Origin of the sequence: Vagococcus allomyrinae, from assembly GCF_017829975.1 — a bacterium.
Lineage (GTDB): Bacteria > Bacillota > Bacilli > Lactobacillales > Vagococcaceae > Vagococcus_D > Vagococcus_D allomyrinae.
The window spans coordinates 1-461,373 of record NZ_JAEEGA010000001.1 but is presented as its reverse complement, the minus strand read 5'-3'; the positions used below and the strand labels follow the sequence as shown (position 1 = coordinate 461,373).

Annotated in this window: 409 protein-coding genes, 2 pseudogenes, 2 riboswitches and 1 other annotated feature (1 of these 414 only partly in view); of the genes and pseudogenes, 101 read left to right on the top strand and 310 right to left on the bottom strand. The window is 40.6% G+C overall.

Annotation, left to right across the window (positions count from 1 at the left end; translation table 11 throughout):
• From thiW to I6N95_RS01955, 19 genes are all read right to left on the bottom strand, one after another.
• A protein-coding gene (gene thiW, locus I6N95_RS02045; RefSeq protein WP_347340525.1) for an energy coupling factor transporter S component ThiW crosses the window boundary here: on the bottom strand, nucleotides 1–141 show its 5' end (the start). It extends 363 nt beyond the left edge of the window; only the first 141 of its 504 coding nucleotides appear in the window; it begins with the start codon at nucleotides 139–141; the stop codon falls past the left edge of the window.
• A gap of 13 nt (nucleotides 142–154) precedes the next feature.
• Complete coding sequence (gene tenA, locus I6N95_RS02040) at nucleotides 155–838, bottom strand: thiaminase II (RefSeq protein WP_209524669.1); 684 nt, start codon at nucleotides 836–838, stop codon at nucleotides 155–157.
• A gap of 116 nt (nucleotides 839–954) precedes the next feature.
• A riboswitch (TPP riboswitch) is annotated at nucleotides 955–1,062 on the bottom strand.
• A 35-nt stretch (nucleotides 1,063–1,097) separates the two neighbouring features.
• Nucleotides 1,098–3,161, bottom strand: a complete 2,064-nt coding sequence (locus tag I6N95_RS02035) for a BglG family transcription antiterminator (protein WP_209524668.1) — start codon at nucleotides 3,159–3,161, stop codon at nucleotides 1,098–1,100.
• A gap of 201 nt (nucleotides 3,162–3,362) precedes the next feature.
• Nucleotides 3,363–3,998 (bottom strand): beta/alpha barrel domain-containing protein, encoded by a 636-nt coding sequence (locus I6N95_RS02030; RefSeq protein WP_209524667.1) that lies wholly within the window; start codon nucleotides 3,996–3,998, stop codon nucleotides 3,363–3,365.
• Between the two features lies 1 nt (nucleotide 3,999).
• Entirely contained in the window at nucleotides 4,000–4,887 is an 888-nt protein-coding gene (gene dapA / locus I6N95_RS02025; RefSeq protein ID WP_209524666.1) for a 4-hydroxy-tetrahydrodipicolinate synthase, read from the bottom strand.
• On the bottom strand, nucleotides 4,888–5,514 hold the full coding sequence (locus I6N95_RS02020; RefSeq protein WP_209524665.1) for an SIS domain-containing protein: 627 nt from the start codon (nucleotides 5,512–5,514) through the stop codon (nucleotides 4,888–4,890).
• 61 nt (nucleotides 5,515–5,575) lie between these two features.
• Entirely contained in the window at nucleotides 5,576–6,835 is a 1,260-nt protein-coding gene (ulaA, locus tag I6N95_RS02015) for a PTS ascorbate transporter subunit IIC (protein WP_209524664.1), read from the bottom strand.
• 18 nt (nucleotides 6,836–6,853) lie between these two features.
• Entirely contained in the window at nucleotides 6,854–7,132 is a 279-nt protein-coding gene (locus tag I6N95_RS02010) for a PTS sugar transporter subunit IIB (protein WP_209524663.1), read from the bottom strand.
• A 60-nt stretch (nucleotides 7,133–7,192) separates the two neighbouring features.
• Complete coding sequence (locus I6N95_RS02005; protein ID WP_209524662.1) at nucleotides 7,193–7,645, bottom strand: PTS sugar transporter subunit IIA; 453 nt, start codon at nucleotides 7,643–7,645, stop codon at nucleotides 7,193–7,195.
• 553 nt (nucleotides 7,646–8,198) lie between these two features.
• Nucleotides 8,199–9,002, bottom strand: a complete 804-nt coding sequence (locus tag I6N95_RS02000) for an AAA family ATPase (protein ID WP_209524661.1) — start codon at nucleotides 9,000–9,002, stop codon at nucleotides 8,199–8,201.
• Nucleotides 9,003–9,161: 159 nt separating this feature from the next.
• On the bottom strand, nucleotides 9,162–9,554 hold the full coding sequence (locus tag I6N95_RS01995; protein ID WP_209524660.1) for an OsmC family protein: 393 nt from the start codon (nucleotides 9,552–9,554) through the stop codon (nucleotides 9,162–9,164).
• Nucleotides 9,547–10,458 (bottom strand): ABC transporter ATP-binding protein, encoded by a 912-nt coding sequence (locus I6N95_RS01990; protein WP_209524659.1) that lies wholly within the window; start codon nucleotides 10,456–10,458, stop codon nucleotides 9,547–9,549. The genes I6N95_RS01995 and I6N95_RS01990 overlap by 8 nt, the downstream gene beginning before the upstream one ends.
• Nucleotides 10,451–11,347 (bottom strand): ABC transporter ATP-binding protein, encoded by an 897-nt coding sequence (locus I6N95_RS01985; protein WP_209524658.1) that lies wholly within the window; start codon nucleotides 11,345–11,347, stop codon nucleotides 10,451–10,453. The genes I6N95_RS01990 and I6N95_RS01985 overlap by 8 nt, the downstream gene beginning before the upstream one ends.
• A gap of 2 nt (nucleotides 11,348–11,349) precedes the next feature.
• Entirely contained in the window at nucleotides 11,350–12,180 is an 831-nt protein-coding gene (locus tag I6N95_RS01980; RefSeq protein WP_209524657.1) for an ABC transporter permease, read from the bottom strand.
• A complete protein-coding gene (locus I6N95_RS01975) occupies nucleotides 12,177–13,136 on the bottom strand; it encodes an ABC transporter permease (RefSeq protein ID WP_209524656.1) in 960 nt (319 codons plus the stop codon). The genes I6N95_RS01980 and I6N95_RS01975 overlap by 4 nt, the downstream gene beginning before the upstream one ends.
• A 164-nt stretch (nucleotides 13,137–13,300) precedes the next feature.
• Nucleotides 13,301–14,869, bottom strand: coding sequence for an ABC transporter substrate-binding protein (locus tag I6N95_RS01970; protein WP_209524655.1), 1,569 nt, complete (start codon nucleotides 14,867–14,869; stop codon nucleotides 13,301–13,303).
• 340 nt (nucleotides 14,870–15,209) lie between these two features.
• The gene (locus I6N95_RS01965) at nucleotides 15,210–15,902 is read right to left on the bottom strand and encodes an ABC transporter ATP-binding protein (protein WP_209524654.1); all 693 of its coding nucleotides are present in this window, start codon (nucleotides 15,900–15,902) and stop codon (nucleotides 15,210–15,212) included.
• Nucleotides 15,903–15,906: 4 nt separating this feature from the next.
• A complete protein-coding gene (locus I6N95_RS01960) occupies nucleotides 15,907–16,986 on the bottom strand; it encodes an ABC transporter permease (protein WP_209524653.1) in 1,080 nt (359 codons plus the stop codon).
• Nucleotides 16,987–17,140: 154 nt separating this feature from the next.
• Nucleotides 17,141–17,737: a TetR/AcrR family transcriptional regulator gene (locus I6N95_RS01955; protein ID WP_209524652.1), complete on the bottom strand. Its 597-nt coding sequence runs from the start codon at nucleotides 17,735–17,737 to the stop codon at nucleotides 17,141–17,143.
• 220 nt (nucleotides 17,738–17,957) lie between these two features.
• Between I6N95_RS01955 and dhaS the strand changes: the two genes are divergently transcribed.
• Both dhaS and I6N95_RS01945 read left to right on the top strand, forming a co-directional pair.
• The gene (gene dhaS / locus I6N95_RS01950) at nucleotides 17,958–18,518 is read left to right on the top strand and encodes a dihydroxyacetone kinase transcriptional activator DhaS (protein ID WP_209524651.1); all 561 of its coding nucleotides are present in this window, start codon (nucleotides 17,958–17,960) and stop codon (nucleotides 18,516–18,518) included.
• A gap of 19 nt (nucleotides 18,519–18,537) precedes the next feature.
• Nucleotides 18,538–19,038: a DUF6398 domain-containing protein gene (locus tag I6N95_RS01945; RefSeq protein ID WP_209524650.1), complete on the top strand. Its 501-nt coding sequence runs from the start codon at nucleotides 18,538–18,540 to the stop codon at nucleotides 19,036–19,038.
• A gap of 47 nt (nucleotides 19,039–19,085) precedes the next feature.
• Here I6N95_RS01945 and I6N95_RS01940 read toward each other — a convergent pair whose 3' ends face one another.
• The 5 genes from I6N95_RS01940 to dhaK form a co-directional block, all read right to left on the bottom strand.
• Nucleotides 19,086–20,075 (bottom strand): dihydroxyacetone kinase subunit DhaK, encoded by a 990-nt coding sequence (locus tag I6N95_RS01940; protein WP_209524649.1) that lies wholly within the window; start codon nucleotides 20,073–20,075, stop codon nucleotides 19,086–19,088.
• A gap of 264 nt (nucleotides 20,076–20,339) precedes the next feature.
• Nucleotides 20,340–21,476 (bottom strand): glycerol dehydrogenase, encoded by a 1,137-nt coding sequence (locus I6N95_RS01935; protein ID WP_209524648.1) that lies wholly within the window; start codon nucleotides 21,474–21,476, stop codon nucleotides 20,340–20,342.
• A gap of 37 nt (nucleotides 21,477–21,513) precedes the next feature.
• Nucleotides 21,514–21,885 carry a dihydroxyacetone kinase phosphoryl donor subunit DhaM gene (gene dhaM, locus I6N95_RS01930; protein ID WP_209524647.1) on the bottom strand — a complete coding sequence of 124 codons (372 nt, stop codon included), beginning with the start codon at nucleotides 21,883–21,885 and terminating at the stop codon, nucleotides 21,514–21,516.
• Entirely contained in the window at nucleotides 21,882–22,463 is a 582-nt protein-coding gene (gene dhaL / locus I6N95_RS01925) for a dihydroxyacetone kinase subunit DhaL (protein WP_209524646.1), read from the bottom strand. The genes dhaM and dhaL overlap by 4 nt, the downstream gene beginning before the upstream one ends.
• A 26-nt stretch (nucleotides 22,464–22,489) precedes the next feature.
• The gene (gene dhaK, locus I6N95_RS01920) at nucleotides 22,490–23,479 is read right to left on the bottom strand and encodes a dihydroxyacetone kinase subunit DhaK (RefSeq protein ID WP_209524645.1); all 990 of its coding nucleotides are present in this window, start codon (nucleotides 23,477–23,479) and stop codon (nucleotides 22,490–22,492) included.
• Between the two features lie 237 nt (nucleotides 23,480–23,716).
• Between dhaK and I6N95_RS01915 the strand changes: the two genes are divergently transcribed.
• Nucleotides 23,717–24,298, top strand: coding sequence for a TMEM175 family protein (locus I6N95_RS01915; RefSeq protein ID WP_209524644.1), 582 nt, complete (start codon nucleotides 23,717–23,719; stop codon nucleotides 24,296–24,298).
• Nucleotides 24,299–24,405: 107 nt separating this feature from the next.
• Here I6N95_RS01915 and I6N95_RS01910 read toward each other — a convergent pair whose 3' ends face one another.
• The 3 genes from I6N95_RS01910 to I6N95_RS01900 form a co-directional block, all read right to left on the bottom strand.
• Nucleotides 24,406–24,666 (bottom strand): hypothetical protein, encoded by a 261-nt coding sequence (locus I6N95_RS01910; protein ID WP_209524643.1) that lies wholly within the window; start codon nucleotides 24,664–24,666, stop codon nucleotides 24,406–24,408.
• Nucleotides 24,667–24,743: 77 nt separating this feature from the next.
• Nucleotides 24,744–25,202: an MBL fold metallo-hydrolase gene (locus I6N95_RS01905; RefSeq protein WP_209524642.1), complete on the bottom strand. Its 459-nt coding sequence runs from the start codon at nucleotides 25,200–25,202 to the stop codon at nucleotides 24,744–24,746.
• 124 nt (nucleotides 25,203–25,326) lie between these two features.
• On the bottom strand, nucleotides 25,327–27,084 hold the full coding sequence (locus I6N95_RS01900; RefSeq protein ID WP_209524641.1) for a flavocytochrome c: 1,758 nt from the start codon (nucleotides 27,082–27,084) through the stop codon (nucleotides 25,327–25,329).
• 296 nt (nucleotides 27,085–27,380) lie between these two features.
• On the opposite strand from I6N95_RS01900, the gene I6N95_RS01895 reads away from it, so the two are divergent.
• Together I6N95_RS01895 and I6N95_RS01890 are read left to right on the top strand one after the other, a co-directional pair.
• Nucleotides 27,381–28,994 carry a sensor histidine kinase gene (locus I6N95_RS01895; protein WP_209524640.1) on the top strand — a complete coding sequence of 538 codons (1,614 nt, stop codon included), beginning with the start codon at nucleotides 27,381–27,383 and terminating at the stop codon, nucleotides 28,992–28,994.
• A complete protein-coding gene (locus I6N95_RS01890; RefSeq protein ID WP_209524639.1) occupies nucleotides 28,991–29,725 on the top strand; it encodes a response regulator transcription factor in 735 nt (244 codons plus the stop codon). The genes I6N95_RS01895 and I6N95_RS01890 overlap by 4 nt, the downstream gene beginning before the upstream one ends.
• A 209-nt stretch (nucleotides 29,726–29,934) precedes the next feature.
• Here the strand turns inward: I6N95_RS01890 and ndk are convergent, their stop codons facing one another.
• The 8 genes from ndk to I6N95_RS01850 all read right to left on the bottom strand — a co-directional run bounded on the left by ndk (nucleotide 29,935) and on the right by I6N95_RS01850 (nucleotide 37,082).
• Nucleotides 29,935–30,333 (bottom strand): nucleoside-diphosphate kinase, encoded by a 399-nt coding sequence (ndk, locus tag I6N95_RS01885; protein WP_209524638.1) that lies wholly within the window; start codon nucleotides 30,331–30,333, stop codon nucleotides 29,935–29,937.
• A gap of 273 nt (nucleotides 30,334–30,606) precedes the next feature.
• Nucleotides 30,607–31,707: a DUF4097 family beta strand repeat-containing protein gene (locus tag I6N95_RS01880; protein ID WP_209524637.1), complete on the bottom strand. Its 1,101-nt coding sequence runs from the start codon at nucleotides 31,705–31,707 to the stop codon at nucleotides 30,607–30,609.
• Complete coding sequence (locus I6N95_RS01875) at nucleotides 31,694–32,449, bottom strand: helix-turn-helix transcriptional regulator (RefSeq protein WP_347340524.1); 756 nt, start codon at nucleotides 32,447–32,449, stop codon at nucleotides 31,694–31,696. Before I6N95_RS01875 ends, I6N95_RS01880 begins: the two co-directional genes overlap by 14 nt.
• Before the next feature lie 117 nt (nucleotides 32,450–32,566).
• Complete coding sequence (locus I6N95_RS01870; protein WP_209524636.1) at nucleotides 32,567–33,010, bottom strand: hypothetical protein; 444 nt, start codon at nucleotides 33,008–33,010, stop codon at nucleotides 32,567–32,569.
• A 47-nt stretch (nucleotides 33,011–33,057) separates the two neighbouring features.
• Nucleotides 33,058–33,822, bottom strand: coding sequence for a MurR/RpiR family transcriptional regulator (locus I6N95_RS01865; protein WP_209524635.1), 765 nt, complete (start codon nucleotides 33,820–33,822; stop codon nucleotides 33,058–33,060).
• Nucleotides 33,823–33,897: 75 nt separating this feature from the next.
• A complete protein-coding gene (locus I6N95_RS01860; RefSeq protein ID WP_209524634.1) occupies nucleotides 33,898–35,238 on the bottom strand; it encodes a 6-phospho-alpha-glucosidase in 1,341 nt (446 codons plus the stop codon).
• Nucleotides 35,239–35,252: 14 nt separating this feature from the next.
• Nucleotides 35,253–36,830, bottom strand: coding sequence for an alpha-glucoside-specific PTS transporter subunit IIBC (locus I6N95_RS01855; protein WP_209524633.1), 1,578 nt, complete (start codon nucleotides 36,828–36,830; stop codon nucleotides 35,253–35,255).
• Nucleotides 36,831–36,941: 111 nt separating this feature from the next.
• Nucleotides 36,942–37,082 (bottom strand): hypothetical protein, encoded by a 141-nt coding sequence (locus I6N95_RS01850; RefSeq protein WP_209524632.1) that lies wholly within the window; start codon nucleotides 37,080–37,082, stop codon nucleotides 36,942–36,944.
• A gap of 200 nt (nucleotides 37,083–37,282) precedes the next feature.
• Here I6N95_RS01850 and I6N95_RS01845 point away from each other — a divergent pair, with 200 nt between their 5' ends.
• A complete protein-coding gene (locus I6N95_RS01845) occupies nucleotides 37,283–38,920 on the top strand; it encodes a peptide ABC transporter substrate-binding protein (RefSeq protein WP_209524631.1) in 1,638 nt (545 codons plus the stop codon).
• A gap of 3 nt (nucleotides 38,921–38,923) precedes the next feature.
• Complete coding sequence (locus I6N95_RS01840; RefSeq protein WP_209524630.1) at nucleotides 38,924–40,279, top strand: Sapep family Mn(2+)-dependent dipeptidase; 1,356 nt, start codon at nucleotides 38,924–38,926, stop codon at nucleotides 40,277–40,279.
• A 127-nt stretch (nucleotides 40,280–40,406) separates the two neighbouring features.
• On the opposite strand, the gene I6N95_RS01835 is transcribed toward I6N95_RS01840, so the two are convergent.
• Genes I6N95_RS01835 through I6N95_RS01825 form a run of 3 tightly spaced genes read right to left on the bottom strand, consistent with a single transcriptional unit; the run spans nucleotide 40,407 to nucleotide 43,091 of the window.
• Complete coding sequence (locus I6N95_RS01835; RefSeq protein WP_209524629.1) at nucleotides 40,407–41,180, bottom strand: nucleotidyltransferase domain-containing protein; 774 nt, start codon at nucleotides 41,178–41,180, stop codon at nucleotides 40,407–40,409.
• Between the two features lie 4 nt (nucleotides 41,181–41,184).
• Nucleotides 41,185–41,661, bottom strand: coding sequence for a tetratricopeptide repeat protein (locus I6N95_RS01830; protein ID WP_209524628.1), 477 nt, complete (start codon nucleotides 41,659–41,661; stop codon nucleotides 41,185–41,187).
• Nucleotides 41,662–41,687: 26 nt separating this feature from the next.
• Nucleotides 41,688–43,091, bottom strand: coding sequence for a cryptochrome/photolyase family protein (locus I6N95_RS01825; RefSeq protein WP_209524627.1), 1,404 nt, complete (start codon nucleotides 43,089–43,091; stop codon nucleotides 41,688–41,690).
• A 340-nt stretch (nucleotides 43,092–43,431) separates the two neighbouring features.
• On the opposite strand from I6N95_RS01825, the gene I6N95_RS01820 reads away from it, so the two are divergent.
• The 5 genes from I6N95_RS01820 (at nucleotide 43,432) to I6N95_RS01800 (ending at nucleotide 48,514) form a co-directional block, all read left to right on the top strand.
• On the top strand, nucleotides 43,432–44,484 hold the full coding sequence (locus I6N95_RS01820) for a phosphate/phosphite/phosphonate ABC transporter substrate-binding protein (protein WP_209524626.1): 1,053 nt from the start codon (nucleotides 43,432–43,434) through the stop codon (nucleotides 44,482–44,484).
• 81 nt (nucleotides 44,485–44,565) lie between these two features.
• Nucleotides 44,566–45,312 carry a phosphonate ABC transporter ATP-binding protein gene (gene phnC, locus I6N95_RS01815; protein ID WP_209524625.1) on the top strand — a complete coding sequence of 249 codons (747 nt, stop codon included), beginning with the start codon at nucleotides 44,566–44,568 and terminating at the stop codon, nucleotides 45,310–45,312.
• 8 nt (nucleotides 45,313–45,320) lie between these two features.
• Complete coding sequence (phnE, locus tag I6N95_RS01810) at nucleotides 45,321–46,133, top strand: phosphonate ABC transporter, permease protein PhnE (RefSeq protein ID WP_209524624.1); 813 nt, start codon at nucleotides 45,321–45,323, stop codon at nucleotides 46,131–46,133.
• Between the two features lie 13 nt (nucleotides 46,134–46,146).
• A complete protein-coding gene (gene phnE / locus I6N95_RS01805; RefSeq protein WP_209524623.1) occupies nucleotides 46,147–46,956 on the top strand; it encodes a phosphonate ABC transporter, permease protein PhnE in 810 nt (269 codons plus the stop codon).
• Nucleotides 46,957–46,978: 22 nt separating this feature from the next.
• Complete coding sequence (locus I6N95_RS01800; RefSeq protein ID WP_209524807.1) at nucleotides 46,979–48,514, top strand: bifunctional metallophosphatase/5'-nucleotidase; 1,536 nt, start codon at nucleotides 46,979–46,981, stop codon at nucleotides 48,512–48,514.
• Nucleotides 48,515–48,558: 44 nt separating this feature from the next.
• Here the strand turns inward: I6N95_RS01800 and I6N95_RS01795 are convergent, their stop codons facing one another.
• Together I6N95_RS01795 and I6N95_RS01790 are read right to left on the bottom strand one after the other, a co-directional pair.
• Nucleotides 48,559–49,026, bottom strand: coding sequence for a DUF2798 domain-containing protein (locus tag I6N95_RS01795; RefSeq protein ID WP_209524622.1), 468 nt, complete (start codon nucleotides 49,024–49,026; stop codon nucleotides 48,559–48,561).
• Between the two features lie 169 nt (nucleotides 49,027–49,195).
• The gene (locus tag I6N95_RS01790) at nucleotides 49,196–49,579 is read right to left on the bottom strand and encodes a MerR family transcriptional regulator (RefSeq protein WP_209524621.1); all 384 of its coding nucleotides are present in this window, start codon (nucleotides 49,577–49,579) and stop codon (nucleotides 49,196–49,198) included.
• 418 nt (nucleotides 49,580–49,997) lie between these two features.
• Here I6N95_RS01790 and I6N95_RS01785 point away from each other — a divergent pair, with 418 nt between their 5' ends.
• From I6N95_RS01785 to I6N95_RS27630, 3 genes are all read left to right on the top strand, one after another.
• On the top strand, nucleotides 49,998–51,542 hold the full coding sequence (locus tag I6N95_RS01785) for an SdrD B-like domain-containing protein (RefSeq protein WP_209524620.1): 1,545 nt from the start codon (nucleotides 49,998–50,000) through the stop codon (nucleotides 51,540–51,542).
• A 220-nt stretch (nucleotides 51,543–51,762) separates the two neighbouring features.
• A complete protein-coding gene (locus I6N95_RS01780) occupies nucleotides 51,763–52,407 on the top strand; it encodes a recombinase family protein (RefSeq protein WP_245249192.1) in 645 nt (214 codons plus the stop codon).
• A gap of 283 nt (nucleotides 52,408–52,690) precedes the next feature.
• The gene (locus I6N95_RS27630) at nucleotides 52,691–55,000 is read left to right on the top strand and encodes an LPXTG cell wall anchor domain-containing protein (protein WP_209524619.1); all 2,310 of its coding nucleotides are present in this window, start codon (nucleotides 52,691–52,693) and stop codon (nucleotides 54,998–55,000) included.
• A 220-nt stretch (nucleotides 55,001–55,220) separates the two neighbouring features.
• Here I6N95_RS27630 and I6N95_RS01770 read toward each other — a convergent pair whose 3' ends face one another.
• The 5 genes from I6N95_RS01770 to I6N95_RS01750 all read right to left on the bottom strand — a co-directional run bounded on the left by I6N95_RS01770 (nucleotide 55,221) and on the right by I6N95_RS01750 (nucleotide 58,757).
• The gene (locus I6N95_RS01770; protein ID WP_209524618.1) at nucleotides 55,221–55,613 is read right to left on the bottom strand and encodes a DUF4809 family protein; all 393 of its coding nucleotides are present in this window, start codon (nucleotides 55,611–55,613) and stop codon (nucleotides 55,221–55,223) included.
• A gap of 71 nt (nucleotides 55,614–55,684) precedes the next feature.
• Entirely contained in the window at nucleotides 55,685–56,146 is a 462-nt protein-coding gene (locus tag I6N95_RS01765) for an AraC family transcriptional regulator (RefSeq protein WP_209524617.1), read from the bottom strand.
• A gap of 93 nt (nucleotides 56,147–56,239) precedes the next feature.
• The gene (locus I6N95_RS01760; RefSeq protein ID WP_209524616.1) at nucleotides 56,240–56,515 is read right to left on the bottom strand and encodes a hypothetical protein; all 276 of its coding nucleotides are present in this window, start codon (nucleotides 56,513–56,515) and stop codon (nucleotides 56,240–56,242) included.
• A 110-nt stretch (nucleotides 56,516–56,625) separates the two neighbouring features.
• Nucleotides 56,626–57,993, bottom strand: a complete 1,368-nt coding sequence (locus I6N95_RS27625) for a sensor histidine kinase (protein WP_209524615.1) — start codon at nucleotides 57,991–57,993, stop codon at nucleotides 56,626–56,628.
• Nucleotides 57,987–58,757: a LytR/AlgR family response regulator transcription factor gene (locus I6N95_RS01750; RefSeq protein ID WP_209524614.1), complete on the bottom strand. Its 771-nt coding sequence runs from the start codon at nucleotides 58,755–58,757 to the stop codon at nucleotides 57,987–57,989. The genes I6N95_RS27625 and I6N95_RS01750 overlap by 7 nt, the downstream gene beginning before the upstream one ends.
• 165 nt (nucleotides 58,758–58,922) lie before the next feature.
• On the opposite strand from I6N95_RS01750, the gene I6N95_RS01745 reads away from it, so the two are divergent.
• On the top strand, nucleotides 58,923–59,360 hold the full coding sequence (locus I6N95_RS01745) for an Rrf2 family transcriptional regulator (protein WP_209524613.1): 438 nt from the start codon (nucleotides 58,923–58,925) through the stop codon (nucleotides 59,358–59,360).
• A gap of 85 nt (nucleotides 59,361–59,445) precedes the next feature.
• Nucleotides 59,446–60,024: a class I SAM-dependent methyltransferase gene (locus I6N95_RS01740; protein WP_209524612.1), complete on the top strand. Its 579-nt coding sequence runs from the start codon at nucleotides 59,446–59,448 to the stop codon at nucleotides 60,022–60,024.
• A gap of 41 nt (nucleotides 60,025–60,065) precedes the next feature.
• On the opposite strand, the gene I6N95_RS01735 is transcribed toward I6N95_RS01740, so the two are convergent.
• The 3 genes from I6N95_RS01735 to I6N95_RS01725 are packed head-to-tail and all read right to left on the bottom strand — an operon-like array spanning nucleotide 60,066 to nucleotide 63,051.
• Entirely contained in the window at nucleotides 60,066–60,839 is a 774-nt protein-coding gene (locus I6N95_RS01735) for a DUF1295 domain-containing protein (RefSeq protein WP_209524611.1), read from the bottom strand.
• Nucleotides 60,836–62,641, bottom strand: coding sequence for a DegV family protein (locus I6N95_RS01730; protein WP_245249191.1), 1,806 nt, complete (start codon nucleotides 62,639–62,641; stop codon nucleotides 60,836–60,838). The genes I6N95_RS01735 and I6N95_RS01730 overlap by 4 nt, the downstream gene beginning before the upstream one ends.
• Nucleotides 62,642–62,646: 5 nt before the next feature.
• Nucleotides 62,647–63,051: a DUF2177 family protein gene (locus I6N95_RS01725; protein ID WP_209524610.1), complete on the bottom strand. Its 405-nt coding sequence runs from the start codon at nucleotides 63,049–63,051 to the stop codon at nucleotides 62,647–62,649.
• Nucleotides 63,052–63,265: 214 nt separating this feature from the next.
• Here I6N95_RS01725 and I6N95_RS01720 point away from each other — a divergent pair, with 214 nt between their 5' ends.
• The gene (locus I6N95_RS01720) at nucleotides 63,266–63,868 is read left to right on the top strand and encodes a histidine phosphatase family protein (protein WP_209524609.1); all 603 of its coding nucleotides are present in this window, start codon (nucleotides 63,266–63,268) and stop codon (nucleotides 63,866–63,868) included.
• A 1,533-nt stretch (nucleotides 63,869–65,401) separates the two neighbouring features.
• Here the strand turns inward: I6N95_RS01720 and I6N95_RS01715 are convergent.
• The 3 genes from I6N95_RS01715 to I6N95_RS01705 all read right to left on the bottom strand — a co-directional run bounded on the left by I6N95_RS01715 (nucleotide 65,402) and on the right by I6N95_RS01705 (nucleotide 66,801).
• Nucleotides 65,402–66,031, bottom strand: coding sequence for an HAD family hydrolase (locus I6N95_RS01715; RefSeq protein ID WP_209524608.1), 630 nt, complete (start codon nucleotides 66,029–66,031; stop codon nucleotides 65,402–65,404).
• Complete coding sequence (locus I6N95_RS01710; protein WP_209524607.1) at nucleotides 66,024–66,479, bottom strand: GNAT family N-acetyltransferase; 456 nt, start codon at nucleotides 66,477–66,479, stop codon at nucleotides 66,024–66,026. Before I6N95_RS01710 ends, I6N95_RS01715 begins: the two co-directional genes overlap by 8 nt.
• 166 nt (nucleotides 66,480–66,645) lie before the next feature.
• Entirely contained in the window at nucleotides 66,646–66,801 is a 156-nt protein-coding gene (locus tag I6N95_RS01705) for a hypothetical protein (RefSeq protein WP_209524606.1), read from the bottom strand.
• 134 nt (nucleotides 66,802–66,935) lie between these two features.
• Here I6N95_RS01705 and I6N95_RS01700 point away from each other — a divergent pair, with 134 nt between their 5' ends.
• Nucleotides 66,936–67,382: a hypothetical protein gene (locus I6N95_RS01700; protein ID WP_209524605.1), complete on the top strand. Its 447-nt coding sequence runs from the start codon at nucleotides 66,936–66,938 to the stop codon at nucleotides 67,380–67,382.
• 14 nt (nucleotides 67,383–67,396) lie between these two features.
• Complete coding sequence (locus I6N95_RS01695) at nucleotides 67,397–68,125, top strand: DUF1003 domain-containing protein (RefSeq protein ID WP_209524604.1); 729 nt, start codon at nucleotides 67,397–67,399, stop codon at nucleotides 68,123–68,125.
• A gap of 185 nt (nucleotides 68,126–68,310) precedes the next feature.
• Here the strand turns inward: I6N95_RS01695 and I6N95_RS01690 are convergent, their stop codons facing one another.
• Nucleotides 68,311–69,051, bottom strand: coding sequence for a TVP38/TMEM64 family protein (locus tag I6N95_RS01690; RefSeq protein ID WP_209524603.1), 741 nt, complete (start codon nucleotides 69,049–69,051; stop codon nucleotides 68,311–68,313).
• A 255-nt stretch (nucleotides 69,052–69,306) separates the two neighbouring features.
• Here I6N95_RS01690 and I6N95_RS01685 point away from each other — a divergent pair, with 255 nt between their 5' ends.
• From I6N95_RS01685 to menC, 4 genes are read left to right on the top strand one after another with little or no spacing between them, the layout of a single operon-like run.
• Nucleotides 69,307–70,662 (top strand): isochorismate synthase, encoded by a 1,356-nt coding sequence (locus I6N95_RS01685; protein ID WP_209524602.1) that lies wholly within the window; start codon nucleotides 69,307–69,309, stop codon nucleotides 70,660–70,662.
• A gap of 47 nt (nucleotides 70,663–70,709) precedes the next feature.
• Complete coding sequence (gene menD, locus I6N95_RS01680; protein WP_209524601.1) at nucleotides 70,710–72,437, top strand: 2-succinyl-5-enolpyruvyl-6-hydroxy-3-cyclohexene-1-carboxylic-acid synthase; 1,728 nt, start codon at nucleotides 70,710–70,712, stop codon at nucleotides 72,435–72,437.
• Nucleotides 72,427–73,266, top strand: a complete 840-nt coding sequence (gene menH, locus I6N95_RS01675; protein ID WP_209524600.1) for a 2-succinyl-6-hydroxy-2,4-cyclohexadiene-1-carboxylate synthase — start codon at nucleotides 72,427–72,429, stop codon at nucleotides 73,264–73,266. The genes menD and menH overlap by 11 nt, the downstream gene beginning before the upstream one ends.
• Nucleotides 73,253–74,374 carry an o-succinylbenzoate synthase gene (menC, locus tag I6N95_RS01670; protein ID WP_209524599.1) on the top strand — a complete coding sequence of 374 codons (1,122 nt, stop codon included), beginning with the start codon at nucleotides 73,253–73,255 and terminating at the stop codon, nucleotides 74,372–74,374. The genes menH and menC overlap by 14 nt, the downstream gene beginning before the upstream one ends.
• 119 nt (nucleotides 74,375–74,493) lie before the next feature.
• Here the strand turns inward: menC and I6N95_RS01665 are convergent, their stop codons facing one another.
• Nucleotides 74,494–75,078, bottom strand: coding sequence for a GNAT family N-acetyltransferase (locus tag I6N95_RS01665; RefSeq protein WP_209524598.1), 585 nt, complete (start codon nucleotides 75,076–75,078; stop codon nucleotides 74,494–74,496).
• A gap of 318 nt (nucleotides 75,079–75,396) precedes the next feature.
• On the opposite strand from I6N95_RS01665, the gene I6N95_RS01660 reads away from it, so the two are divergent.
• On the top strand, nucleotides 75,397–75,915 hold the full coding sequence (locus tag I6N95_RS01660) for a hypothetical protein (protein WP_209524597.1): 519 nt from the start codon (nucleotides 75,397–75,399) through the stop codon (nucleotides 75,913–75,915).
• Between the two features lie 143 nt (nucleotides 75,916–76,058).
• On the opposite strand, the gene I6N95_RS01655 is transcribed toward I6N95_RS01660, so the two are convergent.
• Entirely contained in the window at nucleotides 76,059–76,505 is a 447-nt protein-coding gene (locus I6N95_RS01655) for an FtsX-like permease family protein (protein WP_209524596.1), read from the bottom strand.
• Between the two features lie 179 nt (nucleotides 76,506–76,684).
• On the opposite strand from I6N95_RS01655, the gene tnpA reads away from it, so the two are divergent.
• Both tnpA and tnpB read left to right on the top strand, forming a co-directional pair.
• Nucleotides 76,685–77,125, top strand: a complete 441-nt coding sequence (gene tnpA, locus I6N95_RS01650) for an IS200/IS605 family transposase (RefSeq protein WP_209524595.1) — start codon at nucleotides 76,685–76,687, stop codon at nucleotides 77,123–77,125.
• Complete coding sequence (tnpB, locus tag I6N95_RS01645; protein WP_209524594.1) at nucleotides 77,112–78,242, top strand: IS200/IS605 family element RNA-guided endonuclease TnpB; 1,131 nt, start codon at nucleotides 77,112–77,114, stop codon at nucleotides 78,240–78,242. Before tnpA ends, tnpB begins: the two co-directional genes overlap by 14 nt.
• Before the next feature lie 218 nt (nucleotides 78,243–78,460).
• On the opposite strand, the gene I6N95_RS01640 is transcribed toward tnpB, so the two are convergent.
• From I6N95_RS01640 to I6N95_RS01630, 3 genes are all read right to left on the bottom strand, one after another.
• A complete protein-coding gene (locus I6N95_RS01640) occupies nucleotides 78,461–79,195 on the bottom strand; it encodes a cell division ATP-binding protein FtsE (protein ID WP_209524593.1) in 735 nt (244 codons plus the stop codon).
• A 153-nt stretch (nucleotides 79,196–79,348) separates the two neighbouring features.
• Nucleotides 79,349–79,669, bottom strand: a complete 321-nt coding sequence (locus I6N95_RS01635) for a hypothetical protein (RefSeq protein WP_209524592.1) — start codon at nucleotides 79,667–79,669, stop codon at nucleotides 79,349–79,351.
• Between the two features lie 55 nt (nucleotides 79,670–79,724).
• Nucleotides 79,725–80,954, bottom strand: coding sequence for an RtcB family protein (locus tag I6N95_RS01630; RefSeq protein ID WP_209524591.1), 1,230 nt, complete (start codon nucleotides 80,952–80,954; stop codon nucleotides 79,725–79,727).
• A gap of 348 nt (nucleotides 80,955–81,302) precedes the next feature.
• On the opposite strand from I6N95_RS01630, the gene I6N95_RS01625 reads away from it, so the two are divergent.
• Nucleotides 81,303–82,538, top strand: coding sequence for a WYL domain-containing protein (locus I6N95_RS01625; RefSeq protein WP_209524590.1), 1,236 nt, complete (start codon nucleotides 81,303–81,305; stop codon nucleotides 82,536–82,538).
• The gene (locus I6N95_RS01620) at nucleotides 82,528–83,529 is read left to right on the top strand and encodes a WYL domain-containing protein (protein WP_209524589.1); all 1,002 of its coding nucleotides are present in this window, start codon (nucleotides 82,528–82,530) and stop codon (nucleotides 83,527–83,529) included. Before I6N95_RS01625 ends, I6N95_RS01620 begins: the two co-directional genes overlap by 11 nt.
• Nucleotides 83,530–83,545: 16 nt before the next feature.
• Here I6N95_RS01620 and I6N95_RS01615 read toward each other — a convergent pair whose 3' ends face one another.
• From I6N95_RS01615 to I6N95_RS01590, 6 genes are all read right to left on the bottom strand, one after another.
• Nucleotides 83,546–83,773 carry a hypothetical protein gene (locus I6N95_RS01615; protein ID WP_209524588.1) on the bottom strand — a complete coding sequence of 76 codons (228 nt, stop codon included), beginning with the start codon at nucleotides 83,771–83,773 and terminating at the stop codon, nucleotides 83,546–83,548.
• Between the two features lie 71 nt (nucleotides 83,774–83,844).
• Entirely contained in the window at nucleotides 83,845–85,314 is a 1,470-nt protein-coding gene (locus tag I6N95_RS01610; RefSeq protein WP_209524587.1) for a DEAD/DEAH box helicase, read from the bottom strand.
• A gap of 203 nt (nucleotides 85,315–85,517) precedes the next feature.
• Nucleotides 85,518–86,174, bottom strand: a complete 657-nt coding sequence (locus I6N95_RS01605; RefSeq protein WP_209524586.1) for an amino acid ABC transporter permease — start codon at nucleotides 86,172–86,174, stop codon at nucleotides 85,518–85,520.
• Between the two features lie 14 nt (nucleotides 86,175–86,188).
• A complete protein-coding gene (locus I6N95_RS01600; RefSeq protein WP_209524585.1) occupies nucleotides 86,189–86,836 on the bottom strand; it encodes an amino acid ABC transporter permease in 648 nt (215 codons plus the stop codon).
• Nucleotides 86,837–86,851: 15 nt separating this feature from the next.
• Complete coding sequence (locus I6N95_RS01595; protein ID WP_245249218.1) at nucleotides 86,852–87,649, bottom strand: transporter substrate-binding domain-containing protein; 798 nt, start codon at nucleotides 87,647–87,649, stop codon at nucleotides 86,852–86,854.
• A gap of 120 nt (nucleotides 87,650–87,769) precedes the next feature.
• On the bottom strand, nucleotides 87,770–88,501 hold the full coding sequence (locus I6N95_RS01590; protein WP_209524583.1) for an amino acid ABC transporter ATP-binding protein: 732 nt from the start codon (nucleotides 88,499–88,501) through the stop codon (nucleotides 87,770–87,772).
• Between the two features lie 694 nt (nucleotides 88,502–89,195).
• On the opposite strand from I6N95_RS01590, the gene I6N95_RS01585 reads away from it, so the two are divergent.
• Nucleotides 89,196–89,831 (top strand): ECF transporter S component, encoded by a 636-nt coding sequence (locus tag I6N95_RS01585; protein WP_209524582.1) that lies wholly within the window; start codon nucleotides 89,196–89,198, stop codon nucleotides 89,829–89,831.
• An 80-nt stretch (nucleotides 89,832–89,911) separates the two neighbouring features.
• On the opposite strand, the gene I6N95_RS01580 is transcribed toward I6N95_RS01585, so the two are convergent.
• From I6N95_RS01580 to I6N95_RS01565, 4 genes are all read right to left on the bottom strand, one after another.
• Nucleotides 89,912–91,009, bottom strand: coding sequence for a M20 metallopeptidase family protein (locus I6N95_RS01580; protein WP_245249189.1), 1,098 nt, complete (start codon nucleotides 91,007–91,009; stop codon nucleotides 89,912–89,914).
• A 126-nt stretch (nucleotides 91,010–91,135) separates the two neighbouring features.
• A complete protein-coding gene (gene dapD / locus I6N95_RS01575; protein WP_209524581.1) occupies nucleotides 91,136–91,831 on the bottom strand; it encodes a 2,3,4,5-tetrahydropyridine-2,6-dicarboxylate N-acetyltransferase in 696 nt (231 codons plus the stop codon).
• Between the two features lie 23 nt (nucleotides 91,832–91,854).
• Nucleotides 91,855–92,646, bottom strand: a complete 792-nt coding sequence (gene dapF / locus I6N95_RS01570; RefSeq protein WP_209524580.1) for a diaminopimelate epimerase — start codon at nucleotides 92,644–92,646, stop codon at nucleotides 91,855–91,857.
• 86 nt (nucleotides 92,647–92,732) lie between these two features.
• A riboswitch (Lysine riboswitch) is annotated at nucleotides 92,733–92,902 on the bottom strand.
• 59 nt (nucleotides 92,903–92,961) lie between these two features.
• The gene (locus tag I6N95_RS01565; protein ID WP_209524579.1) at nucleotides 92,962–93,720 is read right to left on the bottom strand and encodes an alpha/beta hydrolase; all 759 of its coding nucleotides are present in this window, start codon (nucleotides 93,718–93,720) and stop codon (nucleotides 92,962–92,964) included.
• Between the two features lie 195 nt (nucleotides 93,721–93,915).
• Between I6N95_RS01565 and I6N95_RS01560 the strand changes: the two genes are divergently transcribed.
• Entirely contained in the window at nucleotides 93,916–94,497 is a 582-nt protein-coding gene (locus tag I6N95_RS01560) for a nitroreductase family protein (RefSeq protein WP_209524578.1), read from the top strand.
• Between the two features lie 74 nt (nucleotides 94,498–94,571).
• Here the strand turns inward: I6N95_RS01560 and I6N95_RS01555 are convergent, their stop codons facing one another.
• The 3 genes from I6N95_RS01555 to I6N95_RS01545 form a co-directional block, all read right to left on the bottom strand.
• Nucleotides 94,572–94,727 (bottom strand): hypothetical protein, encoded by a 156-nt coding sequence (locus I6N95_RS01555; RefSeq protein WP_209524577.1) that lies wholly within the window; start codon nucleotides 94,725–94,727, stop codon nucleotides 94,572–94,574.
• Between the two features lie 38 nt (nucleotides 94,728–94,765).
• The gene (locus I6N95_RS01550; protein ID WP_209524576.1) at nucleotides 94,766–95,653 is read right to left on the bottom strand and encodes a fructose bisphosphate aldolase; all 888 of its coding nucleotides are present in this window, start codon (nucleotides 95,651–95,653) and stop codon (nucleotides 94,766–94,768) included.
• 238 nt (nucleotides 95,654–95,891) lie between these two features.
• Nucleotides 95,892–96,674, bottom strand: coding sequence for a hypothetical protein (locus I6N95_RS01545; RefSeq protein ID WP_209524575.1), 783 nt, complete (start codon nucleotides 96,672–96,674; stop codon nucleotides 95,892–95,894).
• A gap of 264 nt (nucleotides 96,675–96,938) precedes the next feature.
• Between I6N95_RS01545 and I6N95_RS01540 the strand changes: the two genes are divergently transcribed.
• A complete protein-coding gene (locus I6N95_RS01540; protein WP_209524574.1) occupies nucleotides 96,939–97,253 on the top strand; it encodes a MerR family transcriptional regulator in 315 nt (104 codons plus the stop codon).
• 237 nt (nucleotides 97,254–97,490) lie between these two features.
• Here I6N95_RS01540 and I6N95_RS01535 read toward each other — a convergent pair whose 3' ends face one another.
• The 5 genes from I6N95_RS01535 to I6N95_RS01515 all read right to left on the bottom strand — a co-directional run bounded on the left by I6N95_RS01535 (nucleotide 97,491) and on the right by I6N95_RS01515 (nucleotide 102,427).
• Nucleotides 97,491–97,943: a DIP1984 family protein gene (locus tag I6N95_RS01535; RefSeq protein WP_209524573.1), complete on the bottom strand. Its 453-nt coding sequence runs from the start codon at nucleotides 97,941–97,943 to the stop codon at nucleotides 97,491–97,493.
• Nucleotides 97,944–98,011: 68 nt separating this feature from the next.
• Nucleotides 98,012–99,631: a DUF3114 domain-containing protein gene (locus tag I6N95_RS01530; protein ID WP_209524572.1), complete on the bottom strand. Its 1,620-nt coding sequence runs from the start codon at nucleotides 99,629–99,631 to the stop codon at nucleotides 98,012–98,014.
• 82 nt (nucleotides 99,632–99,713) lie between these two features.
• Nucleotides 99,714–100,082: a TetR-like C-terminal domain-containing protein gene (locus tag I6N95_RS01525; protein WP_245249216.1), complete on the bottom strand. Its 369-nt coding sequence runs from the start codon at nucleotides 100,080–100,082 to the stop codon at nucleotides 99,714–99,716.
• Nucleotides 100,083–100,315: 233 nt separating this feature from the next.
• Nucleotides 100,316–101,299, bottom strand: a complete 984-nt coding sequence (locus I6N95_RS01520) for an aldo/keto reductase (RefSeq protein WP_209524570.1) — start codon at nucleotides 101,297–101,299, stop codon at nucleotides 100,316–100,318.
• A 135-nt stretch (nucleotides 101,300–101,434) separates the two neighbouring features.
• Entirely contained in the window at nucleotides 101,435–102,427 is a 993-nt protein-coding gene (locus tag I6N95_RS01515; RefSeq protein WP_245249188.1) for an aldo/keto reductase, read from the bottom strand.
• A gap of 287 nt (nucleotides 102,428–102,714) precedes the next feature.
• Here I6N95_RS01515 and I6N95_RS01510 point away from each other — a divergent pair, with 287 nt between their 5' ends.
• Nucleotides 102,715–102,900 carry an AbrB/MazE/SpoVT family DNA-binding domain-containing protein gene (locus I6N95_RS01510; RefSeq protein WP_209524569.1) on the top strand — a complete coding sequence of 62 codons (186 nt, stop codon included), beginning with the start codon at nucleotides 102,715–102,717 and terminating at the stop codon, nucleotides 102,898–102,900.
• A 170-nt stretch (nucleotides 102,901–103,070) separates the two neighbouring features.
• Here the strand turns inward: I6N95_RS01510 and I6N95_RS01505 are convergent, their stop codons facing one another.
• From I6N95_RS01505 to I6N95_RS01480, 6 genes are all read right to left on the bottom strand, one after another.
• Nucleotides 103,071–105,305, bottom strand: a complete 2,235-nt coding sequence (locus I6N95_RS01505) for a glycoside hydrolase family 3 N-terminal domain-containing protein (RefSeq protein WP_209524568.1) — start codon at nucleotides 105,303–105,305, stop codon at nucleotides 103,071–103,073.
• Between the two features lie 8 nt (nucleotides 105,306–105,313).
• Nucleotides 105,314–108,382 (bottom strand): alpha-mannosidase, encoded by a 3,069-nt coding sequence (locus I6N95_RS01500; RefSeq protein WP_209524567.1) that lies wholly within the window; start codon nucleotides 108,380–108,382, stop codon nucleotides 105,314–105,316.
• A gap of 83 nt (nucleotides 108,383–108,465) precedes the next feature.
• Nucleotides 108,466–109,797: an alpha-L-fucosidase gene (locus tag I6N95_RS01495; protein ID WP_209524566.1), complete on the bottom strand. Its 1,332-nt coding sequence runs from the start codon at nucleotides 109,795–109,797 to the stop codon at nucleotides 108,466–108,468.
• A gap of 97 nt (nucleotides 109,798–109,894) precedes the next feature.
• Complete coding sequence (locus tag I6N95_RS01490; protein WP_209524565.1) at nucleotides 109,895–111,331, bottom strand: ABC transporter substrate-binding protein; 1,437 nt, start codon at nucleotides 111,329–111,331, stop codon at nucleotides 109,895–109,897.
• Nucleotides 111,332–111,395: 64 nt separating this feature from the next.
• Entirely contained in the window at nucleotides 111,396–112,319 is a 924-nt protein-coding gene (locus I6N95_RS01485) for a carbohydrate ABC transporter permease (RefSeq protein WP_209524564.1), read from the bottom strand.
• 19 nt (nucleotides 112,320–112,338) lie between these two features.
• On the bottom strand, nucleotides 112,339–113,310 hold the full coding sequence (locus I6N95_RS01480; protein WP_209524563.1) for an ABC transporter permease: 972 nt from the start codon (nucleotides 113,308–113,310) through the stop codon (nucleotides 112,339–112,341).
• Between the two features lie 204 nt (nucleotides 113,311–113,514).
• On the opposite strand from I6N95_RS01480, the gene I6N95_RS01475 reads away from it, so the two are divergent.
• From I6N95_RS01475 to I6N95_RS01465, 3 genes are read left to right on the top strand one after another with little or no spacing between them, the layout of a single operon-like run.
• Complete coding sequence (locus tag I6N95_RS01475; protein WP_209524562.1) at nucleotides 113,515–114,225, top strand: YesL family protein; 711 nt, start codon at nucleotides 113,515–113,517, stop codon at nucleotides 114,223–114,225.
• A complete protein-coding gene (locus I6N95_RS01470; protein WP_209524561.1) occupies nucleotides 114,203–115,951 on the top strand; it encodes a sensor histidine kinase in 1,749 nt (582 codons plus the stop codon). Before I6N95_RS01475 ends, I6N95_RS01470 begins: the two co-directional genes overlap by 23 nt.
• Nucleotides 115,948–117,474, top strand: coding sequence for a response regulator transcription factor (locus I6N95_RS01465; RefSeq protein WP_209524560.1), 1,527 nt, complete (start codon nucleotides 115,948–115,950; stop codon nucleotides 117,472–117,474). Before I6N95_RS01470 ends, I6N95_RS01465 begins: the two co-directional genes overlap by 4 nt.
• Nucleotides 117,475–117,534: 60 nt before the next feature.
• Here I6N95_RS01465 and I6N95_RS01460 read toward each other — a convergent pair whose 3' ends face one another.
• From I6N95_RS01460 to celB (I6N95_RS01405), 12 genes are all read right to left on the bottom strand, one after another.
• Nucleotides 117,535–117,969, bottom strand: a complete 435-nt coding sequence (locus I6N95_RS01460) for a universal stress protein (protein ID WP_209524559.1) — start codon at nucleotides 117,967–117,969, stop codon at nucleotides 117,535–117,537.
• Between the two features lie 60 nt (nucleotides 117,970–118,029).
• A complete protein-coding gene (locus I6N95_RS01455) occupies nucleotides 118,030–118,536 on the bottom strand; it encodes a pyridoxamine 5'-phosphate oxidase family protein (RefSeq protein ID WP_209524558.1) in 507 nt (168 codons plus the stop codon).
• Between the two features lie 182 nt (nucleotides 118,537–118,718).
• Nucleotides 118,719–120,443, bottom strand: coding sequence for an ABC transporter ATP-binding protein (locus I6N95_RS01450; protein WP_209524557.1), 1,725 nt, complete (start codon nucleotides 120,441–120,443; stop codon nucleotides 118,719–118,721).
• Nucleotides 120,427–121,236 carry an ABC transporter ATP-binding protein gene (locus I6N95_RS01445; protein WP_209524556.1) on the bottom strand — a complete coding sequence of 270 codons (810 nt, stop codon included), beginning with the start codon at nucleotides 121,234–121,236 and terminating at the stop codon, nucleotides 120,427–120,429. The genes I6N95_RS01450 and I6N95_RS01445 overlap by 17 nt, the downstream gene beginning before the upstream one ends.
• A gap of 9 nt (nucleotides 121,237–121,245) precedes the next feature.
• On the bottom strand, nucleotides 121,246–122,259 hold the full coding sequence (locus I6N95_RS01440; RefSeq protein WP_245249187.1) for a FecCD family ABC transporter permease: 1,014 nt from the start codon (nucleotides 122,257–122,259) through the stop codon (nucleotides 121,246–121,248).
• Nucleotides 122,256–123,221: a FecCD family ABC transporter permease gene (locus tag I6N95_RS01435; protein ID WP_283808888.1), complete on the bottom strand. Its 966-nt coding sequence runs from the start codon at nucleotides 123,219–123,221 to the stop codon at nucleotides 122,256–122,258. The genes I6N95_RS01440 and I6N95_RS01435 overlap by 4 nt, the downstream gene beginning before the upstream one ends.
• Nucleotides 123,222–123,358: 137 nt before the next feature.
• Nucleotides 123,359–124,282 carry an ABC transporter substrate-binding protein gene (locus I6N95_RS01430; protein WP_209524554.1) on the bottom strand — a complete coding sequence of 308 codons (924 nt, stop codon included), beginning with the start codon at nucleotides 124,280–124,282 and terminating at the stop codon, nucleotides 123,359–123,361.
• A 177-nt stretch (nucleotides 124,283–124,459) separates the two neighbouring features.
• Nucleotides 124,460–125,296, bottom strand: a complete 837-nt coding sequence (gene fghA, locus I6N95_RS01425; protein WP_245249185.1) for an S-formylglutathione hydrolase — start codon at nucleotides 125,294–125,296, stop codon at nucleotides 124,460–124,462.
• 1 nt (nucleotide 125,297) lies between these two features.
• Complete coding sequence (locus tag I6N95_RS01420) at nucleotides 125,298–126,413, bottom strand: S-(hydroxymethyl)glutathione dehydrogenase/class III alcohol dehydrogenase (protein WP_209524553.1); 1,116 nt, start codon at nucleotides 126,411–126,413, stop codon at nucleotides 125,298–125,300.
• 167 nt (nucleotides 126,414–126,580) lie between these two features.
• Nucleotides 126,581–127,288, bottom strand: coding sequence for a GntR family transcriptional regulator (locus tag I6N95_RS01415; RefSeq protein ID WP_209524552.1), 708 nt, complete (start codon nucleotides 127,286–127,288; stop codon nucleotides 126,581–126,583).
• Between the two features lie 80 nt (nucleotides 127,289–127,368).
• The gene (locus tag I6N95_RS01410) at nucleotides 127,369–128,310 is read right to left on the bottom strand and encodes a DUF7916 family protein (protein ID WP_209524551.1); all 942 of its coding nucleotides are present in this window, start codon (nucleotides 128,308–128,310) and stop codon (nucleotides 127,369–127,371) included.
• A gap of 23 nt (nucleotides 128,311–128,333) precedes the next feature.
• Nucleotides 128,334–129,620, bottom strand: coding sequence for a PTS cellobiose transporter subunit IIC (gene celB, locus I6N95_RS01405; protein ID WP_209524550.1), 1,287 nt, complete (start codon nucleotides 129,618–129,620; stop codon nucleotides 128,334–128,336).
• A 284-nt stretch (nucleotides 129,621–129,904) separates the two neighbouring features.
• Here celB (I6N95_RS01405) and I6N95_RS01400 point away from each other — a divergent pair, with 284 nt between their 5' ends.
• Nucleotides 129,905–130,435, top strand: a complete 531-nt coding sequence (locus I6N95_RS01400; protein ID WP_209524549.1) for a hypothetical protein — start codon at nucleotides 129,905–129,907, stop codon at nucleotides 130,433–130,435.
• A gap of 55 nt (nucleotides 130,436–130,490) precedes the next feature.
• Here I6N95_RS01400 and I6N95_RS01395 read toward each other — a convergent pair whose 3' ends face one another.
• Together I6N95_RS01395 and I6N95_RS01390 are read right to left on the bottom strand one after the other, a co-directional pair.
• Nucleotides 130,491–131,420 carry a DUF561 domain-containing protein gene (locus tag I6N95_RS01395; protein WP_209524548.1) on the bottom strand — a complete coding sequence of 310 codons (930 nt, stop codon included), beginning with the start codon at nucleotides 131,418–131,420 and terminating at the stop codon, nucleotides 130,491–130,493.
• A gap of 45 nt (nucleotides 131,421–131,465) precedes the next feature.
• Entirely contained in the window at nucleotides 131,466–132,629 is a 1,164-nt protein-coding gene (locus I6N95_RS01390; RefSeq protein WP_245249214.1) for an ROK family transcriptional regulator, read from the bottom strand.
• Nucleotides 132,630–132,876: 247 nt separating this feature from the next.
• On the opposite strand from I6N95_RS01390, the gene xylA reads away from it, so the two are divergent.
• Both xylA and xylB read left to right on the top strand, forming a co-directional pair.
• Entirely contained in the window at nucleotides 132,877–134,184 is a 1,308-nt protein-coding gene (xylA, locus tag I6N95_RS01385; RefSeq protein WP_209524546.1) for a xylose isomerase, read from the top strand.
• A 78-nt stretch (nucleotides 134,185–134,262) separates the two neighbouring features.
• Nucleotides 134,263–135,765, top strand: a complete 1,503-nt coding sequence (gene xylB / locus I6N95_RS01380; protein ID WP_209524545.1) for a xylulokinase — start codon at nucleotides 134,263–134,265, stop codon at nucleotides 135,763–135,765.
• Between the two features lie 513 nt (nucleotides 135,766–136,278).
• On the opposite strand, the gene I6N95_RS01375 is transcribed toward xylB, so the two are convergent.
• Both I6N95_RS01375 and I6N95_RS01370 read right to left on the bottom strand, forming a co-directional pair.
• Entirely contained in the window at nucleotides 136,279–137,610 is a 1,332-nt protein-coding gene (locus I6N95_RS01375; RefSeq protein WP_209524544.1) for a PTS sugar transporter subunit IIC, read from the bottom strand.
• A 166-nt stretch (nucleotides 137,611–137,776) separates the two neighbouring features.
• Nucleotides 137,777–138,490 carry a GntR family transcriptional regulator gene (locus I6N95_RS01370; RefSeq protein ID WP_209524543.1) on the bottom strand — a complete coding sequence of 238 codons (714 nt, stop codon included), beginning with the start codon at nucleotides 138,488–138,490 and terminating at the stop codon, nucleotides 137,777–137,779.
• 206 nt (nucleotides 138,491–138,696) lie between these two features.
• Between I6N95_RS01370 and I6N95_RS01365 the strand changes: the two genes are divergently transcribed.
• Together I6N95_RS01365 and I6N95_RS01360 are read left to right on the top strand one after the other, a co-directional pair.
• Entirely contained in the window at nucleotides 138,697–140,115 is a 1,419-nt protein-coding gene (locus tag I6N95_RS01365) for a glycoside hydrolase family 1 protein (protein WP_209524542.1), read from the top strand.
• A 148-nt stretch (nucleotides 140,116–140,263) separates the two neighbouring features.
• Complete coding sequence (locus I6N95_RS01360; protein ID WP_209524541.1) at nucleotides 140,264–141,913, top strand: peptide ABC transporter substrate-binding protein; 1,650 nt, start codon at nucleotides 140,264–140,266, stop codon at nucleotides 141,911–141,913.
• Between the two features lie 57 nt (nucleotides 141,914–141,970).
• Here the strand turns inward: I6N95_RS01360 and I6N95_RS01355 are convergent, their stop codons facing one another.
• The 7 genes from I6N95_RS01355 to I6N95_RS01325 all read right to left on the bottom strand — a co-directional run bounded on the left by I6N95_RS01355 (nucleotide 141,971) and on the right by I6N95_RS01325 (nucleotide 149,690).
• The gene (locus I6N95_RS01355; protein ID WP_209524540.1) at nucleotides 141,971–142,972 is read right to left on the bottom strand and encodes an LPXTG cell wall anchor domain-containing protein; all 1,002 of its coding nucleotides are present in this window, start codon (nucleotides 142,970–142,972) and stop codon (nucleotides 141,971–141,973) included.
• A 259-nt stretch (nucleotides 142,973–143,231) separates the two neighbouring features.
• Nucleotides 143,232–143,504 (bottom strand): hypothetical protein, encoded by a 273-nt coding sequence (locus I6N95_RS01350; protein WP_209524539.1) that lies wholly within the window; start codon nucleotides 143,502–143,504, stop codon nucleotides 143,232–143,234.
• 127 nt (nucleotides 143,505–143,631) lie between these two features.
• A complete protein-coding gene (locus I6N95_RS01345) occupies nucleotides 143,632–146,313 on the bottom strand; it encodes a cation-translocating P-type ATPase (RefSeq protein WP_347340522.1) in 2,682 nt (893 codons plus the stop codon).
• 316 nt (nucleotides 146,314–146,629) lie between these two features.
• On the bottom strand, nucleotides 146,630–147,241 hold the full coding sequence (locus I6N95_RS01340; protein WP_209524537.1) for a sugar O-acetyltransferase: 612 nt from the start codon (nucleotides 147,239–147,241) through the stop codon (nucleotides 146,630–146,632).
• The gene (locus I6N95_RS01335) at nucleotides 147,219–148,043 is read right to left on the bottom strand and encodes a Cof-type HAD-IIB family hydrolase (RefSeq protein WP_209524536.1); all 825 of its coding nucleotides are present in this window, start codon (nucleotides 148,041–148,043) and stop codon (nucleotides 147,219–147,221) included. Before I6N95_RS01335 ends, I6N95_RS01340 begins: the two co-directional genes overlap by 23 nt.
• Nucleotides 148,036–148,683 (bottom strand): sugar O-acetyltransferase, encoded by a 648-nt coding sequence (locus I6N95_RS01330; RefSeq protein ID WP_209524535.1) that lies wholly within the window; start codon nucleotides 148,681–148,683, stop codon nucleotides 148,036–148,038. Before I6N95_RS01330 ends, I6N95_RS01335 begins: the two co-directional genes overlap by 8 nt.
• Nucleotides 148,680–149,690, bottom strand: coding sequence for an ROK family transcriptional regulator (locus tag I6N95_RS01325; RefSeq protein WP_209524534.1), 1,011 nt, complete (start codon nucleotides 149,688–149,690; stop codon nucleotides 148,680–148,682). Before I6N95_RS01325 ends, I6N95_RS01330 begins: the two co-directional genes overlap by 4 nt.
• A 190-nt stretch (nucleotides 149,691–149,880) precedes the next feature.
• On the opposite strand from I6N95_RS01325, the gene I6N95_RS01320 reads away from it, so the two are divergent.
• Nucleotides 149,881–150,507: a hypothetical protein gene (locus I6N95_RS01320; RefSeq protein WP_209524533.1), complete on the top strand. Its 627-nt coding sequence runs from the start codon at nucleotides 149,881–149,883 to the stop codon at nucleotides 150,505–150,507.
• 140 nt (nucleotides 150,508–150,647) lie between these two features.
• Here I6N95_RS01320 and I6N95_RS01315 read toward each other — a convergent pair whose 3' ends face one another.
• The 4 genes from I6N95_RS01315 to I6N95_RS01300 all read right to left on the bottom strand — a co-directional run bounded on the left by I6N95_RS01315 (nucleotide 150,648) and on the right by I6N95_RS01300 (nucleotide 154,085).
• Nucleotides 150,648–150,815, bottom strand: coding sequence for a hypothetical protein (locus I6N95_RS01315; RefSeq protein WP_209524532.1), 168 nt, complete (start codon nucleotides 150,813–150,815; stop codon nucleotides 150,648–150,650).
• Between the two features lie 79 nt (nucleotides 150,816–150,894).
• Nucleotides 150,895–151,461 carry a DUF3592 domain-containing protein gene (locus I6N95_RS01310; RefSeq protein ID WP_209524531.1) on the bottom strand — a complete coding sequence of 189 codons (567 nt, stop codon included), beginning with the start codon at nucleotides 151,459–151,461 and terminating at the stop codon, nucleotides 150,895–150,897.
• A 125-nt stretch (nucleotides 151,462–151,586) separates the two neighbouring features.
• The gene (locus I6N95_RS01305; protein ID WP_209524530.1) at nucleotides 151,587–152,567 is read right to left on the bottom strand and encodes a LacI family DNA-binding transcriptional regulator; all 981 of its coding nucleotides are present in this window, start codon (nucleotides 152,565–152,567) and stop codon (nucleotides 151,587–151,589) included.
• Nucleotides 152,568–152,579: 12 nt separating this feature from the next.
• Nucleotides 152,580–154,085, bottom strand: a complete 1,506-nt coding sequence (locus I6N95_RS01300) for a sucrose-6-phosphate hydrolase (protein WP_209524529.1) — start codon at nucleotides 154,083–154,085, stop codon at nucleotides 152,580–152,582.
• Nucleotides 154,086–154,319: 234 nt separating this feature from the next.
• Between I6N95_RS01300 and I6N95_RS01295 the strand changes: the two are divergent.
• Nucleotides 154,320–155,723: pseudogene (locus I6N95_RS01295) on the top strand (sucrose-specific PTS transporter subunit IIBC); the annotation flags it as partial.
• Nucleotides 155,724–155,788: 65 nt separating this feature from the next.
• On the opposite strand, the gene I6N95_RS01290 reads toward I6N95_RS01295, so the two are convergent.
• The 6 genes from I6N95_RS01290 to I6N95_RS01265 all read right to left on the bottom strand — a co-directional run bounded on the left by I6N95_RS01290 (nucleotide 155,789) and on the right by I6N95_RS01265 (nucleotide 161,726).
• A complete protein-coding gene (locus tag I6N95_RS01290; RefSeq protein ID WP_209524527.1) occupies nucleotides 155,789–156,394 on the bottom strand; it encodes an AAA family ATPase in 606 nt (201 codons plus the stop codon).
• Nucleotide 156,395: 1 nt separating this feature from the next.
• Nucleotides 156,396–157,262, bottom strand: coding sequence for a class II fructose-bisphosphate aldolase (locus I6N95_RS01285; protein ID WP_209524526.1), 867 nt, complete (start codon nucleotides 157,260–157,262; stop codon nucleotides 156,396–156,398).
• Between the two features lie 146 nt (nucleotides 157,263–157,408).
• On the bottom strand, nucleotides 157,409–157,810 hold the full coding sequence (locus tag I6N95_RS01280) for a tetratricopeptide repeat protein (protein ID WP_209524525.1): 402 nt from the start codon (nucleotides 157,808–157,810) through the stop codon (nucleotides 157,409–157,411).
• Between the two features lie 15 nt (nucleotides 157,811–157,825).
• Nucleotides 157,826–159,115 carry a PTS sugar transporter subunit IIC gene (locus I6N95_RS01275; protein ID WP_209524524.1) on the bottom strand — a complete coding sequence of 430 codons (1,290 nt, stop codon included), beginning with the start codon at nucleotides 159,113–159,115 and terminating at the stop codon, nucleotides 157,826–157,828.
• 21 nt (nucleotides 159,116–159,136) lie between these two features.
• Entirely contained in the window at nucleotides 159,137–159,442 is a 306-nt protein-coding gene (locus I6N95_RS01270) for a PTS sugar transporter subunit IIB (protein ID WP_209524523.1), read from the bottom strand.
• Nucleotides 159,443–159,644: 202 nt separating this feature from the next.
• Nucleotides 159,645–161,726 carry a BglG family transcription antiterminator gene (locus tag I6N95_RS01265; RefSeq protein ID WP_209524522.1) on the bottom strand — a complete coding sequence of 694 codons (2,082 nt, stop codon included), beginning with the start codon at nucleotides 161,724–161,726 and terminating at the stop codon, nucleotides 159,645–159,647.
• A gap of 472 nt (nucleotides 161,727–162,198) precedes the next feature.
• Here I6N95_RS01265 and I6N95_RS01260 point away from each other — a divergent pair, with 472 nt between their 5' ends.
• Complete coding sequence (locus I6N95_RS01260; RefSeq protein WP_209524521.1) at nucleotides 162,199–163,008, top strand: aldo/keto reductase family protein; 810 nt, start codon at nucleotides 162,199–162,201, stop codon at nucleotides 163,006–163,008.
• Between the two features lie 53 nt (nucleotides 163,009–163,061).
• Here the strand turns inward: I6N95_RS01260 and asnB are convergent, their stop codons facing one another.
• Together asnB and I6N95_RS01250 are read right to left on the bottom strand one after the other, a co-directional pair.
• Nucleotides 163,062–164,909 carry an asparagine synthase (glutamine-hydrolyzing) gene (asnB, locus tag I6N95_RS01255; protein WP_209524520.1) on the bottom strand — a complete coding sequence of 616 codons (1,848 nt, stop codon included), beginning with the start codon at nucleotides 164,907–164,909 and terminating at the stop codon, nucleotides 163,062–163,064.
• A gap of 100 nt (nucleotides 164,910–165,009) precedes the next feature.
• The gene (locus I6N95_RS01250; RefSeq protein ID WP_209524519.1) at nucleotides 165,010–166,485 is read right to left on the bottom strand and encodes a UDP-N-acetylmuramoyl-L-alanyl-D-glutamate--2,6-diaminopimelate ligase; all 1,476 of its coding nucleotides are present in this window, start codon (nucleotides 166,483–166,485) and stop codon (nucleotides 165,010–165,012) included.
• Between the two features lie 947 nt (nucleotides 166,486–167,432).
• On the opposite strand from I6N95_RS01250, the gene I6N95_RS01245 reads away from it, so the two are divergent.
• Nucleotides 167,433–168,068: an SGNH/GDSL hydrolase family protein gene (locus I6N95_RS01245; protein ID WP_209524518.1), complete on the top strand. Its 636-nt coding sequence runs from the start codon at nucleotides 167,433–167,435 to the stop codon at nucleotides 168,066–168,068.
• Nucleotides 168,069–168,110: 42 nt separating this feature from the next.
• Here I6N95_RS01245 and I6N95_RS01240 read toward each other — a convergent pair whose 3' ends face one another.
• Together I6N95_RS01240 and I6N95_RS01235 are read right to left on the bottom strand one after the other, a co-directional pair.
• Nucleotides 168,111–168,473 carry a hypothetical protein gene (locus I6N95_RS01240; RefSeq protein ID WP_209524517.1) on the bottom strand — a complete coding sequence of 121 codons (363 nt, stop codon included), beginning with the start codon at nucleotides 168,471–168,473 and terminating at the stop codon, nucleotides 168,111–168,113.
• A gap of 18 nt (nucleotides 168,474–168,491) precedes the next feature.
• Nucleotides 168,492–169,001 carry an AAA family ATPase gene (locus tag I6N95_RS01235; RefSeq protein WP_209524516.1) on the bottom strand — a complete coding sequence of 170 codons (510 nt, stop codon included), beginning with the start codon at nucleotides 168,999–169,001 and terminating at the stop codon, nucleotides 168,492–168,494.
• A 156-nt stretch (nucleotides 169,002–169,157) separates the two neighbouring features.
• On the opposite strand from I6N95_RS01235, the gene I6N95_RS01230 reads away from it, so the two are divergent.
• From I6N95_RS01230 to I6N95_RS01220, 3 genes are all read left to right on the top strand, one after another.
• Complete coding sequence (locus I6N95_RS01230) at nucleotides 169,158–170,141, top strand: Gfo/Idh/MocA family protein (protein WP_209524515.1); 984 nt, start codon at nucleotides 169,158–169,160, stop codon at nucleotides 170,139–170,141.
• A gap of 182 nt (nucleotides 170,142–170,323) precedes the next feature.
• Nucleotides 170,324–170,827 (top strand): CD3072 family TudS-related putative desulfidase, encoded by a 504-nt coding sequence (locus tag I6N95_RS01225; protein WP_209524514.1) that lies wholly within the window; start codon nucleotides 170,324–170,326, stop codon nucleotides 170,825–170,827.
• Nucleotides 170,817–171,371: a CD3073 family putative ECF transporter S component gene (locus I6N95_RS01220; RefSeq protein WP_209524513.1), complete on the top strand. Its 555-nt coding sequence runs from the start codon at nucleotides 170,817–170,819 to the stop codon at nucleotides 171,369–171,371. Before I6N95_RS01225 ends, I6N95_RS01220 begins: the two co-directional genes overlap by 11 nt.
• Before the next feature lie 218 nt (nucleotides 171,372–171,589).
• On the opposite strand, the gene I6N95_RS01215 is transcribed toward I6N95_RS01220, so the two are convergent.
• From I6N95_RS01215 to I6N95_RS01170, 10 genes are all read right to left on the bottom strand, one after another.
• The gene (locus tag I6N95_RS01215; RefSeq protein ID WP_209524512.1) at nucleotides 171,590–172,108 is read right to left on the bottom strand and encodes a recombinase family protein; all 519 of its coding nucleotides are present in this window, start codon (nucleotides 172,106–172,108) and stop codon (nucleotides 171,590–171,592) included.
• Between the two features lie 44 nt (nucleotides 172,109–172,152).
• A complete protein-coding gene (locus I6N95_RS01210) occupies nucleotides 172,153–173,601 on the bottom strand; it encodes a helix-turn-helix domain-containing protein (protein WP_209524511.1) in 1,449 nt (482 codons plus the stop codon).
• An 18-nt stretch (nucleotides 173,602–173,619) separates the two neighbouring features.
• Entirely contained in the window at nucleotides 173,620–174,171 is a 552-nt protein-coding gene (locus I6N95_RS01205; RefSeq protein ID WP_209524510.1) for a hypothetical protein, read from the bottom strand.
• A 20-nt stretch (nucleotides 174,172–174,191) separates the two neighbouring features.
• The gene (locus I6N95_RS01200) at nucleotides 174,192–174,980 is read right to left on the bottom strand and encodes a class A sortase (RefSeq protein ID WP_209524509.1); all 789 of its coding nucleotides are present in this window, start codon (nucleotides 174,978–174,980) and stop codon (nucleotides 174,192–174,194) included.
• Nucleotides 174,977–176,101, bottom strand: coding sequence for a WxLIP family cell surface protein (locus I6N95_RS01195; RefSeq protein WP_209524508.1), 1,125 nt, complete (start codon nucleotides 176,099–176,101; stop codon nucleotides 174,977–174,979). Before I6N95_RS01195 ends, I6N95_RS01200 begins: the two co-directional genes overlap by 4 nt.
• 85 nt (nucleotides 176,102–176,186) lie before the next feature.
• On the bottom strand, nucleotides 176,187–176,930 hold the full coding sequence (locus I6N95_RS01190; protein ID WP_209524507.1) for a WxL domain-containing protein: 744 nt from the start codon (nucleotides 176,928–176,930) through the stop codon (nucleotides 176,187–176,189).
• A gap of 39 nt (nucleotides 176,931–176,969) precedes the next feature.
• Nucleotides 176,970–177,743 (bottom strand): WxL domain-containing protein, encoded by a 774-nt coding sequence (locus tag I6N95_RS01185; protein WP_209524506.1) that lies wholly within the window; start codon nucleotides 177,741–177,743, stop codon nucleotides 176,970–176,972.
• 24 nt (nucleotides 177,744–177,767) lie between these two features.
• Complete coding sequence (locus tag I6N95_RS01180) at nucleotides 177,768–178,499, bottom strand: WxL domain-containing protein (protein WP_209524505.1); 732 nt, start codon at nucleotides 178,497–178,499, stop codon at nucleotides 177,768–177,770.
• 1 nt (nucleotide 178,500) lies between these two features.
• Complete coding sequence (locus I6N95_RS27330) at nucleotides 178,501–178,845, bottom strand: LPXTG cell wall anchor domain-containing protein (protein ID WP_209524504.1); 345 nt, start codon at nucleotides 178,843–178,845, stop codon at nucleotides 178,501–178,503.
• 25 nt (nucleotides 178,846–178,870) lie between these two features.
• On the bottom strand, nucleotides 178,871–183,769 hold the full coding sequence (locus I6N95_RS01170; RefSeq protein WP_209524503.1) for a hypothetical protein: 4,899 nt from the start codon (nucleotides 183,767–183,769) through the stop codon (nucleotides 178,871–178,873).
• Nucleotides 183,770–184,729: 960 nt separating this feature from the next.
• Here I6N95_RS01170 and I6N95_RS01165 point away from each other — a divergent pair.
• Nucleotides 184,730–185,251 carry a DUF308 domain-containing protein gene (locus I6N95_RS01165; RefSeq protein ID WP_209524502.1) on the top strand — a complete coding sequence of 174 codons (522 nt, stop codon included), beginning with the start codon at nucleotides 184,730–184,732 and terminating at the stop codon, nucleotides 185,249–185,251.
• A 55-nt stretch (nucleotides 185,252–185,306) separates the two neighbouring features.
• Here I6N95_RS01165 and I6N95_RS01160 read toward each other — a convergent pair whose 3' ends face one another.
• Entirely contained in the window at nucleotides 185,307–185,768 is a 462-nt protein-coding gene (locus tag I6N95_RS01160; protein WP_209524501.1) for a phage tail protein, read from the bottom strand.
• A gap of 217 nt (nucleotides 185,769–185,985) precedes the next feature.
• Between I6N95_RS01160 and I6N95_RS01155 the strand changes: the two genes are divergently transcribed.
• From I6N95_RS01155 to I6N95_RS01145, 3 genes are all read left to right on the top strand, one after another.
• Nucleotides 185,986–187,530: a WD40/YVTN/BNR-like repeat-containing protein gene (locus I6N95_RS01155; RefSeq protein ID WP_209524500.1), complete on the top strand. Its 1,545-nt coding sequence runs from the start codon at nucleotides 185,986–185,988 to the stop codon at nucleotides 187,528–187,530.
• 195 nt (nucleotides 187,531–187,725) lie between these two features.
• Nucleotides 187,726–188,580: a sialate O-acetylesterase gene (locus I6N95_RS01150; protein ID WP_209524499.1), complete on the top strand. Its 855-nt coding sequence runs from the start codon at nucleotides 187,726–187,728 to the stop codon at nucleotides 188,578–188,580.
• Nucleotides 188,581–188,605: 25 nt separating this feature from the next.
• Nucleotides 188,606–189,118 carry a PadR family transcriptional regulator gene (locus I6N95_RS01145; protein WP_209524498.1) on the top strand — a complete coding sequence of 171 codons (513 nt, stop codon included), beginning with the start codon at nucleotides 188,606–188,608 and terminating at the stop codon, nucleotides 189,116–189,118.
• 118 nt (nucleotides 189,119–189,236) lie between these two features.
• Here the strand turns inward: I6N95_RS01145 and I6N95_RS01140 are convergent, their stop codons facing one another.
• Nucleotides 189,237–189,683 (bottom strand): GTP pyrophosphokinase, encoded by a 447-nt coding sequence (locus I6N95_RS01140; protein ID WP_245249183.1) that lies wholly within the window; start codon nucleotides 189,681–189,683, stop codon nucleotides 189,237–189,239.
• Between the two features lie 245 nt (nucleotides 189,684–189,928).
• Between I6N95_RS01140 and I6N95_RS01135 the strand changes: the two genes are divergently transcribed.
• Nucleotides 189,929–191,368, top strand: coding sequence for a glycoside hydrolase family 1 protein (locus tag I6N95_RS01135; protein ID WP_209524497.1), 1,440 nt, complete (start codon nucleotides 189,929–189,931; stop codon nucleotides 191,366–191,368).
• Nucleotides 191,369–191,466: 98 nt separating this feature from the next.
• On the opposite strand, the gene I6N95_RS01130 is transcribed toward I6N95_RS01135, so the two are convergent.
• The 9 genes from I6N95_RS01130 to I6N95_RS01090 all read right to left on the bottom strand — a co-directional run bounded on the left by I6N95_RS01130 (nucleotide 191,467) and on the right by I6N95_RS01090 (nucleotide 200,531).
• The gene (locus tag I6N95_RS01130; RefSeq protein ID WP_209524496.1) at nucleotides 191,467–192,096 is read right to left on the bottom strand and encodes an ABC transporter permease; all 630 of its coding nucleotides are present in this window, start codon (nucleotides 192,094–192,096) and stop codon (nucleotides 191,467–191,469) included.
• Entirely contained in the window at nucleotides 192,093–193,001 is a 909-nt protein-coding gene (locus tag I6N95_RS01125; protein ID WP_209524495.1) for an osmoprotectant ABC transporter substrate-binding protein, read from the bottom strand. Before I6N95_RS01125 ends, I6N95_RS01130 begins: the two co-directional genes overlap by 4 nt.
• 1 nt (nucleotide 193,002) lies before the next feature.
• Complete coding sequence (locus tag I6N95_RS01120) at nucleotides 193,003–193,626, bottom strand: ABC transporter permease (RefSeq protein ID WP_347340521.1); 624 nt, start codon at nucleotides 193,624–193,626, stop codon at nucleotides 193,003–193,005.
• Nucleotides 193,627–193,635: 9 nt separating this feature from the next.
• A complete protein-coding gene (locus I6N95_RS01115) occupies nucleotides 193,636–194,742 on the bottom strand; it encodes an ABC transporter ATP-binding protein (protein ID WP_209524493.1) in 1,107 nt (368 codons plus the stop codon).
• Between the two features lie 144 nt (nucleotides 194,743–194,886).
• Nucleotides 194,887–196,329: an FGGY-family carbohydrate kinase gene (locus I6N95_RS01110; RefSeq protein ID WP_209524492.1), complete on the bottom strand. Its 1,443-nt coding sequence runs from the start codon at nucleotides 196,327–196,329 to the stop codon at nucleotides 194,887–194,889.
• Nucleotides 196,330–196,439: 110 nt separating this feature from the next.
• A complete protein-coding gene (locus I6N95_RS01105) occupies nucleotides 196,440–197,216 on the bottom strand; it encodes an SDR family oxidoreductase (RefSeq protein WP_209524491.1) in 777 nt (258 codons plus the stop codon).
• A 45-nt stretch (nucleotides 197,217–197,261) separates the two neighbouring features.
• The gene (locus I6N95_RS01100) at nucleotides 197,262–198,191 is read right to left on the bottom strand and encodes an electron transfer flavoprotein subunit alpha/FixB family protein (RefSeq protein ID WP_209524490.1); all 930 of its coding nucleotides are present in this window, start codon (nucleotides 198,189–198,191) and stop codon (nucleotides 197,262–197,264) included.
• On the bottom strand, nucleotides 198,191–198,979 hold the full coding sequence (locus I6N95_RS01095) for an electron transfer flavoprotein subunit beta/FixA family protein (RefSeq protein ID WP_209524489.1): 789 nt from the start codon (nucleotides 198,977–198,979) through the stop codon (nucleotides 198,191–198,193). The genes I6N95_RS01100 and I6N95_RS01095 overlap by 1 nt, the downstream gene beginning before the upstream one ends.
• Before the next feature lie 64 nt (nucleotides 198,980–199,043).
• On the bottom strand, nucleotides 199,044–200,531 hold the full coding sequence (locus tag I6N95_RS01090; protein WP_209524488.1) for an FAD-binding oxidoreductase: 1,488 nt from the start codon (nucleotides 200,529–200,531) through the stop codon (nucleotides 199,044–199,046).
• Nucleotides 200,532–200,729: 198 nt separating this feature from the next.
• Between I6N95_RS01090 and I6N95_RS01085 the strand changes: the two genes are divergently transcribed.
• The 3 genes and pseudogenes from I6N95_RS01085 to I6N95_RS01075 all read left to right on the top strand — a co-directional run bounded on the left by I6N95_RS01085 (nucleotide 200,730) and on the right by I6N95_RS01075 (nucleotide 203,495).
• Nucleotides 200,730–201,449, top strand: a complete 720-nt coding sequence (locus I6N95_RS01085; protein WP_245249182.1) for a MurR/RpiR family transcriptional regulator — start codon at nucleotides 200,730–200,732, stop codon at nucleotides 201,447–201,449.
• A 158-nt stretch (nucleotides 201,450–201,607) separates the two neighbouring features.
• Nucleotides 201,608–201,715: pseudogene (locus I6N95_RS01080) on the top strand (transposase); the annotation flags it as partial.
• Between the two features lie 541 nt (nucleotides 201,716–202,256).
• Nucleotides 202,257–203,495, top strand: coding sequence for an MFS transporter (locus I6N95_RS01075; RefSeq protein ID WP_209524487.1), 1,239 nt, complete (start codon nucleotides 202,257–202,259; stop codon nucleotides 203,493–203,495).
• Between the two features lie 68 nt (nucleotides 203,496–203,563).
• Here I6N95_RS01075 and I6N95_RS01070 read toward each other — a convergent pair whose 3' ends face one another.
• From I6N95_RS01070 to I6N95_RS01000, 15 genes are all read right to left on the bottom strand, one after another.
• Nucleotides 203,564–204,202: a YesL family protein gene (locus I6N95_RS01070; protein WP_209524486.1), complete on the bottom strand. Its 639-nt coding sequence runs from the start codon at nucleotides 204,200–204,202 to the stop codon at nucleotides 203,564–203,566.
• Between the two features lie 23 nt (nucleotides 204,203–204,225).
• Entirely contained in the window at nucleotides 204,226–205,395 is a 1,170-nt protein-coding gene (locus I6N95_RS01065) for a M20 metallopeptidase family protein (protein WP_209524485.1), read from the bottom strand.
• Nucleotides 205,396–205,407: 12 nt separating this feature from the next.
• Complete coding sequence (locus I6N95_RS01060; protein ID WP_209524484.1) at nucleotides 205,408–206,442, bottom strand: Gfo/Idh/MocA family protein; 1,035 nt, start codon at nucleotides 206,440–206,442, stop codon at nucleotides 205,408–205,410.
• Complete coding sequence (locus I6N95_RS01055) at nucleotides 206,429–207,469, bottom strand: PTS fructose transporter subunit IIC (protein ID WP_209524483.1); 1,041 nt, start codon at nucleotides 207,467–207,469, stop codon at nucleotides 206,429–206,431. Before I6N95_RS01055 ends, I6N95_RS01060 begins: the two co-directional genes overlap by 14 nt.
• Nucleotides 207,470–207,479: 10 nt before the next feature.
• A complete protein-coding gene (locus tag I6N95_RS01050) occupies nucleotides 207,480–208,361 on the bottom strand; it encodes a GNAT family N-acetyltransferase (RefSeq protein ID WP_209524482.1) in 882 nt (293 codons plus the stop codon).
• On the bottom strand, nucleotides 208,361–209,224 hold the full coding sequence (locus I6N95_RS01045) for a Gfo/Idh/MocA family oxidoreductase (protein ID WP_209524481.1): 864 nt from the start codon (nucleotides 209,222–209,224) through the stop codon (nucleotides 208,361–208,363). The genes I6N95_RS01050 and I6N95_RS01045 overlap by 1 nt, the downstream gene beginning before the upstream one ends.
• A gap of 16 nt (nucleotides 209,225–209,240) precedes the next feature.
• The gene (locus tag I6N95_RS01040; protein ID WP_209524480.1) at nucleotides 209,241–210,320 is read right to left on the bottom strand and encodes a dihydrodipicolinate synthase family protein; all 1,080 of its coding nucleotides are present in this window, start codon (nucleotides 210,318–210,320) and stop codon (nucleotides 209,241–209,243) included.
• Between the two features lie 2 nt (nucleotides 210,321–210,322).
• The gene (locus I6N95_RS01035; protein WP_209524479.1) at nucleotides 210,323–211,339 is read right to left on the bottom strand and encodes an NAD-dependent epimerase/dehydratase family protein; all 1,017 of its coding nucleotides are present in this window, start codon (nucleotides 211,337–211,339) and stop codon (nucleotides 210,323–210,325) included.
• A 20-nt stretch (nucleotides 211,340–211,359) separates the two neighbouring features.
• The gene (locus tag I6N95_RS01030) at nucleotides 211,360–212,337 is read right to left on the bottom strand and encodes a Gfo/Idh/MocA family protein (RefSeq protein WP_209524478.1); all 978 of its coding nucleotides are present in this window, start codon (nucleotides 212,335–212,337) and stop codon (nucleotides 211,360–211,362) included.
• A gap of 1 nt (nucleotide 212,338) precedes the next feature.
• Nucleotides 212,339–212,914: a hypothetical protein gene (locus I6N95_RS01025; RefSeq protein WP_209524477.1), complete on the bottom strand. Its 576-nt coding sequence runs from the start codon at nucleotides 212,912–212,914 to the stop codon at nucleotides 212,339–212,341.
• Between the two features lie 24 nt (nucleotides 212,915–212,938).
• Nucleotides 212,939–213,937 (bottom strand): zinc-dependent alcohol dehydrogenase, encoded by a 999-nt coding sequence (locus tag I6N95_RS01020; protein WP_209524476.1) that lies wholly within the window; start codon nucleotides 213,935–213,937, stop codon nucleotides 212,939–212,941.
• A gap of 96 nt (nucleotides 213,938–214,033) precedes the next feature.
• The gene (locus tag I6N95_RS01015; RefSeq protein WP_209524475.1) at nucleotides 214,034–214,852 is read right to left on the bottom strand and encodes a carbohydrate ABC transporter permease; all 819 of its coding nucleotides are present in this window, start codon (nucleotides 214,850–214,852) and stop codon (nucleotides 214,034–214,036) included.
• Between the two features lie 12 nt (nucleotides 214,853–214,864).
• Nucleotides 214,865–215,809: a carbohydrate ABC transporter permease gene (locus I6N95_RS01010; RefSeq protein WP_209524474.1), complete on the bottom strand. Its 945-nt coding sequence runs from the start codon at nucleotides 215,807–215,809 to the stop codon at nucleotides 214,865–214,867.
• A 12-nt stretch (nucleotides 215,810–215,821) separates the two neighbouring features.
• Nucleotides 215,822–217,078 (bottom strand): ABC transporter substrate-binding protein, encoded by a 1,257-nt coding sequence (locus I6N95_RS01005; RefSeq protein ID WP_209524473.1) that lies wholly within the window; start codon nucleotides 217,076–217,078, stop codon nucleotides 215,822–215,824.
• 21 nt (nucleotides 217,079–217,099) lie between these two features.
• Entirely contained in the window at nucleotides 217,100–218,158 is a 1,059-nt protein-coding gene (locus I6N95_RS01000) for a Gfo/Idh/MocA family protein (protein ID WP_209524472.1), read from the bottom strand.
• A gap of 229 nt (nucleotides 218,159–218,387) precedes the next feature.
• Between I6N95_RS01000 and I6N95_RS00995 the strand changes: the two genes are divergently transcribed.
• Complete coding sequence (locus I6N95_RS00995) at nucleotides 218,388–219,203, top strand: AraC family transcriptional regulator (RefSeq protein WP_209524471.1); 816 nt, start codon at nucleotides 218,388–218,390, stop codon at nucleotides 219,201–219,203.
• Nucleotides 219,204–219,299: 96 nt separating this feature from the next.
• Here I6N95_RS00995 and I6N95_RS00990 read toward each other — a convergent pair whose 3' ends face one another.
• Together I6N95_RS00990 and I6N95_RS00985 are read right to left on the bottom strand one after the other, a co-directional pair.
• Nucleotides 219,300–220,175, bottom strand: coding sequence for a class II fructose-bisphosphate aldolase (locus I6N95_RS00990; RefSeq protein ID WP_209524470.1), 876 nt, complete (start codon nucleotides 220,173–220,175; stop codon nucleotides 219,300–219,302).
• On the bottom strand, nucleotides 220,176–221,231 hold the full coding sequence (locus I6N95_RS00985) for a zinc-dependent alcohol dehydrogenase (protein WP_245249181.1): 1,056 nt from the start codon (nucleotides 221,229–221,231) through the stop codon (nucleotides 220,176–220,178).
• 171 nt (nucleotides 221,232–221,402) lie between these two features.
• Here I6N95_RS00985 and I6N95_RS00980 point away from each other — a divergent pair, with 171 nt between their 5' ends.
• Nucleotides 221,403–222,158 carry a DeoR/GlpR family DNA-binding transcription regulator gene (locus I6N95_RS00980; protein WP_209524469.1) on the top strand — a complete coding sequence of 252 codons (756 nt, stop codon included), beginning with the start codon at nucleotides 221,403–221,405 and terminating at the stop codon, nucleotides 222,156–222,158.
• 63 nt (nucleotides 222,159–222,221) lie between these two features.
• Here I6N95_RS00980 and I6N95_RS00975 read toward each other — a convergent pair whose 3' ends face one another.
• A complete protein-coding gene (locus tag I6N95_RS00975) occupies nucleotides 222,222–223,301 on the bottom strand; it encodes an alcohol dehydrogenase catalytic domain-containing protein (RefSeq protein ID WP_209524468.1) in 1,080 nt (359 codons plus the stop codon).
• Nucleotides 223,302–223,483: 182 nt separating this feature from the next.
• Here I6N95_RS00975 and I6N95_RS00970 point away from each other — a divergent pair, with 182 nt between their 5' ends.
• From I6N95_RS00970 to rpiB, 6 genes are all read left to right on the top strand, one after another.
• Nucleotides 223,484–226,075, top strand: coding sequence for a sigma-54-dependent transcriptional regulator (locus I6N95_RS00970; RefSeq protein ID WP_209524467.1), 2,592 nt, complete (start codon nucleotides 223,484–223,486; stop codon nucleotides 226,073–226,075).
• A 197-nt stretch (nucleotides 226,076–226,272) separates the two neighbouring features.
• Nucleotides 226,273–226,695, top strand: a complete 423-nt coding sequence (locus I6N95_RS00965; RefSeq protein ID WP_209524466.1) for a PTS sugar transporter subunit IIA — start codon at nucleotides 226,273–226,275, stop codon at nucleotides 226,693–226,695.
• Between the two features lie 65 nt (nucleotides 226,696–226,760).
• Nucleotides 226,761–227,234, top strand: coding sequence for a PTS sugar transporter subunit IIB (locus I6N95_RS00960; protein ID WP_209524465.1), 474 nt, complete (start codon nucleotides 226,761–226,763; stop codon nucleotides 227,232–227,234).
• A gap of 28 nt (nucleotides 227,235–227,262) precedes the next feature.
• Nucleotides 227,263–228,027 (top strand): PTS mannose/fructose/sorbose/N-acetylgalactosamine transporter subunit IIC, encoded by a 765-nt coding sequence (locus I6N95_RS00955; RefSeq protein WP_209524464.1) that lies wholly within the window; start codon nucleotides 227,263–227,265, stop codon nucleotides 228,025–228,027.
• Nucleotides 228,024–228,884: a PTS system mannose/fructose/sorbose family transporter subunit IID gene (locus tag I6N95_RS00950; protein ID WP_209524463.1), complete on the top strand. Its 861-nt coding sequence runs from the start codon at nucleotides 228,024–228,026 to the stop codon at nucleotides 228,882–228,884. The genes I6N95_RS00955 and I6N95_RS00950 overlap by 4 nt, the downstream gene beginning before the upstream one ends.
• A gap of 19 nt (nucleotides 228,885–228,903) precedes the next feature.
• On the top strand, nucleotides 228,904–229,335 hold the full coding sequence (gene rpiB / locus I6N95_RS00945) for a ribose 5-phosphate isomerase B (RefSeq protein WP_209524462.1): 432 nt from the start codon (nucleotides 228,904–228,906) through the stop codon (nucleotides 229,333–229,335).
• Nucleotides 229,336–230,155: 820 nt separating this feature from the next.
• Here rpiB and yicI read toward each other — a convergent pair.
• The 12 genes from yicI to I6N95_RS00885 all read right to left on the bottom strand — a co-directional run bounded on the left by yicI (nucleotide 230,156) and on the right by I6N95_RS00885 (nucleotide 248,934).
• Nucleotides 230,156–232,459, bottom strand: a complete 2,304-nt coding sequence (yicI, locus tag I6N95_RS00940; RefSeq protein WP_209524461.1) for an alpha-xylosidase — start codon at nucleotides 232,457–232,459, stop codon at nucleotides 230,156–230,158.
• On the bottom strand, nucleotides 232,456–233,931 hold the full coding sequence (locus I6N95_RS00935; protein WP_209524460.1) for a glycoside hydrolase family 1 protein: 1,476 nt from the start codon (nucleotides 233,929–233,931) through the stop codon (nucleotides 232,456–232,458). Before I6N95_RS00935 ends, yicI begins: the two co-directional genes overlap by 4 nt.
• A 9-nt stretch (nucleotides 233,932–233,940) precedes the next feature.
• Nucleotides 233,941–234,837, bottom strand: coding sequence for an ROK family protein (locus I6N95_RS00930; protein ID WP_209524459.1), 897 nt, complete (start codon nucleotides 234,835–234,837; stop codon nucleotides 233,941–233,943).
• A 65-nt stretch (nucleotides 234,838–234,902) separates the two neighbouring features.
• Entirely contained in the window at nucleotides 234,903–236,561 is a 1,659-nt protein-coding gene (locus tag I6N95_RS00925; protein WP_347340520.1) for an ABC transporter substrate-binding protein, read from the bottom strand.
• Nucleotides 236,562–236,585: 24 nt separating this feature from the next.
• Nucleotides 236,586–237,494 carry a carbohydrate ABC transporter permease gene (locus I6N95_RS00920; protein WP_245249180.1) on the bottom strand — a complete coding sequence of 303 codons (909 nt, stop codon included), beginning with the start codon at nucleotides 237,492–237,494 and terminating at the stop codon, nucleotides 236,586–236,588.
• A 60-nt stretch (nucleotides 237,495–237,554) separates the two neighbouring features.
• Nucleotides 237,555–238,529, bottom strand: coding sequence for an ABC transporter permease (locus I6N95_RS00915; RefSeq protein ID WP_347340519.1), 975 nt, complete (start codon nucleotides 238,527–238,529; stop codon nucleotides 237,555–237,557).
• A 245-nt stretch (nucleotides 238,530–238,774) separates the two neighbouring features.
• Nucleotides 238,775–240,064, bottom strand: coding sequence for a hypothetical protein (locus I6N95_RS00910; protein WP_209524458.1), 1,290 nt, complete (start codon nucleotides 240,062–240,064; stop codon nucleotides 238,775–238,777).
• Complete coding sequence (locus I6N95_RS00905; protein WP_209524457.1) at nucleotides 240,057–240,734, bottom strand: hypothetical protein; 678 nt, start codon at nucleotides 240,732–240,734, stop codon at nucleotides 240,057–240,059. Before I6N95_RS00905 ends, I6N95_RS00910 begins: the two co-directional genes overlap by 8 nt.
• Nucleotides 240,734–242,224: a response regulator transcription factor gene (locus tag I6N95_RS00900; protein ID WP_209524456.1), complete on the bottom strand. Its 1,491-nt coding sequence runs from the start codon at nucleotides 242,222–242,224 to the stop codon at nucleotides 240,734–240,736. Before I6N95_RS00900 ends, I6N95_RS00905 begins: the two co-directional genes overlap by 1 nt.
• On the bottom strand, nucleotides 242,202–244,007 hold the full coding sequence (locus I6N95_RS00895) for a sensor histidine kinase (RefSeq protein ID WP_209524455.1): 1,806 nt from the start codon (nucleotides 244,005–244,007) through the stop codon (nucleotides 242,202–242,204). Before I6N95_RS00895 ends, I6N95_RS00900 begins: the two co-directional genes overlap by 23 nt.
• Before the next feature lie 15 nt (nucleotides 244,008–244,022).
• Nucleotides 244,023–246,248 (bottom strand): glycosyl hydrolase family 95 catalytic domain-containing protein, encoded by a 2,226-nt coding sequence (locus I6N95_RS00890; protein ID WP_209524454.1) that lies wholly within the window; start codon nucleotides 246,246–246,248, stop codon nucleotides 244,023–244,025.
• A 1-nt stretch (nucleotide 246,249) separates the two neighbouring features.
• Nucleotides 246,250–248,934, bottom strand: a complete 2,685-nt coding sequence (locus I6N95_RS00885; protein ID WP_209524453.1) for a beta-glucosidase — start codon at nucleotides 248,932–248,934, stop codon at nucleotides 246,250–246,252.
• Between the two features lie 531 nt (nucleotides 248,935–249,465).
• On the opposite strand from I6N95_RS00885, the gene I6N95_RS00880 reads away from it, so the two are divergent.
• Both I6N95_RS00880 and I6N95_RS00875 read left to right on the top strand, forming a co-directional pair.
• A complete protein-coding gene (locus I6N95_RS00880) occupies nucleotides 249,466–251,208 on the top strand; it encodes an ABC transporter ATP-binding protein (protein ID WP_209524452.1) in 1,743 nt (580 codons plus the stop codon).
• Nucleotides 251,195–252,946 carry an ABC transporter ATP-binding protein gene (locus I6N95_RS00875; RefSeq protein WP_209524451.1) on the top strand — a complete coding sequence of 584 codons (1,752 nt, stop codon included), beginning with the start codon at nucleotides 251,195–251,197 and terminating at the stop codon, nucleotides 252,944–252,946. The genes I6N95_RS00880 and I6N95_RS00875 overlap by 14 nt, the downstream gene beginning before the upstream one ends.
• A gap of 299 nt (nucleotides 252,947–253,245) precedes the next feature.
• Here the strand turns inward: I6N95_RS00875 and I6N95_RS00870 are convergent, their stop codons facing one another.
• From I6N95_RS00870 to I6N95_RS00845, 6 genes are all read right to left on the bottom strand, one after another.
• Nucleotides 253,246–254,064, bottom strand: coding sequence for a glycosyltransferase family 8 protein (locus I6N95_RS00870; RefSeq protein ID WP_209524450.1), 819 nt, complete (start codon nucleotides 254,062–254,064; stop codon nucleotides 253,246–253,248).
• Nucleotides 254,065–256,080: 2,016 nt separating this feature from the next.
• On the bottom strand, nucleotides 256,081–256,404 hold the full coding sequence (locus I6N95_RS00865; protein WP_209524449.1) for a hypothetical protein: 324 nt from the start codon (nucleotides 256,402–256,404) through the stop codon (nucleotides 256,081–256,083).
• Between the two features lie 12 nt (nucleotides 256,405–256,416).
• Nucleotides 256,417–256,815 (bottom strand): helix-turn-helix domain-containing protein, encoded by a 399-nt coding sequence (locus I6N95_RS00860; protein WP_209524448.1) that lies wholly within the window; start codon nucleotides 256,813–256,815, stop codon nucleotides 256,417–256,419.
• A 250-nt stretch (nucleotides 256,816–257,065) separates the two neighbouring features.
• The gene (locus I6N95_RS00855; protein ID WP_209524447.1) at nucleotides 257,066–257,605 is read right to left on the bottom strand and encodes a hypothetical protein; all 540 of its coding nucleotides are present in this window, start codon (nucleotides 257,603–257,605) and stop codon (nucleotides 257,066–257,068) included.
• A gap of 81 nt (nucleotides 257,606–257,686) precedes the next feature.
• Nucleotides 257,687–258,967 (bottom strand): PTS sugar transporter subunit IIC, encoded by a 1,281-nt coding sequence (locus tag I6N95_RS00850; protein ID WP_245249179.1) that lies wholly within the window; start codon nucleotides 258,965–258,967, stop codon nucleotides 257,687–257,689.
• Nucleotides 258,968–259,020: 53 nt separating this feature from the next.
• Entirely contained in the window at nucleotides 259,021–259,920 is a 900-nt protein-coding gene (locus I6N95_RS00845; RefSeq protein WP_209524446.1) for a DUF7916 family protein, read from the bottom strand.
• 312 nt (nucleotides 259,921–260,232) lie between these two features.
• Here I6N95_RS00845 and I6N95_RS00840 point away from each other — a divergent pair, with 312 nt between their 5' ends.
• Nucleotides 260,233–261,417, top strand: coding sequence for an ROK family transcriptional regulator (locus I6N95_RS00840; RefSeq protein WP_209524445.1), 1,185 nt, complete (start codon nucleotides 260,233–260,235; stop codon nucleotides 261,415–261,417).
• Nucleotides 261,418–262,215: 798 nt separating this feature from the next.
• Complete coding sequence (locus I6N95_RS27800) at nucleotides 262,216–262,320, top strand: putative holin-like toxin (RefSeq protein WP_430727519.1); 105 nt, start codon at nucleotides 262,216–262,218, stop codon at nucleotides 262,318–262,320.
• Between the two features lie 68 nt (nucleotides 262,321–262,388).
• On the opposite strand, the gene I6N95_RS00835 is transcribed toward I6N95_RS27800, so the two are convergent.
• From I6N95_RS00835 to I6N95_RS00800, 8 genes are read right to left on the bottom strand one after another with little or no spacing between them, the layout of a single operon-like run.
• Nucleotides 262,389–263,111: a CoA-transferase subunit beta gene (locus I6N95_RS00835; protein ID WP_209524444.1), complete on the bottom strand. Its 723-nt coding sequence runs from the start codon at nucleotides 263,109–263,111 to the stop codon at nucleotides 262,389–262,391.
• Nucleotides 263,092–263,925 carry a CoA transferase subunit A gene (locus I6N95_RS00830; RefSeq protein ID WP_209524443.1) on the bottom strand — a complete coding sequence of 278 codons (834 nt, stop codon included), beginning with the start codon at nucleotides 263,923–263,925 and terminating at the stop codon, nucleotides 263,092–263,094. The genes I6N95_RS00835 and I6N95_RS00830 overlap by 20 nt, the downstream gene beginning before the upstream one ends.
• A 12-nt stretch (nucleotides 263,926–263,937) precedes the next feature.
• A complete protein-coding gene (locus I6N95_RS00825) occupies nucleotides 263,938–265,275 on the bottom strand; it encodes a CoA-disulfide reductase (RefSeq protein ID WP_209524442.1) in 1,338 nt (445 codons plus the stop codon).
• A gap of 10 nt (nucleotides 265,276–265,285) precedes the next feature.
• The gene (locus I6N95_RS00820) at nucleotides 265,286–266,359 is read right to left on the bottom strand and encodes an ABC transporter substrate-binding protein (protein ID WP_209524441.1); all 1,074 of its coding nucleotides are present in this window, start codon (nucleotides 266,357–266,359) and stop codon (nucleotides 265,286–265,288) included.
• Nucleotides 266,360–266,375: 16 nt separating this feature from the next.
• Nucleotides 266,376–266,642, bottom strand: a complete 267-nt coding sequence (locus I6N95_RS00815) for a BMC domain-containing protein (protein ID WP_209524440.1) — start codon at nucleotides 266,640–266,642, stop codon at nucleotides 266,376–266,378.
• Nucleotides 266,642–267,292: a BMC domain-containing protein gene (locus tag I6N95_RS00810; protein WP_209524439.1), complete on the bottom strand. Its 651-nt coding sequence runs from the start codon at nucleotides 267,290–267,292 to the stop codon at nucleotides 266,642–266,644. Before I6N95_RS00810 ends, I6N95_RS00815 begins: the two co-directional genes overlap by 1 nt.
• A gap of 33 nt (nucleotides 267,293–267,325) precedes the next feature.
• Nucleotides 267,326–268,840: an aldehyde dehydrogenase family protein gene (locus I6N95_RS00805; protein ID WP_209524438.1), complete on the bottom strand. Its 1,515-nt coding sequence runs from the start codon at nucleotides 268,838–268,840 to the stop codon at nucleotides 267,326–267,328.
• 16 nt (nucleotides 268,841–268,856) lie between these two features.
• Nucleotides 268,857–269,615, bottom strand: a complete 759-nt coding sequence (locus tag I6N95_RS00800) for a class II aldolase/adducin family protein (RefSeq protein WP_347340518.1) — start codon at nucleotides 269,613–269,615, stop codon at nucleotides 268,857–268,859.
• A gap of 166 nt (nucleotides 269,616–269,781) precedes the next feature.
• Between I6N95_RS00800 and I6N95_RS00795 the strand changes: the two genes are divergently transcribed.
• Nucleotides 269,782–270,543, top strand: a complete 762-nt coding sequence (locus I6N95_RS00795) for a DeoR/GlpR family DNA-binding transcription regulator (RefSeq protein ID WP_209524437.1) — start codon at nucleotides 269,782–269,784, stop codon at nucleotides 270,541–270,543.
• A 482-nt stretch (nucleotides 270,544–271,025) separates the two neighbouring features.
• Here I6N95_RS00795 and mtnA read toward each other — a convergent pair whose 3' ends face one another.
• Genes mtnA through I6N95_RS00740 form a run of 11 tightly spaced genes read right to left on the bottom strand, consistent with a single transcriptional unit; the run spans nucleotide 271,026 to nucleotide 280,256 of the window.
• A complete protein-coding gene (mtnA, locus tag I6N95_RS00790) occupies nucleotides 271,026–272,084 on the bottom strand; it encodes an S-methyl-5-thioribose-1-phosphate isomerase (protein ID WP_209524436.1) in 1,059 nt (352 codons plus the stop codon).
• 19 nt (nucleotides 272,085–272,103) lie between these two features.
• A complete protein-coding gene (gene mtnK / locus I6N95_RS00785; RefSeq protein WP_209524435.1) occupies nucleotides 272,104–273,303 on the bottom strand; it encodes an S-methyl-5-thioribose kinase in 1,200 nt (399 codons plus the stop codon).
• Between the two features lie 13 nt (nucleotides 273,304–273,316).
• The gene (locus I6N95_RS00780) at nucleotides 273,317–274,309 is read right to left on the bottom strand and encodes an ABC transporter permease (protein ID WP_209524434.1); all 993 of its coding nucleotides are present in this window, start codon (nucleotides 274,307–274,309) and stop codon (nucleotides 273,317–273,319) included.
• 1 nt (nucleotide 274,310) lies between these two features.
• Entirely contained in the window at nucleotides 274,311–275,810 is a 1,500-nt protein-coding gene (locus I6N95_RS00775) for a sugar ABC transporter ATP-binding protein (RefSeq protein ID WP_209524433.1), read from the bottom strand.
• Between the two features lie 24 nt (nucleotides 275,811–275,834).
• Nucleotides 275,835–276,935, bottom strand: a complete 1,101-nt coding sequence (locus I6N95_RS00770; protein ID WP_209524432.1) for a sugar ABC transporter substrate-binding protein — start codon at nucleotides 276,933–276,935, stop codon at nucleotides 275,835–275,837.
• A 31-nt stretch (nucleotides 276,936–276,966) separates the two neighbouring features.
• On the bottom strand, nucleotides 276,967–277,236 hold the full coding sequence (locus I6N95_RS00765; RefSeq protein WP_209524431.1) for a EutN/CcmL family microcompartment protein: 270 nt from the start codon (nucleotides 277,234–277,236) through the stop codon (nucleotides 276,967–276,969).
• A complete protein-coding gene (locus I6N95_RS00760) occupies nucleotides 277,233–277,751 on the bottom strand; it encodes a hypothetical protein (protein WP_209524430.1) in 519 nt (172 codons plus the stop codon). The genes I6N95_RS00765 and I6N95_RS00760 overlap by 4 nt, the downstream gene beginning before the upstream one ends.
• Entirely contained in the window at nucleotides 277,744–278,388 is a 645-nt protein-coding gene (eutD, locus tag I6N95_RS00755) for an ethanolamine utilization phosphate acetyltransferase EutD (RefSeq protein WP_209524429.1), read from the bottom strand. The genes I6N95_RS00760 and eutD overlap by 8 nt, the downstream gene beginning before the upstream one ends.
• A gap of 36 nt (nucleotides 278,389–278,424) precedes the next feature.
• On the bottom strand, nucleotides 278,425–278,703 hold the full coding sequence (locus tag I6N95_RS00750; protein WP_209524428.1) for a BMC domain-containing protein: 279 nt from the start codon (nucleotides 278,701–278,703) through the stop codon (nucleotides 278,425–278,427).
• Nucleotides 278,700–279,098 (bottom strand): BMC domain-containing protein, encoded by a 399-nt coding sequence (locus I6N95_RS00745; protein WP_209524427.1) that lies wholly within the window; start codon nucleotides 279,096–279,098, stop codon nucleotides 278,700–278,702. Before I6N95_RS00745 ends, I6N95_RS00750 begins: the two co-directional genes overlap by 4 nt.
• Before the next feature lie 21 nt (nucleotides 279,099–279,119).
• Entirely contained in the window at nucleotides 279,120–280,256 is a 1,137-nt protein-coding gene (locus tag I6N95_RS00740) for a 1-propanol dehydrogenase PduQ (RefSeq protein WP_209524426.1), read from the bottom strand.
• 923 nt (nucleotides 280,257–281,179) lie between these two features.
• On the opposite strand from I6N95_RS00740, the gene I6N95_RS00735 reads away from it, so the two are divergent.
• The 4 genes from I6N95_RS00735 (at nucleotide 281,180) to I6N95_RS00720 (ending at nucleotide 285,121) form a co-directional block, all read left to right on the top strand.
• Nucleotides 281,180–282,049, top strand: a complete 870-nt coding sequence (locus tag I6N95_RS00735; RefSeq protein ID WP_209524425.1) for an AraC family transcriptional regulator — start codon at nucleotides 281,180–281,182, stop codon at nucleotides 282,047–282,049.
• Nucleotides 282,050–282,134: 85 nt separating this feature from the next.
• Complete coding sequence (locus I6N95_RS00730) at nucleotides 282,135–283,301, top strand: MFS transporter (RefSeq protein WP_209524424.1); 1,167 nt, start codon at nucleotides 282,135–282,137, stop codon at nucleotides 283,299–283,301.
• A 26-nt stretch (nucleotides 283,302–283,327) separates the two neighbouring features.
• On the top strand, nucleotides 283,328–284,200 hold the full coding sequence (locus I6N95_RS00725; RefSeq protein ID WP_209524423.1) for an alpha/beta hydrolase: 873 nt from the start codon (nucleotides 283,328–283,330) through the stop codon (nucleotides 284,198–284,200).
• A gap of 24 nt (nucleotides 284,201–284,224) precedes the next feature.
• On the top strand, nucleotides 284,225–285,121 hold the full coding sequence (locus I6N95_RS00720; protein WP_209524422.1) for an ROK family protein: 897 nt from the start codon (nucleotides 284,225–284,227) through the stop codon (nucleotides 285,119–285,121).
• A gap of 350 nt (nucleotides 285,122–285,471) precedes the next feature.
• On the opposite strand, the gene I6N95_RS00715 is transcribed toward I6N95_RS00720, so the two are convergent.
• From I6N95_RS00715 to I6N95_RS00705, 3 genes are all read right to left on the bottom strand, one after another.
• Nucleotides 285,472–285,777: a hypothetical protein gene (locus I6N95_RS00715; RefSeq protein ID WP_209524421.1), complete on the bottom strand. Its 306-nt coding sequence runs from the start codon at nucleotides 285,775–285,777 to the stop codon at nucleotides 285,472–285,474.
• Between the two features lie 274 nt (nucleotides 285,778–286,051).
• A complete protein-coding gene (locus I6N95_RS00710) occupies nucleotides 286,052–286,426 on the bottom strand; it encodes a hypothetical protein (protein WP_209524420.1) in 375 nt (124 codons plus the stop codon).
• Between the two features lie 11 nt (nucleotides 286,427–286,437).
• Nucleotides 286,438–287,934 (bottom strand): transposase, encoded by a 1,497-nt coding sequence (locus I6N95_RS00705; RefSeq protein WP_209524419.1) that lies wholly within the window; start codon nucleotides 287,932–287,934, stop codon nucleotides 286,438–286,440.
• Nucleotides 287,935–288,732: 798 nt separating this feature from the next.
• On the opposite strand from I6N95_RS00705, the gene I6N95_RS27795 reads away from it, so the two are divergent.
• Entirely contained in the window at nucleotides 288,733–288,816 is an 84-nt protein-coding gene (locus I6N95_RS27795) for a putative holin-like toxin (protein ID WP_430727521.1), read from the top strand.
• 478 nt (nucleotides 288,817–289,294) lie between these two features.
• Here I6N95_RS27795 and I6N95_RS00700 read toward each other — a convergent pair whose 3' ends face one another.
• Nucleotides 289,295–289,564, bottom strand: coding sequence for a type II toxin-antitoxin system RelE family toxin (locus tag I6N95_RS00700; protein WP_209524418.1), 270 nt, complete (start codon nucleotides 289,562–289,564; stop codon nucleotides 289,295–289,297).
• Nucleotides 289,564–289,791, bottom strand: coding sequence for a type II toxin-antitoxin system RelB family antitoxin (gene relB, locus I6N95_RS00695; protein ID WP_209524417.1), 228 nt, complete (start codon nucleotides 289,789–289,791; stop codon nucleotides 289,564–289,566). Before relB ends, I6N95_RS00700 begins: the two co-directional genes overlap by 1 nt.
• 85 nt (nucleotides 289,792–289,876) lie before the next feature.
• On the opposite strand from relB, the gene I6N95_RS00690 reads away from it, so the two are divergent.
• Nucleotides 289,877–290,206, top strand: a complete 330-nt coding sequence (locus tag I6N95_RS00690; RefSeq protein WP_209524416.1) for a site-specific integrase — start codon at nucleotides 289,877–289,879, stop codon at nucleotides 290,204–290,206.
• 14 nt (nucleotides 290,207–290,220) lie between these two features.
• Here I6N95_RS00690 and sufB read toward each other — a convergent pair whose 3' ends face one another.
• From sufB to sufC, 5 genes are read right to left on the bottom strand one after another with little or no spacing between them, the layout of a single operon-like run.
• The gene (gene sufB / locus I6N95_RS00685) at nucleotides 290,221–291,648 is read right to left on the bottom strand and encodes a Fe-S cluster assembly protein SufB (RefSeq protein ID WP_209524415.1); all 1,428 of its coding nucleotides are present in this window, start codon (nucleotides 291,646–291,648) and stop codon (nucleotides 290,221–290,223) included.
• 54 nt (nucleotides 291,649–291,702) lie between these two features.
• Nucleotides 291,703–292,176: a Fe-S cluster assembly sulfur transfer protein SufU gene (sufU, locus tag I6N95_RS00680; protein ID WP_209524414.1), complete on the bottom strand. Its 474-nt coding sequence runs from the start codon at nucleotides 292,174–292,176 to the stop codon at nucleotides 291,703–291,705.
• Complete coding sequence (locus I6N95_RS00675; protein WP_209524413.1) at nucleotides 292,163–293,395, bottom strand: cysteine desulfurase; 1,233 nt, start codon at nucleotides 293,393–293,395, stop codon at nucleotides 292,163–292,165. Before I6N95_RS00675 ends, sufU begins: the two co-directional genes overlap by 14 nt.
• On the bottom strand, nucleotides 293,395–294,678 hold the full coding sequence (sufD, locus tag I6N95_RS00670) for a Fe-S cluster assembly protein SufD (RefSeq protein ID WP_209524412.1): 1,284 nt from the start codon (nucleotides 294,676–294,678) through the stop codon (nucleotides 293,395–293,397). Before sufD ends, I6N95_RS00675 begins: the two co-directional genes overlap by 1 nt.
• An 18-nt stretch (nucleotides 294,679–294,696) precedes the next feature.
• Complete coding sequence (gene sufC, locus I6N95_RS00665) at nucleotides 294,697–295,464, bottom strand: Fe-S cluster assembly ATPase SufC (protein ID WP_209524411.1); 768 nt, start codon at nucleotides 295,462–295,464, stop codon at nucleotides 294,697–294,699.
• A gap of 987 nt (nucleotides 295,465–296,451) precedes the next feature.
• Here sufC and I6N95_RS00660 point away from each other — a divergent pair.
• On the top strand, nucleotides 296,452–297,354 hold the full coding sequence (locus I6N95_RS00660) for a LysR family transcriptional regulator (protein ID WP_209524410.1): 903 nt from the start codon (nucleotides 296,452–296,454) through the stop codon (nucleotides 297,352–297,354).
• 55 nt (nucleotides 297,355–297,409) lie between these two features.
• On the opposite strand, the gene I6N95_RS00655 is transcribed toward I6N95_RS00660, so the two are convergent.
• The 4 genes from I6N95_RS00655 to I6N95_RS00640 form a co-directional block, all read right to left on the bottom strand.
• Nucleotides 297,410–297,838 (bottom strand): GNAT family N-acetyltransferase, encoded by a 429-nt coding sequence (locus I6N95_RS00655; protein ID WP_209524409.1) that lies wholly within the window; start codon nucleotides 297,836–297,838, stop codon nucleotides 297,410–297,412.
• A 161-nt stretch (nucleotides 297,839–297,999) separates the two neighbouring features.
• Nucleotides 298,000–298,896: a DUF7916 family protein gene (locus tag I6N95_RS00650; RefSeq protein ID WP_209524408.1), complete on the bottom strand. Its 897-nt coding sequence runs from the start codon at nucleotides 298,894–298,896 to the stop codon at nucleotides 298,000–298,002.
• Nucleotides 298,897–298,907: 11 nt separating this feature from the next.
• Entirely contained in the window at nucleotides 298,908–300,179 is a 1,272-nt protein-coding gene (gene celB, locus I6N95_RS00645) for a PTS cellobiose transporter subunit IIC (protein WP_209524407.1), read from the bottom strand.
• Nucleotides 300,180–300,357: 178 nt separating this feature from the next.
• Nucleotides 300,358–301,206, bottom strand: coding sequence for a MurR/RpiR family transcriptional regulator (locus I6N95_RS00640; protein ID WP_245249178.1), 849 nt, complete (start codon nucleotides 301,204–301,206; stop codon nucleotides 300,358–300,360).
• Between the two features lie 134 nt (nucleotides 301,207–301,340).
• Here I6N95_RS00640 and cls point away from each other — a divergent pair, with 134 nt between their 5' ends.
• Nucleotides 301,341–302,870 (top strand): cardiolipin synthase, encoded by a 1,530-nt coding sequence (gene cls, locus I6N95_RS00635; protein ID WP_209524406.1) that lies wholly within the window; start codon nucleotides 301,341–301,343, stop codon nucleotides 302,868–302,870.
• 193 nt (nucleotides 302,871–303,063) lie between these two features.
• Here the strand turns inward: cls and I6N95_RS00630 are convergent, their stop codons facing one another.
• Nucleotides 303,064–303,381 (bottom strand): hypothetical protein, encoded by a 318-nt coding sequence (locus I6N95_RS00630; RefSeq protein ID WP_209524405.1) that lies wholly within the window; start codon nucleotides 303,379–303,381, stop codon nucleotides 303,064–303,066.
• Between the two features lie 70 nt (nucleotides 303,382–303,451).
• On the opposite strand from I6N95_RS00630, the gene I6N95_RS00625 reads away from it, so the two are divergent.
• Entirely contained in the window at nucleotides 303,452–303,646 is a 195-nt protein-coding gene (locus I6N95_RS00625; RefSeq protein WP_209524404.1) for a hypothetical protein, read from the top strand.
• A 176-nt stretch (nucleotides 303,647–303,822) separates the two neighbouring features.
• On the opposite strand, the gene mnmA is transcribed toward I6N95_RS00625, so the two are convergent.
• The 5 genes from mnmA to I6N95_RS00600 form a co-directional block, all read right to left on the bottom strand.
• On the bottom strand, nucleotides 303,823–304,950 hold the full coding sequence (gene mnmA / locus I6N95_RS00620) for a tRNA 2-thiouridine(34) synthase MnmA (protein ID WP_209524403.1): 1,128 nt from the start codon (nucleotides 304,948–304,950) through the stop codon (nucleotides 303,823–303,825).
• 314 nt (nucleotides 304,951–305,264) lie between these two features.
• Complete coding sequence (gene ald / locus I6N95_RS00615) at nucleotides 305,265–306,380, bottom strand: alanine dehydrogenase (protein ID WP_209524402.1); 1,116 nt, start codon at nucleotides 306,378–306,380, stop codon at nucleotides 305,265–305,267.
• A gap of 24 nt (nucleotides 306,381–306,404) precedes the next feature.
• Entirely contained in the window at nucleotides 306,405–307,685 is a 1,281-nt protein-coding gene (gene kynU / locus I6N95_RS00610; protein ID WP_209524401.1) for a kynureninase, read from the bottom strand.
• 23 nt (nucleotides 307,686–307,708) lie between these two features.
• Nucleotides 307,709–308,227, bottom strand: a complete 519-nt coding sequence (locus I6N95_RS00605) for an MFS transporter (RefSeq protein ID WP_209524400.1) — start codon at nucleotides 308,225–308,227, stop codon at nucleotides 307,709–307,711.
• Nucleotides 308,212–308,889 carry an MFS transporter gene (locus tag I6N95_RS00600; RefSeq protein WP_209524399.1) on the bottom strand — a complete coding sequence of 226 codons (678 nt, stop codon included), beginning with the start codon at nucleotides 308,887–308,889 and terminating at the stop codon, nucleotides 308,212–308,214. The genes I6N95_RS00605 and I6N95_RS00600 overlap by 16 nt, the downstream gene beginning before the upstream one ends.
• A gap of 213 nt (nucleotides 308,890–309,102) precedes the next feature.
• Between I6N95_RS00600 and I6N95_RS00595 the strand changes: the two genes are divergently transcribed.
• Together I6N95_RS00595 and I6N95_RS00590 are read left to right on the top strand one after the other, a co-directional pair.
• Nucleotides 309,103–309,549, top strand: coding sequence for an Lrp/AsnC family transcriptional regulator (locus I6N95_RS00595; RefSeq protein ID WP_209524398.1), 447 nt, complete (start codon nucleotides 309,103–309,105; stop codon nucleotides 309,547–309,549).
• A gap of 52 nt (nucleotides 309,550–309,601) precedes the next feature.
• Nucleotides 309,602–310,375, top strand: coding sequence for a methyltransferase domain-containing protein (locus tag I6N95_RS00590; RefSeq protein WP_209524397.1), 774 nt, complete (start codon nucleotides 309,602–309,604; stop codon nucleotides 310,373–310,375).
• Between the two features lie 24 nt (nucleotides 310,376–310,399).
• Here I6N95_RS00590 and I6N95_RS00585 read toward each other — a convergent pair whose 3' ends face one another.
• Together I6N95_RS00585 and I6N95_RS00580 are read right to left on the bottom strand one after the other, a co-directional pair.
• Nucleotides 310,400–313,456, bottom strand: a complete 3,057-nt coding sequence (locus I6N95_RS00585; protein WP_209524396.1) for an ABC transporter permease — start codon at nucleotides 313,454–313,456, stop codon at nucleotides 310,400–310,402.
• A 12-nt stretch (nucleotides 313,457–313,468) separates the two neighbouring features.
• Nucleotides 313,469–314,164 (bottom strand): ABC transporter ATP-binding protein, encoded by a 696-nt coding sequence (locus I6N95_RS00580; protein WP_209524395.1) that lies wholly within the window; start codon nucleotides 314,162–314,164, stop codon nucleotides 313,469–313,471.
• A gap of 419 nt (nucleotides 314,165–314,583) precedes the next feature.
• Here I6N95_RS00580 and I6N95_RS00575 point away from each other — a divergent pair, with 419 nt between their 5' ends.
• Nucleotides 314,584–314,952, top strand: a complete 369-nt coding sequence (locus I6N95_RS00575; protein WP_209524394.1) for a VOC family protein — start codon at nucleotides 314,584–314,586, stop codon at nucleotides 314,950–314,952.
• 104 nt (nucleotides 314,953–315,056) lie between these two features.
• On the opposite strand, the gene I6N95_RS00570 is transcribed toward I6N95_RS00575, so the two are convergent.
• From I6N95_RS00570 to I6N95_RS00515, 12 genes are all read right to left on the bottom strand, one after another.
• On the bottom strand, nucleotides 315,057–315,404 hold the full coding sequence (locus I6N95_RS00570) for a DUF1831 domain-containing protein (RefSeq protein WP_209524393.1): 348 nt from the start codon (nucleotides 315,402–315,404) through the stop codon (nucleotides 315,057–315,059).
• 68 nt (nucleotides 315,405–315,472) lie between these two features.
• Nucleotides 315,473–316,618 (bottom strand): cysteine desulfurase family protein, encoded by a 1,146-nt coding sequence (locus I6N95_RS00565; protein WP_209524392.1) that lies wholly within the window; start codon nucleotides 316,616–316,618, stop codon nucleotides 315,473–315,475.
• Between the two features lie 267 nt (nucleotides 316,619–316,885).
• On the bottom strand, nucleotides 316,886–317,113 hold the full coding sequence (locus tag I6N95_RS00560; RefSeq protein ID WP_209524391.1) for a hypothetical protein: 228 nt from the start codon (nucleotides 317,111–317,113) through the stop codon (nucleotides 316,886–316,888).
• A gap of 57 nt (nucleotides 317,114–317,170) precedes the next feature.
• A complete protein-coding gene (locus I6N95_RS00555; protein WP_209524390.1) occupies nucleotides 317,171–317,413 on the bottom strand; it encodes a DUF6429 family protein in 243 nt (80 codons plus the stop codon).
• A 210-nt stretch (nucleotides 317,414–317,623) separates the two neighbouring features.
• Entirely contained in the window at nucleotides 317,624–319,840 is a 2,217-nt protein-coding gene (locus I6N95_RS00550) for a helix-turn-helix transcriptional regulator (protein WP_209524389.1), read from the bottom strand.
• 35 nt (nucleotides 319,841–319,875) lie between these two features.
• A complete protein-coding gene (locus I6N95_RS00545) occupies nucleotides 319,876–322,989 on the bottom strand; it encodes an alpha-mannosidase (protein ID WP_209524388.1) in 3,114 nt (1,037 codons plus the stop codon).
• 6 nt (nucleotides 322,990–322,995) lie between these two features.
• On the bottom strand, nucleotides 322,996–323,826 hold the full coding sequence (locus I6N95_RS00540; protein ID WP_209524387.1) for a carbohydrate ABC transporter permease: 831 nt from the start codon (nucleotides 323,824–323,826) through the stop codon (nucleotides 322,996–322,998).
• Between the two features lie 9 nt (nucleotides 323,827–323,835).
• Complete coding sequence (locus I6N95_RS00535) at nucleotides 323,836–324,726, bottom strand: carbohydrate ABC transporter permease (protein WP_209524386.1); 891 nt, start codon at nucleotides 324,724–324,726, stop codon at nucleotides 323,836–323,838.
• Between the two features lie 92 nt (nucleotides 324,727–324,818).
• On the bottom strand, nucleotides 324,819–326,180 hold the full coding sequence (locus tag I6N95_RS00530; RefSeq protein ID WP_209524385.1) for an extracellular solute-binding protein: 1,362 nt from the start codon (nucleotides 326,178–326,180) through the stop codon (nucleotides 324,819–324,821).
• 360 nt (nucleotides 326,181–326,540) lie between these two features.
• Nucleotides 326,541–327,065 (bottom strand): hypothetical protein, encoded by a 525-nt coding sequence (locus I6N95_RS00525; RefSeq protein WP_209524384.1) that lies wholly within the window; start codon nucleotides 327,063–327,065, stop codon nucleotides 326,541–326,543.
• A gap of 178 nt (nucleotides 327,066–327,243) precedes the next feature.
• Complete coding sequence (locus I6N95_RS00520; protein ID WP_209524383.1) at nucleotides 327,244–328,026, bottom strand: HAD family hydrolase; 783 nt, start codon at nucleotides 328,024–328,026, stop codon at nucleotides 327,244–327,246.
• A 39-nt stretch (nucleotides 328,027–328,065) separates the two neighbouring features.
• A complete protein-coding gene (locus I6N95_RS00515) occupies nucleotides 328,066–328,350 on the bottom strand; it encodes a hypothetical protein (protein WP_209524382.1) in 285 nt (94 codons plus the stop codon).
• A gap of 454 nt (nucleotides 328,351–328,804) precedes the next feature.
• On the opposite strand from I6N95_RS00515, the gene I6N95_RS00510 reads away from it, so the two are divergent.
• Genes I6N95_RS00510 through I6N95_RS00480 form a run of 7 tightly spaced genes read left to right on the top strand, consistent with a single transcriptional unit; the run spans nucleotide 328,805 to nucleotide 337,790 of the window.
• Nucleotides 328,805–329,992, top strand: coding sequence for a hypothetical protein (locus I6N95_RS00510; RefSeq protein WP_209524381.1), 1,188 nt, complete (start codon nucleotides 328,805–328,807; stop codon nucleotides 329,990–329,992).
• Nucleotides 329,993–330,018: 26 nt separating this feature from the next.
• Nucleotides 330,019–331,539 carry a glycan biosynthesis hexose transferase WsfD gene (gene wsfD / locus I6N95_RS00505; protein ID WP_209524380.1) on the top strand — a complete coding sequence of 507 codons (1,521 nt, stop codon included), beginning with the start codon at nucleotides 330,019–330,021 and terminating at the stop codon, nucleotides 331,537–331,539.
• On the top strand, nucleotides 331,529–333,079 hold the full coding sequence (locus I6N95_RS00500) for a hypothetical protein (RefSeq protein WP_209524379.1): 1,551 nt from the start codon (nucleotides 331,529–331,531) through the stop codon (nucleotides 333,077–333,079). The genes wsfD and I6N95_RS00500 overlap by 11 nt, the downstream gene beginning before the upstream one ends.
• Before the next feature lie 4 nt (nucleotides 333,080–333,083).
• Nucleotides 333,084–334,337, top strand: a complete 1,254-nt coding sequence (locus I6N95_RS00495) for a glycosyltransferase family 2 protein (protein ID WP_209524378.1) — start codon at nucleotides 333,084–333,086, stop codon at nucleotides 334,335–334,337.
• Between the two features lie 39 nt (nucleotides 334,338–334,376).
• Complete coding sequence (locus tag I6N95_RS00490; protein ID WP_209524377.1) at nucleotides 334,377–336,452, top strand: cellulose biosynthesis cyclic di-GMP-binding regulatory protein BcsB; 2,076 nt, start codon at nucleotides 334,377–334,379, stop codon at nucleotides 336,450–336,452.
• A 1-nt stretch (nucleotide 336,453) separates the two neighbouring features.
• The gene (locus I6N95_RS00485) at nucleotides 336,454–337,305 is read left to right on the top strand and encodes a GGDEF domain-containing protein (RefSeq protein ID WP_209524376.1); all 852 of its coding nucleotides are present in this window, start codon (nucleotides 336,454–336,456) and stop codon (nucleotides 337,303–337,305) included.
• 11 nt (nucleotides 337,306–337,316) lie between these two features.
• A complete protein-coding gene (locus tag I6N95_RS00480) occupies nucleotides 337,317–337,790 on the top strand; it encodes a thioredoxin family protein (RefSeq protein WP_209524375.1) in 474 nt (157 codons plus the stop codon).
• A 109-nt stretch (nucleotides 337,791–337,899) separates the two neighbouring features.
• Here I6N95_RS00480 and I6N95_RS00475 read toward each other — a convergent pair whose 3' ends face one another.
• The 29 genes from I6N95_RS00475 to I6N95_RS00335 form a co-directional block, all read right to left on the bottom strand.
• Nucleotides 337,900–339,123 (bottom strand): MFS transporter, encoded by a 1,224-nt coding sequence (locus I6N95_RS00475; RefSeq protein WP_209524374.1) that lies wholly within the window; start codon nucleotides 339,121–339,123, stop codon nucleotides 337,900–337,902.
• Nucleotides 339,124–339,219: 96 nt separating this feature from the next.
• Nucleotides 339,220–339,687, bottom strand: a complete 468-nt coding sequence (locus tag I6N95_RS00470) for a MarR family winged helix-turn-helix transcriptional regulator (protein ID WP_209524373.1) — start codon at nucleotides 339,685–339,687, stop codon at nucleotides 339,220–339,222.
• Between the two features lie 139 nt (nucleotides 339,688–339,826).
• Complete coding sequence (locus I6N95_RS00465; protein ID WP_209524372.1) at nucleotides 339,827–340,306, bottom strand: glutathione peroxidase; 480 nt, start codon at nucleotides 340,304–340,306, stop codon at nucleotides 339,827–339,829.
• Nucleotides 340,307–340,476: 170 nt separating this feature from the next.
• Nucleotides 340,477–341,343, bottom strand: a complete 867-nt coding sequence (locus I6N95_RS00460; protein WP_209524371.1) for a hypothetical protein — start codon at nucleotides 341,341–341,343, stop codon at nucleotides 340,477–340,479.
• Nucleotides 341,312–341,545, bottom strand: a complete 234-nt coding sequence (locus I6N95_RS00455) for a hypothetical protein (RefSeq protein WP_209524370.1) — start codon at nucleotides 341,543–341,545, stop codon at nucleotides 341,312–341,314. The genes I6N95_RS00460 and I6N95_RS00455 overlap by 32 nt, the downstream gene beginning before the upstream one ends.
• Before the next feature lie 159 nt (nucleotides 341,546–341,704).
• Nucleotides 341,705–342,427, bottom strand: coding sequence for a hypothetical protein (locus I6N95_RS00450; protein ID WP_209524369.1), 723 nt, complete (start codon nucleotides 342,425–342,427; stop codon nucleotides 341,705–341,707).
• A gap of 24 nt (nucleotides 342,428–342,451) precedes the next feature.
• Nucleotides 342,452–343,603 (bottom strand): WxLIP family cell surface protein, encoded by a 1,152-nt coding sequence (locus I6N95_RS00445; protein ID WP_209524368.1) that lies wholly within the window; start codon nucleotides 343,601–343,603, stop codon nucleotides 342,452–342,454.
• A gap of 322 nt (nucleotides 343,604–343,925) precedes the next feature.
• Nucleotides 343,926–344,735: a WxL domain-containing protein gene (locus I6N95_RS00440; protein ID WP_209524367.1), complete on the bottom strand. Its 810-nt coding sequence runs from the start codon at nucleotides 344,733–344,735 to the stop codon at nucleotides 343,926–343,928.
• A gap of 34 nt (nucleotides 344,736–344,769) precedes the next feature.
• Nucleotides 344,770–345,561, bottom strand: a complete 792-nt coding sequence (locus I6N95_RS00435) for a WxL domain-containing protein (protein ID WP_209524366.1) — start codon at nucleotides 345,559–345,561, stop codon at nucleotides 344,770–344,772.
• Nucleotides 345,562–345,600: 39 nt separating this feature from the next.
• Nucleotides 345,601–346,416, bottom strand: a complete 816-nt coding sequence (locus I6N95_RS00430) for a WxL domain-containing protein (protein ID WP_209524365.1) — start codon at nucleotides 346,414–346,416, stop codon at nucleotides 345,601–345,603.
• A gap of 39 nt (nucleotides 346,417–346,455) precedes the next feature.
• Nucleotides 346,456–347,145, bottom strand: coding sequence for a WxL domain-containing protein (locus I6N95_RS00425; protein ID WP_209524364.1), 690 nt, complete (start codon nucleotides 347,143–347,145; stop codon nucleotides 346,456–346,458).
• A 16-nt stretch (nucleotides 347,146–347,161) separates the two neighbouring features.
• Nucleotides 347,162–347,872, bottom strand: coding sequence for a WxL domain-containing protein (locus I6N95_RS00420; RefSeq protein ID WP_209524363.1), 711 nt, complete (start codon nucleotides 347,870–347,872; stop codon nucleotides 347,162–347,164).
• 24 nt (nucleotides 347,873–347,896) lie between these two features.
• Entirely contained in the window at nucleotides 347,897–348,574 is a 678-nt protein-coding gene (locus I6N95_RS00415; protein WP_209524362.1) for a WxL domain-containing protein, read from the bottom strand.
• Between the two features lie 28 nt (nucleotides 348,575–348,602).
• The gene (locus I6N95_RS00410; protein ID WP_209524361.1) at nucleotides 348,603–349,391 is read right to left on the bottom strand and encodes a WxL domain-containing protein; all 789 of its coding nucleotides are present in this window, start codon (nucleotides 349,389–349,391) and stop codon (nucleotides 348,603–348,605) included.
• 29 nt (nucleotides 349,392–349,420) lie between these two features.
• Nucleotides 349,421–350,158: a WxL domain-containing protein gene (locus I6N95_RS00405; RefSeq protein WP_209524360.1), complete on the bottom strand. Its 738-nt coding sequence runs from the start codon at nucleotides 350,156–350,158 to the stop codon at nucleotides 349,421–349,423.
• Between the two features lies 1 nt (nucleotide 350,159).
• Nucleotides 350,160–350,447, bottom strand: coding sequence for an LPXTG cell wall anchor domain-containing protein (locus I6N95_RS00400; RefSeq protein ID WP_209524359.1), 288 nt, complete (start codon nucleotides 350,445–350,447; stop codon nucleotides 350,160–350,162).
• A 169-nt stretch (nucleotides 350,448–350,616) separates the two neighbouring features.
• Nucleotides 350,617–351,717, bottom strand: a complete 1,101-nt coding sequence (locus I6N95_RS00395; protein ID WP_209524358.1) for a WxLIP family cell surface protein — start codon at nucleotides 351,715–351,717, stop codon at nucleotides 350,617–350,619.
• Between the two features lie 144 nt (nucleotides 351,718–351,861).
• Nucleotides 351,862–354,354 (bottom strand): MucBP domain-containing protein, encoded by a 2,493-nt coding sequence (locus I6N95_RS27620; protein WP_209524357.1) that lies wholly within the window; start codon nucleotides 354,352–354,354, stop codon nucleotides 351,862–351,864.
• A gap of 497 nt (nucleotides 354,355–354,851) precedes the next feature.
• A complete protein-coding gene (locus I6N95_RS27615; RefSeq protein WP_209524356.1) occupies nucleotides 354,852–356,498 on the bottom strand; it encodes an immunoglobulin-like domain-containing protein in 1,647 nt (548 codons plus the stop codon).
• Between the two features lie 741 nt (nucleotides 356,499–357,239).
• Nucleotides 357,240–358,832, bottom strand: coding sequence for an immunoglobulin-like domain-containing protein (locus tag I6N95_RS00380; protein WP_209524355.1), 1,593 nt, complete (start codon nucleotides 358,830–358,832; stop codon nucleotides 357,240–357,242).
• 354 nt (nucleotides 358,833–359,186) lie between these two features.
• Nucleotides 359,187–359,708, bottom strand: a complete 522-nt coding sequence (locus tag I6N95_RS00375; RefSeq protein ID WP_209524354.1) for a recombinase family protein — start codon at nucleotides 359,706–359,708, stop codon at nucleotides 359,187–359,189.
• A 21-nt stretch (nucleotides 359,709–359,729) separates the two neighbouring features.
• A complete protein-coding gene (locus I6N95_RS00370) occupies nucleotides 359,730–360,623 on the bottom strand; it encodes a DUF916 domain-containing protein (RefSeq protein WP_209524353.1) in 894 nt (297 codons plus the stop codon).
• Nucleotides 360,624–360,746: 123 nt separating this feature from the next.
• A complete protein-coding gene (lepB, locus tag I6N95_RS00365) occupies nucleotides 360,747–361,340 on the bottom strand; it encodes a signal peptidase I (protein ID WP_347340517.1) in 594 nt (197 codons plus the stop codon).
• A gap of 22 nt (nucleotides 361,341–361,362) precedes the next feature.
• Nucleotides 361,363–362,028: a hypothetical protein gene (locus I6N95_RS00360; protein WP_209524352.1), complete on the bottom strand. Its 666-nt coding sequence runs from the start codon at nucleotides 362,026–362,028 to the stop codon at nucleotides 361,363–361,365.
• A gap of 15 nt (nucleotides 362,029–362,043) precedes the next feature.
• Nucleotides 362,044–363,117 (bottom strand): WxLIP family cell surface protein, encoded by a 1,074-nt coding sequence (locus I6N95_RS00355; RefSeq protein ID WP_209524351.1) that lies wholly within the window; start codon nucleotides 363,115–363,117, stop codon nucleotides 362,044–362,046.
• Nucleotides 363,118–363,402: 285 nt separating this feature from the next.
• Nucleotides 363,403–364,143, bottom strand: a complete 741-nt coding sequence (locus tag I6N95_RS00350) for a WxL domain-containing protein (RefSeq protein ID WP_209524350.1) — start codon at nucleotides 364,141–364,143, stop codon at nucleotides 363,403–363,405.
• Between the two features lie 56 nt (nucleotides 364,144–364,199).
• Nucleotides 364,200–364,982, bottom strand: coding sequence for a WxL domain-containing protein (locus I6N95_RS00345; protein WP_209524349.1), 783 nt, complete (start codon nucleotides 364,980–364,982; stop codon nucleotides 364,200–364,202).
• Nucleotides 364,975–365,298 (bottom strand): LPXTG cell wall anchor domain-containing protein, encoded by a 324-nt coding sequence (locus I6N95_RS00340; RefSeq protein ID WP_209524348.1) that lies wholly within the window; start codon nucleotides 365,296–365,298, stop codon nucleotides 364,975–364,977. The genes I6N95_RS00345 and I6N95_RS00340 overlap by 8 nt, the downstream gene beginning before the upstream one ends.
• Nucleotides 365,299–365,314: 16 nt before the next feature.
• Nucleotides 365,315–367,924 carry a pectate lyase-like adhesive domain-containing protein gene (locus I6N95_RS00335; RefSeq protein ID WP_209524347.1) on the bottom strand — a complete coding sequence of 870 codons (2,610 nt, stop codon included), beginning with the start codon at nucleotides 367,922–367,924 and terminating at the stop codon, nucleotides 365,315–365,317.
• 1,052 nt (nucleotides 367,925–368,976) lie between these two features.
• Here I6N95_RS00335 and I6N95_RS00330 point away from each other — a divergent pair.
• Nucleotides 368,977–369,753, top strand: coding sequence for an ABC transporter ATP-binding protein (locus tag I6N95_RS00330; RefSeq protein WP_245249177.1), 777 nt, complete (start codon nucleotides 368,977–368,979; stop codon nucleotides 369,751–369,753).
• A 127-nt stretch (nucleotides 369,754–369,880) separates the two neighbouring features.
• Complete coding sequence (gene fabI, locus I6N95_RS00325; protein ID WP_209524346.1) at nucleotides 369,881–370,639, top strand: enoyl-ACP reductase FabI; 759 nt, start codon at nucleotides 369,881–369,883, stop codon at nucleotides 370,637–370,639.
• Between the two features lie 88 nt (nucleotides 370,640–370,727).
• Here fabI and I6N95_RS00320 read toward each other — a convergent pair whose 3' ends face one another.
• The 3 genes from I6N95_RS00320 to I6N95_RS00310 form a co-directional block, all read right to left on the bottom strand.
• A complete protein-coding gene (locus I6N95_RS00320) occupies nucleotides 370,728–372,308 on the bottom strand; it encodes an immunoglobulin-like domain-containing protein (protein WP_209524345.1) in 1,581 nt (526 codons plus the stop codon).
• A 234-nt stretch (nucleotides 372,309–372,542) separates the two neighbouring features.
• On the bottom strand, nucleotides 372,543–374,141 hold the full coding sequence (locus tag I6N95_RS00315; protein ID WP_209524344.1) for an immunoglobulin-like domain-containing protein: 1,599 nt from the start codon (nucleotides 374,139–374,141) through the stop codon (nucleotides 372,543–372,545).
• Between the two features lie 350 nt (nucleotides 374,142–374,491).
• Nucleotides 374,492–375,865, bottom strand: coding sequence for a hypothetical protein (locus I6N95_RS00310; protein ID WP_209524343.1), 1,374 nt, complete (start codon nucleotides 375,863–375,865; stop codon nucleotides 374,492–374,494).
• Between the two features lie 568 nt (nucleotides 375,866–376,433).
• Between I6N95_RS00310 and I6N95_RS00305 the strand changes: the two genes are divergently transcribed.
• Nucleotides 376,434–377,888 (top strand): AcpB/EbpR/MafR family transcriptional regulator, encoded by a 1,455-nt coding sequence (locus tag I6N95_RS00305; protein ID WP_209524342.1) that lies wholly within the window; start codon nucleotides 376,434–376,436, stop codon nucleotides 377,886–377,888.
• 124 nt (nucleotides 377,889–378,012) lie between these two features.
• Here I6N95_RS00305 and I6N95_RS00300 read toward each other — a convergent pair whose 3' ends face one another.
• From I6N95_RS00300 to I6N95_RS00205, 20 genes are all read right to left on the bottom strand, one after another.
• Nucleotides 378,013–378,576 (bottom strand): recombinase family protein, encoded by a 564-nt coding sequence (locus tag I6N95_RS00300; protein WP_209524341.1) that lies wholly within the window; start codon nucleotides 378,574–378,576, stop codon nucleotides 378,013–378,015.
• Nucleotides 378,577–378,823: 247 nt separating this feature from the next.
• Entirely contained in the window at nucleotides 378,824–379,516 is a 693-nt protein-coding gene (locus I6N95_RS00295) for a hypothetical protein (RefSeq protein ID WP_209524340.1), read from the bottom strand.
• 4 nt (nucleotides 379,517–379,520) lie between these two features.
• Nucleotides 379,521–382,160, bottom strand: coding sequence for a hypothetical protein (locus tag I6N95_RS00290; protein ID WP_209524339.1), 2,640 nt, complete (start codon nucleotides 382,158–382,160; stop codon nucleotides 379,521–379,523).
• Between the two features lie 163 nt (nucleotides 382,161–382,323).
• On the bottom strand, nucleotides 382,324–382,947 hold the full coding sequence (locus tag I6N95_RS00285) for a hypothetical protein (RefSeq protein ID WP_209524338.1): 624 nt from the start codon (nucleotides 382,945–382,947) through the stop codon (nucleotides 382,324–382,326).
• Between the two features lie 2,686 nt (nucleotides 382,948–385,633).
• The gene (locus I6N95_RS00280; RefSeq protein WP_209524337.1) at nucleotides 385,634–386,839 is read right to left on the bottom strand and encodes a MalY/PatB family protein; all 1,206 of its coding nucleotides are present in this window, start codon (nucleotides 386,837–386,839) and stop codon (nucleotides 385,634–385,636) included.
• A gap of 14 nt (nucleotides 386,840–386,853) precedes the next feature.
• Nucleotides 386,854–388,041, bottom strand: coding sequence for an MFS transporter (locus I6N95_RS00275; protein ID WP_209524336.1), 1,188 nt, complete (start codon nucleotides 388,039–388,041; stop codon nucleotides 386,854–386,856).
• A 657-nt stretch (nucleotides 388,042–388,698) separates the two neighbouring features.
• Nucleotides 388,699–390,069, bottom strand: coding sequence for a metallophosphoesterase (locus I6N95_RS00270; RefSeq protein ID WP_209524335.1), 1,371 nt, complete (start codon nucleotides 390,067–390,069; stop codon nucleotides 388,699–388,701).
• Between the two features lie 219 nt (nucleotides 390,070–390,288).
• Nucleotides 390,289–397,530: a SpaA isopeptide-forming pilin-related protein gene (locus tag I6N95_RS00265; RefSeq protein ID WP_209524334.1), complete on the bottom strand. Its 7,242-nt coding sequence runs from the start codon at nucleotides 397,528–397,530 to the stop codon at nucleotides 390,289–390,291.
• A 518-nt stretch (nucleotides 397,531–398,048) separates the two neighbouring features.
• On the bottom strand, nucleotides 398,049–398,357 hold the full coding sequence (locus tag I6N95_RS00260; RefSeq protein ID WP_209524333.1) for a hypothetical protein: 309 nt from the start codon (nucleotides 398,355–398,357) through the stop codon (nucleotides 398,049–398,051).
• A 36-nt stretch (nucleotides 398,358–398,393) separates the two neighbouring features.
• Nucleotides 398,394–398,843 carry a DUF11 domain-containing protein gene (locus tag I6N95_RS00255; protein ID WP_209524332.1) on the bottom strand — a complete coding sequence of 150 codons (450 nt, stop codon included), beginning with the start codon at nucleotides 398,841–398,843 and terminating at the stop codon, nucleotides 398,394–398,396.
• A 142-nt stretch (nucleotides 398,844–398,985) separates the two neighbouring features.
• Nucleotides 398,986–401,655: a MucBP domain-containing protein gene (locus tag I6N95_RS27610; RefSeq protein WP_209524331.1), complete on the bottom strand. Its 2,670-nt coding sequence runs from the start codon at nucleotides 401,653–401,655 to the stop codon at nucleotides 398,986–398,988.
• Nucleotides 401,656–401,744: 89 nt separating this feature from the next.
• Nucleotides 401,745–402,842, bottom strand: coding sequence for a WxLIP family cell surface protein (locus tag I6N95_RS00245; protein WP_209524330.1), 1,098 nt, complete (start codon nucleotides 402,840–402,842; stop codon nucleotides 401,745–401,747).
• Between the two features lie 203 nt (nucleotides 402,843–403,045).
• Nucleotides 403,046–403,837: a WxL domain-containing protein gene (locus I6N95_RS00240; protein ID WP_209524329.1), complete on the bottom strand. Its 792-nt coding sequence runs from the start codon at nucleotides 403,835–403,837 to the stop codon at nucleotides 403,046–403,048.
• A gap of 25 nt (nucleotides 403,838–403,862) precedes the next feature.
• On the bottom strand, nucleotides 403,863–404,666 hold the full coding sequence (locus I6N95_RS00235) for a WxL domain-containing protein (protein ID WP_209524328.1): 804 nt from the start codon (nucleotides 404,664–404,666) through the stop codon (nucleotides 403,863–403,865).
• A 56-nt stretch (nucleotides 404,667–404,722) separates the two neighbouring features.
• Nucleotides 404,723–405,529: a WxL domain-containing protein gene (locus I6N95_RS00230; protein ID WP_209524327.1), complete on the bottom strand. Its 807-nt coding sequence runs from the start codon at nucleotides 405,527–405,529 to the stop codon at nucleotides 404,723–404,725.
• Nucleotides 405,530–405,548: 19 nt separating this feature from the next.
• Nucleotides 405,549–406,346: a WxL domain-containing protein gene (locus I6N95_RS00225; RefSeq protein WP_209524326.1), complete on the bottom strand. Its 798-nt coding sequence runs from the start codon at nucleotides 406,344–406,346 to the stop codon at nucleotides 405,549–405,551.
• A gap of 46 nt (nucleotides 406,347–406,392) precedes the next feature.
• Nucleotides 406,393–407,169: a WxL domain-containing protein gene (locus I6N95_RS00220; RefSeq protein WP_209524325.1), complete on the bottom strand. Its 777-nt coding sequence runs from the start codon at nucleotides 407,167–407,169 to the stop codon at nucleotides 406,393–406,395.
• A gap of 21 nt (nucleotides 407,170–407,190) precedes the next feature.
• A complete protein-coding gene (locus I6N95_RS00215) occupies nucleotides 407,191–407,883 on the bottom strand; it encodes a WxL domain-containing protein (protein WP_209524324.1) in 693 nt (230 codons plus the stop codon).
• The gene (locus tag I6N95_RS00210) at nucleotides 407,880–408,194 is read right to left on the bottom strand and encodes an LPXTG cell wall anchor domain-containing protein (RefSeq protein ID WP_209524323.1); all 315 of its coding nucleotides are present in this window, start codon (nucleotides 408,192–408,194) and stop codon (nucleotides 407,880–407,882) included. Before I6N95_RS00210 ends, I6N95_RS00215 begins: the two co-directional genes overlap by 4 nt.
• Before the next feature lie 139 nt (nucleotides 408,195–408,333).
• On the bottom strand, nucleotides 408,334–408,921 hold the full coding sequence (locus I6N95_RS00205; protein ID WP_209524322.1) for a recombinase family protein: 588 nt from the start codon (nucleotides 408,919–408,921) through the stop codon (nucleotides 408,334–408,336).
• 308 nt (nucleotides 408,922–409,229) lie between these two features.
• Between I6N95_RS00205 and I6N95_RS00200 the strand changes: the two genes are divergently transcribed.
• The 3 genes from I6N95_RS00200 (at nucleotide 409,230) to I6N95_RS00190 (ending at nucleotide 414,723) form a co-directional block, all read left to right on the top strand.
• Complete coding sequence (locus I6N95_RS00200; protein ID WP_209524321.1) at nucleotides 409,230–410,759, top strand: helix-turn-helix domain-containing protein; 1,530 nt, start codon at nucleotides 409,230–409,232, stop codon at nucleotides 410,757–410,759.
• 524 nt (nucleotides 410,760–411,283) lie between these two features.
• Nucleotides 411,284–412,813, top strand: coding sequence for a helix-turn-helix domain-containing protein (locus I6N95_RS00195; RefSeq protein ID WP_209524320.1), 1,530 nt, complete (start codon nucleotides 411,284–411,286; stop codon nucleotides 412,811–412,813).
• Nucleotides 412,814–413,280: 467 nt separating this feature from the next.
• Nucleotides 413,281–414,723, top strand: a complete 1,443-nt coding sequence (locus tag I6N95_RS00190) for an AcpB/EbpR/MafR family transcriptional regulator (protein WP_209524319.1) — start codon at nucleotides 413,281–413,283, stop codon at nucleotides 414,721–414,723.
• Between the two features lie 84 nt (nucleotides 414,724–414,807).
• On the opposite strand, the gene I6N95_RS00185 is transcribed toward I6N95_RS00190, so the two are convergent.
• Together I6N95_RS00185 and I6N95_RS00180 are read right to left on the bottom strand one after the other, a co-directional pair.
• Nucleotides 414,808–415,836, bottom strand: a complete 1,029-nt coding sequence (locus tag I6N95_RS00185) for a 3-deoxy-7-phosphoheptulonate synthase (protein WP_209524318.1) — start codon at nucleotides 415,834–415,836, stop codon at nucleotides 414,808–414,810.
• A gap of 117 nt (nucleotides 415,837–415,953) precedes the next feature.
• Nucleotides 415,954–416,196: a binding site (T-box leader), on the bottom strand.
• Between the two features lie 109 nt (nucleotides 416,197–416,305).
• Entirely contained in the window at nucleotides 416,306–417,679 is a 1,374-nt protein-coding gene (locus tag I6N95_RS00180; RefSeq protein WP_209524317.1) for a PTS sugar transporter subunit IIC, read from the bottom strand.
• A gap of 204 nt (nucleotides 417,680–417,883) precedes the next feature.
• Between I6N95_RS00180 and I6N95_RS00175 the strand changes: the two genes are divergently transcribed.
• A complete protein-coding gene (locus I6N95_RS00175; RefSeq protein WP_209524316.1) occupies nucleotides 417,884–418,630 on the top strand; it encodes a MurR/RpiR family transcriptional regulator in 747 nt (248 codons plus the stop codon).
• A gap of 74 nt (nucleotides 418,631–418,704) precedes the next feature.
• On the opposite strand, the gene celB (I6N95_RS00170) is transcribed toward I6N95_RS00175, so the two are convergent.
• The 6 genes from celB (I6N95_RS00170) to I6N95_RS00145 form a co-directional block, all read right to left on the bottom strand.
• Entirely contained in the window at nucleotides 418,705–420,012 is a 1,308-nt protein-coding gene (gene celB, locus I6N95_RS00170) for a PTS cellobiose transporter subunit IIC (protein WP_209524315.1), read from the bottom strand.
• Nucleotides 420,013–421,610: 1,598 nt separating this feature from the next.
• Entirely contained in the window at nucleotides 421,611–422,369 is a 759-nt protein-coding gene (locus tag I6N95_RS00165) for a hypothetical protein (protein ID WP_209524314.1), read from the bottom strand.
• A gap of 136 nt (nucleotides 422,370–422,505) precedes the next feature.
• The gene (locus tag I6N95_RS00160) at nucleotides 422,506–423,051 is read right to left on the bottom strand and encodes a cysteine hydrolase family protein (protein WP_209524313.1); all 546 of its coding nucleotides are present in this window, start codon (nucleotides 423,049–423,051) and stop codon (nucleotides 422,506–422,508) included.
• 24 nt (nucleotides 423,052–423,075) lie between these two features.
• Nucleotides 423,076–423,765: a 5'-methylthioadenosine/adenosylhomocysteine nucleosidase gene (locus tag I6N95_RS00155; RefSeq protein WP_209524312.1), complete on the bottom strand. Its 690-nt coding sequence runs from the start codon at nucleotides 423,763–423,765 to the stop codon at nucleotides 423,076–423,078.
• Nucleotides 423,766–423,780: 15 nt separating this feature from the next.
• Nucleotides 423,781–424,068 carry a cell wall synthase accessory phosphoprotein MacP gene (macP, locus tag I6N95_RS00150; protein ID WP_209524311.1) on the bottom strand — a complete coding sequence of 96 codons (288 nt, stop codon included), beginning with the start codon at nucleotides 424,066–424,068 and terminating at the stop codon, nucleotides 423,781–423,783.
• A 41-nt stretch (nucleotides 424,069–424,109) separates the two neighbouring features.
• The gene (locus I6N95_RS00145; RefSeq protein ID WP_209524310.1) at nucleotides 424,110–424,670 is read right to left on the bottom strand and encodes an NUDIX domain-containing protein; all 561 of its coding nucleotides are present in this window, start codon (nucleotides 424,668–424,670) and stop codon (nucleotides 424,110–424,112) included.
• 302 nt (nucleotides 424,671–424,972) lie between these two features.
• Between I6N95_RS00145 and I6N95_RS00140 the strand changes: the two genes are divergently transcribed.
• Together I6N95_RS00140 and I6N95_RS00135 are read left to right on the top strand one after the other, a co-directional pair.
• Nucleotides 424,973–425,668 carry a 5-bromo-4-chloroindolyl phosphate hydrolysis family protein gene (locus I6N95_RS00140; RefSeq protein ID WP_209524309.1) on the top strand — a complete coding sequence of 232 codons (696 nt, stop codon included), beginning with the start codon at nucleotides 424,973–424,975 and terminating at the stop codon, nucleotides 425,666–425,668.
• Between the two features lie 3 nt (nucleotides 425,669–425,671).
• Nucleotides 425,672–426,892 (top strand): toxic anion resistance protein, encoded by a 1,221-nt coding sequence (locus tag I6N95_RS00135; protein ID WP_209524308.1) that lies wholly within the window; start codon nucleotides 425,672–425,674, stop codon nucleotides 426,890–426,892.
• Between the two features lie 18 nt (nucleotides 426,893–426,910).
• On the opposite strand, the gene I6N95_RS00130 is transcribed toward I6N95_RS00135, so the two are convergent.
• From I6N95_RS00130 to I6N95_RS00090, 9 genes are all read right to left on the bottom strand, one after another.
• Complete coding sequence (locus tag I6N95_RS00130) at nucleotides 426,911–427,300, bottom strand: ribosomal maturation YjgA family protein (RefSeq protein WP_209524307.1); 390 nt, start codon at nucleotides 427,298–427,300, stop codon at nucleotides 426,911–426,913.
• A 109-nt stretch (nucleotides 427,301–427,409) separates the two neighbouring features.
• On the bottom strand, nucleotides 427,410–429,935 hold the full coding sequence (gene mprF / locus I6N95_RS00125; RefSeq protein WP_209524306.1) for a bifunctional lysylphosphatidylglycerol flippase/synthetase MprF: 2,526 nt from the start codon (nucleotides 429,933–429,935) through the stop codon (nucleotides 427,410–427,412).
• Between the two features lie 243 nt (nucleotides 429,936–430,178).
• Entirely contained in the window at nucleotides 430,179–430,907 is a 729-nt protein-coding gene (locus I6N95_RS00120; protein WP_209524305.1) for an alpha/beta fold hydrolase, read from the bottom strand.
• A 194-nt stretch (nucleotides 430,908–431,101) separates the two neighbouring features.
• Entirely contained in the window at nucleotides 431,102–433,387 is a 2,286-nt protein-coding gene (gene gshAB, locus I6N95_RS00115; RefSeq protein WP_209524304.1) for a bifunctional glutamate--cysteine ligase GshA/glutathione synthetase GshB, read from the bottom strand.
• Nucleotides 433,388–433,526: 139 nt separating this feature from the next.
• A complete protein-coding gene (gene lsrF / locus I6N95_RS00110; RefSeq protein WP_209524303.1) occupies nucleotides 433,527–434,408 on the bottom strand; it encodes a 3-hydroxy-5-phosphonooxypentane-2,4-dione thiolase in 882 nt (293 codons plus the stop codon).
• A gap of 24 nt (nucleotides 434,409–434,432) precedes the next feature.
• Nucleotides 434,433–435,527, bottom strand: a complete 1,095-nt coding sequence (locus I6N95_RS00105) for a substrate-binding domain-containing protein (protein ID WP_209524302.1) — start codon at nucleotides 435,525–435,527, stop codon at nucleotides 434,433–434,435.
• A gap of 1 nt (nucleotide 435,528) precedes the next feature.
• Nucleotides 435,529–436,560: an ABC transporter permease gene (locus tag I6N95_RS00100; RefSeq protein WP_245249176.1), complete on the bottom strand. Its 1,032-nt coding sequence runs from the start codon at nucleotides 436,558–436,560 to the stop codon at nucleotides 435,529–435,531.
• A 103-nt stretch (nucleotides 436,561–436,663) separates the two neighbouring features.
• On the bottom strand, nucleotides 436,664–437,641 hold the full coding sequence (locus I6N95_RS00095) for an ABC transporter permease (protein WP_209524301.1): 978 nt from the start codon (nucleotides 437,639–437,641) through the stop codon (nucleotides 436,664–436,666).
• Entirely contained in the window at nucleotides 437,642–439,132 is a 1,491-nt protein-coding gene (locus tag I6N95_RS00090) for a sugar ABC transporter ATP-binding protein (protein WP_209524300.1), read from the bottom strand.
• 569 nt (nucleotides 439,133–439,701) lie between these two features.
• Between I6N95_RS00090 and I6N95_RS00085 the strand changes: the two genes are divergently transcribed.
• The 3 genes from I6N95_RS00085 to I6N95_RS00075 are packed head-to-tail and all read left to right on the top strand — an operon-like array spanning nucleotide 439,702 to nucleotide 442,572.
• The gene (locus tag I6N95_RS00085) at nucleotides 439,702–440,634 is read left to right on the top strand and encodes a sugar-binding transcriptional regulator (protein ID WP_209524299.1); all 933 of its coding nucleotides are present in this window, start codon (nucleotides 439,702–439,704) and stop codon (nucleotides 440,632–440,634) included.
• A gap of 4 nt (nucleotides 440,635–440,638) precedes the next feature.
• The gene (lsrK, locus tag I6N95_RS00080; protein WP_209524298.1) at nucleotides 440,639–442,201 is read left to right on the top strand and encodes an autoinducer-2 kinase; all 1,563 of its coding nucleotides are present in this window, start codon (nucleotides 440,639–440,641) and stop codon (nucleotides 442,199–442,201) included.
• 14 nt (nucleotides 442,202–442,215) lie between these two features.
• Nucleotides 442,216–442,572 (top strand): cupin domain-containing protein, encoded by a 357-nt coding sequence (locus I6N95_RS00075; RefSeq protein ID WP_209524297.1) that lies wholly within the window; start codon nucleotides 442,216–442,218, stop codon nucleotides 442,570–442,572.
• 481 nt (nucleotides 442,573–443,053) lie between these two features.
• Here I6N95_RS00075 and fucO read toward each other — a convergent pair whose 3' ends face one another.
• The 8 genes from fucO to I6N95_RS00035 all read right to left on the bottom strand — a co-directional run bounded on the left by fucO (nucleotide 443,054) and on the right by I6N95_RS00035 (nucleotide 452,438).
• On the bottom strand, nucleotides 443,054–444,205 hold the full coding sequence (gene fucO, locus I6N95_RS00070) for a lactaldehyde reductase (protein WP_209524296.1): 1,152 nt from the start codon (nucleotides 444,203–444,205) through the stop codon (nucleotides 443,054–443,056).
• Between the two features lie 143 nt (nucleotides 444,206–444,348).
• Nucleotides 444,349–446,115 carry an L-fucose isomerase gene (locus I6N95_RS00065; protein ID WP_209524295.1) on the bottom strand — a complete coding sequence of 589 codons (1,767 nt, stop codon included), beginning with the start codon at nucleotides 446,113–446,115 and terminating at the stop codon, nucleotides 444,349–444,351.
• 47 nt (nucleotides 446,116–446,162) lie between these two features.
• Nucleotides 446,163–447,263 carry an ABC transporter substrate-binding protein gene (locus I6N95_RS00060; protein WP_209524294.1) on the bottom strand — a complete coding sequence of 367 codons (1,101 nt, stop codon included), beginning with the start codon at nucleotides 447,261–447,263 and terminating at the stop codon, nucleotides 446,163–446,165.
• A 19-nt stretch (nucleotides 447,264–447,282) separates the two neighbouring features.
• Complete coding sequence (locus I6N95_RS00055) at nucleotides 447,283–448,281, bottom strand: ABC transporter permease (protein WP_209524293.1); 999 nt, start codon at nucleotides 448,279–448,281, stop codon at nucleotides 447,283–447,285.
• A complete protein-coding gene (locus I6N95_RS00050; protein WP_209524292.1) occupies nucleotides 448,259–449,791 on the bottom strand; it encodes a sugar ABC transporter ATP-binding protein in 1,533 nt (510 codons plus the stop codon). Before I6N95_RS00050 ends, I6N95_RS00055 begins: the two co-directional genes overlap by 23 nt.
• 18 nt (nucleotides 449,792–449,809) lie before the next feature.
• Nucleotides 449,810–450,235, bottom strand: a complete 426-nt coding sequence (locus I6N95_RS00045; RefSeq protein WP_209524291.1) for an RbsD/FucU family protein — start codon at nucleotides 450,233–450,235, stop codon at nucleotides 449,810–449,812.
• 44 nt (nucleotides 450,236–450,279) lie between these two features.
• Nucleotides 450,280–451,722 (bottom strand): rhamnulokinase, encoded by a 1,443-nt coding sequence (locus tag I6N95_RS00040; protein WP_209524290.1) that lies wholly within the window; start codon nucleotides 451,720–451,722, stop codon nucleotides 450,280–450,282.
• A 23-nt stretch (nucleotides 451,723–451,745) separates the two neighbouring features.
• A complete protein-coding gene (locus I6N95_RS00035) occupies nucleotides 451,746–452,438 on the bottom strand; it encodes a class II aldolase/adducin family protein (protein ID WP_209524289.1) in 693 nt (230 codons plus the stop codon).
• A 192-nt stretch (nucleotides 452,439–452,630) separates the two neighbouring features.
• Here I6N95_RS00035 and I6N95_RS00030 point away from each other — a divergent pair, with 192 nt between their 5' ends.
• Complete coding sequence (locus I6N95_RS00030; RefSeq protein WP_209524288.1) at nucleotides 452,631–453,386, top strand: DeoR/GlpR family DNA-binding transcription regulator; 756 nt, start codon at nucleotides 452,631–452,633, stop codon at nucleotides 453,384–453,386.
• A gap of 52 nt (nucleotides 453,387–453,438) precedes the next feature.
• Here I6N95_RS00030 and ftsY read toward each other — a convergent pair whose 3' ends face one another.
• The 5 genes from ftsY to I6N95_RS00005 all read right to left on the bottom strand — a co-directional run bounded on the left by ftsY (nucleotide 453,439) and on the right by I6N95_RS00005 (nucleotide 461,227).
• Nucleotides 453,439–454,764, bottom strand: coding sequence for a signal recognition particle-docking protein FtsY (ftsY, locus tag I6N95_RS00025; RefSeq protein ID WP_209524287.1), 1,326 nt, complete (start codon nucleotides 454,762–454,764; stop codon nucleotides 453,439–453,441).
• A gap of 31 nt (nucleotides 454,765–454,795) precedes the next feature.
• Nucleotides 454,796–455,617 carry a Cof-type HAD-IIB family hydrolase gene (locus tag I6N95_RS00020; protein ID WP_209524286.1) on the bottom strand — a complete coding sequence of 274 codons (822 nt, stop codon included), beginning with the start codon at nucleotides 455,615–455,617 and terminating at the stop codon, nucleotides 454,796–454,798.
• 48 nt (nucleotides 455,618–455,665) lie between these two features.
• The gene (gene smc, locus I6N95_RS00015; protein WP_209524285.1) at nucleotides 455,666–459,253 is read right to left on the bottom strand and encodes a chromosome segregation protein SMC; all 3,588 of its coding nucleotides are present in this window, start codon (nucleotides 459,251–459,253) and stop codon (nucleotides 455,666–455,668) included.
• A gap of 75 nt (nucleotides 459,254–459,328) precedes the next feature.
• Complete coding sequence (gene rnc, locus I6N95_RS00010) at nucleotides 459,329–460,021, bottom strand: ribonuclease III (RefSeq protein ID WP_209524284.1); 693 nt, start codon at nucleotides 460,019–460,021, stop codon at nucleotides 459,329–459,331.
• Nucleotides 460,022–460,360: 339 nt separating this feature from the next.
• Entirely contained in the window at nucleotides 460,361–461,227 is an 867-nt protein-coding gene (locus I6N95_RS00005) for an ROK family protein (RefSeq protein ID WP_209524283.1), read from the bottom strand.
• Nucleotides 461,228–461,373: the final 146 nt, after the last annotated feature.

Genomic DNA, 461,373 nt, shown 5'->3' with positions numbered 1-461,373 from the left:
TAGTGCCACCCCTGTCACCAAATTGAGCAAATGTTGAACAGGGGTCACTTTCACTACGCCAATCGAAAAAGAGAACAGACTGCCACCAACGAACGCTAAAGTGGCTAAACTGGCAGTATAACTCATCTTTCTCAATTTCACCGCGACCACCCTTTTACCTTCCAAACTGCCATGTCTCACCAGTGTAGGACATGTCCCAAAAAGCCAATTCATATTGACTACTTATTAAAAATGACTCTTTCATCGCCAACCGCTCCTCTTCACTAGCCACTTCTGCCAAATGATTTAGCAAATCAATTTGCCTTCTCGTATTTTCAGCGAACGCTGGACTATCGTATGTATTAATCCAATCTTGATACAATCGATTAGGCGAAGTCACCTCCCTAAATCGTACGCCGATTTCATGATAAAGCCAGTAACACGGCAAAAGCGCCGCCAGCGAAGTGGCCACAGTTCCAGTCGTCAGCTGGCGGTAGAGATGATTGACATACTGATAAGCACTGGGGGCCACCACCGTCTTCTGATACTCCTCCTGAGTAATTCCTAACCACTTAAAATACCTCTCGCGAATGGCGATTTCCCCCTCATCCATGCCTTTTTTTAAAGCCAGTTGACTGCTGCGAACACTTTCATCCGTCGTTTTAGCCGCCAGCAGACCATGAGCATCGGAAAAATGAGTCAAATAATAGCAATCCTGTAATAAATAATAGCGGAAGGCTCCCTCCTCTAACGTCCCAGCCACTAACTCTTGGATAAACCCATGATCAAAACTCGCCTGCCATAATTCTGCTGCTGCTTCACGTAACTCTTCTGAAAACATCTCTCTCACCTCATTCATTTAGTCAACCGCTAGAAGCTCCTCCTGCTCTCTCCAACGCAAACAGGCCACCTCCTAAGCATCAGGAAGTAGCCGAAAATAGCCAAATAAACAATCGAAAAAAAGGATCTTCCGATAGTGTTACTTATTAGCATTCCCTTCGCGAGTCCTAACTCTCAGGTTCAGAGGGTCCATTGATTTCATCAATATCTCAGTCTTTTTGAAAGACACCCCTAGCAATTAGCTTGAGTATACCACAGTCGATAAAACTCGTCTATTCTCACTGTGACTTGCTCATTAAATACTGGTAAACCACTTGCGGCTCTTGGCTAGTATCCAATAACTCAAAAAAAGCTTGATCATCCAGTAATTCAACTAATTCTGCCATGGCATTTAAATGGCGATTATTGGCTGTGGCCGCTAGACAAAAGATATACTTAACCGGGTCATTCTCTTTACTCCCGAATTCAATGGGATAGCTGAGACTGGTAATACTGATTCCCAATTTCTTCACCCCATCTACTGGGCGAGCATGTGGGAGGGCAATCTGTTTGGCAATCACCATATACGGCCCTTCCAGCTTAGTATTTTCGACTATCGTGTCGATGTATCCACGTGTGATGTGCCCTTGTTTTAAAAGGGGAGCCCCTGCCACACGAATCACTTCTTCCCAATCTCGGGCTGTCACCCCTAATTGAATCAAGTCTGGATTGGTAATTTCATATAGCACTGGTTCAGTCACCTCTGATTCAGGGTTTTCATTTTTAGGAATCAAGCTGTCATAGAGTTCTTTTTCCAAGGCGCCGAGATTTAAAATAGTCGCATGCTTTTCCACCACTTCCAAAATTGATTTGACACTTGGTAATTGAAAACCTAAATTACCTAATTGAGAATAAACATCACTGATCAAACGGTACTTTTCCGCCGTATTCATAATTGGACTAACCACGTAAACAGGTTTTTTAGTGTAAAACAACCGAATATTTGGCACTGTTGAAAAGATTAAATCGTACGAGTCAGCTAAATGTTCAATTCCATTCGTTTCCATAGGGCCAATAAAGGACAGTTCTGGAAAAAGGGTTTTTAATTCGGTGTAGACGATTGAAGAGCTGCCAATCCCATTTGGACAGACGATTAAGGCGACTTTTTGCGGTTGCTTGGCTTCTTTTAAGCTAGCACTCAAGGAAGCGAAATGCATGGTCAAAAAAGCAATCTCCTCTTCAGGGATGGCATGCTCAAATAAAGAGGCAATCGGCTTCAAGGCTTCTTCCACAATATTAAAGAGCTCACTGTATTCTTTTTTTATCTTGCTGTGAAGGGGATTAACAATTGGTAATTTAAAATACAAACGATAATAAGCTGGACGTAGATGAGAGTATAACTGATTAATCACCAGCTCCTGGTGATTAAAGCGAATCCCCGACAAGGCCTCAAAGCGCATGATGATCCGTTTAACCAGCTCCATAATAATCTCGTAGTCTTTAGTCGTCGAATCAGGATTGCCTACCGATAATCCCAAAATCCAAGCCCCTAAATAGAGGGCTGAAAAATCATCATGATTATCGGTTAGGGCTAGTATTCGTGTGGCAAACTGGTATTCTTTCATGGCAATCACTGCAGGTAAACGAAATTTCTCTGCCCCTACCTTCACCTTTAGCCCCAGTCGTTTTTCTAAAAATATCAAGGTGTAAATAAACTCTTTTAAGCGATTTTCGACAAAGGAAAGCTGGTACTCAACTAAATAAGGCGCGATTGCTTCTTTTGTTTGCTCAACACTTGGTAACTGATTTTTTTCGATAAAATAATCATAGATAAACATAGTATTCTGCTCGGTGGAATCCCAAATAAGCATTTTCATCAGATGATACCGAATGTCGAACTCATTACCAACTAACCGATACCCTTCTTTTCGCGAATAAACGATGGCGATGTCTTCTTTCTCTAACAAGGCATTAAGATTCTTTAAATCTGTTAAAATGGTGGTTTTACCAACACCGAATTCCGTCATAAAATGATTGATCGAGAAATAATCATCCACAAAATAAAATAAGAGCAAAAACAGATAATTTCCCCGCTCCCCCCCATTCATAACATACTCATCGGCATAGGAGTCATCCACTAAAACTGCCAATAACTGCTCTTTCATTTCCAATGACACCGTGATGCGATTGTTTTCTAACACAATGGTTTGTTGATAGGTCTCCAAAAGGATGGCATTGATTTTTTCCAGTGTGTATTCTAGCTGCCGTCTAGTTAGTCCTGTTTGATTTTCCAATTCAGCCAATTCATGGCGTTGTCTCTCAACTAGTATTTTCATTAATTTCCGCGAACGTTCATCAGTCATTTCTGTTCCCCCTTGTCAATCGCCATTCCCAACAATCCCCTTCAGATAAGCTTTTAATTAAAAGGTTGGCCTTACATTCCAGGACTTCTTCGCTAACTGCCACTAATCTTGCTGATTCCCCACAAATCAGCAAGATCACTTTCGCTATGCTTTTGTTAAATCAGACACCACTAGTCAGCTCCGATTAAATAGCTCCATTAGTTAATTGGCCTGACGAAAGTCAATCACAGCTTGTCTCAAAGCTACGGCATTCTTAGCAATGTCTTGAGTACTTCCTTTAGTTAATAAACTACCGACACCCATGCATTCTACCCCTGTAGCTAGCCACTCCGAAATATTTTCCACCGTCACGCCACCAGAAGACATGATCGGCATATAAGGTGTTGGCGTTTTAAAAGTGCTGACTAGGTTACTACCATAAAAGTTAGAGATTGGAAATGCTTTAACCATGGCTGCTCCCGCCTCCATAGCCGTCAACATTTCGGTCACACTAGTACAGCCTGGCATATAAGGAATCTGATATCGATTCGCCAAACGACAGACACTCTCCTGATAATTAGGGGCAATAATAAATTTAGCTCCTGCTAAGATAGCCAAGCGAGCCGTTTCCGAATCAAGTACAGTTCCCGCCCCAATTAGCAAGCGATCTCCATATCGTTTTGTTAAAAAACTAATAATTTCCCCAGCATTCGGCAAGGTGTAACTAATTTCCAAACAGTCAACTCCTCCTGCTAAACAGCCTTCAGCAATCTCAATGGCCCGCTCCTCGGTTTCAACTCGGACAATTGCCATAATAGCCGTTTCCTCTATTCGCGATAATATCTGGTTGCGATACATCTCAAATTCCCCCTTTCTCGTAGTTAGCCATGACATGAATCACTTCTTTTCGCTGTTCCTCCGTTATCGGTAAGACCGGTAATCGCGGAAGCCCAACTTCAATTCCTTGAATCGATATAGCCTCTTTTAAAACAGAAGGTAAGGTGCCAAATTTCAACACTCGCCGAAATTCTTCAATACTTTCCTGCATCTCCTGTGCTTCAACCAATTCCCCAGCCAGCCAATGGTTATAAATCGCCACATCATTCGTGGTTAAGACATTGGAAGTAGCAGCAACAGCCCCTGTGGCCCCTATTTCCAAAGCTTTTAGAATAAGGGAATCTGAACCAGACAAGACATCAAACTGCTGACCTTTTGCTGCCGCTATATAGTCACTCATGTTGTCCAAGCTGCCACTGCTGTCTTTAATGCCAATAATATTAGGGTGGCTACTTAAAATTGACACCACCTCAGGACTGATGTTCATTCCCGTATTTTTAGGTATATTATACAAGATGATTGGAATACTTACTTCATCGGCAATCTTTGTATAATGATTAACTAATTCTGCTTCAGTTAGTCCGACAAAGTAAGGGGAAATTACTGATAAAGCATCGGCTCCTAAGGTTGCCATCTCTTTTGACAAGCTGACAACTTCCTCTGTGCTGTTGCCACCCGTTCCAACATAAACTGGCACACGACCAGCGGTTGCCTCGATCACTATTTTAGCAAAAAGCTGCTTGTCAAGCTGATTCATCACATGAAATTCACCATTGGTCCCAAGTATAAACAGGCCGGCTACACCTTTATTAATCAGCCGATTTACTAAAGCAATAGTTCCTTCCTCGTTAATTGTTTGATCGGCTTTAAATGGTGTCACCATTGCCGTGATAATTCCTTTGAGCGCCATCTATTGATCACATCCTTCCATTTGTTTGGCAACAGCTTGTCCCAAAGCCCCGCCTGGGTGCCATTTAACGTATTCCCTTGCGGTTAACCCTTTCCCTTCTTGCAATAAAACACTCAAAGCTTGCAACACGGTTACTTCCACAATAATTGAGGCCCGTGGTGGCTTGTTCAAAGGGTCTCCCTCATGATCCACACTAGCCAGTAAGGTGCAATCACTCTGTTTGGATAACCAGGATTCCTTGCCTCCTGTTACGGAAATAATCTGGGCACCATTTTTCTTCAAAGTCGTCACTGTCTGCTTTAATTCCTCTGTCTCACCACTATTCGATATTGAAATCACCACATCCCCCGGTCGCACTTGTCCGGCAGAGCCGTGAATAGTTTCTGTTGCATCTAAAAAATAAGCTGGCGTCCCCGTAGAGGACAGCAAGGAAGCCACATAATCTGCCACGTGCCCCGGTTTGCCAATGCCTGTCACATGAACCCGGCCACCTTGAGACTCAGCCTCTAAAATGATGTCTCGAGCCGCTGCCAACGTTGTCAGAGATAAGTCATTGATAAACTTATTTAACTCCTCTGATAAATTCGCTAAAAATTGCTCCAAAACCTGACTTTCTTTCATACTCATGCCTTTATCCTCCACACCCCCTGATTGAAGGAGCAAAGCCAACCGCTCTGCTCCCTAGGGTTTAATTAAATATACTTAAGATTTTTTCTAGTAAGATACCAATCACATTGTAATCAATATTTGGGAAAGTTGACCCCTCTAGTCCCATGCTGCCATAGATGGGATAAAGGACCGTTGGCAAGAAAGCTAATAGCAAGCCAATGACAAAGGAGCCGGCAACTGCCCCACGCCACCCACCAGTTGAATTTCCGAAAACACCTGCGGTTCCCCCAGAGAAGAAACAGATATGAGCAGCTGGAATAATCACCACTGGAAACTTAAAGATAACCATGACGAAGACGCCGATTAAGCCAGCTGCATAGGCTGATAAAAAGCCGACAATAACCGCTGTTGGCGCATAAGGGAAAACCGTTGGAACGTCCAATGCTGGACGGGAATTCGGAATAAACCGTTCAGAAATTGAGACAAACGCTGCCGTAATTTCCGCTAAGAACATCCGCACGCCCGTCATTAGAATTGACATACCTGCCGTAAAAGTAAAGGCTTGAACCATTGGGAAGACTAACCAATGAGTCGTGCCAGCTAGTTCTTGTGTCACATCACGCCCCGCTTTTAATGCCGAAAGATAGAAGAGGCCCAACATGATCACCGCAACGCCCATTAAGAAGTCTCTAAAGAAAGACAACCATTTGGGAAAATTAATGTCTTCCGTGCTTTTATTTTCGTATTTACTAAAGAGCTTACCGATATAACCAGACAACGCATAACCGATCATATTGAAGTGGCCAATGGCCGTTTCATCACTACCAGTAATTTTGCGCATAAATGGTTGACATAATTGCGGTAAGGCCGCCGAACAGAACCCTAAAATTGTTCCACCAAGTAAAATCGCCATAATATCAGAAATGCCAAAAGATTTAATAATCAATGACAACACACAAGCAAAGAATAAACTATGGCCGGTTGTAAAGAATATATTTTTCATCGGTGTAATCCGTGCAAAAACCAAGTTCATGACAAATCCTAAAATCAATGTACAAGATGTCACTAAGGCATACTCTGTTTGTGCCATGGCAGTGGTGGCTTCAGGTGAGGCCACCACCCCAACAATATTAAAACCAGTTTGAAACAACTTGTTAAAGTTTTGTAAGGCTCCAGTCATCAAGCCACCACCTGCACTGAAGACCATAAAACCGATAATCGTTTTAAATGTTCCCGTTAATACTTCTGTTCCCGTTTTTTTCTGAGCAACTAATCCAACAAATGCAACAATCCCCAGCAAAACAGCTGGTGTGCTTAAAAAGCTAATGGTAAAATTCATTTATCTAATCTCCTACTCCTATTGATTTAAAAAGGCTTTAAGCTTGGTGGCGATTTCATTTTTATCAACAATGTTATTAATGCCAATCACCGTCTGCTTTAATTTCTTAGTGCTTAGCTCCTCAGCCACATCTGATAATGTAATCAATAGATCCCCATCAAAACCTGATACCCCATCTAATGATGAGTGCTCCACTGTAATTGGAAACCCTTGTTCTTTGATAACTTGCTCCGTTTTAATTTTTAACATTAAACTTGAGCCAACTCCTGCACGACATGCGACTAATGCTTTATGCATAAATTTTCCTCTTCCCTTGTTTAAGACGATACCTGAGATTACTCAAGAACCTTCTCGTTTTTAGTTTGTTTCCTTGGCTGAAATATAGGCTAAAATGTCTTTTGCTGATTTGGCAGTATCTAGCATCCTATAAAACTCATCATTACTTAACAACTCAACAAGCTCTGCCATCCCTTGAAGATGTGACTCACTATCGTTAGCACTCATACAAAAGAGATATTTAACGGGATCATTGGTTTGGTTCCCTGAAACAACCGGTGTTTTCAAGGTTGTAATTCCCATGGCAGGAGCTAATGCCCCGTTTTCAACAGGTGCATGAGGCAATGCCACATGTTTAGTAATCACAATATAAGGCCCAATAGTCCGTGAAATCTCAATGATTTTTTCAATATACTCTGCTGTAATTTTGTTACCTGTAAGTAGAGGGGTTGCTGATTGTCTAATTGCCTCTTCCCAATCTGTTACCTCAATATTCAATTGAATAAATTCTTCTTTAATCATTTTACTTAACAATTTGCAACACCTCATTAATTTTTTCAAGCGTACGACTTGATAGCCTTCTTACACTCTCAATATAACGTTAATAGGGAGTCAGTTCAAACAGTTTTGGTACCTTCTTTTGTCATAACCTCACACAAAAAGCGTGCTTAGATATCCAAAGTTACTTACCAGATAACAAATTTCCACCCTTTTTGACGCAATTTAGCTTTTATCTAATCCATTTACACCATTTGTTCATTTCATAACAATCGATAAGGAACAGTCTAGCAGACTCCCTCACGACATAACTCGTACTCAAGTTAGATATTTTCATGAAACTTTCTTCTTAGACAGATATTTCCACGAATTATTTCAAAAATTTCTAAAAATATATACATCCCGTAAACTAATCCGAACATAAAGTTCCATTGGATTATCAACATAATGACGAGCGAAGAGTGGTGCTTCAGCTTCTCTTTAGCTGAAAGTTTAACGACTGATCGCGATTATTTAATAGGAACTATATATCGACTTCTTCAACGAAAAAAAGACTCACCAAGTTCCTCGGTGGTCCTGATTTTTCTTACTAAAATTCATCTTGATGGTTTACAAAAAATTGTTGATACGTCCGAATATTTTCTAATTCTGTCCAAGCTTGAGTCGGTATCCCCACTTGGTCCAAATTATAGATGGTTCCTTCCAGTGACCCCAATAAAAATGGCGAGTGACTGGCAATCACGAATTGGCACTTCCAAAAACGAGCTGCCTCAGTTATTAACGATGCCAGCTTGAGTTGATTAATTGGCGATAATGAAGCTTCAGGCTCATCCAACAGATACAAGCCCTCTGGTTGCAGGTAATCCTCGTAGATTTGCATGGCCGTTTCACCATTGGAATATTTTTCTTGAGCAAATTGCCGACGTTCAATTTGCTGGTCCATCTTAAAGGAGGCCTTATGAATTAGTAATTGAGCCTTAGTCATCCCAAGTTGTTTCCGCTCATAAAGATAACCTTCTCTTAAAATGGCTTCTTGTTGAATTTTTTTGATTTCATAAAGAATGTCTTCGCTCTTAAGATAACGACTATTCTCTGGGACAATCCGAACTCGCCCAAGATCATCCTCTTCAAAGCTAAGAGAGCTTTCAAGCGTATATTGAGCAAAATAATCAGTTTTCCCCCAGCCCTTTGGTGGCTCCGCACCAGGAATGCCCAATTTACTTGCCAGTATATTTAATAAAGTTGATTTCCCTGACCCATTACTTCCATATAACAACGTAATCCCATCAAAGACGACAACTTCACCAGAGTGTTGTTTCAAACTATTGTAAGGATAAATATTCGGATTTTTTAGTTCCATTGGTGACAATTGGAAGCTTCTAATATAGCGCATCTTCAAACTCCTTTTTTCTTGTTATAACTATTATAACCATCATTTTGTCATTAACAACTCGAAAGCCAAACTTTAACACGCCCTCTTCGCTAAGATTTGTCTAGCGGTCCACAGGTAAATCGCAAAAAAAGAGACCAATCTCTTTGGTCTCTCCTTTGCTTAAATAAAATTAACTGTTTCAATCACTTCAATTGCGGGATCAAGGGATTGCATCACAGGACAATTTTTCGCGATTAACTTGATCCCACGAGTGGCACGATCTTGTAATTCAGGTGCTACCTTCACATCAAAGACCATTTCAATTTTTTTGACTGGTTCACTTTGACGCTCAGCATCTCGGGTATACTCAATCAAAACTTTTTCAAAAGTAAACGGGATTTTGGAATTGGTTAAAATAGATTGGTACACATAAGCACCACAGGCGCCAACAGCGGCCACTAGGCTTTGAACAGGTGAATAACCGTAGTCTTTTAACAGCACCCAGTTACCTGCCTCTAAGGGCAGTTCCATGCCCTTTTCTCCTTGGATTAATTCGATTTGATTTTTACTCATTGATTGTTCTCTCCTTCGCTACAAAATGATCTGTTGCTACTTCCACCCAATCTAAATCCTTTGAGGTATCAATTGGCTCAAGTGCCGTGACACTCTCGGTCTCATAAGCTTGACGCGCTTTGACTGGATCAGCGATTGGAATGGCAGCTAATAAACGCTTCGTATAAGCGTGTTGGGGGTTACTAAAAATCGCCTCAGTTGGTCCCAATTCCACCAGTTTTCCCAGATACATCACGGCTATTCGATCTGAAATATAGCGTACCATTGATAAATCATGAGAAATAAACAAATAGGTGAGAGACCATTCTTTTTGCAGATCCATCAGCAAATTAATAATTTGCGCTTGAATCGACACATCCAAGGCTGAAATCGGTTCGTCACAGAGGATAAACTCAGGATTGACTGCCACCGCTCGCGCAATCCCAATCCGTTGGCGCTGCCCGCCACTAAACTCCCGTGGATATTTCTGAATCGCCGCTCCTGTTAAACCAACTTGAGCTAACATCGCCTCTGCTTTCTCACGAGCCTCATCCTTGCTATACAATAAACTTAAAGGTTCAAGAACCTGTTCCAAAGCAGTCATTCGTGGATTTAAGGAAGAATAAGGATCCTGAAAAATAATTTGCATGCGCCGGTGGATCTCTTTTCGTTCAGTTTTTGATAGGCCGCCAATGGACTGATTATCAAAATAAATTTGCCCCTCGTCCACTTCCTCCAACTGTAAAATACTGCGACCTAACGTCGTTTTGCCACTACCGGATTCACCAACCAATCCTAGGGTTTCCCCTTTTCGAATCGTCAAGGAAACATCATCAATCGCTTTAACAATCGTTTCAGTTTGGCCAAAGGCATTTTTTACAGGAAAATATTTTTTGACATTCTCCACTCTTACTAAATCAGTCATTGGTTGCTCCTTTCCGCAATACTCGGTGAGTCGCTGTCAGATTAACCATCTGTCCTTTGGCAACCTCTTTCTGATCGGAATGATGATTGCCCAGTGAGTAAAGTCGCTCACCTTTGTCTCCGGTTGGAATAGCTTTTAACAATTCCTTTGTATAAGTGTGCTGAGGATTGTAAAAAATCTCATCCGTCGTTCCTTCTTCGACAATTTCACCATCGTACATCACTTTGATGCTCTGGCACATCCCTGCCACAATCCCAAAATCGTGGGTAACAAGGATCACTGAAAGATCTTCTTCTTTTTGTAAGTGACGAATCAAACTTAATATTTGCGCTTGAATCGTCACGTCTAATGCCGTCGTTGGCTCATCAGCAATCAACAGCTTAGGCTTGGCTAAAAGCGCCATAGCAATCATGATCCGTTGACGCATTCCACCAGACAATTCATGGGGATACTGCGTCAGCCTTTTTTCTGGTAATAAAATACCGACCTTATCCAACTCCGCAATGGCTGCCGCTTCTGCCACCTTTTTTGAGACTTTTCCCTGACGTTGAACGACTTCAACCAAATGATAACCAATCGTCCGCAACGGGTTTAATGCCGTCATCGGGTCCTGAAAAATCATCGCAGCAGGTAAACGATCTTGCTTACCAACCTGACGCGGGACACCATCAAAAAGAAACTCATCATAAGTTAAAACAGCATTCTCAGGTAGAATATTCATGATGCCTTTCATGGAAATACTTTTTCCACTACCTGACTCTCCGACAATCCCAACAATTTCTCCCTTGGGAATCCTGAGATCAATGCCGTGAATGATCTCTTGAGTCGGCTCATCTTTTTTCTCAAAGCTAACAGTTAAATTGTCTATCGTTAATAGTGTATTTGTCATCATTATCCCTCCACCAGCGTCACATCACGCAAGAAATTACCCAAACTATTAAAAGAATAAACCGTTAAGATAATAAATAATCCCGGTAAAATGGCCATATAAGGGGCTTGTTGTAAACTACTTTGTGCATTTTGCAATAAACTTCCCCAAGAAGCAACGGGTGGTTGAATGCCAATCCCTAAGAAACTTAATGCTGATTCTGTCATAATCGCACCAGAAATACTTCCTGTTGCCGCAACAATCAAAGTCGAAAGAACGGCTGGAAAAATGTGCCGTCGAATAATTTTGCTGTGTTTTTCACCGATAAACTGAGCATAAACCACATACTCTCGTTCTTTTGCCGACAAAGTCTCAGCACGAATCAAACGCGCAATATTCATCCATGAAAAACAACCTATGACAAAAATAATGGTGACCAATCCCGGTTTTAACAGAACGCTTAAGACAATCACCAAGACTAACCAAGGAATCGAAGATAAAATATCCACAAAACGCATCAGCACATTATCAACCCAACCACCAAAGTAGCCAGATATCAACCCCACTAACGTGCCAATAATCGTCGAAGCCAGCATCGCCAACACCCCGACCATTAATGAGATTCTGCCACCATAAACCACACGAATAAAATAGTCACGACCAATTTCATCGGTTCCAAAAATATGTTGCAAACTAGGACCAGCTGACATGTTAGCCACATCTGTTTGATTCGGGTCAATCGGAATCAATGGCGCAAATAAAGCCAATAAGATTAACAAGCTAAGAAAGATGATCGCAATCCAATAACGAGGTTGGCGCCGCAAAACTTTCCGCCATTTTTCACTTACCTTCATTTGGCACCTCCTTGTCTAATCCGCGGATCAACGATCGTATACAACACATCCGACAGTAGATTACCTAAAATCACCAACGTCGCTGAAAGCAACATCACTGCCATAATAACCGGATAATCCAAACTCTTTGTCGCAGACATCAGGAAAGGGCCAATTCCAGGCCAGCCAAAGATGCTTTCAGTAATGATGGCCCCTGTCACCAGCATTGGCAATGCCAAGCCAATTTGCGTCACCACTGGCAACAAGACATTCTTGCTGACATGTCTAAAGAAAATTTCTTTTTTGGTAGCACCAAAAGACTTCTGAACCGTCACATAATCTTCAGATAATTGCAGTAACGTCGAGGAACGAACATAACGCGCCAAATCTGGGAAAAAGGCCACTACCAACACCAAATATGGCATGATAAAATGTTGCAGAAAATCAATAAATGAGCCTTCTTGTCCCACAGTATGCATGCCGATAATCGGCAACAGGTCAAAGCGATAACCTAATAAATAGATCAAAATCATCGCAAACCAAAACGTCGGCATTGAAATCCCCACTGAACAAATACCGTCGATTAAACGGTCTAAAAATTTCCCTTTGTTAGCGCCAGCCACTAACCCTAGAACAATCGCAATTGCTAAAGCCGTGAGATAGGCCGGTAAAATCAATTTAATCGTATTGGGAATTCGTGTGGCAAGTTCACTACCAATACTTGCCTGACTGACTAACGAATGACCAAAATCCCCACTGATAATTTGTTTTAACCACAAGACATACTGCACCAAAAATGGTTGATCCAAGCCATAACGAGCTCGCATAATATCAATGGTTTCTTGAGACATATTCGGCGTTGTAACCGCATCAATTGCGTCATAAGGCGCCAAATGAATCATTGAAAAGACAATAAACGATACAACAAGCAACAATGGAATGACTTGCAGCATTCGTTTTAAAATATACTTAGCCAAGTTTACACATCCTTTATAAAAAACTAAATAGCGATCCCATTGATGTCTATGACTCTCAATGGATCCCTTATTTCAACTAAAAAGCTCCACAAGTTGCTGTATTCTGAGCAGACACGAAGTCTGGAACTCAGCGCTTTACGGCCCACTTGTGAAGCTTTTCAGCTTTATTTAATTGTTAGTTTAGATAAATCTTCAAATGTATAAATTGGCACTAAACCAACCTCTTCTACATTGCCAATCGCTTTATTAACCGCTAAGATTTTACGGTTATCCACAATCGGATAGAATGTCGCATCATCTGCAATCTGTTGTTGTAACTCTACATAAATAGCTTTACGTTTCGCTCCATCCAACTCGACTGCCCCATCATTAAACAACTTATCCGCGGCATCACTCTTATATTGGAAATAATTGGCTGATCCATCTGAGGCAAACAGAGCTGAATACAAATCAGGATCATTTCCCATAATATAGCCACCCATAAAGAGATCGTACTTCGTTGAACCTGGTTTTTTCAATTCTGCAAAGATCGCTGCACCGTCACCACCAGCTAATTCAACAGTAATACCGGCTTTCTGTAATTGTTGTTGAATCAACGTCGCTTGAATCGTTTGAACAGGGTCTTCAGATGAAAATGCCAAGTTCAATTTAAGGGAATCAACCCCAGCTTCTTTTAATAAACTTTTTGATTTTTCCGCATCAGTTGCATATTTTTCCACATCATCCGTGGCAAATGGGTTAGCCGGCGGTAAAATAGAGTAGACATTTTCATAGTACTTATCAGATAAGTAACCAGCCTTATTTAACTCATCTTTATCCAAGGCGTATAGCACCGCTTGACGAACCTTGGCATCCTTCAGAGCCTCAGAGCTGTTGTTTAAGCCCATATACCCAACCCGGTTTTCACTGTATTCATAGGTATCTAAATCTGCTTTTTCCAATTCCTTAATGTCATTTGGTAGTACAAAAGACGCATCGACTTCCCCTTTTTGTAAGGCCAACTTCGTCGTATCAGCATTGCCAATAATTCGCAAGGTCACCTTAGGAACCGTTGGTTTGCCACCATAATAAGAATCATTCGCTTCAAACTGTAGATATTCGCCACGTTTATAATTAACTAATTTATAAGGGCCAGTTCCAACTGGATCTGCTGTTAGTTCATTGCCAGCAAAATCCGCTTCATCTTTGAAGACATGTTCTGGCATAATATACGTTTCGGTTGCGATATTGTTAATCGCAGCAGCACTCACTGAAGGTAAATTAAATTTAACCGTTGTCTCATCAACTTTTTCAACGGCAATTGGTTGATCGCCAACCCACAAACTATCTGAATTGCCATTTTCTTTTTTAACTTTTTGTTCATAAGTGAAGACCACATCATCTGCTGTAAAAGCTTCACCATCAGACCATTTAACATCTTCTTTTAATTTAACTGTTAAAGACTTGCCATCAGCCGCAGGTTCAAGACTTTCAGCTAATTCCATTTTCTGGCTGCCGTCTCCTTCAATTCGCACAAGAGGTGAGTAAATCATATTCGTTGCTGTTAGCCCCCAGCGATCGCCTACTGTAACTGGATTAAGGGATGTTGGATCACCATTAATCGCATAAGTAAAGGTATCCTTGTCTTTCTTTTCCTTTGTTGTTGCCGTCTTGTCTGTATCAGAACCTGTTCCACAGCTCGCTAAAACCAAACCAGCTACGGCTAATGCTCCGAAAAACCATTTTTTTTCCATCAAATCTCTCCTTTTTGAGATGATTAATTGATTTAAAGGATCTTTTAATCATTTATTTAATAATGGCTTTCAGTATAGCCAATAATATAGCCATTCGTCAATTAAATTCACCTATTTTTGGTGATTAATTGTAAGTAATTTTTTTTACAACGGAGCTTCTTAAACAAAAAGACGCTAACGGTTACGTTTTTGTTCAGTCATTGCTCTCCAAAACCACAAAACCGTTAACCTCTCCATCTTATCTTCACAAAGACAGAGAAAGTTAACGGTTATACTCGTAAATTTTGCCATGACAGAGAATCTCTGACGAAAAAATGGCGATCTTCCTTAATTTTTATTTCTAAGCCTCTTTTGTTGGTGGCTTAACCTCTTTCATTTGACCGTCACGAATCTTAATCACTCGGTCACAATAACTTAGCAGGCGCTCATCATGAGTCACCATAACAATCCCTTTATTTTTGGCCTTAGCTTCATTGGCCAGCAATTCCACCACTTCAAAGGCTCTTTCAGAATCTAAACTAGCTGTTGGCTCATCTGCCAAGATAACTGCTGGATCATGATACAAGGCGCAAGCAATGGCGACTCGCTGACGCTCACCACCAGACAAATCCCGAGGGTACTTATTCCGTAAGTCATAGATGCCCAAGGTTTTCATTAACTCTTCTCGTTTACTTGGATTCTTTTTGCTCTTATCCACTTTTTCAATCAATTTAAATTGATCGATCACTTTTAAAAAAGGAACTAGGTTGGAGCTCTGTAAAATAAACCCGATTTTCTTAAAACGTAAATCCAGTAATTCTTTTTTACTGAGATTCATCAGATTCTTTTGAGCGATGGAGACCTCTCCGGTCGTCGGTTTCTGCAAACCAGCAGCGATGGTTAAAAAAGTGCTTTTTCCAGAGCCGGAAGGGCCAATCACAGCCACAAATTCTCCTTCATTAATGGCGATTGTTGAATCATTTAATGCCGTGACTTCCGTATGGCCACTGCCAAATTTTTTCTGCACATTGACTAATTCTAATACTTTTGACATCTGTCTAACCTCCTATGGCAACTAATGGGTCAATTTTCGCTACCGTACGGATGGAGAAGGCTCCACCTAAGATAGCCGCAACTATCAATAACCCACTGAAGATAGCAATTCTCGGGTAATTGGTTGCATATGGCATTGAGTCTGGTAAAAACAGCACCGTCACAACCGTCAACGCTAGACCGATGCCAACACCAATTACAGCTAAGACCGTTGTTTGTAATAAAACAGACTTAGCTAAATAACTCGTCGGCACGCCTTGAACTTTTAAAACGCCAAACATGGCCGTCTTTTGCAAGGTCATCACAAAAATAAAGATTCCCAAAATAAAAGCTGAGATAACGATTAAAAAGTAAATCATGCCATCTAAGGTTAAGTTCTGCGCACTATAACCAGGTAATTTTTGAATGAAGTCTTCTATCTTAATGACTTGGCTGTCCTGATCGCTAGTTGTTATCTTTTGACCATCCTTTGACTTGACAACAAAGCCATTGACCAGTTCACTGGAAGCTGGGTTGTCGCCATACTTAATAGCACGCCATGTATCAAGATTGGCGTAGATCACCGGCACGATATTAAAACTGCTTTCTTTTGTCCAACCGACTAACTCCAAGTCCTCAGCGTATTTGCCAGCTGTTAACTTATCCCCAAGCTCGTAACCCTGATTTTTTAAAGCTTCAGAGGCGACTACCTGATTTTTTTCCAAATCAGCCGCTCCTTCGATCACCTTTGGCATTAAAAAGCCTGACGTCTCAATCCCAAAAAGGCTCACATTAGTCAAATCCGCTTTACTTTGATCTTTTTGACGAATGGCCAAAGACAATTGCCCAATCGGTTCAACCTGATCTCCCTCGATTGAAGCCAAAACCGATTCATTTAAGGTGGAGGCATTCAAATTACTATTAGCTTCCTCTGCCAAAACGATCCCATCTGCTTGCCACTGATCGACTGCCAAACGATTTCCTTGAGCCAAGCCATTGGCTAGTCCCGACAAGATAAAAATCAACCACGCGACTAAAGCCATTACCAAAATAACCAATACATATTTACCTTTAGAATATTTAATTTCATTAATTCCTAAAAACATCCGCACTCACATCTTTCATTTTTGAATACATCCAATATATCATTTATCAAATGATAAGTGAAGCGTTTTGTTTATCAATTGATAAATGGAAATAAACACTCCTAATTTATCATTAGAGTGCTGAGAAAAAAAAGCCTTGCCTCGCGGCAAAGCTTTAACTAATGATTCCATGGAGCATAAAGTCGACAAACAAGCGGATATCTTCATGGCGAGAGGTTTTTTGATAAGTTTGTTGAATGCTGAGCATCGAACTCACATTGTATAACACAAAACGAGCAGCATCCTCTACTGTGACCCCTTCACGCAAAGCCTTTTGATTGCTTTCTTGGTTAAATACAGCGGCAAAATTATCGCTATAAGTTCCTTTAAAAATCTGATAAAGCTGGCCGTGAGACTCAGGCTCCATTTCAACAAACATATCATTTAACATTAAAAATAAATTAGTCGGATGTTTATCAATCAACAACACAATCATCTTAAATAGTTTCTGATCCAATACTAAGTCACTTTTGACAATCACCGTTAAATCATCTCGGACATTATCCGTTAATTGCGTGATTACTGCTAGATACAAGTCTTTCTTATTCTTAAAGTGATGATAGAGATTTGGTTGGGTAATCTGAACACGTTCAGCAATTTCTCGAGTTGAGGTATGCTTAAATCCTTTACTCATAAACAGCTCTGACGCCACAGCGAGGATCGCCTGACGGGTCTTTTCCAATTCTAACTTACGACTATTCACCTTTCCCATCAGACAACACTCCTTCCATAAATAGCGGTCTAACATAACAACAGGTGGGTCATTCAGTCTTATTCTAGCACAGAACTGCTCTTAATTGGCAAAAAAAGTCTGCTTTTTTGACTAGCGTCGTTTTTTCCTAGAAGGTTTCTCTTTTGATTTTTCACCAATAATTAAAAACTTCGTGGTATAATTGAGACAGACAAAGGGTCGCTTTTAAGGAGGAAAACAGATGCAAGAATCACTGATCACCAAAAAAGTCATCGCTTACTCCTTAAAAAAATTAATGGAAGACGTTCCTTTTCAAAAGATAACCATTAGACAAATTATGGAACAAGCTGAAATTCGCCGCCAAACATTTTACGACCATTTTCAAGACAAATATGAATTATTGGCATGGATCTATCGCCAAGACATCAGTGAAAATATTAGCGACTTTCTAGACTACGAAGAATGGCATAAAGTCATCTTTCGAATATTGGATTATTTTTATCATCAACAAGTCTTTTATTGTAATGCCCTTCAGGTGTCAGAACAAAATTCTTTTGATCATTATTTTCTAGAACACACTCAAGGTCTGTTGAAAACCATCATCAAGGACGTCGCAGTTAAACAGACTTTTCCAGTCCCTGTTAAAAATCTTGATTTTAGTGCGGAACTCTTGAGTCACGCCTTTGTAGGAGTGACCAAAGAATGGCTAATGAACGGCTGTCAACAACCTGTTAAGGATTTGGCAAAAGACACCGCCCAGGTCCTTGAAAAAGCTATTAGCGGCATTATTACCACCACATAAACATAGAACGGAGAATATGATGGCTATTCCTAAAAAGATGAAGGCAAAGTATCGCGCCATTGCCCCACTTATCAGCAGTTTCTCACAACAGTATTTAAACGATGAATACGAAGAATTAGCCCTAAAGTTATTGGAGGCACTTTGTCGCAAGCGCCCCTCGCCTATCGAGCGAGGCAAAGAAACGATTTGGGCCGCCAGTATCATATACGCAATTGGCTCTGTTAACTTCTTGTTTGACAAAACTCAGACTCCCCATGTCAAATCAAGTGAGATTTCAACTCACTTCGGAGCTGCTGGCAACACCATCAGCAGTAAAAGCAACAGTATCATGAAGATGATTCCTCATCTCAACCAATTTGATTGGCACTGGAAATTACCCAGCCAACTATTAAACAATAGTCATATTTGGTTCGTTCAAGTTAACGGCTATGTTCATGATATTCGCAACCTGCCACGGGAGGTACAAGAGCAAGCTTATCAACAAAAGATCATTCCATTCATTCCAGCCGATCAGAGCTGAACCAAAAAACAACGCTATCGGCGTTGTTTTTTGCGGTTCTATTCCTTTTACCAGCCATAAGCATCGGTGGGTAACATCAGATAGTTCAGCCACTGCTCGTCCTTTAACTCCAAAAAAGTTAAGGACACACCAGCCATGTTTAGGGACGTCATAAAATTTCCCGTCTTTTTAAAACGGACTTGAATCCCCTCTAATTCCAACAAGCGCCGTACATCATTGGTAAAGATAGCCAACTCCATATAAGGTGTGCTACCTAAGCCATTAACTAAAATCGCCAACTGGCTGCCTCCCTTAAGAGTATATTGACTTTTTAATTTATTCACGAGCTCATTGGCTAATTTTTCAGAAGACTCCAATGGTTCTTCCCGATAGCCGGCCTCGCCATGAATGCCAATGCCAAATGAAATTTCACTTTCCGCTAATTGAAATTGACACTTATCCGTCCCTGGCAACGTGCCAGGAGCTAAGGCTACTCCTAAAGTGTTTAAAGATGAGACCACATCCTCAGCAAGTTGGGCTAACTCAGCTAATCCATGCCCTTTAGCCGCTGCCCCAGCCACTATTTTATGGACAAAAACCGTTCCAGCCACACCACGACGCCGCTTTTTAAAATTGACTTTTTCAATGGAGCAATCATCGTTAACAATCACATGCTTCACTAAATGCCCCTTAGCAATAGCACTTGCTTCAGCTGCTAAAAAATGACTCACATCTGCTTCAAAATTTTTAATAACTAAAAAAACACCTGCCCCTTGATCCGCTAACTCAATTGCCATTAAAATTTCTTCAAGCGTTGGTGGGGTAAAGATCGGCCCGTTAATGCTGGCAGCCAGAAAATTATCTCCGATGTATCCAGAATGCGCAGGTTCATGTCCTGTTCCCCCGCCACTGATCACTGCCACTTGATTTGAGACTCGATGACGCCGAAGCAAAATGCCTGTTTTCGGCACCCGTTCCAAGATCTCCTCATGGGCAAATGCGACTCCCGATAATAATTGGGTCACCACATCTTTTGATTTATTCATAATTTTTTTCATCATCTACACCTCTAATATCAATCTGTCGCCTTTAAATACAGGCTGCTGAACAACTCACCTTAGGAAATCAGCGATCTTCTATAATAAACGGTTGCCCTAATCATAGGGATAACAACAGATAATGTTCTACTTATCAGTTTACCATACTAAGGGATAAATTAGAGGACAAAATACAGCAAGAGACCTGGTATCGTTCCCAAGGTCTCTTATTGTTAGTAGCGACTCTCACTTCCTGACAGCTACTCATTATCAAGCATTACACTATTATCTAACAAACTGCTTGCGGTACTCACTGCCTATTTTGTCCGCAGCAATAATGGCTGAAGCAACGGCTTCCACCTCAATTGGAAAAGGCATTGAATGAATGGATTCTTCAGGAATACAGGCCTTTTCAGCCACTTCCAAAGCCTCTTCAAAACTAATACTTTCAACCCCAATATCGGCCAGACAGACTGGTAACCCAATCGATAATGAAAAGTCTAATACCTCATATAGCTCTTCCGTAGCGGCATTTTCCAAAACTAATTGGCAAATTGTGCTGAACGCCACTTTTTCACCATGAAAATAGTGATGGGTCCCCGCCAAAACAGTTAAACCATCATGGATCGCGTGGATGGCCGCTAACCCACTACTTTCAAACCCCAGTCCAGATAACAAGATATTGGCTTCAACAATATTCTCTAAAGCGGGGGTTACCAGATTATTATCGCAAGCAAGTTTAGCTTGATACCCATCTTCTAATAACGTCTCATAGCAAACTTGAGCCATGGTATAAGCAGCAATCGTGTGTTTAGCAGGTTTTGTTTCCTTCGTCAAGTAACCACAAGGTAAACCTGCATTGACGTTTGCATAAGAATTAGCTGTTGCGCGGGCTTCAAATAAAGTGGATAAAGCGTCTCCCATCCCCGCTACTAAAAACCGCGTTGGCGCATTTGCAATAATTTTGGTGTCAACTAAAACCACACTCGGACTTTGTTTAAAATAAGCATAATCGTCAAACTCACCTTCTGGGGTATACAAAACAGCTGAATGACTCGTTGGAGCATCGGTCGCAGCAATCGTTGGCACGATGATCAGAGCTTCCCCTTCAGCCACACACTTAGATGTATCAATCGCTTTACCACCGCCAAGCCCAACCACACAATCGGTGGCATTGGCTTTTGCCAATGCTTGCAAGCGCGCCACTTCTTGTCGAGAACACTCTCCATTAAAACTACTTGACACAATCGTCACACCAAATTTTTCAGCCGTTTCGTCCAATTGTGTCTGAACCCGCTTAATATCGTCTTGATGAGCAATTAATAAGGCCGATTCGCCAAATGTTTTAATAAAATACCCTAAATTCACTAATTCATCTTCACCTTGAACGTACTTAGTTGGACTGATAAATGCTTTTCTCATTTCTTATTACCTCCGAGTTTTTAGTTATTGAGTTTCTTTATTTAATTTTTAAGGGGGCCAATTGTTCTTCTATCGCTGTTAAATCAGCTCCCGCTTGAATTAACGCCGCTGCTGTATAACCGCCTTCAATCAGCGCCACATCGTACAAATGAACCTCTTTATCGGTAAATTCCATGACCATTTCCAAATTCATTTTGGCACTGCCCAGATCGTAAAACGCCATTAACCGATCAGCTTTATTTTCATCAAAAGCCAACTGAATTTTAGCAAAACTCGTACCGATTTCGTTGTCATCTGTGCCACCGGCATAGGTAATGGCGACATCTTTTGCCACTTCCTTCAGCAACTTAACAACACCTGCTGCAATGTCCGGCACATGAGAGACGATCACCACACCCAATTCACTCATGAGTTCACCCCAGCTTCCAACATGGTTTCAAACAGGTAACGACTAGAGACAGTTCCCGGATCTAAGTGACCGATTGAACGTTCACCGAGATAAGACGCCCGTCCTTTTGTCGCAATCTTATCCTTGGTCTGTTCACTAATGTCGACGAGCACATCCGCTGTTAACTGGTCATTTTCAAGAGCCCCAATCACTCCTGCCCACATATCTACCATGGTTTTTTCACCGACTTCTGCTTTACCACGCTTTTGAATGCCTGCCAGTCCAGCGTTTAAAATAGTCACTAATTCCTCTGAACTCATGGCTGCTTTGGCCATACTAATAAATGCTGAACCATATAAGGGACCAGAAGCACCGCCTACCTTACTTACTAAAGTCATGCCCGCTAACTTAAAGACCTCTACCACTGTTTCAGGATTTTTTTCCTTTAACGCTACCATCATTTCAGTGGTTCCTCTGGCCATATTCATCCCATGATCACCATCACCAATGGCGCTGTCTAGCTCACTTAGATAGGCCTTTTCCTCATTTATTTTGGTGGTAAACAAGGCCAACCATTCTTTTACTTTTGCCACATCCATCTACTTACACCCTTTCCTTTTAACTCTTACCAGGCAATCGTACTAACGGAATGGTTCAAATACCCTAACCATTCTGGCTCGTTCAATTTAACCATCGTCAAAGATAAACCCGCCATATCGATAGCAGTCATATAATCGCCAACTTTTTTAAACGTCATCTTTAAGTCATCGGCTGCTAATAGCGCTTTTACATCATTCATGAAAATGTATTGCTCCATCAGAGGGGTGCTACCTAAGCCATTGACCAACAAACCAAATTCATCACCTGCTTGCCACTCAAACGCTTCCTTCAACTTACTGACAATTTCCTTTGCTAACTCTTTCGAAGACATAATTTTTTCTTTGCGATACCCTGGTTCACCGTGAATCCCTACCCCAAATTCCAATTCATCTTCCCCTAAGGTAAAACCAGGATGTCCAACTTCTGGCGCCGTTGCGCCACTTAAAGCCACCCCTAACGTTTTAATATTGGGAACGATCCCATCCGCCAACGCTTTAATCTCACTTAAACTAGCACCTTGATCAGCCGCTGCCCCTAGTATCTTGTGAACTAGGACCGTTCCAGCTACGCCTCGTTTACCTGCCGTATAGGTGCTGTCCTCAACTGCAATATCATCATCCACAATAATCGTCGCCACTTGGATATCTTCCATCTCTGCCAATTCCTGAGCCATTTCAAAATTCATCACATCACCAGAATAATTTTTAATAATCAATAACACACCAGCTCCTTGGTCTGCTACCTGAATAGCTTCCAACACTTGATCTGGTGTTGGCGAGGTAAAGACTGGGCCGCAAACCGCTGCAGACAGCATGCCTTTGCCAACAAACCCAGCATGAGCAGGTTCATGACCGCTACCACCACCTGATACTAGCCCCACTTTGTTCTTCTGAAGTGCCTGACTGACAATCACACCGCTTCCATTTAAGCGCTTTACAATATTTCCATGAGTAAAAACTAAACCCGCTAACATTTCATCTACAACAGCCTCTGGTTGATTGATAATTTTTTTCAACATGATCACTTCCTTTTTTTTATCTGAACTCATCTTACAATGAAAAGGGTTTCTATTGAACGGACAAAAAAACGAATTTGTCCAGAAGAACGATTAAAAACCTTTGCCTCTGAGTTTACCTAAGCTCACATCTCCGTCACAATTTAGGTGGTCAGTTCTCTACGCTTTATTTAAATAGCAAAATAGCTTATGATTTAGCTATAAAAAATGCTTGACTCATCAGAAAGAAGGACAGATATGTCAAAAACTCGAGTGGAAGCTTTTACCGATGCGGTAATTGCGATCGTCATGACCTTAATGGTTCTTGAATTGAAGATTCCAGTGACGGACAGCTGGAATGGCTTACTCAGCCAAAGTCACAAACTGATCATCTATTTAATCAGTTTTATCAACTTAGCTATTTATTGGAATAATCACCATCATATGTTTCAACTAGCAAAGACCGTTAACGGCTCTGTATTATGGCTTAACAACTGGTTTATCTTCAGCATTTCCCTCTTTCCATTTGCCACTTCATGGCTCAGTGAATTCCCTTTGAGTCAGGCACCAGAACTAACTTACGGTTTAATTGTTTTCCTGGCTAATTTAGCCTATCTCTTCTTGGCAAAAGGCTTGATCAAAAACAATGGAACAGATTCACTGATTGCCAAGCGCCTCAAGGATAATCGGAAGCCCAAAATCTCTGTCAGCTTAAACCTAGTGGCCCTCCTATTGGGATACTTAATCGCACCAATTATCGTCTTGATCGTCAATATCGTCATTCTAATCATGTGGGTTGTCCCTGAAAAAAAAGTGGAACAACATTACCAACACCTCTAAAAAGCATGTTACGCTCTTGCGTAACATGCTTTTCTAACTTTATAGGAAAGTATAAAACTTTCTCTATATCGTAGTTTGGATCCAGCAGAACGAGGCGTTCAGCTTTTCTAATTAACCTTTTTCTTTAGCCAGAGTCCCGCTTTCCCTAATCGATAAATCTCTAAGTTAAAAGGACCATATCGAGGCTGCTCCGCTGGCGTAATCCGCTGCTCCAGACGAGCCCGACAAAGCTCTCTCATATCGATTAACGTCTCATAAGAAATTAAGGGATCATGTTGCTCCTCTTCAACTCTTTGATAAGGGCGATGCCCACCAACAAACCGGTAGTCAGCATAGGGACGTAATTTTTCTAAGAGCCCCTCGATCATCAGCAAATAGTCTGATAAGCTACCACTACTAGGTAACCACAGCCATGTGTTGGCATAAAATGCGTCACCAACAAAGATCAGTTTTTCCGCGTGGTAGACAAATAAACTTGAGCCTGGAGAATGCCTGGGGCTTCCATCACTTCGATGGCACACCTCGAGCTCAGGGCAAACTGATCCCCTTCGCTAAAAGGTTGATAATTGGCCACGGCATATCTTTTGGGCCAGGCTTTAAAGACAATGGTTGCGAACCACGCTTCTTTTTTTAGTTTGGACCAAATCTTTAAATCCTTCGCCGGTACGTAAACAGTCTCAAATTCATCTGCATGATACAGATGATCACAGTGCATATGGGTTACCAAAAGCACCAACGGTTTATCAGTCCTCTCCTCTAATAAGGGGCGAATAGCTGAGGGCTCCATGCCAGTATCGATCACATAAGCTTGCGACTCCCCTTCGATTAAGTAAAAAACATGATGTCGACGACTAGTAAAACTTGTAACATTGGGGCTTATTTCGTCGATAAAATAGTTAGTCAAGGCGATTCACCTCCCAGTTTTCTACCTCATTGTAACATAAGTTAAAAATAGTTGTTAAATCATCACTCATGAGTGACAACTTAACAACTACAAGGGGACTAAATGATGTATTCGCTATAAATCGCTATTTTCCACCAACTTCTTGACCAGCAATTCGACCAAATACGATAATATCTGTAATGGCATTACCGCCTAAACGATTGCTACCATGAATCACACCTGTTAATTCACCTGCTGCATAAAGACCGGAAATCACTGTACCATCTTCTTTTAAAACTTCGGTCTTTTCATTGATTATCAACCCACCCATTGTATGATGAACAGAAGGTGCGGCTTTTTCAATGTAGTAAGGTCCTTTTTCCAGTGATACCAAGCCACCTCGATGATTAAACTCCTTGTCTTCACCGTCTTTGGCATACTGGTTCACTTTTTCTACAGTTGCTTTCAACTGCTTAACATCGATATCAAAAAAGTCGGCAGCTTCTTCTAAAGTATCTGCTTTGACGATCAGCTTTTGTTTTACCAACTCATCATACTCGCCTTCATGTGCTTCCATCGTTTTCGAAATATCGTTAATATCGTCGTTCCACAGCTGATAAGTATACCCACCCGTCTGTTTTAAAATAGCATTTGAGATCACATCTCGTCGCTCCAATTCTTCCACAAAACGCAGCCCCTCTTGATTGATTAAAATTGCACCATCAAAGCGAGTATCTGCAAGCAGTGAGATTACGCCAGTTTCAATATTACAAACTGGATAAGTTTGAATACTTTCCATATTCGTTAAACCCGCACCGATTTTTTCAGCCATCACGATCCCATCGCCCGTTGAACCTTCTGTGACAGTCGACATATAACTTTCGTCCATTTTAGAGTTATACTTTTTACGCATCTCAACATTAGAGCCAAAACCACCTGTGGTTAACACGACACCATCCTTGGCCATATAAGAAATCGACTGATCCTCTCTGTTAGTCGCTTTAATCCCTGTTACTTTTCCCTCTTTGTCTTGGATTAAGTCCGTGGCTGTTGTGTTTAGTTTAATTGGAATTTTCAACTCTTCGGCTTTTTTACGGAATTTTTTAATGACCTCTGCACCAGTATGTCCTTCTGGAATCAGCGCCCGTTTATAAGAATGCCCACCGAATTGAAACAATTGATCTTCGATAAAACTTACTTTAATGTCATCTCTTAACCATTCGGCTGCTTCTAAGGCCTTGTCAGTCATCACTTTCACCATCTCGGGATCCCCAACATTGTCCCCACCTTTAAGCGTGTCTGCCGCCATAATTTCTGGCGAATCACCTTTAATCCCTAATTTTTTCTGAACCCAATTATTCGGCACGTTCATTTCCGCACCAGAAATCAATGTATTGCCACCAACAGCAGGCATTTTTTCGATTAATATCACTGATTTCCCGGCCTCTTTAGCTTCAATCGCTGCACTGAAACCAGCACCACCTGATCCTACTACTACCACGTCATAGCTCTGTTCAGCTTCTTCTTTTGGCTCTTTTTTGTTCTTTTTCGATGATGCCACAAGAGTTATACCAGATTTCTTAATGGCATCTTTTACGGCCGCAATATATCCGTCACTAGTTGCCGTTGATCCAGTTACTACATCGACTTCTGGAGAATTTGTTTCTACAATGGTCTCTTGTAACTCATCATAAACAGGTTCGGCCAAGACTTCATTTTCAGAGTGTTTAACGACTTTAATCCCATCAATCTGCTTGTCCTTAACTGTCACTTCTACTTTAATATCACCGTGCTTACCATCGCCTGTTCCTTCAAACGTTCCACTTCCAATGGCGTCATTAGCTTGACACCCCGCCAATACTAGCAGCCCTAACAATAGCCCTAAACGATAAATTTTTTTCATTATTTTTCCTCCTTGATAACTTTCACATCATTCACTCTGGTAAGATGCTCTAAATGAACAAGTTCTAAAACTTATTATTAGATTCCCTTAATCATCAAAATTAATTGAGAAAGCCAGACCAATTAATGTTATACTATTGATGTTCTAACATGCTCACTAGTGATCATGTTAACAGATCAACGACTACTTCAGATTATAGGAGAAGATGAACCGTCCGTCTTTAGACAAAACCGTCTCAATGTGCACTTTTCAGTCTATCTATCACGCAAGAAAAAATCATAAAAGGATCCGTCACTATGACTTCACTTAAAAGAAAATTACTCCTTAGTACCAGTCTGCTTTTTTTACTGCTTTTTATCGGCTTGTTTTTTGCCATTAATCGGGAAATAACTCTAACGGCATTACCTTTAAACAAGCAGGCTACCCAACAACTGGTTTCCAGTAAAAGCAAACAAATTAACGATTGGTTCAGCGAGCGAATTAGTGAAATCGCGACTCTCGCAGAATTTTCCAGTCGGCACAACCTGACAACAGCTGATTTGTTTACAGAAACTAAAGCTGTTGAGGAACGTCAACAAAACATCTACGAATCAATTCGTTTGGTGAACTCTAAAGGAGTGTCCAAATCTTGGATAGCTCCCAGTTTTTCAATTCAAGACAGGCTTTACTATCAGCGGCTGATTGCCAGTGATTTTCCCTATACAGTCAGCAACGCCTTGCATTCTAAAGAAGGAACTCACGACATTGTGATCGTTCTGTACCGCCTGCCTGTCCCAACAAGTGAAGACATTCAATATATCGCCGCCGCAATTAATGTTGACAAGATGGAACAAATGGCAGAAGAACTCACCATTTACGATGGTGTTGGTGAGCTGGTTAATCAACCGGCCAACTCCCAATCCAAACTGACTTCAGAAAAACCCATTGAAAAATGGATAACGTTTAATGGTCATATTGAACTCCTACCTGAATGGAAAATAACCTACACAGTCAGTCAACGAGAATTATTGCAAACAGGCTTGCGAATTCGTAGCATCACCATTGGTCTGGCTGCTATCTTATTCTTGGTATTTATTATCTTGCTCTTATTTCTCTTAAGAGCTTTCGTCAAACCCATTGAAAACCTCAACCAAACCATGACTGCCGTCCAAGCTGGCAATCAACTAGTGCGAGCTACCATTACATCAGCAGATGAAATTGGCCAATTAGGGCGGCAGTTCAATAAGATGCTCGATCAAGTATACGCGACACAGCAAGAAAATATCAAAGGACAAATTAGACTGCTACAAGAACAAGTTAAACCACATTTTTTATATAACACACTGGACACTATTCAATGGTTATCAGCTGAAGGCGATCGCCAAGGAGTGGAAAACGTCATTCAATCCCTTAGCGATTACTTTAGAGTCGGCTTAAATAATGGCTCGGAAATGACAACACTTGAAAAAGAATTGCAACATGTGTCTAGCTACCTGACTATTCAAGAGATACGTTATGAAAAACAAATTGCTTATTCATACGATCTAGATGAAGGATTACTTAATGCTATCGTTCCCCATTTTTTATTGCAGCCTTTAGTTGAGAATGCCCTTTATCACGGCATTCGCCCTCTTTCGACTAAAGGTCAACAATTAATAATTAAAGTAAACAGAGACGAAAAAAATATCCGACTAAGAATTAGCAACACAGGCCTCATGCCCTCAATTGAAAAGTTAAAAGCCATACAAGACTTTTTAGCAAGTGATTTAACTCATCGAAAAACAGTTGGCTTCGGTATTTACAGCATCGCTTATCGATTGCGGTTAACCTACCAAGAAAAAGCCACCATCATGGCTGCAATCCAAAATGAGCATTTTATAGTCACGATCGAACTACCTCTGGAATACAAACTGAAAGGAACCTACTTATGACATTAATAATCATTGATGACGAACCGATCATTAGAAGAGGGCTAGCCAGAATGGTCACACACGTCGAGAATCACTTTGCCGATGTTTTACAAGCTGAAACCGCCCATGAAGCTTTGGCCCTTATTGACAAACAGGACAGAATCACAGCAGTTTTTGCCGATATTAACTTACCTGACATGAACGGCCTCGATTTAGTAGCGGCTATTAAAAAGCGTTGTCCAGAAACCTTAATTGTCATGATCAGTGGTTATGATGATTTCTCATATGCCCGTCAAGCCATACATCTCGGGGTCTTTGATTATCTTTTAAAACCCGTGGCACAATCAGACATGAAAGACTTAGTAGACCGACTTACTTATGAGCTAGTTAACGCTTCGGGAAAGACTAAGAAAAAATACTCCACTAACGAACTCTGCAATCGGGCTGCTGATTATTTGACTCACCATCATGCCAAAAAGTATCTGTCATTGTCAATGGTAGCCACTGCTCTTTTTGTTGATCCCTCTTATTTGAGCAAACAAATGAAACAACATTTAGGTAAGTCCTTTAATGATTATTTAGTCACTTTAAGAATCGCTAAAGCCAAAGAACTGTTGCAGCAAGAATTTCACTACTCTGTACAAGAAATTGGGGAAAAGATCGGTTACCCTAGTCAACATTACTTTAGTCGTGTCTTTAAACAACATACGGGCTTAAGTCCTAGTCAATATCGCCAACAAGAGAGAGATTAAGCGAAGGAAACCTTCGTCACCTCTTGCATCAAACCCAAAAAGCTTCTCGCTGATAAAGGCGAAAAGCTTTTCTGAGTTTATAGAAAAATAAAAAACCTTCTCTCTATCGTAGTTTGGATCCCACTTCACAAGGCAACGAAGTAAAGCAATAACGGCAACGGCAGCGCCTCGTTCAGCTTTTCTAAATTGATAAAAAGAGCAAAGTTCTTCTAACCAAAGAAGCGCTGAATTTCAAGCTCGGCCGCCTTTGGCGAGTCTGAAGCATGAACAATATTTTGATAGCTGGTGGCACCATAGTCGCCACGAATCGTTCCAGGCTCGGCTTCTAGTGGATTGGTCACCCCGATCATCTTGCGAACCGTCTTAATCACGTCAGTGCCACTTAATACTAAATACACAACATCTGAAGACGTCATGTAGTCGATCATATCCTCAAAAAAATCGCGCCCCTTTACATGAGCGTAGTGTGCTTCTGCCAACTCACGAGGCATCCTCCCCACTTTTAATTGACTAAGCTTTAGCTGCTTTCGTTCAAACCGCTGAATAATCTCACCCACTAATTTTCGCTCCACACCATCTGGTTTAATCATAACCAACGTTTGTTCCATCCTCACACTTCCTTTCATTCCATCTCACGTCATTGAAAACGTTTTACCTAAGGGTATCATTGTTCCTCATCACTGTCTAGTCCGTTAACAACAAAAAAGAGCCATTAAAGTTGTCCACTATCGCTAAACCAGCCCCTAAGATCAGATCTATTGCCGTAATTGAGCTCCCCTTTTTTGGCAACTTTGCTGTCACCATTTTTCATGGAATTGACTGAGAATGGTAAAAACAGGATGGATTTAAGTCCACCCTGTTGCCATTTCTCCAGGACCGCTTTACTTATTGACATTAATATCAGCATTAGTCGTCTGTAAGGCTAAATCCAATTTCGTTCCTGATAACTTGTAATCAACTGTCTTACCATCTAAATAACCTTTATCACTGGCAATCACTAAAAGCTCGCTGCCTTTTGTGCGGATTCTTCCTCGTTTAGTATTGGCATTGATTTTATAAGGCAGCTCCTCCTTGTAAGGCAATAATACGTCGATGTTTCCATTAGTGGTTTGACCATCAATAACGTATTGACAATCCTCGAGCTGAATCGCTAGATTCGTTATATCTAACCAAATATTAGCATTTTTCGTTCGGACTTTCGTGGTTATAATTTGATTGCAGTCCGACATTACCGAGGCATTGGTGGTAAATAACTCAGCATAATTGGCTTTGACATTTCTAACATCAATTTCAGCATTAGTCGTACCTAACTCAATTTTAGTCGCCGCAACTTCGTTCACGTCAATGTTACCATTCTTTGTAGAAGCCACAATCACATCACTTTGAATGCCCTGAAGCCTCAGTCGAGCATTTTTAGTTGTCACATTCAGCTCTGTTGACGCCACACCCGTCAATGAAATTTCAGCATTACTGTTTTCCACATGCAGCCGTTTGATCAAATTTTCTGGTACACTCACATCCAACCCCATGTAACTAACGGCATGGGAATTGTAGTTCAAGGCATAACTACCATTCTGCTCTTCAAAGCGAATTTTCGGATCACCATTACGAATAGGTTTATAACGTCCTTCAATTTGAATGGTCCCCTGTTGATGAGTTCGCAGCGAAATCTTGCTATTTTTCCCTACTAATTTAAGCATCCTAATTACATCAGCATCGACATCGGCAGTGGCTGAAAAAACCTGATGGCTTCCTCCCATAAAATCAATCGGCGACTCCGGTATCGATAACTTAATCGGCTCACGTTCACGGCGGGGACGCCGCTCATCAGCTTCAACTGGTTCAGTTGGCTTTGGTTGCTTCACCTGTTGGGCGTTTAACTCAGCTCCGATCAATTCCAATAGCTCCAATGCCTCACTCTGAGTGATCGTTCCTTCTTGCAACATACTCAGGACTTTTAACTTCTGTTCATTTGCATCCATCTAAATCCTCCTCTAATAAGACTAATTGATGACGCTGACTTTCAGTAAAAAACGTCACAAAATTTTCCAATTGACTGAATCCTATGCCCCCCTGCTGAGCACAATCAATAATCAGTTGTTTCTGGCTCTGGTTCAAAAACGGCAATAATTCTTCCAAAAAATCGAAGTAGTGATTAGCTAACGTTAACTCCAAGGCTTTTGTTCTAACTGTTTTTGTCATCATCGGAATCAATAGTTCCAACGCCAAATAGCGCTCAGTCCTCAATAATTCCACGACAACTAGTTCTTTTTGTTTACTCGATAAATAATAGTAGAACTCCTCAACTAAATGATCAGAACCAGGAATCCCCAAAACTGCTGAAACAATTTTCTCTTTTTGAGTCTCCGTTAACAACAGAAAAAAATCGAAACGAATCACGATCTCTTTAATGTCAGTAACGGCGTCTAATTCTGATAACACGTTCTTAATCAGCTGATCGCTCACAAAAGAATGAGGCAGCTCGTTCAGCAATTGAAGAGAACTATTAGGCGTTTCTGTTAGCGACTCTTCCCATAAAGTCGAGATTGACACGTCGAACAGCTGAGCCAATTGGGGGACCAAGGAAATATCTGGCAATGACTCCCCACGTTCCCACTTTGAAACAGCTTGAGGAGTGACGTACAAGGCACCTGCCATCTCCAGCTGAGTTAACCCCATGTTCTTGCGCAAAACTTTAAGATTTTGACTAATATACGATGTCACTGTCACTCCTCCCTGTCTTTCTTTAAGCTATCTAAATCATAACAGCTCTTTTTGGTCGATACAATCAACTACTGGTTGAAAGCCAAAAAAAGCCAAGAAACAAGTGGTTTCTTCGGCTTACAATACACTTAAACTCATTCGAATTAAAGCAAAGCTACAAAATAAGGTGATCAGCAGTAAGATTCCTTCAAACCAAAATTCTTTGATGCCGGTTTTTTCAAGCGGCTTAGGCATTTGGCGAATCGCCAGCCCCGCTAACCCAGCACCCACCAGATTTCCTACTATGGCTGAGGCCACTAGATAAAAGAACAGACTTTTCCGCAAGTCTTTGCCTTGGCCCCTTTGATCATAATGTCGTTGATACAACAAAAACCAAAAGAGGGATAAACAGGAAACCAACAACATTATCGTAGCCACTGGCTGAGTCACAATATACGTCATCATTGACAGATTAGCCTTAGCAGCGCTTAATAGTGCGTAGATCAAGTAGAGACTGGGAATCACCAGTAACATTATTTTTAAATAAATAAAATAATTAAATGAGCGAACCAATTGAACCATCGTTTTTCCTCCAAGTATAAGTTAGTTGTTGAGAGCGTGATGATAGCTTACGGTTGATACTGAATAATTTTCCGAAAAAAGGAATCCATTACCAAGTTCATCGTCACAAAGCTGATAAATTCCTTGCCTTGAACAACCTGCCTTGAAGCTTGAAAATATAAGTTAAAGGTTGACAATGCCGAAAGATAGTTATTTGATAATTCTGTGATGGAAATCGTCTTAACCCCTGTGACCAAGGCATAAGTTAATTCTGATTCAATTCGCGTGATGTCACCACTTAATGAAACGACGATAATCACATCATCACTTGTTACGTCCTGTTTAATCGTTTTCCGAAACTCAAACGTTGATTTCACTTCTATGGGGAAAACCCCAATGGACTGCATATTGCGAATAAAATCACTGATAACATTTCGCTGCCCCCACCCCGTTCCAAAACAGAAAATCCGCTTGGCCTCAAAGATGGCTTGAATACTGGCCTCATTGTACATCTGACTAAACAATTTGTGAGTCGCCTGAATATCCGTTAGTTGATGATTGGTTAATTCTAAATCAACCATCAAAGGTAACGCCTGCTCAACTTCTTTGACGTTTGTATCCTGCAAGCGATATTTAAATTCGGTAAAGCCCGAAAATCCTAATTTTTGAGCCAAGCGAGAAATAGTCGATTTAGAGGTTAAGGTTTCTTTAGCAAGTTGGACAATCGTTAAATGACCACTGGTTTCTTTATTTTTCAAAACATATTCCAAAATCTGCAAATCAGTTTCATTCAATTTGGCATAATGGGTATTAATCAGCGCTTCTAAATTCACTAGAAAACAACTCCTCGTTAGATTGAAAGTGCGTTTTGTTAACGCACTTTCATCATAACATAATTTTCTAAAAGTTTAGCTTAGTTCTGGCCAATACGCCTGGTTAACCGCCACTAAATCATCCAAAATTTGTTTTGCCACCCTGGCATTTGGCACGATTTTACTGACAGTCAATGCTTGCCACAACTTCTGATAAGAGCCTTCCTCCCATGCCTCGACCACTAATTTTTCGACCGCAACTTGTTGTTCCATCAAGCCTTTTTGGTAACGAGGAATCGCTCCTTGAACCAAGGGCTCAGGGCCATTTGATCCGACAATACACGGAATTTCAACCATCGCCGTTGGGTCAAAATTAACCAAGGCCCCATTATTTGGAACGATTAACAACATTCGTTCCTTCGTGTTATAAGCAATCGCCCGAGCTAAGTCAACAATATAGGAAGCATGATCATCCGCTTCTAACGTCACCCCTTTAGCCGTCCCCAAAGCAGTCACTCGATTGCATTCACTAAAGACCATTTTTTCGCGATGATCCATTACCTCATTCGCACGGGTATAATCTGGATTAGCCGCTGCCGCCTCATCTTGAGAATAGAGATAATATTTCAAATAGGTGTTGGGCAAGGTCGTTGGATCCAACTCATAAACTTCTCGAGCTTTTTCATAGGTGTGCATCCAGCTAGCCTCAACCTCCTCACCTTCACTCCCTTTTAACTCCTGAGGTGTGACATAGCCATGTTGTGCCACATGTTCTTTAATTTTTGGCATTAAATCACGGCCCTCTTGATCGCGAATATCCGTCCACCAGCCAAAGTGATTCAATCCGTAATAGCGAACAGACATGTCCTTCCGTTTCATTCCCAACACTTCAGCCATCCGATGTTCAATTCCCACCGGCATGTCACAAATGTTAATAATTCGACTAGTTGGACGTAATTTACGAGTGGCTTCTGCCACAATTGCCGCCGGGTTAGAATAATTTAACATCCAGGCTTCTGGAGAATACTGTTCCATGTAGTCCACCAGTTGCAAAACGCCGCCAATTGAGCGCATCCCGTACGCAATACCGCCAGGTCCACAGGTCTCCTGACCAATGACTCCATATTTTAAGGGGATCTTTTCATCTTTTTCCCGCATGGCATATTTCCCAACACGGATATGAGCCATCACAAAATCAATGTCCGTAAAGGCTGTTTCTGGATCACAGGTAGCCAAAAAAGTGATCTGAGGGGCCTTTTCCTTTAATAGTATCTCACAAGCATCAGCAATTTGTTTTTGACGTGCCTCATCATTGTCGTAAAATTTAATCTGACGAATGGGAAACTTATCCAAATTGTCCAATAGCATCATGATAATCCCTGGCGTAAAAGTACTGCCGCCACCTGCAACTAAAATCGATTGTTCTTTTAATGTCATGTTCATTCCTCTTTCTATTCCTTAATATTTAATAAACGATCCACAGATGCTCTCACCTGAGGAACATCTAAACCGACAATAACTTGGAGGGCATTGCCTTTTCTCACAACACCATGGGCGCCCACTTGTTTAAACGCCCCATCATCTTCCACGAGGCTGTCATCCACGACGGTCACCCGCAAGCGAGTAGCACAATTATTAACATCTTGAATATTATCACTGCCCCCTAAGGCTTCAATATACATAGCCGCCGCTTCATCGTAAGGAGAGGCCGCTGTCTGATCCCCTGCTTGACGACTGCGATAATCTTTCTTCGTGTACATCTTAACTTCCTCTGTGTCTTCACGACCAGGTGTTTTAAAATCCATCTTCAAAATCAAGAAACGGAAAACCAGGAAATAAATGCCACTAAAGGCTAAGCCGATCACAAACAACAAGATAACGGTGCCGACGTGATTAATCGACATCGGCACGATATATTGAGTGGCCATGGTAATAATCCCACTCCCAATGTCTCCCACTACCCCAAAAGCATAAAGGGTTGCCCCAAGAGTCCCTGCTAAAAGAGCGTGAACTAAGAATAAAGGCGGAGCAATAAACAAAAAGGTAAACTCAAAAGGTTCCGTAATTCCCGCTAGAATCGCAGTTAAGACCGTCGGTATCAACAAAGCCAAAGTCATCTTGCGTTTTTCTGGTTTGGCCGTGCTGTAGAAGGCCGCGGCAATGCCAATTGGTGCAAAAATTTTAGAGGCATTGTGCAGACCAAAACCACCTTCGGGGAATAAGGTTTTGATCGGGACAGTACTTGTTGCAAATTCATTCATGTGCTGTAACCAATAGGCCGTAATGCCACCTTCAACCACTGCTGGCCCATAGATAAAGGGCTGATAAATGAAATGATGAAGACCTGTTGGAATCAATATCCGTTCAAGGAACACATATAACCAAACCCCGACAATTCCTGATGATTTCATAAAGACTTGTAAGGAACTAATTCCCGATTGAATCACCGGCCAGACTAGGCAAGTAACAAAGGCCAGAGGAAGCATGACGAAAAATGCCAGCATGACGACCATTGAGGACCCTTGAAAAATCCCTAGAAAATCAGGCAATTTTTTTTCAAAATAACGATTGTGAAGAAAGACGACGATCGCAGCAATTAAAATTGCCCCGATCAGGTTAGTATCTAGGGTTTTTATCCCGGCAATCATCTTTAGACCACTGTCGCCACCGACTTCTTGACTAAAATCAACATGAAAAAAAGACCCACGTAAAGTCAACATGCTATTCACAAAATAGTTAAAAGTTAAATAAGTCACCAGAGATTCTAAAGCCGCTCGCCCGCTGGTCATCTTAGCTAATCCCAAAGGCAAACCAATCACAAAAAGCAGTTCGATTTGGTTAAAAACCGTCCAAGCCCCACTTTCAACAATCGACCAAATATCCTTCCATAGGGTGCCATCAGCGGCAATGCTGCCAACAATCAACGTATTTTGCATCATAATTGACAATGATAAAATAATTCCAGCAAAAGCAAAAAGTAATACTGGGGTAAACATGGCGCCACCAAAGCGCTGTAGTTTTTGCATCATTAATTTTCCAACCTCCATCTTCTTTTTTGTAAACGGTTACCGTGTTTTTAATATAACGTCTATCAACGGGAATAACAAGTCAATCACAGGCTTTAGGTCCAGTATCTCCATTTAACAACCTTTCCCAAAACCTGGGACAATTCCCAACTCTCCACTAAGATCACGTGACGGGCAAGAGCGAGCCGTCAGCCTCCAACCAAGTACAACCAACCGTTTCTGATTTGTTTCATAACTACACACTCGTTCGTTCAATGAACAGCCCCCTATTATTTCCCCATTATACTGATCGTCATCCTTTTTTATACATATTTTCTGTATAAAAAGAAAATAAACAGTTCGACTAAACCCTGATAATCACTAAATATAGTCATTCACCCTAAAAGTATTGCATTTTTATTCATATTAATGTATAGTTAGTTTCAACTTAAAAATAAAAAAAGGAGCTCACCGACATGAAAAAGACTAGCACTATTATAATTGCGTTATCTGCCGTTTTATTATTAGGAGCATGTGGCAACTCTGCCCAACCAACTAACAAACAAGAGGTCGCCTCAGCACGCGAATTTGGCGTTAGTTTAGACGCTGAAGTCTCAACGGTGGACCCTGCCCTTTCTCAAGATACCGTCAGTAATGAAGTCATCAATCAGGTGATGGAAGGTCTCTATCGGTTAGACCCAAGTGGTAAACCAATTCCTGCCATGGCCGAAAAAGAAGCTGACATTAGCCCAGATGGTCTCACTTATACCTTTACACTAAAAGATCATGTTAAATGGTCAGATGGCAGTCTCGTAACTGCCAACGATTTTGTCTACGCTTGGCAAAGAGTGGCTGATCCAGCCACTGGCTCCAATTATGCCAATTTAATGTATTTCTTAAAAAATGGGGAAAAAATCAATCTCGCAGGTGGCGACCCTAACAGCCTAGGCGTTAAAGCCCTAGACGATACAACCTTGGAGGTCACTTTAGAAACACCGACGCCTTATTTTAGCTCCTTAATCACCGGGACCACTTTTTTTCCAGTGAAAGAAGACTTTGCCACAGAACAAGGGGATGATTTTGCCACTAACAGCGACACCTTGCTTTACAATGGCCCCTTTATCTTAACCGACTGGGATGGCACTAGCTCCCAGTGGACATACCAAAAAAATCAAGATTATTGGGACGCCGATAATGTTCAACTGGATTTGATTACCAATCAAGTTATCAAAGAAATCCACACTGGCTTTAATTTATATCAAAATCAAGAATTAGATAAAATCAATTTGACAGGCGAATTTGCCAAGCAAAACGCTGAAAGTCCAGATTTTGTTTCAACATTAGCGGCCCGTTCCACTTATATCGAATTGGATCACGCCAACAACCCAGCTTTACAGAACCAGCATTTAAGAGAAGCTTTAGCCCTCGTCATCAATAGTGAACAAGTAGCAGACAACATCATTCAAGATGGCTCCAAAGCCATCCACGGTCTTGTGACAACGCAACTAATGGAAAACCCAAAAACTGGACTGGATTTCCGTGAAGATGCGGGAGCTTATCTGACGTACGATGTCAAAAAGGCCACTGACCTTTGGCAAACAGCTAAAAAAGAATTACAGATCGACACCTTAGAACTTGAATTGGTCATGGACGATGACGATACGACGAAAAAAGTAGCGGAAGCCTTACAAGCCGAAATTGAAGATAATTTGACTGGCATTAAGCTAACCCTTAAACGGGTACCCAAAAAGATGCGGGTTGAATTAGGAGATGCAGGTAAATTTGATTTACTCCTTTCCGGTTGGGGCGCCGATAAATTAGATGCGACCGCCTTTCTTGATTTATTCACGACAGATTCTAGTTTTAACAGTGGCAGTTTCAGCAATTTAACTTACGATAAACTGATGGAACAAGTCCAGACAGATTGGAACAATGACCCGCAAAAACGTTACGAAGGGATGATCGCAGCCGAAAAGATTTTAATGGAAGATGTCGGAATCATTCCGCTTTATCAAAAATCAAATGCGTCCCTAATCAGTCCCAAAGTCAACGGATTAGTGACCTATCCCGTTGGCTCAGTTAACTACAAATACGTCACCATTGAAAAGGAGTAACAGATGATTACCTTAACCACTCAACAAAAAGCAGCGTGTCTCGAAACAGCAAAGGCTTTGATCGCTTTTCCCTCTGTCTGCCAACCAGCCGAAGGAGCCATGCCTTTCGGCAAAGATATTCAAGCATGCTTAGAATACGCCTTAGACTACTGCCAGTCTTTGGGATTTACCACCTATCTTGACCCAGCTGGCTATTACGGCTATGCCGATTATGGACAAGGAGAAGAATTAATCGGCATCATCGGCCATCTAGACGTGGTACCAGAGGGGGATCACAGCCTGTGGCAAACCGATCCTTTTACGGGAACAGTGATCGCTGACAAATTGTACGGCCGGGGTTCTGGCGATGACAAGGGGCCAACAGCCGCTTCCCTCCACGGCTTAAAAGCAGTGATTGATTCAGGTGTTCCCTTTAAAAAGCGCGTGCGCTATATCTTTAGTACCGATGAGGAAAGCATGTTCCGTTGCTTAAAAGCTTACCGCCAACAAGAAGAAATTCCAACTGCTACCCTGGTACCCGATGGTCATTTTCCTTTTACTTATGGCGAAAAAGGCCTAGTCAATATCAAGCTCCATGGACCTGGGGCTGCTGATTTTAACCTTAAAGGTGGCGATGCCTTTAATATTGTCCCAAGCAAAGCTCACTATCAAGGGCCTCAACTAACTGAGATACTCGCTCAACTGACCGCCAACAACCAAGACGTCACGCAAACAGGAAGTGACGCCTTAACTGTAACGGGGACCGCTGTTCACGCCAGTGTTAATCATCTAGGGAACAATGCCGTCAGTCAATTAGCCGTCGCTCTTAACCACTACACTCAACACCCGCTACTGCAATTTATCGCTCAGGAAATCGGCCTTGACCCCCACGGAAAGGCGCTCCTTGGCGAATTAGAGGACGACATTTCTGGTAAAGTTGCTTTCAATTTAGGGAAATTAGAAATTAATGAAGACAGCAGTCAGCTTTGGTTGGACATTCGTTACCCATTAGTTGCTGACTACGCTGAAATGTGTCAAAAAATAGAAACAGTCAGTCACGCTTACGGCTTGCGCTTTGAAGAATACGATCAATGGGATGGCGCTTTAGTCCCCTTGGATACGCCCTTCCTCCAAACAGTCCTGACTACTTATCAGGATTTAACCAAGGATTTTACCGCTCCTGGAGTGACAACTGGCGCTACCTTAGCTCGGACACTACCAAATGCGATTGCCTTTGGCACTAAGAGCTCTCAGTCTACCAATAGCACGGCTCACCAAGCCAATGAGTATGTTGAGTTAAGTGATTTGTACAACGGCATGACCATTTATGCCAATGTTCTGGAAAAATTAGTGACTAGTGAGGCCTCACTGCTAGCATAAAAAAAGAGTTCGATTCTCTTGAATCGGACTCTTTTTTAGTGTTTATAGAAATGAATAAGCCAAAAGGTTGGCAGCTGGGACGGCTACCTTTACTAACTGACCTTCCCCACCCCAGCTAATTGTTAGGCTAATTTGTTGCAGACTGGTTGACGTAGCGCCTAAACAAGTCATTTAGCTTATCATAACCGACTGGTTTCCCACAATCAACAGCCGATACCGCCTCTTCAAAATAGGCAATTTGGCTGGTAATAAAGGCATTTAGAATGTCAGATCGGGGCTCCCAATCCAGCTCATCGCCTGCCAATTTACGATTTAAAAGTGAATTCACTTCATTGACCACTTCAACAGGGATATTCGGTTGAGCCAGAAGCTCCGAAAATAAAATTGGCGGCTCAGTGCCATAGGTCTCGATATACATACAAGCAAAAATCGGGCGTAAAACATAAAAGTATTTTTTAATTTTCACGTGATCTTGTCGCAAATAATCACGATAATTACCTCGTGCCATATGCAAATAATGATAGATTAGTCCCCTTAAGGAGATATGTTCTCTCACCATTGCCAACAGCTCTTCCGCCAGCTTGCCCTTTTTTTGATAGACGATAGGTGAAAGCAACCATTCAATCAAACTGGGGTTGCTTTTTCTCAATAACATCAAGGCTTTCTTCAAATCCCACCCGCTAACATCCAGCAAGTCATCAATCGGATATTCAATCACATCCCGCCGTTCCTGAACCGACAAATACCACTCTGGCTTTCTCGTATAAATAAAGCGGACATCGTAATCACTGTCTTGGGAAGGAAAGCCCCAAGCACGACTGCCCGATTCGACAGCGTACCAGATCGTCACCTCTTCCGCCGCTTCAATTCGTTTTATTTCTTCGATAATCGTTTGTTTCATCTTCTTACCACCTTTCGTCTAAGTGGTCAGCGTAGTAGGCAATAGCCTTCTGGTACATGGCAATGTCAGGGTCTTGACTTTGGCTAATGACCTTTAATAAAAGACTCATGGCCTCCTGATGCTGATCCAAATTATAAAGTGTCATCCCCAAAAAAACATCGTAGACGGTGCTCTTTGGAAATACCCCCTTCGCTTCCTGTAAAAGTACCTGTGACTGCTCATAAGCACCGATCGTTCGATAGGTGCTACCTAGACCTAAATAAGCCCCTTGTAACGCCTCTTCACTTAACTGCCCCAAGGCGATCGCCTGCTCATAAAACGGCACCGCCTCCTGCTCCAATCCCGCTACATCATGGCTCCAGGCACAGTGATAATTTAATTCTGCAGAATCGGGTTGCTTTTCCACTAAACGCTTTAACAACTCACAAGAGTCTAATGCCTGTCCTGCTTCTCGCAACTCAATCGCTTTTTTTAGTGTCATTTTACGCTCCTTAACAACGATGCTTTTTATTGTTTAAAAAATGCTAGGACTAATTTCCGCGCTTCCTGATGATCGACCATTGGCACCGGATAATCCTTGCCAATCACTACCCCCACCTTTTCCTGAACCTCTTGAGGCATTAAATGTGGCGCGTGTATCCAGGCCCTTGGCACCTCTTTTAAGACTGGCAAATAGCGACGAATAAACTGGCCTTCTGGATCGAACTTCTCACTTTGAGAGGTGGGATTAAAAATCCTAAAATAAGGCACAGCATCCGTCCCTGTAGACGCTGCCCACTGCCAGCCCCCGATATTGCTAGCTGGATCATAGTCGATCAACTGTTCCGCAAAATAAGCTTCCCCTAAGCGCCAATCCACCAACAGATCCTTTGTCAAAAAAGAGGCCACTAACATCCGCAAGCGATTGTGCATCCAACCGGTCTGGTTGAGTTGCTGCATGGCAGCATCAATGATCGGAAAACCAGTTTGCCCCTCAGCCCATCTTTGAAAAAGCTGAGGGTCCTGACGCCATGGTAACTGGCGATAGTGCTCTTTTAATTCTTCAGTCTTTTGTTGCGGATTTTGACTGTAAATCATGTGATAAAAATCACGCCAAGCCAACTCCTTTAAAAAAGTCTGCTGACCGTCACTCTCCGGCATAGCCGCTGCTACTTGCCAGACTTTGCGAATGGAAAGTTCTCCCGTCCGCAAATAGGATGACAAACGGCTCGTCCCCTTAATTGCAGGGATATCACGTCGCTTATCATAACGGCTCATCTCTTCCATGACAAACTCGTTCAAGCGAGCTTCTGCCTGCTGTTCGCCGACATGCTCAAACTGATGAACGATCTCTGCTATCACAGCCTGAAAAGCCGTTTGTCCAGCTCTAAATTTATCAGGTTCCGCCACCACCTTAGCTGAAAATTCAACTAATTTTACTGCTGGTCTTTTTGGTAGCTGACGCCACTGAAGGTAATAAGGGGTGAATACTTTATAATAAGAGCCATCTTTTTTCAAGACGCTGTTTTCGCCATGAAGATGGCTATCCTGCGTTACTACAAATTCAATTCCAGCGGAACGAAAATAACTCGCCATCGCTTCATCTCTGACTTGCCCCTGACCACGAGCATCACCATTCAGATAGACTTTTCGCCAATCAGGATAGGCTTTCTTTAACGCTTGAAAAGATGCCAAGGGCTCTCCAGCCATAAAATGGAGGGGCAGTCCTTGAGCTTTCACAACTTGTTCAAAATGGGCCAAAGCAGAGAAAAAATAATCGTGATTCTTGGTTCCTGTTTTAAATTGTTTCGGATTTAGCTGAAACAGACATAATAATTGTTCGTCGTCCTTTAATTCTGTCAAAGCCCTTAGCAAGGCCGTATTGTCTTCTAAACGTAAATCTTTGCGAAACCACATGACCACCGTTTTCATTCCAAAGCCCTCCTTTTCCTCGATCGTTCCGCTTGGATCCGCCTTCAGCCAAAACACTGGCGAACCCACGCCAAGACCACTCCGATTATTTTGAGGAATGTCTATAGTTTACCAAATTCTTGACAACTTTGCCGATCTTTTGCCAAAGCGAATTAATTAAACACACTTGTGATAACTGTCCACCAAAAAAGACGCCTTAAAAATAACAGCTGTTTCAAACCATGTAAACTCTGTGTAAAAAAGAAGAAAACAATTGGTAAATAAACGTTTTACCATGAAATTTTAATACTCAGATGATATACTCTAAATGTAATAAAAAAAGGTAAGTTTCAAGGAGGAAATGTCAGTGTTTAAAAAAGTTTTTAAATCTGTTGTTTTATTGGGGTTAGTTGCCGCATTAACAGCTTGCGGTAGCAAAGACAAAGAAGATGCCACTTCAGAAAATGGCAATGTGGCCATCGACACATTAACTGTTGGGTTTGTCCCATCTCGTGATCCAGAAGAAATTGTTTCCGCTACTGAGCCGATGAAAGAGTTAATCATCAAAGAGATGAAAAATCAGGGCTACGACATTAAAAATGTTGATATTACTGTTGGAACAAACTTTGAAGCCGTTGGTGAATCACTGGCAGCCGGCACATTAGATGTTGGCTTTATTCCAGGAGGTACTTACGTTTTATACGATGATGGCGCGGATGTCATCTTAACCGCTACTCGTGCTGGCTTATCCATCGATTCAGAGGATCCAAAAGAATGGAATGACAATAAACCGACAGCACCAACTGACAAACAAGCAGAATCTTATCGTGCCTTAATGATCGCCGGGCCTTCTTCTAAAGGACAAGAATTAGCTAAAAAAGTTAACGCTGGCGAAAAATTAAGCTGGGATGACTTAAACGGTGCCTCTTGGAGCGTGATGTCATCATCTTCTCCTGCTGGCTACATCTACCCAAGCCTATGGATGCAAGAAAATTATAACAAAAACCTCTCTGAACTAAAAAATATCGTCCAATCTGATTCATACGGCAGTGCCTTTGCCCGTTTAGCTGCTGGGCAAGTGGACGTCTTATTGACTTATGCCGATGGTCGTCGTGATTACGAAGATACTTGGAAAACTGAATACAAGCGTGACAAAGATATTTGGGATGAAACAGATGTGATTGGCGTAACCCCTGCTATTTTCAATGACACCATTTCTGTCAGCAAAAACTCTGACAAAATGGATGACCAACTAAAAACGGCTTTGCAAAAAGCCTTCATCAACATTGGTGAAAGCGAAGAAGGCAAAGACGTTATCAGCATCTACAGCCATGAAGGATACAAAGAAGCAACGTCTAAAGATTACGACAGCGAACGCAAAGCGCAAGACTTAATTAAAGACTTAGCTAAATAATGAGCATCCCTCATTTATAGGTGAAACAAGAGGCTTTGGACATTGTCCGGCCTCTTATTTTTAGGAAAGCAGGAGACAATAATGATCAAATTTGAAAATGTTCAAAAGAAATACCCTAATGGGTTTGTCGCCTTGCAAGATATCAACTTGGAAATCGAGCAAGGAGAATTCGTTGCGATCATCGGCCTGTCTGGTGCTGGCAAGTCGACGTTAATTCGCTGTATTAACCGCATGCATGACATCGATGAAGGCACTTTAACGGTCAACGGGACCAACGTCAACGCTTTAAAAGGCAAGGAGATTCGTGATTTCCGCAAAAAGATCGGCATGATTTTCCAATCCTTTAACTTAGTCACCCGCTCCACCGTCTTAAAAAATGTCATGATCTCATCTGTTCCAGACCTTTCTTGGTGGCGCCGTTTACTCGGTATTTTCCCCAAAGACGCCAAGATTGTCGCCTTAGAAGCTTTAGACAATGTCGGCATTCTGGACAAAGCATTCACCCGAGTGGACCAACTGTCTGGTGGTCAACAACAACGGGTTGCCTTAGCAAGAACACTGGCGAGACATCCGGAAATCATCTTGGCCGATGAACCAGTCGCTTCACTGGATCCTGTGACCGCCAAAATTGTCATGGATGACTTTAAACGAATCAATGAAAATTTAAATATGTCTGTTTTGATTAACATTCACCATGTTGACCTGGCCTTGGAATATGCTGACCGCGTAATTGGCATTTGTAAAGGTAAAATCGTCTATGACGGCTTAGCCTCCAAGGTGACGCAAGAGGTGCTTGACAAGATTTACCAAAAACATGAGAAAGGATAAGGTATTAGATGAAAAAATTATTTCACGGTAAAACCATTCAGCTACCAAACGGCAAAGAAGTGGTCCAAAAGCCGTCCTTTACCCCTTTGATCGTCTTGTTAGTCTTACTGTTTACCCTTTTGGCGATGAACGTCACCAAGTTTAGCTTTACCACTTTACTGACCCGCAGTCATCAGTTTTTTGCCATTTTAAAAGAGATGTTCCCACCTAATTTTGACTTTCTACCTCGGGTTTGGCAACCCTTGTTTGATACGATTAAAATGTCCTTACTGGGCTCACTAGTAGGCGCTCTCGTGGCCGTCCCTCTGGCTTTATTCGCCTCTGACAATATCATCAAAAACAAACTGGTCACAGGTTTCTTTAAACTAATTTTAAGCATTCTAAGAACCTTGCCGACCATAGTCACGGCCTTAATCGCCACCTTTGTTTTTGGATTAGGCACCATGGCAGGAACTTTGGCCATCTTTATTTTTACGGTGGCTTATGTTGGCAAACTGACTTATGAACAAATCGAATCCTTGGACATGGCCACCTTTGAAGCTTTGGAATCCATGGGGTTAACCCGTTTGCAAGCCTTTCGTTACGCGGTAATTCCAGAAATACTGCCGACTTACCTGTCTACCTCTCTCTTTAACTTTGAAGGTAATTTACGTTATGCCTCCATTCTCGGTTATGTCGGGGCCGGTGGTTTAGGAATCATCTTAAACGAACGCTTAGGCTGGCGAGAGTATAATAACGTCGGCATGATTCTTGTTGTCTTAGTTATCACTGTGGCAATCATTGAAATGATCAGTGAATATTGTCGCAAGAAATTACAGTAAAAGGAGGCCACTCATGAATCAAGCAATTAACACTCAACTTCTAAAAGAACCTTCGAAAAAGTGGCAATACAGTCTACTAGCCCTGATCCTTGGCGGCTCGTTTATCTGGTCCTTGTCGGCTATTCAATTTAATGCCGTTGACGACGGTGGGTGGAAAATCGCCTTAACCATTATCCAAGGAATCTTACATCCAGATCTGGATTTATTGTTAAACTTTTCCAACCAAGGCGTTCCCTATTTACTATTTGAAACCATCTGTATCGCTTTTTTAGGAACAGTTTTCGGGGCGATTTTGTCGATTCCCGTTGCCTTTTTAATGGCACCAAGTGTGGTCCCTAAACCTGTGTACTTGATCACTCGTTTTTTGGTGATCGTCATTCGGACGGTTCCTGCCTTAGTCTATGGTTTAATGTTTGTTCGTGTGACCGGTCCAGGTGCGTTTGCTGGTGTTATGACCATGTCCCTAACTTCCATTGGCATGGTGTCAAAACTCTATGTGGACATCATCGAAGACATCGACACGGGCATCCTTGAAGCCATGACTGCTATGGGTTGTAACACCTTTGAAAAAATCCGCTTTGGGATTATTCCCCAACTAATCGCCAATTTTGTTTCCATTACGATTTATCGTTTTGACATGAACTTGCGAGACGCCACTATTTTAGGCCTCGTCGGAGCTGGTGGCATCGGGTCACCTTTAATCTTCGCCATGAACTCTTATCGCTGGAATCAAGTTGGGGCGATTTTAATCGGGTTAATTGTGTTAATATTAATCGTAGAAGTCATTTCCAACAAATTGCGAAGTAAATTAGTAAATGGTTAGCTCATTAGAAAGGCAGATGACAATGGACATTCAATTTTTATCAACTAGCGATCTCCACGGCTATCTTTATCCCACTGATTTTCGACAGCGGAATCAATCTTTAGCCTTTGGTGGGACAAAAGTCAAACAATTATTTAATCAATTAGAAGCGGAGGCCAGCGGTCCCCTATTTAAAATTGACAATGGCGATTTCCTCCAAGGTTCTCCTTTGAGTTATTATGTGGCCAAAAGAGACGGCCTTTTAATGGCCGACATGATGAACGCCATGGGATTTGATGCTGGCGTTTTAGGCAACCATGAATTTAACTATGGCCGAGAGTATTTGGAACAGACCATCGCCAAACTCAACTACCCGATTGTTTGTGCCAATATATTAAAAGAAGATGGCCAATCACTGACTGGTCACCCTTACGTTATCCTAGAAAAAGCTGGCGTCAAAATTGCCTTATTGGGCTTAACGACTCCCTATATTCCCAATTGGGAACAACCTTCAACCATTAAGGGACTGACCTTTAAATCCGCCTTGGAGACGGCTAAAGACTACGTTCCCCAACTAAGAACACTAGCCGACATTGTCGTTGTCAGCTATCACGGTGGCTTTGAGCGGGATTTGGAGACTGGCGAACCAACTGAGCGTTTAACAGGTGAAAATGAAGGCTATCAGCTCTTACACGAAGTCGTCGGAATCGATGTCTTATTAACAGGTCACCAGCACCGAGAAATCGCCCTGACTAAGGAACACTTGGCGCTGACTCAACCAGGTGACAAAGGCCGCTTTATCGGTTCGGTTCGACTGGGCTTCGACCAGAAAACCAAGCAAATCACCACGCGACAAGCGACATTAATCCCGGTGACTGGTGAAGAGGAGCCCGCCATGCATCAAGCTTTCCTACCATTGCTAGAGGAAGTTGAAGACTGGTTGGATCAACAGATTGGTCAAGTCGCAGGCAATATGCAGATTGATGACCCGATGGCGGTTAGAACACAGGGACATCCCTATATTGAATTTATTCACCAAGTGCAAATGGCGGCAACTGGGACGGATATTTCCGGCACTGCCCTCTTTAATAATAGCGGGACAGGCTTTAACACAACGATCAGCATGCGAGATGTGGTAACTAACTACATTTACCCAAATACCTTAGCTGTCTTAGAAGTGACTGGCGCGGAATTGCGCCAAGCCCTTGAACGAACTGCCACTTATTTTGAAGTCAAAGATGGCGAGCTAATTGTCAGCCCCGCCTTCCTCTCACCTAAAGTGGAACACTATAATTATGACCTCTACGCAGGAATTGACTATACGATTGATGTTGGTCAGCCAAAAGGTCAACGAATTACCCGCTTTAACTACCACGGACAACCGATCGAAGATCAACAACGCTTAGAAGTCGTGGTCAACCAATATCGAGCGGTTGGTGGTGGTGATTATGCCATGTTTGGCGCTGATAAAATCATTCGCGAAGTCACCGTTGACATGACGGAATTGATCGCTGAGTACTTACAACAGCACCCGATTATTCAAGCCAGTGAAACTACTAATTTTACTTTAATCTATTAAAAAAAGGCTCTAAATCTGCGCGTCTGGCGAATTTAGAGTCTTTTTTACGCTGTTTCCAATTGACGATTTTGATACTGACTTAATAGTTTTCTGGCAACAGGACCAACAATTAACCACTGTAGAGGTAGAGCCATCAGAAAATTATTGCGAACGACGATTAAATAATTTAGCAAGATATTGCCAGAAAAATGGCCTTCTGTCACTAACCCAAAAACTGACATAAAAATGACCATTCCACAAACCATGCAACCGGAAACGGCTAAGACAACTTGCAAGGGGTGCGCCTGATTGATTGGCAATTTAAACGCCAGTTTTTTGGCCACTGGTGCCACAAAAACAACATCGACGATTAACGCCACCAAAAAACCAGGGAAAAAGCCTAAGGTTACTGATTTCACCAAGCCTAACGTCACCCCTTCCACCAACGCAATATTGTAAATCGTCATTCCCAACACCATCATACTACACATGACTAGCGTAAAAAAAATTCCTTCTTTTTTGTTTGTCGGCATTACATCCACTCCATTTCATTTTTTGATCCAGAGATTATCGTAGCACAGCTCATAAATTTTCGTAAGCATTATTTTCAGAAACTATCATCTTTTATTTCATCATGGCATCAACATCAACTAGCCTTCAAAAAAACTCCGCCTCAGTCTTGAGTCAGAGTCTATTTATCAATCAATCGAAATCCTTTAATGACTGTTCACGGGGGATCATATGACTTCCGTAATTGTCAATTTTAAACCGCAAGCGTTCCAAGGCTTCCTGCATCAACTCTACCTTCTCTTGAAGAACTTGTTCTTGCTCTTTCAATAAGTCAATTCTAGCAGGAACGGTCTCTTGTCCTTCACGAAATAGTGTTAAATACTCAATTAACGCTTCAATTGACATACCGGCACGCCGCATTTGACGGCTAAAGGTAAGCCACTTAACATCCTCCTCAGTGAAAACTCTAACCCCACTGTTATTGCGCTTAACTGGTGGAATTAGCCCAATTCGTTCATAATAACGAATGGTATCCGCAGAAACTTCTGTTGCTTTGCTAACAGCGCTAATATTCATCACTTACACTCCCCTCTCGTTTTATATCAGTTTATCATAAAAGTCGTTTTCCCAAACGCTTTTCGAAATCCTGATACACTTTTTTAAATGTGAACTCTTTTTCACTGTTAATCAAATGGCGTAGCCTTGTTTGCAACCCGCTTATTAATAGTCGTTTAACTCGCTCCACAATCCACCTCCAACATCTCTACTAACAGACTAACACTTGGAGTCAACTCTAAGTCAACTATCAAAATACTAAACAAGCTAATATCTAAAATTAAATTAAATACTTAAGGTTTATACCATGCAAATTGTCGAAATGTTTAAAACAGACTATCAATCACTAAATACTAACATTAATCTAATAATTGTACCAAAATACGTTCGAATAGCGTATAATTAAAAACGGTCATTAAACGAAATGGAGGGATTTATTTTGAAGAAGAAAATTGTTAAGTTATTTGTTGCGTTTTGCCTGATTGGGCCGATTTTTCTAGGAGCGGCCCCGGCAGCTGAGGCCGCTGTTTTTTCTCCAAGCATCTACACAATTGCTGGTTCGGTCTTTGCAGACACCAATTCCAATGGGATTTATGAACCAAAAAATTTAGACGCACCCCTTAAGGAAAAAATGGTTGAGTTATACGCCGGCCTTGAAGATGCCTTAAGTGAAACAAACTCAATTTCTCGTGTTAAAACAAGTGTCTTAGGCACTTATCGTTTCACTAAATTAAAGCCAGGCACCTACTACTTAAAATACGGCAGTGAAACTCGCTATCACCCAGTTGCTCAAACGGGCAATCCCCAAGATGAAAATGGCGAACCAATAGCCGGGATTGTTGAAGTAGTTGTGACTCGGGCTAGTCTTGTCACAACGAAATTACTGGCATTAAACAAGACCGCCAATTTATCTTTTTATGCCTACGAAGACGCAAATTGGAATCGCCAGATGGACCCTACTGAAAAACTAGCAACTGATAAAAGTGTCATGCTTGTTGACGTTGTCAAAACACTGAAGGCCCTTGAATCGGGAGAACTTTACAAAAACGAACGTAAAGCGATGTACAACTCTGTGCTGTTTACCAATACCGTCAACATTTCAAATGGAGCCATTCGCATCGGAACCATGGATGCCAAAGGCGTTAAAAATATTTTTAGCGACTTGGAACCTAGTCTTTACTTAGCGATGCGTGCCCCATTTAACGCTACCTTATCAGGAGCGGCATCAAATATGGGACAAGTCAACACATTCCTAGATATCTTTTCTGGCGTAACAGATATCACACCGATTCTGGAAAATCCGTCGTTATTAACACCATCTGATGGTTCGATCACCACGGATCCAAATAACCTTTATATCAATCAATTAGTGTCAATGCTACCAAAAATCCTCGACGAAGCCGATAAAATTGACTTTAATAAATTACTCGGTAAAGACGCAGCTGGTAATGTCAGTTCCTTACTCGGCGCTGGTCGGACGGTTCACCAGTTAGTCAACAGCGTGCCTGATATGCGGATCATGTCCGTTAATGTTTGGGGGAACACTTATGATTTAACCAATCTAAAAGTTCAAAAAACGAACGACATGTATTTTGGCTACAAAAATGCGGTTCAATTAACTGGAACAGCCTTTAACGACCTTAACAGTAACGGCATAAAAGATGATACTTCCGAAGCTGTTAAACAAGTTAACTTAACTATTTACGATCAAGACGGTCAAATCATCTCGGCTCTCACAACGCCTAAGTTTGGCAAATATAAATTTGATAAATTGCCTTATGATACCACGATGTATTTAGTAGTAGAAGATGGGGAAACATTGACAAAACCATTTGAAGGTGAAGTTCCCGCCGCTCTGGAAGGTAAAGCCATTATCGGTGGTTATTACATGACAGGAACGGAAGCTGACTGGCAAATTAATCAAGATATTGCCGTCGCACCTGTTAGCGATAGTCTACCAGCATTAACCTCTGATAGTGAATAAATAAGCTACGCAAACCACACGCTAACAAAAACTAAATTAAAGAAGTCGATTTTTTTCGACTATCAACAGGACTTGAGCAAATTCAAGTCCTGTTTTTTTATGCTAAGGCAATAAGAGCAATGATGCCAACAGCTAACAGAATTTTATGCATTTTTTTTATTCTTTCGCCAGATGAGCCTTACAATATAGAGGAGTAAAATGAATATATTGGAGGGGTCACATGAAAAAATTAACGACCAAAAGTAAGGTACAAGCAGTGAGTCAACTAGACAAAGTAACAATCGGCTATGCTCGAGTTTCATCCCTTGACGATCGTCAAAAACTTGGCTTAGAAGTTCAAACTAACGCACTAGCTGATTGTGATGTCATCTTTAGTGAGAAGCAAAGTGGCAGCAATGACGAGCGACCAGAGCTGGCCAAGGCTATCGAATTAGCCAAAGAATTAACCAGTCAAGGCAAGGAAGTCTCGTTGAACATTTACAAACTGGATCGTCTCACTAGAAGCATGAGCAAGCTTGGTGCACTTCTTGATGAGTTTAGCCAACACACGATCAAACTAGTCAGCTTACAAGAAAATCTAGAAACCGATTCACTAACAGGACGTCTCCTCTGTATTGTTCTAGGCTACGTAGCTGAGATTGAGCTTGAGAATATTAGGCAACGAACTAGAGCAGGGTTAGCTCAAGCGAAAGCCAATGGCAAAGTTTTAGGTAATCCGCCACTATCTAACAAAATAGAACAAGAAGTGTTGCATCTATACCAATTGAACAGCATACCAATTAAGACAATTGCAAAGCGACTAAAAATTAGCGAGAGCTCAGTTTACAAAGTGGCCAGAAAACACGGCGTTTCTAGAAGAAAATAGAAAAGTAATTCTGTTAAAAACATGGGTTTTATGCTAAAATTACCTTGAAACCATTTCTTGTTCGATCGGTCGTCTGAACAAGGTCCGATATTCATTAAATATGGATAATTTAAATATTTCGCAATAGCTGATTTGACGGAGTTTACACTTCGTCAAATCAGCTTTTTGCGTTAAATTTCAAACGTTTTTATGACGACCGTTCGGAAAAGTTGACAATGGAGGTGAGCTTTAGCTATGCCATGGAAAAATGGTTTTATTAACAGATAAGGAGATGAAATGAAAAGTGAAACAACACACACGCATTGAGAAATTAATGCACAGTAGACGCATGAAGAAAATTATCAATGTTGCAACTGTTGCTATGTTGGTTTGCCCTCTTGCAATTGGTGCGGTTAATGCCTTGGCTGACACTGAGACGGCCGAACCCACAACGGAAGAAATTGTACCAATGGAAGAAACCGTCGAAAGTACTGATCTGCCAGTTGAGTCAACTGAAACCTCTACACCATCTAGTAGCGAGGAACAAATAGAGACATCAAATACCGACAACCCATCAAGCGAAGTCGAAGAAAATGCAAGCTCAGCATATGGAGAGTATCTAGCATTAGACCAAAGACGCGAAGACTTAGTTGATGCTGGTGCTGATTTTTCAGGATCAAATATTTCAGAGCTCAAAACCAACTTTCTAAATGCTCATGCTAATTATTACCTTACAGGTAATAATTGGGAAGCTGTTATCTTAGCACTTAAAGCTTTTGAAGCAGAAGTTATTAGACTTGAAAGTGAAACCGAACCGCAATCAGCAATAATCGGTTACACCTTCTCAGGAGATAAAACCACTGTGAAACGTGGTGAGTGGGTATCGTTCACCTTAATAGCACACCGTGAAGACGGAACTAATTCAAATATAGTAATCGGTACAGATGGTAGAGCGCTTTTAAGCGTCAATAAGTATCCGATAGATGGTCCAGCTTTTCCAATGAATTGGGATCCTGGAGTTTATGAGGCTAAAGTATTCTCATATGGTGGTACGAATAACGGTGTGCAATTAGGCGAGACAATCCTAATCACCGTTGTTGACGAAAGTAACAGGCCAGACATCACTAAACTTAAGGAGCTGTATGATAAGTACCTTTCCTTAAACGAAGATGACTATCACCCACTGGATTGGGCAAACTTCAAAAAACGGATTGCTAGCGATGTTGGCTTACTCAGCTCAACCGAAAGCATTCTAGCAAATCCGAGCTCTGAGGTTGCTGAAGAAACCGTTGCTGACCTGAATTATAGATGGGAGAGTAATCTTGAATGGCTTAGCCCAGACCTCAAGACATTACAAGCCAGATATGACCAATATTTAAGTTTGGTTGCAAGTGACTACAGGTCTGAATCTTGGCAAGCTTTCCAAGATAATCTAAGAGAAAATTATGCACTCGCTTATACCGAAATTGATTTAAAAGAAGAAAGCATCGGCGATGGCTTAACGGTGGAACCAATCTGGATTACTTTAGGGCGTTGGGATGAAGCCTTTGCGCTTCTTGTTTTTAAGGATTATCAACCAGAAGAATGGATGAAACCATATTATGAAGACTTGGAAGAAATATTAGCTAAGTATAATGGACTTGTCCGAGCCGATTACACAGATAGCTCATATATGGCAATGGAAGAATACTTTAATATTGGCAAAGATGGAGACTACATTGAGCATATTAACTATTTAATCGACTCTGGGAAAACTCCAGATATTCCCGATTTAGAAACATGGTTTAAACAGAAGATTGCTTTTGGTTGGGCTGGATTTGATCTATTAGTTAAGAAAAATAGTACGGACAACCCAACTGCTGGTGATTTAAACCTAACGGAAGCAAGGAAAGTCTACAATAAGTACAAAGGGTTATTAGAGGAGCAATACACCCCTGAATCATGGAAAGCTATGCAACAGCATGCCACCGACTCAAAAGCTGTGAACATCCTGGAAACATGGTTAAATAAAGACCCAGCTTTTGAATTGCCGGTGAGCTTAGAAATGACCCAAGGTGCAATCGATACTAGTATCGAGCTTTTAAACGATGCCATGAGCAAACTTGTCAAAGCACCCACAGAGAACAAAGACCTAGATTTAACAAAGCTACAAGCCATTTACGACAGCATTGGCGATCAGAAGCAATACACTGAAAAATCATGGAAAGAATTCACTGATGAGTCGGTAAAATGGGAAAAAGGATTTTGGCTAGCAGAAGCTAAACGGCTGCTCATTGGTAAAGATGTGGCTTGGGATAATCTAGACCAAGCATATATCGACAAAATTGCCACAGGTTTACAACATGCCATTAATACCCTCTTAGTAAAAGAAGAGGCTAATGGCGGTAACGGTAGCAACATTGGAAATACTATTACGACCAATGTCAACAACCAAAACAATAATTCTAGCGCCTCTAATCAAGGCGGTAATTCGACGAACATTAGTAAATCACGTTCCGACAAAAAACTTCCTGAAACAGGAGAAAAAGAAACATTTGTTATGTTCTTAGCTGGAATCGCAGCATTGGGCCTTACGATGTTTAGCTTTATGAGGAAGCCTCAAGACAGCCTGTAGCACAGCTTACATCATTTAATAAATAAGAGTTAATCCTGTCAACTAGTTGATGGGATTGACTCTTATTTATTTTCATTCAACCAAGTGATTATTTCCTTGCTATCAGTAACATTAAGATGCTTACCTTAACACTTGAAAAAGCCGACAGGATGTCTCCTGTCGACTAGCACTGCATTTTATAGACCGCAAGACCCTAGCTTTAACCAGCCTCTTTAATTAGTTATGCAATAAAGTTAATCGCTGCTACCTCAAACATCTCCGTCAAAACACGATTGGTCTGACTAAATAGTTCGGCTTGATCCGAATAGTTATCCGCCAAGGTTATGGAGTCAGTTGAACTGATGTAAGTCAATTGATTATAATCCTCGACCAATTTTATTTCTTTATCGCCTTTTTTATACAGCATGTATTCATCGATCATCTCAACTTTAAACGCCTGGCTCCAGCCCTCATGAAGAACAATTGCCATCACTAGGGAAGACACTCTTAATTCTTCCAGTGCCAAGGTTTGTTGGTCCAGCTCCATTGAATAAAGCAAGCTTTCTACTGGTCCACAGGCATTGCAGCCACCTTGAGTCAAATCCATGGTACTTGTAATTGTTGCAGTTTTCATCTCGCACCTCTTGTCATTTTGTGATACACTTCTCAATCTCCAGTTTAAAGCGAAACCGACGAGATAGCAAGTCATTCACCCTCATCTATGACAATTGGCACACAGATTTCGCACAGGTGCTGACTGACCAATTTAGAACAATAGCGCTCCACTGTAGCCCCTTGGCCTAAGCTTAAACCTGTCGCTGCCAAATGGTCATAGATGGTCGCCCAAGCCTCTGACAGACCTTGCTCAGTATGATCAACCTGAAAAACCGCGTAATGGCCTGCAGCAAAGATGCCGGCTTGGACCGCTTCATCTAATTTCATTTCCTTCTTTACCACAATCGCCGCGTCATAACGGCAGTCTTCTGGCAATGTCACAGTTGGATTATCTTGCGGAATACCAAAGATCACTCCTTCTTCAAACAGATCGTGAGCCTGCGCCCAAGCTTTTAGTTCCGTCATAACGCTGACATTTCCAATGCCATATGGCCCTACTGCTCGTTTATATGCCAGAGGATAGGCTGGTAAATATTCAATTGTCATGTTCATTAAAATTGACCCCTTTAGTCATCGGCCGATGAGCTCGTTTTTGCTAGCTACAGACAGGGTAACATGATTAAAAATGGTTTTGCAAGAGTCAATTTAGCCCCCTTCTCTGATATAACGTTTGATAATCGTGAAGATCAAGATGATGTGATAAGACCACGATAAACTAAAAATCAACCAGATTAGCTGGCTTCCGTTCATCATCGGTGATGAACAGTTCGTGACATAACTCAGACCTTTACAAAGACCAAGCAAACTAAAAATAACCAGCACGTAAAGGCTAGTTTGCCTTTTAAGCGGCGTCCATCTGGACAAACTGCGGATCATTAAAACCACTGAAAAACACCCGCCAAAACTCATTATCAGCGTCACTGTTATCACTTCCTAAGGGATCGTCTTACTTAACACAAGACTAACAGAAATAAACAGTTTAGAAGCAGACTGCTCCTAAACTGTCATCTTTATGTCCCGAATAGCCTTGCTCAACTGCGAATCTTTAGTATCTGGGTAAAATTGCCCTGGTCGCATCTGGTTTCTTTCAAAACATTGGGATATTTCTCCACAATTCGCTGATAGCTAAATAAGCCTAATCCCCGGTTTTCCCCTTTAGTTGAATAGCCTTCTTGCCAAATCTGCTGCAATAACGGACGATGTTTGACACTGTTTTTCACCATAATGGAGACATCTTGTTCCTCTTGGGAAATCACAATTTTTAACTCTTTATTTAAACTGGTAGCTAGTTCCTCAGTCGCATTGTCCACTAAAATACCAACACAACGCAATAAATCCAAGGTGTCCATTTTAATCGCATTGACGGGATTGAGGATCTCTAAGGTACACTGAATTCCCAAGCTTTCCATTTCGGCTAATTTCGTTAATAATAAACCCTTTAGCTCAATCAATTCCACTTCACTAAGATGGGTGGTTCGCTGAATATTCTTGCCAATTTGCTCATCAAACTGATTGACAGTTGATTCCATAAAGGCCTTAATGCCCTCCATGTCTCCCGCTTGCACCTGTAGCACAAGACCTGAGAGAATATTTTTATAGTCATGTCGCATGGTCCGCATATCCTGCTGCATTTTCTCGAGATTCTGAATGTAAAAGCTTTGCTGTAAAACGATGTTCTCCTGAAGCTTTCGCTGACGAATTTGAAAAAGAAGGTAGCTGGCAATACCGATCAAAACCCCCGAAATAAACAGATTCACTAATATCAAAAGAGCCAAAGAAGACAACTTACTCAGCAGTGTTGGCGTGACTTGTCTCAAGACCAACAAGTTCAACACATCTGTCAGATAGTCTTGACTAAACGCAATCGTCCCTAAGTTAAGCAGGATGACCACCACTGCTAAAACCTCTACCACCTTATTAGTCACCAGTTGTTGCAAAAGCTTGTAAGGATTTTTGCGTTTGAGCAACATAACAATTCCCAGTTGTACCAAGGCTGTCCCTGAACCTGTCAAAGCCAAAAACATCTTGCCGCTCTGAGCACCGAAACTCAGATAAAAACACAGGATGTCCGCCAAATAAGTAGCAAAATAATACAACACCACGGATAAACTGGCGGAAATAACCAAGTGAAAACGATTCTGGTAACTCATTTTACGATAATGGAAGCCCGTGATAATGACTAAGATAGTCAGCCCATTTAAGACAAAGACTGCCAATCCAGCTCCTATTGCTGGAAATAACGTAAACGTAAGGATAAAAAATAGGAGGGTTAGCCCTGTTGTCACCAACACTTTTCTCGGCAAAGGAAGGCGACGTTTGGTGGTAACCTCCGTTGTGGTCAGTAATAAGTACTGAGACAACAGGACTGGTACAAATAATAACAGATAATAAATCACCACCCCACTTCTCCCTTCTGACGATCCTGACTTTTGAGCTGTTGTTGTAGTTCTTTTTTCTTCATCCGCGATACTTCGCAGCTCAAACCAGCTTTTAAAGCCAAACGATTTTCTTTAATGTTGAAAGCTTGTATGTGCTGGCGATTGACCAGAAAAGACCGGTGAACTCTCAGAAACGGCTCCTTTAGTTCTTTTTCAACCGCTGTCAAACTAGCAAAATACTCGAGGGACTGGTCAGCGGTGTGTAAAATCACCCGATGTTTTTGCAAGGAGGTCTCAATCATCACAATTTCCTCCACTGCAATGTGATGAACTTCATCAAAAACCTTTACCGTATAATAACGTCGATCGTCCTGCTGATTGGCGGCAATTCGTTCCACAATACTATCCAGACAAGCATGCAAACGGGATATAAACTGTTGTTGATCGTCTTTGATCACATAATCCATGGCCTCAACTCGATAACGAAAGGTTTCAAAAGCCAGCTCCTCATGAGTCGTCACATAAATAATAAAGCCACGAGGATCCCGTTCACGGATTTTTTTTCCTAATTGAAACCCATCATATTGTTCATGCTGCAAATCCACATCCAAAAAATAAATTCCTTGTTGAGAATTTTCAGATAATTCAGCCAAAAGCGTCACTGGATTTTCCGTCACCAGACTGACCCTAAAGTCATATTGATTAATCATGATATACCTTTCGATTTCCTTTTGTAACAAACGCTGATAAAACTGATTGTCTTCACAAATTTTAATTGGCACCATTTTTGAATTCCATCCCCAATTCCTCCTCGATTTAATTCATTATAACGGTTCTCAGAAACCAGAACAAGCTATTTTAGTTGACCCCTAAAAAAATTCATGATATGCTGTTAAAGAATTAAAGACAACAAAGGTCTTTAATAACGTTAATACCAATTGGAGGTCGTCATGAAATACTCAAAAGCGACAAATTACGCCTTACATACGATGGTTTATCTACTGTTGCTCCCTAAAGACAGCAGCATCGGCGTTCATTCTTTAGCCAATTTACAAAAGCTTTCTCCGACCTATTTGTCCAAAATTTTAGGCAAACTTTCAAAAGGCGGGTTGATCGACTCCTCACCAGGGGTTAGTGGCGGCTATCGCATCGCCAAAAATCCAGAAAAGATTTCCTTTCTCGATGTCATCCAGTTAATCGAAGGCAATGCCAATCTCTTTCATTGTTCAATTCATTACGACGAACGCTGCCTGATAGAAAACGTCATGGTGACTGCCGAGCAACAGATGGCTGATGAGTTAGCCAATCGCTTTTTAATCGACGTTGCCAGAGAAATGGAGCCGAAAGTCACAGCTGTGCTCCAAGAAAACAGCCATTGCAGTGACTAAAAGAACACGTCGATCCTCCGTAATACCCGCTACTGATTGTAACAACCGCACAATTAACTAATAAACAACAACCAAAGGAGAATGTATGACACATCAGCATTTTAACGACGAAAACCATGAACAATTTATGAGAAAAGTCGATTATCTCGACAACCACCTGCGACAGCTCACCTTGCCTCCAGAAGACCTATTTGCGAGGATCCCTTTAAAGAAGCACGATACCGTTCTTGATTTAGGGGCAGGCACAGGTTATCTGACCTTGCCTGCAGCCGCCTACGTCAAGGAGACCGTTTATGCTTTAGATCTAAGTGCCAAAATGTTAGCGCTGATTGCCACCCGGGCCAAAGCTGCTAACTTAACTAATATCGAATGTTTAAACAGCTCGATTGAAGCTCTTCCCTTGGAGGCTGAATCAGTGAATCAGGTCTTTGCCTCACTGGTGCTTCACGAGTTACCCGACTTGGAGACAGCCTTGACTCAAATTCACCGCGTCTTAAAAACAGAGGGACACTTAACCATTTTAGAACTGGCAGAACACGACCACCACGGCGCCCCGCGCCTTACACCTTCAGCTTTAAGAAACGCCTTAGAGCTAACAGGCTTTACCATTACAAAAGAAGAACATCCCGAGAGCGACCTCTACATCATAATCGCACAAAAATAGCAAAAAAGTCAGAATCGATGTTGATTCTGACTTTTCCTACGCTATAGTCCTTTTTTGCCAATAAATGGCACAAATTTTGCCGTCTTAGCCGCGTAAACTTTAAAATCTGGCCGCTCTTGGTATTTTTTCTCGAGCAATGGCACCCCTGAAACAAATAACAGTAACAAGGTAATCGCTAAGGGGCCAATCGCTCCCCATAACTGACGACCCTCGTTAAGGGTAACTAGAAAAAGCCCCCACCACAAGAATGCTTCACCAAAATAATTAGGATGACGAGTCGTAGACCAGAGCCCGGTGGTTAATAATTGGCCTTTATTTCTCGGTTCTTTTTTAAATTGAGACAATTGATAGTCCCCCACTACTTCATAAACAAATCCCAGTAACCAAACGCCTATCCCTAAACCATTCCACCAATAAAAGTGATCCTTGCTCCCAGTCATAACCAACAGAATCGGCAATGAGACGATCATCAATAAAACGCCTTGGAGGACAAACACATTTAAGTAGGCCTTTAATTTCGCATGATGGGTTCCCCAGCGCTTTCGCATGTTCACATAGCGATAATCTTCCCCTTTACCAATATTTCGCTTAGCTAAATGAAGGCTCAGACGGAGCCCCCAGACACTTACAAGTAATAAGGTGATCTTGCTCACCAACGTTGGTTCTGACATCCTTAGATAGCCAGTAATCGCTACTAGGACGAATCCCAAGCCCCAGGCAATGTCAACGATCGAATTGTTCTTCAAATACTGAGCCCAGAAAAATAAACCGGTAAAATAAATCGCTAATACAAGGGCGATTGTTCCAATTGTCATCTTGATTTCACTCCTTCATCTATTTCAAAAGCCACAGCTATGGAACCAGCCCCTGCACTTAAGGCCACCACCGTCGAAACGGGCATCACAAACGCTGGCACCATCCCCAATTTATCGCTTAACAGCTTCTGCCATTTGGCAACCCGTTCACCATGCCCTGCATAGACAATGCCGTACCTTAGTAACCGGCGCTTTTGATGATATTTCATAATTTTTTTTAACATTTTTGACTCGTTAGCAGCTAAACTCAAGGAAAAGCCACTTAGCACGCCGGCCCCATCAGCCACTCCAACTAGAGGCTTCAGGTTTAACTTTTGCGCAATACGCCCAACTGACTGCGGAACTCGACCAGATTGGATCATCGGTTCTAAGTCGTCAACACTGACAAAAATTTGGATGTTTTGCCGCCAGAGATAAGCCTTCTCGATAATCGTCTCAAAGTGTTCACCAGCCTGAATCCACTGATTAATCCGCATGACTAATAAAGCTTGCGCCGCTGAATTTTGTTGGGAATCAATCACTTCTATCGGAGCAGACAACAGACCCTTTTGAGCTATTCGCTTCACACTTTGATACGTGCCGCTCATTTTTTCTGAGACGGTCACCACAATGATACTCTCATAGTGGGTAGCTAAATAAGCGAATAAGTTGTCAATTTGACTCAATGCTGGCTGAGAGGTTGTGCCTCTTTCCCCGCCACTTTTTTGTTGCTCAAAGAACTCCTGATTTTCAATGGTTAAGCGATCCAAATAATTGGCTCCACCTAGCAAAATCGTCATTGGCAAGACGTGGATTTGCTGAGTTAACAAATAATCAGCGGGAATATCAGCAATCGAATCCGTGACTAGCGCGATCTTAGCTTTTTGCTGTTGCCTGATTTCATACTGCAATAGCATATCATCCGCCTTTTGTTGAACCGGTTGCCCAAACGCTCTAAGCTGCGACAATACCTTTGCTGGCTGATTAGTGTGAAGGTGAATGCGAGCCTTGCCGCGATTAAGAGCAACGACGAGGGAATTTCCTAAATGGCTGATTTCCGCCTGCAACTCGTCTTTAGTGGCCACCACCCCTGTGAGCAAGACTTCTGTACAATAGCGATGAACGGGTTTTTCACTAACGAGCTCTTGTTGGTGAATCTGGACCGTCAAAGGCGTAGCCTCTTCTTCAACTAACTGAAGATCAGGATGATTAAAGGAACGAGTAAACCCTTCGACAAACAGATAAAAACCTTTTGCCCCAGAATCAACCACCTGATTTTTTCGCAACACTTCCAATTGCTCTGTCGTTTTTTCTAATGCTGATTTAGCGACCTCCAAGGCGTGATCCAAGCGTTTTTCAATCGATTCGTGCTGATTCTGTTCGTGAAGGGCCTCTCCCCAAGAACGAATAACGGTCACCATGGTTCCCTCCAGAGGCCTTTCAATCGCTTGATAGGCATGATTTACTGCCAGTTTAGCACTTTTTACGAATTGGGATGTAAACGAATTGCCCTCTTCTTCCCCTAAATTTTCATACAAACCATTAAAATACTGGGCCATAATAATGCCAGAATTCCCTCGAGCGCCGATTAAAGAAGCATCGGCCACCCGTTCGAATAAGGCCAAACTTGAAGACAGCTGCTCGCTAGTTTCGTTCAAGATCGTTTCCATCAAGGAGGCCAGATTACTCCCCGTATCCCCATCAGAAACCGGAAAAACATTGATCTTATTTAACTCCTGCTGATGGGCAATGACCAAACGCGCGCCCCCTTGAATGGCCTGTTTAAAGCGATAATACTCTTGCTCTAACATTAGCTCTGTCATCCCTTTCACCTCCAATTAAAATATTGTGCTGTTGCAACTGTGATGGCTGATACCACCGCTGTGATGACGGTTCCCCAGACTAAGTCAATCACTGTGATTAAGACAGGCCAGTCCCTTAAAGTCGCCAAGTTGGTCAAATCAAAGGTGGCATAACACAATAAGCCTAGAAACCCTCCTGCTAGCCACGCATAGCTGAGGCTCTCTTTTGCCAAAGCAGGGGTGATCGCAAAAAAGAGCATCCCTAAGACATATAACACATAAAACAGAGCCGCAGGTCCAATTCGAACCTGACCCAACAACGTTCCTAAATAGTCTTGATATAGCTTTTTAGAAATGAGCAGTAACCACAACATATCCAAAATAAAAAAAGAAAGACTGGCTGTTAAAAAAAGTTTAATCAAGGTCTTCAACGTACTTCCTCCTTCAAAATTCACTTATCAGTTGATAAATGAATCATAACATAAACAACACTGACTAAAAAATAGTTTGCTCAAAACAATTCCTACTACAAAGGGCTCTAGTTCAACATCTTATACATATCTTAAACATTTTTACTCTTTTTTAGAATTTCACCAGCCCTGACTATGGTAAAATTAAAGTAAGCCACATTCAGGAGGTTGAAAGATGATTTACCTATTACGTCATGGCGAAACCGAGTTCAATAAACTAGGCAAATACCAAGGGCTTTTAGATTCTCCCTTGACTCCCCTAGGTCGCGCCCAAGTCTCCCAAAACAGTGTCTTACTTAAACACCAGTTAACAGATACACAGAACATTAAGATTTACTCGAGCCCCTTAGGTCGAGCGATGGAAAGTGCCAAAATTTTATGCCAATACTTAAATTATCCCTTTGACGATGTGATCATCGACCAACGACTTCAAGAAGTTGATTTAGGCGACTGGTCAGGCCACAGTTTTTCTGAGCTTAAACAGGACTATCCTCAAACATTAGCGACTGCCAATCAATTTCAATGGTACTTTCACTCACCAACTGGCGAGCGTTACGACCATGTAATGACTCGCTGCCGCAATTGGTTGAAAGATATTGACTCAGAAAAATGCACCATTGTTGTGAGCCACGGTCTTTTAGGTCGAATCCTAAGAGGGGCATACGCCAACCTTGAGGAAACTAACACCCTTGAGCAAGACGTTCCTCAAAAAGGATTTTATCGCTTAAAAAACCAGAAAATCAGCTATTGTACAGATGATTTCGAGCATTACTCGTAACAACCCAATGATCTCGCAAAGTACTTAAGGACTGGGGTGAATTTTTTTAAGCTAAAGCTTTAACTTCTTTAAGTTTTATTCTGATTTCTTTGGGAATTCAGCAGTCATTTCGTTTTAAAAGTGAAGGGGTAAAAAAATGAAGGAAAGAACTGAGCATATTCTGCCTTTGAAAAACAATTTGCTTTCAGTCGTTTTTCCTTTGTCACTGCACACTTTAATTTTGACATCTGACTAGACAGACTTATAGCAATGAGAGGACATGGAGCATCTGTTAGGCAGGAAAATAATAACAGTAACACTCGTATTCCAGTCTCCATCCCAATTCAAAAAGACGTTATTTAATGAGTGATGCCATCACTCAGCCGTTGAGGTTTGATCGTCAAACAAGAAATAAAAACCTTGATATACCAGCATTTAGCCACGCTGAATTCTCGGAGGGAGTGACAAAATCACTCATTTGCTGTTTCGTTATATTATCTCGTGGGAGACCAACCTTTTAATGACAATTCTGAAAATCGTTATTTAATGAGTGATCACATCACTCAGCCGTTGAGGTTTGACCGCCAAACGAGAAATAAAAACCTTGATATACCAGCGTTTTTCTGCACTTAATTCTCGGAGGGAGTGACAAAATCACTCATCTGCTGTTTCGTTATATTATCTCGTGGGAACCAACTTTTTAATGACAATTCTGAAAATCGTTATTTAATGAGTGATCTCATCACTCAACCGTTGAGGTTTGACCGCCAAACGAGAAATAAAAACCTTGATATACCAGCATTTAGCTACACTGAATTCTCGGAGGGAGTGACAAAATCACTCATTTGCTGTTTCGTTATATTATCTCGTGGGAGACCAACCTTTTAATGACAATTCTGAAAATCGTTATTTAATGAGTGATCTCATCACTCAGCCGTTGAGGTTTGATCGCCAAACGAGAAATAAAAACCTTGATATACCAGCGTTTAGCCACACTGAATTCTTGCAGGGAGTGACAAAATCACTCATCTGCTGTTTCGTTATATTATCTCGTGGAAAATAACTTTTTAATGACGATTCTGAAAATCGTTATTTAACGAGTGATCACATCACTCATCTGTTGAGGTTTGATCGCCAAACGAGAAATAAAGCCCTTGATATACCAGCATTTGGTACACTAAAGACCTAGAGAGGGTGACCGCATCACTCATTTGCTCTTTTGTTATGGTATCAAAGGGTAAACAACTTTCTAAAGTCAATCATAATAATCGTTATTTAATGAGTGATCACATCACTCATCTGTTGAGGTTTGACCATCCAATCGAAACCAAAAAACCTCGTTATATCAACCTTTCTCTATACTAAAAAGTTGGAGGGAGTGACCCGATCACCCACCTCAACCTTCGTTATATTTAGGCCGACAACTCTGTCGTCAAGTGACGTTGTTCGCCACTAATATTCAGTTGAACTAACCTGAACTACGAGGGCTTTTTTCACATCAAAAAAAGCCTTGCAAAATGATTGAACATTTTACAAAGCCTTTTCTTATTTCACTCATCCCCGGTTCTCGTGAGACGGATTCTTAATGCCAACTGTTTTAAAGTTCTGCTGCAACTCTTCAATGTTCCCCCTAAAAATGTGACTAACCATTCCCGAATTACGAGCGGCTTCCACGTTCATCGCCATGTCATCAATAAAATAGCACTCAGAAGGAACTAATTGAAAATGACTAAAAAATTGCTTGTAAATTTCTTTTTCAGGTTTCAATAATTTCCAATCAGATGACACAAATTCCCCATCAAAGAACTCAATACCGGGAATAATGTCCCTAAATTGATAGTAATCCTGTGACGCATTCGACAAAATGTAAAGTCGGTACCCTTGAGCTTTAAGCTCTGACACTACGTCTCTCATATCAGCTATCGGTTGTATTTCCTCAAACCACTGGGCTAAAATCTCGCTCACGGTTGAATGGAGCATCTCTGGGACTCGTTGACAAATCCGCCACTTCATCTCTTCTTTCGTGATGGTTCCACGGTCCGCTTGCAACCATTCAACTGACCCAAAAATCTCATTAAGTAATAACTGCTGGTGCTCTGGTTGTTTAGCAAATGCCGAAATAAAGTTAGCTGGTGCGTAACGAACCAAGACATTTCCCATATCAAATACAATATTTTTAATCATTGATACTCTCCTTTAACTGGTAGTGCATCACACAATCATAGATGCCTAAGGTCTGATTTTTAAATGGCTCGCCAATCGCTACAAATCCACATGTTTCATAAAATCTTTTCGCTGTCTCACGAGCATTTACTTTGATCTCTGTATATCCCTGCGCCTGTAACTCCTCTTTCAGAAAGCTGACTAATGCTTTACCAAGCCCCTGACCTTGGTAAAAGGGAGCGACGGCGAAGGCTGTCACGTGAGCGACATTAGCAGACGCATCAAAACAACTGAGCGTTGCGACAAGTTGTTCCTCAAGCAGAATCCCATAACAATCATTGTCTTTCTCAAGCGTCAAATCTTCTTGATAGAGGCTTTTTCCCAAGGGTTTTCGCAACACCTCTTCTCTCAAATTTAAGCCTGCTCGATAATAGTCCTCATCGCTCTTTTGATATTTAATAATCTGCACCTTATCTTCCACTCCCTCCATTTAATTTTCTGTTCTTTCAAAAAATTAGCCTGATTCTAGCTAATTCAATAAACTGATTAAGTCCTCAGGTTCTGAAATACTCTTAGTGACCCCAGCTATAGTTAACTCAGCTGGCGAACCAAAACCAAATAAAACGTCTATATTCTCACCCCATCTCCAGTTGCTCCATGGCATACCGAATCGCCTTAGTAATAGCTTCTTCTGGGTTTGTGTTTGTAACCGTCCTATCTAAATCAACTAGCAATCGCTGTTTACTTTTCAGCCGATACACTCCTCTGGATGATAACTGTTCGTCTTTCATTTATCATACCATAACTCAGGCAACACCTTAATAAGGTTAACAGACGAGCTGGTCACATCACAAGTGCTTAGTAACCGTTTTTTTAATCGGCCATGTTATAATAAAAAAACAAAACAAGCAAATGAGGGAAAGAAATGACCGAACAAAAACAGCAGGAACAGCAGGAACAACAGGACAAAATTCACCAATGGAACGAGCTTTTTGAAACACTGATACTGGGAGTGATTTTTGGTGAGATTGAGACCAAAGGAATAGACGTTACACCCGACCGAATTCAATTGGACTTTAGCGGCAGAGAGCTATCCGCCTTGCCCCATGCTAAGGACTTATTGGCTTTTCCCACCTTACCACCTAGCTCTTTTAAAGAAGTCTACAAAAACCCCGTGATTGCTGATTATATCAACAGTTTGTACCCACATGTAGACATTGATTTTGAGAAAGTTGTCACTCATATTGGCCATGAATTGATCATTGACCAATCCACCTTGGATTATCACCCTTGGTTAAATGCTCTGGCTGGTGGTGTTAACAAACTCGCTTTAAACTTTGTTCACATCCGCGTTTTTATTATTATTAACTAAATGGAGGTAGTATAATGGCCACACCCCAAAAATGCGCTATTTGTTCGGTTCCCTTGACATCAGCAGTTATTTTTAAGGATCTTGAACCAGAGATACAAACACTTTTATTAAACGATTACCCACAGCTTAAGGAGCAATCAGCTATTTGCTTTTCCCATGTTATGGACTACCGTTTGGCCCACATCAAAAATCAGATCAAAAGTGACTCTGATGAAATGGCCAAGATTAATAAGACCGTCATCAGCAGCATTCAAACGGGTGCTCCTATTTCTGAAAACACTAATTTAAGTCTTAACGAACGCTTAACAGCTGGGCAAAAAACCGCTGATGCCATCGCGAGATTTGGTGGGAGCTGGCCCTTTATCTTTACCTTTATTGGGGTCTTAATCGTGTGGATCACCATCAATTCAATCGCCCTTTTTAGCAAGCCTTTTGATCCTTATCCCTTCATCTTGCTAAACTTGGTCCTCTCCTGTTTAGCAGCTGTGCAAGCCCCTGTTATTATGATGAGTCAAAACCGTCAAGGAGAACGGGATCGCATGCAAACCAACAACGATTATCAAACAAACTTAAAAGCTGAAATCGAGATTCGCTTGCTCCATCAAAAGATGGATCACCTGCTTAACAACGAATGGCAACATCTGGTTGAAATGCAAAATATCCAGCTGTCCTTGTTGGAAGAATTACAAAAACAAATTAATGACATACCAATTGCAACTGATCAAGCCAAACTAAAAAAATAAACAGCTGACCGTCGCTATCTAGCTGAGACGGTTAGCTGTTTTTTCCATTTTTCCACGTTGCTTAAGGGCATATATTTCGAAAAATAAGCCAAACCGATGGTTACAGCGGCAGTCAAAGTCCATCCAACTATCACTTTTTTATTTTGCCTCTCAGCGCTCCTTCTTTCCAGCACGACGCTACCGCCCTAGGTTGAATGAGCACCGTTACTTTTTTTAGACAACTCATTGATTTTCAGTTGAATTTTACTTCTAAAAATAACACTAATACTAACTATTAAAACCAAGCCAGCCACGATTATTCCCATGATCAAATAATTTTTTTTCAAGACTGAATCGCCTAACCAAGTCCAGATAATCGTTGACGGCAAACTGGCCAAGGTCATGCTGACTAAATAGTTACCTAAGGTAATTTCCGTTTGAGCAAACATATAGGGCAAAATTCCATTTGGCACACCAGGAATAGCATATGAAACCAAAACCAGCCACTCAGGTTTCTCCATTTCCTTGATCTTATTAAAATCAAAAAATTTAGTCTTTTTCTTGGACTGTTTCAGTCGACTAGCAAAAAACAGGCCAAACGTTTTTTTAAACTGTCTGACACCTAGAAAAATAAGCGTATTTCCCAGAACATAACCAACTAAGCTGATTAAGCTCCCCCACCAAACACCATAACAGAGCCCTGCTAGAATTTCCACAAGTGCTGAGGGTACGACGACTAAAATCGCTTGTAACGCCTGTAACCCGACCAAACTTAACACACCTTTAGCGCCGTAAATATGGAGGTAAGACACCACTTTCCCTTCATTACCTGAATCATTGATCACCTGTTTAAGCAGTGGGTATAAGTCGACAAACAGTCCTAAAATCAAAAAGATAAATAGAGCCAACAAGATGATTGAAAGTACAATTTCCTTCCTATTTTTCATGATACCTCCGATCAGTCAGTTAGTTAATCTTTACCCGTTTACAGCTATGTCCCATATTAGGCATTATCTAGCTACATAATACTACACTTTTCCCTTAAGTTAAACTGATAACTAAAGGAGTATTAGTAACACAGTGGCATCTTTTGTTAATAAATTCAAATAGTTGACTTTCAGCCGAATTCTGGTGGATAATTGGGAGTTGAAACTGCCATTTATTTTTTGATAAATGGCTACGGAAAGGAAGTATCGCAACCCATGAAGCTCCCAGAAGCGCTCGCTACAGCCTACGAGACTGGCTACCGCGAATTTAGTTGGATAGCCGAATTACCTCAGGCAGAGGATCCCTTAACTCTTTTTTCGAAAAGTCAGCACACATATAAAGGTCAACGCTTTTACTGGCAAACCCCGGCCCAAGAATTAACCTTAATTGGTTGTGGACAGTTGGCACACATTATTCCTAGCCAACTGACCGACCTAGCATTAACTCAGTTTATGAATGATAAACAACAGACTATTTACACTAATCGGAACCTTACCGGAACTGGTCCCCTTTTATTTGGTGGCCTTCCCTTTAATCAAGACCATCCTGAGAAAACCTTATGGGGGCCATTGGATCAAGGGCTGTTTTATCTCCCTGCCTTGATGGTCAGCTTTTTAGAAGGTGTGCCATATATAACCCTCAACTTCAAGGCCTCTTCACTGGCAGACCTCACCGATCAGTGGCAGTTGCGACAAAAGGAGCTACAGGCTTGGCTAGAAGCCCCTTTGCCACTTGAAGAAGAAACAGCCGAGCTACGAACCACCGAAATTAATCTTGAAAAATGGTTGACAGTGGTTGAACAAACCGTCGCCGCTATTAAGGAAAAATCCTCCTTAAAGAAAGTAGTCTTGGCCCGCCAATTGGCGATTACTAACAAACACCCTTGGCAGTCTGCCACTATTTTAAAGCGACTGGCTGAACAGCAACAGGCGACCTATCTTTTCGCCTTAGAAAAAGAGCAACATCTGTTTATTGGGGCAAGCCCCGAACGCTTGCTTCAAGGAACAGAGGCTGATTATACGACGGCTTGTATCGCTGGATCAATCGCTCGTGGCAACACGCCAGCAGAGGACGATCGCCTTGGTCAAGAATTGTTGATGGATGAAAAAAATCAACTGGAACATCAGATCGTCGTCGACCAAATCGCCCGTGATTTTCAACAGATGATTGCGGAAGAATTGGTGATTCAGCCAGCGACCCTTTTAAAAAATCGCGATATTCAACATCTGCACGTCCCCTTACGTGGCAAGCGAAAAGCGGGGACTAGTCTCTTGGAAAGTGTTAAACAACTGCACCCAACGCCGGCTTTAGGCGGTCAACCAAAAGAACTAGCGCGAGACTTTATCGCCCAACATGAGCCCTTAGGCCGTGGCATGTATGGCGGTCCTATCGGTTGGGTCTCCCTTCAAAATGACTGTGGGGAATTTGCCGTCGGTATCCGCTCAGCCATTTTAAGCAAACAAAAAGGCTGTCTGTACGCTGGTTGTGGGATTGTGGCGGATTCAGCGGCTGAAGCCGAACGTCAGGAAACCGCCATTAAATTCCAACCCATGTTGCGGGCACTGGACTAACTTAATCAAAAAGCTCATCACCGTTTGTCATTTAGGAGGAAATAAAGATGTCCCATCAAGAAACTATGACTCGTTATTTATTACAATTTATCCAAGGGCTACTTGCCAGTCACGTGACCTCAGCCGTCATCAGCCCTGGTTCCCGTTCAACCCCTTTAGCCTTACTCTTGCATCGCGAACCAGCCATCACCACTTACATCGCTGTCGATGAACGTTCTGCTGGTTTTTTCGCTTTAGGTCTGAGTAAAGCTCAACAAAAACCCGTCGTACTCCTCTGTACCTCTGGAACGGCTGCAGCCAATTATTATCCGGCAATTTGCGAGGCACAGGAGAGTCAGCTCCCTTTAATTGTGTTAACAACTGATCGACCTCACGAACTGCGGCAAGTCGGGGCGCCTCAAGCGATGGACCAGCTTAATTTATTTCAAGGGCATGTCAAACTCTTTGTTGAAATGGCCTTACCAGAAGCCTCACCAACAATGCTGAACTACGCTTACTGGCAAGGGTTACGCACCGTTCAAAGAGCTGCCCAAGTGCCTGCCGGCCCTGTCCATTTGAACTTTCCTTTACGAGAGCCCCTTTTACCTGATTTAACCTTAGGGGCAACGCCAATCGCAAAACAGATTTTCCAAGGAGAACAACGCTTAAGCAGAAGTGAGTTAACCTCTCTAGCAGATGCTTGGTCCAACAAACGGGGAGTGCTGATCGTGGGTGGCAGTCAAACCACCCACGAAGCCTTAAATTTTATTCAACTGGCAGAAACTCTTGGTTGGCCGATCTTAAGTGATCCATTGGCAAATATTTTGACCTGCGGTAGTCAGAGCTCCACGATTATTGCTAGTGGGGATTTGTTAATTCAAGAATTACCGACTGACATGCAACCGGAGATCATCTTGCAGTTTGGCCTCTTACCTCTTTCAAAAAATCTGATGTTATGGCTTTCTCAACTTGAACCAAGCCAAACAGAGCGCTACTTTATCGATGAAAGCGGCCAGTGGCAAGACCAATTGAAGCAAGCCCAGACGATTATTCAAGGGAGTCAACAAGCACTTATCGCTGATTTAGTCAGCAAAACTAACATAATGCCAACAGACCCTGCTTGGCTAGCCTCATGGAAGGTCTATGAAAAACTCGTTCAGGACATTTTAGCCACTGATTGGCAAAAGGGGCGCTTAACCGAGGCTCAGGCCAGCTTACTGGTTCATCAGAAAATGGCCCCTAATGGTCAGTTATTTGTCGCCAACAGCATGCCGATTCGTTATTTAGACCGCTACATGACACCACGCCACACCCCTTATCAGCTTTACGGCAATCGGGGTATCAACGGAATTGACGGTGTCGTTTCCACCGCTTTAGGGATGACAGCTGCCAATCCCAACTGTCAAAACGTCTTATTAGTTGGAGATTTAACTCTTTATCATGATATGAACGGCTTATTACAAGGCAAAAAATACCAACTTCCTTTAACAATCGTCTTGCTTAACAATAATGGCGGGGGTATTTTTTCCTTCCTTTCTCAAAATCAATTGGAAAAACAGGATTTTGAACCGCTTTTCGGCACCCCTTTAGACTTGGATTTTGCCTTAGTGGCCCAGCTCTATGAAGGGAATCACCACCTAGTAAAAAGTTTACCGCAGTTAAGCGAGCTCCTTGAGAGCCCCACAGAGGGCTTGCGGATATTAGAGGTACAGACTCAGCGTCAAGACAATGTCCAAGAACTACAAGCCCTTAGCCGTAAAATTCGGCGACAATTTGAGGCTCAAGATGAAGCTTAAAATCAATGGCATTGCGTACTTTTATACTTGGTTAACTGAATATCAAGCCACTCGCCCCACCTTGCTCTGCCTCCACGGCTTTACAGGAACGGGTGCCACCTTCAATGGGATTGCCAACGAATTTCCTGATCATAACTTGCTGACCATCGACTTAATTGGCCATGGACAAAGCGCTAGTTTTGTTCACCCTTATCGCTATCAAATGACCAGCCTGACTCAGGATATTCGTCTGCTAACTAATCAACTAGGAATAACCCAATTTGCTCTTTTAGGTTATTCCATGGGGGCTCGCGTGGCCTTAAGTTTTAGCCTAAGCTACCCGGAGTTAGTGACTGCTTTAATTTTAGAAAGTGGTTCGCCTGGACTAGCTTCACCTTCCGCTCGCCGTGAACGGCGCGTCAGCGATCTGCATTTAGCTCAGAAACTACTAAAAGAACCACTGTGTGATTTTATCAATTTTTGGGAAGCTCTTCCTTTGTTCGAGAGTCAAAAGCGTTTAAGTTCCCATGGACAATCCCTTATTAGACAAGAGCGGTTAAACCAGACTGCCTTTGGTTTAGCCACCAGTCTTTGGGCGATGGGAACTGGCAGTCAACCTGATTACTGGCCCCAATTGACTGACTTGCAATCCTTCCCAGTCCTCCTTGTGACGGGAAAAGAAGACCTTAAATTTCAGGAAATAGCCCAGCAGATGATCGCGCGACAGCCAACCATAACTGGCGAGATCATCCCTTACGCTGGCCATGCCGTGCATTTAGAACAACCAAAACGATTCGCTCAAGTCATCAATCACTGGTTGAAAGGAGCTACGTTAGATGAGACTAACTAAAATTGAAAGTTACTGCCTACGCTTGCCACTAGTCACCCCTTTTGAAACCAGCTATGGCACCCTCACCACCAAAGCCTTTGACCTGATCATCGTGACAGATGAATTAGGAAATCAAGGGTATGGGGAACTGTTACCTTTTGAGCAGCCAGATTATCTAGAAGAGACACTGGCTACTGCTCGAATTATTTTGACTGACCACTTGCTTCCCTTACTGACCGATCGATTGATCGAGCACCCTCAGAAGATTAACGACTGGTTCCTTCCCGTCAGAGGGAATCAAATGGCCAAAGCCAGTATTGAAACAGCTATTTGGGACCTATACGCAAAGCGCCAAGGAAAATCAATCAGTCATTATTTTAAGAAAACTCGCCTGCAACTACCGGTGGGCATTAGCTTAGGGGTAGAAACGAATTTGAACAAGTTGGTCACAACCGTTGAGCAGGCTGTCGCCAAGGGCTACCAACGCGTCAAACTAAAAATCAAACCTGGCTATGACATTGAACCTGTCAAACGATTGCGTCAACAGTTTCCACAACTCCCTTTGATGGTTGATGCTAACTCCGCCTATCAAGTAACTGATATCCCTCACTTAAAAAAGCTGGATGCCTATCAGCTGGCCATGATTGAACAACCCTTTGCCGTCAACGACTTACTTGATCATCGTCACTTGCAACAACAATTGGCAACTCCTATTTGTCTGGACGAAAACATTCGCAGTCTAAAGGATTGTCAACTAGCCGATCAATTGGGGAGCTGTCGCAGTATTAACTTAAAAATTTCTCGGGTGGGTGGCCTTACAGAAGCCTTGAAGATTGTCGACTATTGCCAACAACAGCAACTCATGGTTTGGCTAGGTGGCATGTTCGAAGCTGGTGTTGGTCGGGCCCTTAATCTCCACTTTGCTTCTCAAGAAGCGTTAGCCTTTCCTGGAGACCTTTCTGCTTCAGAGCGTTATTTTCATGAAGATATCATCACCAGTCCCTTTTCTTTAGTGGATGGCTTCATGACGGTACCGACAGGTTTAGGTCTTGGGATAACACTAGACTGGGCTCAGCTAAACAAACTCGGTCGCTATCGACTGCTCTACCAAGAAAATCGTCACCAGTAAACCAAACCAAGACTTCTCAGGATAATAAAAAGAGTCAGACATGACGTAGTCTGACTCTTTTTTGTCTCGTAGAAATTTAACGTCACCTGATCAATACTCCTAACAAGATGACGGCTCCTTCACTCCACCTCAGAACCGAATGACGATGCCATCTTCCGATCCGTTGCCAAAATACCATAACAAACCAGATCACAGATCCCTTGATTGTTGCGTCCCCCTTGGCGCAAAGTTCCTTCATATTGCATGCCACATTTTTTCATGACGGCTCCAGAGCTAAGATTATTCCCATCATGTTGCGCCTCTATCCGCTTCATGCCAACCTCGTCAAAGAGATAATCGATGACCCGTTCAAGGGATGCTGTGACATAACCTTGCCCCCACCACGCTTTGCCAATGCAGTACCCAATATGAGCCATTTGAAGACCATCATCACAAAAGTTAGCGCCAATTGAACCGATAGGGTTCAACTCATCTGCTCTTAGCGTGATGGCCCACTGATAGTAATCTTGCTTCTGATAATTTTTTACCCACTGGTCTAACACCTGTTGACTAACCGCCACACTGGTGTGAGCGGGCCAGGTTAAGTAGGCTACCACCTCTTCATCAGATGCCCAATTACGATACATCGGCTCCCCATCTGCCAAAGTGAATGGCCTTAAAAGTAAGTCTGCGGTTTCCAAGGGCTGTGTTCCCAAATGATTCATCCGTCACCTCTCCTAACACCTTAACATCGATTTAAAGTCCATGATACTTGTTTTTAGCCGCTTCTTCAAGCTTTCCTAGCAAATGTATTCCTATAGCACCGTCAGTCACAGGAGAGCCATCGTGACGCTTTTTTTAGGTTCACTTGAAAATCAATAGCGCAATAAAGTCACAATCTTGTTTCCTAAATACAATTGAAAAAAACCAAAAAATTGAGTATGATAGTGATACTAATACTGTTCCGTTACTCCGTCAGGGTCAACTACTTTCCCCATTAAAACCGTCTACTGCACTTGGCTTGAAAAATGAGGTGTATTTTCATGAATATTTACCAAGGGTTAGTCCCACTCACGTTTTACAAATTGTTTGGCAGTCCTGAAAACCAGAAAATTGTTGTTGCTTTCTTATCAGATACCCTGGAACTTGATGTGATCAGTGTCACGCTACATTCGGCTGACTATCAGAAAATTTTTGCTTCCTTTACCCCGGAAGATTGGTTAGAACCACTTACAATGGAATTTTCAGTTAGGTTGTCAACCAAGGAAACAATTGATGTCCAGCTTATTTATTGGTCTTTTTACGAAACATTGCCCGCTATTGCTCGTCACGCTCTGACCGTGAATCAGCAGCAAGTTAACTCGCCCAACTATCAGTCTAACCAACAAATTCGCAGTCTCTACGTGATTAATTTTTTACAGTTTGTTTTATTCGAAAAAGACGCTGAGAGTTTTCGACGGATCGTGGCCCGAACCAATTTAGGCTTAAGCTCTCCTGACAATCAACTAAATGAAGATGATCTCAACATGGCTTTTTTTGAATTAACAAAAGACGGTCAATAAAAATAACGGATGGGTTTTTCGACCCATCCGTTATTTTTTGAGGTTATTACATGATCAATCGAAACATCACACAAAGGATCAGAAAATAAGGTCTTTGGCCTATTCTTTACCAAGATCATCTAAGTCACCATCTAAGAGTTGACTTAGATGATTTTCCTGACAATCAATTTTCGGATTTTTCGGTACTGCCTAAAAAACAAAAGACTAGCTCCCAAAATGATAGTTCCATTTATAGTTACATAAGGGACCCACGACGTTGGCCAGCTCTCACGATAACCCCTTGTTACTACCAGATAAATGCCAACTAAGAGAAGCAGACCGCCTGCCAAACCCACAATTCCGCCAACAACCACCGGCAAGAGGTGTTCCCAAAAAAATTCCCCGGTGAGCTGGTTGATACTACTACCCAAAAATCGCTTAATTTTACGCTCCTCCTGTTGAAGAATCAGCTGACGCCTTAACCCTGTTACAAAAAAGAAGAAACCAAATAATAACAAGCCAGCTAAGAACAACACAATGCCCACTTCGATTCCCGCCAATAAACTAATCAGTTGATCTAAGCTACTGCCCATCATTTGACCATCGTACAAAGGGACTTCTTCCACTTTTATGCAATAGCCGAGAACACTCGCGACTTTAGTCGTGTAGATGAATCGGCTTCGGTTGTGGCATAGCTTTAGCTATGTTGAACAGCCGATATCATATCTATTAAAATATTTTTGGAATTTAACGATGACATATGTTAAACTATTTCCAAGGAGGTTTTTTCATGTCAGAAGTACATCATGGTCGTGGGTATGTCTATTCTATACAGTATCATTTAGTTTGGTGTGTGAAATATAGACATCATATTTTGCACGGAGACATTGATACATATGTTAAAAAATTATTAAACCAGATTGCATTAGATAATGATATTCAAATCATTGAAATGGAGTCAGATAAAGACCATATTCACTTACTTATTGAATGCAAACCTCAACATTATATTCCTAATATAATGAAAGCATTTAAAGGCGTGTCTGCACGGCTCTTGTTGAAAGCGTATCCCGAACTTAAAAAGCGTCTGTCGGGTGGTCATCTTTGGAATCCTAGCTACTTTGTCGCGACAGTTAGTGAAAATACAGACGAGCAAATTAGACACTACATACAACATCAAAAAAAGAAACAACTAGTAGCAAACGAGGTGAATGGTAATGTTACGACATAAAGCGTATAAATTTAGATTGTACCCGAACGTCGAGCAGGAAATCTTAATCAATAAAACAATCGGGTCATCTAGATTTGTCTATAATTATATGTTAAATGCTTGGAAGACATCCTTTAAGGAAACGGGTAAAGGTTTATCTTATGGCAAGTGTTCTGCCATGTTGCCTTCTATGAAAAAATCAGAAGAGACATCATGGTTAAAAGAAGTTGATAGTATCGCGTTACAATCATCTATTAAGAATTTAGCTGAATCATTTGATCGGTTTTTCAACAAACAAACTCAATCCCCTAAGTTTAAAAGCAAGAAAAATCCTGTTCAAAGTTATACCACAAAAAACACAAACAATAATGTGGCTATAATAGGCAATAAGGTGAAATTACCTAAGCTAGGATTGGTTAAATTTTCTAAGAGTCGTGACGTTAATGGTCGTATTTTAAGTGCCACTGTCCGTAGAAATGCCAGTGGTAAATTTTTCGTATCGTTACAATGTGAAGAGGAAATAACGGAGTTCCCAACAACAAACAAAACAGTGGGGATTGACCTAGGTATTACAGAGTTTGCGATTCTTTCTAATGGTCAAAAAATCACTAACAATAAATTCGCAGCTAAAATGGAAAAGAAACTAAAGCGTGAACAACGGAAGTTATCAAAACGGGCATCATTAGCTAAACAGAACGGGATTAAGTTGTTTGAAGCTAAAAATTATCAAAAACAAAAGCAAAAAGTAGCTAGACTGTCTGAAAAAGTAATGAATCAACGCAGTGACTTTCTAAATAAGTTGAGTACAGAAATCATCAAAAATCACGATATTATTTGTATTGAAGACTTAAGTACAAAAGGGATGTTGCGTAATCATAAGCTAGCCAAAAGTATATCCGATGTCTCTTGGTCCAGTTTTGTGACTAAATTACAGTACAAGGCTGACTGGTATGGGCGTGAAATAATCAAAGTAGACAAATGGTTTGCATCTAGTCAAATTTGTTCAGCATGTGGCCATAAAGACGGCAAGAAATCTCTTGAAATGAGAGAATGGACTTGTCCTATTTGTCATACTCATCACGATCGGGATATTAATGCTAGTATCAATATCTTGACCGAAGGTCTAAGATTAGCCTAGATAAACTCACTAACCGTAGGAACTGCGGGGATAGCTTGGTAAATAAAAGACACCGCTGATAGTAAAGAAATACGCTATCAAGTATGCTTTTTTCCCAAGAATCTTGTGACTTTAGTCATGAGAGGTTCAAGTATTCTCGTAACGCCTTGCGCAGTGACAAACCAAGACCTAAACATAAAAAATAACCGATACTTCCAAAAAAACGAAAATAAGTCTCCTTACGATAGCGATCGATCATCTTTAATGCGTTGCACCATTGATACTGCTTCATTTGTTTTAAGTCCAAAGTGGCCCCCTTCTGAATCCGCCACTAACTGACCGCTTTTTATGGTCAGCACTCGTTGGGGAAACTGTTCTATTAATGGATAATCATGAGTTGCCATTAGGACAGTGGTGCCAGAAACGTTAATTTTTTGTAAGAGCTCAAGAATCATATGAGAATTTTTAGGGTCTAAATTGCCTGTTAGTTCATCGGCAATCAACAGGATTGGTTCAGTGACCAAGGCCCGAGCAATCGCCACCCGTTGTTGCTCTCCCCCGGACAATTCTACAGGGAAGTCCTGTCCTTTTCCTGACAACCCAACATAATCTAACAACTTCGTCACACGTGTCAGTATCTGCTCTTCTGGCATGCCGATAACTTCCAAAGGATATGCTAGGTTTTCATTTACGGTATAACGTTCTAACAATCTAAAGTCCTGGAAAACAACCCCAATCTGCTGGTGAAAGCTTGCTCGCTCTGCCACCGCTAAACGAGTGAGATCATAATTTGCCACTGATAGTTCACCACTGCTGACCAATTCTTCCCCATAAAGGAGCTTGATAAAGGTCGATTTGCCTGCCCCACTGGGACCCACAACGTAGACAAACTCACCTGGCTGAACACTGACTGAGAAGTCACGAAAAGTTGGTTGAGCCTGATAATGATGACTTACATTTATTATTTTAATCATCTTTTTCTCCTCAAATCAAAATACTTCCTTAAGTGTAACAAGGAAGTATCACAATTGAAAGTAGATTCATTAACAGTTGTCTGCCAAACGATTACTTGTCCGCCTTCAATTAACCTTACCACTACCTGACAGTCCTCCGTCAGATCGGTGAATTTAGAGATCTTTAGCGGCCTTAAATTTAAGCACTAATGCGACTAATTCTTGTTCCAGCAGCGTCTCAGTTGCCTCTGACTCGCTGATATTTCTAACAGGTGTCGAAAAAAGGTCCAACAAGCTCACGGCTCTAACTTTTTTATCGATCACTTCCACGGTTATTTGCGGATTAACAGAAGTCGTCCCGCAAGCATCGGCTTTAAGATAGGCCAATTCATAGTGTTGGCCGTCTTTTTGTCTTAAACGAAAATAACCGTCTCCTAAAAATTCTTTTTCATCATCGTAATGGTCGCTTAATAATAATAGCTCTGCGTAAGTCATGAGATCCTCTCCTCTTCTTGCAACCATTATACCACTTTCCCAAGAGAATCAACGACTAACCCTTAATGACTCCCACTGTTTTCAATTTTTTGATCGGCACGACTAACGCCTCTTGATTTTTCATCACCTCGTCAATGTTTTTATAGGCGAAGCGACTTTCTTCCGCCACATCCTCTTTTTTGACCTTACCGAGTACAACCTCTTGTTGCTTTAAATCAACGATCACGGACTCGACTGAGATCGCTTCTCTGGCTTTCGTTCGTGAATAAACCCGACCTGCCCCGTGAGAAGAAGAATGAAAACTTTCTGGATTACCTAAACCTGTCACGATGTAACTGTGTGATCCCATCGCTCCTGGAATAATTCCCAATTCCCCTTCCCTAGCTCGTGTCGCCCCTTTGCGGTGAACCCAGACATTTTCACCATAATGATGTTCTAACGCCGCATAATTATGATGGCAGTTAACCCGCATGCTATAGGTGATCTCCTGCCCTAAATACTTGGCAACAAACTGAGATAAAATGCTCATGCTCTTTTCAAGCATTTGCTCGCGATTTTCGTATGCATAATCCAAGGCAATGGTCATCCAGCGTAGATAAGCCTGTCCCTCAGGAGTAGCAGTCGGTAAGAAAGGCAATTGATTTTTAGCTGGCACTTGGCTGTACCATTGAGCATTGAGTTTTTTCGCCACGTCGTTAAAATGATGACAGATCTTGGCCCCTAAATTACGACTACCAGAATGAAGCATAATCCCCAAGTATCCCTCTTGATCTTGTTGAAATTCAATAAAATGATTCCCCCCACCTAAGGTACCAATTTGATAATAGGCATTTTCCAATAACGCCTGACTGTCTGGCAAACTTTCATCACCAGCCATGTCAATCATGGCCTGATCGATCACCTTAGAGGGCTGTGGCTTTTTATGTAAATTAAAGCCCACAGGCACATCCCGCATAACTTGATTGACGATTAATTTCATCAGTGGCTGACGATCGTGTTCAACATGTTGCAAATCAGCGAATTTAAGATCTGTCTGTACATAAGACATACCACATCCGATGTCCATGCCAACAGCATTCGGCACTATCACTCCTTTAGCGGCCATAACGCCGCCGATCGGCATTCCATAACCGTAATGACAGTCTGGCATTAAGGAGACCCATTTAAAAACAAAAGGCAATTGGGCTAAATCCACGGCTTGCTCCAAAACATTTTCTTCTATCTCGTTCTGTAACCAAATTTTAATTGGCTTCATCTGTTTAGTTTTATCATAATACACAAACATTTTTTTCACTCCTATTCTTTTGTTAACCCAAGTCTAAATCATTTCAATCAAAAGCGCTTAAAAAAAATGTTGCGACTTCTTTTTTCTAAAGGACCTATAAATAAAATAACTATATACATCCTGTTAAATAATCAAACAGATAGTTCCATTGGATAATGCGCATAATCATCCGCCAAGAGTGGTACTTTCAGCTTTTTTCTGGCTGAAAGTTTAACGGTAAAGGATGATTATTTAATGGGAACTATATATTTGGACTTTTCCTAAACTATCTTGGCTATTTAGCTAACATCCAAGCTTTAATTTGCTATAATAGGGGCATAATAAAAAAATAATAGTGAGGATACTGACATGGCCAGACAGTTTAACGAACTCGTAAAAGATTTTAACGGCATTCGCTCTTATGCTCGTGATTTTTATATTAACGGTTACAAACAACGAGAGGACTTTCAAGAAAAAAGTTTACGCAGCTATGACAATGAACGACGGCGAATTGAGAGTTACTTAAGTGAGTACATCCAATGGGAGCAGACCCCTCAAGGGAAAAGTTTGCGTTTAGAAGTCACCGAGCAATTAACAACCAATCCCTTCTTTCGTCTTTGGCAAACCAAAAGCTTTACTAAAAACGATATTTTTCTCCACTTCGTCTTGCTGGACTGTTTGGTCACAACCAGTCCTCAGTCTTTGCCTCAGTTGATTGATCTGATTCACACTAACTATCTCAATCAGCTTAAAGAACCCTTTTACCTGACAGATATTACGATTCGCAACAAAGTCAAAGAATATTGCCAATTAGGTATTTTTGAGGAACTGGAGTCTGACAAACGAATCCTTTATCAGCTAAAACCGATGATCGACTTACCTGAGGAGCTCCATGATCTTTTGCATTTTTTCAAAGAAGTGGCACCTGCTGGCGTCATCGGGCAATTTTTGCTCAATCAACAGCCACCATCTACGAGCCCCTTTACCTTTAAGCACCATTTTATCGTTCATAGCTTAGACGAGCAAGTTGTTCTGACTACTTTAGTTGGCATTCAAGAGCAGCGACTGCTTCATCTAGAGCAGTTTAACGGTAGAGAATCAACGATCGTCCCAATGGCTCTTTACGTCAGCACAGAGACTGGCAGACAGTATTTAATTGGCCAACTCATGCGCCCCAATAGTTTGACGTCTATTCGGATTGATGGGATCAAAGAGCTGAGTCTCGGTAGTCCTGTCACGGATTATCAGCTATACCGAAGTGCCTTTGAAAAGAAAAAAAATCGTGTTTGGAACAGTAGTTTTAATCAACAGCGATTAAAATCACTTAAGGTTACCCTCCGAATCGAAGAAGGCCCAGAAGATTATTTAATGACCCGACTTAAGCGAGAACAGCGCATGGGCCGCAGTCGTCGCTTAGACCCACAAAGCGTTGTTTTTGAAATTGAATTGACCGATCTCTATGCCATCAATCCCTTTTTAAGAACATTTATTGGCCGAATTATCGCCATCGAAAGCACCGATCGCAATTGGCAGGAACAGTTTATTGACGATTTAGATCAATTAATATCCCTTTATTCAACAAAGGAGGTCAATGATGAACCCTAACGAGCTATTTCACGAAGTTTACGGCACCTACTTTGAGATTGTCCAAACGATTTTAAATATCCGTCACCCATTGACAGCAAAGGAACTAACGGTGATCGTTAACACGAAGGGGTTTGATGAGTCTCATTTACAACTGCTTCCTGCCCTTCTCAATCAAAAAAATCCTTGGTGGCTGCTACACGAATCAAATCAGCAGTGGGTACCACTTACTCGACAACCGACACCGAGATTTCAAACGGATTTGGAACGACAATGGCTTAAAAGCCTGTTAAGTGACCCTCGTCTGCTAATGTTTATGGATCAGTACGACATAAATGATTGGCAACAGCAATTGGCAGCCGTCTCCCCTCTGTTTAATTCGACAAATATTAACTACTTCGATCAATTTAAACAAACGGAAGATTTTATTGAACAAAGTCAACAACGCAACCATTTCAAACGATTGTTAGCGGCGATCAAAAAGCAAGAACTGGTCACCATTGAGTATCAGCGACACAAACAAACTACGGCTAAAAGTGGCCTATTTAGTCCGATTAGTTTAGAATACTCAGAAAAAAACAATCTTTTCCGCTTAAAAGCATGGCGCATTTTAAGAAAAAGCCGCTTCGAGGTCACCTTAAACCTTGACCGGATGATCACCATCTCAACAGCTAGCCAGCAAAATATTGAACGGAAGGCGATCACCTCTCGCCGTCGCACCAAACAAGTGACCTGCCTACTAACAGACCGACGAGACGCGTTGAAACGCAGTATGCCCCATTTCGCTGACTATCGCAAAACAACTCGCCAGTTAACAGATAAGGACTATGAACTCACCATTTATTATGATACCGCCGATGAGACTGAACTCTTAATTCGTTTGCTGTCTTTTGGACCTTTTCTGAAAGTGACGGCACCTGAGTCCTTTGTGGCTAAAGTCAAAGAGCGACTAAACTCTCAAGCTGAATTGATGACCGAACTACAGCAACAAACAACCGATTACTTCAAATGAAGTAATCGGTTGTTTGTTATTTAAATAGATTTTTTGCTTGAAACTGAATGGTATCATTTAGCAATCGGCGATAAGCTAATAGTTCTTCATCGACTTTAGTGAGGCGTTCACGAGATTTTTGAATCAGCTCCATATTAGCAGACGTAGCGGTCTCGCTGATTAAATTCTCTAAATTTTTCTTTTCAATGTGTAGATAGGCCACAGCATATTCAATGGTTTTATCCAAATCTAAAGATTGATTCATTTCCAGTCACCAGCTCTCATTTTAGTTTAAGCCTATTATACCTGATTACAAAGGGCCATGTGAATTTTTATTTAGCTTTCCCGTAACTCTCGCTCATAGGTGGTTTCATTGGCTTTGCTGACGCGCCGCACACGGCCTTTAATGGGCATTGTTTGCAGCGCTTTTAACACCGCTGGCCCTTTGCCGTTAAGAATTTCCACAAAAGTCGAAACCTCCAGCAAACTAATCACCCCAATATCGTCAGCGACCATGCCCTCAATATTACACAGTGCACCGACCACATCACCGGCCCGCATTTTGGTCTTTTTACCGGCGTTGATGTGCAGCTTCATTATTTCCGCTTTAAATTCATGCCCTTTTGTTTGGCGGATTTTCGGTTTCCGTTCCCGCTTCGCCTCAAAAGATTTCAAGCGGTCGTTGACCAAGGAAGCACTAGGGGCTTGTAACGCTTGAATCTCTCCTTGTTTCTCTTTGATGTCAGCAAAACGGCGACCATCAAATTGGTTGACAAAAGCAACTGCTTTCCCATGTTTCTCAAAACGGGCCGTCCGACCAATCCGGTGGACATAGGTCTCTGGATTATCAGGTAGGTCGTAGTTCACTACTAAAACAATATCGGCAATATCCAAACCACGAGCCGCCACATCGGTGGCCACTAAATAGCGGAAATAACCGTGTTTAAAGTCGTTGATCACTTTCGTCCGATCTCGTTGTTCCATGCCACCGTGCAGCATTTCCACCGGCAGTCCTAAATCGGCTAAAGCTTCCATCACCTCTTCAACCGCTCCCCGAGTATTACAAAAGATAATACTGCTGTCAGGATTTTCAACAACCAAGACATCTCGCAAAAGCCCTATTTTGTCTTCATTATCTACCTCATAAGACTGTTGCAAAATTCGATCTGTGACTTTATTTTCGGTTTCAACCTGAATGAACTGAGGCTCAGTCAAATAGTAGTCGGCAAGTTTTCTGATTCGACTTGGCATCGTCGCCGAAAACAAAGCCTTGACTGCATCTGTTGGCACTTCTGCCAGCACACGTTCAATCTGGTCAATAAAGCCCATCGCCAGCATTTCATCTGCTTCATCAATGACCACCGTCTTTATTTGGCTCAAATCGATGGTCCCGCGCTCAAGATGGTCCAATAGGCGGCCTGGGGTAGCCACCACTACGTGGGTTCGCTGTTTAAGATTTCGTTCTTGAATCTCAAAAGAGCTACGACCAAAGACAGCTTCGACTTTCAGGCGCTTAAAACGGCCAATATGAAAAACTTCTTCCTGTATTTGGAGAGCCAATTCTCGTGTCGGGGTTAAAATCAAAGCTTGGGGTTCACGTTTTTCCCATTTAACGCCCTCGCAAATCGGAATCGCAAAGGCCCCAGTTTTCCCACTCCCTGTTTGAGATTTAACAATCACGTCGCGACCATGCCTCATAAAGGGGATCGCTTCTTGTTGAACTTGGGTCGGCTGATCGTATCCTAAAACGTCTAAAGCCCGCCTAATCTCCTCACTTAAATGTAAGGCTGCAAATTTATTTTCCATCATATTTTTTCCTCTACTGTTCACCTATATAACTTATGCGGTGCTAATTTTTTTCTGCTTCCATATCTTAACACGATTTCTACTTGATTACATCCTTATTGCTGTTTCTGATGTCACTTTCAATGCCGGTGAAACATCATTGCAACGATCCTAAGAAAAAAGAAAACAGCCGGAACGAGTTGTTCCAACTGCTTTCAACTTGGCTATGAGGTTGACCAGCGCACCTCTAAACGCTTGGCAAAAACCGATAGTGAGTAACAAATGACAAAATAGCAAAACGTCATGGCTACAAACATTGGTAAAACCGCCGATGGATCTTGAGCATAAATAATTTTAGCATGATGAGTCAACTCTGGTAATGAAATAATCACCGCTAGGGAAGTATCCCGAATCAATGAAATAAACTGGCTGACAATCGGTGGAATCATCAGTTTGATCCCCTGAGGGAACACGATGTAATACAAAGACTGCATATAGGTTAAGCCAGTCGACCGACCAGCTTCCATCTGCCCTTTAGGAACAGCAATCAAGCCTGCTCGAATGATCTCTGACAACATCGCCGATTCAAAGATCGTCATGGCAGCCACTGCTGACCAAAAAATACTAAACTGAATGCCAATCTGCGGCAAAGCAAAATAAGTGAAAAAGATAATTAACAACAGCGGTAAATTTCGAATAATGTCGACCAACAGACCGACAATCTTAGAAAAATAAGGAATCTTCATGTAACGAATGACACCTAGGATACCGCCGATAATAAAACTAAAGACAATCGAGACAAGGGCTACTTGCACTGTCACCATTAAACCGTCTAATAAAAATCGGATATTTATCCACGAAAAAGCATTAAAAAAGTCCATTCAAATTCCCCTTTCTAGTTACTCACTGCCAAACGATTTTCGATGTACTTCATCAAGTACGACACAGGTAAGGTCATCAATAAATAGAAACAACCGATCATCGTGTAAGTACCAATCGTATTGAAGGTCGTACTGGCGATTAAATCACCTTGGTACATCAAATCAACCCCAGTTACCATGGCTAAAATCGATGAATTTTTCACTAAATTAATAAATTGATTGCCCAATGGCGGAATAACGATTTTAAAGGCCTGAGGCAAAACAATATACCACATGGCTTCAGGATAACTTAACCCTGTTGAAAGCCCTGCTTCCATCTGACCTTTGGGAATCCCCTCAATTCCTGCTCGAACGGTATCTGCAATAAAAGCCGACGTGTATAGCGTCAAGCCGATTGTGCCAGAGGTAAAGCCATCAAATTGAAACCCATAGATCGGCGCTACTACAAAAAAGAACATCACAATAATTAACAGTGGAATGTTACGAAAAAATTCCACATAAGCCGTGGCAATTTTTCCTAAAATTTTTAAAGGTGAGACTTGTAAAACCGCCATGATCGTGCCGATGATTAAACTGGCTACCAAGGCGATAAAACTTGCCAATAGAGTCGTTCGTAAGCCTTCAAAAATTAAGTCGCTATTATCTGTAAATAATGCAATCATCTGTCTCCCCCCTCCTTACTTCTCGACATTTGGAAACCATTTAGTAAAAATGTCGTCATAAACGCCATTCTCTTGAATAGTTGCCAAGGCCTGATTCACAGCGTCAACAAAACTTTCCTGTCCTTTATTAATGGCGATCCCATAAGGTTCATCGGTAAAGATTTCCCCAGCCAAAACAAACTTCGGGTTCTCCTCAGCCATTCCCAATAAGATACTATTATCAGTCGTCATCGCATCACCTTGGCCTGATTGGAGCGCTGTAAAGGCTTCTGCGTAATTTTCCAACTCCAAAATTTTGGCTTTTGGCGCTTTCTCGCGAATGTTGACAGCCGAGGTGGAACCTTTGACTGCTAAAACCGTCGTCGTTTCATCTAAGCTCTCAATCCCCTTAATCGGACTGCCCTTTTTAACTAGCAGAGATTGGCCTGCCGCAAAATAAACATCGGAAAAATCAACGACTTTCTTCCGCTCATCGCTAATCGTCATGGTGGCGATGATCGCATCGATGTTACCATTTTTCAATAAGGGAATCCGGGTTTTGGACGTCACTTCAATAAATTCAGCTTCACCCGTTTCGCCTAATATTTCCGTTGTTAAGGCTTTGGCAATATCGATATCAAACCCTTCGACTTTTCGCGTTTCTATGTTCATCAAACCAAATAGTCGCGTATCATTCTTAACGCCCCAAATAATTTTATTACTGCTTTGGGTTCGTTCCAAAATATCTTGTTCTGCTAAACTGGCTTTACTGCATCCCGTTAAAATAGAAACGAGCAAAACAAGAATTGTTAAATAACAAAATTTTAATTTCATTTGCTTCATTCTTTATTCCCTCCTTGGAACCGTTTAGATCCACCCTTGATTGCTTATGACTTCAACATCTGTTACTAAGCGGCAAACCGCCAGGCATTTAAGCAACTTCACGGTTTTCCCTTAGTGATCAATAATTTTACTTAAAAACTGTTGAGCACGAATATCTTGAGGGTTCTCGTAGAAGGTTTCCGCTTCAGCGTCTTCTAGTATCTGACCGTCAGCCATAAAAATCACCCGATCCGCTACTTCGCGAGCAAAGCCCATCTCATGGGTAACCACGATCATCGTCATGCCATCTTCTCGAGCAAGGCTTTTCATAACCTCCAATACTTCCCCAACCATCTCTGGATCAAGGGCTGATGTCGGTTCATCAAACAACATCACATCTGGCTCCATCGCTAAACTACGAGCAATCGCAATCCGTTGTTGCTGTCCACCAGATAGTTGAGAGGGAAAGGCCTCTTTCTTATCTAACATGCCAACCTTCGCCAATAGTTCCTCGGCCTTAGCCACAGCTTCTTCCCGACTCTTTTTTAAGACTTTGATCGGTGCCAAAGTGATATTATCTAAAACAGTCTTATGGGGATACAAGTTAAAATGTTGAAACACCATCCCCAAATTTTTGCGAACATCATTCAAATTTGTGCTTGGACTGTGCAAATCAACCTCATTAACTGTTAACACACCCGTCGTTATTTCCTCCAAAGCATTCATGCAACGCAACATGGTACTCTTCCCTGAACCAGAAGGACCAATCACCACAACAACTTCGCCTTTCGTAATCTGTAAATTGATGTTTTTTAGCGCATGAAAATCACCATAATATTTCTCAACATTTTGAAATTCAATCACGTTTTATCCCCCTTTTTTTGACTCATCTAAACTAAAAAAAGACCTGTCGTCTTCTCACGGTTCATTGCCGTATTACTAAATTATAATCTATTTATTAACAACTTGTAAAGTTTTCCTCATAAATAGGGTTATTTATTTGAAACTAATGAGAGATTAAATAACCAATCTCAGCAATCTCAACGGATTGATAACTTGGTCACCGAACCGGTAATCGTGATCATTTTCTTGTTATTTTTTATTGATATTAAAACTGTTCTTATTTTATGCGCATTAGGCACAATTAGATCTTTAGCCGAATTAAAATAAAAATAACAATTACCATCTTCATAAAATCCTCACAATTATTCTCACTTTTTTCCTACCTTATTAAACAATTCTTTACCTTTTAGCGCTATACTGAATTCAAGTTAACCAATACTTTATTAGTGGATGAACGTGGTGTTGTCACTCCGTGGGGATTAACCGTTGTTTGTTCTCAAAGCTCGAGGTGTAGGTTCGAATCCTACCGTCCACTCTTTCACCTAACTTAACTGTTTCACTCCTCAACACGCCGTTCCCCCACGGTGTGTTTTTTTGGCACCCTCACCAATTATAATAAAATTAATCCAAAAAACTAGACTGAATTTGACGACACTGTTACTATTATAGAAGTAATTATTAACTGCTTTAGCAGATCGTTGAAAGGGTTTCGCTTATGAATAAAACACGTCAGTTTACCTTAACTGCCATCTTCCTCGCAATTATTTTTCTTTTGGCCTTTACGCCAATTGGGTTTATTAATTTAGGCTTTATTAAAGCCACCATTGTTCACGTGCCTGTCATTATTGCCTCAATAGTTCTAGGGCCTCGTATCGGGGCCCTCTTAGGAGGCGCCTTTGGCTTGACCAGTTTGGTGATCAACACGATGACCCCGTCTATTTTATCCTTTGCTTTTTCGCCATTTATTCCGGTGATTGGCACCCAAAACGGTAGCCCTTGGGCATTGGTAATCGCCTTTGTGCCGCGAATATTAGTGGGGATCGTGCCTTTTTATGTCTACCAAGGGCTGAAAAAGATCTTAGTTAAACAACCTAAAAGCCAGCCCGTCTTGCTATTTTTAACCGGTGTTGCTGGCTCCCTTGTTAACACGATCTTCGTCATGAATTTAATCTATTTTCTATTTCGTGATAGCTATGCAGAAGCCCGGGCTATTGCCGTCGGGGGAGCGGTGTACAAAGCCGTCTTAACAGTCATCTTGATCAACGGCGTCCCTGAAGCCATCGTGGCTGGCATCGCCACTTCCGCTGTGGCCAGCGTTTTATTACGACTCATGAAACAGCAACAACTATGACCCTTTAACAGCAAAAAAACGCGAGTTGGACTTCATCTCAACTCGCGTTTTTTATCATGGTGCTTGACAGACTAAGCCCTTTACTCAAGGTTAATGGCTAATAATTGGCAATAGGTGGCCACACCAACGTCTAACAACGCCATGTCAAAATCAAATTGCGGATTGTGAAGTGGTGGTACCTCCCCGACACCTAAAAAGAAAAAGACACATGGATATTGCTGCGTGTACACACCAAAATCCTCCGCTTGTAGCACTGGTTGCGGCAATTCCGTTAAAGTTGGCACAACGGCTTTTACTTGCTCGAATAAAGTCTGATCGTTGATCACTGCCGGATAGCCGTCGTTATACTTAAATTCAATTTGACACCCGTTCCCACGACGATAAGTGTCAGCTAATTGCTCCAAAGCGTCTTTAAAATAGCGTTGAGTGGTTTCACTATAAGAACGAATACTTCCTGAAATTGTGACTGTCTCAGCCAAGACATTGCGAATCGTCCCACCGTGTATCTCACCGAATTTTAACAGATGGTACTGATCTGCCGCAACCCCTCGATCAAAGTCGTAAATATCCGTTAGCAACCGCGTCCCAATTTCTAGGGCATCGATGCCCTCTTCATGGGACGCAATATGAGCGGACTTCCCATGGACAACAATATCGGTTTCACTACTTTGCGCCATCATGCCACCACTCCGGGAGAAAACCTCTCCTGGAGTTAATCCTGGCCACAGGTGAAAGCCGAAAATCGCCTTTACTTGATAGGTATCTAAGAGCCCTGAATCAACAATGCTTTGGGCACCACCTGAAATTTCTTCTGAGGGTTGAAAGATTAAGACCACATTATGTTTTAACATCGATCTCTGTTGATTAACATAAGAGGCCAACTCCAACAACATGGCCATGTGACCATCATGGCCACAGGCGTGCATATACCCCAAATGCTCCGACTGGAAGCTTAAATCAGTGGCTTCGGTAATCGGTAAGGCATCGATATCTGTCCGAAAAGCAATCGTCGATTCTCGCTGATTGTCAAAATAAAGAACCAACCCTGTGGCTCCCACATGGTGAATCTGACACTCATAATCTGCGACTTTACTTAACAAATAAGCCTTTGTTTTAAACTCTTGAAAGCCCAGCTCGGGAATCCGATGTAACGCCATTCTATTTTCTTTTAAACTCATCACTCACCTGCTCCGTCCTTTTTTAATCGGTCTATTTTTAATTGGAACGCAAGGCGATAGCTCTTCTTTAATAATCAGGCACATGGTTCCGTTAATTGTATTGGCCTCAAGCAATAAAATTTTTGCTTACAGCTCTCTTAATGCATCCAGCATCTCAGTATTATCAACCGTTTGTTGATCCTTAACTTTTAATATCCGCGCAGGAACACCACCGACTACGACATTTTCTGGAACATCTTCTAAAACGATTGCTCCAGCAGCGACCACGCTGCCTTTCCCAACACGAACCCCTTCGACAATCACAGCATTCGCGCCAATCAAGACATCGTCTTCAATAACCACAGGTGCTGCTGAAGGTGGTTCAATCACGCCGGCCAAGACAGCCCCTGCCCCAATGTGGCATCGTTTGCCCACAGTTGCTCGGCCCCCAAGAACGGCCCCCATATCAATCATACTTGACGGGCCAATTTCTGCTCCAATATTGATAATTGCTCCCATCATAATCACTGCCTGATCGCCAATTGTCACCTGATCGCGAATGATCGCTCCTGGTTCAATTCGTGCGTTGATATTTTTAGTGTCTAGTAACGGAATGGCACTGTTGCGGCCATCGTTTTCAATGACATAGTCTTTAATTTTGTCTTCATTGGCCGCCAAGATCGCCGCCACCTCTCGATAATCACCAAACACGGTTTTACTGCGCTTGCAGCCAAAACTTTGACAGCCTGGGAATTCCACTGGTTCTAATAAATTCACATATAATTTCACCGGTGTTTTCTTCTCTGCTGTTTGAATAAATGTAATAATTTCTTCTGCCTTCATCTCTGTTCCCCCAATAATATTAGTTAGACGATTACTTCTTTTTCAAAAACCGCTGGCCCTGCCATGATAATCTCAGTCTCTCCTGAAATTTCTAATTGACCTTGTTCCAGATGAACCAAGACAGGACCGTTGACTTTCCCTAAATCCCGCGCCACAACATAGGCGGCACAACAACCTGTGCCACATGCTAAAGTCCATCCTACCCCTCGCTCATAAGTTCGCACAAGGAGCTCTTTTTGATTGAGCACCTGAACAAAATTAACATTTGTCTGTTCTTGAAACAGGGGATGATGACAAATTTCTGACCCGCGAGTCTGACCAATTTCAGCCACTGCATCTTCCACAAAAACGACCGTGTGAATCGTCCCCATAAACAGACTGGTTATTTCTACTGGACCTGTCGTCACCTCAATCAGCCGCTGCTGAAAACTTGCTTGATCACTAGCCCCAATTAAGGCATTATCGTAATGAGCCTGCCCCATTTGGACACGACACTCAAAAGGAGTTGTCTGAGTAATCGTGACAGTTAAGATACCTGCTAAAGTGACCACAGGAAATTCCCTTGCCTTTACGAGCCCCTCTTCGTAAACATATTTGGCAAAACAACGGATCCCGTTGCCACACATCGGCGCTCGGCTACCATCTCGATTATAAAAAATCATTTCAAGGGGGTCCTGTTTAACGCCAATTAAGCCATCTGTATCAAAGCGATCATCTTGACATAAACTCTGAGCCAAGGCCTGATAATCCAGTCCTTTCTCATCAACGATGACCACAAAGTCATTGCCACACCCATTGTATTTCCTGACCTTCATTTCCTTCCCCCTTTCGCCGACACTCTTCCCAGTCACATCACGTAAAAAAAGCACCTATTTTAATGAATAGGCACTTGATTTCACTCAATTATACTTGCGCCTCTACCTGAAAAGTAGGAGTGATATAAGTATTCCCTATATCCCCACGACCTTAATTTGCCAATTAATTCGTTCGGCAATGATTACCTTTCAAACCCCCTCTTCAAATGCCTTCTCCTGGGTTTTACTGATTTGCATTGCTACCTCTTATTAAAATATAAGTAATAATAACATTTGGGGTTTTCCTTGTCTACTTAAACGTTTCTGTTAGTGCCATCATTTTAAATCTTTTAGCCACTGTAACAGATAATTAACAACCTCAGCCTGTTGTTCTTCTGTCGAAAGAGTCGCCTGACCATCACCTGCTTGTTGGCCGTATGCTCCAAAGCCACCGTGATTGCCCCCTTCAATCGATTGAAAGACGGTTTGTTCAGGTAAGAATTGCTGGCTTGCTTGGTAACTTGACCAGTTTAACACCTGATCGTTGCTGGCCGTGATCGAAAGAACCCCACCTTCAAAGGCGCTCAAATCGCCTTTTTCGTCTGGATAACTAGCCAAAAAGAAAACTCCCTTCAATCCAGAATGACCTAGCTCTCTCTTGGCGAAACGACTGGCGACGACCCCGCCCAAAGAATGGCCGCCGACGACAAAACGATCCAACTGATAGTCCGCCACAACTTGATCCGCTGCCTTCATGTCTAGAATTGGCAAGTTTAGCAGGTGGTGTAACAAATAGACGGAATACCCTTGTTTAGCTAATTCCGTTGCCAAGTACCCATAACTTTCAGCCTTTACCAACGCCCCTTGATAAAAAATAACCGCCGGTAACGTCTCTCTTACGTCTTTAGGGGTAATAATCGTCACATCGCTTTTTTCTTCAACCACAACTTCACCTGCTGACGTCAGAGCCTCTTTTGCCAATTCGGCTGGCTGATAGGTTTTCAATTGAAGCGTGGTCAAACCCACTGCTACTGCCACCACTAAAAGGACGACCACTCCAATTACCACTCGTTTTATTACGCTGCTCTTTTTCACACACTCACTCCTTTAACATCGCCGCGACCCTCTCTATTTAGATTCGCCAGCGGCTTGAAAATCGTCTAACATGTTTGTCCCTCGACGCGTATCAGTTGTTTTTCTGGTTCAGACGGGGTAAACTAACTTTAATTGAGAATGGTTATCAATTAAAACATTAACTAGTCTCTAGTAATCAAAAAGGAGAATCGCCTTATGACCAAAACCATCAACGAAGCAATCGTCCAACGACGCACCTCAAAAAGAAGTTTAGCTGATAATGTCAGTCTTGACCTTATCTATGACCTGCTGGAAAAAGCTCGTTACGCCCCTTTTCATAAAAGAGAGCCCTGGCAAGCGAAAATTATCACCACCCCTGCTGAAAAGGAATTCCTTTACGCTAATGTCATGGCTCGCTACGAAGAAACAGGCCTGATTCACGACGCAGAAAGTCGGACAAAATTTGAAACCAAAATGACCCGCCTGTTAAAAAACGCCCCAGCAACGGTTTTATTCGCCAGAGAAATTATCACCGACAACAAGCGTTTAAACTCAGATGCCATTCAAGGAACAGCCGCCTTAATTCAGAACTTTTCCCTCCTTGCCCATGAAGCAGGACTTGTCGGGTTCTGGGCCTCCAGTGCCTTTACCATGGATCAAGAATTCTCAACCTCACTAGGCTTTCCAGATAATTTTGAATTAATTGCCAATTATCGTTTGGGTTATCCCGATCCAGAAGCACCTCGCAGCAATGGCCGACGAGCTGAGGTTAAAAGCTGGGCCACACCGTTACTATAAAAGACAATAGTGAGCATCCCACTCTCAAAATTTTTTTTGAGAGTACGACACTCACCACTGTCTGCTTGACTTGCTTAACCTGTGTAGACTACAAACAAAGCATATTCTTCTTCTTTGGTATCATAAGTAACACTAAAATCAACAATCGTGCCACCTTTTTCAACCAGACCTTCCAATTCTGATACGATTAGGCTGTAATCACTGCTAGTGATTGCGGTAACTTTTTGCATAAATGTCGCCTCCCTTCATTGATAATCACTTATTAACGTTAAGCAATTGATGCCTGATAGATAGCTAAAACAGACGCCTCTAGCATTTGATTAAATTCTTCAGGGGATTGCTGGAATCTCAAGCCTTCTGACAAGGCTCTTGAAAAACTGGCAATCAGCTGATGATTACGGCTTAACCATTCGTTCGCTTCTTCTTGAGAATAACCACCTGACAAAGCAACCACACGGACAACATGGGGATCTTCAGCCAACTCTGCATAAAAGTTATCAACCGTTGGAATTGATAGTTTTAACATGACCTTCACATGGGGCTCCAACTCTGCCAAATGAGCCACTAGCTCCGCTTTTAGCATGGCTTCCGCCTCTTCTTTTTCAGGACTATCAATCGCCACCTCTGGTTCAATAATTGGCACCAAACCGGCAGCGGATACTTGTTTAGCCAACTCAAATTGCTGGGTCACAACCGCTTTAATGCCTTCTCTATTCGCCAATTTAATCAAGGAACGTTCTTTTGTCCCAAAAATATGATGGTCATTGGCTTTTTCTAAGAGATCGGCTAAGTCGGGAATCGGTTTTAATAATTGAACGCCATCCACTTCCTCTGCCAATCCTTTGTCAATCTTTAAAAAAGATAAAATTCCCTTTTTCTCCCATAGATAATCGACAGTTGGCAAACCATCAATCTCTCGCTCCATCGTCCCTTCAAATAAAATAGCACCAAGAATATGCTCTGAAGTAAATGCGGGACTTTCGATAATTCGGGAACGCATTTCGTGAACTAAAGTAAACATCGCCTCGTCTGTGTCGTAGCTGCTTTCATCAATACCGTATGCCTTAAGAGCCTTAGGGGTGCTACCACCACTTTGGTCTAATGCTGCAATTAATCCTTTACCACTACTCATTCTTGCCATCTGTTTTTCGTTCATCAAGATCCTACCCTTCTTTTCTATACCTGATAAAAAATCTGCTGTAAAACATCTCTATCATCATTATACGCCACTTCCCCAAAAACACCTCATAATATGCTGAAATTGTCAGAAGATTATTTGGAAATTGCTAACATCCAAACCGGGGTTCCGACTTGAGCTCACGGCCCTTTTTGACATCACACCAAAAACGTGTCACTGTCTTATACAGACAATGACACGTTTTCGATGAGTTGTTTTAGTTTTGTCTCACTGCAAAGAGATCCAAACTACCGTCTTTTAAATAATCATCATATAACCACTTCTCAGTCGTACGGCTGTTCACCCATTGAATGCCTCGTTCAAAAATCATCACGTCTTGATTTTTATCTACAACCACCCAAGCGTAAGAGCCTTCTTCTGGCACAAAACACTTGTACTTCGTGCCTGTCACTAAACGCTCCTTTCCATCACTCACTAACGGTTCGTCGTGACGATCAATCCACAAATTATTGAGTTTGGCAAAATAACCTGGTGCCACCTTCTCCAGAAATGTTTCGGTGATCTCCGTCGTGACTTCTGCTGTTGGCAATTCTTCGACATCCTCAATCACAGCTTCTTGTCTAATAGCCATAAAGCCAAGAAGCTGTTCATCGGCGACTCTAAAAACAGCTGAACAGTGTTCCCCAGACAAACGTATTTCTTGTCCAATCAAGCCATAACGAAGGCGAACAACCTCCTCATTATTTTGGCTAATCCCTGTTTGAACTTCCTGTAATTCATAGCCTGCTGGAATTAATGACAATCTCACTAACTCCTCTTCATACCGATGATAGTCAGTGAAGTTTTCTCTTAGCAAGTTGCCTTCTCCTTGTTTTTCGCCTAATCTGATCGTTTCCTCATTTGCCATCGTCTTATCTTCCCTTTCTTCTGTTTCGATGCTTGTCATCGTTTTTGACTCATGCTTACTTGCTTCAAAATTACCACAGCCACTTAACACAAAAAACAAACTGATCGCTAACAACAGTTGCCTTTTTGTCATCACCATCATCCTTTCCAACTAAAGATCACGATCACAGCGACCTTAGCCCACCACAGGAAACTTCCGATTGTCTAAAAGCTCTCTCTTCAACAAAATTATCCCGATTCGCAACCGCTTAATAACTTGGCTAAATAAATTCACATCTCCGTCGAAAACCTACCTCGATTGTAGATTATCTACAATAATTATACATCACCAACATTCATTGTCAACAGAATATTTTTACGGTATACTTACTTGTAAAATGACCTTAAGGAGACGACTATGATCATCGACATTGCGCTACTAAAAAAAATGTCTGTTTCAATCGGTGAAGCGGCTAATATTACCGGTGTACCTATTAGAAAGTTGCGCTATTGGGAAGACAAGCACATTATCCAAAGCGTGGATGAAGGGCTAAATAAAACGCGAAAATTTGATTATTATGAAATAAAAAAAATAATCCTGATTAAAGAGCTGTTGGACGAAGGGTACACCCTAGAAAAAGCCGCTGAAAAAGTCGCCATCCGCATAAAAAATCTACAAGAAGCCTTCGATAAAATGGAACAATCCCAAAAAGAAGAGCCTTCATCAGATTAAAAAAACAGTGATTAAACATGTTTAAACCATGCTTAATCACTGTTTTTTTTAGTTCCCCTACGCCACCCTCACTGGTTATCACTAATATCTGGTAGTTAATTGTTAGGTGTTATCTCGTACCTCTGTAATGGGTTTTGGGCTAACTTGTTGGTTAGGACTGCCCCATATCCTCAGCAGGAGTGTATCATCGGTTGATACGAACCTGATATCCCATGATTAAGCAGTTACCAAACTAACTTATAAGTCAACGCTCCAATTTAAGCCTTGAATAATCGTGTCAAGTTCTCTAAATTGCCGTGACAATTGATCAATCTGTTTGTGAATCTCTCCTAAACTCAAGGTTAATTGGAACTTGATTTCAGAACGTGAATAGCGATACTCCTGTTCACTCCCAGCTTCAGTAATAGTTACTAACAGTCGTCGTTTTTTCACTAACGTCTCGCGATCAACCAGCGCTTGAGCAAGGCTTCGGCCATCAGGCAGCAGCACTTGGTTATTCCGCTCATTCACCCTTTTTATCAACTCGTTTAACTGCTCATTCAACTCAAAAGCCTCTGTCAATAACACCTTAGGCTCCTCATTCGGGATGTCCCCTTCCTGAATTTTAAGATTTTGCAAAATCCGACTTTGCAAGTTATCAACTTTGGTCTGATACTCTCCCCGCAATAATAATGCTTCTGCTAATTTCATTGGTAACCTCCTTGATTCATCTCTTTAGGCCTATTATAGCGCAATGTCTGCGAGACTTAAAGCCCCGTTTAAGGCGATTCCATTCCTTGACCATCGGATGTGGCACTCTGAGTCCGCCAAGTTTTTTTCGCCACAATCTTAATCCCGTGTTCCAACCCCAAGCGAGCATTTGCTGGCTTGACGTCTAGCAAACTGTGACTCTGATCCCCTTGCTTGGCAACATCTCTTGCTGAGTAATTAAAGGACTCTGTGTCTACAATCCTTTTCCCACTAAGCCCTTGAAGCTCATAAGCTTCAGGATCACTATTGACTAATTGGGAGCGTAAGCCGATGACACGGCCAGCCTCCTTAATAAAAAAAGACTGACCTCCGACCGTCCGCAAACTATCCCATTGGGTAACAAAGGCACCATCTTGTCTTCTGACAATAAATTCAGACAGACCATTATGACTTTTAATCTTGTCATTATGCTGACCGTGGAAAGGCAGTCGTCTCGACGTCCGGTTATGAAAGTGGGCATTAGAGCGATAGTCAAGCTGCCCTTTTTCACCAAGGACGGTCATGCGCGCCTTTTCAAAAGCCAACAACTTATCATAATCGGTTGCCCCTGAATAGTTGGCGCGAATATAATAGATGTTTTGACGATCTAAATACATGCGAAATTGATGAATCTGTTTGATAGTTTGATACCCTGGACTGTTTGGCTCAAAACCATAAGAAGCTGGCAACAACCCTTGAGGATAGGCTCGCTTAACTGTTTCAGCATAGCGCTCCAAAAACTGGCTATCAGGGGCTAAATGGGTGGACAGCTGATAAGGCCCACTCAACTGCAGCATTCCCTGCTCATCAATAAAACCACCTAGCTGGTCAATCGGTAACTGAGCTTTCTTTTGAAGCTGAGTCGGCGTTCCTTCAGCAGTCCTTTCATACATTGACAAATAGAGCGCTGATCCTACGAGACAGCTTTCCTGTCGAAAGTGTTGCTGTAATTTTAAGAAGGACTGGTGATTCTCCAAACACTGCCCTTCTTGATAAAGCACCCTGATATACCTCTCTATCCCAGCGCCTTGCCAACCTGCTACCCTCAAGCGCCTTTCTTCTTTTACTAGAGAATAAATCCAGCTACGGTGTTCTGTCCGATCTAAATAAGACATCCTCTTCAGTCCGTGCCACTCCTGATACAGTTGGTAACAAATCGTCTCCAATTCCCTGAAACTCAGCTTAGGGTGATCCGACCAACCTCTTTTCAACTCCCGCCCTTCACATAGTTCAAGTAGCAACTCGCCTAGAGTCTCTAACTTCTGATAAGAAGCCGTCTCTTTGACTCGAATAGTCTGACGTATTTGAGAGACTTGGCTGGTCAACTGTTCGCGTTTACGTTTACCCACGTCTCTCAAGAAATAGCCTAAAACAGGAATAGCCTTGAGTTGTTCGTGCCACCTGCTAATTCTCATTAAGCGGTTGGTTAACTTTTTCTGGCGACCTTGCAAAGCCTTCAAGGAAGCCACATGTTGAGGCGCTAACTGAAGGCTGACAGATTGGGCCACTTGAAGGGTTCGTTGCGACTGGGTCAAAAGTCCCGATAATTGGCTAGTCATTTCCGGCTGGTCATTTACTTTGAAGGTTATCATGTGACAGAGCTTTTCCGTCAGCTCGATCACTTTCGGCAAATTCCTTTGATTGTTCATCGATCCTCACCACCTGACATATTCATCCTTTACTTTAACAAATCTCCGACAATAAAAACACTGATAGTTCTTAGAATCAAGATTAGAATGCGGTAGGTCGCTTAATACCGAGCATCTCAATAGGTGTTTTAAAAAATGAGCTGACGATTAGCTTGGCTATTTCTGTCGGTGTTTCCTTTGCCCCAGTTACTAACCACTCTTCAACGGTTGAAATAACACCATGAGCTAAAAAAAGTATTTCATAGTGGTGACCCTCTTCGTGATCTCCTACCAACTCGACCACTTGCTCTTTGATCACATTGATATAGATTGCCTCTACTTTTTTGATAAAATGGGGATCTCCATTTTTCCCCAGCAGTAATGTTATTGGCTGATTGTTTTCTTGAAAAAAACAAATCCCCTCATGTATTTGTTTAAAAAGAAACGCTGATAGTTCGCTACCAGAAGGCATTTTCAAAATATGCTGCTCCAATTAGATAATCACTATACACCGCTTCGATCTCCTCAATTTCTATGTGAATGTCCTTTACTGCTTAACTTTCAGCCAAAAAAGCTGAAAGTACCAGACTTGACGGATGATTATACGAATTAGCCTGTGGAACTATATGTCTGATTATTTAACATGATGTATATAGCTTAAAAGATTAAAATAAACCGCCACAGCTTATGTGACGGTTTATTAACTTACAATCCCACTCGTTTGGCCAGTTCTGGCGTATAGCGGTGACCGACAATTTCAATCGCTTTGGTGGCTTGATCAAAAGCAGCCAGTTCCTCAGCTGTGAACGCAATCTTTGAGGCCCCTAAATTTTCTTTTAAGCGAGACCGTTTCGTCGTCCCTGGAATCGGGACAATCCAAGGCTGTTGGGCCAGAATCCAGCCAATAGCCACTTGAGCAGGGGTGGCTGATTTTTCGGCAGCTTTCTGCTTGATCAGGTCCACTAACGCTTGGTTCGCCGCTAGAGCTTCTTGAGTGAAACGCGGTAAACTATTGCGGCCATCTCCAGCCTTAAAGCTTGTTTCTGTTGTGATCGCCCCTGTTAAGAAACCTTTGCCTAGAGGACTGAAGGGAACAAAGCCGATGCCTAATTCAGCCAATGTCGGCAATAATTCATCTTCTGGCTCCCTTGTCCATAAGGAGTACTCACTCTCAACAGCGGCTAACGGTTCGACTGCATGAGCTCGCCGAATCGTCTGAACCCCCGCCTCTGACAAGCCCCAGTGTTTAATTTTGCCTTCTTTTTTTAAGGCTTGCATCACGAAAGCCACTTCTTCGATCGGCACATTAGGATCGACTCGGTGCAAATAATACAAATCCAAAACATCTAGCTTTAATCGTTTTAGAGAACCTTCAATTGACTCGCGAATACCTGAAGGCCGACCATCGACAATTTGTTTGCCGTCGACTAATTTAATGCCTACTTTTGACGCAATCGTCACCTGCTGACGATAAGGCGCTAGGGCTTCACCTAGCAATTCTTCATTCACAAAGGGACCATAAACCTCTGCCGTATCAAAAAAAGTCACACCTAAATCAACGGCTTCATGGATGAGCTTAATCATTTCTTTTTTCGCATGAGCCTCGCCATAAGCATAACTCATGCCCATGCAACCTAACCCTATTTCCGAAACCATTAACCCGCTATTGCCTAAACGACGCATCTTCATTTTTTTAGCTCCTCTACTATGTCATTTTATGCACCACTCTTCCATAACCATACACCTTGAAGCCCACTCCAAGGCAAGAACTTTCTTCTTAGACACCAAAAAAGGACACATTTATGTCAACATGTCCTTTCATTTTTAGTTTTGGTTTAAAATTGTCTCAATGGCTGCTAACTCTTCGTCTTCAAAAGATAATTTTGCTAGTGCTTTGACATTGTCCTGTAACTGACTTAAGCGACTAGCTCCGACTAAAACACTGGCGATAGCCGGTTGACGTAAGTTCCATCCCAGAGCCATTTCCGCTAAGGTTTGATTGCGATTTTCAGCCACTTTATTTAACTCTTTGACGATCTTCAGGGTGGCTTCCACTTTGTCTTCTGATAAGAAGGGGCTGTCAGAACGATGAGCCCGTGAATCCGCGGGAATACCATTCAAGTAACGATTTGTCAGCATTCCTTGAGCCAAAGGACTAAAGACGATCGCCCCTAATTGCTCTTCTTCCAAAACAGTCAAGAGCCCATCTTCAATCCAGCGGTCAAACATATTATAATTTGGCTGATGAATAATAAAAGGCGTGCCTAGCTCCTTAAAGATCTGCGCGATTTCCTTTGTCCGCTCAGCATCATAATTAGAGACTCCCACGTATAACGCTTTTCCTTGACGGACTAACAAGTCTAAGGCTTGGGCCGTCTCTCTTAATGGTGTGTCGTAATCAGGCCGGTGATGGTAGAAGATGTCCACATAATCCAGGCCCATTCGTTTAAGACTTTGATCACAACTGGCGACGATGTTTTTCTTTGATCCCCATTCACCATATGGTCCTGGCCACATGTAATACCCAGCTTTCGAGGAAATAATCATTTCGTCACGGTATGATTGAAAATCTTCTCTCAGTATCCGCCCAAAATTGATTTCTGCCGAACCAGCAGGTGGCCCATAATTATTCGCCAAATCAAAATGGGTAATGCCCATATCAAAGGCACCGTGAAGTATTTCCCGTTGATTGCTTAATTGATCCACATCGCCAAAATTATGCCACAACCCTAAAGAAATAGCTGGTAGTTTTAAACCGGAATGACCCACTCGACGATAAGTCATGTCTTGATAACGCGCTTCTTTTGCTAAATACATGATAGACCTCCTTCATTTGTAAAACCAGTACTCCCCCTAGTTTATACAAAAAAGCCTTTACATACAATCCTTTCTGCTTATTTTTCATGGAAATAACCAAATGGCTCAAAAGGGACTCAGTCTATAATTTTTTTGTTCCCAAGAGCTTTGCCTTTTCTCATCATTGACGAAAAAAATTACTAGGCTCCTTACTGACCGTCATAAATTTCAAAATCCTTACCTTATCACTTGTATTACGAAAAAGAAAGCTTTACCATAGAAGCAACAACGAGAAAGGGGCTGATGGTTTGCGGCATCGAGTAGTAAGTACGAGCGGCGGTAGTAAAATCGTAACACTGCCACCAGAGATTCTCGCTTGTCTCAATATAAAGCCGGGAGATCGAATCGAGTTCATTCCCCATAGAAATGGGACGGCTACTATTAAGAAAAAAAAAGAGGAACAGGTCGTCTCACAAAAGCAGTCCATCGATTAAGTTACCTGGCTTTCTCCGAATTGCTAAAGGGCGATTTATACAAAATTGTATAAATCGTTTTTTTATCTATATCGTAGTTTGGATCTGGCTTCAAGAAATAAAGAACACTGCACTTCGTTTAATACACGACGGGCAGTGTCTGTGCTTGCTTTGGCTAGTTAAAATGCTGATCAATCATTAATTCTGATTCTTTCTTGCCAAGAAAAATCATGGGCTTCAACCATCACGGTGATATCGGTCATCATTTGTGTGTTCATGTTTTCAGCTAGTTCGCTCAGTTCAGCCAAATTTAAGTTTAGTTCAATGCCCTTGGTCTCCTTCGGATCTAACCAAATTTTGCAGAATCCTTTGAGCTCCTTTACCCGAGTCACTAGCTTTTTTGGATGACTCTTAAGATAAACCTGAATCACTTCTGCCCCTCGATAGTCACCAGTATTCTTGATAGTGCCACTAATTTTCAAGCTTTCACCTTTATGCAAGCCAGCCTTAGTTGGCACAACCAATGCAAGATCAGTCAAACTAAAGGAGGTGTAAGATAGCCCTGTTCCAAAAGAATACAACGGTTTGCCACTATCATCGCCATAAGCCTCTTTAAACGCTACGTCTCGATAATTATAATAGACTGGCAGCTGACCATTGCTCCGTGGGAGTGACATGGCTAATTTACCAGAAGGTGATTCCTCAAAGAGAATGGACGCAATCGCTTCACCGCCATATTCACCAGGGTATCCGCCGATTAAAATGGCATCTAAATAAGGCTCAACTGCCGTTAAAATATGGGGACGGCCTTGGATAAACACCCCAATGAGTGTTTTTTTTACATCATGTAACGCTTTAACTAACTTAACTTGGGCTGCTGGCAATGCTAAATCAGCCAAATCAATGTTTTCACCACTGGTCATTTCATTGGAACCAGAAAGAGCGGCTCCATTGGCATCAAAGGTTGTGGAAAAGTCTCGGGCACTAGAACCGCCTAAAACAAGCACAACTGTATCGACCGTCTTGGCAAGGGCTACCGCTTCTTCAATCCCTCCCTCAAGCTCCCTGGTGATCATCGACCCTGGCGCTGAGACGACCGTCATTCCGTGCTCGTGGCCATAATCTTGAATGCCTTTTAAAACGGTCACGCATTGCTCTTCGCATTTATAAGGGGTGTAATCCCCTAATTGGTTGTATAAGAGATCCCCATTAGGACCAATAACAGCGATTGTTTCATTTTTTTTCAGGGGCAATCTGTGCTCTTGATTTTTCAACAGCACGAGGGATTCTTTTGCCAGTTGAACAGAACGTTCACGCTTTTCTTCAAGAGAGGCGCTTTGGACTAGGGGCGTCGGATTAGAAAATAAGCCCATCTTTTCTTTAAGTAACAACACTCGCAATACTGCTGTATCTATCACCTCTTCTGATAAGCGGCCGCTCACCACTGCTTCTTCTAAATAGGGATAGACATCATCCCACAAGCTAATATCAACACCGCTAGTCACCGCCCAAATAGCGGCTTCAACTTTGTCTTCTGTTATTTCAACTAACCGATCAAGGGCACAACCATCTGCCATCACCGCTCCCTGAAAGCCTAATTCTTCACGCAACAAGCGATTTAGCAAGTCAGGGTTGCCGTGACAAAGTTGACCGTCCACATCGTTATAAGCCGCCATGGTCATTTGAGCCCCATTAGCAATGCCAGCAACCATTGGTGGCAAATGAATTTCTCTTAATTCTCGCGGCCCGATATTAACCGGTCCTGAGTTGTGTCCGCCCATGGCAGAGCCCTGACCAGCAAAGTGTTTGAGAACCGCCAAGACATGTGCCTCATCAATCCGTTGACCAGCGCCACCTTGAAGCCCTTTCAGCGCAGCAACCGTAAACTGACTAGCCAAAAAAGGGTCTTCGCTAAAACATTCTTCCGTTCTCCCCCAACGAGGGTCTCGGGCAATATCAAGGGTGGAAATCAGCCCTAAATGAGCCCCTTTTTCCCGAATATCCCGAGCCACTATTTCCTGAACCTCTTGATATAAGGCGGGATTCCAACTGGCACCAACTGAAATATTAGCTGCCGTTGTCAATGATTCCAGCCCCTGATGACCATGTGGGCACTCTTCTGACAAAAAAACTGGAATTTTTAAGCGCGTGTGCTCTTGGAGATACTCTTGGATCAAGTGGCTAACGTATCTGGCTTCTTCTGTCGATAGGCCTGTCTCTTGATTTTTTCCTGACCAAGGATCGGCGCGAAACACGCCGTAAATAAAGCCGAGGCTCCCCCAACGGTCCACTTCCTCTTTAAAGGTCTTGGTTAAGGTGATCTCACCTTCTTTTTTGGTATAAACCTCCCAGCCATATAAGCGCTGATTAAGCTGCCCGACTTTTTCTTTTAAGGTCATCTGTTGTAATAACTGCTTCACCTTCATCCTCTTCCTCACTTTATATATAATTTGATCGTCTGAATTTCAAAGGGCAAAAATGGGATGATGACTTCGTTATCCACTACCGCTAGTTCTTCCAACTCATTTTCCAGCAAGTCGCAAAGAACGGCCCTTTCCACTTGAAGATTGAGTTTTACTTGGGCTCTTGTCCGCTTGTTGTGAAATTCATACAGCCGTAAAATCAGCGTTTCCTCTAACTCAGCTTTTTTGACAGTATCAAGTAAGATATTCTTCTGGTTAACAGTGGCAAAACTTACCAGCTGTTCCTCCTTGAGAAACCTCTTGCCTATAGGACTAACCAAAGCAGGGGTGTTGAGATCTAGGGCTTCCTCCACAGTCTCAGCCTCTTGCCAGCTGCCCTCATGAGGTAAAATAGCATAGATAAACTGATGATTGCCTTGATCGGCCTCAGGGTTAGGATCAGTCGCCGACTTGATCAAGGTGACTCCCATTTGCTGATAAGCAACATTAAAGCCATACTTACAGTCCGTCAACATGCTCACACCATAATTGCCTTCTGACATGTCTAACCACTTTTGCCCACACACTTCAAATCGTGCCATATCCCAAGAGGTATTGGTATGAATCGCTCGTTCAACATTGCCAAATTGAATATCAAAAGTCGCTTTCAAGGTGTTGATCGCTATGGGAAATTGGGCTTTTAGCAGGATGTGTTGCTGGTGCCAGTCAACGTCTGTTTCAAAATCAATCCGGCGGCTATGGTGATAAAAATGAATAAACTGTTTAATCGTTGAGGCTTCAAAGACCCGCTTGATTCGTATGGTTTGCCTGATCGGCCCATCTTCGACTAGTTGTACCGATTGCACATCCTGAACGGCCCATTGTTTCTCCTGATAAAAAATGTCAATATCCCAAGCGTCAAAGTTTAAAGGTAAGTCTTCATAAGCCACTAATTGATTCAATCGCTGGCCTTCTGGTACAATTTCCCGGTGCGTTGCTTTATCAATCAATGAACTGATTTCAGCCTGCTCGTCAAAGGTTACGAAATAATGAGCCGTTTCAATCTGCTTGCCTACTTCTCTCGCTGTCAGAGGGACCACCGGCTGGCCTTTTTCTGGCTTCAACAGACAGCCGCTTAAACTTGGCACCTCAGGAATTAGCACCAGTCGCTTGCCACTTGTTGTTAGTTGCTGACGTAACAATTGCCCATCAGCTACCAGCGACTGATCGCTCTCAACTGACAGTTCCACTAACAGGTCTCGTTGTTTCGCCAAAGGGTTATAGACAAACCACTGATCTTGAGGCTGATCATCAGTCAACAACTCTGTCACCAAGGTCCTGCCTAAACGCCTCGTCTCTTGGTACTCAAGATCTGTTTGGTCATAGACCTCCTTAATTGAGCTACCTGGCAAAGTATCGTGAAATTGATTAAGCAAGGTCAACTGCCACATTTTAGTCAATTGCCCTTGAGGGTACCGCTCTCGACCAAATTGAACGAATAACTTCTCCAATGATTGCAACAGTGTCTCCGTCTCTCGATTAAACTTTTTATTTTTAGCCATGGAGGTATAAGTGCCACGATGGTATTCAAAATACAGTTCTCCTCGCCAACGGGGGACCTTTTTTTCTTTGAGGGTCTCATCCAAACGCTGGAAATAAGCGCTGGGGAAACCAGACGTTACCTTAGGTATTCCTGGCAAACCATTCTTTAAGCGTTTAGCCACTTCCAGCATCTCCCGAGTCGGCCCACCTCCTCCGTCCCCATAACCATAAGCCAGCAACACTTCATCATTGAGGTCTTTTTGCTGATAACGATCCCAACTCCCCTTAACAGAATAGGGGTCTAGCAATCCATTGTAGGTCGTGTAATAAGGTGTTGGGCTATAACCTTCGCTGACAGTCGTAATAAAATGCGTTAAAATCTCACTGCCATCAATCCCCTGCCAATAAAAGGTATCGTAAGGAATTTGGTTAAACTGATTCCAAGATAGTTTGGTTGTCATAAAATAAGGCGTGTTAGTCTTTTTTAAGATTTGGGGCAAAGCCGCTGAATAGCCAAAAACATCCGGAAGCCAAAGCACTTGACTATCTGTGCCAAACTCTTCTTTAATAAACTGTTTGCCGTGAACAATTTGCCTAACCAAAGATTCTCCTGAAGTTAAATTACAGTCTGCTTCGACCCACATAGCCCCTTCGGCTTCCCAGCGTCCTTCGGCGATCTTTTGTTTAATTTGCTGATAGAGCTCTGGGTAGTGCTCTTTAATAAATTGATACATTTGTGGCTGGCTTTGAATAAAGGTGTAATCCGGATATTCCTCCATTAATTTTAACACCGTTGAAAAGCTCCGCTGGCCCTTCTCAATCGCTTGAGCCACTGTCCATAACCAAGCGATATCAATATGAGTATGGCCAACAGCTAAAACTGTAGCGGTAGCTTGAAAATCAACTCTGTCATACAAGTCTTCCTGCAAACGAGTGCTGGCTGCTGAAAGTCCATTGTAATAAGCGTCAGAATAAGGTTGACGAAAATCAAGAAAGCGACTGGCTTCTTGTAAGACTTGTTGATAAATTAATTCCGAATGGCTGTCTCCGATAATTGAGCGCCAGCTTTCCAAGGCCACATAAAAATCAAAATAGCTCTCACGAGTCTGCTGATCCAACTCTTGTAGTTGAATAAATAAGGGAAATTGTTTTTCTTCTCTTCCGCTAAAAATCTCCAACCTGACCGTTAAAAGAGGTTCTGCCAACAGCTCTTGGGGCAAGATGACCTCGCGGTGATTCACGTCTAACCCTTGAATCAATTGATCGTTAAGGTAGAGGGTTATCTGCGGGTTCGTGGCATTGTCCCATTCCGTTTCCGAAGAATATATTCCCAAGCTCACCAGACTAGTTTGCCACTCTTCGGGAATAGTCATCTCGCCGTAAATCGTATAATACTGATTCTTTTTGCCAAAATAGTCCCCTGATTGATAATCTCTGGTGAGGTCTCCATCAACTAGTTTCAACTGGGTAAGGGGATGGGTCTTTTTAATCATATTTTTTTTGAGCTCTTGATTCATTCGCTGAATACTTTCTCTAACTAACATCTCGATCACGTCCATTCTCTCTTCCTTAAATGCCTTTTCAGCTAATGACGTTCACCGTCATTAAGTATCACCAACAAGTGTGGCTGCCAATAGATCGCTTAACTCAGCTTAATTCTAATACCCAAGGCATCTTGTTCAACACCCGCTGGAATCAGGTAAACAGGTTGATCCTTTTGCTGAAGTAAGCTAACACCTGTTGCCAACAAGTCAACTTGCCTAACTTGCGCCAGATCGATCCCAAGTTCTCGCAAATCTATGACCAATGGATAGTCCTGATCTTCCAATAAAGCAAAGGCATAAATAGCGTCTGCTTTTTGCGTTAATAACCAGTTACTAACATTGTCAGAGGAAACCATTCGAGTGCCGTAGATCCCTTCACCGTTAAGGGATAACCACTGACCTAATCCCGCCATCAGCTTTTCCGCTTCCAGAGGCAGCGACCCATCTGGTTTCGGTCCGACTCCTAAAATAAGATTGCCACCTTTGGCAACGACTTGAACGAGGAGATGAATGATTTGTTTGAGTGATTTATACGTATCATCAGGAACATATCCCCAATTATTGGCCAAAGGAATATTACTTTCCCAGACCTTATTTGGTGGGATGTCAGGAACCGCCCGCTCCGGTGTCACGTAATTTTCATAAGCCCCACCAATGGTTCGATCGACCATGATCAAATCTTTCTGAAGCAGTCTTAAATTTTCGGCAATTTCTCCCATCCGCAAATCTTCTCCACTGTCAGGGCCAACCCAACCGGCGTCCAGCCAGAGAATGTCGATTTTGCCATAGTCACTCATGATCTCATGCAGCTGGCCATGAACAAATTGAACAAAGCGCTCCCACATTTCCGGATCTTGGCTGACCTCGTAACTAGCTTGACGACCGACGGCATGTTGCCCTGGGACCCAATAGTAAGGCGAATGCCAATCGGCTTTCGAATAATAGGCACCGACCGTCATGTCTTCACTCCTAAAAGCGTCAAAAGTCGCCTTAAGGATATCGCTTTGAGGGTTGCTGGCAAAGGGCAACTCAGGTGCGGTAATTTTATAGTCAGATAAGGCTGTGTCATACAAGTTAAAACCATCATGATGTTTGGTCGTAAATAATAAATACTTAAAGCCGGCGGCCCGACATTTTTTGGCCCAGTCAGCTGGATCAAACTTAACTGGATTAAATTGCTGGCTAAGTCCCCAATAATCCTCTCTTAAAGTTGAGAGATCTTCTCTCCAAGGCTCTTTTCGAGCCCATGTATCCTCCTCTGACAACTGCCAAGACTCAACGATGCCGGCTTCAGCATACAGCCCCCAATGCATGATGACGCCTAACTTCATGTCTTGGAAGGTGGCCAATTTTTGTTTTAATCCTGCTGATAGTTCAGTCACCTCCTCCTCTTGCCCTTTTGTTTCTTCAATATCCCCGCGTATAGCCATGATCATCGTCCTCTCCATAAATGAATAGTTGCGAGAGCAGCCTCTTTCGGAACATCTGTCCTTAAGAAGTTATCTCCGCAACTATCTCTACCTCAGCTTATTTTTTCCACTTATCGTATTGGCTTTGCATTTCTTTGATAACCTCATCTAGTCCTGCTGCTTTCATTTTCGTTTCCATTTTTTTCAAGTTTTCCTCTGGATCAACGGAACCTGTGTTGATCAAGTTTTTAAATTCTTCTTGCACGTTGTTTAATGCCGCAATTTGCGTGGAAACACTTGTTGTATCAAAATTGAATCCTAACGCTGGCGATGGTGTTGCAGTTGCGTTGTATTCTTTAAGAATCTCCCACTCATCTACTTGAGCCCCTTCAGCATGATACAAGTTGAAATAACTGCCAAACATATAATACGGTGTCGTATAATTACTGTGAGCATCCAACCATTTTATGGTGTCATCACCAGTTTTTTCATAGTGAGTTCCTTCGATGCCGTAAGCCAGTAGATTCATTAAGACTGGATCCGTATTGACCGCTTCCAATAATTTCATGGCTTCTTCTGGATGATCGGAATTGGCTCCAACAACCGTGCCTGCCCCGACAGCTGAGGCATTTGTCACAATTGAGTCGGTCATTTGTGTCACTACCACTTCTTTTTTGACTTGATCTTCGACTGTTGCCGTATCAAGGGGTCCCATAACGGTTGAGGTCACAAACCAATCCTTGCCGACAATATCCGTTTGTTTGGCCAATGCAGCATTCTCGTTGATATAACCAGCTTCCATAAACTTGCGAACATTTTTTACTCTTTCCAAATAAGGGGCTTCAAAGTAGTAATCGGTGATCTTGTTTTGATCCCCTTCTAAATTAATGCCGACTGACGTATTAAGCTCATCAAATTCATAAGGATTTTTATACCCTTCTGACATATACCAAGGGAAGATGTCTTCCTCTTCTTTGATCTTTTTCAACCATGGCTCTAAATCAGCGTAAGTTTTGATATCTTCGTATGGCACTTGATATTTATCCACTAGTTCTTTATTAAAAACGAAAAACTCAGTGGCGGCAATCTCTTTCTGGGTGGGAACCACATAGACCTGACCATCGATTTCAGCCCCTTGCCAAAACTTCTCATCCAAAGTTGCTTTTAATTTTGAATTATCCCCATCCAAATACTCGGTAATGTCCAAAAAGCCACCCTTACGAGCATTGGTCAAATAGTTAAAACCACCCAACCATGAGGCTGTAAAAGCCAGATCAAAAGTTTCACCAGCGTTAACCAAGGCGCTCATCTTTTGATCGTACTCGCCCCAATCAATTTGATTCAACGTTACCGTTAGATTGTATTTTTCTTTTGTGTAGTCATTGACTGCGTCGTTGACTTTATCAATGTCTTTTTGAGGAATGCCCGTCATATACCAAGTCAGATTGACAGTCCCTGAGGCATCCTGTTTATCTTCCTTCTTTCCACATGCTGCCACTAGTAAAAATAGCGACAGCAGCAGTGCAATCCCAATCACTTTTTTTCCTTTAATCATCTGTTAACCCTCCAATATATTTTATTAGGCAATAATCCCTTACCACCTAGTCAATCCTGATAAACTACTCTTTGACAGCCCCGACGGTTAAACCGCCGATAAAATACTTTTGGAAAAATGGATAGGCGATCAAGATCGGCGCAGTCGATAAGACTACCACCGCCATTTTAATCGTTTCCGTTGGCAATGAATTACTGGCTGTCATGCCCATTTTCCCAGCATTATTAGCAATAAATTCGATATTCGTCTCCATTTTCATCAGCAGATATTGCAAGGGGACAATTTTATTGCTGTCGATATATAGTAACGCACTAAACCAGTCATTCCAATAGCCTAAAGTTAAAAATAAAGCAATGGTTGCCAGCCCTGGCAATGACAAAGGCAAGATAATTTTGAAATAGATGGTCCACTCACTGGCTCCATCCATATAAGCTGATTCGATCAACGCCTCTGGTACCGACATTTGATAAAAGGTTCTTAAAATCATGATCGAGAACGTGCTCATGCATAGTGGCAAGATCAGTGACCAGATCGAATTTCTCAAGCCTAAAATATTCACAATAACGATGTAATTACCAATGATTCCACCACTAAAGAGCATGGGAACAATCGAATATTTAGATAGAAATCCCCGATATGCATAGTTTTTTCGCGACAGTGTGTAAGCAAATGTTGACATCAAAAAGACGCCAATAATCGTTCCCGCGATCGTCACAAAAAGGGTGGTACCAAAAGATTTAAAAACTGCTCCATCTTCAAAAATCAAGCGATAAGCTTCCAAACTCCACTTATCTGGAATAAAGCGATACCCTGTTTTTTGGATTGTTTCCGAATCTGTAAAGGAAATAATCACCACTAAGAAGAACGGGATGACGCTTAATAATGTGATGAGACCTAAGAAACAAGTGATCAAGCGATTGGACTTACGGCTCACTCGTCCAAAACGATTAAGAGACTCGCCTAAAGTCTTTTGCTTTTTTTCTTCCATTGACACTCTCACTCCTTTTCTAAAATAAACTTTGACCTTTATCAATTTTTTTCACAATGCCGTTAGTTACCAGCACCAAGACAAAGCCAACAACAGATTGCAATAATCCCCCAGCAGCCGATAGACCGATATCACCCATGGTGGCCAAGCCACGATAAATATAAGTGTCAACGGTTTGTGTCACTGGAATTAACGCCCCTGAATCCTTTGGCACCTGATAAAAGAGACCAAAATCAGATCTGAAAATACCGCCCACTGCTAAGATTAGCAAAATAACGATGACTGGTCGTAACATCGGCAAAGTAATGTGCTTGATTTGCTGCCACTTACTGGCCCCGTCAAGCATGGCAGCCTCATAGTAAGACTTATCAAAGCCACAAATAGCGGCCAAATAGATGATCATATTATAGCCCATGGTTTTCCAAACCGATACCAAGGTCAAGATAAAAGGCCAGTACTTAGGTTCCATGTAAAATTGAATAGGTTTCATGCCGATCATCTTTAATAGCCCGTTGACATAACCGCCTGTTGGATCTAAAAAGGCAAAGACGATGTAACTAACCACAACCATTGATAAAAAGTAAGGGATAAACAAAACACTTTGGTATAACTTGGACAACTGCTTGCTAAATATTTCGTTTAACATCAAGGCCATCCCCAAAGGAATAGCGATCCCTAACAGAATGAACACAATGTTATAGCCTACGGTATTGCGAATAATTAATGCGGCATCGCCGCTTTTAAACAAAAAATTAAAATTTTCCAGTCCAACCCATTCACTTTTCATAAAACTTTCAAAAAAATTCCCATGCAACCTAAAACGCTTAAATGCAACAAAAATGGCAAACATCGGCAAATAGGAAAAAATGGCAAACCATAGGATACCGGGAACCGATAAAATAAAGAGCTCTTTATTCTTGATAAACCGTTTCCACTTCTGTTTAAACTTGCCTTCTTTCTTAGCTTTAGTTGCTACTGTACTGACTTCCATATTACTTGCCTCCTCATCTGATTGCTTTAAGCATACCCAAAAGAAATCGCTTCCTCAATTGGTAAAATTTCACTTTTATTGCACGAATTATAGTTACATTTCTTCACAGTTCTGATCTCATGGACTTTTATAATGAAGTCATTTATATTAATAAGTAAGCGCTGACCTAATGCGTTCCCATAAAAAGAAAGGGGTTCCACCGTTATGACAAAATTTATGCCACATGACCTAACATCTATCTTTCAATTACTGATCCGCCTTATTTTATTAAACGGCTTGTTTTTAGGGAGCAATTTGCCCTTATTGATCACTTTCCTCATCTTTGGGATTGATCAAAGCCAACAGTCACCTTGGCTCTTTTTTGCTGCAAGTTTTACTCTCGGCCCGGCTTTGATCGCCCTTTTTAGAAGTAGTTTTGCGGTAATCGCCAGACAGGACGTCAGGATCTATCGCCTTTATCTAGGAACCTATCGCCACAGCTTCTCAAAAGAACTCCTTCCCATTTACCTGATTCAGTTATTGCTATTTTTGCTGAGTTTTGATCGTGTGATTTATCCCTTGATTCCTGGCTTATCATTATTAGCCCCTGTTTATTTTTTACTGCGTTTGGGCTGTCTGTTGATTCTGCCCTTTATGGCTTTGGAACTGGCCTTATTTAAAAATCCCTTGAAAGCTGTCATCAAAAATAGTTTGATCCTGTTTTTTACCAAACCCTTGTTACACGCTTTAACTATTTTTTACGTTATTTTTAGTCTCCTAATTTTTAATGAAATGCCTGCCAGCCTTGTTTTATTCACTTTTAGCCTCTACCCTTATCTTTTTATTAGTTTTGACTATTCTGCTCTAACTGATAGAATAACCTTAGGTAAAACTAAACAAAGGATTGAACGAGATGACCTTTCTACAAACCCTTGAAAAAATCAACATTTTCAAACTAAACGCCTTTAGCAGAATGTTCAAACAATATCTACTGATCATCATCGGTGTGATCACCATTTTATTTTTTGTTTTTCATTCGTATGTCTTGAGTATCAGACAAGAAAAAAACACCATTTTAGCCAATAACTATGTCACCTTAAAAACAGAACTGATCAAAGAACAAAATATTGTTGATACCTTAACGACCGAACTGTTTATTCAACAACCTTACTTGGAAGACTTAGATAATTTTTTAAGGTTAGAGTACAATGACTACTTCGAATACAAAACCAATCGCTATATGAGTAGCGAATCTTCGAACTACTTTGGTACGTTGACCTTTATCAAAAAAATTTTTTATTCCTATCCTAATTGTGCCAAGATTATTTTTCATAACAAAGACACCCAATCATTGACGATTTTTTCAAATACCTCTGCTGATTTTTTAGAACGAAAACAGTTGGCCTTACCAAATAAAGTCCTTAATACCACAGAAATTAAGAACTTAGTCCTTAACGACCAACCGACAGAGGAACAACTGCTCGCCTTTCACAAAACACTCAATAACCCATCCACCCTCGAAAACGTGGCAGACATGTATTACCTCTTTGATAACCAGGCTGTTTATCAATCTGTCGTCGAACAAAATGCAGAATCAGCAGGCGAGCTTTTCTTAATGGAAAACGACGTCCTTCTCTATAGCACAAATAACGGGGCAGTTTCCCAAAAGATGGCCACGGTTCAACAAGATAATTTAGCTTCAAATTATCAACTGGTAAGTAGACAATCGCCTAAAAAAATCTGGCAAGCGATCATTCACCTTTATCTCTATTTTTTGATAATTACCATCATTATCGTCTTGGTGTCACTGCCCTTTATCATTCACCACCTTAGAAACTTGGAAGGGAAGATCATGGCAATCACCCATAAAATGACAGCGATTCAAACAGGCAATTTTACGACTGCCGCCATGGACAAGACTCACAGTAGCCCTGACGAATTCACTTTAATTCTCGATGGCTTAGATGAAATGTCCGATCAGCTAAAACACTATATCGACGATGTTTACGTGAGCGAAATCAAACAAAAAAATTATCAAATGAAAACATTACGCTCGCAAATAAACCCACATTTTCTCTATAACACCCTTGAAGCCATTCGCATGAAAGCCATCATCAATCATGATCTGGACGTTTCGGAAATGCTTTACAACACCTCGCGACTGTATAAGAATATGATTAAAGGTAAAGAACTGATCACACTTAGCGAAGAACTCAGCTTCTGTGACGCCTACCTTCGATTATTTGAAATTCGTTTTGAGGACAACCTCTTTTATGATATTTCATTTCCCGAAGAATTGGCCTCGGCTCATATTGAAAAATTGTCGATTCAACCACTTGTTGAAAATTATATTGTGCATGGCATCGATTCAACTAAAGACAACAACTTTATCGAAATCATTTGTGAGCGTGACCAAGCCGATATCTTAATTCTCGTAAAAGACAATGGCAATGGGATTCCTCTTGAACGTCTTCCTGATATTCAGGATAAACTGCGGAACAATGCCATAGAATCAAGTGACTCCATGGGTTTGTTAAACGTTAATTTTCGAATTAAAGAACGCTTTGGCTTAAACTACGGCGTCATGATCGAGTTAAATGAGTGGGCAGGCGTAACGGTGACCTTGCGTATTCCAAGTCAACAGAAAGGGGATTTGATATGAATATTTTAGTGGTGGACGATGAAAAGTTAATTACCCAAGGGATTAAACAAATACTTCAAGAAACGAAGATAGGTTTGGCCACGATTGCCACGGCCAGCTCTGCTGAAGAAGCCATTCAAGTGTTTCACAAAATTAAACCGGCCATCGTTCTTTCCGATATTCGGATGCCTGGCATGAGTGGTTTAGCACTCATCAGCCAGTTAAAACAAACGTCGATTCCCTTTAAATCGATTATTATCAGCAGCTACGATGATTTTGAATATGCTAAAGAGGGGATTTTACTGGGCATTGAAAATTACTTGATCAAACCTGTTAACCACGTCGAATTGATTTCTACGATAAACACGACCATTCAAAAAATAAAGAATGAACGCATCACTAAGCAGCTGTGGACGTCTAATGAACGAGAGATTTTTAAAGATAACTTTTTAAGGCGCATTCTGCAACAGAGCCTTTCCATTGATGATTATCAAAATTGGGAGGAGCTGTTGACCCCGTTTAAAAAATGGAGTAAGTTAGCCGTGACCACCATTTCTTTGATTGACAATGCCTCAATTGAAGAAAAAGAGCAACTGCTTAGAACTCTGACGAAAGCCTTCCCTTCGATTGAACACGTCAATCTTTCAACGAGCGAACTAGTCTTAATATATGATGCCAAGACCATTTCAGTGACTGCAATTAAACAGGTCATTGTAACCTGTGCGATCTTGCCTGATATTTTCGTGACCTTTGGCTCCTCTGTTGACACAATCGAAAATATTCATCACTCATATGAGCAATCCCAAAAACTTCAGCCTTATAGCTTAGTTTTTGGGCTCGGTCAATTTATTGCCGAACAGGATATTAAGAAAGACTATCCGTTTACTGAAGAAATCATTACCCAAGAAGAGCTAGCACACCTCATTCATGATAGTAATCTCGCAAACATTCGCCAAAAATTGCAGAAATTGGAACAGCATATCACAGACTCCTCATTGGGACCAACTGATATTCAAAATATTACGATCGGCATCGGTCTGATGCTCCATCGCATTGCCGCTGATATGGGCATTGCCAGTCACGACGAAGTAAGTGAACTCCGCTTATTGATGGAAAAAATAACTAAACAAAAAACAACCAAACAGATCTTCCTTTACTTACTAATGGAAATCCAAGCGGTAATAGCCAAAATGACCTATTCAGAAACCAGTTATTCACCTGTTATTCAACGGATTTTAAAACTAATTAATCAAGATCTAAGTTTGCACCACTCCTTAAAAACTCTGGCTAACGAGTTTAATATGAATTCAGCTTACTTAGGTCAATTGTTTCAAAAAGAAGTTGGCACAGGTTTTAATCAGTATTGTCACCATCAACGAATGAAACAAGCCAACGAACAAATCATCCATTCGACAGAAAAGATCAGTGATATTGCCAAATCGATGGGATACGATGATGTAAGTTACTTTTACCGTCTATATAAAAAAGACTATGGCTTTACCCCTAATAAAGTCCGCGCCAATAAGCTGCTCTATAAAAAATAAAGAAGGCGACAAAAACTCTGTCTTTCATTGAACGAAAGACAGAGTTTTATGATGATGTAATTACTTGACCACAATCACATTACAAGGTGCATGGTTGACGACATAGTCTGTTGTTGATCCGACTGTAAACTTCTGAATCGCTCCTTTGCCCGTTGAGCCAATGACAATCAAATCAATCGGATAGGCTTCAGGAATAATTTTGGTTAAGTACTCCTTGTGATTCCCCAACTCAACAATTGGGGTAATCTGTTTCAACCCAAATTCCCTTGCATCGTGAACCTTCTTCAACATTTCCAGCTCCACATTGGCTTTTTCCTCAGCTAGTATCTTGCTGTAAGCATAAGCACTATACGCCACTTCCACCTCATTGATAATACAAGCTACGTACAAGTGCCCTCGACTTTCCTTAGCAAGTTCCAAGGCTTCTCTAAAGGCTTTTTCCGACTGTTTGGAGCCATCAACGGCGACGAGAATATGTTTATATCGACCACTCATTGTAAGCGCCTCCTCTCCTTTTATTATACCACCGATTCAACAGAAGAGGTTACTAAAACACTAGGCTAGACCTTGATTGCTTGATTTTTTGGGCTTATTTTGTTTAACCGAATACTCAACCAGACTGATTTTGATAATGGCGGTTCCCGCAACCATTTTGTCCGGCATTGGCTCAAGGGCTGACTCTTTAACCGTGTGATCTAACAACAACTGCAGGGCGTGGCGTTTCTCAGCAAGGTCTTCAAGGATTATCGCCTCACCAAATCCAATTAAACTTCGGTATTCATAGGAATACTTATCTGGCCGCGAACCACCCGAAATAAGTTCATGATCCGTGTCCATCTCAACCGCCACTTTAGGATGTTGTTGGATTAAATTCACTTTTTTTCCTTGTCTGGCACCATGGATATACAGTAATAATTCCTCGCCCTGCCACTCATACCCATAATTAACTGGCACGATATAAGGGTATTCCTCATCAAACATCGCAAGTCTGACAACATGACAATCTTCCACCAATTTTTTTATTTCACTAAGTTCTTCAATGGCTCGCTCTTTTCGTCTCATCGCTAACCCTCCATTCCAATCTGATTTGTATCTTTATTATAACCATAAAACGTTCTGAAAAAAAAGAGAAATAAATCAACATTAGCCTTTACACTAAAATTAATCTCTTTCTCTGATAGTCTAGTCGAATCTGCTGACCTTGCTTACTAAATTACTTTAATTATCATTCTTCCGACCGCTCATTAAATATGTTGATTTTGACATAGGCGAGCGTAGACACCACCACGCTGAATCAGTTCTTCATGAGTACCAAGCTCGGCAATTTGGGCCTGATCCAATACGACAATTAGATCAGCATGACGAATGGTCGATAGTCGGTGAGCAATCACGACTGTCGTCCGCCCTTTAGAAATAGTATCCAATGCTTGTTGAATCTCTCTTTCCGTCTCGGTATCCAAAGCTGAAGTCGCTTCATCCATGATCAAAATCGGCGTGTCTCGCAAAATCGCTCTGGCAATCGATAACCGCTGCTTTTGTCCCCCTGACAACCGCAATCCTCGCTCTCCAATCAAGGTTTCGTAGCCATCTTCTAAAGCTGTAATAAAGCTATGGGCATTAGCCGCTTTTGCCGCCGCAATGGTTTGCTCCTTAGTGGCATGTTTCAACCCATAAACAATGTTCTCATAAACTGTGCCGTTAAAGAGAAAGGTATCTTGTAATACCATGCTGATGTTGTTGCGAATGCTTCCTAAGGTCATGGTTTTTAAATCCAAATCGTCAAATAAAATCTGACCAGCTACTGGGTCATAAAAACGATTCAATAGGTTACTAATCGTCGTTTTCCCTACACCTGTCGAGCCAACTAAAGCAATCGTTTGCCCTGGCTGAATGATTAAATCAATCTCTTTGAGAACCGGTTGCCCTACATGATAATGAAAATCCAGTCGTCGTAGCTCAATCTTCCCTGCCAAGTGAGAAACGCTTCGGGCATCGCTTAGCTCTTTAACTTCTGACTCTTGATCCAGTAAATCGAATACTCGCTGGCAGCTAGCAATCGCCATATTAGCACTTTCATTTAAAGATGACAAGGCACTAATCGGTCCGTAAAACAGGTTTAGATACAAGGTAAAACCGACTAATTCAGCCACTTCCATTTGACCAACTGAGGTGAAATAGCCTCCATAAATAATCACCCCTACCAAGCCGACAGAACTAAAAAAGCTAATCAGAGGCCGCACAAATTCATCAGTCTTCACGGCTTCTAAAATCGCATCACGCTCTTTGTCAATGACGGCTCTCATTCGTTCTTTTTCACTTTCTTGCTGGTTAAAGGCCTGAATTTCTTTCATGCCTGATAAATTATCCTGTAACGTGCCACTCATCTCCGCCATTACCTTAGCATTTTTTCCCCAGAGTGGTAGCGCACGTTTTGAATACACATAATTAGCAAAAATGATCAATGGCACACTAACTAAACTGACTAGAGCTAAGGGAACATTGATAGTAAACAACATAAACCCCACAGCTAGCAAAGTTAGCCCATGGACGACTAAATCAGGAAAAACATGAGCAAAGAGACGCTCCGCTCCCCCGGCATCATTCATAACATAGCTCATTAATTGCCCTGTTTGCTTATCGCTATAAAACCGCAAAGAGAGGTGTTGCAACTTATCATAGACAGCCAGACGTAGTTCAGCCACATAATAATAGGCCCCTAAATGAGTATAATACCCTTTGATGTAATTAAAGATCGCCTGTAACAGATAAACCAACAGTAAAATCAGCCCCATCTTCAGTGATTTGCTGGCAATATCAGCGTCGCCACTGGTGATTAAGGCGGTCAATTGTTGCATGGCCCAAGGTGCGTAAAGACTAGCAAGTGTGGAACAAGCAATCGCCCCAATTCCCAGCCAGATGTAGCGATGATAGGCTCGGGAATCTTTTAATACTCTAAGTACCGTTTTCATCTGACTCCTCCTTAATCAATTCATACGTTAAACAAAGCGGCCGTTGTGTTCGTGGTTCGATTATAATCTGTGCGTCAATATGGAAGGCTTCCCTCAAGACCTCAGGTAGGAAAACCTCTGCCGGGGCACCATGACAAATCACTTTCCCCTTGCTGATGGCCACCATATAATCAGAAAAACGAGCGGCTAAATTCAAATCGTGAAGAACCATGGCGATGGTACAGCCTTGACTCTGATTCAATTCTTGCAATAGCTCAAGGACTTCCAATTGATGAGCCAGATCCAAGTATGTCGTTGGTTCATCCAGTAAGATCAATTCTGTTTGTTGGGCCAGAGCCATAGCAATCCATACCCGCTGACGCTGACCGCCCGATAAACTATCGACCTCTCGTAACTCAAATTCACTGAGCTTGGTAACACTCAAAGCCCAAGTCACAATTTGCTTATCTTCTTCCGTCAATTTGCCAAACCCCTTTTGATGAGGAAAACGACCATAGGCAATCAATTCACCAACGGTTAAGCCACTTGGGGCCGTTGGCGTTTGGGGTAAAATCGCCATTTTTTTAGCCACTTCTTTGGTGGCTAACTGGCTAATATCTTGACCATTCAAGTAAACAACGCCCGCTTTACTTTTCAGAATACGCCCAATCGCTTTTAAAATAGTTGATTTACCGCACCCATTTGGTCCGATAATCGACGTTATTTTCCCCGCTGGAATTCCTAAATTTAACTCTTCAACAATCAATACGTCATCATATGAAATATCTAATGATTGTGTCTCTATTCGATTCATAGTAACCTCCTAATCAGCTTTTGACAGTAAATATAAAAAGTAAGGGGTGCTTAGTACCGTAATGACAATCCCTGTTGGCACATCGCTGCCAAAACTAATTGAACGGGTCAGGGTATCTGCAAATAAAATGATAATCGCCCCTAATAAGCCTGCAACTGGTAAAAAGAATTTATGGTTGGCCCCCACCAGCTTGCGAGCCATATGAGGGGCTATCATGCCCACAAAAAAGAAATTCCCCCCTAATGCCACACAACTAGAAGCCAAGGCAATTGAAGCCAAGGATAAGCCTAAAAATTCCGGCTTAACTGCTACACCTAATCCCGTAGCTGTTTCATTTCCGAGGTTAATGGCATTTAAAACACGAGATTTGTAGATCGTATAAATCAATAAAATAATAACCCAGGGTGCTAAAATAGCCAAATAACGCCAGTCATCTCCCCACAAATTTCCCGCTTGCCACCGTTGAATAAAATCCATTTGGCGCTCATCTAACTTCAGACTAATCAGAGTGGTTAAGGCACTGTAGCCACTACTGACGGCGACACCCGTTAAGATTAATCCGGTTGGTGAAATCTCCCGGCCACGATTGTATGACAACATAAAAATAATCAGCGCAGATAGAAGCCCGCCAATAAAGGCCACAATCGGTAGCGCGAAGGCAGAGGAAAAACCTTTGGTCGTAAACACTCCGATGTAAATTAAGACAAACAAACCAGAACCGGAACTGATTCCCAAGGTTCCTGGACTAGCCATATCATTTCGCAGCAAGCTCTGCATAATCGTCCCCGAGACACCTATGCCAATTCCTACTAAAATGGCCAAAATAATCCGTGGTAGCCGAAATTCATAGACGATTAGAGCCTGTTGAGCCGTTCCCTCTCCCATGATGACAGCCAGAACTTCACTGGGTGCCAAGTTCATTTTCCCAGAATTAATACTAATAATCCCAATCACAAAAGTGAGAATAATCAAGCCAACAATCATCCAGATATTTCGCATCAAGCTATAAGTGGTTGTCTTCATTCAAATTCCCTCCGTTGTTTTTTAACTAAATATAAAAAGAATGGCACACCGATAATGGAAAAGATAATCCCCATAGGTGTTTCAAAAGGACGGTTAATCAACCGCCCGATAATATCAGCAACCACTGTTAGCAAGGCACCATAAAGAGCACAAGCTGGAATAATAAAACGATAATCAACCCCCACTAAATAACGCATCATATGAGGAACAATTAATCCCACAAAACCTACGGGTCCCACAACCACTACTGATAGCCCAGTTAAAACCAGTACGATTAGCGTGGAGACCCCTTTAACTGCTCTTGTGTTAAGCCCCAAACCAACGGCCACTTCATCTCCTAAACTCAACATGGTAATGGAAGGTGATAGAGCGATGGACGCCAAAACAGCCACTATAAAGAAAGGCAAAATCAGCGCCAATTCGCTCCATTTTGCTCCCGCTGTCCCACCAGCAGACCAGTACATTAAGGCATGGCCTAAACGAAATTTAATGGACAGGTAGGAACTTAAGGCACCGAAAAGCATGGAGATGGACATCCCTGCCAATACCAATCGCTGAGGCGTCATACCTCGGCGACCTGTTGAGGCGACAAAGTATGTCAATCCCGTCGTAAGGGCTGCGCCTATACATGCATAAAACATGACCGTGCCATAAGTTCGATTAGGCAAAAATGCCAAACACAAAGCAATCGCAAAGGTCGCCCCAGAACTTATCCCCATCAAACCTGAATCGGCCAGTGGATTTTTAGTTGTTCCTTGCATGATTGCCCCACAAACCGCTAAACTACACCCTACAATCATATCAGCAACCGTTCGTGGTAATCGCAGTGTTCGAATGATTTGATGTTCCGTCACCCCAGGATCGAAGTCAAATAATGCGCGCCAAGCCGTTCCGAGACTCATGTCAGCCGCGCCAAAAGCGAGCGATGCCATAACAGCCATAACGAGTAACAGGAGGCCCAATCCGATGTAAAAGGTGAAATTCCAAGAGCCTTTTAGCTGCCCCTTTTGATTGATTGTTGCATATCTTCACTCCATTTTATGATTCATTCGATAGTAGGTTAAAAGCTTCCCAAAAGTATGTTTGGGAAGCTTTTATATTACTTTGTGCCGACCTTTAAATGATCAACAAAATAATCCAATTGACCCGTTAAGCTAGCCACATCTGAGTAATAAAACAACCCGTTGAGGTTACCAGGTATTTTGGTGACATTGCCTTTTTCCACAGCTGGAATAGTTTTCCAAATCGCTGTTTGTTCAAATTCAGACTCTTTATCCGGCTGTAAGAACCACAAGATATAATCACCGAAATAATCAGCGGCAACTTCATAAGATAGTGAGCCACGACCTTCACCAGAACTTTTCACCAATTCTTCTAACTTAGCAGGCTTCTTCAAACCAAGATAGTCGTACAACAGCTTGCCACCACGAGAACCAGTCTCATAATAAACCCCGTAAGACCCGCTGCCCCAATCTTCAAACAGGCTAAAGGTCTTGTCCTTAAATTCATCTCCTGCAAACATTTCTTTGGCCCCAGCCAGCTTTGTTTCAAAGGTTTCATTCAGCGCTTTGGCTTCCTTTTCCTTGCCAAGGACTTCACCTAAAAAGGTCAGGCGATCCTCTGAACTCGTTGCTTCCGACACCACAACAACTGGTGCTATCTTTGAAAATTTCTCAAAATCCTCTTTACTGTAGGTAATAATTAAATCAGGCTCATACGACAATAATTCTTCTTTTTCCCATTTCTCAATGGCCGGCACCTCTTTAATGGTCTCATAAAAGGGCATAGCTTCCTGTGCCCAGCCTGAATAACCAACCGGTGTCACGCCTAAACTTGCCACATCACCTAAATACCAATTGACTAGAATTTTTTTAGGCTTCACAGGGACTTCCACATCCCCCATTTCAGTCTTGACAATCTTGCTTTGATTGTTTTTTTCTGTTGCCTCTTTGTTACTTCCACAGGCGACTAATAAACTACCGACTCCAACAATACTTAAAAGTATGGCTAACTTTTTTTTCATTTTTACTCATCTCCACTTCTTATATAGATAACTCTAAATGATAATGATAATCAATCTCATTTAGAATTATAGATGAGTTTCAGATTATTTACAATCGTTTCTCGTGATTTTTTTCATTAAGTAGGATATTCGAAAAAAAAAGCCATCCCAACAAATTGATTGGAATGGCGCTTTTGACTAGTTAGTTAAATGCTGATAGTGAAACTTCAGATGCTCTTCAATAAAGGTGGCGATGAAGTAATAACTGTGATCATAACCTGATTGAAGTTCATAGCGAACCTCGGGTTGATTCTCAGAGACTGTTAAGAATTTGGTGGAGACTAATTGTTCCGTTAAAAATTCATCTTGATCGCCTTGTGACACTAAGATTGCCGGTGCTTTTTCAGTCTGGCTAAGTAAGGCCGTCGCATCCCACTCCTGCCATTTTTTTTCATCCTGTCCCAAATAATGGCGAAACGCCTTTTGTCCCCACGGCACATCTGATGGGGTAAGAATTGGCGCAAAAGCCGAAATTGAGCTAAAGCGTTCCTCTGCTTTCAGACCCAGAACAAGAGCGCCATGACCTCCCATTGAATGGCCCATCACCGCTTCTTTACCAGAAAAATCAGGAATAAGGCTTTTGACTATTTGCGAAAGCTCACCTAAGATGTAACTAGCCATTTGATAATTTTCCCGCCAAGGCTCTTCGGTGGCATCCAGATAAAAACCAGCTCCCTGACCTAAATCCCAATCCTGACTATCGGCAACGGACTCGCCTCGTGGAGAGGTATCTGGCATCACCACCGCTAGCCCAAGCTCGGCCGCATATTTTTGAAAGCCGCCCTTTTGCGAGAAATTATCGTCGTTACAGGTTAAACCAGATAACCACCAAACTAGCGGCAAGGGCTCCTCGCTGGCCGGGAGATAGAGACTAAAGGTCATTTCTGATTTGAGGGTATCAGAATAATGTCGATATTTTCGTTGTTCTCCGTCAAAGACTTTGTTGCACTTTATTAACTCCACTGTTTGGCTCATCTTAACCTCCATAGTCTAAAACCGTGCGAATCGCTTGCCCTGCGTGTAACAATTCAAAAGCCTCATTAATGTCAGCAAATGGCAAGGTCTGTGTGATAAATGGGTCGATGTCGATTTTGCCACTCATAGCATCCTCGACCATGCCCGGTAATTGTGAGCGTCCTTTAACGCCTCCAAAAGCCGACCCACGCCAGACACGTCCGGTTACTAATTGAAAAGGACGGGTAGAGATTTCTTTTCCTGCCCCGGCTACCCCAATAATAATACTTTCGCCCCAGCCTTTATGGCAACATTCCAAAGCTGAGCGCATCACGTCCACATTGCCAATACATTCAAAACTATAATCAACGCCACCATTAGTCATAGCCACAATCACCTCTTGAATCGGTTCTTGATGCTGGCTCGGGTTAACAAAATCCGTGGCACCCATCTCTTTGGCCAATGGGAATTTCTCTTCGTTTAAATCAATGGCGATGATTCGTTTGGCTTTGGCCTGAACCGCCCCTTGAATAACGGCTAATCCAATAGCGCCTAAACCGAAGACCGCCACTGTCGCCCCTGCTTCGACTTTTGCTGTATTGTGAACGGCGCCAATGCCAGTCGTTACACCGCAACCAAGTAAACACATCTTGTCCAATGGTGCTTCTGGATTGATCTTAGCCAAGGAAATTTCCGGTAATACCGTGTATTCACTAAAGGTACTCGTTCCCATATAGTGATAAATCGGCTCACCTTGATAGCTGAAACGAGTGGTACCATCAGGCATTAAACCTTTGCCTTGAGTTTCTCTGACGGCACTACACAAATTAGTCTTGCCAGATAAACAAAATTCACATTCCCCACATTCGGCCGTATAAAGGGGAATTACGTGATCGCCAACAGCAACAGAGGTGACACCTTCCCCTATTTCCATGACTATTCCGCCACCTTCATGACCTAAGACCGCTGGAAAAACCCCTTCTGGATCATCACCGGACAACGTAAAGGCATCTGTGTGACAAACAGAGGTATACAAAATCTTAACCAGCACCTCTCCTTTTTTCGGTGCTGCTACGTCGATTTCAACAATTTTTAATGGTTCACCTGGACCAAACGCTACGGCTGCTTTAGATTTCATTGATCAATCACTCCTTGTTCTATTTTTAAACTTATCATATCATGTCACCAAATCCTTTAACAAGAACTACATACCTTCACTTTATCAGATTTTAAGCAAAAAAACTAATTGGGAAGCTATTGACAGACAGGAAAAGGGAAGCCCTTATGGACTTCCCTTCTTTCCTTTTATTGATAGACCTTGCCACTAGCAAACAAGGTAATCTTTTCAAAATGTAACACACCTGTCGCGACAGCAAATAGCTGGCCATTGGTGAGATAAGTTTTTTCTCTAATTCGTAAAGAAGGGTCCTTGGCTTGTAAATTCAAATAACCAGCATGTTCTTCAGTCAGATAATCCGCTGAAATTTGACGATCAGCAAAGCCAATTTGCAAGCCTAAATTCTCAGTCAGATAATCGTAAATCGACTGTTCCACAATCTCTTTACCTAGATAGGGAACAATGTCTTGACGGTAATAAGTCATCTCAACTCTGATCGGTTCCTGATCCAAATAACGAATCCGCTTAACGTAATACAAGGGCAAACCTTCTGAAATAGCAAATAATTTAGCCAGCTCCTCCGTCGCCTCTACCGTGCTTAGCTCTAACAGCTTAGATTGATTGACCTGCTCGCGAAATTCACTGGTCAGCCCCTTAACCAAGTTCAGATTGACACTGTTATCAAAGTTAATTTCTTTGATGTAAATGCCGCTGCCTCTGACTTGATAGGTGTAACCTTGATCAGCTAACAGCCCAATGGCACTTCTGATGGTATTGCGGCTAGTCTGAAACTGATCCATCAACTCTTTTTCAGTCGGCAATTTTCCGCTAAGGCGATAGTCACCTTCCACAATTTGTTTTGCTAGCACTGCTGCGATTTCTTGATATTTAGCCACCGATCCGACCTCCCCATTCATTCCCCAGCTCTCGACGCTTCTGCTATTAGCATTTTAGCACAGTCTCAAACCACCTGCAATTAGCGATTGATAGAGCGTGACACTCGATTCAAGGTGTGACGCATCCCTCTAATAGCAAGAGACATGGCATAGATATTTTCAGCAGGCGCCATCCCGCCGTATCCGGCATCGCCAATGTGTTGAATGTCCACGCCGCAAATCTTATTGCGTAAGGCAATTTGCTTGACGGTTTCCTGATCAGCACTTTCTTGACTCGTTCCAATCGCCGACATCGTTAAAGCCCCTTGGCTCTTGGCGAATTTGACGGCCTCAATTAATTCGCTATCCGTAAACCCTGGAACCGTTCCGACTGCTGGAAACAGAATCACATCTGCCCCTGCTGCAACAAATTCTTTAACAGCTTCAAGGGAAGCAACTGGTTCTGCCACCCCTGCACCGTGCATCTTACCAGCAATGATCAAGCCAGAAAAATGTTTTTTAGCCAGAACAATCGCTTTGGCAATTTCCTTATTGGTAACGCCCGTTCCCGGGTTACCTGTTAAGCAAATAAAGTCCAATCCTAGCTCTTCACAGGCTTTTAAGGTTTTTTCAGAACACATCCGTCCTTCTGAGATCACCAATAAATCTTCTGCCATCTGAGCATCCATATCCACTGGCTCCAAATTAGCCCCGATCGGTTTACCGACTAAACGCTTCAATTCAGCAATTGGATTGCCTGGCGCACCTGACTCCATCACCTTAATGATCTCTTCAAAAGTGGTCATCCCCGGTAATCCCATAACCATTGGATTCAGGCAGTCAAAGCCATTAAGTAAAATTAAATCAGCCCCATAAGCTCTGGCCACTTCCGCATTGGTAATATCATTAGCCACAGGGGCTGCCATCACAACGGTTTCCGTACAAATGATCCGCCCTTCAGAAGCTAAAATCGACTGCTTTAACTCGGCCCCACTCATCTTTTCAATGTCACTTGTTGAACAACTCAATAATCGTTTTACCATAATTTCCACCTATCCTTGTTTATTTATAAATCAACTGCCCCTTGTTCTTCCGCAGACAATTGTTTATCCAATGTTTTAACAAAACCAAAATAAATCGCAAAATCAATCAGGATTAAGGCAACCTGTAAAACAGAGGCTTTGACATCGCCACCTGTCGCCAAAAATCCAGAAATAATCGGTGGCATCGTCCAAGGAACTGCCACTCCGACGGTTTTAGAGACCAGCCCCGTGCTCATGGCAAAATAAGTCACAACCGCATTGACCATTGGCGCCAAAGCAAATGGGATGATTAAAGTCGGATTCATGACCACTGGCACGCCAAACATAATCGGCTCATTAATGTTAAAGATACCCGATGCTAAAGATAAATTCCCCATGGTTTTTAGTTGTTTACTTTTCGCAAACCCGACTAAAATAATCACCAAAGCCAAGGTTGCGCCACCGCCTCCAATATAGACAAAGTTATCCATAAAAGGTGAGGTAATAATATTTGGCAATTCTTTGCCAGCTTGTAGAGCCAAACGATTGGCATCTGTATTAATTAGGTAGATCGGATTTAAGACCGATCCCACAATATTTCCGCCGTGAATGCCGGTGAACCAAAAGAGCGAATTGAGCATGATGCCAATCACCGTTCCAATTAGACTACCACCTAAAATTCCCAAGGGACGACCTAATACTAACATGACGATATCATGAATATTGCCGATGCCCAATAACTCCAATAATTTTATTAAAAGCGCCCAAAAAGTAATGATTACCGCCGCCGGGATTAAGGCCGAAAAAGAGCGGCTAACTTCTGGTGGTACGGTCTCTGGCATTTTAATCGTAATATTTTTTTGAATAAAACGACGAAAAATATCTGCACTGACCAATGAGACAATAATTGCCACAAACAACCCTTTACTTCCTAAAAAGCCATAAGAAATGCCTGCCCCACCATCTGCGTCAAACATCTTTGGGGTGACGATAATAAAAGACGACAGCGAAATAATACCAGCTGACGCTGGATCCACATTGTAGCCTTTAGCATAATTATAGGCGATTCCAAAAGCTGCCACAATCCCCATTAAGCCAAAAGAACCATCCACTACCTTAGCCAACCAGGTTCCTAGATCCCCATTAGCCACAAGCCAATCTTCATAACCACTAATTGGCAAGTTTCCCAAAATCAGAAACATTGAACCGACGATAATCAGTGGCATACCTAATGTAATTCCATTTCTAATAGCTAACAAATGTCGTTGATTGCCGATCTTTAATGCGATTGGACCTAATCTTTTTTCTAACACTTCACTTAGTTTATTCATGGTTTTACCTCCAGTTGCGATTTTAATCGTGCGTGGTTTTGGCCAAAAACCTCTCCGGAATATTAGTACCAACTAATATAAAGTGATGGTACTACTTTTCCAATTAAATTGCAAGCGTTTTATTTTTTCGAAAGCTATCCTCTTGAAACTACCAAAATAGGTCTATCTCCTGTATAATTAACACCAAAGATCTTAAGCCCTTCGTTCAGCCACAAAATCAACAAAAAAAAAAATCCAGATTGACATTTTCCGTCGTGATGTTCATAGATAGAAAGGAAGCCTCTATGCTAAAAATAATTGAAGTGATTCAAGATGCCAATGCTAAAAACTGCCCTTTACCGGCCTTAGCTCTGGCTTTAACACTACCTGATATCTGCAGCCAAATTGAATACCCTAACGAAAAAAATGTCGGTTACCGTTATCGTAACTGGTACAATAACCACGTCCATAAACATGAAGAATTTCATTGCACCCTGAACACACTAAATTCTTATGACAAGCTTAATGCCATCCATGAAATGGAAACAATGCTTCATAAATTTAATGGGTACGCCTGCTATAAATTGCGCTGTTTATTGCTCCACCAAGGAGATGCTGCCATGACGGGTGAAATCAAATATGATAATTTATACTTTAATATCCATTCTGGTGAGGAAACTCGAACAGTCTCACCAACCAAGCAGCCTGACCAGCCAATCGAGCATCTTAGCATTAACAGCAAATTATTATGTGACTATCTCTGTACTTACGCCAAAAAATATTATGATGAACATCCCAATAAAGAACTATTTCAAAAAAAGATTTTACACGGCTAATAGACTGAAAGCCCGCTAAATGTGCAGCGGGCTTTCCGTCTATAATGTTTATTCCCTAGTTTGTTAGGGACTTAATCACTTGATCGGTTTCCTTAAATAATTCGGCGATAATCACTTGAACCGGTCGAATCTCTGTTATCAGTCCGGCGATTTGGCCTGCCATAATCGAACCATTTTCAAGATCTCCGTGAACCACTGCTTTGCGCAAAGAGCCTAAGGTCAAGGCTTCCAATTCATCACGAGACGCCTCAGCGCGCTCCAAAGCTTGATACTTCTGAATCATGCCATTTTTAAGGCTTCGAACTGGAACTCCTCTACTCCGTCCTGTCACAGTCGTCGACGTATCATCCGCCGCTATGATGGCTTGTTTGACACTGAGGGGGATCGGGCATTCATTAGCTGTCAGAAAAAGCGTCCCCAGCTGAACGCCTTGAGCGCCCAAGGCAAAGGCCGCAGCAATACCGTGACCATCAGCAATACCGCCAGCAGCAATAACTGGCAAACTAACCGCTTGAGCCACTTGAGGAACTAAAGCCATAGTCGTCGTTTCGCCCACATGACCACCGGCCTCTGAGCCTTCAGCAATTATGGCATCAACACCTAACCCTTCCATTTTTTTGGCAATTTCCACAGAAGGTACGACCGGCACCACGAGAAGACCTGCTTGTTTCAATGTCGTCATATAAGGTTTTGGGGTGCCTGCTCCTGTTGTGACGACCTTGACCCCTTCCTCAATCACAACGGCAATCAACTCCTGAATATTAGGCATCATTAACATCAAATTAACAGCAAATGGCTTGTCGGTTCGTTCTTTACAAGCCGTAATCTGCTCGCGCAATTGATTGGCCGATAACCCGCCAGATGCTAGTATCCCCATGCCACCTGCATTGGACACCTCACTGACTAATTCGTAGCGAGCAATCTCCGCCATAGCCCCTTGAAAAATAGGATATTGGATGCCAAATAATTCATTGATGGTTCTCACACTATCGCCTACTTTCTAAAAGAGGAAGTCTCCTCCCCCCTTAACTTAACTTTCCTTAACGGTTAAATCCAACGACTTCAGCTCTAAAAAGCGCCGAATACTGATTGCGGCTGCGCCATAAAGTGTGGCATTCGCCCCTAGTTTTGAATTGACCAATGCCACTTCCTGATTAAAAGAACTCGACAGATGAGACTTGATCAACGACAAGATTTCAGGGATTTTGCGAATAATAGCACTGTTCAAAAAAATCGTTTCAGGTGAAAAGTGACAGATCAAGTTATTAACACCAATTGACAGATGAAAGGCCATCTCGTCAATTAACTGCAACGCCACTGGATTATCTTCCCGATACTCACTAATCAAGACATTCAACTCGGCTTTCAAGCCTGTTTCCTGAGAAAAAGCTTCGAGCACTGCTTTTTCCGAACAATACTGCTCCAAGCAGCCTTGATTGCCACAAGGACAGGGACGCCCATTAGGATACAGCGTTGAATGTCCCACCTCTCCGGACTTGCCAGCTTTTCCTTTATGCAGTTGCTCATTAATGATAACCCCTGCTCCAATGCCACTGTAAATACTCAAACTGACAATTTCAGCATCGCGACTGGAAAAGGTGGCTTCCGCCACTGCTGTCAGATTGGCTTCATTTTCCACTATCACAGGAATATCATAAAGCTTCCCGAGCTCTGCAACTATATCCAGTTGATCAAGATTATAATAGGGGGTAAAGACGATCCGGTTATCTTCCACGATGCCGTGGATGGCGATTGTAATTCCCACTAAGCCATAAGTGGAACTGGCCTGACATTTAGCTCGATGATCATTGATAATATCTGCCAAGATCTCCATCACATTATCGCGATTAACCTCAAAATTTTTGATTTTTTTGGTATCCACAAAACTACCGTCCAAATAGGTCAAAGAACTTGACACATAGTTGTAACCTAAATCAAAATTTAGGGTATAGCCTGCCTGCTGATTAAATCCCATTAACACCGGTTTGCGTCCGCCCTTTTTTGTGCCGCTTCCTTCCCCTAATTCTTCAACCAACTCTTTTTCGATCAAACTAGCCGTGATCTCCGACACAGTGGCCTTGTTTAAGCCGGTCAATTTAGCGACTTCCGCTCTAGAAATCGTGCCATATTTAATAATCTGTGCCAATACGACAGATTCATTTTGTTTCCTGATCATGTATTTATCAACAAGCATCGTCTTCACTACTTCCTCTTTGTATTTTCTTAGCTACCGTTGGTTTGCCATACTAACAATTATCTATCAAAGCCTCTCGACTTTACGTTACATCATTGCGTCATGTTGTATTATATCATATTGCGCCTTCATAACAATCACTATTTCCTTCTTCATATTCTCTTTAAGATAATGATTGACAATTATTGATCAATTTATTATTATATAGTTAGTACGATAAACTTACTAAAAACTTGGAGGTATTACAATGGAATTTTTCCCTAATATCAGCACCATTAAATTTGAAGGAACTGAAACTGAAAACGCTTTTGCTTTTCGACACTACAACCCTGAAGAAATCATTCTTGGTAAATCCATGAAAGAGCATTTACGCTTTGGGATGGCTTGGTGGCATACTCTAACTCAAGATGGCTCTGATCCTTTTGGGGCTCCCGTTAATCAGAGAACTTGGCTGACAGACGATCCAATGGAAACGGCCAAAAACCGGGTAGAAGCTGGCTTTGAAATTCTTCAAAAATTGAATATGGAGTATTTCTGCTTTCACGATGTGGATATTGCACCTGAAGGCGACTCCTTGGCAGAATTTTTGGACAACTTAGATATTATTACCGATTTAATCAAAGAAAAAATGGCGCAAACAGGAATCAAATTACTTTGGAACACAGCTAATATGTTTACCAACCCCCGCTTCGTTTATGGAGCAGCCAGTTCATCCAATGCTGACGTCTTCGCCTATTCTGCTGCCCAAGTCAAAAAAGGCTTAGAGTTAAGTAAAAAATTGGGTGGTCAAAATTATGTTTTCTGGGGCGGTCGCGAAGGGTATGAATCTTTATTAAATACTGATATGATGTTGGAACAAGATAATATTGCCAGACTTTTCCAGATGGCAGTCGATTATGCCAAAGAAATCGGGCATCAAGTCCAATTCTTGATTGAACCAAAACCAATGGAGCCTTCGAAACACCAGTACGATTACGATGCGGCTACTGCCATGGCCTTTTTACAAAAATATAATCTCCAAGACTCATTTAAACTAAATCTGGAAGCCAACCATGCCACTTTAGCTGGTCACACCTTCGAGCATGAAATTTACGTTGCCAGATGTTATGACGCCCTAGGCTCATTAGACGCTAATCAAGGAGACGTTTTATTAGGTTGGGATACAGATGAATTCCCGACAAATATCTACGACACGACTTTAGCCATGTATCAAGTCTTGGAAAATGGTGGCATCGCACCTGGTGGCATTAACTTCGACGCAAAAGTACGTCGTTCTTCCTTCGCCATGGAAGACTTATTCTTAGCTCATATTGCTGGGATGGATACCTTTGCCCGTGGCTTAAAAGCCGCTGCTAAATTAAAAGAGGATCGCTTTTTTGAGAAAGAAATCGAACGCCGATATGCCAGTTATCAAACCGGGATTGGTCAATCAATTGTCGCCGGTAAAGAGACGTTAAGCTCTCTGGCTGCTTATGCCATGAAAAATGATCAGATAACCAACACATCTGACCATATTGAATTGTTTAAATCAAAACTAAATGACTACTTAGTTTAGTTAATTAGAGCTAAGGCCTACTTTAAAGAGTTTGCCTTAGCTTTTAAAAAGTGACGTCACTTAATTAGGAGGTTCAACGTGAGTTATATTATTGGAATTGATTTAGGTACGAGTTCCTTAAAGGGGATTTTACTTGATAAAGCAGGAGCGATTCTCACCACTAAACAAGCAGAATATGAGCTGATTACACCACAGGCCGGTTACAGTGAACAAGACCCAACAGTTTGGACCCAAGCTCTGAGTCAGGTTATTCAACAAATCATTCTCGAAGTGCCTGCTGCTAGTAGGTCAACAGTAGGGATCAGTTTTTCAGGTCAAATGCACAGTTTAGTCCTGCTGGACCAGGAAGGGTTGCCTTTACGAAATGCGATTTTATGGAATGACGTCCGCACTAGCGATCAGTGTCGCCGCATAATGGCAACCGCTGGTGAAAAAGTGCTTAGTATCACAAAAAATCGCGCTTTAGAAGGATTTACCCTTCCAAAAATACTGTGGGTCAAAGAACATGAACCGGTAATTTGGCAAAAAACAGCTCATTTTCTTTTGCCGAAAGACTACGCTGGTTTCTACTTAACCGGCAACCAACAGATGGACTATTCTGACGCAGCTGGCACACTGTTGTTAGATGTAGACAATCGTGTTTGGAGTGCTGAATTAGCCGCTCAATTCGACTTACCACTAAGAGTTTTCCCGAAACTGGTTGACTCTTCTGAAGGAATTGGTCTAATCAAACCTGAATTGGCAAAACAATTGGGTTTCACTTCTGATGTCATGGTTTATGCTGGTGGCGCCGATAATGCCTGTGCCGCTTTAGGTGCTGGCATTACAACAGATGGCATGGCTTTGGCCAGCATTGGCACGTCTGGTGTTTTCCTTTCTTATGAAGGAGCTGGCCACGCTGACTATGGCGGCGAGCTTCACTATTTTAATCATGCTGCTAAAGAGGCTTATTATTCAATGGGCGTGACCCTTTCGGCAGGTTATAGCCTGAATTGGTTAAAGGACACCTTTGCAGAAGATCAGACCTACGATGAACTGCTACACAATCTTGGTGATACGCCGATCGGAGCAGGCGGCTTGCTCTTTAGCCCGTATATTATGGGAGAAAGAACGCCTTATGCCGACAGTCAAATCAGAGGAAGTTTTATCGGCTTAGATGCACGCCACACTCGCGATCATCTGACTCGTTCCGTGATTGAAGGCATCACCTTTTCACTAAAAGAATCACAGCGCTTGATGGTCGAACATGGAAAAAAAGACATCCAAACCATCATTTCAGTCGGTGGCGGTGCTAAAAACAAGCATTGGCTACAGCTACAAGCCGATGTGTTTAACACACCTGTCACCACTTTAACCAGTGAGCAAGGGCCAGCCCTTGGAGCAGCTATGATCGCCGCAGTTGGTGCTGGCTGGTATCAGAGCATGGCAGAATGTAGCAAAGACTTGGTTCATTATGGGCACAGCTACACGCCTATCCCCAAAAACGTCACAGAATATCAACGACTTTATGAGATTTATCAACAGGTCTATTCAGCTACTAAAAATATCTGTCATGAATTAGCTCACTTTCAAGCTATATAGTTCCTATTAAATAATCACGACGCAAAGCTTCGATCTCATCAAATTCTATGTGCTGAAGCACTGAGATTTGCCGTTATTCTTACGAATTTATTCGTTAGAGATAAGGGACAACGTAGTGAAGGCACTTTACCGTTAAACTTTCAGCTAAAAAAAAGCTGAAAGTGCCACTCTTGAGGTCTGATTATGCGAATTATCCAATGGAACTATCTGTCTGATTATTTGACATAATGTATCTAACTAAAAGAAAGCGAATCAATTGCCGCTACGTGCTGGCAGTGATTCGCTTTTTCTTACTTTCTGAATCGATGAAGCAACCGAATAAAAATAAACAAGACAACAACAATGAGCACCTGGGTGAGAAATACTGAAAGAAATGGCCACATCTCAATCACTCCTACTTTCTACAAATCCTAGCAACACGTTATCCAACTGTTATTTTATATTCTTATTATACACCTAAAATGGTCTTTCCATTTCATTTAACGCCTGCAAACAAGCGTTATGTTTTAAGCTTTAGTTATCATTCTTCAACGCCATACTAGCTGTCACTCTCTCATCCACCCGTAGGAATGGCAAGTATATAAAGACGCTGACAATGATGATAGCGATTTGCAGAACTGCGGCTCGCCAATCACCACCCGTCGCTAAAAAGCCAGAGATCACAGGAGGTGTAGTCCAAGGGATTTGGACCACCACATGATTAATCAAACCAGCGGCAGTGGCAAAATAAGCCACAGTCAATGAAAAGATCGGTGCTAAGACAAAAGGAATAATTAAACTAATATTGAAAACAATTGGTAAACCAAAAATAATGGGCTCACTAATATTAAAAATAGCCGGTGCGACTGACAGTTTAGCAAAGTCTTTATAATCTTTGCGACGGCTAAAAATAAAGATGGCAATTAACAAGGCGATGGTATTTCCCGATCCCCCCATAACCGCAAACGTATCTTTAAAGGCCATATTAATAATATGCGGGATTTCCGTTTTATTCGCATAGGCTGCCATATTTTCTTGCATATTTTGGATTAAGAATGGGTCTAGCAACGAACCTGATATTACGGCTTGATGAATGCCGAAACCAAAAAATAAATTAGCCACAGAAGTGATCAGTAAAAACCCTGGTAAACCTGTTGTGACCTGACTTAAGGGGCCTGTAATCAATTTAGTGATTAGCCCGTTGACATCCATATTAAATAATTGGTTGATAATAAAGGACAAAATAGCAAATGATGTAATAGTAATCATAATAGGAATCAGAACATTAAAGGATTTTAACACTGCCGGAGGAATATTTCCCGATAGTTTAATCTGCAATTTCTCATTTGTTGACAATTTAATAAATAACTCTGTCGTTAACAAGCCAACAAAAATACCAACAAACATTCCTGAAGCCCCAGTATGGGTGACGGGAATAACCCCTGTCACTTCAATAGCTTTACTAGCATTTTCAGGCATAAACATCGTCTTCATTGGCGTTAGCACAACAAATGTGGAAATCGCCACTAAGACAGCAGCAATTTGATTGGTGTAATTTCTGCTAACACACATATGGTAAGAAACAGCGGCAACCACTAACAATGTGGTAATACTTAATGTACCGTTGGCGATTGAAACTCCAATCTCTTGAACTTTTACCAAGGTATCAGGATGGATGATCTTCCCCATAAAACCAGTCGGCTCCAAGATAACATAATTAATGAGCGTCACAAAGCCTGCTAACATCATAAAGGGCATAAAAGTCGCAAATGCATCACGTAAGGTTCTTAAATGGATTTGATTGCCGATTTTTGTGGCGACAAGTCCAAATTTTTCAAATATGACGTCTTTCTTCGTCTTTTCCATAACAGTTCTCCTCTTCATTTTCTGCAAACGGTTCCTCCGCCTACAACAAAATAATACATCATTTAATTATAAAAGTAAACCTCTTTTTATAAAGATATATATTTTATCGAATAACAAAAAAATCATGAAGCTAGTTGTTAACTTCATGACGTTTTGATCGTGTCGACTAATTTTCAACAAAGACGGCTTCAAAAATAAAATCTTTGTAGATGTGCCGCGACAAGGAATATTCAAAAGGGGTACCTGAAGCAAGCGAGACAACTTTATCGACTTCAATCATAAAATCACCAGCTTCAATACTTAAAAGACGAGCATCAAACTCCGTGGCTAAATCTCCTTTAATCCAAATGTGTGACGACTTTATTTCCAGATTTAACTCGTTACCAATATAAGAATACACCGATTTTTTTAAATGTTTGGGCTCCAATCCAGGGATTACAGACAGTGGCATAAAGGTTTGCTCAATCGAATAGGGCTGATGATCAATAAAGCGACTTCTAATAATGTTATAGACATAATCTTTGGCACTGATTTTCAACATCTCAGCCACTTTCTCAGTCGGAAGTTCAATCGAAAAGGTATGGATTTCTGAGTCCACATGTTCTTCTCCCACGACACTGAACAAGCCTTCGTTGGGACCAAACACCTTTGAATTATCAATGGGCGTCCGTAAAACCTCTGTCCCAAAGCCACTTCGACTTCTAATAATCCCTTCTGTCACCAACATATCCAACCCTTTTTTGACCGTCAACTTGCTAGTTTTAAACTTAGCGGCTAATTCATCACCTGTCGGTAACTTATCACCAATTTTATAATGACCATTAGTGATTTTCTCTTTTGTATCAAGATAGACTTCCATGTATTTTGGAATTTTCCTCATTCTCTTCTCATCCAATCTGTCCTTAAGATATACCTGCTACTATACTTTACCATAAAAACACCATGAATTTCCACTTAAAACACCACATTAAATTCAAAAGATATATATATTTAATAATAAATATTTCTTTTTATCTTTAGACATGCTATTATAGTTGAGACAACGAAACATTTTGTGACAGTTTAAGACAATGAGGAGGACATAGGATGAACAAACAATCGTTAACATTTCCAGAGGATTTTTGGTGGGGGTCGGCTTGGTCAGCCGAACAAGCTGAAGGAAGAGGAGAAACTGGCAAAGCCGAAACCGTTTGGGAACGCTGGTACAAAGAACAACCTTATCGCTTTTATCAAGGGATTAGTTCAGCCGTCACCACCGACCATCTTCACCGCTATCGTGAAGACGTCCAGCTGATGAAACAAACTGGGCACAATTCTTTTAGAGTCTCTATTTCTTGGGCAAGAATGTTTCCAGAAGATGGCATTGGCACAGTTAACCCTAAGGCCATCGCCTTCTACCGTGATTTATTTACCGAAATGAAGCAAAATGGCATTAAAGTTTTTGCCAATCTCTATCATTTCGATATGCCAGCGGCCTTGCAAGATCAAGGGGGTTGGGAATCCAGAGAAGTGGTCGCCGCCTATGTAAACTTTGCGGACACCTGTTTTAAAGAGTTTGGTGACTTAGTCTACCACTGGTTCACCTTTAATGAGCCCCTCGGCCCCATTCTTGGGTCCTATTTGGAAGACTTTCACTATCCTAATATCATCGACTTTAAACGAGGAGCCCAAGCTGCTTACTTTACCGTATTGGCACATGCTAAAGCCATTGAAGCCTTCAAAAAACATCAACTGACGAGTAAAATCGGGGTTATTTTGAATCTCAGTCCAACTTTTCCTCGTAGTCAACATCCAGCAGATGTCAAGGCAGCTGAAATCGCCGATTTATTCTATACTCGCAGCTTCTTGGATCCGATGGTTAAAGGAATTTTCCCTGTGGCATTAGTTGACTTGTTGCGGGAATACGATCAACTCCCAACAGACATCTGTGAGGCAGATTTAACTTGCATCGCCACCCATACTGCACAGATTTTAGGGCTAAACTATTACGAACCACGCCGGGTTAAAGCCCGCTTAACTGCGATTAATCCAGAGGGTCCTTTCCTACCTGACTGGTTCTTTGACCATCATATTATGCCTGGAAGACGGATGAATGAGTATCGCGGCTGGGAAATTTACGAAAAGGGGATTCTTGATCTCTGTTTAGATATCAAACATAACTACGGCAATATTGAAGCCTTTATTTCAGAAAACGGCATGGGAGTTGCCGATGAAGAACGCTTTATGGACGACAGCGGCCAAGTTAATGATACTTATCGCATTGATTACATCAAAGATCATCTCGCCTACTTATGGCAAGCGATTGAGCAGGGTTGCAACATTAAAGGATACCACCTGTGGACTTTTATCGATTGTTGGTCGTGGATCAATTCCTATAAAAACCGCTACGGGTTAGTTTCCCTCGATTTGGCCACCCAAAAGCGGACCATTAAGAAGAGCGGTGAGTTTTACAAAGAACTTAGTGATCAAAATGGCTTTGAATACGATACCGATTTATTAGTTTAATCAACGGTAGCCCAGCAAGTCTCCACTCTTGCTGGGCTATTTAGCATTCGCTATTTCCTAACATATGTATTCACTTATTCCCAATATATGCCAACCCCTTTTTTTAGTACAATAAGACCTACGTACTAATGAAAGAGGAGTGGAAAAAATGAAAAAAAGAATAGGGATTTACAGTGGACTTATCCTACTGGTGGTCTTCTTGGCTAGTTGTTCAACCAATTCTGCAACGACAAGTTCTACCAGTCAGGTTGACTCAACCAAACAGGAAATAACTTTAGCCAATGCTCAGGAACTTAACACGATCGATCCATCAAATGCGATTGATGCCAATAGTCGAATTGTCATCAACAATATTTATGAAGGGTTGTATCGGCTAGATGAGTCGAACCAACCAGTTCCTGCAGGGGCTGCTGAGCTACCAGAAATCAGCGCTGACGGTTTAACTTACACGATTAAATTAAATGACAAAGCCACTTGGTCTAATGGAGTTAAGGTAACGGCTGATGATTATCTTTATGCCTGGAATCGTGCCATCACCTCTGAAAGTGCAGCTGAGAATCTGCCTTATTTTACTAATATCAAAAATGCCAAAGAAATTATCGCAGGCGAAAAAGCAGCATCTGAATTAGGTGTCAGAAAAATAGCTGACTTAACCGTTGAAATCACGTTACATACGGCAAGTAGCTATTTTTCTTCCCTATTAGCTAATCCCCCTTTTTTCCCGCTAAATAAAGCCTATACGGAAAGTCAAGGCGAGGAGTTTTCAAGCGACAGCGACCATGCCATTTACAACGGACCTTTCACTTTAGGGGACTTCGCTGGCCCTGGAATCGGTGGCAGCTGGACTTATTATAAGAATGATCAGTATTGGGATCAAGAACAAGTTAAACTCGATAAAATAGACGTTCAAGTTATTAAAGAAACCAACTCCGGCATTGATTTATATAAAACCGGAAAAATAGATCAAGTCGCCATCTCTGGTGAATATGTCAAAAATGAAGTCTCAGATCAGGGCTTTGTTTCAGAAAATGCCCCAACTATTGCTTTTTTTGGCTACAATCACACAAGTAAAATTTATCAAAATGAAAAAATTCGTCAAGCCATTTCCTTGGTTATCGACCGAGAAGCTTTAGTGACCAATATCTTAGGTGACGGCTCTACTGTCGCGACAGGCATTGTGCCACCGAAATTACAAATCAATGCTGAAACGGGCAAAGATTTTACCGACGAAGCCGGCAACTTACTAAAAACCGAGGTGACTGAAGCCCAAAAGTTGTGGGCGGAAGCTAAAAAAGAACTCAATATTGAAGAGTTAACTATCCGCCTGATCTCCTTTGATTCTGACCGAATGAAAAGCCTCGCAACCTACATTCAAGGAACCGTTGAGGAAAACTTAGCTGGCGCAAAAGTCGAGGTGAACATCAGTCCCGTAGGCGTTTTTATCGAACAAGCCACCAAGCAAGATTTTGATATTTATATGCCAACTTGGGGGGCCGATTATGCCGACGCCTCTAGCCTTCTCAGCTTGTTCCAATCTGAATCAGCTAGCAATTGGGGGAAATATCACAACCCAGAGTACGACAAACAACTAGCAGAAGCTAATAGCACCAATGCCAATGATGCTGAAGCGCGCTGGGCTAACTTACAAGCGGCTCAAAAAATCATTTTAGAAGAAGCCGGCGTTACACCGATTTATTTCCAAAGCAGTGCCTTCCTTAGAAATCCTAAATTAAAAGGAATCGTTTATCATACAACGGGACCTAGTTTAGATTATAAGTCCGCTTACTTGGAAGATTAACTAAAAGTCGCTCTAGTCAGTTAGATTTTTTCTGACTAGGGCGACTTTTTGGTTTTATCACTTGTGCTTGCTGACTTTATTACGGCGAGCTACATAAATCACTACTACGACGACTACCACTAGACCTAAAATAGACACTGCCCACTTGGCTTTTTCTTCACCAGTCTGTGGTAGTTTTAAGAAACCACCTTGCTTATCCTCGTCTTTTGACGTATCCGCTGGCACCTCAGACTCACCAGCTTTTTGGGAATCAGACGTAGCTGAATTCGTCGGATCAGTCGTCATGCCATAAGCGTCAGCATTTAGGATATAAGCGATTCTACCAGCTACTAAAGTGCGTCCTTCTTCTTTGACTTGCCGTTCAAATCCGTCTAAATGAGTCAGTGTTGCAATCAACTCATCGTTACTCATTTCTTTGCCGGCAAAAAAACTGCTGGTGCTAGGATAAAGAGCTTTTAAATAAGCTTGCAACTTATCAACTTGAGGAATCATTTCTGCAAAGCTGTTAAAACTACCAGGATTATATGATAATTGCGCTAGTGCATTTTCAATGGAGACGGTCTTATCGACATAAAGGGTATTTAATAACCTCACATATGCCCCAAAATCCATTCCTATGACATCATAATTATATCGCTCAAACAAAGTCATTGTATCCTCTAATTGAGCATCGGTGTATTTATCTAAGGCTTCTTTACTAATACCATAATCTGCTTCTAATAAATATTTGCGAATATTGCTGGCTGAATACTCCTGATCTAACTGAATCTCATCTCCCGTTTTTTCTCCCAATTGATCTTTAATCAAAGCATCTACGTCGTCCTCTATCGTTTGAACCTCATCTTTTGAAATCGATGATTCAGGTACGCTCTCTGATTGACTAGCTGTGGTAGATGATTCTGTTGACTCTTGAACCGCTTCAGTACTACTTGTTTCAGTTGTTGCCACTGTTTTCTCTGCTGGTACAACGGATTCTTCAGCCCAGCCAGTTTGGCTCATTCCAAGCAAAAGCCCTAACATCATCATTACTTTAACTGATCTCACTAATCTTCGTTTCATTTCTAACACTCCTTTGTAATCTTTATGTAATAATCGTAACATAAGAGTTACAATAAAAATAGCAATATTTTAAATAAACTCCCTATTTAACAAATTCTTTACTTTTGAAAAGCGTTAACAAACGAAAAGAAAACAGGTTAACTAAAACAAACCTGCCTCTAACAATCCTTTATGTTAATAAATATCTATAATTTTAATCTTGCTCAATGTAGCTCAATCAAACGTGATGTTACCACTTCCAGCCACATCATGATCATGCTTAGTTCCTCACTTTTTCACACAGATTCCTTTCTAAAAAGTCTACCATAGCCAACCCCTGATTAAAAATTCGATAATCTGCTTGTTCATAGGTAAAGGTAATTTGACGACTTCCCCACAATTCAATCACAAATAAGTCCTGAATTCTGGCTAACTCCACTTCTATTTGGATGGCCTTCCGAAACCCTTGCAGACTTCTCAAAGACATCACACCGTCTGAAAAATGAATAAAAACATGTAAATATTTTTCTCCTATCATCATATACGTGTTCATCTCAACTCCCTCTTTTCATCTTTAGTAGCTTCATTATAAAAGATGAAACGAGTTTCAATGCAAGCTTTTTAGCGTTTTTTTTCAAAAAAACTCCCCTAGTTACCATATCCTAGGGGAGTTAGTCAGATTATAAAGAGTTGCGAGCCATTTCACCTTTTTTAAGGGCACGCTCTTGATACCACATTAAGGCAAGTTTAGTCATTTCCATTAAGGTAACAGCTATGATCCCTAAGCCAATACTCATGGCGATATGTGAGATAGAAAAATCTGCCGGAATCGCAAAGACTTCTCTTAAACCAGGAATCAAGGTTACGCTATATAAGCCACCACAAAGGGCAATGGCTAAAATAACCAGTCGATTTGAAAAGAAGCCGGCTTGCCATGCTGTTTCAGTATTGGAACGAGCAGGCAGCGTTTGTAAGGTTCGACTCCAAATCAAGGTCGAAAAGGCCATGGCCACTCCCACTTCACTGGAGTAGGACATGCCTATCCACTGGGCGATAATTACCACTAAGGAAATTAAAATCCCTCGATAAGTCACCGCAATCAGCGTCTTGCCTGAAAAGATGCCACTGCTCGGATTTCTCGGTGCACGTTGCATAATCGTCGGTTCAGCCTTTTCCATCCCCAAAGCAATGGCTGGTAAAGAATCATTGACCAAATTGATAAACAGCAACAGTAAGGCCGTAAATGGATTATCCCAGCCCATGATCAGAGCGAAAATAATGGCGATAATCGCCCCTAGATTTCCAGCAAACAAATAGGAAACAGCCTTCTTAATGTTGTCGAACACATTTCGACCAACTTCGACAGCACTGATGATCGAAGCAAAGTTGTCATCAGTTAAGACCATTGCGGCTGCATCTTTAGCCACATCTGTACCGCTGCCCATGGCAATGCCGATATCTGCTTGTTTAAGGGCGGGAGCGTCATTGACGCCATCACCTGTCATCGCAGCAATTTTACCCTTGGCTTGCCACGAACGCACAATTCTAATTTTATTTTCTGGCGAAACTCGTGCATAAACCGTTATTTTCTCCAGGGATGCTGCTAGCTCCTCATCGGTCAGCTCATCAAGTTCAACACCCGTTAAGGCCAGGTCGCCTTCAGCAAAAATGCCGATCTGTTTCGCAATTGCGACTGCCGTTGTCTTGTGATCACCGGTGATCATCACCGTTTTAATACCAGCCGATTGACCATCTTTAACCGCCTGAAACACTTCGTCTCGTGGTGGGTCAATCATTGCCAATAAACCAACAAAAACTAGTTCATCCTCATCTTGTAAATTGAGCTCTTCCGGATGAGCAATCGGCTTATAAGCAAAGGCCAATACTCTTAAGGCGTCTTTGGCAAATGCTTCATTCTTCTCTTGTAACACTTGGCGATCGTCCTCAGTCATTGGCACCACCTTGCCATTTAGCAAGATTGACTGACTTCTAGCAAGGACAATATCTGGTCCACCTTTAGTCATCATAAGTCGCTGACCGTCTACTTGATGAAGAGTTGACATTAACTTGCGATCAGAATCAAAGGGTAATTCACCTATTCTTGGCAAGCGCTGACGAAGTGCTTTATAAGATTTCTGTTGTTTCTCACTAAAATCAATTAAGGCAATCTCAGTAGGATCGCCAATTTTTGAACCATCCTCAGCAATCAGCGCGTCATTCGCTAAAGCACTGATTTCGATTAACCGCTGCTCATCGATTGACCAATTTTCAGGCTCTTCATCATAAGCCGTTGAACGAGCCGGCAAATAATAGTCAACCACCGTCATTTTGTTCTGGGTTAAGGTTCCTGTTTTATCCGTACAAATAACACTAGTTGAGCCTAAGGTTTCAACAGCCGGTAACTTGCGAATAATCGCCTGACGTTTCGCCATCTTTTTAGTGCCAATTGATAAGACGATGGTCACGATGGACTGTAAGGCCTCTGGAATAGCTGCCACGGCCACCGCCACGGCAAACATAAAGGCGTTGACAATATCTTCTGTCATGTTGCCAGACCCATCTCCTAAGAAAATGCGCGCCAGTTGTACTCCTAAAATAATTAACGATAAACCTAAGATCGCCAGACTTAACTTTTTGCTAAAGCCATCCAAGCCTTTTTGTAAAGGCGTTTTGTGGGCAACCGTACTCTCTAACATCTCGGCAACCTGACCGATTTCCGTTTGACTCCCCGTAGCGGTAACTAAAAACTTCCCTCGTCCATAGGTAGTAATCGTGCCACTAAAAACCATGTTCAAGCGATCCCCAACCGGGACTTTATTGATCAATTGGCTGACAGATTTTTCAGCCGGAACCGATTCACCCGTCAGCATGCCTTCGTCCACTTTCAACGAAACCTCTTCCAGTAAACGACCATCTGCCGGTACATAATCCCCTGCTTCTAGTATCACGATATCACCAGTCACTAATTCTTTGGCTGGGATTGTTTGCTCCTGACCTTGACGAATCACCTTCCCATTCGGGGCAGATAAATTCTTAAGGGCATCCAAGGACCCTTCAGCCTTTTTCGTTTGCACCACACTGACAACAGAGTTTAACAATAAGACAGCAAAGATGACTAGCGACTCCACGTGAGCCCCCATGATCATTTGAATCACGGCCACAACTAATAAAACAATCACCATGGCATCTTTAAAAGTCTCTAAAAACAACTTAATACTCGACTTTTTGGGTGCTTCTTTTAATTGATTAAAACCGTCTTGGGCTAACTTTTCTTTAACTTGTTCTGGTGATAGCCCTTCTGGTTGACTTGACATTTCTACTAATAACGCTTCGATTGATTGTTGATAGACTTCTTTTTTCACGCGTATTCCCCTTTTATTTTGCTCGTTTTTTTTCAATAAACAATCGACAATTTTACATGTTTCACCTCCAAATAAAATAAAAAAAATGAGACCTAAAACAAGAAAGTTTCTTGTTTTAGGTCTCACCATTTAATACGGTGCCAGAAAATCATCTTCATGATTAACTTACTGTTGACATCGTCGCAACGTAACTGTTGCTGGTTACTCCCCTAAAAGGGATGGATTAAGTTCTTTATTAGAATATCAAATTTTATTCTGTCTTGCAACAAGTTTGCTTATTTATCATGAAATTTTCAATTCTCTTTTACAGTCCGTCCTAGTTAAATAAGCGATCTGCCTCGGTAATTTCACGAATCACGCGGCAAGGATTCCCTGCGGCTACACTATTAGCGGGGATATTTTTAGTCACCACACTTCCTGCACCAATCACGACATTATCGCCAATCGTCACTCCCGGACAAACCGTCACTGAAGCGCCTAACCACACATTATCCCCAATGATGACCGGTTTGGCAATACATGGCTTAAACCAATTTCCCTTTTCATCTTGGATACCATTGCGCTCACTGGCAACTAAAGGATGATTAGGCGTGACGATCGTCGTATTAGGACCAACCATCACATTATCGCCAATCACAACCTCGCCATCATCTTGAATCGTCAAATTATAGTTAGCAAAAAAATTCTTACCAATTTGTGTATGAGTGCCGTAATGGAAAAAAATGGGGCCTTGCATAAACCCCGTCTGCCAGCTACCTAACAGTTCTTCCAAAATCACCGCTCGCCGGGGATCATCTTCTACCAAGTGGCTATATTCAGCACTTAAATCATGGGAGCGTTTCTTAATGGCCACTAATTCGGCATTCCCCGGATTATAAACTTGACCACTTAGGGCTTTCTGTTCTTCAATTGAAGGTTGATTGATCATTGTGTTCCTCCCCCAACAGTTCTTCTAAAATAACTAATACCCCTTCATCCTGATTGCTAGGCGCTTGATGTTTCGCCGCTTTTTTAGCTTCAGGGCTACCATTTGCCATGGCGTAACTATAGCCTGCATGACGCAGCATTTCCAAGTCATTGCCGCCATCACCAAAACTAGCGACTTGTTTCTCATGAATTCCCCACTTCTCCTGTAAGATGGTCAGACCATTGGCTTTATGCAACCCCGGAATAATCAGATCGATGTCGCCATGACCACTGGTTACCGCTACAATTTTTCCGGAAAATTTTTGATTGAGAAGTGCCATCATTTCCTCAGTCGCCTCGACGGGAACGTTTAGCGCAAACTTAAAGAAAGTGTCATCTGTCAAAGTTAACAGACTCGGCACTACTTTTAGTCGGTGATAATAAATCCGGCCATGTTCCACAAATTCCGTTTTTTCTTGTTCGCTAACATAGGCACTATGACGACCACATAAGATTGTTTGAACATCTGAGAGTGTCTCTAAAAATGCTAAAACCTCCTGAACTAAGGAGAGAGCCATCTCGCCACAAAACAATTCACGTCCCTCGCTGATAACTAAAGCGCCATTTTCAGCTACAAACGAGATATCCTCAGCAATTTCCGGGAAAAATGACTTTAATTGGTAATACTGATTGCCACTGGCTACCACAAATTTGACCTCTTTTTGCAACATTTTTTGATAAATTGCGGCAAAACGAGCTCGGTTGTAGTCATTAGTTCCTTTCAAAAATGTTCCATCCATGTCTACTGCTACCATTTTAATCATCCATCTGCTCCATTCCATGTTTATTCGTTGTTATCTCCGCCCAGTATGTTCTTTGCCGTTGTTCCCACAAACGGGTATCAGCTGCCGTCACTTGGCGAATAATTCGACAGGGGTTGCCTGCTGCAATAACATTGTCAGGGATATCTTTGGTCACGACTGAACCAGAGCCAATAATCGTATTATTGCCGATCGAAACACCGGGATTAATCGTGGCATTGCCACCAATCCAGACATTATCTCCAATGGTGATTGCCAAACCAAACTCCAAGCCAGAACTCCTAACCGTCGGATCTACAGGATGTCCCGCAGTAAACAGATTGACTTTAGGCCCGAACATCACATGGTGCCCGATCGTGACATCAGCCACATCTAAAATCACACAATCAAAATTGGCAAAAAAATGCTCGCCAATACTGATATTAGTTCCATAATCACAACGAAAAGGCGGCTCAATATAAAAGTTTTCACCGGTTTTTTTGAAAAGTTCTTTCAGTAATTCACGGCGTTCAGCCAGTTGATCTTCCGTTGTTTGATTAAACAAACGGGTTAGGCGCCGCGACCGTTTCACATCTTGCAGAAGATCAGGGTCACTGGCTAAGTACAGTTCCTGAGCCAACATTTTTTCTTTTTCTGTTCTCACTTTTCCACCTCCTTGAGTAACTCTAAGCCTTGAGCAATTAATCCTCGTAGATAATCTCGATTAAAGTCTGTTGATAATTGATAGTCAGGTAAATCGAGTGGGGGCAACGAAACTGCCAAATGACTCATCATTCGCTGAACAGCTTCTAGAGTGACCATGTCATTGTTTGTATAAATCACAATTTCAGCAGGGTCATACAGACAGATCATTGATTGAATAACATCTGAAATATTTGACTCCACATCAATCGTCCTAACTGGCACCTGATTCCATTGATGAAAAGCTGGAAAAGGCAGATATTTAACCTCACCTGCAAAACCATTACGGCCTTTAACTAACTTGCCGTTGCATACTATGCCTGCTCCTGGTGGAAACTCACTAGGATAATAGAGTCCAATCAAGGTCTCATCAACCGCGTCTTTCTCTGTGGCACAACCAAAAACGGCAGCATTAATATCATTTTCAATCGTGATCGGCAACCCAAACTCTTGCCCTAGCTCCGCTCGCAAATTGATGTTAATCAGAGGTGGATAATCCACTAGCGACGACACACCATTTTTCTCAACCCCGGGAATCCCCATAGCGATAGCCCCAATTTGTGGGTATTGACTGACTAACTGACGAATGATGTCCTTAATCCCAATCCACGAAAGAGAACTCCCTAGTTGTTTTTCATGAGACTCAATTGTCCCGTATAAGTCACAGACATAAAAATTAATATAAAACTGTTGCTTTTCTTCGATCAATTGAATGGTTAACAGTAATTGATGCCTGGCGTTAAATGTGTACGCAATCGCGCGACGACCACCTGTGACAATCGCTTGAGCCGCTTCTTGAATAATTTCTTTTTCCACTAATTCTGGGATTAATTTATTGATGGTTACCACACTTAATCCTGTAACCTCAGCAATTTCTCGCTGAGACATCATCCCTTGCTCTTTAATGACCGTCGTTAAAAAAGCTAAATTATCGCGCCTGACCGTTTGTGGTTTGCTCGCTTTCATCATGTTTCACCTTCTTAAATAAACTTTATTAACTTAATTAATAATTATAAAGGATTGCCTAATGAAAGGCAATCCTAAAAAAAGAAATCCTCTTCTTTTTATCTCATTAAGTTATTACAAAAGATAAGATCTATGATAAAATCAAACTGTACCTGTGATGCTTATCTAAAAAAAGGATCTTGGAGGCTTTCATTTGAAAAAAAAATATCTGATTATCACTGGCATTGGTGGCATCTTATTGCTTAACATGTTGGCGATACTCTACATGAAAAACACGTTTTACACTGAGCGTGCTCAGCTTACTTCAACATCAACAACGACAGAAAAGTCAACCAGAGCCTCTTCGACCAAGGAGCGCCCATCAAAAGCCACTAAAACGACTAGTTCCAGCGCCAATTCTCAAAAAAATATCAACCAGGTGAATCAAACCATTACTTCTGAAAAAGGAGAATCTGTCGCTGCCTCTGCTAGCAATCAAGCAGAAATCACCGCCACTCCAGCGTCTAACCAACCTCTACCGGAAAATAATGTGACGGTTCAAGACTCTTCTCAAGGCAATAGCGCTACCGATAGAGCAGAAGAAGCAAAAGCGCGTCAACGAGAAGCCGATCTCCTCACGATAGAAACTGGCAAACAAACCGTCCGAGATTACTTTGCCAATAAGCTTAAGGAAAATGGTGAACCATATGATCCAGAAAGAGTCGAATTTAGAATTAACAGTGAGTTTTACTTTGTTAATATCAATAATCCTGAGGCTGGAACCGCTGCTGAACAAGTGGCCAAAGCGATTCAGCGGGCAATTAATAATTTAGAACAATAATCATAGAACCTAAAATAAAGACCTTGCCCTTTTATCAAGGACAAGGTCTTTGCTTGCTTTTGTTGCTACTAACTAGTTGCGTCGATAAGCCTTACTCCTGCTTATCGACGCAACCTTTTTGAAGTGACAGACTGCTACTATTATTTCTCGTTCAATTTGATCTTAATAACCTCAGCTGTTCGCTCGGTGTACAGCTGCTTAGAACAAGCCGGGCAGTAATAGGCCACCCTTTTAGGTTTAGGCAAAGGCTCTCCATAAACTTTTTTTAACATGCTAAAGCACTGTTTACACTGAAACTCATCTTTCATTACTGATTCTCCTTCTTTTCAACATCTCTCATCATGACCTATTATAGCAAATAACGTCACCTTTACTACCTAAAATTGATTACAATTCATAGACCTTGCCGACACTACCGTCAATATCGACAAAATAACGTTTCATATTCTCTCGATCATAATAAATCGTCACCTGATCATCGGTCAGATAAGGACCGGGATCTCGCCTTAACAACCCACTTTTAAACAGATAATGCTGCCCATTTGTCGTTGTGTAAGAGCAAAGCAATCGCATTAAGTGGCGCCGATTAACCGTCACAGCAGACGGGCTGTATTCCACAACCTCAGCCACAATTTTAACACCCTCATCTTTTAAGCGCCTAAATAGGCGCTTTTTATGCTGAAATCGCCACAAAATAATCGTGCCAATCGTCAGCGTTATGAGCCCAACACCGCCAAAGGCTAATAGGAACACTAAACGAAATAGCTTAACTCCTGACTCCGTATAAGGTTGACGAACGCCATTCACATAACTATTAAAGTTTTCAGGCCCTATCCTGACGACTTGCATAATTAATCCGACACAAATAAACACTAAACCAAAGGCCATCAAAAAAAAACTTACCCACCTAAAACTCTGCAAAAAACTCTTTTGTTGATACTCACGAGGTTCCATTTCTTACTCCTTCTATTCTATTATCTATCCCGATTATATCAAAAGAGGGATAAATAATCAGTAGGTCTCACTAAATTGCTACCAAAATAAGCTGAAAAATATCTTTTCAGCTTAATACAAGTAAGTTATGTGCTATCGCCCTTGACATACTTAATTGGCAAGGTGTAGTTCTCTTCCAAAAGCTCTTCTTTCGTTTCAATTCGCTGAATAAGCAAATTTACTAGCAACATAGCACAATCAGCAATCGGTTGGCGGATGGTGGAAAGTTGTGGAAAGTAGTCTTGAATAAAACGAGTGCCATCATAGCCGATCACTTTTAACTGCTCTGGCACTGCTAAGCCTATTTTTTTAGCTTCATTCATGACCAAGACAGCCGTCAAATCATCGGTGCAAAAGATACCATCTGCCTCTTCATTTTTTAGTAGCTTCTGAATCGTTAAAGCTTTTAAGTTTTTAGACATGTCTGGTAAACAATCAAATACCAGAGCTTCCAATTCATAGTGTTGTATCGCCTCCAAATAACCTTGCAAACGGCTATTGGTTGGTGAATCAGACTGATTAGTACCTGTTAGAATCGCGATTTTCCGAGCACCGCTTTGGTACAGCATCTCTGTTGCCAGCTTACCACCAGCATAATTATCACTACTGACAATCGGAATCGAATCAGATAAGAAACGGTCAAAGGCCACAATAGGTAAACCAACTTTTTCGTATTCGGCAATCCCCAAATTGTGAGCGCCAGCGATAATCCCATCGACCTTATTCGCCGTTAACATTCGCAAATAATCTCGTTCCTTCTCCTTATTGTCCGCACTGCTACAAAGAATCACTTTATACCCTTTTTCAAATAAATAATTTTCCATTGTTTCAATCAGTTCCCCATAAAATGGATTCGCAACCGAGGGGAAAATCAAACCAATTAACTTGGTTCCCTTGCCTTGCAAGGAACGGGCTAAACTGTTCGGTTGATAATTTAACTCTTCCATCGCTTGATTTACTTTATCAATGGTCTTTTGGCTAAGATAACCATAATTATTAATCACCCGCGAAACGGTGGTTGGCGAAACCCCTGCCAATTTTGCAACATCTGTTAGTTTAATTGTCATCTCTCGTCCTTCCTATTCTTCAGGCAAGGCGACCAAATCCCATAGTTTGCCGTCATACTTCAAGGTTTCCTCACTTAGGATCAACAATTTTTTCTGATCTTCTTTAGGGAAAAAACGAAGGGTACAAACTTTTAAGCCTTTATTGATAAAAATTTCGCAAATCGATTGGTCCACAAATATATTTAAGCTCAAGTCTGCATTTTCTGGCACAGCGGTTTGGCGCACTGAGCCATATTCTTCAGCAAATGGCTCTCCAGCACAACTTCGATCTATTTCTATTTTACCAGAAAACGTATCAAAAGATATCTCTAAATACGCATCTTCAGCAGGATTAGCCAACAACCTTAAAGCCCCTCGCTGATGCCGTGCCACGTTCACTTCTAACTCAAAAGATTGAGAGACTCCCTCACTCATTAATACCGTTTCATTCGTTAAACTGCCATTAAAGTGTCGCTCATGCTTTCGAAGCGCCATTGTTTCTACTACTGGATATTGATAGAGCCGCCCTTCTTTAAGGCGCAACTCTTTAACCAAACTAAGACAATGAGCCCAACCATCAACGAAACTAGGATAGGTGAGCTCAGGAAGCCCAACCCAACTAACTGCTAGCGCTCGACCATCTGGCGCTGTTATAGCTTGAGTCGCATAAACATCGAAACCATCGTCTAAATTTTGTAAGGCTGTTGGCTGTTCAAGACTAAGGTTTTTCATATTTAACGCCGTTCCAATCACATAAGTGTTTGGATAGATATTATCGTAAGTTAAAATATTTTGAGCCAATCCTTGAGGGCAAAACAACATCACCGGTTGACCATCCACCTCAACTAAATTCGGACACTCTACCATAAACCCCATTTGCTGTTCAGTGAAATGAAGCTGTCCTCGATATTGCCAGTCCAGTAAATCTTTTGATTCATAAACAACAACTTGCCCCTGCTGCGCCACATCTTGAGAACCGATTAACATCACATACTCACCTTGATAAACGAAAACTTGAGGATCTCTAAATTCAGTCGTGTAACCTGCTGGTGGTTGACTAATCAAAGCTTGAGGGATTTTCCGCAATAGCTTTTGTTTCGTCAACCAAGCTCCCGCTTGAATCGATTGTCGTTGCCAATTTTCATCACGAACATTGCCTGTATACATAATAAATAGCTCATCCCCCACCGGCAAAGCCGAACCTGAATAGACGCCATGACTATCTAGTAAACTGTCAGGCAAAAGACTCACGTCATCTTTTTGCCAATGGACCAAATCTCTAGACGTCATATGCGCCCAAGATTTCACACCGTGAACCGGACCAAAGGGATAGGTCTGATAAAACAAATGCCATTCTCCATTAAAAAAAGAAAAACCATTTGGATCGTTTAATAAGCCCGTCGTCGGCTGGATGTGGTAGTTTAAGCGCCAAGGAGCTTTTGAAACCTGTTGCTCCAGTGCTGCGACATACGTGGTCGGCCAGTCGCCATAGTTTTGATAACGTAATTTCGTTGTCCACTGCTTGATTGGATACTCCATATTTCCATCCTCTCCTCGTCATATTAACGAGTCTTCTCTTTACTTTATCATACCTCCCTTCGCCAAAACTGTCAAACGTTAAACATAAATAATCACCATACAATTCTTCTGGAAAAGCCTTTTAACAATTATAAAAAATATTTTATGATAAACGTTTGACATATCGATTTTTATAAGGTATTTTAGATACATAAAACGATTTCAAAAAAATCATCATTTAGGAGGAAGTAAGATATGAACCACAAACAAGTCGCTCAAGATATTCTAACTGCTTTGGGCGAAACAAACATTCAAGCTGCCGCTCACTGTGCCACACGCTTGAGATTAGTCTTAAAAGATAGTAGCATCGTTGATATGGCAGCTCTCGAAGAACATCCAGATATCAAAGGAATCTTTGAAGCCAATGGTCAGTTTCAGTTGATCATTGGTCCTGGCGATGTCAACAAGGTTTACAGTGAATTAACCGCCTTAACAGGTATTAAAGAAGCTTCGACTGAAGACCTTAAAGCGGTGGCAAGCAATTCACAACACACAAATCCCTTTATGTCCTTTATCAAGCTATTATCTGATATCTTTGTTCCCATTGTCCCAGCTTTAGTCGCTGGCGGTTTGCTGATGGCATTAAATAACGTTTTGACTGCTGAAAATTTATTTGGCGCCCAATCATTGGTTCAAACTTTTCCCCAAATCAATGATATTGCCTCCATTATCAATTTGATGGCTTCGGCTCCCTTTGCCTTTTTGCCTATCTTAATCGGTTTTTCGGCAACTAAACGCTTTGGAGGAAATCCCTATTTAGGGGCAGCGATGGCCATGGTCATGGTCTCACCCGATTTAATCAATGGCTATGGTGTAGCCAATGCCATCGCTGATGGTTCGATGCCTTATTGGAATATTTTAGGCCTAAATGTAGCTCAAGGTGGTTATCAAGGATCTGTTCTGCCAGTTCTAGTCGTTTCCTTTATTTTAGCTAACTTAGAAAAGTTCTTTCATAAAAAAATTGCCAAAGCCTTCGACTATACCTTTACTCCGATGTTAGCCATTATTTTAACTGGTTTTCTTACTTTTATCGTCGTTGGCCCAATCATGCGGATTATCAGTGATGGGTTAACTAGCGGTCTAGTCTGGCTGTACAATACAACCGGTTTTATCGGCACAGGTATTTTTGGGTTCTTTTACTCTCCCATTGTCATTACCGGCTTACATCAAAGCTTTCCAGCCATTGAAACCACTTTGTTGGCAGATGTCGCCAAAACAGGCGGTTCCTTTATCTTTCCAGTAGCTTCCATGGCGAATATTGCTCAAGGAGCTGCTTGCTTAGCAATATTCTTTATGACAAAAAATGAAAAACAAAAGAGTTTGGCTTCTTCTGCTAGCATCTCTGCTTTACTAGGTATTACAGAACCGGCTATTTTTGGTGTTAATTTAAAACTGAAATTCCCATTCATTTGTGGCATGATCGCCGCTGCTATCGGCTCTGCTTTGATCGGTCTTTTCCACGTCTTAGCAGTTGCCATGGGACCTGCCAGTGTGATCGGTTTTATTTCAATCGCCTCCCACTCCATGGTCAAATTTATGATATGCGGATTGGTAACATTTGTTATCAGCTTTACTTTAACCTTTATCTATGGTAAAAAGACGACAGTTGTCGTCTAAGTCCCAACATTAATGCCAAGAAAGCAGCCAGGGCTACTTTCTTGGCTCTATATTTCTTCGAGGATAGCCTTCATCAACTGATCATAATTGACTTGAGCAAAATCACTGACATCAACTTGGAAAAGCTTGCCTAACCTAAATTGATTGTACCCTCTCTCAGCAATAATCTTAGCAAAAGCTTCTTTAGAAATGTGATTATCGGCCTGACTGCGATCTAGCAAGACATCGCCTGCCTGATAATGGGTCATTAGATGACTCAAGTGACGATCACTTTCAAGATCACGCACTTGCCTCCTTTGCCATAAGATATCAAATTTTGCCACTAAACGGATGGTGATAATCTGATAGCCATAACAGTCCGACAGTTCTGCCAGCTTGCTGCGTTGCTTATCGCTAAAAGGGTATTCTGAGACGATCACTTTCTTTCCAGCAGACAGATACTGTCTCAGAATGCCATAATAAAACTGCCAAACCTCCTGCTCCAAATCAGCTTTTTCTTGTAGATTTTGAAATCCCACTTTGTCAGCAAACATCTCTTTGACTTCATCAGGCGTAATCAAAAAGAAATCGGGTATCACCTGCCTCATTTTAGCAATCAGATAGGATTTTCCAGTAGCTGGCGGACCTGCCAATAAAATAAGTGTGCGTTTCATCCTATTCACCCAAATTAGTGGGACTCTCTAAATTCATAAAGAGTTTAATCTTGTGGCTCACAATCTCTTTCACTTTTTGATTAGCTGGCATGACATTATGGCGCAAGGATTTATTAATCGTGGTTTCACCAAAGGAATCTTTAGCGGTCTGCGTCCAATTCACCAGTAATTCAGTTCCGACGTTAAACTTGCGAATGCCATGGTTAATCAGCTCAGGATAATCTTCTTCTTTCACCCCTGTCCCGCCATGAATCACTAAAGGCACATCAACAACGGCATCAATTTCTTTTAACAGAGGAATATTAACCTCTGTTTTACTTTTAAACTGACCGTGGTTAGTCCCTATGGCAATCGCCAAGGCATCAACACCTGTTGCTTTCACAAAATGAACCGCATCCGCTGGTTTGGTGTATACTTTGTCATCTTCTTCAACATGTATGCCTTCCTCAGTCCCACCAATGGTCCCTAACTCACCTTCTACACTAACACCATGCTCATGAGCATAAGCCACAACTGCTTGAGTTTTCATGATATTTTCTTTAAAGGGTAAATGAGAGCCATCATACATTACCGATGTATAGCCAATGTCAATGGCTTCTTTGATATCGTCAAACTCCCTGGCATGATCTAAGTGCAAGACAGCATCAACCATCTCTGTTTCTGCCATTTCTCTAACGACTGCTACTAGGAGACTCATACCAATGTATTTTGCTGTATCAACACTGGTTTGAATAATAATCGGTGCCCCCATTTCTTTTGCGCCTCGAATCATTTCCGGTAACATCTCCAAATTATGGGCATTAAACGCCCCTACTGTAAAATTTAATCTTTCTGCCTGATGTGTCACTTCTTTTAAGGTTGTATACATAATAAACTCCTTCTTCTTAGTCCTTATTTTCTGTTAAATAATCTCAATCAACGGTTAAACTTTCAGCTGAAAGTAGCACTCTTTGCTCATCCTGTTGATAATCCAGTGAAACAAGCTTTCCCAATTATCTGACAAGAGGTCTATCGTTAATTGCTAATGGTGTTATTTCTGGCGATTTGCCTTAAGTCATCCATTTTCCCCATCCACTTGTCAATCTCATCGCCGTCACCTTTATAAGCCGCCTCTGACCGTTTCTGATTATAAAGTGACATCAACGTTTTATACCCTTCGCCAAGAGATACTTGATAGGAAAAACTTTGTTCCAATGTCACAATCGCTGCTTCTGCCTCACTGACAGCTTGAAGAACTCCTAACTCTTCATAAGCCTTTGCCAGTAAGTCTGCTTGCTGCCCACTTTCCAATTGCTGACATTCCTGCTTCTTAGCAGCAATTAGCTGTTGTTGCTGCTTTTTTTCGGCTTCACTTAATTCTTTTTTAGCAGGCTCTGGCCTTTCTTTTCTGGTTTTCTTCTTAAGAAAATCAAACATCGAGCTACCTCCTTTTTAAATTGCTTTTAGAATCGGGCTTAAAATCCAGGCGTATAACAAGGCTGCCATGACCGTATCCACATCAGTGGCTGTCGCATTGATAAAGCCCATGCTGTTAAAGATAGTCACGAGCAATGCGGGTAATAGGGTAATAAAGAAGCCGTGCGCAATGCCACCGATAATCGCTCCTCGCCGTCCCCCCACTTGATTTCCAAAAATTCCCGCCGTTCCCCCTGCAAAGAAATTGGTCAACATACCTGGTAAAATCATTGCCAGACCGAATGTGGGTAAAACAAACATGGCAATCACAGAACCAATTGTCGTGGTAATAAAACCTAAAATAACTGCATTAGGGCTATAAGGGAAAAAGACCGGACAATCCAAAGCAGGTATCGCATTTGGCACAATCTTCATGGCAATCCCTCTAAAGGCTGGTACAATTTCACCCAGCAACAGTCGGACCCCTGACAACAAGACATAAACACCTACAACAAATTGAATGGACTGAATAAAAGCAAACATCAAATAGTTTTGTGAACCTGATAGAGTTGTGCCAAACTCAGCTCCAGCAAACGCCGCCGTAATGACAAACAGCGGAACCATCACTACCATTAGCGATAAATAGGTGTCTTGTAAAAATTCAAAGGCTTTGGGTAGTTTAATATCTTCAATCGATTTTTTATTGTCACCCTTTTCGCCAAAAATATAGGCAACTCCTGCTTCAAACAGATAACCAATCGTACAGAAATGACCTAAGGCAATGTCATTTGAGCCTGTTACCTTCCTAATAATCGGTTGGGCAATCGCCGGCATAGCCACGGCGAACACACCACCAACAAACCCGCCAACCACAACTAAAAGCACCCCTCTTAGACCTGCAAAATAGCCAAAAATAGTGGTCATCGTTGCCATCCATAAAATGGCTTGCCCTGTTAGGAAGATATATTTCCACTTAGTAAAACGGGCGATCAAAATATTAAAAACGAAAATCGCCAGAAACGTCAAAGCAATATCACTTCCTAAGCCAAGCTCATTCATGGCTTGACCATTAATAGCTTCAATGGAAGGGATAATTCCCTGCATGGCGAACCCTTCCGTAAATATTTGGCCAAAGTAGGTTAAACTACCAACAATAATCCCCGACCCAGCACTTAGCACTTGAAAGCCTAATAACGTTTTGAATGTTCCTGAGATAATTTGACCAAAGGATTTTTTCTGCAAAGCCAATCCCAGCAACGCAATCAAACTGATGGTTATGGAAGCTTCCGTTAAGATATTATCAATAATAAAGTTTACAATTCCCATTTTCATGCTCCTTTATCTATTTTATAGAATCCCTTTCTCTTTAAAAATCGGCACAATCTTTTCCTCAATCTCCACTTTTGATACAATATTTTTTAAATACATAATGGTTGTTTTGTTTTCATCGATGGTATACTTTTCAAACTGTGAACGGAAATTTTCCGCCGTAATAATCAAATCAGCTTTCATTGAAACGGCTGATGAAATATCCGTGTGATCCAGCTTAGCCTCGACACCTAATTTTGTTAAGACGTCTTCTGTTGACATCTGCGCAGCAAAACTACTGCCCAAACCTGCCCCACAGACAAATAAAATCGTCATTTTTCCCATTTTCTTTTCCTCGTCTCTGTTTTTTTTACTATATACATCATGTGAAATAATCAGACAGATGGTTTCATTAACTCATCTGCAGGATCAAAAAGAGTGATGCTTTCAGCATTTTCCGGCTGAAAGTTTAACAACAAAAAGGTGATTATTTAGTAGATACTATATACCTAACACTCCTCAACTCCAATTGAGTGCTACTGTTTGATTACGTCCTTTGGTGTAAAATAGCCTGAAACTCACTTTTACTGGTGGCCTCTGTCAATCGCTGAATTTTCTCTTCATCATGAATCAGTGCTACTAAATTCTTCATGATATTTAAATGTGAATAGCTATCGACAGCTGCTAGACAGAAAATAATTTTAACGGGATCATTTTCTTCATGTCCAAAAACAAGGGGCTGTTCCAAGGTCAGCACACTAATACCTAGTTTGTTGACACCGTCTTCTGGTCTGGCATGAGCCAACGCCAAATGTTTGCCTATGACAATATAAGGACCAAATTCCTTTAAGGAGTCGATCATGGCCCTGATATACCGAGGTTCAATCACTTGGGCTGTCACTAAAGGCTGGGCCACCTCCTCAATGGCTTCCTCCCAATTAGCAGATGGAACCTTTAAACGGATTCCTGATTCATTTAGTACGTCTTCTAGCATCGGCTGTATCTCCTCTTGATTAATTTTAAGTTGATGATTCCTGAAGGCCTGCTCAACTTTTTGATAGATATCACGGGTGACTGTCCCACCACTTTGCTCAATAATCCCCAATAAAGAAAACAATAGACTCGTACTATTCCTAGGCTCATTGACAACTCTGCGCAAATGCTGATGGGACCTTAAGTAGTGCTTAACACGGATTTTATCCTGTTCTCGCAATATCGGATTCAGTAACAAAGTTGGCAAACTCTGTTGCTCCAGACGAACTGTTGAAAACACCAGATCCACATCTAATCGTTTCAGGACGGATAATTCCCTTGAACTTAAGACTGCAATCACTTCGATATTAAAAAGTTCTTTTAAGTTTTCTGCTAACAGATGTGCGGTTGCTGTGCCATGATTGCAAACCACTGCGGTTCTAAACAGGTAATCCAATTCCTGATTTATCCGACTTTCTGAGGTGGAAAAATAAATAGTCAAAAAAGCAATCTCATCCAACGTTAGGGGTTGTTTAGCCACCTCTTCAATAGCAGGTGAAAATCTGACGATGGAGTCGTAAATTTCCGGATAGTGGCTGGCAATGTTTTCTCTTAGAGGATTCACCACTTGAAAATTAGTCTTCATGCGATGCAATAAGCCTGTTAAATGTTTATACAACCCTTCATACAGCAGCTCTTCCCGCCTGCTAAAAGGAATTTTCGTCTCCCTTTCAACATGCTGTATCAGCTGAATCGTTAAGAGCTGGGCTTGAACCCATTCAATTGAATTCGTCATATCTTTTTTATTAAAACTCTCAAGAATAAAGGCTATATATTGCCGCTCATTCAAAGAACAATCGAGCTTAAAGTCCATAATTACACCATCAACAAAGTGCCACATCTCCGATTTAGTCACCGCCGTATCATCTGGCAATGTATTGGCAACGGTATTCCCTAACTTAAAACGGCTAAGCCAGATTGCGGTAAATAATAACAGGTGTTTGCGATAAACATTCTCTTCCCGAGCAGAAATAGTTTGATCATAAATCCCATCCAACTGATAGAAAGTGTCTCTGGAAATATAGCTAAAAAGAATTTTATCCAAAATACGCTCATCAACTTCATCTAGCTGATAATCAGCAATGCCAATAAAAGTCACCATCATATCATACAGCATGGTTCGAATCGTTCGCTCACTTCCACTTAAGACAATTCCCTGCTTGGGTATACTAATAACATCAACGCCGTAAGGTTTTAACAGCTGACGCAAACGCCGCATATCGTCATCCAAGGTACTTTTAGATACCTGATACTCTCTTTCCTTCTCATATAAATACAGCGCTTTCTGACCAACCCCACTTGCCAATAGCAAATCAAAGAGTCGTTCTTCCGGTGTAAAGTAAAGAGACTCTGACAGATCTTCAATAACCGTTAAGAGAGCTGCCTGTTTGTCCTGATCAATCGCTAGCTTCAATCCTTCTCCTCGTTTATTTTTGATTGGGCTAATGTGTTGCTGAGCCAAAAAATGGTTAATCTCATTAACCTCATTTCGTAGGGTTCGAGCACTCACTTGAAACTGTTTGGAAAGTATGTCGAATGTAATCGTTTCCTGATTACTAATAAAGTATTTAATAATCTGAATGGTCCGCTCTTTCATTTCTTCACCTCCAATTAAACTCATTATATAGTTGATTGATAAAAAATATCAGTAGAGATTGTTGCCATCTTACCTTGCAAAAATGTAAGCGGTCTTTAAAACGACTAAAAAAGCTAGGACCTCTATGTCAGGCACTAACTTTGCTCACTAATCATCCGCTGTTCATTGAATAACACTAAACAATCATTTATTTCCGCTCACTTTTTCAGAGATAGCAGGCTTTCTTCCAGTTTTAACCTATAACCGACATTCAATCTGATCCATCCCCATCCGTTTCTACAGACTGTTCCCCTTTAAACCGAGACAGCTTAACAAAAATAGACGTCACATAAGTCCCTTTCTTTGTCTCAACCTTTTATTTTTGTTAAGATTAATACTAGATCCATCGTGTTAAATAATTCAATGTAGCAATCGATTTGAATTATTTTACAGGATGCATGATAGAAGCAAGATAATCAGAAAGGGTGACATGATGAAAACGTTCAAACTAAACACAGGGATTGAAATTCCCGTTATTGGCAGCGGCACAAATACCTATGGCAAAGAAAATCACGACTATCTGGCAGCCATTAACAATGATACAACCGAAATACGTTCAGCTATCAACGCCGGCTATCGTCATTTCGATACAGCCATTAGTTACCGCAATGAAGCGGTTGTAGCAAAAGGGATCGCTGAGAGTGGATTAGATCGTTCCGACTTTTTTCTCACCTCTAAACTACCAGGTGAGCCAGCCTATACGGCGGACGAAGCGGTAGTCCGCAAAGGCGTTGAACAGAGCCTAAAAGCATTAAATACAACTTACATCGATCTGTACTTGATTCATCATCCTTGGGATAGTTTAGCAGAAATGCTGGCGACCTGGAAAGTTTTGGAAGATCATGTGGACAAAGGGGTGTTAAAAGCGATTGGTGTTTCCAACTTTAATCAAGAACAGCTGGGTCACTTACTCACTCATGCTCGCATTAAACCAGCGGTCAATCAAATCGAATCTCATCCTGGCAAATGGAACGACGCGATTATTGACTATTCATTAAAAGAAGGCGTCATACCTGAAGCATGGGGGCCATTGTCGCGTGTCAATGACCAAGCGAAAGAAAGCCTCACAACGATCGGCAATGATTACGGCAAAACGTGGGCCCAAGTAATCTTGCGCTATCAAGTAGCGCGAGGTGTCATTGTCATTCCAAAATCCCACGATAAACATCGTCAGGAACTTAATTTAGCCATCTTCGACTTTAATTTAACTGACGACCAACAAAAGATCATCGCCGCTCTTTAATTAGCGCCAAAAACAAGCTAGAACCTATTAAATCTGGTTCTAGCTTGTTTTTCTTAGTCCATCAGTAGGTGAATCTCATACCAGCGAATAAAGGTGATGAAGGTCCACAACTTGCGTGAAAAATCCTCTTCACCTTTACGGTGATTTTCTAACATCTCAAGGACATACTGTCGATTGATAAATTCATCCGTCTTAGCCTCAGTGATAATCTGTCTTGCCCAGTCATATAATTCATTTTGGAGCCAAAAACGAATTGGTACTGGAAAACCCAGTTTTTCACGATACAGCACATGCTCCGGTACAAATTCTTCAGCCGCCTTGCGCAATAAATACTTGGTTGTGTTGTTTTTAAATTTCAGTGACGTCGGAATCTGAGCTGCCACGCGAAATACTTCCTTATCCACAAATGGGGCACGCAATTCAATACTTGAAGCCATTGTTGTCCGATCTGCATTGTGAAGCAAATCATCCACTAACCAAGTATGCATATCTAAATCTTGCATCCGCGTAGTTGGGTCCAAGCCAACACTGCGTTTATAAAAAGGAGCTGTCACTTGCATATAATGCTGATCGGCATCAAACGTTTTTAAAAATGGCCGCTTTTCCTCTTCAGTGAAGATCTTAGCATTCCCGACAAATCGCTCTTCCAAAGGTGTTGAGCCTCTTAACAAAAAGCCCCGTCCTTTCATCGTACGAGGGAGTTTCCGCGCAACAGAATGGATGACTTTATTTACCCCCTGAGGAAGCCTCTCAAAAGATGCCAGTGAGATCGGTTCATGATATATGGGGTATCCCCCAAACAATTCATCCGCTCCTTCTCCTGACAGAGAAACGGTACAGTGTTCACCGGCCACTTGGGCCAGAAAATATTGAGCAACTGCCGCTGGATCCGCTAACGGATCATCAAGATTCCAAATATAGTGGTCAAACTCAGCGATAAAATCTGCAGGGGTGATAATCCGACTAAAGTTTTCAACATCCAGCTTAGCTGCCGTCTCTTGAGCCACTTCAATTTCATTGAATCCCTCTCGTTCAAACCCGACAGAAAATGTTTTAAGCTTGGGACTTAGTTGACGGGCCAAAGCGACAATAATCGAGGAATCAACACCACCTGATAAAAAAGAACCAACCGTCACATCGGCTCGCATATGTGCCTTGACACTGTCGTGGAGGACATCAGAAATCTGCTTAGCTAAAACACTTTCTTCCATATCCACCGGTTTAAATGTAGCTTGATAATAGCGAGTAAAGGCCACGGTTCCCTGTTTATCAATCGTAAAATACGTGCCAGGATTAATCGATTCAATTCCTTCCACTAGACGCTTTTCGCCTGGTACATACTGAAAAGTAAAATAATGTTGTAACCCTGAACGGTTGATTGTTTTATTTGGCATTAGTTTTTCAATCGCCTTATTTTCAGAGGCAACATAATAATCACCATCAATTTGAGACAGGTACATCGGCTTCATCCCAAATTGATCTCTGGCGCCATAAATAATTTCTTCCTGGCTGTCCCATATGAGAAAAGCAAACATCCCACGCAACATACTAGCGGTTTTTTCTTTATATTTATCATAAAGAGCCAAAATCACTTCTGTGTCCGTCGCCGTCGCAAACTGAACCCCTTGTTTTTCAAGGGCTTCACGATGCTCTTGATGATTGTAAATTTCACCATTAAACACAATCCAATAACGCTCATCCGCAAAACTCATCGGCTGTGAGCCACATTCTAAATCAAGAATACTCAAACGACGAAAACCATAATGGATGGTCTCATTGCTGTAATACCCTTCGCTATCTGGTCCGCGATGAGCAATTTCTTTGTTCATCTCGCGAATTTTTTGATCGTAATCAAGTTCTTGTTTCGCGTTAAAATGAATAATCCCTACAAAACCACACATTGAATTTAACCACTTCCTTCTATACTTGCTATGCGTAATGCGCATCATAAATGATTAGCTTGATCGTTCCACTAAGTTATTCACTAGGAGCTGTCACCCTTTATCGCACTTCGATGCTCGGTTGATACTCGCTGATTATTTCGCTATCGTCAAAATGAATTGTTTTCTCACCTGTAATTTGATAGGTCTCATGCCCCTTACCAGCCACTAACACAAGATCCCCTTCCTCCGCTAAATCCATTGCTAGCTGAATGGCTTTTTTGCGGTCTAATTCAATCATGTAATTATCTTGGTGGGTACCTGCGATCATATCCTCCACAATACTCATCGGTTCTTCCCTTCGCGGATTATCGGTTGTAAATATAGCCGTTGTCGCATACTTTAAGGCAATCTCAGCCATCAAAGGTCGTTTTGTCTTATCTCGATCACCGCCACAGCCAACCACACAGAAGATCTTTTTCGTAGCAATTTCTTGAGCGGTTTCTAACACATTTTCCAAACCATCTGGTGTGTGGGCATAATCAACGATTGCCGCTACTTTCTTGGCATTAGCTACCAGCTGAAATCTGCCCATAACCGGCTTAATAGCAGGAATCACTTCAAGAACTTCCTCGAAGTTATAGCCCAACCCGATCGTAACACCGATCGCCGCAAGTAAATTATAAACATTAAACTCGCCAATCAGCATCGTCTGAACCTCATAAGACACCTCTTGAAAACATAAATTAAATGAGGTACCTGTGGAATCGATACGAATCCGACGTGCTTGTAAATCACCTTGGCCTTCACACCCATAAGTCAACACATTCGCGCTGGTCATTTGGCTGAGTTTACGCCCATAGGAATCATCTTGATTAATAACCGCCAACTTGCGCTTCCCTGTGTAAGAATTACCTAACTGAGAGAACAACAAGCTTTTCGCCAGAAAGTACTCTTCCATTGACCCATGAAAATCCAGATGATCTTGGGTTAAGTTAGTAAACACGGCGATGTCAAAATCGATGCCCCAGGTTCGTCCTTGGGCCAATCCATGAGAGGAAACTTCCAGAGCCGACACTGACACTCCAGCACGATTCATTTGTTGCAACAATTTTTGAATGGTAATGCTATCTGGGGTCGTGTTAATTGTTGGTAGCACTTGGTCATCGATTTTATTGTACATGGTCCCAATTATGCCCGCTTTATGACCTAATAAGTCAACTATCTGATCAACTAAATGCGTAATTGTCGTCTTTCCATTTGTTCCCGTAACCCCTACTACGTTTAACGTCTCACTGGGATTGCCATAAAAAGCATTGGCAATTTCTGCTAAAGCTTTTTTAGTATCTGGAACGAGGACATAGGGCATAGTCTGATCATTTGGTCGCCTTTCAACGACCACAGCAGTCGCGCCTTTTTCAAGTGCCTCTTGAATCAGACTGTGGCCATCGAAATTAGCTCCTTCAATAGCAATAAACAAACTGCCTTTCGTAACCTGTCTTGTATCTTGGGTAATTGTGGTAATGTCTTTGTTTAAGTAACTCTCATTTACGGACTCTAATAAAAAGCAATATCTTAAAACATCCTTCAATTTCATAACTGTCCATCCCCAATCTTAAATTATGGGAAATCGATCCCCATTCACCCCTCCATTATATTCATCAAACCATAAATTAAACTTAAATGCGACACATCATTCTTTATCTTGTTCGAAAAAGCACTAATAGATCTCCAAATCCGACTAAAATAACAGAACTATCATCCTATGAGATCAGACACTTGAGAAAAAACCAGCATAGAAAACGCTTTCTATTTTTCGTTATTTCATTAGAGAGATAGCTCAACAGTAAACAAGATTCTCTACCATTATACATGAAAAGGGTTAAATTGTTAATTTTTAATGAGAAATCTTTTTTATTTTTTGCGCTTTCGCTCACTTCAAGTCCCGTAATTAATGAGTTTCTCCTAATGACTAGTCAAAGGGTCGTGCCTTTTAGTCAATATAACCTAACTAAAAAAACAAAAATTTTCCTCATTAATATCGGCATTTCAATTGATTTTAGTTAACCTTCCTTATATAATACGAGTGGTGGGAAGTGATAGCAATTATAATAACTAAATCTGAATTTCGAAAATTAATTCATTCTGTTAAACATCTTGAATACTTTTGGGGAGTATACAAGAGAAAATTTCCAAATCATGCTTGGAATTTCAAATATCGGGTCCAAGTTGAATCATTTATTTACCGAGATAAATATAGCGCTCTAAGACAAGTTCGAAAAGTTCCCCTAACCAAAAAGATCTACATCTCAAAGAAACAGTATCAGTCTCTAAGGAAGTATTCAGCCATTTGCCGCTTGCTGAGACGAAGTTTGAAAAAGAAAAAACCAATGAAAAATAATCGTTCATAATTCGTCAGGCTCTGTCGGTTGATGAACGATTTTTTGCTGATTTTTTTTCAATTTATTGACCAAAAGACTTTCAACTCATACAATAGTGTTATCACAACTAACTGAACTAATCTATGATAAAGGAGTCGACAATATGACCTTACATCCAGAAGACCACATCCTGTTCTTCGGTGACAGTATTACCGATAACGACCGTAACCGGCAACTATCTGAGGATCTAGGAGGCGGATACCCACTCTATGTTGCCAGTTATCTGGAACACCGTTACCCCGACTTTGATTTACGTTTTTCCAACCGAGGAATCGGGGGCAATCGCATTAATGACTTATTGGAACGGCTAACAACGGACTGTCTAGCACTCAAGCCAGATGTTGTGTCCATTTTAATCGGTGTCAATGATACTTGGCACACTCTAGGAGAGCCAGGGTTTGGCGGCGAGACAATTGGGCCTACCTTTGAAGAACAGTATCGGAAATTGCTCACCGACATAACTGCCTCAGGCATCACGCGAATCGTCTTAATGGAGCCGTTTTTATTGCCCTATCCCGCAGACCGTTATGAATGGCGATCTGATCTCGACCAACGGCTTCAAGTTGTCCGCAAGATGGCCGTTGAATTTAACTGCCTGTTTGTCCCCTTAGATGGCCGCTTAAACCAATTGGGCATCACTCACTCCTTTCAACATTATACTGGCGAAGATGGCGTTCACCCCACTCGAGCTGGGCATGTTGAAATAGCCAAAGCCTGGTTAGAAGCCGTTGATAATTAAAACAAAACCCATTCGAATCTTCTGATCCGAATGGGTTTTTAGTTACAATAAAGCTTTTAACTTTTCATGGTAGTCTTCAATTAACCTTGCTGAAATTGGCTCAGCATCCTGGGGTAATTTTTTGAGATAACCAATAAACCAATCCGCCACTATGTTAAACTCATAAAGAGACATCTTGAATTTTAATGAATTGACTAACAAAAAAGCTTGCTGATATTCTCCATTAGCCAAAAGTTCGTTTAACAAAACTTCTCGAGAAAGAGCTTCTCCTTCATTTACCTGAATGTCACCAAGTTCCACCGAACTTAACTCCTTCTTAAGAACCATGCCGATTCCCGAACCGACCGCCTTGAACTGTCTCATCAGCCAATCGTCTTCCATGCTACCACCAGCGCCTAAGATCAACTAACTAACACGCCTTCTTTAGCTCAGACGAGCGATAATCTCATCGACTACCTCCGCTAAAGACCTGTCCTGATTGACAATTTTTTGCTCCAGGGGCAAGGTCTCAAAAAAAGCCAGGATTTCATCAACCTTCGACATTCCCCAATTGAACGTGCCATCCTCTCTCCGTTTCAAGCGTTCCCCTATAAGGGTCTTGTCAACTTCCAACTGAAAATGGTGAACCTCAAGGCCGCTTATTGCTAGACCAGTCATTATCTCATCAAAATACGCCTTCTGATACAAGGTCATCGGAACAATAACCACTCCTTGAAACTGACTGGCAATTTTTTTCAATAAGTGAAGGTTCCACTGTCGCCATTCAGGGTAATCTTGAAAATCACTCAACTGCATGGACTCTGGCAGATTGGCGGTTAAAAAGCCCCCAATAATTTCTGGATCGTAAATAAAAGACGGTGTCAATTTCTGTTGCAGCAAGGTTCCAATTGTCGATTTACCAGAACCAAAAGCCCCATTTAACCATATAATCATAATTCCCTCCTAGTTAATCTTAGTAACAAGTATACCATCTTTTAGACCGTCAACACCTCTCACAGATCAATTGCTTTCCTTAGACTGAAACCGTATAATAAAAGTGATTGATTACGTAATAGCAAAACAAAAATAACGTTTGAAAGGGTGACGCACTTGAAATACGCATTATTAACTGATTGGCACGTCCATACAGCAGGCTTTTTAAGTAAAATACCTGATGACCAATGTCTATATGTTTGGGATTCAAATAAAGAACGAGGACTAGCCGCTTCACAAAAATATGGTGGCACTTACGAAAGCGATCTAAAGAAAGTCCTCTCTGATCCAGAAGTCGACGGTGTCATTATCGAAGCAGCCACCACCACTCACAAAGAGCTGATTTTACAAGCGATTTCCCATGGCAAACACATCTTTGTTGACAAACCAATGAGCACCACCAAACAAGATGCTTTAGAGATTAAAGCTGCCCTTGATGCCAGTAACTGCCGCTTTATTTTATCACTGGAATCCTTGATTTCAGGTAGCTATCGCTTCGCGAAAGAAGAAATCGCCAAAGGAACGATCGGCGATGTCGTCTCTGTTTATTTTCGACGTGCCCATGCCGGCGTCCTCCAAAACTGGTTACCTGATTATTGGTACGACGTCAATCAGACTGGCGGGGGTGTCACGCTTGATCTAGGGTGCCATGGACTAGCTCTCTTGCCCTATCTTTGTGGAAAACCTAAAACAATCAAAGCGATAATGACTGAGATTGGTGGGAAAGGAATTGATGATAATTCCACAACAATTATAGAGTTTGAAAATAATGCCATCGGAACAGCTTATACCTCATTTGTCACCACCACCAGCGATAATTATTTGGAAATAATTGGTCAAAAAGGCTCCATCATCGTTTTGGGCTCACCTGGTTCTGCGACAGGAGAAACTATCTTTATTCAATCAGATATTGATAGCACTTATGAGACCAAGACTACCATTGACGGCACAACATTAGCCACATATCCTTATCCAATTGAAGTTTTTTCTGAGTTGATTACTGATCCTTCTTTGCCAGACAATAAAGAGTACGGAATTGATGTCGCTGTCGAATTGAGTCACATTATCGAGCAAGCTTATCTCAGTGGAAAGGCATCATAAATTTGACCAAAAGATGTTAGGTTAACCCTAACATCTTTTTTATAAAACAAACCTCCGATTGTAAATCTTCTGATAATACGTCACTTTTCTCCAACAAAACGACATTGTGAAACAAGTAACTTGTAGTGTACAATGAGAATACTAGCTATCAAAACCAAAGATAAAGGAGTGTGATTGTCAAGTTGACACGTCAAAAAAAAATTGTCGCCGTCTCTCACTGTATTCTTAATCAAAATGTGGTTATCAACGATTGGGAAAGAGCAGAAGGTGCCTTTCCTATGGCTTCTTACTTACTAAATGCTGGCATTTCTTTTCTTCAACTTCCTTGTCCAGAATTCTTGGAACTAGGCATGAACCGACCGCCGATGACTTATCAACAGTATCAGTCAATTAATGGATATCGCGAACGATGTCGAACGCTACTTCACCCCATCATCCAGCAGCTGATTGCCTATCGCGAAAATCACTACCATTACCTTGGGATTATCGGCATCAATGATAGCCCCAACTGTTCAATTTCAGGGCAAAGAGGTATTTTGATGGAAGAATTCTTCGACCTTTGCCAAAAAAACGACTTAAATCAAGCTTTTATGGAAATCCCCCTTTGGTACAGAGACGATCAGCAAAGAAATATGGCCACATTAGTCGAAACTTTCATACAAGGAGACCCTCTTTATGACAACTAACAAAGTAAAAATATTAGCTTTTTGCGCCATTGCAGTCGTACTAAACGTCGTTCTGGGATCCACAGTATCCGCTTTAAAAATTCCATTGCTTTTTTTGGATACAATCGGAACAATTTTAGTCGCTTCCACCTTTGGCATGTCTTACGGAATTCTGACTGGTGTTACAACAAACTTATTAATGGGATTGTTAACGGGACCGTTAGCCATTCCTTTTGCTTTAGTCAATGTAGCAGTTGCGATCGTCGTCGCCTTGATTGCTAAGGGAAATTTAACTTATAGAAAAGCCATCATCACTGGTTTAATATTAGCCTTTGTCGCGCCAATGATTGGTGCCCCTATCAGGTTGGTTTTATTTGGTGGCTTTACAGGCTCAGGAACCGACGTTGTGATCATGGCCTTGCGTGCCTCGGGAAAGGAAATGATCACTTCCGCTTATTGGGGAGCTGTTGCTGGTAATCTTGTCGACAAAGTCATTTCCTGCATACTCGTCGCTTGGTTTGTGTCACTCCCCCAATTAAAAAAATCACTCTCACTTAGTCGTTAATTGATGGTGGATACTTAATTTGATCGCAAACTCAAAGGGAGGCTAGGATAATCATCCTAGCCTCCCCTTGACGAATAGTAACCAAAAGCTGCCACATTCGGCGTATGTTTCAACCATCATTTGCTCACGTCTAATTAGCTAAAACAGTTGTCAGCCCACTACTTAGGTATTCAAAAAGCCTTCCCGATTCAATGGGAATCAGTAAGGAAGACCCGTCTCTACTCTGTTACTTTCTTTAGATACTTGTGAACAGTCCCAACAGAGACCTCACAAATTGCCGCTACTTCTCGAATACTTTTCCCTTGATTATTGTATAGAAAATCAATCTTATCTACGACGGTCGTTTGAATCGTCGGACGACCGATAGCAATGCCTTCCCGTCTGACTCTCGCCAAGGATTCTTTTGTACAAATCGATCTTATTTCCTTTTCTTGACGGGAAATAGTTAACAGTATTCTGATATAATCACGCTCCGTCATATGGGGCATATGTCCCTTATCAAGGAAACGGACTGTAGCGCATTTCTCATACACTTTTTCCATAATAGGTAATAATTGGGAAATCTGTAAACGCAATTCAATCAAACTTTGAAAGACTAATTCTTCTTCAAAATACTCTTCAATAAATTCAATGACATTTTCACTGATGGGCTTTCTCGAATCCGCGTAAACCAGCTTATCACAGATTTCCACCATCTCTGATTTTGCATTTAACCCTCTGATGAAGCCTATTTTCATGTAAACTGTCCTCTCCTACAATCATTTTTTTGATCTGGCTTTTCTTAACTTTCTGATTTTTGAATTTCCAATATTTTAGTAGCGAAAACAGACCAGTCACGAGCTCTCGGCGGTTCTAGCCAGACGACAGACGCAACTCCCAAAGCTGCCTCTTCCAAATAAGTGTCCGTCAAAATTAGCATCGTTTGATCACTTAAATGACTTTCTACCACAATATTTAAAGAGGTTAGTATCGACATATTTTTAATAATATAATCGTTATAAAGCTTGCCTAAAGAAAAGTCAACATAGATATAGATCGGGCTTGAATACAGGTCTGGCGGAATGACTGTAATCAACAACAATATATATTGATAAAACACAAAAATCGCTGACTCCCATATTCCTTTCCCTTCAGGATGATACTGAGATTCTAAAATAAAATGGCGCGTAAATTGAAAAAATGTGTTGTACGTATCTTCAAAATAGCTAACATCTATTCGCCGTTCAATCATCTGACTGCGTTTAGGTAGATAGACCACTTGAAAATGAATAATATCTAATTCTTGGTACAATCTCTCAACATCAATTTTGGTAATATCTAACTTTAACTTAGAGACAACCTCTCCTACGAAATATTGAGAACGCTGATGAATTTCTGAGTTTTCTCGTAATTTTCCAAAAAGTTTCTGGTTGCCATAACCATTTCTGAGCAACTCTGAATACACCAAAGTCAACTCTGCCCTTAAGTCATCGCCCCTTAAATTCCCAAACCTTAATTCCTCTGAAAAAAAGCCCATCATTGGGAAAAAGAAATCAATATGTTCTTGACTGACTTCATCTGCTACTGTTTTCGCCGTTGTTTTTAGACGACTCTGACTCACACATAACTGATGCATCAACTCGGTTTTAACTTTCTCGGAAAAGGTTGTATCAAAAATTCGTTCTAATTGGTTAATCTGCTCAGTTGCTTTTGTCCGATACCCTTCATATAAACTAAAATCCCGCTTGTAAATCTTGGAAAACAACAAGGTCAATAAGTTCCGAATGTCTCGCTCTTTCCCAAAAAACTGGAACTGCTTGGTAATCGTGACACCTAGGGTTTTAAGTGCCTCACGTCGGTGTTTCAATTCCCGATAGATAATCGGATAACTGATAAAATGGTTGACCGCATAGTCGTTCACAGAAATAAATTCATTCAAAAATATGGATTCGATAATTCCACAAATATGAGACTGACCTAAGTAGCATTCTTCCAAATAATCAGATGTGGCTAAAAAACTCTCCTCCAGAATTATTTCATCGTCACGGGTGTAGATGTTAAAGACCTCTGTCAAATTAAATTTGTTAAAGTCGTGATTCAATTCCTGAATTGTCTTAGTCAACAAATATTCCGACATTTCCAATTTGTCCATCATGATCTTGGCCCGCTCTGAAAGTGAGGGACTTTCTTCTAGCGTCCTGAAAAAATTGAGCTTTCTAACAGTGTTTTTATCGAGTAGTATTTCCAGCACATAAATCCCTCTCCTCAATTAATAGTTTGAATGCCCGTGGCGACCAAAGATTAACTTACCAGATAAGGTATAACAAATTCGTGATAGCTCACTAACTATCTCTTGCTCGTCGCCGCTAATTTCCGGCGGAATCGTTAATTTCTGATGAAAAAAATCATTTGTCACAAATTTCTTTTGATTGAGCCGACGATTGATTGGCAATAATTTTGGAGAAGTTAGTCCCAATCTCTCCCACTCGGAAGCCAGCTGTTGATGATTGTCATTTTTAGGCGGCAATCCCTCCACTGCCAACAACGACGGTGCCGCTACTACTGTTGGCTTAGAGGGTGGCTGTTCCTCTACCACCACTTCTTTTTGAGTCGCTTTTTCAGTTTGACTCAATGAAGGTTCAGCTGCTTCCTCAGAAGGTTTAACTAAGGAGTCAATCGGCTCAATTTCCATCTGAGGATTCAGTGGATCCAAAATGGGACCATTAGCAAAAACCGTTTCGGTAGTTAATAGTTGGCCACCTAAAATTCCCACTAAAAAAAACGTAGACGTTAACATCCTTAAAAAATAACGAGTTTTCATTTTACCACCTCCCATAGTTGTTACAATTTAATCACAATCCACGTTAAAACTAGCATGATTATGAACACACATACCAGTAACCAACCAAAATGACGGATAATGAGTCTGTTGTCAGAAATCGTTTTCACTCCCTGTTCCTGGGCATTATGCATTTTCTCTTTAATCTCATCGGGTTCCTCTTTTACGAGAGTGCCATTAACGACTAATCGCTGATCAGTCAATGTGGGGCGATCACAAGTTATTAGCGTTAGTTCCCCTAGTTGACGGTTATCCATAACTGAAATTTCTGTAGCTGGCACGGTTTTTATCTCCGTCACTCTGTATTGATATACCTGATCTCCATATGATAAAAACATGGCTTGACCCGGTTGAACATTCATTAAAGGGCCAAAAAGCAGCGTTTCATTCCACAAATGATGGCTAACTAATACCAGATTTTCTTGATTTGGGTCCCGTTCTGGAAACATGGTAACAGCACCCAACAGCAGATTTTCATTAATCAAGGTAGGGAATATTGGCACATCAATTGCAACATCTGGGATAACCAAGCGTCCTAAACTAGCTTCCGGTTGATGACGATATAGGGCTAAGGTTTCACTTAAAGTTGGCGGCTGGATAATCACCGACCCCTGACTAACTTCATTAGTCGGCACGGACAACGTCTGTTGAACACTCACACTTTCAATTCGATAAGATAGCAGCGCTCTCTTAGCAAAGGGGATTACTAAACAGATAATGCCTCCCAAAAATAAAATAATAATTAATCCTTTTATCAAACGATCTTTTCTAGCCTGAGATTTCTCGTTCATTTCCTTGATTTCTTTCGTTTCTTCTTGGCCTTTTCCGCTTTTTCCTCTTCTTTCTTTTTCTTTCGCTTAACTAAAAAGAGTATCAATCCTACGACTATTAACAATAAAAGAACACCAATCAAGATGTACAACCAGGTATAGTCTTTCACGATTGAAACGTCAGCTTCGTTTAATTTTTTAGCCTCTGTACTCGTGATTGTAAATTCTTTTTCAAACTCCCAACGATGATTAAACTGGACTTTCTCTCCAGCAGCATTTTTACTCTCATAACTACCCCCTTCTGCCTTATCGCCAAAAGCTACTATCTTAATGAGATAGTCCCCTGCCTCAAGAGGCTTGCCGTTTAAAGGAACATAGTAGTTAAAATTGGAGTTGGGGGCCATTTGCATCGACTCAGTTTCAGAGGAATAAAGAACCTTATCACTGTTCTTTTTTCTAATTTCAGCAGTTACTTTCAGTTGATTGAGATAGGTTGCCACAGGATTTTGCAAGTTGGCTTGAATAATATTCCGGGCATTAGATTGTGCTGCGCCAACTTCATTTAGCAATAGATCTGGGGCTATTTCTTCTTCATTTTGACGAACCAATAAAGCCAAAACATAGGAGTACTTATTTTTAATCGCCATGCCGGTCTCTTCTTCGTCGGCTTTCGAGCTCGCTGTTTCATCTTCTTTTTCTTTAAACGTAATGCCACCAGCAACAACCCCCGACATCGGTTCCTCTGGCATTGTCACACGAACTTTAACAGAAATTTCTTGTCCCGCAGGAACTGTTGTTTCAGGCTCCGTCGTGGCGATGTCTGCCATATTAAAAGCCAATGTTTTATCTGGTTTAGTCGCATTTGGTCCATACTCAACTACACCATTTGAATTAGTTGTGGCGCTGCTGATAATCGTTTCAACCACAATATCTTTAGCCGTGTCATTTCGTAGCTTAACGATCAATTCTTGCTCCGCTCCTGGATTCATCTTTAAATCAAAATACGTTTTATTTTTATCCAGCTGATTCTCAGGAATTTCTGGTACAACCGCAAAGTTAAATTCTGATGCTATTATTTTATGGGGAATTAACATTAAGAATAGGAAAGCTCCCAACATCATCACTATCTTTTGTCTTTTCATAAGCCCTCTTCCTTAAACAAACACCAGGATAAAGCTGAGATCTTTATCTCAGCTTCTTCCTGTTTGACCTGTTTATTAGGTTTTTTTAGTCATTATTCGGAACATCTGTTAACGTCCAAGTAAGGTTAGCTGAGTAAACTTCAGCATACTTCGTTGTTGAACCTGGTACCTCTAGGCTAATACTGGTTTTAGCTGTGGCTACATCACTACCCCAGCGGGTTAAATAAGTTCCCGCCCCTTGAGCTTCTGCAGCCGCCATTACTTTATGGGCTGTCCCATCCGTTTTTAGTGTGTTAGTGGCAATGACTGTTGGGGCAGCCGAGTCAGACGCTGTAGACACTTCTCCATTATCCAGAGTGATAGCCGCACCGGTTAAGACCTTGCCTGTCGTTGACGTAAATTGGTCTTCTTGTTTAACCGTCAATGTCCAACCGCCTTCTGTCCCCCGATTATCTGTCACTTGAACGAAGTTTGGTCCTTCTTGTTCAGCGCCATCTTTATCTTTAAATTTTTGTGAAGCGGCTTTGTATGTCTCAGTTGTTGAAGTAATCTTCTGGATACCAAAATCCAAGCTTGAAGCAAAATCGATACTCAATGGACCATTGGTTCCAGGATTTGGTCCTTCTGGATCAATCGGATCGATGGGATCAATTGGCTCAGTTGGATCAATCGGATCCACTGGATCGGTTGGATCAGTATTTGGGGTAAATTGGATACGACCACTAGAACCATAAACCCCACCATCTGCTGCGGAAACGCTAGCTGTTACAAGAGTTAAACTACCCAATACTGCAAGAGTTGATAATGTGACCATTTTTGTTAATTTCATTTTTTTCTCTCCTTTTATTTTATCGTCAACTGACGGTTTTTAATTGCCTGGTACGTCTGTCAATGTCCATACCAAATTGGTTTGATATTTAACGGCATCTTTCGGTGTTGAACCGGGTACTTCTAAAGACACGTCTTTTGTCACTGCCACTTCGACGGTTTCACCTTCTTTATTAACTTCTGAGACTGTTTCTACAACGCCCCAAGAGTTAGTCCAGGTCCCTGCTCCAGCCAAATTAGCCGCTGACATAACTAAACTTTCAGTGCCATCAGGATTTAGGACAATCTCATCGTTTTCCGTCGGGGCAGTAGCCGATGAATTACTCGCCACTGACGCGTTTTTCAACGTGATTTTAGCACCCGTTAGCACATTGTTTAACGTAGGGGTTGTTGCTGAAAACTGACTCTCTTGTTTAACTTTTAATGTCCAACCGGCGTTGGTCCCTCGATTGTCTGATACCTGAACATAATTGGGCGTAGGATCAATGTCTGTATAAGTTTGCGCTCTAGCAAAATACGTTTGTGTCGTATTGGCGATCTTATTCACACCAAAATCCAAGCTTGAGGCAAAATCAATACTCAAAGGACCATCAGTCCCTGGATTAGGCCCTTCTGGATCAACCGGGTCAATCGGATTTACTGGTACTTCTGGATTAGGATCAGTTGGGTCAACTGGATTCGTCGGATCTGTATTTGGTACAAATTGAACACCACCTTTGGAACCGTAGACGCCTCCCTCTGCGGCACTCACGACTTGTGCTCCTATAGCTAATAAGGCAATTGCTGATAATGTAACTAATTTAGTTGTTTTCATGTGACATTCTCCTTTAATTGTTTTTTAGTTTCCTGGTGTAGAACTTAATATCCATGTCATCGTTGTGCGATATTCCTTAGCACGCTTGACAGTACTCCCTGGTACAGCAAGCTCAACGCCTGTTTCACCTTCTTCAGCATTACTACCTAAACGATAGATCCAAGTTCCGGCTCCTTGATTGACAGCTGCATCAACTAAAACCGTTTCCTCACCTGTTGTCTTTAGCGCTACTTCCGATTGAACCTCTCCCGGAATTAATGAAGTGTCTGACGCCAGATTCGATGTGACGCCACCCTTTTTTAAGGTAATTTGTGCCCCGGTAAGTATGTCATCATCCGCAGTGGCAAATTGACCATTTTGTTTAACACTTAATTTCCAGCCTTCTAGCGTTCCTCTTTTGTCAGTTACTTGGACGTAATTTGGCCCCGTAGTATCGCCGGTAAATTCTTGAATATCAGCATAGTAAACCTTATTAAGAGTTGAAATCACTTGTTCACCAAAGGCATAGCTTGAGGCAAAGTCGATACTTAGCGGTCCAGCGGTTCCTGGATTAGGTCCTTCTGGATCAGTTGGGTCAATTGGCGATACTGGTACTTCTGGATCTGGATTAGTTGGATCAATTGGCAACGTAATACTTGTATCTGGTGTAAAATTGATCACACCATTCGTGTCATATTCCGCTGCAGTAACTCCCGTGGCTGCCACCAAACTGCTCAAAATAGCTGCTGTTGCAATACTCCCTATTGTCTTTTTCATCTCATATCCTTCTTTCTTGTTGTTTTTTCAAACTAAGATAAATTCCCATCCCAAGCATCAGTAACCCTGGGGCCCCCATTAACCAATAAGGTTGATCACCAGTTTGGGGCAAGACCGTCAGCACTTTCCCAGCGGAATTTTGCTGATAAGTCCGCTCAGGTTGCGGGTCACTTTTACCACCTGTTTCAGGTAGAGGCGGTTTTTCCTCTTCTTTTGGGTACTCGTAAACACCGTAAAAACCTGTGGATGACTTACTTTCATAGTTTTTTGTTTCTTCGCCATACGCCTTAGAGCCACATAGTAGACAGGCTCCCAAAAGCATGATGGTCACTAATCTTTTGTGCACGATTCGATACCTCCCATCTCCCTCACTAATCATTGGCTGGCCCGTCCACTAAACTCCAACTTAACGTTCCTGAGAATTGACCAACCTTTTGTTGTTTTACAGGTACTTGTAACTTAATCCCTTTTTCACCTTCACGCCAGGATTCAGTTACATTATATGTGCCATTACTTGTTAAAGTGTGGGTTTGAATGATAATATTGTCGGCAGTAATCTGTTGTTCGCCGTCGCTAACAAAACTCATCCGATTAGCTAATGTTTGACTGCCATTTGTCAATGGCGTTTCTTCTTTTAGCATCAACTGCCAAGCTTGTTTTTCTGTTCCTCGAGTGTCTTTTATTACCAAATCACCAACAATTGTTGGCCAGTATGTTTTTTCGCGATTGGCAATAATTTGATCACCAAAGTTAAAGGTTGTTGGGACTTCGTTTATTTCCAAAATCCCTGTAATTTTAACCTCAACTTCCTTGACAACTGTTTCTTCAGCTAATGAATAGGAATAAGCGATCTTGACAATTTTTAATAACTCTTCTTCCGTAGCTTGTTTTACTGCCAAAAAGGTTTGCAGATCTGATTGAGCAGCCCCTGTTGTTCCATCAGCAAAAATAGCCAATGGTTTAGTAAAGTCTGTCTCTAACTGTTCCTGATCCCTTAAACCATTAGCTTGCTCTAGCGTCATCTCCCCTGCTTGAGCATAAACACCTAACTGACGAGAGTCCCCAATAACGGTTTGGTCTTTTACCACCACGACCTTAACAACTTTTTCAGCTTGATTACTTGTAACAGTCCCAGCTTGATACGTAACAGTCGTTGGTCGTGACAATTGCCCTTCAGCTAAAGGTTGGCGAATAGCCCCTAGCACGCTTTCTGTTATATCATTTTCTAAAAATGGTCGCCCAGCAGCTTTGGTATAAGTTGCTAAATCAGCAGCATTTTTTATCAGCGCTGCTTCTGATTCTGTGATCAGCACGTTTTGAGCCATCAACTCTACCTTGTTGGAGTATTGAACCTTTATGGAATAACTGTAAGTCCCTGCAGGAGATTTCCACGTAACAGGATCAGAATTATTTTGTTCAGGTATCACGTTGTCCGCTAAACCAACACTCGTTGATTTAACGCGAGCATTGTACAGCCAAGAACCTGTTACAGCCGTTTCCGGTGTAAAAGTTAGCGTTGGCAATACCGCCTCATCAGAAGGGATAACCAAACGACCTTGTTGAACTTTTTTACCTGCTATTTCGGTTCCCCAGACTTTTAAGGGAATCGGTGTATTACCTTCCAAAACACTTGCCACATCGTGCATGATGTCACCAGCACCATCCTGAATAGGATCAATCACTTGGTAATCAATTACTGACCCAGGAATCATAATGCCGTAACCATTAGCCGCACCTGTCACATCGTTATCACCAATAAAGGTTTTTCCGGTAGCTTTTTCCCGTCCCATAAAATTGAGTGGTGTTAGTTTATTGGCATTCTGAACCGTTGGATTAACCGTCAGAACTTGGAAAGCATCTCGTGAGCCAAACCAAGTCCCTTTAGCAGTCACTTTTGATGTCTCAGTTGTTGTATTTTTAATCCAAGTCAAACGATCGTTATCTTGATCAACAAACTCAATGTCGCTGATATTGATGATCCCTGTTCCTTGACCAGACTCAATCGAGCTCTCGCCTTCAACAGTCAGCTTACCTGCTGAAATAAAATTGCTCCCAGTGGCAACACCTAAACCAGAATTCTCCATGAGATGAATATCACCAAACTCATTGTACGTTGTTCCATGATTAGCTGCCGTTGCACTAAGACCATTTCGAATATTACCACCATTGGCCATTAACGTTGTTTCATTTTGGATGGTCATCTTGGTAAAGTTGTTAATCCCAATACCAGCTACCATAATCGGTTCTTCTTGATTAGGATACTCACTTTGACCAGCTTCTCCTGAAACATTAACACCAAAATTGAAGGTCGAGGCAGTTGCCGGTGTTGCCGCAGCACTGTTCCGTGCCACAGTATTATTGATGACATCACTCGCACTTCCACCAGAAATCCCACCAATCGATTTCACCCGTTGAACATTTAACTTAACATCCCGAAGCAATTTACTGGCGGCCACATTATTGTATTGGGTCGCATACAGATTGCCAATTGTCGAACCAGGCGCATCAATGTTGATGTTCACTTGTCCTGACTTCGTATTAGCAGCTGCGCCCCCATCACCATAGATGTCCGCACCATTCAAAACATCACCAGCACTTTCATCTGCAAAAATATTCAGATTCATCGTATTACTGGTATTTGTTCCTAAAAAGGTGTTAACAGAATAAGGTTTACCTGCCGAAATAAATGTCCCTGACGGAAACTTAAAGGCTCCTTTGTAATTTCTCAAATCAATGGTTAAGTTGGAATCACCCGTAAGAGTTCCTTGTTGCGTGATTCCCGCTGAAAAACCACTGTTCCCAGTTCGTGGCAAGCCTGAAAAATCACCGCCGTACACATACATATGTGAATTACCATCAATTGTATGTGCAGCGCTGTCACCATAGGAAGCGCCCATTGAGGCATTTACAACACCATCGTGAACGTCAACATTGGCATCACCCACAACTTTCAAACTGTTCCAACCACCGCCAGATAAAAACCAGTCAACCTGTCCATTATTGACGATTGCTTTCGTTTCACCATAAACACGACGGTCATAATAACCAGCCCCTTCAAGCGTGTCGACAAATCCACCATTTAACGTGATATTTGTACTTCCCTGAGTCACACCGGAAAATCCAGCTCCATAGGTCCAACGTGCGATCGTATTATTAAGGACAACATTAGTATGTCCTTGAATAAAGACATCTGATGTCCAAGCACCGATTGAACCACCACCACCAACGATGTCAAATTGAGCAGCGTTGTTAATGGCAAATGAACTTCGGTTAGCGGCCGCATAATCCAGCCCTTCATTCATCGCCTTTGTCAAGGTAGCCGCTGCAATCGAATCACCATCATAGGCAAATCCTTCCCCGCCAGTTCGTCCATCTTCTCTAAGAGTTCCCATTGTGACATACGTATTCCCTTGAAGATATCCGCCCCAGCCGAAACCTTTTGTAAAGCCAATATCATCGCCACCAGCACTGACTGCTCCACCTAAAATATCGGTATAAATATCACCGTAAACTTTAAATTTAGCGCCAGCTTCAGCTAAATCATTTCGTTGTTGATCCGTCATGGCATCGTAGGTATCCAAATTGTTAGAACCATTAAGTGCATGGGTCAATCGTGTGACATTTCGACCACTGGCTCCATTGATTTGACCGATCGACCCTCTGTTGTAAGCTCCTGCTCGAATCGTATTTCGAATCCCTCCATTAATCGTCCCTTCACGACTATTAGCCCCATTATAATAAATAGTACCGGTCGTAAATTGACTTGTATCCAAATGATTGACAATGGCAATTCCTTCTGCCGATGAGCCAATGTCGCCAAAAGCTGAGCCACCATAATAGTCACGCCATGCGGCTGTCCAACCACCGTTGCCCTTCACTGTATTTGAGACGCTGCCCGAAATGTTACCGTAATTGACACCACCAAAATAGCTGCCAATTCTCATAGTTGTCGAAGCATTTTCACTAAAGATCGTCGATGTCACATTCCCTGTGACATTCGCTAAATTAGCCGTTGTCGTCCCTTCACCACCACCATAAAAATTAGTTATCGCACCAGACACATTTTTCACTTCTGTCGTGGTATTGCCATTGATCGTGCCAATTCTAGCTCCACCAGCTATTGTGTTAACTGCTCCAGTTGTATTATTAATTCGGATAGTCGTATTTCCGGTTATCGTGCCACTCGTTTGGTTACCGCCGTAAAAATTCCAAATACCGGTACCTGTTGTGTTCACTTCAACGGTTGGCGATTCAGTTAAATCACCACTGTCTGTCCCACCATAAATGGTGAACCCATTGCCAGAAGCGCCTCCATTTAAACTTAAATTTTTGCCTCCCATATAGATGGTGTTTCCTTGATAAACCAAATTTCGAATAATCAAGTCTGTACCAAAATAAATACCACTTGTAGTCAAGTTTACGGTTCTGACATTTGCTGGTGTTGTTGTGTTCATATTGATCGGGTCAGTTGCAGCCCCTGTCAGTGTCAGTGTTCCAACTTTCCCTTGGAGAGCGTAAAAGGTCGCATTTGTCGCATTCACCTCTGATGGCACAACTTTAGCGACTGTTGAAGCTGTTAAAGTAAGATTGGCTCCAAAGTAAATAGTAAAATCTCTGCCATCGCCATTGTGATACATCTCCGATAAGGCTGTTTTCATATTGGCATCAGTGGAGGTGTATTCCTTATATGGATCACTTCCAGTTGGTGAAGGAATCACAATCAATTTTGTCGTATCAGCGTTCTGGATGACATCAGCAATCGAGACGTTAAGAGCTCGACTTTTGGCTAATGCCGTCTTCTTGGTAGTCACAGCTGTCAGAACACAATCACCTGTTAAAACCTCTTGCTTTATCTCTTGCTCATTCAACAATTGACCGTCTAATTTCCAGCCTACCAATGTTTCAATTGCTTCATCAACCACTAAACTAGGAAAATCTATCGTAAGTAGTTGGTCACCTAAGTAACCTTGAGTCTCAATCGTCGATTCACCATTAGTAAAGGTATGATCTGCAGTTGCCTTAAACGTTATCTTAACCGTCTCATTGGTGCTCTCTTCCGAATCAGAGCTCACAGTTACAGGGCTATTATTGAGAGAGGTTGTCAACTTAGACATATAATCCGTTGGTAAAATAAGCGTCTTTTCTAAAGCAGTTGAGCTGATGGCTGACTCAAAAGTTTTTGTTTCTGCTACAGCAGTAGTGGCAGTGCTCACTGATGTTAAGCTAATTAAGCCAACCACTAACAAATTAAGAAACTTTTCCTTTTTCAATTTTGGGTCTCCTTTCTTTTTTAGTATTGATATGACATCTGATAAAAACAAAGACCTGTCATTTTCTTCCATTCGGCGAGCCTCAATCAGTTAACCAAAATAGCTAGTTGATTTGATAAACATCATTTTTCATATAACTTAATTACTGAACAAAATCACCAAATCATCTAGCGAATCATTTTGTATCACAAAACGTTAGTTAGCACGGTTAAACTAAAATACACTGCTCATCTATCCCCCTATTATTACTCACCGAACAAATTAATGATAAGCTATTATCGAACAAGAATTTTTAATAATTTTTTTGAAATTCAAAAAAAAATGTAAATCACAAGAAATAACCTCACTCATTCTGGAAGCACCTAACAGTCAACTGACACTCACTAAATAACGACCGTCATTTTTAAATACCCCATTGTTGAACCGGCATAAATGTCTCTCAGTTCTTTTTCCCCTCCTTTTTATCAAACAGAGCACTATTCACTATATTTAGTCTTTTTTCGAACAGCTTATGACACCCTCACATCCTCTACCTTATGATTACTTCAAAAATCAAATACGAATCACTGATTTATCATTTTCTAAACGAACTTTAGGTCTGAAATAAAACCATCCTTCTTTTTTCAGGCTAACTTTCAACTACATTATGGCAAATCAAATCGCTTTTTTCTACTTTTCAGTGTTATTTTTGACAAAAAGAACCTTTAAAAAAAACATAAATCCCCATTTAACAAGCTTTATCAAAAAAAAAATTACATAGTTCGAAAAAGGACTCCTTATTATTTCAATGTTTTTTTATAACCATAAATACCAAAAAAATCCAGCACACAAAGAAAAGGTTGAACTTACGTATGAAAGACTATGTTAGATATGATAAAAAAGGAACAGCGTTTAAAAAACCATTGACTATTATAAAATCTAGTTATATAATTCCTCCATAAAAGAAGGGAGTATTGCCAGATGAGAAAAGAAAAAAATAAGTTTTTACTTCAAGGAATTGTCTTATTGATTTTAGGGTTGTTATTTATCTCCAATCCAATTCAGCAAGGAGTCATCTTTTTGATGATTCTTGGTGGTCTGTTTACAGTTATCGGTATCGCCGCAATTATTGACGGATTGTTTATGACAAAAGGAATTAAATATAAGATTTTGCGTAGTTTAGAAGGGGTATTAGTCGCCGCTTTTGGCCTAATATTTTTTTTACGAAATCCTGCCAGTGGTGCAACCTTAATCATCAATTTTGTTGTCATCATGATGATCGTCTTAGCAATAAGTAATACACTTGCCATTTTTAAGTCAACAAATGGTTTAAAATGGTTGGCTATTGCCTTGAATATCTTAGTTATTTGGTTTGGAGTTCAATCATTATTTGATCCGCAACTTGCAATTGTTATTTTTTATTGGACCGTCTCTTTCCAATTATTTTTTACTGGCATCAATCACATCATGATGTATTTCTTAGTTTCAAACTTAAAAGATTAATCAGCTCACTACAAAGAACCTAGCAAACAGTTGCCTGTTTGCTAGGTTCTCTTAGTTAATAACACCCTTTAATGACAAAGTAAGACCCGCGAATCTCACCGGCAAGAGCTGATTTTTGACGAGCAAACTTAAACTTCGCGGCAAACTCTTCTGGAATGGTCATTCCCTCTGCTAGTTTAAAACCGACAGCACGTTTACCACCGTCCGCTATGCTATACATAACATTAACGGCCAAACCATTTTCATAAAAAACATACGCAAACCTCGTACCCTCTACAACAAAATTAGTTACTTCCAAAGGCTTATAGGGAAACGATAATTGGCGTTCCTTTAGCACAGACTCAATCCAACCAAGAGTTTCAGGATCTTCTGTTGCTGGGGTTGTCACAAATTCATGTTTAAATTTATTCCAAAAATAGCGCGCTTCATGAGCTCTTAAACCGGCAAGGCTTTCTGCTACTGGTGAACTCTCTAAACCAGTGGTTGAAACCTCTTTAAAATCAACTTTATAAGCCATCATAACCTCCCTTTCTTCTCGCTGCTAATTATAACAAATCATTCCACTATTCGAAAATAAGACGGCTTCTGCCTAAATACCGTTTTTGACCGTCCGCTCTATAAATCGACCCTTATTTTAAAAAAAGTACTTGAAACTCATTGCCATAACCCCATTTTCGTTTTATACTAATATAACTACTAAAGTAGTCAAACCAGACAATAGACGAGGTTACAATATGGATTTTGAATTGACCACAACTGACTTATTGAGCAAAAAAAGACAGATCATCTGTTATTACTACAGAGGTTATGTTCGCTTGCTGACTCTATTTGGGGTTATAGCCAGCCTTTCAGCGCTCTTCTTTTTTACTTTTGCCAATTTTATTTACCAGACGTTATTGCAAATAATTCACGGCTACATTTCTCAAAACCGCTTAACCACTCTGGTTAATATTTCTAAAAGCATTGGCTCATTTCTCTGCCTTAGCTGTTTCATATTCACCATGGCTATTGTGATTAAAATGATCTTACTTTATATTTTTTTCCCAGATTGGCTGAAAAAACAATTAAGCACCATTCAAGAAACAGTTGTTATCGGACAAACCCAGAACAACTATTTGCTCTCTCTCAAGAACAAACAGTTTACAATTAAAAAATCTACCAGCCAACTAGTAACCACTTTTCTTGAAGAGACCCAACTAAAAATTGGGCAGCGATCTGCACCTTTCGGTCTAGCCCCTGCTACATTATTCCTTTTAACGAGCAAACCAATTGAGACCTTAAATACTCCAAGTCGATGTAACTGGAACAAAATTTTTTTATTCCTTTTTTCTTTCGTGATGATTCTAGGAATAATGAGCGCCTGTATCTTTATGGTCCAAACAGAGAGTCATCAAGAGCTGGCCGATGAATTTAACTATCAACAAGGCATTCTTTCAAGAACTCTTAGTGAACCAGAAGTGAATGACACAGTAGTTACCCAAATTGGTGACACCCCGACTGATCACATTAAAGAACCTAACTATTTGCGACTCCAAGGGAAAGAACTTTACATGACCACTGATTCTGGTACAACTTGGCAATTTGTGCCAATTAAACCAGAGTGGTTACAGGAACAGCAGTCGCTAACACGCAACCTCCCTCAAAAGAATGACTGGCTGGAACAAACCTACAATATTGAATCTGAATTCTCCTGGTTTATTTTCTCACCGAACTCAGAAAGCCAATCCCTTTACCAATTATCATCCCGTGACAAGGGAAAAACTTGGCAAAAAAGCTTGATCACTAATCAATTCGGTCCCATTCGTTACCGCAAAGTAACCTTCTTTGAAGATGGTAGCGGCGTGGCAGTCTTCTCAACCACTTTCAGTCATTCTGAAGAATCTCTCAGAGTTTTCACCACTGCTGATTACGGTCAAACTTGGCGAAAAAGTGGCCGAACTCTGATTGGCAAACCTATTCAGAATGCTAGTTACCTATCACCAGCAGCTGGTTTTCTAGCCACACGGGAGGATCTATATTATACGCGTGACCATGGCCAATCCTTTAATAAGGCAACTATTACGATTCCTGAAGGCTATTCGGCAAATGAGCTAAGCTTTTTTCAAGCGCCTAATACCATTGTTGCCACAGGTTCAGCTAAACTAGAAGCAACCTTTCATCTGGCCAATGCCAAAGATCGACCTAATCGCAAAGTGTTTGCTTGTCTTTTTCAATCTGTTAATGAAGGGAAAAGTTGGACCTTTGTTCAACAACTTTCACAGATTGTCTCGATCGATTGACCGTCAAAAACTAGAGCCAACTTGGTTTCTAGTTTTTTTAGATTGAGCATATCTGGTTAAATGGAAAGATGACTAACCGAAAGTACGCCAATAATCCCAATAGCCCATTTGACATATAGTCTAATTAGACTATAATAAAGATGCCAAGGTCTAATTAGACTCTGGCAGTGATAAACGCAGAAAGAAGGCACAACTATGATACACTCATTTTTAATGTTAGGGCAATCCAATATGGCTGGGCGAGGGTTTGTCTCCCAGGTCCCTCCAATCTATAACGAACGAATCCAAATGTTGCGCAACGGTCGCTGGCAAATGATGACCGAACCAATCAACTATGATCGACCTGTGGCAGGTGTCAGCTTGGCTTCTTCATTTGCAGATGCTTGGTCCAGCGCTCATCAAGAAGAAATCATCGGCTTAATCCCTTGTGCAGAAGGTGGCAGTCCCATCGAAGATTGGCAGCCAGAAGGAGCGCTGTTTCAGCATGCCATCTCTCAAGCAAAGTTTGCCATGAAAAACAGTCAGCTATCAGGTCTCCTTTGGCATCAAGGTGAAAGTAACAGCATGGCTGGTGGCACTACTGATTATTACGACAAACTCTTAGTCATCGTCAAGGCTTTAAGGAAAGAATTAGCCGCACCAGACCTGCCGTTGATTATTGGGGGGTTAGGCAATTATTTAGGGGAAATTGGCTTTGGAGCAGGCTGCAAAGAATACCAAACGATCAATGATGCTCTGCAACGATTCGCCTTCGAACAAGGGAATTGCTATTTTGTCACAGCCGCTGAACTAACCTCTAACCCTGATGGGATTCATCTTGATGCTATTTCTCAACGGCGTTTCGGTTTGCGATATTTTGAAGCCTTTCAGCACCAACAACACGTGCTTGCCCCTTTACCTCATGAAGAAAAAACCCTGAGTGACATGGCTAAAAGACCACATACTCAAAATGAAAAGATCTACTTAGCCAGTTTGGAGATGGCTATGGGGGAAATCCCCTATTCTGAATTTGAAGCCAGAGTAGCTGCCTTGTATCAAAAACAAGCATAACACTGACATACCAGGAGGTTAAAAGATGATACCACTAATTATTTTGGGATTGCTTAAGCAGCAGCCGAATGCCTATGGCTATGAATTACTTTCCCTCATGGAAGAACGGCACTATCAGTACATCGTCAATTTCACCAAAGGCTCATTCTATTATAACTTACAACAGCTCGAAGAAAAAAAACTCATTGAAAAAGTGGACATAGTCAAACAAGCCACAGACAGAGAGGCACAACATTATCGAATTACCCAGCTTGGTGAAATAGAGTTTGACAAACTGATGTACAAATTCGGGGTAAAATCAGAGTATATCAATTTATCCTTTTACGGAGCCATGCTCTTTGCAGAAGATTATCCCAAAGACAAATTTCAACAAATTATTCAAGAACAAATAGCTGAATGCCGCAAAAAGATTACCTTATTAGAGCGTTCCATCAAGCAAGATCAGGGTTTGCCAGTTCATTTCAAACAGATGTTAGAAAATTCTCGCGCCCATCATCAGGTCAATTTAGCCTGGTTTGAAGACTTATTAAAAGAATAATCCACGGCTATTCACTTAGAATTATTCATACAACCATCGAAAAAAACAGCAGCTGAGAGCACTCTCCCAGATGCTGTTTTTTCTCATGACAATTAGTTGATTCCCTCACGAATTCACCCTACGTGTTTAAATAGTCAATGGCTTGTTGATACGCTTCAATTCTCTCAAAATCTGCCAAGCCAATTTCTGAGATACGACTTAAATCAGTATTGTGTTTCAATTCTGCCAACTTGACTGCTTTAGCTAGCGGATTCTCTTTGATCAAAGCTAAGTAATCAGCATAAGCTACTTCTGGCCTCTTCGTCAATAGATCTACCGCCTGGACAACCGTTTCTGGAAACCCACTTTTACGTAAATCATTTACGCCATAATTTGAGGCTTCAATGACGTCATGCAACAGAGCAACTGCCTTTTCTTCATCGGTCTCCATTTGATTGGCAACATAAATAGGGTGTTGAATATACTCGATTCCCCCTTTATCAACTTGCCCGTAATGAGCCTTTTTGGCAATTCTCAAGGCCAATGTACAGATATCACTCATAACTACTATTCCCCCAATCGCCATTTAGTTTATCTCTTCAAGGATATCATACTTATTCAACTTGTCACAATTAGAAACTGATCATTCTAAGACAACTATCTCCCATGAATTCAATATTGCCAAATCGCAAACAGAAGGGTATGATTTAATCACGCTGATGATTGTGACAAATACCAATCCACTTATCACAGTCATAAATCTTAAGCATAGGGCCATCACAAGCGAAAGTTGGCCTTTCATCACCACAGCAAACGCGAGGAGTGAATTATATGGATAAATTACAAATGCCAGCAAATTTTTTATGGGGAAGTGCCTCAGCTGCCTATCAAATCGAAGGTGCCTATCAAGAAGATGGCAAAGGACTGTCCAACTGGGATGAATTTGTCAAACTTCCAGGAAAAACCTATCAAAACTCGACCGGTGAAGTAGCCGTCGATCATTATCATCGTTTTAAAGAGGACGTGGCCTTAATGGCTGAGATGGGTTTAAAAACCTACCGCTTCTCCATTTCATGGGCTCGCCTATTTCCACAAGGGAGAGGAGAGGTCAACCAAGCAGGGTTAGCATTTTACGAAAACCTGATCGCTGAATGTTTGGCATACGGAATCGAACCGATGGTCACTCTCTACCATTGGGATATTCCCCAAGCACTGGAAGAGGCTTATGGCGGCTGGGAAAGCCCACAAGTCATTCAAGACTATCTTGACTATGCCCACTTCCTCTTTCAACACTTTAAAGACAAAGTCAACTATTGGATCACCATCAACGAACAAAATATCTTCACTACCTTTGGATGGATGACCGCCTTACATCCACCAGGTAAATTGCAGCAAGAAAAATTATTTTACCAAGTAAACCACCATGTCTTTTTAGCCCATGCCCAAGCAGTCATCGCCTTTAAAGAGATTATGCCTAATGGAAAAATCGGTGCCAGCTTTGCTTACAGTCCAAGTTATGCTTTAGACTGCGATCCTAAGAACGCCATGTCAAAACTTGATTTTGATGATTTGAAAAATTTTTGGTGGATGGATGTTTACGCATATGGGCGTTATCCTAAGAGCGCCTACCAGCACTTGGCCAAAAAAGGGGTCGCCCCTGTGGTCTCTGAAGCAGATAGCGAACTGCTTGTTAAAGCCGCTTCCAAAATTGACTTTATGGGGGTTAATTATTACCAAACTACAGTTTGTGAGTACAACCCGCTAGATGGTGTTGCCAGCACTGGCGAAATGAATACCACTGGGAAAAAGGGAACCAATCAAATCAGCGGTGTCCCAGGAATCTATAAAAATCCAACCAATCCGTATCTAAAAACAACTGATTGGGACTGGACGATTGACCCCATGGGTCTACGCTACGCTTGCAAAGAGATCACCAGCCGATACAACTTACCGATCATCATTTCAGAAAACGGCTTAGGTGCGTTTGATGAATTGACCGCTGACCATCACATTCACGATGACTATCGCATCGACTATTTGGCTCAACATATCAAAGAATTGATGATAGCAGTTGAAGAAGGTAGTGACATTTGGGCTTATTGCACCTGGTCATTTACTGATTTGCTTAGCTGGTTAAACGGCTACCAAAAGCGTTACGGCTTTGTCTACGTTGATCGTTCAGAGTCAGGTGGCAGTCTAGACCGCTACAAAAAAGATAGTTTTTACTGGTACAAAGAAGTTATTGCCAGTAATGGTCAATCAATCGACTAAAGTCAACCACTGACCGATGCAACTTAATAAAACAGCAAAAAGCAAGCCGTCCTTTTAATTGGATGGCTTGCTCTTTTAGGCTTAAGTTGGTCCTACAATTACTCATTCTCCTGTTTCACCAACCAATTAAACACTCGGTCCATCCCTAAGGCAATCAGAGCGCATAAAAAGGCCCCGACAAAAATAATCGATTTGCCATCGGTAATAGTGATCCCCCTTAAAATAATATCACCTAGGCCGCCCGCTCCAACAAAGGAGCCGATGGTGGTGATCCCCACTGAAATAACCAAAGCGTTGCGAACACCTGCTAAAATAACTGGCAAGGCCAAGGGTACCTTAACCATGTATAACACTTGAAAACGACTCATTCCAACGCCGCGAGCACTGTCCACATAGACAGGATCCACATTGTTCAACCCGACATAAGTATTGTTGACAATTGGCAATAACGAATACAAAAAAACAGTCGCTATTACCGTATTTTTCCCCAATCCCATGACGATCAACAAGACCGTTAACATCCCGATTGAGGGTATGGTTTGAATCACATTGATCATGCCAATCACCAAGGTAGCCACCTTCTGATTGACTGATAAAAAAACGCCAAGAGGAAAGCCAACGATAAGCGTTAGAACCACACCAATGACCGAAATGTAGATGTGAATTGCAAATTGATTGATGATGTAGGAGGCATTTGTACTCACATAATTCATTAATTCCTGAATCATTCTCTTTCCTCCTCAAAATACTGATGAGCTTCTAAAAATTCTTTGGCAATTAAAGCCGGCTCCACTAATTGACTATCGGACGCACCATTCATTTGTTGCATCGTTTCCGTTGTAATTGTATTTTCCAATTTAAGCAACACTTCTTCCAGTTGTGGGTTGTCTTCCAAGACCTTTGCTGTGGCCACTAAACTACAGGTATAAGGCGGAAAAAAGCTGCGATCATCTTCCAACATCACTAAATCATAGCTGGCGACCCGCCCGTCAGTTGAATAACCTAAAATAACATCCAATTCCTTTATCATCAAGGCATCATATAACAAGCCAACTTGCATTGGATAGACCCGCTTAAAGGTCATTTGATAGGCCTCAGTAAAAGCCTGATAACCATCCCCTTCTCGTTTATACCAAGTTTGGTCCGTTCCCAAATTTAATTGCTTTCCATATTTTTGTAAATCACTGACCTTGTTCAAACTATATTTTTCCGCTGTTTCTCTAGTAACCATAAAGGTAAACTGATTGGAAAAACCGTAACTTGGAAACCATTTAAACCCATAGCGATCTTGGAATTCTTTTTGAACTATCTTTAAGGCTTTATCCGGGTCTTTTTCAACCGATAAATTTAAGGTCCCAACTAAATCCGTTCCTGTATATCGAGGGGAAGCAATATCCAAATCGCCTCGCTCCATGGCGGCTTGCATCATGTTAGCTGAACCTAGATTATTTAAAAAGACCACCTTTTTGTCGGTATAATGGCTTAATAGTTCCACGACGATGTTTCCTAAAATCTGTGATTCTGACGTCACACCTCCAGAAACCGTGATCGTGTCATCCTGATCAGTTGCTGCCGTCACAACAAAAAAACTAAATAAACTAAGAAAACCGATGACGACGAACCATTTTTTCATCTCATCTCCCCCCTTCCACATATCGATTTTCAACATAACGCAACACTCCATCGGTTAGCAACGCCAGGAGGGTGATGGGAATAATGCCCATTAGGATTAAATCTAGGCGATACAACGTTAAGCCGTTAAAAATAAAATCACCCAAGCCACCTGCCCCAATATAAGCGGCTAACGTTGTCCATGAAATCACATAAACTGCTGACTGTTTAACGCCTGAAAGAATCACGCTAAAGGATAAAGGCAGCTCCACTTTAAGCAAACGATGCCATTTAGACATTCCCATGCCTTTGGCAGCATCTAAATAAGTTGGGTCAACGCCCTGAATGCCAACATAGGTATTTCGCACGATTGGTAAAAGCGAATACAAAAACAATGCCGCAATCGCTGATCCTTTTCCAATGCCAAAAATGGGAATCATTAGGGACAACAACGCCAGCGAGGGGATTGTTTGTAAAAAGCCCACCACATTAATAAGCGTTTCGGCCCCTTTTTTTAGACGGGTCAACAAGGCCCCTAATGGAATGGCCACGATTACGCCAAGTATAATTGCACTAAAAGAAATATACAGATGCTCCCATAATTTCAACAAAATCTCGCTGCCATACTGCTGCCAAAACTGACTCACTTCCCTCACCTACTTCAACTGTTCGTAAATCAACGACACTAAAGAAGAACGCGTCATGATTCCAACTAAATGATTTTCATCATCCACAACTGGTAAATATTTTAAAGCCATGCTTAATAAGGGCTCGACCACATCTTTCACTTTTTCGTTTTGATTGACACTAGCAGTTTCTGTCTCCATAATCTCGTAAACGGTTTTCATTTTATCAACCTGATTAATGCTTTTAATATCAATAAATCCTTTTAAGTGCCGCTCATCATCCACGACTAAGAGGGTATCCACTTTTTTATCAGTCATTTGTTTGATAGCAGCCACGATTGACTGACTCAAGGAGACCGCTTCTACTTGACTGGCCATCAAATCCCCGACTCGTATGTCATTGCCAATAAAATTTTGACGTTTGCGTTTTCCTAACAATTCTTCAACAAATTCATTGGCAGGTTGGCTTAAAATCACCTCTGTCGTATCATATTGAACCACCTTTCCGTGATCCATAATAATCATTTTATCTGAAAGTTTAAGGGCTTCTTCAATGTCATGGGTCACAAACACAATGGTCTTTTTCATCTCTTTTTGTAATTTTTTTATCATCTCTTGTAGGGCTTCCCGGGTAATCGGATCCAAAGCACCAAAGGGTTCATCCATTAAGATAATGTCCTGATTAGCTGCTAAAGCGCGGATTACGCCAATTCGCTGTTGTTGTCCTCCTGACAGGTTTTTCGGCTTACGCTCCAAGTAATCGAGGGGTAATTCAACTTTTTGAATCAATTCTTCAGCGATGCCATTTTTTTGGCTGTCAGTCCATTTTAATAATTTGGGCACGATCATCACATTATCCCGAATGCTCATATGGGGAAATAACCCAATATTTTGAATCACATAGCCGATTTTCCGGCGTAGCTCATCTTCATTCAGACTCGTCGTACTGACACCATTAATGCGAATGTCTCCTGCAGAAGGTTCAATCATGCGGTTAATCATGCGCAACAAGGTGGTCTTACCACTGCCACTCGTTCCAATGATGCAAATAAATTGATTATCCTCAATAGTCAAATCCAGCTTTTCAACGGCTGAGGTCCCACTATAATGCTTTTCAACGCCACTAAATTCAATCATTTTGCCCCTCCTTCTAGCTATGTGGAAAAAGGCTAAATGCCAAAACAGCATTTAGTCCTTTATTTTCCCGCCACTATTGTCTGATAGCCTTACTTGATGCCATGCCATCTCACCTATTAAATAGAGTATTCAAACTCGACGGATTTATTTTTCTGGATGTAAGATATCAAAGGTTGTTTTTAAAAGTGGATCTGTGTAAGCAGCCAATCCTTGATAAACCCCTTCATTAAGCTGTTGATAAACTACCACATTTTCTGGTATCGGTGTAAAGACATCTTTTACTTTGACCATTTTAGCAACAGCTTCCTCATAAGAATCATAAATCCCCAAGCCAACAGCCGCATTGATGGCAGCTCCCACACTAGCACTGCCATTTACCACATTTCGCTTGATTGGTAAATTAAAAACATCGGCAAAAATTTGCATCATTAAGTCACTGTTTGAACCGCCACCGGTGACGATCACTTCATCGATTTCTTTGCCTAATTCCATTGTCATATTGGTGACATTGTTCTTCATCGTATAGGCGATGCCCTCTAAAATCGACCGATACATATAACGGTAATCATGATGGGCATTAAACCCAATCATCATTCCTCGTTTAAAAGGCTCCCAAGGATTAGCTAGCCAATCCAAAACCGTCATCAACCCGTCGCTACCGGCAGGGACATGCTGAGCTTGCTCATTCAGATACTCTTCTTCTGACACACCTTGATAATTGGCTCGAATACTGATTTTTCCACCTAAAAGATCCTTATACCAAGAAACCGTCCACATACCACGACGAATCCCATACCCTTCATAAGCATATTTATCAGGAATTGAGGACATAATTCCCCAGTAGTTAACCGCATCTTTTGGCATCTCAACACCTGTTACCATGCTGCTGATGTAGGTTCCTAGAGAGACAAACCCGCTTGTCTCTCGAATCAAGCCTGCCCCTAGCCCCTCAACAGCTTTATCACTGGTAGTGGCGATTAACGGCAACCCTTCTGGAAAACCAGTTTTAGCACTAGCTTCTTTCGTAATATACCCCAAAATATCTCCCGGTTTGACCACTTCAAAAAGCATTTCCTCTGGTAAGTTATACTGATTCAACACCTCTTGATCTCTTGACCATTGCCATGTTTCATAATCCACAGGCCATTGCCCAAAATGATTGCCAATATTATCTTTAAACTCACCTGTTAAGCGATGGGTCAGATAACCATTCGTTGAGGTGACATATTTCACCTCTGGATTATCGTGTACGTAAGGGGTAGCCACGCGTTTATCCATCCAATTGATAATCGGCTGTGCCAATGAGCCATCCGCTTTTAAAAGCACCCGACAACAGCGAATTGATCCTAGCCCGATGCCGACGATGTTATTTTTTCGCAGACCAAACTGCTCCATGGCCTGCTGAGCCGCCGAGCAAAGTGAGTCCCACAAATCATCCCCAGGATGCTCCACAACACCGTCTTTAGCCAGGTGCATGGGCCGTAGATTTTCCTTGCCCTCACCGACAATATTGCCTTCAAGATCAAATATGACAATCTTGGTACTTTGACTGCCGCCATCAATACCAACGATATATTGTTTTTCCATAACGTTCTCCTTATGCTATTTTTGGGATAATTAACTTTATGACCTGTTTAACATTGAGCAAAAAAGTGAGCAAGTGCTAAACCTTGTCGTTGCCCACTTTTTCACGCCAATTATCTGACTAAAAACCCACCGTCAACGGTTAAAATATGACCATTAACAAAATGAGAGGCTTCTGAGGCCAAGAATACCGTCGCCCCCATTAAATCAGCCACATCTCCCCAACGCCCTTCTGGTGTATGGTCAACAATCCATTTGTTACGTTCTGTATCTTCGATGGAAGCTTGTGCCACTGCTGTTTTAAAGTAGCCAGGCGCAATGCCATTCACTTGAATATTATACTGAGCCAGTTCATCACAATAGGCTTTAGTCAATCCCGCAATCCCGTGTTTTGACGCAGCATAGGCCGGCGCCCACTGGCCACCTAAAAATGAAAACAGCGAACAAATATTGATGATTTTACCACTCTTTTGGGGAATCATCACCTTGGCAGCTTCATGACTCATTTCAAAGGCTGCCGTTAAATTAATGTTAATTGTGGCGTCCCACTTATCACGGCCATAACTTAACACATCGGCTACTGGGCAAATGCCTGCACAGTTGATTAGAATGTCAACTGAACCAAATTCTGCTAAACAGTTATCGATAATCTCTTTAGGGACACCTTCTTTTGTAATATCCGCATACATATAAGCCGTTTTTGCACCACGGGCTGCTAATGTTTGATTAAAAGACGGGTCGTCTGGCATAATCGACGGCATAAAAATATTTGCTCCAGCTTCTGCTAAAGCCAGTGAAAAAGCTTGACCTAAGCCTGTGTTACCACCTGTAATAATCGCATTCTTACCTTTCATTGTAAACATCTTCATATTAAAGTCTTGAATTTCCATCTTATTACCTTCTTTTCTGTTAGTTTAGTTAAAATTGTCGGAACATTAAGTTCCCTCTTGGAGTCTAGCTGTTAACTTGTTAATAAACTCTACCGCGTCACCAATGACCACCAAATTGGCCAAGTAGTTCAGCGGTGCCCCTTCATCTGTGTTCACCGAGATGATATCTTTAACATTTTTAAGTCCCTCAACATGTTGCATGGAACCGTATATTCCCAAGGCGATGTACAAATGAGGGCTGACCGTTTTCCCTGATTGCCCCACTTGAATTTCCCGTGGAGCGCGCTGTTGCTCTACTAATGGCTTTGAGACTGCCACCGCTCCCTTTAATTTGGTGGCGATTCCATTTAAATCGGCAATATCTGCATGATAACCGGCACCTGCTGCCACGATTACCTCTGCTTCCCGAATATCTTGGTTGCCAGCTTCCTGAGTAATGGCTAACACCTCAATTGAGGACGGTTTCAATTGATTAATAGCAAATTGACTGACAGTTGGTTGCTTCGTCCCTTGAAAATGAAACACATTAGGATGAACACTTGCCATAATCGGTGTAGAGTCACAGACAATACTGGCCAACATATTCCCTGAAAATGCTGGGCGAATCAACCGACGTTCCTTTTGATGAGTGTCAATCGCTGTAATATCTGCCACCAAGCCAACCTTCAGTCGCATGGCCACCCGAGGGGCGACCATCCGGCCAAAGTCAGTAGCCAAGACGATAATACTATCGAATTCATACGTTTGTTGAACCTGTTGAATGATATCCGTCAGCACGCGACTGTCTTTTAATTGAAGATCTGGTAAGTCCACACAAATAAGTGAATCAAATCCTGTGATCTCCTTGTCTACCAAGTTAATCCCCAAGCCGCTGACAACCGATTCTTCCGTCCCCGCTAATTGATTGGCCACCTCGACTAAATCGACTGAATCTTTGAGATAGTCATTATCGATAATAATAAGTGAGTTAAACATCATAAATACGCCTTTTCTTTTAAATAATTAATTACGTCATCGATTCCTTCATCATCCACTTTGATCTTTTTTTGTGTCACTTTTTGTCTTTTGGCAATAACGTTTTGACGCACCTTGGTCGGAGAGCCATTGCGACCGATTTCATTTTTTGCAAGTCCTAAGGTTTCGTTTGTTACTAGAGAGAATTGGCTATCGACATTTTTGTCAATTGATTCATATCTAACGAAACCTAAGCGCAAATTCATTTGACTCGTCATCCCTAAAAGACATGGATTTTGTAGCTTTAAACGAATGCTACCACCATCTTGAGCTGCCTCTACTACTGAAAACTCTCGATTAACCTCTTCAACGGATCGAATATTTGAGAATTGGTTAATCCCTAGCAGCTCTGCTACTTGTGGTCCAATGTGACCAGTCCCGCCGTCTAGCGTATGGGTCCCTGTCAAAATCAGGTCAAAGGTCTGAGACTGAAGGTATCTTGCCAGCACCAGACTAGTTGCAAGCGAATCACTTCCTGCAAATTGACTGTCGCTGATTAAAACCGCCTTGTCTGCCCCTACCCGGATGATATTTTTAAGTTCTTCCGTTTGTTTAGTCGGCCCCATGGTCAAAACTTCAACACGAGTATTAGGGTGCTTTTTTTTGTAGGCCAACGCCCAAGCTAAAGCATTACGATCATCTGGGTTTAAAATCATCCGTGATTTTTCACGATTGATTTTATCCCGTTGATAATCATATTCATACTGGTCAGTGTCTGGAACAAATTTAATTAGACAAATTATCTGCATTGATTATTCTTCCTAACCTTTTTGTCAGCTGAGGGCGACGAGGCGCCCTCACCTTAAAATCTGACTATCTTTGATATTTATATCCTTCTTGGACCGGGTAAATCGTCCCGTAGTTCATAATTCCTTTTGGATCAAAAACCTCTTTTAAACTATCCAGCATGTAGTAAGCTGACTGATGTTCTTCTTTTGTCCACTCGTTACGGTATTTCCCAATGCCGTGGTGGTGACACATCGAACCACCTAATTTTAAGGTTTCCTCTACAATAATCGCTTGAATCGGGTGATGATAAATTTTCATCTCATCTTCCGGTTCACAATTAATAGTATAGTTATAAACGAAATACATATTAGTTCCGTTGATATAGCTGTGTGAGGAGTGACCACCAAGCATCGTCAAGTCATGAGCTCGCGGAAATTCTGTGCGAATCCGCTGAACAACGTTGTTATAGATGGTGGGAATAGTTTCCCAGTCGGCTGAAATCTCAGTGGTAAAACCGTCGTGTTTATCATTGTCGATCATCCCTTGAACTTCATCATCAATGGTTTGCTGAGTCCAATTCAATTGGTTAAACCAGTTAGCAATCAGTTGACTGTCCACTTGTTTGTAGATCCCATCTTGAAATTTCTTAACAGCTTCTTCAATTCCGACACCTGTTGCTTCAACAATTCCTTTTGGTCCTTCGGCCATAAAGAGTAACACACATTTGTCTTCATAAAAATGATAAAAGTGCTGGCGAGCATCTTCTGGCGAATAGGTCCGCGCAACCGAAGGACGATAACCGTTAGTCATCACCTCACGCAAGACTTTAATACCGGTTTCCACGTCATTTACTAAATAGCCAAAAAATTGATTGTTTTCTGGGTAGTACTTAAAGATTTTTACCGTGACTTCGGTAATATAGCAAAGTGTTCCTTCGTTGCCAATCACAATATGACGGATATCAGGTCCCCCTGCTCGTCTGGAGACATTCTTAATTCGCGAGATATGCCCATTAGGAAACACACATTCCAAACCAACTACCATATCCTCAATTCCACCATATAAGGTCGAGAATTGGCCGATGGAGCGGGTCGCGACTAAACCGCCGTACTGGGCCACTGGTTTTGATTGAGGAGAGTGACCGGTTGTATAGCCGATTTTTCTCAGCTCGTCTTCTAAGTCCTGCAATTTAACACCTGCTTCAACGGTTGCTTGCATGTTATAAGGATCAATGTTGATGATCTTATTCATTCGCGAACCATCAATGACTAAAGCTAACTCTTTCCAGTTTTCAAGACCACCTTCAGTGGCTGTTTGACCACTTCGAGGAATAACATTAAGGTCATTTTCATTGGCATACATCAGCAAATCTCTGACTTCATTGACATTATGAGGATAAACTACAGCCGTTGGCATCGGATTATCTAACACTCTTTTAGCCTTGGCATATTTCCGGTACCGGTCAGACGAGGCCTCATATAACGTCTCATAATCCGTGACAACTTGCTCATCAGAGACCATCTTTTTTACATCTGCAACAATCGTTTCTTTTATCAACACATCGGAATTCATTCAACTAGCTCCATTCATTTTTTATCAGAAAGCGCTTTTCTTGTTTTTAGTATACAATGGAACTTTCATCTTTACATTAAAATTTGATTAGATTTTCCAATTTATTGTATGTAATTAACTTTAAACGGAAAACTTTCCACAGATTTGCTCTTTAACGTCAGACTGTGCTATGCTTTAGACATAATTTATTGGGAGGTGTTGACAATAAGAATACAGTTAAATCACTTAAATGATTTAGAAGTAACCATCCATAATATTCTAAGTGAAGAAAGTAAAACCAAAGCCTTAACCATCACTGAAGCTGCTGCCCTAACAGGTGTCTCTCCTTCAAAAATTTCGAAATTCGTCAAAAAAATTGGCTTTTCAGGCTACAAGGAATACTTTCGCTTTATTACTGGCAAAGAATTAGTCAAACAGAAAAAAATGAGTACCGAATTTTCTCGCATTAAAGACTTCATGGAAAATTTTGACCCTTCAACAGCAACCTATCTGGCAGAACTCATTAGCACCTATGATAAAATTATTTTATTTGGCTACGGCCCAACCAATATTTGTATGGAGTATTTTGAATATAAATTGACTTACACGGTCGAAAAACATGTCATTCGCGCAACTGAAGCTTCGATGATTCCTGGCTTGCTGACAGAAAACACCTTACTATTGATTTTTTCAGTTGCCGGAAAATTCGCCCAATTCGACTCATTGTTTGAAGAAGCCAATCGACAGCAGGCAAAAGCACTACTCGTTATCGAAGAATTGAACTCAAACTTATTACTTGATAATGCAGAAATCATCTATTTAACCAAGTCCCAGCAAGCCGATCATTTGGCATCACATGAAAAAACACGAACCATCTTATTCATCTTTATCGAAGAAGTGATCCGTGAACTAAGCAAACAAACAAAAAGAGAGACTTAACTCAATGAGTTAAGTCTCCCTTTTTTATATGTTTTGAAAACCACCTGCTATGCGGGTGGTTCCTTAGAGCTTCCAGCGGGGTATTAAAAAAGCCTCCTAAAATGTTAAACTGATATTGGTTTCCCGACCGTATCATTAACATTAAAGGAGGTCCCTTTATGAAAAAGGACAATCAAAGTTTATCACACACCGTATGGAAATGTAAGTATCATATCGTTTTTGCGCCTAAATACCGTCGCCAGATCATTTATGGCAAGTACAAGAAGATCACGTAGCAGATCAGCTGACGTTATTTGAGGAATATGATCCGTTTACAGGCAATAAAAATAGCAAAAAATAAAAAAGAATGAGATTCTTTTAGAATCAGTGAGAAAAAGTGGTGCGTGAGGGAGACCCGCTCAGGAGGCCTTTTAGGCCGTGGCCGGTAAAAGAGGCTTCCAGCCGAAGAGCAAACCTCCAGTTCTCACTGGAGGTTTTGATTGTCACCACCTGCTTTTCGCTTTCACAAACTCACTGATTCCCATTCTTATCTCGCAACCATCACCAAATCTCAAAAGGAAAATTTTACACCAAAAACCTTTAATTTAAGGACTATATATCAGATAAAGCGCCCATTGCATTAAATTAAGATTATAATTTGCTGAATATTTTATTAGAATAAAACCGTTGACACCTCTTGCGAAAACCTTTACACTAAGTGTGTTACTAGAGAGAATAGAGAGCAATAGCGATGAGCAATGGTGCCGGATCACACCTTATTTGTCGTTTATTTTTTCCAACCAAATTTCTTTACTGGAGGTTTATTCAATGAATAAAGCATTTATCAAAAAGTATGGAACTCTATTACTCTTAGCGGCTGGGGCTGGCATCATTTTTCAATTGCCTTACATTCGTGAAACGTTCTACGTTCCAATTCAAAAAGCCATGAATTTATCCAATGCTCAAATGGGCATGTTATCTTCTGGTTACGCTACTATGGCAACTTTTTCTTATTTTGTAGGTGGCATTGTGGCCGACAAATTTTCTGCTCGAAAGTTGTTAACCTTTTCATTTTTAGCAACTGGACTTTTAGGTTTATGGTTTTCAACCTTTCCATCTTTTAATATTGCCCGTCTGATATTTGTTTTAATGGGTGTTTCAACAATCATCACCTACTGGTCAGCCATGATTAAAGCCACCAGAATGTTAGGTGATTCTTCCGAACAAGGGCGACTTTTCGGTTTACAAGAAGGCTTGCGAGGTATCTTAAACGCCCTCCTAGTATTTGGCATGACCGCTGTCTACGGCCGCTTTGCCAATGATATTTTAGGAACCGCTTGGGCCATTCGGACCTGTGCCATCGTTGTGATTATTATTGGCATTTTGAACTGGTTCTTTATCGAAGACACCACTCAAGAAGAGGAAGTTGAATCCCTAAAAGAGGTTATCATTGGCACCTTTAAGCAATTGGCCATTCCTCGTGTTTGGTTACTAGTCGCTATCGTCTTTTTTGGTTACAGCCTCTACGGTATTTTTGGCTACATCAACACATTAGCCATTAATGTATACGGCCTATCTGTCTCAGGTGGTGCAACATTGGGCGGTGTTCGCTATATCATTCAGGCTTTTGGTGGAATTATCGGTGGTTTCCTAGCTGATAAGATTGGCTCACGTCTTAAAGTTATTGTCGGTGGTGCTGTTTTAACTGGACTATCTTACGGCTTGTTCCTGATGTTACCAGCAGATAAAGGCTTAATCGCGATTATTCTCGCTAACTTCGTCGCAGGCATGTTCTTTATTTACCTGATTCGCAGTCAGTATTTTGCTATCATTGATGATGCCGGTATTCCTATTTCTAAAACTGGTCGCGTATCGGGAATTGTTTCTTGTTTAGGTTATTTGCCAGATGTCTTTATGTATACCATGATTGGTGGTTGGTTGGATAATAACGAGGGCAAAGCTGGCTTTAATATGATGTTTATCTACGCAATCGTGATGGCGATCTGTTGTGTTATTGCTTCCTTACTCCTTGCAAAAACCATTAAAAAAGACAAAGTAGTCTCTTAAGAGCCGCTGCTAACAACCAGCTAAAGGCTAGGAACGTTATGTTCCTAGCCTTTACTTATTAACACCAGCTACGTGTTTTCTACTAATTTACGCGTATTCCATAACATCAGGATCACTATCAAACTTGGGAAAACTAAGAAACCAAATACTGGTTTGATAATCATCGTTAAAAAAAGGATACCTAATAGTAGAGCATTCACCAAACTCAAAAGCCACTTTGAAAAAGCATAGTAAGTAGCTTCTTTGATTATTTCTTTAGTGTTTTTTAAACTTCTGGGATAGACAATCAGCCAATTACCATAGATCATTAACACTACGACCATTATTAACACAATAATCGGATTAAACCATTGCAAATAATCACTTTGAGAAAAATAAATCATGTCCACGATACCGATAATCACAACCATCTCCAATAAATAAGTCATACCTAAGCTCATCTTAAACTGCTTCCGCCAACTCTCAAAAAACGTTTTAAACACCTCGACGGTCTGCTCTTCTGTTAACCGACTGACACAATCAGAAGTGGCAAATAAGGTCGGACCTAGTGAAACACTGGCAATCAGGTAAAATGGAAGGGCCATAAGCGTTGGTTTTAATAAAATTAACGCTGCCATTAAGGGTAATGTCGTAATAAAAAAACAAATATTAATCATTAATAACTGATAGATTTTTTCAACAAACCCTACTACTCGACGACTATTCATGGCTTCTCCTACTTTCTGTTATCTCAAGATTGACTGTGCTCTTCGATTAATTGTAAATAGACCTGTAGCCCTGCTAGCATGGCCCGTTCATCGGCGATAAATTTAGGATGATGATTCATATAGCGATAACCGTCACAAGCTTCACCGCCCCCTAAAATCATAAAACACCCCTGAAAACGAGCGGTATACTCTGAGAAATCTTCACTAACCATTTTTTGAGGATTCGAGAAAAGGTTCGCAACACCAAGAGCCTGTTTCACTGCCCGCTCAGCCATCGCCGTCGCTTTTAAATCATTGATCACTGGCCCATACCCTTGGAGATAATTCAACTGATAGTCAGCATGATTCGCCTGACAAATCCCTTTAACCACTTCCTCTACGCGCTGTTTAACGAGAGCTCTCACTTGATCGTTTGTCGTTCTAACATTCCCCTTCAAGACAGCACGATCAGGAATAATATTAAAAATATCACCTGAGCTAAATTGGCCAAATGAAATGACCGCCGACTCAAAGGGAGATATATTACGAGAAACGATCTGATTCAAACTATTAATTAGCTGAGCCCCTATTGCAATTGGATCTATGCTGAGTTCAGGAGTCGCGCCATGACTCCCTCTGCCATTAATTTCCAGCTCGATAATATCCTGAGACGCCGTGACTGCTCCGCTAGCAATTCCTACATGACCTACTGGATGATTGGGAAATATATGAAAACCATAAATAAAATCGACATCATCTAAATAACCAGAATTAACTAGCTCAACCCCGCCACCTGGCGGTACTTCTTCAGCACTTTGAAAAACCAACTTGACACGATTAGAAAAATCAGCTGTATTTCTCCCCAAAACCTCCGCTAAGCCAAGCAACATGGCCATGTGAAAATCGTGACCACAAGCGTGCATGACACCTGGTACAATTGATTGGTAAGACAAAGCCGTCTCTTCTTGAATGGGCAGGCCATCCATATCTGTTCGAAAAGCCAAGACCTCCTTTGATCCTACTTTACAACCATCAATGGTAGCAATAAAGCTCGTCCTCCCGACTTTTTGAATGCGATAATCCCCAAAGGTCTGAACTTTTTCTTGTAACCATTTCGAAGTTTGGCACTCCTCGTAAGAAAGCTCCGGATGGGCGTGCAAAAAGCGACGCCAATTAATCATTTGCTGCAACATCTCATCCAACTTAATCTCCATTCCGATCACCCCCTATATCATCCACACTGGTTTATTCAGTTTGGCGGACTGATAAATACCAGCAACGATTTTTTGGGTTTTTAACGCTTCTATTCCACTAACTAAAAAATCAGCCGTACCATTCAGATGCTGGTAAAACTCATCAATTTGAGTGATGTGACCAGTCCCCCAATATGTTTTACTGGCAATGCCATTCTCGAGATAGTCTTCAGCGGGAATATCTTTTACTAAGGTGGGCCGCCCATCAAAATAAACAATCTCCAAACGAGCACCTGTAATGGTTGCCACCGCTAATTCCGTGTGAATTTCAATGCAGACTGGCGCATCAAAAGAATAATAGTTATTAGCAAAAAAAGAAAGAGTGTATCCTTCTTGATACTGAATAATACCTTCTGCAAAATCTTCAACTTCAATTGTATCATGAAACCGATTGCCAATGGTGGCATCAATTAGTTTAGGTTGCCCGCCTGTTAGCCAATTAATCAAATCCAACGTATGGATCGCCTGATCAATTACCACGCCACCCCCTTCTTTTTCCCAGGTTCCCTTCCAGTCACTTTGACTGTAATACGTCTCATCCCGAGACCAAGTGACCTGACACTTTCCTGATAGGACCTTACCTAAAGCCCCTTCTTGAATCAATGACTTCAACGTCATAGCCCCGCTGTTGTAACGATTTTGAAAAATAACCCCCAACTCAATTTGAGCTTCTCTGGCAGCCATGAGCATCCGTTCCGCCGATTCGACTGTGATGGCCATCGGTTTTTCTGTTAAGACGTGAATCCCTGCTTTGGCAGCTGCCACGGTGACCTCTTCATGTAAATAATGAGGCAAACAGATATGCAGAACGTCCAAGGTCGCTTCTTTAAACATTCGTCGATAATCTGTAAAATCTTGGCAGTCATAGTGTTGTCCCGCCAATCTTACACGCTGCTGATCACTATCACAAACGGCCACTAAATCAACTAGCTCAAGTTTTGCCAGTGCTTTGGCGTGCATCTCAAAAATATTACCACAGCCAATAATTCCCGCTTTAAACTTCCTCATAATGCCCATTCCCCCTTTTCAATAATAAAATAATACTTGTACTAACCATAATTCCCAGCAACAAAGACACTAAATACCAGCCTAAGTGACTGACAGCCCCAGGGATCATCATGGCAAAGAATCCGCCATGAGGCAACGATAAACCGCAGTTAAACCACATCGATAAACTACTGGCCGTCATAGAACCTAAGACAAAGCCCGGTAAGATGCGAGGCAAATCCTTCACCGTATAAGCGATGACACTTTCCGTTACAAAGGTTGCCCCCAAGACCCAAAGCATTGAACTCGTTGCCAGGTCTTCTTTAGGAAAGAAGCGTTTGCCTAAAGCCATGGCCAAAGCCAAGGAAAGGGGTGGCACCATCCCTCCGATCATCACGGCCCCCATAATGAGACTTGTACTGCCAGGAGCTAAGCCGTCCAAGGTTGCCACACCAAAGAAGTAGGCCGCCTTACCAATTGGGCCAGCCAAATCAATAATCATCATAAAACCGATTATCGCCCCTAATAAAACAGCATTTTTTTCACTCATTGCTGTTAAAAATAAGGTAAAGAGCGCATTAAGCGCCACTAAGGGTTTTCCAAAAATGAAAAGTAGACAACTACTCGTCAAAAAAGTTGATAATATCGGGACCAACATGGTTTCCTTTAACACCAGATAATTTTTCGGTAGTTTAAGCCACTTCAACAGCATAAGCGCACTATAGCCACTGAGAAACCCACCGATAGCCGCGCCAAAAAAAGCGGTGTTCATTTCGTTGGCGATAAATCCTGCCACACAGCCAGCAACTAGTCCCGGTCTAGCAGCCATCGAATAAGCAATCCCACCTGCCACCGCTGGCCACATTAACAACATGCCAAATTGACCAATCGTTTGAAATAATTCCGCCACACCTTTCAGATGAAAAGCGTCTTGAAAAAGAAACGACAAAGCCGTCGCAATGCCTCCTGTAATCACAAAAGGAATCATAAAGCCAATGCCGTTGATTAAGTGCTGATACAGCTGATTGCCGATTTTTTTTAGTACCATTTCCGACTCCTTATAGAAAACCTAAATCCCAGGTGTGGGGAATAGGCACTCCCTTAACTTTTTCATTAACATATAAGATTGTCCCTGCATTGTTGACTGTTTCAAAAGCTGTTTGCGCTTCTAACAAACGACTTAACTCACTCTCGCTTTGAATTCGACACCTTAAATTTGGCAGTGTTAAGGCCAGTTGTTGCAACAGAGCCAAAAGCTCTTGCGCTTCCCCAGCCATCTCAAAAACTTCCGTTATCTCCCCATCCTCATAATGGCTGCCAGTCACAACATAAGCCACCAGTTGCTCACCTGAAAAACTCAAAAAAATCTGCTGCGTCCCTCCAAAGAGCGTTGCTAATGACTGGGCGGCAATTAATTGCTGCAGATGAGCAGGACTTTGCCCGAAATAACTAACCTGTTGAGACCTTAAACGATGAATGGCCAAGAGCTCTGATACCTCACCTGAAAAAGCCTTAATCGCCATCTGTCTCCCTTGTCCTGGAATGATAAATTGCTTAAACTCACCAAATAATTCGCACCCTTCACTCAAGTATAATTTCCCTTGGCCTGACACTAAAACAAAGTCAAGTTGCTGAGCTTCTTTTTTCATTAATCGAAACAATGAACGACCAACGCCTTGGCCCTGATAGCTTTGCGACACACAGACAGCGCCAATTCGACTGCCCAAATAACAGTCTCCTTGCCAATGGAGTTCTTCTGGTAGCACGCCAATAAAGCCAATAATTTCATGATTACTGACAGCCACATAAGAACAGCGATTACTGGCGTTAAACAGTAATGGAAAAGATACTTCCATCGGTGTTGATTCTTGAAAAACACCATTAGCTAAGTTGATAATCTCTGGCCAATCATTGGCCCTCACTTGACGAAAATCAATCATCATAGCCAACCTCCTTTGTCATTAATTTTTTCCACTAATGAAATAACAGACCTTGTTTGTTCTGGTGAAACTGGGGCAGAACCTGTTTCAAAATAAGCCAACATGGCTGCTACCAAGTAGCTATATAAAGGGGCAGGATCCGCTCCCTGATTGAAGGTCACACACTCTTCTCCACAATAAACCCTTCCCTTAAACTCGCCAAGTCCTCTCAAGTCACCATGAATCTCACATTCAGTATCACCTGCCTGACACTGAATAAGGATTTTGTCTTCCTTGATAGCCACTGCTTTCACCTGAAATTCTTTAGGACAAAGAGTTAACAATAGCTCCACAAGGTGAATCCCGTACCAGTACATCCCAGGAATCCCTACTTCTAAAGGCATCGGCCCCGCCAATTCCAAACGAGTAATCGGGGTGCCGCTTAATTGGGAACTCAGTCTGACCACTGAATCCGAAAAACGTAAGCTAGAACTCGTCATTATCTCGAGACCATTAGCCCCTGCTAATTCAAAAATTTGTTCCATCTCAGTTTTAGTGTACGCCACTGGTTTATCAATAAAGATCGGTTTACCATAAGCCACTAATTTCTGAAACTGGCTGACATGTAGGGAAGCATCTACAGACGCAATAATAAAAGCATCTGCAGATTCAGCTAAGTTGTCGCTTAAATGATCCACGATCGCGATCCCTAGTTCAACCAACTGTTTTTCAATGTCTCGGTAACGGTTCTGACTCATTTCTAGTGAGCTACGTGTGTCTCTAATTGCTGTTTTAATGCGCCACGGACCTTGCTCTAGTAGAAGTCGAGCAAAGGCTACGCAATGAGTTGAATCCGTTCCAATCACGATAATTTTTTTTGTCATAGACCTTTCCCTTTTCTTAATAGCCTTCCTTAACTCGCTGACGCCACGTCTCTAAATTGGCTTGAATAAACTGATCATCATGTAAATGAGGATAGTCTGTTGAAACACGAGTCAGTTCTTCCGCTTGTCCAGGTCCCATCACTTCATCGGGATTCAAACAATAGTTCCCTTGAAGCAAACCTTGACGAGCCAACATTTCATTAATTCCAGGAATACACCCTTGAAAATTATTATTGATATCAAAGAATGCCGCGTTAGCATCGGTAATTTGAGTGCCTTTCATCAGCAGTTCCCGATAGCCCTTTTGGCTTGCTTTTGCCTGCTTAATCTCAGCCATCAGTTCAACTGCTTTTTGAGTCCAAACGGCCCAATGTCCCAAAAGACCGCCTAAAAATTCCTTTTGAACCATTTTCCCATTAACAGCCATCTCATAGGGTGTTAGTAAATCAGCCACAATATTATCATCATTCCCCGTATAAACAGCAATTTCATCAATTCGCTTCGAGTGACAAACCGCTCGCAAAACATCTAGGGTCTGATAGCGATTGAAAGGAGCTGTTTTTACTGCTACAACATTGTCAATCTCCATAAACTTTTCCCAAAAGCCATAAGTGAAAATCCGCCCACCTACTGATGGTTGTAAGTAAAACCCAAAGACTGGCATGACGGCAGCCACAGCTTTGGTCCGTTCGAGTAACTCGTCTTCAGAATAGTTAGCTAGGCCCCCCATGCTTAACAACCCGATATCATACCCGTAAGCAACGGCTAAGGTCGCTTCTGCCACAGCTTGTTCCGTTGGCCCACAAATGCCAGCCAATTTAATAAAAGGACGTTTCAGCTGAGCTCTGTCAATTTCTTCTGATGCGACTCGTAAAAGTGTTTCATATAAATCATGTTCCGAGTCACGAATTTCAAATTGGGTCGTATGGACACCAACGGCTAAACCTCCGACACCTGCATCTAAATAATAATGTGTCAGCACCCGCTGATTAAACTCATCAAAGCTACGATCAGGCTTTAATGCCAATGGATAAGCCGGCATCACTGTGCCTTCATGCAGTAATTGTTTTAGTTCCGGTTTTAACGTTGCTACCATGCTTAATATTTCCCCTTTCTCTCTTGGAAATGTGTGGGCTTGTCAATCGTCGCCCCATCATTCAACAACCATTCTGCCGTGATATCAATCATCTCGCGAATCGTAGTTTGCGGATAGCCAAACAATTCATGTGATTTTGACGCATTGCTCAATAAGGCCGTCTCTTGTTCTGTGCCAATAAATTGCACCTCTTTATTCAGTGACTCCCCTAGACGTTCCGAAATCCAGCGGACAGATAACGTCTCAGGTCCCGTAATATTCAAAATATTCGCTGGCGAACTGGCCACAAACAAACAGCGAATCGCTTGTTCACAAGCATCTTTCTGCCAAATCACATTAACATGTCCCATGGTTAGATCTACGGCTTCATCAGCTAAAATCGTCTTGGCTAATTCCGACACTACCCCATACTTCAAATCAATGGCGTAGTTCAAGCGAAAAATCGACACCTTTGTTCCATTTTCTTTGGAAAAGTGTTCAAAGATTCGCTCCCGTCCTAAACAGGATTGAGCATATTCTCCCAGTGGATCTGGAGCCATTTCTTCCGAAGGAGCACCAGCATTTACGGGGACCAAAGGGTAGACACAGCCTGTTGAAAATGCTACGATTCGCGACTCTTTGAAATATTCACAAATTCTACCAGGTAAGTACGAATTGACCGCCCAAGTGTATGGTTCATTACCTGTGGCACCAAATTTGTAGCCTACCATAAAGATAATATTTTTAATTTTAGGTAGCTGTTCCATTTCAGATTGATTTAAAAAGTCAGCAGCAATTGTTTGAATACCGTAATCTTCTAACTCAGCACGACTAGCCGGATCAGAAAAACGGGCTACGCCGTATACCTGATAATCGAGATTATTTTCAATCATGGCATTTTTTAGGAGCTTCGCCAAAGTAACCCCCATCTTACCGCTAACGCCCAAAATCATCACATCGCCAGCCAACTGCTTAACATCGGCGACCAACTCAGGGCTCGGTGTACTCATCCCTTGTTCAATTTCAACTAAAGTTCTCATCCTTACTCTCCTAAAAATATTTATTTAATCATGACTACTTGCTTTTTCGCTGCTGCTTCATAAGCCTTAAGTCCGACTTCCATGGCTTTTAACCCATCATAACCTGAAATAGCAGGCGGTCGTTTTTCAGTCACACACGCCACAAAATCAGCTATTAAGCCAGCATCCATATCAGCACCAAAGAAAAGTTGATTAGCCGCTTTGCCCTGATCCTGAAAATTACTCAAATGCTCTTTAAAGGCATCGACCTTTAGCGTTCCTTTAGAGCCGAAAAGTTCGATTGTCACGTCTCCCCAAGTTGGATAATTATCGCACCGTGACCAAGAACAATCATGAGTCACGATCGTTTGATCCGCCAGTACCATGGTTAAAATACCGCTATCTTCGACAGGTGTTTCTTCAAAAAAAGTATCGATTTCAGCATAAACCTCCGTCACTTCCTGGCCCGTAAACCAGCGAATGATATCAACCATATGAACCGTGTGATCAAGGACAGCCCCACCACCTGAGAGTTCTTTATCGACAAACCAAGATAAAGGATTTTGCCCACGATTGGTCGTGCGAATCCCTTGTAACTGACCTAGTTGACCAGAATCTAATAGTCTTTTAGCCTCAATAATCGGTTGACAAAAACGAACGGGAAAAGCAATTTGTAAAATGACTTCCGCCTCCTCACAAGCCGCAATCATCTCTTCAGCATCACGAACATTGGTCGCAATCGGCTTCTCACATAAGATATGTTTTTTAGCTCGGGCTGCTTGTATAACTTCTTCCTTGTGACGACTGTTTTCACTACAAATTACCACCGCTTCAATCTCACTTGCTAATAAGGAACTTAAATCATCGTGATAAACAGTCTGATACCTTGCGGCCGCCTCCCTTCCGCGAATATGATCTGGATCATAAACACCTGCGATCTCCACAGTTGGTAACTGAGCTAGGCTATCTCCGTAACTATAGGCGTGATGATGAGCAAAACTAATCATGCCAATCTTCATTTCAGTTCCCTCCTTTCAGTGAGCTGTCCAATTGATCAATCACCTGTTTCAACTGGTTAATATCCGTTTCACTCAGTTCTGTCACAAACTCTCTATCTTGAATCAGCTCTAAGTTTAGGGTTAATGGTGACTGAACTTGATCATCAAACTCCAAATTATAGCCTTTAGAGCTAAAATCAAAACTAAAACTTTCTTTTAGATCTCCCAAGCTGTTAAGCGTATACTGAACAATCACCTGATTGGCTAAACGCAGCGTTATAAACAGTTGCCTCGAGGAAGCCTGACCTCGAGTATAAGATTTAAGTCGCACAATATCACCAAAATACGTCTGAATCCACAATAGATCAAGAGCGATTGTGCTAGTATAGCGACTCTCCGACACCCTTGGTAGGCTTCGTTGATAGTGAACAACACCTCCCATCCTTAGATAAGGTTTAATTTGCTGAGCACTGGCTATCAACGCTTGTTCGCCACCACTTTGATGAATCACAGCGCCAGGAGACACACTTTCGTTTGCAATCAATCGGGACACTAACAGTTCCAGACTACCTTTTGTCCCCTCATTTTGTAACATCATTTAAACGACTCCTCTACTTCTATCTTAATAACGAATAATATGAGTTAAGACTGAAATGCCTGACTGCTGCAAATCATGATAAGTGCTATCGATCGTATCTAAATCCGTGATATTCGTCACATAACCACTAACATCAATCCGCTTATTAGCCAGTAGGCGGATAAATTCGGCTGTATTACGGCCTTCAGTCCAACGTACCTGACCATATGGATAATCAACAGCATCTCGTTCATAACTCGGATCATAACGGCCTGGCCCACCTGCCCGAGAAATTAAGATATCAATTTCTTTAGCAAACATCGTTGTTCGTTCATAATTAGGCTGTAAGTCACCGACAATCACACTTTTCCCTTTATCACGACACCATTCTAAACTCTTATTAGTCAAATAACTGGAATCGCCTCCGGTACAGAGAAAAACGGCGTCGACACCTTGCATGTTAGTAACGGCTTTGATGTGAGCCTCTAAAGCCGTTTCATCGGTAAACGTGTCAATGCCTGTTGTCGCTTGAAAGACATCCGCCCGAGGTTTTGAACGATTTAAAGCAATGACTTGATGACCAGCATTCTCTGCTATCTGACCAATCAATTGCCCAAAAATTCCTAGACCAACAACCAGACTCGTTTCACCAAACTGTAAGTCAGCTTTTCGCAACGCGTGAATCGAAATTGCCCCAATCCCAGCTAAACAAGCTTCTTTCAAGTCCACATGATCTGGTACGGAACAAACTAACGTCTTTGGTACTGCCAAATATTCCGCATGTTGAACATAAGGAGCCCCGTAGCAAGCTACTCGGTCGCCTTTTTTGAAATTCGTCACATTTTCACCAATTTCTTCCACAATGCCTGCTGCACTGTATCCTAGCGTCACAATATCTCCCTTGCTATTTCCCATCATGGTAATTTCAGTCCCAGGACTAATAGCAGAATAACTTGTCTTAATTAAGACATAGCCAGGTTTCGCCTGTGGCACTTCTGATTCAAAAATCGCCACTTTCCCATTTCTTGCACCTATATATTTCATCGAGTACACTCCTTATCACGTATTGTTTCTACTGGAAATTCCCTTTGCTAAAGACTACTGCATGATAACGACAGCTCAATTAGCAAGTATTGAAGGTTATTTGTTGCCAGAAAAAGCAATGCCTTTTGTAAAATATTTTTGGAAAAAGATAAAGATTAAGAAGGTTGGCACAAAAGATAACACTGAGCCTCCCATTTCAATGCCAAAGTTACCTTCTTTTGTTAACATTGAGGCCAGTCCAACAGTCACTGGGTACATTTCTTGGCTAGTGGTGAAAATCAACGGCGTCAACAAATCATTCCAACACTGGATAAAAGCAAAGGTTCCCACAGTGGCAATCACTGGTTTACAAAGAGGCATAAAGATCTTAAAGAAGATTTGAAAGTCATTAGCCCCGTCAATAAAAGCCGCTTCCTCAAGTTCTTTTGGTAATTGAGACATAAACTGACGAACTAAGAAGACGCCCATAATCGCCCAAAGTTGTGGGACGATTAATGGTAAATACGTGTTAATCCAACCAAATTTACTAAACATAATGTACCTTGGAATAATCAATATTTGTGTTGGCACCATAATGACTGCCATCATCAACCAAAAAATCACTTCTCTTCCAAAAAAATCTTTTTTGGAAAATAGGTAACCTAAAATGGCGGCAAAAAACATTTGCGAAAAGGTTGGAATAATCGTAATGATTAACGAATTAAGCAACCATTTAGGATAATCTGAATAACGCAAGATATGTTTAAAGTTTTCCAGTCCTAGTTCACCACTCATCATCCATGAAAACGGATTACCAATGGGCAGTTTCATTTTCATAAAGCTGCCGACAACCATGATCACAAAAGGAACTAGGAAGAGAACTGCTAGTAATATTAATAACGCAATTGATAATTTGGATGTTTTTTTAGTTTCCATCATTTTCCCTCCCTAACTGTAATCCACGGTTTTTCCTAAAAACTTCTTCTGTATTAATGACACTAAAAAGACCATAAAGAATAACACATAGGCTAACACACTGGCGTAACCAAGGCGCAGTGATGAAAAGCCTTCTTGATACATGTAATAAACAATTGTATTGGTAGCAAAGTTTGGCCCACCACTCGTCAATAAGAACGCCGAATCAAAAACTTGGAAGGAGCCGATTGTTGTCATAACTGCCACATAAAAATGAATTGGCATTAATAAAGGAAAGGTAATTTTCCAAAAGATTAACTTCTTACTGGCACCATCAATTCTCGCTGCTTCGTATAGTTCTTCAGGAATCCCCTGTAAACCAGCAAAATAATAAATCATGGTACTGCCAATAATTTTGAAAATACTTAGTCCAGCTAACACGATCATCGCCTGACTAGAACTAGATAAAAACATTTGTTCAGGAAGACCGAACATCGCTAAAAACTGATTGATAAACCCTTCTTCCGTTCCTCTAAATAACCATTGCCAAATACCTGCTACTACCACAAAAGACGTGACAACTGGTAAAAAGAAGATCCCTTTAAAAAAGTTGCCCACTCGTGTTTTTTGAGTGACTATTAAATTAGCAAGTAACAGACCGATTGCCATAGAAGGAACGATATAGTAAACAGAAAAGATCAACGTATTCTTTAAAGATTTCCAGGCGATGGCATCGCCCAGAAATCTCTGCCAGTTTCCTAACCCAATAAATTCGGGGTCTCCAATAATTGGCCAATCGAAAAAAGTAATAATAAAACTAAAGACGATTGGTGCTAAAAAGAAAACCACAAAGTGGATCATAATCGGAAGCATGAATACGTAGACAATCGCGTATTTCGCCATGTGATTTTTTAGTGAGAAAGGAGCTTTCGCTCGTGTTCGCACTTTTTTTGTTTGCACAGTATTGTCCACTTTCATTGTCCTTCCTTTCTATTTCATTTCATTTTGAATGAGCTCATTAGCCTCTTTCGCAGCTTCTGCTGGTGACAAACTGCCTTCAAGCATCGCTTGTAATTTGGCCTGAACATTCGGCATAAAGATACGAGCGGAAGGATGAATCACGCCTGGATTGGCAATTTCCACATATTGAGCCAACTCTTTCATTCGTTCATTGTCATCAAAAATAACTTGAGCAGAAGTACGAGCTGGAATATAATTAGTCAGCTTACAAAACTCTTGCATGTTCTCGCTATTGGTCATCACTTCCACAAACTTGGCTGCTGCTTCTTTATTTTTAGACGTAGAAGCTACCGAGAACATTCCCGTTGTACCAAAAGTGGCTTGCTCTTTATGTTTCAAAGGAGCACCAATCACATAGTTATCTTTGCCTTGCTCAGCCATGGAAGTAATCAAATACCCGGTACCGTAGGCCGCTAGCATTTTGCCTTCTTGAAAGGCCGTCTGTTCGGTGGCATTAATGGAATCTTTGGGAATAATACCATCATCATAGAGCTTCTTAATCTCAGTAAAAGCCTCAATGGCTTCTGGACTGTCAATTACCGCTTTATTATTCTTGACAACATCTCCGCCAGCCTGCCAAATAAATGGATAAAGAGTTGAATTTAAAGTACTGCCACCTTCAAAAGTACGACCATAATAGCCTTTTTCTTTTGCTTTAGCAGCTAAGGCATCAAAATCTTCCCACGTTTCAGGTAGCTTTTCTGGATCACCACCAATTTCTTTTAAGATATCAGTGTTATAAAACATGGTCTGCACTTCTCGTAAGATAGGCAATCCATATTTTTTCTGCTCATATGTGACCGCCTCTAGAGATGTTTCTGAAAAGTCAGCAGCATCAAAGTCCCCTCCTAAATGATCATCCAGCGGTTCCAAAATGCCCTTATCGGCGAACTGAGTCATCATATCCGGTATCAGATAAAATACATCTGGGCCATCACTTGAAGAAAGAGCTGTCATAATTTTTTGTTCCCGATTCGCCCAAGGAATCTCTTCAAAGGCGATCTTCGCCTTAGGGTATTCCTTTTTAAAATCATCTGCCATCTTATTAAACACTTGATCTTGCTCCTCTTTTAGCTCCGTCCCAACAAAAGGATGGGTCCATACGGTTAAGGTGAATTCATCCTCTGCTGTTTTAGCCCCTTCCTTTTCCTTGCTACCACATCCTGCCAGAGCAACGCTTAATGCCAATGCAGCGACTACTAATCCAAATCCTTTTCTCAACTTCATCGTATTCTCCCCTATTCGTTTTTAGAATATTACTTCATGTCCAGTTCGGGCTGATTCATATATTCCATCTAGAATTTTCATTATTGCTAGACCATCTTCAGCAGGTGCCAGACAGGTAGTCTGATTTAACAGTACATCTACATAGTGATTGATTTCATTTTGAAACAATCCATTCATATCTAATGAGGTTTGGCGCTTAAAGTTAATATCTGTGAGGTAACCATTCATGTCAGTGAATAATTCAATTTCAGGATTGAGGCAGGCCCCACCTTTCGTTCCAAATAGCTCGATCTTGCCAACATCGTCTTTGAGATTTAAATTGAAGCTAGCATCAATCGATAAGACTGCCCCATTATCAAAGCGAATCATTGCAGTAGCTAAGTCTTCCACATCAAAAATATCATGATCGGATTTAGAGACTGAGGAATAATCTGTCTCATCTTTTAAAAATTTGCGACTTTCCAGTTTTCTAAAGGTTGCACCATAGACCGAACTAACTTTTGGTTGACCTAGTAAGTAGTGAACCAAATCAATGACATGAACCCCTAAGTCGATCAAAGGCCCACCTCCTGAGCGACTTTGATCTCCAAACCACCCTCCTGGATTGCCATGTCGTCTTAAATATTGGGCTTTAGCAAAGTACAGATCACCAAAAAAGTCACTGTTAACAAAATCTTGTAGAATTTTGGTGTCATTTCCAAACCGTCTAACAAAGCCAATCATTAACAACCGGTCATTGCTGATAGCTGCTGCTAACATTTTTTCAGCATCCTCTTTTGATGTCGCCATTGGCTTTTCGCACAGGACATGCTTTCCAGCATTCAAAGCTGCCACCGTACACTCAGCATGAGCCGCATTCCAAGTACAGACACTGACCGCTTCAATAGCTGAATCCTTTAACATCTCCTCCTTACTCGTATATAAATTTTTAACACCATATTGCTCACCCATTTTTTTTAATTGTTCTTCATCAATATCACAAAAAGCCATTAAATTGACATTATCATTTTTTAAATAGGCTTGTATATGTTCGTTTGCAATACTCCCAACACCAATAACGCCGACATTAAGCTTTTTCATCTAGCTTCCACCTTTCCCTTATGCTATAATTTCAATAAAATGATTATCTCTATAGCTTTAGTCTAGTACAAAATAATGGAAGCGTAAACATAGTTACTTGCTAGAAATCAGCACTATCTTGCTGTCCTATCCCCATCCCACTGTCTTCTTTCTAGCTGACAAAATGATGGAGTCGAACCCAACTGCCCTTCCTAACGACCAGTTAATGCCAATATAAAGGAGCGATTCTATGTCCAAAGTTTTTTACGAAACTCATTTTTTTTCAGATCCTTCATTTCCAATTATTTTTCATTATAATACCTTATTAAATGACTCCTTCGAAATTTTCCCCCACTGGCATCTCAATATTGAAATGCTTTACATTATGGAAGGAACTGCCTCCATTACGTCAAATGGAGAAAAAATCATTGCAAAAGTCGGGGATATCGTCGTCATAAATTCCAATCACTTGCACAGTATTCAAAGCTTAACGCCTGTGTGTAGCTATTATTGCTTGATCATTGACCATGAACACAGCCAAAGTTTAGGCTTTGACACCACTAACAATCGCTTTTCAAACATAACCATCGATAAAGAGATAAAAAATATTTTTAATCTGATCATCAATGAAATGCTCAACCGAAAGAATTATTATAAGAAAGCATCCGTTGCACTTTGTACAACAATGTTAATCCTGTTATTTCGCAATTTATGGCTCAGTCAAAACACTGAAATAAATGACTCTAACAGCAAAACAAGTATTGTTAAACAGAGTATCAGTTATATCAATGAACATTATCGCGAGAGAATTCAAATTAATGATATTTGCGCCACTATTGGAATCAGTAAATTCCATTTCTGTCGTATTTTCAAAGAGGTGACTCAAAAAACCGTCAATGAATACTTAATGTCTTTACGCATTCACCAAGCTCGCTTTTTATTAATAGAAAAAAATGCCAGTGTTGCAGAAGCAGCAGAAGCAACTGGCTTTAACAGTGATTCCTATTTTTCAAAATGCTATAAGAAGGTCCTTGGAGTACTGCCTTCCAAAGAGCGCTCTATTTAAACCATCAAATGATCTTGTCATGTCTACCTGTAACCACACTAAAAACACCTAACTTTGAGGGTTAGGTGTTTGTTTTAAACAGCTCTTGGCACTGTTTTATAACTGATTAAAAATTACCAACGCTTCTTTCACATTTCGCTTCATCCCCTCATAAGCAACCAATGAGAGGGTATCAAAAAAAGGCGGCTGATTCGCCTCTTGGCTCCCTAAATAATTGACTAGTTCTCGCCCGCCCGCTTGATTCATATAGGTGTAATAATTGATCTTGCGAATGCCGCTATTGATAGCTACAGCATAATTTTCAGCAGAAACACCAGATCCACCATGCATGACAAAAGGCAGATCAATTTCCTGTTTTATCTGACTAATTCGCTTTAAATCCAGTTGAGGTTTTGTCAAATATAGACCATGAACTGCTCCAAAAGCAATGGCCAGACAATCGATCCCTGTTTCAGTTACAAATTCCTTGGCTAACTTAGGGTCTGTATACATGTTTTCTGGTTTTAATTCCTCAGCCGTTCGCTCAACACGTCCCTCGCCACCACCAATCACAGACGTATAGATACTACCAAGTTCCGCTTCGACTGAAACATCTACTGCGTGAGCAATCTTTACAATCTCTTTGGTTTCAGCTAAATTTTGTGCAAATGGTTTGTCTGAAGCATCGTACATCACCGACGTAAAGCCTAAACGAATTGCCTCCATACATTTCTCAAAGGACGACCCATGATCTAGATGGACCGCGACTGGCACTTTAGCTTTTTTAGCCATTGCAATCATCATTGGCCCAATTTCGCTGAGAGACATTAAATTTTCATGAACCTCTGCATGTTGGATAATAACCGGCACATTCAACTCTTCAGCTCCATGAATAACGGCTCTCAAGGTCTCATAATTTGGTACATTAAAAGCTCCCACGGCTTTATTTTCTTTTTCAGCATGAACTAAACTATCCTTTAAAGTCACTAGCATTTATCTACCCTCCATAAAGTTAATCACTACCCGATATTTGTCACCTATGATGGCTGACTCTAATCCTGTTTGAATCGCCTCAAGTCCATAGGTTTGACTGATAAAAGGTGTCATATCAACAATACCCTCACTGATCATTTTAGCGGCTCGCATAAAGTCTCGACTGTTGGAATTAGCTGTCCCTTGAATCTGTGAGGCTGTTTTATGAATCGTATCTGGACTAAACGTAACTGGTTTATCAGGATAAAATGACGAGTATAAAACTAGCTTTCCATTGTTAGCCAACAAAGCTAAGCCTTGCTCAACAATCGCCGCAATAGGTGTTGTATCGAAAACAACTTGGGCCCCAATTTGTTGGGTAATCTCATCAACTGCCACTTCCAGATTCTCCTTTGAGGGGTTCACAGTATGATGAGCACCTAACGTTTTTGCAAGTTCTAAGCGCTCCTCTTGCGGGTCACTGACAATAACTGAAGCTCCACTTTTAAGTGCCACCTGTAAATGAAGTAGTCCCATGATGCCACAACCAATAATTACCACAGTATCTCCATAAGAAATATCAGCTGTTTCACAACTGTGAATCACACAAGATAATGGTTCGGAAAGTGACGCTTCGATGGCAGAAACATTCCAGTATTTAAAGAGATGTTTGGGTTCAACCAACAAGTATTCTGAAAAGCCGCCCATCCCTTTATGTGGTAAACCTGGTAACTGCTTGCTATGATCAAAGTTATAACAATTTTGCTCATTGCCACTTTTACACTGGTAACAATCACCACAAGCCAGATTAGTGCCGTAGACAACTTGATCACCAATCTCCCAAATTCGATCATTAACACCTTCTCCGATTGCAACAACCTCTCCAGCAATTTCATGACCACCAATAAAAGGAAATACCACTTCTTTAACCCCAGTATAAACTCGCTGTTCCCAAGTACAAATCGCACAGGCATTTACCTTAATTAGAATATGGGCGCCATAAACCTGTGGCAACGGTGCTTCCTCTATTTGGATATCTTTAACCCCATTAAAAACAGCTACTTTCATTGTCTTCATTATTATCCTTCTTCCCTATTAGCTTTCCTTTATCATATTCCAATCAGATTCAATCTACAATAACTGGCGATTACTCTGATCATTGCTCATTTTCAATCATCTTTATCAACGTAATTCAATCATTTTCAATCACAACGTGGTACACTTAAGGAAAAGAAAGAAGGTCAAGTAATGTTACCTGAAGAACGCCGATTAAAAATCTTAGAGCTATTAAAAAAAGAACGATTTCTATCAACGGAACGGCTATCTGCGCTTCTTTTCAGCAGTCCAGCCACTATTCGCCGTGATTTAAGCATCTTATCAGAAAATGGCCAAATTCAGCGAACTCGGGGAGGAGCAATGTATTTAGGAGAGCAGCGATACGAATTGCCTTTCTTATATCGTGAAAGAAATAATGAACCTCAAAAAGAATATGTATCCGAACTAGCTCTCGCTCACATTGAAGAGGGACAAAGTCTATTTTTAGATTCTAGTAGTACAGTTTTTAAGTTGGCCAAAAAACTTCATACTTTTAAAAATCTAAAAATATTAACCAATGGGAACTTAACTTCCTACATTCTAGGGGTTCAAACAACTCATGACATTTATTCAGTTGGTGGAAAAATCCGCAACAAAGAATCTTCGATCACTGGTGTTATGGCTTGCGATCATATTCGCTCGTTTTATGCGGATACAGCAATTGTTTCTTGTCGTGGCTTGAGCCTTCATGGCGGCAGCGATGCCACAGAAGAAGAATCCCAAGTTAAACGTGCTTTTTTTAAGCAAGCAAAAAAAACCATTCTATTAGTTGATAGCTCAAAAATTGAACAGGATTTCTTTTATCTTAGTGTTCCCTTTGAAAAGATCGATTTGATCATTTCCGATATTCCCTTGCCTTCTACATTTCAAAACATGGTTGACAAGCATCAGGTCGAAGTAATCTATTAAGCAAAATAAAAAAACGAAGCAGATAGTCCTGTGTAAGAGCTATCTTCTTCGTTTTTTTATAAATTACCACTTAAAATCAAGAATCGTTTTATGCCAGGCTCGATTTTCAACCACTTTATCCATGACAGTTTTAAATGCTGAAGCATCTGTCACTGCATCCCAGGATTCAGGTAGAATTTTCATTAATGCTTCACGGTATTCAACTAAGCTAAACGCCTTGATTACCGCCTCAAAGTCAGCTGTCGAAGATCGGCTGCTGCCATAAAGGCGAAGTCCTTTTTCCAGAATATCGCGGGTGTTAATCGGCACCCGGTCTTCACTTACCCCCATAATAACCAAGTCTCCACAAGGAGCAAAGCTGTCGATAGCTTGATTTAAGGCACTTTCACTAAAACGGCCACCAGTGCACTCTAAAACCACATCAAAAGTATCAGGGGAATGGACAAAATCATATTCTTGAACCAAACGCTGACGAGCGAAGCTAAACTCGCCCAACTTCTCAGGATCCGCTCCAAAAACAGTAAAGCGGCTTTCATCTACTCCATACATATAGCGAACCATGGTGGCAGTTAAGTAGCCGACTGGGCCGTCCCCAAACAAGGCCACTCGTGTCTCAGGCAGCCGAAGTCGATCAGCAATATGACTAACTCCGTGATAAGATACCGTACAAAGCTCAGCTAAAACCGCAATTTCATCTGGAATATCTGCAGGAATCTTAACCAAACATTCCGCTGGATGCACAAGTCTACTTTGCGCAATCCCATCATAACCACTGCCTAAAAATTGATTGCCCTTCGTATAGTTGACTGGAATCCCTTCAGAATTTGGATACTTCTCTGGATCTAACAATTGACCTGGAATATTTGGCACAATAACCACTCGATCTCCCACGGAAAATTTATCAGATCGACTGGCAATAACTGTACCAATCCCTTCATGAAGCAATGCCATCGGTAATTTCTTTTTCATGGCTTCTGGGCGCCGACTGCCAGTATAATACCGTAAATCGGCATGACAAACACTAGCAATATTAGGCTCAACAACAACCCAGCCCTCTTTAACCTCCCGCTGAATCATCTCCGTCTTGATCTCACCTGCCGCTACTAATCGATAAGTTTTTGATACAACTTGTTCTTGTTTCATAAAGCAATCCTCCGTTTTTATTCAACCAGAGATTGCTCATATCTACTCACCCCAGATAGTAACAAAGCCAAAAATAATAGTCAAGCCTATTTTTTTTATTTCACAAAATATTTTCTCTGGTATTTAAAACTAAAAATGTGTGCTATGATAGAAAATAATTTAATGAAAGGGGTTACTTTTAAATGTCAATCACACGAAAAAAATATATATTTCACAAACTTTACACACTATCTGAAACAGTCGTTAAACTTAATATCGATGAACCGATCGGTTGGACTGCCAAAGAATTGGCTGATGTAACTGGCTATTCACGCAGTAATGTTAGCCGTGAATTAAATGTGCTCCACAAAGAAGCACAAATCATCAAAATCGGCGGACGACCTGTTCGATTTATCTGCCGAGCAAACGAGTACTTAGCCCCCATTGGCACAGTTCTATTTTTTGACAACCAAAATCAATTCAAGTCTCTCTTTTCGCTGACCCCTCCAGCTACCATTGACCTGGCATCTTCACAAGAGCTAGAAAATCAATCACTTACTCAAATCAGTGACTCCTTTGCTTCGTTGATCGGTTTTGACAAAAGCATGAAAAATCAGGTTAAACAAGCCATTGCTGCTATTCTATATCCTCCTAAAGGTCTGGACACCCTCCTAATTGGTGAAACTGGCGTCGGCAAAACTACTTTCGCCAATACAATGTATCAATTTGCCGTAGAGTCTGAAAAATTGAAATCAGATGCCCCCTATATTATTTTCAATTGTGCTGATTATGCTGGTAATCCCCAACTGCTGCTTTCTCACCTGTTTGGTCATGTAAGGGGTGCCTTTACGGGGGCGGACACTGATCGTAAAGGGCTGGTTGCCCAAGCCAATAACGGCATTCTCTTTCTAGATGAAGTCCATCGCTTACCACCTGAAGGACAGGAAATGCTTTTTTCATTAATCGATCGTGGAGAATATCGTCGTTTAGGTGAATCAAATATGATTCACTATGCCAATGTTTTGATAATTTCTGCCACAACTGAACAAGTGGACGTATCAATTCTCCAGACCTTTTTACGACGGATTCCCAATTTGATTGCCATTCCGCCTCTAAGGGAACGCACTTTAGAAGAGCGAATGGAACTGATCATGCTAAACTTTAAACAAGAAGCAAAAAAAATCAATCACCCTATTAAGGTCTCTAACGAAGTAATGAAATACTTTCTGGTCTATGAATGCAAACACAATATTGGGCAACTTTGCAATGACATTCAACTGATCTGTGCTAGCGCCTTTGTTGAAATGCTCACCAAAAAAACAGAGGAAGTCAATGTCAAACTTTCCCAATTACCAAGCCAATACGTTGAATACTTTGATATTTTCGATGAAAAACGAGATATCTTATCTCATGAATTCTATTGGTCTAACAAGCGGGGATTCACCTTTCACCCAACAGATTCTAGTAAACAAGTTAAAAACTTTTTTGTTGATAAAACCCTTGAAGAAAACCTTTATGCCACAATTGAAGCCACTTCTAAGCAGTATTTTCAACAAGGATTGGAATTGGATGAAGTCACTCATTTAGTAGACAAAGAACTCGTCAATTATTTTTCCCAAAAGTCCCAACATAACTTACCTGAGCTTCCTAGTGAAGAGCCCATCTACAAACTTGTCAGCAAAGAAGATTATTCGTTGATCAATTCCATCTTACTTTCTGTTTTATCAGAATATGGCATTACAGTCCAAGAAAACACGATTATTGGTATCATTTTACACCTTGTGGCTCTTATTGAACGGATTTACGATAATCAACCACGAAAACCAAAATCTGAGTTGGTTGTTAATAACGACGCTGTCTATTACACTATGGCCAAACAAATCATTCTATTAATCGAAGAAAGCAAAGCCATTCAGATTCCAGCCTATGAAATTGGCTTTATCGCCGTCTTTTTAGAATCCTTAACGCTGAAATCTAATGATCAACGAGTGGGAATCCTAGTTATCACTCATGGACAAGTCGCTGAAGAGTTGGCAAAGGTGGCAAATATCCTCTTAAAAGTGGAGCAAGCTCATTACTTGTGTCTGCCCTTAGACGAAAAAGTCAGCATTGTCTTGGCTGCTGCTAAAGAGCTTGTCAAAGAAATTGATCAAGGAAAAGGAGTATTGCTTTTAGTGGATATGGGGTCTCTTACCACTTTTGGAGAGATCATTGCTCAAGAAACAGGTGTTGCTGTCAAAAGCATCAACATGGTCAGTACACTGACCGTGCTAGAAGCTACCCGTCTATCCTTAATGGCATCGACCACCCTTGAAAGCTTAGTCGAGAGTTTAGAAAATATCAGTGATTATCCGATCCCCAGTCGCCAACTGGAAACAAGCTTTTCTACCCAGACACATAACTATATCGATAACCCTAAACTCGTAACCCTTATTCAAAATGTTCTAACTTTTATCGACTCCCGAAAAGCAATTGAAACCTTGACTGAAACCTTTCATCAGATCATTGAACAACTGACAATCGAAAACACAAATGCCCTCTATATCAAATATATTTTTCACACGACCTGCATGTTAGAACGGGTGATTCAGAATGAAACTTACAGTTACAAAGACTTGAAGACTCGACTATACGACTATCAATCCATTCATCAAACTGTCGTCAACAATTTCCAGTATATTGACAATGTCTGGGGCATAGAAATCCCAGAATCAGAGCTTGCTTATGTCACGGAAATCTTTATTTTCTCAGAAAAAAATATTTTCGAAAAAATTGTTAACGGTTCGACACACTAAAGTGACACAGATTATCTAAGCTAGTTGACACACTAAAACGACACACTTTTCTTGATAAAAAGTGTGTCGTTTTATGTTTTTCACAAATTTAATTTTCGACTTCCCCCTTCTATCAGAAGAGTTCTGCCGACTAACACACTAACTTCGTTACACTTTGGCACAGGTCTTGCTTATATAGAAACAAAGGTGGTGAAACTATGATTGGTGTATTAATTGCTACACACGGGAAATTTGCAGAAGGGATTCTCGATAGTGTTGAATTAATTATGGGAAAACAAGAAAACTGTCAGACATTATCTTTATGTCACGGTAATAGCATTGAAGACTTTTCAGCAAATATCTTAATGGCGATCAAAGATCTTGATAGAGGAGCAGGGGTAATTATATTTACAGATTTATTTTCCGCTAGTCCGTATAACCAAACAGCTTTAAATCACCATAACTTAACAAACATTGATTATCGTTTAATTTCAGGAGTTAATTTGCCAATGCTGATTGAAGCTTTCAATCAACGGATGCTTGGCAGCACGCTTGAAGAAACAACCCATCGCTCACTGGAAACGGGTATGGATGGAATTAAAGAATTTTTTACTGAATTAAATAAACAAACTAACAACTAGACATCTTAACTCATATCTACTCAATATCAGTTTTTATTACTAGTTATCACCTAGGAGGAAAAAAAATGGCGAAAATTGTTTTAGCACGAATTGATGATCGACTTATTCATGGGCAAGTTATGACTGCTTGGCTACAATATACAGGTGGAAATCATATCATCATTGTAGATGACCAGACTGCCGGCGATGAATTCACCAAAACTATCATTAAAATGGCGGTCCCTATGGGAATTGGGCTAGATATTTTAACCACAACAGAAGCACCAACGATAATTAACGCTCTATCTGATGATAAAAAAATCATCATTTTAACGAAAGGCCCCAGCACTTACGTATCATTAATTGAAAACGGTGTCTCAATAACCGATGTGATCATTGGGGGCATGGGAGCAAATAAAAATCGCTCAAAATTTTACAAAAACATTTCAGCATCGGAACAAGAAAAAACTGAATTCAGAGCCATTATTAGTCACAATGTCGGCCTTAAAGTTCACGTCATTCCCGATGAAAAATCAGTTGCTGTCGGAAATTTATTATAGAGATTACACAATGTAAAGGAGAAGGAACATGGAAATTAGTTTTATTCAAGCAATCCTCATAGGATTTGTTTACTACCTTGGGATTAATGGTACCCCATGGTTGTCACTCTTAGGGACTCATGGATGGATGAGGCCGATGGTGAACGGCGCAGTTGTCGGACTTATTTTAGGTGATCCAGTACAAGGAACCATTATTGGTGCTGCTATCAACCTGCCTTATCTGGCCTTTATCTCGGCTGGTGGAACAGTGGCAATGGATCCTGCACTAGCAGGAACTTTAGGCACCGCTTTGGCCATGGCAGCTGGCGTCGCCCCGACTGTGGCCACAACTTTAGCTGTACCTATCGGTTTACTTGGGACCATTATATGGGTACTGCACATGACCGTTGATATCACCTTTGTTCATATGGCAGATAAAGCCGCCGAAAAAGGTGACATTGACCGCATTAATTTTTTACATGTCTGGCCACCACAAATTTTTCTGATTTTAATTACGGTTGTACCGGTAGCGTCAGCTAGCTATTACGGAGCTGATGCAGTTAAAGGCGTGATTGACTCACTTGCCGGAAAACCTTTAGACATCCTTTCAGCTATTGGCGGGATTTTACCAGCCCTTGGAATTGCCATGAACCTACGAGCCATGAATGGCAAAGGAACATTAGTCTTCTTTTTCTTTGGTTTCTTATTAACCGTTTATTCTGGCTTACCAATTTTAGCAGTATCACTTTTCGCTCTAGTCGTCGCTTATGTATTCACTGAACTATATCTCAAAGATGGGAGGCAAGCATCATGACTGAACCAAAACAACATACCACAGCAGATTCCCAAAAAAAATTAAGCAAACGAGATTTGATCAGAGCCTTTTGGCGCTGGACCTTCTTCTCCCATGCCAACTATAACTATGAACGATTACAAGCAACAGGTGTCGTTCACGCATTTTCGCCCATTCTAAAAAAGCTTTACGGAAAAAACTCAGATGAAATGAAAGATGCCTTAGAACGCCACATGCAATTCTTCAATACTGAACCTTCATTTGGTGGACCAATTCTATCCATGACCATCGCAATGGAAGAAGAAAAAGCGAATGGTGCTCCAATTGATACAGCTACCATCAACGGCTTAAAAACCGGATTAATGGGGCCTTTAGCAGGAATCGGTGACACCTTATGGCAAGGAACATTAATCCCAATCTTACTGTCCTTCACCTTACCTTTTGCGGCTGAAGGAAATATCTTAATGGGACCAGTAGCTTTTTTCATCCTTCACATGGTCATCATGCTGGTTATCGCTTATAAGCTGTGGATACAAGGATATGAAACAGGAAAAGAAGGTATTACCAAAATATTATCAGGCTCTCTTTTGCCAAAAGTCATGACCTTTTCTCAAACACTAGGTGCGATTGTGATTGGCGGGCTGGCGGCCTCATTCGTTTCCATCTCCTCCCCTCTGAAATTAGCATTAAGTAAAGGGGAATTTATGGTTATTCAAACCGATGTATTGGATAAACTGGTCCTTGGCTTCTTACCGCTGCTTACGACAATGTTGACTTTCATTATGTTGAAGAAAAAACTTAAACCAACCACCGTTTTAGCAATTTTAATCATAGCTGGTGGACTCTTAGCTGCCTTTGGTATTATCGGCAACATTTAGCAGAAAGGAAAATACTCGCATGAAACTCGTCATTGCCAATGATCATGGTGGAAAAAAACTAAAGGATGCCATCATGCTTCACTTACGCAACCAACACATTGAAATTACAGACTTAGGAGTCAATCAGTTAGAAAGTGTTGACTATCCCGCCTATGCTCAAAAAGTGGGAAACATGATTACAGAACATAAAGCAACCCTGGGCATTCTGTGTTGTGGAACAGGTATCGGAATGTCCATCGCTGCTAACAAACTTCCAGGAGTGCGTGCAGCGGTTGTTAGTGATACTTTTTCTGCCCAAGCAACTAGAGAACACAACCATTCCAACGTATTATGCTTAGGAGAACGGGTCATTGGAGAAGGGTTAGCCTTACTAATTGTCGACACATGGCTAAAAGCAACCCCTTTGGCCGGTCGACACTTGGAACGAGTCAAACAATTGGACAGTGAATAGACCACCACTAACATACAAAGACACATAATGGTTAGTCTCATTGCTGGTACGTTACACTCTTTAAAAGTTGCAAAAAATAAATGGGGACGTCAGCTTAGACTGTAAGCTCAAAAGTCACTCTTAACTTGAAAATGAAAAATTGACGTTTGCGGAAGAATCAATGAGATTCTTCCGCATTTTTCTTCTGACACATTTTAAGTCTAACTATTCCAAGTAAACGTGCCTAATTCAAAGTGGTAAAATTCCGTTGTTTTCTAAATTATAACAAAAGCAAAAAGTTGCTTATTATGAATGCCTATATGAGAACCCACTCATTATTAGGTATTGATAAAAGCCAATTACATTGTAACGTACAACCAAACAATAATTCTTATCTATTTAACCTAAGACAAATAATTTTCAAAATCAGATGTCTTTAACTCCTGTATCAAATTGATTTGTTTGTTAGAAAAGCAAATGACACATTTATAGCCATTTTTTCGTTTGATGAACTTAATATTTGGTGTAATTTCGCAGGTTAACAACAGAAAAAAATTAAACAATCACTCTTAAAATTTCAGTTCTCCACGTAAAAAAAGAGTTAGCCACCCCTATACGTCTATGGTGTGACTAACTCTTTCAGTTTTATGGCCTTCTTTTAGTACTACTTATCTGCTAGCTATTCTTATGCTTCCCAGCCAATTAAATAATCGATTTGTCATTAATAATGGCCATTCCGCTCAAGATATTCCCATACAAAACTCTACTTCAACACTAACTGAGACAGCCATCAGCTGTTCATACTACCATTCATTTACTCTGAACCGATATTTCCTCAGTATCACTCACTAATCTCAATTTGATAATTGCCAACGTCGATTTTAGTACCTAAAGGACATTCTGTTCCTTTTGTTCCATCATGTAGCTTTAAACCTTTGCGATTTCTAAATAGCACTGTGTATTGCTTGAGAGTATCGCTGGAAATATGGTAACCAGTTTCAGTTTTTATGATTGTGACATTAGCTTGCGTAACCCCTAACTTATCGGTAATTTCCACTTGAGCTGTTCCATCAATTTCAAAAGCGTGAACTGTGATGCCTTCCGTATAGTCGTACTCCGCCTGCGAGTCGTTATTTCCTTCGACAATCAAAGAATTAGGTCGGGCAAGTAATGGCAGTGTCTGATAATCATATGTTTCACGGTACCATCTTTTGCCTTCATGAGACTCATTGGTCAAATAATTTGTCCATTTCCCTTCTGGCACATAAAAGTCAACTTGACCCTCTTCACTAAAAATTGGGGCAACTAATAAATCATCACCTAACATATATTGTCGATCCAATTGATGGGTTGCGGGATCTTCTGGAAATTCCAATACCATCGCTCGCATCATTGGAATCCCTTGAACGACTGATAAACTTGCCTGTTTCATTAAGTAAGGCATTAAACGTAGTTTTAATTTTGTGAATTCTCGTGTCACTTCTACCGCTTCTTCGCCGTATAACCAAGGCACTTTATATTCCCAACTACCATGATAACGACTATGAGACGATAGTAGACCAAATTGAGTCCAACGCTTGTATAAATCGGGACTACAACCTGCTTCAAACCCGCCAATGTCATGACTCCAAAACCCAAAACCACTTAGGCCAAATGATAAGCCAGCTCTTAGTGACTCAGCCATTGATGGGTAATCAGAGGTACAGTCACCTCCCCAGTGGACAGGAAATTTCTGTGAACCGACAGAAGCAGAGCGAGCAAACAAGACCGCTTCCGATTCCCCCCGTACTTCTTTAAGGAGATTAAAGACCACTTCGTTATATAAATAGGCATAGTAATTGTGCATCTTGTCAGCATTCGCCCCATTATGGTAGACCACATCTGTGGGAATTCGCTCACCAAAATCGGTCTTAAAGGAATCCACGCCCATGCCCATTAAACCGCGAAGTTTATCCGTGTACCACGTGACGGCTTCAGGATTAGTAAAATCAATGACGGCTAATCCAGCTTGCCACTTATCCCATTGCCAAACATCGCCATTTTCTCGTTTTAGAAAATAACCTCCCGCCATGCCTTCATCGAACATTGGCGATTTTTGGCCGACATAAGGATTGATCCAAACACAAATTTTTAACCCTTTTGCTTTTAGTCGAGTCAGCATCGCTTTTGGTTGTGGGAACATCCGCTCATCCCAAACAAAATTACACCATTCATACTCCTTCATCCAAAGACAATCGAAATGAAAGACCTCTAACGGAATATCTCGTTCTTCCATTCCATCAACAAAACTTGTGACCGTTGTTTCATCATAATCCGTTAAAAATGAAGTGCTTAGCCATAAACCAAAAGACCATGCTGGCGGCAAACTCGGCTTTCCAGTCAACTCCGTATAGTTCGTTAGAACCTCTTTTAACGTTTCACCTGCAATAATAAAGTATTCCATGCTCTCACCTGGCACACTAAATTGAACACGGGATACTTTTTCACTGCCTACTTCCAAGCTAACTTTGTCAGGTGAATTAACAAACACTCCATAGCCTCGATTGCTTAAGTAAAAGGGAATGTTTTTATAGGTTTGTTCTGTCCCTGTCCCACCGTCTTCATTCCAAATATCCACTGTTTGTCCGTTTTTAATAAAGGCTGAAAAACGTTCCCCTAAGCCATATATAAGTTCGCCCACATCAATTGTCAACTGTTCACTGATGTGCATCTGCCCCTTATCATCTTTTAAATAAGCTTTGCTACGTGGGCGACTGGCGGTTAATTGCCTGTCACCATGTTGAAAGGCAATCGTTAAATTTTCACCTTTGGTAATACTCGCACGTAGTTTTCCACTTGAAAATAACCAGTGTTGATCGGTTTCTTCAATTTGTACTTTACTTTCTTCTGTGTGCAACTGAAAATTAGGCCCTTTATTCACACTGCCTTTATGATGATACATCTTAACACCAATAATATCAGCTCGCGGGCTTGTTAGTTCAATTGTCAACATGCCACCATCTAATGTTGCGCCTTTATGTGCTGTATAATTAAAGGGCGCGTATAATGTTAATTGATCTTCAGTCAGTCTAGCGTCGTATATATGAGCAGCATAATCCACTTCAAATCCCTCTTTTACTAGCCAACCTCCGTTTGAATATTTCATGAAATCCCCTCACCTTTCCTTAAGCCATTATTTTGAATCACTTCTTGATACCAGTAGTAGCTATCTTTTTTGATACGGGTCAGTTCCTTTTCATCTTCTTCATCCCGATCCACATAGACAAAGCCGTATCGCTTTTTATAACCGTTTAACCAGCTCAATAAGTCGGTAAACGACCACGCACAATAACCGATGACTGTCACACCATCTGTTATGGCCTTTTGCATTTCTAAAATGTGCTGCGCTAAGTAATCAATGCGATATGAGTCATGAACCTTGCCATCTTTTTCTAAATCGATGGCACCAAGGCCATTTTCCGTCACAAAAATGGGCAAATCATATCGATCTGAGACGCGGCGAAGGGCCACCCGAAACCCAACTGGATCAATTTCCCAGCCCCAATCCGTTTTTTCTAAATAGGGATTTTCAACACTTTGAAAAAGAACGGTTTCTGGTGTTTGGGCTTGTTGATCTTTTGGCTGCATTAAATAAGGATCAATTCCTGAGAAGGCTTTTTCTTGACTGGCAATTCGTTCCTTTTCCAACGTATTTTGCGCAGCTGTTCCGCCATGATAATAATTAATGCCTAAAAAATCTGGTTTAGCACGTTTAAGCAGTTCTAGATCACCTTCTAACAATTGTGGAGCGATTCCCAAGGCTTCTAGTTGCTTCCAAATAACTTTAGGGTATTTTCCTTTACAATAAACATCTAACCACCAGCTATTATTAAAGGCTTCTCCATTTTCAGCCGCTAAAACATCATTGGGATCAGCCCTTAAGGGATACATCGGCCCATAACCAAAACTCGGCCCAATTTTTCTAGTAGGCACAAGCTCATGAAAAAGAGCAATGGCATCTGCATTGGCTAAATTTAAATGATGATTTGCTTGGAACATCCGCTTAGTATCAGCAACATTCGGTGGATGAAGCTCCCAACGATAGCCTAACGAGGTTAACACATTTTGTTCATTCATCGTCACCCAATACGTTACCTTTGATCCTAAACGCTCAAATAAAACACGACAGTAGCTCTTAAACGCCGCGATTGTTTCTCGGCCTTCCCACCCGTTGTACTTGTCTTGCAAGGCTTGCGGTAAGTCCCAGTGATACAAGGTTAAGACTGGCTCAATTTGATAGCGACGTAATTCATCAACCAGTTCCTCATAAAACGCAAGTCCCGCTTCATTCACTGCTCCCTCACCATCAGGCATGACGCGACTCCAAGCCACTGAAAAACGATAGGTTTTCAATCCCATTTCTGCCATTAGCTGAATATCCTCGCGAAAACGATGGTAATGATCCACTGCCACGTCGCCGTTCGTTCCAAGATAGGTTTTGCCTGGCAATTTAGAAAAGGTATCCCAAATCGATGGCCCTTTGCCATCTGCTTGCCAAGCCCCTTCTATTTGATAGGCGGCTGATGCCGCTCCCCATAAAAAATTAGCAGGGAATGGATCAAGTTCTTTGTGGTACATATTTGACACCTACTTTTCTATTTTATGATAACTTTCTTGAACTAAGTAGTACGCGCCTATTAACCCTGCATCATTTAAATGAAAACACGTTTCAATCGGCACTTCAAAATCAACCCAATAATGAATGGTTGCTAATTGTTCTTTAAGCAGAGGCAACAGTTTGGGATTAGCACTAATCCCGCCACCGATTAATACTTTTTCAGGATTTAAGACTGTCACAACATTACAGATACCAATGGCTAAATCACGGCTCCAATTTGTTAAAAGGTCAGACACCAATGGCTCCTCAGACTGATCAAAAACCGTCTGCCCATCTACTGGCTCATCGGCGGCTAATCCTTTAAGACGACGATAGTTTTCAATCAACGTCTGAGTCGATCCCAAACTGCTGAAGACTGTTTGAGGAGAATGAGTCTTATCCAAAATCATCATGCCAAACTCTCCTGCTCGGAATTCTTTGCCACGGACAATTTGATTATTAATAAATATCCCTCCGCCAATCCCGGTACCGACTGTCACCACGACAAAATCACGGTGGTCTACGCCACGACCATTTAATTTTTCGGCCATGGCTGCACAATTGGCATCATTCTCCATAAAAATCGGATAGCGTTCATCAAGGGCGGCTGATAGTAATTGCCGTAAAGCTATACCGTGTAACCTATCTAGGGCACCAGCAAAGGTCGCCACGCCCTTTTCGCCATTGATAAATCCAGGAAAACTAATCCCAATGGCCATAAACTCACTGTCTGTTTCATAAGTCTTCACGATATCAGCTAATAATGTGACAAATTGTTGTGGAGAGGTTGCCACTGTCTTCGTTCGTCCTTTTTTTAGAATCTGCCCTTCATTAATTAAAGCATGTTTGATCTCTGTGCCACCAATATCGACTGCCACAATTTGCATTCACTTCTTCCTCCTTAAAAAGAGCTGGCCCACCCAGTTAGTAGAGCGGGACCAGCTTGCTAATACTAATTACTTTCCCAAAGTTTGATGCGATCTTTTGTTAGTTGAGTCATCTCTTGGTTGGCTTTTTCAATGTCCATTGCCGTTAACTCTTTTTGAATTTTTGCCCATTCGGCTTCAAAATTTTCCGGTTTTGTCAATATCGCTTTGGTAATTGCCTGAGTCGTATAATCATCTGCTTTTTGTTGAATAATAGCCGCATCACTATTAGCAGGTAAAACATATTCATAAACGCGTCCATGTTTTGTGCCACCTAAATCTGCTGGATCTGGAAACAAATCAGGCCATATTTCAGCATCATACTGGCTTAACACTTCTTTTTCCGATTCCGTATACGCGTCAATTATTTGCTCTTTTGTATCTCGTGAAATCGATTGACCATTGCTATCCTTCGCTGACGTTCCCCATTGAGGGAATGGATAAACATATTGACCAACCCCGGTCTTAGTCGTGTAGTCTGCATCAGTTTGTGCGGCTTTCAAATCTTCTGGTTTCGCCACGCGTTTACCATCTACAACATCGTAATTCGTCCCTTCAATCCCCCAGTTTAGAAGAATTTGTGCGTCTTCAGAAGCCATCCAATTTAAAAATTCGAATGCTTTATCTGTGTGTTTTGTCGTCGAAGAAATTGACACACCAGTGGTTCCTGTAAAGCCATAATTTTTAGTACTTTGGGAGACCTTTCCTTCTCCCAACGTTAATGGAAGTGGTGCGTAAAGTCGCCATTCCTTCCCTTCAGCTTTTAACGCTTTTGTCGCATCTTGGAAGTTCCAATCTTGGTCAGCAATTCCTAAGACACGTCCCGAAGATAGTTTTGCGATATACGTATCTCCTTTTTGAGTAAAGGATTCTGGATCAAGAAGCCCTTCATCATTCATATGATTCAACCATTTGAAGTATTCCTTAACTTCCGGTAGTTGGAATTTATAGGTCGTTTCCGCCGTTTTATCGTCAACGGTCCATTGGCCATCGTCTTGTAAGCCAGCTGCAAACCCAGCAGGATTTCCTACGGTAATTAACCACCGCCAATCGCTACCCAACAATGATAAGCCGATGGTTTTTTGACCGTCAATTTCAGGATATTTTTCAATGTAGGTTTTAATCGCGGCTTCATAATCTTCAAGTGTTTTTATTTCTGGGTAACCCAGTTCTTTTAACACTTCTAATTGTAGGGAGGCGGTCCCACTGGTTTTATACGCTTCGTTTTCAACACCACCTGTCCCTAAATGGTAAATATAAGGGTCATCAAGACTATTTTTTAAACGGCTCAATTGATCACCGTACATTTTTTTCACATTATCGCCTTTTTCTTCAATCAATTCATCTAAGGCAATCACGGCTCCCGCTTCAATTAGCTTATTAATATCGCCTTTCCCAAAGATTAAATCAGGGTAATCTCCACTGGCAATCATTAACGGAATTGCTTGTTCATCGCCACCTACAGGATGGGAAATCTCTAGTTTCACTCCTGTTTGTTTCGTCATTTCAGCAGCAACCGGATTGTCAAACTTATCATCCTTTTGTAAATCAGCATTGAAGAATGTTAATGTTGTGACGCCTTCTTTTGACTCTGCCTCTTTGTCATTTCCTTTGCTTGAGCACGCTCCTAAGGCTAACAACGCACTTGAGGTCACTAAACCAATTTTAACTTTTTTTAAATTCACAGTTTCTCCTCCTATTTGGGTAGACTAATTTTTGACTGCTCCTAACGTTAAACCAGAAACAAAATATTTTTGTAAAAATGGGTAAACAATTAATATTGGGACTGTCGCAATAATGGTAATTGCCATCTTAATTCCTTCTGGGGCTGTTTTATTTTGTAAGAGGGAATCATTTTTCCCAACCGTCGACCCGCCAGATTGAGCAGAGGCATTATCTAATATTTTCATTAACTCGTATTGCAAGGTTGTTAAATTTTGATTGCTGCGAGCATATAAATAGGTGTCAAACCAACTATTCCACTGTCCAACCGCAATAAATAGTGCTACTGTGGCAATCACAGGTAAACAAAGCGGTAAAATAATCTTAATAAAAATAGTAAAATCGTTGGCTCCGTCAATTTTAGCCGACTCTTCTAGTGCATCGGGTAGGCCGTCAATAAACGATCGGATAACGATGACATTATAGGCACTAAGCAATGTCGGAATGATGTACACCCAAAAATTATTGATCAACCCTAACCCCCTGATTAACATATAAGACGGGATTAAGCCACCGCTTACATACATCGTCATCACCAATAGCGTTGACACATGACGGCGAAAAATAAAATCCTTGCGGCTAATGACGTAAGCTAAAATCGAACAAGCCATAACACCTGTTAATGTGCCAATCAACGTCCGTAAAACCGAGTTTGAAAAAGCCCTTACCAGTTGGTCATTGCGGGTGAAAATTTCAATATAATTATCTAACGTAAAGGCTCTCGGTAAAATATGTAACCCCCCTTTAGCTGTGTCAACGGCTTCATTTAGTGAAATTGCCAAGACATTTAAAAAAGGATAGAGTGTTAAGACGATGACTAAGATCATGACACAGGCAATTATAATATCCATTCTTTCGATTTTATTCACAGCATTGCCCTTGTTTCGTTTTTTCATAAGTTCCTCCTTTTCAAGTGATGCTTCATCAGCAGTCCTGATAACAAATGAGTAGGCTAATTACATAATTTGACCTTCACCTGTTTTTTTAGCCAATTGATTGAAACTAAAAATTAAAATAATGCTAATAACCGATTTAAAAATACCGATGGCCGTACCGTACGAATACCTAAACATGCCAATCCCGTAATCTAGAGCATACTTATCAAGAACTAGGGCTTTGTCGGCAACGATGTTGTTACCAAGTAACATTTGCTTTTCAAAACCGATATTAATCAAGTTACCGATACTCATGATCAACAGAACCATAATGACTGGTCGAATCGCTGGCAACGTGATGCTCCACATCTGTCTTAAACGAGTAGCCCCATCAACACGAGCCGCCTCATACATCTCTTGATCGATTCCCGACATGGCTGCTAAATAAATAATCGCATTCCAACCTGTTTCCTTCCAAATATCTGCAGCGGTTACAATTCCCCAAAACTTACTAGGATCACTCATAAAATTTAGTGGTTCTTGGATCAAATTCAATGTCATCAAGACATTATTTATAATGCCGGATTGAGACAAACTAGTTGTCACAATATTGGCCACAATAACCCATGAAACAAAGTGAGGCAAATATGAAATGGTTTGTGTCAATTTTTTGAATTTAGTGAATCTCATTTCATTTAAAAATAAGGCAAAGGCTATGGAACTGAGAAACCCAAAAATAATCCCTAAACCTCCCATACCCAATGTATTTTTTAATGATTGGTAAAACAGAGGTTCTTTAAACAAGGCTCTAAAATGTTTAAGCCCTACCCAAGTTTGATCGAAAATACCTTGTCCCGGTCGATAGTCTTGAAATGCCATTAACCAACCAATTAATGGCCCATAACAAAAGAGTAATATCCAAATAACAAATGGCAGTGCCATAATAATCAACACTTTTTGTTCTTTCATTTTTTTTAGCGTTAATTTATTGCGACTCCTCTGCTTTTTCCTTGGCCGCCCATCATTTACACCGATTGCATCAGCAGGTTGTTCCACGCTGTTTCCCTCCTTTTGTATTCTTACTATACTTAAAGTTTACATGATTGCGTTTTCAATAAAAACGGGAATAATTAGACTTCGATACATGAAAAACTAGTCTTTCGCCAACTATCGTCTATTTTTTTCAATCATAAAGAATAAGTAATCGTTCGATTATGTCAGCTACTGTCTCTGTTTGATTATGTGGCTAACAAAAACGATGACACTTATTCCTCAGACATCCACTTCACGATTCAACAATCTTAGTTAATCTGCTGGAAAACCTTCAAAAGGGTCGCCAGTTGTTCATTTCCGATGGTAAAATCAGCAACTTCATTTTTGATGACAGCGAATCCTTTCCTATTTTGGAGTGGCATAAACTGAATGGTATCTGTTTTCAATCCATTGTCCCCTAGAAATGTATAGCTCATCGTTAGCTCAGGTTGTTCACTTGCTAGTGGCTCTAGCGACTCATCCCACTCCGACTCACCAGATAAAATGGCAATTTTTTGATAGTCCTTCCGAAAAGTCGCCTCATTCAATTCCTCACCGTTTAACCAAAAGGTCGAATTGATTGTACCTCCATCCTCACTAAGTTGGTGGGTCGCCTCGATTTCATCTCTTGTATCTTCTGTCGTAACGGTCAATGATTTGAGACTACTCAACGGAATCAATGCAATAAACCGATCGATCTTTTCAATTGGAGGAGCCAATAGCACACTGAACTCACTTTCAGGCACCATGTAATAATCAGACGTTTCAACAACTTTAACAAGCCGCTCATTGCCTGAATCAGGCAATGCCCCTACTTCTAGCACCCACTCTTTTTCAGAAGTCGCCAATGTGATCGTTGTGTCTGATTCCTCTAAGGCGGTTATTTGTGCCTCAGTTGGAGTGATAGTTCGGCCTTTAAAATTAGCCAAACGGTTTAAGATCTGGGTCATCCCATGATACTCTACCGATGTTTCTTGATGATAACGGTCAGCCAAATACCAGCCGCTAATAAAGGGGGTTTGTTCAATCCGTGATAACGATGTCTCGGGAGTCAATCGGTAGTCTGTATCTCCTTCCTTAATCGTCATTTCTTGTAAATCATCTTTAGCAATAGAAAATACTTTTTCAGCTTTTAATGACTGCAAATTAAACAGAGCTAGGGACTTATCAGCCTGCTGAGCCTGGTACTGTCGGCCTTTCTCATCCACAATTAAAATTTCTTCTTGTTGATCGTAAAAATGATACGTCCGATGTTGCTGCTCATCAATTAAATCAAAGAGCGGCTCCCCTTCTAGCTCAATTTTTTCTGAGAGTTCCTTACCTTTTACCCCAGCAAGACTCACCATTAATTCTTCTATTGACTCATCAGCTGTCCCGGCACGTTGCCAAACATCCGCTGCTTTTTTCACCTGTACGTGTTCTTCCCCTTGAGCAAAACTAACCTCCGTTAGCTCATGAAAGGTTAACACATTTTCTTTTTCCGCCTTAGCTCCTTGGCAACCACTTAAGCAGATACTTCCTATCATAAGCACTAGGACTTTTAGTAGTCGGCTACTCATTATTGGCCACCTCCAAATCTATCTGAACTTTCCCACTTAGCAATTTAGCTGGCTTAGTAAATAAATAACCAAAAAAAGCAAAAACAAAGAGCATCGCTAGTTTAGGTAACACTAATAACAGCGCCAAAGCGATGCCGATGATCCCGATGAACTGCAACAAAAACTGAGGATGAACGATCAAACTGTAAACTGGCAAGCGTAACAAGCTTTTAAACGACAATTCGAAATTAGCTAAGTAATAGTTGCCTACTAAAAAGCTTAGAAAACTAAACAGTTGAATCAAACCAAAAAGCAAGGCCAGTCCCCACCAACTGCGATTAATAAAGTAGACTATATCAACAATAAGCACCAGGCTTAAGCTGACGTGAAGTCCACTGTAAAGTAATCCCTGAGTCACATTTCTTCTAACAGAACTTAAATAATCCTTTAAGCTCAATTCCCCATATTCTCGGTAATTGTACATGACTTTAAATAAACCAATTAAACTAGGACCTAAAGCGAGTGCCGAACCACTATAAATTAAAATATTATCCATGGTTGGTGGAATAAAAAAGAATGCAACTATTAGAAAGAAATTGAAACAAAGAAAACATAAATTTGTCAAAAAAAAGCCGACAATTCGTTGTGAATACTTAAAAATAGGTTTTGATGTGATATCGGTCGACTTCATTAAGAACATACCTCCTGATTTTGCTTTTTTCGATACTCGTTGGGGCTTACTTGCGTCAATGTCTTAAATTTTTTATGGAAATAATCAATATTATTGTAGCCAACTTTTTCAGCCACTTCATAGATCATTAAGTTACTCTTTTTTAACAAGTTTTTCGCTTCGCGAATCCGTATTTGATCCAGATATTTTGAATAACTTACTCCGACTTCTGCTGTAAATTTTTTCCCTAAATACGAACTATTATAGTTGAAAGTCGTTGCCAAAAATTGTAAATTAAGATCAGCCCCATAGTTTTTAGACGTGTAATGTATCATCTTTTGAACAATATTTTGATTGTCAACATCGGTTAAATAGACTTGATGCAAGCGACTAAATTCGTGCTTTAATAATCTCAAAAGAGCCACTAATGATTGACTTTTCATAATATCTTCCAAAATCGTTTCTTTGTGCTCATCAGCCAAAGGATCATTCAGTCGCTCCTCCAATTCTTGGAATAGGCTTAAAGTAAACTTACTCAGCTCCACTTTGGTTTGGGTTTCGCTGTATTGTTTCCTTTGGAAATAGTGACTTAATGATGCCATGTGCCATTCTTCTTCCACATGCGTTGCAGCAGTCAGTTCTTCCAATAGTCTTTGTTGAATCGCTGAAAGTGATTCTTTTGACGCGCCTTTCTTAGCAATTCCTAACCTCTCACTTGTTAACACTCGCTCTTTAAACAAAAACTGTTTTTGTTCATTGGCCTGAATGTCCTCATAAAGTTTAGCCGTATGATTGCGAATCTGACTGATGATTACCACACCATCCTCCAACTCATTTTCCCAAAACCAATCGTCTGCCAGATCTATCTCAGGTTTGGTGACTTGCGTTAAAAATAAATAGCCATTTGATCCATGGCTAAACTCAAGAACTTCACCTTGTCCCCCTCGCTCACTCAAATAAGCTCGATAACCTTCGACATTGGTTTCAAGAGTTGGCAGTTGTATTAAGGCAAACGGGGCTTGTTTAAGTAATGGTTCTAAACTATTAGCCATCTTTTGATTAATAATCAGCTCCTTAAGGAGATAACGTTTATCCATTGTTTGATAGGTTTCAACGGTGACCTGTACTTCTTTTCGCTGTTTAATTTTCATTACCAACTTCTCAATCGTTTCGATTATTTCCAACTCTTCAACAGGTTTCAACAAATAAGAAAAGGTGCCAATTTTTATCGCTTCTTGGGCATAGGAAAACTCTGAATACCCTGAAAGTAAGACAAATTCAATTTCAGGGTGAGTTTTTTTGACCTCCGCCGCCATCTCCAATCCACTTAAATACGGCATCTTAATATCTGTCAAAACGATGTCTGGTTTAAGTCTCAAGATATCTTGCAGTCCTGCCGCACCATTATCAGCAGTGGCTATTATTTGGCAATCTAGTCCATGCCAATCAATCAACACTTCTAGGCCTTCTCTAACAACTGGTTCATCATCAATAATCATGATTGTTTGCATCTTCTTTACTCCTTTCAAGGGGTAATAACACTAAAACTTTTGTGCCAATCCCTTCAATACTCTCTATTTCAATCCCATAATCGTCCCCATAATAAAGCTGCAAACGTTGTTGGACATTGATCATTCCTACCCGCATGCTCGTGTGATCTTTTAATTCGGCTCGCAATTGTCTTAAGCGGGTGCTTGGCATGCCGATACCATCATCTATTATTTCAATTTCCAAATACTCCGATTCTCGGATATTGACTTGAATATGGCCACTGTTTGTTTTCATTTCAATGCCATGAACAAACGCATTTTCTACCAACGATTGCAGTATCAATGGCATAATCAGATAATTTTCATAATTAATCGTCGCATAAATATCATAGGAAATCCGTTCTCCAAAACGCAATTTTTGAATCGCCAAATACATTTCAATAAAGGCTATTTCATCTTTCAATTTAACTTCTTCTTCATTTTTTTCAAACGATTTACGCATCAGCTTGCTTAACAATTTGATGATTTCTGCCACTTCTGGGTCTTGATTCTTGAGTGCTTTCATGCGGATCATCTCTAAGGTATTGTATAGAAAATGTGGGTTGATTTGACTGGCTAGCCGGTTTAATTCCGAATCTCGTTGCTTAATAAGTAAGTTTTTAGCACGCAATTCATGGTCATAGTTCGTTTCAATCAGGGCCTTTAAACTTTCCATGGTGACATACAATTGTTCATAGACCTCACTAATTTCATCAGAGCCTTGAATGTGCTTAGGAATATCAAAGTCTCCTGTGGCGACATAATTCATTGATTTTTTTAATTGTTTGATTCGAAAATCAAATGAATTAACAAAAAAAATGATCACAATCAATGACACTGCAAAAATGCCCAATATAATCAGATAGCTTGTCAGCATTAATTGCGTTACTTCTTGCCCGATAATTTGTTTCGACGTGACTGTCACTAAACTTAGTGGTGATATCAGGCTCATTTGTAATGTAACATTCCCTGTTAAGACATGATAATCCTGTTTATCCCATTTAATAATACTCGCTGATTCAGCTTGCGAACTGTTTTGTTTGAGAGTAGCTGTCAGCGGCTCCTGAAACGCGTCAAACACCAATGAATTATGATCACTTTGATGAACCAATTGCTGTTGATTAAGTATTAAAAACTCATTATTGGTTGAGGTATTCATAACTTGACTAAGTAAAAAATCTGATACATAGATTGTCAAAACCCCTAACAATTGATCATTGTGGTAGACACTTCGAACGAGCCCCAGATGTTCAGTCTGCGTAATCGAGTCTTGAATCAGCTGCCATGTCAGTTGACCTTGATGATCAACTGCCTCTTGATACCAAGAGCTTGTCTCAATCTCGCTGGTTAATTGAATGACATTGGAATTCGTCAGCAAGGTTGGATTAGTCACAATGAAGCGAATGTTTTCAATCTCACTATAATATTTCAAATAATCATCAAAAACTGGAAACTTATTGTAAGCCTCATACACATCATAGGTTTCTTGATAGGTGGGCGTCACTAATAGAGGTAAATTCGGATCTTGAGCAATCCAATCAGATACTCTTAACACGGTGACAAAGATATTAGCCAAATCGGTTTGAACTTTCTGCGAACTCAATTCAACATCTTTCAATTTCGTATCAATCATATTTTGACGAATCCCCGTTGACAAATAGATTCCCACTAAAATAATTGGCATGACAATTACCACTATGTAAAAACCCAATAATTTTTGTTTGACCCTCATCTTATCGACATACGTCATTAGTCTACGCCACATATTCTCTACCCCTTTTTAAAAATACCAGTCGACAATTTTAGTCTGTCCTTTTGCCAATTCCAACACCTTGATAGCCGTTCCCTTTTTATTGCCAGGAATATTTCCTAGACTAATCGTTAGTTCAGTTCGTTGACTTGCATATAGTTCAATTCTAGCCTGTCCTTCTTTGATATTCCAAACAATTTGATTGATTATAACACCTTTTGGCAAAAAGATTCCGGACATTTTTCCCTTTTCTAACCAATAAGGAACTAGTTTAAACAACGTCAGGTGTTCAGGGGTTTCCATATAACAGAGGCAATCATGAATCACTTTAGGAAATGCCCCATTAGCATCCACATTAAAGACTTCTCCATGATCATAATGCGAGGTGACCATCGTTGAATACATCGCTCTTCGCCTAATTAACAACTCAAAAGACTCTGTTACTTCCTCCAAACGTTCTAATGAAATCCCACACATGATCGCATGAATTCGGCCGTGAGACGAACTTGTATCAGCTTGATCATTTAAAAGCCATGCGCTCATTTTTTCTGTGTACGCTTGTTGGGCACCTTGCCATAACACTTCAGATGTTTTTGTCAATTCCTTGCTTTGAAAAATTGGATAAAACTGCGAAAAGTGCCGATGGTTAAAGTTTTCACTCGTTCTTAGATCAAGCCATTCTCGCAATACGCCATTCTCTGACACGTCATAAGCTGGCAATGACTGTAATAATGGCAAATACGCCTCAGGTAGCGGTTCTTTCAACATGGTCAACATTTCAATCGTATGGACCAACACTTCTTTAAGGGCGGCAATATCCATTGTGGCATTGTCCCCCATCCCATTTTCTGCTGAATAGGATGGCTGAAAGAGAACCTCACCCTCTTTTTCTTGTAAAAAACTCAGATAAAAAGCAATAATTTGCTGATGAAAGGGTAGACAGACCTTTTTTAAAAAGACTTCATCTTGTTGATATTCCCATAATTCAAAATAAAAATGAGCGAGCCAAGCACCCCCTGCCGTCCAAAAAATAAGGGGCCATTCACTGTTCCAATGAACATGTCTTGCCGTCGTACTAGCATGAACTGGAACTAAATACCCCGGGCAATTGTAATAACTCTTGGCATTGATTTCAAAATCGTCATAAAAGTCTGCCAGATGTCGAAAGACTTGTTCGTACTCTTCAAATAAGCCTAAGCTAGCCAAAGATGAAATGGCCAATTGAACATTCGTATCAAAGGTGTAATCACCACTCCATGCAGGCGCAAAAGTCCCAGTCCAGATTCCCTGAAGATTAGGTAGTCCTTTTCCTGAGTATGATAATATGACGTAACGGCTCATGTGGTACAGTTTTTCAAAAAAAATGGTTGGAATTTGTTGAGTGACCTGAAGTTCAGCCATGAGCTCTTCCTGAGTTTTTTGCCACTCTTGAGAATCTGCCAAACTAAAATCAGTCTGATTAAACCGCTGGCTAAATGCCCTAACATGCTGCTGACGTTGGTCCCCATACGACAATGTTGGTAATTGATAATTAACTGGCCACTTGTCACTTAACACCACTTCCAATTGCAAGGTTAATTCCGTCACTTCCGTAAAACTCACTTGCGAGCACTGGGCACAGGCGTTTCCATCTGTTTCCCATGTTAAATGCGTCTCATATCCTGTTTGGTCTCCATACGTATTTCGCTGACAAAGCCCTTGTTTGACAGGCACCATCTTCTGAAAGAGGCCTTCTTCTTGAAAGTCGCTTAGCGATATTGTGACTGCCAGCGGTTGATTACTTGAAAGCTTGACATAAATTTTCGACTGTCCTTTTGGTACAAAGACTTCCTTTGTGATAACTGGCCCTGCCACCTCTATGACAGAGGTTTGAATGACACCATGGGTTAGGTCAATCTGCCGTTCGTAATGTTGAACTGACGCTTGTTGACGCTTAAACGTCAACTCAAAAATAGGATGAAAAGGGTCACTCATCGTTAACCCTTGATACCCTTTAGCCAACGCGCTTTGCTCATAATACTGACTTGCCTTCGAATAGCCATCTGTCTCAATCATTCTTCTCAAATCCGGTAAAACAGGCGCCATATCCGGTAAAAAATTCATGTCTTCACGCTTTAAAAACAGGCGATGATGGGAGCCGATTAAACGCTCCTCGTGAGAGTCTCCAAACAAAATCACGCCTAATTCACCATTACCGGCAATTAATCCTTCTTCCCAACAATTAGCTGGTTGACTGAGCTTGATTTGCTTTATCATCCTATCCTCCCTTCATCGTCTTAATAAAGACGGGCTGATTACTGGTTAGACTAAACGTCTCCTTACCTGTCATTGGTGCTTGCCAAATAATTGAGGAAGGGCCTGAGACTTGTTGAGATTGTCGATGTTGCCCCCAACTGACTACTAACTCAGTTAGTTCAACTGCTTCTAACTCAATCATCATCTCGTCACCTTTTACCGCTTCAACAGCAAAATACTCAACCCTACCTCCTGCCTCCAGCAGAACCCCTTTTTCTTTAAATTTATTAACCGTTAAGGCGATCTGATGATACTCATCAAAATTAGCTGGATCTCTTAAACTACTAAGAGGACGACCTTGGCGAATTCGCCCTTCTAAAGAGAGTGTTGTTTCCCTGACTGTTTCCGAAGAGAAACCGGCACTTATGATTCCTTTTCCACTTGGAAATACCCAACGATTCCAGGCAACATCCCAATAATGAGCCGCCTCGGCTTCAACAACCAGTCTAATTTTCAGCTCTGAATAAGGTGCAACGGTTACTTTTCTAAACCCTACTAAGGATTTTAGCGGGCGTCTTAACTTATCTTCTCCTTCTACCTTCAAATATAGCTGAACGGTTTCCGTAATCGGATGCCCTGCAGTATTTTCAAGAACTAACTCAATGTCAATCGCCTCCCCTTCTTGCCACCGTTCTTGATCGCTAGACAAGGACTTCAACCCTAGTTCACCGAAAGTTAAACCGTAACCAAAGGGATAGAGCACATTGCTTTGGGCATACTGATAGGTCATACCTGTTCGACTAATATCATACTCACTTATCTCTGGGAGCAATCCTTCCTCTTGATACCATGTCTGGCTTAGCTTTCCCGTTGGCGCCACGCGACCGTATATTATCTGGCTTATGGCAGAGCCTAGCTCTTGTCCGCCGTGAGCAGAGAAGATAATCGTCGGAATATTCGCCAATTCACCTAATTCAAAGGGATAACTACCTACAATGACAAGGAGCACCTCTCCCCCTTTTTTCATCACTTGTCGTATCAATTCTTGCTGATACTCAGGCAATGCCATACTTGGACGATCCTCTTGCTCCTTGCCGTTAATCAACGGATGATTTCCTACCACAATAATGGTTTGATCAACTGTCTCTGATATAGCGGCCGCTTCTTGAATACCTTGGTAGTGACACTCAAATATTAATTCAGTCCCCGGACCTTTTCCTGCTACAACTTGCCCATCGGCTAATACCGTTATCTCTTGACCATCCCAAGTTTGCCAAGTTATTTCATCTTGACTGAGCCATTTCTCTTTAATAAACCAGTCGTAAACTTCTGATTGATGTAAGTTGAAAGAAGCATTGTCGGTATATCTTAGATAACGACTTGAGTCACTATCTTTTATTAAATAACTGCCAGCCCCCCAACGCTCCAATGTAAATAGTGATTTGTCCTCACTAGCAATCAACTGGCCATTCTTAATTGATAGATAACGACCATCGGCCAATTTGAAATAGCCTTGACTATCACTATCAACTAATAACACCTGCTCCAATCCTTCATCACGTAACCCTTGATAAATCGTCTTACCATAGGGCGAAATTCCTCCATACCAATCGCGAGGTAAGCGATTAGCAAGAGGGCCGGTTACAAGTATACGCGCTTGAGAATTGAGGGGAAGGTGTTGATTTTTCAAGAGCACGACTTGTTCCAAGGCCACTTGTTGTGACAGTTCACCATGAGTCTGCCCAGCTAATAAGGTCTCATCAACCTGGTCATATGGTGATGGTGAAAACTGACCCATTCGTGCTCTCACTCGTAAAATTCGTCTAACTGCCTCGGTCACATCTTCCTCTGAGATTAATCCTTGTCTATAAGCCAGCCATGCTGCTTCTTCCACTAGTTCTTTTTCATCCACGAAACAATCCACTCCGTGCTTTAATGAATCTGCCAAAGCTTCAGCAAAGCGACCATGATACTTGTACGCCTCAACATTTAAGGTCAAGGCACCACCATCGCTCACGACAAAACCATCCATTTGCCAAGCGCCTTTTACTATGTCATTGATTTCCTCTATTTGCATACATGGAATGCCATTAACGCCATTATAAGCAGTCATCATCGACTGCGCTCGCCCTTCAACAAATGCGGGTTTAAAAGCTTTCAAATAATACTCATGTTTAATCCGTGGATGAATAGTGTTTGATTGATCCTCCCGCCCGATCTCATTGTTATTACCGAAAAAATGTTTTGGAGCCGCTACCATTTTTACGTAAGGCCCTTCACCCTGCATGCCTTTAATCAGACCAACACTTAGTCGCCCCGTCAAATAAGGATCTTCGCCATAAGCCTCTTCATTGCGTCCCCAACGAGGATCCCGCTCCATATCAATCGTAGGCGCCCATAATGTCAACCAACTTCGCTTGCCACTTTGATTGTATAAAATACGAGCTTCAGTTCCGATTACATTTCCCACTTCTTTAAGAAGCTCTGGATTCCATGTTTGCGATAATCCTAAGGGGATGGAAAAACTGGTAGTTGGTGTTCCCTCTCTGACAACAACACCATGAGCCGCCTCCCCTCCCACTTCATAATCACCAATCTGAAGGCGTGAAACACCACTTTGTTTAGTCGATAAAAAACCGATTTTTTCTGCTAATGTCAATTGATTAATTAACGACGTCACTAATTCTTCAAGTTGTTCTTCAGTCATCAACCCGTCTCCTCTCTCTATTAAAACTAGTCTATCAAGAAAGCGTTACCTAAATAATGGATAAATTAGTGGAAAATACGGTAAAAATTCGTCATACCTTCTTTTCTAGCCGCGAAATAAGTCAATATAATTCCTTAGAACTCCCTATACTCCCCCTTAATTCACAACATAAACGATTCATTTGTAAAAAAAACCTTTACATTCTAATTTATTTATAGTAAATTGAAGAAGTTAAGTAAAAGAAGCGAAACTAAAAATTAAGGAAAGGAGTATGACTCATGAAAACTGTTATTTTAATTAACCAATCTCAATTAAATAAAAACAATGTGAATCAACTAACTCCTTATTCGGTCTCTATTTTAGTGCAGCATCAGTCTTTTTTTAAGTAAAAAGTCAGCAAGGCATCACGAGCATATTAAATAACCAAACCGGTAATGTGTGAAGTATGATTCAACATATTATCGGTTTTTTTGTGCGCTTTTTTATCTACTAAACAATTTTAAACGATCTATTAGCGAGGAGTAACTACGTATGTTAAAAACATTTTGGCAGTATATTAAACAGCATCCAGTCATTTATGGACTGGCAACCTTTTTTGCCATTGTATCATCTGGTTTGACTTTAATTCCTAATTTAATTATTCAACGCTTTATTGATGCCATTGTTGATGGGGCCTTAACAAGCGAAAATCTAGGTATTATTTTAAGCATTTTTCTAATCAGCATCATCTGTATTTTTATCACAGACATCATCTGGGTTATGACTTTATTTGGTCAATCTTATCGTTACCAATCAGAAATGAGACGAAAAACTTATAAAAAGTTATTGAATCTAAGGACCCCTTTCTATGAGCGATTCCGCTCTGGGGACTTAATGACCCGCATGACCAGTGACATTGATTATTTAGGAGATACCATCGGTTACGGCTTTATGTTAATTGTCTCCAATGTCACATGGGCCATCAGTATTCTGATCATTATGATCATTACCACGTCTTGGAAGGCCGCAACTGTCAGCGCCTTGCCGTTAGTCTTATTCGGTTATATCGTCTACCGTTTATGGAAAAAAATTGATGTCCTTTATGAAGATAACCGGGACACTGTCGCAAAATTAAGCAACGAAGTCTTAGAAATGGTCGACGGTGTTCGCGTTATGCGAGCTTATGGTAAAAAGAAGCTCGAACAAACCCGTTTTGAAAAACGAACAGCTGCCGTATTAAAAAAAGCCAATAATCTTGTGGTTTATAACGGGGCGATTAATCAAATTGCGAAATTGTTAACTGGCCTCAGTACTGCTATTGGCTTAACTTATAGTGGTTATCTAATCAGTCAAGGTCAAATGACCATCGGCCAACTAATCGCTTTTCAAATCTATTTAGGTATGCTAAGTGGGGCGATTTGGGGCTTATCGGATATTGTCCTGGTCTACCAGCAAGGCAATGTTTCCTTTAGAAAAATTGACGAATTGCTTCAAGCTGAGGATCAATTGGAAAAAAATGGCGAGGAAACCATTGACGCTATTAATGACATTCAATTTAATCAGTACATGTTCCAATACCCGACAAACGAAACCACGACGCTTAAGCAAATTGAATTTGAATTAAAACGAGGAGAAACACTGGGCATCGTCGGGAAAACCGGGAGCGGGAAAACCACATTAATTCGCCAATTATTGCGCCAATACCCAGTAAGCGAAACTGGCACCATTAAAATCAATGGCCGCTTTATTCAAGAGTACGACATGGAAAAATTAGAAGGATTGATTGGCTACGTCCCTCAAGAGCATATTTTATTCTCAAAAACCGTGGGACATAACATTCGTTTTGGAAACCGCCATGCCGATGAAATTGAAATGGCCGAAGCCATCGAGTCAGCTAACTTTACGACAGATATCAGCCACATGGCAGACGGTCTGGAAACCTTAATTGGTGAGAAAGGCGTCTCCATTTCCGGTGGTCAAAAACAACGGGTGTCGATCGCCCGAGCCTTAATTCGCAAGCCTGATTTATTGATTCTAGATGATTCTCTATCGGCTGTTGACGCTAAAACAGAGCGAGCCATTATCGACAATATTCGCACCATTCGCCAAGACAAAACCAATATTATTGTTACTCACCGATTATCGGCCGTTGCTGAAGCGGATAAAGTTCTGATTATTGACGATGGTGCCATTGCAGAACAAGGCTCACCTCAAGAGCTCCTTCGTTCAAAAGGCTGGTACTACACGCAATACATGACACAACAAATGGAGGTGAAAGAAGATGACAACATTTAAACGACTCTTAAGCTATTTTAAATACGAACCTTATCGTTATGGATTTGGGATTTTCCTTTCCCTACTGTCAGCTAGTACGTCAATCTATGTCCCGATGATTGGGAAACAAATGATTGACTATGTGTCTGATCAAATCACCCATAATGCTTCCGTTAACTTTGGTTTCTTAATGCAGAAATTCGGCTTTTTTATGCTGATCACCTTGATTAGCAGCTTGTGCGGCTATACCAGTTATTTATTATTGGCTTATGCTTCAAATAATGTCAGTAAAAAATTACGGGATGAAGCGTATGGGCATATGCAAAAACTACCGGTTTCCTACTTTGATGATAAACCTGCGGGGAAGATCTCTGCCCGCATCGTCAACGACGTGGAGTTATTAAGAACTAATTTTTATCTAAATTTTAGTAATACCGTCATTATTGATATCCTGACGGTCTTGGCAATCTATGTCGCCCTCTATTGGGTTAGCCCGCAAATCGGAACAGGATTGTTAGTCTTACTGCCATTCTTTGCGATTTGGCAATGGATTTACGTCAAATTGGCTGCCCCGATTAACAAACGCTGGCGGGAATCAGTCAGTGAACTCAACAGTCACACTGCTGAAATCGTCCAAGGGGTGTCGATTGTGCAACTTTATCATCAGCAAGACAATATGCAGGCTGATTTTGAAACAACCAATCAGAAATGGTTGGACACTCGACTAAAATCCATTCGTCTAGACGCAACCTTGTCCTGGGATTTTTCAACCTTTATTAAAAACCTTGTGATGTTAGCTGTTTTGATGTATTTGGGCACTCAGTTTGTCGATGGGATTATGGGCTTTTCCATCGGGACGATTTACGTCATTATCAATTATATTTCGCGGTTGTTTGACCCCATTTTAGAGCTTGTGCGACTGATGTCCACTTTACAGCAAGCTTTATCTGGCGCCAAACGAGTATTTGAATTGTTAGATGAGCCCGTTGAAGCTGACAGCCCCCAGGCTATCAAGTTTACGGAAGGACATGTTCTCTTTAATCATGTCACCTTTGGCTATCAGCCGGAAAAACCGATTTTAAAAGACATTCATTTTTCCGCTGCCAAAGGCGAAACCATTGGCTTGGTTGGGCACACTGGTTCAGGCAAAAGTTCTATTATCAATTTGCTGTTCCGTTTTTACGACCCGCAAAAAGGCCAAGTTTTAATCGACAACCAAGAACTAGCGGATCACAACCGGGAAAGTATCCGAGAGCACATGGGTATTGTCTTACAAGAGCCTTACCTCTTTAGTGGAACGGTGGCAACCAATATTAGCATGAATGATCCTAAGATCACCGACGAGATGGTCCAAGAAGCCATTGAAAAAGTCGGCGGAAAATCCTTAATCGACAAACTGCCATTAGGCATCCACGAACCTGTGGTCGAAAAAGGACAAGCCTTCTCTTCTGGTGAACGCCAATTGATCGCTTTTGCCAGAACTTTAGCTAGCGATCCTAAAATTTTAATTCTGGATGAGGCCACGTCGCACATTGACACTGAAACTGAAGAAATTATTCAACACGCCATGGAAGTGGTCAAAGAGGGACGAACCACTTTTATTGTGGCCCATCGTTTATCCACCATCCAAAATGCCGATCAAATCATCGTCTTAGATCACGGCGAGATTAAAGAGCAAGGCACTCATGATCACTTGTTGAACTTAGGTCAACGCTATGCGGAGATGTATCAACTGCAAGCGAAAGTCTCAGCGAATTAAGAACTAACCACCATTTTAACAACCCGAACAAACAAAAGGATACCTAACTATAATAGTTAAGTATCCTTTTGTAAGTATATACTTCACATCTGAATACAGCTTTTTCTTAATACCTCCAATCACAGCTCTTTAATAAAAATGTACGAGGCCGTGTATTTCAGCGATATCCGCTAAATTAAATGAGAGATAGTTTTGAGTTGAATCACACGATAATAACCGTTTAAAACATTCTGCCAAACGCACTATTCCTAAATGACCTTCGGAACTCGAACTGTCACTTCTCTTGCCATTGCGTATCTTCAGTTGCTTTGCCCATTGGCCTTATGGTAATAATGCTTATAAACAGAGCTGTAGCGTCCCTTATAATTATCGTACCAAGGTTTGTCTTTACCACAAAAATGCAAAAAGACCGTTTGCTCAATGACCCAGTCCAAATCCCATTTCCCCCCGCTTAGTAGTTCATAGGTGGCATGCTTCCTAACATCATAATTGTAGACCTGATCTGGAATTGGGGCAATCCGTTCACCATACAACCCGTTCAAAATGTCCTGATCTGGCAAAAATAAATTCAATTTGTTTTCTTCAATAAAGTGATAAATATCGTTAACGCGAACCTCGCGCCTAATTTGACTAATATTCATTAGTAGCACGCCAGAATTAAAATACCCTTCTGATTCATAGGCTTTTAACCGTACTTTATTAATCACTGTGGTGACATTAGTTAAATTAGTATGACTCGCTGCTGCATACAAATACTCGCTAAGCTCCATTTCATACAACGGGCTGAGATCATTCAAACACAAAATATCCGCATCTAAATATAGAATTTTTGTGACAGACTCTGGTAGATATTTCCAAGCTAATAAGCGATAATAAATTGCTTCCGGATACCGTTTCGAAACGGGTGCTTCCTTAAATTGGTCACTCCCAACCACTAGAGGGTAGTAGTTCATTCCTAAATTATGACAAAAATGAGTCAGTTCTTCTGTCTGAGTTAATAATTCTTTTTGAAGCACATAGACATTATGTTGACCCTTTTGGGAATTATGATAGATCGACAATAAAGTTGTTTTAAATTGGTTAACAAATCGGTCGTCAATTGAAAATAGAAAATTCATCTCTCCACACTCCTTTGTTGATCTCATATCAACGTTTCATTAAGTTTACCATCTTATGACCTGAAGATAAAAGAATAAATAAAGAAGCTGGCAAGTTTAGATGAAACAAACTGCCAACTTCTTTATATTTAATCCGATTAGTGTTGTCATCAAGAGACTAGGACAATAGTTCCAACCTCCAATACTTTTACGAACATTGCGTAATAGACGCACTCCAAAAGCCTGCTTGCTTCGATCTCGACAAATTTTAAATGCTAAAACATTAAGAGTTGAAGCTTCGAAGCAAAGCGACGTTATGTCCCAACTTGATTTATGCTAAAAACCTTCAACCAAGGCTCACTGATTTATCAAACTGCGTTACTCTAGCAAATTTATAAAATAGCAATGAGTGTAAATGGAAAAGTCTTAAATAAAATAACTGAGATAATCTCATCACGGAAACTAGATTTTTGTTTAATAGGAGAGTCGCAGGTTCAAGCTATAGTTATTTAATCAGTTTATTAATTGAAGCCCAATAGTCAGTCAGTTGACAAAAACAGTTAATACTTTACAAGTAAAAGCACTTAAACAGCTGAAACATCAACATTTCAGTACTAGTATTTTTAATGCGAGCCATTTTTCGACTGTCAACCCATTCACTTTTTTATTATATTACCGCAATATTTTCGTTATAGAATAAAGCATTCAATTCGAAAATTCCGCTATACATGTGAGTTTTAAGCTGTTTCACTTTCCATGAGTTAAATCGTTATTAATGAAAAAGTGAAATCTGAGCCGTTGTCAAAGTCAATTGACATCTGCGCTCTGTTGTTTAACTCCACAAGGGCAACTAGCGCCTTGCAAACACTGAATTTCATAATTTTCTCCTCAGCCAGATATCATGTCAACCGAGTCACTTAATCCTCTTAATAGAAAGGTTCAAGATGTTATCAATCACTCCTTAGCGACTGATCTTAATTCTTAAGTAATCATGATTTTCCGATCGTTAAATCGTTTTTTTTACCAGAAGTCATTTTCAAGGCGTTTTCTAATCAGTTGACACTTGGAATTAATTTGACTGGATATACTCCGCTGGTAAATACTGGTATATCAAGGTTTATCAAGGAATATATAAGCACATTAGTAGCATTCAAGCTGTCAACTGAATCACTTTTTAGACGTTTCAGCCTAGAAAAACATGTTATAAAACAGCGCCTTCATTTGGGTTGATTAGCTGTTCTCTCACTTTTCTTCTCATCCTTATGGCCTGATTTTTAAAGTGTTCGTCACTAGTTCATCGAGATCCCGTTGGTTTCAGAATTAGTAGACATGTCGCAAGTATTATCGTAAACAACAACAGCTTATTATCACCCAAAGAACTTAGTTAGCTTTTTTCCTAGCAGATCGTTATATTAAGTTTAGAGATAACTAGTGTAAGGCAAGTAATTAAGCTGTTCTTCTTTACTGGCTTAATTTAGTTAACATTAGCCTCATTCTGAGGCATTAAGCTAAGTCAAAGGACCTATGTGCCTATATTTTTACATAAAAATCCATCATTGTAAACTCGGCTAACTGACCTCTTTTTGTCACTTTTTTCTTTCACTCACTAAAGAAAAAAGAGGTATCAAGCCTGTTATATCGGGGGTTACATCGATTTCGACTGAAGTTGATAATTAGGTGACATTAGCTAAAAGAGGTCAGTTAGACAAGATAAACTTTTTTTATTTTGCTAGCATGATCGCCAAAAATGCCCTTTGCATTCTGATAAGAGTTTCTTAATAAATTATTCAAGCTATCCTTTATTCTTTGTCACACTTTATTCACATTTTCACGGTATATTATAGACATACCAACAAACAACCCTAACAAAACTTTTTCATTATTTACTCCTCCAACCGTCAATTCTTGATGCTTTAGCATTTAGACATTGATGAGATCGTCGTGTAAATAAAAATCTCCTGCCCTCAGCCTCCAACTGAGGGCTATTTTTTTCAAATTTCATCATGGATTGTCTCCAACTTCTTGCCCCCTTGATCTTCAAAGTCGGATTAAAGCTGCTAGACTCATCAAAAATGCCAGTAAGTGTAGAGCCATCAAACAATAGATCTTCCTTTTGATCGTTAAAAACCTTTTGTTTTCACTTGCACTAAGCAGGTTTGAGGTATTTCTACGCTTAAAGAGGTACAGTAACAGTCCGCCCCCATTTTGTGATGAAGACGCAATCACAGACCAAAACTTAGCCTGTTCCAGCTTGCGACTTTTGGCATCCATTAGCACTAAATGGTAAATGTAGTACATTAGGCCAATACTGGAAAAAACAATAATCAACCCACATATCAACAGTAAAATTGAGAACGTCATCGTAAAACTCCTTTATATTTTTTTTATGATCAAGTAAAAGATGGACAGTGTATTAACGCCAATTAAACCAAATAGCGTCAGATAGATACCATCATTAGTTGTTTTAAGGACCAACATCACAACCATCAGAAAAATATTAAGTATCATTAACAAACTAAACAGTTTCAAAAAATAATTAACTGTGGTATTTTCTTGTAAATGTTTAACCATATCTTGATCTCCTTTCAATAATTCATCGAGTGACAAGTGATAAAGCTCTGACAGCTGAATAACTCGCTCAATATCCGGATAACTTCGACCATTCTCCCAATTTGAGATTGTTTGCCTTGTCACGCCTAATTGTTCCGCAACAAAATCTTGAGTCATGTTTTCTTCATTTCTACGCGCTTTTATTCGTTGTCCTACTTCCATCTGTTACACCTCAATTTTCTACTAGTTCTTACATTAATTAAAGCAAATTTCCTTAGCAACACAATCAAAAAGCCTTGACACTCAACGTCAAAAAGCTTTTCCATACACTTATTATGCCATATCTAGTAAAGCTCTTACCGATTATTTCCTCCCTTAAGCAAGTTTATGCCGTGCTTAAAGGGCATTTCAAAAAAATAAACACAAACGTCATTTTATCAGCGTTTGTGTTTATTTTTACAATTTCTTAAGCTTAAATTATTAAACTGCTGCCCTTTTTTAGTTGAACATGGACTAAAATAACTAAACTGCCAACTAATAGGAGTATTCCCCGCCTAGATTGACCTAATGGTGGCAAGTTGGTAGAGGGCATCCCCTCACCCTGATTAGCCGAAATCACCAGTTTAACCAACTGATTCCCTGTCAGCTCCTGAGTAGCGTTATCATGCCCCTCTCCAATAATCCGCCGTTTCACCATTAAAGTTGTTTCATTTTTCGGCTCAATTACCAACTGCTGACTCCCTTCACTAAACAGCGGCAAAGAAAATCGCTGTGTACTTGTCACAATTACGAGCTCTCCTTCATAATAAGACATCACGTTAGCCAAGGCTTGATCATGCTCCCAGTCTAGAACTAAATCTAACTGTTGCGCGCTTTGATTGACTATCACCAATGTTTCATCAGGGAAATGATAACCAGGAAAAGCCTCTGTGACGTCTATTAAAAGCCAGTCATGGGTTACCAACCGATGACTGGCTGAGACAGCTGTTACTGCCGATGTGACTTTCCTCATCAGCTAATTAACGGTAAAACAAAGACGAGAAGTGAGGCTGCATAACTATTCACTCACTTCTCGTTTGCTTCACCAATCTTTCTATCCTTCGCCGAGTTCTTGCTCTTTAAATTTCTTCTCAACCGCTAGATAAAACGGTAGATACAACAAGATATCGAGTATGATTAATACGACTTGTAAAATGGAACCATTAATACTGCCAGTGACTAAAAACCCACTAATAATCGGTGGCATCGTCCATGAAGCAGCCGCCCTTGTCAAAGGAACTAAACCGGATGACATCGCCAAATAAGAAACGATCACATTAACCATCGGTGCTAAAATAAAGGGAATTAATAACATAATATTCAACACAACAGGTAACCCAAACATCGTTGGTTCGTTAATATTAAATAAACCGGGAACGACGGTAATCGGTGCTAAGACCTTTGTTTGTTGACTGGTTTTCTTCTTACGAGCTAAATACCCTAAAACTAGGACTAACCCAATGGTCGCGCCGCCACCACCGATATAAACCAAGTTATCCATAAAGGCTACTGTAAAAATATGTGGCAACTCTGCTCCTGCTTGATAAGCAGCACGATTTTCATCTAAATTGGCAATCCACAAGGGCTGCATCACAGAATTGACCACATTTCCCCCATGAATACCGACAAACCAGAACAAGCTATTCAGACCTACTACAATCATCGTGCCAAAGACATTATTGCCTAATAACCCAAGAGGGCCTCCTAAAATGACCTGAGCAATGTCGTGTAAGTTTGGCAAATCTAAGGCGATCAAAACGGATGAAATGATCAACCATAAGGTAATAATAAAGGCCCCTGGAATAATCGCGCTAAAACTTTTTGCCACAGCTGGCGGCACCGTTGCCGGCAACTTAATTTGAATATCATGATTGATAAACCACTGATAAATATAGCCACTGATCAGCCCTAAAATAATGGCAATAAACAACCCTTTAGCCCCCATGTAAGCAGTTGGCATACCTGCACCAGCATCTGACTTAACAAAAGGAGTTACTGCAATAAATGACGATAAAGAAATAATACCTGAAGGAACACCGTCGACCCCGTATTGATTGGTCAAACTATAGGCAATCCCAAAACTGGCCACCAAGCCAATTAAACCAAAACTACTGTCGGTGCCTTTCCATAAGTAGTCAGCAACTCCAATATCTCCCAACCACGCTTCCCAACCAGGCACAGGAAAACTGGCGATTACCATCATTAACGACCCGATGATAATCAAAGGCATCGCTAAAGTAATCCCATCACGAATCGCTACTAAGAACTTGTTGGCACCTAGCTTTGACGCAATTGGCAACATTTTTTGTTCTAAAAATTCATTAATTTTATTCATTGTACGTTCCTCCTCTATTTTGCGACAACCACTCTCAAGGAGTGGCTATTCCCCTAACGTGCAATTGAGCGTGCCATCAATGAAGCCGTGTGGCGAATGCCTCGCAAAGCCTTGCTGAGCGCAAAGATATTTTCAACTGGTGCCACACCACCAAAACCAGCATCACCAATGTGTTGAATATCCACCCCGCAAATTTTATTGCGAATGGCAATCTCTTTAATCGTGTCTTCATCAGAACTTTCTTGACTCGTTCCAATCGCCGATAAAACCAACCCACCTTCGCTGTGAACCAATTTAACAACGGCTTTCAACTCTGCGTCATCAAAACCAGGAACCGTTCCAACTGCTGGTACCAAGATGATATCCGCTCCTGCTTCAATAAACCCTTTGATTGCTTCTAAGTCAGCAACTGGTTCGGAAACACCTGCTCCATGCATTTTCCCGGCAATAATCAATCCTGAGAAAACTTCTTTCGTCACCATAATCGTCTTTTCGATTTGCCTATTTGTGACACCTGTTCCCGGATTCCCTGTTAAACAGACATAATCTAAACCAAGCCGTTCAATCTCTTTAATCGTTTTCAAATTAGCTTGACGACCTTCTGCTATCTCCAAGCGATCTTCCGCCATGCTGGCCTGTGAATCAACTGGTTCAAGGTTAACCCCAATTGGCCGCCCAACTAAACGATGAAGCTGTTCGACAAAGTTTTCTTCCCTGTCCTCCAACCCTAAAATATCCGGGTGCAACACGTCTACACCATTAAGTAAAATCAAATCGGCCCCAAATGCTCTAGCAATTTCAGCATTAGTAATATCTCCGACAAAAGATTCCCTCGTCGCCACATTTTCCGACATGACTGTGCGCCCTTCACTCGCTCTAATACTTTGTTTTAACTCCTCGGCAGTCATGCCCAACATCTCTGAAGCATTAGCACTTATCAAACGTTTAACCATCCTCTATTTCCTCCATCCTTTATGTCACTACTTATTATTACTAGAACAACCCTTAACTAATGGTACCGTTCTCAATAAACCTAAAACGTAATACATCATTTCTATTTCCCCTCTAGCTTTAATTACTAAAAATAACCAAAAGATAAAAAGAAGATAAAATAAAACGTAGTTGATAATAAAATATTACCAACAACCTTATAATAGATTATAAAAAAGAAACTGTCAACCGTTTTCTTTAAAAATATCTTATTTTTGTTTATAAAAAATAATCAATAGTGTATAATGGATAATAAGTTAAGAAGGAGATACACCATGAAACTAACAAAAAAACAACAATTACTGCGACATAATGTTCTCGATAAAATATACGCCAAAGGGCCTATCTCAAGAATTGACATCTCAAAAGAAACGGGGATTACCCCTGCCACTGTTAGTGAAATCACCGGTCATTTTATCACGGATCACTTAATTCACGAGACTGGCGAGGTTATCCCCGAAGAAACAAAATCCGGCCGTAAAAAAATTTCCTTAGATATTTCAGCTGAACACGGTTTTTACATCGGCACGGAACTTTCAGAAAAATACCTCTCATTTTGTTTATGTGACAACAAAGGAACACTCTATGAGAAAAAGGTCATTAAAGCCACTCATACTCAACATCGCAACTTAGATGAAGGGGTGTTTATTGACGCCTTACAAACCTTTATTCTCCACTGTCATGATTACCAGCCCCAAGCTGTTGGTGTCGCTTTACCCGGTCATTTTGATCAAGAGCAAAAACGTATCTTAACCAATAATGCCTTTTGGAAACAGTTTGACTTACAACGTGTCATGGAATCGATTGAGTTACCGCTCTATTTTGACAATAATGTCCAATGTATGACCACTGCCCAACGACTCTTTAGTCCTGAAAACAGAGACCCTAACTTTATTTTCTTTCACGTAGGTAGAGGCATGTTCTGCTCTTGCATGTACCAAGGCCAGCTTTACGGTAAGGAAAATATTTTAGTCGGAGAAGTCGGCCATACAATCGTTCATCCAGAAGGCGAACTCTGCGAATGTGGCAAACGAGGTTGCCTACAAACTTACGCCAGTGAAGCCTGGATCATAAAAAAATCACAGCTTTTATTTGATAATTCCGACACGACCTACCTTCGTCAATTGGCAACTGACCGTGATAACTTGACGATTGACCTTATTTTAAAAACTTATAACTTAGGGGACGAAGGCGTCATCACGATTTTGCATAACGCCATCAAATATTTAGCCATTACCATCAATAACTTGGCAATGATGATTGATTCGAAAAAAATCTTTATTCACGGCGAACTTTTCAACGAAGGCCTATTGTCTGATTTGCTGAAAGAAGCCATTGAAAAAAATACAACCATTCTCACCACTGGCGAAACCCTTGAAGTCGAACTCAAAGAATACTCTCACTTAAATGGCGCAATTGCGGCCTGTGGATTATGTGTCAGTGAAACTTTACTAGGATAGTCTTCACAAAAAAAGACAACTGGCCTGTTATTGGCACCAGTTGTCTTTTTTATTTAGATATAATGTGACTGCCGTTTGAAATACAAAATTGTCAGAACCACGATGGAAGTTTGACTCATCTTTTTGAGTAAAGGCGCATCTTAAAGTCATTTAATTGATGAAAGGGTTAGTCAGCTACATCACCTGACACAGCGCCTTAGAGCTAAACGGTAATTGTCCTAAAAAAATACTAATAAACTGTTCCCCCATCGCCTTCTTTTAGTATTACGTTAAGAATAATAAGTAACAAATATAACATCATTTACTGCTAATCTTGTAATCTATCTTTTTACACAGTTGTTCCATAAATAGATGTAAATAGTCGTGACTATCATACGAGTTTGATACAACTAGCGCTTATTTGACAAATTAGAAAAACTTAAAACAAATTTCATATGATTGTTTAATCTTGATCATACTTACTTCATATTTGCACGCTATTATATCTGTATACCAACAAACAACCCTAACAAAACTTTTTCATTATTTACTCCTCCAACCTTCAATTCTTGATGCTTTAGCATTTAGACATTGATGAGTAGTGTAAATAAAAATCTCCTTTAGCCCTCAGCCTCCAACTGAGGGCTATTCTTTTGTTTGTTACCAAAAAACGCTTAAAATTCAAACAAAATCGTGTTAGAATAACCGTGTAGAAAAGTTAACAGATGGTAGCTAGCCTCCCTATGTAACACAGTAGGAGGTGAGGCTTATGATTAAAAAAAGTAAGTACTCCCTCACTCTTTCAAGAAAGGGAATACTATGCCAGTATTCGAAGCATTAGCACTGGTCATCAGTTTCGCTATGCTAGTGATCGCGATATTGAACTTTAATCAAGAATTGGACCTTTCACCAGTTATCAATTGACGAGTTATTAAGCACCTGATACGAAAAAAGAACTCTTGTAATCGAGCTCTCTTCCATTTTTAATACCTTCATAATTCAATATAACGATACCCTTTTGGATCTACTTTTTGTAAAAAAGCGAGTTCTTCACGGCTTGGATCGGGTGTGATGGCCACACCGTCAACCTCAATCTCAAAGCCGGTATTAGCAACCACTTCTTCAGAAGAGGATGTCTGATGAATACTTTCTAGTTTCAGTTTGCCGTCTCTAAAGCAGAAGACACACAATGGTGTAATAATTCGATCGATATTCCCCTTAGTCGTAACAAAATCAACCTGCTTAACAAACGTTCGTGTATCATGTTTTGTCCGCCAAATTAATGCGCGCTTGACAGTTGGAATTAGAACGGCACTCCCTGCTCCGCCAGGTAGTCTCACTTTAGGCCGATGGTAATCACCAATTACCGACGCGTTAACATGACCCTCTTGATCAAATTGAACACCACTTAAAAAAGCCACATCCAATTTCCCTCTCATCGACAAATCAAAAACATCCGCTAAAGGAAATTGACTCCTTGAGTGGTCGTATAATTCGTACCCTGCCGTCGAATAACTCGAGACCTTTCTCATTTCTGGATTCACCCCACCAGGTATATTCAAATGATATAGGTCTGGCGCATGTGTGGCCTGTGCCAACTTAATAGCAATCATTGGCATATGAGAAGAAACACCATGAAAAACCGTTTCACGATTGTTGATTAAACGAGCCATGACACAAATCATTGTATCAATTTTAAGCTTTTCCTGATCCATAAGTTGTCACTCGCTTTCCTGAATTTTGATAATCAGCTAAATAATCTTTAATCGTAAGTTTGCCTGTTGTAAAGTTTCTCAAAACCTCTTGATTGATGTCATACGCCCCGTATACAGAGCAAGGTTCTGCCCCCTTGGGCTGTAAAACAACAGCATCCACTAAGAAACCAGGAATCAAGGTATTTTTTTGCTTTGTTTGCTGCCACTCGTTTTTTACAACTCGTTCAGCAGTAATGATAACCTTTTGGCTCGCTCTTGCTAAAAGTAAATCATCAAAAACTGGGCCATCTATCCAAGCATTGCCATCTTCATCAACTTGTTGAACGTGTATAATGGCAACATCAGGTATCAACGCTTTAACCAAGGTAACAGGCTCGCCAGAAAAAGGGTCCTCCACCCGTACAAAATAATCATTCTCCACTAATAAGTCGCCATACTCTAATCCTCTGACAGGCATAAACGGCACCCCGTATGCAGCAGCTCGCAGAGCGCTGATCACTGTATAGCACGCATGTTCATTCCCCTTAACCTGTCCTTCCTGCACTGCCTTTCGATAATAATTTGCTAAGCCAAAGCCTGATTCATAACTGATAAATCCAGCATCAACAGCACTTACCTGTTCATTTCCACATAGCAAATCAACATCATGGGCACCCGCTGTATTAATCAGATGCAATCCTTTCAATTCTGTACGAGCTAGCTCTCTCACAAAGCTCATCGGTTTGCGGTGAAGGGCGTTACCACCAAAAGCCAAGCTATCACCTGAAGACACTAGCTTTACACTTTCAGTCAGTGTCATTAATTTTGAACTCATTTCCTTTCCCTCCTATTTTGCAGCGTTACTTGCTATATGAACGGCATCCCAAACACCAGCAAATGGGGGAGCATAAGCTAAATCAACCATCCCTAACTCAGCCGTTGACATCTTATTATGGATAGCAATTGCAAACATATCAATTCGTAAAACGACACCCTTTTCACCTACGCCTTGTGCACCTAGTATACGAAGGGTCCGCTTATCATAAATCAATTTCAACTTAATATCTGTTGGATCTGGGTAATACACAGGGTGATCCTGAGTTGTCACGGTAACCGTTTTATAATCATAACTTAGGGCTTGTGCCTCCGACTCAGAAAGGCCCGTCCGACCTAGTTCAAGCTTCCCAATTTTAATTGCTGCACTGCCCAAGGTTCCAACAAATTTATGATGAGCTCCTAGCAGATTATCACCTGCAATTCGCCCACATTTATTGGCAGTTGTTCCCAAGGGAATAAAATCATTTTCCTCTTTGCCTAAATGATACACTTGCGCGCAGTCACCAGCAGCATAGATATCAGCGATGTTGGTTCGCATTTCTCGATCCACTACTATAGCACCATTAGAGCTTAGCTGAATGCCGCTATCTTTTAAGAAATTAGTAGCAGGCTTAATACCTGTTGCTAAAACAACCAGATCACAAGGGTAGCTAGACTTATCTGTCACGACTTCTTTTGCGTGATGATTACTATCTTTAACGATTTGTCTAACCTTTTCATTTAGCTTCAATGATACACCCAAGTCGGTCAACTCTTGTCGAGCGACTTGACTAATCTCTTCGTCAAAAGGGGCTAAGATATCCTGACTAAATTCGACGACGGTCACCTTTTTACCAATTTCTTTCAAGCTTTCGGCTACTTCAATCCCAATATAGCCCCCACCAACTATCACCACATTTTGACAGTCTGTTTGCTCAACTTTTTCTTTTAATAACAGGCCATCGCTTAAGGTTTTTAGCAGAAAAACACCTTCAGCTTCTCTTCCTTCGATGGCTGGCACACTCGCAACTGCACCAGTTGCAATAAACAATTTATCGTAATTTTCAACAAACAAGTGATTATTGCGATTATCATGAATAAAAATTTGTTTATTTTTAGGAATAACCTTCAACACCTTATGTTGTAAACAGGTTTTTATGCCAAGCTGATTAAATTCCGCTTCTGTTCGCGCGATTAACTTGCTTAAATCATTATTGACACCACTGACATAATAAGGTAAGCCACATGCTCCGTAGGATAAATGCTTCCCAGCTTCATAAACAATGACCTCCGCTTGCGGATCTGTTCGTTTGATTTTAGAGGCCGCTGACATCCCAGCGGCAACTCCACCAATAATAACTATTTTCATGATACCCTCCTTAACCTTCAGATAGTTGCCCTTCAATATAAGACACCAGTGTTGCCATGCTTTGACTTAGTAGTGCTGATTTTGGTAATTCACGAGCAACCGTACTGACTAACCGATAATGTGAGTCAAACCAAGGATAGTGACTTGGCTCATCTGTTAATAAGGGCTTCAGCACTGGAGCCCCCGAGTACTCGCCAATTTGTGTCGCTATGTCTCTTGATAGCAAGTAGGTTAAAAATTTTTGACTTGCGACTTGATTTCCACTCTTTTTATGAATACAAAATCCCCACGTCACATTCCAACTACCTTCGATCGTAGCAAAACCGAGTTCGTCTTTATTCAAGCAATCCTCATTAAAAATTGCACCCATTTGACCATTCCAAGTAGTGGTCATAATCGCTCGATTCTGCTGGATGCTTTCTTTTATCCCTTCATTATTCAGGTAACGGTACTGCTCATCTGTCAAGGCTAGTAGCTCTTTATACCAATTAATCCCTTCAGTCAACAATTGATAATCAGTAATAGCTTCTCCTTGAGTTGTAACCGGCTCTATGCCTGTCGCTCTAAAATATGGCAATATATCCAAAAACAATTCTGAACTTGCGGCTTTCATCGCTATGGGATTTATTGTTTCAGCTTGTTTAAAAGCTTGGGCCCAAGCCATTATTTCCGCTATAGTGACATGCTTACTGGGAAGTTCCATTTGCCATTTTTCAAAGTAAGACTTGCGGTATACAAAGAGGTGCCCATCGCAAAAAGAAGGACTTAGATACTGCTGCCCGTTATAGGTCACTTCGTCTAAAATTTTTTCCAATAATTCCGCTTTAGGCAGCGCTAACGGTATAATTAACTCCTTTTCCAGCAATTCTGATAGCCATAAGTGGCCGGCCACCATAAAAATATCGTACTCCTGATTACCTTCTATGATTTTTTGGTACATGTCACCATATTCTGCCCAACTCACACTGTTAAACTCAATTGCCTGTCCAGTTGTTTCCGTGTATGCTTGAATGATTCCCAACTCTAGATAGCCACGAACTGCTGGATCATCAACTGCTAAAATTTTTAAAACACGTTTTTCCATGTTAATTCCTCATCTCTTACGGCAAAAAGTGAACAAGCTCCTCATGAGGCGATGGAATCACTTTTGTTGCGATTAACTCACCATTTGCTTGAACCACCTCAGCTCCAACTGCTACTGCTGCCTCTACAGCTGAAACATCCCCTTCAACAATAATTGTGACCAATCCTGAGCCAATTTTTTCTTTGCCTAAAGCTGATACATTTGCAGCTTTAAGCATCGCATCTGCTGCTTCAATTGCGACTGTTAATCCTTTTGTTTCAACTATTCCGATTGATTTTGCCATTAACGTTCTCCTCCACTTCTAATTGCATACCGCAGTGTTTCTGTTGTTGGATTATTTAGTTGAATTTTTGTCAAAATTTTATGATCATAGTTTCCTTGATGAGTTTCAGCATAATCAATCGCCGCCATTACTTGGCTTTCATCTCCTGTAAAAATCAGACTGATTAAACGACCACCTAGATTGAGTTCATGGTGAGCATAGCTTAAATTAAAGGATTTTAATAGATCATTACTCAAACTAAGTGCATTTACAAAATGCTGAACCTCAAAAATAGCCAATGAGCTTTCTTGAAAACTACTATCTAATACTTCTCTTTTAGACACGTATCGTTGTGGAATGACTTTTCCTGTTATTAATAAAGGTCTTAACCCCTCAGCTTCTTTGGAGACATAGCTAGTACTAATAACAGCTTTGGAGACATAATTTAAAGCCGTCTTTTCGCCGACAGTTAACGCGTGACGAACATCTGAAATCTCTCCTTCAAAAATCACTTGAACTGTCATTGGAATTTCTGCTGTTGCTTCATTTCGTGGATTGTTGCAATCAACGGCTAAGATAGTCACATCAACTTCCTTTGTCATCTGATCAATGACTGCTAGAGCCACGGTATGCCCTTCAACTTCAATCATCCCTATTGCTAGCTTCCCCATATATCGGTTTCCTCTCAACTCATTTAACTTTTTTTAAATTGATAAGCCACCTTGCCCAAGAACACAGCGGCGTTTACGCGAAAAGCTCTTTGCTGAAGTCAAGCCTTCTCCTGTTGGACCTGCGATTGACATCGTGGCATACCCTTCGCCTTCAAAGCCAACCCCTGCCAAGGATGAGGCATTCTTCACAAAAATAGTACTCTCAACTTCACGAGCAAAGCGAGTCAAATTATTAATGTTTTGCGAATGCATCACCGCTGTGTGGCGATTACCTTTTTCAGCCTTAACCGCTAGTTCAATTCCTTCAGTGACATCTTTTACTCGGACAATTGGCAATACAGGCATCATTTGTTCAAGCTGGACAAATGGATGATCAAACTCACATTCAAAAATAATCAATTTGGGTGAACCTATCTTCTGGATTCCTAATTCTTTTAAAAATAACTCAACATCTTTACCAATCCATTTTTTATTCATATGAAACTCTGTCGCTTTAGCTACTGAACATCCTTTTGCTCCTTGGCTTTCCTCTTTAACTAAAGCAAATGACATTAACTGTCCAACCTGTGCCTCATTTAAGAGAACAGCTCCTTGATTAAGCAGCTGATACACCAACTCATCAGCCGCTTCCTCAACAACGAAGACTTCTTTTTCAGCAATACATAAGATATTATTGTCAAAAGAAGCGCCTTTAATGATTTCTTTTGCAGCAGTAGCTAATTCAGCCGTTTCATCGACTAAAACAGGCGGATTCCCAGCACCAGCACCGATTGCTTTTTTGCCAGATTGCAGCAATTTTTTTACAAGTCCTGGACCACCTGTCCCAACTAGCAGTCTTATATCCGAGCTTTTAGTTAAAATATCTAATGTGTCCATTGTTGGCTGAGCAACCATTGTAATTAAGTTAGCAGGGCCACCAACAGCAACAATAGATTGGTTCAACAGCTTAACAATTGTTTGAGAGACCTTTACAGAAGATGGGTGGACATTAAAAACAACACTATTACCACTCACAATCATCCCAAGACTGTTATTCACAATCGTTTCAACTGGATTCGTAACTGGTGTTACTGCACCAATCACACCGTAAGGACTATACTCAACGGTCGTCAATCCATCTTCACCACTGTATGCTTCTACTTTTAGGTCCTCTAGCCCAGGAGTTTGAGTAGCGATTAACTCAATCTTTTGTAATTTATCTTCGTAATTTCCTAACCCAGTCTCTAGTACCATTTGACGCGCAAGTTCTTCCTTATGAGAAAGTGTAACCGTTCGCATTTCAGAAACAAATTTTGCTCGATTTTTTGTTCCAATGCTTCTTAATTCTTTTTGTGCTAGCTTAGCCGCCGCAATTGCGTCTTCCATAAAATTGAAAACCCCTAGCTCTTTTTGGCTAGCGTTCTCACTTTTTAAAAGCCCCTCTGTGCCTGAGCCTACTTCAACTTTTTTAAATTGTTGAACCTGTGTACGGTCTTTTCCTTGAGTGTATTCTTTAATCACATTGCGGACAATTGAATCTAAATTTTCATCAGTCATTGTCTTTCCCATTAGTTGTCACTCCTCCTTAAGATAATTGAGATAAAACAGCTTTCACGACATCTTCAATTAAAGCCTCTTCATCAGTTGCAACAGTTTCTTCTGTTCGACAAGGGGGAACACCACCAGAAGAAACACCCATATTTTCACGCATTTCAATTAAATCGCCTACTTGAGAACAGTTTAATTCATTTGCTTGATTAATAATTCTGCCTGTATACATCGTCATCATTGCAAAGTGCTCCAGAGACTCCATTCGATAATAAGCTTCAATAAGATCTTTCCCCCATGTCAAAGCACCGTGATTAGCTAAGAGTACGGCATTATAATCGATACAATAAGGGGCAATTGAATCTGGGACTTGCTGAGTTCCCGGTGTGGCATAAGGGGCAACAGGTACGTTACCTAATGTCACAACGGCCTCTGGGCACAGTGCTTGATTCAACGGAATCCCCGCAATAGCATATGAGGTGGCTACAACTGGATGAGCATGTACAACAGAATTAACTGTTGGATTTTCGCGGTAAACACGTAAATGCATCTTTACTTCTGATGATGGTTTCGCATTATCAGATAGAACATTACCATCCAAGTCCATCTTGACAATCATATCTGGCTGCATAAATCCTTTACTAACACCAGTGGGCGTACAAAATATCGTACCATCATCCATTTTCACCGATACATTGCCATCATTCGCAGCAACATAGCCACGATCATAAATCCGTTTACCAATTTCACAAATCATTTGTTTTACATGTGATTCTTCTTCATATCTATTTTTCACTTCACTATTCCTCCTAAGTCATTCTTCTATTTAACACCATTATCTAACTTCACCTTTGTTTAGTCAATAGTTTTCTTTGTTTATTTTTGTTCATTCTCTGTTTAAGCTATTTAAAATTTATTGTTTCATGCTATAATAGAATAAAACCAATAAAGGTGGGTGGCTCATGCTTCCAATTGTCCGAAAAGAAAAAATCAAAGAATTGATCAGAGAAAGAAAAAGCATCTCCGTTGTGGAGCTTTCTGAAACATTTAAATTAACTGAAGAAACTATCCGTAAAGATCTCAGCCAATTAGAAAAAGAAGGCTTTTTAAAGCGTACTTATGGTGGTGCCTATATTTCTGATGGGGTTCAAAATGAAATTGATGTCCAATTTAGAGAACATATTCATATTGAAGGAAAAAGAAAAATTGCCCTTGCCTGTTCCGAATATATCAATAATGGTGATTCTATTTTTCTAGATGCCTCAACCACTTCTTTATATATTGCCCAATCAATCCATGATAAACACTTAACAATCACGACTAATTCCCTAAAAATAGCCACAGCATTAGCGGATGAAAACAATATTAATCTCGTTCTAATAGGGGGGAATCTTCATCTTCCTTCGATGTCGCTTTTAGGGAAACAAGCCGAAAATAACATGAATCATTATTTCTTTGATAAAGCATTTATTTCGTGTCGTTTCTTAAATATTCAACACGAAATTACTGATTCAAATGAGCAGCAGGCAGAAATCAGACATACCGCTGTTCAAAGAGCCAACACAACTTATCTAGTGGCTGATTACACTAAATTTGATCGTACTGCCTTTAAAAAGATTTGCTCTTACGATGAAATCGACTTCTTAATAACAGATAATCAATTGCCAGAGGAATGGACTGATTTCCTATCTGAAAAAGAAATCATCTATAAAGAATGCCTTTAAATAAGAGCATAAGATAACAGTTCTATCACTTTCATAAACATAAGTCACGCCCTTGTTTTGTTTCACGTATATTATGCGATAAATGCGTTCCAAAAGTCTGCTCACTACGTTTTACTACGCTACGCTTCGTTGTCCTAAACTTCTAAATGCTAAAGCATTAAGAGTTGCCATTATTCTTAGTGCTTTAGCACTTAGAAATAATGGACATCGAAGTGAAGGCTCGGCAATTTCGATTGTTCGAGTTCTTCGAGATTAACCTTACTCTTAGCAGTTTACTGCTCAGAGATAAGGTATCGAAGTTTACGTAGTGCTCGGAGCAAAACGACTTTTGTCACAGCTCCTTTTCCTTTAGTTATCGTTACTCTTAGCAGTTCGCTGCTTAAAGTTAAGGAGTCACCACTCTTTTTTTCAAAAAAATACTTGTCAAAATCCATAATAAAAAGAATTCTAACAAGTATTAATTTCTTTTATGTTTAGTATAGTTAGACTAAAGCAAAGATGTTACTAATCGACTCTTCGTAATTTGGTTTTAAAATACCTTTTTCAGTGATAATACCTGTGATTAAGCGGTGATCGGTCACATCAAATGCTGGATTATACGTCTTAACACCAGCTGGCGCCATTGGTGTTTCATACCACATATCAGTGATTTCAGCTCCTGGACGCTCTTCAATCTGAATGTCATCACCTGTTTTACACTCAATATCTATCGTAGACATTGGCGCGCACACATAAAATGGGATGCCATAATGCTTCGCTAAAATAGCCACACCAGATGTGCCAATTTTATTAGCTGTATCACCATTCAGCGCAACACGGTCACAGCCAACAAAAATCGCATCAATCTTTCCTTCCTTCATCACTATTGACGCCATGTTATCACAAATCAAGGTTGTATCAATTCCTGATTCCACTAATTCCCACGCAGTCAAACGCGCACCTTGTAATAACGGTCTTGTTTCATCTGCATAAACAGAAATAGTCAAGCCTTTGTCCTGTGCGACATAGACAGGTGCCAAGGCCGTACCGAAGCCAGATGTTGCGATTGCGCCAGCGTTACAATGTGTTAATATCGTCATGCCATCTGCTAATAGCTCTGCCCCATACTCCCCAATTCTTTGGCAAACTGTTTCATCATCCGCTAAAATTTGATTAGCTTCTTGCAGTAGCGCCGCTTTAAGCTCAGGAACACTCTGATCTTTTTCAGTTTCTAATCGCTTAGCCATTCGATCTAGAGCCCAAAATAAATTGACCGCAGTTGGACGTGAGGAAGCTAAGTAGTCTTTTGATTGATTGAAATCTGCCACAAATTCCTCATAGGTAGTCGCCGCTGAAGCTTTTGCCCCTAAATAAACCCCATAACCAGCAGCAATTCCTATCGCTGGCGCCCCTCTTACTTGCAGTTTGTAAATAGCCTCCCAAATACTTTCTTGAGTTGTCAGATGTAAATACTCTACCTTTCCTGGCAATAATGTTTGATCTAATACTATCAATTCACTTTTTTCATCATCTAATCTTACTGGTTGTATCAATGCTTTCATTCTTATCCCTCACTTCTTTTTAGTTAAACAATGCTCGATAATCTTGACCTGATGTGAAGTTCTGACTCTCTTTAATTAGCTTCTTGCCAATCTCTAGCGCCTCTTTTTCCGCCAATAACCGTTGTTCTTCTGGCAAGCTCGTAATGTCTACCACATGAGCCAACCCAACAATTCGGCGAATGATTTCCGTTCCTGCAAACGAAGCTGTATCACGTAATAAGTTGGCTAAATAGACCTCTTTAAAGCCTTTAACCTTTGCCATTTCATCTGTTACTAAGTCGTCCCACTCTTGCTCATATAGTTCAATGAAACTATCAAGGGTTTCACCTAAGGTAACATCAATCCACTCTGAAAATTCTTTTGGTGCCTCTTCCGTGTATTTAGCATTCAATGATGACAAGATAAAGTGCGCTAAAACATTGCCGACATCATAGCCTGCTGGTCCATAAAAGGCAAACTCTGGATCGATAACTTTAGTTGAATCACTTTTAGCGAAAATCGAACCACTGTGCAAATCACCATGTATTAACGACTCTGTATTAGTCATAAAATTAAATTTCAATTTAGCCACAGCTAATTTCAACTCAGCGTCATTCCAAATACTTTGCTGAACATAGTCTCTAGTAGGTGCCAGCATATCATTTCGCTCGCAATCATAATACGGCTCCGTAAAGACTAAATCTTCAGATATCTCACATAGCTCAGGATTGATAAAGTTTTTAACCGCTTCTTTTTTCTCTTTATGCGGCATCACAACATCTGATGTTGGTAATAAGGTCTCAACCATAAATTTAGCAAGCTGTTTGGCGAGAGCTGGATAGATTTGATACTCTAATAAACCTGTTCTTAAAATCACATGATCTGATAAGTCTTCCATTGCCGTACAATTCATATTAGAGTCATAATTATAGACTTCTGGAACACCTCCACCCGTTAGCTCATACTGCATTTTCAAAATTTCAGATTCAATCCGATTACGGTCTGGCGATAATTTTATATCAGCAGAAATGCGAGCAATTGGGCCGGCCTGTTTAATAATAACCGACTTACCAGAGACTTGATCATAGACTTTAAAGATGTAGTTAAGATTGCCATCGCCAATTTCAACGCAAGCTAATGATGTGCTATCATCAAAAAAGTCTAATACGTCAATCGCATAGTCAATCGCATCTTGTTCGTTGAATCTAAAATATTCTTGTGTAAAATCTTTTTTTGTCATCCTGTCTTCCCTCCTATTTTTTCCGATAATATGTGAGCGTTAAGGCAAAGGCTAAAACAATTCCCTTCACAATATCCATGGCATAATATGGCACAGACATCATTACTAGACCATTCTGCAAGATCCCTATAAGAATTGCCCCGAAAAGTGTGCCAATAGCATTAGCTTTTCCTGATCCCCCAATCGAAAGACCGATATAAGAGGCCGCCACTGCATCCATTAAATAAGGGGCACCTGGATTAACTTCAGCTGTCATTACCCGCGATGCCAAAATAATCCCACCGATAGAGGCAAAAATCGCAGATAAGACATAGGCCATAATCCGATAACGATCAACATTAATCCCTGATAACCTAGCAGCTTCCATATTCCCGCCGATAATATACATGTAACGTCCATGTTTAGTATAGGTTAAGAAAATATGAACAATAATGACAATTGCAAACATTATTATGATAATCCAAGGGACTTTACCGAATTTTGAAAACAAGCCACTAATTGTCCCTGGTGCTGTTTGACCATTGGGCATAATCATTTTCTCTGAAATCATCGCGCCCTTACTATACGTTAAAGAAATTCCCTGATAGACAAACATCGTGGCCAATGTCATTAACATATCTGGTATCTTGACCTTAACAATCATGAACGCATTAATTAATCCCAAGACTATTGCGACTGTCAAGGCCGCCAGAATAGCAACAAACGTGTTTTGCTGATGCCAGACAAACATTGAAATAACAATCCCAACAGATACCGAAGCAACCGAGCCAACTGACAAGTCAAAGCCACCAACTGTCAATGAAATCGTCATCCCGATAGCAATAACCGTCACAATTGAGATTGACCGTAGAATTGTCACAACGTTATCTTTCGTAAAAAAGCTATCTGAAGCGATGCTAAAATATATGACTAATAATACGATAGTCAAAAAGGTGCCATACTTATAAATAAAGTCCATTACATTAAACTTTTTCTTTGCTGATTTTGTCACTGTTGCTTGTTCCATCCTAATTCCCTCCTGTTGAATAATACAGAAGTTGCTCTTCGTCTACCGTATTTGTGACAACTTCTTTTACAATTTGACCGTCATACATCACATAAGTCCGATCTGTTAGCCCAAGTATTTCTGGAAATTCGCATGTTGCATAGATAATCCCTTTACCTTCAGCAGCTAATTGCACAATCAATTCAAAAATATCCTTTTTGGCTCCAACGTCTACTCCTTTTGTCGGCTCGTCAAAAATATATATTTCTGAATCAACCGTTAGCCACTTACCAATTGCTACTTTTTGTTGATTTCCACCTGATAAATTTTTCACTTGAGCATGAATCGATGGCGCTTTTACTGACAATTGATCAACAATAGATTGAGCATTTTTTCTTTCACCTGAAAAATTTAAAAAGGTCTTTAACTGACAAAATTTCGTCAAATTAACAACGCTTGTATTTGTGGTGATTGATTCTTCCACTAATATGCCTTCTTTTCGCCGTTCTTCCGGAACAAAGGCCAATTTATTTTTTACAGCCCTATTTGGTGAGGTATTTTTTATCGGCTTTCCAGCTAACTTCAACTGCCCCGACTTCATTTGATATTCACCAAACAACGTCTTACACAACTCTGTTTTACCTGCTCCAACCAACCCCGATATGCCAATTATCTCACCGCGCTTAACTTCAAAACTTATATCTTTAAGATAGTCAGCATCTGATAACTCGATGACCTCGAACAAGGTTTCACCGATTTCCACTGTTCGTGCTGGAAATTGATCCCCCATTTTTCGGCCAAGCATCAGTTCAACAATCTCTGCTTGGCTTGTCTCTTTAATTAACTTTTGAGCGACAAACTTCCCATCTCTCATGATGGTAATGTCATCACAAATTTCAAACAGCTCCGGCAAGCGATGAGAGATAAAGATAATAGCAACGTCTTTGCGTTTCAGTTCATTCACAATTCTAAACAATTCCTTTGTTTCAGAATTACTCAATGGGGCAGTTGGTTCATCTAAAATCAAATACTTACATTTAAAAGAAATTGCTCGAGCAATTAATACCATTTGCTTTTCTGCCAAACTTAACTCAGACACTAAAACCTTAGAATTTATCGCTAATTTCAAATCATCTAAAATTACTTGCGCTCGCTTATAAATATCCGTCCAATTAATAATGCGATTTTTCTCTTTGATTAATACCAGTTCATTTAACAGGATGTTCTCCGCCACTGATAAGTAGGGAACGAGTGCCGTATCCACCTCTTGATAAACAATTTGAACGCCTAATTCTTGAGCATCTCGGGGGTTAGCAATCGGACATTTTTTCCCATCAATATAAATCTCACCAGTATAATGTGTATATGAGCCTGCTAATACTTTCATCAATGTTGATTTGCCCGCTCCATTTGCTCCTATCAGAGCGTGAACTCGTGAAGATTCTGTTGTAAACTCTACATCATCAAGCGCCTTAACACCTGGAAACTCTATTGATATATCTTTCATTTCTAGTTTTGACATAGCTAACACCCTCACCCATTTTTATTATTTCTTGTTTACATCCTTTAGATCTTTCATCCAATCTTCAACAAAATCCGTTGATTTACCCCAACCATCAACAACATCCGCTAAGTTTTCCATCGTCACATCAGATCCATGAGCTTTCAATTGTTCTTGGGTGATCAATGTTGGCTTAATGGTAAACTCTGCTGGTGTTTCTTCTTCAGCTATCTTCATCGCTAAAATTCGCAAGTTTACTTCACCAATCAATTTAGGATCACAAGCCGCCGTTGCTACCCAGCTACTATTTTCTGCTTGCATCGCTTGTAAATCAGCATTAGATACATCAATACTAACTAGAGTGACATCGTTTCTATTAGCTTCTTCTAATGCGCGATGTGCTCCCATCCCAAAAGCATCCCATGTGGCAAAAATCCCATCAATCTTCCCTTTGCCGTATTTGGTGAGCATCGCTCCAACTGCATTCTGTGTTTGAACAGTTGTATCTGCCGCTACCACACCATACCGGTCTAATTCTTTATAGCCGGGATTATCAGCTAAGAATGCCGTATAAATCTTGTTACGCTTAACCATTGGTACTAAGCCATCCACCCAAAGATAAGCAAATTTTGCCTCATCTCCTAGTCGTTTATGTAATTCCTGTAACGCTAGATTTGCCAATTCTTCATCATTTTGAGACGTCATCGTTACCCCTTCAATGTCAGCAATATCTGCCACTGAATCAAATGTCACAACTGGAATGCCTTTATCAACCAGCTCTTTAACACCTTGTGCCGTCGCAGCATCATCACCATGAGAAATAATAACCCCATCATACTTTTTGTCTCCAGCCTGCTTAATGGCATCATGGAACTTTGCAGTGTCACCATTTGCTGAATACGTATCAACAGTAAAACCTAATGCTTCACCTTCTGATTTTGCCCCTGCCAAATATTGCGCAGTATGGTCGTCACCACCAATTTTTCTAATTACCATAATTTTGATGTCTTTTTTCAGTTTTTCCGGCGTACTTTCTGGAAATTCGCTTGCTTCTTTTCCTTTTTCACCACCAGAGCCGCATCCTACTAACATCACGGCAACTAATACACTTATCAATCCTAGTAACCATTTTTTATTAAGCTTCATCGTAATCCTCCCTATTTTTGTTCCCATATTGTTAACTTTCAACTGAATCGACAATGCCAATAATAGCTGCATCTACAGGTATCTTACTCTCCATTGTCTCTCTACTCACGGCCAATCTTGCCGAACTTCCCATCGTTATAATCACCTGATCTCCTTGACCAGCCCCTACAATATCAGCAGCAATAATAGATGTCATAACCGATTTTTTTTGTTCTACAGCAACAACCATTAACTTTAAGCCATTCAACTTCTCATCTTTTCTCGTTGCCCAGACACTACCCGTTACGGTTCCAATAATCATTTGCCACCTCTCCCAAGTTCTAAGCTAATATTTTTACTGCGCAAATAATCTTGTGCCAATGGCGTAAAAATATCTTGTTTTTTAGCCAAAAATGGCTCTCCTTGTGACAATTTCAGCGCTTTCATTTTCTCTAACGTATAAACTGTTTTTTGATCCTTCATCAATTGCTTAGGTTGTTGATCTTCAACAACAACCAAACCAACTGATAGTAGTTTTTTCAACTGCTCGTCCAGCTGCCGCCCTAACAAAATAGGCGGTTTTATTGTTAATTGGAGATATTCAACCCGACTTGCCTTAACAGTTACCTCTTGCCTCTTGATTAGGCGGGAAAGAATTCGCTCTTCGGCATCGTCCTTAGGCGCACATTGTGCCAATCTTCCCATCATGCCTATTGATAAATAATCAAGGGTTGCCTCACTCTTTTTTTGATCGGCCAATAACGTTTGCTGGTTCAATTGACGATAAGCTTCTTTTACAATTTTTATCAGTAACTCTTGATTCAGTTGCTCAGTCACTGGCATCACTCTTTTTTATAATAATTCCTTTTAGTCCCGCAAAATGACCACACGCGTTTGCCTCATCGTAATCAATGTGCATAAAAGTCGAGTAATCTGGACTAACTCTTACTAAAACATCGTCAAATACAATCGGCCGCTCAGACATCACTTTGACCTGAACGATTTCTTTATTCATCAATCCCCAACGAGTCGCATCTGTTTCAGTCATATGAATATGCCGTCTAGCGATTATTAAGCCCTTATCTAATGACAGAACATGTCCATTACCTAAAAGGATGATTCCCGGAGTCCCACTAATGTCCCCACTCTCTCTTAATGGAGCAGAAACACCAATCAAGCGAGCATCCGTCAACGAAATTTCAACTTGTGACTCTGACCGTTCTGGGCCCAATATCACCACGTTTTCCAAGCTTCCTTTGGGCCCAACAATCGTTAATCGCTCTTGACAAACGTATTGGTCTGGCTGCGAAAGTTCTTTGACTTTTGTCAGTTGATAACCTGCCCCAAAAAGCTCATCAATGGCTTGTCGACTTAAATGAATGTGCCTACCACTCGCTTCTATCTCTACTGACGGTTTATTTGTTAATTCTTTTTTGACCGCTGTCACTATTTTTTTTAACAGCTCATTATCCATTAGTTAAGCACACTTCCCTCCACTAACCCGATTGACTTATTTCTCTTTTGGTAAGATAGCATCCACTTCTGAATGAGGTCTAGGAATTACGTGAACTGACATTAATTCACCAACACGCTCTGCCGCTGCTGCTCCTGCATCTGTCGCTGCTTTAACTGCACCAACATCACCACGAACCATGACTGTAACCAATCCTCCGCCAACTTGTTCTTTCCCAACTAATGTTACATTTGCTGCTTTAACCATTGCATCTGCTGCTTCTACTGCTCCTACTAGTCCTTTTGTTTCGATCATCCCTAAAGCATTTGTATTCATTTTAATTCCTCCACTTTCGTCGTTTTATTTGTTGTTTGACCTTTTTTACTAATTTCTTTTTTCACTACTGTTTCTTGTTCCACTATTTCCAATACGGGCTGCTTTTTCTCCACATTTTTTGAGTTCCCAAGCTCCATTTGTAACACTGATTGATCAATTCGTGGAATAACATGACTACTGAGTAAGCAGCCTAATTGATTAACTTCTGCCTCTGCGGCTAAAACCGCCGCCTTCACGGCCCCTACATCACCACTAATTTCTAGTGTAGATAGCCCTCCTTTAATTTTTTCAACATTAATAATGTTGACATCTGCTGCTTTAACCGCTGTATCTGCGGCTGCAACAATGCCTAAAAAACCAGTTACTTCGATTAAACCTAATGCCCCATTCCGCATACTACCCCTCTTTTCTTTTGACTAATAAGATAACCACAGCAATTGACTTAACTCATCAGAATTTGGAATCACTGGATTAGTTAATGTGCACGGATCAGTCATGGCCGCTTCGACAATCACCTTTTCATACTCTACTAATACAGCTTTTGGTAGGCCATATTCTCTAAATCCCTTTGGTAGATTAAGCTGTTGTCTTAACTGATCAATTTTTCGCAATAAATTTTTTACAGAAAGTCGATCATTTGATCCTGACAAATCAAGGCGAGCAGCTAATTCAGCATATTTTTTTAATATATTAGCATGAGCTTCTCCTTTTTTGACTAGCAAGCCACTATTGTACTGGATGACTTGCGGCATCAAAATCGTATTTAATCTACCATGAGGGATATGCAGTTTGGCTCCTGCGGCGTGGGCAAGACTGTGATTTACTCCTAGTGATGTTGTGTTAAAAGCCATTCCTGCCATACACGACGCGTAATGAACTTTTTGTCTAGCTTGGACATCATCACCATTTTTGTAGGCTAGAGGTAAATAACGACATAATAGGACAATGGCTTTCTCGCATAAAGCATCTGAAAAATCACTGGCCTTAGTCGAGACATAAGCTTCAAGAATATGTGTTAGCACATCCATCCCTGTATCAGCCGTAACTTCTTGTGGCATCGTCATGACGAAATCAACATCTAAAATTGCCTCGTTTGGTTGTATGGAATCTGAGACAATCGGATACTTTATGGTTGATACCTCATCTGTAATAATAGAAAAATTTGTTACCTCTGATCCAGAACCAGACGTACTTGGCACTGCAATCAATCTTAATTCTTGCTGATTATTCAATTTTTCCGCCACAAACTTAATGCCCTTTGCAACATCAATCACAGAACCACCACCTACACCTAAAATAACGGTTGCCTGACTTTCCTGTAGCATCCCTACACCTGTCGATATCGTTTTAATCGGTGGATCTGGCAGAACTTGATCAAACACTGTGTATTGGTTATTTTTACCAATAATTGCCAATAGTCGAGCGAATCCCGACGACTCCTTTAAATAGTTATCAGTAACTATCAGAAATCGTTCTGACCTATATTGTTCTAAACTAGTTAATGCTCCTTGACCCGAAATAATTTTAGTTGAGAAGATCGTTTCGTTCCTCACCTAGTCAAACCTCCTATAAAAAACAGTCTATCGATTTCTTCGACCTTTTAATGTATCCCCTTTCATTTAATATTAACGAAAGTATATCATCAATTTAAGCAAATTTCAACAACATTTTATTTTGTTTTTCTTTTATTTTCTTCATTATTCTTTGTTTTCAGACTATAAATAACAAGTTGCAAAAAAGATAAACAAAGATAAAATAACTTTAATATCGATCAGAAAGCGTTTTACAACTTTTTGGGTTTTATTATAAGTTAACAGATAAAACAAATAAATAAGTTATCAACATTTCTTTTTCAAATAAGACCAAATAGACACTCTCATTTACACAATTCCCAATATTTGGTTTTACAACCTATACTATTAGAAAAAAACCTTGCCTTGCTTAAGCAACATTAACAAATTTTTTTTGTCACCTGAGTCAACCATTCGTCGTTATCCACTCTAATTTAGCAGATGATGAACTTACAAATCTACCCGAATTAAAGTTCCACGATCCACTGGTCAGGTCACTGTCAAAATTTCCTGAGCTCAGTCTGATTGCTTCCCCGCCAGTTTTGACCACCTCTTTTTCCCACTTGTAATAGGCGCGTTGATATCTAAGTTATACAGCATGCCTAGACGGTTAACTCTGGATGGTCGGTTCGATACGCCAAAACTGATTATCTGAATTCCTTTGTCTGTTGAGTCATTAAGAAACTCGTTTTAGCTTCTTTTAGCATGTTTCAACTCTCCACGTTTAACTATTCTTACTTTTATACCAACTCTAAAATACTATTTTATTATGTTAATAAATGATAACTATTGTACAATAGCAATAGAAGATTACTTGATTTCTGTTGTCTTTTACTTAAAGTTTCCCCCAACAAAGAGACTTCATCTTCATCATAAAACAAATTAAATGACAAGGAGGTACGGATATGTTTCATCATGAAATTGTTGACGTAACAAAAGACGAGCTTCCCTTTAAGCTCATTATTCATAAAAATACAAGTGCAACAATCCCTAAACATTGGCATCGTTCATTTGAATTAAGTTTTACAATCAAAGGTAAAATTGACTCCTTCATCATCAATGGAAAAGAGCAAACACCCGTTAGTGGGACAATTTTGGTTGTCAATCCAAATGAAGTACATAGTATTTCTGGAACCACAAAAAAAGGAGAGGATAATGTGGCCCTTTCTCTTTTGATTCCCTACTCATTTATGGCAGAGGTGATCAGTGATTTTCCTTATCGCTTTTATCATCTCCCGTCAAAAGAAAAACAATCTATTACACAACGTCATTCTTACAAACAGGTTCAGCAAGCCTTTCATGCGCTCTTTTTTTGTATGGAGAAACCAACAGATAACATTCAGCTCAAAATTTTTAGTCTTGTATACGAAATTCTATATGAGCTATCTGAACATTTTTCAACGATTAGCTCTGTAAAAAATGATTTGCAACAAACAGATTCCAATGAATTTGAATGGATTGACAGTGTCATAATTTATATCCAACAATATTTTACTAGTCCATTAAGCGTTGGAGAGTTGGCAGATGCCTTTCATCTAACACCTAGCTACTTTTCACGCAAATTTAAAAAATATATGGCCATGTCTGTGATGGATTATATTACTGAAATTCGGTTGCAGGAGGCCTTTCAGAAAATTATTCATACGCAAAAAAACATTCAGGCAATCTCAGATAGCTGTGGCTTTCCAAATCACAAATCACTGATTCAAGTATTCAAAAAAACATATGGTCTTACCCCTGTTCAGTATCGAAAAAAACAAATAAGTCATAAATAGCCAAAATAATGGTCAGTTTTCAACCTTTTTTTGTTAACGTTCACATTTATAATTCAATTAACAAAAGAAAGGTAGGTTCCTGATAATGAAAACAAAACAACAACAGTCAATTTTTAAAATTTCTCTACTATCTATCTCTGTCTTACTGATGTCGGCACCCATTATTTCCGCAGCATTACCTTCCATGATTGACAGTTTCCCGAGTCAATCAAAATCAGCCGTTGAAACATTATTGACAATTCCTAATGTTGGTATCATCTTGGCACTGCTGTTTAGTCCTTTTTGTATTCGGATGATTGGCAAAAAAAAGACGGTATTAGTAGGATTAGTCATCGCATTAATTAGCGGCCTGTTACCTGCGCTAATTAGCAATTACACATTAATACTAGGAGCCAGATTTATATTTGGGATTGGAATTGGGTTGTTTAACTCGTTAGCTGTTAGTTTGTTAGCAGAGTTTTATGAAGGGGATGAGCTTTCAACGATGATGGGGTTTCAATCCATGGCTGGATCCCTAGGAAGTGCTGGACTGTCCTTCTTTATTAGTTATTTAGTCACCTTGGGATGGCAGCAAACATTTTGGGCATACTTGATTATTTTACCCGTTCTTTTCTTATTTGGATTCTTTGTACAAATTCCTGAATCCCAACACACACAGACAACTGCCGAAGTTCAAACTGAAAAAATTTCAGTTAACCTGCCAATCGTTGGACTATCTGTCTTAATTTTTTTCCTGTTTTCTTTTTTTATGGCTTCGGTTATCAAGCTTCCTGAATTTATCATTCACAACAATATTGGTAGCGCAAGTAGCGTATCTATCATTACTGGATTGAGCACACTTGTAGGCATTCCAGTTGGGATGTTTTACGGAAAAATTCATCAGCTATTAAAACAACAAGTTTTACCCATTGGGCTGTTCATTTCTGCCATTGGTTTCTTTATTGTGAGCCAGTCAAGTAATTTACCTATCTTGTTAATCGGTGTCGGTTTTTCAGGCGTTGGCTTTGGCTTAGCTGTTCCTTTTATTTATACCTGGACAGCCCTTGTTGCGGACAAGCGCGCGATAAATTTTGCCTATACATGTTTAATTATTGCGACAAATATTGGAGTCTTCTTCTCACCAGTTCTTTTAAATACTCTAGGGAAATTATTTGGCAATACGTCAGCAGACTTTAGTCTATTCATGGCAGCTCTCGGATTTTTATGTATGTCACTTATCATGAGCATCAAGCTCATCTTCAAAAAAAAATAGTAGTAAATAACTAGGAGGAAAAACAAATGATGAAAATAGATATTCCAACAATGCGAACACAAATGAGTGAAGGTGATCAGAAAAGAGATGCAGGATTAACTGAGCCTGATACGATTACAGCGATCAAAGAGTTAACTTACGGCCCTCACGGCATTGAAAATAAATTTGATATCTACTATCCAGTTGGAACAACCACTTGTCTGCCAACAATTGTCAGTATCCATGGTGGAGGTTTCTTTTACGGAGATAAGGAACTGTATCGCTTTTACACCATGTATTTAGCAAGCCAAGGCTTTACTGTCGTGAATTTTAACTATCGACTTGCCCCTACGCATCACTATCCTGCACCATTAGAGGATACCAATACGTTGATGAACTGGTTACTCATCCACGGAAAAGACTATTACGTTGATACTGAGCGATTATTTTTAGTTGGAGATAGTGCTGGTGGACAATTAGCAGAGCAATATTCAACACTTACAAGCAACCCTGACTATGCAAACTTAATGGACTTTACCGTTGCCAATGTTCATTTTAAAGCAGTAGGCTTAAACTGTGGTGCATACTTTATTGGACAGACTGATGCCATCAATCAGGATTTCCCATTCTATTTTGGTGAAACAATTTCGGAACAAACTGCGAAACAGTTTCCAGTGGAATCTTATATTACTGCTGATTTTCCACCTGCATTTATCACCACAGCTACCCATGACTTTTTAAAAGATGTCGGCGAACCTTTAGCGAATATCATTCGCTCAAAAGGAGTAGCAGCAGACTTTCATCTTTACGCAAATCCAGATGGTGAAGAGCTGCATCATGTTTTTCATCTAGATCAACGAAATCCTATTGGGAAACAATGCAATGAGGAAACCTTAACTTTTTTCAGAAATTTTCTTTAATTTACACTTTTGGGAGGTAGAAGGATGAACTATTTATGCGCAGATATTGGTGGCACATTTATAAAATTTGGATTAATTGACCATTCAGGGAATTTCCTACATCGATGGAAAAAACAAACCCCTCGCTCATTGGAGGAATTCCAAGCTCTTCTGCTTTTTGAGGTTCAAAGTTATGAAGCATCTATTAAAGGAATTGGTATAAGCTGCCCTGGGCGCGTAGACACTAAAACAGGCTATATCCATACAGGAGGTGCACTAGAATTTCTGTATGACTTTCAAATAAAAAAATGGCTGTCCCAATATACTTCCCTCCCCTTTTCTCTCATCAATGACGGAAAAGCAGCTGCTCTATCTGAATGGTGGATTGGCAATTTGAAAGACATCGAGAATGGCGCAGCCATTGTTCTTGGTACAGGCATCGGTGGTGGATTAATCTTAGATAATCATCTTTATAACGGGGCTCATTTTCAAGCAGGTGAACTAAGCTTTATGATTCAAGATCATTCTGCGACAGCACCTACTCAATTACTAGGCTATTCCAGTTCATCCGTTCGATTTATTCAAAACGCAACCACCTTGCTTGGCGTGTCACAAGACGATTACCACTCTGTCTTTGCAAACATTGAGGCCACTCCCCCTCAGCCATTAGAAACACTATTTGAACAATACTGCTCCTCCATTGCTCAATTAATTATAAACTTACAAGCCATTTTAGATTTAGAAAAAGTGGTTATCGGAGGCGGAATCAGTTCGCAGGATAGCTTAATACGAATGATTAACCAACAATACAAAAAACTTCGCCAACAAGAGCCGTTGCTAAATCAAACAATGGCACCACTACAAATTGATGCCTGCGCTTTTCGAAATTCAGCCAATTTGTTAGGTGCACTCTATCAGTTGTTACTAGATATGGAAGCATAGAAGTCAAGGCAAACTTAAGTTGGATCAAGCGTCACAAGTCTCCAAAATGACGAAACAAGTTCAAGGTTATTTCTATCCTAAACGAAACGGAAAAAGATTTGTTTTAAATAGTCCATTAGTGCTAGTATTGCTTCCATTTTTCATTTTAGAGTATTGGGAAAAGCTAGGAATTCATATATAACAGTGTTCCTAGCTTTTACTTTGTTATTATCTATCTGACCTTCCAAAGCACGACTTTAAAATCCATAGCTAGGAGCTCTTAGTATACTAGAATATCTAGGACCTAACGGGCTCTTTTTTTGGGATAAAACAGAATAGTTTTCAACCTCTTGGTGCGCCATTTTAAACAGTTACTTTCGAATTAAACTCCACAACTTATCATTTAATTCACCAATAGGTTTATTAATCGCCACTCTCTCAGCAGGGTCATTCTTCCATACATGATAATCAGTCAAACCACCTCTTGGAGGAAATATATCCGTAGCAACACCATTTATCTGTTTTTCTTTTTCACCTTCATCTACATTGGATTTCACAATATCTTCAATCTGTTTCAGTTTTTCAATTTGGTAGTTAATACTTCCATTATTATTATTTTTCAATAAAGGAATTAACTGCTGGGTCACTTCTTTTATTTCTTGCTCTTTTTCCATCATTTATCTTTTCTCCTTTACTTCAATGGCTTCACATCTAAAACATTTACCCCTTTTTCAATGTTCCAAGGCTCTTTAATGAAAATTTGATTATTATCCAGGCCACCTTGATAAATCCCACTTTGAGGACCTAAGCATCCTCGCCAAAAACATAGCAAAAAAGCTCTTAGTAAACTAGCAAGGTTAGATACTAATAAGCTCTTTTTCACTTATCAAAATGGAATGCTTTTCAATCCTTTGGTGCAGTATGTGGTGCGCTATTTTGATTGCGTCATTTTTACATTGTTTTCAAATATTCTATCTCTTCGTCGGTCCATTTCTCATGAATTAGATTATCTAGTTTACTTAAATCATCAAATATTTTATTCCATCTTTTCGATTTTTTTACTGAACAAACATTCCATTCTGCCCCATTTATCATATCAAAAATTTCGTCGTTTATACTTTTGGATATATCATAAATATTTCCATCAATTATGCCTTCATTCACTAATCTATCTAGCGTATATGGTCCTAAATAGGCCACTACATCACTTAAAAAGTCTTCAAAAATATACTCATAAATTTCTTTATGAGTCATATTTCCCATGTTGCGTATCTTTAGGCTACTTAAAAAACCACTAAATGATTCCCCAATCGTTAATTGTTTCAAATTTTCTCCCCCTATTCTATTATCACTAATGTCGCACCATCATTTGGTGTTGGGACATAATTATCGTCTGCTCTTATCACTTTTACTTTTCCAGTTTTCCCAGAGGAAAAACCATAGTATGCTCCCACATGAATCCCTTCTCCTGAATGGTAAAACACCATCCCATCCCCTTTATTAATAAATTTCCAGCCCTTTCCAGCAGAACCATATGTATCTTCAATCCATCCTGAGCCCAAGATTGACTGAATTTCCTTCTTTGTACTTCCATACAAGCGTTCAGGACTAACAATAATATCATTGAATGAAGTAGGCTTCCATTGAACGTTCTGAGCACCATACTCTTCTTTAAAATAATTGTTCCAATCTTTTCCGATCATTGGACTTTCAGCACCCGTATATTTCGGCTTACCAGTACTCGACGCTATCCGATAGGAGGCATACGTAAATCCTAATATTTGCAATGCTTGAGCTAATTCCGATTCTGTTGTCCAAGTATACACATCTTCAACAACCTGAGAAGTTGCCACAATGCCTTTTATAGCTCCTTTGTACTCATCTCCTGTTTCAATATTGAGGCCTTGTTTAAAGCCTTCTTTAACCTTCTTATCCCAATCTTCTAATGAAATAAATTCAAACATTGAAGGATCTAGATGTTCACCAGCCTTTTTCAAATAACGATACAATTCTTTGTTTTTGACACCTTTGCCATCTTTCATTAGCTGCCAAAATACTTTTGGGTTGCCATTTGCATCATATATAACTTTTGCGTAGATATCATAGTCTTTTAGTTCTTCAACTTTTGCTGAATCAATTCCTTTAGCTCTATTATCTCGTATAACCCAAGAATCAGCAATCGTTGCTGTCCACTTCATTTTATCAGATGGAGGCGTTACAAATCTACTCAAATTAGAGTTCCACGAGCCATTGGCCAGGTCAGTGCCTGCCGTGACAGCCGCCTTTAATGCCTTTATCTTCGAAAAGATCATAGGTGATGTCGCATTAAACTCCAATAAGTCATCAAGCTTCTCTTGTAGCTTTCTTTTGACCTGTTCATATGTCGCCATCAATGAGTGATTACTTGACATTCGAGAAGCGATTGACCCGTCCAAGGTGCCATTTTGTTGTTGGCGAAACAGCAACGAATGAAGGCGATCTTGTAACTCTGATAATTCAGCCGTCAGTCGATTTATTCGGGCGATCTTCTCCCTCAAATCAGACTCTTTCAAATCGCCACTATCTACATTCGCTAAATACTCTTCCGGAAACTTCTGACAAGCCTCCATGACAGCTTCTGATAAAAGAATCCCACCTCTTGATAATGGTTGCAGCACTGATATAAAAAACTGTTTAGCTGAGTCATATGTTGCTCCCGTCAGCATTGGGCTAGTTGATACAAAACTATCGATCGCCCTCTGTAGTTCTTCATACCCCTGTATTTGCTTCTGGCACATCTTAGTCACACTTGATGCTTGACGTTGAGACGATGACACATACATATCAACACTCATAACCTGATTTTCACCTCTTTTTAATGAACGTTAATTGAAATAATTGTTTCAATCATATCGAATAATGAGGCAAATGTACACAAAAAAAGAACACTTTTTATGATAAATAACTACTTTCATCCTAAAGTCGTTTTTATTCAGTAAATATTATTTGTTAGTCCTTTCAGTACAACAAAAGAGCATATTAATTAGAATGCTCTTAGGAATATAGAGGGAGAATAATTCTGGGCCTTCTCGTTGCACCGTGCGTATGGGTCTCGTATACGGCGCTACATTTGCATTGTACTCACAATTCTCTTAGATAGTAAGTTAGTCTGCTGATTGAAAACAATCGGTTCCGCCAGATCAAATTCACTAATGGACACTTTTAATTTTTTTCATTTTCAGCCATTCCAGTCGTTAACTCAATTCTTGGATTATAGGGAGCCCTTTGCAAATCCAATACCTTCATTAATCATTTCTTAAAACAAAATTCATATGATTGTTTAATCTTCATCACATTTACTTCATATTTACACGCTATTATATATGTATACCAACAAACAACCCTAACAAAACTTTTTCATTATTTACTCCTCCAAAGTAAATAAAATCTCCTTTAGCCCTCAGCCTCCAACTGAGGGCTATTCTTTTGTCTATCACCAAAAAACGCTTAAAATTCAAACACATTCAAGTTAGAATAACCGTGTGGAAAAGTTAACAGATGGTGGCTAGCCTCCCTATGTAACACAATAGGAGGTGATGCTTATGATTAAAAAAAAATAAGTACTCCCTTACTCTTTCAAGAAAGGGAGTACTATGTCAGTATTCGAAGCATTAACACTGGCCATTAGTTTGGCTATGCTAGTGATCGCGATATTGAACTTTAATCAAGACAAGTAACCATCCTCTAAGCTTTGACAAGTCTGGATGATTACTTGCTCCGGGCTAGTCACTAATCTTTTATCAGTTCTACCAGGAGTCCTGTTAGCGCAGGGCTCTTTTTACACGTTTAGTATATCAGCTTTTTGATTTTTTTTCAAATTTCCACACTACTATTATAGCATGGAAATGCGACCTTTCGCCCTTAAAACCCCTCAATTTTCCCTCATAGCTACAACATAACTAATCGTCCTTTGTCATAGGCTTCAGCAAATTCAACCCATGCAATTGGCTTTCGATAACAATATGTCACTTCTCTTATACACCATAACAGATCAAGGATATCCCCTATGGAACAATGAAAGCCATGAGATCAATACTGCAAACAAACAATTAACAAGAACTCAGCTGACTCCTTCTCAAGTTTCATCTTATTTGTATTAGATTAAGTTAAACCTAAAACTGCTAGTTAGTTACTTGAAAAAACGACATTGAAAACTCATGACTTATAAACCTTTTTTCGATGCCCAACTTCTAGTGTCAAAACAATAAGCTGATCATCTTCAATCTGACAAATAATGCGGTAATCTCCTACTTGGTATCGCCACTTACCGACATAATTTCCGACTAGACTCTTACCTGTTGCTCTCAGATTTGACATGCCCTCTATGTTTTTGGCTAGCCACTTTAAAATAGTTCGACCTGTAAATTTATCTAATTTCGACAATTGCTTATCAAAGTGTTCCGTTGTACGTACCTGATACGGCATTACTCATCAACTCCGTACTCTGCCATTAACTCTGATAAAGGTCGGGATTGAGGGTTTTTCAGGTACTCAGCATAGGCTAAGTCACCAACATGAGCATCATAGGTATCTTCCAACGAATCCAATGTTATCGTTTTTAATAATTCTGATAGACTCTTTCCTTCAAACTTTGCCATTTGACCTAGAAAAGCTTTTTCGTCTTCAGTCACTCGCACAGTAATCGTTGCCATTTTTTGAACCTCCCTGTTTAGTTTTCTTATAAACAGTATAACATGAACACAAATGTGTTACGACGCAACTGCATTCGTTAAAAAGATGAAGTTTTTAGAAGCCTATCAAGAAGTGGAAGAATACCACAAATTTGTTTATTTCCGTTTGTTAGCATTTACTGGCTTACGTCGTGGCGAAGCCTTTGCCTTATATGAAACAGATGTTATTAGAAGTGAAAAAGCGATTGATGTCAATAAGACACTCGCTGAAGACGAGAATGGAAAAAACTATGTCTCGCATTTATCCGAACATAAAAAACGCTCACCTCTCCTAAAATTAGGTGAAATTTTCGGCCGGTGGTGCAATATCTGGTGCAACATCATCACCCAAAAATCAAAAAAAGTCTTAGAAACAGCATTATGTCGCCGTTTCTAAGACCTGAATATTTTTTATCCGACAGACCCTTCCATCTCATACTGGATCAATCGATTTAACTCCACTGCATACTCCATCGGTAATTCCTTCGTAAAGGGCTCAACAAACCCCATAACAATCATCTCAGTCGCTTCTTGCTCAGATAAGCCTCGGCTCATCAAGTAGTACAGTTGCTCCTCAGAAATCTTAGAGACCTTCGCCTCATGCTCTAAAGCAACCTGACTGTTGTGAATCTCATTAAACGGAATCGTATCACTCTTCGATAAATCATCCATGATAATCGTATCACACTCAATATGAGAGATAGAACCTTGGCTCTTCTTGCCGAACGTTACTTGACCACGGTAGTTAACTTCGCCACCGTTTTTAGCGATTGATTTGGATACGATCGAACTAGAGGTATTTGGTGCATTGTGAATCATTTTTGCCCCAGTATCTTGGATTTGACCCTCATTGGCAAATGCCACTGACAACATAGTACCACGGGCACCACGTCCGTCCAGATAAACACTTGGGTATTTCATCGTGGTTTTAGCACCTAGATTACCGTCAATCCACTCTACTGTAGCATTTTCATAAGCTTTGGCACGTTTGGTTACCAAATTGTAAACATTATCTGACCAGTTTTGAATGGTAGTATAACGGCAATAAGCGTCTTTGCGAGTAAAGATTTCCACGATAGCCGCGTGCAAGCTATTGGTTGAATAAGTTGGTGCAGTACAGCCTTCCACGTAATGAACGCTAGCACCTTCGTCAACGATGATCAAAGTACGTTCGAACTGCCCCATATTTTCGGCATTAATCCGGAAATAAGTTTGCAGCGGCACGTCACATTTCACCCCTTTTGGCACATAAATAAAGGTGCCACCTGACCAAACCGCTGAGTTCAGAGCCGCCAATTTGTTATCAGTTGGTGGCACTAATTTCGCAAAATACTCTTTGAATAATTCTGGGTATTCCTTTAAAGCTGAATCCGTATCGGTAAAGACGATACCTAGTTTGCTGAACTCGTCTTTCATATTGTGATAGACCACTTCAGATTCATACTGGGCACTGGCACCAGCCAAGTATTTACGCTCAGCTTCAGGAATACCAATACGTTCAAAGGTTTCTTTGATTTTATCTGGCACGTCATCCCAGTCGCGAGCTGGCTCATCACTGGCTTTTTTATAATAGGTCAGGGCTTCAAAATCGATGTCTGACAAATCAGGTCCCCATTTTTGCATGGGCATTTTATTGAAGGCTTCTAGGGATTTCAAACGAAACTCCAACATCCATTCAGGCTCATCTTTAACTTTTGAGATTTCCCGGACGATTTCTTCCGTTAACCCTTTGCCTGTACTGAAAATCGATTGGTCTTCATCATGAAAGCCAAATTTATATTCTTCTAAAGAAGGTACTTCTGTTTCAAGTTCAACTTCTGGAGTAGGTACTTCACTCATATCAGGCTCATTCCTTTCTCTAAAAAGCTTTTAGCAACGCTAAAGCTAGACTCGTTACTCGTCACAATGACGCTGGTTTTCTACGGTTGTCGTCTTATTTTCATAAATACCGCGCTCCAAGGCTTTCCAACCAAGGGTAGCACATTTGATGCGAGCTGGGAATTTAGCTACCCCGCTGAGGATCTGAGCATCTCCTAAGGCATCTAGCTTGGCCACGTCTTTTCCTTGTACTAATTCGGAAAAGCTGTCAATTAATGCTAAGGCTTCGCTGGTGGTTTTTCCAATGACAACATCGGTCATCATGCTTGTACTAGCAGTGCTGATTGAACAGCCGCTGCCGTCAAAGCGAATGTCTTCAATCACATTCTCTGGTGTTAGTTTCATCTGAAGTTGAATGACGTCACCACAGGTTGGGTTATTCATCTCAATTTCCGTCGTTGATTCATCTAACACGCCGTGGTGATGAGGATGACTTGAATGATCTAAAATGACTTGTCGATATAAATTATCTAATCTAGATAGGGCCATGTTGGAAAAACTCCTTTGTCGCCAGAAGACCGGCCACTAACTGGTCAGCGTCTTCCTTGGTATTGTAAAAATAAAAACTTGCTCGTGCGGTTGACTGCACGTTCAGGTAATTTAATAAAGGTTGGGCACAGTGATGGCCAGCTCGCACCGCCACCCCTTGCATGTCCATGGCGGTTGCCAAATCATGTGGATGTAAGCCATCAATATTGAAGGCGATCACGCCGTTGTGATCTTTCGGATCTTGTGGTCCGTAGACCGTTAAGCCGTCGATGGCTTGTAATTTTGGTAAGACGTAAGCCACTAAGTCCGCTTCATATTGATGGATCTGCTCCATGCCAAGTTCGTTTAAGTAATCGATGGCCGCACCTAAGCCAATTCCCCCAGCGATGTTTGGCGTTCCCGCTTCAAACTTCCAAGGCAGTTGGGTCCAGGTACTTTCCTGATCGTAAACAAAATCAATCATTTCACCACCGTACTCGATGGGCTCCATGGCATCCAAATGTTCCCGTTTGCCATATAATACACCTATTCCCGTGGGAGCGCACATCTTATGCCCACTAAAAACATAAAAATCAGCTCCTAAAGCTCGAACATCTACTGGCATATGAGGCACTGCTTGAGCTCCGTCTACCACGATAACAGCTCCTTTTGTGTGAGCTAACTCGGCTAACTCAACAATCGGATTGGTTACCCCCAAAACGTTGGAACAATGAGTCACTGACACAATCTTGGTTTTGTCAGTGATTTTTTGACGAGCATCAGTCATGTCCAGTTGACCATCTGAGGTCAAATTAAGATAAACTAGCTTGGCTTTTTTGCGTTTCGCTAATTCTTGCCAAGGGACGATATTGGAGTGATGCTCCATGTAGGTAATCACAATTTCGTCGCCTTCCTTGACATTAGCATCGCCATAACTGCGGGAAATCCAATTTAAGCCAGTGGTTGCGCCCCGTGTAAACAGGACTTCTTCAGTAGAACTCGCTTTAATAAACTCGCGAACTTTCTCCCGTGCGCCTTCATAGGCAGCCGTGGAGCGTTCGGCCAAGGTATGAACACCGCGGTGAACGTTGGCATTGTCGTACTCGTAGTAATGGCGCAAAGCCTCCAAGACTTGCAGTGGTTTTTGAGTGGTTGCAGCGTTATCTAAATAAACTAAAGGTTCATCATTGACAGCTTGATCTAAAATTGGAAAATCTTGCTTGATCTGTTTGCTAATCATTACGATAACTTCCTTTCTATAACCTCTGCTAGTTCCTGACGAACTTCTTTCACTGGAATTGCCGTTAAGACTGAGCCTAAGAAGCCACGGATAACCAAACGTTCAGCTTCGGTTTTCTTCAAGCCACGACTCATTAAATAATACATTTCTTCCGGATCCACACGACCAACACTGGCCGCATGTCCGGCAGTTACTTCATTTTCATCGATTAGTAAAATTGGGTTGGCATCGCCTCGTGCTTGATCTGACAGCATCAGCACACGGCTTTCTTGTTGAGCGTCTGCCCCTTTAGCCCCTTTGATAATGTGACCAATTCCGTTAAAGGTCAAAGTCCCTCGTTCGCGAATGACACCGTGCTGTAAAATATGACCGATTGAATGACGCCCATAGTTGGTCACCCGTGTGTCAATTCCTTGTGTTTGACGGCCGGCACTGATTGCCACAGCTTTAACTTCTGAATGGGCCCCTTCGCCAATTAAATCAGAATCGAAGTCTGCCACTACATTGGCATCGTTCATCACACCGATGGCCCAGTCAACTGAGGCATCTCGGAGAATATGGCCACGACGGTTCATATAGGCGGTCACATTGACACCTAATTGATCAATGGCGGAAAACTTCACTTTAGCAGCTTGTTTTGCCACAACTTCAATGACGATATTGGCCACCGATTTAACATCACCTTCGCCGACTGTTTGGAAACGTTCCAAGTAGTTAAACTGACTGTTTTCATCCGCCAAAACTAAGACATGCTTAACAAAATTAGTCGTTGAAGCAGCATTGTGTAGATAAATCCCCTCAATCGGCTCTTCAATAACCACATTTTTAGGAACATAAAGGAAGGAGCCACCACTCATAAAAGCAGCGTGGAAAGCTGTTAGTTTATCTTCATCTGGCTTGACAGCCAGTTGCATGTAATATTCTTTAACCAGTTCAGGATGTTCCTGCATAGCGGTAAAGATGTCGGTAAAAATCACACCTTGCTCACTTAGTGAGACTGGCATTTGTTCGACCACCGTTGTATTGCCATGTTGAACTAGGATAGGGTTATCTTTGGAGGCGTCAAAGTTATAGACATTGCCATATTCAACGCTTTCCTCAAAGTCCGCCACAGTGGTTAAATTCCAACGATCGATTTTAACCCGTTCGATTTTTGGTAAATCTAATTCCTCTAGTTTGGCTAACGCAGCTAGACGAAATTCAAGCATCCATTCTGGTTCACCTTGACCAACTGAAAAAGCTTTTAAGTCGTCAAGATAAGTCGTAAATTGTACGTCTTTCATTTATCTTGTCCACCCTTCTTATTCTTCAATTAGTTCAATTCCTAATTCCTTGCTGATGCCAGCATACCCTTCTGACTCTAGACGCTTCGCGAGATCAGCCCCACCTGTTTTAACCACACGACCGTCCATCATGACGTGAACTACGTCAGGTGTAATGTAGTTAAGCAAACGTTGGTAATGAGTAATGATCAACGCGCCAAAGTTATCGCCGCGCATTTCATTGACCCCTTGAGACACGACTTTAAGCGCATCAATATCCAAGCCAGAATCAATTTCATCTAAGATTGCAAAGGTTGGTTCCATCATCATTAATTGTAGGATTTCATTACGTTTTTTCTCACCACCGGAGAAGCCTTCGTTTAAGTAACGTTCTGCCATTTCTTCCGGCATATCTAAAATCGCCATTTTTTCATCTAATTTTTTGATGAAATCCATGACTGAAATTTTATCATCTTCGTCTCGCTTAGCATTAATCGCGGCACGCATAAATTCCGCATTGGTGATTCCAGGAATTTCACTTGGATATTGCATGGCCAAGAAGATACCAGCACGAGCACGCTCGTCGACTTCCAGCTCTAATATGTTTTCACCATCTAATAAGACTTCACCTTCAGTGACCTCATAGTTAGGGTTCCCCATAATCGCAGCTGATAAGGTTGATTTCCCTGTGCCGTTTGGTCCCATAATAGCATGAATCTCACCAGAGTTCATAGTTAAGTTCACGCCTTTTAAAATTTCTTTGTCCTCAATCGACACATGTAAATTCTTAATTTCTAAAACGGACATTTATAACGACCTCCACATCAAATTTTTCTTTATCCAATCTCTTATATTTTATCCTAATTGAGAATGAAATTCAAATGATAGTTACTGGAATCCACTATTTACTTATTTTTAGCGAAGACAATTTAACAACTTATTTAGACTTCTTATAAAGAAAGAGCTATTACAGAATGCGTTTTTCACAAAGAACTCCCGACTGGTTGTAATCGCTTCACCACAAAAAGAATACTGTCGCTACTCTTTGTGAAACCAGTTACTTCTATGTATACGCTGAGGTTATCGATGATAATTTACAAAACAAAAACTTTTATTTTTTTAAATAAAAAAGCTCTGCCACCTCGACTTTCGCTGGTGTGACAGAGGAATTTCCACTAAATTAGATGACGCATGGTTGCTTAAACCTCGAACAAAGGAGAATGATTAACTACATTCATCTAAGACCACACGCCACCCAAGCTAATTATAGCACGACTAAGGGGCAATTTATATGATTTACGTTCATTTAACGGTATTCTTAAACACAAAAAAAGAAAGAGATCAAACCGGACAGGAGGAGACCTGTTCACTAGGGGCTTAACCTCATTCTTTTTCAACAACACAAGCGGGAAGATAACTTAGGGGAACCCGCCTTCTCTTTTACCAACTTATTTTCATAAGAAGGCCTCTTTCAATACTCAGGTCGAATTTACGACTAAATGTTAGCGTTTAGAATTTGTTCCAGGGCATTTTCTCTAACAACACAACCATTTAACGCATTTTTAGTTTGCTATTTCCCGCGTTCAACAGGTAAAATAAAGTTGAGAACATCACATCACTACTTTTGGTTGTCCCATCTCAAGAATAATTTTGCCTAACGCCTATCATAATTTTTTCCTGCCACATCACACAATCATCTTCTAACGTCAGTATAGCATACACAACTGGACAAAAGACCTTAGCTTTTCTATACCCTTATCACGCTTTTTTATAAATACGAAAGGAATCGATACTATGGATGTCAAACACTTAATCAGTTTTGAAACAGTTGCTCGTCTGGGAAGTTATTCAAAAGCCGCTGAAGTGCTATTTTTGACTCAACCGGCCATTACGGCCCATATCAACTTGCTGGAAAAGGAACTTCAAACCCCACTTTTTATTAAATACCATACACCTGTCCAAATGACCGAAGCTGGAAAATTATTGTTAACTTACAGTCAAAAAATTCTACAATTAATTCAACACGCTGAAAGTGATATTCAAAAGTTACAATCTGGGTTTTTAGGCCATATCACGATCTACGCCTCTGAATCGCTCATCAGTCCCTTAGCTCATATTCTAAAAGAATTTCAAGCACATCATTCGCAAATCGTCTTTACTTTGGATGTTCATTTTTCGCCTGAAATTGCCGAAAAAGTCATCGATGGCTACGCTCACATCGGATTAATTAAGACCCGAAACCCGAACTTTAGCCACCCATTATTGGATTGTCAACATTTATTTACCGATGAAGCCATTCCGATAATGTCGGCATCTCACCCCTATGCTCGATATCAAGTCATCCCTCAAGCTGTTCTTAAAAGCCGAAGCTTGCCTTTAGCCCTTTTTGGAACAGAGGACTTTATCCAACAAATCATGCAAGGGTTTCAAAAAATTGGGACTTCCGTTGAAGCTGCCGTCCAACTGAATCATATTCCCAGTCTCCTAGCATTTATTAAACAATCAGGACATGTGGCCTTTTTACCTCAAGTTTTGGTCAAAGAATCTCTGGCCTTTGGTGACATCATCACTCGCCCAATAGAAGGGTTCCCAAAACTGAAGCGTCACGCCTATCTGATTACCAAAAAATCCAATTCCTTATCACCTTTAGCTCGTCAATTTCAAGGTGAACTACTAGACACTTTAAACATGACTTAAAAGCTTAGAGGAATCTTCCTTTAAGCTTTTTTAATAACGCCTGAAATCTCTTCTTTTAGTGCAAGACCATGTCAATATGAGGAATGCCATCTTCCAAATATTCAGCAGAAATCACCTCAAACCCAAAACTACCGTAAAATTTTTCCAAATAAGCTTGAGCCGAAATCTGAACGGGCTTGTCAGGATAATTTTTCTCAATTTCCGCTAACGTCATTGAAACAATTTGACGTCCCAATTGTTGACCGCGAAAGGCCTGAGTAACCAGAACTCGACCGAAGGTAATTTCAGTGCCACGATCAATGACCCGCGTATATGCCATTAGTTCCTCCCCTTGCCAGAGGGCAATATGAGTCGCTTGATAATCCGCCTCATCAATTTCCTGATAAGGACACGCTTGCTCAACCACAAAAACCGCTACTCGCTCTTTAAACAGTGTGACCACTTGAGTCAATGTAAAATCCGTTAATTTGCCAATGGTGATCATAATCATTGCTCCTTTAGTTTAGTTATGACTCTATTTTACAATAGAAATTCCACATAGTCGAAATAAAAAAACTAAGGTTTTCTTTCCGAGCAAACAGACAGATTTTAAGCGAGAAGAACCACTGACACCTCAGTCGTTCTCCTCGCTTATCTTTGTAGAGTCTATCGGTTAATCGATTGTGCCATCTTTAAATAGGTGTGGCGCTTGCCACGAATCGAAACTGACAACTGCATGATATTTTCTGGATCAGCTGTTCCATTAAACCCAGCATCGCCGATGTGTTGAATATCCGCCCCTGCTCGTTTACTCATTAAGGCTAATTCTCTGATAGTCGCTGTGTCAGCGCCTTCCTGAGTAGTGCCAATGGTCGACATAGCCAACTTTCCTTGTTGATGAATTCGACAAATACAAGCGTGCATCTGTTGTTCTGTGAAACCAGGAACAGTGCCCGAAGTTGGGACTAAAATAATGTCTGCCCCAGCCTCAGCAAAAGCATCAATGGTCTCCATATCGATTACCGCTTCTGACACCCCAGCTGAATGCATCTTACCCGCTATTACAACTCCCTCAAAAAGCCCTTTAGCTCGTTTGGTCGCATCACTGATTTCCTTATTAGACACCCCTGTACTAGGATTGCCAGTCAAACAAATAAAATCAAAACCGTACTCGTTAGCTCGTTTAAGATTCTCATCGGAAGCGATTCGCCCCGGACTGATCTGGTTAATAGTGCCTTCAAAACTAGCCGCCCCATCAACCGGCTCAAGATTTACCCCAATCGGTTTTCCTGTCAATTTTTTTAACGTCTTTATCGGGGTCTGATCAGCAGGATCCAAGCCAATGATGACTGGCGCCTGGAAATCAAAACAATTCAATAGAATGAGGTCCGCCCCGAAGGCAGCCACCACCTCGGAATTCGTCACATTACTAGAAAACGGTGGGATCACCACATCATTTTCCGCCAAAATCGTTCGCCCAGCATTGGCTTTAATGGCGACGACCAATTCTTCTTTTGTCAAGGCGCGAGTTTCCGACGCCGTACAGTTTAATAGTCTCTTCACTTATAATGCTCCTATCCTTGTAACTCATCTTGGTAATACTGATTATCAATCATTCTAAAGAATGGATAATAAATTACGATACTGACGATTAAACACACCAATTGCAAGATCGCTCCTGAAATATGGCCACCTGTCGCCAGATAACCACCGATAATCGGCGGCATCGTCCATGGAACTAATATCCCGGCTGTTTTAGCCACAATCCCTGTGACCATGGCACTATACGAAATGATGTAAATGACAATCGGCGTAATGGTGAAAGGAATCAAAATCAAAGGGTTCATCACCACTGGAAAACCAAACATAATCGGTTCGCTAATATTAAAAACATTTGGTGGAAAGCCTAGTTTACCTAGTTCTTTATTTTGTTTACTCTTTGAAAAGAACATCAATAATATGGCCAAACCAATAATAGAGCCACTGCCCCCCATCCACACAAAAACATTAAAGAACGTCGTATTTAAAATATGAGGGATTTCTTTTCCTGCTTGAAAGGCCAGGCGGTTCTCGTCCAGCATCTGCAACCATAAAGGATTTAACACACTTTGAACCAAATCCCAGCCTAAAATACCAACAGACCAAAAAATCCCCGTAACTAGGACTGCTACCAAACCACCAATAAAACCGCCGCCAACATAAGACAACGGCACTCCAACAACCTTGCCAATTACCTCATGTAAATTTCCTAAACCAACACTGGCAATTACCAAACGCAAGACCCAAAAGAAGGTCAAACAGACTGCCGCTGGAATCAAAGCCACAAAAGATTTGCTAACAGCTGGCGGAACACTGTCCGGTAATTTAATCACAATTTCAGCTTGAACCATGCGACGGTATATTTCCCCCACAATCAAACCGATCAACAGTGAGACAAACAAACCTTTGCTGCCCATATAGGTCATATCAATCCCATTATCCTTTGTTAATGGGGTGACAAGCAACAATGAACACAAGGAGATAATCCCAGCAGTGTTACCATCGATGCTGTAGCTCTTCACCAGTGAATTGGCAATCCCAAAAGAGGAAATCAGAGCCATCACACCGAATGTCGAATTAACGACAAATCCCATGGTACTCGTCCACTCTTCACCAAAAATCGACCCAATAAATTCCTGATACCCTGGAATTGGCAAACTGGATAATACTAAAAATAATGACCCGACGATAATTAATGGCATGGATAATACCAAACCATCACGAACCGCTAATAAATGTCGTTGCCCTCCGATCTTCACACCGATTGGTTGAACCTTTTCTTCCAAAAAAACCATTAACCCATTCATACACTCACTCCATTCTTAAATAATACTCGTCTCATCCCGTTATATGATACTGTCTTTATTAATGAAGACACTTTCATTCTTACTGATATCCTTCTCTTTGTAAATGACCTGACCTGATTTAGGGACAACGTTTCATCCTTGGGTCAAAAAAATAAGATCACAATGAAACATTGTGACCTTAAGACAGTAAATAAGAAGTCGGAGCGCTTTTGTTTTTGTCAATATTCTCCAAGTAATTTCGTTTGTAGACACAGGAATACAGCACATTTAAGGCAAACTCCGTGGCAATTTGCGAAGAAAACGTAGAAATATTTAAGTCAGCATTCTCATTTTTAGGTAACGGCAAGACCACATCTGCCAACTTGGCTAGCTCTCCTTCAGTATTGGAAGTGACAGCAATCAGTTTGCAGTGCTTTTGCTTTAACAAGCGGGCATCACTCAGTATCTCCGCTGTCGTTCCCCCGTAGGAGATGATAATCGCCACATCTTTAGCAGTCCCGTGATTAGCTAAATGAAACTGATCGGCTTGTAGTGGCATTACTTTGACATAATAGTCAATCCGCAACATCTTTGTCTGAAAATCCACGGCTCGATTAAAAGAATGACTAACACCAATGCCAAAGATACTCTCCGCCTTAACTATCAAATCAACTGCCTGATTTAGCATTCCCTCTGTCAATAATAGATGCGTTTGAGTAATCGTTTCATTGGATAAGGCGGCAATTTTTTTAGCCACCAACAAGTCAGAATCCACACGACTAAACGGAAAGTTAGCGTCAATCCCCGCAATATTATTATAGTGACTTTCTAAATCTCGCGATAACTTAATCACAAATTCCTTATAGCCTGACAACCCCAGTTTCTGACATAGACGAAAGATTGTTGCCGTTGAAGTATAGGCTTGTTGCGATAATTCCCGGATGGAATAATTTAGCACTTGCTCAGAATGTTTGAGAATATAGTCGGCCAACACCGCCTCTCCCTCTGTGTAGCCCAGCTTTTCATTTAAATGTTGAATGACATTCATCGACACCACTCCACCCTTTCTTAGAGACATCGTTTATTTCCATTATACTCTGTCTTTCATTTAAGGTATAATCAAAGTTGCACGCTATCTCAAAAAATGAGCGGAGACTTAAAGAAAAGGAGAGCCCTTTCCCCATGAAATTTTTAAAATTATTGACCCACCGAGCAGCTTTTGTTGCCCTTTTATTATTGTTGCAACTGACCATTCTGTTTGCCATTATTTTACGTTTTCAAGAATACTTTGTGTACTTTTATATTCTAAACATCATCATTTCCGTTGTCATTGTTCTCAATATTATCAATAATCGCAGCAACCCTGCTTATAAAATTGCCTGGTTAATCCCCATTATGCTGTTGCCGATTTTTGGAACGGTGACCTATCTGATTTTCGGACGTTTGACGATCCAGCGAAGCTTACAGCACAAGATGGAAGACATTCAAAAAAAAGAAGCCCACGCATTGGCTTGTACCATTCCTGATTTAAAGATTAAAACAACCAACGGAGACGCCTTAGCTCAATCCACCTATTTAACCACTTATGGTATCGTGCCACCTTTTAAAGATACCAAAGGAACTTATCTGTCATTGGGAGAAGATGTTTTCGAAGCCATGAAAAGAGAAATGGAAAAAGCTGAACACTATATTTTCATGGAATACTTTATCATTGAAGAAGGAGAAATGTGGGACAGTCTTCTGGAAATCATGGTGCGTAAGGCTAAAGAAGGGGTAGATGTTCGACTGATTTATGATGATATGGGGTGTATCTTTACCCTCCCCCAAAACTACGATAAAAAGCTAGAAGCCATGGGCATTAAATGCAGCATTTTCAACCCCTTTGTGCCCGTTTTATCATCGGTCTTTAACAACCGTAATCACCGAAAAATAACCGTAATTGATGGAAAAGTGGCCTTTACTGGTGGCAATAATTTGGCCGATGAATACATCAACGCCTACGAAAAACACGGCCATTGGAAAGACACAGGCATTATGCTAGAAGGGCAAACAGCTTGGGGCTTCACCCTGATGTTCCTTAGCCTCTGGGACTTGCAACGCAATGAGGAACGGGATTACTGTGAGTACTATCCAAAAGAAGGCTATGAGGCGTTGCCTGCAATCAAAGGATACTTTCAGCCTTATACCGATATGCCCTTTGATGATGAAACGATGGGTGAAAACGTGTATCTCAATTTAATCGGCCGCGCCAAAGACTCTATCTACATCACAACCCCATACTTGGTGATTGATAATTTACTAATGGAAGCTCTTTGCAACGCTGCTAAAAGTGGCATTGATGTCCGCATTCAAACCCCACATATACCAGATAAGTGGTACGTCCATGCTGTGACGCGCTCTAATTACGGGCAATTAATCGAAGCTGGTGTGAGAATTTTTGAGTACACACCTGGCTTTATTCATTCAAAAACCTTTGTCGTTGATGGTTTATTTGCCACAGTCGGCACAATTAATCTAGATTATCGAAGCCTTTTTCTTCATTTAGAATGTGGCGTCTGGATGTATCAAACCGAGGTGATTCCTGTTATGTTAGCAGATTTCCGAAAGACAGAAGCTCTTTGTCAGGAAATCAACTTAAAGACCGCTCAAGAAGTCGGCTGGTTCAGAAATCTGGGACGTGCCGTTTTAAGAGTTTTTGCTCCTCTGATGTAAGCCATCAGAGGTTTTTTTTTCGCGACATTCACATACCCCTCACCTCAAATTTGAGGTGAGGGGTTCTTCTATAACCTGATTTATCAAAAGTTAGAATGGTCTTTTTAGACCAAATTAAGAATACGACCGAACACTCTGTCTCAACAACCCGCCATAAGTTTAGCTTACGATCTAAGTCATACAGCCAACATTTTTAGTTACCTTTCCCTCTCTTTTTCAACTTTTTTCGATACTCATGATAATCAACTAAAATTAGACCATTCGGCGGCTCTCTCCTTTTAGATCGCGATCCAGGCAAGGGTACAGCAACACCCCTATCTTCCAGTAAAATAGCTTGTTGACAAGCTTTTTCACTCATACTGTTTCCAAGAGCTCCTAATTCCTTTCCCAAAACTTTCAAATCAAAATCTGGTAAATACATCACCAGTTTTAATTCCCCTTTCACCTCCTTATTTGATAAATACATCGGGTACAAATATAACGGATTAGGATCATTCTGCTCCTTCACCATCATCACCTTCCTTTCTTTTTCGATAGCACTGACTTGTGCTATACTGACAATGAGAAAGAAGGGAAAACTATTGAAACACTTATTCACATTTGTCAGAGTTATCACTTACATCGTCCTGATCGCCAATCAAATCATGGGCTTTGCCAAAGGCCCACTCGTGGTTCTTTTAGCAATCGCTGCCGTTATTTTCCTCTGTTACGACGCCTATGAAACCATTTCAACCTATCGACGGAATCGTCGAAAAGAAACTAATCAAGATCAATGAGCCTTGACTGATTATGTTTTATAGCCTTCCGCTTTTCCACTGCCTCCTTATAGTTATATACGCTGTTTCCACATATTTCAGTTAAAATAAACAAAATTATTTATTCTTTTCAACCCAAATAAGCCCAGGCATCGCCTGAGGCTTATTTGAGTTAAGCACGGTATTCTATCAAACAATTAAATATATTGTAATTCCTTTGCCCCGTTAAAGGCCAAGTCGATCATGCCACCGCCTAAACATTCATCACCATCATAAAAAACAACTGCTTGTCCCGGTGTAATAGCGCGAACAGGTTCATCAAAAACAACCGTTCCTTTCGTTAAATCCTTTTCATCTAAGGTAACCGTCACTCCTGTATCTTGTTGACGGTAACGAAACTTAGCGGTACAACTGAACTCCTTAGGTCGATCCCCTTCGGTAGTAAAATGAATCTCACTGGCTTCTAAATGAGTAGAATAAAGCGTTGGATGATGAAATCCTTGCCCAACATACAACGTATTAGTCGTCAAATCCTTCCCAATTACAAACCACGGATCAGGATTTTCACCGCCACCACCAATGCCTAAGCCTTGTCGTTGACCGATAGTATAATACATCAATCCGGCATGTGTCCCTTTAATCTCACCATTTTCCGCCACCATATTACCTGGCTTAGCTGGTAAATATTTGCCTAAAAATTCTTTAAAATTCTTTTCGCCAATAAAACAAACCCCTGTAGAATCCTTTTTCTTAGCAGTGGCTAACCCAGCTTTTTCGGCGATTTCTCGCACTTCTGGCTTTTGCAAATGCCCCAAAGGAAACAGCGTTTTTGCCAATTGCGCTTGAGATAACTGACTTAGAAAATAAGTTTGATCTTTATTGTTGTCCACACCACGAAGCATGTGAGAAACCCCTTGCTCATCACGAACAACTTGCGCATAATGCCCAGTTGCCACATAATCTGCGCCTAGTTGTAACGCATAATCAAGGAAGGCTTTAAATTTAATCTCTTTATTACACATAACGTCTGGGTTCGGCGTTCGACCACGACGGTATTCTTCCAAGAAATATTCAAAAACACGGTCCCAATATTCCTTTTCAAAGTTAACCGAATAATAAGGAATTCCAATTTGGTTGGCGACTTTCGCCACATCCTTATAATCTTCCGTTGCCGTACAAACACCATTGTCATCAGTATCATCCCAATTTTTCATGAAGATACCCACAACATCGTATCCTTGTTCTTTCAAGAGTAAGGCAGTTACGGACGAATCCACGCCACCACTCATGCCGACGACAACTCGAGTCTTGCTGTTGTCTGTCATACTATCACCATCATTTCTGTTGAATTCTGAATAATCTACGATTTGAAGGTCGGATTTCAGTATGCCTATTATAGTCTTTTTTTCAGAAAATTTCACTCTTTTAAGCCAACTTTTTGTGAACTCTTAGAAAATAAAGAAACTATACCCATCCCATAAAATAATCCGAACAGATAATTCTATTGGATCATCAACATAATGACGAGGGCCGAGTGGTGCTTGCAGCTTCTCTTTAGCTGAAAGCTGAAGAGAAGCTTTGCATAGTGACTCTTTAATAGGGAACTATCTAGCCTCTTTTTCGAGGCTAGTTTCCTGTTTTAACTGACTAAATCATAAACGTTTACATAAGTCCGCTGCTGATCATCTGCCACTTCTTTGATGGTTAAGTTGCCTTTATAGGTGTTGATCCCCTTGGCAATGATGGCATCTTCAGCTATCACTCTTTCCATCCCCCCATTGGCAATCCGCAAAGCATAGGCGATGGTACAATTGGTTAAGGCCATCGTCGATGTTCGCGGCACAGCGCCAGGCATATTCGCCACTGCGTAGTGAACCACACCGTGCTTCACATATGTTGGATCGGCTAATGTGGTCACTCGATCAGTGGTTTCAAAGATCCCCCCTTGATCGATGGCAATGTCCACAATCACTGAACCTGGTGACATTTGAGCAATCATCTGTTCCGACACTAACGTCGGTGCCTTATGACCAGGAATTAACACCGCCCCAATCACTAAATCAGCCTCTTTCACCACTTTTTCAATATTGAAGGGTGTCGACATTAAGGTCTGAATTCGATCGCCAAAAAGGTCATCTAACTGAGCTAATCGTTTCGTATTGACATCTAAAATCGTCACTCGTGCACCCAAGCCAATCGCCATCTTAGCCGCATTAGTTCCTGCTGTACCACCACCGATAATTGCCACTTTGCCCCGTTCAACTCCTGGCACACTAGCTAAGAGCACCCCTTTACCGCCAACTTCCTTTTGTAAAAATTGAGCCCCGATCTGAGTTGCCATCCGTCCAGCAACTTCACTCATCGGTGTCAAAAGAGGTAAGCTAGCATCTGCCAGTTGAATTGACTCATAGGCAATGGCCGTCACACCACTTGCTAGAAGAGCATCTGTCAGCTTCTTTTCTGGTGCTAAATGGAGAAAGGTAAAGAGAATTTGCCCTTCCCTAAAATACTGGTACTCGGCTTCCAAAGGTTCCTTCACCTTCATCACCATCTCCGCTGCCCAGACTGCCGACTTATCCGCACTAATACTGGCTCCATTTTTTAAATATTCTTCATCGCTGAAACCGGCTCCTAATCCCGCCCCTTTTTCCACAATCACCTGATGATTTTTCTTTAAAAAGCTGACCACATCTTGAGGGGTGACGGCCACTCTATTTTCATTGTTTTTAATTTCTTTAGGTACACCTATTAACATCTTGATTCCTCCTCATCGACTTGCTTAAACCACCATACTGCGTTCTGAACTGTATTTCTCGTACTTTTTGTTTATAGCAATAAATTCCAAAATCTCAACAACTTGATAGACTTCTTCATAAGATGTATACAAGGCAATTGGTGCCAAACGGATCACATTAGGCTCGCGGAAATCAGGAACAACCCCACTATCTTTTAACGCCGAGCAAATCCGATACGCCTCTTCATGAACCAAACAGATATGGCCGCCCCGCCGTTCATCTTCCCGAGGATTCCCGACTGAATACCCATACTGAGCCAACTTCGTATCGATTAAATACATAAAATAAGCTGTAATATCCAAAGATTTTTTTCTAATATTAGCCATGCCAACCTCTTCAAAGATCTTTAGCACGCCTTCTAACGGCGCCATTGAAAAGAGTGGTTGCGTCCCAGTTTGCCAACCACCAGCATTTTGCGCATGCTCATGTTTTTGCTTCAATTGAAATTGTGTGTCCTTGCGGTTCCCTTGCCAGCCTGCTAAACCAGGCTCCATGGCAAAATGTTTTTGATTAATATAAAAACCAGCGATTGCCCCAGGACTAGCCGATAAATATTTATAGTTACACCATACGGCAAAATCCGGTTGAATATCAGCAAAGTCGTGATCGACTGCACCGATTGAATGACATAAATCGAAGCCAATGATGATATTTCGTTTGTGGGCCGCTTCAGTTAAACGCTTCATGTCCAGCAACTGCGCACTGCGGTATAGAACTGCCGGTAATAAGACTAGGGCAACATCATCTGTCATCGCCTCAATCACCCGCTCTTCGTCAATCACCCCGTCACGACTCGCGACCACTTTTACCGCCTCTGCTGGCTCGTAGCCCTTCAATTTCACTTGGCTGTCAACTGCATAACGGTCTGTTGGGAAGTTAATATCATCAACTAAAATTTTATAGCGTTCTTTTGTTGGGTGATAAAAAGTGCTGATCCCTTGATGTATATTGATCGTGGTATTAGTCATAACGGTCACTTCATCTGGTCGAGCATTGATCAACTCAGCTAAACGAGCTCCTAAAAAATCCTGGTACAAAAAGTATTTATTGTCTTCAATATTCCAAATGTTGATCCCTTCTGTCTCCCAAAGATCAACGACTTTCATCAAGGCTTCACGAGCATCTTTCGAGGCCATTCCCAAAGAGTTGCCATCCATGTAAATCGTTTCTGGCTGAATGCAAAAGCGCTCTCTGATCTTGTTCATATGATCCTGTTGATCCTTTTTCTGAGCAAATGCTAAACCTGCTTCAAACTGTCTTTCCATCTGTTTTTCCTCCTAAATTTAAGTTACTCTACTACTTCTTTGTTCTTTGCTCCCATAAAGATAAAAGCTGCTACCACACCGATCAGTCCGCCAACAAAAACCACCCAAATGCCACTATTCCATGAGTTTTTTTCGATGATTGTCATGACCAAAGGGGGGCCAATCACGATACTGCTGTAATAAAACAAATTAACAAAACTCATCGCATAACCGATCAAAGGCTCACTGACTGATTTAGGCACGGTAATCGTCACCGATGAGGACGCTAAACTACAGGATGAAGATAAACAAAACAACTGAATAATAAAACGGGCATTGCTGTTATCTAAATAAAGAGCCCCTATGCTGGACAACGCCATAACAATAAACGAAAGGGCAATCAATTGTTTTGGTTTTTGCGTTTTGTCAATCAGCATCCCCGCCACGACCCCAAAAGGAATACCAAACAGTCCAAATAAACTCGCATAAAAATTGGCGGTAGCCGTTGTCACACCGTAAAAATCAATGTATAACAAAGGGTAAATCGCTATAAATGTGTACAAAACGAAGGCCATGCTCCCTTGTAAGCAAGCCAGTAACCAAATGCGCCAATCACGGACCACTTCCCAAAATCGCCCCCTTGGATTTTTTGCCCGTCATTTTCTGTGGCTTGCGGATTGTCGATCAAGAAATAATAAACCACCACCATTAACAGTGACATCCCACCGAGTAAATACCAGCTAGCGAAATAGCCAAACCGTTCAGACAAGGGGGCAAAGCTGTTCATAGCGATCATCGACGCCGTGGCTGGAAATGTCATAAACAAACCAATAGCCGTTCCACTATGTGGACTGTCTTTAAACCAATCCGAAATCAAAACGACTGACGTCATAATGATCGTCGAAAACGAAATCCCTTCAATCACTCGTGAAATTAAAAGTAGTGGAAAACTGGTCACCAATGCTCCCATAAAATTTCCAACGGCTAACAAGCCAATAATTATGAGTAATAACTTTTTTGCTCCTAACTTGGTGACTAAAATTCCTCCAGGTAATGCAATAAAAATACCGGATACTGTAAAAATTGACGTTAGCCACGACATTTGAGTCATTGAAACATTTAAGTGTTTGGCTAAAGGCTCTACAATTGGCATAATTTTCAATTGACTTAAGCCAATCAGAGTGCCGCCGAGATAAAGTAAAATCAACCTCATCCATTTATTCATCTTTTTCTCCTTTCAGTCCAGCTGACAGGAAAGCGCTTCCTCCAAAAATAAGTATAGCTTTTTTTTATTTTTCGGTATATATTAAAAAAAACAAGATTTCGTTGATTTTAGTTTTATTATAAAGAAATAGCATCATATTTTTTATTTAAACAAAAAATCAGCGATTTTCACAAAGTTCTATTATGGTATAATAAACGAAAAGGAGTGATTAGGATGGATTTAGATCGAACAGATATTGAAATTTTAAAACTACTTCGTGAAAACAGCCGAATTTCTTTGAAAGCGATTTCTGACGAAGTTTCTCTCTCTCAACCTAGTGTTAAAACACGGATGGAACGACTGATTGATTCCCGTTGTATCAAAGGTTTTACCATCGACCTCGATTACAAAAAACTTGGCTTCAATTTAGCATTCATCATTCGTATTAGTGATATTACCCTTCACTTTAATGAACTATTGACCTTTCTCAAAACAAAAAATCAGCTAACTGAGATATTTTCCGTCACAGGTAGTGATAACTATCTTATCAAGGGCTTTGTGAAAAACACCGAGGAAATCGATGACTTGCTTTCGGAATTAATGAGCTACGGTAAAATTAACACGTCGATTATTTTAGACGCTCATCTCAACCCCAATTTTCTAGACTTATTAAGTGACTAAGAGACCGTTTATTGTTAAGATATAATAACATTATTTCTTAAGGAGGAACTCTATGAAATGGCAATCTAGTCAGTACTTAAAGTTTAAAGAAGAACGAACACAGCCGGCAATCGACCTAGTCGCCCGCATCCCAAACAACCCGTTTAAAACAATCGTTGATTTAGGCTGTGGCCCTGGAAACAGAACACATCTATTAGGCAAACAATTTCCCAACAGTCGGATTATCGGCCTCGATAGTGCTCCTGACATGATTGAACGAGCTCGTCTGGATTATCCTCAGTACCAATTTGAAACCTGTGATTTAGCTGATGACCTCACTCCTTTAGGTCAATTTGATTTGGTTTTTTCCAACGCTTGTTTGCAGTGGCTACCTAATCACCAAGAACTTCTGCCCCGCTTAAAAAAACTAGTGGCTCCTGGTGGCACCTTCGCTGCTCAATTACCAATGAACAGCGAACAACCCATTCATCGACTCATTAAGGAACTAGCGACCAATAACCAATGGCGGCCTTATTTTCAGGAAGTGCGACAGCAACACACCTTAACTATCAGTGATTACTTTGACTTAATGAAAGAAAACTATCCTCAGTTTGACAGTTGGTCCACAACCTACTTTCACCAGCTTAATGCTCATGAAGATATTATCGAGTGGTATAAAGGAACGGGACTATTGCCCTATTTAGCACAACTAAATGATAGCCAAATACCAGTGTTTTTAGCCGAGCTTAAAACCCAAGTCATCCAACACTATCCGCGGCAAAAGACTGGCACAATTCTCTTTCCTTTTCCTCGTTTTTTTATGATTGGCACAACAAAAACAAGCTGAGACTTTTCTCAGCTTGTTTGCGTCCTAGTCCTTCACCTTTAAGGCTTCGACCGTATTTATTTGTTTAATCTTTCGATGCATTAAGATCATTAACAAGCTGGCAATAATTAAGAGCGTAAAACCAGACTCGTTAAACACTTTCAACCACTCGATTTGGGGAAAGAATAAAAATTCCAACTCAACTTGTTCCATAACTAGCTGATGAAGTCCTTTTCCAATCACACTACCAAGTAAAATTCCTAAGAATCCCAATAATAAAATCTCACGAAAAATATAGCGAGTCAATTGCTTTTGACGGTAGCCCATCACTCTCATCACGGCTATTTCCTGCTTTCGTTCCAGAATTGTGATATAAGCCAAATTATAGAGAACCACTAACCCCAACAAGACCGCCGCTACAATCAATACCACAATCAAATTATTTAATTGAGCCGTCATCTCTTCCATCTTCTCAATATCACGCTGGCGAGTGTGCACATTGTTAACAGCTGGTAAATTTAAAAGTTCCTCTGATGCCTTGTCTCCCCATTTCTCAACAAGCAAAAAATCGCGCTGATACACAGCTGGCTCTCCCAGTAATTGTTCGTACGCTTTTTTACCAAGATAAACATAATGTAAATAATAGTTTTTAACAATTTTGGTCACTTTAGGCGTAATCGTCAGCCCTTCAGAATTAACCATCGGCCAAGTATCTCCTACCTTTAACTGAAAAATCTTTGCAAGTTTTTCCGTCACCACAACATCTGACTCTCCTAAAGTCAGTGACTTTCCTGAGTCCGCATCGGTCATTTCAATATACTGATGGAAAACCTTCGATTCTTCTGGGCTGACGAGAAACGTCTCAATTCGTTTTTTATCAGCTGTCAACGACTCCCATTTCTCTTGAAAAACTGGCAAGTGTTTCATCTTTTTTTCAGTCATATACGTCGAATATTCAGCCTCTTCCTCTGTTGAAGTCACATCGGCAAGCCCCACTGAAACATCGTACTTAAATACCTCATAAAATTGTTTTTTCTGCAACTGATCAACAGAATTACGGGCACCAAAGCTAATAAACAATAAACTCATACAACCGACAAACCCGATTAATAAAATACTCATACGAACCTTGTAACTCATGATATTGCGAATCGTCCGCTGAAAAAAGAAAGGAACTTGACGCCATAACCCCGGTATCCGTTCGATTAACAGGCGCTTGCCACTACTGGCAACCTTCGGGCGAATCAGCTGTAACGCCGGCAGTTTAAATAACCGGCTGTAGACAACATACGGAATAATCACCACTGAAATCACACTAGCCAATAAAGATATAATAATATAAGAAGGGTATACCTGAGACTGGTAATCACTGAAGTTATACATGGGGGAATACAAGTTGATGATCACTTGCGATAAACCAAAAACCCCAAGATAGATCCCTAACCCCAAGCCGATCACGCTTGAAATCAACGTATACAAGGTGTATTTCTTAATTATTTGACGACGATGGATTCCTAGTGCTAAAAGAGTTCCAATTTGCTCTCGAGATTGATCAATCATCCGCAAAATCAGAGTGGTCGTAATAATAAAGGCCACAAAGAAAAAGACAAAGGGAACCACTTTACTGACAACACCTAACCGTTCAATGTTTTCTTTAAAAGGAGTAAACGTCTCTGTCTCATCAATGCCCTGAATCTTGTAAGACAGCAGCTCAGCCTTAGCTTCTTCACGAGTCAATTCAGCCAAACCATTATCAAATTCTGTTGAAGTTTCCTTTAACTTGGCCAAACTATCGGCTAATTGTTTGGCTCCATCAGACCGCTCTTTTTCAAGATTGGCAAACTGTGCCGTTATCAGGTCGACATCAGGCAAGTTAACTGTTTCGAGCTGAACTAACTGGTCGATACTAAGAAACTGTTGGCGAATTACCGATAGTTTTCCTAATTCAATTTGATGCAAGCCGGCTTCTTTTTCATATGATGCTACCAAACGCTGATAAGTTTCTTCTAATTGAGACAAGCTTTCTTGTGAATCTGCTTGTCCTTGCAATTGAGCCAGCTCTTCCTGCTGAGTGGCGATTTGCTTCGCCACACTTTCCAGTCGTTTGCCTTCACTAGCAATTGCCCCTTCAGAAATTGAGAGTCGGTTCTTCACTTCTGTCAATTGCTCTCGATGTTCCGTTAACAGGTTTTGAGCCGTCTCATAGGCCGCCAACGCTTGCTTTTTTTCTTCTTCAAGGGACACCTTCTTATCGGAAAGTTCCTGTAACTCCTCTGCCAATTCCTTTTCCTGTTCAGCCACTTCCCGTTGTTGTTTAGCCAGATCCTTCTCTTGATCTTGTAGCTCTGACTTGATATCGCTTGTCGTTTCAGCAATTTTTGTTTCCACAAAGACGTCAACTGCCGCCTTAGCTTTGACTAGATCTGCCTCATAGGCTGAAGAATACACGTTTTTCTGACGACTTTTAGGCACGAGCTCAATGTCAATCGTATTAGGTTCCTGAGTAAAATCACCTTCCCCAATCAAACCGAACAAGTCCACTGATCCATTGCCAATGGCTGAGACACCACGGGCATTTTTACTGATGTAACGGGTAGATTCCACAAACCCAACTATTTTATAAGGAGTCTCCTTAAATGCAGGGTCATGGTTGCCCCCTTCCAAGAAAGAAAGTTCCTCGCCAAGTTGGTAATTTTTACGACCTTTACTATCAAGCACTAGTTCGCCACTTATTTCAGGGTAACGACCTTCAATTAACTTGAACTGCTCCTTTTGATCCTTAAAAGACAGAACTTCCAGAACCAAATTACCTGGTTGAGTAAGGGTTTGAGCCAAATGACCTAAAGTACCATTCTCAACTAAGTCAATTTCTGACAGTTGCTGAACATCCTCCAAATTAAACGCTACTGGCGCGATCACCTTTAAATCTTGATAATGATATTCCTTAAAATAAGCATTGGCGGTATGCAACATAGTTGGTGCTGCTGAATTCAAGCCAATAAAAAAAGTGGTCCCCATACCAATTAGTATCGCAATCGATATAAATCGAGCAAAGGATTTTTTTACTTCCCTGACTAAATCTTTTCTCAAAATCCTCTGCATGTTAGTCTCTCCTTACCAATTTAAACAATTGACTGGTTTTGGATGGTCAATTGTGGTTTGCTTCAATATTTCACCGTCAGAGACCTCCACAATCAAGTTTGCCATCTCCATAATAGCCCGATTGTGTGTCACCATTAAAACGGTTGTGTCATATTGTTTAGGCAGATTTTGCAGCAACGTCAATATTTCATGACTCGTCTGATTATCTAACGCCCCAGTTGGTTCATCACACAATAAGATCTTTGGTTTTTTTACCAAGGCGCGAGCAATCGAAACGCGTTGTTGTTCGCCACCAGAAAGTTGATTGGGAAAGCTTTCGAGGCGATGGCTTAATCCTACTTGTTCCAATACAACATCCACATCAAGACTATTTTTCTTCATTTTAGCGATCAATTCCACATTTTCTCTGACAGTCAAATTAGGAATTAGATTATATGTTTGAAAAACAAACCCCAGATTTTCTTTGCGGAAATCTGCTAACTGATCCTGTGAATAATGGCTAATATCAACTTTATCAATGATTACTTGCCCCTGGTCGACAGTCTCTAATCCACTAATAATATTTAAAATCGTCGACTTCCCTGTGCCAGATTCGCCTAATAAAATGGCAAACTCCCTTGGTTGAATATGAAGCGTAATATTTTTGCTCACCATAAAAGGGACACCACCGCTATTATACGTTTTACACACTTCTTTTAATTCAATCATCCCTAACCTACCTTCTAATCATCATAATTATTACCTTATTTAAACGGATTATTGTTCATTAAAGTTCACAAACCGGCCTTTATACGAAATAAATACCTTCCTTAATAATACGGCTTAATCCCTTATTAATCAATAGTTTCCTTTCGATTCAACCATATTTTTATCTAATACTAAGAGCATAAATTGTTCACAAATCCCTCTTTTCCTACCTTGTTCAACAATCAATCGTTACCATCCCCCTTTTTGTAGGGTGTCCCTCCTTATTTAAGCTGATATCTGTTCAAATAAAGTTAATAGACTCATCCGGCTAATTCAGAAAATAAACAGGTCAATACAGCGATCTCTTCATCAGTGTATTTTTTAAAAAAAGATTAATCAATTTTTATTTGTGTTAACATACTTAAAAGGAGGTTTTAAATTTGAAGCGAACATTTATGCAAGCTTATGTTAAAAATAGCGTTGAAGCAGTCAACGCTTATCAAGCTGCTTTTGAAGCAACTCTGACTTATCATGTTTTAAATGAGGATGGCACCTACTATCACGCTGAACTCGACATTTTTGGCCAAACACTCGCATTGTCCGAAACTCGTGAAGAACAACCAATCTCTGGTAATACGATGCAGTTTTGCTTTCACTTTGACAAAGAGGACATTGAAAAAGTTCAGCGAGCATTCGATACGCTCAAAAATGGGGCCAATATCCTCACACCGATGACCGCTACCGACTACAGCTCATGTCTGGTTGATTTCATTGACCAGTTCGGCATCAGATGGTGTCTTTTTGTCTAACACACTTCAAGCAACATTTCTGAATAAAGCGCTCATTAGACAAAAAAAGAGTGCTTTTTCCTTTTCCCTTAAAGAAGGAAAAACAAAAAATGCACTCTAAATGCTTATTCAGTTACCTTAGCAAAACAACCGCGATCAATCATGCCATCCATCAGGAAGTAAAACTTCTCCTGGTTCATTTCAAATTTATCGTTATTAAAAATATTCATGGCTTTCATGCCATTCGCTGTCGTAATCGACATTTTAAAGCTTTCCAAATCTTTGGCTACCGTAATTTTCAATTTAAATCCTTGCTTACTTTGAGGAGTTGCATCCAAAGGACGGATTAATTGTAAATTACCTGAATTGGTTTCAGTAAAGCCGTTGTCTCTAAGTGTGTACTTTTTAGCGTTTTCTCCTAATTTATACGTCACAGGACAACCTAATACAGTTGCTTGTTTCTCAAATGCCATTCTTTTCACCTCTATAATCTATGATACTTCATTATACTAATAAAATCATGGTCCGTCCACGGCATTTACTATTTCCCTAACCGATGCACGACTTCCAATAACCTTTCGATAAATAGCTCAATCTCTGCTACCGTGTTTCCCAAACCAAAACTAACCCGCAACGATTCTTTCGTACTAGGGTGTCCCTTGCCATACATCGCTTCCAGTACATGAGACGGTTCCACATTCCCAGCCGTACAAGCCGACCCAATCGACAGAGAAATCCCTTGAAGATCCAAGTGCATTAAAAGTAAATCATTAGGGATACCTTTCAGCCATAAATTTAGAATATGGGGAGACTTCTCTCCTTGCCCACCATTGATCACAAAAGGTATCTCTGCCTCTGTCAACGCCTCTTTAATCAACAAGCCAAAGTGCTCATACGCAGCCAGTCGTTTGGCTTTTTCAACAGGCGTCAAAATCTCCACTGCCGTAGCAAACCCTTGAATCCCCGCTAAATTTTCAGTACCTGGTCGCCTTTTTTCTTCCTGCTCACCGCCATGTAACAAGGCCGGCAAGCTAATGCCATCACGAATATACAAAAAACCAATGCCTTTAGGCCCGTTGATCTTATGAGCTGTCGCACTGAGAAAATCAACCCCCAGCGCCTTCACATCGAGCTCATCTAAACCAAATGCTTGAACGGCATCTGTGTGAAAATAGGCCGAGTGGCCTGCCAGTAATTGACCAATTTCAGCAATTGGAAAACGAACCCCCGTTTCATTGTTAAGGGACATTAGAGACACTAATATCGTGTCCTCCCGCAAGACTTCTGCCACCGATTCAGCTGTGAGTCCACCTGCTTCATTCACTGGTAAATAAGTCACCTCAAAGCCTTGATGAACCAGTTCTTTCATCGTATTTAAAACAGCAGGATGCTCCACTGCCGACGTGATGATATGTTTCCCCTCTGCCACTCGGGCATGAGCCGTTTGCATAATCGCGCTGTTATCACTTTCTGTCCCACCGCTGGTAAAAATGATCTCATGGTCATTGGCATTTAAACTATTGGCAATCTTGCTACGAGCCTCTTCCAACAAGCCGTGAGCCTGTCGCCCTTGCTGATGAATACTAGAAGGATTGCCGAAGACAGTCGCCATTATCTCGGTCATTTTTTCAATTACAAGGGGGTGCATCGGTGTCGTTGCCCCGTGATCCAAATAGATTCTTTCCATCGTCGTCATCCTTTACTAGTTATATAGTTCCCATTAAATAATCTTCCTTTACCGTTAAACTTTCAGCCAGAAAAAAGCTGAAAGTCCCACTCTTGGCGGATGATTATGCGAATTATCCAATGGAACTATCTGTTTGATTATTTAACATGATGTATCTAGTCGCCATTATATCAGCTAGTATAACGCAAAAAAGCCCGTCGTGCCACTCCCTCGCGCTACAAAGCTAGCACAAAAAGCCAACTCCCTTCCCCAGTCAGCTTTCTGCCCTTAATCTTCTTCGATTATCTCCGTTCGTCGCTCGCTTGTTTTCCCCTTAAGCCTTACCAGTTCCTCAGCTATCTTGGCATCTACGTCAACGTGGTCTTCGACTTGATCGGTATGTTTTTCATCTAGTTTTAGCAAATCATCCACGTCGTCTTTCTCCATAAACTTAGCCAAAGCCTTGGCCATATCTTTGGTTTGTCTCATGATAAAATCTTTTTCAAATTCTGCCATTTTAACCCGCTTTCTAATGCGTACTATCCTGCGAGATCCGCCTTTCAAAAGTCACAATCAATCAATTTTTAACCCATACTTTTCAAACAACCGCTTGGCTTCTTCCACCCCTTGAGGATAAAAGTAGACTGATTTTTTGCGCCCAGAACCGTCAATTAATCCTTTTTCTGACAACAGGTTTAACGTCGCATAATCATAGCCTTTCCAACTTCTAGTCACTTGAAAATCACCTAATTTTTCCTGCCAGCTATTCAAATACAGCAACATCAAAGTTAACTCTTCATTAAGTTCGTCTCTCATTCTTATCACCTCCCGATGATAAACCCCACAGCTATCTCCTTATTTGTTCCGATGCAACTAGCCAATTACCAGTTTTATTATATACATCATGTTAAATAATCAAACAGATAGTTCCATTGGATGATTATTTAATGGGAGCTATATACTTTAAGTGTAGCACAAAAAAGCGCCAATATTAAGACATAATAGTGGCACTTCTTTGGTTTCCCTTTAGCAGTCACGCATAAATTGCCCCGGTGACTGACCTTCAAATTGTTTAAAAATCCGAATAAAGGTATTAACGTTATTACATCCTACCATCTCAGATACTTCGTTTACCTTAAATTTTCCTGTGGACAACAATTCCTTGGCTTTATCGACTTTTAACGCATTGATATAGTTTTTAAAACTCGTCCCAGTGGCTTCCTTGATCACCCGACTGACATAGGATTCCGATAAATTGAAGCGGGTCGCAATAGCCGTCAGAGAAATATCTCCCTGATAATTTTCTTGCAAATATTCCACAATACGCTCCGGTGTCGTCTTATCGGTCCCTTCATTGACCGCCTTTACTTCTTGAATAACTCGCGTAAAAATATGGACAAAGGCGTCTTCCAACACCCCTGAATCATTGCTCGTAATTTTCTCAAACAATAGATAATGACTATTGGAAAATTCCAAAAATGACTTATTGACATAATTCAAGCTGCGCTTAATGGTGTTAATCAAGGCATACTTAAATTCAATGGTACTGTGAATGTTCATTTGCCGCTTAGTAAAATTGTCATGAGTCAAATCCACGATATACTTAATGCCTTCACCATAATTTTTTGTCTTTAACGTATTTAAAAACAATTGCTCTGACTCCAAGCTATAGTTGTAATCCTCTCGATTGTTAATGGCTGGGCTCTTAGTGGAAATAATTTTCGTTTCAACAAAAGAGTACTTCACATCAAGCAGGCTTAAAGCCTCATTATACGCGTGGGGCAATCTGGCAATGTCCGCGATTGGATTGGCAATAGTAAAGGTAATATCCACCGCGTTCTCCTTTTCAATCAAATTCTTAAGAGCTTCCAATACTGCGGTCACCTCGCGAATATCTTTCTCTAAAAAGAACAAACAAAAGCGACGATAATCGATGGCTACCGGCATAAAGAGCTGACTATTCATAGACGCCTGATACGTTTGAATGATCCGTTTGCGCAGCGTTAACACATTAAACTCACTTAAATTGGCCTCTAACTCCGATACCCCTTCCAATGACAAGATTACCAAAGTGCCACCATTCTGATAGTCTGTCAACTGCAGCTCCGACAGCTTAGCCGCCAGATTATCAGTAGCACCAAAAATAACCTCTTTTAAGAAATCCTCCTGCATGGCATAGAGAGACTTGGAATATTCCAACTCCAATTCCTGATTAGCCGCATTGATTCGTTTAATATTTTCCAAGATAAAATCCAATTCATTTTGATCCGCTAGTAAATCTCTGTTTTTATCTTGGTGATCATCAAAGTTTTGTAAAATCTGTTTGATTGGCATATAATTTTTTCGACTGCTGAAAAAGACAATGCCCACTCCCATAATAACCAATGAAGACAACATCCAAATCAAACTGCTGACGGATTCTTTAGTCAACGCTGTCACTTTCGTATTTGGCACGCTGTAATAATAGGTCATGGAAGGTATCACACCTGAGCGCCTCATAAAAAAAGTTTGGTCATCGATTTTTTCCGAAGAAACCAGTCCCTTATTATCCCGTCCTTTCGGTAATCCCAAGTTTAACTCTTTAGGCGGACCGATCTCAAATAGGCGGCTATCCTGATTACCAAAAACAAACATTCCAGTGTCATTAGGTAAACTATCCGGCAAAACCACCCCATTATCAAAGACAATAAAATAATAAATGCTTTTTTGCGTAGATTCTTGTGTTTGTTTGATAATCATGATCGACTTATCTCGTCCAGCAATGTACTCATAAGTGGAGTTTGTTTTATTCGACAAAATATTTTTAATCCGATACAATTCCTTCTCCAAATCTAAATGTTTGATATAATCATCAAACAAAAAATAACCATCTGGGGAAACGATATACCCGTTAATGTCCTTAGCTACCCCAATATTGAATCCTAGTTGGCTAATGGAAAATAAATTGTTCACGAGGTCGTCATACAAGGTAGAAAAAGAAGCAAACTCATTGTCTTCTTCCCGTAAATACTGATCGATACTTTCCTTCTCTGATAGAAAATTAATATAAGTAAATAACACTTCCAAACGATTGTCTATCGACAGACTGGTCTTTTCCAAAAACTGTTCATTCAAGCTGTTATTCTGATAAGCTAACCGTTCATAATGCTTGGCAATCGTCGTCCACATCAATAACCCACTGTATAAAAAAACAACAATAGAAAAGGTTAAAAATGTTCTAAACAGCAAATTTCTCTTAAACATTTCGTCACCCTCTCTATTGTTAGCCCGCTCTCTAACTATTGATTAAAGATAAATGTTTTGATCTCATAAGGCTTTAAGGTAAAACTAAGGTCTCCGTTCATCGTCTCAAAGCCCGTTCTGTCTTCCATCAAATTACATTCAGACCAAGTTGAATAAGCAAAGTTTGGCTGTAAGCTTACGTGCCGAGTATCCCCTGTATGCTCATGGACTCTCAGAACAATTCCCGCTCCTTCTTCAGCGACTTTGATAGCATCAATTATAACACATTGATCACTCAGAATAATAAAATCAGCAGGGATTTTTCCTGCCCCAGGTAGAACAGTCAATGGATTGTTTAACTGCCAAGCCTCTTCCACTGTCCTCCCTTCAATAAAATCGCCCTCATGAGGTAACAAACTGTATGTAAAAATGTGATGGCCCACATCTGCCTCAGGATCCGGATAAATACCTCCTTTTAATAACGATAAAGTCATGGTCTGTTCTTTAACAGAATGGCCATACTTAGACTCATTTAATAAACTAACCCCATAACTTCGTTCAGAAAAATCAATCCATTGATGAGCGACACTTTCAAAACGAGCCGAATCCCAGCTAGTGTTCCAATGCGTTGGTCGCTTAACGCTGCCATACTGAATATCATATGTTGCTTCTGTATTGCGAATCATCAGGTCGAAATGAGTTTTTAGTAATTGCTGACGCTCTTTCCAATCCACCTCTGTTTTAAAATCAATGCGGCGAGAGTCTCGATAAACCGTCATAAACTGACTGATCTTAGATTGACCAAATTGATAACTAAAACAAATAGTCGCTAAAAAGGAATTATTGGCAACCACTTCAATGGCTGTGGCGTTTAAAAGGCGACTCTTTTCACTGTAAAAAATATCGATGTCCCACGCATCATAATCAATTGGTTTATCCTCATAAAGCTTCAAGTAGTTCCCTAGGCCTTCAGGCTTGATGACTTGACGTTGATTGGTCTTATCATAAATACTACTTAGCTGGCCAGTTGATTGCCATTTTATCAAATAGTCCTCTGTTTCCAACTCATTGGCGACTAAATCAATCACCGCCGCTTTAGCCGATCTTTCCGGCTGCCGACGAGCTTCAAAGCGAATCTGCTGACTGCTAACAGGCCCAACCTCTGGTGTTTCAACTAAATAGCCCTTCGCTGTTTTTTCAGCAGCTAAAACAGCGCCCTGCTCATCGAGAAATTGCCCATCTGTCGCTACTGCCACTTGAATCAGTTCTTTCCGTGACCAGCTAGCTGTATTGTAAACCGTCCAGGTACCCTCTTCAGCCACATGACTCAACTCAGTGATTGCCGCTTCAATCTTATCAGCAATCTTCCAAGCCACTTCATACTCCAGCTTATTGTCTCGGTAAACTTCTTCAATCGAAGAACCGGGAATAATGTCATGAAACTGATTCCGTAAGATAATCGTCCAGCCCTGATCAAACCAACTCTTTAAGGCTTGATGCTCTTCTTTATCCACTAGTAAAGAAACCAATATCTCCAGCTCCCGATAGCGCAGTTCCAGTCGCCGGTTCATTTTTTTGACGTAAGCTTGAGACGTATAAGTTCCCCGATGGTACTCTAGATACAATTCCCCATCCCACTTATGAACATAGCCTTCCGTCTCTTCGATCGTCTGATGAAGGTCATGAAAGAACTCATCAGCTCTGCCCATTTCAATCTTAGGCAAACCAGGAACCTTATTGATGCGGCGGCGTTTTTCAAGCATGTCGCGATTGACGCCACCACCGCCATCTCCATACCCGTATGATAGCAATAACTGACTGTTAATCTCTTTATCCCGATAGGTGTCATATATCCCTTTAACAGTAGCTGGTTCAATCATACCGTTATAGGTATAGCGCCAGTCGGAGCCCGTGTCTTCAGATATTTCAGGTGTTGTAACAAAATGGGTTAAAATCTCACTGCCGTCAATCCCCTTCCAAATGAAGGTATCATGAGGCATCCGATTAAACTGATTCCAGCTAATTTTAGTCGTCATAAAGGTTTTAATACCGCTCTTTTGCAAAATCTGAGGCAACGCCCACGAATAACCAAAAACATCTGGTAACCATAAGTATTCAGTTTGTTTATTGAACTCCTTTTTGATAAATTGCGAACCATATAAAAATTGCCGAACAAAGGACTCACCAGAAGGAATATTGCAATCGGCTTCTAACCACATGCCTCCATCAATTTCCCAACGACCTTCTGCTACCCGTTCTTTGATTTGACTGTAGATTTCTGGATAATCCTCCTTGATATAAGCATACAGCTGTGGCTGAGTTTGCAAAAACACATAATCTGGGTATTGCTCCATTAACCGCAACACCGTCGAAAAAGAACGACTGGCCTTTTCTCGCGTGTGCTTTAACCGCCAAAGCCAAGCCACATCGATATGGGTATGACCTATCGCTTTGACCATCACATCTGTCTCTTTCGGTAACTCGTCAATTCTCAATTGAAGGGCCTGATTGCTCAAAGCGAGTGACTCGTAAAAAGTGACACTCCCAGCTTGAGACCAATCAATGCCTTGAAACGCTTTTGTGACTGTTTTAACCAAGGCCACCCGAGTCGGATCATTCTCAGCTAACAACTCAATGGTTTTCACTAACACATCTGTTGAATAATAAAAATCATCCACAGCTTCATCTAAAACTGCCAGATCCGCACATAAAAAGCGGTGTTCTTGCATGATTTTGGGGCCACCACCTTCTAAGCCAGACCACAATTTCAAACTCAATTGTAAGGTTTGACCAGCCATTTCAGGAGGCAAAAACACTTCTTGATGATTGGAATCCACCCCTTGATAAGGTTCATTGTTAATAAACAACAGGGATTCAAAGCCGGAATTATGACCACCACCTGTTTTACCAAAGTCGAACAACAGAACCAGTCGTTCTGTTGTGACCGGCACCACTAATTCCGTGCTGATCCACAAATAATAATCTCGTCCTTCCCACCGATCGCCAACTCTAAAAGGTTTTTCTTCGGCTACTACTCGCTCACTTGGGTATTTATCTTGCTTCGTTAAATCTTCTACGACTTGCCACTCACCAATCGCCAACCGGTTGCGGTAGCGATAAGGAGCTAATTCGGCCACACGGGCCTGAAACTTACGCATTTCTAAACTCATTTCATCCTATCCTTTCGTTGCCCCGCCTAAACTAAAGCCTTTAGACATAAAATTTTGTGATAAAGCGTATAAAGCCACCACAGGTACTGTATAAATAACTGAGAAAGCCGCTAAACGGCCATAATTCACCATGCCAAAATTACCAAAAAACTGAAAGATTGTCACAGAAGCTGGCATCTTGTCCGGTGATTGAATCAAGATATAGGGAACAAAAAAATTACCCCAACTGCCGGAAAAGGTAAAGATTGCCACAGTAAAGATCCCTGGTACGATCAAAGGCGCCACGATTTTATACACTCCTTGCCAAGATGAAGCCCCATCTACCCAAGCACTTTCTTCCAATTCAAGTGGCACTGAGTCCATAAAATTCTTCATCATCCAAATACCATAAGGTAAGGATGAGGCTGTTAAGAAGAAGGTCACAGCAATAATCGAATCTTGAAACTTCAAGTAAAGAAATAATTGATACACAGGCACCATCACGGCCGTCATTGGCAGTGATGTCAGAAATAAAATCGTCATCATAAAACTTTTCTTAAATTTTAATTGATAACGGGACAGTGGGTAGGCGGCCAAAACTGACAAACCGACCACCAAAATAGCTTGGGTTCCTGACATGCCCAACCCAATAAAGAACGAGCGAATAATCGCGGGATCTGTCAATATCGAAGTAAAATTGGCTAATGTCAGTTTTTCTGGTATTTTTAACGACTGAATAGCACCAGTATCAACAGAAGCAAAAATCATCCACAGTAAAGGCAGTAGGAACAACAACGCTAAGATACTTAAAATGAGATAATGAAGCCCTTTTTCTATTTTTTGACTCTTTTTCACCATGTTGCTCACCTACACTTTCACTTTTAAGGTTTTCATATATAAGAGACTAGCACCTGCGCCGATTACCAATAAAACTAGAGAGATGGCTGTGCCATACCCGAGTTGATAACTAACGAAGGCCTGTTTGTACATAAAGACTGGTAAGGTTGACGTACTTGATCCTGGTCCACCGCCGGTCATTGTATAGATCAAGGTAAAGACCCCTAAAGTTTGCAAAGTAACTAACATGACATTGGTCGCTATCGTACCACGGACCATCGGAATTGTGATGTGCCGCACGACTTCCCAGCGCGTTGCCCCATCCATAAAGGCCGCTTCTTCTACTTCTTTCGGAATATCATCCAAAGCCGATTGAAATACCATCATCGAGAAAGCCGTCCCCCGCCAGATATTGGCGATGACCACACTAATCATGGGAAATGTAAAGAGCCACGCCACAGGTTCGATATTAAATAAGCCGACCAAAGAATTAGCGGTCCCACTATCTCCTAAAAAAGCCACCCAGCAAAAGGAAACGACAACTTCTGGTGTAACCCATGCTGCAATAATAATTAAACCAACTACTTTGCGAAAATGCTTATTCTTTTCCTTCATCAAGAAAGCAATTAAAAAGCCAAAGAAGCACTGTCCCAAAACAGCTGAAAAAAGAACAAAGACAATCGTGTTCCAGACACTTACCCGAAACTCTGGATCCTGAAACATCCTAGCAAAGTTTTCAAAGCCAATAAACTGCAAATTACTAGCATCTGCTCCCGTTAAAGAGAGATTGGTAAAAGAAAACAGAACTGTTAAGACCATCGGACTAATAAAGAAAATTAACAACAAAATTAATGACGGCGAAAGAAATAATAACGACTTTTTCGCATTCGACAACTGATTTTTTACAGCAGTTCCATCCATTTTTCCACCTACTTAAAAGTTTAGCAAAGGAAAAACTTCCTTTGCTAACTAGTTTTTATAAAATGACTTCCACTTTCTCAGCAAATAATGCCTTAGTCTTTCACATTTTCTTTGCCGACAATCCGCGTCACATTGTCTGCGTATTGCTTAGCTGCTTCTTCAGGTGTTTTGCTACCACTGGCTACAGACTCTACCATGTTTTGAATTTCTGTTGAAACATTTGGATATTTATCATTAGCTGGACGGAAGTAGGCATTTTCCAATAATTCCGTTGCTTCTGCCATAAATGGCACTTCTTTGTATTCAGGAACTTCAGCAGCATCTCCGCGAACCGTCAAGTTCCCTTGTGCCAAAGCACGAGCGGCTTGCTCATCTTTTGTACCTAAAGCCTGAATCACACGCCAAGATTCATCATGGTGTTTACTCTTCTTCGGAATCGACCAAGACCAACCTCCTGCCATGGTTGTCGTTCCTGGCGCTTCGCCATTTTGAGTTGGCATCGCCGCAAAACCAAATCGTTCCGTCGCATTGTCAATCGGCACTACCCCATCACTCTTATAGTTCCCGATATTCCAGATACCGTCTAAAATAATCGCCGCCTCATCATTTGGAAACTTCTCCTGAAATAGAACAGAACCGTAATTACTATTCATCGCAACTGATAAAGACGGTCCGATCTTTTCTTTGTTGTATACATCGTCAACAAACGTTAATGAATCTTCTATCCCAGCAGTGTTCACATTCCACTTCTTGGTATCCGTATCAAACAATGTATCTTTTGTTCCATATAACAACATTTCAAAGGTTTGCATGGAAACGGACTCGCCATTGGCCTTAGCTACACCCATTGAAAAAGGAATAACTTTTGGTGCTTTCTCTTTAATTGTCTTGGCAGTCGTGATAATTTCTTCCCAATTTTTCGGTTGCCAATCAACCGGCAAGCCAGCTTCTTTAAAAATATTCTTGTTATACCACAAACCACGAGAATCGGTGACACCTGGTATAGCATATAAAACACCGTCCTCACCTGTCGAACCAGCTTTTAAGTTTTCTGTGTATTCTGGCCATTCAGACCAATCTTTTACTTTGTCATCTAATGGAAGCAAATAGCCCGCATTAGCATCGGAATTTAACATAAAGGTATCTTCTGCTACGACATCTGGTGCCGTACTTTCTGACTGCATCGACAAGGCCACTTTAGAAAAATAATCCCCTTCACTGGCAGTAATAGGTGATAACACTAATTTTATATCCTCATTCTCTTTTTCAAATTTCTCAGCAAAGGTTTCTAAATAGGTCCGCAGAGTATCCACTTCACCAGTATCTCGCCAAGTGACTTTTATTTCAGTTTTACCAGAGTCTTTAGCAGACTCTTTTTCTTTGCCACCACAAGCTGACAATGTTGTGACTAATGCTGCACCAGCTACTAATCCTAATAATAATTTCTTTTTCATCAATTCTCTTCCCCCTTAATAGGTGTGTTCTTTTTGTCATCGCTTTCATTTCGGCCGAAACATTCGCGCTTAACTACTCTTATCTTAACGAAAAGCCCCACTGATGAATATCAGTATTATTCATGATAATCCCTATTAGGCCAACGAATCACAAAAAAACGACATAAGGTCAAATTATCGATATTTACAGTCAACGCCTATCAAAAGCAGACCGATAATTTCATAGCAAAATCAGATGATCAGCTAAAAAAGTGTTGCCCTCATTTTTTCAAATGATGTCGAAGAAAACAAAAAACCTAGAAACTGACCGTCCAGTTCCTAAGCTCTTCTTAAGAATCCCATAAAAGGCTTCCTTGTTTATTACCGTACTTCTTTAATATACTTATGGACCGTTCCAACAGAGACTTCACATTTTTGCGAAATTTCACGAATTGATCGTCTCTCAACCATGTACAACGATTGAATTTGTTTAATCGTCCGTTCATCGATTACCGGTCGACCAAAGGTTTTTCCTTTTGCTTGTGCTTGAATTTTTGATTTTTCGTAGCGACGCTGCATCGTTCGTTTCTCACTGGAAGCCAGCTCTACTAGAATTTCAAAATACACCTCGTGAGGCAAGGGCTCTGCCAATCCTTGTTCCACAAATCGGATCACATGATCACGATCTTTTAGTGCTTCTAATATTGGGAAAAATTGAATCAATTGTAAATTCAAATCATCCAAACTGTGTGTCAGTAAAATAAATTCATCACTTTTCGCCGCAAATTCTTGCAAATTTGCAATCTTTGATAAGCCTTTTGTGGGCTTAAACAGAAAGTCAGATTTCCCCATCATCTCTTTCTTATTAGCCTCTTGTTGAACATATCCTAAAATTTTTTTCCCCATTACTAAAATTCCCCATCCATCTTTTAATTATTGAGCAACTTTCATTTAATTGCCCTTTTTATAGTTTTACTATACGATAAAAAACGTCTGGCGTAATTCTCTTTTTTGCCGAACTTACGGCAAAAAACAAGCTCAGATATAATAACATAAGTTATCACATCTGAACTATATCCCTATTTTATAGCTTAGCAATCAGCCCCGATTTCACTAAAGACTGGTAAATACCATCTTCATCATGGCTAGCTGTTACTTCATCGGCACAGGCTTTTACGGCTTGGCTAGCATTTCCCATGGCCACACCATGACCGACTAAACGCAACATTTCCCGATCATTGTCACCATCGCCAAAGGCAATCGTATCCGCCAATGAAACCCCTAATTTATCGGCCAAAATCGCAATGGTTTTTGCCTTAGAGCCTCCAAGAGGGATAACGTCTACCCCTACCTCATGCCAGCGCACAAAATCAAATTCTGTAAAATCGGCATAAATGTCCTCTTGCTCAACGCTATGGAATGTCAAGGCCTGGTAAACATCTTCCCTTTGATAAAAATCAACGTCATAATCCGGTTCGCCAGAACCAAAACTTGTCATAGCCGAAACCAACTTGTCCCCCGACAACTCATTGTGCCGACGCATCCCATAAAGCCCTTGGAAGATTAAATCCAACCCAGCCTGATCAGCCACTTTCACCAAGCGAGCTAAGCCCTCTTTCGACAAGGGGTGACTGTGAACTAGCTCATGATTCATAAAGGCTGCTGACCCATTACAACAAATATAATGATCAAAAGCAACTGCTTTTACCACCTCTTTGGCCAAATCATAATTACGACCTGTAGCAATTGCCAAATGGTGTCCCGCTGCTTTTAACGCCTTAATACTTTCAAAGGTACTGGCCGCTATCTCCTTCTGAGAATTTAATAGCGTGCCATCAATATCAAATACAATTAACTTGCGATTCATTTACTTACACTCCACTTCAAGAATTTGTTCCAAGATTCATTATACCAGACTTTGAGCCATAAGTTTGCTCACAATGACTCGCTCAAACTCCGCTCCCACATCCACAATGCTGTATCCTTCTTCTTTATAAACAAAAACCAATCGACGAACATTACCATTGACTTGCCAATGGAGCTTTTCCAGATCTCTCATAGACATACAACGATTCAACTCTTTCATCCTAGGATCAGGGGTTTCCATCATCAACCTCTCGCCTTCACAATACATCCTGACATAATAGTAATCCATCCCAAGCTTGTCTGTCATTTCTACAATCAAGTTCATGTTAATAACCACCTTTCGCTCTTACACCTAGTATATTCTCTGGTATGGGTTTCAGGTCAAGAACCAATTTAACTTACTGCTACTCTTAGTCAGACCCCAGTTAGCTGCCACCAGCAAACAGACATCTGTCACTTTCCAATTGTCGTTTTCGTCTTTTATCTCTCATTCCACCTTGCAAATTAGGCACCTTTAAACAAAATTTTTAGGTAGTCTGCTTCTGAAAAAAACACGTTTATGACTGACGTTCTTTTATCACCTTCTAAAAGAACCGCGTAAATAGCTTGATTTCACAGCTTTAAGACGAGCAATACTTCCTGTTCCCTTTTGAAATTACCACTAATGTCAGCTAGTTCTCTTCAACCCCTTTCCCTTACTTATTTCCCCTGTTTATACTATAATATGATGGTAAACGAGACTTAATGTCCTTTAAAATCATAATAAAGTGGGAACCATCATGAAAAAAAAATCGAAAGCGTTAGCTGTTTTGTTATTTTTAATGTTTGCCGCTATTCTTTTTTTCTCAGTCCTTCACATCAGTACAAAACGAGAAGAAACACCCATCAGTTTACCTGCTCCCGATGATCATGAAGCTGAAAACACCTCGGTCAGTCGGCAGCCACCTTTAGACGTCAATCATGGGGATGTTAAAATTGATCGTCTGTTGGCTTTTATCAAAGATAATATGATGGATCAATACGGTGTTTTCACTAATTACCAACAGACTAAAGAAGATCAAGAGGTGGCGACTGGCCACGAAATATTAAGTGAATCAGCTGGTTTTATGATGGCCTTTGCCGTAAGTGCCCAAATGGAAGAACTGTTTCAAAGCGAAGTCAGTAAGATGCAACGAACCTTTGACAATGGTAGCTTTTTTAGCTATCGCTATTCGCCACTTAAAGGAAAACTATTTCCCGTTAATGCAGCCGTTGATGATCTACGGATTATTCGTGTCATGGACCACGCTGCTGATGTCTTTGAAGATTCTTCTTGGCGCAACTTGTCACAGACCTATGCCAAACGCTTTAGTCAAACCAATTTAATCGATGATCATTTGATTGATTTTTACGATGGCAGCAGCAAACAAAAAAGCCAACACATTACCCTTTGCTACATTGACCTAGCTGCACTAAAGTTATTGCCACTCAACGAAAAAAGTCTGAAGCAATTATTAACTACTCAAGAAAAAATTCTGACAGAAGGCTATCTCTCTGACGAGTTCCCCCTCTATCAAACACGTTATAATTACGAAACAAAAGGTTACGAAGACTCACAACAAATCAATATTGTGGAATCTCTTATTAGTCTTTTGCACTTAGTCCGACAAGAAAAACAGCAACCTGAATCAATCGCTTTCCTAAAAAGTCAAACAGCTAAAGGCAAATTGTACAATCGCTACAGTCAAGATGGCCAAGTAGTAGATGACAATCAATCGACGGCGGCCTATGCTCTTACAGCAATTATTGCTGCTCGCTTAGGGGACGTTGACTTTTATCAGACAGCCATTAAACAGATGGAAAAATTTCAAGTGACTGACAGTAGCTCCCTGTTTTATGGCGCTTTTGGGAATGCTGCTAGCCAAGAGTTTTATTCCTTTGATAATTTACTTGCTTTACTCGCTTATCAGGCGAACCCTACTGCCTAAATGTATTCTTCAAGGAGGTGCTCCGATTGCCTGCAATCAATCAGCAAATTAAACAAACTACCTTAAAAATAGAACAAGTTATTAAGACCTACTTGTCACCAGCCTGGCTAAGCGTCATCTTAATCGGGCTGATTACCAGTTGGGTTCTATTTGTTTTACCCGCTAATGGCGTCGCTAATAACGGTGACTTTAACAAGTGGTTCGAAGCCGCAGGTCTCTATCCCTTACAAGGCTTTACAGAAGATGGCAGTGGCTATTTCACTCGCCAGTACGGGATTTTACAATATTATAATCCAGATAGTTCAACCTGGCTTTCCTCCCAATCCGCTTTCTTAGCTGTGGCCCTGTTTTTAAACAAGCTCTTCTATAGCCACGTTATTTTTGATATGCGTTTTTTAGGCGGCCTTTATCTCCTTTATTATCTAGGGGCGATCTACTTACTGACTAGCAGTATTACCGGTAAAGGGAGACAACGAAGCGATTATCTACTAGCATTATTGGTCGTCTTTATTTTGGGAGACACTAGCTATACCCTGTACTTCCATTCCTTTTACGTCTTGGCTCTAGTATTGATTACCACCGTGTATTTATTTGCCTTATCAATCGCTTTCTATCGACGATTATATCCAACCAAATTCATGCTCAGCTTATTTTTAGTTAATGCCTTTTTATTGATTACCCTCCATCAGCAATTTTTATACATGGTGCTTTTCTTATTGGCTTGGCTAGTTCTCATCAGTTTTACCAGTCGGCTTTTCAGCACTAAAATGTTCGCTCTATTTGGCACCTTCACCATTCTGTTAGGAGCCAGTATCACGTTCTCCTTTATTAATTTAGGCAATCGTAATTATCAGCATTTCCAAGCTTTTTCCCAAGGTCTGATGAAATCAACTACTCAAGACATTGACTTGGAGCATCAACAATTAAACAGTCAGTATGCCCTTGTAGCTGGAGAGGATTACTTTGCTGAATACTTGCCGATCGACGTGGATGGCAATGAAATTTTCACTGATTTTTATCAGCCTCTCGATCAGTTTTGGCTCTTAACCTACTATCTGGAACACCCCGTTCATTTAGTCAGCCTGATGAAGACGGCCATGCCTCAAGTCTCTCAAGTGCAAGATCCTAACCTAGGAAATTTGGAAAAAAGTCAGGGAGAACCTGCTGGAACTAAAAGCCACTTTTTTAACGGCTATCAAACGTTGAGAAGCGCCTATTTTCCTAAAACCTTTGGCTTTTATTTGGTTTTTAGTTTCATTATCTTAATCCTGTATGTACCACTAATTGTTAAATCTTGGCGCCAACACAATCGTTGGCGAATGTTACCAGCTATTTTTATATTATCCTTTTTAATGATGACCTATCTGAACTACCTAACAGCCATCATTAACTACGGAATTGTCGGCATTACACTGCGACTGTTTATCATTCCCTTAATTTTTGATTTAATTCTGATTTTCACTTTAGCAGAATTACTTCACCGAAATCTCTGGCGACCGGTAGACCCCTTAATGAATGAACGAGGAGGTGTCTCTCATGAAAAATAGATTCTTTTGGCTAATAGGACTGCTTGTCTTCATCTTTGCTTATCCAAATACGGCCACAGCAGGGACGATTGACCCAGTTCAGCCCCGAGATCGGCTTCTGCTAGTCTACGACAGCCTAGCCGTGGAACAAAAGGGTGATGAGATGATCAACTTAATGCAAAGTCTGTTAACCAGCTTACAAGTTAGTGTTACGACCCTTTCAATCGATGACTATCAAACAGGACAGTTGGCAGATTATACCGGACTAATTGAGATCATTAACCAACCCGATTTACCGATCGACAACCAGACCTTTCTGAAGGAACGAGAACTCTATCAAAAAAAACGGCTTCACATTGGCCAAAACTTGCCTGAAAGCTGGCGTCAAGTCTTGGGATCCCCCCTTAAGCGACTGTATGACAGTGCCAGTCTGGATAGTCTAACCTTTCAAGCCAGTGAAAACCTTCAGCAAAACGTGACTGTTGACGTCTTAGTCGACGATCAGCACAGTAAGAGTTACGGCAGTCTCAATTACAACAATGAATTAGGCCGCTATCCCTATGGTAGCCTTCAAGATGGCGTAGCCTATTTGCCATTTTGGCAAACAACAGGCTTGCCTTACTTAATTGGCAATCGGGTCATTTGTGAGTGGTTAGGGATCAACCAAGTCGTCAGACAATACCCTTTACTCGTCTTTGACGACTTTACTCCTGTCTCTGACTTTGGCATTTTAAGAACTCTCCAACAAGAGCTACAAGCAGCTGGATTGCCATTTGCCATCAGTGCCACTGGTATTTGGGACAACTTGGACACCAAAGCAGCTAATAATTATTTGGAAATTTTAACAGAAATCTCCACTCAAAACAGCAGTTTATTTTTGCAAACACCCTTTGTCCAAAATAGCAATCGGGAAGATCAACACGCTCTCCAGCGGCAGATGGCGACTAGTTTAACCTTCTTTTTGGAAAACAAAGTATACCCTGTTGGAATTGCCACCCCTGCCTACTGGAATCAAGATGCAGACTACCAAGAGCAAGCCTTGAACTTTGCCGATACAACCATCTTGTTGCCTAACCGAAACCGTCAGGAACGGTTAAAAGCCACGACTAATCAATTGTATCAAACAGCTTATGTCGGCTTTGACTCAGACAGTTTTCGTAATATTGATTTGTGGGGTGTCAGTGAAAAAGTCTTTTTCTCACCAACCGCCATAGTCATTCCCTTTCCAGAAACTGAAGAACGACTGGAACGAATCTTAACAGGATTAACCACTACTTCTTATCTTTTTGAAAATACCTTGTATACCGATCATCGAGTCGTCACTAACAGTCATACTCTGGAAGTAAAAAATCAGCAATTCTTTTTGGATGGCCAACGTAAATGGATTGAAAGTGCCATTCCTTTCGAAGCAAAAGCAGTGGCTAAACCAGACACTAGCCTAACCAGCTTTTTTGCTACTCAAAATAAAATTTTAACTGTCTTTATTACAGGAACCTTGATTGTACTGGGAATCTTCCTGATCATCAGCTACGTCTTATACCGACGAAAATACGGGAGGTGACGAGATGACTTTAGCGGATTATTTACTTTTAATTGCCACATTGTCGATTTGGAGTTTATTACTAATTAACGTCATCCTAATTATTGCTGGGTACATCTATTACATGAAAATTGAAGGGGCAGAGCCGCCAACCATTAAAGGAGAAACACCTTTTGTCAGCATTATGGTCCCAGCCCATAATGAAGGAATTGTCATTGTTAAAACCGTAGAGGCCCTTCTGCGGTTAAACTACCCCCATGATCGCTATGAAATCATCGTGATTAATGATAATTCCTCAGACAACAGTGCCGACTTATTACAGGGGATCCAGTTAAAGCACCCTGAACGGCTTTTAACAATTATTAACACCGATGGGATCACTGGTGGTAAAGGAAAATCTAACGCCTTAAACTTAGGCTTTAAGCAAGCACAGGGCGAACTTATCGCCATTTATGACGCCGATAACACCCCTGAAAGAAATGCCTTGCAATACCTGGTGGCAGAACTGACCCACGATCCATCACTGGGTGCCGTCGTCGGTAAATTCCGTACCCGCAACCGAGATGCCACCTTGTTGACTCGCTTTATCAATATTGAAACTCTATCATTTCAGTGGATGGCTCAAGCTGGGCGCTGGCAACTGTTTAAACTTTGCACCATTCCTGGCACTAATTTTATCTTGCGTCGGTCTATTATCGAAGCCATTGGTGGTTGGGATGTTAAAGCACTCGCCGAAGACACCGAAATCAGCTTTCGCATCTATACGATGGGCTACCGCATTAAATTTCAACCGAAGGCAGTCACTTGGGAACAAGAACCTCAAACCATAAGCGTTTGGTTTCGTCAGCGAACACGCTGGGTTAAAGGCAATGTGTATGTCATCTTAAAAAACTTGCCCTTGCTGTTCGATCCTAAAGCCCGTAAGATTCGCTTCGATTTGCTTTATTTTCTGGCTATTTATTTTCTGCTGCTAACCTCATTGGTAGTCTCTGACACGATTTTAATTCTGAATATTTTCGGTTACATCCATACAACCTTGGCCGGCTTTAGCGGTCTTCTGTGGCTGTTGGCCATCGTTCTGTTTATCGTCGGGACCTTTATCACCATCACCACGGAAAAAGGGGAAATGAGTGTGGAAAACCTAGGCATTATCGCCTTGATGTACGTTACCTATGCCCAGATGTGGATGGTTGTCGCCGCCTATGGCTTGGTCATGTACATCCGTGAAACCTTGCTTAAACGGGAAGCTAAGTGGTATAAAACCGAACGCTTTAAATAACCTTAGTTCGAAAAAGTTTACATAATTGGAGGAGAAACAATGACTCGTTTTAACTATTGGTTCAGCCTGTTGGCCTTGGGGTTAGTCTTAATCATGCCAACCCTTGCCACTGCTGAAGAAGAACCGCTCAAAAACCAACAGACCTTTATTACCGAATTTCAACAGACTGATCAATCTCTGACCGGTCCTCTTTCCAGCCAAACGATTTATTTTCAAGTCTTGGATTACTGGAATGTGGACCAAGCCCAGATCAATCTGGACTACCAAGTCTCACAATTAACCAAACGGGAACGCTCTAACTTAACCTTCGTGGTCAATGATGCCAAATTTCATTCATTAGAACTGGCCGCAACTGAAACAGATAAACAACACGTTCAACTGACTATTCCTAAAGAATTACTAAAAACGGGGGTCAACACCTTAGTTATTCAAGGTAGTGTCAATACCATCGACGACGAAGAAGTCTGTCGAATCACCACCACACCAGCCGACTGGTTGCACATTTTTGACAGTTCAAATGTTGGGGTCCTTTATCGCACCCAAGAACTGACAGACAGCATCAAAGATTTTCACAAGCGATTTAGCGGCGTCGACACAATTGCCCATCGTCAAGTGGCCGTTTTAGTCGCAGGTCAAGCCGAACCAGCCGAACTAGAAAGTGCCACCTATGTCTTATCAAGCTACGCCAAAATTGAAAATAAAGATGGCGAAGCCATTCCTGTGGCCCAGTTAGCTGATGAAGAATTTAATCAAGTGCCCTATCAAATCATTATTGGCCTTTACGATAACCTACCTGCCGACCTACAAAAAGAAGTCGAAGATTTAGGGAATGATGCCCAGCTAAAACTGATTAAGCGTGATCAACAAGATATTTTATTACTCACAGCCGAAAGCGAGGACGCACTCATTAAAGGCAGTCGCTTTATTGCCAACTCCCAATTAATGTCAGAAGTGTCTCAAAACGAAAAAATCGTCGGTCAAGATACTTTGACAGACACACCTATGATCGAATCTGAAAAGCTTTTTCATCTAAATGACCAAGGCGAGAAATTAGTGGGACCTTTTCATCAAGAAAAACAATTTTTTGTATCCCTTCCTTCTAATCGGTCAATTGCCACCAATAGCGAAGTTTACTTAAAATTCCGTTACTCAGAAAACTTGGATTTTAATCGCTCACTGGTCACTATCAGCATTAACGGCATTCCTATTGGCAGCCAAAAATTAACACAAGCCAAAGCCGGGGAAGACGAGCTGGTCATTACCGTACCAAAAGATTTAGATGTGGCAGGCGACTTCACTTTGACTGTTGGCTTTGAATTAGAAATTCAAGATTTGCCATGTACCCCTCGACAAGATCAAATGCCTTGGGCTTACATCGCACCTGAATCAGCGATGACGATTCACACGAAAGATCGTCAGGATTTGGTTTTTGCTAACTACCCTTACCCGTTTTTACGAGAAGGCAGTTTCAATCAAGTCGCCGTCCTATTACCAGCAAAGGTGGATCAAAATATTTACCGCTCAATCACGGCCCTCTTTAACCTTTTAGGACGATATGCTCAAGACAACACCGGTGATGTCGTCTTTGTCAATGCTGGCTCAACAGTTCCTGAAAAAATCCTGCAAGCCAACAATTTGATTGTTCTCGGCAGCTATCAGGACAATACAGTGGTTAAAGACCTTAACAACAAACTGTTTTTCCGCTATGACGATCAAGGTAAACGCCTCGTCTCCAACGAAAAAATCAGTATTGAAAGTCAATATGGCGCTGAAATCGGCTCCGGTCAATTAATTTTCTCACCCTATGAAGAAGGCAAAGGAATTCTCGTATTAACGGGCGCCACCAGCCGTGGCGTGTATCTCAGCGCACAAAAACTGTCCAGTCAGGAAAAAGTTAGCCAACACCCCGAAGATGGCTTTATCGTAGACAAAGATGGCAATATCAATAGCTTCCGCTTCAAAAAAGAATTAGCTAAAGAGCAGGTTGGAACTTCTACTAAATTGGCAAATAACTCCTTACTACTGACCTATGTCGGTGTGCTGATCTTTGTAGCAGGAACCTTAATTGCTGGTTTGGCCTATATTGTGACAAAACACCGAAAGAAGGGCGCTTAATATGAAAAAAAATACCCAATTATTAGCAGACCTCTCCCTCTTAGGCTTTTTGTTGGCTACCTTTATTATGGTCGTTTTCGTCGGATTAACCAGTAGCCATCTGATGCAAAATATCATCTTCATGAATCTGGCGTTGATCTTAGCACTCGTGACATACTTTACCAACATTACTACAGGGTTAACCTTAAATTTAGTCTATATCTTTATCCAAGGTAGCTACGCGCTCTATCAAATTCTGGCAAAAAAAGACCAAATATTTATCTTGCCGACTTATTTCTGGCTAGTTATGACACCAATCTTTTCAGCCTTGGTCTTCGCACTGACCTATCAAATGCGCCAATTACAAAAGGAAAACACCTTACTACAGGCTCAATCTTTAAAACTTGGGATTATCGATGCCAAAAGCAAATTACGTAATTTGACGGCTTTTAACGACGATGCCCAAGTCTTTATGGATGCTGCTCGTCGGTTGGGCTTAGAAAACTATTTAATTGTCTTTCAGATGAAATTCTGGAAAGAAGTGGAAAAAATGCTGTCTGCTGAAGAAAAACAAGAAGTCATTCGCCTGACCGTTGATGCCATCAATGCCAGTCGTGGTGATTCTGGGATTATCTATATTTTGGACGAAGTCGAAATGACCTTCGGAGTGCTGATATTTAAAGAAGAAGCCCTTATCGAAGAACTGATCAATAACTTCCGGAGTCTTTACAGCACAAGTACCCATGAATTTTCGACACTTCATCGAATTCAGTTGGAAATAAAAATTGCTTATTCTCATTATGAGCCAGAAGCCATGCCAACCCCTTATTCTTATCTGCGTGCTGCGATCAAAGAATTGGAATACGATGTGTAATAGGAGGATCTATGAAAAAAATCATTATCATCATCGCGTTTGCCGCCTTCATTCTCGGCGGCTGTAGCAAACAGACATCATCACCAACTGAAACAACTGGAACTGATATCACCGTAACTAGCTCAACAAGTGACGCCGCTGTACTGGCATATGAAAAAGAGGTCAAAGGACTAACAGAGCTGTCATTGGATGACCTTAAAACCAAATTGGCAGAACCGACTGCATTTCTCATTTATCTGGGAAAACCGACTTGTGAGTATTGCCAAGCTTTCGTTCCTAAACTGACAGCTAGCTTAAAAGAACAACCACAAACCGTCTATTACTTCGATGTCACCGAAGCAGATACTAATCTGGAGATTAAAGAACTATTAGCCTCCTTAGAATTGGAATACGTCCCGGCATTTTTACGAATCTCAAATTCGGGAAAAACGATCGAGACCTTTGACAAAAAAAATGGTGAACTATCAGCATTTTTGAAAAGTTAAGTCTCACTGTCCCAAGCTTGCCAGATAATTGGTAAACTTGGGATTTTTTTACTAACCCCTCTCTGACTTTCTCTTAAAATTGATCAGCTCTCCTGCCATCAGCCACTTTTCAGCCGTTAGTCTGACTACTACGAAACAAGACAAGTGCTGCCCCAATCAGCAACATTCCCATAAAAGCCGGTGCGGCATGCCCCAATGAGACATAAAGCCGTCCCCCCACTAATGGGCCGATAATTCGCGCCAAGGCTTGAATCGATTGACTGCCGCCCTGAGCTCTCCCTTGTTCACTAGCCGCTACCGATTTGGAAAGCATCCCATTAAAGGATGACCCAAAAAGGGAATCACCAAAGCCGAAGATAAACATGCCAATAATTAATAACGGATAATAAGACAGCAAGGCTGAAGCCGCGATCAAACCATAACCTAATAGTTCGGAAATCATTCCCAGCATCACGATCTGCTTATCACTCATCCTCACTAATAATCGTGGCATAATAAAACCTTGAGCCACAATGTCTTGAATACCCATAATAGAAAACATCAACCCGATAATGGCTGGTTGCCAGTTAAAAGAATCGATGGTGAACTGAGAAAAGACCGCTTGTAACGAACCATTAGGCACCCACAGTAAGAATGCTGAAATCAATAACCACTTGATATTTTTTAGTGACAAAATACTTAGCAACTGGGTAAACGGATTTAGACGAACCAAGGGAATCGCGGCTAAACGATTGGCCTTGGCTAAACTCTCAGGCATGTAAAAATAGCCATAAATGACATTTAAAAGAGTGATCATTGCGCCAAAAAAGAGTGGCACAGAATAACCAAACTTAGCCAATAAACCACCTAAAGCCGGACCAATCGCACTACCGACGCCCACAACTGCACTCATCCAGCCAAAGTATTTAGTTCGCTGTTCTCGAGGAATAATGTCGGCAAAATAAGCGAAGATCGTGCTAATACTCCCCCCTGTCACCCCTTCAATGATCCGGCCCAAAAATAGGACCCACAGAGCACCACCTAAACCCAAAATAAGATAACCGATGGCAGAACCAAGTAAACAGATCAACAAAACCGGTCGCCGGCCATATCTGTCGCTTAGGGCTCCTAAACCTGGTGCTACAAAAAAGACACAAACAGCGTAGACTGATGTCAATAAAGTTACGACTATAGCTTGATTAGCAGAATCATTAAGATAGGGTGCCACAATAAAAGGCACCACCGGCATAATAATACTAAAACCAATCCCACATAAAAAAACAGAAATCAAACCGAAGATCAATGCATGTTTAGGGATAGGGGTAGTTGGACTAATAGTTGTGTTAGTTGACATAAAAAAACTCCTTTAAACTCAGCATTGTTTCCTTGTCAACAAAAATTCGAATAAAAAAATAGATAACTGAAGGCTCAGTTATCTCGGATTTTTAACTTACTCTCGTTTAACATCCAACTTAGCTATTTTAGCATCTAAATGTTGACTATACCCCCTCACAAAATTCAGCAAGCCATCTAATTGCTCCTCTGAAACTTGATCAAGAATCACCTTATCACGCTCTCTAAATTCTTGATGCAACGCTTCATGTATCTTAAAAACTTCCCGACCTCGGTCAGTTAATCTAAAATAGATTTCCTTCTTATTAGTCGGCTTTTGATAGCGTTCAATCAGACCCTTATTCATGAGCTTTTTCGTTAATTTACTGATGGCACCACGGGTCATATAGAAGGCATCAGCTAATTGGGTCACATTGGAATCGTCATTTTTTTCAATATACTCGATACAATGAACTTCAGTGGATTGAAAGCCTTTAAGGCTCTCTTCCATCTTCAGCTTGTTAATCCAAGCCAGCTTATTATATAATTGTCTGACATTTACCATAACTTGGTCTTCTTTATTCATCCTTGAGCTCCTGGATTTCTCTTAAGCTCATTATACGAAAAAATTGTTTCCATTACAACAATCTCACTAAGTGGCAGCTAGTGGCTAAAATAAAAAAGCTACCTCAATTTAAGAGATAACTTCTTTGACTAACAACACGTTACTTTTTCCCTAATAAAGCTTCAATGTCCCCGATCATCTTTTTCGGACTATCCTTGGGCGCATAACGCTTCACGATATTTCCTTCTTGATCAATTAAAAACTTCGTAAAGTTCCACTTAATTTTGCTACCTAATACCCCTGTCGTATTGTCCACTAAATACGTAAAAATCGGATTGGCATCCTCGCCACTTAACTTGGAAATAGCATGCATTGGAAAGGTGACGCCATAAGTCAATCGACAAGCTTCACTAGCTTCCTCGCTCGTACTTAGTTCCTGTTTAAACTGATTAGACGGAAAACCTAGGATTTCCAATCCCTGATCTTGATACGTTTCATAAATTTTTTCCAAATCCTCAAACTGAGGAGCTAACCCACATTTGGTTGCCGTGTTGACAATAATTAGAATTTGACCTTTGTATTTTTCCAAGGAGTACGTCTCACCATTTTCCAGAGTTGCAGCATAATCGTAAATTGTCATCTCATGTTCCTCCTTCAGTTGATTGTTTGATCTTACCGTTCTTATTAATTATACGCTAAAAAGGTAAAAAAAGTATCAAATGATGCTTTCCTCTCCTAACCACTTTTTCAAATAGCACAAAGAAACAAAAAAGTCCCCTTCATCAGATCGAATCTAATAAAGGGGCATGTTTATTCTTCTTCTTTGGCAAACTGCGCTTCCTGATAATTCATCATATACTCCATATCAGCGCTAATTGTCGTCTGAGGGCGCTCTTCTTTAGGAATAGTCCCTACCTCATTGACGTCACATAAATAAATAATCACTGTCTCCATAGGATTGGTCATTTTATATTCAAAACTAAAAGTTCCATCATTGTTAACGGTAATCTGCTGTTCTTCTTCACTAACAGAGGTCGTCATGCTGAGTTTCTTAATACTGCCTCTGACTTTCCCTTTGACCGTTGCTAAGCCTTCAATATTGGTTTCAAAATTTCCTTCAACATCTACTGAAAGACCATCGCCTTCTGCTTCCTCGGCTTCCGCTTGTTTCTTTTCTTCCTCTGCCTTAAATTCTGCCTGTTTCTTCTCTTCTTCTGCCTGCTTTTGAGCTTCTGCTTGTTTTTGGGCTTCAGCTTCTTTCGCAGCCTTTTCTTTTTCCGCCGAATTAGCAGTTTTTGGCTTTTCTTTCTCCGACTCTTTCGTCTTTTCTTGACTGCTGGATTGACTGGTGCTACTGCTTTTAGTTGTCGCAGTCGATTTTTTCTTGGCCTTTGTGGACTCTTTTTTTTCCGAAGCCACAGTGGCACCTGTGATGCCATCAGTAAACAACGCATAATAACTAGAACCCAATGCCAGCATGCCAAAAACTACTACTAAAGCGCCCAATATCTTATGACGCTTTTGGGCGAGTTGACGCTTTTCGATACAGCTGTCATGGCCCATTTCATGGCGTTTTTTGGGTTTAGTTAAACCTGTCACTGTCGATAAATGAATCAAAAAGATCAATAACAGCAAACCAAACGCACTACTGAGAATTATCACTAATCGTCCCATCACTCATCACGGCTTTCTTTTTTTTTCGCTTGCTCTTCTTCTTTTTGCCACGCTTAGTAGGCGCTTCTTCAATTTCCTGCTTTAATTCATCAATTTGAGTCTGCAGATAAATTTTTTGTCTTGCTACTAAAATCAAACCAACTAGGGCTCCTAGATTCATCACTGCCAAAATTATTAAAACAATCATCAATAGTTGTGTACTCACTCAGATATCGCCTACTTACTCTTATGATTTTTTATTCATTTAACATTTCCTTACAAACTGTCTACTAAAATTATATCAAATAACACCCCTTTTTTCTACAACAATATAGAAAAAAACAGCAACAACTAGCCAGCTGTTACTGCTTAATTCACCGATACATTACTTCTCGCGTTTAAATGAAATACCACCGCTGGCAAATAAATCATTACGCAAATTCAAGGTGTCACCACCCATTTTCGACCATTTAAAGTCTCTTAAAACATATTTAAATAAAGTATCTAAGTCTTTATCTCCAAAGGAATATTCCACGCCGGCCTTGGTGTAAGCCAATAACATCGTCTTTTTATCATCTAAAACAACTGTAAACATATCTTCGTTTTCGACAAAGCTTTGGACTGTTTCTGCTCCAAGCTTCTCATAATTTAGTTGGATAAAGACCTTTGTATCAGTTACAAAATACTCGTTAGCCGCTTCTTTCGTTAACTTACTTTTAAATACCATGTCCATTCCGTTGGTGCCATTGGCATTTAACATGGTGAAGGTTGAATTATCTTTGTTATTTTCAATCTTATATTCAGCACCAACAGCTTCTCCAGTCCACGTTCCGGCAATTTTCGAGTTTAGAGGGTAATAACGATAAAAAAGTAAACCCATCGTCACAAGGAGGATCACCGCAACCCCAGAAAGAGCGATTAAGAGATATGGGCGTCCTTGTTCTTCTTCTGTTTCATACTCATCATCTAAATCTGTTGCCAGTTGCTCTACACCAGAGTCCCCCATTTCCACTGAAGTCTCTGTATCTGTCTGCCCCTCAAGTGACTCTTCTGTTATCGTCTGAGACGATTCGTTTAATTCTTCTTGCTTATCGGTTAACTTATCCATCTTGCTTATCACCTTCCATTACGCTTATTTGCGAGATTTTCGACTGCTAGATGATTTTGAGCTACCGGATTTAGAAGACGATGACTTTTTCTTTCTAGCGTTTCTAGCTTTACGTTTTTTCTCTTGTTTACGATTATTTAGGACAATGATTAAGATAATAATAATCAATAATAGTACGCCTAATCCGATTCCAATCATGATGATTAATTGAGTATTATCATCATCTAGTTCAACAGCTTTTTCATTTAATTTCTTTGCTAAGTCTGCGTCGATTGTGAACTCTTCTGTCCAGCTCCACTCTTCACCGTAGTCAATCGACTTAGCTGTGACAACCGCCTTATAATTGCCACCTTGGAACGGTTTATTCTCCCAATCTACCCCAAAATTAAAGTTTGAGTTAGGCGCCATCTTCATATTTTGTGTTTTTGTTTGATGGAGCACCTCTTCACTATTGCCACGGTAAATTTTGGCATCTACTTCCAAATCACGAATATAAACAGGCTGTGTATTTTGTAAATTAATCCCTAAATAGTTCCGATAATTGACTTGGGTAGGAATAATTTTCTTTTTATCCAACTCCAAATCGCCTTTTAACCCTTCAAGACTTTCTTCTGTCCGTAATTGGACACCAACCACGTAAACAAATTTGTTCTTTATTTGAACGCCGCCGCCACCTTCTTCTGTTTTATCTGCTTTATCTTTCTCTGTGACGTGAATCCCACCAGCAATAACCCCAGTATACGACTCAGCAGGCATGTTGATCTTTATTTTTGCCACTGCTTTCGACTTAGCAGGCACCAAAACCTCTTTCGTTGTTTCGCTAATCGTTGAAAATGGATATTTTAAGGTGGGATCTGGGTCCAATTTAACTGGACTATAATCAATCACACCATTGTCATTGGTAAAAGCCGAGTTTGCGGTGACTTCAACAGTCAAATCTTCGTCAGAAGAATTACTCAAATTGACCTCCAGCTCTTGTTCCTGACCTGGTTTCATCAGTAAATCAAAGTACGTTTTTTCCTTATCTATTTGGTTATCTGGAATCACAGCACTAACCCCAACGTTAGACTTCTTCCCTTGCTCATCAGCAGCAAATACCTTTGTCCCTGATAATCCCATTGTTAGTAGAAAGATACCGATTAGTACTTTCACTTGATTGATCGCTTTTTTACTCATGTCATCCTCCTAAATTATATGTTGCATTTATGAACTAGTATCCCATAACAATTGAGACCTTAAGATCCCCTTCTGTTATCCCCTGTAAAATGCTCCATGTTTAACTATACTCTCTGTTATAATTATAACTTCTTTACGAACAAAAGTCATGCTCATTCGCTATTTATATCTGCATTAATGAGCAAGACTCACCTTTTTATTATATCTCTTTTTTGAACAGCAAGCAATAAGAAAAGTTGGAAGTTTTTATGAATTATAAACTCTCAATGATAACGCGTTTACCCCAAAAAAAAAAGAGCCCTCAGGCTCTTTTTTTAGTTTATTAATCAGGTGTATTAGACAACGTCCAAGTCAGTACTGATTTATATGTCGCTGTTTTATCTTTATCAACACTACCAGGCACTTTCAATGTTACACCCTTAATCGGCGTATTAGCATCAAGATTTGTGACTTCTTGACCTGTAGCTCCTGGGTTTTTAATAACATATTTAGCTTCTTCATCCAACATGTAAGTCGTTTGACCAACAGCCGCACCATCTTTTGAAGATAAAATTAATTGTGACCCACTAGAAACATTAACAGATGTTTTAGTAAAGGTAATATTCGCTAATCCTAAAGCAGTAATTTCTTGCCCTGGCACTGTACGCATGCTATTAAACACTCTAGGTTTAACAAATGACAACGTTGACGCGCCTAAATTAACACCCTTTGTGTCATCTTTAAATTGACCAGCAGAAACCTTTAATGACCAATCCCCTGTTCCAGCTGCTAAACCACGAGCATCGCGAACAATTGCCATCGGTGGCAACGTATATTTAGTAGCAGGTGTTTCTTTGTTTGTATATACTTGTGGTAATGGATTATACTCAGCATCTGTCATTTTCATTTTTACTGTTCCGAATTCTAAACCAGGCACAGTCATGTTTAAGCCAGCTTCAAATTCTTCCGTTTCACTACCAGTTGGTGGCGTAACAACAATTGGCGGCTCCGTTTCAGGAAGGATAATATCATCAACACTTTCTGGCTCAAACTTGATTACACCTTCCGTGTTTTTATCTACTGCTAATGCTGCTGGGGCAACTAAGCCTAGCGCTAAAGTTGTTAATAATGTTGAAAGTAATACTTTTTTCATTCGTCTCATCCTCTTCTACAATAAATTAATGATATTATGGGGCAGTTGTCATTGTCCAAGTAAGTGTTGCGTTGTACTCTACAGCTGCATCAATCGCCACGCCTCCTGGAATATCTAAATCAATCCCCTTAACCTTAGAATCGGCCGTAAGTGTTGGAACAAACTCACCCGTTGGATTAACAGTGTATTTAGATTCATCATCTAACATATAAGTTGTTTGTAAATTACCAACACCATTCGCAGCACTAATTAGTGGTTTAGGGCTTGCCGCTAATTCAATCGGTGAAGCAAAAGTAAAGCCTGCTAAACCGGCAGTAATTTCTTGATTACCTGGCGTAAGTCCGTTATTACTAAATACACGAGGTGTCACAAATTTAATTTGGGCACCTGCAATTTTTTTAGTCGCATCATTCTTTTGTGCTAACTCGCCGGCTGATATTTGCATGTCCCAACCGCTAGTTTTTGATCCACGAATATCTCTTACGACAACAGTTGGTGGTAGGAAGTAATCCTTATTATCGTCAACACCTGTAAATTTAAGTGCTTTAGGATTGTAAGTTTCTTTTGATAAGCTAATTTGTCCTGTCCCAAAATCTAGGTTAGGGACAGTAAAATTAATCCCATCAGAAGCTAATTCAGTCTTAGTTTCATTATCGTCAGGGGTAACTTTAACTGGAGGATTCGTATCAGGAAGCTCCAATACTTTACCTGGGTCTACACCTGGTTCAAAAGTAATCTTACCTATTGTATCAGCAGCCAAAGCCGCTGGTGCCACTAAAATCAAACCTAAACCTAAAATTGCTGATGTCATTAATTTCTTTTTCATGTGTGTTTCTCCTTTTAATTTCATATTTTCGGTAATTAATTATTTGCCTGGTTCGTCAGAAATTGTCCATGTAACAACAGAACGATACGTACGATCCACTAATTTTTTAGATGACTCAGGAACAGATAGACGAATAGACTCTTCATTTCCTTGTGTCGTGTGTTTATTTGGGTAGCCAATATCACCAGTCGTTTGCGCATCTCCTTCATGGAAAGCAATTGACCACTGACCCATTCCTTTATCTTTTTTAGCAGATGCGAAAATATAATCCTTGTCATTTAATTCAAAAGTACCAAAAACATCTGGAGCTGAAGCATTCGTTACACTGCCGTCTTTAGAATGGACGTTTGCATGACCTTCACCAATTGAAATTACCGCCCCTACTAAGTCATTTCCTGCTTCAATTTCAGGTACGAGTTTATTTTCATCGCCAGCTTTTACTAATTCGAAAGGTCCAGCTTTAACAGAAGTCGTCCAACCAGCATTTGATCCACGTCTATCTGTTACTTCAACCGTTGGTGCTGCATAGAAAACATCTGTGGCAGACGTTTTGAATTCGTCTTGTAAAACAGGCGCATCAACTGCGGCATTTGTTAATTTAACTTGACCAAAATCAAATTGTGGCACACGGTCAAAACGTAAATACCCTTCAGTACCTGGACGTTCTGGATCCACAATAATTGGTTCTGGTGTTGGTTTTGTTGGATCGACTGGTGTTGGTTTGTCACCATCTGGATCATTGATAAATTGAACTTTTCCTTTAGTTGTTGCTGATTCTGCCAATGCTGCTGGTGCCATCAAACCAAGTGCTAGGACTGATAGTACCGTTGTTGTCATAATTTTTTTCATTTTCATCTCTTTTATCTTCCTTTCATCCCATAAAACCTTATATCATTAGTCCCCTGTATTCAACAGAGTCCAAGTAACCGTTGTTGAGTATTCTTTATTTTCTTTAATTGGTTGCCCATTGTTGCCACCAAAAACTTTCAATTGAACCTTGTCATTTTGACGTTTGCCAGCTTGGGTATCATCTTGTAAGTCACCAAAGAATGTCGTCCAAGTACCGATACCTTCATTCGGTTTCGCATTCATCATCATAGCCTCACCACTGCCTGGCGTTAGCTCTGTTGCTACTCCTTTGACAGACGGTACGCCACGGGAGGCTCCTTCGTCTTTACTAGTCGCAACACTTGTTGGTTCTAATTTTAGACTAGCAGATAACACATCACCATCGGCCGTTTTAAACTGATCGTCCATCTTGACAGTCAATTTCCAACCAGCATTATTCCCACGGCTATCAATTGTTGTCACATTCAATGGAGCAAACTTTTCAGTTCCGCCAAATTCTGTAAATTTGTCGGAGTCTTGATAAAGGGCATTGTAAGTTTTAGTGTCACCACTGATGGCAACTTCGCCGAAGATAATATCTGTGGCCGTCGCTACTCTCAATGGATTGTCTTCATGAGTAAATGTCACTTTACCCGCTGACTCAGCTTCAGCAGGGCCTGCTGCTAAAGCAGTCGGTCCAATTAAAGTTGAACATAGTAATGAAGTTAATAATGTTGCTTTTATTGATTTTTTCATCCTAACCGCTCTCCTTTTACGCTGGATCATCCGTCAATGTCCATGTCAATGTTGACGTATATTTGGTTTTCGATTTAGTCGAGATACCAGGAATACGTAACTCAATACTTCTGTTTTTTGTCTCTAACTTCTTGTTGTCTGATGGTACATCAGAGGCTTGACCAAAGTAGACATTGTTAACACCCATACCATTATCTTTTTTAGCAGTCGCAATCGTTGCTGCACTGCCGTTGACTTTTACCTCTGATTGAAAGATCCAACCAGTTGCTTCGACTGGTACTTCGGCATTAGGTAAAATGGCTTGCGTATCTTTATCTACACTGTTCTTTTGGGCATGAGTTGAGGTCATCACTAATTCAGCATTAGCCAAGGTTACATCCTCACCCTTGTCATTTTTCCCTTTAAAGGCATCATTCTGAACTTGTAAAGACCAGCCTTGGTTGGTACCACGGTTATCAACGACTTGCATATAGTTCGCGCGATACTTATTATCAGCATTTTTATCATTTTCCAAGTAATGAGCATAATAAGACTTATCAGAGCCAGAAATTGAATCAATACCAAAGGTAATATCAGTCACTTTTGAAATTCTTAAGGGACCATCTGGATGATCATCTTCTATTAAAGTAATATCTGCATCAGAATTTTTAGGCGTGGCAGCCATTGCTGGCGTGGCTACACCTAACGTTAATAAAGCAGTTATGGTTAAAAATGTAACTTTTTTCATCGTGTCACTCCTTATTCTTTTACTTTACGGTGTGTTGGATAACGTCCACGTTAATTCCGCTAAGTAAGTTGCATCCTGAACTTTCACAGAATCTCCTGGAACAGTTAACGTCACCTTATCATCTCCAACATTTCCCGTTTTACCAATTACTTCTGGCGTTACATCAGCTGAGTTATCCCCGAAGAAATAATTCGACTTGCCGATACCTAAACCTGAGGTAGCTGTCACAATCGTTTTTGCCGAAGCTCCCAATTCAATAGCCGTCTGCCCTGCTGGAATAGCAGCTGGTTCATTTTCAACCTTAACTGAACGAGTCGGCGTTAAAGCTAAAACCGCACCAGCTAATTCGGTTTTAGCTGCATCATTGGCTTTAAAAGGCGTGATAGACGCTTCCAACTTCCACCCTTCCGTCGTGCCACGATTATCGGCAATATGAATGCTTGGCGCTAAATATTCCGTCACACCACCGACTGTTTCTTTTTCGCTTTCAATATAGCGGGCTTTGTATGTTTTAGTCGAACCTGAAATTGTTTGTTTACCAAACTGAATGACAGGTGTCTTTTCAATCTTTAACGGATCGTCATCTTTGACCATCGTCACAGATGCATCTGATTTAGCATCCGCAGCAGATGCCACTGTCACGCCGTTAACGGCTGACAGTAACAAAGCGGCACTAAGGAGTATATACTTTGTTTGTTTCATTCGATAAACTCCATCCTTCCTTAGTATGTTATGGAGTCGCTGCTCCTGGTTCATCCGTCAACAACCATTCAACTTTGGCTGTATAGGCTTCACCTTTTATTTTTTTAGACTTCCCTGGGACAAATAATTGAACTGATTCAGCAGCATTAGCCGCAGTATCGCCAACCACATGACCATGTGTTACAGCCCAAGAACCAACCCCTTCATCACCCGTTCCTTTAGCAGCACCAATTGTTGTAAAACCAGTATTTGCTAGAGAAACAGTGACTTGTTTACCTGCACTAAAGACAGACGGTGCATTTGATTCATTCGAGCTACGTTTAAACATTTCTGTGTTTTTAAAGGTAATACTTGTGTTATCAAGCTTAACCCCACTAGCTGTTGTAAATTCTTGTGACATTCTTACTCCTAACGTCCAACCAGCGTTCGTTCCACGGTTGTCCGTCACTTGAATGAAGTTAGGCACATCAAAAGTTGGTGAAGTCGGCGTATCTTTTAATTTATCCAAGTTAGCATTATAAGTCTTATTATTACCTGACATTGGTACCTCACCGAAGTGATAACGAGAAATGTAGTCAATAACTAATGGACCATTTGGGTGTACTTCATTACCAGGGTCACCAGGAAAGACTGTTTCTTCTTTATCTTTATCATTTGGATCAATCAGAGGATTTTCTTCATCCCCAGGTCCCATATCTCTTAAAATGATATCCGCATCTGTATTGTATGATGAATCTGCTGCTAATACAGATGTTGTTGCCAATGTCATTGCCCCAATACTTGCTACTGCTACTGCTAATACTTTTGTTTTTTTCATTTCTCTATCTCTCCCTATAAAAGTTTTTATTAATTACTTGGATCGTCTGTTAATGTCCAGCTTAATGTTGTTGAATAAGCGGCTTTATTAATTTTAGTGTTAGCAGGAATTGTTAATTTAACACTTTCAAGACCTTTTTCATCTGTATCCCCAAAAGCAGTTGTCCATGATCCCATACCTTTTGTACCATCACCAGCTGCGCCAGAAACTTTTACCGCACCAGCACCCGGTTTAATCACAATACTTTGGCTCGCTACTGGACGAACATCTACGCCAGTATTGTTAACTGAGTTCACATAGCCATTTAATAATGACAATGTAGTGGCTTCAATCTTAGCAGAGCCATCAGCTACCGCAAACGGTGTATCTTGTTGAACTGTCAATGTCCAACCAGCTCCGCTTCCACGGTGGTCAGAAACTTGAACAAAGTTAGGACGTTTTGTCACTGTATCTTTATTGACAGTGTTTTCTGCGAAAAATGAACTAACATTTCCTGACATTTTCACTTTTCCAAAATGCAAGTTTGAAATGTAGTCAATTGATAAAGGACCTTTGTTGCCAGTGATTTCATCTTCATCTTCTGGTTCCCAGTCTTCATCTTCTTTTGGTTCTAATGGATCTTTTGGATTAGTTGGACCATCATTTTCGAGAAATTCAATATCAGCCTTGCTATCTGCTTGGCTTGTTGTTGCCGCTAATGCTGCTGGTCCTTGTAAAAATAAGATACTTGATAGTAATGCTACCCCTAATAAAGATTTTGCTTTCATGTTAAATTTCCTCCGATTTTCTTCTAAATGTTATTACCCCTCCGGCACCAATTAAAAGTACCCCTAATGCTGAGTATTGCCACATGCTAGTTTCACCTGTCTGTGGTAATGTAATCACTTTTTTGGGCGGGTTAGGCGTTGGATCTGGTTTTGGATCAGGTGTTGGGTCTGGCTTGTCGGGATCCCATGCTTCAATAAATTCGATATTCGCTTTACTGCCAGCACTATCTGCTAGGACCTCACCTGTTTTCACAGTTGCTGCCAATGTCATGAGTAACACTGCCGCCATCCCTAACCTTCTGATTGCTTTTTTCAAACCAAGATTCCTCCTCTCCTCGACTCTTTTCTAGATAAAACATGCCTTACTCAGTTCACATAAAACACCTTTGCGAACTAAAGTCATTGTCAAAACTCACGTTGTGACTTTAAAGTACACTTGACGATCATCTTGATAGTTTTTATCTTTTAATGCTAGTAACTTTTCTTTTTTTAACGACCTTTTTACGAATCGCCTTTTTAGAAGCATTTTGATTCTTTTGATATTTCAATATCAGTAGTACAGCAATTCCCATCGCAATTAGCACTCCGACTAAGAGATACCAGATGGTATTGCTCTTTTGAACAGTCGGTGTCGCCTCTTCCAAAATCTGCTCTGCTTGAACAGCATTAATCTTAAACTCTTTCTCCAAATCAAAGGTCTCTGCGCCGATGGTAATTGCCAGCTTTAATGTGTATGTACCAGCACCTATAATCGCACCGTTTAAAGGGATACCATAGTCAAAATTGGTATTGGGCGCCACTTCTAGATCCGTCCGCTTATTTTCCAATACGGCTTTTGAGGCCCCTTTCTCAATAACTGTTGTCTCAATCGTCACATCCTTTAAATTCTTAGGTTGTGGATTTTGCAAATTCGCAAAAATCAGATTGCGACCATTCGTATTGATGACTCCCACGGTTGATAATAATAACTCCGATGGCAGCTCTTCCACAGGCACATTACCATGCATCACTAAGGCGATATCATAACCGTACTGATTGTTGATGGCCATTTGATCCTTAGTTTCAGCTTTCTTTGGAGAATCGGTCTCTTTAAGTCTAAAGGTTAAACCACCTGCTAAAATCCCAGGAAAATCAGTTTCTGGTGCTTCAATTGCAATCTTTGTTCTCACTTCCGAATTAGCTTTGACGGTGACCTCATTATCAGCCACTTTTACTAAGGTAGAAATATCAATAGCCAGAGACTTATCAGGTTTCCCCTCGACTTTCTTATACTCCATGACACCATTAGAATTTGTGGTTAGTTGGCTAAAAGCCACTTCGACCGTTAAATCCTTCTTAGTAACATTTCGAATAAGCACTTCGACGGTTTGTTTCTGACCTTTTTCCAGTTTTAAATCAAAGTAGGTTTTTGATTTATCTACCTGATTCTCTGGAATAATGGTCTCTATCTCGAAGGGGAGAGCATTTGCGCTCACTTCTGTCTGATTGACACCAACTATGACCAAACAGAATAGAACAGCCATTACATTGATGATTACTTTTTTTACATAGTGTTGCACCTTTCTTTATCCTCCTTGCCTCAGCCTTCACATAATAAGACTTTTGACTCTTTTGAGACACTTGTCTCTTGCTGTGCTGACTGGACATGACGATTGTCGCAGTTTTGTTACTCAAGTTCGCTTAGTTATGTTTTTTGAACCATCTTACAAACCATCGCGAAGGGTCCACATAATCGTACCACTATACGCACCACTCTTAGCTTCGCCACCTTTAACTTTAACGTAAGGGCGATTGTCTGCTGCATCATCCCATGATTGGGAGATATCGACAACACCTGTTGAAGTGGTTGTATGACTTACTACTTTTACGGCTGTATCAGTTAACACAATTGGCGTACCACCGGTTTGATAGTACAAAGCATTTGGTAACTGATGATTATTCTTGCTTGCGTTCGTCAATGGCGTAGTAACACTTGCCATCATCGTCCACTGATTGCTGCTACCGCGTAAATCTCTAACTGATAGTGGTTGATCTTTTGTTTCCAAAGGATAAACCTGATCAGTCAATTTGATTCCATGATTGTCACCAAAATTCATTGTAGCTGGTGCCGATTCAAAAATTAATTGACCTGCTGTCACAGTTGAGACAAAGTCGGTTGCTTTAAGCTCACTGGCTACCATACCATCTGTATAATCACCGCTGGCTTTCGCTTCAGCTGTAATGATATCACCTGGTTCGGCATCAGCATTAACTTTTCCATTATACGTCACAATCAGATTCGCATTGCTCGGTACATTATCTGTTTCTTTCACTGTTGCAGTATACTCACCTGTTGCTGGATTATAAGTCGGTAGATCAAGTTCTGTATCTACTCCATTCAATGATGCGACTAACTTAAAGTCCTTGACATTAGCCAATTCAATCACGCCTGAAACTTTTCCGGAAATGGTAAAGTTTTTATACATGGCACTATCGTTTAGCTTGCTTTCAACTGAAACTTTATAGGATATCTCATCTTCTACTTTAACACTAGCTGCTGATGAATCATCTGCTTTGACAGCTGCTTGGTTAATGGTGAAGCGGTTTTCACTGTATACGAAGATGACTTCTTTAGACGCTAAAGTTATTTCCCCTTCTACATCGTCACCTATAGATTTCTCATACTTGTATCCATTAAGATCAATTTTCTTAGAAGTAGCGTCATACTCTGATCCCAATAGACCAGAAATCGAGTCGTCTTCATGGATTTTATTTCCTGTTTCATCCTGATACTTAACAATTACTTTACCGATATTTTCAATAGGGAGTGGGGTATCAGTTTCAACGTCCTCTTCAATGTCCGTTTCTTCTGTCGTAGTCCCCGTAACAGTTGCAAGATTGGTAACATCCATCCCAGCTGACTTAGCTGCCAATTGGACCTTAAATTTAATCGTAATTACTTCACTATCATCAATCACAATAGCTGGATGTTTAGGTCCAGGTATGTTCAATGTTCCTACATATGGATTAGCATCTGTAGGGTTAACATTTTTAGTAAAGGCATCTTCAAATGGAATTTCGATAGGTGCATTACCATTACTATTTTCAATAGTGATGTTTCCCACTGGAACTGGTTTCTCCATTGGATTTTCAAACGCCCAAGATAATTCATCTTTAAGCTGAACATTTTTATAACCAAATCCACCATCAGCTTCCATTTTAATAGTATACTCGATAATGTCTCCTACTTGGTTAGGTTCATCTTTGTCTGGATGAGTCAAATTTACTGCTGTCTTGGATTTTGTCATTTCTTTCATCGGTCGAATCGCAACTTCATAACTCAACGTTCGAGATTCGTGAGCACCTAATGTGACAGCACCCCAAGTCATATATATACCAGTATCAACATTATCCATGACCACTTCATTTTCAAGCTTTTGCATCGCTTCTTTAACAGCCGGATAATTAGCCTGATCATCTTTATCAGGTCCAAATACAGCATTAAACTCCCAAGCCTGATCATATCCCATATAAGCAATTGGACCATTATCAACAGCTGTATTATAGTCAAGACGATATTCGTCTGATTCAATATACAATCCTTTATTTGGGCCTCTAGACATGATTGGGACTTTATCAAAATTATTTAATTCAGTATCGACAAACTTTATTGGATAAACGGTTCTAGATTCATCGCTGTCATTTGTGATTGTAAATGTATGGAGAACTGCACTATTCCTTGCATTAGCCTCCATATCCAAATCTACTTTCCACGAAGGATCAGACTTCTTAGCTCCTTGAGCACTAATTAACTTCCCATTAATACCGGTTTGAGCAAGTGAAACTGCCCCAGCTTTATCTCCTTGAATAGGGTTAGGCGTCGGTTTATTCTCACTATCCAGAGTATATTCAAAATCAGTTTCAATGAGATTTAACGGGATATTACTCCCCCCTAATATCCCATCTGTACCAGTCCTGAAGATATGAGCAATACGGTTGCCATCTTTCGTTAAATACTCCACATTAGGAATCGGCTCACCTGCAAGCGAAACAGAATAACCATAAACTAATCTACCAGCAGTTACAGGTGGACTTTGCCATTGAGATTCCGGCGTGCTCGGATTTGCCGCCATTAAATTCATTTTGGAACGGCCTAATACAATTAGTCCTATCATTAATAAAAGAGCAATAACGACAATTCTATTAATTTTTTTCACATTTTTCACTCCTTTATTGAATTTTCTTTGATTCTTAATTTTAGTCAACTCCTTTCTTCGTTATTCAACGCTCCCCTAAACCATCCATTATGTCGTTTCTCTAGTTTTATAAGCGTTGTTTTTTGAACGAGATGGTAAATTAGGGCCTCTCGTTCTCTTTCCGAACTTCAACCTTTGAAAACAACAAAAGGTTACTAACATGAAACTTTTGTAGAAAGTACATCCATTATAGGGCAAGCATTATGCCTACCACACTTATTCATTTTATCATCCTTAATATAAAATGTACAGTCACTTTTAACTTATTTTTTGAACAGATAAATTCGTCCTTAATATTAAGCCTGATTATCGCTCACAGCTTCCTATGACAGGACAACCAATTTATTTGAGACATTATAATATTAATACTATTTAATTGAACGAATCGTTTAGACAAAATTCCTAAGTCCAAAAAATGGTGAGTATTACCTTCTCACCATTTCTCTTTTAATATTTGATTAGACTACTGATACAATAATTGTTTTAGTTGTCACGTTACCGTGACTATCAGTTACAGTATAGGTAACGGAATATTGACCTTTTTTACTAGTATTAACAAATCCCTCTACACTCACTTTTGAAGTTAGATCTCCATCCTCCATATCCTTAACTGTTATACCAGCCAACTCATCGAAATCCTCACCTTTATCCATCTCAAAATCATCAGCCCCAATTATTTCAGGAGCGGCATTTTCAACAAGCAGAGTACTATCTGGCTTGACGTCTTCATTAACTAAAGATTCTTCTTCAGATTTACCTGAAATATTAGCTAAATTGTCAATTTCCTGACCTGCTGCTGGATGAGCGATCTTAGATTTAATCTTAATCGTGATTTCCTTACCTCCACCTACAACACCAGCTGGAATAGTAAAGGTTCCAACTTTTGGATCAGTTGCACTTGGACTCGTATTCGCTTTGTAAACATCTTTCAATGCATAAGTTGATTCCACACCTTGATCATCAACAACGGTAATCGGTGCTGTTGGGTTTTCAAAGTACCATGACAGTTCATCAGTAATTTTAATACCATAAAAATTATCTTTAGGTGATTTCACCTTAACTGCATATTCAATTTCATCTCCAACATAATTCTTGCCATCAGTTCTTGTCAAGTTAGTGACAGACACTGAATTCTCCAAATTAGCGATTGGACGAATCCCTACATCATAGCGCATAGTGACAGATTCACCTGGTGCTAATGTCTTTTTACCCCAGGACATGTAAATGGAGGTATCCATTTTTTTACTGGCATCTGAACTACCAAAAACAATCTCGCCTTCAGCAGCATTCATGCCTGATTTATCTTGATTATCCATGTCAGGGCCAAAAGTATAGGCAAATGAATAACCTTGGTCAGCGCCTTTATAAATCTCTGGACCGTTTTCAACGTCCATTATATAATCCAAACGATACCACTTAGCTGCTGGATCAGCTGGATTGGCACTTGACTCGATATATAATCCTTCGCCGGCCCCCCGGGAATAAACGGGTACATAATCGTTCATATTCAACTGAGTATCCACATATTTAATTGGGTAAACAGTTCTCGTTTTACTATCATTATTCGTAATGGTATAGATATGGCTAACCGCCGTTTGTTGAGCGTTAGCTTTCATATTAACCTTGATTGCCATCTTATCATCTTTATACTTAGAACCCGTTCCGACAACTTCATTAGCTCCAACTAACTGAGAGTTAGTAAAAGATGCCATCCCTGATTGCTGTAATGGTAATCCATAATCAAAAGTATACTCATCTTCTGTTTCAATAATATTAAACGCCGGAGTTGTTCTCAAACGATAATTAATAGTTGCTCCTTCACGATAATCAAAAACGTGGCGAATATTGATAGAGGCATTTTCCATATATTCCACATTTGGTATTCCAACTCCTACCTTAGTTCCCGTTTGAACACGACCTTCAGATATACCATATCTCAGTTTGCCAGAATCAATACTAGGACCAATCCAAGGCGTATCTGTCAAGGCTCTTAAAGATCGGTTTGTGGCAGCTGCCTGTACTTTTACAGATGGAATTGTTGCAGATAATAGCGACGTCGCTGTTAAAATTGTCAACACCGCAATGTACTTATTTGTTTTTTTCACAATTGTTCACTCCTCAAATAGTTTAAATAATGTTCCCTAGTAAAGCCAATCTCCTTTCTAAAAAATGTCAATTCCCCGTTCTATATAACCTTTTATTCGAACATCTTTTTAACAGTGTCCTCTAAAAGCATCCCACCATACAAAATACACGTTTTACGAACTTAATCATTTAAAAATACTGAACCCAGCATAACACTTTAAACACACTTATCTATTTTATCACCCTTAAAAAAGAAAGTACAGGTTTTTTTATCTTTATTTTTATTATCAGTACATCAATTCCGTTTTTTCAAAAGATAATAGTTCACATGATTAAATAATTCAAAGTAACCACTAGTTATCATATGTAATAAAACTAAACTACAAAAAAATAACTTAAAACTGCAATTTAAAAGCGTCAGACCTGTTCACTTCATCTTTCACATAACAAATCCTTCTCTGTTTCAATACTTTCTCCTTTACAATGCACCTTCAAAATCAGTCAGCATTTTTTTCACCTAAAAAAGGTACCCCATTATAGATGTCACATCAATCAGTCGTTATCAACTGTACGAGATTACTTTCCGAGCTTCTTATAAAGGCTGGTTTGGATGTAAAACCATTATGATCGATATGAAACCAACTTAATCTATGGTAGCCTCAGTTTCGAAATTTCAAACATCGCATTTGAATGAGCTTTTATTCAACGCAAAAAAGCAACTCTGCCACTGTTGACAGAGCCGCTTAATTATACTTAATTTTCTAGTTAACTACAGTTACTTGGATTGTTAATGTAACAACATTGTTGTCTGAATCCGTAATAGTGTAGGTTACTGGGTAAACACCAGTCCTACTCTCATTAACTTGATTATCAACCACAACAGAAGAAATTAAATCTCCATCTTCAAAATCATAAACTTTAACATCTTCTAACGGATTAAACTCATCACCTTTAACGTGCGTACGATCAGCCGCTTCAATAATTGGCGCATAACCAATGGTTGGACGTTCTGCTTCGCCTTCGATAACGTTAGTTGAAGAAATATAATCATCAAATTGAGAGTTGCTTAATTTAAGAACAGCCGCACCTAAGTTATAAGTAGAAAGGTAACCATAAGTGTAGTCATTGTTCATGATGTAGTTTTCCATTGTTGGCATATTGTAAGTTGAAATATAACCTGAAGAACCTTTAACTTGAGAATCAGTCATTACAAAGTTTTTAACTGCTTTGTTGTTATAAACACTCACATAACCAGAAGATTGTGATACTTCTGATGCATGCATGTCAAATGTGTGCATAGTTTCGCTATAAGCAACGTCGATTAAACGCGTTCTGCTGTTAACGAATTTAAGGCTTTCTAATCTCAATCCTTTTTGAGTAAAGGCCACATGAGTTTGGATATCCACGTTACGGAAGTATAATTCTTTTGTTCCGTTCAAGACAGTTGAATAACCATTTGATAATTTGATAGTAATCGCATCTTTCACATCGTTAACAGTTGTTACTGTTACGTATGCTGGTACGTCAATTGTGTTTACCACACCATCAGCACCTGAATAGAAGATTTTACCTGGTTTAGAAGCATCAAATTTTGATGCGCCAATTGCTGAACCGTTTGGATTCATAAAGAAGATATCAGCTGCACTCATGCCACCAGATGTAATACATCTTAAGCCTTTTGGACGCTCAACACGTGTGTTGATGTAGTTTGTACGGAAACCTTTTTGGTTGCTGTATTGGTTTGCATCATCTTTTAATACTGAATTTGAAACAGTTGCTTCTGTTAATGTTTTGTTTGAATAAATACGTAAGTCAGCATTCAAACTAGAACCATCAATGACTAAAGTTTTTAAAGCTGGAGCTGAATGAATTGCAAATGAGTAATCAGTTGCGCCAAACGTTGAATTTTTAACAATCATTGATTGGATATCTTTCATTCCTGAGAAGTCAACACCCTTTTGGAAGTTAACGCCTTCAAGTGTTACTTTCGTCACACCATGTAAATAAAATGGAATTAAGTTTGGAACTGTAATGTTCTTAAATGTAACATCTCGAACATTTGTCAATTTGTGAGTTTGTCCGTTAAATTTAACTGAAATAGTCGTAGATGTTGCACTTAATGTTACTGGTGACGATGTTGGAATAGCAATTTCTTTTCTTTGACCAGTTGTATCAATATACGATACACCTGATGCTAAAGTTACTTGATCACTCAGTACTTGAGTCACCTCTGGGCTTAATTCTGCTGCATCGGCTGTCGCTGGGCTAATAAATGCTAACGCAGTGCTCGCCAATACGGATGCTAGCATTAAATACTTAACACCTTTGTTTTTTGTCATGTTCGTTGTTTTCATTTCTTTTCATTCCTCCTATGTTCAATATACCCCAATACTAACACTGTTATTTCAAAAAAGCAATTGTTTATGAACTGAAATTTATTAATTTAAGCATATTCTAATAATTAACTTAACTCATCTACTGTGATTCACGACAACTTTAATTATATACCAAATGACAATAAACGTTATATTAAACTTTTAAAAGTTAATATAATTGAACTTAATTTCGTAATGTGGATCATAACTATTTCATGTAAGTAATGATGATAACATTTATTTTTATCTTTGTAAAAATCTATTTATTCAAAATCCATTTATTTTTTCACAAAATGAAAAGCTGGTTCGGGAACCATTTTTTACGAACAAACATTATGTTTTTTCTTCTTGAGTCGCATATTTATAAGCCGTTCCAACTGAAACGCCACAGATATCGGCAATTTCACGAATCGTTTTCTGGCGAGAAGCATAAAGACTACGAATTTTTTCAACTACCCGTTCATTGATCTTTGGTCTACCGGCAATCAAGCCTTTTTTCCGAGCATTCTCAATCCCTTCCATCGTGCGACTGCGCATTATCTCTTCTTCCATGACTGCCATCTGATATAAAGCACTTGTGGTAACCTCGTCACTGATTTCTCCTAAGACACCTTTTTCTAACAATATTAGACTTTTTCCTTGTTCATGTAAAAGACGTAATCCCGGTAACAACTGAATCAATTGCAAATTAAGGTCGATTAATGAAAACGCAACAATCTCATTCTCCACATTCTTAGCAATGAACTCCAGAAAATGCGCCGCATTGTTGTCTTCCGGCTTAATCAGACTTACCTCCTGACAGACTTCCCGTAAACTAATCGCCGCTACGGAGTCTGCTGTATACCCAACTTTCATCTATTCCATCCTCTCTTAATTCTAATTTCTAACAAACACTATATAGAGTATTCCTGTCCCAACAATTAGCAAACTAGCAATAATCCCAACAGGTAGCCAATTAATGGCCCGCGCTTCTGTTTCACTTGTTTTTTCAACTACTTTAGGTGTTGACGTCTCCACCTGTACTGTAAAATCTTCCACCCACTGCCAACTCTTATCATCAACTGTAACAGTTGTCTTCGTTTGATAATCACCACTACTTAGGTCAACGTTCAAAGGAAGTTTAATAATGGAGTTAGGTGCCATTTTCAATTTTTCAAGACGGGTCTCTCCCAGCACTTCTGCAGAGTCTTTAGGTGTGACAACCATTTCTACTGTCATCTCCTTAACAATCCGAGCTGCCTGATTGCTGAAACTAAAGACGACCTGCTTATTCTTAAACGCAGTTGGTTCCGAAATAAAATCCAAGGCTGGGACTTCCTCCCTTTCCCTTAAAGAAATGGAATAGACATAGGCATATTGATTGTTGATTGACACAGCTCCATTTGATGCCTGAGCCTTGTCTATTTCTTGCTGTAGCTGGACACCACCTAAAATCACTCCAGATACTGACTCGTCTGGCATTTTGAGTGTTAGTTTTAGGACGGCTCTCCCATTTTTAGGCAACTTAACACTGGCTGGCGCTTCAATTAAGTCCGTTAATCCATAGGCCAAATTCTCTGTGTTTAGCTGTTCACTAGGCCCGTAATCAATAACGCCTCCTTCAGTTGTCGTAGCATTACTGACGATAACATTAATGGTTAAATCTTGATCTGTCAAGTTGGTTAATTCCGTCTCCAGTACCTGTTCTTGCCCTTTTGACATCATTAAATCAAAGAAGTTGCCTTTTTTTATTTGATTTTCAGGAACTTTATTGACATAAGTGAAACTCATGCCTGATTCTTCTTTTTTTCCAGAAGCCTCCACTTCCTTAAAAAAAGTGAAACAGAAAAAAATTAGGCCTATTAAAAGACTGCCTGCTAATTTTATTTTCACGATGTGATATCAACTCATTTCTTAGTATGTTTTGATGGCATCTAAAGGAAATACTCTAGCCGCCACGACACCAATGATTTCCGATTGCTTAACAAAGTGATAATCACGGCTGTCTGTGGCCCCCTGACGATTGTCACCTAAGACAAAATAATGCCCCTGTGGCACTTTGTTTTTACCTGTCAGTTTTTCAAGTGTAAAATCAGGTGTTAACACCCCTTCTACCAAATCTGCTTTGCGGCTATTTAAGTAACGTTCCGTTTTTCCTTGGCCGTTAACAACCAACTGATCATCTTGGTAATAAAGCTCATCTCCTGGCATACCAATTACACGTCGAACTGAGCGCTCGTTGACTTTATTCGGTGTCTTAAGATAGACCAAATCAAAGGCCTTTGGTTGTTCCTTCGTAATCAACACCACATCTCCATTTGACAGTTCCGGCATCATTGAATAACCGCTCATCTGGCCAAAAGAAACAGTCAGTGAACCAGCTGCTAGTAAAATCACGATCATAATTGAAAAAGCAAGAACAAAGGCTTTTAGTTTGCGTTTCCGCTCCTGAGCTTTTTTTCGGCGACGTAAAGTTGAGGTGCTGCGTCTCTTTTTTCTTTTTGCCACTCACTTAGCACCTCACATTCGTCTACTGTTTCTGAGCCAACGATTTTTTATCAACTTTATAAAATGAGAGGACCTTATCTTGACTTTCCTCCACCCGCTTCAAATCTTGTTGATAGCTTTCCAACAACCCTTTGTCAGCCACTAAGTCACTGGCCTTTTGCGAAGCCAGATTAATCCCAACTTGCCCCATACGGGCGTAATACCGATTTAACAATAGCTGAGACTCTTTCGTCCCTCGGTCACTGCCTTTTTTCGAAGCAAAACTAGCCATTCGCACAGCCAGTGTATGAATATTGGCATTGGCCTTTTCTTGATTGTCGCTAGCTTCCAGGGTCTCCAATTGCTCCGTCATCTGATCGATTAAATAATAACCGGTCACGATGTTTTCCGTATCAGCAGCGGTCATATTTGTCATTTGATAATATTTTACATAACCCCCAACCCCACTCAGAACAAGCACGGCTATTAATAAGCCGATTCCACTTTTAAGGTTATTTTTCTGGGCATTGGCATAACGGCTCTTTTGACGACGCCACTTTTTCTTAGAGGATCTGCTTCTCGGTTTCGGTCCTAATTGTTTCAGCTGAGACTTTGCTCGCAAGCTACCTACAAAAGCGGCGATCATTAACAATAAACAGAGGATCCCTAGGGATATGGTACCGATTATTACCCAATCTAAATTGATCATTACCAAACCTCCTGCCTATTTTTTGCGTTTCTTCAACGAGCTCGTTTCTTTCTTTTTGTTGATCAAGCGAATCACCAAGAATATCCCTACAATTACGAACAAACCAGCAAAAACAATGGCGCCGATCATTTTCCAGTTCAAACCGCGCTCTTGTACGATGTTGACATCGCCTTGGTTAAATTTATCAGCATCCTCATCCGTGATCTCAAAATCTTCTGTCCAAACCCACTCTTTATCTCCATTTGAGGCTTTAACATTCGCTGTGTACTTTCCAGCAATCATTTCTTCTCCAGCCAAACTAATCGGATAGGACATTAACGTATTTGGCGCCATGGCCATATTGGCTTTTTTACTTTCATATAACACTTCTTCGCTACCTTGTTTAGTGATAACCGCATCTAACACTAAATTTTCTACTGTTACGGCTGTCGTATTGGCTACATCAAGAAAAATAGCATTTTTATAATTGGCTAGTTCAGGGTAAACCTTTTGCAAAGCTAGCTCCGGGCTAACCTCTTTATCGGTCATTGATAGTGTGACACCAAACAAATAGGCTACCTTATTGACGATTGTTTGGCCTCCCTTGTTATCGCCTGCTTGATTACCCTCTTCGCCTTGTCCAACCTTTTGCATTTGAATGCCACCTGTGACAATCCCATCATAAGCAACTTCTGGCATCTTGATTGCCAGAACCAAGTCCGCCTTTCCTTTGGCAGGAACCTTAATCGACTCTGGGATCGTTACTAAATCAGGTAAATCATATTGCATGGATTTATCTTTTTTGAAGGCACTTGGGCCATGTTCTAAAACCCCGTTACCATTCGTACGAGCACCATTTAATGAAAGATCGATGGTTATTTCTTCATCGCTGTAGTTTTCAAGCACCACCGTCACATCTTGCTCTTGTTTCGGGGCCATCTTTAATTTTAAAGAGCCACCTGGCGTCACCTGATTTTCCGGATAATTAATTTTATAGCTATAACCTGTTGACTCGACGGCATTTTCAACCTCATCGGCTTGTGCCCATGTTGGCAGTACAACGGCTGTTACAACTGCTAAAGCAGTAAATAGATGTTTCAATTTAATCATAAAACTGTCTCCCTTTATATGTTTTTATCGTCTTGGCTCTCAGCAACTTCGACAACTCCAATAGTTATCAGTCATTGCTCAAAGCAGAACATGTCAATAATAAGCTCAGCGGGGATGAATTCCCCGCTGAGTTATTCTAATTCGCCATCATTTATTTTACGAACAACTATCAAATCTTTAAATGCTACTCCCTTACAACAAAAGCATTTTTAGACGGTTCGGAATTAATGATTTTCGAACGATTTAACAAGATTTAATGAACAGTTTGTATTCATTATAATCTGTTTAATCTAAATTAGCAATAGTCCATGTGATGTCTGCAGTGTACTCTTCATTAACTGAAAGTGGTGTAGACGCTGGCACTGTTAAAATAACTGATTTATCCATGTTAGCATCTGTTGAAGTACCGTATTCAACTGTATATGTTCCCCAACCTTTGCCGGCTGCTGCATTGGCAACTGGTGCAGATGAACCATCAGACTCTAATAAAACTGTCGCATTTGCAACAATATCACCTTTATCGGTTTGTGTTGAATTCACGAAAGGATTCGCAAATGAAATCGTTGCGCCGCCAATTTCGTCTTGAGTTGTTTCACTTGTAAATTTCTTTGTCATGGCTGCAGATAATTTCCAACCTTGTTTAGCTGCCCCAGTCCGTTTGTCTGTCACTTGAACATAGTTTCCACGTTCTGTATCAACGCCATCTTTTTTAACTGTTGTTGGTTTTGCTTCATAAACACCTGCATTCGCTGAAGGGGTTAAAGTTTGTTCACCAAATTTAAGTACTGATACGAAGTCAACTGACAAAGGTCCTTGTTCTGTTTGTTCAGTCCCTTCACCTGGGTCTACTGTTACTTCTTTACCTGGATCTTCTGGATCTGTTGGACCTGTAATGGTTTTATCTTCCAAGAATTTAACAGTACCTTTACCTGTTAAGTTTTCACCTGCTGCAAATGCTTGTGGTGCTACCATTCCTAATGCTAATGACGCTAATAATACTGAACCTGCTAATTTTTGTAATTTCATAATAATATTTCCTCCTAGGGGTTTCCCATATTTTAGTTTTGTACTGCTTGGTAATGCTATGACAACTCGGCTATCGTCCAAGTTAACACCGTAGTATATTTAACCGGATCTTTTAATGTTTTTCCCGGCACGAACAATGAGATTGCTTCATTTTTAAACATAGGTTTCTTGGTCAGTGGGTCGATGATGGCTGACCCATCTGCGTTAAGCATTGGCTTAAGAGTCTTATCATTGCCTGCTACTTCACCTGATGAACCAAACTGGATCACCCAAGTACCATTGCCTTTGCCCCGTTCGGCAGTCGCAATCGGATACGAAGCGCCAATTTGGTTAATCTCAATGGCATCCTTCATAATCGTCGGTTGAAATTGCTGACCCATAGTGGAATTTGCCCACTGCTTGTCTAAGGACAGGACGGCTCCTTTTAATTCGTTATTCTTAGTCGTACTGTTTGAAAACTGCGTTTCTTGTTTAACCGTTAACTCCCAACCTGCCACCGTGCCACGATTATCCGTCACTTGAACATAATTCGCTCGTGCCGGTGTATCGCTGTGAAATAATTGAGCATCAGCCAAATAGGTTTGGTCACTTTTAGAAATCGCCTGAGCCCCAAAGGTGAATCTTGGGATTAAATCCAAGCGTAGCGGCCCATCGGTTTTAACAATCGGTCCTGGATCCACTACTTCTCCTGGGTTTTCAGGGTCAACTGGCGGTGTCTCCTGATCACTGGATTGAAAGGTAACCGTTCCTTTTCCAGTTAAATCATCCGCCGCTTCCACCATTAGTGAAGCATTTATCGCAAGGAGCATTATTAGCACAAAAGAGGTGCGTTTAATCATGATCAACCCCTCTCTTTTTCGCTTGCCGTTGCCAGCCCCAGATCCCAGCCAATAAAATGACTATCCCAATCAGATAATAGGAACTGTTTTTTTCACCAGTTTGAGGTAAGCTCAGGATTTTTGACGGTGTTTTACTTGGCGTCGTCGGTGTTGGAACAGGTGCTTTAGAATCAGATGTCGCAGGAAGACTGCTGTCTTCGTAATAAAACTCCACTTCACCAGAATTGCCAGCACTACCTGCACGAACGATTGACGGAAAAGTCATGAATAAAACAAGGGCCACACTCAACATTACTTTAACTCTGTTTCTGCTCATTGATCTCATCCTTTCCTTATTCAATCGTATCGCGCAAAGTCCACTTAATCGTTCCCGTATAGCTTCCGCTGGTTTTAGGAACAACATCACCTTTTGCCTGGAATTTTAAGCCATTTTGATCGTTCCCTTTACCCCAACCATCTGTAATGTTGTAAGTTAATTTAGGATCATTCGCGCCGTTTTGATAAATCGTTTGTGGGCTACTTGTTAAAGTTAACAATTCGTTATTATAGTAGTACTTCATAGCACCAATTAGTTGATCACCATCATTGGTCATCTCTTCCACTACTTGAGCCGTCACATCCCACTTATCGCGGGCACCACGAGTATCTTCTACGATCAGCTCCGTATCAATATCACCATTATCCGCACCAATTGGTTGCATAAAATCTAGAACACTCACCGATCCAAAAGAAATATTAGCTGGTGCCGAGGTTAAGGTTAATATTCCATTGACGGTCACTATTTTACCAGCTTTAAAAGTGGCATCGCTGTAAACAAGATCTGTCACTGGATTGATATTCCCAATATCACTGTTGGTTATTGGAGGGTTTGTTATACTCGCTTTGCCGGCTCTATCTTGCAAAAAGATTTGCAATTTGTCATCTTGTTTCAACAAGCCATCTGGAAGAGTTATTTTCCATTTCCCTTGATTGTCAACAACCGTTGATAACCCAGGTTGAGGGATGTTATTTAAACTAAAGGTCACATTAGCATTGACTTCCCCTGACCCTGATAATTCTTTAGAAATTGGACTAACCCGTTCTTCATTATCAACATTAGCTGGTTCTGGTGGGGTGATATCGATAACCGTAATGTCTGTCACTTCTTCACTGACATAGGCACCACGCTTAGCTACTCCCGAGATTTTCGTACCAGCTGGATAGAAATCAGCGACATCGTAATTGATATAGCCATTAGCATCAGTCGAAACTGTCCGCTTTTCACCAGTATGCCCGTCTGTTAGTTCGACAGTCGCTTGATTAAGCGAGGCGTAAACCGAAATATAATTGATTGTGCCATCAGGTCTTAAACCTTCATTATCAGGAACTTCTCCTATTTTCACTCGACCAATTCGCTTAATCTGCTTGTCAGCATCCGTAACCGTGCCCCACTCAATAACAGGTTTTTGGTTCATCCCCGAGATTCTTCGGAAATTTCCTAAACCAGATTTATAATCCGTGGTTAAAGAGTCCACACTCGATGAAACATTGAGATAAGCAGCAGTATTAGCACCGCGAGTCAAAAAGTTTTCAATCGCTGCATAGGTACTATCTGATGGCCCTAAAACATCTGACGGCATTTTCCATAAGTCAATATCAGAATTTAATATTTCCAAAGCGTTGGAAGTACTATTTGTCGCATTACCATTGCCCGCTGAAAGAAAAGCCCGTGATGTCGTGTTATTGGTTCCTAAATTTCGAATATCATATTGAGCTGGCTGATCCAGAATCAAGCGATTGTTTGAACCAGATGAAAAATCGACTAATGCACCTGGATTCGGTCCAATTACATAAAAGCGAGCGCCCGGCTCAATCGTCATTCGTGCTCCTGAAGCAGCAATCAGCCCTGTTCCAGTTGTAGCAACTACAGCATTGTTTGCACTACTTGTTAAGTTAACCACTGATCCTTCTTTAGCGTTAAAGGTCTGATTGGCAACTGTCCCAAACGCTACCGCGTTACCTGGCATTTTCGCATTGTAAACAGCATTTTTCCCCACTGTGATGCTCTTATAGTAGTGGTAAATCGCTGGATAAGCACTCCCTGTACCGTTCCGCTTACGTAAATCAACCCGAGCATTTTCACCAATGTTAAACTCACCAGCATAACCAGTATCGCCTACTTGTTGAGTTCGTTCATACCAGACCGTCGACCAGTTATACTGAGTGTTTTCACCAATATAATGGGCATCAGGTTCAACTATGACACTACCAATATAGAAATTCTCACCTGTGGTTGTTAAACTTACATCACCATACAGCCTGACTTCAGCCCGACTGGCTCTCGCCACCCGACGAGTCTGATTACCATTCACATCTACATCAGGCACAACAATATTTCCTAGACGATACTTCCAAGCATGGGGAACAGTTCCATATGAACCGCCTCCATCAATAATCGATTCACTGTAGGTTCCTCCCTGAGCATTAGACAGGATGATGTCATGAATATGAATCTCACTACCGAATACCGTTGGAGCTGCAATTCCTAAGGACGTATTGGACAAGGCTAATTTATAGTATTTTTCATCATCTGTTTGGCCATTCGGATCTTTAACACCACTTATTTCCAAGCTTCTTGTCAGGTTATTCCCTGTCCCTGTTAAAGTAGTATCTGTTGTTTTTCTGATAATATCATCTGTCAAAACAATTTTACTGACTGTAGCATCTCTATAAGCCAACCGAAAGTCATTCCAATTGGAAACTTCTCTCGTTTCAATTCCACGTACATCACGAGCTTCGACCTTACGATCGTCAACAATTTCAGTTTGATTCGATTCCTTTGCATCATCGTCTACTGTTGCAGCAAATCCTTTCACCTGAGAACCGATTAACATAGCTAGAATTAACATACTAAGTGTTTTTTTATTTATACACTTAGTTCCTCGTAATTTTCCGTTCGTCATCTTTTCCCTCCTCTCTTTTTTATTTAAATTCCTCCCTCAGATCGTTCAAAAAAACATCACTAAACTATTTGAAGGTAGCAAACCTTTCTAACATAAGAGTGTAACTGTTCTATTTCCCCAATAACTGTGGCACTCTTAGGTTAAAAACAAACATACTTCTTCAGTTCGTATTCTTTTCTTTTATGAACGAAGAGTTAAAAAATATAGCCGGATACTTACCAGCCTTGACGTGCTTCCTTTGATCAATTAACAAATCGCCACTCTTATCTAATGTTTTACGAACACTCACCTAAAAACAAAATCCTTTCAAAAGCAAAGGACCAAGATTAATTCAATAACAAAACTAACGTTAAAAAATTAGCGATTTATCAAAATTCAAAATAACGATCAATTACAATTTCGTAGGGATCGCTCTAGCACAAAACCTAGTATACACGCTTTAGATATATTTGGTCAATGGTTATTAATATATTATTATTGTGCATTTAATAAACTGTTTTTCTTGACAAGCTTTTCGTATACAATAAAACTAACCATTATTGAATAAAATTAAAATAACACAAATTAACATATTTTAAATTCATAAATGTAGGTATTATCGATTAAAAAGATAACGATTTTATACCTATAAAGCAAAAAAAAACTACATCAATGATTATCATTCATTAAAAATACACAACTAACGAATCTGTTCATAAAAATATTAAATGAACGGTTGCTGTAATATGAAAAATATTCTTCAAAACGTTCCTTTTATATTCGCTTTATTTGACGTTTTTTTGTTATTTAATTTTTAAAAGACTAATATCAACTAAAAATAAGACTCTAAATACTTAAAGAAGTGAGTGTCAAAAGCTGAAACGAAGTCTAAAATGCTTTCACTTGGTGACAGTCTCTGTTCATATAGTATAACTCTTCCTTGATATTATCTCTTTCCTTCTATATAATAGTCCTTCTCTCTTATTTACATTCAATCTGACTAATGGTAGCATTATTAATAAGATAAGTTCCGTAACTCATAGGGATATCAGGAAATAAAGGAGGAGTCATATTTGATTAAATTTGAAGACGTTTCATTTATTCGAGAAGGTCACAATACCATCTTAGACAGCATTAACTGGCAGGTTGCCCCCAAAGAAAACTGGGCCATTTTAGGGTTAAATGGTTCTGGAAAAACAACCTTGTTGCAGTTGATCACTGGTTACCTTTGGCCCACCAAAGGTAACCTGACCGTTCTCGGAGAACGATTTGGTCAAACGTCGATTCCTGATTTGCGTAAACAAATCGGTTGGGTTAGCTCTGCTCTGAGCTATCAGATGAAAGGGCACTTTTTAGCGGAAGACATTGTCTTAAGCGGTAAATTTGCCACTATTGGCATTCACCAGATCGTCTCCCTCGAAGAACAAGCGGAAGCCCGCGAACTTCTGACAGCTTGTGGAGGTAGTCAGCTAATCGGCAAAACCTTTGATGTCATGTCTCAAGGACAACGGCAAATTACATTGATTGCTCGCGCGCTTATGGCAAAACCGCCATTGCTGATCCTTGATGAACCTTGTAACGGTTTAGATCTTTTTGCCCGGGAACAGCTTCTGGAGCGGATTCACTCGATTGCCAACACACCAGATGCTCCTAATTTATTATTTGTCACTCACTACACAGAAGAACTGCTCCCTTGCTTTGATAATTTAATTCTGTTAAAAGAAGGTAAGATTTTTGATCAGGGGAAAACAACAGATTTGTTAACAAAGACACAGCTGGAACGCTTTTACGATAAACCCGTTAAATTAATCCCCATGGCGGATAATCGAGTCACCGTCGTCCCTAATTAGCCCTCTTTTAGATTGTGAAAGTCACCTTTTACAATCTTTTTTCCTTGTCTTAGTCGCTTTTTCTTCTAAAATCGGCTTTCACAAGGTATAATAGAAGGTAGCTTTACATTTAAGGAGCGTGATATACGTGGAAACATTATTAAAAGGTAAGAAAATCGTCTTGATGGGCGTTGTCAACAAATCCAGCATTGCCTGGGGCTGTGCGACTGCTATGAAAAAATGTGGCGCTGAAATTATTTATACCTATCAAAACGATCGTGTCAAAAAACAATTGGATAAGTTAATTGATCCAACTGAACTAACCGTTCAATGCGATGTGTCAAACGATGAGGAAGTCGCCACTACTTTTGCTGAGATTCATGCTAAAGTTGGCAACATCGATGGCGTTGTTCATTCAATTGCCTTTGCGCCAAAAGAAGCCCTTGAAGGCGAAATTACCGAAGCCCCAAGAGATAGCTTTAAAGTTGCTCATGACGTCAGTTCATTTTCATTGATCGCGGTTGCTCGCGAAGCTCGTAAATACATGAACGAAGGCGGAAGCATTACAACATTAACGTATATCGGATCAAGCCGTGCCGTTAATAACTACAACATTATGGGACTGGCAAAAGCCTCATTGGAAGCCGCTGTTCGTTACCTAGCTGTTGACCTGGCTAAACAAGATATTCGCGTTAATGCTGTTTCATCCGGCGCCATTAAAACACTGGCATCATCAGGGATTAAAGGCTTTAGAGATTTATTAGATGAAGCTGCTGAACGGACGCCTGCCAACAAACAAGTCACCATCGAAGAAGTCGGCAACACCGTAGCCTTCTTAATGAGCGATCTATCAACTGGTTTAACAGGTGACCTAATTTACGTCGACAAAGGCACTCATTTATCTTAATTATTGGTTTTTTTTAACCTAATACTTTGATAATCAAAGTATTTTTACACAAAAAGGTTGCAAGGCTTATGCCCTGCAACTTTTTTATTTAACCAACCGTCACCATAACTGTCACTGTAGTGAGATTGCCATCAGAATCTACGACTGTATAGCTAACAGGGTAAATACCTCCTCGATCTGGGTTAAGCTGACTATCATCTGCTACCACTTCAGAAGTAAGATCGCCATCCTCCAAATCAACTGCCGTTACGCCTACCATCGGATCAAAATAATCACCTTTATTGTGAAAACGATCCTGAGCATCAATAACTGGTGCATACCCTACAGGCTGCGGCTCTGCCTCTCCTTCCATCAACTGATCTGTCACAATGTAATAGTCAAACTGGCCATTACTAATACTCATCGGTGCAGCTCCTAATTGATAGGTTCTTAAAAAGCCGTACATATAACTATTCGTCATATTAAATGTGGTCATCGCCGGATTGTTATAAACTTCCATATTACCTTCCGTCCCCTTAATTACAGAATCTTGGAAGATAAAACGCGTCATCGCTGGATTTCCGTAAAAACGCACAAACCCATAAAATCTTGAGACTTCCGAGTTCATAATTTCGACTGATTGCAGGGTAGGATTATTGACCACTTGCAGATAGTTCATGCGACTGTTGACAAAGGTTAGCTTCTCCAGCTTAAGCGTTTTGTTTGCCCAAGAAATTTGCGCCAAGATGTCCACATTTCTAAAATAAAACTCTCGAGGGTCATTAAACACTGTCACATTGCCGTTAGAAAGTCGCATCGTTAACTTGTTGCCTGAATTACTAAACTCACTAATGTTAACATTGGCTGGAATCATCATTTTTCTCAATTCCTGATCATTTACTTCTCTGTAATAAATGGTTCCTTCAGTCGATGGATCAAATTTAGACTCTCCAATCATGTCAGTCGTTGGATTGATAAAAAAGTGCGCATCGGCACTTTTATTGCCGCTGTCAATCTTTTTCATGCCAGTAAATCGTTCGAAACGATTGCTTTGATACGCCACCGAAAAACCTTTTTTATTCACAAAATGATTCATGTTTCCCTTAATAAGAGAATCCGTTACATCCATTTTTTCTAATAATTTATTATTCTGAACTAGCACATCCCCTGTAAAAGTCGAATTGGTTATGCCAAAGTCAACGAGTTTTGACGCATTATTTAAAGAAAAAGAATACTTACTTGCGCCAAACATGCTGTCCTTAATTACTAGATTTTCTAAACCGCTCGAGCCATTTAATTCCATCCCTTTTTGAAAATTGACCTGATCAATCGTCAGACTTGTGACATAATGAATCGAATTAAACAAAACAGGATTAGTCACGATTAAATTCTTTAACGTTAACGATCTAATTTTAGTCAAAGTATAGGTTTGCCCATTAAATTTAACGGTAATTGATGTCGTGTTGCCGTTAATCGTCACTTGCGAATTTTGAGGAATTGCGATTTCCAAAGCGTTCCCATACTGATCCACATACTCCACACCAGCAGTCACGGCTCTCGACGTAACTGCTCCAGTCTCAGCAGCGCCTTCTGCCGCCTCCACAACACCACTTAAACCTAATAAATTACTTGCTAACAAGGTTGTTAACACCAAATACTTGGTACTTCTTTGAACCATTTTCTTTTTCAATACCATATCCTCCACTTTTCGTATTTTATGACCTGTTTATGAACGATATTCGTTAATATTTACCTCCCTTAAATTGTTTTATCAATTTCATAAAGAGTATCAAATGAACAATATGTACAAATATGTTTATTAAAATCGTATCACATTCAACTCACAGGTGCAATTTTTATGCTAAAAAAGGTAGGAATAAAAGGATACTTAAAAGCATCCTTTTATTCCTACCTAATCTTTGATTTATCCCACTGTTACTTCAATTGTAACCACAGTCGTGTTACCATGAGAATCCGTTACTTTATAAGTAACTGGGTACACGCCATTTCTGTCAGTATTAACACTATGTGGCTCTACTTGAATGGCTTTAGTTAGATCACCATCTTCATAATCATACGCCTCAATACCTTCTAAAGCATTAAACTCATCGCCTTTGTTGACAAAGGTATCAAAAGCATAGATCTCCGGCACTTCTCCAATAGGTTGAATGCCACCTTCACCTTCAATTACATTATTGGCTGCGACATATTCATTAAATCTGCAGTTGCTAAATTGAAGCATGGCACTACCTGAGTTTTGCGCGTAGACGTATCCATCATAAAGATTATCATTCATAATAAAATCTTCTATTGCTAAATTATTATGAATTGACGTATAACCTGATGTTCCCTTAACAGTCGATTGTTGCATCACAACTCTTGTAAGAACCGTGTTCTTAAAGACATTGATATATCCTTGTTTTTGAGAAATTTCTGAACGATGGATTTCAAAACTTTGCAGTGTTTCACTGTTTCCAACTGAAATCACTTCTGTACGGCAATCGATAAACGCAATGTTCTCTAATCGCAATGTTTTAGCCGTTAAACTAACATCGCTTTTAATATCAACATTATTAAAGGTAATATCTCTAGGATTATTTATGATATGTTGAGCACCATTTTGCATTTTTATGGTAATCTTATCGCCTGATGCTTTAACACTTGTGATCGGCGTATAAGCCCCTACAGGAATGTTATGTGCCTCGTCGCTAAAATTATCCGTATAAGAAATACTTCCTTTAGCCGATGCTTTAAATTGAGACTTCCCGATTCCTCTTTCAGGCTGTTCATTGATATAGAAGCTATCACCAGCTTTTCTGCCACCAGTTCCGATAATCCGCGAACCATTATAGCGCTCAAAACGGGTATTGCTATAATTCGTACGATAAGTACTTAAGTTATTTTGCTGTCTGGCATCATCTTGTAAAATAGAATTGGTAACATTGACTTCTCCCAAAGGCCTATTAGTATAGATATGCAGATCAGCAGCAAATTCAGATTCATCAATTGAAAACTTAGTTAAATAAGGAGATGACTTAACTGCCAATGAATAGTCAGTTGAACCAAAATTAGACCTCACCACTGTTAAACTTTTCAGTTTGTTCATCGCTTCGATGTTAGCGCCATTGACGAAAGTAACACCGTCAAAGGTCATATCTACGATTGTGTCTGTATAGAAACCAACCTTATTCTTGACCATGATATTTGTTAGCGTAAGGTTTTTGGCATTCATCAATCGATAAGTTTGATTATCAAACTTGATAATCACCTCTGTTGCCGTTGTATTCATAGTCACTTCTGAACTTTCTGGAATGCTAATTTCCTGTTCAGAACCTAAAAAGTCCGTATAAGTGATACCACTTGAAATAAATCGAGCATCTTTATCTAATAAACTCAATGTATTAGGTGCTAACTCCGCTGCCGCTACTGGCTCTGGACTAGCCATGGCCAAAGCAGTACTCGCTAATACTGATGCCAACATGATATACTTGGCACCTCTGTTTTTGTTACTCTTTGCTTTCAAATCTTTCTCCTCCTCTGATGTAGTTGACAAACAGCGCCTGTCGACAAGATATTTCAAAATAGATCGATAAGTGAACGGTAAATAAAAACATCGCAACGATTATTCATAAATATTGTAGAAAAAGCCAATCAATAAAAAATGAAATCGTTGCGATGAAAGCCTCTATTTTCCAAAAAAACTGTGTTTATCTCTAAAAATTTCCGTAACATAATCTTATAAATGTACCTTATGGATAATCAGCATCATTGTGTGCAACATGTGATATCTCCAGTTTGTCTAGCTGACACCCATAAGATCAATTCAGATTAGGTTATTGGGATGAGTTAACATCCTCACTAAAACGGAATGGCCTATAATTCTTCAATCCACTGACGGTCTGCTTCACCTTCGATGACACTTGTTGATGACAGATAGTCATTAAATTGGCTATTGCTAATTTGTAGAACTGCTTGACCAATGTCTTTTGTATAAACATAGCCGTGGAAGAAACTATCGTTCAAGATGAAGTCTTCTAACAATAAGTTTCTAGAGACCGATGTATAACCTGAGGAACCTCTAATAGAAGAGTCTTGAACAACAAATCTTGTTAAAACACTATTATTATAAACGCTAAAGTAACCAGACCCTTGAGATACTTCTGTGCCGTGCATCTCTACTTTCTGAAGTGTTTCACTGTTTCCAATAGCAATCGCTTGTGTTTTACAATTAACAAAATTGATAGACTCCATTCTCAGATATCTAGAAACAAATGAGATGTTTGTTCTAAAATAGACATTCTTGAATTCTAACTCAGTCGCACCATTGATATCATAAGTCACACCACTTTGTAGCTTAATCGTAATCCGATCCTTATTATCTACAATACTAGTAATACCTAGATAAGCTGGTATTGTCCGTTCGTTGACATTTCCATAAGCATCCACCCACTTAATAGATCCTTGTTGTGCACCAATATAACCAGTGTTAGCAATTGATCTTTCAGGCTGAGGATTGATATAGAAAATATCGCGTGCGCTCTTGCCACCTGATCGATTAGAACGGCCAGTTTTAGGACGCTCAAAACGATTGTTAACAAAGACAGTTCGATAGCTTGGTTGATTACTATACTGAGTCGTGTCATCTCTTAAGATTGAGTTCGTAATATACCCTTCACCTAACATAGCGTTAGAATAGATCCGAACATCAGCATTAAAGGTAGAACGGTCCATCACAAGATTAACCAAGTACGGGCATGAGTGAACAGCTAATGAATAACTTGTATCACCAAAGTAAGAATCATTTTTAACAATTAAAGTCTTAAGCTTTCTCATGATACTGATGTTAACACCTCTTTCAAAGTTAACACCATCCATCGTTAATTTTGTCACTGTATCTGAGTATAAGGCAGCTTTATTCACCACATTGACATTTTTAAAGGTAATCTCTTTAATATTTGTTAATCTGTACTTGTATGAATTAAATTCAATTCTGATTTCTTTACTAGTAGAATACACCTTAACTTGTGCCGATTGCGGAATAGGTATTTCTTGCTGATGCCCCGTTGCATCAATGTAGGAAATCCCACTTAGTATTTCGACATCCTCACTTAAAAATTCAATTACTTTCGGTGGAATCTCAGCTGCATCAGCTGATGTTGTGAAGGTGGCTAATGACACCCCCCCAACAACTGCCGCTAACATAAATAGCTTAGCGCTTTTTTTCTTTAACACATCCATTTTTTTCAATTAATTCTCCTCCTCTATTCAAAGTTAATTAAATGTTATCACCCAAATTTCGTAAATGCAAGGGTTAATGAAATTATTTTAAAGATGATTATGGTTTTTAAGTATAAAAACAATCAAAAAACAATTATTTAATAACACATATCTTATTATGTGTATTAAAAACAACTAGCGAAAACTACTATTCTTATCACCTAGCAAGCCTAATAAGTCATTTTCAAAACATAACTATCACATAAATCAAGTAAATAAGCTTAGTAAAACTTGTTTCACGCAAAAATCAAAGTCTAATCGAGCAATTAAACTATTTAAAAATCAAAAAAAGTCATTATTTTTTCTTCTAAATAACACATATACAAATTCATAAAATAGCATATAAAATGACGAAAAAAACTAATAAAAGAACAACAACATCTCTAAGTGCACCTTTATTTTTTTCACTATCCCCTAAACATTAAATTTTTTCCGCAAGTACGGTAAATTATAACAGGTAATCTCTACTGCTTTTATATTATCATCAATTAAGCGGTTCATTTATCCGACTAAAAAAAAGAAAGAAGGGTCGTTCAACATGCGCAGTTTATTACCCAGTCGTGACAAACGAATTATATTAACACTAGAATATCTTACCTTCAATGAGTGGGTATCTCTCAAAAACATTACCGACTACTTAGGATATTCGGAAAAAACTGTTCGAAATGACCTTGGATTTATTTCTTCGGAGTTTGATGATATCAGTGTTGTATCTTCCCCTCAGTTGGGCTATCAATTAATTAAACACTCATCTGCACCACTTGAAAGCATTGTCAGTCAAGTGATTGATGGAACTCTGATTTTTCAATTGCTTCAATTACTTTTACTCAATTCCAGTTGTAAATTGGCTGAACTGGAATCAGCTTTGTTTATCAGTGCCAACAGTATTCGAAATGCCGTTAAAAGTTTCAATCGATACATGAAAAATGACAATCTAACTATTGAAAACCGTCCTTTTAGATTAGTTGGCAACGAACTAAAGATTACCTCCCTCTTTTTTGTGCGGATGCAACAAAGCTATTTCAATCGTGACATTGGACAGGAAAAACCCATCCTTCAATACATAGAGACTCTTGCTAAACGATTAATGGCCGATAATAAGCAATTAAAGCAAACCTTTCAAGATGATCCAACTACCTTAACAACTTTATTATACATCCGGATTTATCGGGAAAAAAATAATTTTTCTGTGCCTACTAAAAAGGTCTACTACCAACAAGATTATCGCTTGTTGTATGATGAAAAAATCAGCTCCCGCTTTTTTCAATTGTTTGAGATAGAGTTGGATAAAAAGTTGCTAAATCGCTTGGTCAATTTTATTTTGTTTGAACCAGTTGCCATCAATTATTTAGAGCTTCTTTATCATTTTTCGCATACAAGCGATTTCAATCAAATTCACCAACCACTCTTATATGTCACCAATCAAATGCGACAGAAACTTGCTTTACCGCAAGTAACGCCTAACGAACTAATCACGATTATCGCTCCAAAGGCTCAGGCAAAAGGTTCAGAAAATCTCCAGTTTGATTTTGATACTCATCACTTTTTACTTGAGATTCTAAAATATGAACTTGCTGCTTTATTTGAGAAAAAGCACTCATATAATCAACAACCTTTTTTCGATAATTACCTATTAGTTGAACTAGCCTACAAGTTACAATTTCATTGTCTCGATCTCTCATCTCGTCTCAAAGAGATCAATCAACCGATGAAAGTAGCTGTTTTACTCAGTTCTAATAAAGCCCATAAACAATTGACGACAGAATTTTTATCCTATTACTTTGGCAAACAACTAAAATATACGCTTGTCTCATCCCTAACTGACTCTCAAGATTATGATTTAATTATTACTAATACTGTTGACTATCCTAAAGACGATATCGCCGTGCTAAAAATTGCGAGTTTTCCAGGAGATGAGCATCTTGAACAATTAACAAAATTGACCGAAGCTCACTCCTTAACCCACTATATCAATAATAATTCAACTAAATGAGCCATACTACGACCTTTCTCGCGCACTCTTTGAGACAGTTGATAAAAAAGAGCTAGAAAAAACCTACTGCTATGGGTTTCCTATCTCTTTTTTACTATATCACAATACATTCATTAGTCTCTCGTTAGCCTGTATATTGATTGGCTATTTCGTCTTTCTTTCTTTTTTCCACTATTTTTTGAACGTACTTATGAACCGTTCCAATCGATACATTTGCTGCGCCACTAATTTTGCGATAACTAACCTGCCTATCGTAAAGATGAGCAATTATCTGCACTTTTTCTTCGCTAATTCCCGGCCTACCAACTTCTTTCTCGGTAGACTGAGTCAATGGTCCCCTTTTCTCCCTAAGCTGATGGTCCATCTCCACCATTCTGTATAAAACCTCTTGGAAGGAAATAAGCCAAGGTTCTGTCATATTTTTTTGATCAGCCAAACTAAATAAGCTGACATTTAATTTATCCAATCGCTTCATCAATGTCATTAACTCTTCACTGAACAATCCTAAGCTTTCCAGACTCTCTACAACAAGTTCGTCTCCCATAACCAACTTATCAAGGAGCTTATTTAACTTTTCATTGTCGCCAGTCTCAATGACAATTTCATCACAGCCATGTGCCAGCATCTGGTTGAAGGATTTTGTCTCTCCAGATTCTTCCTGAACAATCATATAACCAAATTTACTCATATCTTTTTCACCCTATTTCATTAATAACTGTATCTCTTCTTGGGCATCTATCATTTCCTTCTATTAACTCTATCATAAAGCCTTTTCGAACAAAAACAAACACCAAAAAGTGCGGTAATTATGGTAATTTTCTCTGTTTTACACTCACATTAGAGACAAATATAAAACAGAGTGTTCAAATACTTCCCTCTTATTTCATCAAAAAAATCTGCTGAAGATGATGTTGATCACTTTCAGCAGGGGCTTATTAACTATTGACAACAATTGACAATACTACCTTTGAGGCATTTAGTTCTTTTTGCGTCTCTTCATCGAACATCTTCACCGCCGCATAAGCTTCATAGGTGCCCTTTTTCAAAGTACGATTTAACTTGCCTTTATTGATGTACTGCCCTGGAGAGATACTTCCTGAAGAATACAAAATTTCATCTGAGTCTGCCAGAAAAATATCAAATGCAATTACTGTCTGATTCTCTTCTGGATTGACTGCTTGAATCGTGCCAAAGCCATCTCCCTGATTAAAAATCACTTCAGTGTTCATCTGTAAATTAACATAACCTTCGTCCACTTTCTTCTGCATCCGTTTCATCAGCTCTTCCTTGTCAATTTCCTTAGCATCCTTCATCTCAGGAGCCAAAGCAGCAGGCAGAATATTCTCCTTCGGCAATTGACTTTGCTGCCAGATAAAGAGGCTGCCAACAATCATTACCGCCATCAATAATATACCGAGAAAGGTCGGTACTTTTTTATAGCGTTTCACAACAATTGCCAAATCCTGCCCTTGACTATTAGCAGGAATCACCACTTGTTTTAACTCTGGAGAATAAGCAAATTCTTTAAGCTCGTAGCCAGCTCCCAATCGCTTCTGAACCTCGCCTACTAAGATTTCTTTAGATTGAAAGTACTTTTTAAGTAATGTCATAGATTTAGTCTTTGTCATAAAATCACTCCTCATTTGATGTAAACACTAGATTTAACCGATAACTTGGTCTTAATGTTTCGAGATAATTCCCATAGTACTGACCGCTTAAATTGAACTTAAGGGTTTGATTTGGCCTCACATTTCCTAAAAAGTCAGCACTCATATTCTCCTCTAGTAAAACACGTTGTTCAGCCGCATTTAAGTAAAGCTGCGCTTGATTAGTTGATCTCAAGTCGGGAATGTCAACTAGTTCAAAATTATCAAGACTTGTCTTATTAAGACTACTGACACTTAAACTGACGGTCGTCATTCCCCAATTTTGAATCTCATAATTAGGAGACGTAATCGCCCCCAACTGACTTGATAAACTACCAAACAAGACATCTTTTGGAATCATTAAGTCAATATCCTTACCACGATTTAAAATGGTAATGGCCGTTGTTATCTCATGAGTCAAATAACGATGGCTCACCTGATATTCTCCTGGCAACGGTAGCTCTTCCAAATCCGTATCGACCAACTCCACTAATGAGCTGTCCAAAGATCCTTGCTCATTCCATATTTGACGGTTTAGTCGCCCGTTGATAAATGTTTCCAACTCCCCAGTTACCTCTTCTGGGTAGGCTTCAATCGGTGTTGTTCTCAACATAATGCCCGTAGTATCCGACGTTCGCCCCACAACACTCTGATCATCGTAAACAAAGACCGGTATCACAAAGTCAGTGTAATTTCCACTAGAATCCGTTCCTCGAGCGATCACTTGCTGACGACCTGGGACAGCTGTCAAATCAGCTTCCAACATCTCAATTGTCGCCTCACCACCGTTGTCCACTAATTCCTTAACTAACTGATCAAAGGCCGGATTAGCAATATCGGCCACGTTGACTAACTGCAAGAGCGGTATAGCCGTAGGGCCAATCGTATCCATAACTTTGGCTGTCACTCGTAATTCTACCAAGTCCTCCTCTTGAACGACAAACGTCAAGTTGCTGTTAGCTTTTAACGCCTGTGGCAATGACCAAGTAAAGCTACCTGTGCTATCCGGTTTAATCTCAGGACTAACAAAAGGCGTCCCATCATGATAAAAACCTTCAATCACCACTATCCCTCCACTAGAGGTCTCTCCCACAAGCTGTTGACTTTGATCAGTAATGGGCTCATGTGAAAGTTCAAGGCTTGCGGCTGGCTTTAATACCAGTTTTGCTAGATTGGCAGTCGCCGGAAATTCTCTAGCAAATCGTTGACTATTACTTTCGGTGACTGATGGTTGAGCTAGCTTATAAAGAACAGTTGCCGTAACATTAGGCCATGAGTGACTGAGACCTCCACCAATTTGCTCATACGTTTCAACCGCTTGTTGGACCAAAAACAGTTGACTGCCATTGCTGTAAAAATTAAACAACCGATTATTATAGGTATTTTCCAAAACAGCCGACGCCACCTGCCCAAAGCCAACATAACCTTCAGCCGTATTTAATTGAATTAAATTGGTCCGATTATCAGTGACAATCTTCACTTGGCTATGGGCCGACGCCGTTAACATACCTCGACGTGTCACTGGTAAAAAACGAGTTCGATCAATAGCGCTTTTACCGCTGGTTTTACTTGTATCTAATATTTCCACATTAGACCCTTCATCAAATTGAAAGCTGTTATTCTTGTCTGGAATAACATTAAGATAATTGCCTCCTATGGATAGTTTCAACCTTGCGTTTTTTCCTACGTGAAGCATACTGGAAACTTGACTAGAATTATAAAAAAGTGTCTTTTTCGTTTCGATCTCCACATCTGCCTCATCATCAATGTAGATGCCTGCTTCGCCACTGCCAACCAGATACATAAATACATGCAAATTAGGATCGAGGGAAGTGGAGTCATGACTGATTCTCGCCGTCCCAGAAATATGCAACCGATTGAGCTCACCAAATTCCTGAGCACGGCCACCGCCATTGACTTGCGTAAAATGACTAGTACCAGATAAATAAACATCACTATTTGGCCCCCAAAAAGCTTGAGCATTTTCTGAATAGTAAGTCACATTATGATAATACTGCTTCACATTGGTATAAGCTGCCCCTACATGAACAATACCGTAATAATTTTCATTCATAATCGACACATCTTCGATCCTGAATTGACTATTTGAAATTGCCATATTAAAGTGATCGTGATACCCATAGTTCTTGATTGTCAACGTGTGTTGCTGCTGAGTCCAAGGATTACGTCCAATTAAATGAAAGCCATCAAAAAGATCTATTCGTTTATTAATAACAATATTATCTGTTAATATCACGTTCTCTTTATTTTTAATTGCTGCTTCAAGAGCTAGCAATGTTCCAACTTCCGTATAACTTTGGCTGTCAATCACTCTTCTAGGAGAAACTTCTGTTGACTCCAGCGTAGCTTCACCTGCGGGTTCCGTTTCTGTGGCCACATCTTCCATTCCAAGTTCCGTCAGTTCAAGTTCATCCTCTTCCACCGAGCTTGTTGTCTCAGTTTCTTCTAATAGCGGCAGCGCCTCTGAGCTAATGAGCTCATCATCGTCTAATCCTATCTCCTGAGACAGGTCGGAATCCGCCTCAATTGATTGTGCCGAAATCGTGATGCTCCCGATAATTTGAACAATCAGCAGACTGACTACCATCATTCTTATTCGTTTCATCCGATCCCTCCTGTCTTGACCTTTTCTTTATTCTAACAGCTTTTGAAGGTAGTTCTGTCTCAATTTTTAGCCTTAACTGATACAAAATTTGATCTAAGAGCAATCAAAAAAAGAAACAACGATTGCTTTCCGTCGTTTCCTTTAATATAGAACTAATTTACCTTTAATCTAATACTTCAAAAGCCATTTCTAGGCTATAATCCGGGGCCACGGCATTACCAATCGTTGGGTAAGAGCCGTTAAACTGTCCTACCAAATCAAAATTGACCGTTGTTTTTTTAGGCATTTGCGTCATTTCAGTTGTTTCCGACAACATGCCGCCCGTTGTGATCAGGGGCACTGTCAACATTGCGCCGCCTAAGTTGTTGCCATCTTGAATTTTCATGTCTAATTCTAAATCGGCAAGTGGCGTACTCGAAGTTAATTGGGTGGCAGATACTTTCAAGCCTTTAGCTGAATTATTAGTAATTTGATAATTCGGTGAGTAAACTGCCCCATTATCCGTCGCAAGTGAGCCAAATAGAACCGTTGATGGCATCGTCACATCAATCCACTCTTTGCCGTTTTCATTTGGTTGTGGCAACTCTGGATCTGGGTCTTCTGTTGGATCAAATGTACCAAACCACCCCTTAAGCTCCATTTCACCTGTCTCCTGACCTTTGATTGTTTGGGAATTATTTTCGATTGGGTCTTCGCTGCCCCCAGTCCACGCTTTTGCCTCTTGAGCAGCTAAAAGTATCCCTGCGCTCAATGTTATCATCAACGTACCTGTTAATATTTTTTTCATCATACATTACTCCTTCTTTTTGATTGACGAGCTTTTTACCCGTTACTGATTATTCTAACAGGCAACAACATAGAACTAGTCTCAACTTTTAGGTTTGTGAACACCAAAAATTAAGACAGCCTCTATCTCAGACCAAGGATAAATAGTAAAAAAAAGCGAACCTTAAGGCAACATACTGACTTTCTTGATCCATTTCAAAGATTGTTTTGATCGCTTATAAGGCATGACTATAACAGATGATTTTTCACTTACTGATTAACTATACTAATAACCTGCTAAATTGTCGTTTTATCAAGAAGATCTCCCCTTAACTTTTCTTCATCTATAGGTACTATAGAGTTACCATTAAATAATCCTCCTTTACCGTTAAACTTCCGGCTAGAAAAAAGCTGAAAGCGCCACTCTTCTGGTCTGATTATGCGAGTTATCCAACGGAACTATATACCCGATTATTTAACATGACGTAAAATAGATATCATTTGAGCAAAAAAGAATGCCTAGCACCACCATTTTTGTACCATATTCCGCACTCCTTAGCATAAATAATCAATTTAATTTTTCAAAGGGGCTAACTGACCCGTTTTCTCTACTATTTTTGAGTAGATGCGTCTAATTTCCATCTAAGAACGCTATCATTTCGCTAAAAACACGTCTATACGTAATTATTCTGAAAATTTACATGAGCAAAAAGGGTCAGTTAGGCCCTTTTACAAAAATGCGAAAATATGTTAAAAATAAAGTATATCCTATATTTTGATACCTTCTTTGAATTAACAGTCTGTTTCTGACTGTTCAGCAGTGATAGATGTAACTACAAATAAGCGAGCGACGAACGCTACACGAATCTATCGTAAAGTACCATCCCTCGAAAGTGGCGGGCTTCACAACCAATGTCTCTCGCTTTCTCTAAAAATGTAGCGCAACCATTACCAATTTGTAGCACTTTAGAATAATCGATAAAACTAATGCAAAATACTGTCAAATAAACCTATATAACTACTCTGAGACCAATCAATCACTCAATTGTTCGATATAACAGCTCAGTTAAACTTTTCCAAAATTTTGTATAGCTACAGTTGACACTTTTCAGCCTTCTAGAAGAGGCAGTAAAAACAATCGAAAACACGATTATATTAACGGATATAACGATTTTCAAACAGACAAATCAACGTCAACTAATTCCGGATTTGATCCGCAATTTGACTCTTTGAAAAATAACAGTAATCCCTTTAGTTAGCGAATAAATTTATTCAAGGTACTTCTAGTACAATCTTCTATTTCTCGAAATAACAGTTCAACTAAATTTTTCAAAAAAAAGTATGGCAACAGTTGACACTTTTCAACCTTCTAAAACAGCTAGTAGAAACAATGATAAACGCAATCATACTAACGGTTATCACGATTTACAGACCGAGGAACCAACGTCAACTGATTACGGATTTGATTCGCAATTTGACTCTTTATAAAATAACAACAAACTATTTTGTTAACCAATAGATTGATTCAAGATATTCTAGTTCAATCGCTCAAACGCTTGATATAACAACTCAGTCAGACTTTTTCAAATAAATGTATGGCAATAGTTGACACTTTCCAACCTTCAGAAAAAGCTAATAAAAACAACGAGAAATACGATCATACTAACGATTATCACTATTCACTAACCGATGAACCAACGTCAACTGATTTCGGATTTGATCCACAATTCGACTCATAAAAAAATAACAACAATCTGATTTATTAACAATTAAATTTATTCAAAACATGCTAATACACTCACTCAATTATTGATATAACAGTTCAGCTAAACTTTTCCAAAATTTTGTATTGCTACAGTTGACACTTTTCAACTGTCTAAAACAGCCAGTAAAAACACTTAAAAACACGATTATATTAACGGTTATAGCAATTTTACAACGAACAAATCAACGTCAACTGATTACGGATTTGATCTGCAATTTAACCTATTAAAAGATAACAACAAACTCTTTTGTTAACGAATAGATTGATTCAAGATATTCTAGTTCAATCGCTCAAACGCTTGATATAACATCTCAATTAGACTTTTCCAACATTTTGTATTGCTACAGTCGACACTTTTCAACCTTCTAAAAAGGCCAGTAAAAACACTCAAAAACATTATTACGTTAACGATTATAGCGATTTTCAGGCTTACGAATCAACGTCAACTGATTCCGGATTTGATCCGCAATTTGACCTATTAAAAAATAACAATAAACTCTTTTGTTAACGAATAGATTGATTCAAGATATTCTAGTTCAATCACTCAAATGCTTGACATAACAACTCAATTAGACTTTCCCCAAATTTTGTATAGCTACAGTTGACACTTTCCAACCTTCAGAAACAGCCTACAAAAACAACGATAAACACGATCATATTAACGATTATCACGATTTACAGACCAACAAACCAACGTCAACTGATTCTGGATTTGATCCGCAAATCGACGATTTTAAAAATAACACTTTACCACTTATCATTTACACTAACCTACCAAGCCTATTATCTCTAAATGCAAACAAACCAACTCTTCACAAAACAAGAGCTGGTTTGCTATAGAACTAGCGTAGGAGCAGTTTAAGAGTTGCCTTTTTCTGGGACTTCCCTTAAAAGGACCAAGCCCTCCTTTGCTAGACACTATCCAGTTGCTTCCACTTAACCCTTACTCAATGCCTTCAGCCTTTGCCAGCTCACTCAAACAAGCGACAATGGCCTTCACCCCTGCTTCTAAAGTCTCCCGAGGACAACCAATATTGACTCTAAAGAATAACCCGTCTTCCTCGAAAAAGTCATCGCCTGACTGAATGGCCACGCCGCTTTCCACCATCTTGGTTCGCAGTTCTTTCCCGGTTAAATTTATAGATGACAACTCAATCCACACAAGGTAGGTCGCTTCTAGCTTCGTCACTTCCACAAAGCTAAAAGGCTTCAGTTCTTCCACCAAATACTCATAATTACTAAAGAGATACTCATTTAACCCATCTACATAATCGGCCCCATGTTCATAAGCCTTGGTTAAGGCCAGATAAGCAAAACTGTTTAACAAATCACCAGTGTGGCTGTACGCTTTGATTTGGTCAATTTTCTTGATGAAGTCTTGATTGTCCGTGATATAGTAAGATGCTTGCAAGCCCGCTAGATTAAAAGTTTTAGTTGGCGCACTTAACATCACCACTTGATCATAGTTCAAGGCTCGCGCCACCTTCATCAACGGGGTAAAGTGTTGCTCAGGCATGATCAAATCAGAATGAATTTCATCCGACACGATCGGAATGTTGTTGGCTTGACAGAGGGTCACCAGTTGAATCAGCTCTTCTTCGGCCCAAACTCGCCCAGTTGGGTTGTGTGGGTTGCAAAGAATAAAGAGCTTGATCTGATTGTCTTTAATCAATTGTTCAAATACGCTGAAATCAATCTCATAGTGTCCCTGTTCTTTCAACAGCTTGGCTCGAACAATTTCTCTCTTCGCAAAGAGAGGTTCTTTTTCTAAAGGGCCATAGGTCGGGTTAAACAACAAGACCTGATCCCCTTCCTCTGTTAATGCTCGCACCACATTGTTTAACGAAACCAAAACATTAGGCGTGAAAAAGACGCTGTCCTTCTGATAGGTGATCTGATTACGCCGTTGATGCCAGTCAATGACCGTGTCTTTATAGGGAAAACCATAAAACCCGTAGCCAAAAATACCATGCTTAGCCCGCTCAATCACTGCGTCTACTACTTCTCTTGGCGGTCTAAAATCTGTGTCGGCCACCCACATCGGAATTAAGTCACTGTCACCATATAAAAACTCCAAGCCATCCCATTTCCCAGCAATCGTCCCTCTGCGATCAATTACTTGATCAAAATACTCACCATTATACGTCATTTTATTACTCCTTTCTAAACGATCTTGCCAACTAATTTTTTCTCACCATCGGTCACTAAAATTAACGTCGCAATTCCCAAAGCAAAACTTAAGGCCACCATAAAGGAGGCTGTTGCCAGATTATCTGAAAACAAGCCTGCTATCCCATTCATCAGCATCGGGGCAAAAGCAAAACCGAGACTGGTCAAGGCGGAAAACAAACTCATGCCCATCGGGACTGAGGTGGATTTCAGCAATGACGTGATCAAATACAACAAGCGGGTCATGACCGTGCCATAGCCCAAGCCAAAAATGAAAGAGCCTCCGACTAAGCCGACTTTTGCATGAAGGACGCCGATAATCAACAACCCCCCCGCCATCAAAAGATAACTAATCCAAAGGGTATTCGATTTTAAGACTTTAACTACTTGGCTTGCCACAAAACCGGCCAAGATAGTGCCTAAGCTATTGACTGATAAGGCTAAACCTGAGACAGAGGAATCGCCAATGCCCTTAATATCTGCATGTAAAGCCATATTATTGGATAAGACAGACGTCAGCATGGTTAAGGTGACAGCTAAGGTCAATAATAAAATCACGGTCAAACTTCCTACAGCAAATTTTTGCTTATCAGATTCAACAGCCGTCCGCTCTCCTTCTTTGGCTTTTTTTAACACGGGGTCATTAGGCAGCAAAAACAATCCTAGGACAAAAGCAATAATCGCTATCACAAAAATCGCGTAGTTGTATTGCCAGCCATAAACAGCTAAGATACCGCCGATAAAGGTCATTAACATCGTACCCAACCCTTGATAGCCGGTCTTTTTCCCTAACATGGAGGTCCGAGCTTCTCCCTCAAAATAGCGGGCAATTAAGGCGGGAATCGTGGCGGTCATCAAACCACTTCCGCCACCAAGAAAGACGGAAACTATTAACAAAAAGGTAAAATTTGACTGAACAATTAACGGCAAACAGCCTAACCCTAGAAAGGCGGCCCCGGTTAAGACGACGGTCTTTTGGCTGACTAAAGATTGTAGTTTTCCTGCCGCAAGTGAGGCTAAAAAACTCAACAAGGCCGCAATCGAAATAATCAATTGTAGCTGAGATCGGCCGACTTCTGGGAAGGCATTACCGATTTTAGCCAATGCTGGTGTAATTCCAGTGGCGATATTTGCCACAAAGATCAAGATAATTAAGCCCAGTTGTAACTTCTTTTTTTCCACAAGATGCACTCCTCTTCTAAAAACGACTAAAACATACTTAGAATTTACCCTGTGTTCAACTAGTTGCTAGCGAATTTGATCCTGTTGACGACATCATTTTTAAGAAGCGCTTCTTAACACCATTGGACAGGCCTATCCAATGGCTAACACACCCCGACAACTCATTCATGATTATGACACCACCAGCTTTCCCAACGATCACTCTCTCGAAAGAAGGGATAAAAAAACAAGAAGTCTAGCTAGCAGATCGAGTAAAACAGTGAATAGAACGCAAAAAACGAGACCAGACTTATCGTCTAATCTCGTTGATTTCCTTCTCCACTAACTAATGACACCGGCAACGATACCCAAATAAACCTAAGCAGTTCCTGTTTTTCGCGAAAAAAACTAGAAAAAAGCGCTTAAATTAGGTACAATAGATGAAGCTGGTGTAACAGCTAGCTTTGGCAACTGGTGGACTAGATTCGGTAGTCTTACTGGGCTTGCAAGGGGATTGCCGTCTCCTTGCAAGCACGCCATAAAATTTATTTAGTTGTCGTGGCTGTGTTAACAGGGTCATTGTACGACAAGATGAAAACGTTGTCAAGGTTGTCATTTAAAAATAACACCTCTTTTTCACCTTCTACTAGCTTATTCTCACAAGTAACTACACAAAATTTAACGCAACACACTGACTTCCTGACTTTCTTGATCCATTTCAAGGATTGCTTCGATCGCTTCTAAGACACGACTATTGGTTTGCATTTTTAAAAGTTGATAGCCCGGTTCACTCTCGGTCTCTTCTTGACTAATTTCATCACTAATAGCCTTCCCATCAAAATAGAGAGTATAAACACGGCTCACAAAATTCGCAATTGTGTAAGCTGTTTCTCCATCAAACCATTTTTCATCATAAAACTCTTCATAAGCCATGTTGATTCGGTCTTTAAAAAATAAAGACTGAGAGTACTCCCGATAATTAATTAGCTCTTCCTCTTTTTCTGATCTCTCCTCAGCCCACTCTTCAACCATCAGCTCTTGTCTCTGATAGTTAATTTCCTTTTGGGTGATTTGAATCTCACCGATACTATTGGACAAGGAAGCAAAACAACCTGTCACTATATCCCACATTTTTTGATCGCCGATTGTTTTTGAGGCGATATTTTGAGCGTGGGAATGACCTGACAAAGTTAACTTAACATGATAACGAGCCAGTAATTGTTGCATTTTTTCCTCTTGATTAAGCACAAACCCTTGAAAATAAACCGGATGATGTTTAAGTGTATTATGATGAAGAACAGGGATTACCAACAATTGATTTCGCTCCCCATATGCTAATACTTCTTCCAACCACTCATAGGTTTTAGGCCCCACACTCCCTTGAATCTCAGGCTCACGACGACTTTCCTTGTCTGTGTAGTGGTTCGTATCGATCATTACTAACAACACATCTTTAAAAGGACGAACCGCATAACTTAAGGAAAACTTGTCCTTAAAACAGGCCTCTGAATAACCCATATTGTGAAAAATCTCAGCAAACTCTTCAGGTAATAGCTGGGGCACCGGTTTCGTCTGATTCCCTAAATAGCTAGCAGACCAACCATTACTAATATCATGATTGCCCGGAATAACGTAGACTTGAGTTCCCAAAGCTTCAATTCGTCTTAAGTATTCCGAAAGATCAATAGCACTTTGTCTTTCTCCATTGAAGGTTAAATCGCCACTAATGATAAGTAGCTGTGGTCGTTTCTCTTGAATTTGCCAAATTAACGATTCCAATCGTTGTTTTTGATAGTGGATATCTTTGCCATCTGCTTGTCTTAATAATGACTGAAAGGCTTGTTCTTGATTAAATAAACTATCAGATAAGTAATGGATGTCAGAAATGACCCAAATCCGGTCTTGCTCACTGATTTTACGGGTACAAAATCTTTTTTCTTCAAAATCGTCGATTACCTGATTCGTTGGCAAACAACTTTTAATGACAAAAAAAATGATACCTGCAATTGCTAGTCCTACCATAAGTGCCCATTTCTTACGTTTACTCATTGATTTCACCTCTTAATTCAACTTATACCTTCATATTAACCTAAATACACCTGATTTTAAAGCGCTTTCTTTAATAGGGTTTCAAATAACATTTTTATTTGCCCACGGTTGTAAGAACATCACCCCAACTCAAAACAGACCAAAAGCCTAATCACTAGAATGGACAAGTCTAGTGATTTAGGCTTTTGGCTTTCTAAGATAGGGTTTTGTAACGTTATCTTAACGAGTCTTTTTACGGGCTCGATAGATACTGCTTCCGAAGACAATCATGGATAAACCTGCAATTAAGTAGGCATTATTCAAGATCTCATTCATCTGTGGTAATTTGCCACCACCCGTTCCTGGTTTAGTTGGCTTGCCGCCTCCAGGTTTGATCGGGTTAGGTGTTTTCTCGTTGGTCACCGTCACCAATTGTTTCTCTGGTTTACCTTCAGCATCTTCCGCAATCACAAATTTGGTTTTTGCGTTAGATAACTGATATCCAGTTGGTGCTTTGGTTTCAACAAAGTAGTAAGTTCCTGGCGCCAACTTAGTTGCAGATAAGTTACCTGTATTATCTGTGACTAGTTTTTCTCTAACGACCTGATTGTCTTTGTCGACAATCTTGAACTCGGCACCCGCTAAAACTTTCTTCGCGTCGGCTTTGTCCACTTTAGTTAAGGTCACGTCACCTTGATAGTTGATAAAATCGCCTAGAGAAATTGGTAGCGGCGTGACGTTTTCTCCTGGTTTAAAACTTGACCCAATTGTAAAGGTCAGTTCAGTTGTGTTTAACAGATACCCATCAGCGGCTTTCGTTTCCACAACTGTGTACTCGCCTGGTGCTAATTCATCGAATAGAACATTTCCGTTTTCATCGGATACCACTTTTGTTTCTTGGCCAGTCTCATCTCTTAGGGTAAACTCAGCACCTGCTAAACCATTGCCATCTTCATCGGTTTTAATCAATTCAGCAGAACCTTTATAGTTAATGAAATCGCCTAGTTCGATTAATTCTGGAACAGCTTCTTCTCCTGCTCCTGGTAGGAAAGTCTCATCTACTGTAAAGATAATAGAGCCTTCACTTAAGATATAGCCTTCTGCAGCTTTCGTTTCTGTTACAGTGTACTCACCTGGAGCTAAATTCTCAAAAACAACCTTGCCATCTTCATCAGAGGTAACAACTGTTTTCTCACCAACTGAATCTTTTAAGGTTAGGGTAAATTCAGCACCTTCTAATGGGTTGCCATCTTTATCTTTCTTAACAAGTTCAGCTGACCCTTGGAAGTTAATGTATTCGCCTAAGAATTCGATTTCTGGTTCGTCTGTTTCTATGCCTTTAACATCGAATGGCATTTCAGCACTGTTTAAAATATACCCGGCTGGCGCTTTGGTTTCTTTCAGCAAGTAATTATCGTTTGGCGCCAGTTCATCGAAGATAGCAACCCCATCTTCACCTGTCACTTGAGTTTGAACGAATTCCCCATTTTCATCGTAAATCGTAAACTCTGCGCCTGGTAAGACATTACCGTTTTGATCTTTCTTAATCACAGAGACACTGCCTTTGTAGTTCACAAAGTCTGCTTCTGTTAGATTAATCGCCTGATCATCGGCACTTTCAGCAATCGTCACCTCAATTGGTTTATCATTTAAGATATAGCCATCAACTGCTTTGATTTCTTTAATTTGGTACTTGCCTGGAGCAAGATTTTCAAATTTCACTTTACCTTCGGCTGTCGCGGTAACCGTCACAGGTTTTTCCGTCACTGGATCCAGAATTTCGTTCTCACCAGTTTCATCGAATAAGCCAAAGACCGCACCTGCTAAAGCTGTGCCAGCTTTGTCTGTTTTCAAGAATGAAACGGATCCTTGATAATTCTTCACTTCACCTAAGTCGACTGGTGTTGTGACCTCTTCACCTGCTCCTTCTGCAACAATCGTCAACGGTACCGCTTTCTCATTGATGATATAACCAGCTGGTGCTTTTGTTTCTTTCGCAATGTAGTCACCTGGTGCTAAATCCGTAAAGCTGACAAGACCATTTTCATCCGACACAGCTTTCTGAATTTCTTGATCACCTTGGAATAAAGTGAACTCGGCACCGGCTAACACCTTGCCATTATTATCCGTTTTGACTAATTCAGCCGATCCTTGGTAGTTAACGAAGTCATCTAAAACAATCACTTCTGGCTCACCAACTTGGCCTTCAATTTCAAATGGGAACAACTGAGTGTTCTTAATGAAATCGTCCGCAGCCGTGACCTCTTCCAGAACATACTTGCCAACTTCCAAGCCTTTGTATTCAAATTCGCCGGATTCTGATGTTAGTGGCGTTGCATTAACTGGATCGCCTACTTTACCACCTTCGTCATCAGCTTTATAAATATTAAAGGTTGCGCCTTTAAGTAGAGCGCCTTGATCGTCCGTTTTCTTAAATTGAATCGTCGCTTCATAATTTTTGAAGTCAAATTCATCGGTAATCGGATTCTCATCGTCTCCCTCTTGAACTGTGATAAAGATTGGATTTGTATTGATTAAGTGACCAGCTGGTGCTTTAGTTTCCACTAGTTTATAGTAGCCTGCACCTAAATTATCAATGTTCAAACTTCCATCAGGATTTGATACAATGTCTGAACGCAATAATTTTTCTGTGCCATCGACTTCTAAGATATACAGTTCAAACTCGGCACCGCCAAGGGAAGCTCCTTCATCAGATTTCTTGCTAATAACCGCTTTTCCTTTAAAGTTTTGGTACTCACCTAAATTCAATTGTTTAACTTCACCTGAATACTCTTCTGGTATTTCAAAAAAACGCGGGTAGTCATTTTTAACATAATTAGACCCTTCCAAAACTGGTGCCTTAGTTTCCACTAACTTGTATTGACCTGGGGCTAAATCTTTAATTTCAATCCGGCCTCGTTCATCAGACTCATAAGTATTAATCGGTGTAGCAGTTTTTGGATCATCGTCCTTATGGAAGAGCGCAAATTCTGCTCCCGGCAATCCTTCACCACTTGTATTGACCTTGATCATCCGAATGGCGCCTTTGTAATTAATGAATGCTTCTGGTGTCACAACAGTTGGTTTACCAGCTGACTCAGCTAAAATTTCAAACGGCAGTGGTTCGGTATTTTTGATAAAACCGGTTGGTGCTTTAGTTTCATTTAGCGTGTACTTACCTGGGGCAAGTCCATCTACTTTAACTTTGCCATCAGCGCCAGTTGTCACTACACTACCAACATCATTACCGGCTGCATCTTTGATTTGGAACTCAGCCCCCGCTAAAGCTTGTTCATTAACATCTGTCTTAGTCAACTCAACGCTTCCTTGATAATCAAGGAAATCATCAGCTGTCACTTCAGCTGGTTTGCCAACGCCTGTGTTGGCAATAGTAAAGCTAATCTTATCCGTGTTAATCAAGTAACCGGCTGGCGCCTTAATCTCTGTCACTTCGTATTCACCAGGGGCTAAGCCTGTCATGGTGACTTTGCCATTAGCATCTGATTTATAGGTCATACCAATTTCTTGATTGATTTCTTTGCCTGAGCCATCTTTGACACGCTTAATCTTGAATTCAGCACCTGCTAAGATTTTGCTTGTGTCATCGCCATCTTTCTTAATAAAGCTAGCACTACCTAAGTAGTTAATGACTGGACCAACCTTGACTTCTGGTGTTTGACCTTCTGGACTTGTCACCACTTCAAACTCGATTGGTGTTGTATCAAGAACATAGTCAGCTGGCGCCGCCGTTTCAGTAAAGCGATAACTTCCGGCCGTCAAACCTTTCACGACCAATTGACCATCAGCATCGGTTGTCAGATTTTGTTGACCTGCAACTGGGACCCATTTATCATCAACTTTTTGCTCTAACTTAAATTTAGCACCAACTAATTTCGTGCCGTCTTCTGCTTGTTTTTCCAAAACAACGCGGTTAATTTCGTTGACAATATCCAAGTAATTACCGGCTGTTGAGGTATTTTTATCAATCTTAATCTTACGACCAGCGATTAAATCAGATTGAATACTGTGTCCCGCTGGGGCTTTTGTTTCTTTTAAGAAGTACTCGCCGTATGGTAATTTACCAAATAGTAACGTGCCATCAGCGGAAACTTCTCCTTCACGCAATTTTTGAGCATTTTTCTTATCCCAAAGTTCAAAAGTTGCCCCTGTTAAGACTTTACCATCATTATCAACCTTGCGAATTTCCACACTACCAGATTCACCAACTGCCGTACCGCCACCTTCAGAGGCGCTGACACCGACTTCTTTTGAGACTTCCTGTTCAACGTTCTCTTTGTTGGTTCCTTCTAGCTTGATGTTGTTTTTCGCTGTTTCACCGGATGGCTTTTCAAGTAATAACATCGCTTTGTATTCTAAAATATAAGCATGTTCAATTTTCTCATCAGTAAATGTTACAACTAATTCTTGTTGCCCTGTGACTTCATCCGTCGTTAAGCTGACAGTGTATTTCGATTTATCTAAAGGAGCTCCTTGAGATAATTTGCCAGCTTCGGTTACATTTGTTTCATAAACGATGACCGAACTTTCATCAATCACTTGATTCGTTGACGGTGTATCCGTTACTTTTGCATCGTAAACCGTTGATTGACTTGGGTTAATCGTTGCTGTCCATTGTAGATAGCCATCTTTATCTTGTTTCCCAGACTTCTGAATCAATGAACCGCCGTTAGCGATGGAAACATCTCCTTCAATTGAAAAGTTCCCTTCGACATTTTCCGCATCGACCGTGGCTTTATTGTGATACTCTTTACTGGCATTAACAATTTCACCATCAAGGGAGGTTTCGAATTCAAATAAGAATTGATCTGTCGCCCCTACGTCTTTAACATTAATCTCCAGCGTATTGCCATTGCCTTCACTTGGTTCAGTATAACCAAACGTCAAGCCAAATTCAGCAGGTAAAATTTCTGCTCCTTTGACAATTGACCCATCGGCACTAATGGTATAACGGAAAGCTTTCAAACTGCCTGAAACAAATTTTTGATTAGAGGTAATGGGGTCAGTAATTTTCACATCACCTAAAGGTTGACGGTTATAGTTAATCCCCAATGTCCACGTAATGGTTTTCGTTAAGGCATTGTAATTCCCATTCTTAAAGCCATCTGCCCCTTCTTCTGGTTTTGGCTTATAGTCAACATGACTGCCTGAACCTAAATCCTCCCCATCTTGACTGGTCCATTTTGATGAGGCATCATTAAAGAATTTATCATAGCCTGCTTCATTTAGTACTGCTGTATCAAATTTTGTGTTGTAACGAATTAAGAACTTGTGATTGGTTTTAGCGTAACCGCCGATAAACTTAACATCAATTTTACCTGCTGCTTCGTCATAAACAATCTCATAATCCACACCTTGTTCTAAGTTACTACCTAAATTCAAGTCTTGGATGACAAAACTTCTCGTTCCTAAGGCAAGTATCAAGCCCGGACTCATCTGATCGGTCATGCTCCAATTGTTTAATTCGTATCCATTCATATTGACGTTAATCGACCAAGCAATGGTTTTGCTGTTATAGTCGACGCCATCCATATGTTTAATTAAGCCTTGTTGATGCGCTTCTCCTTGGTTGTGACTTTGATTGCCAGAGCCATCAATGACTTGGTTATTGTATATCTGATTCTCCGTCACTTCTTCATCAACTTGAGTCACATAGTGAATATCCACTGCGTAGTCCATCTTACCGATGAATTCAATCTTAAAGCCTTTGCCGTCCCCTTGAGGAATTAATTTATAGTCAGTTCCTTCAACTAAGGGTGCCCCAACAACTGGATCACCATTGTCATTAAAGGTTACTTTGTTTAAAATCACAGAATTATCTTTTAAGATCATGTTGCTTGTAAAACTATCGCTAACATGAGCATCTTCTGTTGGCACATCAAATTCAACATAGTTATAACGGATGGTCCATTTAAACTCTTGAGTACTAGGATCATACTCAGGCGCTAGTTTTTCTAAAGCCTTATTGTACTTAGCGGTAACAGATGCACCACCTTTAATTGGCTCATCTAATTCATCCGATGAAATAAAGGCTTCATTTTTGTATTCAACCGTGCCACCTTCAGCACCTGGTTTTTCTTCTTGAATAATCGACGTCGTATATTCTAAACGATAAGCGTCTTTAATGACACCAATAAAACTAACATTACCATCGGCATCAACTGTATAATCTGTGCCTTCTGTCATTTCTTCGAATTCGCCTTCAATGACTTTACCATTGAAATCCACTTTTACTTTATAAACTGCAACACTTTCAAACTTCGTACCATCTGGAAAATTCTCGGTTACTTTGGCATTTGTGTGCGTGTCTAAATTCAAATTAACATCTACATCCCAAATGATTTCATTTGGATTAGTTGGGCGATCTGGATGCCCTTTTTTACTGATAGATTGATCGGTATTCGGTTTAACGATAATCGGAACACTTGGTCCTTCTTCAACAAAAGGAAATTCGATTTCCCCAGGCCCAGGCCCTTCCAAATTCCCTTGTTGTAAGTCTCCTGTCACAGTAACTGTTCCACTGATATTGGATTCCTCTTCAACTTTCTCATTAAACACAATGTGAATCTTACCATCGGTACCAATAACCCCTTGACCATAAACACCTGTTGCTCCAACTAAATCAAATTTGATTTCAGAGACTATTTTAATTTCCGCTGGCAATTGAGCATCGTAGAAATCTCCTGCTTGCATTTGCTCTCTGACATCATCTGGAATCTCAAAATCAAAATTAACCGTAATCTTATCGCCTAGTTCAACGGTTTGACCACTTAATGGTTTACCATCCGGTCCTAAAACTTCGATCCCTGTAAAAAACTTTGTATCGCCTAATAAGTCACTAATATCAATGTTCTCACGATCCGCAGTCGCTTTGGCCGCTACAATAGAGTCCTCTTTAGTGGACTCGCTAGTTTCAATAACTTCCGTTGACTGAGCTGGTTCTGTCGAACTAGGAGGTACGTTTGTTTCTTGCGCTTGGCTTGATTCAGCTGGCGTATTGGCTACAGCTGGTTTCAAGGTAACGTTTGTGCTAATTGACTGCTGATTGACGCTTGCGCTAATCGCTTGTTGCGGTGTCACTTTATCCAGTAACTGCCCATTTAATTTTAACTCATATGGTCCACTGGTTCCTTCGTTAATACTGAGCTTAACGGTTTGACCAATCACCTGATAACTGCCAATTGACTGTTGAGCACTATTCACAATTGCTCCTTGAGGCTGGTTAATACTACCAATACCCGTTAAGGCTAGCTCCGCCTGATAATTACTTGTCGCTTCCGTATTCCCTTTAACTGTTAGACTAACATCGTTTGGATCTAAATCCTCCATGTTAGAAACAACCACTTCAGTTACAGTTAGTGAATTACTAGCAACTGAGTTAATCGTATCTGCCAACGCAACTAGCGGTGAAAAATATTGAATTAACAAAATTACTAGTGAAAAAACTGTCCATTTCTTTTTCATGTCACAAACCCCATTTCTGTTATTTTTAAGCAGATTAAACAACAATAAATCCGCTTCCAAACATAATGACCGCGGATAAATAATGAAAAACTGATACTATCCATCGATTAACAAAATTATATCATATCGTTTTTTGCAAAAGAATTAAAATGCTCGTATTAATCAGCTTTTTACACTTTATCGAACTTTAAATGAACGTTGTATTTAAAAGGGTTTATCAACTTTTCAATTAACATGGAGCTTCTAACTATTGTTATCTTATGGTTTTTCAATAAAAACTAAAAATAAACATATATTTAAATTAAGGTCGTTATTTATTCAACAATACTATCACTTGAACTAACGCTTATTTTTAGATGATGAACCTCAAACTTAATAGGTTAATCTGGCATTTTTCGCTTGCTAGTAATAGTATTTTTAACTGTTTGATCATGATAAACAAATAAAAAAGCGATTCAGTTTTGATATACTGAATCGCTGATGACGCGATTAACTATCTTTCCACAACGACATTACTACTACTTGCCCCTCTTTAGCCGACGTTTATGATAGAAATAAACAACACCCGTTAATAACACGCCGATGACAACCGTTAACTCATTTTGATCGCTCCCTAAGCTAGGAATAGGGAACTTATCTTTATCTTGAATGACTTTAATTTCATTTTGCGGTTTTATCGGATCCTCTGGGTGTGCTGAATCAGACACAATCGCCACATTTTTTAACGTGCCATTAGTTTCTTTCGTCACCTTCGCTTTGAAGCTAACTTTCATCTCGCCAATACCTCTAATATTAGCGATCATCACTTGGACATTGCCGTCTTCCACTTCGTTTAGTACAGGTTTACCATCAAGCCGAACGCTTCACGCCACTAATTCTAAGCCTTCCGGTATCTCATCAAGGACTTTAAATTGAGCTAATAGGGCGTTCTCTTTAATATTTTTCGCGGTGATCGTATAGGTCACTGTTTCGCTTGGTTTTACTTGTTCTTGTGATACTTCTTTGGTTGCTTCCAATTCGCCAGGCACACCAATCACATCAATCGGCACTTCCGGTTCCTCTGGATTTATTGGCTCTTCTGGATTTATTGGCTCTTCTGGATCGGTTACAACTACCATGTTTTTGATCGTACCGTTCGTTTCTTTTGTTACTTTCGCTCTAAAGCTAACTTTTTTCTCACCAACACCTTTGATATTAGCGATTGTCACTTGGACGTTACCATCTGCCACTTCATTAAGAATTGTTTTGCCATCCAGTTGAACACTGTTCGTAATGAGCTCCAAACTTTCTGACAACTCATCAAAAATGAGCATCGCCTTAACCTATGAATACTCAGACTGACTTTCAATTTTAACAAACAAAAATAAACAGTAAGCAATCCCCCATTGCCCACTGTTTATCTCTAAGATATTTCTTCCAATCCCTATTTCGTTCCTAACAAGTAGTTAACTAAAATTATAAACCATCCGTCAACTGCCATGATAATGTCCCCTCATAAGGTACATCTTTTAAATTGCCAGGTTGTTGTTCAAGATATAATCCCTTGTCATTAGAACCTGACCAGGTCAGGTTTTCACGTCCCAAACTCTTTGTACCTTGCTTTCTCACGACTTGTCGTATCGTTGATAAAGTCATGTCTGTTCCACCTTGATTAAACTTCAACTCGCCTTTGAGCAATTGGTTGGACGCAGTTTGCATTGGTTTTGTCACACTTAATTCTAACTCCCACGACTGTGAGCTACTATCCCGGGTATCCAAAATGCCAACTTCAATTGGTGTACTTGGATAAAGAGTCTGTTTCCCAAACGAAATTAGTTTATTAGTTTGACCAAAGCTGACTTCTTTTGGTACATTTTCCAAACTTAGTTTACCTTCGTAAAAATAAACAACCTCAAAATTAGCATTTGGAACATCACCTGTGTTTCCAGTAACAGAGACATAATCATAACCATCAAACGTTTTCTTATAAGAATCAGAATGACTAGTAATAAGCTCGCCAATTGTCACGGTTTTAGTCTCTTGAGCAACAGGTGTCTTTGTCGCTAAATCAGTAACACTCGTCGTTGTATTCGCTATAAAATATTTAACTGTCATCGTAACTGTTTGTGGCATTGATTGATACTTAACTACGATATTTTGGTCAGTTTCGCCATATGTGACGTTATAAGTTGTTTTTGCGCCAGCTAACGTGCCACCAGTGACCGAAGTAATCTGATATAGTGGTAGTAGGCTAGGCACGTCATAGGTGTGTGTTGAACCAATAATTTGTGTGTCCGTTGTTTTGGTGCCAGCTGGCATTGTCAACACATTGTCATTTTCATCCACATATGAAATATTGATTTTACTGGTCTTAGGAATTTCTTTATAAGTCAACACAACATTCTGATCCACAGCTGTATACATCCCTGTTAGACTAGGAGCCGCAGAAACGAAGCTGTAATCCGGTGATAAATCCGTCTTCGGAATATCGAAGCCTTCACCAACAATTCCTGTCAATCTCGTCGGAGCATTTTTACTTGCATCTGGTGTAAAAGTTGCGCCGGTCTCATCTTTATAGGTAATATTAACCGCTGTTTTAATATTCAGAGTTAAAGTGACCGTTGGCGATGTCTTGCGATCAGAATTGTAAAAGCGAACTGCAATTGTGTTAGCTCCCACTTTTAATTGACTCTTGATTAGTGGAATAGAAAATGGCTGCTCTGCCCCAACGCTAGGACTGGTTTGAGTTCCAGCTGACATCTCAGTTCCCCCGTTAATTTTATAATAAAGGGTTCCACTCTTCACCTCATCATCTCGCCAAATCCCTGTTACGTTATACGTTGTGTCCGCTGGTTCCATCGTATCTTGGTCTTTATCAAGGACGACTCTCGGATCAGTGCTCGCTGAATCAATCCCCATTGTCCAAGCAAATCCCGTTGTCTGACCAGGGTTTAATGTCATTGGTTGATTTTTAAAGTGAACCCCTGAATCAATCCCTGTAATAATTGTCGATCCAGCTGCCCCATTATTATTCTCTTGGCCAAGTGATGTTGGCAACGTGTAACCTGTATAAGTTGCATTAAAAAATCGCGAGCCATTTTGAGAATCTGATGCTGGTGTCGAATTACTGGTGTCAAAAAAATTCCACTCTTTCGCTGACCAGTTTTGTGGTGCTCGCCCAATCCCAAGATCTCTATCTGATGTTAAATAAGTTAAGCGATAAAAATCACCAATAAACTGAGAACTAATAGGGTTAGCCGAATAACCTAAGTTATTGATATAAAACCCGCGGTTATTCCCTACATAATAAATCGGCACATTATCTTCTCCAGCAAGCTGAGTATCTTCAGAATAACCTAGCATAAAATTGGATTCAGCAGTATCTGACAGATTTGTCACATCTTGATCCACTCGAATTTTCCCAACTTTTTGAGGAGTCATTGTCGTTTCTATCAGCAACTTGGGATTATAACCTGTATAAAAATACGTCGCTTCATAAACCAGTTTTACTGATGTTAAACCTTCAATTGTTTTTCGATAGACTTTTGCTTTTTGCGGATCCCCTTTAACAACACTACGGGTATTCCCTTGAGCAACAATCAATCCTTGTTGTGTATGAAACGTAGAGGATTTTATGTAAAGATGGTTAATAGTTTTTTCAAATTTAGTACCATTTGCCCTTGTAGCCTGGTAGACATAATCGATACTTGGGATTCGTAAAAATTGATTGGCCGTTGTTGTCGGCAATGCAATTCCCTTGAAGCTCGGCGGACCAAAATAATAACGCAATAAGCCTCCTTTTGAATCCCCTGGAATCTCAACGTCAAAAGCTGTATTGCTGGTCATGGTAGTCCAGCCATCAGCTAATAATTCAGTATGACGATCTGCCATTGAGGTAGCAGCAAATAATGCTGGCGGACCTAAAAGAGAACTTAAGTTTTTTGCACCATCATTAACACCTTTAGAATCTGACACCTCAGTTTCATCCGCTTCTTCTAAGTCAACCGTAGCCTCTTCAGCTGAGGAAATTATCTCTTCAGCAACTAATAATGTCATTGGTTTCAAATTTATCACGTAGCCTCCAACTAGCATTGTTAATACTCCTAAAACAAGGCCAATACTAAGACTCTTTCTATGTTTCTTCACACGCTTGCTCCTTTCTCAGGAATCAATAACCACTGCCTGAGTCATATTTTTATTCAGACAGTGGAGGTGCTACACATTCAACTGACTGTCTATCTCTTACTTGATTTACGTTTGCGTTTTTTGGCAACTCTCAAAGCTTCTTGTTTTTTCTTATTGCGCACCATCACCACGGTGATAATCCCTGCCACTAAAACAGCTGCCGATATGCCGCCAATGATGATGTATCCCAAGTAGTCCTTTTCTAGTTCGACAGCTGAGGCATCATTTAATGCTTTCGCTTCTGCCGCTGACACATGAAATTCTTTTTCCAAATTCCACGTTTGTTTTTCGCCGTCTTTACTATCTTTTGGGTCACTTGTTGCGGTGATCTTCATCACATAGTCACCAGTCACATAAGGTTTATTACCCAACCCAATTCCAAAATCAAAACTGGAGTTAGGCGCCATGCGATACCCTTCCTTTTTTGTTTCAAAGAGAACTGTATCACTGCCCTTTTTGTAAACCTTCCCTTCAATCGCAACCTCTTCCATAACAGCTGATGTTGGATTTTGTAAAGTTGCTTTGGTCGTATTGGTTCCCATCACAGCACTAGCATATACTCGATCTAGCAACATGTCCGTCATCACTGAATTTTCATTCTCCCGTAAGACAACCCCAATGGCATAACTCATTTCATTTTCAATCTTCATGCCACCTGACTTTTTTTCAGACTCTTCCGACTCTTGTTTTTTAGACTTAACATTAATACCGCCTAAAATCATGCCGTCATACTCAACTACTGGCATCTCGATTTTAATTTTGGTAATCACGTCACTTTTAGCGGGAATGGTCACTTCTTTTGGTGTTGATGCGATTTTGTTAAAAGGGTACAACAAACTTGCATCGATGTCCTTATCAGGTAAGTTATAATCGATCAAGCCATTATCATTGGTCGTAGCAGCCGTTAAGGTGACTTCTGCCACCGTCTCCACCTCAGAGGAATTGAAAAGTTGTAGCTCAATTTCTTGAGTAGCGCCTGCTTTCATCATCAAATTATAGTAAGACACACTTTTGTCAAATTGATTTTCCGGTAAGATTGCTTTGACCGAGAGAGGGGTGCTATCAGCAAATGCTATCCCACTCACACCTAACCCGATACTTAAAAATAAGATGATACTCATAATGAGTTTAATTAATTTGTTGTTCATTTTTCCACGTCCTTAATAAATTTATGCCAACTAAACAGTTGAACAAAACAGTCAGCCCAGTAGTCATTTATATCTCATGTAAACCTCTGGAAAAAGGAAAAGTCACCCTATTACTTTCAATCTATTTCCACAATCTTACGGCTGTGATCACACATGTACTGAGTTAATTAGCGCTAAGTCTAATTAACTCAGACACCATATTTTTACGGTGCTTCTGTGATCGTCCATGTTAATGTTGCTGTGTATGTTTCGTCTTTTGCTTTTTCATCCGTCCCAATCACGTTCAATTGCGCTCCTGGATTGTACTTTTTGCCATCTTTTTCAACACTTCCAGCAGAAGCCGCCGTCCCTGTATAGGCATCGTTAAAGACAAGTGATGTTTTTGAGCTGTCCGTATTTTTATTGGCCAATGTTTCTAATAATGTAATGGAACTACCATCATTTTTAAGGGCGGTTCCTTTGGTAAAGCCACCAACTGTGGTGGCCACTGTCGCTGCATCCATCCGTGTATTGAAGACTTGGCCTTCTTGCAACACGATGTGAGTATTGGCTAAAGGTACATTGTCAGCCGGATTACTTGGTAAGAACTGTGAGGCTTTAACACTGACTTTCCAGCCTGCTTTAATTCCACGAACATCTTCCACTTGTACAAAGTGTGAGATATCTTGTTTGTCAGCATTACCTGGTAAATTGTATTTTTCTAATAACGCATTCGCTAAAAAGGTATCAGACTTGATGTCAACCGTCGTGAAGTCAAAATCTGGAATATGCGTTAAACGCAATGGACCAGTTGTTTGCTTGTCTGTCTCTGTTTCGATAATTTCGCCTTCAGTGTCAGGTTTTGTCACAACCCCGGTACTATCTGTATCTTGTGTCTTAAATTTTACCGATCCATTTGTGTCTGCTGAACCACCAGCTGCGGCTGCATTCAAAGCACCTGCTGATAGCAAAATACTACCTAATGCTAATGTTGTCATTAATTTTGTTGTTTTCATCCTAGATTTCCCCGTTCATTGTTTATTATAATGCGTCTGATAATGTCCATTTTAGTGTTGATTTGTATTCAGCATTTTCAATCGGCGCTTGGCCTGCTTCTTTGATAAATGTCACACCACTTGTGGTTGACTCAGTGTAAGTTTTATCTTTCTGGTAACCATCATAGAAAACATTTGAAGCTTGGAAGCCATTTGTGCTCTTGTTTAAAGCCGTTCCTAACACTTTTGTGCTTGTTGCATTATCTGTAATGATTTCAGCATTAGCTGCTTGACCTGTGACAAAAGTGCCAGCTTCTGCTGACGTTTTATAATCCATTGTCAATGTGCTTTGTTTTAAGATGATTTTACAGTTAGCTAACACATCTGTCCCACCAGCAACATCTGCGGTAAATGGCGTGGCCTTTACTGTCAGCTCCCATTTCGCTGCTGCCCCATCTAAACCACGCTCATCTGTTACTTGAACAAATGGTGCAATGTTTTCTTTTGTTGCGCTGCCTTCTTTGTTATATTCTAATAATTTAACCGGCATTTCCGTTCTAGCAGCACTAATCCCTTCTTTTGTCCCAAATTTGAAATTGGGTACAAACTGAATGCGCAATAAGCCTTTCCCCGAGTTCCCTTCACCAGGTAATTCGATTACGCCTGGAATTTGACCTGTTTCATCTGGTTGGTTAATCGTCCCAGTTTTATTTTGATCTGTATCTTTGATAAATTTAACAGAACCTTCTGTAGCAAGATCTTCATTGTTAAGAACAGGTGCTGCTAAAGCCGTGGGTGCAACTAATAGTGCCACGGCACATAAACTAAATAATCCAGTCATTTTTTTCATCGTATTTTCCCCTTTTAATTGCGCTTGTCTGTCGAGACAGACAAGCTGTTATTTTTTTATAAACTATCTGTTAGTGTCCATGTAATTGTTGATTTGTAATTAACACTGGCACGAGCTGATTCGCCGGCTGGCTTCACAAATTTGACGCCAGCTGTATCACCTGTTGCATATGTACCAGCTTCTGAATAGCCATTATGGAAAACGTTGGAAACTTGCTTACCATTGGTGTCCCCTGTTGAACGTAAGACAACAACCGTTGATCCGTCTGTTGGAATCGCTGTTCCAGCGACTTGTCCTGCTGCCAAGGCACCAGCATTTGCGGTTGTTCCTTTAGTTGTCGTCAACGTGCTACCATCTAATGAGATATGAGCCCCTGTTAAGATGTGACCGCCTGAGACAGGATTGCCTGAAGCATCTGATTCTTGGAAAGTCGTTGCTTTAGCGCTTAATGTCCATCTAATAGCAGTGTTACCAGTGTTGTTTGTCACTTGAACAAACGGGGCAATTTTCTTGCCACTAGCTGAGCCATCAGCTAGTTTATAATCAATAACTTGAACATTTTGGACTTGGGCATCTGATGTAAAACCCGCTTTCGTTCCAAATTCAAAGTTAGGTACAAATTGAATTCTCAATGGCCCTGTCCCAGCTGTTCCTTTACCATCTAAATCAATGACTTCTTCTTTTGAGCCATCTAAATCATTTTCATTCGGTTTAACAATCTTCCCTGTTTCTGAGGGATCGCCATCTGTAAAAGTAATTGACCCTTTCGTATCCAACGGCAAGCCAACATTTGCGGCTAAAGCTGATGGGCCAACGACTAGCGCTAAGGCACATAAACTAACTAATCCTGTTACTTTTTTCATCCTATTACATCCTCCTTGATTAAATACCATCTGTTAATGTCCACGTAATGATTGAGGTATACTCTTTCGCTTGACCAGAGTCTCCCACTACGGGAATATCTTTGTTTGTCTTAGTTAAGGTCACTTGTTGGTTCTTATCTGTCGCTAAGTAATCCCGTGTTTTATCATAGCCATTATCTAAAACGATTGAGGTACGTGACCCATCTGTTGTTGAGGCCGCATCGTCCGTTTTCGTTTGCATCACTAGTTTAGATTGACCAGCGTCCGTTGGGATTTCCAACACACCAGTATCGCCAAATGTCCTAACTTTACTACTGATTTCTGTTGTGTCATACACATCATTTGATAATTTTGCTTGTTTTAACGAGATTTTGGCGTAAGGTAACTCATCGTACGCCCCTGCTACTTCAGTCGTTTTAAAGGTGGAAGCTGACACTGTTAATTTCCAGCCTTGTTTTTTCCCACGGACATCCGTCACTTGGATAAATTGAGGCATGTAGTGATCGCCAGGTTTAGCCGCATCTTCAAAGGTATATTTCTGCAAGATCGGATTGAAGACTTGTTGTCCTACTTCAATTTCATTTGTGCCAAAATTAAAATCTGGCACAAATTGGATCCGTAAATCACCTGATGTTTGTTTGCCACCTTCAGGCTCAATAATTTCGCCTGGTACTTCTGGCTTGGCAATTTGACCATCCTTATCCGTGCTTGTGGTAAACTTAACTGTACCTGTTGTTGTGGCGTCATCTGCCAAAGCAGTCGTCCCAACCATTAGTAGAGCACCACAAAACATCATCCCACTTACTGTTTTTTTCATCCTATTTCCTCCTATAATGCAACTCATTGGTTAGCTAGCAAAACGCTTATAATCCTTGCTCCAACGTCCAAACAAGGCTAGCTGTGTACTCTTCTCCTGCATATACGGCTTGACCTTCAGGAACCGTTAACTTAACAGCAGCGTTTCTAATTGTATCGTCACTGCCTTTAACGGTATTACCTGTTACCGAATTCCCATAAACAACTTGCCAGGTGTTATACCCTTTGCCGGCCTCTGCTTTAAGAACTTCTGCTGTTGGCGCATCTTTGCCAACAATCACTGTGCCGTTGGCTACTGGTGCTTTATCAACTTGTCCGTCCATACCATTCAACCCACGTAAGGCAGCACTGCTTAACGTAATTGTTCCGTCAATATTGCCTTTCGCTGATCTAAAGACACCATCGCTGGACACCTTGACAGCCCATCCTTTGAATTCGCCACTTTCGTCTGCGACTTCAACATAGCTAGCCTTTTCTTTGACTGTCCCACTTTCAAGGTCTTTCACTTTCTCGAACTGAGCAAAATAATCTGCCTGCTTTGCTGAGATTTCATTGACGCCAAAAGAGATGGTTGGAATGTGATTAATTCGTAAAGCCCCGCCAGGATAGACAACTGGTTTTTCTGTATCTGGTTCAGTTGGATCAACTGGTTTTGGCTCTTTATCTTCTGGGTCCACTGGGTTGACAGGTGTATTAACGCCTGCTTTAAATTCAACTTTCGCATCACCATTAACACTTTGATTAGCTGCTGAGCTAACGCTCGGCGCGACAACTGCGGATAAAGCTAATGCGCAAAGTACTGTTGTTGTATTGATCTTTTTCAAGTATTTCAACTCCCTTTTCTTTTAAAGAACATCTTCTAATAACCACGTTAGGGTAGTAAAGTATTTTCCGCCCTCTTTTGGTTGGTTTTTTGGAACAACCAATTTAACTCCTTGTGTTACATCACTTTCAGATCCAAGATAAACATTCCAAGTCCCCATCCCTTTTCCTGCTGTTGTAGTTAAAATCGTTTGTTTACTGCCATCTTCTGCTAAATCCTTAACCACTGATTCCATGACCAGTTCCTCTTGACCATGTTGAGCTTTAACAGAAACTGCTGAAACGGATAAAGTAGCGCCTGCTAAGCTTGTTCCTTTTTCATTCAGCAATGGTCCATTTTGGCGAACACTCAGGACCCAACCAGTACCAGTCCCTCTTAAATCAGTGACCTGAACAAAATTTGGACTCTGACGAGTCTCGCCTGTCTCCTTTTGGGTAAACAGATCCATATCGGCATGAAATATCCGGTCATTATTCGTAATGGTTTGTTTCCCAAAACTAATACTTGAGGCATAATTAATGCTCAGTGGACCGGCAGTTGGTGGATAAACAGGGATAATTTCTTTATCGTCCCCCGGGTCAACAGGTTGAATGACATTAGAATTAGCTTTAAACGTAGTATCTGCGTTGCCGCCAACATCTTGACCCAAGGCTGTTACAGGTGAAATGGCGACCGCGGTGGTCATCACACATCTGATGATGGTTGCTTGCTTCATTCTTTTTCCCCTTTCATCCGAGTGCCAACAACGCAACTAACGCTAATCAGCAGCAAGCCACCAATACTGAGTATGCTGCGATTTGCTACTTCTCCCGTTTGTGGCAAAGTCACCACTTTTTTAGAGGGCCCCACTACTTTTTTTGTTGGTTCTTTGGTAGGTGGATCTTCGACTTTCTGAACTGGTACATCTTCAAATTCAATTCCCACATCAACGGTCATTTCACTTGCCATGCTCGTAGATGCAGGAGCCAAAAGAAGCCAACAGCATAAAAACAGCTGAACAATAGTGAACTTCTTTTTTAAATTCATTCTTTTCCTCCTTTATTAAAGGCTCAATATCCTTTGGTAGTTATACACGCTCCATTCTTTCCATTTTCTTGCATTATAGAATCGATGACAGTTTGCCATCGCAATCTAACAATCTGAGGCTTCTGAAATAAGCCACTACTTACCGAACACCAAACTCTTCTTTTTCTGACACAATCGTGTTTAATTCTTCGTTTTGAGTCACATACTTATAGACAGAGCCGACTGACACATCACACTCACTGGCAATTTGGCGGATCGACTTTTTATGTTGCTTCCGCAAATAAATAATTTCATCAATCACTTTTTGAGCCAAACTCGGTCGCCCACCAACAATCCCATTTTCCCTAGCTTTGGCCATACGCTTCAATGTTAATTGTTTGGCAACCACCTTCTCCATCTGAACAAGATCTAACATGATTCGAAAATAATTCGAGCTGCTCGATTCACTTGTATCAATACCTTCATTCACAATGATCAAACGAATGTTTAACTCATGTAATTTAAGAAACAGTTCTTCAAGTTGTCGCAAGGTCTGTTCAAATACTGACAGACTCGTAATGACAAGTGAATCACCTTTTTCTAAACTTTCATACAGAACTTGAAACTCAACTGAAGTATTATCGTCATCAATGAAGATATTCGCTACTTCATATTGAGAAATGGTGTTAACTTGTTCAATTATTTTCGTCATCTCGCTCGTTTTTTTAATGTAACCGTAACTTGCCATCCTCTCACATCCTCTATTTAACTTATTGTAAAGAGCAGAGTACCATGTTGTTAGCGCCTCTCTCCATAAACAAGTATAGGTTATCTGAACACCTCCGCTTACTTTCTTTCGGAATGTCTCTCCCAAATGAACAACATTTAAAATGGGGGATTTCACCCAAATTTGAATAATGAGCAACTGCCAGTTAAGATACTTAACTTCGCCAATTCATTTTTCTTGCCAAAATAAATAAAAAAATATAAGCTTGCCTCAACACTCATTTTTAGTTAATTTAACAGCCATTATATAAGTAGAAAGGGGAATATCCCATGCTATTAAGCTTTTTGAAAAAAAATGAAATTACTAAACTAAAACTACTTTCAATCCTGTTCGTTAATGAAAAGATTAGCGGAAGAGAGTTAGAGGAATTATTACAGACTCCTCCCACAACCACCAGCCGAATGATCACAACTCTAAAAGAAGATCTACTGACTGTTTTTGATAATCACATAGAAATTAATGAAAAAAATCAGTATTTTTACTTAGCTAAAATTTCTGATATTTCTCGAACTGAAGCGGCCAACAAGCTTTACTACCACTATTTAGTTGAATCCCTTGACTATCAGATCTTCAAACATGTCATCTTTACAAATAATATTCACATCTTAACACTTTGTTCAGATATCAATATTTCTCAAAGTTATTGTTATTCAAAAATCAAAAAAATTAATTCTTATTTGAAAACATTTCAACTAAAAATCGTAAGCGAGGCCTTTAACATTTCAATCCAAGGCCCTGAGACACATATTATCTTTTTCATTTTTCTAATTCATGACATGATTCACAATATGGAGAATCAACCTTGGGATAATCACGAAAAGAAAATTGCTTTAACTAAAGACAATGTGACCTATGAACAAGTCAACAGAATCCCTGTTACCCATTTGGACACCTTTAGTTCTTTTATGGAAACCTATGAGCAACGAAAAACATATCTGGATACTATTCAAATCAACCGCGATGACATTCAAGCAATCTATCAGCTAGTCATTGCTGAAAATGATTTTTTTGCCAACAATTATGATTCGGCAACTACTAACGACGATGCCGTTTTGTATTATAACTTGTTTATGCGTTCTATTATTCCTAACATCGATTCTTACGAACAACGAGTAGCCATTGGTAAAAACTTTGTTGGGCTTACAAATAATGTGATTGTTGATAATGCAGTGGCAACTGTTAATAAAATAGTCGACACGATTTTTTCAGAAGTGATTTCCCATGAAGATGAACATTACTATGAAATGATCTATTTAGTTTCTCTTTATACCTCTTATATTGATATTCTTGGAATTGATTTTAAATCACGAGTAAAGCAACCCATTAAAGAGCATATTCTCGATTTTGTTCAACATCAACCAGCTCCACTGGAAATTGAGATTACCAAATTAGTCACTCAGTCTAGCCAAGTCTATCCAAACTGGAAGAGGAAAACTCAACAAGACTACATCAAAATTATTTCTAAAGTCCTTTACAGCATGGTTTATTCTTACCAACAACCAACCTACAATATCATGATTGATACTTTTTGCTTTTTATTAGGAGAATACTCCATTCAAAAACAAATTATGTCTTACTTTTCAACTAACCATATTAACTTTGTCGAAGATTACAGTCAGGTTGATTTGTTGATTACTGATCGGTCTGTTTCATACGGCAATCAGACGCCTGTCTTTTTCCTTTACGATATCCACTGTACAACCTCTTGGGAAAACTTACTGACAACTATCGTGCGCCAAACTCACCGGAAAAATCTTAACGAATTAAGTGACAGTGCCAAACTTTTTAATTTAACGTAAAAAACCAACAGAAATCCGTGAATGGATTTCTGTTGGTTTTTCCGTTTTGTTCAAATAGAAACAAGTATCTTTAGTGATGCCTCTCCTATCTTGGGACTCTTCCATCAAAAAAGAAAAACTTCATGTATTTTCATTCTTCCTTCAAAAGTTCTATTTCTTAATGAATAAACAAGCCTAAGATCGTTCAATAATTCCTCCCCATAAATTTACTAAAACAATAAATAAAAAGAAATTACAGCTCTTATTTCACATAGATTAAACCGCCAACATACAACTATTAATCACCATACTTTTTTAGGTAATTGAACATCTCAACTTCCTTAATTTCGAAAATACCTCCTCGAATGAACAGCCTCACTTTTGGGGTTATTTAACCAAAAAGGAATAACGGATGAGATAATTACCTGATACAATAACTCCAAAGTCAACTCTTACTGACTCACCAAAGTCAAAACAATTACTTGTTTATTCACAATGGTGGTAATAGTTAAATAACACTTTTGTTGAGAAAGAAGGAATTAGCTATGTTGCTAAGTTTTTTAAAGAAAAATGAAATCACTAAATTGAAACTGCTCTCTATCTTTTTTGCTAACGACAAAGTGATCGCAAAAGAACTAGAAGCGTTGTTGCAAACACCTCCCACAACTACGAGTCGAATGCTCGTCACCTTGAAAGATGACTTGCAACAATTATTTGATGGGCAAATTCTTATTAAAGAAAAAAATCAGTTTTTCTTTTTAGAAAAAGAAGATGATATCTCGCAAGCGATAACCACTAATAAACTTTACTATAGCTATTTGGTAAAGTCGATTGAATATCAAATTTTTAGAGCCATTATTTTCGAAAACCATGTCAATATGCTAAGTCTTTGCGCACAAATCAATATTTCTCAAAGCTATTGTTATTCAAGAATCAAAAAAATTAACGACTACTTAGCTCCGTTTAAACTGAAAATTGTCAGTGAAAACTTTATTATTTCCATTACTGGACCAGAGACCCATCGAATCTTTTTTACTTGCCAAATTCGCGATTTAATTCGCAATTTAGAGCAGCATCCTCGGAACAATCCTCAGAAACAATCGGCTGCTCTCAATGACCGTTTTCATTTTGACCATATTGACAAAATTCCTTCAGTTCATTTAGATGTCTTTCATTCATTTATTGAGACCTATGAACAACGAAAAAACTACCTTGATGCAATCATTGTGAAGCGGAAGGATATCAAAGATATTTACAATCTGATCATTGTTGAAAATAATGTTTTCGACCAAACAGGTTCGCTCGAAACCACCAAAGATGATGCAGTTCAGTTTTACAACCTCTTTATCCGATCCTTAATTCCAAACATCGATACTTATGATCAACGAGTGCGAATTGGAGAAGCTCTCTACCGTTTAAAAGGAAATATCATCGTTGACCACGCGGTTCAGTTAACCAATGAGATTATCAATCAGATTTTTTCCGATGTTTTAGCTCGCTACGACGAACAATACTTTGAGTTGATTTACTTGATCAGCTTGTACGGTGCTTATATGGATATTTTCGGAATTGATTTTAAATCTCGAGTTAAGCAATCGATTCACTTAGAACTCATCGGATTTGGTCCTCATGTGCCAGCTCCTTTAGAAACAAGAATTAGAGCCCTTGTGACTGCATCTAGCCAAGTGTACCCTAGTTGGAAAGAAGAAACGAAAGAAGATTATGTCCAACTGGTGACAAAAGTCTTATACAGTTTGGTTTATTCTTATCAACAACCTACTTACAACATTATGATTGATACCTTTAGCTACTTAATTGGTGAATATTCGATTCAAAAACAAATTCTCAATTATTTCTCCACTAGCCATATTAATTTTGTTGATGACTACAGCAAAGTAGATTTATTGATTACCGATCGTTTTATCTCCTATGGTAATAAAACGCCAGTTTTCTTTTTCTCAGACATTCATTCCATCGCTTCTTGGGAAAAATTACTGACGATGATCGTTCAGCAGACGCACAGAAAACTCGTCCGTCAAGTGAACTTGGATGGGAAACAATTTAAGTTGGCATGATTTGAACATAAAACAAGCATCATTATCAACACGCCTTCTTTCTTCCACATCTAAAGGACTATAGCAAAATTCAGCTTTGAATTTTACTATAGTCCTTTACCATATCTGACTTTTTTTCGAAAATTCGTTTCGGTTTAGTCAGAAATATAAATCAAATAATAGAGATAAACTGTAAGTCAACTTTTTATGCATTATCATCAACTTTCTGAACAAATCCTTCGTTCATTAACGCCTACCTACTAAAAATCAGAGGAAATGTCATTCTTTTTTGAAACCTAATAATGGGATTTCCTGTATAATAAAGCATATCAGTACACTCCTAAGCGACTTTCATTTATCAAATAATCAGAAATGAGAGTTGCTCGCTTTATCTGAATCAGGTTTAGCTTTTATCCCAGCAATGTTACTAACCTGTTCATTAACAACGATTCAACTACTAAAAAACGAAAATAATGGAGGCATTTCTCATGAAACAACTACTAGGCAAACAAGGTTTAAGAATGCTAGATATGATAACCTATCTTTACCATCGAGAATGGGTAACCTTGGAACAACTGAGCGCTGTCACAAAATTTACCGAGCGAACACTGAGAGAAGACATAAAATATCTAAACACGATTCTAACGCCGATTACCATTGAGTCATCAAAAAAATCAGGCATCCGTTTAACTGTTCCAACCAATTATTCGTTAAATTTTATCTATACGACATTACTTTCAAATAGCATCGAATTCACTGTTCTGGAAGCTACATTTTTTCAATCATATAAGACAATTGATGATTTGGCCGTTGCCTTACATTCTGATACAAGCATTGTCACCAAAGCCATAAAAAAAATCAATAAAGCCGTCGACCACTACCATTTTCAGATCAGCCCTAATTCCATAAAGTTAGTCGGAGACGAACAGGCGATCACTGTTTTTATTAAGAGCTATCTCTTAAAAAAATACGACAAGAATATGCCACTTGACAAAGACCTGATTGAGTCTATTCACCACGCTATCACACGACTTTTTCATAAACGAGGTGCTACAATTACGCCGATTAATCGAAATTTACTCATTCTATACATGGCTATTAGGATTCGGCGCCTTAAACTAGACCAGACAAACAGGTATTTACGTCAGATTGACGCCCCGCAACCGCCTGCTATTAGTGAGTTTAACCAAGAGCTTTCAACACTCGCGGAAATAAACGATGTTTATGATTTCTATTCTGATATCTTTCACCCAGGCGATGACCAGTATATTTGTTTTTCTATTGACGAACTTTATGAGAAGGCTGCCCAATCACCAGCACTTAACCAAAAAATTAGTAGCTACACCAACCTACTGACTTCCATCGAAAAAGAATTAAACTTTTCATTTAATTCAAAGGATGCGGCACTCTTCCGACTACATTATATCTCTTTACAAGAGGCCTATCACATCCCAATTATTGGCAATAAAACGGATCTCTTACTTAACCATGTCAAACTTATTATTCCGTACGTCTATCTGGTTGTCTCTAATATTGTCGAATCTTTTTCAGAAGAACTGCAAATTGATACCACCGCTCTCCTTTATTATGTTTTTAGTTCAAGCCCTGACTTTTTTACCATCGCTCGAACCAAACAACCTAAACTAAAAGTAGCTTTATACGGTCAATATCATAATTTGACCACCATCAATAACTTGAACATTCTGACCGCAACTTTTGAACATCAATTTGATATCACTTTTCTTGAAAGCACCTTTGAAGATCTTCGTGAAGAGATCAACCGAGACTATGACTTACTTATTACCGAAATTAACAACATCGACATTGAAATTGACAATTTCTGTATGCCCTTTGACATCTCTTCCACAGAGATCGCTTCACTCCAACAGTACTATTTTAACGCCATGAGTAAAATTGCTTCAATAAAATAAGCAACAAGCCCTGAAAGTAAAAACCTTTCAGGGCTTATTGCTAACTTTTTACTATTACGGATGTAGCATAAATCAAAGCACGCACTAGGCGTTTTCTGCAATATACATCACTAAAGCTTCAGTATCTTCCCAGCTTAAACAAGGGTCCGTAATCGATTGGCCAAACACTTGACCATCGGCTTCCTGACGACCACCTTCAAGAAAACTTTCAATCATGAAACCGCGGACCCAGTTCTTCATATCTGCGTTCCAACGACGATTTTCCAACGTTTCTTTGACAATACGGACTTGTTCCTGATGCTGCTTACCTGAGTTATCATGATTGGTATCCACCATAATAAATGGGTTGTTAAAGTTACCCTCTTTGTAAAAATTGACAACTTTTAACAAATCTTCATAATGATAATTCGGGATGATCTCACCGCACTCATTTAAGCCACCACGGAGAACCACATGTGCTAAAGGATTTGAACTTGATTCGACTTCTGTTCCATTAAAAATAAATTCCTGTTTTTGTTGGGCCGCATACAAAGAGTTAAACAATACTTTCAAATTACCGCTCGTCGGGTTTTTCATTCCTGTAGGTTGATCGATGCCACTGGCGACAAACCGGTGTTGTTGGTCTTCAACAGAGCGCGCTCCCACTGCGATATAACTGACTAGGTCATTAACAAACTCCAAATTTTCCGGGTATAGCATTTCGTCGGCCGTTGTCAGACCGGTCTCACTGATCACTCGATTATGAAGGCTGCGAACAGCGGTAATCCCTTTAATTAAATTGCTTTCGCCTTCTGGATGTTGTTGATGCAATAAGCCTTTGTAGCCATCACCATTGGTTCTCGGTTTATTCGTATACACCCGCGGAACCATAAATACTTTATCCGCCACTTTTTCCTGAAGCTTGGCTAACCGATGCACATACTCCATCACGGCTTCCTCTTCATGGGCAGAACACGGACCGATCACTAATAAAATCCGTTGATCCTTCCCTTCGATAATTCCTTTTAATTCTTCGTCACGAGCCGCTTTTTTAGCAACTTGCTCTGGGGTTAATTTTGAAAGCGAATTGATTCCTTCATAATCGATTGGCTTGCTTAATTGTTTAAAACTCATCTGCCTAACTTCCCTTCATTTTTTCATCTGTAAACAATCGCTTGATTTTCTTGAACCTCATATCATCAGCTATTCTATCTCTAAAACAACTAAAAAAGCCTCGCTCTTTTCATTGCTGAAAAGGACGAGACCGTATGATCCGTGTTACCACCTTAGTTTATAGTTAACTTCCATTAACTACCTTAATAGGTACCTGTTGATACCTTGGCATGATAACGGCAGCACTGTACCCGTCGCAGCCTACTTAATTCGGTGCGAAGTTCAAAGAGGAATTCAGATAGGTCTGTTGATGCGCCTCTCAGCTACCGGCTACTTTCTGTTTAACAGAATTATCTTACTAGTTCTTATCAAGACTTTTATTGTTTATTAGATGTAATTGTATGCAATATTTCCCCACTTGTCAATGACAAAAATCAATAAAAGGATGATTATTAGTGTTTTTTTTGATTTAATTAGAAATAATGACTCACTATCCCTCTAATTCAACCTTATTAGCAGCAAAAACAAAGGGAGTCCAAATTAGAAAGCCTACTAACAAATTAACAATCGACAAGATAATTGAATGCCAATCGCCACCTGTCGCTAAAAAGCCATTGATAATCGGTGGCATTACCCAGATAACGCTCACCACGACAGGCCTCACCAAATCAGTCATTGTCGCGAAATAAGTAATACCTGCTGTCACACAAGGAACCAGTATCACAGGAATCATATAGAGCGGGTTTAACACAATTGGCATGCCAAACATCACAGGCTCATTAATGTTAAACAACCCTGGTGCCAAACTCAGTTTAGCAACAGTCAGTGAATCCGCTCGCTTAGAAAAAGCTAAAATAGCACAAACTAACATCAAGGTCGCCCCAGAGCCTCCTGGCCAAACAAAAGCTTGAAAGGTGCCAGATACCCATTTATAAGGAATTTCCAATCCTTTTTGAAAGGCGTTCATATTTTGGTTCATGGCATTTCCCCAAATGGTTGATAAAACTGGCGCCATGACATTATCCCCATGAATGCCAAAGAACCACAATAAATGAATCAAAAACACGATTAATAGGACAGAACCAAACCCTTGAGAAAGGTGTAATAAAGGCTGTTGTATGGTGGTAGTAATCCAATCAATCATCGGCAAGCCAGTCGCCTTTGAAAAAGCAAAGTTGATAATGCCACAAGTATACAAAGCCACGCAGGCAGGAATAATCGCCGCAAAGGCCTTGGAAACTGCCGGTGGCACTGAGTCAGGCATTTTAATAATCAAATTAGCCTGCATTAACTTAGAAAAAATAATCACTGAAACAAAGCCAAAAATAATCGCTGTAAACAGACCTGAACCACCCATATGAGCATCGAAATTAAAGAATCCCCAGGCTTTGGCCACAATCGTGGTCCCATCAGTCACGCTACCACCAGCTTCCTCAATTAACCCAATGACATTAGCTGGTAATTTTTCTGACAGTGTTAAATTAGTGGTGGCACTTTGAGTTAAGCCCATGATAAAGGCCGCAATCGACACAACCGCTCCAGAAAGAGGGGCAACGTTGTAAGCTTTTGCCAAGTTATAGCCTAAGCTAATAGAGAAAATAACTGCTACAATCGCGAGACTCCCCGCCCAAATATACCCATTAACACTGATGACTGGCGCCATGTTTTCAACAAAACCTGTCCATCCCCAGTTCGTAGGAAAATCCCGTAAAAACGCATTCAATAGCACGGCAATCGAGCCTGCCATCGTGGCTGGCATCGTCCCAATAAAACCATCTCTTAAAGCAACTAAATGTTTCTCATTTCCTATTTTTGACGCGATTGGAATAATATGTCGCTCCAACCAATTCATTAACCCTTGCATAATCATCCTCCGTTATTCATTTAGTGTAAAGCGCTTCACTTGAATCATTATAATGTTTATCATTAAAATAACATAGTGGTTCAAGCTCGTAAGAAATTAATTCCTATTGAAAGGTAGCTGTTACCTTTACGTAACGACTCGTTACATGTTAAACTTTACTAGAATACAAGGGGTGTTCCTCACCCTAATATTGGAGGCAAAAAGATGTTATTTTTAGATGAAATGGTGGAATTAAACGATACCGAAATGGATATTTATAACTATATTACCAGTAATATAGACAAAGTGATTTATATGCGCATTAGAGATTTAGCTGATGAAGTTCATTACAGCACTACAACAATTTTACGCTTTTGTCGCAAATTTGATTGTCACGGCTTTTCTGAATTTCGGATTAAATTGCGCCTGTTTCGTAAAGATCAGCAGTTAATTCACATTGACCGCACAGATGAAACAACTTACATCGATTTTCTAACCCGCACAGCTCAGCCAGAGTTTCAGGCAGCGATTCAAGCGGTCTGTGATATTTTAGAAGAATCGGAGCTGACCGTCTTTATTGGCGTTGGTGCTTCAAAAATCATGGCACAGTATGGGTCCCTATATTTTTCTTCCCTATTTTTAATGTCGATTCACATTGATGATTTAGCCAATCATCCCCTGTACTATATGTCTGACCAAGTCTCTAAAAAACTCTGTTTGTTTATCGTGTCTGTCGACGGTGAAAACAAAGAAATCATCAAAAACATTCACCAACTAAAACTGCATAACGCCAAGATTGTCTCCATTACGAACAGTGCTAAGTCAACCATCGCCAAACTATCTGACGCAAATATTCCTTACTATATCAATAAAGAGCAGTACCAAGATGCCAATATCACCTCACAACTTCCCGCTCTCTATACGATTGAAATGGTAGGCAAAGAAATGCGTAAATTGTTGAATTTAAAATAAATATAACCAGAAGAGGGTGTTTCCCTCCTCTGGTTATTTTGCTTCATTAAAAGAAAAAAGCTACCTTCTACTTATTAGCTATCTTCTATTACTTGTCCCTCACCAGACGTAGTCGTTTCCTGTTCGTAAGCTTGTTTATCCAATATCCGGAAAAACGGAAAATAAATCAAACTACTAACACCAATGTTAAAGAGCTGTAACACTGCGCCACGCCATCCCGACAAGAGCAAGCCAGAAAAGATTGGCGGCGTTGTCCAAGGTATATTCGTGCCATTGGGATAAGGAACCAAACCTGTTGCCATAGCCACATAAGAAATAGTTGCCATTACCAATGGCGTCAAGATAAAGGCCGGCATCATCAACGGATTAAGCACCATGGGAATCCCAAATGTTAAAGGCTCATTGATATTAAAAATCCCTGGCGCAAAAGATAAGCGACCCAAGGTTTTAAACTGAGCCGACTTAGCAAATAAAGCACAGAGAACCGCCAAGCCAATCGTTGCACCAGCTCCTCCTAGTTTGATGTAATTACTATAAAACTGAGTGTTGATGATGTTTGGCAACGCCTGACCTTGAGCAAACGCCTCGGCATTTTCCATTGTCAATGACAGCCAAATCGGCGTCATCACAGATCCCATAATATTGGAACCGTGGATCCCGAAACTCCACAACAACATTTCAAACAGGAGCACCACCCACAAGGCTGGTAAACTGCCACCTAGAGATAAAAGTGGTTTTTGCAATATCTGAAAAATGAATTGATGCGCCGTTTCAAAACTGGTAAAACTAAAACCAATGCGAATAAAATTAAAAATGACAATAACAAAAAAGGCTGGTATCAAGGCACTAAAAGACATCGAAACGTTCGCTGGTACAGATTCAGGCATCTTAATCACCCAGCCACGACCAGTCACCCAACGGAAGATTTCAACTCCCAAAACCGCCGCAATCATCCCGATAAAAAGACCACTAGCACTAAGATTAACCATGGGAATCCCCGCTGCCCCTTCTTCATTAACCAAAGTTGGCGTCAGTATCAAAAAACCAACCAGAGCAATGATGGTTCCAGATAGATCATCCAATTGATAGTGCTTAGACAATTGACGGGCAATGCCTATGATAACAAATAATGTCATAATATTCATGGACATTTCGTAAGGCACCATAAAATAGGTCGTCCATGACTCACCCAACAGTGACATCATAAATTCGGCATAACCCGGCACCGGTAAATTAGCAAGTAATAAAAAAATTGAGCCGATAATCAAAATTGGCATAGCGCCAAAAAAACCTGATTTTATCGCCGTTAAATAGCGGTTACTGTCAAGTTTATAAGCAATTGGCACCATTTTCTCTTGTAATACGTCAAGCAGTTTATTCATCTTTTATCTCCTTTCAAAAAAATCAGAAACAACCATATGACTTCTTCAACATCATCCTCTAAGAGTGGCGAGATATAATCTGACACTCAAAAATAAGCCTATAACAGGCGAAGAGGACCCGCTTAAAATGACTAGCGACATGACTATAAATAAGCGTTGTAAGGCTTGAATAATCGTATTTGTTCAAAGCTTGTAACATCTGTGCCAAGTACCTTCCAGCATAGCTGATACTTTGTCACAAATCTGTCTTCTCCTTTGATAACTGACGAAAGTGACCAGAACAACATAGACGTAAGATAAGCTTAGCTGACTAGTAAAAGGCAGGCAACTTGCTGGGAAATGCACTGCCTGCCTCAACGCAACAACGAATTTAAAGCTAATCCTTTAAGCCAAAGAGCTTACCGACATCATCAACAAGGAAAAGGCCTGATCCAGCAGATAGCGAGGAGTTGAAAGGTCATTGCCTACTCTCGCGAAAAGTAACTAATGCCGCCATTACCTTCCACTCCCCCTATCCGAAAGCCCAACGACGACGCTCTAACCAACCATTGGCAAATCAAAAAACGGCATCAGACTCACTGTCCAATGCCGTTTTACAATAGCGGTTAGAGTTATCACTCTCTAGCAGGATCACTTCTTTTACTGATACGCAAATAAGCATTAGCCCCTTCTAAAAAATCCAAAAAAGTTCTAGAAAAAAGCGCTTAAATTAGGTACAATAAACACAGCTAGTGATTTACTGCTAGCTATTGGCAACTTGATTTGACAGTTCTGGCTGTTTCATCGAGGCTCCGTTTTCGTGACGACCAATCACAAAGCGGAGTGCCATAAAATTTAGTTAATTGTCGTCGTTGTGACTTCACCGCCATTGTATAGGGATTGGTAAGCGGTGTCAACACTTTTTTTATAAAATAACAAGAAAATATAAGCGACTCTATTCATCAAAGGTGCCTTCTATTTAAACAACTCATGGCGACTCTATCAAAACCAGCAGTTTATGCCGATTTGATTTTGACATATTTTGGGTTAAATCTTGAATCTCCTTAAGATTAGTAACTTCTTTGGCTATTAACCGTTCATCCTTTACCTTAACTACACGATAGGTCATATCGCTTTTCGAGAGTTTAACCTTTTTCAAATCGTTGCTCGATTTATCATATATATAGCTCCTATTAAATAATGGCAATCAATCGTTAAACTTCCAGCTAAAAAGAAGCTGAAAGCACCACTCTCTGCTCGTCATTATGTTGATAATCCAATGGAACTATATGTTCCGATTATTTTACGGGATGTATATAGTTCAAATTCTTCAACATAACATGTAATAATCCCTTTACCCGTAGTGGTAATTTTAAAAGCCTAAAAAGACATTGTCAGAGTTTGGACTGTGGAAAACAGCCAAGCCTTAGAATGTCTCTAACCTATAAAGAGATAGAATTTAAATCTTCGCGACACTAGTGTTCCATAATCTAAAAAAACTGGCAAAAACACCTTAATTTGAGGACAATGAAGAGGCTAAGGCTTGCTTTAGCCTATTGGCAACTTGATTAGTCAACGTCTTGATCTGCTAGTCAAGGCTACAAAATGAAGTTCCTACTTCAGACCACAATGACCCCACTCAACCAGTCTTTATCGGCTAAATAAGCTGTTAAATCCAACACATAACGTTTTCCCCACGAAGCAATCAAAAGATACTCCCGCTCCTCTAGTTGGTAATACCCTGTAACAGTAACCCAGTGAGCACTCATAAGTGTTACTCCTCCCTCACACTCTCTAGGCGGAAACTCAGGACCCAAAAATGGCACAGAATGGGTTTCAACTTCCGACTGTCGCCCCAAAAAACGAAGCCCTTTGGGAAACATCTCTGACGTCGGCCCAATCATCAGGGGAACAGGTCGATTACGTCTCAGTTGTTGTTGAATTATCTGGCTAAGTTTCCCAGCCCCCTTTACTGAATAAAAGCGACTTTGCCGGTGCTGAAAAAAACGATTAAAACCTCGACGCAATTGCCACCCTTGAATTCCCAGAACAAAGTTCCCGACAGTTTGATAGTTAGCTGGCTTAAACAGTGGATTGCGCCAAGGCTGAAGATAACGAAAGAATAGTGATTCAACAAACAAGCTATAAGTTGACATAGTCAACTTACTTGAATCAACCAAAGATGGTAACGGTTGGGAGAGCTCTTGCTGACCTGCCAAATATAACAAGCTATCCGCCATGGCAATCAACCCACAGCCTCCTAGTCGAATCAGATCGCCATTGCTGAACACATCATCACGAAACCACTCCTGATCGCCCCCATAAGACCCTTCAATAGTGGGATAATTTCCTGTTAAATATACCCTTTGATCACCCAATCTCATCCCTCCTCTATTGAGCATAGTATAACATCCTTTGATCAACTAACGGTATTGAAACTCACTAAAAAACCTGAAGAAAATTTGTTCTTCAGGTTTTACTTAAAATTAACATAAAAGCTTGCAGGCAACCATCCTAGACAATGACTGCCCCTAACGTATTCTTAAAATGATTCAAAGCCCAGGCATGCCCTTGACTGTCAAAACTTTGCACCGCCTGCTCATGAATGACGATTTGATACCCTGAATTATAAGCATCAACAGCCGTGTGCAAGACACAAATATCGGTACAAACACCTGTTAAGTGCACTTCGGTAATCCCTCGCTCACGCAGTCGAATATCCAGATCCGTGCCACTAAAAGCCGAATAGTGGCGCTTATCGAACCAGTAAACCGTCTCTTTATGCTGATGTGCTTCATAGACAGAGGCCAAACTACCGTATAGACGACGACCGCTCGTCCCAATCACGTTATGAGGAGGAAACAGTTTATTTTCCGGGTGATATTGATCACTTGGATCATGGGCATCAATGGCAAAGGCCACAAAATCGCCATTTTCAATAAACCTTTTGGTCACTTCAACCAGAGCTGTTTCGATCCCCTGTCCCGCTTCGCCAGTTGTCAAAGCGCCATCCGTCGCCACAAAGTCTTCTGTATAATCAATTGACAATAATGCTTTCATCCTGAACCATCCTCTCCCACTCCATTATAGTGATGCCACTAAAGCGATCACCATTTCAGCAGATTTCCGTCCTGCTTCCAAAATAAATTCATCAAAATTAACACTGGCAGCTTCGTCTCCCACATCACTCATGGCTCGAATCACAACAAAAGGCACCTTGAATTGGTGAGCAACATGAGCAATAGCCGCCCCTTCCATTTCATTAGCCAAAACATCAGGAAAATCTTTTTTTATCTCCTCAATTTTAGCTTGTTTATCGACAAAGGTGTCACCGGTCACAATCAAACCTGTTCTCGTTGCTAAACCTTTCTCTTTAGCCGCTTGCTCAGCTTGCTCAACTAGTTTAGCATCTGCTTCATAATAAAGGGGCATGCCAGCCATCTGACCCATTTCGTAGCCAAAAGCCGTCACATCGGCATCAAAATAAGCCAATTTATTGGAAATAACCACATCCCCAATTCTTAAGCCTTCGCCAATCCCACCAGCTGAGCCCGTATTGATCAGAACATCCACATGATAATGGCTGATTAAGAGCGTCGTTGTCACAGCCGCCAAGACCTTGCCAATCCCCGACTCAACGACCACCACCTCATGACGGCCAATTTCACCAGCAATAAAGGTCGCGCCCCCTTCCTTCCACTCTGTTTGTTGACTCATCACCGCACGTAATAGGCGTAATTCTTCTGACATCGCCCCAATAATTCCAATTTTCACTTCATTAATTCCTCTCTATAAATACTTCACAGCTAAAAACATGATCACTAATAATAACATGACAATAATAATCGCCTTGGTTAAAAAACTACTGCGCTCATGAATCTTTTCTGTTTGAACGGCACGGCTGCCCTTGACCGACTTGACCTTTTTCTTTTCCTTGGAAAAGAATTTGCCAATCTTCTTCTCTTGAGCTTCAAACTGCTTTTGTAATTCCAACTCTTTCAGTTTAGTTAACTTGCTTTCCTGCTCTTTTAATTCCCGAATCTTGGCACGGGTTAACAACGGTTCTTTCTTAGACATGACTGCACCTCCCACTGTAAACTTTCATCTTTTTCTCGATCTTACTTCCCTCGCAACTCCATTAACTCCCAGTGTTGAATGGCTAAGATCGTTTTACCATCATATATCTCGCCTGCAGCCATCGCTGCCTTGGCTTCTTTCAACGTCAGCGCATGCAACTCGATTAATTCATCCTCATCTTGAGGGAGCGGATTGTCAACTTTCTTCAAGCCCGTCGCCTGATAAATCGCCAAAATTTCATTGGTGAAACCAGGAGCCGACGAAAACTCAAACAGAAACTCCCAGTCCTCGGCCTGAAAGCCAGTCTCTTCTTCCAGCTCCCGCTGAGCGGTTTCCAATCGATCTCCATCAGTGGTGTCAATTTTTCCCGCTGGAATTTCCAAAATAACTTTCTCTAAGGGTTTGCGGAATTGCTTCACCAAAATAATTCGCTTGTCTTCCGTCAATGCAATAATCCCAACTGCCCCATTGTGAAAAACTAGCTCCCGCTTGGCCATCTCACCATTAGGTAAGCGAACATCATCAACAGCCAATTCAATAATATGTCCTGAAAAGAGGGTCTCACGCTTGACTGTCTTTTCTTCAAAGTCTTCAAATTTCATTGTTTATCCTCACAATCCAACGGGCTTAACAGGCCACATCAGTTTTCTTGTCCTAATCATACCGTTTACCGTGCTTTTTTTCAATTAGTTGAGCAAAGAAAACCACTGACATTTTTGTTTGCTCTAGCCTATTTTAACAGAACCTTCTATAATAGGCGTCATTTTTTTCAATAGTAAATTTTTCCTTAACTAAGTCCTAAGTTTGATTTAAATCAAACTTCCGACTGATACCCTTTCCCCCTACTTCTGTGCTAAAATAGATTCATGGAAGTTAATCAAAATGAATTGGAGTGACTCGTAAAATGAATATAAAAAGAATCTCAAAATTTATCGTCTATATACTCGCTGTTGTTGGTTTCTTTGTGATCCTTAGTGATACTGGTAGTATTCTTGGTTCTATCGTCATCGTTGGAATTCTCTTAGCCCTAATGGCTGTCATTGTGAAACTGTTACCTAAGAGTAAAAAGGTCCACAATAACGTTCCCAGCGTCTCTGTTCAAAAGGAACAGCACTATCAAGAATTAGGAATGGATGACCAGCAAATCGCCTTTTTCCGAGAAACCATGGCACATGCTAAAAAGCAAATCGTCCAGTTGGAACAAAACATGAACGCTGTGGCTAAACTAAAAGCCGTTGATTTACGGAACGACACAGTCAAAGCCGCTAAAGCAATGTTTAAAGAACTCGTAAAAGAGCCAACAAAATTGCATTTAGCTGACCGCTTTCTTTACAATCACCTACCAAATTTGGTAGACTTAACTAACAAGTATCTTGAGATTAATGCCCATGACATCAAAACCAAAAATACTTACGATGCCTTGGAAAAAAGCTCTAATGTGATTGATGAAGTTTCTAAATTGCTCGTATCAGATTATGAGCGTTTTATGGCCGATGATTTAGATGAACTTGATGTTGAAATCACCTTAGCAAAACAAAACCTCTCAAGAGAACAGATGAATCAAGAAAAAATGGCTTATACTGAGAAAGAGGAGAATTAATGTATGTCAGATGAATTAAATTTCGATGAAGTAACAACTGAGCCGATTAAGCAAGCAACACCTGTCACAAGTACACTAGATGATTTACTAAGCAACCCCTTTATAGATCCAAATAGTGCTGACTTAACAACTAGCCAAAAGAGCGAAATAAACGAGTTATCAAACTTAAAAGAAGCCCCTAAACTATTGGACCGTTTGCCTGAAGACCGTCAACGTCAAGCACGAGAATTAGCTTCTCAAATTGACGTCACTGACTCACAAGCTGTTTTAAGCTATGGCGCAGCGGCTCAACAAAAGCTCGGTGAGTTTTCTCACTCCATGTTAAATCATGTGCAAAATCAGGACATTGGACCTTTAGGGGACTCGCTTAACGAACTGATGTATCGTTTAAATGAAGCCAGCCCTTCAGAGTTACAAGCGCAAGAATCAAATGTCTTTAAGCGGATGTTTGGTAAGGTCAAAGAATCGATCTATGAGATTACGGCTAAATATCAAAAGATCGGCGCTCAAATCGATAAAATTGCCGTTAAATTAGACAAAGAAAAAAATGGTCTACTGAGCGACAATGTGATGTTGGAGCAACTGTATCACAAAAATAAAGATTACTTCGATGCTCTTAATATCTACATCGCCGCTGGTGAAGTTAAGATGGAAGAATTGCAACGGGAACTAATTCCGGCTGCCATGAAGCATGCCGAACAAACCGGCGATCAAATGGACGTCCAAACCGTTAACGATTTAAATCAGTTTTTAGATCGTTTAGACAAACGAACTTACGATTTAAACTTGGCCCGTCAAATCACCATTCAACAAGCACCGCAAATCCGCTTGATTCAAAATACCAATCAAGCTCTTGCGGAGAAAATTCAAGCGTCGATCAACACGGCGATTCCTTTATGGAAAAACCAAGTGGCGATCGCTTTGACACTTTTACGTCAAAAAGACGCGGTAACAGCTCAACGCCAAGTCTCTGAAACAACCAACGATTTACTGAAGAAAAACTCAGAAATGTTAAAAATTTCAGCCATTGAAACAGCCCAAGAAAATGAGCGTGGCATTGTCGATATCGAAACCTTACAAAAAACACAGAATGATTTAGTTGAAACCATTCAAGAAACCATTCGGATCCAAAAAGAAGGTAAAGATAAACGTCGTGCGGCCGAAATTGAATTGGCAAACATGGAAAATGATTTGAAAAACAAATTATTAGAAATGACACAATAACAAATAGATCGCCATTCATTAATTTTGAGAATGGCGATCTATTTTTATGCTCATAATACCACCAGCCAACACCCCAACAGTGTAAGACAGCAAGTCACTCCAAAGAAAGCCGTACCCCAAAACTAAGCCACCTAATGTGGTTTGGCGAATTTGATTAAGCCACTCCCCCTGATAAAGTTGACTAATCTCAATTAAGTAACAAAAAATCAATGCCAAAATGATCCGCTTCAGACTACTCAACTTGGGAAATAAACAACTACAACAAAAAAATACCATCAGAGCCCATAAGCCGTCTCCTAAATACGCATTAACCCACTCTGGTAATACGAAAGCCACCTTTCGTGTTAATAGACCACTGGCCATAGTCAAAATCGTTGCCACGGCATAGATCATTCGCCTTTTTTTCACTTCATTCACCACCTTAATTCATTATACAGATGGTAAACAGAATGTCTTCTCTTGCCTTTCCATCTTAACAAAAAATTACAGCTCGTCTATTACAAACCGCTTTTCATGATTACTCTTTTGGTGCATTAACCAGTATTAACAGCTGAATTAAGGTGAAAATCAAGGAACTATTTTTAGGGTAGGCCGTGTATTTGGCAACCCAGCGCGTAGCGTATTTACTTTTATAATTACGTAACCCTTGGAAAGAATAAAAGTGAGTGCCATATTCATAAATATAATGAGCGACTCGTTCTTGAAAAAAACTATTTTTGGCATAACCAACATTTGCCAAAGGAGCCATTCCCATATTAAAAAACTGATAGCCTTGCTCCTTGGCAACATCAAATAAATGTGTGAACAAACTGTCCATAACACCAGAAGGAGCATCACGATAATGACGCATTAAATCGATGGTCATTTGCTCCTGATTATAAGTTGGCATACTATTGGCAAAAGCCACACATCGTCCCTGCCGATCTTTTATGACGCCAATAGGTGCTCGACTTAAGTAGACCTCGTCGAAGTAGCCCATTGAATAACTTTTTTCAGCTTGCCCAGCCAACCACTCATCAGAAATTTGACGCAATTCTTTCATCAACTCAACTGAAAAGGGCGGCTCCAGCCATTCAAACTGATAGTTATCGCGATCCATTTTATTTATTAAAGAACGTACCCCTTTTAACTTCTTACCAGACAAGGTAAAGTTTTGAACATCGACATATGCCTCTTCTCCCATCTTTAAGAAATCAAATCCTTGTTCATGAAGCAACATAACAAAAGATTCCTGAACTTCGTAAAAGACTAAACGATAACCTAAAGTATCGGCTTTTTCCATAAATGCTTCAATCGCTGCCAAAAAACACGTGGCATCGCCAACAGGCTCCCCCATCACCAGACACTTATCTGCTTTTAATTTGTATTGAAACAATACAACTGGTTTCCCTTTAACCTCATAAAAGAACAGCTCTTTATCTCCTAAAAAAATCAGCTGACTTGTTTCATTGCCACCAAATTCGTCTAGTAACGCCATCACTTTTTCTTGATTTACGGTTTCGCCTAAGGTAATGTTACTTTTAGATAAATAATGGCCAAATATAAGCAATAAAGTCGCTGTTATCACGATCGTCAGTAGCCCCAACAGCCACATGTGTTCAGAAGGAAAAACTAAAAAATCATGCCTTACACGATGATGTCTATGAGGGAGATTATAAACCCCAATAACGACATACAAAAAAGCTAAGCTACTGTAGAGCAGGCCATCAAAGGTCAACATTTCCCAAGAATAAACTAATTTCACTCGATAAAACTGACTCCTAGAAAGTACAACAAATAATAAAACCAACACCAAAATAACAACTAGCCCCCAAGAAAACTCCTTCCAAATAACATAGATCACAGCACTAAGAAGAAGGATAACTGTTGGCATAAAAGCCTTTTTGACCTTTTGGGCTGCTCCTCGTCCCATAGCTAACAACAAAAAACCAAATATTAAGCTAGGCGTTTGAGTTAAAAAGTGAAAGGAGGCAGGGGTCCACTTGCCAATAATTGGATAGTCACTAAAGGCTTCTGGGATCGTTGCCGATAACACCAATAAACTCCCTGCTATGTAAAGGGATGTCACTAAGGCATAGTGGGCAACCTTGCTGGCCGCTTCTTTTGGAATGCCATTATAACGCTGATTAAATTGGTCGCCAACATTGTGAGTTAGCAGTAATAAACCAATTGCAAAAGGAATCAGATAGTAAAAAAGACGATACAATAAGATCCAAATAACTGCTGATTCATGAGGGACGCCCAAAGCCGATAAACCAAGTAACATCATCACATCAAAACTACCTAAAGCGCCTGGTATCATGGAAACCATACCGATAATCGAACAGGCAATATAAAGAGGAATCACTTCCCCAATCGAAAAGTCAAGGCCCATTAGTTTTCCCACACTAATAAACGTCGTCAAAACGCCTGTCCACTCTAAGAAAGAAGTCCCTACCAGTTGACTTTCAATCTTTAAAGTCAAATCATCAAAAAAACCAATTTCACTACGATGAGTTACAATCAACAAAATGGGAAAATAAAGACTCCCTCCTATTAACCAAAGCCAATACTTATGCAAGAATGGATCAGTATGACCAAACCAGACTAATAGTAACGATAACAAACAATAAATTGAAATACCTGACATAAAGAAAAGAATAACTTTCGACAAAGCTTTCAGCAGTTCCTGGCCTTGCGTTTTTTTGCCATAAAACTGTGTCCGCAAGCCCGTACTAATCAACCCACCAAAGCCACAAAGGTTATTGATAGTATTGGTGATCCAACTGGTTTGCAAAACATAAGGCAGCGCAGGCTTATCTGGTAACAAATTAGTTAAAATAACATCATAAAACAACATTGGCATAACAGCAATCAGACCAACAATCCCCATAGCAACGACCGCCAGAGGATGTAAAGCGGTTAACACATCCTGCAATTGAGATAAAGACGTGGTTTTAGCAATCGTCAACACTTCTCTTACCACAATCACACTAACCGATAGTAAAAAGATAAATTTAAAAAGTTTAGTCCGTTTTTTTAGCCACCCTAGTACTTGAGTCATCTCACATCACCTTTCTTTGTCAAGCTTACATCTATATAGCTCCTATTAAATAATGACGATCAATCGTTAAACTTCCAGCTAAAAAGAAGCTGAAAATACCACTCTCTGCTCGTCATTATGTTGATAATCCAATGGAACTATCTGCGGGGATTAGTTTACGGGATGTATCTACCACATTAAAAATAATCAGCCACCCATAATTTCAGCTAATATCAGTTGACATCATGAGTGGCTGACTGTTTTTCACCGAATAAAAGGCTCCGTCAAAAACCTTAAGACCCGTTGATTAAACACCTCCGGTCGATCCTTGGCTAAGTTATGACCAACCTTCGGCACAATTTCCAACTGCGACTGTGGCAATGCCTCAGCAATCGCAGCTGTGTGGCTTAACTTAATGCTGTCTCGTTCACCAGCAATCACTAAAGTTGGCCGATTAAGACGACTTAAATCAGCCATGGTAATCTCTAGTGGGCGGACAATTAAGCTGAGTAAACGAGCAAAATGCGCGGCTAAACTGGAAATTTCTGATACCATTGACGTTAGCCAATAACCGGATTGAGACAAAATTCGCGTCCACCAAGTCAAATCAGTTGGCTCCAGATTACCGGAATTCAGCACTAAGCGATCCACATACTGAGGATACAGGACGGCAAAGGTCATGGCCAAGTTCGCCCCGTCACTAAACCCTAATAAATTGACATGAGCAAGACCCTCTCGCTGGCAAATAGCTAAGATATCCCGCGCCATCAATTTAAAGGAGAGATAATTTTCCTGATTGCCAGATTTCCCATGTTCCCGACTATCCATGGCAATCACCTTAAAATAACGACTAAAAACCGAAATTTGCTCTTTGAAGTATCTCGAACTGCCACCATTCCCATGTAAGAGCAGCAAAGGCTGCCCTTCGCCATAGGTTTGATAAAACAGGGAAGTGCCATCAAAGGATTGAACATAGTTTTTCGTTGCTTCCATCTCATCACCTTCTATTCTCTAATCATACTATTTTGTGAGACCTACGGCAATTATATGACTTCTGCACAACACAAAAGGGCAATGTGTTTTTGCTAAACTATATATATAGCTCTTATTAAATGATGACGATCAATCGTTAAACTTCCAGCAAAAAAAACACTGGAGCCTAAAAATCTGGTTCCAGTGTCTGCTGCTTAATGAGGTAATTCTGGGAATAACAAATGCAGGACATCCTGTGTTAAACGACGACCTTTACCAGCAAATGGGTAAGCGTGCATATGCATCGCTGGATTAAAGTTCGCTTCAATAATGCCGTAAGCTCGACTGTCGCGAATAGCAGGAATGGTTTTGTCAGGAATGATCAAATCAATGCCGCTAATTTTAGCCCCTAACGCCTCGACGGCTTCTATCGCAATTTGCTTGTAACTCTCATCAAAATCGTCGGTAATATCAATCGAATCGCCACCAGTGCTGACATTGGAATTTTCTCGTAAATAAACAATGCTACCTTCAGGCAAAATATCCTCAACCGTATATCCTTGTTCCTTTAACATCAACTTTTCCAAGTCACCAAGCTGGATGATCTCCAATGGCGAGCGGTGATGAGTGCCACGCAAGGGATCTTGATTTTTTTCAGCAACTAGTTGGGCAATCGTCCGTTTGCCATCTCCCGTTACATTTGCAGGAATACGCAATAATATCGCTTTGACATGACCGTTAATCACAAAGAAGCGATATTCCGTTCCTGGTAAAAATTCCTCCACCAAAACCTCCGTATCTTCTTTAAAAGCAATCTGCAAACCGGCTTGATAGTCTTCTATACTAGCACCATCTTTAAAGATGGTGATGCCAATCCCGTAATTGGTCGATTTAGGTTTAATGACAATCCCTCGCTCAGCGAAATAGCCATAATTGGCAAGCGCCTCTTCCATTGCGGCAAATTCCTTACCTCCTGGAACCTGGAAACCAGCCCGCCCTAAGACTTTTTTGGTAGCTGTCTTATTAGCCATCAACAACGGAACAATATAAGTATCACGACTGGTCATATTGCCATTCTTCACATATTCAACCTGTTTGCCATATGTCAATTTTAAGAACTGATCGTGACGGTCAATCACTTCCACATCCACGCCCATTTGCATGCTGTCAAACATCAAAATTTGCGTCGATAGTTCCATATCGCGGAAGCCTGCCAATTGATACGGTTTAGCCCAGGCCTTTTCGTAATACTCACGCCCTTTTTCCAAAGCAATATCATGCTGACTTTGACCTGTTTCAACCCGAGTCATCAATTGCCCTGCCAAGGTTTTAGCCGGCTCAGCAAAGGAAGTTGCGACTTCTGCAATCAGCTCCTTCAGGTGATCTGAAAGCTTGACCGCCTCAGCCATCTCTTTCATCCCTTGCAGTAATTCCAGCCCTTCCGCCTTCATTGCGGTTTGACTAAGAGGCCGTTCAAGTGCTACTTGATTGTTCAAGCGGTCCCCATCATGTAATAATTGATCCTTATCTGCATCTTGATTGTCTAGCCATAGCATATACATCAAAAACAGCTGAATCAATTCGATATTTTTCTCAGTAATCCCATAAGGGGCAAAAGGATCGTTGTCAATATTACGCACTTCAATGTATTGAACGCCACACTCTTTTAAATCAGAGACTTTCTTGCCACCTCGTAACCGAACAGGCGAGTAAAACTCTTTGTCTTCCGACATAACTCCTTGATCAACCAACGCTTCAATTTCTTCCACATAAGCCTGAATAGAACGATAAGAAACAAAGACATCGTCATGATTAGTGTAACCAAACCGACTATTGCGAATACTGCGAACAGGTTCATCCGGCACCTCATCGTCACAACCGGTAAAGTACCCCTCCTCGGACAAAGGAGACGCCCCTAATAAGTAGGTAATAAACCAACGGTAACGCAAGTAGTTTCGCGACACTTTTAGATAGACTTCCGTTTTAAACGTTTCAAAATCAATGATATCAGTTTGCTCAGCATATAACCGCTCAATCATTTCAGGGGAAAATTCAAAGTTGTAGTGAATCCCACTGACCATTTGCTTGCGCTTGCCATATGACCGCGCTAAATAACGACGGTAGAGGACATCCTCAAAACGCTCTAATTTAGCGATGATGATCTCTTCGTCTTTTTCAGGTAAAATCGGGGGCATACTTAATGGCCACAACATCTCGTCTTTATTCATGGAACGCAACGCCACTTCGTGAATGGCCGCTAAATGCTCCAAAACTTCTCGTGGTGAATTCGCCACAGGGGTAATGAGCTCCATCTGAGTCTCACTAAAATCCGTTTGAATCGACGGATGGAAATTACGACTACCTAAGGTATTTGGATGATCCGTGGCAGCCAAAGTTCCATCCAAGGTGACTCGTTGACTTTCTTTCTCTATGCCAAAGCGCGCCTCTTTAAATAAAGCGCTAATTTTATCTTTACTTAATGCTGTTTGTAGTGTCTTCATTTAGTTCATTCACCTCAAAATTTTTTGTGCTCTTTGAAATGATTATAGCATTGTCTCAAGTAAAAAGCTGTGAATTGATTTAGAAAGTTTTAGTGATAAAAAAGAAGGATCCAAGAAAATCGGACCCTCCTTTCAATCACTAGGGATTGATCAAATCAGAATATAGCTCAAAGGCTTCTTTATCTGTATACCCTTCGTGAACAATCTTAGCAATACACGTCGCCATAGCTTGTGGATGAAGACTTTGGAAAATATTTCGCCCCATATCCAAACCGGCAGCGCCTTCCGCAATAGCCTTATAGGCCAAGGTTAACGCTTCTTTTTCCGGTAATTTTTTACCACCTGCCACGACAATTGGAACCGGACAAGCCGATACCACTTCGGAAAAATTCTCACAATAATAGGACTTAACAATATTTGCTCCCAATTCCGCCACAACCCTCGTCGCCAATTTAAAGAAACGATCGGTTCGTTCCATATCTTTTCCGACGGCTACAACACCCATTGTTGGAATACTATGACGCAGGCCAAAATTAACTGTTTGCGACAAGTTATCCAAACTGGACAATTGCCCATCAGCCCCGACAAAGGTCTGAACTGCCATACAATCTGCATTCATTCTAACAGCGTCTTCAATATCTACCGCATTAATCTCAAAGCTTAAATCCTCCTGTAACATGCTGGAACCAGAAGTCGTTCTTAAAGCAATCCCTTTCGACATAGCGGGATTAACGCTTGTCCTGAGAGCCCCCCGTGTCCCCATCAAAACATCTACTTGATCAATCACTTCTGGAATAATAATATCTAAACGTTCCAGACCAGCTGTTGACCCCATAAAATAGCCATGGTCAAAGGCAAACATCACCGTCTTGCCACTTTCAGGATTGAAAATATTACTTAGACGTTTTTTCATGCCCCAATCCAAATGGGCCGCTCCTTTAACGTGAAAATCTCCCCCTACATCGAATGCTTTGTTCAAATGATAATCCTTTGCTACCTTTAATCCATCTAAATCTGCCATAATAATCCTCCTATTCTAATTTGTCTAAAAATTGTAGTCATCCACATTGTCAACTGTAAAAACCGTCCGTTCAGGTAACACCACCACACCGGAATCCTCCAAATCTTTGGCTTCAGGATCTAAGACACTATTATTTAACACTTCCACTTCGCCAACATCCGGAATTTTTATCTTATCGCCCACCTTCACATCATTGCCTGACGCTAAATAATTCGCTAAGTAGACAGCCATTCCACCTTGAACCGTCACATCCCACAATCCCCAACGGTCCAGAACATCAGCTTTAGCATAATCCTTAATAGAATTTGGCGAAGCAAAGCCTGTGATTGTCACATCTTCCTTCGTCAATTTATTGTTTTGAGCCGCTTGCAACTGACCTGGTAATGCCGTCGAATCATTCGCAATAATTAAGTCAATGTCTTTATGAGCAGAAAGAATCGCCTCCCCAACAGTAATTGCTTTTTCAGCATTTTGTTCACTGTAGTAATTATCGGGTGCCACATTTTCCCAATTAGGGAAGTTCTTCTTAATATAATCTTCACCTGCTTTTTGCCAAGAATTTTGATCAGCTACAGTGGCTTGTGAATAATGCCAAACATATTTAATTTTATCTTTTTTCGGATCCTTGCCTCGGTTAGTAAGACCATCACTCCCCATGTCAACCAACATTTGTCCTAATTGTTCCGGCGTTCCTTGAGAAATCATCAAAGAACGAGCATCTACTGAAACATCTGAATCCCAAGTCGTTACAGCCACACCTGCTTTTTTAGCTTGTCGCAACACATCATCCAAACCGGTAGCATCTACTGCAGAAACCGAAATTGCGTCCGCCCCTTGTTGAATGGCATTATTAATAATGGTCACTTGGTTGGCGACAGAAGCTTCAGGATTACCATCGTATTTAACCGTGAATCCATTCTTCTTCGCCATCGCTTGAGCCCCATCATTCCCTGATTCAAAAAAAGCATTGCCAGATAATTTGGGAATAAAAACAATTAAATTGTCCTTCTCTTTCCCACCTTCTTTCCCGTCAGCCTTTTTGGCGCTTTCAGAACAGCCAACTAATAGCAGTGACAATAATGTCAACGCCACGACACTTACCCACACCTTGCGTTTCATCCTAATTCTCCCCTTTTCCAATCATTTTATAAAAAATTTTTTTGACGACACCGCCATCGATAAACGATCGCAGAATCAGTGATACAATCAATAAAATGCCAACTGGAATATCTAAATATTGGGTATTCACACCTGACATTGATAAACCAAATCTCATAATACCAATAACAACTGAAGCTAAAGCAGTTCCAATCACATGCCCCTTGCCACCAGTATTCAGAGTCCCTCCTAAGACAACAGCGGTAATAATCGGTAATGTCAGTTCCTTTCCAAAATCCGCCTTAGCAGTCCCCAAGTAACCAGTCAAAACAATTCCCGCAATCGCTGCACTGATACCAGAAATCATGTAGGTACTCATGATAATTCGATTGGTTTTAATACCAGAATACTCAGCCGCATTGCGGTTAACCCCAATTAAAAATATTTTGCGACCATACTGCGTTTTGTGTAATAATACGTAACAAATGCCAATTAACAGCAAAAACAACCACACTTGATTTGGTATCCCTAGAAAGCTGCCACGAAACAGTTGATTAAAACTTTCTGGAAAACCGCTAATCCCTTTGTAGGACTCGACTGAGCTGACACTGGTCACTGCTAAAGCCAGACCAGAGAATAAGAAGGACCCCCCCAATGTAATAACCATCGGCTGAACATCTGTGTTAGCAATTAAAGAACCACTAAATAGACCGCAAGTAGCGCCAATCAACAGACCTAATAAACTAGCTAACCAAATATTTATCCCAAATTCTTGCCAAAGTAATCCTACTGAAATAGATGTTAAGCCAACAACCGATCCAGCCTGAATATCAATTCCTCCAGTAATCATCACAAATGTTACGGCTAATGATATGATGCAAATTGGCATAAAGTCGTTTATGCTGCCTAAGAAAACAACTGGATTCAGAAAGCGCGGATTAATCACACCAAAAATCAGCATCTCTGCCACTAACAGCGCGACTAAAAAATATTCCCAACGCCATTTCAACTGAAATTTTACCCGTTTTTCTAGCTTACTATTCACCATTTCCATAATCTTCCCTCCTTGTAAAATTTAAATCGGTGTCCGCTAATGCTAATGGCTAAAGCCATAAACTTAGAGGCCCTCCTTGTAAAATTTAAATCGGTGTCCGCTACTAGTCAATTTTAGCCGCTAAACGTTGGTGACGTAACTTCTCAATGGAGCGCTTGTTCATAACAGCCCCCACCACCACGATGACAATCAAAATCAAACCAGTGATCGTGTTGTCAAATGTTGATGGAAATCCGAGAAAAACTAGGACTCGACTGATAGAAGCCATTATTATCGAGCCTGTCACTGCACCCCAAATCGTTCCGACACCGCCATTTAAATTAATGCCACCAATCACGCACGCTGCAATCGCTGTCATTTCATAACCCATTCCTGCTGTTGGCGTAATAAACCCGACCCGACTGGCATATAGCACCCCTGCTATGGCAGCTAAGACGCTACATACTGTAAAACTAATGAGTTTTGTTTTGACAATCGGAATACCGATTAACTTAGCCCCATCTTCATTATCTCCAATAGCTACGAATGACTTACCACGATCGGTCCTTGTTGTATAGATAAAAATAAGTAGAGCCAAGATTAACACACAGACATAGAAAAGTGACAAGGTGCCAAATAATTCTTTTTGAGCCAAGGCTTTAAATCCCAACGGTAAATTTTCGATCCACTTACCTCCTGTATAGACATATATCAGTCCACGAACAATCCCATTAGTCCCTAAAGTCATAATAATAGAAGGAATCTTAAAATAAAGAACTCCCAAGGCATTGAATAGCCCAACTCCAACTCCAAAAACAATGGCAGCAATCAAAGCGACGAAGATCGATTGTCCTCCAGTGATTAAATTCCCCGCCAAAGCGGCCGAAAACCCCAAGGTTGCACCAATCGACACATCGATTTCACCAATAAACAATACAAATGCCATACCAATGGCTACTAAAGCATACACGACACTGCCGTTAATTGTTTGAAAAATATTACGAGAGCCAAGGAAACTTGGATTAAACATCCCTACTAACAAAAAGATTAAAACAATCACCACAATGGACATAAATTCTCGCGACTTGATGACATTCTTCACTTAAACCACCTCTTTCATGACCCCAAATGCGGCACTCATTAAATTATCGGGAGTAATAGTTCCCAGACTGAATTCCTGATTAATTCGTCCACGATACATCGTGACTGCCCGGTCAGACAATTGAACTATTTCTTCCATATCAGATGAAATCAATAAAATCGCCACGCCTTGCGTTTTCAGTTTATCAATAATTTTATAGACATCTTCTCGTGCGCCGGCATCTATTCCTCGAGTAGGCTCGTCCAAAATCAGTATTTTAGGAATGGAGGCTAACGCTCGTGCAATCACTATTTTCTGCTGGTTCCCACCAGACAAAGCACCTATTTCCTGATCAATCCCCGTCGCCTTAATGACAAAGGATTCTTGATACTCTTTATACAATAAGCGATCATAATTTCTATTTACTAACACTTTGCCCATGGCACTTAAAGAGGCCGAGGAAATATTCAAGCCAATATCACTGATTTTAAAAATGCCATTTTTAAATCGATCCTCAGGTACATAGTTTAGCCCTGCTTCAATGACCTCTTTTGTCGACATCCCCGTAATATCTTTGCCAGAGACAAAAACTTTGCCTTTTTTCACCTTATCTCGACCAAATACTGATTCAACCAGTTCCGTCCGACCTGCTCCCACCACACCAGCTAAACCCAAAATTTCGCCAGCACGTACTTCCAAAGTTATATCGGCAAAACCATTTCCCGACAACTGGTCTATTTTAAACACAACTTCCCGATCAGCATAATCAATCCCTATCTTTTCACTTTTTGGCTTCAATTCCGTGTCATCAGGTAATAGAGCTTGAATGAGCCGATCATTTGTAAACTCTGCCACTTGACCCTCTAATGTTATCTTTCCGTCTCGCATAATGGCCACTCGTGATGCAATCTCAAACACTTCATTCAATCGATGGGTAATGTAAATAATCCCGACTCCCTTATTCTTTAGCTTAACGACGATCTCAAACAACGACTGAATCTCATTGAATGTCAAAGAACTGGTCGGTTCATCCAAAATCAGCACTTTAGAATTGCGAATCAGCCCCTTAATTATTTCAACTAATTGTTGTTCAGCAATTGATAAAGTCGTAGCTTGGCGATGAATATCCAATCTCCAGCCCAGTTCAGCAATTAGATCCACTAATTGCTTTTTCTTCTCCGCTTTATTCCCTTCCAGTCCCAATAGAACATTTTCTTCAACCGTCATGTTAGAAAACAGCATCGGTTCTTGAGGAACCAAGTAAACACCACATGATAGAGCTGCCGATGGAGTATTTTTCTTCATCGTCACTCCATCTACCGTCAAGCTGCCTTCATCACACTTATAAATCCCCATGACAATCTTCATTAAGGTGCTTTTACCAGCCCCATTTCCACCAATGATTGCCAATACATCACCTGAATAGAGAGACATATTAATGCCTTTTAAGACATGATTACTGCCAAATGATTTACGAATATCCTGACAGCCCAATAAAGGAACATCCTTCATTTTATCTCCTCCTTTTTGTATTTTTAGGTATAGCCTTCAAAACTTCGTGCTTTAGCCTTTAGTAGTTGATGAGATAGAAACCTTGTGTAGTGTCCACTATCAGTAAGTGCTGCCATTATTCTTACGAATTCATTCGTTAGAGATAAGGGACAACGTAGTAAAGCACTAACCATAGGGGCCCTCCTTTTACTTTTAGGTCCGGCCTTCAAAGCTTTACGCTTTAGCGTTTAGCATTTGATGAGATCGAAACCTTGTGTAGTGTCCACTATCGGTAAGTGCTGCCATTATTCTTACGAATTCATTCGTTAGAGATAAGGGACAACGTAGTAAAGCACTAACCATAGGGGCCCTCCTTTTAACATTTGTTTCCAATTAAAACTTTTGTTATCAACCTGTACTTTTGTACAACATACGAAACCTTTGTAATAAACAACTAGCAACTTCTTGACACCAGTTTATATTGAAAACGTGTACATGTCAATACAGTTTTGAATTTTTTTTAAAATAATGTTGATTTCGAACTAAACAATTGTTATACTATGTTTACAAAAGTATAAACGGAGGCGCGTATGGATAAAATGGAAATGAGCAGTATTTACGAAAGATCGTTACTCACTAAAGTTGTGTGGATGTACTATATAGAGGGGATGACACAAAAAAGTATCGCTGATGCCATCGGAGTCTCTCGCTTAAAGGTCATTAAAATGCTGGAAGAAGCTCGATCAGAAAACTTAATACAGTTTAAAATACCCGTAGCAGATCGCGAAAAAATCGAAATTGAACAAACCTTAACAAAGCACTATCAACTAAAAGATGTCTTTATCGTGCCAACTGATGATCAAGACAACATCAATGAATCTATTGCTCAAGCAGCCGCAATGTACATTAATGATATGATTAGCGATAACGCTTATATCAACATGGGCTATGGCGACACCCTCGGCAGAGTATTAAACAATTTAGCGAATATATCAGACAAACGCTTATCAATCATCTCAATGACCGGCGGCGTGGCACCCTATTTACCCAATAATAAATCTCATATTTTTAACGCTCAGCTCTACCTATTACCCTCCCCTCTGTTGATGAGTTCCGCACAAACAGCGAAGAACATTTTATTGGAAGAACCTATTAAAGAAATTATGGAGATGACCAACTTAGCAAACATCAGTGTCGTTGGCATTGGAGGAATGGATGACGAAGCAACAATTATCAAATCAGACATCCTTGGCAAAAAAGACTTTATCAAGCTAGAAATGAAAGGTGCGGTTGGTGACGTTCTGATGCATTTCATTGATAAGGATGGCCAATTAGTGACATCAGATATCGAAGAAAAACTAGTTGGAATCGGCTTGGAAAAAGTCAAATCATTCGATAACGTGATTGGAGTCGCCGCAGGAAAAAATAAAATTTCCGCCATTCGAGCAGCTTTAAAAGGTGGCTATATCAACACCCTTGTTACAGATGAAAAAACAGCGAAAGAACTAATAAAGGAGGAGTAACAACATGAAAAAAAAATGGCTTCTAGCTTTGGACGGAGGGACTGGCAGCTTCAGAGCGGTGGTCTTTGATTTCTACGGAAATCAACAGGCCATCGCTCAACGGGAATGGCAGCATTTGCCAGATCCTCGCTATCCAGGAAGTATTGATTTTAATTGGCAGTACAACTGGCCACTAATCGTTGAATGTATCCAAGAATTATTAGCAAACGGGATTCAAGCTGACGAAATCGCAGCTATCAGCACCACCTCTATGCGTGAGGGTTTTGTTTTATACGATGATAAAGGAAAAGAACTACTAGCCTTTTCCAATGTTGATGCCAGAAGCAAGCAAGAGGCCATTGACCTAAAGGAACAATTCCCTTCATTAGAGAAAGAACTCTACCAGATTTCCGGCCAATCCTTTGCTTTAAGCGCTATTCCGCGATTGCTGTGGGTAAAAAATAACGAACCTACTATTTATCAAAAAATGAGCACCATCACTATGCTCAACGACTGGATTACTTATAAACTAACAGGTCGCTTATCAGTTGAACCTAGTAACGCTAGTACCACTGGTTTGTTTTCATTAAAAGACAGAAGCTGGGACAAAAAATTAGCCCGCCGCGTAGGACTAAAAGAGACAATTTTCCCACCAGTAATTGAAAGCGGTTGTATCATTGGCCAAGTTTCTCAAAACGCTGCTAAATTGACAGGATTATCAGCAGAGACACCCGTTGTAGCTGGCGGAGGTGACGCTCAGCTAGGTTCAATTGGCGTAGGAGCCACAAAAAAAGGCCAAGCAACACTCTTCGGAGGAAGCTTCTGGCAATACGAAGTCAATTCAGCTACTCCAACAATTGATTCCTCTCATCGAATTAGAATCAATTGTCATGCTGAAAAAGAACACTGGCAATTTGAGTCAATTGCTTGGAATCCCGGCTTAGCCATGCGCTGGTTTAGAGACGCTTTTTGCCAAAGTGAAAAAAAACAAGCCTCAAAAGAAAAGACCGACGTTTATTCCCTACTGGATCAACACATTGCGACCATCCCCGCCGGTTGCTACGGAATGTATGCGCTATTTTCTAACGAGATGAACTTTCTTGAATTAAAACATGCGGCGCCTTCTTTTATTAATTTTGCCTTAGATGCAGAAAAATTTAATAAATACACTTTCTATAAAGCTATTATGGAGAGCGCCGGCATCGTCACTTACGGTCACTTACTTCAGGCAGAAACTCTCACAGGTGAAAGTCCTCAAGAAATTATTTTTGCTGGCGGCGCTTCAAATAACTCTAATTGGTGTCAAATTATTTCGGACATCACTGGCAAGATCATTAAAACCCCCATTGTAAAAGAAGCAACTGCCCTTGGCGCTGCCTTTCTAGCAGGCGTAGGCACAGGCGTTTATCAGGATTTAGAAGAAACTAAAACCTATATTAAATGGGATAAATGTTTTTACCCAAATCAAGAGAACCATGACAGTTACCAAGAAATGTATGCACACTGGCAAAAAATCTATCATTCACAATTAGACCTAAGCAATCAAGGTTTAACGGAGTATATGTGGATTGCGCCAGGTGTAAAATAGAAAGGTGTGGAACTATGTTTTATGTAGATGAAAATGAAAAAGATTACCGCTTTGGAGATAGCGGCCCAAAATACTTAATGAAAGGTCCTCGATCTAATTTCGCAATAGTCAGATTCAATCCAGGACAAGATTTCCCGGCCCATTATCACAACATTATGGAAGAAAATTTTTATGTCATCGATGGCACGATTGATATTTACGTCGATGATAAAAAAATAACCTTAAACAAAGGGCAATTCATTCACATCGCCCCTAAAGAAGTCCATTACGTGAAAAACAATTATAGCGAACCTATTACAATGGTCTCTACTCTAGCCCCATATCAGGAAATTGATAAAATCGACGCCCCTGATTTTATCCCTCAAAACTAGATGAATGACCACGTCAAAAAACCTTGTGTCATCAAAAGATGGCATAAGGTTTTTAGTTTTTTGTAAAACAGACAATTCAGCTCCCGATACTTTATGACACTTTACGCTAAAAAACAACGCCGTGAATCATTGGCACAACAGATTCTCCTAAATGAAAAAGGCATAGATAAACGAAAAAAATTGCTATAATGTAAGCACAGAGCGGTTTTAAGGCGGTGGCAAATCCATTTCTTTCTCTAGCTTTTCTAGTTAGACTTACTCAGTAAATTATCAATCCAGCTAGAAGACAAAGAGCGTCTTTTAGCTGGATGTTCTAATTAACTCGAAGTCTAAGCAAGCTGAAAAGCTTTCAATTCGGAGTTGATGCGTATGGGCATACGTACAAATCCCGACGAAAGGAGGTGCCTGTGAGTGTCGCTGAAGCCATTGGGTTAATGTTAAGTTTTGATCATACCGAAGTCACATTATTAGACTATCTCCACTATAACATCTGACGATAAATCATCTCAATATCCGCCAAATTTGTGTCCCGCGGATTCCCCCCTGTACAAACATCGATCAAAGCATCTTTGGCGATCGCTGAGATATCTTCTTCCTTCACACCTAGCTCTCTTATGTGTTGAGGAATGCCGACATCTATCCCCAGTTGACGAACAGCCGCTACGGCTTTATCACGAACATCCTCTAAATCCAATTCGGCAGCGCCTTCCACGCCCATCGCTAAAGCAATATCCCGATATTTTTCACCTGTCTTCTCCTTATTGTACGCCATAACATCTGGCAGTAAAGAAGCACAGGCAACGCCATGGGGGACGTCGTACCAGGCACTTAAAGGGTGCGCCATGCCGTGAACCAAACCAAGACCGACATTTGAAAATCCCATGCCTGCAATATACTGACCTAAGGCCATCTCTTCACGAGCACTTTGCTCGCCGTTGACAGAGGATCTTAGGGAACGAGCAATTATCTTAATTGCCTTAATGTGCAACATATCTGATAATTCCCAGGCCCCCTTAGTGATGTAACCTTCAATCGCATGTGTTAATGCATCCATCCCCGTCGCTGCACATAATCCTTGAGGCATGCCCATCATCATATCACTGTCCACAAAAGCCACAACTGGAATATCGTGAGGATCTACACAAACAAACTTACGCTGACGCTCTTTATCTGTAATCACATAATTGATGGTCACTTCTGCTGCCGTGCCCGATGTTGTGGGAACCGCTAAAATAGGCACACTGGGCTTTTTAGTTGCCACTTCCCCTTCTAAACTACGCACATCTCCAAACTCAGGGTTTGCAACAATAATGCCGATGGCCTTAGCAGTATCGATAGGCGATCCACCACCAACTGCCACAATATAGTCAGCTTCAGCCGATTTAAATGCTTCAATCCCTGCTTGAACATCCTCAATGCTAGGATTTGGCACAATGCCATCAAACAGCCCGTATGCCAGACCGGCCTCCTCTAAGATTGTTGTTACCCGAGTCGTCACTCCTACCTCAAGTAACCCTTTATCAGTTACAACTAACCCTTTCTTAAATCCACGCTTGACCACTTCATCCGCAATTTTGCCAATGGCCCCTTTACCAAAATAGGCGGTTTCATTCAAAATCATTCTGTTTACCATCACTAACTGACCTCCTCAACTTTTTATCTGCATCTCACCACTCCCTAAGCATTTGTTCACTTAGAGAGCAGTGAGTTAAACCTACGACGAACCTGACAACCGATTCTGACTAACGTCCCCAAAGTACACAATTAAGCACTTAATTACTTGTAAAGGGGGCCATAGTTTTGACAGGCACGATAATCAGCACCTTCCAATTGCTCAGTGCCAAACATCCCCCAGACTCGCGGACGGAAAATCTGATCTTCTGCCACATTGTGCATATTAACCGGGATTCGCAACATAGCAGCCAAGGTAATTAAATCAGCTCCTATATGACCATAGCTAATCGCACCGTGGTTAGCGCCCCAATTATCCATGACACTGTAAACATCTGTAAAAGCTCCTTTGCCTGTCACTTTTGGAGCAAACCAAGTGGTCGGCCAAGTTGGATCTGTTCGATCATCCAATTGGTGATGGACCGCTTCTGGTAATTCGACCGAATATCCTTCGGCGATTTGTAACACGGGCCCAATCCCCTTAATAAAATTAATCCGGGCCATGGTCAACGGCATCTCGCCTTTGGTTAAGTAATTGGTTGAAAAACCACCACCACGGAAATAACCTTTTGAAGCAGGTCTAAAGGAGGTATTGGCTAAAATAGCCTTTTGATCATCAGCGGTTAATTCCCAATGAGGTTTCATTATCGGTTTGCCGTTATCGCTGGCCTGACCATTTCCATCCAGAGTAGCCGCGCCCGAGTTGATCAAGTGAATCACCCCTTCCTGACCATGACCCGTTAAGCGATGACCAGTGACCCGTTCCACTGAGTCAGCTGACCAAAATGTCCGCACATCGGCAAAAATCTGCGCCGTATTTGTCAACATATAATTCAACAACATAGTAGCACCATTCAAACTATCGTTCTCTGTGGCTAAAATAAATGGCGCACGTTTGCCATTCCAATCAAACGAGGTATTTAGGATGGTTTCCATAAAGTCGCCATTTGGAAAGTGATCCGTCCATTGACGCTGCCCTTGGAAACCAGCCGCAATCGCCCCGTGGCCACACGCTTCTTCGGCAAAGCCCAACTCCGCTAAACGAGGATTGCCGATCATCAAATCTCTAGCAATCAGCGTCATTTTGACCACCGTTTCCCACTGGGCATCCAATTCTTCCCGACCCCACAGCCATTCTTCAGGGTTATTATCCGGCCCTTCAAGACAATTCGCTTTGACCCACTTAAGAGCTACCTGATATTCTTCAGGATCGTAAATCCCTTCATCAATCCGTCTAGTGAATTCTGACATGTCGATCGATTCATTACGCATCCCCAAATATTCTTGGAAAAAATCATCTTTAACAATCGAACCAGCAATCCCCATACAGACACCTCCCATTGCCAAATAGGAATAATCGCGAATATTGGCTACTGCTAACCCCGCCTTAGCAAAGGTCAACAACTTTTCCTGAACATCTGTTGGAATATCGGTGGCATCGGCATCCTGAACTTCTTTACCATAAATCGCAAATGCTGGAATGCCCTTTTGTGCATAACCTGACATGGCTGCGGCTAAATAAACCGCTCCTGGCCGTTCTGTACCATTAAATCCCCAGATGGCATGAGGCATATCAGGTGTCAAATCCATCGTCTCTGTTCCATAGCACCAGCAAGGCGTAACAGTGATGGTCAAGCCTACATTTTCTCTCTTAAATTGTCGCTGACAATCCATGGCCTCCTGAACCCGTCCAATCGTCGAATCGGCAATCACACATTCCACAGGGCTACCATCTGGGTACCTTAGTGAACTCGTTAAAAATTCCGCCACCGATTGTGCCATGGCCATCGTCTGTTTTTCCAAAGATTCTCTAACACCACGTCTCCGTCCATCAATTGTTGGTCTAATTCCAATTCGCGCAAATTCTCTCATTTTTTGTCCTTCTTTCTTTTTTTCTTCCGACTACTGCGGTTAGCTACTTACTCATATAATAACGCTTGGATATCTTCATCATCAATATTCGCTGAATCATACCATTCAGACCCTGTATCAACATCTGCTACTTTTTCTCCCTTTGCAGCACTAACTGCTAGCTTAACTGCATTATAGCCGATCGAAACAGGATTTTGGGTAACCGATCCTAAAAACTTGTCATTGCGAATCGCATCTTGCTGCAAGGCACCTGAGTCAAAACCAACAGCGATCACTTTATCATTACCAATGCGACCACCGGACATCCCTGCGTCAGCATTGATGATCGATTTTGCCGCAAATTCATTGGACCCATACATGCAGATAATATCTTTTTTCTCCAATAATGATTGAGCTTCCGTTTTCCCAGCTGAATCCGTTACCTCTGCTGGCACGCGAACTTCAATTGCCACAAATGCATCCTTTTCACTCACATCATTTTTAAACTTGTCATGACCAATAACAGCAATTTTTCCTTTGCCGACATTAGCATCCGCTTCCATTAATTCGACTATTTTATCAACAAACCCTTCAGTTCGCTGGGTAATTGACAACGAATTGACTTCTTGTGAGACTACCCCAATTCGTTTGGCCTCCTTACTGGCATCAGTCACTTTATCCTTTAACTGCTCATAGGTTTTTTCAGCCGCCAGTTCACCCGCTTTATAGTTATCAGTTGAAGCATTGGCTTTGATCGCCCCTTCTGGCGCTCCTGGTACCCCTGAATCAAAACCGATAATCGGAATACCTTTATCCATAGCCTGAGTGATAGCATCCAAGGCAGCATTGGTGTCTAAAGCCGCTAGCGCAATGGCCGCTGGTTTTTTATTGATGGCATTATTCAACATCTCCACTTGCTCTGCCACTGCCACCTCATCTTTTGGCCCCACGTAATTCATCTTTACGCCATCTTCTTTGGCAGCTTTTTCTGCGCCAGACTTAACAGCTTTCCAAAAATCATGCTGAAAACCTTTGGCAATGACTTCAACCGTCATCTCTCCCTCCGCCCCAGATGACTCGGTTTTATCAGTTGAATTGCCACAAGCGACTAACAACGAACTCAGCAACAGCACACTACCTAACAGAACTTTCTTAACGCTTTTTTTCATTGTGTATTCCTCCCATTTTCTATAGATCTTTTTTACGATTTCGATAGATATCCGCATAAACTGCAAAAATCACCACAAAACCGGTAATAAAAATTTGATAGTGAGGTTGTAAATCGATGTAAGGCAATCCGACTTTTAAGACCGTCATAATAAATACCCCAATCAATGTCCCGGAAATCGAACCAACACCACCTGCTAAAGAAGTGCCACCTACTACAACAGCCGCAATCGCATCCAACTCCATGCCGCCCCCTGAGCCAGGCAAGATCGTCGTGTAAGTAGCGGCATAAGCAATCCCTGCTAAGCCAGCAAAGAAACCACTAAACACATAAGCCAATCCTTGCCATTTCACCACATCAACCCCTGAAAGACGTGTGGCCTCACTATTGCTACCAATCGCAAAAATGTAACGGCCAATTTTAGTCCGATTCAAAATAATCGATGCCACTAAAGCGATAGCTAATAAGACAAATATTCCGATGGAAAAATTATTAGCTGTTCTAAAGAGACTTTTATACCAGCCATCTTCCGTTCCCCTTAAAGGGAAAGTAATACTCTGAACATTTGATACGATTGAACTGAGGCCCTTCGTAATCATCATCGTTCCCAGAGTGGCGATAAACGCCGGCAGCTTGAATTTCGCCACCATAATGCCATTTAACAACCCGAACAAACTACCAACTAAGACGATACATATCAGCGACAACCACAGCGGCAGTCCAACCTTCGTATATAAAACACCGCCACAAATGGCCGAACACATCATCACCGTGCCGATCGATAAATCCATACCGCCAGTTATAATAACAAAGGTCACACCAATTGCCAAAAAGCCGATATAATAGGAGGCATCAAAGATACTCACCAATGTGTCCGTGCTTCTAAAGGCAGGACTTGAAAGGGAGAAAAAGGCATAAATCACAATCAAGACGATGATGGCAATAACTTTTTGTACCCCAATTCGCTGGACGATCTCCTTCCATTTAGGCGTTTTTTTATTTTGTGCTTGTTCTGACATCCACGTCTCCTCCATTTCTTAATGTGGCGTAGTGTAAGATTTTTTCTTGACTTGCTTCGGAAATATCCAATTCGCCGGTTTTCCGCCCCTCACACATCACCATAATTCGATCGCTCATACGCAATATTTCAGTTAATTCAGATGAAATCATGATGATTGATTTACCTTGAGCCGCTAACTCGTTCATTAATTTATAAATTTCATTTTTAGCACCAACATCAATCCCTCGAGTCGGTTCATCAAAAATCAAAATCTCACTATCCTGCTCTAACCACTTGGCAATCACCACTTTTTGCTGATTTCCACCAGATAAATTGCGAACTAACTGCTGTGACGAAGGCGTCTTTGTCCCGAGGGCTTTCACATATTCATCACTTTTTTTAACCAGTTTTTGCTCATTAATTAACATGCCGTGGCTATAACGGTCCAAACAAGTTAGCACCGTGTTGTTGGCAATCGACATATCTACCACCACACCATAGCGTTTGCGATCTTCTGATAAATAGCCAATACCATGTTGGACAGCATCTGCTGGTTTTTTAATCACAACTGGTTTCCCATGAATTTCAATATCACCTGAATCGCGTGTATCTGCACCAAAAATCAAGCGAGCCATCTCTGTTCGCCCCGCTCCCATCAAACCAGACACCCCTAATATTTCTCCTTTTCGCAGAGTGAAATTTAAACCAATGACTTGGCGACCTTTATTAAGCCCCTTAACTTCCAAGACCACTTCGGCTCCTTCCGAGACATTTGACTGACTTTTTGGGTCCTCATAAATAACCCGCCCAACCATCATGCTGATGATATCATCCTTCGTTGACGCCTTCGTCATGAGGGTTCCCACATATTCACCGTCACGCATAACTGTCACACGGTCGGTAATCTGATTAATTTCATCCATCCGATGGGAAATATAAATGACCCCAATCCCCTTTTCCCTTAGATCATCGATAATCTTAAAGAGCTCCTTAATTTCAGATTCAGTCAAAGCCGCAGTCGGCTCATCAAAGACAATCACTTTTGCATTCATGGATATCGCTTTAGCAATTTCCACCATCTGTTGCTTCCCTACGGTCAAATTGCCAACCAACTCTTTAGGGTTAATCTCAATATTTAGTAAAGCAAACAATTCCTGAGCTTGGCGATTAATCGTTTCATCTGTGGTAAACAAGCCAAACTTGAGATTTTCTCGACCAATAAAGATATTTTGTGCCACTGTTAAATGATTGATCATGTTTAGTTCCTGATGGACAATGACGACACCTTGATCCATGGCTTCTTTCGGTAGCTTAAAGGCAATCTCTTGTCCCTGATAAATAATTTGCCCGCCATCTCGCGGATAAATGCCTGTTAAAACTTTCATTAAAGTTGATTTCCCTGCACCATTCTCCCCCATCAAGGCATGGACTTCACCTCGATACAAATCGAAGTTGACTCCCTTAAGAGCCTTGACCGGACCAAACTGTTTACTAATCTGCTTCATTTCCAAAATTGGTTCCGTTTTCATTTATTCCACCTCTCCCGCTTACTTAACAACACCCTTGCGTAAGATAATATTCGCATAAATCGCTTCTTCACCTGTTGCCAAAATCGCATATGCCTGTTTGCCTCGTTCGTAGAAAGCGGAACGTTCCAAAAATTCCAAGGAATCATTCTCAACAGACTGCTGACTAAAAATCGTCTTGAACTCTTCCCAAATAGCAGGTTCGGCATCCCCTTCAACCACTGACATCAGAGCAATTCCACTGGACACGTACGTATCGATTGGTAGCAAGGTTAAAATAGCCGATAACAATTCAGGCACTCCTAGTCCATCTTGTCTCACTAATAATTGCGCGTTAGCAGCAGCTGGATAATTGCCATCGGCAATTACCAGCTCATCTCCATGTCCCATCTCCATTAATACTTTAACTAACTCAGGTGACAACACCTTTGGTATCTGTTTTAACATATCGTCCTCCTTCTATTTGTCGGTCCGACCTTCGTTTTATGTGTTTAGCTGATTGCCAACAAACGTTGATAGCGTCCAAATTCTTGATCCCACTTAGTTTCTTTTTTCGGTAGGTATTTTTTGACATACTGGCTTTTCTTCAACTCCATGCGAGCCTCTGTCAAGGTGCCTAGAGCGCCATGATAAATTAATTGCGTATTAATGTTGCCGATAGCCGTCGCTTCATTAGGCCCTGCATAGACGATCATTTGACTGGCTGATGCCACCATCTGACACAACAACGCTGAATTTGCACCGCCACCGACAATGTTCACACTATCAAATTCATAGCCAACTGTATCGACTATTTCCAAGAAAGTGTATTTGTATTTAAAGGCTAGGCTTTCATAAATACAACGGATTAACTGGCCATCTGTTAGTGGCACTATTTGTCCTGTGCGCTTAGCATAGGACTGGATCCGTTCAATCATCTGACCAGGAGCAGAAAATACTTCAGCGTCTGTATCAATCAAGCAAGCCATACTATCAGCCTCATTTGCTAATGTTTCTAATTCCTGATAGTTGTAATTTCTCCCCAAAGACTCAAATTCTCGCTTAACTTCTTGTAAAATCCACAAGCCGGTAATATTTTTCAAAAAGCGGGTTGTCTGGTTAAGTCCCTTTTCATTGGTTAAATTATAGGATTGAGCTTTTTCAGTTAAAACAGGTTGTGGCAACTCTGTTCCAATGAGAGACCAAGTTCCGCAAGATACAAACAAAAATTGATGTTCTGACGGCACGCTGGCAACAGCACTGGCAGTATCATGGGAGCCTACGTTGATCACGGGAATAGCCGGTAAGCCCAGCTCTTTTTTGATCATGCCCAACAGCGTTCCTGGTTGAACAATAGTTGGAAAAATAGCTCTGGGTAAATCAAACAAGTCGATAAGCTCCCAATGCCAATCTGACGTTAGGGGATTCATTAATTGAGAAGTTGAAGCGATCGTCGCTTCCGTTTGACGTTTTCCCGTTAAGAAATAACCAAACAAGTCTGGCATAAATAAAAGAGTCGTTGCTTTTGCTAAACTTTCTTCCTCGGTCAACAACTGAAAGAGCGTATTAATCTCCATCAGTTGATTGCCTGTAGCTGTGTATAACGCTTCTGGAGATATTTTTTCCAAGGCCTTTGCCAAATACCCTTGGGTTCGTGGATCTCGATAATGTCTTGGGTAAGACAACAACCCCTTATCATCTAGCAAGCCATAATCCACGCCCCAAGTATCGATCCCGATACTGTCAATCTCATAACGAGCGGTCGCTTTTTGAATTCCTACCACAAGCTCATGGCACAACTGAGGGAAATCCCAATACAAACTACCCTGTTTAGCAATCGGTTGGTTGGGAAAGCGATGAATTTCTTCCAAATGTAACTTTCCCTGATCAAAAACACCCAAGATAACACGCCCATTAGAGCCGCCAAAATCAATGGCTAAGACATTCTTTTTCATCATTCCCCTTCTTTCTGAGGTTTTTAGCTGTATTTTTTATAACCGGGATGTTTCCCTGTAACTTTATAGCCCTCTCTCATTGAAAACAACCGTTCCAATGTATCCCGTTCAATCTCTTCCTCTTGCTTTCCCCCTAATAACATGCGGGCATAAAAAGTTGTTTTGGCACATAATTCCAACGACTCCATCCGATAGTAAGCCGTGATCAGATCTGAGCCAACTGTTAAAGCCCCATGATTCTGTAATAACAACACATCATGTTCTGGTAAATAAGGCGCAATCGCCTCTGGCACTTCATCTGTTGACGGTGTCCCAAAAGGGGTGATTGGCACAGAACCGATCGCAATCGCCGTTTCAATTAATGAGTAACTATCTAGTGGTATGTTCGCCAAAGCAAAACCAGTGGCCACAGGTGGATGGGCATGAACAACCGCCCCAACATCACCCCGATCTTGATAACATTTTAAATGCATTTTTATCTCACTAGAGGGGCGATAGCCTTCGGCCCCTTCCAGAACCTCTCCTTTACTATTTATTTTTAATAATTTATCTGGTGTGATAAAACTTTTACTAATGCCAGTTGGCGTTGCCAAAAAGGTGTCTTCAGCCAACTTAACCGTGACATTCCCATCATTAGCCGCTACCCAACCTAATTGCCACATTTTATTACACACTTCACAGATTTGTTCTTTAATCACCTGTTCGTTCATTGTCATTTCCTCCTAAGTTGAAAACATGTTCTGTCATTACGCTAGCCATGACTCATTTTTCTTAATCCTATTATACGATTTCAAAAAGAAAAAAATAGATTTGAACAAAAAGTTGAACTGTTACCGCTTTTATACTAAAATTAGTTCACAACGAGTCAAAACTATTCACAATCAATCCAACCATAGGAGGTGCTGATCTTGACTTTATCCATCCGTCAAAACACTATTTTAGATCTGCTTACCAAAAAAAAGAGTCTCAGCAATGCTGAATTATGTAAGCAATTATTTTGTAGTTTATCAACTTTGCGCCGAGAGTTACTCGATCTGGAAACCAACGGCTTAATCAAACGTCACCATGGTGGCGCTACCATTATTTCCAAAAGTAATACTGAGTTCTCCCACTTTTATCGTGAAACTGAAAATAACGAAGCTAAAGCCTATATCGCCTCCCTTGCTGCGGATTTTATCGGCAACGGCATGTCAATCTTCTTGGATTCTAGCAGTACATCCTTCTATATTTGCGAACATTTGCGACAATTTCACAATATCATCGTCGTGACCAACGGCTTGCGCAACGCCATTAGTTTAAGTGCCATGGACAATGTTAAAGTCTATTTGCCTGGTGGGGAGCTTAAAACCAACTCCACCTCAATTGTCGGCGAGTTAACCGGTAACTTCATCGCTAATTTTAAAGCCGATCTTTGCTTCCTCTCTTGCCGTGGCATCGATCCTGAAGGAACATACGAAGCCAGTTTGAATCAAGCACTCTTTAAGCAACATCTGATGGCCAACGCGAAACAATCCATTCTCCTATGCGATGAAACGAAGTTCGATTCCCCTCACTTTTTTAACTTGTCCAGTTATCAACAGATCGATGCCCTTATCACCAATACTGAGCCCAGTATTGACTATCTGGAAAGTGCCCATAACCTCGATTTTGAATTACTCTACTAAGTAAAAAATAACAGCAAGCACAATGATGTCACTCATTATACTTGCTGTTACTCTATTTTGCTTCCAGTAATTCTTTGAACATGCCATTGATAAAATCATTCGGATTAAAGGGTTGCAAATCATCAATCCCTTCGCCTAAGCCAACTAATTTAACTGGAATGTGCAACTCATTGCGAATCGCCAAGACCATCCCACCTTTGGCCGTACCATCTAATTTAGTCAGTACTAATCCCGTCACATCAGTGGTTTCTTTAAACTGCTTCGCCTGAACCATAGCGTTTTGCCCGGTTGTAGCGTCAACAACCAACATCACTTCATGGGGGCCATCTGGTATTTCCCGTTGAATAACTCGCTTGATTTTTTCCAACTCATTCATCAGATTAACTTTGTTTTGCAAGCGACCAGCCGTATCCACCAATAAAATATCTGCCTCTTGGGCTTTGGCTTTTTCCACTGCATCATAGACAACAGCTGCGGGATCGCCTCCGGCATTACCGCGAACCACTTCAACCTGAGCACGTTCTCCCCAAACGACTAATTGGTCAATCGCTCCTGCTCTAAAGGTGTCCGCCGCCGCTAAAAGAACTTTTTTCCCTGCTAAACGGTACTGATTGGCAAGTTTCCCAATACTAGTTGTTTTACCGACACCATTAACGCCAACGAATAACATGACTGTTAACCCCTGTTGAATGTTCAACTGGTTATTTTCGCCTTCGCTGTTTTCTTCGTAAATCTCAACCATCTTCTCAACAATCGCCTTTTGAACATCGCTGTTCTTTTTAGCATTGCGTAGCTTCACTTCTTTGCGCAACTCATCTGTAATTCGCAAACTGGTTTCAAAGCCAACATCTGCTGTAATCAATGTTTCCTCAAGGTCTTCGAAAAATTCTTCATCCACACTACGGAAATTAGCCATTAATTCATTTAAGACTTGTGAGAAAGTTCGTCGGGTTTTTTTCAGCCCCTTATCCATTTTCTGAGCGGCTTCTGATTCTGTTGAGGCATCGGTTTCCAGCACTTCTGCAATTTCCGCCACGGGCTCAGGAACCTGCTCAGGTGCTACGGGAGCCACTTCCTCAACCTCAACCGGTTCGCTCAGTTCAACTGGTTCAACATCCAAGGTCACTTCAAGTTCTTCAACTGTCGTCTCTGTTTCAGGTATTACCTCTGTTGGAGTCCCTTCTGGTTCGCTGACATCCAGTGTGGTTTTCCCTTCATCTTCAACAGCCTCTGGCCCTTCGTCCAGTTCAGCCGTGTCAGCCACCTCAGTGGTCTGCTCCGCTGATTCCTCTTGCTCCACATCAGTTTCAACGATTTCTTCCACTGTTTCTTCTTGTTCGCCAGTAAAAGCTTTTTTTATTTTATCAAAAAATCCCAAACGAGTTCCCTCCTTATATGATTGTCATTATTTATGGCGTTTCGTTTAACACAAATTTCTCAACGGCTTTGGCGACACCATCTTCTTCATTGGAATCCGTAATATACTGGGCCATTTCTTTGATTTCTGCTGAAGCATTGGCCATGGCCACTCCTAAGCCAGCATAGTCGATCATCGACAAATCGTTTTCTTCATCTCCTAAAGCCATCATCTCACTTTGGTCAATCCCTAAAATCTGACCTAGCTTGACTAAACCATTGGCTTTTGTGACATGCTTATTCAAAAATTCAAATAATCGTTCTCCTGAGCGAACAATATTATAGCGCTCATGGAAGCTAGCTGGAATTTTCGGTAATTGTTGCTCCAAATAATCCCCTTCTATCGCACAAACCATCTTGTTGAAATCACGATCTTGAGGTAACTCAGCTAATGTTCGATCTTCAAATCTTAAGATAGAATTCAACTGATTGTACAGTGAAGGATAAGCCGCTGGTTGCGGCTGAATGCGATAGACTGTCTCGTTAGAAACCACGTCTAAAGGCAGACTTAGTTCCTGTGTTAAGTCAAAAATCGTCGCCACATCCTCAAAGCTCATAATGTCTTTTGATAAGATCTCGCCAGTGTCGTTCTTTTGAACCAAGCCGCCATTAAAGGTCACAGCGTAATCGCCTGGCTCAGTTAAACCCAACGTTTCCAAATGGCCAACGACTGAATTTAATGGTCGCCCCGTACAAAGGACGACTTTTACCCCTTGAGCTTTCGCTTGCTGAAGTGTTTCAATATTGCGAGCAGAAATCTGTTTATCATCTGTCAATAAAGTGCCATCTAAATCAATGGCGATTAATTTAATCATTCTAGTCAATTCCTCCCTGTTTTTAGTTGACAAATTCAACTAAAATAATCACGCCGTTTCGCTGTCTATTTCAATATCGCCACGCTCGTTAATTTCTTCCAAGCGAACTGATACAATCTTCGATACGCCTGATTCTTGCATGGTCACACCGTACAACACATCGGCCGCTTCCATCGTGCCTTTTCTGTGAGTAATTACGATAAACTGAGTGTCATCTTCAAAGTGACTTAAATACTGGCCAAAACGGGCAACATTGGCCTCATCTAAAGCAGCCTCGACCTCATCTAGCACACAGAATGGCACAGGACGAACTTGAATAATCGAGAACAACAATGCAATCGCCGTCAAGGCCCGTTCTCCCCCTGAAAGCAAACTCAGGCTTTGCAATTTTTTGCCAGGTGGCTGAGCGACAATTTCAATCCCGGTATTTAATAAATCCGTTGGATCAGTTAGACGTAAGTCAGCGTGTCCACCGCCAAACATATTGGGAAAGACAATTCGAAACTTCTCACGAATCGCCATAAAGACTTCTTCAAATTTCTCCTTCACGATGTCATCCATTTCAGTCATCGTCTCAAACAAACTTTCTTTGGCGTCTAATAAATCATCTCGCTGAGTCACCAAAAAAGTATAACGTTCATTGACAGTCTCGTACTGCTCGATTGCGCCCATATTGACTGGGCCTAAGCTGTCAATCTCTCGTTTTAAACTGCGAATTTTACCTTTAGCTTCTTCAAACTCGACTTCTAAAGGATACAACTCCTTGCCAGCTTCATATGTTAAACTGTAATCTTCCTGTAAATGTTGCAGCGCATTATCCATGCCTACTTCCGAACGACTTTTAACCACTTCTGCTTTTGACTTTTTGCCAAGCAGCTCTTGTTGATTCTTATTGGCAGTCGTTAAATCCCCGTCCAGTTCAGCTATTTTCTGATGAACACTTTCCCGCTCCTCTTTTAAACTGACTAACAGAGCTTGTAAAGTGGTTTTACGCTCACTTAACTCCACCATCCGCCCTTGAATTGATTCTTGAGATTCAGCGTGATCGGAACTCGCGTCGGTTAAAGAACGGATTTGCTCAGCCAGTTTAGCGGCTTCTGTTTGAGCTTCTTGCAATTGACTGTTCTTGTCTGCAATCAACTGTTGTGAATGAACGATTTGTTCTGAAACAACCGCCACCCGTGATTGACGATTTTTCAACTTCTCTTGGGCTTCTTCACGCAACTTGGTGTTGATGGCTTCCTGAGCATCTGTCTGATTCATCTCTTCATCCAGTTGCTGACGAGCTTCCTGAATATTAGCCATTTGAGCTTCCAGTTGCCCTTTTTGCTCTTCGTAATCCGCCAAAAAGTTAGTTAAGCCTTGGGAGTCATTTTCAAACGCTTGCTGTTCTCGGGTTAATTGTTTCCGCTCAGTTGCCAACATGTCAAGCTGACTTTTTAATTCTTGCTCCTTAATTCGAGCCTTTTCGCCTGCTTCTCGCAATTGTTCCAACTGAATATCGGCATCGGCTACGTCCTCTTTTAATTGACGAACCAGTGCTTCTCGTTTAACCAGTTCAGCGGACATCTTAGCGACTTGCTCCGTCAGGGTTTGTAACTCACCTGCTTGAGCAAAGAGATTGCCTTGATTGCCTTTACGAGTGGCACCACCAGTCATGGAACCACCAGGATTCATGACATCCCCTTCTAAGGAGACCACCCGAAACTGATAGCGAACCTGCTTGGCAATTTGGTTGGCACTCGCTAAATCACGAGCTAAAATGGTCACACCTAAAAGATTTTCCACCACATGCTTAATCCGTGGCTCAAAACTTACCAACTCACTGGCAATGCCGATAAAGCCGGCAGTCCCTTTTAGTTCCTGGCGAACCGTACTGTTCATCGTCCGAGGCTTAATCGTGGTCAACGGTAAGAAGGTCGCCCGACCTAAACGCTTGTTTTTCAAATAAGCAATCGCCTTGCGACCTGCACCTTCGTCTTCCACAATCACATTTTGAGCCGCCCCACCTAAAGCAGTCTCAATTCCCAATGCTAGTTCTTGTGGCACGGTGATCAATTCGGCTACCGCTCCGACTAGACCGGAAACTTCATCCTTAGCCTTTAATACCGCTCGCACCCCTTGATAGAACCCAGCATAATTTTCCTGCAATTCTTGAAGACTTTTTTGCCGCGCCTTGGCTTGTTGTAAAATCCCCATGGCATCGTACATCTGCTTCTCTTTAATGCCTAGCTCTTGCTTAGAGCTATGAGCCAGCTTTTGAGCCGCTGTGTATTCACGACGCAGACGCTCCAAGGCTTCCGTATGTTTCGTTAATTTCAATTGGCCTTCTGCTTCTCGCTCACTTAATTGAGCCTGTTGCTGAATCAATTGCTGATGCTGGTCGATAGCCACTTGATTTTTAGTGCTCTCTTGTTGGTACTGTTTCTCCAAGTGCTTTAAATCATTACTTGTATTGGCTTGATTTTGCATCAGCTCCACGTATTCACTGCGCAGTTCTGCCAAACGCTCTTTAGCCGACTTGCTGTACGTTTCCACTAACTCAGTTAACTCGTTGACTGTGGCAACTAACTCCGCTTTTTTGGCTTCTTTTTTAGCCAGTTCTTGAGTCAAGCCCGCCTTTTCCGCTTCAAATGCCACAATTTTGGCCCGCACCCCTTGTAAGGTCTGGTCGTATTCACTGGCGGTTTTTTCGGTATTTTGAGAACGCTCCACCAAGACATTTTTTTGACCTTCTGCCTGTTCATAAGCTTCTGTCACAGTCAGTAGATGCTGTTGTTCCAAATCGAGCTTTTCGTCCAAGCGCGTTCGCTTGTCCCGCAGATTGATCAAGGTTCGCTCAAAATTGCCAATCGAGGCGCTGACATCGGCCAACGTCTGATTAACCTCAGTCAATTCAACATCCCGCAGCTGCCACTCCGCCTTTAACTGATCAATTTCATGAACAGTCACACTGACATCAATCGACGTCAACTGCTCCTTTAATTGCAAGTACTTCTTGGCGATGTGGCTCTGCTCGCCTAAAGGCTCCAACTGGCCTTCCAATTCATAAATAATGTCCTGTACCCGATTTAAATTATCTTCTGTTTCAAATAATTTTTGTTCAGCTTGCCGCTTTCGCTGCTTGTACTTTAAGACGCCCGCAGCCTCTTCAAATATCCCTCGACGATCTTCTGGTTTACTATTAAAAATCGCTTCAACCTTACCTTGAGAGATAATCGAAAAAGATTCTTTCCCTAAACCAGAATCCATAAAAAGATCAATAATATCTTTTAAGCGACAACTTTGTTTATTAATATAAAAATCACTTTCGCCTGTCCGCTTAAGACGGCGAGTGACACTGACTTCGCTAAAATCAAGCGGTAAAAAGCGCTGCTCATTGTCCAACACAACGGTAACTTCGGCAATGTTTAAAGGCTTCCGCTTAGTCGTACCGGCAAAGATAACATCGGGCATCTTACCCCCACGAAGGCTTTTCGCCGACTGCTCTCCCAGTACCCAACGAATCGCTTCAGTAATATTACTTTTGCCACTGCCATTAGGCCCAACAACCGCTGTTAACCCTCTGTCAAACTCAATCACCGTTCGCTCTGCAAAGGATTTAAACCCCGCAATTTCGATTTTCTTTAAATACACGAATACAAGGCCCCTTTCTTCAAACTAAAGCCAGCTGAACCGATGGGGAAACTGCCTCACCTGTCCAGCTGATTGTTATTTCTTAATATTCATAATGGCGAATTCAGCGGCCCGCTGTTCTGCCATCTTTTTCGATTTACCAATCCCTGTCCCAATCACTTTGCCACCAACACTAACCTCAACTGAAAATTGACGATCGTGAGCTGGCCCTTCTTCATGGACTAAACGATATTCAATGTCAATATCCCCATTTCGTTGCAGTATTTCCTGTAAAGCCGTCTTATGATCCATCTCATGTGAAAAAGCACCAGATTTTATTTTAGGGAAAACAACTTTCGCCACAAATTTTTCCACTTCAGCTAAGCCACGGTCCAAGTATAACGCTCCTAAAAAGGCTTCAAATAAATCACACAATAATGACGGACGTTGACGACCATTAGAGTTTTCTTCCCCTTTTCCTAAACGAATATACTGATCAAATTCGCATTCTTTGGCGAATTTGGCGAGACTCTCTTCGCAGACAATCGCTGCTCGCATTTTCGTTAACTTGCCTTCTGGTAGTTTTGTATAAAAACCAAACAGAAACTCTGACACGATTAACTCTAACACGGCGTCTCCTAAAAATTCCAAACGTTCGTTATCCGCTAGTTGCAAATATCGATGCTCATTTACATAAGATGAATGAGTGAAAGCTTGCTCCAATAGTGTCGGATCGGTAAATTCAACTTGATACTTGTGTTTCACGAGCTTTATTAATTGTTCATTCATGGTTGTAACTTCCTTACTGAATAGCTTAAAAGTCAGACAAATCGAGCAACTCCTCTCTTCATCTAACCCCCTCCAGAGTGTTTCAAGCTAAACTGATTTTATATTTTTCCTCATACTCTAACCATTATACTGGTTTTAGCTCCGTTTGAAAATGTTTTAAGTGAATTATTCATAAATACTTATATTACTAAAAGGCAATTGTTCGTTTACTTCGCTAATTGTCAACAAAAAAACAATTCCTCTTACGATCTATCAGCAAGAGAAATTGTTTAGTTCACCACTTAATGGGCCTCTAGCTTTCCATTTCGGATAACCCAGTCTTCTGGAAGTTCGGCAAAACTAGTCCGATTGAGCCACTATTGCCGCTCCAATTAAGTTAGCCTCATTGCCGAACTGGCAGACGGCTAATTTTGGGAAAAGTGGCGAGCGTTGCCCATAACCCATAATCAATTGCAAATGACGCTCAATGTCAGCGATTAGGCCTGTTTTTGCTGAAATCCCACCACCGAGCACAATCAGTTCAGGATCAATGATATACTGCAAATTGTAAATTCCTAAGGCTAAATAATGATAGAGTTCTTCCACCGCCTGATGGGCTAGTGGATCACCTGCCTCCGCTAACTCAAAGACCTCTCGTCCACTTAAAGCCGTTTCCGACAATCCCTTGGCTACTGACACCCTTCGAGCCATATGTACAGCCGATCCAAGAAGCGCCCATTCATCACGACCATTAATTAACATCATACCAAACTCACCACTAAATGAATGATGGCCTTTACGAATCTGGCCGTCGCTAATAATCGTGCCACCAATTCCAGTACCAATCACCACAAAAAGCACATTTTGCTTATTTTTAGCAATCCCATAACGCTGTTCAGCCAAAGCCGCACACTTCGCATCGTTTTCCATAAAAACCGGCAATCCCATAGCTTGAGACACCACTTCACGAAAAGCAAAACCATGTAAATAAGCTAATGAGCTAGCGCCTTCTAGAATCCCCGCTGTCTTATTAACAATCCCTGGCAAACTAAAGCTCACCCCTTTGAGCGGATAATCCTGACTTTTTCTCGCTTTTAAGTTCACTAATTGAGCTAACATTTCCTCCCAGCTGGCGGGGGAAAGCGCTTGCTCTTCTGCCAGCAGTTTACCAGCTTGCCAAATCCCACTCTTCACACTACTACCACCAATATCAATCACTAAATACATAAACACTCCTTCTAGATTTGCTCTTGAACCTCTCATGACTAAAGTCACAAGATTCTTGGGAAGAAAGCATACTTGATAGCGTATTTCTTTACTATCAGCGGTGTCTTTTATTTACCAAGCTATCCCCGCAGTTCCTACGGTTATTG

What these genes read in the sequence shown, in the direction of transcription:
- tenA (WP_209524669.1), bottom strand. Translation starts at nt 838, where the DNA reads ATGAATGAGGTGAGAGAGATGTTTTCAGAAGAGTTACGTGAAGCAGCA.
- I6N95_RS02035 (WP_209524668.1), bottom strand. Translation starts at nt 3,161, where the DNA reads ATGACTGATGAACGTTCGCGGAAATTAATGAAAATACTAGTTGAGAGA.
- I6N95_RS02030 (WP_209524667.1), bottom strand. Translation starts at nt 3,998, where the DNA reads ATGTATCGCAACCAGATATTATCGCGAATAGAGGAAACGGCTATTATG.
- dapA (WP_209524666.1), bottom strand. Translation starts at nt 4,887, where the DNA reads ATGGCGCTCAAAGGAATTATCACGGCAATGGTGACACCATTTAAAGCC.
- I6N95_RS02020 (WP_209524665.1), bottom strand. Translation starts at nt 5,514, where the DNA reads ATGAGTATGAAAGAAAGTCAGGTTTTGGAGCAATTTTTAGCGAATTTA.
- ulaA (WP_209524664.1), bottom strand. Translation starts at nt 6,835, where the DNA reads ATGAATTTTACCATTAGCTTTTTAAGCACACCAGCTGTTTTGCTGGGG.
- I6N95_RS02010 (WP_209524663.1), bottom strand. Translation starts at nt 7,132, where the DNA reads ATGCATAAAGCATTAGTCGCATGTCGTGCAGGAGTTGGCTCAAGTTTA.
- I6N95_RS02000 (WP_209524661.1), bottom strand. Translation starts at nt 9,002, where the DNA reads ATGCGCTATATTAGAAGCTTCCAATTGTCACCAATGGAACTAAAAAAT.
- I6N95_RS01995 (WP_209524660.1), bottom strand. Translation starts at nt 9,554, where the DNA reads ATGAGTAAAAATCAAATCGAATTAATCCAAGGAGAAAAGGGCATGGAA.
- I6N95_RS01990 (WP_209524659.1), bottom strand. Translation starts at nt 10,458, where the DNA reads ATGACTGATTTAGTAAGAGTGGAGAATGTCAAAAAATATTTTCCTGTA.
- I6N95_RS01985 (WP_209524658.1), bottom strand. Translation starts at nt 11,347, where the DNA reads ATGACAAATACACTATTAACGATAGACAATTTAACTGTTAGCTTTGAG.
- I6N95_RS01980 (WP_209524657.1), bottom strand. Translation starts at nt 12,180, where the DNA reads ATGAAGGTAAGTGAAAAATGGCGGAAAGTTTTGCGGCGCCAACCTCGT.
- I6N95_RS01970 (WP_209524655.1), bottom strand. Translation starts at nt 14,869, where the DNA reads ATGGAAAAAAAATGGTTTTTCGGAGCATTAGCCGTAGCTGGTTTGGTT.
- I6N95_RS01965 (WP_209524654.1), bottom strand. Translation starts at nt 15,902, where the DNA reads ATGTCAAAAGTATTAGAATTAGTCAATGTGCAGAAAAAATTTGGCAGT.
- I6N95_RS01960 (WP_209524653.1), bottom strand. Translation starts at nt 16,986, where the DNA reads ATGTTTTTAGGAATTAATGAAATTAAATATTCTAAAGGTAAATATGTA.
- I6N95_RS01955 (WP_209524652.1), bottom strand. Translation starts at nt 17,737, where the DNA reads ATGGGAAAGGTGAATAGTCGTAAGTTAGAATTGGAAAAGACCCGTCAG.
- dhaS (WP_209524651.1), top strand. Translation starts at nt 17,958, where the DNA reads ATGCAAGAATCACTGATCACCAAAAAAGTCATCGCTTACTCCTTAAAA.
- I6N95_RS01945 (WP_209524650.1), top strand. Translation starts at nt 18,538, where the DNA reads ATGGCTATTCCTAAAAAGATGAAGGCAAAGTATCGCGCCATTGCCCCA.
- I6N95_RS01940 (WP_209524649.1), bottom strand. Translation starts at nt 20,075, where the DNA reads ATGAAAAAAATTATGAATAAATCAAAAGATGTGGTGACCCAATTATTA.
- I6N95_RS01935 (WP_209524648.1), bottom strand. Translation starts at nt 21,476, where the DNA reads ATGAGAAAAGCATTTATCAGTCCAACTAAGTACGTTCAAGGTGAAGAT.
- dhaM (WP_209524647.1), bottom strand. Translation starts at nt 21,885, where the DNA reads ATGAGTGAATTGGGTGTGGTGATCGTCTCTCATGTGCCGGACATTGCA.
- dhaL (WP_209524646.1), bottom strand. Translation starts at nt 22,463, where the DNA reads ATGGATGTGGCAAAAGTAAAAGAATGGTTGGCCTTGTTTACCACCAAA.
- I6N95_RS01915 (WP_209524644.1), top strand. Translation starts at nt 23,717, where the DNA reads ATGTCAAAAACTCGAGTGGAAGCTTTTACCGATGCGGTAATTGCGATC.
- I6N95_RS01910 (WP_209524643.1), bottom strand. Translation starts at nt 24,666, where the DNA reads ATGATCGAGGGGCTCTTAGAAAAATTACGTCCCTATGCTGACTACCGG.
- I6N95_RS01900 (WP_209524641.1), bottom strand. Translation starts at nt 27,084, where the DNA reads ATGAAAAAAATTTATCGTTTAGGGCTATTGTTAGGGCTGCTAGTATTG.
- I6N95_RS01895 (WP_209524640.1), top strand. Translation starts at nt 27,381, where the DNA reads ATGACTTCACTTAAAAGAAAATTACTCCTTAGTACCAGTCTGCTTTTT.
- I6N95_RS01890 (WP_209524639.1), top strand. Translation starts at nt 28,991, where the DNA reads ATGACATTAATAATCATTGATGACGAACCGATCATTAGAAGAGGGCTA.
- ndk (WP_209524638.1), bottom strand. Translation starts at nt 30,333, where the DNA reads ATGGAACAAACGTTGGTTATGATTAAACCAGATGGTGTGGAGCGAAAA.
- I6N95_RS01880 (WP_209524637.1), bottom strand. Translation starts at nt 31,707, where the DNA reads ATGGATGCAAATGAACAGAAGTTAAAAGTCCTGAGTATGTTGCAAGAA.
- I6N95_RS01870 (WP_209524636.1), bottom strand. Translation starts at nt 33,010, where the DNA reads ATGGTTCAATTGGTTCGCTCATTTAATTATTTTATTTATTTAAAAATA.
- I6N95_RS01860 (WP_209524634.1), bottom strand. Translation starts at nt 35,238, where the DNA reads ATGACATTAAAAGAACAATCGATTTTAGTTGCAGGTGGCGGCAGTACT.
- I6N95_RS01855 (WP_209524633.1), bottom strand. Translation starts at nt 36,830, where the DNA reads ATGATGCAAAAACTACAGCGCTTTGGTGGCGCCATGTTTACCCCAGTA.
- I6N95_RS01845 (WP_209524631.1), top strand. Translation starts at nt 37,283, where the DNA reads ATGAAAAAGACTAGCACTATTATAATTGCGTTATCTGCCGTTTTATTA.
- I6N95_RS01840 (WP_209524630.1), top strand. Translation starts at nt 38,924, where the DNA reads ATGATTACCTTAACCACTCAACAAAAAGCAGCGTGTCTCGAAACAGCA.
- I6N95_RS01835 (WP_209524629.1), bottom strand. Translation starts at nt 41,180, where the DNA reads ATGAAACAAACGATTATCGAAGAAATAAAACGAATTGAAGCGGCGGAA.
- I6N95_RS01830 (WP_209524628.1), bottom strand. Translation starts at nt 41,661, where the DNA reads ATGACACTAAAAAAAGCGATTGAGTTGCGAGAAGCAGGACAGGCATTA.
- I6N95_RS01825 (WP_209524627.1), bottom strand. Translation starts at nt 43,091, where the DNA reads ATGAAAACGGTGGTCATGTGGTTTCGCAAAGATTTACGTTTAGAAGAC.
- I6N95_RS01820 (WP_209524626.1), top strand. Translation starts at nt 43,432, where the DNA reads ATGTCAGTGTTTAAAAAAGTTTTTAAATCTGTTGTTTTATTGGGGTTA.
- phnC (WP_209524625.1), top strand. Translation starts at nt 44,566, where the DNA reads ATGATCAAATTTGAAAATGTTCAAAAGAAATACCCTAATGGGTTTGTC.
- phnE (WP_209524624.1), top strand. Translation starts at nt 45,321, where the DNA reads ATGAAAAAATTATTTCACGGTAAAACCATTCAGCTACCAAACGGCAAA.
- phnE (WP_209524623.1), top strand. Translation starts at nt 46,147, where the DNA reads ATGAATCAAGCAATTAACACTCAACTTCTAAAAGAACCTTCGAAAAAG.
- I6N95_RS01800 (WP_209524807.1), top strand. Translation starts at nt 46,979, where the DNA reads ATGGACATTCAATTTTTATCAACTAGCGATCTCCACGGCTATCTTTAT.
- I6N95_RS01795 (WP_209524622.1), bottom strand. Translation starts at nt 49,026, where the DNA reads ATGCCGACAAACAAAAAAGAAGGAATTTTTTTTACGCTAGTCATGTGT.
- I6N95_RS01790 (WP_209524621.1), bottom strand. Translation starts at nt 49,579, where the DNA reads ATGAATATTAGCGCTGTTAGCAAAGCAACAGAAGTTTCTGCGGATACC.
- I6N95_RS01780 (WP_245249192.1), top strand. Translation starts at nt 51,763, where the DNA reads ATGAAAAAATTAACGACCAAAAGTAAGGTACAAGCAGTGAGTCAACTA.
- I6N95_RS01770 (WP_209524618.1), bottom strand. Translation starts at nt 55,613, where the DNA reads ATGAAAACTGCAACAATTACAAGTACCATGGATTTGACTCAAGGTGGC.
- I6N95_RS01765 (WP_209524617.1), bottom strand. Translation starts at nt 56,146, where the DNA reads ATGAACATGACAATTGAATATTTACCAGCCTATCCTCTGGCATATAAA.
- I6N95_RS01750 (WP_209524614.1), bottom strand. Translation starts at nt 58,757, where the DNA reads ATGGTGCCAATTAAAATTTGTGAAGACAATCAGTTTTATCAGCGTTTG.
- I6N95_RS01745 (WP_209524613.1), top strand. Translation starts at nt 58,923, where the DNA reads ATGAAATACTCAAAAGCGACAAATTACGCCTTACATACGATGGTTTAT.
- I6N95_RS01740 (WP_209524612.1), top strand. Translation starts at nt 59,446, where the DNA reads ATGACACATCAGCATTTTAACGACGAAAACCATGAACAATTTATGAGA.
- I6N95_RS01735 (WP_209524611.1), bottom strand. Translation starts at nt 60,839, where the DNA reads ATGACAATTGGAACAATCGCCCTTGTATTAGCGATTTATTTTACCGGT.
- I6N95_RS01730 (WP_245249191.1), bottom strand. Translation starts at nt 62,641, where the DNA reads ATGACAGAGCTAATGTTAGAGCAAGAGTATTATCGCTTTAAACAGGCC.
- I6N95_RS01720 (WP_209524609.1), top strand. Translation starts at nt 63,266, where the DNA reads ATGATTTACCTATTACGTCATGGCGAAACCGAGTTCAATAAACTAGGC.
- I6N95_RS01715 (WP_209524608.1), bottom strand. Translation starts at nt 66,031, where the DNA reads ATGATTAAAAATATTGTATTTGATATGGGAAATGTCTTGGTTCGTTAC.
- I6N95_RS01705 (WP_209524606.1), bottom strand. Translation starts at nt 66,801, where the DNA reads ATGAAAGACGAACAGTTATCATCCAGAGGAGTGTATCGGCTGAAAAGT.
- I6N95_RS01700 (WP_209524605.1), top strand. Translation starts at nt 66,936, where the DNA reads ATGACCGAACAAAAACAGCAGGAACAGCAGGAACAACAGGACAAAATT.
- I6N95_RS01695 (WP_209524604.1), top strand. Translation starts at nt 67,397, where the DNA reads ATGGCCACACCCCAAAAATGCGCTATTTGTTCGGTTCCCTTGACATCA.
- I6N95_RS01690 (WP_209524603.1), bottom strand. Translation starts at nt 69,051, where the DNA reads ATGAAAAATAGGAAGGAAATTGTACTTTCAATCATCTTGTTGGCTCTA.
- I6N95_RS01685 (WP_209524602.1), top strand. Translation starts at nt 69,307, where the DNA reads ATGAAGCTCCCAGAAGCGCTCGCTACAGCCTACGAGACTGGCTACCGC.
- menD (WP_209524601.1), top strand. Translation starts at nt 70,710, where the DNA reads ATGTCCCATCAAGAAACTATGACTCGTTATTTATTACAATTTATCCAA.
- menH (WP_209524600.1), top strand. Translation starts at nt 72,427, where the DNA reads ATGAAGCTTAAAATCAATGGCATTGCGTACTTTTATACTTGGTTAACT.
- menC (WP_209524599.1), top strand. Translation starts at nt 73,253, where the DNA reads ATGAGACTAACTAAAATTGAAAGTTACTGCCTACGCTTGCCACTAGTC.
- I6N95_RS01665 (WP_209524598.1), bottom strand. Translation starts at nt 75,078, where the DNA reads ATGAATCATTTGGGAACACAGCCCTTGGAAACCGCAGACTTACTTTTA.
- I6N95_RS01660 (WP_209524597.1), top strand. Translation starts at nt 75,397, where the DNA reads ATGAATATTTACCAAGGGTTAGTCCCACTCACGTTTTACAAATTGTTT.
- tnpA (WP_209524595.1), top strand. Translation starts at nt 76,685, where the DNA reads ATGTCAGAAGTACATCATGGTCGTGGGTATGTCTATTCTATACAGTAT.
- tnpB (WP_209524594.1), top strand. Translation starts at nt 77,112, where the DNA reads ATGTTACGACATAAAGCGTATAAATTTAGATTGTACCCGAACGTCGAG.
- I6N95_RS01640 (WP_209524593.1), bottom strand. Translation starts at nt 79,195, where the DNA reads ATGATTAAAATAATAAATGTAAGTCATCATTATCAGGCTCAACCAACT.
- I6N95_RS01635 (WP_209524592.1), bottom strand. Translation starts at nt 79,669, where the DNA reads ATGACTTACGCAGAGCTATTATTATTAAGCGACCATTACGATGATGAA.
- I6N95_RS01630 (WP_209524591.1), bottom strand. Translation starts at nt 80,954, where the DNA reads ATGTTTGTGTATTATGATAAAACTAAACAGATGAAGCCAATTAAAATT.
- I6N95_RS01625 (WP_209524590.1), top strand. Translation starts at nt 81,303, where the DNA reads ATGGCCAGACAGTTTAACGAACTCGTAAAAGATTTTAACGGCATTCGC.
- I6N95_RS01620 (WP_209524589.1), top strand. Translation starts at nt 82,528, where the DNA reads ATGAACCCTAACGAGCTATTTCACGAAGTTTACGGCACCTACTTTGAG.
- I6N95_RS01615 (WP_209524588.1), bottom strand. Translation starts at nt 83,773, where the DNA reads ATGAATCAATCTTTAGATTTGGATAAAACCATTGAATATGCTGTGGCC.
- I6N95_RS01610 (WP_209524587.1), bottom strand. Translation starts at nt 85,314, where the DNA reads ATGGAAAATAAATTTGCAGCCTTACATTTAAGTGAGGAGATTAGGCGG.
- I6N95_RS01605 (WP_209524586.1), bottom strand. Translation starts at nt 86,174, where the DNA reads ATGGACTTTTTTAATGCTTTTTCGTGGATAAATATCCGATTTTTATTA.
- I6N95_RS01600 (WP_209524585.1), bottom strand. Translation starts at nt 86,836, where the DNA reads ATGATTGCATTATTTACAGATAATAGCGACTTAATTTTTGAAGGCTTA.
- I6N95_RS01595 (WP_245249218.1), bottom strand. Translation starts at nt 87,649, where the DNA reads ATGAAATTAAAATTTTGTTATTTAACAATTCTTGTTTTGCTCGTTTCT.
- I6N95_RS01585 (WP_209524582.1), top strand. Translation starts at nt 89,196, where the DNA reads ATGAATAAAACACGTCAGTTTACCTTAACTGCCATCTTCCTCGCAATT.
- I6N95_RS01580 (WP_245249189.1), bottom strand. Translation starts at nt 91,009, where the DNA reads ATGAGTTTAAAAGAAAATAGAATGGCGTTACATCGGATTCCCGAGCTG.
- dapD (WP_209524581.1), bottom strand. Translation starts at nt 91,831, where the DNA reads ATGAAGGCAGAAGAAATTATTACATTTATTCAAACAGCAGAGAAGAAA.
- dapF (WP_209524580.1), bottom strand. Translation starts at nt 92,646, where the DNA reads ATGAAGGTCAGGAAATACAATGGGTGTGGCAATGACTTTGTGGTCATC.
- I6N95_RS01560 (WP_209524578.1), top strand. Translation starts at nt 93,916, where the DNA reads ATGACCAAAACCATCAACGAAGCAATCGTCCAACGACGCACCTCAAAA.
- I6N95_RS01555 (WP_209524577.1), bottom strand. Translation starts at nt 94,727, where the DNA reads ATGCAAAAAGTTACCGCAATCACTAGCAGTGATTACAGCCTAATCGTA.
- I6N95_RS01550 (WP_209524576.1), bottom strand. Translation starts at nt 95,653, where the DNA reads ATGAACGAAAAACAGATGGCAAGAATGAGTAGTGGTAAAGGATTAATT.
- I6N95_RS01545 (WP_209524575.1), bottom strand. Translation starts at nt 96,674, where the DNA reads ATGACAAAAAGGCAACTGTTGTTAGCGATCAGTTTGTTTTTTGTGTTA.
- I6N95_RS01540 (WP_209524574.1), top strand. Translation starts at nt 96,939, where the DNA reads ATGATCATCGACATTGCGCTACTAAAAAAAATGTCTGTTTCAATCGGT.
- I6N95_RS01535 (WP_209524573.1), bottom strand. Translation starts at nt 97,943, where the DNA reads ATGAAATTAGCAGAAGCATTATTATTGCGGGGAGAGTATCAGACCAAA.
- I6N95_RS01530 (WP_209524572.1), bottom strand. Translation starts at nt 99,631, where the DNA reads ATGAACAATCAAAGGAATTTGCCGAAAGTGATCGAGCTGACGGAAAAG.
- I6N95_RS01525 (WP_245249216.1), bottom strand. Translation starts at nt 100,082, where the DNA reads ATGCCTTCTGGTAGCGAACTATCAGCGTTTCTTTTTAAACAAATACAT.
- I6N95_RS01520 (WP_209524570.1), bottom strand. Translation starts at nt 101,299, where the DNA reads ATGAAGATGCGTCGTTTAGGCAATAGCGGGTTAATGGTTTCGGAAATA.
- I6N95_RS01515 (WP_245249188.1), bottom strand. Translation starts at nt 102,427, where the DNA reads ATGTATTTAGCAAAAGAAGCGCGTTATCAAGACATGACTTATCGTCGA.
- I6N95_RS01505 (WP_209524568.1), bottom strand. Translation starts at nt 105,305, where the DNA reads ATGAAGGTGAAGCAGTTATTACAACAGATGACCTTAAAAGAAAAAGTC.
- I6N95_RS01500 (WP_209524567.1), bottom strand. Translation starts at nt 108,382, where the DNA reads ATGGACGTGATCGAGATGTTAGTTAGAGAAAGTATTCAGCGAATGAAT.
- I6N95_RS01495 (WP_209524566.1), bottom strand. Translation starts at nt 109,797, where the DNA reads ATGGCTATACGCGGGGATATTGAAGAAACAAAAGGGCAAGAGGAGGAG.
- I6N95_RS01490 (WP_209524565.1), bottom strand. Translation starts at nt 111,331, where the DNA reads ATGATTAAAGGAAAAAAAGTGATTGGGATTGCACTGCTGCTGTCGCTA.
- I6N95_RS01485 (WP_209524564.1), bottom strand. Translation starts at nt 112,319, where the DNA reads ATGGAAGAAAAAAAGCAAAAGACTTTAGGCGAGTCTCTTAATCGTTTT.
- I6N95_RS01480 (WP_209524563.1), bottom strand. Translation starts at nt 113,310, where the DNA reads ATGGAAGTCAGTACAGTAGCAACTAAAGCTAAGAAAGAAGGCAAGTTT.
- I6N95_RS01475 (WP_209524562.1), top strand. Translation starts at nt 113,515, where the DNA reads ATGACAAAATTTATGCCACATGACCTAACATCTATCTTTCAATTACTG.
- I6N95_RS01470 (WP_209524561.1), top strand. Translation starts at nt 114,203, where the DNA reads ATGACCTTTCTACAAACCCTTGAAAAAATCAACATTTTCAAACTAAAC.
- I6N95_RS01465 (WP_209524560.1), top strand. Translation starts at nt 115,948, where the DNA reads ATGAATATTTTAGTGGTGGACGATGAAAAGTTAATTACCCAAGGGATT.
- I6N95_RS01460 (WP_209524559.1), bottom strand. Translation starts at nt 117,969, where the DNA reads ATGAGTGGTCGATATAAACATATTCTCGTCGCCGTTGATGGCTCCAAA.
- I6N95_RS01455 (WP_209524558.1), bottom strand. Translation starts at nt 118,536, where the DNA reads ATGAGACGAAAAGAGCGAGCCATTGAAGAACTTAGTGAAATAAAAAAA.
- I6N95_RS01450 (WP_209524557.1), bottom strand. Translation starts at nt 120,443, where the DNA reads ATGAAAACGGTACTTAGAGTATTAAAAGATTCCCGAGCCTATCATCGC.
- I6N95_RS01445 (WP_209524556.1), bottom strand. Translation starts at nt 121,236, where the DNA reads ATGAATCGAATAGAGACACAATCATTAGATATTTCATATGATGACGTA.
- I6N95_RS01440 (WP_245249187.1), bottom strand. Translation starts at nt 122,259, where the DNA reads ATGAAGACAACCACTTATAGCTTGATGCGAAATATCTGGATGATTGTT.
- I6N95_RS01430 (WP_209524554.1), bottom strand. Translation starts at nt 124,282, where the DNA reads ATGAAAAAAAAGTTAGCCATACTTTTAAGTATTGTTGGAGTCGGTAGT.
- fghA (WP_245249185.1), bottom strand. Translation starts at nt 125,296, where the DNA reads ATGAGCCAAACAGTGGAGTTAATAAAGTGCAACAAAGTCTTTGACGGA.
- I6N95_RS01420 (WP_209524553.1), bottom strand. Translation starts at nt 126,413, where the DNA reads ATGAAATCTAAAGCAGCCGTAGCGTTTGGTCCAGGTGAACCATTAAAA.
- I6N95_RS01410 (WP_209524551.1), bottom strand. Translation starts at nt 128,310, where the DNA reads ATGGTAAAACGATTATTGAGTTGTTCAACAAGTGACATTGAAAAGATG.
- celB (WP_209524550.1), bottom strand. Translation starts at nt 129,620, where the DNA reads ATGAATAAACTAAGTGAAGTGTTAGAAAAAAGATTAGGTCCAATCGCA.
- I6N95_RS01400 (WP_209524549.1), top strand. Translation starts at nt 129,905, where the DNA reads ATGCTAAAAATAATTGAAGTGATTCAAGATGCCAATGCTAAAAACTGC.
- I6N95_RS01390 (WP_245249214.1), bottom strand. Translation starts at nt 132,629, where the DNA reads ATGCTTGTTGATAAATACATGATCAGGAAACAAAATGAATCTGTCGTA.
- xylA (WP_209524546.1), top strand. Translation starts at nt 132,877, where the DNA reads ATGGAATTTTTCCCTAATATCAGCACCATTAAATTTGAAGGAACTGAA.
- I6N95_RS01375 (WP_209524544.1), bottom strand. Translation starts at nt 137,610, where the DNA reads ATGGAAAAGACGAAGAAAGACGTCATATTTGAAAAATTTGGACTTGTC.
- I6N95_RS01370 (WP_209524543.1), bottom strand. Translation starts at nt 138,490, where the DNA reads ATGAGGAAAATTCCAAAATACATGGAAGTCTATCTTGATACAAAAGAG.
- I6N95_RS01365 (WP_209524542.1), top strand. Translation starts at nt 138,697, where the DNA reads ATGAACAAACAATCGTTAACATTTCCAGAGGATTTTTGGTGGGGGTCG.
- I6N95_RS01360 (WP_209524541.1), top strand. Translation starts at nt 140,264, where the DNA reads ATGAAAAAAAGAATAGGGATTTACAGTGGACTTATCCTACTGGTGGTC.
- I6N95_RS01355 (WP_209524540.1), bottom strand. Translation starts at nt 142,972, where the DNA reads ATGAAACGAAGATTAGTGAGATCAGTTAAAGTAATGATGATGTTAGGG.
- I6N95_RS01350 (WP_209524539.1), bottom strand. Translation starts at nt 143,504, where the DNA reads ATGAACACGTATATGATGATAGGAGAAAAATATTTACATGTTTTTATT.
- I6N95_RS01340 (WP_209524537.1), bottom strand. Translation starts at nt 147,241, where the DNA reads ATGATCAATCAACCTTCAATTGAAGAACAGAAAGCCCTAAGTGGTCAA.
- I6N95_RS01335 (WP_209524536.1), bottom strand. Translation starts at nt 148,043, where the DNA reads ATGATTAAAATGGTAGCAGTAGACATGGATGGAACATTTTTGAAAGGA.
- I6N95_RS01325 (WP_209524534.1), bottom strand. Translation starts at nt 149,690, where the DNA reads ATGATGAAAGCGAGCAAACCACAAACGGTCAGGCGCGATAATTTAGCT.
- I6N95_RS01315 (WP_209524532.1), bottom strand. Translation starts at nt 150,815, where the DNA reads ATGAAAGATGAGTTTCAGTGTAAACAGTGCTTTAGCATGTTAAAAAAA.
- I6N95_RS01310 (WP_209524531.1), bottom strand. Translation starts at nt 151,461, where the DNA reads ATGGAACCTCGTGAGTATCAACAAAAGAGTTTTTTGCAGAGTTTTAGG.
- I6N95_RS01305 (WP_209524530.1), bottom strand. Translation starts at nt 152,567, where the DNA reads ATGACAATTAAACTAACAGATGTTGCAAAATTGGCAGGGGTTTCGCCA.
- I6N95_RS01300 (WP_209524529.1), bottom strand. Translation starts at nt 154,085, where the DNA reads ATGGAGTATCCAATCAAGCAGTGGACAACGAAATTACGTTATCAAAAC.
- I6N95_RS01290 (WP_209524527.1), bottom strand. Translation starts at nt 156,394, where the DNA reads ATGAAACGCACACTTATTTTATTGGCAGGTCCGCCAGCTACTGGAAAA.
- I6N95_RS01285 (WP_209524526.1), bottom strand. Translation starts at nt 157,262, where the DNA reads ATGTATACAACCTTAAAAGAAGTGACACATCAGGCAGAAAGATTAAAT.
- I6N95_RS01280 (WP_209524525.1), bottom strand. Translation starts at nt 157,810, where the DNA reads ATGTTTGATTTTCTTAAGAAGAAAACCAGAAAAGAAAGGCCAGAGCCT.
- I6N95_RS01275 (WP_209524524.1), bottom strand. Translation starts at nt 159,115, where the DNA reads ATGGGAATTGTAAACTTTATTATTGATAATATCTTAACGGAAGCTTCC.
- I6N95_RS01270 (WP_209524523.1), bottom strand. Translation starts at nt 159,442, where the DNA reads ATGGGAAAAATGACGATTTTATTTGTCTGTGGGGCAGGTTTGGGCAGT.
- I6N95_RS01265 (WP_209524522.1), bottom strand. Translation starts at nt 161,726, where the DNA reads ATGAAAGAGCGGACCATTCAGATTATTAAATACTTTATTAGTAATCAG.
- I6N95_RS01260 (WP_209524521.1), top strand. Translation starts at nt 162,199, where the DNA reads ATGAAAACGTTCAAACTAAACACAGGGATTGAAATTCCCGTTATTGGC.
- asnB (WP_209524520.1), bottom strand. Translation starts at nt 164,909, where the DNA reads ATGTGTGGTTTTGTAGGGATTATTCATTTTAACGCGAAACAAGAACTT.
- I6N95_RS01250 (WP_209524519.1), bottom strand. Translation starts at nt 166,485, where the DNA reads ATGAAATTGAAGGATGTTTTAAGATATTGCTTTTTATTAGAGTCCGTA.
- I6N95_RS01245 (WP_209524518.1), top strand. Translation starts at nt 167,433, where the DNA reads ATGACCTTACATCCAGAAGACCACATCCTGTTCTTCGGTGACAGTATT.
- I6N95_RS01235 (WP_209524516.1), bottom strand. Translation starts at nt 169,001, where the DNA reads ATGATTATATGGTTAAATGGGGCTTTTGGTTCTGGTAAATCGACAATT.
- I6N95_RS01220 (WP_209524513.1), top strand. Translation starts at nt 170,817, where the DNA reads ATGACAACTAACAAAGTAAAAATATTAGCTTTTTGCGCCATTGCAGTC.
- I6N95_RS01215 (WP_209524512.1), bottom strand. Translation starts at nt 172,108, where the DNA reads ATGAAAATAGGCTTCATCAGAGGGTTAAATGCAAAATCAGAGATGGTG.
- I6N95_RS01205 (WP_209524510.1), bottom strand. Translation starts at nt 174,171, where the DNA reads ATGAAAACTCGTTATTTTTTAAGGATGTTAACGTCTACGTTTTTTTTA.
- I6N95_RS01200 (WP_209524509.1), bottom strand. Translation starts at nt 174,980, where the DNA reads ATGAACGAGAAATCTCAGGCTAGAAAAGATCGTTTGATAAAAGGATTA.
- I6N95_RS01195 (WP_209524508.1), bottom strand. Translation starts at nt 176,101, where the DNA reads ATGAAAAGACAAAAGATAGTGATGATGTTGGGAGCTTTCCTATTCTTA.
- I6N95_RS01190 (WP_209524507.1), bottom strand. Translation starts at nt 176,930, where the DNA reads ATGAAATTAACAAAAATGGTCACATTATCAACTCTTGCAGTATTGGGT.
- I6N95_RS01185 (WP_209524506.1), bottom strand. Translation starts at nt 177,743, where the DNA reads ATGAAAACAACTAAATTAGTTACATTATCAGCAATTGCCTTATTAGCT.
- I6N95_RS01180 (WP_209524505.1), bottom strand. Translation starts at nt 178,499, where the DNA reads ATGAAAAAGACAATAGGGAGTATTGCAACAGCAGCTATTTTGAGCAGT.
- I6N95_RS01165 (WP_209524502.1), top strand. Translation starts at nt 184,730, where the DNA reads ATGAGAAAAGAAAAAAATAAGTTTTTACTTCAAGGAATTGTCTTATTG.
- I6N95_RS01160 (WP_209524501.1), bottom strand. Translation starts at nt 185,768, where the DNA reads ATGGCTTATAAAGTTGATTTTAAAGAGGTTTCAACCACTGGTTTAGAG.
- I6N95_RS01155 (WP_209524500.1), top strand. Translation starts at nt 185,986, where the DNA reads ATGGATTTTGAATTGACCACAACTGACTTATTGAGCAAAAAAAGACAG.
- I6N95_RS01150 (WP_209524499.1), top strand. Translation starts at nt 187,726, where the DNA reads ATGATACACTCATTTTTAATGTTAGGGCAATCCAATATGGCTGGGCGA.
- I6N95_RS01145 (WP_209524498.1), top strand. Translation starts at nt 188,606, where the DNA reads ATGATACCACTAATTATTTTGGGATTGCTTAAGCAGCAGCCGAATGCC.
- I6N95_RS01140 (WP_245249183.1), bottom strand. Translation starts at nt 189,683, where the DNA reads ATGGCGATTGGGGGAATAGTAGTTATGAGTGATATCTGTACATTGGCC.
- I6N95_RS01135 (WP_209524497.1), top strand. Translation starts at nt 189,929, where the DNA reads ATGGATAAATTACAAATGCCAGCAAATTTTTTATGGGGAAGTGCCTCA.
- I6N95_RS01130 (WP_209524496.1), bottom strand. Translation starts at nt 192,096, where the DNA reads ATGATTCAGGAATTAATGAATTATGTGAGTACAAATGCCTCCTACATC.
- I6N95_RS01125 (WP_209524495.1), bottom strand. Translation starts at nt 193,001, where the DNA reads ATGAAAAAATGGTTCGTCGTCATCGGTTTTCTTAGTTTATTTAGTTTT.
- I6N95_RS01115 (WP_209524493.1), bottom strand. Translation starts at nt 194,742, where the DNA reads ATGATTGAATTTAGTGGCGTTGAAAAGCATTATAGTGGGACCTCAGCC.
- I6N95_RS01110 (WP_209524492.1), bottom strand. Translation starts at nt 196,329, where the DNA reads ATGGAAAAACAATATATCGTTGGTATTGATGGCGGCAGTCAAAGTACC.
- I6N95_RS01105 (WP_209524491.1), bottom strand. Translation starts at nt 197,216, where the DNA reads ATGGAAATTCAAGACTTTAATATGAAGATGTTTACAATGAAAGGTAAG.
- I6N95_RS01100 (WP_209524490.1), bottom strand. Translation starts at nt 198,191, where the DNA reads ATGTTTAACTCACTTATTATTATCGATAATGACTATCTCAAAGATTCA.
- I6N95_RS01095 (WP_209524489.1), bottom strand. Translation starts at nt 198,979, where the DNA reads ATGCAGATAATTTGTCTAATTAAATTTGTTCCAGACACTGACCAGTAT.
- I6N95_RS01090 (WP_209524488.1), bottom strand. Translation starts at nt 200,531, where the DNA reads ATGAATTCCGATGTGTTGATAAAAGAAACGATTGTTGCAGATGTAAAA.
- I6N95_RS01075 (WP_209524487.1), top strand. Translation starts at nt 202,257, where the DNA reads ATGAATAAAGCATTTATCAAAAAGTATGGAACTCTATTACTCTTAGCG.
- I6N95_RS01070 (WP_209524486.1), bottom strand. Translation starts at nt 204,202, where the DNA reads ATGAATAGTCGTCGAGTAGTAGGGTTTGTTGAAAAAATCTATCAGTTA.
- I6N95_RS01065 (WP_209524485.1), bottom strand. Translation starts at nt 205,395, where the DNA reads ATGGAGATTAAGTTGGATGAGATGTTGCAGCAAATGATTAATTGGCGT.
- I6N95_RS01060 (WP_209524484.1), bottom strand. Translation starts at nt 206,442, where the DNA reads ATGAGGAAGTTTAAAGCGGGAATTATTGGCTGTGGTAATATTTTTGAG.
- I6N95_RS01055 (WP_209524483.1), bottom strand. Translation starts at nt 207,469, where the DNA reads ATGGTACTAAAAAAAATCGGCAATCAGCTGTATCAGCACTTAATCAAC.
- I6N95_RS01050 (WP_209524482.1), bottom strand. Translation starts at nt 208,361, where the DNA reads ATGATTGATTTTCGTCAAGTGAGGGCCAATGATTGGCCAGAGATTATC.
- I6N95_RS01045 (WP_209524481.1), bottom strand. Translation starts at nt 209,224, where the DNA reads ATGACAAAAAAAATTATCGTGATTGGAACGGATTCAACTCATTGCGTA.
- I6N95_RS01040 (WP_209524480.1), bottom strand. Translation starts at nt 210,320, where the DNA reads ATGGTAGCAACGTTAAAACCGGAACTAAAACAATTACTGCATGAAGGC.
- I6N95_RS01035 (WP_209524479.1), bottom strand. Translation starts at nt 211,339, where the DNA reads ATGAGAACTTTAGTTGAAATTGAACAAGGGATGAGTACACCGAGCCCT.
- I6N95_RS01030 (WP_209524478.1), bottom strand. Translation starts at nt 212,337, where the DNA reads ATGAAGATTGGCATGATTAGTTTTGCTCATCATCACGCCTATAGTTAC.
- I6N95_RS01025 (WP_209524477.1), bottom strand. Translation starts at nt 212,914, where the DNA reads ATGATGTTACAAAATGAGGGGACAAAAGGTAGTCTGGAACTGTTAGTG.
- I6N95_RS01020 (WP_209524476.1), bottom strand. Translation starts at nt 213,937, where the DNA reads ATGAAATATATAGGTGCAAGAAATGGGAAAGTGGCGATTTTTGAATCA.
- I6N95_RS01015 (WP_209524475.1), bottom strand. Translation starts at nt 214,852, where the DNA reads ATGGAAACTAAAAAAACATCCAAATTATCAATTGCGTTATTAATATTA.
- I6N95_RS01010 (WP_209524474.1), bottom strand. Translation starts at nt 215,809, where the DNA reads ATGAAAGTGGACAATACTGTGCAAACAAAAAAAGTGCGAACACGAGCG.
- I6N95_RS01005 (WP_209524473.1), bottom strand. Translation starts at nt 217,078, where the DNA reads ATGAAGTTGAGAAAAGGATTTGGATTAGTAGTCGCTGCATTGGCATTA.
- I6N95_RS01000 (WP_209524472.1), bottom strand. Translation starts at nt 218,158, where the DNA reads ATGAAAAAGCTTAATGTCGGCGTTATTGGTGTTGGGAGTATTGCAAAC.
- I6N95_RS00995 (WP_209524471.1), top strand. Translation starts at nt 218,388, where the DNA reads ATGTCCAAAGTTTTTTACGAAACTCATTTTTTTTCAGATCCTTCATTT.
- I6N95_RS00990 (WP_209524470.1), bottom strand. Translation starts at nt 220,175, where the DNA reads ATGCTAGTGACTTTAAAGGATAGTTTAGTTCATGCTGAAAAAGAAAAT.
- I6N95_RS00985 (WP_245249181.1), bottom strand. Translation starts at nt 221,231, where the DNA reads ATGAAGACAATGAAAGTAGCTGTTTTTAATGGGGTTAAAGATATCCAA.
- I6N95_RS00980 (WP_209524469.1), top strand. Translation starts at nt 221,403, where the DNA reads ATGTTACCTGAAGAACGCCGATTAAAAATCTTAGAGCTATTAAAAAAA.
- I6N95_RS00975 (WP_209524468.1), bottom strand. Translation starts at nt 223,301, where the DNA reads ATGAAACAAGAACAAGTTGTATCAAAAACTTATCGATTAGTAGCGGCA.
- I6N95_RS00970 (WP_209524467.1), top strand. Translation starts at nt 223,484, where the DNA reads ATGTCAATCACACGAAAAAAATATATATTTCACAAACTTTACACACTA.
- I6N95_RS00965 (WP_209524466.1), top strand. Translation starts at nt 226,273, where the DNA reads ATGATTGGTGTATTAATTGCTACACACGGGAAATTTGCAGAAGGGATT.
- I6N95_RS00960 (WP_209524465.1), top strand. Translation starts at nt 226,761, where the DNA reads ATGGCGAAAATTGTTTTAGCACGAATTGATGATCGACTTATTCATGGG.
- I6N95_RS00955 (WP_209524464.1), top strand. Translation starts at nt 227,263, where the DNA reads ATGGAAATTAGTTTTATTCAAGCAATCCTCATAGGATTTGTTTACTAC.
- I6N95_RS00950 (WP_209524463.1), top strand. Translation starts at nt 228,024, where the DNA reads ATGACTGAACCAAAACAACATACCACAGCAGATTCCCAAAAAAAATTA.
- rpiB (WP_209524462.1), top strand. Translation starts at nt 228,904, where the DNA reads ATGAAACTCGTCATTGCCAATGATCATGGTGGAAAAAAACTAAAGGAT.
- yicI (WP_209524461.1), bottom strand. Translation starts at nt 232,459, where the DNA reads ATGAAATATTCAAACGGAGGTTGGCTAGTAAAAGAGGGATTTGAAGTG.
- I6N95_RS00935 (WP_209524460.1), bottom strand. Translation starts at nt 233,931, where the DNA reads ATGTACCACAAAGAACTTGATCCATTCCCTGCTAATTTTTTATGGGGA.
- I6N95_RS00930 (WP_209524459.1), bottom strand. Translation starts at nt 234,837, where the DNA reads ATGCAAATTGTGGCAGTCGATATTGGTGGCACAGAGATCAAACATGCT.
- I6N95_RS00920 (WP_245249180.1), bottom strand. Translation starts at nt 237,494, where the DNA reads ATGAAAAAACGAAACAAGGGCAATGCTGTGAATAAAATCGAAAGAATG.
- I6N95_RS00910 (WP_209524458.1), bottom strand. Translation starts at nt 240,064, where the DNA reads ATGAGTAGCCGACTACTAAAAGTCCTAGTGCTTATGATAGGAAGTATC.
- I6N95_RS00905 (WP_209524457.1), bottom strand. Translation starts at nt 240,734, where the DNA reads ATGAAGTCGACCGATATCACATCAAAACCTATTTTTAAGTATTCACAA.
- I6N95_RS00900 (WP_209524456.1), bottom strand. Translation starts at nt 242,224, where the DNA reads ATGCAAACAATCATGATTATTGATGATGAACCAGTTGTTAGAGAAGGC.
- I6N95_RS00895 (WP_209524455.1), bottom strand. Translation starts at nt 244,007, where the DNA reads ATGTGGCGTAGACTAATGACGTATGTCGATAAGATGAGGGTCAAACAA.
- I6N95_RS00890 (WP_209524454.1), bottom strand. Translation starts at nt 246,248, where the DNA reads ATGATAAAGCAAATCAAGCTCAGTCAACCAGCTAATTGTTGGGAAGAA.
- I6N95_RS00885 (WP_209524453.1), bottom strand. Translation starts at nt 248,934, where the DNA reads ATGACTGAAGAACAACTTGAAGAATTAGTGACGTCGTTAATTAATCAA.
- I6N95_RS00880 (WP_209524452.1), top strand. Translation starts at nt 249,466, where the DNA reads ATGTTAAAAACATTTTGGCAGTATATTAAACAGCATCCAGTCATTTAT.
- I6N95_RS00875 (WP_209524451.1), top strand. Translation starts at nt 251,195, where the DNA reads ATGACAACATTTAAACGACTCTTAAGCTATTTTAAATACGAACCTTAT.
- I6N95_RS00870 (WP_209524450.1), bottom strand. Translation starts at nt 254,064, where the DNA reads ATGAATTTTCTATTTTCAATTGACGACCGATTTGTTAACCAATTTAAA.
- I6N95_RS00865 (WP_209524449.1), bottom strand. Translation starts at nt 256,404, where the DNA reads ATGACGTTCTCAATTTTACTGTTGATATGTGGGTTGATTATTGTTTTT.
- I6N95_RS00860 (WP_209524448.1), bottom strand. Translation starts at nt 256,815, where the DNA reads ATGGAAGTAGGACAACGAATAAAAGCGCGTAGAAATGAAGAAAACATG.
- I6N95_RS00855 (WP_209524447.1), bottom strand. Translation starts at nt 257,605, where the DNA reads ATGAGGAAAGTCACATCGGCAGTAACAGCTGTCTCAGCCAGTCATCGG.
- I6N95_RS00850 (WP_245249179.1), bottom strand. Translation starts at nt 258,967, where the DNA reads ATGAATAAAATTAATGAATTTTTAGAACAAAAAATGTTGCCAATTGCG.
- I6N95_RS00845 (WP_209524446.1), bottom strand. Translation starts at nt 259,920, where the DNA reads ATGGTTAAACGTTTGATAAGTGCTAATGCTTCAGAGATGTTGGGCATG.
- I6N95_RS00840 (WP_209524445.1), top strand. Translation starts at nt 260,233, where the DNA reads ATGAAACTAACAAAAAAACAACAATTACTGCGACATAATGTTCTCGAT.
- I6N95_RS27800 (WP_430727519.1), top strand. Translation starts at nt 262,216, where the DNA reads ATGCCAGTATTCGAAGCATTAGCACTGGTCATCAGTTTCGCTATGCTA.
- I6N95_RS00835 (WP_209524444.1), bottom strand. Translation starts at nt 263,111, where the DNA reads ATGGATCAGGAAAAGCTTAAAATTGATACAATGATTTGTGTCATGGCT.
- I6N95_RS00830 (WP_209524443.1), bottom strand. Translation starts at nt 263,925, where the DNA reads ATGAGTTCAAAATTAATGACACTGACTGAAAGTGTAAAGCTAGTGTCT.
- I6N95_RS00825 (WP_209524442.1), bottom strand. Translation starts at nt 265,275, where the DNA reads ATGAAAATAGTTATTATTGGTGGAGTTGCCGCTGGGATGTCAGCGGCC.
- I6N95_RS00820 (WP_209524441.1), bottom strand. Translation starts at nt 266,359, where the DNA reads ATGGAAAAACGTGTTTTAAAAATTTTAGCAGTTGATGATCCAGCAGTT.
- I6N95_RS00815 (WP_209524440.1), bottom strand. Translation starts at nt 266,642, where the DNA reads ATGGCAAAATCAATCGGAATAGTTGAAACAAAAGGATTAACAGTCGCA.
- I6N95_RS00810 (WP_209524439.1), bottom strand. Translation starts at nt 267,292, where the DNA reads ATGGGGAAGCTAGCAATAGGGATGATTGAAGTTGAAGGGCATACCGTG.
- I6N95_RS00805 (WP_209524438.1), bottom strand. Translation starts at nt 268,840, where the DNA reads ATGGGAAAGACAATGACTGATGAAAATTTAGATTCAATTGTCCGCAAT.
- I6N95_RS00795 (WP_209524437.1), top strand. Translation starts at nt 269,782, where the DNA reads ATGCTTCCAATTGTCCGAAAAGAAAAAATCAAAGAATTGATCAGAGAA.
- mtnA (WP_209524436.1), bottom strand. Translation starts at nt 272,084, where the DNA reads ATGAAAGCATTGATACAACCAGTAAGATTAGATGATGAAAAAAGTGAA.
- mtnK (WP_209524435.1), bottom strand. Translation starts at nt 273,303, where the DNA reads ATGACAAAAAAAGATTTTACACAAGAATATTTTAGATTCAACGAACAA.
- I6N95_RS00780 (WP_209524434.1), bottom strand. Translation starts at nt 274,309, where the DNA reads ATGGAACAAGCAACAGTGACAAAATCAGCAAAGAAAAAGTTTAATGTA.
- I6N95_RS00775 (WP_209524433.1), bottom strand. Translation starts at nt 275,810, where the DNA reads ATGTCAAAACTAGAAATGAAAGATATATCAATAGAGTTTCCAGGTGTT.
- I6N95_RS00770 (WP_209524432.1), bottom strand. Translation starts at nt 276,935, where the DNA reads ATGAAGCTTAATAAAAAATGGTTACTAGGATTGATAAGTGTATTAGTT.
- I6N95_RS00765 (WP_209524431.1), bottom strand. Translation starts at nt 277,236, where the DNA reads ATGATTATTGGAACCGTAACGGGTAGTGTCTGGGCAACGAGAAAAGAT.
- eutD (WP_209524429.1), bottom strand. Translation starts at nt 278,388, where the DNA reads ATGGATAATGAGCTGTTAAAAAAAATAGTGACAGCGGTCAAAAAAGAA.
- I6N95_RS00750 (WP_209524428.1), bottom strand. Translation starts at nt 278,703, where the DNA reads ATGAATACAAATGCTTTAGGGATGATCGAAACAAAAGGACTAGTAGGA.
- I6N95_RS00745 (WP_209524427.1), bottom strand. Translation starts at nt 279,098, where the DNA reads ATGCGGAATGGGGCATTAGGTTTAATCGAAGTAACTGGTTTTTTAGGC.
- I6N95_RS00735 (WP_209524425.1), top strand. Translation starts at nt 281,180, where the DNA reads ATGTTTCATCATGAAATTGTTGACGTAACAAAAGACGAGCTTCCCTTT.
- I6N95_RS00730 (WP_209524424.1), top strand. Translation starts at nt 282,135, where the DNA reads ATGAAAACAAAACAACAACAGTCAATTTTTAAAATTTCTCTACTATCT.
- I6N95_RS00725 (WP_209524423.1), top strand. Translation starts at nt 283,328, where the DNA reads ATGATGAAAATAGATATTCCAACAATGCGAACACAAATGAGTGAAGGT.
- I6N95_RS00720 (WP_209524422.1), top strand. Translation starts at nt 284,225, where the DNA reads ATGAACTATTTATGCGCAGATATTGGTGGCACATTTATAAAATTTGGA.
- I6N95_RS00715 (WP_209524421.1), bottom strand. Translation starts at nt 285,777, where the DNA reads ATGATGGAAAAAGAGCAAGAAATAAAAGAAGTGACCCAGCAGTTAATT.
- I6N95_RS00705 (WP_209524419.1), bottom strand. Translation starts at nt 287,934, where the DNA reads ATGAGTGTTGATATGTATGTGTCATCGTCTCAACGTCAAGCATCAAGT.
- I6N95_RS27795 (WP_430727521.1), top strand. Translation starts at nt 288,733, where the DNA reads ATGTCAGTATTCGAAGCATTAACACTGGCCATTAGTTTGGCTATGCTA.
- I6N95_RS00700 (WP_209524418.1), bottom strand. Translation starts at nt 289,564, where the DNA reads ATGCCGTATCAGGTACGTACAACGGAACACTTTGATAAGCAATTGTCG.
- relB (WP_209524417.1), bottom strand. Translation starts at nt 289,791, where the DNA reads ATGGCAACGATTACTGTGCGAGTGACTGAAGACGAAAAAGCTTTTCTA.
- I6N95_RS00690 (WP_209524416.1), top strand. Translation starts at nt 289,877, where the DNA reads ATGAAGTTTTTAGAAGCCTATCAAGAAGTGGAAGAATACCACAAATTT.
- sufB (WP_209524415.1), bottom strand. Translation starts at nt 291,648, where the DNA reads ATGAGTGAAGTACCTACTCCAGAAGTTGAACTTGAAACAGAAGTACCT.
- sufU (WP_209524414.1), bottom strand. Translation starts at nt 292,176, where the DNA reads ATGGCCCTATCTAGATTAGATAATTTATATCGACAAGTCATTTTAGAT.
- I6N95_RS00675 (WP_209524413.1), bottom strand. Translation starts at nt 293,395, where the DNA reads ATGATTAGCAAACAGATCAAGCAAGATTTTCCAATTTTAGATCAAGCT.
- sufD (WP_209524412.1), bottom strand. Translation starts at nt 294,678, where the DNA reads ATGAAAGACGTACAATTTACGACTTATCTTGACGACTTAAAAGCTTTT.
- sufC (WP_209524411.1), bottom strand. Translation starts at nt 295,464, where the DNA reads ATGTCCGTTTTAGAAATTAAGAATTTACATGTGTCGATTGAGGACAAA.
- I6N95_RS00660 (WP_209524410.1), top strand. Translation starts at nt 296,452, where the DNA reads ATGGATGTCAAACACTTAATCAGTTTTGAAACAGTTGCTCGTCTGGGA.
- I6N95_RS00655 (WP_209524409.1), bottom strand. Translation starts at nt 297,838, where the DNA reads ATGATCACCATTGGCAAATTAACGGATTTTACATTGACTCAAGTGGTC.
- celB (WP_209524407.1), bottom strand. Translation starts at nt 300,179, where the DNA reads ATGAATGGGTTAATGGTTTTTTTGGAAGAAAAGGTTCAACCAATCGGT.
- I6N95_RS00640 (WP_245249178.1), bottom strand. Translation starts at nt 301,206, where the DNA reads ATGAATGTCATTCAACATTTAAATGAAAAGCTGGGCTACACAGAGGGA.
- cls (WP_209524406.1), top strand. Translation starts at nt 301,341, where the DNA reads ATGAAATTTTTAAAATTATTGACCCACCGAGCAGCTTTTGTTGCCCTT.
- I6N95_RS00630 (WP_209524405.1), bottom strand. Translation starts at nt 303,381, where the DNA reads ATGGTGAAGGAGCAGAATGATCCTAATCCGTTATATTTGTACCCGATG.
- mnmA (WP_209524403.1), bottom strand. Translation starts at nt 304,950, where the DNA reads ATGACAGACAACAGCAAGACTCGAGTTGTCGTCGGCATGAGTGGTGGC.
- ald (WP_209524402.1), bottom strand. Translation starts at nt 306,380, where the DNA reads ATGTTAATAGGTGTACCTAAAGAAATTAAAAACAATGAAAATAGAGTG.
- kynU (WP_209524401.1), bottom strand. Translation starts at nt 307,685, where the DNA reads ATGGAAAGACAGTTTGAAGCAGGTTTAGCATTTGCTCAGAAAAAGGAT.
- I6N95_RS00600 (WP_209524399.1), bottom strand. Translation starts at nt 308,889, where the DNA reads ATGAATAAATGGATGAGGTTGATTTTACTTTATCTCGGCGGCACTCTG.
- I6N95_RS00595 (WP_209524398.1), top strand. Translation starts at nt 309,103, where the DNA reads ATGGATTTAGATCGAACAGATATTGAAATTTTAAAACTACTTCGTGAA.
- I6N95_RS00590 (WP_209524397.1), top strand. Translation starts at nt 309,602, where the DNA reads ATGAAATGGCAATCTAGTCAGTACTTAAAGTTTAAAGAAGAACGAACA.
- I6N95_RS00585 (WP_209524396.1), bottom strand. Translation starts at nt 313,456, where the DNA reads ATGCAGAGGATTTTGAGAAAAGATTTAGTCAGGGAAGTAAAAAAATCC.
- I6N95_RS00580 (WP_209524395.1), bottom strand. Translation starts at nt 314,164, where the DNA reads ATGATTGAATTAAAAGAAGTGTGTAAAACGTATAATAGCGGTGGTGTC.
- I6N95_RS00570 (WP_209524393.1), bottom strand. Translation starts at nt 315,404, where the DNA reads ATGGCATTTGAGAAACAAGCAACTGTATTAGGTTGTCCTGTGACGTAT.
- I6N95_RS00565 (WP_209524392.1), bottom strand. Translation starts at nt 316,618, where the DNA reads ATGGAAAGAATCTATTTGGATCACGGGGCAACGACACCGATGCACCCC.
- I6N95_RS00560 (WP_209524391.1), bottom strand. Translation starts at nt 317,113, where the DNA reads ATGGCAGAATTTGAAAAAGATTTTATCATGAGACAAACCAAAGATATG.
- I6N95_RS00555 (WP_209524390.1), bottom strand. Translation starts at nt 317,413, where the DNA reads ATGAGAGACGAACTTAATGAAGAGTTAACTTTGATGTTGCTGTATTTG.
- I6N95_RS00550 (WP_209524389.1), bottom strand. Translation starts at nt 319,840, where the DNA reads ATGTTTAAGAGAAATTTGCTGTTTAGAACATTTTTAACCTTTTCTATT.
- I6N95_RS00545 (WP_209524388.1), bottom strand. Translation starts at nt 322,989, where the DNA reads ATGAGTTTAGAAATGCGTAAGTTTCAGGCCCGTGTGGCCGAATTAGCT.
- I6N95_RS00540 (WP_209524387.1), bottom strand. Translation starts at nt 323,826, where the DNA reads ATGGTGAAAAAGAGTCAAAAAATAGAAAAAGGGCTTCATTATCTCATT.
- I6N95_RS00535 (WP_209524386.1), bottom strand. Translation starts at nt 324,726, where the DNA reads ATGGATGGAACTGCTGTAAAAAATCAGTTGTCGAATGCGAAAAAGTCG.
- I6N95_RS00530 (WP_209524385.1), bottom strand. Translation starts at nt 326,180, where the DNA reads ATGAAAAAGAAATTATTATTAGGATTAGTAGCTGGTGCAGCATTAGTC.
- I6N95_RS00525 (WP_209524384.1), bottom strand. Translation starts at nt 327,065, where the DNA reads ATGGGGAAAAAAATTTTAGGATATGTTCAACAAGAGGCTAATAAGAAA.
- I6N95_RS00520 (WP_209524383.1), bottom strand. Translation starts at nt 328,026, where the DNA reads ATGAATCGCAAGTTAATTGTATTTGATATTGATGGCACGCTATTAAAT.
- I6N95_RS00515 (WP_209524382.1), bottom strand. Translation starts at nt 328,350, where the DNA reads ATGAACTTGATTGTAGAAATGACAGACAAGCTTGGGATGGATTACTAT.
- I6N95_RS00510 (WP_209524381.1), top strand. Translation starts at nt 328,805, where the DNA reads ATGAAAAAAAAATCGAAAGCGTTAGCTGTTTTGTTATTTTTAATGTTT.
- I6N95_RS00500 (WP_209524379.1), top strand. Translation starts at nt 331,529, where the DNA reads ATGAAAAATAGATTCTTTTGGCTAATAGGACTGCTTGTCTTCATCTTT.
- I6N95_RS00495 (WP_209524378.1), top strand. Translation starts at nt 333,084, where the DNA reads ATGACTTTAGCGGATTATTTACTTTTAATTGCCACATTGTCGATTTGG.
- I6N95_RS00490 (WP_209524377.1), top strand. Translation starts at nt 334,377, where the DNA reads ATGACTCGTTTTAACTATTGGTTCAGCCTGTTGGCCTTGGGGTTAGTC.
- I6N95_RS00485 (WP_209524376.1), top strand. Translation starts at nt 336,454, where the DNA reads ATGAAAAAAAATACCCAATTATTAGCAGACCTCTCCCTCTTAGGCTTT.
- I6N95_RS00480 (WP_209524375.1), top strand. Translation starts at nt 337,317, where the DNA reads ATGAAAAAAATCATTATCATCATCGCGTTTGCCGCCTTCATTCTCGGC.
- I6N95_RS00475 (WP_209524374.1), bottom strand. Translation starts at nt 339,123, where the DNA reads ATGTCAACTAACACAACTATTAGTCCAACTACCCCTATCCCTAAACAT.
- I6N95_RS00470 (WP_209524373.1), bottom strand. Translation starts at nt 339,687, where the DNA reads ATGAATAAAGAAGACCAAGTTATGGTAAATGTCAGACAATTATATAAT.
- I6N95_RS00465 (WP_209524372.1), bottom strand. Translation starts at nt 340,306, where the DNA reads ATGACAATTTACGATTATGCTGCAACTCTGGAAAATGGTGAGACGTAC.
- I6N95_RS00450 (WP_209524369.1), bottom strand. Translation starts at nt 342,427, where the DNA reads ATGGATAAGTTAACCGATAAGCAAGAAGAATTAAACGAATCGTCTCAG.
- I6N95_RS00445 (WP_209524368.1), bottom strand. Translation starts at nt 343,603, where the DNA reads ATGAGTAAAAAAGCGATCAATCAAGTGAAAGTACTAATCGGTATCTTT.
- I6N95_RS00440 (WP_209524367.1), bottom strand. Translation starts at nt 344,735, where the DNA reads ATGAAAAAAGTATTACTTTCAACATTATTAACAACTTTAGCGCTAGGC.
- I6N95_RS00435 (WP_209524366.1), bottom strand. Translation starts at nt 345,561, where the DNA reads ATGAAAAAGAAATTAATGACATCAGCAATTTTAGGTTTAGGTTTGATT.
- I6N95_RS00430 (WP_209524365.1), bottom strand. Translation starts at nt 346,416, where the DNA reads ATGAAAATGAAAAAAATTATGACAACAACGGTACTATCAGTCCTAGCA.
- I6N95_RS00425 (WP_209524364.1), bottom strand. Translation starts at nt 347,145, where the DNA reads ATGAAAAAATCAATAAAAGCAACATTATTAACTTCATTACTATGTTCA.
- I6N95_RS00420 (WP_209524363.1), bottom strand. Translation starts at nt 347,872, where the DNA reads ATGAAAAAAGTTACATTTTTAACCATAACTGCTTTATTAACGTTAGGT.
- I6N95_RS00415 (WP_209524362.1), bottom strand. Translation starts at nt 348,574, where the DNA reads ATGAAACAAACAAAGTATATACTCCTTAGTGCCGCTTTGTTACTGTCA.
- I6N95_RS00410 (WP_209524361.1), bottom strand. Translation starts at nt 349,391, where the DNA reads ATGAAAAAAACAAAAGTATTAGCAGTAGCAGTAGCAAGTATTGGGGCA.
- I6N95_RS00405 (WP_209524360.1), bottom strand. Translation starts at nt 350,158, where the DNA reads ATGAAAGCAAAATCTTTATTAGGGGTAGCATTACTATCAAGTATCTTA.
- I6N95_RS00400 (WP_209524359.1), bottom strand. Translation starts at nt 350,447, where the DNA reads ATGGCGGCAGTGTTACTCATGACATTGGCAGCAACTGTGAAAACAGGT.
- I6N95_RS00380 (WP_209524355.1), bottom strand. Translation starts at nt 358,832, where the DNA reads ATGAAAACAACGAACATGACAAAAAACAAAGGTGTTAAGTATTTAATG.
- I6N95_RS00375 (WP_209524354.1), bottom strand. Translation starts at nt 359,708, where the DNA reads ATGAAAGTTGGGTATACAGCAGACTCCGTAGCGGCGATTAGTTTACGG.
- I6N95_RS00370 (WP_209524353.1), bottom strand. Translation starts at nt 360,623, where the DNA reads ATGAGTTTCACTTATGTCAATAAAGTTCCTGAAAATCAAATAAAAAAA.
- I6N95_RS00360 (WP_209524352.1), bottom strand. Translation starts at nt 362,028, where the DNA reads ATGATCAATTTAGATTGGGTAATAATCGGTACCATATCCCTAGGGATC.
- I6N95_RS00355 (WP_209524351.1), bottom strand. Translation starts at nt 363,117, where the DNA reads ATGATTAAATTGAAACATCTATTTACTGCTTTAGCAGTTGTAACAGCC.
- I6N95_RS00350 (WP_209524350.1), bottom strand. Translation starts at nt 364,143, where the DNA reads ATGAAATTACAAAAATTAGCAGGTTCAGTATTATTAGCGTCATTAGCA.
- I6N95_RS00345 (WP_209524349.1), bottom strand. Translation starts at nt 364,982, where the DNA reads ATGATTAAACGCACCTCTTTTGTGCTAATAATGCTCCTTGCGATAAAT.
- I6N95_RS00340 (WP_209524348.1), bottom strand. Translation starts at nt 365,298, where the DNA reads ATGAGCAGAAACAGAGTTAAAGTAATGTTGAGTGTGGCCCTTGTTTTA.
- I6N95_RS00335 (WP_209524347.1), bottom strand. Translation starts at nt 367,924, where the DNA reads ATGACGAACGGAAAATTACGAGGAACTAAGTGTATAAATAAAAAAACA.
- I6N95_RS00305 (WP_209524342.1), top strand. Translation starts at nt 376,434, where the DNA reads ATGCGCAGTTTATTACCCAGTCGTGACAAACGAATTATATTAACACTA.
- I6N95_RS00300 (WP_209524341.1), bottom strand. Translation starts at nt 378,576, where the DNA reads ATGAGTAAATTTGGTTATATGATTGTTCAGGAAGAATCTGGAGAGACA.
- I6N95_RS00295 (WP_209524340.1), bottom strand. Translation starts at nt 379,516, where the DNA reads ATGACAAAGACTAAATCTATGACATTACTTAAAAAGTACTTTCAATCT.
- I6N95_RS00290 (WP_209524339.1), bottom strand. Translation starts at nt 382,160, where the DNA reads ATGAAACGAATAAGAATGATGGTAGTCAGTCTGCTGATTGTTCAAATT.
- I6N95_RS00285 (WP_209524338.1), bottom strand. Translation starts at nt 382,947, where the DNA reads ATGAAAAAAATATTAACAGGTACGTTGATGATAACATTGAGCGCAGGG.
- I6N95_RS00280 (WP_209524337.1), bottom strand. Translation starts at nt 386,839, where the DNA reads ATGACGTATAATGGTGAGTATTTTGATCAAGTAATTGATCGCAGAGGG.
- I6N95_RS00270 (WP_209524335.1), bottom strand. Translation starts at nt 390,069, where the DNA reads ATGAGTAAACGTAAGAAATGGGCACTTATGGTAGGACTAGCAATTGCA.
- I6N95_RS00265 (WP_209524334.1), bottom strand. Translation starts at nt 397,530, where the DNA reads ATGAAAAAGAAATGGACAGTTTTTTCACTAGTAATTTTGTTAATTCAA.
- I6N95_RS00255 (WP_209524332.1), bottom strand. Translation starts at nt 398,843, where the DNA reads ATGCTCATTTTTGATGAGTTGTCAGAAAGTTTGGAGCTCATTACGAAC.
- I6N95_RS00245 (WP_209524330.1), bottom strand. Translation starts at nt 402,842, where the DNA reads ATGAACAACAAATTAATTAAACTCATTATGAGTATCATCTTATTTTTA.
- I6N95_RS00240 (WP_209524329.1), bottom strand. Translation starts at nt 403,837, where the DNA reads ATGAAAACAACAAAATTAATGACAACATTAGCATTAGGTAGTATTTTG.
- I6N95_RS00235 (WP_209524328.1), bottom strand. Translation starts at nt 404,666, where the DNA reads ATGAAAAAAATGACTGGATTATTTAGTTTATGTGCCGTGGCACTATTA.
- I6N95_RS00230 (WP_209524327.1), bottom strand. Translation starts at nt 405,529, where the DNA reads ATGAAAAAAGTAACAGGATTAGTTAGTTTATGTGCCTTAGCGCTAGTC.
- I6N95_RS00225 (WP_209524326.1), bottom strand. Translation starts at nt 406,346, where the DNA reads ATGAAAAAAACAGTAAGTGGGATGATGTTTTGTGGTGCTCTACTAATG.
- I6N95_RS00215 (WP_209524324.1), bottom strand. Translation starts at nt 407,883, where the DNA reads ATGAAGCAAGCAACCATCATCAGATGTGTGATGACCACCGCGGTCGCC.
- I6N95_RS00210 (WP_209524323.1), bottom strand. Translation starts at nt 408,194, where the DNA reads ATGAATTTAAAAAAGAAGTTCACTATTGTTCAGCTGTTTTTATGCTGT.
- I6N95_RS00205 (WP_209524322.1), bottom strand. Translation starts at nt 408,921, where the DNA reads ATGGCAAGTTACGGTTACATTAAAAAAACGAGCGAGATGACGAAAATA.
- I6N95_RS00200 (WP_209524321.1), top strand. Translation starts at nt 409,230, where the DNA reads ATGCTATTAAGCTTTTTGAAAAAAAATGAAATTACTAAACTAAAACTA.
- I6N95_RS00195 (WP_209524320.1), top strand. Translation starts at nt 411,284, where the DNA reads ATGTTGCTAAGTTTTTTAAAGAAAAATGAAATCACTAAATTGAAACTG.
- I6N95_RS00190 (WP_209524319.1), top strand. Translation starts at nt 413,281, where the DNA reads ATGAAACAACTACTAGGCAAACAAGGTTTAAGAATGCTAGATATGATA.
- I6N95_RS00185 (WP_209524318.1), bottom strand. Translation starts at nt 415,836, where the DNA reads ATGAGTTTTAAACAATTAAGCAAGCCAATCGATTATGAAGGAATCAAT.
- I6N95_RS00180 (WP_209524317.1), bottom strand. Translation starts at nt 417,679, where the DNA reads ATGCAAGGGTTAATGAATTGGTTGGAGCGACATATTATTCCAATCGCG.
- I6N95_RS00175 (WP_209524316.1), top strand. Translation starts at nt 417,884, where the DNA reads ATGTTATTTTTAGATGAAATGGTGGAATTAAACGATACCGAAATGGAT.
- celB (WP_209524315.1), bottom strand. Translation starts at nt 420,012, where the DNA reads ATGAATAAACTGCTTGACGTATTACAAGAGAAAATGGTGCCAATTGCT.
- I6N95_RS00160 (WP_209524313.1), bottom strand. Translation starts at nt 423,051, where the DNA reads ATGAAAGCATTATTGTCAATTGATTATACAGAAGACTTTGTGGCGACG.
- macP (WP_209524311.1), bottom strand. Translation starts at nt 424,068, where the DNA reads ATGTCTAAGAAAGAACCGTTGTTAACCCGTGCCAAGATTCGGGAATTA.
- I6N95_RS00145 (WP_209524310.1), bottom strand. Translation starts at nt 424,670, where the DNA reads ATGAAATTTGAAGACTTTGAAGAAAAGACAGTCAAGCGTGAGACCCTC.
- I6N95_RS00140 (WP_209524309.1), top strand. Translation starts at nt 424,973, where the DNA reads ATGAATATAAAAAGAATCTCAAAATTTATCGTCTATATACTCGCTGTT.
- I6N95_RS00135 (WP_209524308.1), top strand. Translation starts at nt 425,672, where the DNA reads ATGTCAGATGAATTAAATTTCGATGAAGTAACAACTGAGCCGATTAAG.
- mprF (WP_209524306.1), bottom strand. Translation starts at nt 429,935, where the DNA reads ATGACTCAAGTACTAGGGTGGCTAAAAAAACGGACTAAACTTTTTAAA.
- I6N95_RS00120 (WP_209524305.1), bottom strand. Translation starts at nt 430,907, where the DNA reads ATGGAAGCAACGAAAAACTATGTTCAATCCTTTGATGGCACTTCCCTG.
- gshAB (WP_209524304.1), bottom strand. Translation starts at nt 433,387, where the DNA reads ATGAAGACACTACAAACAGCATTAAGTAAAGATAAAATTAGCGCTTTA.
- lsrF (WP_209524303.1), bottom strand. Translation starts at nt 434,408, where the DNA reads ATGGCAGATTTAGATGGATTAAAGGTAGCAAAGGATTATCATTTGAAC.
- I6N95_RS00105 (WP_209524302.1), bottom strand. Translation starts at nt 435,527, where the DNA reads ATGAAACGCAAGGTGTGGGTAAGTGTCGTGGCGTTGACATTATTGTCA.
- I6N95_RS00100 (WP_245249176.1), bottom strand. Translation starts at nt 436,560, where the DNA reads ATGGAAATGGTGAATAGTAAGCTAGAAAAACGGGTAAAATTTCAGTTG.
- I6N95_RS00090 (WP_209524300.1), bottom strand. Translation starts at nt 439,132, where the DNA reads ATGAAGGATGTTCCTTTATTGGGCTGTCAGGATATTCGTAAATCATTT.
- I6N95_RS00085 (WP_209524299.1), top strand. Translation starts at nt 439,702, where the DNA reads ATGGATAAAATGGAAATGAGCAGTATTTACGAAAGATCGTTACTCACT.
- lsrK (WP_209524298.1), top strand. Translation starts at nt 440,639, where the DNA reads ATGAAAAAAAAATGGCTTCTAGCTTTGGACGGAGGGACTGGCAGCTTC.
- I6N95_RS00075 (WP_209524297.1), top strand. Translation starts at nt 442,216, where the DNA reads ATGTTTTATGTAGATGAAAATGAAAAAGATTACCGCTTTGGAGATAGC.
- fucO (WP_209524296.1), bottom strand. Translation starts at nt 444,205, where the DNA reads ATGGTAAACAGAATGATTTTGAATGAAACCGCCTATTTTGGTAAAGGG.
- I6N95_RS00065 (WP_209524295.1), bottom strand. Translation starts at nt 446,115, where the DNA reads ATGAGAGAATTTGCGCGAATTGGAATTAGACCAACAATTGATGGACGG.
- I6N95_RS00060 (WP_209524294.1), bottom strand. Translation starts at nt 447,263, where the DNA reads ATGAAAAAAAGCGTTAAGAAAGTTCTGTTAGGTAGTGTGCTGTTGCTG.
- I6N95_RS00055 (WP_209524293.1), bottom strand. Translation starts at nt 448,281, where the DNA reads ATGTCAGAACAAGCACAAAATAAAAAAACGCCTAAATGGAAGGAGATC.
- I6N95_RS00050 (WP_209524292.1), bottom strand. Translation starts at nt 449,791, where the DNA reads ATGAAAACGGAACCAATTTTGGAAATGAAGCAGATTAGTAAACAGTTT.
- I6N95_RS00045 (WP_209524291.1), bottom strand. Translation starts at nt 450,235, where the DNA reads ATGTTAAAACAGATACCAAAGGTGTTGTCACCTGAGTTAGTTAAAGTA.
- I6N95_RS00040 (WP_209524290.1), bottom strand. Translation starts at nt 451,722, where the DNA reads ATGAAAAAGAATGTCTTAGCCATTGATTTTGGCGGCTCTAATGGGCGT.
- I6N95_RS00035 (WP_209524289.1), bottom strand. Translation starts at nt 452,438, where the DNA reads ATGACAATGAACGAACAGGTGATTAAAGAACAAATCTGTGAAGTGTGT.
- I6N95_RS00020 (WP_209524286.1), bottom strand. Translation starts at nt 455,617, where the DNA reads ATGATTAAATTAATCGCCATTGATTTAGATGGCACTTTATTGACAGAT.
- rnc (WP_209524284.1), bottom strand. Translation starts at nt 460,021, where the DNA reads ATGAATGAACAATTAATAAAGCTCGTGAAACACAAGTATCAAGTTGAA.
- I6N95_RS00005 (WP_209524283.1), bottom strand. Translation starts at nt 461,227, where the DNA reads ATGTATTTAGTGATTGATATTGGTGGTAGTAGTGTGAAGAGTGGGATT.